This window comes from Billgrantia pellis, from assembly GCF_008297955.1.
Taxonomy (GTDB): domain Bacteria; phylum Pseudomonadota; class Gammaproteobacteria; order Pseudomonadales; family Halomonadaceae; genus Halomonas; species Halomonas pellis.
This window is the reverse complement of record NZ_VTPY01000003.1, coordinates 1-455,103: the sequence shown is the minus strand read 5'-3', so window position 1 is coordinate 455,103 and position 455,103 is coordinate 1. Positions and strand designations below refer to the sequence as shown.

The 455,103-nt window shown below is 64.4% G+C and carries 406 protein-coding genes, 1 tRNA gene and 1 pseudogene (1 of these 408 only partly in view); 245 read left to right on the top strand and 163 right to left on the bottom strand.

Annotated features, from left to right (window positions below; translation table 11 throughout):
• Window positions 1-582 carry the 3' portion of an NAD(P)H:quinone oxidoreductase gene (wrbA, locus tag F0A17_RS07940; RefSeq protein ID WP_149327810.1) on the top strand. The gene continues 15 nt to the left of window position 1, outside the view, so the window shows 582 of its 597 coding nt (coding positions 16-597); its start codon lies off the left edge, out of view; the stop codon is at window positions 580-582.
• Window positions 583-709: 127 nt separating this feature from the next.
• Here wrbA and F0A17_RS07935 read toward each other — a convergent pair whose 3' ends face one another.
• Complete coding sequence (locus tag F0A17_RS07935; protein ID WP_149327809.1) at window positions 710-1,516, bottom strand: PRC-barrel domain-containing protein; 807 nt, start codon at window positions 1,514-1,516, stop codon at window positions 710-712.
• A gap of 205 nt (window positions 1,517-1,721) precedes the next feature.
• Window positions 1,722-2,759: an SMP-30/gluconolactonase/LRE family protein gene (locus tag F0A17_RS07930; protein ID WP_149327808.1), complete on the bottom strand. Its 1,038-nt coding sequence runs from the start codon at window positions 2,757-2,759 to the stop codon at window positions 1,722-1,724.
• Window positions 2,760-3,066: 307 nt separating this feature from the next.
• Between F0A17_RS07930 and F0A17_RS07925 the strand changes: the two genes are divergently transcribed.
• Entirely contained in the window at window positions 3,067-3,636 is a 570-nt protein-coding gene (locus F0A17_RS07925) for a GNAT family N-acetyltransferase (protein ID WP_149327807.1), read from the top strand.
• Between the two features lie 106 nt (window positions 3,637-3,742).
• Here F0A17_RS07925 and F0A17_RS07920 read toward each other — a convergent pair whose 3' ends face one another.
• On the bottom strand, window positions 3,743-4,816 hold the full coding sequence (locus F0A17_RS07920; RefSeq protein WP_149327806.1) for a tartrate dehydrogenase: 1,074 nt from the start codon (window positions 4,814-4,816) through the stop codon (window positions 3,743-3,745).
• An 18-nt stretch (window positions 4,817-4,834) separates the two neighbouring features.
• Window positions 4,835-5,725, bottom strand: a complete 891-nt coding sequence (locus F0A17_RS07915; RefSeq protein ID WP_149327805.1) for an alpha/beta fold hydrolase — start codon at window positions 5,723-5,725, stop codon at window positions 4,835-4,837.
• Between the two features lie 103 nt (window positions 5,726-5,828).
• Here F0A17_RS07915 and F0A17_RS07910 point away from each other — a divergent pair, with 103 nt between their 5' ends.
• The gene (locus tag F0A17_RS07910; protein WP_149327804.1) at window positions 5,829-6,785 is read left to right on the top strand and encodes a LysR family transcriptional regulator; all 957 of its coding nucleotides are present in this window, start codon (window positions 5,829-5,831) and stop codon (window positions 6,783-6,785) included.
• The gene (locus tag F0A17_RS07905) at window positions 6,782-8,107 is read left to right on the top strand and encodes a glycosyltransferase (protein WP_149327803.1); all 1,326 of its coding nucleotides are present in this window, start codon (window positions 6,782-6,784) and stop codon (window positions 8,105-8,107) included. The genes F0A17_RS07910 and F0A17_RS07905 overlap by 4 nt, the downstream gene beginning before the upstream one ends.
• A 3-nt stretch (window positions 8,108-8,110) precedes the next feature.
• Here the strand turns inward: F0A17_RS07905 and F0A17_RS07900 are convergent, their stop codons facing one another.
• Both F0A17_RS07900 and F0A17_RS07895 read right to left on the bottom strand, forming a co-directional pair.
• The gene (locus tag F0A17_RS07900; protein WP_149327802.1) at window positions 8,111-8,794 is read right to left on the bottom strand and encodes a TVP38/TMEM64 family protein; all 684 of its coding nucleotides are present in this window, start codon (window positions 8,792-8,794) and stop codon (window positions 8,111-8,113) included.
• An 82-nt stretch (window positions 8,795-8,876) separates the two neighbouring features.
• On the bottom strand, window positions 8,877-9,905 hold the full coding sequence (locus F0A17_RS07895) for a LacI family DNA-binding transcriptional regulator (RefSeq protein WP_149327801.1): 1,029 nt from the start codon (window positions 9,903-9,905) through the stop codon (window positions 8,877-8,879).
• Window positions 9,906-10,053: 148 nt separating this feature from the next.
• Here F0A17_RS07895 and ltnD point away from each other — a divergent pair, with 148 nt between their 5' ends.
• The 8 genes from ltnD to F0A17_RS07855 all read left to right on the top strand — a co-directional run bounded on the left by ltnD (window position 10,054) and on the right by F0A17_RS07855 (window position 18,593).
• A complete protein-coding gene (gene ltnD, locus F0A17_RS07890) occupies window positions 10,054-10,983 on the top strand; it encodes an L-threonate dehydrogenase (protein ID WP_228716840.1) in 930 nt (309 codons plus the stop codon).
• A gap of 296 nt (window positions 10,984-11,279) precedes the next feature.
• Window positions 11,280-12,083: a 2-oxo-tetronate isomerase gene (gene otnI / locus F0A17_RS07885; protein ID WP_149327800.1), complete on the top strand. Its 804-nt coding sequence runs from the start codon at window positions 11,280-11,282 to the stop codon at window positions 12,081-12,083.
• Window positions 12,084-12,126: 43 nt separating this feature from the next.
• The gene (gene denD, locus F0A17_RS07880; RefSeq protein ID WP_149327799.1) at window positions 12,127-13,107 is read left to right on the top strand and encodes a D-erythronate dehydrogenase; all 981 of its coding nucleotides are present in this window, start codon (window positions 12,127-12,129) and stop codon (window positions 13,105-13,107) included.
• A gap of 66 nt (window positions 13,108-13,173) precedes the next feature.
• Window positions 13,174-14,181 (top strand): TRAP transporter substrate-binding protein, encoded by a 1,008-nt coding sequence (locus tag F0A17_RS07875; RefSeq protein WP_149327798.1) that lies wholly within the window; start codon window positions 13,174-13,176, stop codon window positions 14,179-14,181.
• Between the two features lie 71 nt (window positions 14,182-14,252).
• A complete protein-coding gene (locus tag F0A17_RS07870) occupies window positions 14,253-14,840 on the top strand; it encodes a TRAP transporter small permease (RefSeq protein ID WP_149327797.1) in 588 nt (195 codons plus the stop codon).
• Window positions 14,837-16,111: a TRAP transporter large permease gene (locus F0A17_RS07865; RefSeq protein WP_149327796.1), complete on the top strand. Its 1,275-nt coding sequence runs from the start codon at window positions 14,837-14,839 to the stop codon at window positions 16,109-16,111. Before F0A17_RS07870 ends, F0A17_RS07865 begins: the two co-directional genes overlap by 4 nt.
• A 95-nt stretch (window positions 16,112-16,206) precedes the next feature.
• Window positions 16,207-17,667 carry an aldehyde dehydrogenase family protein gene (locus tag F0A17_RS07860; protein ID WP_149327795.1) on the top strand — a complete coding sequence of 487 codons (1,461 nt, stop codon included), beginning with the start codon at window positions 16,207-16,209 and terminating at the stop codon, window positions 17,665-17,667.
• Window positions 17,668-17,711: 44 nt separating this feature from the next.
• A complete protein-coding gene (locus F0A17_RS07855) occupies window positions 17,712-18,593 on the top strand; it encodes an NAD(P)-dependent oxidoreductase (RefSeq protein ID WP_149327794.1) in 882 nt (293 codons plus the stop codon).
• A 9-nt stretch (window positions 18,594-18,602) separates the two neighbouring features.
• Here the strand turns inward: F0A17_RS07855 and F0A17_RS07850 are convergent, their stop codons facing one another.
• Both F0A17_RS07850 and F0A17_RS07845 read right to left on the bottom strand, forming a co-directional pair.
• On the bottom strand, window positions 18,603-19,421 hold the full coding sequence (locus F0A17_RS07850) for a M90 family metallopeptidase (protein ID WP_149327793.1): 819 nt from the start codon (window positions 19,419-19,421) through the stop codon (window positions 18,603-18,605).
• 4 nt (window positions 19,422-19,425) lie between these two features.
• Window positions 19,426-20,994, bottom strand: a complete 1,569-nt coding sequence (locus tag F0A17_RS07845) for a bifunctional GNAT family N-acetyltransferase/carbon-nitrogen hydrolase family protein (protein ID WP_149327792.1) — start codon at window positions 20,992-20,994, stop codon at window positions 19,426-19,428.
• 206 nt (window positions 20,995-21,200) lie between these two features.
• Between F0A17_RS07845 and F0A17_RS07840 the strand changes: the two genes are divergently transcribed.
• The 5 genes from F0A17_RS07840 to F0A17_RS07820 all read left to right on the top strand — a co-directional run bounded on the left by F0A17_RS07840 (window position 21,201) and on the right by F0A17_RS07820 (window position 26,670).
• Complete coding sequence (locus F0A17_RS07840) at window positions 21,201-22,469, top strand: ABC transporter ATP-binding protein (protein ID WP_149327791.1); 1,269 nt, start codon at window positions 21,201-21,203, stop codon at window positions 22,467-22,469.
• 71 nt (window positions 22,470-22,540) lie between these two features.
• The gene (locus F0A17_RS07835) at window positions 22,541-23,821 is read left to right on the top strand and encodes an ABC transporter substrate-binding protein (protein ID WP_149328209.1); all 1,281 of its coding nucleotides are present in this window, start codon (window positions 22,541-22,543) and stop codon (window positions 23,819-23,821) included.
• Between the two features lie 282 nt (window positions 23,822-24,103).
• A complete protein-coding gene (locus F0A17_RS07830) occupies window positions 24,104-24,991 on the top strand; it encodes a carbohydrate ABC transporter permease (RefSeq protein ID WP_149327790.1) in 888 nt (295 codons plus the stop codon).
• Window positions 24,992-25,004: 13 nt separating this feature from the next.
• Complete coding sequence (locus F0A17_RS07825) at window positions 25,005-25,850, top strand: carbohydrate ABC transporter permease (RefSeq protein ID WP_228716838.1); 846 nt, start codon at window positions 25,005-25,007, stop codon at window positions 25,848-25,850.
• A gap of 52 nt (window positions 25,851-25,902) precedes the next feature.
• Window positions 25,903-26,670, top strand: coding sequence for a MauE/DoxX family redox-associated membrane protein (locus tag F0A17_RS07820; RefSeq protein ID WP_149327789.1), 768 nt, complete (start codon window positions 25,903-25,905; stop codon window positions 26,668-26,670).
• A 22-nt stretch (window positions 26,671-26,692) separates the two neighbouring features.
• On the opposite strand, the gene F0A17_RS07815 is transcribed toward F0A17_RS07820, so the two are convergent.
• Together F0A17_RS07815 and F0A17_RS07810 are read right to left on the bottom strand one after the other, a co-directional pair.
• Complete coding sequence (locus F0A17_RS07815) at window positions 26,693-27,262, bottom strand: gamma-glutamylcyclotransferase (RefSeq protein ID WP_149327788.1); 570 nt, start codon at window positions 27,260-27,262, stop codon at window positions 26,693-26,695.
• Entirely contained in the window at window positions 27,259-28,158 is a 900-nt protein-coding gene (locus tag F0A17_RS07810; RefSeq protein WP_149327787.1) for a DMT family transporter, read from the bottom strand. Before F0A17_RS07810 ends, F0A17_RS07815 begins: the two co-directional genes overlap by 4 nt.
• A 218-nt stretch (window positions 28,159-28,376) precedes the next feature.
• Between F0A17_RS07810 and F0A17_RS07805 the strand changes: the two genes are divergently transcribed.
• Window positions 28,377-28,781 (top strand): hypothetical protein, encoded by a 405-nt coding sequence (locus F0A17_RS07805; protein ID WP_149327786.1) that lies wholly within the window; start codon window positions 28,377-28,379, stop codon window positions 28,779-28,781.
• Window positions 28,782-28,811: 30 nt separating this feature from the next.
• Here the strand turns inward: F0A17_RS07805 and F0A17_RS07800 are convergent, their stop codons facing one another.
• The 4 genes from F0A17_RS07800 to betC form a co-directional block, all read right to left on the bottom strand.
• Window positions 28,812-29,078 (bottom strand): DksA/TraR family C4-type zinc finger protein, encoded by a 267-nt coding sequence (locus tag F0A17_RS07800; RefSeq protein WP_149327785.1) that lies wholly within the window; start codon window positions 29,076-29,078, stop codon window positions 28,812-28,814.
• Window positions 29,079-29,248: 170 nt separating this feature from the next.
• Complete coding sequence (betT, locus tag F0A17_RS07795) at window positions 29,249-31,309, bottom strand: choline BCCT transporter BetT (protein WP_149327784.1); 2,061 nt, start codon at window positions 31,307-31,309, stop codon at window positions 29,249-29,251.
• 10 nt (window positions 31,310-31,319) lie between these two features.
• Complete coding sequence (locus F0A17_RS07790) at window positions 31,320-32,975, bottom strand: SulP family inorganic anion transporter (RefSeq protein ID WP_149327783.1); 1,656 nt, start codon at window positions 32,973-32,975, stop codon at window positions 31,320-31,322.
• A 2-nt stretch (window positions 32,976-32,977) separates the two neighbouring features.
• Window positions 32,978-34,504: a choline-sulfatase gene (gene betC / locus F0A17_RS07785; protein WP_149327782.1), complete on the bottom strand. Its 1,527-nt coding sequence runs from the start codon at window positions 34,502-34,504 to the stop codon at window positions 32,978-32,980.
• 18 nt (window positions 34,505-34,522) lie between these two features.
• Here betC and F0A17_RS07780 point away from each other — a divergent pair, with 18 nt between their 5' ends.
• Window positions 34,523-35,557 carry a choline sulfate utilization transcriptional regulator gene (locus F0A17_RS07780; RefSeq protein ID WP_228716837.1) on the top strand — a complete coding sequence of 345 codons (1,035 nt, stop codon included), beginning with the start codon at window positions 34,523-34,525 and terminating at the stop codon, window positions 35,555-35,557.
• Window positions 35,558-35,612: 55 nt separating this feature from the next.
• On the opposite strand, the gene F0A17_RS07775 is transcribed toward F0A17_RS07780, so the two are convergent.
• Window positions 35,613-35,864, bottom strand: coding sequence for a hypothetical protein (locus tag F0A17_RS07775; protein WP_149327781.1), 252 nt, complete (start codon window positions 35,862-35,864; stop codon window positions 35,613-35,615).
• Window positions 35,865-36,138: 274 nt separating this feature from the next.
• Here F0A17_RS07775 and F0A17_RS07770 point away from each other — a divergent pair, with 274 nt between their 5' ends.
• On the top strand, window positions 36,139-37,785 hold the full coding sequence (locus F0A17_RS07770) for a BCCT family transporter (protein ID WP_228716836.1): 1,647 nt from the start codon (window positions 36,139-36,141) through the stop codon (window positions 37,783-37,785).
• 86 nt (window positions 37,786-37,871) lie between these two features.
• Here F0A17_RS07770 and F0A17_RS07765 read toward each other — a convergent pair whose 3' ends face one another.
• The 4 genes from F0A17_RS07765 to glcD form a co-directional block, all read right to left on the bottom strand.
• Entirely contained in the window at window positions 37,872-38,273 is a 402-nt protein-coding gene (locus tag F0A17_RS07765; protein WP_149327780.1) for a GlcG/HbpS family heme-binding protein, read from the bottom strand.
• A gap of 180 nt (window positions 38,274-38,453) precedes the next feature.
• Window positions 38,454-39,692, bottom strand: coding sequence for a glycolate oxidase subunit GlcF (glcF, locus tag F0A17_RS07760; protein WP_149327779.1), 1,239 nt, complete (start codon window positions 39,690-39,692; stop codon window positions 38,454-38,456).
• A gap of 19 nt (window positions 39,693-39,711) precedes the next feature.
• Window positions 39,712-40,803: a glycolate oxidase subunit GlcE gene (gene glcE / locus F0A17_RS07755; RefSeq protein WP_149327778.1), complete on the bottom strand. Its 1,092-nt coding sequence runs from the start codon at window positions 40,801-40,803 to the stop codon at window positions 39,712-39,714.
• A 12-nt stretch (window positions 40,804-40,815) separates the two neighbouring features.
• Window positions 40,816-42,312 (bottom strand): glycolate oxidase subunit GlcD, encoded by a 1,497-nt coding sequence (glcD, locus tag F0A17_RS07750; protein ID WP_149327777.1) that lies wholly within the window; start codon window positions 42,310-42,312, stop codon window positions 40,816-40,818.
• Between the two features lie 214 nt (window positions 42,313-42,526).
• Between glcD and glcC the strand changes: the two genes are divergently transcribed.
• On the top strand, window positions 42,527-43,297 hold the full coding sequence (gene glcC / locus F0A17_RS07745; protein WP_149327776.1) for a transcriptional regulator GlcC: 771 nt from the start codon (window positions 42,527-42,529) through the stop codon (window positions 43,295-43,297).
• 3 nt (window positions 43,298-43,300) lie between these two features.
• Here glcC and F0A17_RS07740 read toward each other — a convergent pair whose 3' ends face one another.
• Window positions 43,301-44,146 carry a GntR family transcriptional regulator gene (locus F0A17_RS07740; protein WP_228716835.1) on the bottom strand — a complete coding sequence of 282 codons (846 nt, stop codon included), beginning with the start codon at window positions 44,144-44,146 and terminating at the stop codon, window positions 43,301-43,303.
• Window positions 44,147-44,158: 12 nt separating this feature from the next.
• Between F0A17_RS07740 and F0A17_RS07735 the strand changes: the two genes are divergently transcribed.
• The 10 genes from F0A17_RS07735 (at window position 44,159) to F0A17_RS07690 (ending at window position 55,713) form a co-directional block, all read left to right on the top strand.
• Entirely contained in the window at window positions 44,159-44,620 is a 462-nt protein-coding gene (locus F0A17_RS07735; protein WP_149327775.1) for a GlcG/HbpS family heme-binding protein, read from the top strand.
• A 225-nt stretch (window positions 44,621-44,845) separates the two neighbouring features.
• Entirely contained in the window at window positions 44,846-45,832 is a 987-nt protein-coding gene (locus F0A17_RS07730; RefSeq protein WP_149327774.1) for a TRAP transporter substrate-binding protein, read from the top strand.
• A 70-nt stretch (window positions 45,833-45,902) separates the two neighbouring features.
• The gene (locus tag F0A17_RS07725; protein ID WP_223111509.1) at window positions 45,903-46,421 is read left to right on the top strand and encodes a TRAP transporter small permease; all 519 of its coding nucleotides are present in this window, start codon (window positions 45,903-45,905) and stop codon (window positions 46,419-46,421) included.
• The gene (locus F0A17_RS07720) at window positions 46,418-47,698 is read left to right on the top strand and encodes a TRAP transporter large permease (protein ID WP_149327773.1); all 1,281 of its coding nucleotides are present in this window, start codon (window positions 46,418-46,420) and stop codon (window positions 47,696-47,698) included. The genes F0A17_RS07725 and F0A17_RS07720 overlap by 4 nt, the downstream gene beginning before the upstream one ends.
• 30 nt (window positions 47,699-47,728) lie before the next feature.
• On the top strand, window positions 47,729-48,511 hold the full coding sequence (locus F0A17_RS07715; protein ID WP_149327772.1) for an enoyl-CoA hydratase: 783 nt from the start codon (window positions 47,729-47,731) through the stop codon (window positions 48,509-48,511).
• Window positions 48,512-48,566: 55 nt separating this feature from the next.
• Entirely contained in the window at window positions 48,567-49,754 is a 1,188-nt protein-coding gene (locus F0A17_RS07710; protein WP_149327771.1) for a CaiB/BaiF CoA transferase family protein, read from the top strand.
• A 64-nt stretch (window positions 49,755-49,818) separates the two neighbouring features.
• The gene (locus F0A17_RS07705) at window positions 49,819-51,027 is read left to right on the top strand and encodes a pyridoxal-phosphate-dependent aminotransferase family protein (RefSeq protein WP_149327770.1); all 1,209 of its coding nucleotides are present in this window, start codon (window positions 49,819-49,821) and stop codon (window positions 51,025-51,027) included.
• 37 nt (window positions 51,028-51,064) lie between these two features.
• The gene (locus F0A17_RS07700; RefSeq protein WP_149327769.1) at window positions 51,065-54,061 is read left to right on the top strand and encodes an FAD-binding and (Fe-S)-binding domain-containing protein; all 2,997 of its coding nucleotides are present in this window, start codon (window positions 51,065-51,067) and stop codon (window positions 54,059-54,061) included.
• A 73-nt stretch (window positions 54,062-54,134) separates the two neighbouring features.
• Window positions 54,135-55,139, top strand: coding sequence for a low-specificity L-threonine aldolase (gene ltaE, locus F0A17_RS07695; RefSeq protein WP_149327768.1), 1,005 nt, complete (start codon window positions 54,135-54,137; stop codon window positions 55,137-55,139).
• 49 nt (window positions 55,140-55,188) lie between these two features.
• Window positions 55,189-55,713 (top strand): gamma carbonic anhydrase family protein, encoded by a 525-nt coding sequence (locus F0A17_RS07690; RefSeq protein WP_149327767.1) that lies wholly within the window; start codon window positions 55,189-55,191, stop codon window positions 55,711-55,713.
• A 67-nt stretch (window positions 55,714-55,780) separates the two neighbouring features.
• Here the strand turns inward: F0A17_RS07690 and F0A17_RS07685 are convergent, their stop codons facing one another.
• Window positions 55,781-57,484 carry an L-lactate permease gene (locus F0A17_RS07685; protein WP_149327766.1) on the bottom strand — a complete coding sequence of 568 codons (1,704 nt, stop codon included), beginning with the start codon at window positions 57,482-57,484 and terminating at the stop codon, window positions 55,781-55,783.
• A gap of 352 nt (window positions 57,485-57,836) precedes the next feature.
• Here F0A17_RS07685 and F0A17_RS07680 point away from each other — a divergent pair, with 352 nt between their 5' ends.
• Together F0A17_RS07680 and F0A17_RS07675 are read left to right on the top strand one after the other, a co-directional pair.
• Window positions 57,837-58,544: a glutathione S-transferase N-terminal domain-containing protein gene (locus tag F0A17_RS07680; protein WP_149327765.1), complete on the top strand. Its 708-nt coding sequence runs from the start codon at window positions 57,837-57,839 to the stop codon at window positions 58,542-58,544.
• 131 nt (window positions 58,545-58,675) lie between these two features.
• Window positions 58,676-59,026: a phasin family protein gene (locus F0A17_RS07675; protein ID WP_149327764.1), complete on the top strand. Its 351-nt coding sequence runs from the start codon at window positions 58,676-58,678 to the stop codon at window positions 59,024-59,026.
• A gap of 61 nt (window positions 59,027-59,087) precedes the next feature.
• Here the strand turns inward: F0A17_RS07675 and F0A17_RS07670 are convergent, their stop codons facing one another.
• Window positions 59,088-59,723: a phosphoribosyltransferase gene (locus tag F0A17_RS07670; RefSeq protein ID WP_149327763.1), complete on the bottom strand. Its 636-nt coding sequence runs from the start codon at window positions 59,721-59,723 to the stop codon at window positions 59,088-59,090.
• A 303-nt stretch (window positions 59,724-60,026) separates the two neighbouring features.
• On the opposite strand from F0A17_RS07670, the gene F0A17_RS07665 reads away from it, so the two are divergent.
• A complete protein-coding gene (locus F0A17_RS07665) occupies window positions 60,027-61,484 on the top strand; it encodes a uracil-xanthine permease family protein (protein WP_149327762.1) in 1,458 nt (485 codons plus the stop codon).
• Between the two features lie 123 nt (window positions 61,485-61,607).
• On the opposite strand, the gene uraD is transcribed toward F0A17_RS07665, so the two are convergent.
• Window positions 61,608-62,138 carry a 2-oxo-4-hydroxy-4-carboxy-5-ureidoimidazoline decarboxylase gene (gene uraD, locus F0A17_RS07660; protein ID WP_149327761.1) on the bottom strand — a complete coding sequence of 177 codons (531 nt, stop codon included), beginning with the start codon at window positions 62,136-62,138 and terminating at the stop codon, window positions 61,608-61,610.
• Window positions 62,139-62,316: 178 nt separating this feature from the next.
• Between uraD and uraH the strand changes: the two genes are divergently transcribed.
• The 3 genes from uraH (at window position 62,317) to F0A17_RS07645 (ending at window position 64,812) form a co-directional block, all read left to right on the top strand.
• Window positions 62,317-62,670, top strand: a complete 354-nt coding sequence (gene uraH / locus F0A17_RS07655) for a hydroxyisourate hydrolase (RefSeq protein WP_149327760.1) — start codon at window positions 62,317-62,319, stop codon at window positions 62,668-62,670.
• A gap of 65 nt (window positions 62,671-62,735) precedes the next feature.
• Entirely contained in the window at window positions 62,736-63,941 is a 1,206-nt protein-coding gene (locus F0A17_RS07650; RefSeq protein WP_149327759.1) for a urate hydroxylase PuuD, read from the top strand.
• 127 nt (window positions 63,942-64,068) lie between these two features.
• Window positions 64,069-64,812, top strand: a complete 744-nt coding sequence (locus F0A17_RS07645) for a GntR family transcriptional regulator (protein ID WP_187774648.1) — start codon at window positions 64,069-64,071, stop codon at window positions 64,810-64,812.
• Between the two features lie 110 nt (window positions 64,813-64,922).
• Here F0A17_RS07645 and F0A17_RS07640 read toward each other — a convergent pair whose 3' ends face one another.
• From F0A17_RS07640 to F0A17_RS07625, 4 genes are all read right to left on the bottom strand, one after another.
• Entirely contained in the window at window positions 64,923-66,638 is a 1,716-nt protein-coding gene (locus F0A17_RS07640; protein ID WP_149327758.1) for a catalase, read from the bottom strand.
• 179 nt (window positions 66,639-66,817) lie between these two features.
• Window positions 66,818-68,275, bottom strand: coding sequence for an NCS1 family nucleobase:cation symporter-1 (locus F0A17_RS07635; RefSeq protein WP_149327757.1), 1,458 nt, complete (start codon window positions 68,273-68,275; stop codon window positions 66,818-66,820).
• 75 nt (window positions 68,276-68,350) lie between these two features.
• Window positions 68,351-69,730 carry an NCS1 family transporter gene (locus tag F0A17_RS07630; protein WP_149327756.1) on the bottom strand — a complete coding sequence of 460 codons (1,380 nt, stop codon included), beginning with the start codon at window positions 69,728-69,730 and terminating at the stop codon, window positions 68,351-68,353.
• A gap of 112 nt (window positions 69,731-69,842) precedes the next feature.
• Complete coding sequence (locus F0A17_RS07625; RefSeq protein WP_149327755.1) at window positions 69,843-70,589, bottom strand: aspartate/glutamate racemase family protein; 747 nt, start codon at window positions 70,587-70,589, stop codon at window positions 69,843-69,845.
• Window positions 70,590-71,106: 517 nt separating this feature from the next.
• On the opposite strand from F0A17_RS07625, the gene puuE reads away from it, so the two are divergent.
• The 3 genes from puuE (at window position 71,107) to F0A17_RS07610 (ending at window position 73,592) form a co-directional block, all read left to right on the top strand.
• Complete coding sequence (puuE, locus tag F0A17_RS07620; protein WP_149327754.1) at window positions 71,107-72,039, top strand: allantoinase PuuE; 933 nt, start codon at window positions 71,107-71,109, stop codon at window positions 72,037-72,039.
• A 23-nt stretch (window positions 72,040-72,062) separates the two neighbouring features.
• Window positions 72,063-72,896 (top strand): bifunctional allantoicase/(S)-ureidoglycine aminohydrolase, encoded by an 834-nt coding sequence (locus F0A17_RS07615; protein WP_149327753.1) that lies wholly within the window; start codon window positions 72,063-72,065, stop codon window positions 72,894-72,896.
• A 207-nt stretch (window positions 72,897-73,103) separates the two neighbouring features.
• The gene (locus tag F0A17_RS07610) at window positions 73,104-73,592 is read left to right on the top strand and encodes an ureidoglycolate lyase (protein WP_149327752.1); all 489 of its coding nucleotides are present in this window, start codon (window positions 73,104-73,106) and stop codon (window positions 73,590-73,592) included.
• Between the two features lie 66 nt (window positions 73,593-73,658).
• On the opposite strand, the gene F0A17_RS07605 is transcribed toward F0A17_RS07610, so the two are convergent.
• The 5 genes from F0A17_RS07605 to F0A17_RS07585 all read right to left on the bottom strand — a co-directional run bounded on the left by F0A17_RS07605 (window position 73,659) and on the right by F0A17_RS07585 (window position 78,045).
• Window positions 73,659-74,345 carry a GntR family transcriptional regulator gene (locus tag F0A17_RS07605; protein ID WP_228716834.1) on the bottom strand — a complete coding sequence of 229 codons (687 nt, stop codon included), beginning with the start codon at window positions 74,343-74,345 and terminating at the stop codon, window positions 73,659-73,661.
• A 64-nt stretch (window positions 74,346-74,409) separates the two neighbouring features.
• Entirely contained in the window at window positions 74,410-75,180 is a 771-nt protein-coding gene (locus tag F0A17_RS07600; RefSeq protein WP_149327751.1) for an aspartate/glutamate racemase family protein, read from the bottom strand.
• 38 nt (window positions 75,181-75,218) lie between these two features.
• Complete coding sequence (locus tag F0A17_RS07595) at window positions 75,219-76,499, bottom strand: TRAP transporter large permease (RefSeq protein ID WP_149327750.1); 1,281 nt, start codon at window positions 76,497-76,499, stop codon at window positions 75,219-75,221.
• Window positions 76,496-77,050 (bottom strand): TRAP transporter small permease, encoded by a 555-nt coding sequence (locus F0A17_RS07590; RefSeq protein ID WP_149327749.1) that lies wholly within the window; start codon window positions 77,048-77,050, stop codon window positions 76,496-76,498. Before F0A17_RS07590 ends, F0A17_RS07595 begins: the two co-directional genes overlap by 4 nt.
• Entirely contained in the window at window positions 77,047-78,045 is a 999-nt protein-coding gene (locus F0A17_RS07585) for a TRAP transporter substrate-binding protein (protein ID WP_149327748.1), read from the bottom strand. Before F0A17_RS07585 ends, F0A17_RS07590 begins: the two co-directional genes overlap by 4 nt.
• 266 nt (window positions 78,046-78,311) lie before the next feature.
• Here F0A17_RS07585 and F0A17_RS07580 point away from each other — a divergent pair, with 266 nt between their 5' ends.
• From F0A17_RS07580 to F0A17_RS07520, 13 genes are all read left to right on the top strand, one after another.
• Window positions 78,312-79,049, top strand: a complete 738-nt coding sequence (locus F0A17_RS07580; RefSeq protein WP_149327747.1) for a maleate cis-trans isomerase family protein — start codon at window positions 78,312-78,314, stop codon at window positions 79,047-79,049.
• A 102-nt stretch (window positions 79,050-79,151) separates the two neighbouring features.
• The gene (locus F0A17_RS07575; protein WP_149327746.1) at window positions 79,152-80,207 is read left to right on the top strand and encodes a TRAP transporter substrate-binding protein; all 1,056 of its coding nucleotides are present in this window, start codon (window positions 79,152-79,154) and stop codon (window positions 80,205-80,207) included.
• A 55-nt stretch (window positions 80,208-80,262) separates the two neighbouring features.
• On the top strand, window positions 80,263-80,874 hold the full coding sequence (locus F0A17_RS07570) for a TRAP transporter small permease subunit (RefSeq protein ID WP_149327745.1): 612 nt from the start codon (window positions 80,263-80,265) through the stop codon (window positions 80,872-80,874).
• Window positions 80,871-82,172 (top strand): TRAP transporter large permease, encoded by a 1,302-nt coding sequence (locus F0A17_RS07565; RefSeq protein WP_149327744.1) that lies wholly within the window; start codon window positions 80,871-80,873, stop codon window positions 82,170-82,172. Before F0A17_RS07570 ends, F0A17_RS07565 begins: the two co-directional genes overlap by 4 nt.
• Window positions 82,173-82,200: 28 nt before the next feature.
• Window positions 82,201-83,631, top strand: a complete 1,431-nt coding sequence (gene hydA, locus F0A17_RS07560) for a dihydropyrimidinase (protein ID WP_149327743.1) — start codon at window positions 82,201-82,203, stop codon at window positions 83,629-83,631.
• 3 nt (window positions 83,632-83,634) lie between these two features.
• Window positions 83,635-83,961 (top strand): hypothetical protein, encoded by a 327-nt coding sequence (locus F0A17_RS07555; RefSeq protein ID WP_149327742.1) that lies wholly within the window; start codon window positions 83,635-83,637, stop codon window positions 83,959-83,961.
• A gap of 295 nt (window positions 83,962-84,256) precedes the next feature.
• Window positions 84,257-86,032, top strand: a complete 1,776-nt coding sequence (gene gcl / locus F0A17_RS07550) for a glyoxylate carboligase (RefSeq protein WP_149327741.1) — start codon at window positions 84,257-84,259, stop codon at window positions 86,030-86,032.
• 155 nt (window positions 86,033-86,187) lie between these two features.
• Window positions 86,188-86,958 (top strand): hydroxypyruvate isomerase, encoded by a 771-nt coding sequence (gene hyi, locus F0A17_RS07545; RefSeq protein WP_149327740.1) that lies wholly within the window; start codon window positions 86,188-86,190, stop codon window positions 86,956-86,958.
• A 171-nt stretch (window positions 86,959-87,129) separates the two neighbouring features.
• A complete protein-coding gene (locus F0A17_RS07540) occupies window positions 87,130-88,014 on the top strand; it encodes a 2-hydroxy-3-oxopropionate reductase (RefSeq protein ID WP_149327739.1) in 885 nt (294 codons plus the stop codon).
• A gap of 198 nt (window positions 88,015-88,212) precedes the next feature.
• Window positions 88,213-89,538, top strand: a complete 1,326-nt coding sequence (locus tag F0A17_RS07535) for a glycerate kinase type-2 family protein (protein WP_149327738.1) — start codon at window positions 88,213-88,215, stop codon at window positions 89,536-89,538.
• On the top strand, window positions 89,535-91,022 hold the full coding sequence (gene pyk / locus F0A17_RS07530; protein WP_149327737.1) for a pyruvate kinase: 1,488 nt from the start codon (window positions 89,535-89,537) through the stop codon (window positions 91,020-91,022). The genes F0A17_RS07535 and pyk overlap by 4 nt, the downstream gene beginning before the upstream one ends.
• Window positions 91,023-91,111: 89 nt before the next feature.
• Window positions 91,112-91,846 carry a GntR family transcriptional regulator gene (locus F0A17_RS07525; RefSeq protein ID WP_149327736.1) on the top strand — a complete coding sequence of 245 codons (735 nt, stop codon included), beginning with the start codon at window positions 91,112-91,114 and terminating at the stop codon, window positions 91,844-91,846.
• A 47-nt stretch (window positions 91,847-91,893) separates the two neighbouring features.
• Complete coding sequence (locus F0A17_RS07520) at window positions 91,894-92,433, top strand: DUF192 domain-containing protein (protein WP_149327735.1); 540 nt, start codon at window positions 91,894-91,896, stop codon at window positions 92,431-92,433.
• A gap of 24 nt (window positions 92,434-92,457) precedes the next feature.
• Here the strand turns inward: F0A17_RS07520 and F0A17_RS07515 are convergent, their stop codons facing one another.
• Complete coding sequence (locus F0A17_RS07515) at window positions 92,458-93,318, bottom strand: DMT family transporter (protein WP_149327734.1); 861 nt, start codon at window positions 93,316-93,318, stop codon at window positions 92,458-92,460.
• A 194-nt stretch (window positions 93,319-93,512) separates the two neighbouring features.
• Here F0A17_RS07515 and F0A17_RS07510 point away from each other — a divergent pair, with 194 nt between their 5' ends.
• From F0A17_RS07510 to F0A17_RS07500, 3 genes are all read left to right on the top strand, one after another.
• Window positions 93,513-94,523 carry a DctP family TRAP transporter solute-binding subunit gene (locus F0A17_RS07510; RefSeq protein WP_149327733.1) on the top strand — a complete coding sequence of 337 codons (1,011 nt, stop codon included), beginning with the start codon at window positions 93,513-93,515 and terminating at the stop codon, window positions 94,521-94,523.
• A gap of 73 nt (window positions 94,524-94,596) precedes the next feature.
• The gene (locus F0A17_RS07505) at window positions 94,597-95,076 is read left to right on the top strand and encodes a TRAP transporter small permease (RefSeq protein ID WP_149327732.1); all 480 of its coding nucleotides are present in this window, start codon (window positions 94,597-94,599) and stop codon (window positions 95,074-95,076) included.
• Entirely contained in the window at window positions 95,066-96,370 is a 1,305-nt protein-coding gene (locus F0A17_RS07500; RefSeq protein ID WP_149327731.1) for a TRAP transporter large permease, read from the top strand. The genes F0A17_RS07505 and F0A17_RS07500 overlap by 11 nt, the downstream gene beginning before the upstream one ends.
• Here the strand turns inward: F0A17_RS07500 and F0A17_RS07495 are convergent.
• Window positions 96,358-96,882 (bottom strand): macro domain-containing protein, encoded by a 525-nt coding sequence (locus tag F0A17_RS07495; protein ID WP_149327730.1) that lies wholly within the window; start codon window positions 96,880-96,882, stop codon window positions 96,358-96,360. The genes F0A17_RS07500 and F0A17_RS07495 overlap by 13 nt on opposite strands.
• Window positions 96,883-97,041: 159 nt before the next feature.
• Between F0A17_RS07495 and F0A17_RS07490 the strand changes: the two genes are divergently transcribed.
• The 14 genes from F0A17_RS07490 (at window position 97,042) to exaC (ending at window position 113,658) form a co-directional block, all read left to right on the top strand.
• Window positions 97,042-97,272 (top strand): DUF2798 domain-containing protein, encoded by a 231-nt coding sequence (locus F0A17_RS07490; protein WP_149327729.1) that lies wholly within the window; start codon window positions 97,042-97,044, stop codon window positions 97,270-97,272.
• A gap of 407 nt (window positions 97,273-97,679) precedes the next feature.
• Window positions 97,680-98,660 carry a TAXI family TRAP transporter solute-binding subunit gene (locus F0A17_RS07485; RefSeq protein WP_149327728.1) on the top strand — a complete coding sequence of 327 codons (981 nt, stop codon included), beginning with the start codon at window positions 97,680-97,682 and terminating at the stop codon, window positions 98,658-98,660.
• Window positions 98,661-98,799: 139 nt separating this feature from the next.
• Window positions 98,800-101,397, top strand: a complete 2,598-nt coding sequence (locus F0A17_RS07480) for a TRAP transporter permease (RefSeq protein WP_149327727.1) — start codon at window positions 98,800-98,802, stop codon at window positions 101,395-101,397.
• Window positions 101,398-101,411: 14 nt separating this feature from the next.
• The gene (locus tag F0A17_RS07475) at window positions 101,412-101,840 is read left to right on the top strand and encodes a universal stress protein (protein ID WP_149327726.1); all 429 of its coding nucleotides are present in this window, start codon (window positions 101,412-101,414) and stop codon (window positions 101,838-101,840) included.
• 225 nt (window positions 101,841-102,065) lie between these two features.
• A complete protein-coding gene (locus F0A17_RS07470) occupies window positions 102,066-102,875 on the top strand; it encodes a DUF2189 domain-containing protein (protein ID WP_149327725.1) in 810 nt (269 codons plus the stop codon).
• Window positions 102,876-102,987: 112 nt separating this feature from the next.
• Window positions 102,988-103,509: a putative pterin-binding protein gene (locus F0A17_RS07465; RefSeq protein WP_149327724.1), complete on the top strand. Its 522-nt coding sequence runs from the start codon at window positions 102,988-102,990 to the stop codon at window positions 103,507-103,509.
• A gap of 40 nt (window positions 103,510-103,549) precedes the next feature.
• A complete protein-coding gene (locus F0A17_RS07460) occupies window positions 103,550-105,724 on the top strand; it encodes an ATP-binding protein (RefSeq protein WP_149327723.1) in 2,175 nt (724 codons plus the stop codon).
• Window positions 105,725-105,871: 147 nt separating this feature from the next.
• Complete coding sequence (gene pqqA / locus F0A17_RS07455) at window positions 105,872-105,943, top strand: pyrroloquinoline quinone precursor peptide PqqA (protein WP_149328201.1); 72 nt, start codon at window positions 105,872-105,874, stop codon at window positions 105,941-105,943.
• Window positions 105,944-106,000: 57 nt separating this feature from the next.
• Window positions 106,001-106,930 (top strand): pyrroloquinoline quinone biosynthesis protein PqqB, encoded by a 930-nt coding sequence (pqqB, locus tag F0A17_RS07450; RefSeq protein ID WP_149327722.1) that lies wholly within the window; start codon window positions 106,001-106,003, stop codon window positions 106,928-106,930.
• A gap of 43 nt (window positions 106,931-106,973) precedes the next feature.
• Window positions 106,974-107,765 carry a pyrroloquinoline-quinone synthase PqqC gene (gene pqqC, locus F0A17_RS07445; RefSeq protein WP_149327721.1) on the top strand — a complete coding sequence of 264 codons (792 nt, stop codon included), beginning with the start codon at window positions 106,974-106,976 and terminating at the stop codon, window positions 107,763-107,765.
• Window positions 107,762-108,049, top strand: coding sequence for a pyrroloquinoline quinone biosynthesis peptide chaperone PqqD (gene pqqD, locus F0A17_RS07440; protein WP_149327720.1), 288 nt, complete (start codon window positions 107,762-107,764; stop codon window positions 108,047-108,049). Before pqqC ends, pqqD begins: the two co-directional genes overlap by 4 nt.
• Window positions 108,042-109,196, top strand: coding sequence for a pyrroloquinoline quinone biosynthesis protein PqqE (gene pqqE, locus F0A17_RS07435; protein WP_149327719.1), 1,155 nt, complete (start codon window positions 108,042-108,044; stop codon window positions 109,194-109,196). The genes pqqD and pqqE overlap by 8 nt, the downstream gene beginning before the upstream one ends.
• A complete protein-coding gene (locus F0A17_RS07430; RefSeq protein ID WP_149327718.1) occupies window positions 109,193-111,868 on the top strand; it encodes an insulinase family protein in 2,676 nt (891 codons plus the stop codon). Before pqqE ends, F0A17_RS07430 begins: the two co-directional genes overlap by 4 nt.
• Before the next feature lie 269 nt (window positions 111,869-112,137).
• A complete protein-coding gene (exaC, locus tag F0A17_RS07425) occupies window positions 112,138-113,658 on the top strand; it encodes an acetaldehyde dehydrogenase ExaC (protein ID WP_149327717.1) in 1,521 nt (506 codons plus the stop codon).
• 154 nt (window positions 113,659-113,812) lie between these two features.
• Here exaC and F0A17_RS07420 read toward each other — a convergent pair whose 3' ends face one another.
• From F0A17_RS07420 to F0A17_RS07410, 3 genes are read right to left on the bottom strand one after another with little or no spacing between them, the layout of a single operon-like run.
• Window positions 113,813-115,048 (bottom strand): MerC family mercury resistance protein, encoded by a 1,236-nt coding sequence (locus tag F0A17_RS07420; protein WP_149327716.1) that lies wholly within the window; start codon window positions 115,046-115,048, stop codon window positions 113,813-113,815.
• Between the two features lie 12 nt (window positions 115,049-115,060).
• Window positions 115,061-115,330, bottom strand: a complete 270-nt coding sequence (locus tag F0A17_RS07415; protein ID WP_149327715.1) for an anti-sigma factor family protein — start codon at window positions 115,328-115,330, stop codon at window positions 115,061-115,063.
• Entirely contained in the window at window positions 115,327-115,950 is a 624-nt protein-coding gene (locus F0A17_RS07410) for a sigma-70 family RNA polymerase sigma factor (protein ID WP_149327714.1), read from the bottom strand. Before F0A17_RS07410 ends, F0A17_RS07415 begins: the two co-directional genes overlap by 4 nt.
• 249 nt (window positions 115,951-116,199) lie before the next feature.
• Here F0A17_RS07410 and F0A17_RS07405 point away from each other — a divergent pair, with 249 nt between their 5' ends.
• The 4 genes from F0A17_RS07405 (at window position 116,200) to F0A17_RS07390 (ending at window position 119,013) form a co-directional block, all read left to right on the top strand.
• Entirely contained in the window at window positions 116,200-116,991 is a 792-nt protein-coding gene (locus F0A17_RS07405; protein WP_149327713.1) for a methyltransferase domain-containing protein, read from the top strand.
• A 38-nt stretch (window positions 116,992-117,029) separates the two neighbouring features.
• Window positions 117,030-117,512, top strand: a complete 483-nt coding sequence (locus tag F0A17_RS07400) for a cupin domain-containing protein (RefSeq protein ID WP_149327712.1) — start codon at window positions 117,030-117,032, stop codon at window positions 117,510-117,512.
• 157 nt (window positions 117,513-117,669) lie between these two features.
• A complete protein-coding gene (locus F0A17_RS07395; protein WP_149327711.1) occupies window positions 117,670-118,581 on the top strand; it encodes an NAD(P)/FAD-dependent oxidoreductase in 912 nt (303 codons plus the stop codon).
• Window positions 118,582-118,593: 12 nt separating this feature from the next.
• The gene (locus tag F0A17_RS07390) at window positions 118,594-119,013 is read left to right on the top strand and encodes a secondary thiamine-phosphate synthase enzyme YjbQ (RefSeq protein ID WP_149327710.1); all 420 of its coding nucleotides are present in this window, start codon (window positions 118,594-118,596) and stop codon (window positions 119,011-119,013) included.
• Between the two features lie 9 nt (window positions 119,014-119,022).
• On the opposite strand, the gene dauA is transcribed toward F0A17_RS07390, so the two are convergent.
• Both dauA and betT (F0A17_RS07380) read right to left on the bottom strand, forming a co-directional pair.
• Complete coding sequence (dauA, locus tag F0A17_RS07385; protein WP_149327709.1) at window positions 119,023-120,768, bottom strand: C4-dicarboxylic acid transporter DauA; 1,746 nt, start codon at window positions 120,766-120,768, stop codon at window positions 119,023-119,025.
• 137 nt (window positions 120,769-120,905) lie between these two features.
• Window positions 120,906-122,953 (bottom strand): annotated as a pseudogene (gene betT, locus F0A17_RS07380) (choline BCCT transporter BetT).
• A gap of 472 nt (window positions 122,954-123,425) precedes the next feature.
• Here betT (F0A17_RS07380) and F0A17_RS07375 point away from each other — a divergent pair.
• The 3 genes from F0A17_RS07375 to F0A17_RS07365 all read left to right on the top strand — a co-directional run bounded on the left by F0A17_RS07375 (window position 123,426) and on the right by F0A17_RS07365 (window position 126,648).
• On the top strand, window positions 123,426-124,619 hold the full coding sequence (locus F0A17_RS07375; protein WP_187774647.1) for a TRAP transporter substrate-binding protein: 1,194 nt from the start codon (window positions 123,426-123,428) through the stop codon (window positions 124,617-124,619).
• A gap of 116 nt (window positions 124,620-124,735) precedes the next feature.
• Window positions 124,736-125,332, top strand: a complete 597-nt coding sequence (locus tag F0A17_RS07370; RefSeq protein ID WP_187774646.1) for a TRAP transporter small permease subunit — start codon at window positions 124,736-124,738, stop codon at window positions 125,330-125,332.
• The gene (locus F0A17_RS07365; protein ID WP_149327707.1) at window positions 125,329-126,648 is read left to right on the top strand and encodes a TRAP transporter large permease; all 1,320 of its coding nucleotides are present in this window, start codon (window positions 125,329-125,331) and stop codon (window positions 126,646-126,648) included. The genes F0A17_RS07370 and F0A17_RS07365 overlap by 4 nt, the downstream gene beginning before the upstream one ends.
• Window positions 126,649-126,729: 81 nt before the next feature.
• Here F0A17_RS07365 and F0A17_RS20575 read toward each other — a convergent pair whose 3' ends face one another.
• The 7 genes from F0A17_RS20575 to F0A17_RS20570 form a co-directional block, all read right to left on the bottom strand.
• On the bottom strand, window positions 126,730-127,380 hold the full coding sequence (locus tag F0A17_RS20575; protein ID WP_187774645.1) for a hypothetical protein: 651 nt from the start codon (window positions 127,378-127,380) through the stop codon (window positions 126,730-126,732).
• An 84-nt stretch (window positions 127,381-127,464) separates the two neighbouring features.
• Window positions 127,465-128,187 carry a response regulator gene (locus F0A17_RS07355; protein ID WP_149327706.1) on the bottom strand — a complete coding sequence of 241 codons (723 nt, stop codon included), beginning with the start codon at window positions 128,185-128,187 and terminating at the stop codon, window positions 127,465-127,467.
• Window positions 128,188-128,198: 11 nt separating this feature from the next.
• Window positions 128,199-129,623 carry an ATP-binding protein gene (locus tag F0A17_RS07350; protein ID WP_149327705.1) on the bottom strand — a complete coding sequence of 475 codons (1,425 nt, stop codon included), beginning with the start codon at window positions 129,621-129,623 and terminating at the stop codon, window positions 128,199-128,201.
• Window positions 129,620-132,730 (bottom strand): efflux RND transporter permease subunit, encoded by a 3,111-nt coding sequence (locus F0A17_RS07345; protein WP_149327704.1) that lies wholly within the window; start codon window positions 132,728-132,730, stop codon window positions 129,620-129,622. The genes F0A17_RS07350 and F0A17_RS07345 overlap by 4 nt, the downstream gene beginning before the upstream one ends.
• Entirely contained in the window at window positions 132,727-133,980 is a 1,254-nt protein-coding gene (locus tag F0A17_RS07340; protein WP_149327703.1) for an efflux RND transporter periplasmic adaptor subunit, read from the bottom strand. The genes F0A17_RS07345 and F0A17_RS07340 overlap by 4 nt, the downstream gene beginning before the upstream one ends.
• A 122-nt stretch (window positions 133,981-134,102) precedes the next feature.
• Window positions 134,103-135,029, bottom strand: coding sequence for a LysO family transporter (locus F0A17_RS07335; protein WP_149327702.1), 927 nt, complete (start codon window positions 135,027-135,029; stop codon window positions 134,103-134,105).
• Between the two features lie 97 nt (window positions 135,030-135,126).
• A complete protein-coding gene (locus F0A17_RS20570) occupies window positions 135,127-135,810 on the bottom strand; it encodes a hypothetical protein (protein WP_187774644.1) in 684 nt (227 codons plus the stop codon).
• Window positions 135,811-136,163: 353 nt separating this feature from the next.
• On the opposite strand from F0A17_RS20570, the gene F0A17_RS07320 reads away from it, so the two are divergent.
• Complete coding sequence (locus tag F0A17_RS07320; protein ID WP_228716833.1) at window positions 136,164-138,194, top strand: methyl-accepting chemotaxis protein; 2,031 nt, start codon at window positions 136,164-136,166, stop codon at window positions 138,192-138,194.
• Between the two features lie 106 nt (window positions 138,195-138,300).
• Complete coding sequence (locus tag F0A17_RS07315; protein ID WP_149327699.1) at window positions 138,301-139,938, top strand: methyl-accepting chemotaxis protein; 1,638 nt, start codon at window positions 138,301-138,303, stop codon at window positions 139,936-139,938.
• 39 nt (window positions 139,939-139,977) lie between these two features.
• Here F0A17_RS07315 and F0A17_RS07310 read toward each other — a convergent pair whose 3' ends face one another.
• Together F0A17_RS07310 and ehuR are read right to left on the bottom strand one after the other, a co-directional pair.
• Entirely contained in the window at window positions 139,978-140,913 is a 936-nt protein-coding gene (locus tag F0A17_RS07310; protein ID WP_149327698.1) for a 2-hydroxyacid dehydrogenase, read from the bottom strand.
• A gap of 16 nt (window positions 140,914-140,929) precedes the next feature.
• On the bottom strand, window positions 140,930-142,336 hold the full coding sequence (gene ehuR / locus F0A17_RS07305) for a MocR-like ectoine utilization transcription factor EhuR (RefSeq protein ID WP_149327697.1): 1,407 nt from the start codon (window positions 142,334-142,336) through the stop codon (window positions 140,930-140,932).
• Between the two features lie 207 nt (window positions 142,337-142,543).
• Between ehuR and doeA the strand changes: the two genes are divergently transcribed.
• From doeA to F0A17_RS07265, 8 genes are all read left to right on the top strand, one after another.
• The gene (gene doeA / locus F0A17_RS07300) at window positions 142,544-143,743 is read left to right on the top strand and encodes an ectoine hydrolase DoeA (protein WP_149327696.1); all 1,200 of its coding nucleotides are present in this window, start codon (window positions 142,544-142,546) and stop codon (window positions 143,741-143,743) included.
• A gap of 12 nt (window positions 143,744-143,755) precedes the next feature.
• Complete coding sequence (doeB, locus tag F0A17_RS07295; protein ID WP_149327695.1) at window positions 143,756-144,769, top strand: N(2)-acetyl-L-2,4-diaminobutanoate deacetylase DoeB; 1,014 nt, start codon at window positions 143,756-143,758, stop codon at window positions 144,767-144,769.
• Between the two features lie 33 nt (window positions 144,770-144,802).
• A complete protein-coding gene (locus F0A17_RS07290) occupies window positions 144,803-145,279 on the top strand; it encodes an Lrp/AsnC family transcriptional regulator (RefSeq protein WP_149327694.1) in 477 nt (158 codons plus the stop codon).
• Between the two features lie 197 nt (window positions 145,280-145,476).
• On the top strand, window positions 145,477-146,970 hold the full coding sequence (locus F0A17_RS07285) for an NAD-dependent succinate-semialdehyde dehydrogenase (protein WP_149327693.1): 1,494 nt from the start codon (window positions 145,477-145,479) through the stop codon (window positions 146,968-146,970).
• Window positions 146,971-147,169: 199 nt separating this feature from the next.
• A complete protein-coding gene (locus F0A17_RS07280) occupies window positions 147,170-148,594 on the top strand; it encodes an aminotransferase (protein ID WP_149327692.1) in 1,425 nt (474 codons plus the stop codon).
• Window positions 148,595-148,720: 126 nt separating this feature from the next.
• Window positions 148,721-149,719: a hydroxyectoine utilization dehydratase EutB gene (gene eutB / locus F0A17_RS07275; protein ID WP_149327691.1), complete on the top strand. Its 999-nt coding sequence runs from the start codon at window positions 148,721-148,723 to the stop codon at window positions 149,717-149,719.
• 58 nt (window positions 149,720-149,777) lie between these two features.
• Window positions 149,778-150,731 (top strand): cyclodeaminase, encoded by a 954-nt coding sequence (locus tag F0A17_RS07270; protein ID WP_149327690.1) that lies wholly within the window; start codon window positions 149,778-149,780, stop codon window positions 150,729-150,731.
• A gap of 104 nt (window positions 150,732-150,835) precedes the next feature.
• Complete coding sequence (locus F0A17_RS07265) at window positions 150,836-151,522, top strand: haloacid dehalogenase type II (RefSeq protein WP_149327689.1); 687 nt, start codon at window positions 150,836-150,838, stop codon at window positions 151,520-151,522.
• Between the two features lie 83 nt (window positions 151,523-151,605).
• Here the strand turns inward: F0A17_RS07265 and glgB are convergent, their stop codons facing one another.
• From glgB to F0A17_RS07205, 12 genes are all read right to left on the bottom strand, one after another.
• Window positions 151,606-153,828 carry a 1,4-alpha-glucan branching protein GlgB gene (gene glgB, locus F0A17_RS07260; protein ID WP_149327688.1) on the bottom strand — a complete coding sequence of 741 codons (2,223 nt, stop codon included), beginning with the start codon at window positions 153,826-153,828 and terminating at the stop codon, window positions 151,606-151,608.
• Window positions 153,821-157,171 carry a maltose alpha-D-glucosyltransferase gene (gene treS, locus F0A17_RS07255; protein ID WP_149327687.1) on the bottom strand — a complete coding sequence of 1,117 codons (3,351 nt, stop codon included), beginning with the start codon at window positions 157,169-157,171 and terminating at the stop codon, window positions 153,821-153,823. Before treS ends, glgB begins: the two co-directional genes overlap by 8 nt.
• 28 nt (window positions 157,172-157,199) lie before the next feature.
• On the bottom strand, window positions 157,200-159,227 hold the full coding sequence (locus F0A17_RS07250) for an alpha-1,4-glucan--maltose-1-phosphate maltosyltransferase (RefSeq protein ID WP_149327686.1): 2,028 nt from the start codon (window positions 159,225-159,227) through the stop codon (window positions 157,200-157,202).
• Window positions 159,228-159,278: 51 nt separating this feature from the next.
• A complete protein-coding gene (glgX, locus tag F0A17_RS07245) occupies window positions 159,279-161,483 on the bottom strand; it encodes a glycogen debranching protein GlgX (protein ID WP_149327685.1) in 2,205 nt (734 codons plus the stop codon).
• A gap of 42 nt (window positions 161,484-161,525) precedes the next feature.
• A complete protein-coding gene (locus F0A17_RS07240) occupies window positions 161,526-162,281 on the bottom strand; it encodes a DUF2934 domain-containing protein (RefSeq protein ID WP_149327684.1) in 756 nt (251 codons plus the stop codon).
• 1 nt (window position 162,282) lies between these two features.
• Complete coding sequence (gene treY / locus F0A17_RS07235) at window positions 162,283-165,075, bottom strand: malto-oligosyltrehalose synthase (protein ID WP_149327683.1); 2,793 nt, start codon at window positions 165,073-165,075, stop codon at window positions 162,283-162,285.
• On the bottom strand, window positions 165,068-167,185 hold the full coding sequence (gene malQ, locus F0A17_RS07230; RefSeq protein ID WP_149327682.1) for a 4-alpha-glucanotransferase: 2,118 nt from the start codon (window positions 167,183-167,185) through the stop codon (window positions 165,068-165,070). The genes treY and malQ overlap by 8 nt, the downstream gene beginning before the upstream one ends.
• Window positions 167,182-168,996, bottom strand: coding sequence for a malto-oligosyltrehalose trehalohydrolase (treZ, locus tag F0A17_RS07225; RefSeq protein ID WP_149327681.1), 1,815 nt, complete (start codon window positions 168,994-168,996; stop codon window positions 167,182-167,184). The genes malQ and treZ overlap by 4 nt, the downstream gene beginning before the upstream one ends.
• A complete protein-coding gene (gene glgA / locus F0A17_RS07220; RefSeq protein WP_149327680.1) occupies window positions 168,993-170,612 on the bottom strand; it encodes a glycogen synthase GlgA in 1,620 nt (539 codons plus the stop codon). Before glgA ends, treZ begins: the two co-directional genes overlap by 4 nt.
• Before the next feature lie 428 nt (window positions 170,613-171,040).
• Window positions 171,041-171,682 carry an ATP-binding cassette domain-containing protein gene (locus tag F0A17_RS07215; RefSeq protein ID WP_149327679.1) on the bottom strand — a complete coding sequence of 214 codons (642 nt, stop codon included), beginning with the start codon at window positions 171,680-171,682 and terminating at the stop codon, window positions 171,041-171,043.
• Window positions 171,679-173,373, bottom strand: a complete 1,695-nt coding sequence (locus F0A17_RS07210) for an ABC transporter permease (protein WP_149327678.1) — start codon at window positions 173,371-173,373, stop codon at window positions 171,679-171,681. The genes F0A17_RS07215 and F0A17_RS07210 overlap by 4 nt, the downstream gene beginning before the upstream one ends.
• Window positions 173,374-173,439: 66 nt before the next feature.
• Complete coding sequence (locus F0A17_RS07205; protein WP_149327677.1) at window positions 173,440-174,651, bottom strand: ABC transporter substrate-binding protein; 1,212 nt, start codon at window positions 174,649-174,651, stop codon at window positions 173,440-173,442.
• Between the two features lie 233 nt (window positions 174,652-174,884).
• Between F0A17_RS07205 and F0A17_RS07200 the strand changes: the two genes are divergently transcribed.
• The 5 genes from F0A17_RS07200 (at window position 174,885) to F0A17_RS07180 (ending at window position 180,940) form a co-directional block, all read left to right on the top strand.
• Entirely contained in the window at window positions 174,885-176,348 is a 1,464-nt protein-coding gene (locus F0A17_RS07200) for an NfeD family protein (RefSeq protein ID WP_149327676.1), read from the top strand.
• A 50-nt stretch (window positions 176,349-176,398) separates the two neighbouring features.
• Complete coding sequence (locus tag F0A17_RS07195; RefSeq protein ID WP_149327675.1) at window positions 176,399-177,202, top strand: slipin family protein; 804 nt, start codon at window positions 176,399-176,401, stop codon at window positions 177,200-177,202.
• Window positions 177,203-177,267: 65 nt separating this feature from the next.
• Window positions 177,268-178,185, top strand: coding sequence for a DMT family transporter (locus F0A17_RS07190; RefSeq protein ID WP_149327674.1), 918 nt, complete (start codon window positions 177,268-177,270; stop codon window positions 178,183-178,185).
• Window positions 178,186-178,482: 297 nt separating this feature from the next.
• Window positions 178,483-179,973, top strand: coding sequence for a SulP family inorganic anion transporter (locus F0A17_RS07185; RefSeq protein ID WP_149327673.1), 1,491 nt, complete (start codon window positions 178,483-178,485; stop codon window positions 179,971-179,973).
• Between the two features lie 112 nt (window positions 179,974-180,085).
• Complete coding sequence (locus F0A17_RS07180; RefSeq protein WP_149327672.1) at window positions 180,086-180,940, top strand: universal stress protein; 855 nt, start codon at window positions 180,086-180,088, stop codon at window positions 180,938-180,940.
• A gap of 58 nt (window positions 180,941-180,998) precedes the next feature.
• Here the strand turns inward: F0A17_RS07180 and F0A17_RS07175 are convergent, their stop codons facing one another.
• Window positions 180,999-182,192, bottom strand: coding sequence for an MFS transporter (locus F0A17_RS07175; RefSeq protein ID WP_149327671.1), 1,194 nt, complete (start codon window positions 182,190-182,192; stop codon window positions 180,999-181,001).
• Window positions 182,193-182,268: 76 nt separating this feature from the next.
• Between F0A17_RS07175 and F0A17_RS07170 the strand changes: the two genes are divergently transcribed.
• Complete coding sequence (locus F0A17_RS07170) at window positions 182,269-182,655, top strand: RidA family protein (protein ID WP_149327670.1); 387 nt, start codon at window positions 182,269-182,271, stop codon at window positions 182,653-182,655.
• Between the two features lie 35 nt (window positions 182,656-182,690).
• Here the strand turns inward: F0A17_RS07170 and F0A17_RS07165 are convergent, their stop codons facing one another.
• Genes F0A17_RS07165 through F0A17_RS07155 form a run of 3 tightly spaced genes read right to left on the bottom strand, consistent with a single transcriptional unit; the run spans window position 182,691 to window position 185,835 of the window.
• Window positions 182,691-184,214 carry a PhnE/PtxC family ABC transporter permease gene (locus F0A17_RS07165; protein ID WP_228716832.1) on the bottom strand — a complete coding sequence of 508 codons (1,524 nt, stop codon included), beginning with the start codon at window positions 184,212-184,214 and terminating at the stop codon, window positions 182,691-182,693.
• Window positions 184,211-184,975: an ATP-binding cassette domain-containing protein gene (locus F0A17_RS07160; RefSeq protein WP_149327669.1), complete on the bottom strand. Its 765-nt coding sequence runs from the start codon at window positions 184,973-184,975 to the stop codon at window positions 184,211-184,213. The genes F0A17_RS07165 and F0A17_RS07160 overlap by 4 nt, the downstream gene beginning before the upstream one ends.
• Complete coding sequence (locus F0A17_RS07155; protein ID WP_149327668.1) at window positions 184,975-185,835, bottom strand: putative selenate ABC transporter substrate-binding protein; 861 nt, start codon at window positions 185,833-185,835, stop codon at window positions 184,975-184,977. Before F0A17_RS07155 ends, F0A17_RS07160 begins: the two co-directional genes overlap by 1 nt.
• Window positions 185,836-186,122: 287 nt before the next feature.
• On the opposite strand from F0A17_RS07155, the gene F0A17_RS07150 reads away from it, so the two are divergent.
• Window positions 186,123-187,718 (top strand): solute:sodium symporter family transporter, encoded by a 1,596-nt coding sequence (locus F0A17_RS07150; RefSeq protein ID WP_149327667.1) that lies wholly within the window; start codon window positions 186,123-186,125, stop codon window positions 187,716-187,718.
• A gap of 57 nt (window positions 187,719-187,775) precedes the next feature.
• Here the strand turns inward: F0A17_RS07150 and F0A17_RS07145 are convergent, their stop codons facing one another.
• On the bottom strand, window positions 187,776-188,654 hold the full coding sequence (locus F0A17_RS07145) for a MurR/RpiR family transcriptional regulator (RefSeq protein ID WP_149327666.1): 879 nt from the start codon (window positions 188,652-188,654) through the stop codon (window positions 187,776-187,778).
• A 207-nt stretch (window positions 188,655-188,861) separates the two neighbouring features.
• On the opposite strand from F0A17_RS07145, the gene zwf reads away from it, so the two are divergent.
• From zwf to F0A17_RS07130, 3 genes are read left to right on the top strand one after another with little or no spacing between them, the layout of a single operon-like run.
• Complete coding sequence (gene zwf, locus F0A17_RS07140; protein WP_149327665.1) at window positions 188,862-190,370, top strand: glucose-6-phosphate dehydrogenase; 1,509 nt, start codon at window positions 188,862-188,864, stop codon at window positions 190,368-190,370.
• A 1-nt stretch (window position 190,371) separates the two neighbouring features.
• Window positions 190,372-191,049 (top strand): 6-phosphogluconolactonase, encoded by a 678-nt coding sequence (gene pgl / locus F0A17_RS07135; RefSeq protein ID WP_149327664.1) that lies wholly within the window; start codon window positions 190,372-190,374, stop codon window positions 191,047-191,049.
• Window positions 191,050-191,070: 21 nt separating this feature from the next.
• On the top strand, window positions 191,071-191,733 hold the full coding sequence (locus F0A17_RS07130; protein WP_149327663.1) for a bifunctional 4-hydroxy-2-oxoglutarate aldolase/2-dehydro-3-deoxy-phosphogluconate aldolase: 663 nt from the start codon (window positions 191,071-191,073) through the stop codon (window positions 191,731-191,733).
• Window positions 191,734-191,847: 114 nt separating this feature from the next.
• Here the strand turns inward: F0A17_RS07130 and F0A17_RS07125 are convergent, their stop codons facing one another.
• From F0A17_RS07125 to edd, 8 genes are all read right to left on the bottom strand, one after another.
• Window positions 191,848-192,459 (bottom strand): 2-dehydro-3-deoxy-6-phosphogalactonate aldolase, encoded by a 612-nt coding sequence (locus F0A17_RS07125; RefSeq protein ID WP_149327662.1) that lies wholly within the window; start codon window positions 192,457-192,459, stop codon window positions 191,848-191,850.
• 21 nt (window positions 192,460-192,480) lie between these two features.
• Window positions 192,481-193,443, bottom strand: a complete 963-nt coding sequence (locus F0A17_RS07120) for a 2-dehydro-3-deoxygalactonokinase (protein WP_228716831.1) — start codon at window positions 193,441-193,443, stop codon at window positions 192,481-192,483.
• A gap of 48 nt (window positions 193,444-193,491) precedes the next feature.
• A complete protein-coding gene (gene dgoD / locus F0A17_RS07115; RefSeq protein WP_149327661.1) occupies window positions 193,492-194,640 on the bottom strand; it encodes a galactonate dehydratase in 1,149 nt (382 codons plus the stop codon).
• Between the two features lie 19 nt (window positions 194,641-194,659).
• Window positions 194,660-195,406, bottom strand: a complete 747-nt coding sequence (locus F0A17_RS07110) for a FadR/GntR family transcriptional regulator (RefSeq protein ID WP_149327660.1) — start codon at window positions 195,404-195,406, stop codon at window positions 194,660-194,662.
• 144 nt (window positions 195,407-195,550) lie between these two features.
• Window positions 195,551-196,534, bottom strand: coding sequence for a carbohydrate kinase family protein (locus F0A17_RS07105; RefSeq protein ID WP_149327659.1), 984 nt, complete (start codon window positions 196,532-196,534; stop codon window positions 195,551-195,553).
• Window positions 196,531-197,475, bottom strand: coding sequence for an aldose epimerase family protein (locus F0A17_RS07100; RefSeq protein WP_149327658.1), 945 nt, complete (start codon window positions 197,473-197,475; stop codon window positions 196,531-196,533). The genes F0A17_RS07105 and F0A17_RS07100 overlap by 4 nt, the downstream gene beginning before the upstream one ends.
• A 12-nt stretch (window positions 197,476-197,487) precedes the next feature.
• Window positions 197,488-198,540, bottom strand: a complete 1,053-nt coding sequence (gene glk, locus F0A17_RS07095) for a glucokinase (protein WP_267285432.1) — start codon at window positions 198,538-198,540, stop codon at window positions 197,488-197,490.
• On the bottom strand, window positions 198,479-200,365 hold the full coding sequence (gene edd, locus F0A17_RS07090; protein WP_149327656.1) for a phosphogluconate dehydratase: 1,887 nt from the start codon (window positions 200,363-200,365) through the stop codon (window positions 198,479-198,481). The genes glk and edd overlap by 62 nt, the downstream gene beginning before the upstream one ends.
• 255 nt (window positions 200,366-200,620) lie before the next feature.
• Between edd and F0A17_RS07085 the strand changes: the two genes are divergently transcribed.
• From F0A17_RS07085 to F0A17_RS07020, 14 genes are all read left to right on the top strand, one after another.
• On the top strand, window positions 200,621-201,766 hold the full coding sequence (locus F0A17_RS07085) for a GNAT family N-acetyltransferase (RefSeq protein ID WP_149327655.1): 1,146 nt from the start codon (window positions 200,621-200,623) through the stop codon (window positions 201,764-201,766).
• A gap of 108 nt (window positions 201,767-201,874) precedes the next feature.
• Entirely contained in the window at window positions 201,875-202,192 is a 318-nt protein-coding gene (gene ftsB, locus F0A17_RS07080) for a cell division protein FtsB (protein ID WP_149327654.1), read from the top strand.
• Complete coding sequence (gene ispD / locus F0A17_RS07075) at window positions 202,189-202,941, top strand: 2-C-methyl-D-erythritol 4-phosphate cytidylyltransferase (protein ID WP_149327653.1); 753 nt, start codon at window positions 202,189-202,191, stop codon at window positions 202,939-202,941. The genes ftsB and ispD overlap by 4 nt, the downstream gene beginning before the upstream one ends.
• A complete protein-coding gene (gene ispF, locus F0A17_RS07070) occupies window positions 202,942-203,427 on the top strand; it encodes a 2-C-methyl-D-erythritol 2,4-cyclodiphosphate synthase (RefSeq protein WP_149327652.1) in 486 nt (161 codons plus the stop codon).
• Entirely contained in the window at window positions 203,424-204,503 is a 1,080-nt protein-coding gene (gene truD, locus F0A17_RS07065) for a tRNA pseudouridine(13) synthase TruD (protein ID WP_149327651.1), read from the top strand. Before ispF ends, truD begins: the two co-directional genes overlap by 4 nt.
• 23 nt (window positions 204,504-204,526) lie before the next feature.
• Entirely contained in the window at window positions 204,527-205,273 is a 747-nt protein-coding gene (gene surE / locus F0A17_RS07060) for a 5'/3'-nucleotidase SurE (RefSeq protein ID WP_149327650.1), read from the top strand.
• Entirely contained in the window at window positions 205,260-205,940 is a 681-nt protein-coding gene (locus F0A17_RS07055) for a protein-L-isoaspartate(D-aspartate) O-methyltransferase (RefSeq protein WP_149327649.1), read from the top strand. The genes surE and F0A17_RS07055 overlap by 14 nt, the downstream gene beginning before the upstream one ends.
• Complete coding sequence (locus F0A17_RS07050; RefSeq protein ID WP_149327648.1) at window positions 205,937-206,920, top strand: DUF368 domain-containing protein; 984 nt, start codon at window positions 205,937-205,939, stop codon at window positions 206,918-206,920. The genes F0A17_RS07055 and F0A17_RS07050 overlap by 4 nt, the downstream gene beginning before the upstream one ends.
• Window positions 206,913-208,004, top strand: a complete 1,092-nt coding sequence (locus tag F0A17_RS07045) for a peptidoglycan DD-metalloendopeptidase family protein (protein ID WP_149327647.1) — start codon at window positions 206,913-206,915, stop codon at window positions 208,002-208,004. The genes F0A17_RS07050 and F0A17_RS07045 overlap by 8 nt, the downstream gene beginning before the upstream one ends.
• A gap of 153 nt (window positions 208,005-208,157) precedes the next feature.
• Window positions 208,158-209,147, top strand: coding sequence for an RNA polymerase sigma factor RpoS (gene rpoS / locus F0A17_RS07040; protein ID WP_149327646.1), 990 nt, complete (start codon window positions 208,158-208,160; stop codon window positions 209,145-209,147).
• A gap of 117 nt (window positions 209,148-209,264) precedes the next feature.
• Window positions 209,265-210,713, top strand: a complete 1,449-nt coding sequence (locus tag F0A17_RS07035) for a TolC family outer membrane protein (protein ID WP_149327645.1) — start codon at window positions 209,265-209,267, stop codon at window positions 210,711-210,713.
• Between the two features lie 110 nt (window positions 210,714-210,823).
• Window positions 210,824-211,960, top strand: a complete 1,137-nt coding sequence (alr, locus tag F0A17_RS07030; RefSeq protein WP_149327644.1) for an alanine racemase — start codon at window positions 210,824-210,826, stop codon at window positions 211,958-211,960.
• A 23-nt stretch (window positions 211,961-211,983) separates the two neighbouring features.
• On the top strand, window positions 211,984-212,898 hold the full coding sequence (lpxL, locus tag F0A17_RS07025) for an LpxL/LpxP family Kdo(2)-lipid IV(A) lauroyl/palmitoleoyl acyltransferase (protein WP_149327643.1): 915 nt from the start codon (window positions 211,984-211,986) through the stop codon (window positions 212,896-212,898).
• Window positions 212,899-213,046: 148 nt separating this feature from the next.
• Window positions 213,047-213,205 (top strand): DUF1328 domain-containing protein, encoded by a 159-nt coding sequence (locus F0A17_RS07020; protein ID WP_111413928.1) that lies wholly within the window; start codon window positions 213,047-213,049, stop codon window positions 213,203-213,205.
• A gap of 78 nt (window positions 213,206-213,283) precedes the next feature.
• Here F0A17_RS07020 and ettA read toward each other — a convergent pair whose 3' ends face one another.
• The 3 genes from ettA to F0A17_RS07005 form a co-directional block, all read right to left on the bottom strand.
• Window positions 213,284-214,945, bottom strand: coding sequence for an energy-dependent translational throttle protein EttA (gene ettA, locus F0A17_RS07015; RefSeq protein WP_149327642.1), 1,662 nt, complete (start codon window positions 214,943-214,945; stop codon window positions 213,284-213,286).
• Between the two features lie 164 nt (window positions 214,946-215,109).
• Window positions 215,110-215,325, bottom strand: coding sequence for a PA3496 family putative envelope integrity protein (locus F0A17_RS07010; protein ID WP_149327641.1), 216 nt, complete (start codon window positions 215,323-215,325; stop codon window positions 215,110-215,112).
• Window positions 215,326-215,522: 197 nt separating this feature from the next.
• A complete protein-coding gene (locus F0A17_RS07005; RefSeq protein WP_149327640.1) occupies window positions 215,523-216,827 on the bottom strand; it encodes an MFS transporter in 1,305 nt (434 codons plus the stop codon).
• 55 nt (window positions 216,828-216,882) lie between these two features.
• On the opposite strand from F0A17_RS07005, the gene F0A17_RS07000 reads away from it, so the two are divergent.
• Both F0A17_RS07000 and F0A17_RS06995 read left to right on the top strand, forming a co-directional pair.
• A complete protein-coding gene (locus tag F0A17_RS07000) occupies window positions 216,883-217,152 on the top strand; it encodes an Rdx family protein (RefSeq protein WP_149327639.1) in 270 nt (89 codons plus the stop codon).
• 17 nt (window positions 217,153-217,169) lie between these two features.
• Window positions 217,170-218,066: a DMT family transporter gene (locus F0A17_RS06995; RefSeq protein WP_149327638.1), complete on the top strand. Its 897-nt coding sequence runs from the start codon at window positions 217,170-217,172 to the stop codon at window positions 218,064-218,066.
• Here F0A17_RS06995 and F0A17_RS06990 read toward each other — a convergent pair.
• Complete coding sequence (locus F0A17_RS06990; RefSeq protein ID WP_149327637.1) at window positions 218,057-218,731, bottom strand: arylesterase; 675 nt, start codon at window positions 218,729-218,731, stop codon at window positions 218,057-218,059. The two genes, F0A17_RS06995 and F0A17_RS06990, sit on opposite strands and share 10 nt — an antisense overlap.
• Here F0A17_RS06990 and F0A17_RS06985 point away from each other — a divergent pair.
• The 5 genes from F0A17_RS06985 to F0A17_RS06965 all read left to right on the top strand — a co-directional run bounded on the left by F0A17_RS06985 (window position 218,730) and on the right by F0A17_RS06965 (window position 226,121).
• Window positions 218,730-219,482 (top strand): ABC transporter ATP-binding protein, encoded by a 753-nt coding sequence (locus F0A17_RS06985; protein ID WP_149327636.1) that lies wholly within the window; start codon window positions 218,730-218,732, stop codon window positions 219,480-219,482. The two genes, F0A17_RS06990 and F0A17_RS06985, sit on opposite strands and share 2 nt — an antisense overlap.
• On the top strand, window positions 219,479-222,097 hold the full coding sequence (locus tag F0A17_RS06980) for an ABC transporter permease (RefSeq protein WP_228716830.1): 2,619 nt from the start codon (window positions 219,479-219,481) through the stop codon (window positions 222,095-222,097). The genes F0A17_RS06985 and F0A17_RS06980 overlap by 4 nt, the downstream gene beginning before the upstream one ends.
• Before the next feature lie 140 nt (window positions 222,098-222,237).
• Window positions 222,238-223,650 carry a hypothetical protein gene (locus F0A17_RS06975; RefSeq protein ID WP_149327635.1) on the top strand — a complete coding sequence of 471 codons (1,413 nt, stop codon included), beginning with the start codon at window positions 222,238-222,240 and terminating at the stop codon, window positions 223,648-223,650.
• A 123-nt stretch (window positions 223,651-223,773) separates the two neighbouring features.
• The gene (glyA, locus tag F0A17_RS06970; protein WP_149327634.1) at window positions 223,774-225,039 is read left to right on the top strand and encodes a serine hydroxymethyltransferase; all 1,266 of its coding nucleotides are present in this window, start codon (window positions 223,774-223,776) and stop codon (window positions 225,037-225,039) included.
• Window positions 225,040-225,254: 215 nt separating this feature from the next.
• The gene (locus F0A17_RS06965) at window positions 225,255-226,121 is read left to right on the top strand and encodes an MBL fold metallo-hydrolase (protein ID WP_149327633.1); all 867 of its coding nucleotides are present in this window, start codon (window positions 225,255-225,257) and stop codon (window positions 226,119-226,121) included.
• 166 nt (window positions 226,122-226,287) lie between these two features.
• Here the strand turns inward: F0A17_RS06965 and dsbG are convergent, their stop codons facing one another.
• Entirely contained in the window at window positions 226,288-227,043 is a 756-nt protein-coding gene (gene dsbG / locus F0A17_RS06960; protein ID WP_149327632.1) for a thiol:disulfide interchange protein DsbG, read from the bottom strand.
• A gap of 209 nt (window positions 227,044-227,252) precedes the next feature.
• Between dsbG and F0A17_RS06955 the strand changes: the two genes are divergently transcribed.
• The 10 genes from F0A17_RS06955 (at window position 227,253) to lon (ending at window position 237,267) form a co-directional block, all read left to right on the top strand.
• Window positions 227,253-227,720, top strand: a complete 468-nt coding sequence (locus F0A17_RS06955; RefSeq protein WP_149327631.1) for a copper chaperone PCu(A)C — start codon at window positions 227,253-227,255, stop codon at window positions 227,718-227,720.
• A 142-nt stretch (window positions 227,721-227,862) separates the two neighbouring features.
• A complete protein-coding gene (nrdR, locus tag F0A17_RS06950) occupies window positions 227,863-228,354 on the top strand; it encodes a transcriptional regulator NrdR (protein ID WP_149327630.1) in 492 nt (163 codons plus the stop codon).
• A gap of 73 nt (window positions 228,355-228,427) precedes the next feature.
• Complete coding sequence (gene ribD, locus F0A17_RS06945) at window positions 228,428-229,564, top strand: bifunctional diaminohydroxyphosphoribosylaminopyrimidine deaminase/5-amino-6-(5-phosphoribosylamino)uracil reductase RibD (protein WP_149327629.1); 1,137 nt, start codon at window positions 228,428-228,430, stop codon at window positions 229,562-229,564.
• 149 nt (window positions 229,565-229,713) lie between these two features.
• Window positions 229,714-230,868 carry a bifunctional 3,4-dihydroxy-2-butanone-4-phosphate synthase/GTP cyclohydrolase II gene (gene ribBA, locus F0A17_RS06940; protein WP_149327628.1) on the top strand — a complete coding sequence of 385 codons (1,155 nt, stop codon included), beginning with the start codon at window positions 229,714-229,716 and terminating at the stop codon, window positions 230,866-230,868.
• 101 nt (window positions 230,869-230,969) lie between these two features.
• Window positions 230,970-231,473, top strand: coding sequence for a 6,7-dimethyl-8-ribityllumazine synthase (ribH, locus tag F0A17_RS06935; protein WP_149327627.1), 504 nt, complete (start codon window positions 230,970-230,972; stop codon window positions 231,471-231,473).
• Complete coding sequence (nusB, locus tag F0A17_RS06930; RefSeq protein ID WP_149327626.1) at window positions 231,470-231,976, top strand: transcription antitermination factor NusB; 507 nt, start codon at window positions 231,470-231,472, stop codon at window positions 231,974-231,976. Before ribH ends, nusB begins: the two co-directional genes overlap by 4 nt.
• A gap of 11 nt (window positions 231,977-231,987) precedes the next feature.
• A complete protein-coding gene (gene thiL, locus F0A17_RS06925) occupies window positions 231,988-232,941 on the top strand; it encodes a thiamine-phosphate kinase (RefSeq protein WP_149327625.1) in 954 nt (317 codons plus the stop codon).
• Window positions 232,938-233,411, top strand: a complete 474-nt coding sequence (locus tag F0A17_RS06920) for a phosphatidylglycerophosphatase A family protein (RefSeq protein ID WP_149327624.1) — start codon at window positions 232,938-232,940, stop codon at window positions 233,409-233,411. Before thiL ends, F0A17_RS06920 begins: the two co-directional genes overlap by 4 nt.
• A 90-nt stretch (window positions 233,412-233,501) precedes the next feature.
• Window positions 233,502-234,740, top strand: a complete 1,239-nt coding sequence (locus F0A17_RS06915) for a DUF945 family protein (RefSeq protein ID WP_149327623.1) — start codon at window positions 233,502-233,504, stop codon at window positions 234,738-234,740.
• A 97-nt stretch (window positions 234,741-234,837) separates the two neighbouring features.
• Entirely contained in the window at window positions 234,838-237,267 is a 2,430-nt protein-coding gene (gene lon, locus F0A17_RS06910; protein WP_149327622.1) for an endopeptidase La, read from the top strand.
• Between the two features lie 5 nt (window positions 237,268-237,272).
• On the opposite strand, the gene F0A17_RS06905 is transcribed toward lon, so the two are convergent.
• Window positions 237,273-238,004, bottom strand: a complete 732-nt coding sequence (locus F0A17_RS06905) for an SDR family NAD(P)-dependent oxidoreductase (RefSeq protein WP_149327621.1) — start codon at window positions 238,002-238,004, stop codon at window positions 237,273-237,275.
• 141 nt (window positions 238,005-238,145) lie between these two features.
• On the opposite strand from F0A17_RS06905, the gene F0A17_RS06900 reads away from it, so the two are divergent.
• The 5 genes from F0A17_RS06900 (at window position 238,146) to F0A17_RS06880 (ending at window position 244,869) form a co-directional block, all read left to right on the top strand.
• Entirely contained in the window at window positions 238,146-239,123 is a 978-nt protein-coding gene (locus tag F0A17_RS06900) for a TAXI family TRAP transporter solute-binding subunit (protein ID WP_149327620.1), read from the top strand.
• Between the two features lie 55 nt (window positions 239,124-239,178).
• Window positions 239,179-240,996, top strand: coding sequence for a TRAP transporter permease (locus F0A17_RS06895; RefSeq protein ID WP_228716829.1), 1,818 nt, complete (start codon window positions 239,179-239,181; stop codon window positions 240,994-240,996).
• Between the two features lie 23 nt (window positions 240,997-241,019).
• Window positions 241,020-241,577, top strand: a complete 558-nt coding sequence (locus F0A17_RS06890) for a hypothetical protein (protein WP_149327618.1) — start codon at window positions 241,020-241,022, stop codon at window positions 241,575-241,577.
• Window positions 241,578-241,849: 272 nt separating this feature from the next.
• Window positions 241,850-243,694, top strand: a complete 1,845-nt coding sequence (ilvD, locus tag F0A17_RS06885; protein WP_149327617.1) for a dihydroxy-acid dehydratase — start codon at window positions 241,850-241,852, stop codon at window positions 243,692-243,694.
• A 77-nt stretch (window positions 243,695-243,771) separates the two neighbouring features.
• On the top strand, window positions 243,772-244,869 hold the full coding sequence (locus F0A17_RS06880; RefSeq protein WP_149327616.1) for an oxidoreductase: 1,098 nt from the start codon (window positions 243,772-243,774) through the stop codon (window positions 244,867-244,869).
• A gap of 28 nt (window positions 244,870-244,897) precedes the next feature.
• On the opposite strand, the gene nudE is transcribed toward F0A17_RS06880, so the two are convergent.
• Window positions 244,898-245,485 carry an ADP compounds hydrolase NudE gene (gene nudE / locus F0A17_RS06875; protein ID WP_149327615.1) on the bottom strand — a complete coding sequence of 196 codons (588 nt, stop codon included), beginning with the start codon at window positions 245,483-245,485 and terminating at the stop codon, window positions 244,898-244,900.
• Window positions 245,486-245,598: 113 nt separating this feature from the next.
• On the opposite strand from nudE, the gene yrfG reads away from it, so the two are divergent.
• From yrfG to F0A17_RS06855, 4 genes are all read left to right on the top strand, one after another.
• On the top strand, window positions 245,599-246,291 hold the full coding sequence (gene yrfG, locus F0A17_RS06870) for a GMP/IMP nucleotidase (protein WP_149327614.1): 693 nt from the start codon (window positions 245,599-245,601) through the stop codon (window positions 246,289-246,291).
• A 15-nt stretch (window positions 246,292-246,306) separates the two neighbouring features.
• Window positions 246,307-246,693, top strand: coding sequence for a ribosome-associated heat shock protein Hsp15 (hslR, locus tag F0A17_RS06865; RefSeq protein WP_149327613.1), 387 nt, complete (start codon window positions 246,307-246,309; stop codon window positions 246,691-246,693).
• Window positions 246,694-246,764: 71 nt separating this feature from the next.
• Window positions 246,765-247,640: an Hsp33 family molecular chaperone HslO gene (gene hslO / locus F0A17_RS06860; protein ID WP_149327612.1), complete on the top strand. Its 876-nt coding sequence runs from the start codon at window positions 246,765-246,767 to the stop codon at window positions 247,638-247,640.
• Window positions 247,641-247,957: 317 nt separating this feature from the next.
• On the top strand, window positions 247,958-249,514 hold the full coding sequence (locus F0A17_RS06855) for a phosphoenolpyruvate carboxykinase (protein ID WP_149327611.1): 1,557 nt from the start codon (window positions 247,958-247,960) through the stop codon (window positions 249,512-249,514).
• Between the two features lie 56 nt (window positions 249,515-249,570).
• Here the strand turns inward: F0A17_RS06855 and F0A17_RS06850 are convergent, their stop codons facing one another.
• Window positions 249,571-250,968 carry a PepSY-associated TM helix domain-containing protein gene (locus F0A17_RS06850; protein ID WP_149327610.1) on the bottom strand — a complete coding sequence of 466 codons (1,398 nt, stop codon included), beginning with the start codon at window positions 250,966-250,968 and terminating at the stop codon, window positions 249,571-249,573.
• Window positions 250,969-251,042: 74 nt separating this feature from the next.
• Window positions 251,043-251,438: a DUF2946 family protein gene (locus F0A17_RS06845; RefSeq protein ID WP_187774643.1), complete on the bottom strand. Its 396-nt coding sequence runs from the start codon at window positions 251,436-251,438 to the stop codon at window positions 251,043-251,045.
• A 161-nt stretch (window positions 251,439-251,599) separates the two neighbouring features.
• On the opposite strand from F0A17_RS06845, the gene msrB reads away from it, so the two are divergent.
• Entirely contained in the window at window positions 251,600-252,097 is a 498-nt protein-coding gene (msrB, locus tag F0A17_RS06840) for a peptide-methionine (R)-S-oxide reductase MsrB (protein WP_149327608.1), read from the top strand.
• A gap of 21 nt (window positions 252,098-252,118) precedes the next feature.
• Here the strand turns inward: msrB and F0A17_RS06835 are convergent, their stop codons facing one another.
• Window positions 252,119-253,774: a methyl-accepting chemotaxis protein gene (locus F0A17_RS06835; protein ID WP_149327607.1), complete on the bottom strand. Its 1,656-nt coding sequence runs from the start codon at window positions 253,772-253,774 to the stop codon at window positions 252,119-252,121.
• Window positions 253,775-253,976: 202 nt separating this feature from the next.
• Window positions 253,977-254,831 carry a LysR substrate-binding domain-containing protein gene (locus F0A17_RS06830; RefSeq protein WP_149327606.1) on the bottom strand — a complete coding sequence of 285 codons (855 nt, stop codon included), beginning with the start codon at window positions 254,829-254,831 and terminating at the stop codon, window positions 253,977-253,979.
• 106 nt (window positions 254,832-254,937) lie between these two features.
• Between F0A17_RS06830 and F0A17_RS06825 the strand changes: the two genes are divergently transcribed.
• The 5 genes from F0A17_RS06825 (at window position 254,938) to F0A17_RS06805 (ending at window position 260,733) form a co-directional block, all read left to right on the top strand.
• Window positions 254,938-255,180 carry a DUF1127 domain-containing protein gene (locus tag F0A17_RS06825; RefSeq protein WP_149327605.1) on the top strand — a complete coding sequence of 81 codons (243 nt, stop codon included), beginning with the start codon at window positions 254,938-254,940 and terminating at the stop codon, window positions 255,178-255,180.
• A 71-nt stretch (window positions 255,181-255,251) separates the two neighbouring features.
• The gene (locus F0A17_RS06820; protein ID WP_149327604.1) at window positions 255,252-257,618 is read left to right on the top strand and encodes a Tex family protein; all 2,367 of its coding nucleotides are present in this window, start codon (window positions 255,252-255,254) and stop codon (window positions 257,616-257,618) included.
• A gap of 117 nt (window positions 257,619-257,735) precedes the next feature.
• Entirely contained in the window at window positions 257,736-259,352 is a 1,617-nt protein-coding gene (gshA, locus tag F0A17_RS06815; RefSeq protein WP_149327603.1) for a glutamate--cysteine ligase, read from the top strand.
• Window positions 259,352-259,873: a disulfide bond formation protein B gene (locus F0A17_RS06810; RefSeq protein WP_149327602.1), complete on the top strand. Its 522-nt coding sequence runs from the start codon at window positions 259,352-259,354 to the stop codon at window positions 259,871-259,873. Before gshA ends, F0A17_RS06810 begins: the two co-directional genes overlap by 1 nt.
• Window positions 259,874-259,881: 8 nt before the next feature.
• Window positions 259,882-260,733, top strand: coding sequence for an alpha/beta hydrolase (locus F0A17_RS06805; protein ID WP_149327601.1), 852 nt, complete (start codon window positions 259,882-259,884; stop codon window positions 260,731-260,733).
• Here the strand turns inward: F0A17_RS06805 and F0A17_RS06800 are convergent, their stop codons facing one another.
• The 13 genes from F0A17_RS06800 to F0A17_RS06740 all read right to left on the bottom strand — a co-directional run bounded on the left by F0A17_RS06800 (window position 260,734) and on the right by F0A17_RS06740 (window position 273,384).
• Window positions 260,734-261,147: a RidA family protein gene (locus F0A17_RS06800; protein WP_149327600.1), complete on the bottom strand. Its 414-nt coding sequence runs from the start codon at window positions 261,145-261,147 to the stop codon at window positions 260,734-260,736.
• A gap of 10 nt (window positions 261,148-261,157) precedes the next feature.
• Entirely contained in the window at window positions 261,158-261,565 is a 408-nt protein-coding gene (locus F0A17_RS06795) for an acyl-CoA thioesterase (RefSeq protein ID WP_149327599.1), read from the bottom strand.
• Window positions 261,566-261,576: 11 nt separating this feature from the next.
• A complete protein-coding gene (locus F0A17_RS06790; protein ID WP_149327598.1) occupies window positions 261,577-262,257 on the bottom strand; it encodes an ABC transporter ATP-binding protein in 681 nt (226 codons plus the stop codon).
• 1 nt (window position 262,258) lies between these two features.
• On the bottom strand, window positions 262,259-263,002 hold the full coding sequence (locus tag F0A17_RS06785) for an ABC transporter ATP-binding protein (protein ID WP_149327597.1): 744 nt from the start codon (window positions 263,000-263,002) through the stop codon (window positions 262,259-262,261).
• Window positions 262,999-264,039, bottom strand: coding sequence for a branched-chain amino acid ABC transporter permease (locus tag F0A17_RS06780; protein WP_149327596.1), 1,041 nt, complete (start codon window positions 264,037-264,039; stop codon window positions 262,999-263,001). The genes F0A17_RS06785 and F0A17_RS06780 overlap by 4 nt, the downstream gene beginning before the upstream one ends.
• Window positions 264,032-264,946, bottom strand: a complete 915-nt coding sequence (locus F0A17_RS06775; protein ID WP_149327595.1) for a branched-chain amino acid ABC transporter permease — start codon at window positions 264,944-264,946, stop codon at window positions 264,032-264,034. Before F0A17_RS06775 ends, F0A17_RS06780 begins: the two co-directional genes overlap by 8 nt.
• A gap of 60 nt (window positions 264,947-265,006) precedes the next feature.
• Entirely contained in the window at window positions 265,007-266,152 is a 1,146-nt protein-coding gene (locus F0A17_RS06770; protein ID WP_149327594.1) for an ABC transporter substrate-binding protein, read from the bottom strand.
• A gap of 69 nt (window positions 266,153-266,221) precedes the next feature.
• Complete coding sequence (locus tag F0A17_RS06765) at window positions 266,222-267,859, bottom strand: benzoate-CoA ligase family protein (RefSeq protein ID WP_149327593.1); 1,638 nt, start codon at window positions 267,857-267,859, stop codon at window positions 266,222-266,224.
• Between the two features lie 90 nt (window positions 267,860-267,949).
• Window positions 267,950-269,080: an acyl-CoA dehydrogenase family protein gene (locus F0A17_RS06760; RefSeq protein ID WP_149327592.1), complete on the bottom strand. Its 1,131-nt coding sequence runs from the start codon at window positions 269,078-269,080 to the stop codon at window positions 267,950-267,952.
• Window positions 269,080-269,889, bottom strand: a complete 810-nt coding sequence (locus F0A17_RS06755) for an enoyl-CoA hydratase family protein (RefSeq protein WP_149327591.1) — start codon at window positions 269,887-269,889, stop codon at window positions 269,080-269,082. The genes F0A17_RS06760 and F0A17_RS06755 overlap by 1 nt, the downstream gene beginning before the upstream one ends.
• Window positions 269,886-270,356, bottom strand: a complete 471-nt coding sequence (locus F0A17_RS06750; protein WP_149327590.1) for a MarR family winged helix-turn-helix transcriptional regulator — start codon at window positions 270,354-270,356, stop codon at window positions 269,886-269,888. Before F0A17_RS06750 ends, F0A17_RS06755 begins: the two co-directional genes overlap by 4 nt.
• Complete coding sequence (locus F0A17_RS06745; protein ID WP_149327589.1) at window positions 270,353-271,096, bottom strand: SDR family NAD(P)-dependent oxidoreductase; 744 nt, start codon at window positions 271,094-271,096, stop codon at window positions 270,353-270,355. Before F0A17_RS06745 ends, F0A17_RS06750 begins: the two co-directional genes overlap by 4 nt.
• Before the next feature lie 2 nt (window positions 271,097-271,098).
• Entirely contained in the window at window positions 271,099-273,384 is a 2,286-nt protein-coding gene (locus F0A17_RS06740) for a bifunctional salicylyl-CoA 5-hydroxylase/oxidoreductase (protein WP_149327588.1), read from the bottom strand.
• Between the two features lie 385 nt (window positions 273,385-273,769).
• On the opposite strand from F0A17_RS06740, the gene rsd reads away from it, so the two are divergent.
• Window positions 273,770-274,261: a sigma D regulator gene (gene rsd / locus F0A17_RS06735; RefSeq protein WP_149327587.1), complete on the top strand. Its 492-nt coding sequence runs from the start codon at window positions 273,770-273,772 to the stop codon at window positions 274,259-274,261.
• Between the two features lie 112 nt (window positions 274,262-274,373).
• On the opposite strand, the gene F0A17_RS06730 is transcribed toward rsd, so the two are convergent.
• Together F0A17_RS06730 and F0A17_RS06725 are read right to left on the bottom strand one after the other, a co-directional pair.
• Window positions 274,374-277,457, bottom strand: coding sequence for an efflux RND transporter permease subunit (locus F0A17_RS06730; protein WP_149327586.1), 3,084 nt, complete (start codon window positions 277,455-277,457; stop codon window positions 274,374-274,376).
• Between the two features lies 1 nt (window position 277,458).
• A complete protein-coding gene (locus tag F0A17_RS06725; protein ID WP_149327585.1) occupies window positions 277,459-278,565 on the bottom strand; it encodes an efflux RND transporter periplasmic adaptor subunit in 1,107 nt (368 codons plus the stop codon).
• A gap of 268 nt (window positions 278,566-278,833) precedes the next feature.
• Between F0A17_RS06725 and F0A17_RS06720 the strand changes: the two genes are divergently transcribed.
• Window positions 278,834-279,808, top strand: coding sequence for a malate dehydrogenase (locus F0A17_RS06720; RefSeq protein WP_149327584.1), 975 nt, complete (start codon window positions 278,834-278,836; stop codon window positions 279,806-279,808).
• A gap of 220 nt (window positions 279,809-280,028) precedes the next feature.
• Here F0A17_RS06720 and F0A17_RS06715 read toward each other — a convergent pair whose 3' ends face one another.
• Complete coding sequence (locus F0A17_RS06715; protein ID WP_149327583.1) at window positions 280,029-280,685, bottom strand: histidinol-phosphatase; 657 nt, start codon at window positions 280,683-280,685, stop codon at window positions 280,029-280,031.
• Window positions 280,686-280,892: 207 nt separating this feature from the next.
• On the opposite strand from F0A17_RS06715, the gene F0A17_RS06710 reads away from it, so the two are divergent.
• The 12 genes from F0A17_RS06710 to F0A17_RS06655 all read left to right on the top strand — a co-directional run bounded on the left by F0A17_RS06710 (window position 280,893) and on the right by F0A17_RS06655 (window position 294,136).
• A complete protein-coding gene (locus F0A17_RS06710; RefSeq protein ID WP_149327582.1) occupies window positions 280,893-281,384 on the top strand; it encodes an RNA pyrophosphohydrolase in 492 nt (163 codons plus the stop codon).
• A gap of 124 nt (window positions 281,385-281,508) precedes the next feature.
• The gene (ptsP, locus tag F0A17_RS06705) at window positions 281,509-283,770 is read left to right on the top strand and encodes a phosphoenolpyruvate--protein phosphotransferase (RefSeq protein ID WP_149328195.1); all 2,262 of its coding nucleotides are present in this window, start codon (window positions 281,509-281,511) and stop codon (window positions 283,768-283,770) included.
• A gap of 6 nt (window positions 283,771-283,776) precedes the next feature.
• Window positions 283,777-284,577 (top strand): NRDE family protein, encoded by an 801-nt coding sequence (locus tag F0A17_RS06700; protein WP_149327581.1) that lies wholly within the window; start codon window positions 283,777-283,779, stop codon window positions 284,575-284,577.
• A 34-nt stretch (window positions 284,578-284,611) separates the two neighbouring features.
• The gene (locus F0A17_RS06695) at window positions 284,612-286,018 is read left to right on the top strand and encodes a response regulator (protein WP_149327580.1); all 1,407 of its coding nucleotides are present in this window, start codon (window positions 284,612-284,614) and stop codon (window positions 286,016-286,018) included.
• A complete protein-coding gene (locus tag F0A17_RS06690) occupies window positions 286,015-286,809 on the top strand; it encodes a sulfite exporter TauE/SafE family protein (protein WP_149327579.1) in 795 nt (264 codons plus the stop codon). The genes F0A17_RS06695 and F0A17_RS06690 overlap by 4 nt, the downstream gene beginning before the upstream one ends.
• Window positions 286,810-286,816: 7 nt before the next feature.
• Window positions 286,817-287,614: a prolipoprotein diacylglyceryl transferase gene (lgt, locus tag F0A17_RS06685; protein ID WP_149327578.1), complete on the top strand. Its 798-nt coding sequence runs from the start codon at window positions 286,817-286,819 to the stop codon at window positions 287,612-287,614.
• A gap of 78 nt (window positions 287,615-287,692) precedes the next feature.
• Complete coding sequence (locus tag F0A17_RS06680) at window positions 287,693-288,547, top strand: thymidylate synthase (RefSeq protein WP_323849408.1); 855 nt, start codon at window positions 287,693-287,695, stop codon at window positions 288,545-288,547.
• A complete protein-coding gene (locus F0A17_RS06675; RefSeq protein ID WP_149327577.1) occupies window positions 288,544-289,065 on the top strand; it encodes a dihydrofolate reductase in 522 nt (173 codons plus the stop codon). Before F0A17_RS06680 ends, F0A17_RS06675 begins: the two co-directional genes overlap by 4 nt.
• 137 nt (window positions 289,066-289,202) lie before the next feature.
• Complete coding sequence (locus F0A17_RS06670) at window positions 289,203-290,282, top strand: ProQ/FINO family protein (RefSeq protein WP_228716828.1); 1,080 nt, start codon at window positions 289,203-289,205, stop codon at window positions 290,280-290,282.
• 173 nt (window positions 290,283-290,455) lie between these two features.
• Complete coding sequence (locus F0A17_RS06665; RefSeq protein WP_149327576.1) at window positions 290,456-291,517, top strand: porin; 1,062 nt, start codon at window positions 290,456-290,458, stop codon at window positions 291,515-291,517.
• 565 nt (window positions 291,518-292,082) lie between these two features.
• Window positions 292,083-293,174 carry a porin gene (locus tag F0A17_RS06660; protein ID WP_149328192.1) on the top strand — a complete coding sequence of 364 codons (1,092 nt, stop codon included), beginning with the start codon at window positions 292,083-292,085 and terminating at the stop codon, window positions 293,172-293,174.
• Between the two features lie 266 nt (window positions 293,175-293,440).
• Window positions 293,441-294,136 (top strand): helix-turn-helix domain-containing protein, encoded by a 696-nt coding sequence (locus F0A17_RS06655; protein ID WP_323849407.1) that lies wholly within the window; start codon window positions 293,441-293,443, stop codon window positions 294,134-294,136.
• Here F0A17_RS06655 and F0A17_RS06650 read toward each other — a convergent pair.
• Complete coding sequence (locus tag F0A17_RS06650) at window positions 294,111-295,004, bottom strand: LysR substrate-binding domain-containing protein (protein ID WP_149327575.1); 894 nt, start codon at window positions 295,002-295,004, stop codon at window positions 294,111-294,113. The genes F0A17_RS06655 and F0A17_RS06650 overlap by 26 nt on opposite strands.
• Before the next feature lie 163 nt (window positions 295,005-295,167).
• On the opposite strand from F0A17_RS06650, the gene F0A17_RS06645 reads away from it, so the two are divergent.
• The 8 genes from F0A17_RS06645 to F0A17_RS06610 all read left to right on the top strand — a co-directional run bounded on the left by F0A17_RS06645 (window position 295,168) and on the right by F0A17_RS06610 (window position 302,812).
• Window positions 295,168-295,983 (top strand): citryl-CoA lyase, encoded by an 816-nt coding sequence (locus F0A17_RS06645; RefSeq protein ID WP_149327574.1) that lies wholly within the window; start codon window positions 295,168-295,170, stop codon window positions 295,981-295,983.
• Window positions 295,980-297,116 carry a CaiB/BaiF CoA transferase family protein gene (locus tag F0A17_RS06640; RefSeq protein ID WP_149327573.1) on the top strand — a complete coding sequence of 379 codons (1,137 nt, stop codon included), beginning with the start codon at window positions 295,980-295,982 and terminating at the stop codon, window positions 297,114-297,116. The genes F0A17_RS06645 and F0A17_RS06640 overlap by 4 nt, the downstream gene beginning before the upstream one ends.
• Window positions 297,117-297,212: 96 nt before the next feature.
• Entirely contained in the window at window positions 297,213-298,154 is a 942-nt protein-coding gene (locus F0A17_RS06635; protein ID WP_149327572.1) for a dioxygenase family protein, read from the top strand.
• Window positions 298,155-298,209: 55 nt separating this feature from the next.
• Window positions 298,210-299,331, top strand: a complete 1,122-nt coding sequence (locus F0A17_RS06630; protein ID WP_149327571.1) for a C4-dicarboxylate TRAP transporter substrate-binding protein — start codon at window positions 298,210-298,212, stop codon at window positions 299,329-299,331.
• 48 nt (window positions 299,332-299,379) lie between these two features.
• A complete protein-coding gene (locus tag F0A17_RS06625) occupies window positions 299,380-299,961 on the top strand; it encodes a TRAP transporter small permease subunit (RefSeq protein WP_149327570.1) in 582 nt (193 codons plus the stop codon).
• Complete coding sequence (locus F0A17_RS06620; RefSeq protein ID WP_149327569.1) at window positions 299,958-301,277, top strand: TRAP transporter large permease; 1,320 nt, start codon at window positions 299,958-299,960, stop codon at window positions 301,275-301,277. Before F0A17_RS06625 ends, F0A17_RS06620 begins: the two co-directional genes overlap by 4 nt.
• A gap of 31 nt (window positions 301,278-301,308) precedes the next feature.
• Window positions 301,309-301,908 carry a malonic semialdehyde reductase gene (locus F0A17_RS06615; protein ID WP_149327568.1) on the top strand — a complete coding sequence of 200 codons (600 nt, stop codon included), beginning with the start codon at window positions 301,309-301,311 and terminating at the stop codon, window positions 301,906-301,908.
• A 100-nt stretch (window positions 301,909-302,008) separates the two neighbouring features.
• Window positions 302,009-302,812 carry a sulfite exporter TauE/SafE family protein gene (locus F0A17_RS06610; protein WP_149327567.1) on the top strand — a complete coding sequence of 268 codons (804 nt, stop codon included), beginning with the start codon at window positions 302,009-302,011 and terminating at the stop codon, window positions 302,810-302,812.
• 91 nt (window positions 302,813-302,903) lie between these two features.
• On the opposite strand, the gene F0A17_RS06605 is transcribed toward F0A17_RS06610, so the two are convergent.
• From F0A17_RS06605 to F0A17_RS06580, 6 genes are all read right to left on the bottom strand, one after another.
• Complete coding sequence (locus tag F0A17_RS06605; RefSeq protein ID WP_149327566.1) at window positions 302,904-303,161, bottom strand: hypothetical protein; 258 nt, start codon at window positions 303,159-303,161, stop codon at window positions 302,904-302,906.
• Window positions 303,162-303,243: 82 nt separating this feature from the next.
• Entirely contained in the window at window positions 303,244-303,612 is a 369-nt protein-coding gene (locus F0A17_RS06600) for an SPW repeat domain-containing protein (protein WP_149327565.1), read from the bottom strand.
• Window positions 303,613-303,907: 295 nt separating this feature from the next.
• Window positions 303,908-304,840: a manganese catalase family protein gene (locus F0A17_RS06595; protein ID WP_149327564.1), complete on the bottom strand. Its 933-nt coding sequence runs from the start codon at window positions 304,838-304,840 to the stop codon at window positions 303,908-303,910.
• 274 nt (window positions 304,841-305,114) lie between these two features.
• Window positions 305,115-306,083: a YihY/virulence factor BrkB family protein gene (locus F0A17_RS06590; protein WP_149327563.1), complete on the bottom strand. Its 969-nt coding sequence runs from the start codon at window positions 306,081-306,083 to the stop codon at window positions 305,115-305,117.
• Window positions 306,084-306,281: 198 nt separating this feature from the next.
• The gene (locus F0A17_RS06585; protein WP_149327562.1) at window positions 306,282-306,455 is read right to left on the bottom strand and encodes a YqaE/Pmp3 family membrane protein; all 174 of its coding nucleotides are present in this window, start codon (window positions 306,453-306,455) and stop codon (window positions 306,282-306,284) included.
• A gap of 209 nt (window positions 306,456-306,664) precedes the next feature.
• Window positions 306,665-306,741, bottom strand: a tRNA-Arg gene (locus tag F0A17_RS06580).
• Window positions 306,742-306,817: 76 nt separating this feature from the next.
• On the opposite strand from F0A17_RS06580, the gene F0A17_RS06575 reads away from it, so the two are divergent.
• Genes F0A17_RS06575 through F0A17_RS06565 form a run of 3 tightly spaced genes read left to right on the top strand, consistent with a single transcriptional unit; the run spans window position 306,818 to window position 310,207 of the window.
• Window positions 306,818-308,344 (top strand): amidase, encoded by a 1,527-nt coding sequence (locus F0A17_RS06575; protein ID WP_149327561.1) that lies wholly within the window; start codon window positions 306,818-306,820, stop codon window positions 308,342-308,344.
• 34 nt (window positions 308,345-308,378) lie between these two features.
• A complete protein-coding gene (locus F0A17_RS06570; RefSeq protein WP_149327560.1) occupies window positions 308,379-309,191 on the top strand; it encodes a methyltransferase domain-containing protein in 813 nt (270 codons plus the stop codon).
• Window positions 309,188-310,207: a methyltransferase gene (locus tag F0A17_RS06565; protein WP_149327559.1), complete on the top strand. Its 1,020-nt coding sequence runs from the start codon at window positions 309,188-309,190 to the stop codon at window positions 310,205-310,207. The genes F0A17_RS06570 and F0A17_RS06565 overlap by 4 nt, the downstream gene beginning before the upstream one ends.
• Here F0A17_RS06565 and greB read toward each other — a convergent pair.
• The gene (greB, locus tag F0A17_RS06560; protein ID WP_149327558.1) at window positions 310,177-310,725 is read right to left on the bottom strand and encodes a transcription elongation factor GreB; all 549 of its coding nucleotides are present in this window, start codon (window positions 310,723-310,725) and stop codon (window positions 310,177-310,179) included. The genes F0A17_RS06565 and greB overlap by 31 nt on opposite strands.
• 233 nt (window positions 310,726-310,958) lie before the next feature.
• Here greB and F0A17_RS06555 point away from each other — a divergent pair, with 233 nt between their 5' ends.
• The 8 genes from F0A17_RS06555 to F0A17_RS06520 all read left to right on the top strand — a co-directional run bounded on the left by F0A17_RS06555 (window position 310,959) and on the right by F0A17_RS06520 (window position 318,146).
• A complete protein-coding gene (locus tag F0A17_RS06555; RefSeq protein WP_149327557.1) occupies window positions 310,959-311,594 on the top strand; it encodes a hypothetical protein in 636 nt (211 codons plus the stop codon).
• Between the two features lie 77 nt (window positions 311,595-311,671).
• On the top strand, window positions 311,672-312,316 hold the full coding sequence (locus F0A17_RS06550) for an NUDIX domain-containing protein (RefSeq protein WP_149327556.1): 645 nt from the start codon (window positions 311,672-311,674) through the stop codon (window positions 312,314-312,316).
• Window position 312,317: 1 nt separating this feature from the next.
• The gene (locus F0A17_RS06545; RefSeq protein WP_149327555.1) at window positions 312,318-312,767 is read left to right on the top strand and encodes a DUF1249 domain-containing protein; all 450 of its coding nucleotides are present in this window, start codon (window positions 312,318-312,320) and stop codon (window positions 312,765-312,767) included.
• Window positions 312,767-313,501 carry a phosphodiesterase gene (locus F0A17_RS06540; protein ID WP_228716867.1) on the top strand — a complete coding sequence of 245 codons (735 nt, stop codon included), beginning with the start codon at window positions 312,767-312,769 and terminating at the stop codon, window positions 313,499-313,501. Before F0A17_RS06545 ends, F0A17_RS06540 begins: the two co-directional genes overlap by 1 nt.
• A 119-nt stretch (window positions 313,502-313,620) precedes the next feature.
• Complete coding sequence (gene cysD, locus F0A17_RS06535; RefSeq protein ID WP_422670468.1) at window positions 313,621-314,592, top strand: sulfate adenylyltransferase subunit CysD; 972 nt, start codon at window positions 313,621-313,623, stop codon at window positions 314,590-314,592.
• A 178-nt stretch (window positions 314,593-314,770) separates the two neighbouring features.
• On the top strand, window positions 314,771-316,213 hold the full coding sequence (gene cysN / locus F0A17_RS06530) for a sulfate adenylyltransferase subunit CysN (RefSeq protein ID WP_149327553.1): 1,443 nt from the start codon (window positions 314,771-314,773) through the stop codon (window positions 316,211-316,213).
• A 176-nt stretch (window positions 316,214-316,389) separates the two neighbouring features.
• Complete coding sequence (locus F0A17_RS06525; protein ID WP_228716827.1) at window positions 316,390-317,490, top strand: App1 family protein; 1,101 nt, start codon at window positions 316,390-316,392, stop codon at window positions 317,488-317,490.
• A gap of 164 nt (window positions 317,491-317,654) precedes the next feature.
• A complete protein-coding gene (locus F0A17_RS06520) occupies window positions 317,655-318,146 on the top strand; it encodes a 20S proteasome subunit A/B (RefSeq protein ID WP_149327552.1) in 492 nt (163 codons plus the stop codon).
• Window positions 318,147-318,224: 78 nt separating this feature from the next.
• Here F0A17_RS06520 and F0A17_RS06515 read toward each other — a convergent pair whose 3' ends face one another.
• The 6 genes from F0A17_RS06515 to hemP all read right to left on the bottom strand — a co-directional run bounded on the left by F0A17_RS06515 (window position 318,225) and on the right by hemP (window position 324,280).
• Window positions 318,225-318,986 carry an ATP-binding cassette domain-containing protein gene (locus F0A17_RS06515; protein ID WP_149327551.1) on the bottom strand — a complete coding sequence of 254 codons (762 nt, stop codon included), beginning with the start codon at window positions 318,984-318,986 and terminating at the stop codon, window positions 318,225-318,227.
• Window positions 318,980-320,032 carry a FecCD family ABC transporter permease gene (locus F0A17_RS06510; protein WP_149327550.1) on the bottom strand — a complete coding sequence of 351 codons (1,053 nt, stop codon included), beginning with the start codon at window positions 320,030-320,032 and terminating at the stop codon, window positions 318,980-318,982. The genes F0A17_RS06515 and F0A17_RS06510 overlap by 7 nt, the downstream gene beginning before the upstream one ends.
• Window positions 320,022-320,936, bottom strand: a complete 915-nt coding sequence (locus F0A17_RS06505; protein WP_228716826.1) for a heme/hemin ABC transporter substrate-binding protein — start codon at window positions 320,934-320,936, stop codon at window positions 320,022-320,024. Before F0A17_RS06505 ends, F0A17_RS06510 begins: the two co-directional genes overlap by 11 nt.
• Window positions 320,933-321,991, bottom strand: coding sequence for a ChuX/HutX family heme-like substrate-binding protein (locus F0A17_RS06500; RefSeq protein ID WP_149327549.1), 1,059 nt, complete (start codon window positions 321,989-321,991; stop codon window positions 320,933-320,935). Before F0A17_RS06500 ends, F0A17_RS06505 begins: the two co-directional genes overlap by 4 nt.
• 11 nt (window positions 321,992-322,002) lie before the next feature.
• Window positions 322,003-324,003 (bottom strand): TonB-dependent receptor domain-containing protein, encoded by a 2,001-nt coding sequence (locus tag F0A17_RS06495; protein ID WP_149327548.1) that lies wholly within the window; start codon window positions 324,001-324,003, stop codon window positions 322,003-322,005.
• A gap of 85 nt (window positions 324,004-324,088) precedes the next feature.
• Window positions 324,089-324,280 carry a hemin uptake protein HemP gene (hemP, locus tag F0A17_RS06490; RefSeq protein ID WP_149327547.1) on the bottom strand — a complete coding sequence of 64 codons (192 nt, stop codon included), beginning with the start codon at window positions 324,278-324,280 and terminating at the stop codon, window positions 324,089-324,091.
• Between the two features lie 146 nt (window positions 324,281-324,426).
• Between hemP and F0A17_RS06485 the strand changes: the two genes are divergently transcribed.
• Both F0A17_RS06485 and F0A17_RS06480 read left to right on the top strand, forming a co-directional pair.
• Window positions 324,427-325,101 carry a zinc metallopeptidase gene (locus F0A17_RS06485; protein ID WP_149327546.1) on the top strand — a complete coding sequence of 225 codons (675 nt, stop codon included), beginning with the start codon at window positions 324,427-324,429 and terminating at the stop codon, window positions 325,099-325,101.
• 77 nt (window positions 325,102-325,178) lie between these two features.
• On the top strand, window positions 325,179-326,498 hold the full coding sequence (locus F0A17_RS06480) for an erythromycin esterase family protein (protein ID WP_149327545.1): 1,320 nt from the start codon (window positions 325,179-325,181) through the stop codon (window positions 326,496-326,498).
• On the opposite strand, the gene cmoB is transcribed toward F0A17_RS06480, so the two are convergent.
• A complete protein-coding gene (gene cmoB / locus F0A17_RS06475) occupies window positions 326,495-327,487 on the bottom strand; it encodes a tRNA 5-methoxyuridine(34)/uridine 5-oxyacetic acid(34) synthase CmoB (protein WP_149327544.1) in 993 nt (330 codons plus the stop codon). The two genes, F0A17_RS06480 and cmoB, sit on opposite strands and share 4 nt — an antisense overlap.
• Window position 327,488: 1 nt before the next feature.
• A complete protein-coding gene (gene cmoA, locus F0A17_RS06470; RefSeq protein ID WP_149327543.1) occupies window positions 327,489-328,232 on the bottom strand; it encodes a carboxy-S-adenosyl-L-methionine synthase CmoA in 744 nt (247 codons plus the stop codon).
• Between the two features lie 224 nt (window positions 328,233-328,456).
• Between cmoA and pgi the strand changes: the two genes are divergently transcribed.
• From pgi to F0A17_RS06440, 6 genes are all read left to right on the top strand, one after another.
• Complete coding sequence (gene pgi, locus F0A17_RS06465; RefSeq protein ID WP_149327542.1) at window positions 328,457-330,136, top strand: glucose-6-phosphate isomerase; 1,680 nt, start codon at window positions 328,457-328,459, stop codon at window positions 330,134-330,136.
• Window positions 330,137-330,175: 39 nt separating this feature from the next.
• Window positions 330,176-330,796 carry a YqiA/YcfP family alpha/beta fold hydrolase gene (locus F0A17_RS06460; protein ID WP_149327541.1) on the top strand — a complete coding sequence of 207 codons (621 nt, stop codon included), beginning with the start codon at window positions 330,176-330,178 and terminating at the stop codon, window positions 330,794-330,796.
• Window positions 330,797-330,896: 100 nt separating this feature from the next.
• On the top strand, window positions 330,897-332,777 hold the full coding sequence (gene parE / locus F0A17_RS06455) for a DNA topoisomerase IV subunit B (RefSeq protein ID WP_149327540.1): 1,881 nt from the start codon (window positions 330,897-330,899) through the stop codon (window positions 332,775-332,777).
• A gap of 228 nt (window positions 332,778-333,005) precedes the next feature.
• On the top strand, window positions 333,006-335,258 hold the full coding sequence (parC, locus tag F0A17_RS06450; protein ID WP_149327539.1) for a DNA topoisomerase IV subunit A: 2,253 nt from the start codon (window positions 333,006-333,008) through the stop codon (window positions 335,256-335,258).
• Window positions 335,255-336,475 carry a phosphoserine phosphatase SerB gene (gene serB / locus F0A17_RS06445; protein ID WP_149327538.1) on the top strand — a complete coding sequence of 407 codons (1,221 nt, stop codon included), beginning with the start codon at window positions 335,255-335,257 and terminating at the stop codon, window positions 336,473-336,475. Before parC ends, serB begins: the two co-directional genes overlap by 4 nt.
• 51 nt (window positions 336,476-336,526) lie before the next feature.
• Window positions 336,527-336,784 carry a TIGR02647 family protein gene (locus F0A17_RS06440; protein ID WP_149327537.1) on the top strand — a complete coding sequence of 86 codons (258 nt, stop codon included), beginning with the start codon at window positions 336,527-336,529 and terminating at the stop codon, window positions 336,782-336,784.
• Window positions 336,785-336,863: 79 nt separating this feature from the next.
• Here the strand turns inward: F0A17_RS06440 and F0A17_RS06435 are convergent, their stop codons facing one another.
• Window positions 336,864-337,718 (bottom strand): SDR family oxidoreductase, encoded by an 855-nt coding sequence (locus tag F0A17_RS06435; protein WP_149327536.1) that lies wholly within the window; start codon window positions 337,716-337,718, stop codon window positions 336,864-336,866.
• Between the two features lie 240 nt (window positions 337,719-337,958).
• On the opposite strand from F0A17_RS06435, the gene F0A17_RS06430 reads away from it, so the two are divergent.
• From F0A17_RS06430 to F0A17_RS06410, 5 genes are all read left to right on the top strand, one after another.
• Entirely contained in the window at window positions 337,959-338,792 is an 834-nt protein-coding gene (locus F0A17_RS06430) for an ion transporter (protein ID WP_149327535.1), read from the top strand.
• An 83-nt stretch (window positions 338,793-338,875) separates the two neighbouring features.
• Window positions 338,876-339,913: a M4 family metallopeptidase gene (locus F0A17_RS06425; protein ID WP_149327534.1), complete on the top strand. Its 1,038-nt coding sequence runs from the start codon at window positions 338,876-338,878 to the stop codon at window positions 339,911-339,913.
• Complete coding sequence (locus F0A17_RS06420) at window positions 339,910-340,242, top strand: protealysin inhibitor emfourin (protein WP_149327533.1); 333 nt, start codon at window positions 339,910-339,912, stop codon at window positions 340,240-340,242. The genes F0A17_RS06425 and F0A17_RS06420 overlap by 4 nt, the downstream gene beginning before the upstream one ends.
• Before the next feature lie 350 nt (window positions 340,243-340,592).
• Window positions 340,593-342,299, top strand: coding sequence for a 2-isopropylmalate synthase (leuA, locus tag F0A17_RS06415; RefSeq protein WP_149327532.1), 1,707 nt, complete (start codon window positions 340,593-340,595; stop codon window positions 342,297-342,299).
• A 27-nt stretch (window positions 342,300-342,326) separates the two neighbouring features.
• On the top strand, window positions 342,327-343,451 hold the full coding sequence (locus F0A17_RS06410) for a hypothetical protein (protein ID WP_323849406.1): 1,125 nt from the start codon (window positions 342,327-342,329) through the stop codon (window positions 343,449-343,451).
• 46 nt (window positions 343,452-343,497) lie between these two features.
• On the opposite strand, the gene epmB is transcribed toward F0A17_RS06410, so the two are convergent.
• A complete protein-coding gene (gene epmB / locus F0A17_RS06405) occupies window positions 343,498-344,544 on the bottom strand; it encodes an EF-P beta-lysylation protein EpmB (RefSeq protein WP_149327531.1) in 1,047 nt (348 codons plus the stop codon).
• A 102-nt stretch (window positions 344,545-344,646) separates the two neighbouring features.
• Between epmB and efp the strand changes: the two genes are divergently transcribed.
• Complete coding sequence (gene efp, locus F0A17_RS06400; protein ID WP_149327530.1) at window positions 344,647-345,213, top strand: elongation factor P; 567 nt, start codon at window positions 344,647-344,649, stop codon at window positions 345,211-345,213.
• A 274-nt stretch (window positions 345,214-345,487) separates the two neighbouring features.
• A complete protein-coding gene (gene epmA, locus F0A17_RS06395; RefSeq protein ID WP_149327529.1) occupies window positions 345,488-346,462 on the top strand; it encodes an EF-P lysine aminoacylase EpmA in 975 nt (324 codons plus the stop codon).
• Between the two features lie 12 nt (window positions 346,463-346,474).
• Here epmA and asd read toward each other — a convergent pair whose 3' ends face one another.
• From asd to rsgA, 3 genes are all read right to left on the bottom strand, one after another.
• Window positions 346,475-347,332, bottom strand: a complete 858-nt coding sequence (gene asd / locus F0A17_RS06390; RefSeq protein WP_149327528.1) for an archaetidylserine decarboxylase — start codon at window positions 347,330-347,332, stop codon at window positions 346,475-346,477.
• Between the two features lie 165 nt (window positions 347,333-347,497).
• The gene (locus F0A17_RS06385; protein WP_149327527.1) at window positions 347,498-348,328 is read right to left on the bottom strand and encodes a sulfurtransferase; all 831 of its coding nucleotides are present in this window, start codon (window positions 348,326-348,328) and stop codon (window positions 347,498-347,500) included.
• A 27-nt stretch (window positions 348,329-348,355) separates the two neighbouring features.
• Complete coding sequence (rsgA, locus tag F0A17_RS06380; protein ID WP_149327526.1) at window positions 348,356-349,402, bottom strand: small ribosomal subunit biogenesis GTPase RsgA; 1,047 nt, start codon at window positions 349,400-349,402, stop codon at window positions 348,356-348,358.
• An 86-nt stretch (window positions 349,403-349,488) separates the two neighbouring features.
• On the opposite strand from rsgA, the gene orn reads away from it, so the two are divergent.
• On the top strand, window positions 349,489-350,073 hold the full coding sequence (orn, locus tag F0A17_RS06375) for an oligoribonuclease (protein WP_149327525.1): 585 nt from the start codon (window positions 349,489-349,491) through the stop codon (window positions 350,071-350,073).
• A gap of 171 nt (window positions 350,074-350,244) precedes the next feature.
• Here the strand turns inward: orn and queG are convergent, their stop codons facing one another.
• On the bottom strand, window positions 350,245-351,348 hold the full coding sequence (gene queG, locus F0A17_RS06370; RefSeq protein WP_149327524.1) for a tRNA epoxyqueuosine(34) reductase QueG: 1,104 nt from the start codon (window positions 351,346-351,348) through the stop codon (window positions 350,245-350,247).
• A 101-nt stretch (window positions 351,349-351,449) separates the two neighbouring features.
• On the opposite strand from queG, the gene F0A17_RS06365 reads away from it, so the two are divergent.
• The 11 genes from F0A17_RS06365 (at window position 351,450) to F0A17_RS06315 (ending at window position 364,591) form a co-directional block, all read left to right on the top strand.
• On the top strand, window positions 351,450-353,015 hold the full coding sequence (locus F0A17_RS06365; RefSeq protein ID WP_149327523.1) for an NAD(P)H-hydrate dehydratase: 1,566 nt from the start codon (window positions 351,450-351,452) through the stop codon (window positions 353,013-353,015).
• On the top strand, window positions 352,996-353,496 hold the full coding sequence (gene tsaE / locus F0A17_RS06360; protein WP_149327522.1) for a tRNA (adenosine(37)-N6)-threonylcarbamoyltransferase complex ATPase subunit type 1 TsaE: 501 nt from the start codon (window positions 352,996-352,998) through the stop codon (window positions 353,494-353,496). The genes F0A17_RS06365 and tsaE overlap by 20 nt, the downstream gene beginning before the upstream one ends.
• A 62-nt stretch (window positions 353,497-353,558) precedes the next feature.
• Complete coding sequence (locus F0A17_RS06355; protein ID WP_422670688.1) at window positions 353,559-354,977, top strand: N-acetylmuramoyl-L-alanine amidase; 1,419 nt, start codon at window positions 353,559-353,561, stop codon at window positions 354,975-354,977.
• The gene (gene mutL / locus F0A17_RS06350; protein ID WP_228716825.1) at window positions 354,974-356,899 is read left to right on the top strand and encodes a DNA mismatch repair endonuclease MutL; all 1,926 of its coding nucleotides are present in this window, start codon (window positions 354,974-354,976) and stop codon (window positions 356,897-356,899) included. Before F0A17_RS06355 ends, mutL begins: the two co-directional genes overlap by 4 nt.
• 15 nt (window positions 356,900-356,914) lie before the next feature.
• Window positions 356,915-357,853, top strand: a complete 939-nt coding sequence (gene miaA, locus F0A17_RS06345; protein ID WP_149327521.1) for a tRNA (adenosine(37)-N6)-dimethylallyltransferase MiaA — start codon at window positions 356,915-356,917, stop codon at window positions 357,851-357,853.
• A 123-nt stretch (window positions 357,854-357,976) separates the two neighbouring features.
• Entirely contained in the window at window positions 357,977-358,228 is a 252-nt protein-coding gene (gene hfq, locus F0A17_RS06340) for an RNA chaperone Hfq (RefSeq protein WP_104202110.1), read from the top strand.
• 9 nt (window positions 358,229-358,237) lie between these two features.
• A complete protein-coding gene (gene hflX / locus F0A17_RS06335; protein ID WP_149327520.1) occupies window positions 358,238-359,554 on the top strand; it encodes a ribosome rescue GTPase HflX in 1,317 nt (438 codons plus the stop codon).
• 146 nt (window positions 359,555-359,700) lie between these two features.
• Window positions 359,701-360,927 carry an FtsH protease activity modulator HflK gene (hflK, locus tag F0A17_RS06330; RefSeq protein WP_149327519.1) on the top strand — a complete coding sequence of 409 codons (1,227 nt, stop codon included), beginning with the start codon at window positions 359,701-359,703 and terminating at the stop codon, window positions 360,925-360,927.
• A gap of 2 nt (window positions 360,928-360,929) precedes the next feature.
• Window positions 360,930-361,826 (top strand): protease modulator HflC, encoded by an 897-nt coding sequence (hflC, locus tag F0A17_RS06325; protein ID WP_149327518.1) that lies wholly within the window; start codon window positions 360,930-360,932, stop codon window positions 361,824-361,826.
• Between the two features lie 167 nt (window positions 361,827-361,993).
• Complete coding sequence (locus F0A17_RS06320) at window positions 361,994-363,169, top strand: ATP phosphoribosyltransferase regulatory subunit (protein WP_149327517.1); 1,176 nt, start codon at window positions 361,994-361,996, stop codon at window positions 363,167-363,169.
• Window positions 363,170-363,295: 126 nt separating this feature from the next.
• Window positions 363,296-364,591, top strand: coding sequence for an adenylosuccinate synthase (locus F0A17_RS06315; RefSeq protein ID WP_149327516.1), 1,296 nt, complete (start codon window positions 363,296-363,298; stop codon window positions 364,589-364,591).
• 87 nt (window positions 364,592-364,678) lie between these two features.
• Here the strand turns inward: F0A17_RS06315 and F0A17_RS20565 are convergent, their stop codons facing one another.
• From F0A17_RS20565 to F0A17_RS06280, 8 genes are all read right to left on the bottom strand, one after another.
• Window positions 364,679-364,849, bottom strand: a complete 171-nt coding sequence (locus F0A17_RS20565) for a hypothetical protein (protein WP_187774641.1) — start codon at window positions 364,847-364,849, stop codon at window positions 364,679-364,681.
• A gap of 90 nt (window positions 364,850-364,939) precedes the next feature.
• Window positions 364,940-367,579 (bottom strand): tetratricopeptide repeat protein, encoded by a 2,640-nt coding sequence (locus F0A17_RS06310; RefSeq protein WP_149327515.1) that lies wholly within the window; start codon window positions 367,577-367,579, stop codon window positions 364,940-364,942.
• A gap of 50 nt (window positions 367,580-367,629) precedes the next feature.
• On the bottom strand, window positions 367,630-368,877 hold the full coding sequence (locus F0A17_RS06305) for an alginate lyase family protein (RefSeq protein ID WP_149327514.1): 1,248 nt from the start codon (window positions 368,875-368,877) through the stop codon (window positions 367,630-367,632).
• 35 nt (window positions 368,878-368,912) lie between these two features.
• On the bottom strand, window positions 368,913-369,782 hold the full coding sequence (locus F0A17_RS06300; RefSeq protein ID WP_228716824.1) for a polysaccharide lyase: 870 nt from the start codon (window positions 369,780-369,782) through the stop codon (window positions 368,913-368,915).
• The gene (locus tag F0A17_RS06295; RefSeq protein ID WP_149327513.1) at window positions 369,766-371,328 is read right to left on the bottom strand and encodes an alginate biosynthesis protein Alg44; all 1,563 of its coding nucleotides are present in this window, start codon (window positions 371,326-371,328) and stop codon (window positions 369,766-369,768) included. The genes F0A17_RS06300 and F0A17_RS06295 overlap by 17 nt, the downstream gene beginning before the upstream one ends.
• Window positions 371,329-371,347: 19 nt before the next feature.
• Complete coding sequence (locus F0A17_RS06290) at window positions 371,348-373,276, bottom strand: glycosyltransferase (protein ID WP_149327512.1); 1,929 nt, start codon at window positions 373,274-373,276, stop codon at window positions 371,348-371,350.
• 9 nt (window positions 373,277-373,285) lie between these two features.
• On the bottom strand, window positions 373,286-374,632 hold the full coding sequence (locus F0A17_RS06285) for a UDP-glucose dehydrogenase family protein (protein WP_149327511.1): 1,347 nt from the start codon (window positions 374,630-374,632) through the stop codon (window positions 373,286-373,288).
• A gap of 354 nt (window positions 374,633-374,986) precedes the next feature.
• Window positions 374,987-376,489 carry a RimK family protein gene (locus F0A17_RS06280; protein WP_149327510.1) on the bottom strand — a complete coding sequence of 501 codons (1,503 nt, stop codon included), beginning with the start codon at window positions 376,487-376,489 and terminating at the stop codon, window positions 374,987-374,989.
• 168 nt (window positions 376,490-376,657) lie between these two features.
• Here F0A17_RS06280 and F0A17_RS06275 point away from each other — a divergent pair, with 168 nt between their 5' ends.
• From F0A17_RS06275 to pepN, 5 genes are all read left to right on the top strand, one after another.
• The gene (locus F0A17_RS06275) at window positions 376,658-377,128 is read left to right on the top strand and encodes a GNAT family N-acetyltransferase (protein ID WP_149327509.1); all 471 of its coding nucleotides are present in this window, start codon (window positions 376,658-376,660) and stop codon (window positions 377,126-377,128) included.
• 61 nt (window positions 377,129-377,189) lie between these two features.
• Complete coding sequence (locus F0A17_RS06270) at window positions 377,190-377,675, top strand: YajQ family cyclic di-GMP-binding protein (RefSeq protein ID WP_149327508.1); 486 nt, start codon at window positions 377,190-377,192, stop codon at window positions 377,673-377,675.
• 113 nt (window positions 377,676-377,788) lie between these two features.
• Entirely contained in the window at window positions 377,789-378,322 is a 534-nt protein-coding gene (locus F0A17_RS06265; protein ID WP_149327507.1) for an Hsp20/alpha crystallin family protein, read from the top strand.
• 175 nt (window positions 378,323-378,497) lie between these two features.
• The gene (locus F0A17_RS06260; RefSeq protein ID WP_149327506.1) at window positions 378,498-378,908 is read left to right on the top strand and encodes a YbaN family protein; all 411 of its coding nucleotides are present in this window, start codon (window positions 378,498-378,500) and stop codon (window positions 378,906-378,908) included.
• Between the two features lie 70 nt (window positions 378,909-378,978).
• Window positions 378,979-381,615, top strand: a complete 2,637-nt coding sequence (gene pepN, locus F0A17_RS06255) for an aminopeptidase N (protein ID WP_149327505.1) — start codon at window positions 378,979-378,981, stop codon at window positions 381,613-381,615.
• 51 nt (window positions 381,616-381,666) lie between these two features.
• On the opposite strand, the gene F0A17_RS06250 is transcribed toward pepN, so the two are convergent.
• From F0A17_RS06250 to F0A17_RS20945, 4 genes are read right to left on the bottom strand one after another with little or no spacing between them, the layout of a single operon-like run.
• Complete coding sequence (locus F0A17_RS06250; RefSeq protein ID WP_149327504.1) at window positions 381,667-381,954, bottom strand: hypothetical protein; 288 nt, start codon at window positions 381,952-381,954, stop codon at window positions 381,667-381,669.
• Between the two features lie 17 nt (window positions 381,955-381,971).
• Window positions 381,972-382,358, bottom strand: coding sequence for a CBS domain-containing protein (locus F0A17_RS06245; RefSeq protein ID WP_149327503.1), 387 nt, complete (start codon window positions 382,356-382,358; stop codon window positions 381,972-381,974).
• 24 nt (window positions 382,359-382,382) lie between these two features.
• A complete protein-coding gene (locus F0A17_RS06240; protein WP_149327502.1) occupies window positions 382,383-382,733 on the bottom strand; it encodes a P-II family nitrogen regulator in 351 nt (116 codons plus the stop codon).
• Complete coding sequence (locus tag F0A17_RS20945) at window positions 382,730-384,226, bottom strand: DUF1538 domain-containing protein (RefSeq protein WP_323849405.1); 1,497 nt, start codon at window positions 384,224-384,226, stop codon at window positions 382,730-382,732. Before F0A17_RS20945 ends, F0A17_RS06240 begins: the two co-directional genes overlap by 4 nt.
• A gap of 509 nt (window positions 384,227-384,735) precedes the next feature.
• On the opposite strand from F0A17_RS20945, the gene F0A17_RS06230 reads away from it, so the two are divergent.
• Window positions 384,736-385,557, top strand: coding sequence for a hypothetical protein (locus F0A17_RS06230; RefSeq protein ID WP_187774640.1), 822 nt, complete (start codon window positions 384,736-384,738; stop codon window positions 385,555-385,557).
• A gap of 122 nt (window positions 385,558-385,679) precedes the next feature.
• Here F0A17_RS06230 and F0A17_RS06225 read toward each other — a convergent pair whose 3' ends face one another.
• A complete protein-coding gene (locus F0A17_RS06225; protein ID WP_104202088.1) occupies window positions 385,680-385,886 on the bottom strand; it encodes a cold-shock protein in 207 nt (68 codons plus the stop codon).
• Window positions 385,887-386,245: 359 nt separating this feature from the next.
• Between F0A17_RS06225 and F0A17_RS06220 the strand changes: the two genes are divergently transcribed.
• Window positions 386,246-386,887: a LysE family translocator gene (locus tag F0A17_RS06220; RefSeq protein WP_149327501.1), complete on the top strand. Its 642-nt coding sequence runs from the start codon at window positions 386,246-386,248 to the stop codon at window positions 386,885-386,887.
• Between the two features lie 65 nt (window positions 386,888-386,952).
• Here F0A17_RS06220 and F0A17_RS06215 read toward each other — a convergent pair whose 3' ends face one another.
• The gene (locus F0A17_RS06215; protein WP_149327500.1) at window positions 386,953-388,905 is read right to left on the bottom strand and encodes a transglycosylase SLT domain-containing protein; all 1,953 of its coding nucleotides are present in this window, start codon (window positions 388,903-388,905) and stop codon (window positions 386,953-386,955) included.
• Between the two features lie 196 nt (window positions 388,906-389,101).
• Here F0A17_RS06215 and F0A17_RS06210 point away from each other — a divergent pair, with 196 nt between their 5' ends.
• The 7 genes from F0A17_RS06210 (at window position 389,102) to sixA (ending at window position 397,054) form a co-directional block, all read left to right on the top strand.
• The gene (locus F0A17_RS06210; RefSeq protein WP_149327499.1) at window positions 389,102-389,623 is read left to right on the top strand and encodes a PaaI family thioesterase; all 522 of its coding nucleotides are present in this window, start codon (window positions 389,102-389,104) and stop codon (window positions 389,621-389,623) included.
• A complete protein-coding gene (locus F0A17_RS06205) occupies window positions 389,616-390,086 on the top strand; it encodes a PaaI family thioesterase (RefSeq protein WP_149327498.1) in 471 nt (156 codons plus the stop codon). Before F0A17_RS06210 ends, F0A17_RS06205 begins: the two co-directional genes overlap by 8 nt.
• A gap of 92 nt (window positions 390,087-390,178) precedes the next feature.
• Window positions 390,179-392,083, top strand: coding sequence for a molecular chaperone HtpG (gene htpG, locus F0A17_RS06200; protein ID WP_149327497.1), 1,905 nt, complete (start codon window positions 390,179-390,181; stop codon window positions 392,081-392,083).
• Window positions 392,084-392,364: 281 nt separating this feature from the next.
• Window positions 392,365-393,936 carry a Re/Si-specific NAD(P)(+) transhydrogenase subunit alpha gene (locus F0A17_RS06195; RefSeq protein ID WP_149327496.1) on the top strand — a complete coding sequence of 524 codons (1,572 nt, stop codon included), beginning with the start codon at window positions 392,365-392,367 and terminating at the stop codon, window positions 393,934-393,936.
• 16 nt (window positions 393,937-393,952) lie between these two features.
• Window positions 393,953-395,395: an NAD(P)(+) transhydrogenase (Re/Si-specific) subunit beta gene (locus F0A17_RS06190; RefSeq protein WP_149327495.1), complete on the top strand. Its 1,443-nt coding sequence runs from the start codon at window positions 393,953-393,955 to the stop codon at window positions 395,393-395,395.
• Between the two features lie 121 nt (window positions 395,396-395,516).
• A complete protein-coding gene (locus F0A17_RS06185; protein WP_149327494.1) occupies window positions 395,517-396,584 on the top strand; it encodes an NAD(P)H-dependent glycerol-3-phosphate dehydrogenase in 1,068 nt (355 codons plus the stop codon).
• A complete protein-coding gene (gene sixA, locus F0A17_RS06180; protein WP_149327493.1) occupies window positions 396,581-397,054 on the top strand; it encodes a phosphohistidine phosphatase SixA in 474 nt (157 codons plus the stop codon). The genes F0A17_RS06185 and sixA overlap by 4 nt, the downstream gene beginning before the upstream one ends.
• 13 nt (window positions 397,055-397,067) lie before the next feature.
• Here sixA and F0A17_RS06175 read toward each other — a convergent pair whose 3' ends face one another.
• Window positions 397,068-398,015, bottom strand: a complete 948-nt coding sequence (locus F0A17_RS06175; RefSeq protein ID WP_149327492.1) for an AEC family transporter — start codon at window positions 398,013-398,015, stop codon at window positions 397,068-397,070.
• Window positions 398,016-398,232: 217 nt separating this feature from the next.
• Between F0A17_RS06175 and F0A17_RS06170 the strand changes: the two genes are divergently transcribed.
• From F0A17_RS06170 to F0A17_RS06160, 3 genes are read left to right on the top strand one after another with little or no spacing between them, the layout of a single operon-like run.
• Window positions 398,233-399,048: an alpha/beta fold hydrolase gene (locus F0A17_RS06170; RefSeq protein WP_149327491.1), complete on the top strand. Its 816-nt coding sequence runs from the start codon at window positions 398,233-398,235 to the stop codon at window positions 399,046-399,048.
• Window positions 399,045-399,911, top strand: coding sequence for an alpha/beta hydrolase (locus F0A17_RS06165; RefSeq protein WP_149327490.1), 867 nt, complete (start codon window positions 399,045-399,047; stop codon window positions 399,909-399,911). The genes F0A17_RS06170 and F0A17_RS06165 overlap by 4 nt, the downstream gene beginning before the upstream one ends.
• 9 nt (window positions 399,912-399,920) lie before the next feature.
• On the top strand, window positions 399,921-400,967 hold the full coding sequence (locus F0A17_RS06160) for a patatin-like phospholipase family protein (protein WP_149327489.1): 1,047 nt from the start codon (window positions 399,921-399,923) through the stop codon (window positions 400,965-400,967).
• Here F0A17_RS06160 and F0A17_RS06155 read toward each other — a convergent pair.
• Window positions 400,964-401,542, bottom strand: coding sequence for a Smr/MutS family protein (locus F0A17_RS06155; protein ID WP_149327488.1), 579 nt, complete (start codon window positions 401,540-401,542; stop codon window positions 400,964-400,966). The two genes, F0A17_RS06160 and F0A17_RS06155, sit on opposite strands and share 4 nt — an antisense overlap.
• Before the next feature lie 119 nt (window positions 401,543-401,661).
• Between F0A17_RS06155 and prmB the strand changes: the two genes are divergently transcribed.
• The 5 genes from prmB to phaC all read left to right on the top strand — a co-directional run bounded on the left by prmB (window position 401,662) and on the right by phaC (window position 406,735).
• Window positions 401,662-402,615: a 50S ribosomal protein L3 N(5)-glutamine methyltransferase gene (prmB, locus tag F0A17_RS06150; RefSeq protein ID WP_149327487.1), complete on the top strand. Its 954-nt coding sequence runs from the start codon at window positions 401,662-401,664 to the stop codon at window positions 402,613-402,615.
• Between the two features lie 33 nt (window positions 402,616-402,648).
• Window positions 402,649-403,734 carry a chorismate synthase gene (gene aroC / locus F0A17_RS06145; RefSeq protein ID WP_149327486.1) on the top strand — a complete coding sequence of 362 codons (1,086 nt, stop codon included), beginning with the start codon at window positions 402,649-402,651 and terminating at the stop codon, window positions 403,732-403,734.
• Between the two features lie 50 nt (window positions 403,735-403,784).
• Window positions 403,785-404,180, top strand: coding sequence for a DUF6489 family protein (locus F0A17_RS06140; protein ID WP_149327485.1), 396 nt, complete (start codon window positions 403,785-403,787; stop codon window positions 404,178-404,180).
• 150 nt (window positions 404,181-404,330) lie between these two features.
• Entirely contained in the window at window positions 404,331-404,786 is a 456-nt protein-coding gene (locus F0A17_RS06135; protein WP_149327484.1) for a phasin family protein, read from the top strand.
• A gap of 110 nt (window positions 404,787-404,896) precedes the next feature.
• Window positions 404,897-406,735, top strand: a complete 1,839-nt coding sequence (gene phaC / locus F0A17_RS06130) for a class I poly(R)-hydroxyalkanoic acid synthase (RefSeq protein ID WP_149327483.1) — start codon at window positions 404,897-404,899, stop codon at window positions 406,733-406,735.
• A gap of 59 nt (window positions 406,736-406,794) precedes the next feature.
• On the opposite strand, the gene lnt is transcribed toward phaC, so the two are convergent.
• From lnt to miaB, 5 genes are all read right to left on the bottom strand, one after another.
• Window positions 406,795-408,291, bottom strand: coding sequence for an apolipoprotein N-acyltransferase (gene lnt, locus F0A17_RS06125; RefSeq protein ID WP_149327482.1), 1,497 nt, complete (start codon window positions 408,289-408,291; stop codon window positions 406,795-406,797).
• A gap of 30 nt (window positions 408,292-408,321) precedes the next feature.
• Complete coding sequence (locus tag F0A17_RS06120; protein WP_149327481.1) at window positions 408,322-409,197, bottom strand: HlyC/CorC family transporter; 876 nt, start codon at window positions 409,195-409,197, stop codon at window positions 408,322-408,324.
• The gene (gene ybeY, locus F0A17_RS06115) at window positions 409,194-409,712 is read right to left on the bottom strand and encodes an rRNA maturation RNase YbeY (RefSeq protein ID WP_149327480.1); all 519 of its coding nucleotides are present in this window, start codon (window positions 409,710-409,712) and stop codon (window positions 409,194-409,196) included. Before ybeY ends, F0A17_RS06120 begins: the two co-directional genes overlap by 4 nt.
• Window positions 409,709-410,785 (bottom strand): PhoH family protein, encoded by a 1,077-nt coding sequence (locus F0A17_RS06110; protein WP_149327479.1) that lies wholly within the window; start codon window positions 410,783-410,785, stop codon window positions 409,709-409,711. The genes ybeY and F0A17_RS06110 overlap by 4 nt, the downstream gene beginning before the upstream one ends.
• A 130-nt stretch (window positions 410,786-410,915) precedes the next feature.
• Window positions 410,916-412,259 (bottom strand): tRNA (N6-isopentenyl adenosine(37)-C2)-methylthiotransferase MiaB, encoded by a 1,344-nt coding sequence (miaB, locus tag F0A17_RS06105; protein ID WP_149327478.1) that lies wholly within the window; start codon window positions 412,257-412,259, stop codon window positions 410,916-410,918.
• Between the two features lie 223 nt (window positions 412,260-412,482).
• On the opposite strand from miaB, the gene F0A17_RS06100 reads away from it, so the two are divergent.
• The 3 genes from F0A17_RS06100 (at window position 412,483) to F0A17_RS06090 (ending at window position 414,296) form a co-directional block, all read left to right on the top strand.
• Window positions 412,483-412,812 (top strand): DUF1820 family protein, encoded by a 330-nt coding sequence (locus F0A17_RS06100; protein WP_149327477.1) that lies wholly within the window; start codon window positions 412,483-412,485, stop codon window positions 412,810-412,812.
• 201 nt (window positions 412,813-413,013) lie between these two features.
• On the top strand, window positions 413,014-413,643 hold the full coding sequence (locus F0A17_RS06095) for a TIGR04211 family SH3 domain-containing protein (protein ID WP_149327476.1): 630 nt from the start codon (window positions 413,014-413,016) through the stop codon (window positions 413,641-413,643).
• A gap of 11 nt (window positions 413,644-413,654) precedes the next feature.
• A complete protein-coding gene (locus tag F0A17_RS06090) occupies window positions 413,655-414,296 on the top strand; it encodes a thiopurine S-methyltransferase (protein ID WP_149327475.1) in 642 nt (213 codons plus the stop codon).
• Between the two features lie 74 nt (window positions 414,297-414,370).
• Here the strand turns inward: F0A17_RS06090 and F0A17_RS06085 are convergent, their stop codons facing one another.
• The gene (locus F0A17_RS06085; protein WP_149327474.1) at window positions 414,371-414,961 is read right to left on the bottom strand and encodes a YajG family lipoprotein; all 591 of its coding nucleotides are present in this window, start codon (window positions 414,959-414,961) and stop codon (window positions 414,371-414,373) included.
• Window positions 414,962-415,128: 167 nt separating this feature from the next.
• Between F0A17_RS06085 and F0A17_RS06080 the strand changes: the two genes are divergently transcribed.
• Window positions 415,129-415,581: a GNAT family N-acetyltransferase gene (locus F0A17_RS06080; RefSeq protein WP_149327473.1), complete on the top strand. Its 453-nt coding sequence runs from the start codon at window positions 415,129-415,131 to the stop codon at window positions 415,579-415,581.
• Between the two features lie 12 nt (window positions 415,582-415,593).
• On the opposite strand, the gene F0A17_RS06075 is transcribed toward F0A17_RS06080, so the two are convergent.
• Genes F0A17_RS06075 through cysP form a run of 4 tightly spaced genes read right to left on the bottom strand, consistent with a single transcriptional unit; the run spans window position 415,594 to window position 419,426 of the window.
• Complete coding sequence (locus tag F0A17_RS06075; protein ID WP_149327472.1) at window positions 415,594-416,691, bottom strand: sulfate/molybdate ABC transporter ATP-binding protein; 1,098 nt, start codon at window positions 416,689-416,691, stop codon at window positions 415,594-415,596.
• The gene (gene cysW / locus F0A17_RS06070) at window positions 416,688-417,515 is read right to left on the bottom strand and encodes a sulfate ABC transporter permease subunit CysW (protein ID WP_149327471.1); all 828 of its coding nucleotides are present in this window, start codon (window positions 417,513-417,515) and stop codon (window positions 416,688-416,690) included. The genes F0A17_RS06075 and cysW overlap by 4 nt, the downstream gene beginning before the upstream one ends.
• A complete protein-coding gene (cysT, locus tag F0A17_RS06065) occupies window positions 417,515-418,378 on the bottom strand; it encodes a sulfate ABC transporter permease subunit CysT (protein ID WP_149327470.1) in 864 nt (287 codons plus the stop codon). The genes cysW and cysT overlap by 1 nt, the downstream gene beginning before the upstream one ends.
• A gap of 40 nt (window positions 418,379-418,418) precedes the next feature.
• Entirely contained in the window at window positions 418,419-419,426 is a 1,008-nt protein-coding gene (gene cysP, locus F0A17_RS06060; protein WP_149327469.1) for a thiosulfate ABC transporter substrate-binding protein CysP, read from the bottom strand.
• Window positions 419,427-419,607: 181 nt separating this feature from the next.
• Here cysP and rpe point away from each other — a divergent pair, with 181 nt between their 5' ends.
• Window positions 419,608-420,321, top strand: coding sequence for a ribulose-phosphate 3-epimerase (rpe, locus tag F0A17_RS06055; protein ID WP_149327468.1), 714 nt, complete (start codon window positions 419,608-419,610; stop codon window positions 420,319-420,321).
• Window positions 420,318-420,596 carry a GIY-YIG nuclease family protein gene (locus tag F0A17_RS06050; protein WP_267285431.1) on the top strand — a complete coding sequence of 93 codons (279 nt, stop codon included), beginning with the start codon at window positions 420,318-420,320 and terminating at the stop codon, window positions 420,594-420,596. Before rpe ends, F0A17_RS06050 begins: the two co-directional genes overlap by 4 nt.
• 4 nt (window positions 420,597-420,600) lie before the next feature.
• Here F0A17_RS06050 and F0A17_RS06045 read toward each other — a convergent pair whose 3' ends face one another.
• On the bottom strand, window positions 420,601-421,899 hold the full coding sequence (locus F0A17_RS06045) for an NAD(P)/FAD-dependent oxidoreductase (RefSeq protein ID WP_149327467.1): 1,299 nt from the start codon (window positions 421,897-421,899) through the stop codon (window positions 420,601-420,603).
• A gap of 106 nt (window positions 421,900-422,005) precedes the next feature.
• Between F0A17_RS06045 and F0A17_RS06040 the strand changes: the two genes are divergently transcribed.
• Window positions 422,006-422,671: a phosphoglycolate phosphatase gene (locus tag F0A17_RS06040; RefSeq protein WP_149327466.1), complete on the top strand. Its 666-nt coding sequence runs from the start codon at window positions 422,006-422,008 to the stop codon at window positions 422,669-422,671.
• Window positions 422,672-422,922: 251 nt separating this feature from the next.
• Entirely contained in the window at window positions 422,923-424,416 is a 1,494-nt protein-coding gene (gene trpE / locus F0A17_RS06035) for an anthranilate synthase component I (RefSeq protein ID WP_149328182.1), read from the top strand.
• Between the two features lie 78 nt (window positions 424,417-424,494).
• Here the strand turns inward: trpE and F0A17_RS06030 are convergent, their stop codons facing one another.
• Window positions 424,495-425,451, bottom strand: a complete 957-nt coding sequence (locus tag F0A17_RS06030) for a metal ABC transporter solute-binding protein, Zn/Mn family (protein ID WP_149327465.1) — start codon at window positions 425,449-425,451, stop codon at window positions 424,495-424,497.
• 352 nt (window positions 425,452-425,803) lie between these two features.
• On the opposite strand from F0A17_RS06030, the gene F0A17_RS06025 reads away from it, so the two are divergent.
• The 3 genes from F0A17_RS06025 to trpC are packed head-to-tail and all read left to right on the top strand — an operon-like array spanning window position 425,804 to window position 428,283.
• Window positions 425,804-426,388: an anthranilate synthase component II gene (locus tag F0A17_RS06025; RefSeq protein WP_149327464.1), complete on the top strand. Its 585-nt coding sequence runs from the start codon at window positions 425,804-425,806 to the stop codon at window positions 426,386-426,388.
• 26 nt (window positions 426,389-426,414) lie between these two features.
• The gene (gene trpD, locus F0A17_RS06020) at window positions 426,415-427,434 is read left to right on the top strand and encodes an anthranilate phosphoribosyltransferase (protein ID WP_149327463.1); all 1,020 of its coding nucleotides are present in this window, start codon (window positions 426,415-426,417) and stop codon (window positions 427,432-427,434) included.
• A gap of 42 nt (window positions 427,435-427,476) precedes the next feature.
• Window positions 427,477-428,283 carry an indole-3-glycerol phosphate synthase TrpC gene (gene trpC / locus F0A17_RS06015; protein ID WP_149327462.1) on the top strand — a complete coding sequence of 269 codons (807 nt, stop codon included), beginning with the start codon at window positions 427,477-427,479 and terminating at the stop codon, window positions 428,281-428,283.
• A 74-nt stretch (window positions 428,284-428,357) separates the two neighbouring features.
• Here trpC and F0A17_RS06010 read toward each other — a convergent pair whose 3' ends face one another.
• The 9 genes from F0A17_RS06010 to F0A17_RS05970 form a co-directional block, all read right to left on the bottom strand.
• Entirely contained in the window at window positions 428,358-428,978 is a 621-nt protein-coding gene (locus tag F0A17_RS06010; RefSeq protein WP_187774638.1) for a c-type cytochrome, read from the bottom strand.
• A gap of 4 nt (window positions 428,979-428,982) precedes the next feature.
• Window positions 428,983-430,233, bottom strand: a complete 1,251-nt coding sequence (locus F0A17_RS06005) for a PQQ-dependent sugar dehydrogenase (protein WP_149327460.1) — start codon at window positions 430,231-430,233, stop codon at window positions 428,983-428,985.
• Between the two features lie 259 nt (window positions 430,234-430,492).
• A complete protein-coding gene (locus F0A17_RS06000) occupies window positions 430,493-430,693 on the bottom strand; it encodes a DUF2905 domain-containing protein (protein WP_149327459.1) in 201 nt (66 codons plus the stop codon).
• A gap of 85 nt (window positions 430,694-430,778) precedes the next feature.
• Window positions 430,779-433,973 (bottom strand): D-2-hydroxyglutarate dehydrogenase YdiJ, encoded by a 3,195-nt coding sequence (ydiJ, locus tag F0A17_RS05995; protein ID WP_149327458.1) that lies wholly within the window; start codon window positions 433,971-433,973, stop codon window positions 430,779-430,781.
• 86 nt (window positions 433,974-434,059) lie between these two features.
• Window positions 434,060-434,935, bottom strand: a complete 876-nt coding sequence (locus F0A17_RS05990; protein ID WP_149327457.1) for an amidohydrolase family protein — start codon at window positions 434,933-434,935, stop codon at window positions 434,060-434,062.
• Entirely contained in the window at window positions 434,932-435,675 is a 744-nt protein-coding gene (locus F0A17_RS05985) for a FadR/GntR family transcriptional regulator (RefSeq protein WP_187774637.1), read from the bottom strand. The genes F0A17_RS05990 and F0A17_RS05985 overlap by 4 nt, the downstream gene beginning before the upstream one ends.
• Window positions 435,672-436,952 (bottom strand): TRAP transporter large permease, encoded by a 1,281-nt coding sequence (locus F0A17_RS05980; RefSeq protein WP_149327455.1) that lies wholly within the window; start codon window positions 436,950-436,952, stop codon window positions 435,672-435,674. Before F0A17_RS05980 ends, F0A17_RS05985 begins: the two co-directional genes overlap by 4 nt.
• Window positions 436,945-437,445 carry a TRAP transporter small permease gene (locus F0A17_RS05975; protein ID WP_149327454.1) on the bottom strand — a complete coding sequence of 167 codons (501 nt, stop codon included), beginning with the start codon at window positions 437,443-437,445 and terminating at the stop codon, window positions 436,945-436,947. The genes F0A17_RS05980 and F0A17_RS05975 overlap by 8 nt, the downstream gene beginning before the upstream one ends.
• Before the next feature lie 47 nt (window positions 437,446-437,492).
• Entirely contained in the window at window positions 437,493-438,494 is a 1,002-nt protein-coding gene (locus tag F0A17_RS05970; RefSeq protein ID WP_223111507.1) for a TRAP transporter substrate-binding protein, read from the bottom strand.
• A 735-nt stretch (window positions 438,495-439,229) separates the two neighbouring features.
• Here F0A17_RS05970 and serS point away from each other — a divergent pair.
• Window positions 439,230-440,519, top strand: coding sequence for a serine--tRNA ligase (gene serS / locus F0A17_RS05965; protein ID WP_149327453.1), 1,290 nt, complete (start codon window positions 439,230-439,232; stop codon window positions 440,517-440,519).
• Here serS and F0A17_RS05960 read toward each other — a convergent pair.
• Window positions 440,497-441,264 carry an SIMPL domain-containing protein gene (locus F0A17_RS05960; protein WP_149327452.1) on the bottom strand — a complete coding sequence of 256 codons (768 nt, stop codon included), beginning with the start codon at window positions 441,262-441,264 and terminating at the stop codon, window positions 440,497-440,499. The two genes, serS and F0A17_RS05960, sit on opposite strands and share 23 nt — an antisense overlap.
• 165 nt (window positions 441,265-441,429) lie before the next feature.
• On the opposite strand from F0A17_RS05960, the gene F0A17_RS05955 reads away from it, so the two are divergent.
• On the top strand, window positions 441,430-442,593 hold the full coding sequence (locus F0A17_RS05955) for an AI-2E family transporter (protein ID WP_149327451.1): 1,164 nt from the start codon (window positions 441,430-441,432) through the stop codon (window positions 442,591-442,593).
• A 5-nt stretch (window positions 442,594-442,598) separates the two neighbouring features.
• On the opposite strand, the gene trxA is transcribed toward F0A17_RS05955, so the two are convergent.
• Window positions 442,599-442,922 (bottom strand): thioredoxin, encoded by a 324-nt coding sequence (gene trxA / locus F0A17_RS05950; protein WP_104202046.1) that lies wholly within the window; start codon window positions 442,920-442,922, stop codon window positions 442,599-442,601.
• A gap of 242 nt (window positions 442,923-443,164) precedes the next feature.
• Between trxA and cysB the strand changes: the two genes are divergently transcribed.
• The gene (gene cysB / locus F0A17_RS05945) at window positions 443,165-444,136 is read left to right on the top strand and encodes an HTH-type transcriptional regulator CysB (RefSeq protein ID WP_149327450.1); all 972 of its coding nucleotides are present in this window, start codon (window positions 443,165-443,167) and stop codon (window positions 444,134-444,136) included.
• 29 nt (window positions 444,137-444,165) lie between these two features.
• Here the strand turns inward: cysB and F0A17_RS05940 are convergent, their stop codons facing one another.
• The gene (locus F0A17_RS05940) at window positions 444,166-444,786 is read right to left on the bottom strand and encodes a phosphoadenosine phosphosulfate reductase domain-containing protein (RefSeq protein WP_149327449.1); all 621 of its coding nucleotides are present in this window, start codon (window positions 444,784-444,786) and stop codon (window positions 444,166-444,168) included.
• Window positions 444,787-444,922: 136 nt separating this feature from the next.
• Entirely contained in the window at window positions 444,923-446,281 is a 1,359-nt protein-coding gene (gene pabB, locus F0A17_RS05935; protein ID WP_149327448.1) for an aminodeoxychorismate synthase component I, read from the bottom strand.
• Between the two features lie 233 nt (window positions 446,282-446,514).
• On the opposite strand from pabB, the gene F0A17_RS05930 reads away from it, so the two are divergent.
• The 6 genes from F0A17_RS05930 (at window position 446,515) to prpD (ending at window position 454,785) form a co-directional block, all read left to right on the top strand.
• A complete protein-coding gene (locus F0A17_RS05930; protein ID WP_149327447.1) occupies window positions 446,515-447,225 on the top strand; it encodes a GntR family transcriptional regulator in 711 nt (236 codons plus the stop codon).
• Window positions 447,226-447,258: 33 nt separating this feature from the next.
• On the top strand, window positions 447,259-448,164 hold the full coding sequence (gene prpB / locus F0A17_RS05925) for a methylisocitrate lyase (RefSeq protein ID WP_149327446.1): 906 nt from the start codon (window positions 447,259-447,261) through the stop codon (window positions 448,162-448,164).
• Between the two features lie 48 nt (window positions 448,165-448,212).
• Window positions 448,213-449,340 (top strand): bifunctional 2-methylcitrate synthase/citrate synthase, encoded by a 1,128-nt coding sequence (gene prpC, locus F0A17_RS05920; protein WP_149327445.1) that lies wholly within the window; start codon window positions 448,213-448,215, stop codon window positions 449,338-449,340.
• Between the two features lie 73 nt (window positions 449,341-449,413).
• Window positions 449,414-452,029, top strand: a complete 2,616-nt coding sequence (acnD, locus tag F0A17_RS05915) for a Fe/S-dependent 2-methylisocitrate dehydratase AcnD (protein WP_149327444.1) — start codon at window positions 449,414-449,416, stop codon at window positions 452,027-452,029.
• Window positions 452,026-453,204 carry a 2-methylaconitate cis-trans isomerase PrpF gene (gene prpF, locus F0A17_RS05910; RefSeq protein ID WP_149327443.1) on the top strand — a complete coding sequence of 393 codons (1,179 nt, stop codon included), beginning with the start codon at window positions 452,026-452,028 and terminating at the stop codon, window positions 453,202-453,204. Before acnD ends, prpF begins: the two co-directional genes overlap by 4 nt.
• A 96-nt stretch (window positions 453,205-453,300) precedes the next feature.
• Window positions 453,301-454,785 carry a 2-methylcitrate dehydratase gene (prpD, locus tag F0A17_RS05905; protein ID WP_149327442.1) on the top strand — a complete coding sequence of 495 codons (1,485 nt, stop codon included), beginning with the start codon at window positions 453,301-453,303 and terminating at the stop codon, window positions 454,783-454,785.
• Window positions 454,786-455,103: the final 318 nt, after the last annotated feature.

The following is a 455,103-nucleotide window of genomic DNA, read 5'->3' as shown; positions in this document are numbered from 1 at the left end:
GTGCTCTATCATTCCATGTACGGCCACATCGACACCATGGCAAAGGCGGTGGCGGAGGGGGCCCGCCAGATCGACGGCGTCGAGGTCGAGGTCAAGCACGTGCCGGAGACCATGGATCCGGAGGCCTTCGCTAAGGCCGGCGGCAAGACATTCGACACTCACGAAGCCAAGCCCCAGGAACTGGCCGATTACGATGCCGTGATCTTCGGCACGCCGACGCGTTACGGCAACATGACGGGGCAGATGCGCACCTTCCTCGATCAGACAGGCAGTTTATGGGCCAAGGGGGCGCTGCGCGGCAAGGTAGGCAGTGTGTTCACCTCGACCGGCACCGGCGGCGGCAACGAGACCACCATCCTCACCTCCTGGACCACACTCGCGCACCACGGCATGTTGATCCTCCCGATCGGCTATGGCCTCGAAGCACAGTTCGACGTTTCCAGCGTGCAGGGCGGCTCGCCTTACGGCGCGGCGACACTGGCCGGTCCCGACGGCTCGCGCCAGCCCACCGAGCATGAAAAGGAGCTGGCTCGTCTGCAGGGCAGGAGCGTGGCAGAAGTGGCGAAAAAGCTCGCGGCTTAGGGAAACGTCGCTGCACGCGGCACCGTCCAGGCTGTGCCGAAATTCCACAAAGAAGGCGCGGCCGTGAAGCCGCGCCTTTATTATCGAGCATGGCGATGGGAGCCATGATCAGACCTACGGCCCATGCTCAGTTGCTTTGCATGGCCTCTTGCAAGGTCTGATTGTCATCGAGCTCCTCGTACTGGTCGCTACCGTAGTCGCCGGATTCGCCGCTATCGCTGGATTCAACCACCAGCTCACCCTCGTTGCGGATCTCCAGTTCATCGACCGGATAGCCCATTTCGTCTTCGCCGAAGCCGAGGAAGCCGCCCTCGGAGATGACGATGTAGGCCTGGTTGCTCTCGGTGTCGCGAACCACCCGTTCGACCTCACCGATCTCTTCGTCATTCTCACGGCTGAAGACGGTCTGGCCCTCGATGTCGCTGACCTGCATGCTCATGACATCATTGGCTTGTGAGGCCTGATCCTGAGAAGCCTGATCGGAACTCTGCTCGTCGGAGTCTTGCTGCTCGTCCGGGTTGCGAATCTCGGCCTCGGCCTCTTCGGCGGGCTCGACCTCGACGTTGGGCTCACCTGTCTGTTCGACGGTAACGTTGGGTTCGGCCTGCTCCACGTCGACGTTGGGATCCTGCTGCTCGATGGTGACCTCGGGCGGATTCTGTTCAACGGTCACATCGGGCGGTTCCTGCTCGACTTGTACCTCGGCCGGTTCCTGATCGACGTTCACATCGGCGGGTTCTTCCTCAACTTGGATCTCGGCAGAACCGCCGCCTGACTGGGACTGGCTACTCGGATCCTGAGTGCCCTCCTCATTCATCTGTTGCTGCTCGCTCAGGTGCTGGGAATCTTCTTCCTGCGCATCCTGGGCGAGAAGCCCATGACTCAGACCGGTGCTCAGGGCACCTACTGCAATGGCAATTGCTGTCCTTTTCATGCCTTCCTCCTTTCCTCATTGGCTTGCCTTGTGGGCTTGCCCCTTAAAGGCTAGTCAACCTTGCGATGACGTCATCCCTTGGTTACCAAGAAAAACAAAAGAATGAAAATGCTCACATTCCGAAAGGAAAACCGCCACGAAGACGATGCGCCGTCGCGCGAAGAACGCGACCAGGCGCCTTGTCACGGGCACGAGCCCTGAGCCGCTACCCGAGCCAGGCGCCGCGGGTTGCAGTATAGAGCGTATAGATCGACTGGCTGGCGGTCATGAATAGGCGGTTGCGCGCCTTGCCGGCGAAGCACACGTTGGAGCAGACCTCCGGCAGCAGAACGCGGCCGAGCAGTTCGCCCTGGGAAGAGAAGACCGCGACGCCGTCGATGCCTTCGCCTCCGGCCGCGCTCGACCAGATATTGCCGTCCTCGTCGCAGGCCATGCCATCGAAGATGGTGTCCTCGCTGCTGACCACGACTTGCCGGTCACTGACGCTGCGGCCCTCATCGTTCAGCGTCCAGCGAACGATGCGAGCCGGCTCGTCGGAGTGGGTCGGGGCGCTGTCGCTGACATAGATGCCTCGGCCGTCCGGTGTCAGCACAATGCCATTGGGCTTGATGATCTCCTCGCTCAGGAGAATCGGCTCGTCGAGCCCGTCGTCGACGAAATAGATCGCCGTCTCCAGCTCCAGCTCACGCTTGCTGCCTTCGTAGTCGAAGTGAGCGCCGTAGCCGGGATCGGTGAAGATGACGCCGCCGGAGGGCAGGGCGACCAGGTCGTTGGGCGCATTGAGCGGTTTGCCCTGATAGCGCTCGGCCAGCACCGTGGTACTACCGTCCCATTCGTAGCGCAGCACACGTGGCGGGGTGTGCTCGCAAGCCACCAGCCGACCCAGCGCATCGAAGGTATGGCCGTTGGAATAACCCACGTTGTGCCGCAGCACACTGACCTGATTCGTGGCCTCGTCCCAGCGCATCTGCCGCGCGCGCGGGATATCGCTGAACACGACGTAACGGCCCACGGCATTCCAGGCGGGACCTTCGGTCCAGAAACCGCCGCTCCAGTGACGCTCGAGCGGGGTATTGAAAATGGTGTAGTTCTCGAAGCGCGGATCTTCGATCTTCCAGGCTTCGCTGGGATAGCGGGCGGGAGGCGAGGCTTGCGGCCCGCGGTAGGCGAACAATTGGGGCGTCATCCCGGCGGCGGTCAGGGCGGCCGTTGCCGAGAGGAACTGTCGGCGTCCGAGTTTCATGGGGTTGTCCTGGCTGTTCTTAAGCATATCGGAGTGAGCAAGGCGAACCGTGCCGCCTCCAGACAAAGGTAGAAGCTCCAGCCGAGAAAGCCAGTCATCGGCGCTTTCTGGCCGCAAGGATTTTGACGAACCCATGGTGGCAACTCCTCCCACTTTGTTATCGCCGACAGCATGACGGTTTCATGAGCGAGCATCGCAATGTCTTCATCTCTATTTGGATGAAAAAATTCACGAGGCAGCGTTGAAGCATCAATGTAACAATGAGGGGAAATTGATGAATAACGTGTAGCCATTGGAGGGTGGTCCAATGCCCGCGAACCGAAACGCCAGAAGAAAGTGGGGGGCTCGGGTCCTGGCTCCTCACGAAGTGGCGAAATATGCGGCGGATATTCGCCAGCTCACTCGGAATGAACAGGAGCGTCAAGCTGGCGAGTTGCTAAAGGGAGTCGGTCTCGATGACTTCCTCGACAAGATACTGGCCAGAGCCGATTTTGCAGTACTGAACGTCGAAGGCAAGTGTTGCGGTTTTTGTGCCTTCTATACTTACGAACCCGCGCTCGATACGGCATTCATCACGCTATTTTTGGTGACGCCGAACGTCCGGCGAAGCGGCATGGCACGTAGTGTGCTCGAAGTCGTGGCGGGAGCGGCGCTTCAATACGGGTTTCGCTATCTGACGCTAAAGGTCCGCCAGGACAATACGCCCGCGATCCACTTTTATCTAAGCCAGGGTTTCCAAATTGCCGAACGACATGGAGGAGATATTGTAATGTCCCTCGAGATGACGGCGCTGGATGGCCCTAATGGCAACGACGCAGACAAGAGAGGTTCGAGGTTTTTTTCGATGAATAAACAAAAGACGGAGCTGTGCGTATGAAGTCTTGATGCGTTCGAGAGTGCGATCGCCTCGTTCGAGTCGTCAAGAAGCATCGGACATATGACTGCCCCCGATGCGGGTTCGAGGGCAGTGTGGACGGAGCGCATCAGCCGGCGATGCGTTCTGCGATGGCGCGACCCAGGCTTTCTGTACTGCCAGTGCCGCCGATGTCCGGCGTGAGCACGGCCTCGTCGCTCGCCTCGAGCACCGCCTCGAAGGCGGTGACAATGGCGTCACCGGCTTCCTTGTGGCCGAGGTGCTCGAGCATCATCGCGGCGGACCAGATCTGGCCGATGGGGTTGGCGATCCCCTTGCCGGCAATATCCGGCGCGCTGCCGTGGACCGGCTCGAACAGGCTGGGGAAGGTGCCCTCGGGGTTGATATTGGCCGAGGGCGCCACACCGATGGTGCCGGTGCAGGCAGGACCCAGGTCGGAGAGGATGTCGCCGAACAGGTTGCTCGCCACCACTACGTCGAACCAGTCGGGATGCATGACGAAGTTGGCGGTGAGAATGTCGATATGAAACTTGTCGACGCTCACTTCGGGATAGTGGCCTGCCATGGCCTGAACCCGCTCGTCCCACCACGGCATGGTAATGGCGATGCCGTTGGACTTGGTGGCGGAGGTGAGTTTGCGGCGTGGACGCGACTGAGCCAGGTCGAAGGCGTATTTGAGCACCCGATCGACCCCGGTGCGAGTCATCACCGTTTCCTGGATCACGACCTCGCGCTCGGTGCCCTCGAACATCTTTCCCCCCACGCTGGAATACTCGCCCTCGGTATTCTCGCGCACCACGTAAAAATCGATGTCGCCGGGACGGCGGTCTGCCAGCGGACTCTTGATGCCTGGCAGCAGCTTGCATGGGCGCAGGTTGACGTACTGGTCAAAGCGACGGCGGAATTGCAGCAGCGAGCCCCATAGCGAGATGTGATCCGGCACCGTATCGGGCCAGCCCACCGCGCCATAGAAGATGGCGTCGAAATCCTTCAACTGCTCGAACCAGTCGTCCGGCATCATCTGGCCGTGCTGGCGGTAGTAATCGCAACAGGCGAAATCGAAAGGCTGCAATGACAGATCGATGCCGAAACGCTTGGCGGCGGCTTCCAGGGCGCGCAGCCCCTCGGGCATCACTTCGTTGCCGATGCCGTCTCCGGGAATGACGGCGATACGATGGGTCATGATCGGTTCCTCGGGTGGTTAGGGACAGTCGTCGGGTAACAGGAAGCGGAAGAGGCGATCCAGCAGCGCCTCAGGCGCTTCCTCGGGGATGTAGTGACCGCAGGGCAGGGCCTCGCCCTCGACTCGCTCGGCCACGGCGCGCCACTCCAACAGCGGGTCGAAGCAGCGCTCGATGATGCCGTGCCTGCCCCAGAGCACGCTGACGGGGCAGGTGATGCGGCGTCCCGCTTGACGGTCGGCGCGGTCATGCTCCAGGTCGATCGCATGGCTGGCACGGTAGTCCTCGCACAAGGCATGGGCGGCGCCGGGCTGGGCCAGGCAGCGCTGGTACTCGGCAATGGCCGCCGGATCGAACGCGTCGAGACTGGCGTGGCGTCCGCCCATGGTGCGGGTGATGTAGTCGGCGGGCGAGGCCTCGATCAAGGTTTCCGGCAGCGGCGCGGGCTGGATCAGGAAGAACCAATGGAAGTAGGCGGTGGCGAAGGTGCGGTCGGTCTGTTCGTACATGGCAAGCGTGGGAGCGATATCGAGTAGCATCAGCTTCTCGACCGCCCCGGGGTGATCCATGACCAGGCGATGGGCGACGCGCCCGCCGCGATCGTGGCCGCAGAGGAAGAAGCGCTCGAAGCCCAGTGCGCGCATTACCGCGACCTGGTCGTCGGCCATGGCGCGTTTGCTGTAGTTGGCATGATCCGCCTCGCCGGGTGGTTTCGACGAATCGCCATAGCCGCGCAGATCGGCGGCCACTACGGTGAAGCGGCTTGCCAACGGTTCGGCCAGGCGATGCCAGATCACATGGGTCTGAGGATGTCCATGGAGCAGCAGAAGGGGAGGGCCCGAGCCGCCGATCCGGCCATGAAGGCGAATGTCGTTGTGGGCAATGTCGAACGACCGGAATCCTTCGAACATGTGTGCTTCCTCCAAGACGTGATTGTCCCAGTCTAGCTCTTGGCTTCAAGGAGATAATCGGGCTGAATGGAAAGCCATTGTTGAATGAAAGTGGAGAGTGAGCATGGCTCAGCTCGACGATTTGATCTTCTTCCAGCAGTTGGCCCGCGCGGGCAGCTTGACGGCTACGGCGCGCCATCTGGGCCTATCGCTGTCGGCCGTGAGCAAGCGTCTCAAGCAGCTCGAGGCGCGCCTGGGCGTGGAATTGGCCAGCCGCACCACCCGGCGCCTTAGCCTGACTGCCGAGGGTGAGCGCTATCTGGAGCGGGGCTCGGTGATTCTTGAGGAACTCGCCGAACTGGAAGAGGCGCTCGGCGAACAGCGCGCGGCGCTGTCTGGACCGCTCAGGGTGAATGCCACCTTCGGCTTCGGTCGTCGTCACCTGGCGTCGCTGCTCTCCGCCTTCTGCGCCCGGCACCCTGGACTGGAAGCGGTGCTAGAGCTTTCCAATTACCCGCTGAGCCTGGGCGAGCAGGGGTTCGATATCGGCATTCGAGTCGGTGAACCGCCCGATTCGCGGCAAGTGGCCAGGCGGATATTGGCCAACCGGCGCGTACTATGCGCCGCACCCGCCTATGTCGCGCACATGGCGCCGCTGGTCACACCCGGCGACCTCGTCGATCATCCCTGTCTGGTGCTGCGCGAGAACGACAGCGACTATGCCGTGTGGCGGTTCCAGCGGCGCGACGCCGGCGACGAGCAGGCGGTCAAGGTGGCCGGGCCGCTGGCCAGCAATGATGGCGAGGTGATCGTGCGGCTGGCGCTCGAAGGGCACGGCATCGCATTGCGCTCCTGGTGGGATGTTCATGAATTGCTGGCGCGTGGCGAACTGGTGGAGCTGCTGCCGGAATGGCGTGGCGTGCAGGCCGATTTCTATGCCGTCTATCAGCAGCGGCGGCATGTTCCGGCTCGCATTCGCGCCTTCGTTGCCTATCTTGAGCAAGAGATGCATCGGCGGGTGCCTCCGCCGGATCGACAGGGACAGGGCAAGAGAGCCCAGAGAGGAGACATGCATCCTTGAACATTCTTATGTTCACCAATACTTATGCCCCGATCGTGGGCGGGGTCAGCGAGTCGGTGCAGCGACTCAAGGCGCAGCTGCAGTTGGCGGGGCATAACGTGTTGGTGGTGGCGCCACGCCTCGAGGGGCAGCCACGCGATGAGGCCGATGTCGTGCGAGTCGTGGCGGTACAGCATTTCAACGGCAGTGACTTCTCGCTGCCGGTGCCCATTCCGGGCCAACTGGTCGAAGCGGTCGAAGCGTTCGATCCCGATGTCGTGCACTCCCATCATCCCTTCCTGCTGGGCGATACCGCGGCCCGGGTGGCCGATACCTATGGTCTGCCACTGATCTTCACCCACCACACTCTCTACGAACACTATACCCACTATGTACCCGGCGATTCCCCACTGATGCAGCGCTTCGCCAAGGCCCTGGCCACGGAGTACTCGCACATGTGCGACGAGGTGGTCGCACCCAGCGCAAGCATCCGCGACTTGCTGCTCGAGCGCGGCGCCAATGCCTCGATCACGGTGGTAGCGAGTGGGGTCGATGTCGCGCGTTTCGCGGCGGGAAGCGGCAAGGCGTGGCGCGAGCGGTTCGGCATTCCGCGTGCCGCCTACGTCATCGGTCACCTGGGGCGGCTCGCGCGGGAGAAGAACCTGCTGTTTCTGGCCGAGTCGGTAGGATGCGCGCTCGAGCGTCTGCCCGAGGCGCATTTCCTGATAGTCGGCGATGGCGATGCCCGAGCGGCCATGCATGCGGTCGCTGAAAAATGCGGCGTCGCCGAACGGGTTCACTTTACCGGCAATCTGCAAGGGCAGGGATTGGTCGACGCCTACCATGCCATGGATGTCTTCGCTTTCGCTTCGCATAGCGAGACGCAGGGCATGGTGATCGCCGAGGCGATGGCCACGGGGCTGCCGGTGGTAGCCGTCGATGCGCCCGGCGTCAGGGAAATGGTCGCCGATGAGCGCAACGGTTTCCTGCTGGCCAACGATGATGTCGAGGCCATGGCGGAAGCGCTGGTGTTGCTGAACGACGTCGAACGGCGCCGACCGATGACGGCGGCGGCGCGCAGGATGGCCGCGGATGTCGATGAGGCGCGCTGCGCCGAACGGTGCCTGTCTGTCTATCGACGCGCTGTCGCCGTGGGCGGCCCTTACACCCATGCCGATGAGGGGGGATGGGATCGCGTACGGGCCCGGCTCGGCGCCGAGTGGCGCATGCTGCGCCATCGCGGGCGGCTGCTCAAGCACATCATGCAGGCGGAGTGGGACCAGGAGCGGCCGGCTTGGTGGCCGGGGCGGCGTGAGAAGGCATCGGAGCTGCCCCCCAAGTGAGGGTCAGACCCGGCGCTGCCGGCGCCGGTCGGCCCAGCGCTTGAGCGCGTAGAGCAGGGCGATCCCTGCGACGATGCCGCCCGCCGCCCAGGCCAGCTCGCGGCGATCCTCGGCGGTTATTAGCGTACCGAGCTGGCTGCTGAGCAGGATGATGCCGGCAAGGCCCGGCGTCAGACCGAAGACCGTCCCCAGCATGTAGTCGCGAAAGCGAATGCGGAAGGCACCGGCCATCATGTTGGTCAGCGTGAAGGGTGCCAGCGGCAGCAGGCTGACCAGCGTCATGGTGCGGATGCCGCGCCCGGCCAGGTAGCGCGACAGACCGTGAAGGCGGGAGCCGCCATGGCGCAGCAGGGCGTCGCGCCCCAGCCGCCGCCCCAGCCAGAAGGTGACGACCGAACCGGCGAGAGTGCCGACAAAGGAATAGAGGAATCCCCACACGGGACCGAACAACAACCCCGTGAGAACCACCAGAACGCTCAGCGGAAACATCGTCAGCGAAGCGACCAGATAGGCTCCCACGACCACCGCGCCCGCCCAGGGCGCATCGCGCCAGGAGAGCGAGCCCTGCATCAGCGCGAACAAGGTATTGGCATCGAGCAGATCGTTGGCCGCCAGCCACTGCCACAGCAGCCCTAGCGGGACGAGAACCGCAAGAGACACAAGAACGAGAAGCACCGAACGGGACATCGAGGCGACCTGCACTGGGAGAAGGCTAAAGCATAGGCGGGACGCATGAAGAGACCAAATGGTTCGTCGCTCGGGGTGGATATCAGGTGCTTTCACCGATCAGCAGTTCGAAACCCACATCGTGCTGGCGCCGCGGTACGCGCTTGCTCTCGAGCCGCCGGATCACTTGCTCGGCGGCGAGCTGCCCCATGTGCTGGCGCGGCGAGCGAATCGTGGTCAGGCGTGGCGTGACGTGCTGGCCGAGGGGCAGGCCGTTGAAGCCGGCGATGGCCATGTCGCCCGGCACGCTCAGTCCCCGGCGCTGGGCGTGCAACAGTGCACCGGTCGCCAGGTCGTCGTTGGCGAAGTGGATGGCGCTGATGCCCCCCGGATGGGTCAGTGCACGCTCCAACCCCTCGGCGCCGGCATCCAGGCTGCCGTAATGGTCGAGCTCCAGCAGCGGCGCGTCGCACCCGGCCTGCTCGAGGACCTCGCGATGCCCGGTGTAGCGCATCCCCGCGCGGTAATCGCCGTGCATACGGGCGCCAACGAAGAGAATGTGACGATGGCCCCGCCCGAGCAAGTGCCGGGCCATGCAGCGCCCCGCCTCGGTATGGTCGAGCCCCACGTTGAGATCGAGCGCCTCGCCGAGCTCCATGACCTCCATGATCGGCTTGTCCCAGTTGGCCAGCAGGGCGCGGCAGGCCTCGCTATGTCGCAGACCGGCGGTGACCAGCGCCGAGCATGACCAACCGAGAAAGGTGCGGATCAGCTGATACTCCCGGTCGGTGTCGTAGTCGGTGTTGCCCAGCAGGATCTGGTAACCCTGCGCCTCGAAGGTGTCCTGCAGTCCCTGGATCACCTCGATGAAGACGGTATTGGCCAGCGACGGCACGATGACGGCGATGAAACGCGAGCGAGCCGAGGCCAGGCTGCCGGCCAGCAGGTTGGGAACGTAGCCCAGACGCTCCACGGCGGTGAGCACCCGGGCGCGAGTCCGCTCGTTGACCCGCTCGGGCGCGTTCAGCGCTCGCGAAGCGGTGATCGGCGACACGCCAGCCGCATCCGCCACCTGCCTGAGGGTGGGCTGTTCTGAGCCACGGCGTCGTCGCGTCGTCGTTTCGTTAGACATTGGTCGCATCCTCCGGGCGGTTCCTTGCTGGGGGATAGGGCATCATCTACAACGATGGTAGCGCTAACATGATAGCGCTACCACAGGGGCTGCAAAGGCTCGGATAATCGCACCCTGCGATGACGCGGCGAGAATCGAGGAGGCTGCAGTGAGCGCGAGCACGACAACACCGCGAGTCGGCGTCATCGGCCTGGGGGCTATGGGACTGGGAACGGCGACGGCGCTGCATGAGCGTGGCCTGACGGTCCTAGGCTGCGACATCGCCGAGGCGGCGTGTCGCGCCTTCGAGCGTGCCGGAGGACGCTGCGCGGGAACGCCTGCTGAGTTGGCAGCGAAATGCGACGTGGTGCTGGTGATCGTGGTCAATGCCGAGCAGGTCGAGCAGGTGCTGTTCGGCGAGCGAGGCCTGGTGGACCGATGCATGCCGGGCGGCGTAGTGATGCAGTGCGCCACCGTGGCGCCGAGTCAGGCCGCGCGGCTGGCCGCGCGGCTGGCCGAACGCGATGTCGAGATGCTCGATGCCCCGATCAGCGGCGGAGCGGCCAAGGCGCGTTCGGGTAAGCTATCGGTCATGGCCTCCGGCAGCGAGACGGCCTTCACCAAGGCCGGGCCGGTGCTCGACGCCATGGCCTCGAGCGTCTATCGCTTGGGCGATGCGCCGGGCATCGGTTCGAGCATGAAGCTCGTCAACCAACTGCTCGCCGGCGTGCATATCGCCGCCGCGGCGGAAGCCATGGCGTTGGGGATTCGCATGGGACTCGACCCGAAGTGCGTCTTCGATGTGATCACCCATTCCGCCGGCAATTCCTGGATGTTCGAGAACCGCGTGCCGCACATCCTCGAAGGCGACTACACCCCTCTCTCGGCGGTAGACATCTTCGTCAAGGATCTCAACATCGTGCATGAGACCGGTCGCGAGCTGGCCATGTCCACGCCGGTCGCGGCCAGCGCCCTGCAGCAGTTCACCGCCGCCAAGAGCGCCGGTTTCGGCCGCGAGGACGACGCGGCGGTCATCAAGGTCTACCAGCGGCTTTCCGGCATCGCCTTGCCCGAGGCGACCAGCGACGGGAGGCGATGAGCATGCCGATCATGCTGGCAGGGATCGCGCGGGCGAACTGGTGGAACACCGCTGGGTCACCTGGCTCGCATCCTGGTTGCCGAAGACGTGGGACGATGGATGAGTGCCGGGGGAGAAAGCGCCGGCGCGGTGGCGTCGGTGCTCGGGCTGCAGGGCGCTGCGTATCGGCGAGCAGACCGACTCCGGCGTGCTCACGACCCGCACGTGCTGATACTCGAGCGGATGGCTGAACTCGACGTGCGCCCTCCCCGCGACGGCGGCGAATCGACGAGACACGAACCCATGAGACACGAACGATGATCCGACTGGCCGCCAACCTCTCCCTGTTGTTCACCGAGCACGGATTCCTCGATCGTTTCGCCGCTGCAGCCGAGGCGGGCTTTCGCGGCGTGGAGTACTTGTTTCCCTATGCCCACGACCCCCGGGTACTCAAGGCGGCGCTGGACGACGCCGGGGTCGAGCAGGTGCTGTTCAACCTGCCGCCGGGGGACTGGGACGCCGGCGAGCGCGGCCTGGCGAGCCTGCCCGGTCGAGAGGCGGAGTTCCGTGACGGCGTGATCGAGGCGCTGCGTTATGCCCAGATGCTGAGGTGCCCGCGCGTTCATGCCATGGCCGGTTTGCAGCCGGTGAAGGCCGATGACGGAACGTTGGCGGAGCACCATGCCACCTATGTGGCCAATCTGCGCTTCGCCGCTGCCGAGGCTGCCAGAATAGGATGCGAGATACTGATCGAACCGATCAATACCCGTGACATGCCGGGCTTCTTTCTCTCGCGACAAGCGCAGGCCATGGCGGTGCTAGAGGAGGTCGGGGCGGACAACCTGCGTCTGCAGTTCGACCTCTATCACTGTCAGGTCATGGAGGGTGACCTGATCCGTCACCTGGAGCGCCAGATTGCTGCCATTGGCCACATTCAAATCGCCGGGGTACCGGAGCGCGGCGAGCCGGATATCGGCGAAGTGCATTATCCGGCACTGTTCGACCGCCTCGAGCGGCTTGGCTATAAGGATTGGGTCGGCTGCGAGTATCGCCCTGCAGGAACGACCCGGACGGGACTGGACTGGGGGCGGGCCTACGGACTATTGCCCCAAGGCCGCTAGCGGTGATGCCGCGAACAACAACGACAACAGGACACGAACCATCATGCATATTCTCATTACCGGCGCCGCCGGTTTTCTCGGCCAGCGTCTCGTCGTCCGCCTGCTTGAACGCGGTGAGCTGCGGGGGCACACCATTCGGCGCCTGACGCTCGTCGACCAGATCGAGGCCCCTTCCCCCGACAGCGACTCGGTCGACATCCTTCGCCTGGCGCTGGATGTCGCCGAACCCGGAGCACTCGATGACGTGCTCGATGCACGTCCCCATGTCGTCTATCACCTGGCCGCCGTGGTGAGCTCGGCCGCCGAGGCCGACCTGGATCTGGGCATGGAGGTCAACTTCGATGCCACCCGCACGCTGCTCGAGGGGTGCCGGGCACGAGGACTCGCCTCCACTCGCCTGGTGATGGCCAGTTCGGTGGCGGCCTATGGCGGCGACCTGCCCGCGGTGCTGGACGACATGACCGCACTGCAGCCGCAGAGCTCCTACGGTACCCAGAAGGCCATGTGCGAACTGCTGATCAACGACTACAGCCGCCGCGGTCTGATCGACGGCTGCGTGCTACGCCTGCCGACCATCATCGTACGGCCAGGACGTCCCAACGCCGCCGCCTCCAGCTTCGCCTCCAGCATTCTGCGCGAGCCGCTGAACGGTGAGGAGGCCATCTGTCCGGTGACCACCGACCTGGCCATGTTCGTGATGTCGCCGGCCCGCGTGATCGAAGGCCTGGTACATGGCGCCGAAGTATCGGGAGAGGCACTTGCGCCTTTTCGCGCCTTCATGCTGCCGGGTATCACGGTCACCGTGACCGACATGCTCGATGCCCTGCGCCAGGCCGGGGGGGAGGAAGCCGTGACGAGGGTTCGCCATGAGCGCGACCCGCGCATCGAGGCCATCGTCGCCAGCTGGCCCGCTCGCTTCGACGCCCGCCGCGCACGAGCGCTGGGCTTCGTGGGCGATCGTAGCCTCAGCGAGATCGTCGCTGCCTTCCTCGCGGAGAATGCGTCCGCTCGATCCGAAGCATGACTCCGTGGCGGTTCCCATGCCGCCCGGTCCTCCCCAAGGGGTTTTACAACAAGAGAGGCAACAACAATGAAGACCCACGCCGTACGCTCTTCTCTCTCCGCCGCCATCGGGGGCTTTTCCACCCTGGCGCTGGCCATCATGGCGGCCAACGTCCAGGCGGCCCAGGAAGTCAGTCTCGGCCATACGTTGTCGTCCACCTCCCACTACGCCGTGGGCGCCCAGGCCTTCAAGGAAACCCTCGAGGAGCTAAGTGACGGCGCCTTCGTGGTCAATGAGCATCCGTCCGGGGCGCTGGGCGGCGAGCGGGAGATGATCGAAGGGTTGCAGATCGGCACCGTGGACATCGTCATTACTTCCACCGGGCCGCTCGGCAACTTCGTGCCCGAAACCTACGTGCTCGACCTGCCGTTCCTGTTCGCCACCTACGATCAGGCTCGCTGTGTGCTGGACAGCGAACTTGGCGAAGAACTGCTGGGAAAGATGTCCGATCACGATCTGGTCGGCCTGGCCTGGTCGGAGAACGGCTTTCGCCACCTGACCAACGATGAGCGAGCGGTAACCCGTCCGGCCGATGCCGAAGGGCTGCGGGTACGTACCATGGAGAACGAGGTGCACCAGGAGGCGTTTCGCCAGCTAGGCGCACGGCCCACGCCAATGGCGTTCCCCGAACTGTTTACCGCGCTTCAGCAAGGCACTGTGGATGGCCAGGAGAATCCCATCACAGTGATCGTCGCCACGAATTTCTGGGAGGTGCAGGAACATCTCTCGCTGACCGGTCACGTCTACTCGCCAGCCGTGGTGCTGGGCTCACCGATCCTGCTCGATGGGCTGAGCGATGAGGCGCGCGAATGGTTCCGCGAAGCCGCCCGCGCCTCGGCCGAAGCCACGCGGGCCGAGGTGTCACGCCTGGAAGAAGAGGGGGTGGCCCTGCTGGAGGAGCATGGCATGACGGTTCAGACCCATATCGACATCGGCCCGTTCCAAGAGGCCGTCGAGCCGGCTTATCAGATCTTCACCGAGCAGTACGGCAGCGAGATGCTGGAAAGGGTGCAGGAAAAGGCCAGTAGCTGTTGAGCTCCTCACCCGAAATCTCATGTATGCCCTCGGCGTGATGCCGGGGGCGCACCGGCAGGAATCGTGCGCCCATGGTGAATCTGTTTCTTCGCTTAGAGCGGCAGTTGACGCGCCTGGCCCTGGCGGTCGCCGTGGTCATGCTGGTGGTGTCGGTGACGCTCAGCTTTTATCAGGTACTGACGCGCTTCGTGTTCAATGCGCCCTCCACCTGGTCGGAGGTGGCCGCGCGCACGGCAATGATCTGGTGCGTGTTCATGGCCGCGGCGGCCACCTTCCGCGGCGGCTACATGATGGCGGTGGAGGTGATCTACAAACTCGTGCCGCAGCGTTCGATTCTGCTGCTTGAGATGGCCGTCGTGGCGTGCTGTCTGGCGGTGCTGGGGGTACTGATCCACTTCGGCATGCTGATGACGCTGCGGGTCGTCAACCAGACCATGTCGGGCATGAACATCTCCATGTCCTACGCCTACGCGGCCATTCCCGTCGGCGCCGGTTTCGCCCTCGTCGCTGTCGTCGCTCGCCTGCTGGCGCAGGCCGCCGGGCGCGAACCGATGGGGCCGGACGCCAGCGAGATCGGCACCGAGACCGAGGCACTGCAGCGTCAACCGATACGTAGCGCGTCCAGCAGGCCGGCCGGACCGGAAGAGTCTTCACCATGAATCTTGTCATCGGCCTGTCGCTGATCATCCTGTTCGCCTTCGGCGTACCGATCGCCGTCTCGATCATGCTGGCCTCGATCATCGGCATCGAGTTCTTCTCGCGGCTGCCGCTGCTGCTGGTACCGCAGCAGATGTTCATCGGCATCGACAAGTTCCCGCTGATGGCGATCCCATTCTTCATTCTTGCCGGCAACCTGATGGCGGCTGGAGGCATTTCGCAGCGCTTGGTGGATCTCGCCAAGTCGATCGTCGGCGGGGTCCAGGGCGGGCTGGCGATGACATGCGTACTGACCTGCATGATGTTCGCTGCGGTTTCCGGTTCGAGCGTGGCCACCACTTTTGCCATCGGCGCCATCCTGATCCCGGCGATGGTACGCCATGGCTATCCCAAGCCGCTGGCGGCCTCGATTCAGGCCACCTCGGCCGAGCTCGGCGTGCTGATCCCGCCCTCGATTCCGTTGATCCTGTTCGGGGTCAGCACCGACACGTCCATCGGACAGCTGTTCCTGGCAGGGATCGGGCCGGGGCTCCTGATCGGCACCGCATTGATCCTCTTTCTCTACCTGTTCTGCAAGTTGCGCGGCTTCGGGCGCGAGGATCACAAGGACAGCACCGGCTTCATGGTCTCGTTTCGGCGCGCCTGGGCCGCGCTGTTGATGCCGGTCGTGGTGATCGGCGGTATCTACGGCGGCGTGTTCACCCCGACCGAAGCTTCTGCCGTGGCCGTGTTCTATGCGCTGGCGGTAGGCGGGCTCCACTATCGCGAACTGAAGGTGACCGACCTGTGGCCGATCCTGCGCCAGAGCGTGATCTCCACGGCTTCGGTCATGTTGATCATCGCCGCCGCTTCGCTGTTCAGCTTCCTGATCAGCCGTACCGGGCTGCCGGGCCAGATCGCCGGTTGGGTCACCCAGGTATTCGATGATCCGATCTCCTTCCTGCTGGCGGTCAATGCCCTGCTGCTGCTGGTCGGCATGTTCATCGAGACCTCGGCGGCGATTCTGGTGCTGGCGCCGATCCTGACACCGATCGCCCTGCAGTTCGGCGTCCATCCGGTGCATTTCGGTCTGATCATGGTGGTCAATCTGGCGCTGGGCATGATCACGCCACCCCTGGGAGTCAACCTGTTTGCCGCGTGCGCGGTGGCGCGCATCTCCATCGACCAGATGCTGCCCTGGCTGCTGCGTTTCGTGCTCGTGGTGCTGACCTGCCTGTTGGCCATCACTTACCTGCCGTGGATATCGATGGGACTGGTGCGGCTGGTCTATTAGGCCGGGCGTTATCGCTCGGCGATGCCGGATCGACGCCGGGCGTCGCAGCCCGCGAACGATCCCGGTAACGACAATGACAAGCACAAGGAGGTTATATGACGACGCTGCCCGTGACACCCCCCTGCGACGCCCTGATTGGCGGCGAATGGGTGCCGACCCAGGCGCTGATCGAGGTGGAGACGCCTTCCAGTGGCGCCACTATTGCGCAGGTCGCTCGCTGTCAGGACGAAGAAGTGACGGTGGCGGTGGACGCCGCCCGCCATGCCTTCAGCGGCAGCCTGGGAGACTGGTCGCGCTGGACCGCCCGGCGGCGGGGCGAATGGTTGCTCTCCTTCGCCGAAGCGATCGACGCCGACCGCGACAACCTGGCGGCACTGGAATGCGCCGACACCGGCAAGCCGATGACCCAGGCCCGCGGTGACATCGCAGCCTGTGCCCGCTATTTCCGTTTCTACGGCGGTGGCGCCGACAAGCTGCACGGCGAGACGATTCCCTTCGACGACGGCTTTGCCGTGTTGACCCTGCGAGAGCCCTTCGGCGTATGCGCCCAGATCATTCCTTGGAACTACCCCGCCCAGATCTTCGGCCGCTGCGTGGCCGCTGCGCTCGCCGCCGGCAACACGGTGGTACTCAAGCCTGCCGAGGATGCCTGCCTGAGTGTGCTGCGCCTGGCTCAGCTGGCCCAGGAGCATGACCTGCCGCCAGGAGCGCTGAACGTACTGCCGGGGCTCGGCAGCGAAGCGGGAGCGGCGCTGGCGGCGCAGCCCGGCATCGATCATCTTTCGTTCACCGGCTCGCCCGAAACCGGCACTCGGGTGGCCCGGGCCGCGGCGGGGCATCACGTGCCGGTCACCTTGGAGCTCGGCGGCAAGTCGCCTCAGATCGTCTTCGCCGACGCCGATCTGGATGCTGCGCTGGCGGACGTGGTGCGCGGCATCGTGCAGAACGCGGGGCAGACCTGTTCGGCCGGCAGTCGTCTGCTGGTGGAGGCGAGTTGCGCCGAGGCGATGCTGGGGGCCTTGATCGAGCGCTTCTCGACGCTGCTCTGCGACGCGGGCGAGGCGGACGCCGACTGCGGCCCGCTGATCAACGCACGTCAGAAGGCAAAACTCGATGCGCGTCTCGCGGCTGCCGTGGCCGATGGCATTCGGGTGGCGGCCAAGGGGCGACTTGCCGAAGCCGCGCCGCCCGGCGGTCATTTCGTGGTGCCTCAACTCCTCACCGATATTCCGACCGGTCACGAGGTACTGCGCGAGGAGTTGTTCGGCCCGGTGCTGGCAGTGCAGGTCTTTCGCGACGAGGCCGAGGCCCTTCGCCTGGCCAACGCCACTGACTTCGGCCTGTGCGCCGGCGTCTGGACCCGGGATGGCGGGCGCCAGCTGCGCCTGGCCAAGGGCATTCGCAGCGGTCAGGTGTTCATCAACAACTACGGCGCTGGCGGCGGCATCGAGCTGCCGTTCGGCGGGGTGGGGCGCTCGGGCCATGGCCGCGAGAAAGGCTTCGAGGGGCTGCGCAGTTATACCCGCGTGAAGACCGTGGCACTGAAGCACGGGTAATACAAAAGCGGCCGGTAATAGCCGTCGGTAACGAGGAGAAGGGCATGAAAGGAACACACAAGGTCGGTCTGGTCGGGGTCGGCCTGATGGGCCATGGCATCGCCGCCAACCTGCTGCGTGGCGGGCACTCGCTGTGCTTTCTGGAACACCCCGGGAACCAGCCGGTGGAAGATCTGTTGGCCGTGGGAGCCATGGCCAGGGAGAGTGCTCGCGAGGTGGCCGAGGCCGCCGAGATAGTGATCCTCTGCGTCACCGGCTCGCCCCAGGTGGAGGCGGTATTGTTCGAGCCCGGCGGTGTACTCGAGGGGCTCAGGCCAGGTGGCCTGGTAATCGACTGCTCCACGGCGCTGCCGAGCTCCACCGAGCGGGTTGCCGCTCGCGTGGAAGCGGCAGGCGGTCGTTTCATGGATGCCGCCATGACGCGCACGCCCAAGGAGGCCGAGGCGGGGCGACTGAACTTGATCGTCGGCGCGCCGGAAGCGCTGTTCGATGAAGTCAGGCCGCTGCTGGCGTGCTTCGCCGAGAACATCGCCCACGCCGGGCCGGTCGGCGCCGGACATACCTTGAAACTACTGCATAACTTCGTCTCGCTGGGCTTTACCGCCGTGCTGGCCGAAGCTGCGGCGGTCTCGCGCCGGGCCGGCATCGACGATGCCGCCTTGCTCGACGTGCTGGGTCATGGTGGTGGCGGCGGGGTGATACTCGAACGCCTGCGTCCCTTCATCGAGAGCGGCGACCCGTCGGGGTTTCGCTTCAGCGTGGCCAATGCGCTCAAGGATATCGGTTACTACCGCACCATGACGGATGACCTCGACGCCGAGCACGGCGTGGCGGAGGCGGTACTGGCGCTGTATCGCATGGCGAGCGACGCCGGCCACGCCGAGCGGCCGGTGCCCGAGTTGGTACGTCTGCTCGAAGGAAACTGAGCCGCAGCGCTACATTCCGTCGGATTCGCCCGCGTTGGGCAGGCGTTGTAGCGGATCCTGACGGAAGTAGCGTTCGAGCAGCGCATAAAGCTCCGGGTAGGCGGCGGTGAGCACGTCGGGGGCGGTGAAGAAGGTCTCGCAACAGACGGCGAAGCACTCGCCGGGGTGGGTGGCGGCGTAGTCGTCGATGGGGGGCTCCTCGCCGCGTTCGAGGCGCGCCTGCAGATCTTCCCACACGGCGGTGAAGATGCGGTGCCACTCCTTGGGGTCCATCTCGCGGGACAGTGGCGGGAAGCCGTCGACGTCGAGCGAGTTGCCCATGTCGAGCTTGTGGGCAAGCTCATGAATCACCACGTTGAAGCCGCTGAAATCGCCGCTCTCCATCAGGTCGGGAAAGGCCACGACCACAGGACCCTGGTGTGAGGTCTCTCCCGCTCGCTCGTCTTCGTAGGCATGCATGACGCCGAACTCGTCCATCTCCTCAACCTGGCGGTGGAAGGCATCCGGCAGGATCAGAATTTCGTGAAAGCCACTGAACGCCTCGTCGTGGTCGTCGTCCGACCAGCCCAACGTCAGCAGGCAGGCCTGGGCCGCGAGCGCCAGTTGGGCGGCTTCGTCGAAGGTCGTTCTCGCGGCCAGATCGGGATGCAGGCTAAGGCGCTTGGTATGCAGGAAGCGCCAGGCGCGGCGCGCCAATCGTTCCGCCTCGTCGTCCTCGAGCCACTGCAGGAGCGGCAGGCGCGCCCGGGCCTCGGCCCAGGCCTCGGCGGGAAGCGGATGGCGAGCCTCGAAGCGCTCGGTTCGCCAGCGGCGCAGGCGACGAAACATGACTTCAGGTCTCGTCCTGCTTGGCGCCGGACTTCCATGACCAGTCGCGCCAACGCAGATCGAACAAGTCCTTGCGTCGATCCTTGAGATTGGTCACCGAGCCCTCGGCGCGCACCACGGTAAGCCGGGTCAGATCGAGATCCGAGAAGATCACCATTTCGGTGTTGGGCGTGGTCTCGGCGAGCACCGCGTCGTGGGGGAAGGCGAAGTCCGAGGGCGAGAACACCGCCGACTGGGCGTACTGAATGTCCAGATTGCGAATCGACGGCACGTTGCCCACGCTGCCGCACAGCACCACGTAGCATTCGTTCTCGATCGCCCGCGCCTGGGCGCAGTGGCGAACCCGCAGATAGCCATTCTTGGTATCGGTCCAGAATGGCACGAAGAGAATGTCCATGTCCTGATCCGCCAACAGCCGGCCAAGCTCGGGGAACTCCACGTCGTAGCAGATCAGGATGCCGATGCGTCCGGCGTCGGTGTCGAATACGCGCAATTCGTCGCCGCCCTCGATCACCCACTCACGACGCTCCTGAGGGGTAATGTGCAGCTTCGACTGTTTTTCGACATGACCGTCGCGGTGGCACAGGTAGCTGACGTTGTAGAGCCGATCCTCCTCGCCCACCTCGATCATCGAACCGGCGATGATATTGATGTTGTAGGAAACCGCCATACGCGACATCTCCGTCTTGAACTGCTCGGTGAAGCCGGCCAGGTAGCGGATGGCGGCGAGCTGATCCTGCTGGGTGGCACGATCCTGAAGACCCATCAAGGGGGCGTTGAACAGCTCGGGGAAGACGGCGAAGTCGCTCTGGTAGCTGGAGATGGCGTCGACGAAATACTCCACCTGCTGCAGCACCGATTCCATCGAGGCGCACTCGCGCATCTGCCACTGCACGGCGCCGACGCGCACCTGGGTGGGACGGTTCTCGAGCACGCGCTCGGCGGGCTCGAAGAGAATGTTGTTCCACTCCAACAGGGTGGCGAAGCCTTGGGATTTCTCGTCCTCGGGCAGGTACTTGCGCAGCAGGCGCTTGACCTGGAAATCATTGGCGAGCTGGAAAGAGAGAATCGGGTCGTGGATCTCCTTGCGTGCGACCCGCTCGATGTATTCGGCGGGGGTGAGGTCCGGGTACTCGTGATAACTGGGGATGCGTCCACCGGCGAGGATCGCCCGCAGATTCATCGAGCGGCACAGTTCCTTACGCGCCTCGTAGAGGCGTCGGCCCAGGCGGTAGCCGCGATAGTCGGGATGAATCAGGACATCCAGCCCGTACATGGCGTCGCCTTCGGGGTCGTTGAGGATGATGTCGCGATTGCCGACAAGATCGTCATACCTGTGCGGATTGGAGAATTCGTCGTAATCGACCCGCACGGTCAGTGCCACGCCGACCAGCTTACCGTCGTCCTCGATGGCGATCTGGCCATCGGGGAATTCCTGGATCAGCCGGTCGATGGTGTGCTGGGGCCAGGCGCCGCCGATGTCGTTATAGACGGCATCCATCAGCGCCTTGAGCTGGGAGTAGTCGTCCTGCGTCAGGTTGCGCAGGTTGAGGTGCAGGTCGTCAAGGGACATTGCGCTGGGTTCCTGCTCAGGGTGGAGGGAGCATTCTACCATGCAGCGGGCGCCGGCCAGACCGTAGCCGAACGGTTGCCAGGTGTCACCGCTTTGTCACCGAAACGCTTCACCATTGCCGCAAAACGACGCATAAGCGGCTACGCTGAACTTCGGGAGAGTCGATGACAGCCATGCCACGCCTTCACGGGCAACGCGGACGCAGCATGAATCCTGACAACAATCATCCAGACAATAGCGCTCCACCCGGGGCGCCGAACGTCGACTCCGGCTTGCGAGGGAGTCAGCGCATCCGACTGGAAGGCGTCAGCAAGCGTTGGGGCGACACAACGGCGGTGGACGGCATCGGTTTCGACGTGACACCGGGCGAGTTCGTCATCCTCCTCGGCCCCTCGGGCTGCGGCAAGTCGACCACGTTGCGTATGATCGCCGGCCTCGAGCCGGCTAGCGCCGGGCGTATCCATATCGGCGAGCGCGACGTCACGTATCTGCCGCCGGGCGACCGCGGCATCAGCATGGTGTTCCAGTCTTACGCGCTGTTCCCCCACCTGAGCGTGGCCGACAACATCGTCTTCGGACTGCGCAGTCGCAAGGTGCCGAAGGCGGAGCGCCGCGAGCGATTGGCCCGAGTGGCGGAACTGGTCGATCTCACCGCCTATCTCGAGCGCAAGCCGGCCCAGCTCTCCGGGGGCCAGCGTCAGCGGGTCGCCCTGGCCCGGGCGATCGTCTCCGAGCATCCCATCTGCCTGATGGACGAGCCGCTCTCCAACCTGGATGCCCGCTTGCGCGGCGAGATGCGACGCGAAATCAAGGCGCTGCAGCAACGCCTCGGCATGACCGTGATCTACGTCACTCATGATCAGGTCGAAGCCATGAGCATGGGCGACCGCGTGATACTGATGCAGGCCGGACGCATCGTTCAGGACGGCACGCCGAGCGAACTCTACGAGTGCCCGGCGAGCGCCTTCGCGGCCAGCTTCATCGGCAGCCCGGCGATGAATCTGGTGCCGCTCTCCGCCGCCGCCGACGGTGCGGTGATCGATGGCGAACCGCATTGCAGCGTGGCGCCCCACGAAGCCAAGGGGCACTGGCTCGGCGTGCGTCCCGAGGATATCCGCCTGTTGCCGGCCGATGCGCCGGGCGTGCCGGCCGAGATGCTTGATGCTGAATATCTCGGTGCCGATAGCATCGTGCGGCTCAGGGTCGGCCGCCAGGAGCTGCGGGCACGGCTCGGTGGACGCCCCCAACGGGAGCCGGGACAAGCATGCCGCCTGCAGTGGTCGCGGGATGCCGCGCACTTCTTCGCCGCCGACGAGGCGGGCCGACGCTTGGCGATCGTCGGGCACGACCTCGGTGCGCCCCCCGGTCGGCATCGCTTTGCGCCTGCTGTGGGGCGGGCCGCCGAAATGCAAGACGGTGGGGCTTCGGCCTCGTCCAGCCATGTGGGTAACGACTCTCCAGGAGTGAACCGATGAACGCGCGATACGCTTTCGAGACAGGCCGGCTCAATAGGGACTGGCCCGAAAAAGGGCGGCTCAGGAAGGGCATGCTCAAGGCAGGGCGGTTGACCGCAGCCGCCGCGCTGCTTGCCGCCGGCTCGCTGAACGCCCAGGCACAGACCGAACTGACCATGTACTACCCGGTGGCGGTGGGCGGCGCTCTGACCGACGTGATCGACGGTCTGGTGGCGGAATTCGAGAACGAGCACCCGGACATTTCGGTCAACGCGATCTACGCTGGCAACTACGATGACACCCGCGTGCGGGCCATGTCGGCTATCGAGGCGGATGAGGCGCCGCAGCTCTCCGTGCTGTTCTCCATCGATCTGTTCGACCTGCTCGAACAGGATGCCATCCTCGCCTTCGACGAAGTGGTCGAGACCGATGAAGAGCGCGAATGGCTCGATAGCTTCTATCCCGGGCTGATGGAGAACGGCCAGATCGACGGCCAGACCTACGGCATTCCCTTCCAGCGCTCGACTATCGTGCTTTACTGGAACAAGGACGCTTTCGAGGCCGCAGGGCTCGACCCGGAGACGCCGCCGGAGACCTGGGAAGAGATGGCCGAGATGGGCGCTGCGATCCGCGAGGCCAGCGGCGGCGAGCAGTGGGGCGTGATGGTGCCCTCTACCGGCTATCCCTACTGGATGTTTCAGGCCTTCGCCTTCCAGAACGGCCATCGCCTGATGAACGAGGAAGGCACCGAGGTCTATTTCGACGACCCCGCCGCCATCGAGGCGCTGGAGTATTGGGTGGCGCTGGCTCAGGAGCACGAGGCGATGCCCGACGGCACCATCGAGTGGGGCACCCTGCGCCAGAACTTCCTCGAGCAGTCCACCGCCATGATGTGGCACAGCACCGGCAATCTCACCGCGGTACGCAACGAGGCCTCCTTCGACTTCGGCGTGGCCATGCTGCCGATGAAGGAACAGCGCGGCAGCCCCACCGGTGGCGGCAACTTCTACCTGTTCAAGGGCAGCAGCGAGGAGGAGCAGCACGCCGCGATGACCTTCATCCGGTGGATGACCGATCCTGAGCGTGCCGCGGCCTGGTCGATCGAGACCGGCTACATGGGGGTGAGCCCGGCGGCCTACGAGACCGAGGCGCTGCGCAACTACGTCGAGGAGTTCCCGCCGGCCGCGGTGGCCCGCGACCAGCTCGAGCACGCCACCGCGGAGCTGGCCACCTATCAGGGCGGACGCGTACGCCGGGCGCTGGACAACGCCGTGCAGGCGGCGCTGACCGGGCAGATGTCGCCCGAGGAGGCGCTCAAGCAGGCCCAGGCGGAAGCTGACGCAGCGCTGCGTCGTTATGCGCGTTCCCGTTGAGGAAACGCTGACAAATGGCTGCGTTCCCTTCCACCGGCTCAACAGGACTAGGCGAACGGTGCGCCGGGGGGCAAGGGCGGCGAGGAGGTCATTTGCCATGGGTGAGGAGCACTGCTCCGAACGGGCTGGCCATGGATGGCCTGCACCGGCCCTGCAAGCGGAGCAGGATGCGAGAGCGCCGCAGGGTAAATGTCGCGCCCAGGGAAGGAGTCACCGCGCCTCATCAATGGTACGGCACTCCGGGCCCTTGGCCCCCGGATCAGCCCCGCGATTGGACAAGGCATGGTGATCCAGAACGCTGACAGACGCATGCAGATCTATGGCGCGCTGTTGCTGCTGCCGGCGGCGGTGCTGCTCGGCACCTTCGCCTATCTGCCCACCGTGGCGACGCTGATCAACAGCTTCTTCCTGCCCGGCTTTCGCGGCGCGCCGCCGGCATTCGTCGGGCTGGAGAACTACGCGATCCTGATCGAGGACCGTACCTTCTGGCGGGTGGCGCGCAACAACCTGATCTATGCGCTGGGTACCATTCCCACCTCCATCGCCCTGGCGCTGGGGATGGCGCTGTTCGTCAACGCCCGCCTGCCGGGACGCGGCTTCGTGCGCATGGCTTACTTCACGCCAACCATCCTGCCGATGATCGCGGCGGCCAATATCTGGATGTTCTTCTACGCGCCGCAGATCGGCCTGTTCAACAAGCTGCTCGGCGCGCTGGGGCTTTCCGGCGTCAATTGGCTGGGCGACCCGGGGGTGGCGCTGACCTCGGTGATCGTGATGACCGTGTGGAAAGAGGCCGGCTTCTTCATGATCTTCTACTTGGCGGCGCTGCAGAGCATTCCACCGGAGCTCAAGGAGGCCTCGGACCTCGAGGGCACCAGCCGCTGGAGCTTCTTCTGGCGGGTCACCTTTCCGCTCTTGATGCCGACCACGCTGTTTGTGCTGATCAATGCGCTGATCAATGCAGTGCGGGTGGTCGACCACCTGTTCATCCTGACCAAGGGCGGGCCCAACAACGCCACCAACCTGCTGCTCTACTACGTCTACGAGAACGCTTTCTCGTTCTTCGACCGTACCTATGCCGCTACCATCACCGTGGTGATCCTGCTGGTGCTGGCAGTGGTGGCCACGCTCAAGTTCACCGTGCTCGATCGCAGGACGCACTACCAATGACGGGGAGCGATCCATGAACGTGAACGACGCTGCGATGCCGTCGCGCCGCTTGGCTCTGCGTCTTCCCGGGCTCGAGACCACCGCTGCCTGGTTGCTGGCCATCGTCTGGATCTTTCCGTTGCTCTACGCGATATGGGCCGCCTTCCACCCGCCGGCCTACATGGTGCGCTTCGACCTGTTTGCCCCGCTGACGCTGGACAACTTCGCCAACGCCTGGGCCCAGGCACCGTTTGCCCGCTATTACCTCAATACCTTCCTGCTGGTCACTGGGGTGGTGCTGGCACAGTTCGTGGTCTGCACCCTGGCGGGCTTCGCTTTCGCCCGTTTCCCCGTTCCCGGCAAGGATTTCCTGTTCATGCTGGTGTTGATCCAGCTGTTCGTCTTTCCCGAGGTGCTGATCGTCGAGAATTACCGTATCGCTAGCGGCCTGGGGCTGGTCGATACCATTACCGGCATCGGGCTGCCGTACGTCGCCAGCGCCTTCGGCATCTTCCTGCTGCGCCAGACTTTCAAGACCATCCCGCGGGAGCTGGAGGAAGCCGCCAGGGTGGAGGGCTGCGGTTGGATGGCGATCCTGCTCAAGGTCTACGTGCCCTTGGCCAAGCCCACCTACCTGGCCTACGGCCTGGTTTCGATCAGCCACCATTGGAATAACTTCCTGTGGCCGCTGGTGGTGACCAACTCAGTGGAGAGCCGCCCGCTCACCGTGGGGCTGGGCATCTTCTCGGCGCCGGAAACCGGCGTCAACTGGGCCACCGTCAGCGCCGCCACGCTGCTCAGCATCGCCCCGTTGCTGGTCGCCTTCCTGCTGTTCCAGCGCCAGTTTGTGCAGTCGTTCCTGAGGGCGGGGATTCGCTGATAGAGATCGATTGTCTACCCTTGGGGAGAATGCGTGACCAAGGAGAGATCTCATGGCTCATGGACAGTCGAGAGGAGAGGGCAAGACTGCCCAGCTCTACCGCATGGTCATGGAGGAACACCTGTGTCCCTTTGGTCTGAAGAGCAAGGACCTGCTGGAACGCAAGGGGTTCGAAGTGGAGGATCATTACCTGACCACGCGGGAGGAGACGGAGACGTTCAAGGAAACGCACGGAGTGGACACCACGCCCCAGACCTTCATCGATGGCCGTCGTATCGGCGGTTACGACGAGCTGCGCGAATATCTCGGACTGGATTCGCCGGGCGGGGACGAGGCCACCTACCAGCCGGTGATCGCGTTGTTCGCCACGGCGCTGCTGATGGGGTTCGCCGTCAGTTGGACCGCGACCGGCTCACTGCTGAGTTCCAGGATGCCGGAGTATTTCGTGGCCATTGCGATGGCCCTGCTGGGGCTGCAGAAGCTCAAGGATGTGGAGAGCTTCAGTACGATGTTCCTCAACTACGATCTGCTGGCCCAGCGCCAGGTACGCTATGGCTACGTGTATCCTTATGCCGAGACCATGGCGGGCATCCTGATGCTGGCGGGTGCCTTGATCTGGTTGGCCGCGCCCGTGGCGCTATTCATCGGGACGGTGGGCGCCGTCTCGGTATTCAAGGCGGTTTATGTCGACAAGCGCGAGCTCAAGTGCGCCTGCGTCGGCGGTGACAGCAAGGTGCCGCTGGGTTTTGTCTCGCTAACCGAGAACCTGATCATGATCGGCATGGGTATCTGGATGCCGTTGCGCGCCTATCTCCTCTAGATTAGTACTCCGTGAATTCGCTTCACTCAGCACAGCAGTGCCTGACAAGTGCGGCCAGGGCAAAGACATGGGGATCATCGGCTCCGAGATCCTCCAGGGCAATGGCCAGGTTGAGCAAGTAGTCGCGGTTGGGGCCGCTCGGGCCGTGGGCGGCGGCGATCTGGCGAGCCATGGCATCGAGTGGGGCGTCGCCGAGAAAGGCGGCGTTGTCCGCGGTGGCCAGGTAGATCAGTCCTTCGGCGTGGCTGCCGTCGGGGAAATGCAAGACCGCGAGCTCTCGCAGATAGCCGTTCTTCTCGCGAATATCCAGTTGTGCCAGGGTCTCGGCGTCGATGCGGTAGGCCATGCCTTGGCAGACGGTACCGGGCGACTCGACCAGCGTGACCACGCGGCCCGGGGCCTTCGGTGTGCCGCGATGATCGTGCGATCCCTGCCAGAAGCGCCGTGTCCAGCCTTCGATGTGGGCGGGCCGTCGTTCGTGGTAGTCGAACTCGGCTTTCCAGATCAGAGAACCATAGCCAAACAGCCAGATCGTCTCGTCGGGCTCGAAGAAGGTGCGCTCGCGATTGAGGTGCGTAGTGTCGAGGATCATGACGGACTCGGCGTCTTGCGTACCAGGGGTTGGGTCAGGGTCTGCGCCATGATCACGCCGGCGAGCACCAGCAGGCCGCCGATGAGATGGAACAGCGCGATGCGCTCGCCGAGGAAGAGCATGGCGATCAAGGCGCTGAACAGCGGCATAAGATTGATGAAAATGCTGGCTTGACTGGCGCCGATCTGGCGGATAGCACGCATCCATAGAAACGTCGTCACGATCGAGGCGGGAATACCGGCGTAGAGGATCAGCCATATGTTCTGGCCGTCGACCGGCGTCATCGGCCCCATGAGGTAGGGGGGCAGCAAGAACAGGACGGCGAACACTACCTGAGCGTAGAGCACCACCCAGGGCGGCAGGCCCAGGGGCCAGCGCTTGAGCATCACGCCATAGAGCGCGTAGCAGGTGGCGGCCACTACCATCAGCAGATCGCCGAGTGCCACCTGCAGTTCCAGCAACGCAAGCGGATCACCTCGCCCCAGCAGCACCAGCACACCGAACAGCGCGAGCAGGCCACCGAACGTGCCGCCGAGGCTGGGCGCCTCGCGCAGGATCATGGCGCTGAGCAGCACCGTGAGCAACGGTACCATGGCGGCAAGAATGCCCATATTGGTCGCCGTGGTCGTCTCGGCGGCCACGTAGGCAAGTCCCTGCCACAGCCCCATGCCAAGGAGACCCAGTACGGCCAGCTTGGGCCACTCGCGGCGCAGCGCCTCGCGGTGGCGCCAGGCGGCGGGCAGCACGAAAGGGGTAAGCACGGCCAACGCAAGTAACCAGCGCAGGAAGGCAATGCTGCTGGGGGCAATGGCCCCCACGGTGAGCTGGTTGATGGTCATGTTGCCCGACCAGATCAGCACGGCCCCGAGGGGCGGCAGGAAATAGAGCAGCGGCATGGCGACCTCAGGAGCATGAAGAAGCCCCGCTGAGGTCGGGGCTTGCAAAGACACCATGATATCGAGCCGTCACGGCACTGCAAATGATAAGGAAGCTAAGGGGGGGTTGCGAGGCGCGGTAGCGGCCGCGCGCCTTATCGATAAACGATTCGTGCCTATGATGATAGAGAACGGACAATCTTGACGGGCAGATACGATGAAAGCGCCGAGGTGACATCATGGAGGCAAGGCATTACGCATGGATGACGCTATGTGCCGCTCTTGTGCTGACCGGCTGTGAGGACGAGCAGGCCACGACGCCGGACGACGAGACGGCGCTCCAGGATGCCGTTGCGTATGTGGGACGCTGGGCTGCCGAGCCCGCCTGGTGCGCGCAGGGCGGCGAAGAGCGTGCGATCACGCTTTCTCCTTCACGCTTCGAGGGATACGAGAACACCTGCAAGATGGAGGCGTCGCAGGAGTCCGAGGACACGTGGACGGCACAGCTCGAATGTTCGGGCGAAGGGATGGAAAGCAGCGAGCGGATTCGTATGCGGCTCGAAGATCACGAGGCGATGACGCTGACCTGGCTCGACCGCGACGATGCCGAGGTGGCACTCATGCGCTGTCCTTTGAGCGAGTAGCCTAAGGCGGCAGTGCATTCCGGCAGGCCGTCAGCGCAGTTGACTGTCCTTGCTGCCGCGTCGGTTGTAGCCGCTGTAGACCGTACGCCGCTTGTCGCGCTCGTTCTGGCAGGCGATGCACAGGCGTACGCCGGGCATGGCCTCGCGGCGAGCCTGGGGAACCGGCTCTTCACACTCCTCGCAGTGCGTCAGGCTCATGCCCCGGGGCAGCTCGCTGCGCGCTCGCTGCAACGCATCCTCTATGGTGCTGTCGATCTGCTCTTGTACCGCTCCGTCTCGCGACCAGCCACCCGCCATGTTTGCCTCCTTCGGCGCTTCGCGTGCCGACTCTCTGACCTTTCAGTTTGGAGTATCTGGTAGGACCTTGCCAACAGGCGGGGCCTGGTCAACCGGCGGGACCTTTGCAATAAGACGAGCCCCACCTTGGTGGGGCTCTGTTGGTTCAGGCGTTACCGCGAACGGATCGGTTAGGGCGCGGGTTCGGCTTCGGCTTGTGGGACGTTATCCCCTCCCGTGGGCTGGTTGGGAATGGTTTCCAGGTACCCTTGCTCGCTGGCGTGGGCCAGGAAGCGCAGGTGGCGTTGGTACTCATTGAGCACGTCATGCATGACCTGGATGCGCGTGTAGCCGTTGAGGTCCTGACCTAGACCGCCCTCGGCGAGATGAACGTCGAGGCGCAGGTAGTAGTCGTCATCGGCGGGCAGGAAGCTCGGCGGCTGCAAGCGCTGTGGACGTATCCCGTAGATGAAGCTGGGAGCGCCGTCGAAGTCGACCTGCAAGGTGGGGCAGAGCAGTTGGGTGCCGTGCACTTGCTGCTCGGTAACGGTGGCCTGTTGGCCTCGACGGGTCAGCTCCTCGGCCAGTTCGGTCAGCGCCGGGCGAATGGCATGGCGCAGCGTGGCTTCCGCGCCGTTCTGCGTGGTGGCATCGAGGGTTCGATCGAGGCGCTCACGCCAGTCACTGATGGCGGAGGCACTGGCCACCACTTGATGGCGGGCATCGGCCTTGCCGGTCTCGACCTTCAGCGAGCGGTACATGCCGATCATGGTCAGGAAGATGATGGCTGAGAACGGTAGAGCGGTAATCACCACGGCACTCTGCAGGGTACGCAAACCACCGGCCATCAGAAGCGCCAGGGTGATCAGGCCGATGATGGCCGACCAGAAAATCCGTAGCCGGGCGGGGGCGTCGTGGTTCACATCGCGCAGCACGTAGGTGAAGTTGGACAGTACCAAGGCGCCCGAATCGGCCGAAGTGACGAAGAAGACGATGCTCAGCACCAGCACGACGGTAGCGGTGACACCGACCAGGGGCAGCTGCTCGAGGAAGGTATAGATGGTGGCCGGTGGCTGGTTCACGGCTTGTTCGCCGAGTACCACCAATCCTTGGTCGACCATGTCGATACCGCTATTGCCGAAGACCGACATCATCACCATCACGAAGATCAGCGGGATGAACAGGGCGCCGGCGACGAATTCGCGGATGGTACGGCCACGGGAGATGCGGGCCAGGAACAGGCCGACGAAGGGTGCCCAGGCGATCCACCAGCCCCAGAAGAACACTGTCCAGCCGTTGAACCAGCCCTGCGCCTCGGGCGCGTAGGCATAGGTGTCGAAGCTCTTGCCGGTCAGCGCCACCAGGTAGTCGCCGGTGTTCATGACCAGCATGTTGAGCAACCCGAGGGTGTCGCCCTGGAGCAGCACGAACAGCACGAGGCCGGCGATCAGCAGCAGGTTGAGTTCCGATAGCCGGCGGATGCCGCGCTTGACGCCGCTCACCACCGACAGGGTGGCCAGGGTGACCACCAGCAGGATCAGCATGACCTGGGCGGGGAGCCCCTCGGGTATGCCGAACAGGTAGGTCAGGCCGTAGTTCATCTGCATCACGCCGATGCCCAGCGCGGTGGCGATACCGAACACGGTAGCCAGCACGGCGGTGATGTCTACGGCATCGCCAATGGGGCCATAGATACGTTTACCCAGCAGCGGATAGAGCGTCGAGCGAATCGCCAGGGGCAGCCGATGGCGATAGCTGAAATAGGCCAGGGCCATGCCCATCAATACGTACAGCCCCCATCCCGAAACGCCCCAATGCATGAAAGTCTGCACAATGGCTCCGCGCTGGGCTTCGGCGGTGGCGCCTTCGCCGAGAGGCGGATTCAGGTAGTGAGTCAGCGGCTCGGAGACGACAAAGAACAAGATGGCGCCACCGAGCCCGGCGGCGAAAAGCATGGCCGACCACGACAGCAACGAGAATTCCGGTCGCGAGTGATCGGGACCCAGGCGGATCTTGCCGAATCGCGAGAAGCCGACCATGGCCACGAAGACCAGATAGGCGATGACCGCCAGCATGTAGTACCAGCCGAAGGTGGTACCGATCCAGTCCAGTCCGGCATTGAAGAATGCCGTCGCGTGATCGGTGAAGGCGATGGCATAGATCAGGAAAAGCAGGATGCCGGCTACCGAGCCATGGAAGACGGCGGCGTTGAGTCGATTGCTCGACTCGGCGTCAGAGTGTAGGTGTGTCATGGGATGCCTCTCATATTGTTATTGCCATTGGCTTGTTGTGAGCCCGGTCGTTGTCGTGATCGACGAGGCCGGCTCGTTGCAAGCGGGCCATGACGTCGGGCTTGGTCCAGACCAGGTACAACCTTCCGCCCCGCGCCTGACAACGACGTGCCTGGCGCTGGAGCAGGTGGATGCCGCTCAGGTCGACGAAGTTGATGCCCGCCGCCAGTACGACCAGATTCGGTCGGTCGTGAGAGTCGAGTTGCCGGGCGACCGACTCGCAGGCGCCGAAGAACAGCGATCCGTCGATCCGAACGACGGTGCAGCATGGCGCCTTCAAGGCCTGCTGAATCTCCGAGGGGGCTTGGGATAGCGCACAGACGACCACCGGCGGACGGGTGGTTCGACGCAGGTAGACGGCCAGCGAGGCCAGCACGCCGAAGTAGATGGCGAACTCCAGGGCCAGCAGCAGGGTGCTGAAAAAGGTGATCAGCAGGATCGCCGTTTCCGAACGGCTGATGGCGAGTGTCTCGCGAATGCTATGCCAATCGATCAGCTTGGCGGCAACCAGCAGCAGCAGACCGGCCATGGCCGACATCGGCACATGGTGCAGCAGGGGAGCGGCGACCAGCACCATCGGTATCAGGAACAGCGCCGCCAGTACTGCCGCCAGCGGTGAGCGGGCCCCGGCGCTGGCGTTGAGTCCCGAGCGGGTGAACGAGCCCGACGAGACGTAGGCGGAGAAGAAGGCACCGCCCATATTGGATAGCCCCTGGCCAATGAATTCCTGATTGCTGTCCAGTCGTTCGCCCGAGCGAGCGGCGAAGGCTCGGGCGATGGCGGCGGCCTCGACCAGGCCCAGCAAGCCCAGGGCGATGGCCCCGGGCGTCAGCATGCGCAGGGTGTCGAGCGTGAGCTCCGGCGCCGTGAGCGGTGGCAGACCTGCCGGCACCTCGGCGATGCGCAGGATCTCGGTATGTGCCGGGTCGAGCCAGGCCGCCAGCAGCGACGCCGCCACGAGCGACAGCAGCATGCCCGGCCAGCGTGGCAGCCAGCGCTGGATCGCCAGGGAGAGGGTGAGCGTGAAGCCGGCGATCAGGACGACATCGGGGCGGATGTCGCCAATCCGGGCGAACAGTTGGGGCCAGACGTCGAGAAAGCCGCTGCTCGCCATCGGGACCAGCCCCAGCGCATAGGGGAGTTGGCTGGTGGCGATGATCAGTGCCGCACCGGCAGTGAACCCTGTCACCACCGAATGCGAGACGAGATCGACCAGCACGCCCAGCCGCGCCAGGCCCAACAACAGCTGGAAGGCGCCGGTCAGGAAGGTCAGGGTCAGCACCAGGGTAATGAACTCGTCGCTCCCAGTCTCGGCGAAGGGTCGCAACGTGGCAAACAGCGCGATCGACAGGGCCGCCGTCGGCCCGCTGACCATCCACCGCGAGGAACCGAACAGGGCCGCCAAAATGACCGGGACGATGGCGGTGTACAAGCCATACTCCGGAGGTAGCCCGGCCAGCAGGGCATAGGCCACCCCCTGAGGCACGACCAGTACGGCACCGGTCAATCCGGCGATGGCATCGGCACGCAGCGAGCGCGCCGTCTGCTGCGGGAGCCAGCCGAGAAACGGCAACCAGCGTTTGAGCCTGGCCGGTTGCCGGCGATCATCGGTTGCGGTTTCCCTCATGACTATTCGACGGAGGCCGCCGGAAAGCGCGCGCGCCGCTCGAGATCGTCCAGGTCAATGGTGTTGCGCATGTACTGGGTGCTGGCATCGAACATCGGCTGATGATCCCAGGGCGTGACTTTGCCTTTCATGAGCGCTCGCGAGACCAGCTTGCGGCGCCGCTGACTGGCGATCACTTCATCGTGCAGCCGCGCATAGTCCCAGCGGCGGGCGACCTCGTTGCGGAACTCCTTGCATAGATCCAGGTGCGCGGGATCCTGCGCCAGGTTATGGAGTTCCAGCGGATCGGCCTCGAGGTCGAACAGCTGGTCGGGGTCTGGCGTGCTGTGAACGAACTTGTAGCGCCCGCGGCGGATCATCAGCAGCGGTGCGATGGCACCTTCGCCAAGGTATTCGCCGATCACTTCGTCGTGCCCGCCGCTGCCGGTCAGGTGCGGCAGCAGGCTGCGACCGTCGACGGGGACGGCGTATTCCGGCGCGATACCGTCGTGGGCGAGTTCGGTAAAGGTCGGCAGCAGGTCCATGGTCGATACCGACTCGCGCACGCGGCGCGGGGCGAAGCGGTCAGGCGCGTGAACGATCATCGGTACCCGGGCCGAGTCCTCGAACCAGCTCATCTTGTACCAGAGGCCGCGCTCGCCGAGCATGTCACCGTGGTCGCCGGAAAAGACAATGATGGTGTTATCGTCGAGCCCGGTCTCTTTCAGCGTCTTCAACACGGCGCCGATCTGGTCGTCGACATAGCTGATCGCCCCGTAATAGGCGTGACGCGCGTTGCGGATCTGCGCGTCGCTGAGGGTGTCCTCGTCGAGCTGATAGACATGGCGCAGGCGTTTCGAATGCGGGTCCATCAGCTCGCGCGAGTAGGGCACGCGAGGCATGTCGATGTCGTCGTGGTCGTAACGGTCCCAGTACTCCTGCGGAATGGTGTAGGGGTCGTGCGGATGGGTCAACGACACGGTCAGGCAGAAAGGACGCTGCTCGCCATTACGAACATAGTCGTAGAGGAAACGCTTGGCGCGGAAGGTGACCTCATCGTCGAAGTCGAGCTGGTTGGAGCGCACGCAGGGGCCGGCCTGAGTCACCGAGGACATGTTGTGGTAATAGCTCGGCCGCTCATCGAAATTCTCCCAGTCGACGAACCAGCCGAAGTCCGCCGGGTAGATGTCGGTGGTCAGGCGCTCCTCGAAACCGTGAAGCTGGTCCGGGCCGCAGAAGTGCATCTTGCCGGATAGCGCGGTGGTGTAGCCGGCGTCGCGCAGGTAGTGGGCAAAGGTGGGGGTGTCGGCAGGAAAGTCGGCGGCATTGTCGTAGCCACCGATGCGCGACGGCAGCTGGCCGGCCATCAGCGTGAAGCGCGACGGTGCGCACAGTGGGCTGTTGCAGTAGGCGGAATCGAAGACGACGCCCTCGGCGGCCAGGCGCGACAGGTTCGGTGTCTTGACCAGCGGGTGGCCGTAGAAGGGCAGAGCCGACGCGGTCATCTGGTCGGCCATGAGAAATAAGAGGTTGGGTTGCTTGTGCGTCATGGGAGTCTCTTGTCGGTCATGGAGGGCTATGGTGAGCACTCGGCGCCAGTCTTTGCTGGCTGTGGCAACAGTCTCTCTGCTAATCTCAAGGCCTGTAAACACGCTAAATTTTTATGGGAGGCATTAGCTAATCTAATGTCGTGGATAGCTAAAACGGCGTCGCCCAATGGCCTGCGAGTCTTCGAAACGGCGGCACGGCATCTTAGCTTCACCGCTGCGGCACGCGAGCTGCGCTCGACCCAGTCGGCCGTCAGCCAACAGATTCGTGCCCTGGAAGAACAACTTGGCCTGCCGTTATTCGAGCGCATCTATCGCGGGGTGAAATTGACCGAGGCGGGGCATGCCCTGTTCGTCAGCGTGCAGGAGGGCTTTGCAACCATCGACCGCACGATCGATCGACTTCAGCACAAACTCCGCCATCCGCACGTGAACATCCTGACCGACTTCTCGTTCGCGGCTTATTGGTTGATGCCGCGGCTGCCGCGCTTTCGGGAACGCCATCCGCATATCGACGTGCGCATCGTTACCAACCAGGGCGTACTCGACTGGCGGGCCCAGGAGGTCGACGTGGCGATCGTTTTCTGCGATGAGCGAATGCTTGCCAGCGGCGTTCCGCTGCTGTTCTGCGAAGATGTCTTCCCTGTGTGCAGCCCGGGTTTTCTGCAGCAGCACGGGCCGATCCCGGATCTCGAGGCACTCAGCAAGGCGCCGCTTTTAACGCTCACTGCCGAGCAGGGGCTGCGTTGGTTGGACTGGCCGAGCTACTTCGAGCAGTTGGGTGGTATGACCCACCTCGAATCGTCGGAGCTGACGTTCAACAATTACACCCTGCTGATCCAGGCGGCGATTGCCGGGCAGGGCATCGGAATGGGGTGGCAAGGCCTGGTCGATGACATGCTGGAGAAGGGGATGTTGGTCGGCCTGCAAGACCTGCGACTCCGCTCGCCGCGGGGCTATGGGTTGGTCGATGCACGACCGGACTCTCCCGGCGAGGCCAAGCGGGCACTGCAGGAGTGGGTCCTGGAATGTTCATTCCAGGAACGGGATGCCTGAAAACGATGACCAGAGGGTCATGCCGGGCGCAGTGAACGTGCGCCCGGCATAAGCGCTAGACGCCGAGAATCTCCTTGGCCTCGTTCAAGGCCTCTACCGACTGGTCGTGATCGCCGTCGTTGTGATATTGCTCTCCCTCCTCGCGCAGGTCGCGTACGCGTGAGAGTTCGTCTTCGCTGAGTTGGGATACTTTCTCCTCGTCCTCCAGTGCCTCGTCGATATCGGACATCAGTGAGGGACACATATGCGCCCAGGCGGGCGCAATGAAGGCCATCAGCACCAGTGTGGCCAAGAGTTTCTTGATCATATCGGGTTTCCTCCATGGGCCACAGCCCCGTCTGCGCTCTCCCGGGCCGGCCCTGATGATTGCGCGAATCAGGTGCCTTGCCATTGTCTGCACGCCGTGAACGGGCAGGACGCGCAGAGCAACGGTCTGGCGCTGTCAGTATAGATGGCCCTGGCGTTGCAGACCGAAACGCAGCACGCGCAGCGTAAGCGGACGGAACACCATGGAATACGTGCTTGGGCTCTTGTAGGCTGAAAAAGCTAAGTTGCTCTTTATATTAGGAAAGGTGCAGTCTATGAATAACCCGGGTGGCCCGGAGCCCCATCATGCGATCAGCGACATGCAGACGGATTACGTCGTTGGTCAGGACAATATCGAAGGGCGGCTGGGGCCCATCGGTTTCGATATCCACAATCGGGTCTTCGTCGTATCGGCAATCGCTTCGGTGGTTTTCATCGTCCTCACTCTCCTTTTTCCGGAGAGGGCGGAAAGCGTCTTCCAGGCCGTCGTCAGCTTCGCTACCGGGACGCTGGATGGCTATTTCATGCTCTTGGTGGATTTCTTCATCCTCTTTTGTATCGCACTCGTCGTCCTGCCCTATGGCTCGATCAGGTTGGGGGGGCCCGATGCTCGACCGGAGCATGGCTATCTGTCTTGGTTTGCCATGCTATTCACTGCCGGCATCGGTATCGGGCTGCTGTTCTTCAGTGTGCTGGAGCCGGTCTATCACGCCAACGTTTCCCTACCGCTGGGCGTGGCTTCGCCGTTCGGGGCCGATGGGCAGTTGAATCCCGAAGCCATTCCCGCGGCGACGGCCCTGGGCCTGGCCGGTACCTTTCTCCATTGGGGCATTCATGGATGGGCCGTCTATGTGGTCATGGCGTTGGCGTTGGCCCTCTTTACCTATAACAAGGGCCTGCCGTTTTCGATTCGTTCGGCTTTCTTCCCTATCCTGGGCGAGCGTGTCTGGGGTTGGTGGGGGCACGTGATCGATATCCTGGCAGTGTTCTCTACCCTGTTCGGACTGGCCACGGCGCTTGGGCTCGGAGCACAACAGGCCAATGCTGGGATGAATTTCGTCTTCGGCATCGACATCAGCACCGTCTTCCAGGTCATTGTCATTCTGCTGGTCACGGCGGTGGCATTGGTATCGGTCTGGCGCGGGCTCGAGGGGGGCGTGAAGAAGCTTTCCGAGATCAACATGGTCGTGGCCGTAGGTTTCTTCTTCTTCGTATTGTTTGCGGGCCCGACCCTGGTGGGCCTGAAGGGGTTCTGGTCCGGGCTGTCGAGCTACGTGACGGAGTTCATCCCGCTGTCGGCCCCCTTCGGTCGTGACGACGATGCCTATCGTCAAGCCTGGTCGGTGTTCTACTGGGCCTGGTGGGTCAGTTGGGCGCCGTTCGTCGGCATGTTCATCGCCCGGGTGTCACGAGGGCGCACGGTTCGGGAATTCGTCCTCTGCGTATTGTTGATCCCGAGCCTGTTCATCTTCATCTGGATGGGCGTTTTCGGCGGTATCGCGCTCGAGCAGCTCTACGCCGACCCCGACAATAGTCTGGTCAAGGAGTATGTGATCGATGACTACAGCCCCGAGCTCTCGCTGTTCGGCATGCTGAATGAGCTGCCGCTCACGGGGCTGATGTCGACCGTCGGCATCGTCCTGGCGCTGGTCTTCTTCGTTACCTCGTCGGATTCCGGCTCCCTGGTGATCGACACCATCACGGCCGGTGGCAAGATCGATGCGCCCAGGCCACAGCGAATGTTCTGGGCCACGGTGGAGGGGCTTGTCGCCGTCGTGCTGCTGCTCGGCGGCGGGTTGGCGGCGCTGCAGGCCGGGGTGACGGCGACGGCGATTCCGTTTTCCATCGTGATGCTGTTGATGTGCTACTCGATCGTCAAGGCGCTGAATGGCGAGCTGCGTCACCGTCGCCGCAGGACGTGAACCGAGCGCAGTGAAGTCGCACGAAAAAGGCCGGCCACGGCACCCTGTATTGGCAGGGAGTCGCGGCCGGTCTCTTCGGTTTCGCCTCAGACGATGGCGGCGATGCCGGCCTTGGCGACCTGTACGTCCTGGTCGGGCTTGACACCGGAGACGCCTACGGTGCCAGCCATCTGGCCCTCGACCATCACCGGTACGCCGCCGGAGAGCAGCCCCTGCATCGGCGCGGAGAGGAAGGCATTGCGCCCGCCGTTGATCATCTCCTCGAAGGCCTGGGTTTCGCGAGCGCCGAGCGCCGAGCTGCGGGCCTTCTGGGTGGCGATGTCGGGGGTCATGGCCGGGGCGCCGTCGAGGCGGCGCAGGCCGAGCAGGTGGCCGCCGTCGTCGGCCACGGCGATGGTCACGTTCCAGCCGTTGGCTTCCGCTTCTTTCTGAGCGGCATCGAGGATGGCGTTGACGTCGGTCAGGGTGAGTACGGGTTTGGTCTTCATGGTTCCTTCCTCTTTTTCACAATTTCTTTCGATAGTTGAGAAGCGCTGAGGCGCGTCACGAACGAACGCAGGTTGCGCGAGGCCGGAACGCAGGAACCGGAACATACTTTAGTATGTGGATTCCGACCGGGCTGGCGCACCAGTACCGCCCGCGCGCAAGATGCGGAGTGCAGTAGCGACTCAGTGTTTCTCCAGGGATTCATCGACAATTTCAATCCAATGCCTAACCGGGGTACGCCCCGCGCCGTTGAGGTGCGTCTGGCAGCCGATGTTGGCAGTCACGATCGTCTCCGGGTTGCCGGCCTCGAGGGCGTTGAGCTTGTTGTCGCGCAGCTGGGTGGCGAGCTCCGGTTGGGTGATCGAGTAGGTGCCCGCCGAGCCGCAGCAGAGGTGGGCGTCGGCTACCGGGGTCAGGGTGAAGCCGAGCTTGACCAGCACGCCCTCCACCGCACCTCCGAGCTTCTGGGCGTGCTGCAGGGTGCAGGGGCAGTGGAAGGCCAGCCGGCGGCCTTCGTTGACCTGGAGGCTCGTCAACTCCTCGTCGCGCAGCACCTCGACCAAATCCTTGGCCAGTTCGCTCACGCGCTTGGCCTTGTCGGCGTAGACGGGGTCGTCGGCGAGGATGTCGGCGTACTCCTTGACGAAGGCGCCACAGCCGCTGGCGGTCTGTACGATGGCCTCACAGCCCGCCTCGATGTGCGGCCACCAGGCGTCGATGTTGGCTCGTGCACGGGCGCGGCCGTCGTCCTGGGCGTTGAGGTGGAAGTCGATGGCGCCGCAGCAGCCTGCCTCGGCCACCGGCGTGAGGCCGATGCCCAGGCGATCGAGCACCCGCGCCGTGGCGGCATTGGTGTTGGGTGAAAGCCCCGGCTGCACGCAGCCTTCAAGAATCAGCATCTGCCGTGCGTGGCGCTTGTGGTCGGGGCGCGTGCCGGCATCCATCGGCTTGGGCGGCAGCTTGTCCTTGAGCTTGCCTGGCACCAGTGGGCGGAAGGTCTGGCCCAGCTTGAGCAGCGCCTGGAAGCGCTTGGGATCCACCAACGCCTTGCGCAGGGCGTAACGCTGGGCGCGGTCGGCGGCGCTTCGCGGCACCCGGCGCTCGATCTCGGCGCGGCCGATGTCGAGCAGTTTGTGATACTCCACGCCGGAGGGGCAGGTGGTTTCGCAGTTGCGACAGGTTAGGCAGCGGTCCAGGTGCAGGCGGGTCTGCTCGGTGACGTTCTCGGTGTCATCCGGGTTCTCGAGCATCTGCTTCATCAGGTAGATGCGCCCGCGCGGCCCGTCGCGTTCGTCGCCCAACAACTGATAGGTGGGGCAGGTGGCGTTGCAGAAGCCGCAGTGCACGCAGGTGCGCAGGACGCGGTCGGCCTCCTGGATATGCGGCTGCTTGAGGGCTTCCTCGGTGAAATGCGTCTGCATGTCGAAAATCCTGTACGTCTCAGAACGCCGCGTAGAGCCGGCCGGGGTTGAAGATCCCCTTGGGATCGAGCTGGGCCTTGAGATTGCGGTGATACTTCATCAACACCTCGGGCAGCGGTGTGAAGGGCTCGATGGCGGCCGGGCGGGGGCCGTAGCAGGTGGCGTGGCCACCGGCGGCCTGGCACGCCTGACGCACGGCCTCGGCGTCCAGTTCGGTGCGCAGCCAGCGCTGGGCGCCGGCCCAGTCGTGAATCATCAGACTCTCGTCAATGCCGGGCAGGTCCAGTGCCGGCGCGCGGTGGGGCAGCGAGAGTCGCCACAGCGGCGCTTGGCCGGCACGGAAGAACGGCAGGTGTTGGTCGCGCAGGGCGGGCCAGAAGGCATTGTCGAGTTCATCGCCGCCGATGCGCGCGCGGGTGGCGGCTACCGAACTGGGGCCGCCTTCCAGGCGCAGATGCAGGGCACCGTCGAGCCAGGCCGCGGCGCTGAGAGGCAGCGGCTCGCGGCCCCATTCGGCCAGGCGCCGGCGAGCCTCGTCGAGGGAGAGCTCCAGACGCAGGCTGTGGCTGGCGCCGGGCTTGGGCAGCACCTTGAACGAGACCTCGGTGATCAGACCCAGGGTGCCCTGGGCGGCCACCATCAGCCGCGACAGGTCATAGCCGGCCACGTTTTTCATCACCTCGCCGCCGAAGCGCTGCTCGATGCCTTCGTGGTTGATGACCCGGGCCCCCAGCACGAAGTCACGCACACTGCCCGCCCAAGGGCGGCGAGGGCCGGACATGCCGGTGGCGACCATGCCGCCCACGGTGCTCGCCGCACCGTAGCGGGGGGGCTCGAAAGGCAGCATCTGGCCGTGCTCGGCCAGGGCCGCCTCGAGGTCGACCAGCGGCGTGCCAGCGCGTACCGAGACCACCAGCTCCACCGGATCGTAGAAACGGATGCCACTGTGTTCGCGAGTCGACAGCTCACCGGCTTCGACCTCGCGGCCGTAGAAGACGCGCGTGTCGCCGCCGACGATACGCAGCGGAGTATCATCGGCGTTGGCCTGGCGGATTCGCTCGGCCAAGGCTGCGCTGGCGTCATGGTCAGAGAGAGGCGTTGCGTTTGCCATGGTCACTCCAGTTCAGCCTTGCAAGGTATCGGGAGCGGCGTCGGTGCTCGCGCTCTTGATGGTGCGAAACTCCGAACAGCGCGCCGGGGTGGGAATGTTCTTGCCGGGGTTGAGCAGGTCGCGAGGATCGAAGGCGGCCTTGGCGGCGCGGAAGGTCACCAGCTCGTCGGGGCGGAACTGGGCGCACATCTGGTTGATCTTTTCGCGGCCGACGCCGTGTTCGCCGGTGATGGTGCCGCCGACCCTGACGCACAATTCGAGGATCTCGCCGCCCAGCGCCTCGGCCACGGCCAGTTCTCCCTCGCGGTTGGCATCGAACAGGATCAGCGGGTGCATGTTGCCGTCGCCGGCGTGGAACACGTTGGCGACGCGTAGCCCATAGCGCTTGGAGAGATCGGCGATGCCCTTGAGCACCCGGGCCAGTTCGCGTCGCGGAATGGTGCCGTCCATACAGTAATAGTCGGGCGACATGCGGCCCACGGCGGGAAAGGCATTCTTGCGCCCGGCCCAGAACCTGGCGCGCTCGGCGTCGTCGCGGGCTTGCTGGATACCGGTGGCGCCGGCTCTCTCGAGTACCGCGCGCACGGTCTCGCAATCGTCATCGACGTCGGCTTCGACGCCGTCGAGTTCGCATAGCAGGATCGCCTCGGCCTCCACGGGGTAGCCGGCGCCGATGAAGTCCTCGGCGGCGATGATGGCGAGCTTGTCCATCATCTCCAGGCCGCCGGGGATGATGCCGGCCTCGATGATGGCGCCCACGGCATTGCCGGCTTTCTCCACGTCGTCGAAGCTGGCCATCAGTACCTTGGCCACCTCGGGCTTGGGCAGTAGCTTGACGGTAATCTCGGTGACCACGCCGAGCATCCCTTCGGAACCGTTGAATAATGCCAGTAGGTCGAAGCCAGGGGCGTCCAACGCATCGCTGCCGAATGTCATGCGCTCGCCTTCGATGGTGAGGACTTCCACCTTGATCACGTTGTGTACCGTCAGGCCGTATTTCAGGCAATGCACACCACCGGCGTTCTCCGCCACGTTGCCGCCAATGGAGCAGGCGATCTGCGACGAGGGGTCTGGCGCGTAGTAGAGCCCGTAGGGCGAAGCCGCCTCGGAGATGGCCAGGTTGCGCACGCCGGGCTCGACCCGGGCGACGCGTGCCTCGGGGTCGATCTCGAGGATGCGTGAGAAGCGCGACATGACCAGCAATACGCCATGTTCCAACGGCAGCGCGCCGGCGGAAAGGCCGGTGCCGGCGCCGCGGGTCACCACCGGTACGCCAAGGCGATGGCACTCCTTGAGCAGGCGCTGTACCTGATCGAGAGTGTCGGGCAGCGCTACCAGCAGGGGCAAGGTGCGGTAAACCGAGAGACCGTCGCACTCGAAGGGGCGCAGATCCTCCTCGCGATGCAGTAGCGTCATGCCCGGAATCGCCTGGGCGAGGCTGTCGCGAATGGCGGTCTTGTCCAGCTCGGGTGCCGGTCCGTCGAGTCGTTCATCGTAGAGAATGTTCATGCAAACGCCTCGCTGTGTGTCATGGCGGCAGGACGAGTGTCGTGGCCGCCAATCTGCGTGACCTGCCATCCTTTGTCCAGCCTTTGGTACACTGGTATTGCCAGTTTGCCGAGTGCTTGTGGAAAACATTTTCAAAATACATCATGGGCCGCTCGATGCCACTGGGTCAATCCGATCCGACCGACCGACCGACCGACCGATTCCAGGAGACGTCATGCCGCGAGAACTGTCATTGCCGGCCCGTACGCCCGATGCGATCGCGGCCCACCTCGAGCAACTCATTCTCGATGGCGTGTTCCGGCCGGGACAGTTGCTGCCCTCCGAGCGACGCCTGTGCGAGCGCCTCGGCGTTTCGCGGACTTCGCTGCGCGAGGGGCTGCGCGTGTTGCGCAGCAAGGGCATCATCGTCACGCGCCAGGGCCAAGGCTCGGCGGTGGCGGCGCTGCTGCCGGGGCGCGACGACAGCCCGCTCATGCACCTGTTCCGCGACCATCCGAGGACCCTGTTCGATCTGCTGGAGGTCCGCTCGTTGCTCGAAGGGGAGTCGGCCAGGCTGGCCGCGGAGCGCGCCACCCCGGCCGACCGTGTGGTGATCCAGCGGCGGTACGAGGCGATGGTCGAGTTCGTGCAAAAGGGTGAGACGGTGGAGGTCGAGCGCCTGGCGCATCTCGATCACGCCTTTCACCTGGCGATCAGCCAGGCCTCCCACAACCCGGTGCTGGTGCATACCCTGCAGTCGCTGACGGATCTACTGCTGAGCTCGGTTTTCGCTTCGGTGAAGAATCTCTACCACCGCGAGGCGCCGAGGCAAATGATCAACCGCCAGCATGCCCGGCTCTATCGCGCCGTGATGGAGGGCAAGCCGCAGGCGGCACGGCGCGCGGCGGTGGACCATCTGGACGGCATCGGCGAGCAGCTGCGCGAGATCGAGGCGGAGGAGCGACGCCTGGAGCGTTCGGCCATTCGCCTCGACGTGTGGGAGTGATCCTCAGGCGTTGGCGGCATCGAGCGTTCGCTCTTCCTCGATCACGCCGGCGAGTGAGACTGCTTCGAGTTTGTTGCAAAGGTGATCGCGCAGTATCTGCCCCAGCCGTTTTCCATCACGCGCCTCGAGGGCAATGATCATGTGTTCGTGGTCCTGCACGGCTCTGTGCCAGAAGTCGTCGGTCATTTTCTTGGAATAGCGAACTCGCTTCACGCGTTGACTGAGGTTGCTATACATCTCCTGCAATACTTCGTTCGCCGAGGCGGCCAGGATCCCCTCGTGGATCTTCTGGTTGACCTGAAAATAATTCGCTAGGTTGCGATCGCGGTAGTGCCGGAGCATTTCGTCATGCAACGCACGAATGGCCTTAATCCCTTCGTCGCTGATGTTCTGGCAAGCGAGTTCGCCGGACAATCCCTCGAGAGCTCCCATGAGGTCGTAGGTATCCTTCACCATCTTCAAGGTCAGGCGCATCACCCTGGCCCCACGGTTGGGCAGTAGCTCGATCAGACCCTCGGAGGCAAGAACCTTTAGCGCTTCCCGCAGCGGCGTGCGGGATACTCCGAATCGCTCGCAGAGCTGCTTCTCCGATATTCGCTCTCCCGGCGCGAGATCCCCCCGCTCGATGAGATCCCGGACGCGGTCGGCCACTTCCAGGTAAAGACTGCGATGTTGGATTTTGCTCATGGCATGAAGTCCTAAGGCAATACGTCCCGTTAGCCCCGGCCGGGGTGCCGGCTGCGTCGCCGGGCTTGTCAATTCATCCGGTGGATAAGGGCCTATCTGGCATTCTTTCACGAAAGATATTAAGAATTCAAAATTCATCCATATTTCTGTCTCGGTAAGCATAAGGAGTTTCTCATGGTCGGCAAGGTCTTCCGCAGTCAGTTTCAGCTTAATCGCTCCCAGGCCAGGGCCATTCTCGACGGAGCCTTCGCCAAGGCGCGTGAAGCTTCGATGGAACCTCTTACCGTAGTGGTGCTCGACGGTGGCGGGCATGTCGTCGCCGCCGAGCGCGAGGACGGCTGTGCCCCGCTGCGTTTCCCCGTGGCTCAGGGCAAGGCTTTCGCCGCCCTGGGTAATGGGGCCTCGAGCGGCGTGGTCGGGGCCCGCAATGCGGAGCGACCGGCTTTCCTCGCTAGCGTGGCCGCTGCCTCGGCTGGACCTTTCGTCCCAGTGCCGGGGGGGGTACTGATTCTTAATAACGAATCACACGTCATCGGTGCTGTGGGCGCCAGTGGCGCATCTTCAGGCGAAGATGAGATGGCCGCCATCGCCGGTGTCGAGGCGGCGGGATTGGCTTGGGGGCTAGAACCCGACTGAATCGGATCTCTTCTCGACTAAAGTTTAATACCTGATAATGAATTTTGAATTCAAATTGATACCGTGACGGTCGGACTCACCGAGCCGTTGGATGGCCGAGGATGACTCGGGCCGTCGGAATATGTCCTCGGTCCAGCATGAGCCGCCAAGGCCTGGCGACTGCCCCTTGAGAAAATGTTTCGCCTGGGCAGCACCTACAACAACAAGCCAGCACTGGAGTATCCGATGAAGATGATCAAGACGACCTTCGTGACCACCTTTCTTGCCCTGGGCCTGTCGCCAGGGTTTGGCATGGCCCAGACCGAGCTGCAGTTCGGTCATGTGGGCAACCCCGGGTCGCTATTCGATGTCTCCGCCAAAGAATTCGCCGAGCGTGCCAATGAGCGGTTGGGCGATGATTACAAGGTCGAGGTCTACGGATCGAGCCAGCTCGGTGGCGACGACTCCATGATGCAGAAGCTCAAGCTCGGCCAGCTCACCTTCACACTGCCTTCCACTGTGATGTCCTCTGTGGTCGATGAATTTGGCCTGTTCGAGATGCCCTACCTGATCAAGGATCGGGAGCACATGAAGCGGGTCATCGACGAGGTCATCGAACCCGATCTCTATCCGCTGGTGGAGGAGGAGGGCTACAAAATTCTTGCCGTGTGGGAGAACGGTTTCCGCCAGATCACCAACAACAAGCGGCCCATCGAGACGCCCGAGGACCTGGAGGGCCTGAAGCTGCGCACGCCGAAGGGCGCCTGGCGGGTGCGCATGTTCGAGGAGTACGGCGCGAACCCCTCGCCCATGGCGCTCTCGGAGGTCTTCACGGCGCTGCAGACCGGCACCATGGACGGCCAAGAGAATCCTCTAGTGCAGATCCACTCCCAGAAGTTCCAGGAAGTCCAGGACTACCTGTCCATGACCAACCACGTCTACACGCCCGCGTATGTGGTGGTTTCCAAACGCCATTGGGAGGATTTGCCGGAGGACGTTCGCAATATCCTCGAGGAGACCGCCCAGGAGGTCCAAGGCTTCGTCTACGAGACCGCTGCCAGGCAGGACGAAGAGCTACTTGGCGAGATGGAAGCGGCCGGCATGGAGGTCAACGAGGCCGACCAGCAGGCCTTCATCGACGCCAGCGGCCCCATCTACGAGCGCTTCGACGAGGAAGTGGAAGGTGGCGGCGACCTGGTCGACCGCGTTCTGGCGCTCGGCGGCGAAGACTGAACCTCACTGAGTGAGTCCACGGCCGCTCCCATTCGGGGCGGTCCTTTCCCTGTTCGACGGAGTGGCTTGCATGTCCCTCGCGAAATTGCGATCCGGCTTCGAGTGGCTGCTCGAGGTCATCACCATGCTGTTGGTGGTCTCTCTGACAGTGGTCGTGCTGCTCGGCGTCACCTTCCGCTTCAGCGGAAACTCCCTGGGGTGGTACGACGAGGTTGCCGCCGTGATGCTGGCCTGGGTGACCTATTACGGCGCCGCTCTCGCTGCCCTCAAGCGCGCCCATATCAGCGTTCCGGGTTTCGTCTACTCGCAGCCCCGTACCGTGCGCGTGGCGCTGGTGGCGCTGGGTGAAACCATCATTATCGCTTTCTTCGTACTGCTCGCCGTCTATGGCGTCTATGTCATCGGTGTCCTCAGCGGCTCGACTCTGGTCAGCGTACCGATTCCGATCGCTGTCACCCAGTCGACTATCCCGATCGGCGCGGCACTTTATGTCATTGCCGAGCTGCTCAACCTCCCGGCCATTCTGCGTGAGGCCTGGGAAGGCAAGCGGCCACCCTCGGAGCAGGACATCGTGGAGGAGTTGCAATGACGACGGCACTGATCCTGCTGGCCGGGCTGGCCATGATCTTCATCAATATCCCCATTGCCGTGGCACTGGGCGCGATTTCCATCGTTGCCATGTTGTGGATTCAGGGCACCAACAGCCTGCTCGGCTTTCCGCTGGTGATGTTCGAGGGATCGACCAAGTTCCCATTGATCGCCATTCCCCTGTTCATCCTGGCCGGCGCCATCATGAACACCGGCGGCATCTCTCGTCGGCTAATCGACTTCGCTTCGGCGTTGCTCGGCTTCATCCGCGGCGGACTGGCCATGGTCAACGTCGGCACCTCGCTGTTCTTCGCCGAGATCTCGGGGTCTGCCGTCGCCGACGTGGCCGCCCTCGGTTCCATCTTGATGCCGGAGATGAAGCGCAAGGGTTACCCGGCCCCGTTTGCCGCCGCTATTACTTCCTCTTCGGCCTCGCTGGCGATCATCATCCCGCCCTCTATCCCCATGATTCTTTATGCCGCCATGGCCGACACCTCGGTGGTGCAATTGTTCGTCGCCGGTATCGTGCCCGGCCTGGTCGGCGGTGTCTTGATGATGGTGCTCGCTTGGTATTTTGCGGTTCGCTATAACTGGCCAGTGGAACATACCTTCCAACTGAAGCGGGTGTGGACCACCTTCAAGGCGGCGGGGCTCGCCTTCGTATTACCGCTGGTTATCCTCGGTGGGATCTTTGGCGGTTTCATGACCGCTACTGAAGGGGCGGCCCTGGCGGTGCTGGCTTCGCTGCTGATCAGCTTCCGTTACAGAGAGCTGAGATGGTCGAAGCTACGCGCAGCCATGGTCGAAGGCGGCGTGCAGACTGCCGTCGTGATGCTACTGGTGGCGAGTTCGGCCCTGCTCGGGGATTTCCTCACCCGCGCCCAGCTGCCGCAAATGCTGGCGACGTTGATCAGCGATTTTACTGATAACAAGTTTGCCGTACTAGCGCTGCTGAACATCTTTCTGTTGCTGATCGGCATGATCCTGCATTCGGCGGCAGCGATCATCCTTACCGTACCCATCGTCATGCCGTTGGTAATGATGGTCGGCATCGATCCAGTCCACTTCGGCATGATCGTCACGCTCAACCTGGCGATCGGCCAGCAGACTCCCCCGGTGGCCAGCGTGTTGATGACGGCGTGTTCGGTGGCCAAGGCGGATATCTGGGAGGTATCGAAGGCCAACGTGCCGTTCGTCGTTCTGCTGTTCATCCTGCTGATGCTGGTGACTTACGTGCCGCTCTTTCCGATGGGCCTAGTGGAGCTGTTCTACCGGTGAGCCCGACGACCCCCTGAGAGGAGAATTCGGATGGCTGATTCATTGATCTTCCGGCGCGAGGGAGCCCTCGCCTGGATCGGCTTCAACCGACCCGACAGCCGCAACGCCATGACCTGGGAAATGTACGACGCGCTCGAGGCCTGCTGCGACCGGCTCGCCGTGGACGACGACGTCCAGGCGGTGGTGCTGCATGGCGTCGGCGGAGAGGCCTTCGTGGCGGGTACCGATATCAACCAGTTTGCCGAATTCTCTCAACCGGAGGATGCCGTCGCTTATGAGCGGCGCATCGACCGGGTGGTTGGCAAGTTGGAGGCATTACCCAAGCCGACCATTGCCCTGATCGAAGGCGCCTGTGTGGGAGGCGGGGCCGCCCTGGCGCTGGCCTGTGACTTCCGTTACTGCACGCCTTCGATGAAGTTCGGCGTACCCATCGCCAGGACGCTGGGCAATACCCTGTCGATGACCAACGTCTCGCGGATGGTCGACATGATCGGCGTCGCCCGCACCAAGGAGGCGCTGATGATGGCCAAGCTGTTCGATGCCGAGGAAGCGCGGCAGGTGGGGCTGGTCAACGGCGTTTTCGCTCCCGAAACGATCGTCGACGAGGTGACCTCCATCGCGGCCGAATTCGGCCGGCGCGCGCCGCTCACCGTCCGAGCCAGCAAGGCGCTGGTGGGGCGGGTCCTGGAGGCGCGCAGGGCCGCCGCGGACGCTGGCGATGACTGGGTTACCACCTGCTATATGAGCGACGATTTCCAGGCGGCGGTGAACAAGTTTCTCAACAAGACACCCTTCGAGTGGACCGGTCATTAACGCCTGTGACAACGCTCAGGCAAGAGCCAACTCATCGACAAGTGGAGTGGAGTGCATGCTTCCCTTACAGAACCTGAAAGTACTGGATATCTCCCAGATCATGGCGGGGCCTTACTGCACCATGGTGTTGGCCGACATGGGGGCCGACGTGCTCAAGGTCGAGAAGATCAAAGGCGGCGATGACAGCCGCCAGATGGGCCCCTACGTCAACGACGAGTCGACCTGCTTCTCGCAGATCAACCGTAACAAGAAGAGCATCTCCCTCAATCTGAAAGACGAACGGGCCCGGGAGATCTTTTACCGCTTGGCCAAGGACGCCGACGTCATCGTCGAGAACTACCGCACCGGGGTGACCCGATCGCTTGCGATCGACTACGACACCATCAGGGAAATCAATCCGGGCATCGTCTATTGCTCCATCTCCGGTTACGGCCAGACCGGCCCCTACAGCCATCGTGGCGGTTTCGACCTGGTGGCCCAAGGCATGACCGGCCTGATGTCGATGACCGGAGAACCGGGCCGGCGGCCGCTGAAAACCGGCATCGCCGTCTATGACATCGGTGCGGGCATCACGGCCGTCTACTCGATTCTGGCCGCGTATATCCATCGGATGAACACGGGGGAAGGGCAGCATATCGACATCGCCATCACCGAGTGCGGCCTGCCCTGGTTCACCTGGGAGGCGGCCGCCTACTTCGCCGAGGGCAGAGTCCCTGAGCCCACCGGCTGGCGGCATCGTGTCTCCGCCCCTTACCAGGCGGTCAAGGCCAGCGACGGCTACATCATGCTGGGCTGTGCCAATCAGCGTACCTGGGAGCGCTTCTGCCGGGACGTGCTCGAGCGAGAGGATCTGCTGGTTGAGCCACGCTTCCAGACCAACTACGACCGTGGCCAGCACGTCGAGGAACTCGAGGCGGTGCTGGAGGAGATCATGGTCGGGCGGGAAATGCATCACTGGCTGGATCTCTGCGACAAGGCCGGTGTACCGGCCGGGCCGATCAATGACTTCGCCCAGGCCATGCAGGACGAACACTATCAGGCCCGCGGCATGGTGCAGGAAATGGAACACCCGGTGATCGGCAAGATGAAGACCATCGGTTTTCCCAGCAAGTTTTCACGCACGCCTTCGCAGATCAGAAGCCCGGCGCCGCTATTCGGCCAGCATACCGATGAGGTACTGGCGGAGCTCGGACTCTCCGCGGAGCAACTCGAGACGCTGCGAGAAGAGGGTTGTATCAGGTAACTCTTTTGTTGTTTAAAAGTGAATTCATTATCAAAAATACAAAATGTGCATTGGAGATAACCGCATGCTGAACCTCGATTTCCATCCTTCCGGCCGTCACTTCCTGCAAATCCCCGGCCCCTCGCCGGTGCCGGATCGCATTCTGCGTGCCATGAGCCTGCCGACCATCGACCACCGCGGCCCGGAGTTCGGCGCCCTGGGGCTCACGCTGCTGAATAAGATCAAGAAAGTCTTCAAGACGCACCATCCGGTGATCATCTACCCAGCGTCCGGTACCGGCGCCTGGGAGGCGGCTCTCTCCAATACCTTGTCCCCGGGTGACCGGGTGTTGATGTTCGAGACCGGCCATTTCGCCACTCTATGGCACAAGATGGCGCGACGCCTGCAACTTGAGCCCGAGTTCATCGGCCTACCCGGTTACGAGGGATGGCGCCACGGCGTCCAGGCCGACATGATCGAGGCGCGTCTGAAGGAAGACACGGCGCATGAGCTCAAGGCCGTCTGCGTCGTCCACAACGAAACCTCCACCGGAGTGACCAGCGATATCGCCGCGGTGCGTCGTGCCATCGATGCGGCTGGCCACCCGGCACTGCTGCTGGTCGACACCATCTCGGGCCTGGCCAGCGCCGATTATCGCCATGATGAGTGGGGCGTGGACGTGACCATCTCCGGCTCCCAGAAAGGCTTGATGCTGCCCCCGGGCATCAGCTTTAACGCCGTTTCCGACAAGGCCATCGAGGCCAGCCGCCACAACCGCATGCCGAAGAGCTTCTGGGCCTGGGACGAGGTCCTCGAGGCCAACAAGAACGGCTACTGGCCCTATACCCCCAACACCAATCTGCTCTATGGACTCAACGAGTCGCTGGACATGTTGTTGGATGAAGGGCTCGACCACGTGCTGGCGCGCCACCAGCGCTGGGCCGCCGGCGTGCGCCGGGCGGTCGAGGCCTGGGGGCTGGAAATCCAGTGCCAGGATGCCGCCGTCTATTCGCCGGTGCTGACCGGCGTGGTAATGCCGGAGGGCGTCGATGCCGACGAGATCCGCAAGGTCATCTACGAGCGCTTCGACCTGTCGCTGGGCATGGGCCTTGGCAAAGCCAAGGGCAAGATGTTTCGCATCGGCCATCTGGGCGATTGCAACGACCTGACGCTGATCGCCACGCTGGGCGGCTGCGAGGCAGGCATGAAACTGGCCGGGGTAGAACTCAAGGAGAGCGGTGTCTGCGCCGCGCTCGACTACTTCGCCAACCACCCGCTGAAAAGCGGCCATTGACATCGGCTTTGATCAGCAGCACGGCTAGGAGGGAAGCATGACATCCCTGAAGGATAACACCCGGTCTCGGGATGCCAGGGTCAAGCCGGTCACCGATTTGGCCACCCGGTTTTCACGGGAGCTGCAGGGCGAAGTGCTGTTCGACCATGCCTCCCGGGGTCGCTACTCGACCGATGCGTCGATCTACCAGGTGATGCCGGTCGGAGTGGTCATACCCCGCGATCAACGCGACCTGACGTTGGCCCTGGACATCGCTCGCGACGCCCGGGTACCGGTGCTGGCGCGGGGCGCCGGCACCAGCCAGTGTGGCCAGACGGTGGGCGAGGCGGTGGTGATCGACAATTCCCACTGGCTCAATCAGATCGTCGAATTCGATGCCGAGGCGCGCACCGTGGTGGTCGAGCCCGGCATCGTGCTCGACCACCTCAACGCCTGGCTCAAGCCCCATGGCCTGTGGTACCCGGTGGACGTGTCCACCAGTGCCCAGTGCACTCTCGGCGGCATGGCCGGCAACAACTCCTGCGGGTCGCGCTCGATACGCTACGGCAACATGGTGCATAACGTGCTGGGGATGGAGGCGCTGCTGGCCGACGGCAGTGAGGGCCGCTTCGGGTTCGTAGAGGAGCTGCCTGCCTCGGGACGGGTGCGGGAGCTGGCGGAGAGCGTCAAGGCGATCGCCACAGGCGTAGCCTCGGAGATCCGCGAGCATTTTCCCAAGGTGCTCCGGCGGGTGGGCGGTTACAACCTCGATATCTTCGACTGCCAGAATCCCAAGCCCTACGACCCGGACGGGCGCGTCAACCTGGCGCATCTGCTGGTGGGTTCCGAGGGCACCCTGGCGGTCAGCCGGCGCATCAAGTTGAGGCTTTCGCCGCTACCCGACCATAAGGTGCTCGGGGTGGTGAATTTTCCCACCTTCTACCAGGCGATGGACGTCACCCAGCACATCGTCACCCTGGATCCCACCGCGGTGGAGCTGGTCGACCGCACGATGATCGAGCTGTCGCTGGAGAATCCGTCCTTCCGCCCGGTGATCGAGAGGGCACTGATCGGCAAGCCCGAGGCGATCCTGTTGGTGGAATTCGCTGGCGTCGACCGCGACGCCCAACTGGCGTCTCTGGCACGACTCAATGAATTGCTGGCCGACCTGGGGCTGCCGGGGTGCGTGGTCGACATGCCGGAGCCGGTTGAGCAGAAGGCGTTGTGGGACGTGCGCAAGGCGGGGCTCAACATCATGATGAGCATGAAGGGGGACGGCAAGCCGGTCTCCTTCATCGAAGATTGCGCGGTGCCGCTCGAGCATCTGGCCGAATACACCGACAAGCTGACCGAAGTGTTCCATCGCCACGGCACCGAGGGCACGTGGTACGCCCATGCCAGCGTCGGTACCCTGCACGTTAGGCCGATTCTCGACATGCGTCGCGATGGCGCCAAGAAGATGCGCGAGATCGCCGAGCAGGCTTCGGCACTGGTTCGCGAGTACAAGGGGGCCTATTCCGGCGAGCACGGCGACGGGCTGTGTCGCGGCGAATGGGTCGCCTGGCAATTCGGCAGTACCGTCAATGGCGCCTTCAAGGAGGTGAAGCGGCTCTTCGATCCGGAAAACCTCTTCAATCCCGGCAAGATCGTCGACACGCCGAAGATGGACGACGAGGACTACTTCCGCTTTCCGGCCTCTTATCGCAGGATTCCGCTGACCCCGGTATTCGACTGGTCGGCGTGGGACGTCGAGCGCGCCCCGCTGACCGGTGAGCAGAGCGCACCCGGGACTGGCGGCGATGCCACCCACGGCCTCGCCATGGCGGTGGAGATGTGTAACAACAACGGCCACTGCCGCAAGTTCGATGCCGGCACCATGTGCCCCAGTTACCGCATCACTCGCGATGAGCAACACCTGACGCGTGGACGTGCGAATACCCTACGCATGGTGCTGTCCGGCCAGCTCGGTGACGAAGGGTTGGCCAGCGACGAGGTCAAGGAGGCGCTGGACCTGTGCGTGTCGTGCAAGGGCTGCCGACGCGACTGTCCCACGGGTATCGACATGGCCAAGTTCAAGATTGAGGCACGTACCGCCCGGGCAAAGGTCAAGGGGCTCACGCTGCGCGATCGTCTGGTCGGCGAGATGCCGCGCTACGCGCCTTGGGCGAGCCGAATCTCAGGCTTGCTGGGCGCCGCCGAGCGGTTGCCCTTCGTCTCGCGGCGAGTGAAGCAGGCGCTCGGGCTGGCCGAGCAGCGTGACTTTCCTCGATTCCATGGCAATTTCCTGGCCGAGGACCAGGGCCGATCGATGCAGGCGTCCCGTGAGGTGTTGCTGTTCGTCGATACCTTCAATAACTACATGGAGAGCGAAAACGCTCGCGCCGCCAAACGGGTGCTGGAGAAGGCCGGTTATGGCGTGCACCTCAACGTCAAGCCGGGCGAACGTCCGCTGTGCTGCGGGCGTACCTACCTTTCCTCGGGCCAGTTCGACAAGGCCAGAGCCGAGGCGAAACGCTCCCTTGACCATCTGCTGCCCTTCGTCGAGCGCGGCGTGCCTATCGTCGGGCTCGAGCCGTCGTGCCTGCTGAGCATGCGCGACGAATTTCTGCAGTATGGCTTCGGAGACGCGGCGCGACGACTTGCCGATTCGGCCCTGTTGTTCGAGGAGTTCCTGGTCAAAGCACACGACGCGGGGGAGTTGGCGCTCGAATTCAAGCCGGTCGATTATTCCAGGGCGATGCTGCATGGCCACTGCCACCAGAAGGCCTTCGATGCGTTGCGTCCGATCGAGCGGGTGCTCGCCTGGATTCCAAGGCTCGAGGTCGAGACGATCGCATCCTCTTGCTGCGGCATGGCGGGCAGTTTCGGCTACGAGGCGGAGCATTACGAGGCCTCGATGCGAATGGCCGAACTGTCGCTGTTACCGGCGATTCGTCAAGCTGACGACGACACCGTGCTGGTTGCCGGTGGCACGAGCTGTCGCCACCAGATTCACGACGGCAGCGGACGCGAGGCGGTGCACGTGGCGCGTCTGCTGGAGAAGTCGCTGGTCTGAAGCGAGCCCGCGAGGCAACATCGCTTCATGGGACGACCGCTGTCGGCCCGGTACCGTGAGGGCGAACGACACAATGATCGATCTACGCAGTGACACCGTGACCCGACCCACCGCCGCCATGCGTGAGGCCATGGCCCGTGCCGAAGTCGGCGATGACGTTTGGCGCGACGATCCGACGGTTACGGCTTTCGAGGCCGAAGTGGCCGAGCATGCCGGCATGAGGGCCGGCTTGTTCGTGCCCTCGGGGACCCAGAGCAACCTGATCGCGCTGCTGACGCATTGCCAGCGGGGCGACGAGTTCCTCGCTGGCGACGGCTCCCATATCTATCGGGATGAAGGGGGAGGGGCCGCGGCGTTGGGCGGGATCTCCGCTCAGCCGCTGCCCCACGAGGCCGATGGCAGCCTGGCCCTCGATCGGCTGCGACGAGCCGTCAAGGGAGAGGACATTCATCACGCCAAAACCCGTCTGCTGGCGCTGGAGAACACGTTTCGCGGCAAGGTACTGCCCGAGGCGTATACGCGGGAGGCCACCGAGCTGGCACGGGGTCTTGGCTTGGCCACGCATCTGGACGGGGCGCGGTTGTTCAACTCCGCGGTGGCCTCGGGGCGTCCGCTGGCGGCGCTCTGCCGAGGGTTCGATTCCGTGTCACTTTGTTTCTCCAAGGGGCTAGGCGCCCCGGTGGGTTCGGTGCTGCTGGGAAACGAGGCCTTTATCGGGCGTGCCCGACGCTGGCGCAAGACGTTGGGGGGAGGCATGCGTCAAGTGGGCATCCTGGCGGCGGGCTGCCGGTATGCCCTTCGACATCACATCGAACGCTTGGCGGAGGATCACCACAACGCCCGGCAATTGGCACAAGGCCTTGGTGAGATAGCAACGGTCGAGGTGAGGGCGTGCGACACCAACATGGTCATCGTGTCGGTTCCCGAGTCTCACTGTGCCGCGCTCGGCACGTTTCTGGCCGAGAGGGGCATCCTCGTTGCCGCAGCTCCGACGCTGCGCATGGTGACCCACCTCGACGTTTCGGCGGGTGACATCCACCATGTTGTGGCGAGTTTCAAGGCATATTTTGCCACCTGAGCCTCTTGGGGCGGGCAGTCTCTGGAGGAAAGTCTACGGAGGGTAAGTCATGGCAATCTATCAGTATGGCGAGCATCGGCCGCAGATAGGCGGGAACGTCTATGTGGCCGAGACGGCCGACGTGATCGGTCAGGTCACACTTGGAGATCATGCCAGCATCTGGTACCAGGCGGTGCTGCGCGGCGATACCGACCACCTCGAGGTCGGCGAACGCAGCAATATCCAGGACGGCGCAGTGCTCCATGCCGATCCCGGTTTCCCCTTAAACGTGGGCAATGACGTGACGGTGGGCCATCAGGCCATGCTGCACGGCTGTACTATCGGCGACGGCAGCTTGATCGGCATCCAGGCGGTGATCCTCAACGGTGCGGTGATCGGCAGGAACTGCCTGGTGGCCGCCGGGGCGGTAGTCAAGGAGGGAGCCACCTTTTCCGACAATTCGCTGATCGTCGGCGCGCCGGCCAAGGTGATTCGCCAACTCTCGCCCGAGGCGATCGAAGGGCTAGCGAAGAACGCGGCGGGCTACGTCGAGCGCGGCAGTCGGCATGCACGCGAGCTCAAGCGTATCGGTTGAGCGCTCTTGGGGAACAAGAAAAAGCCCTGTGTCCGTGACGACACAGGGCTGTCTCGTTGCGGTGGCGTCAGCTGCCGATCTGAAGCAGCGGGTCGGAGACGCCGATCACGTAGAAGGCCACCAGGGCAATGGTACCCGCGAAGGCCAGGTAGTACAGCGTCGGCAGGATCGTCTTACGGATGGTTTCGCCCTCGCGACCGAGCAGGCCCACGGTCGCCGAAGCCGCCACCACGTTGTGGATGGCGATCATGTTACCGGCAGCAGCCCCCACGGCCTGCAGCGCTACCATCATGGCGGTGGAGACGCCGAGCGCGCTGGCCACGTTGAACTGGAAGTCGGCCAGCATCAGGTTGGACACGGTGTTGGAGCCGGCGATGAAGGCGCCCAGCGCACCCACGGCAGGGGCGAAGAAGGGGTACACGTCGCCCACGCTGCTGGCCACGAACTGGGCCATGGTAACCGGCATGGAGGCAAGATCGGCGGCGTTGACGCCCGAGTTGATCAGAATGCGCACCATGGGCACGGTGAAGATCAGCACAAAGCCGGCGCCGAAGATGGTCTTGGTCGATTCCGAGACGGCCGCGCTGAGCTTGCGCCCGTTCATCTGGTGCAGGAAGTAGGTGACCAGCACCACCATGAGAATGATGCCGCCGGGCAGGAACAGGGGCTCGATGCTGCCACTGATCCCTGCCTCGCCGAGAATGTTGGTCCAGCCGAAACTTACCGAGTTGAGAGCGGCGCGCAGCGGGTCAATCACACGTGACGCCACCAGGAAAAGGGCCAGCAGGACATACGGAAGCCAGCCGCGCAGGGCCGACATCGGTGCTTTTTCACTGAGTTCGTCGAGCTTGATCTGGAAGCTGCCGACCCACGAATCCGGCCACGCGGAGGCGTCAGGGAAGTCCCAGGTATCCTTGGGCAGTAGAAAGCCCCGGCGCGCCGCGGGTACGACGATGGCCAGCCCCACCATGGCGCCAATCATCGAGGGGAACTCCGGACCCAGGAAGATGCCGACCAGCACGTAGGGAATGACGAACGCGAAACCGGTAAATATCGCGAACGGTGCGATGGAGAGCCCTTCGGTCCAGGAGCGGTTGGCGCCAAAGAAACGCACCATCACGGTGACCAGAATCAACGGCATCAGAATGCCGACGATGCCGTGCGTGATGGCCACTTCGCTGGTGATGAGCTGGAAAAAGACGTCCCAGCTCGAACCGCCGGCTTCGAGGGTTTCGGTGATGCCGGCGCGATCGAGGCCACTGGAGACACCGACGACGATGGGAGTACCCACGGCGCCGAAGGAGACCGGGGTAGACTGTAACATCATGCCCACCACCACGGCGGCCAGCGCCGGGAAGCCGAGCGCCACCATCAGCGGGGCGGCCACGGCGGCCGGGGTGCCGAAGCCGGAGGCCCCTTCGATGAAGCAGCCGAACAGCCAAGCCACGATCAGGGCCTGGACGCGGCGGTCGGGGCTGATGCCCGAGAAGCCATTGCGGATCGCAGTGATGCCACCCGAGTGCTTTAGCGTGTTGAGTAGAAGGATAGCGCCGAAGATGATCCACAGCAGACCTGCCGTTTGAATCAGGCCTTGGAAGGTGGAGGCTAGGACCCGTGAGAAACTCATCTCCCAGGCGGTGAGGGCGATCACGGCCGTCACCAGGAAGACTACGGGCATGGCGATTTTAGCGGCCATGCGGAAGCCGATCAGCAGAATGCCCGCGAGTAATAGCGGTGTGAAGGCGAGTAGGGCTAGAGTCGTATCCGACATGACGTTTCCTCGGTTTCTCCTTGTTGAGTACACCATCGCGACTGTCGCGGCTGGGTAACCCGGCGCGCACGGCCGACGGGAGGCAACGATACGAAGTGCGAGCGAAACTTGCCATCATGGCTAATTGGTATGACCAATATGATGGGGCCGATGCGATTGCGTGAAATCGAAGAGAAACAATAGAAAACAGTGGCTTGAGTAAGAAATCGAATGCTTGCCGAGCGTTGCGAAGGAGGCTGTCATTAGACTAATGGACAGGCTGTCAGCCTGGCTTCGTCCGGTCACGGGGCGCTTGGCAGCGGCAAGTCAAGACTGGCACTATCGAACATTCAGACACAGGCCAGGAGGCGGCATGGCAAGGGTTCTCTACGATCTCTGTGGTATCGACGAGGGGCTGCGTTTCTCTCCCTATTGTTGGCGGGTGCGCTACGCGCTGGCACACAAGAGGCTCGATTTCGAGACGCGTGCCTGGCGCTTCACCGACAAGGAGGCACTCGCCTTCGCCGATTATGACAAGGTGCCGGTGCTGGTCGACGGCGACGAAACCGTCACCGACAGCTATGCGATCCTCCGTTACCTGGACCGCGCCTATCCCGAGGCACCGTTGCTGGGCGATGGTGTCGCCGAGGCTCGGGCCCGTTTTTTCAAACACTATGCCGAGCGTTCCCTGGCGCCGGCCATGATGCGTACCATTATCATGGACCTGCTCAACGCCATCGACCCCAAGGATCGCGGCTACTTCCGCGAAACGCGTGAGAAGCGCTTCGGGAGAACGCTCGAGGAGTTCCACTCTCCGGCCAAGGGGCTGGCTCAGCTCGATGCCGCCCTGGCGCCCCTGCGTGGTCATCTGAAGGAGAGCGATTTCCTCGATGGCGAGGCGCCGGCAGCGGCCGACTACCTGGTGTTCGGCAGTTTCATGTGGGCCCGGGTGGTATCGACTGCCGACCTGGTTTCCAATGCCGATCCTGTCTACGGCTGGATCGAGCGCATGCTCGACCTGCATGACGGCATGGGGCGCAAGGCCATGCGCGTCACGGATATCGAGGGTGCCTATCGCTGAGGAGAAGACATCGGTATTATCGGAGGATTGGTGCAGTGCACAAAAAATGTTGCAACGCACAAATCGAGCTGCTATGTTGCATTGCAACAAGGCTCCTTCCTGCCTTGGCAACGCAACGATGGAGGTAGCTCATGAGCAAGACTCAAGAGAAAGCGACTCAGCAGCTCGAAAGCCTGTTCTTCGCCCCGGCCCGAGCCTATGGCGCGCTCTCGCTGGAGTACTACGAGAAATTATTGTCGGCTCAGTTCGATGCGTTCCGTAGCTACTCTGACCTGACGCTCGCTCAGGCGCGCGCCTGGGTGGATGTCAAGGACTCCGAGGGTCTCAAGCAGGTCGTGGAGACCCAGCAGAAGGTCGTCAAGGAGTTTGGCGAGCGCCTGCAGGGCGACACCAAGAAGGTGGTCGATCTGAGTCAGGAGTTCCTGCAGAAGGGCCAGCAATTGGCCGAGCAGAACGTCAAGAGTGCCAGCGCTACCAAGTAAGGTGGCCGGGACGCAATGGGGCCGTCGCCTTCGGGCGACGGCCCCATTTTCGTATGCGCCGTCAAGACGCATCGTGGCGACCGGATGACTGGCCCAGCAGTTCCATCACTTCCTCCTCCTCGACCTGACCGAAGTCGGCGTAGAACTGACCGACTGCCATGAAGTGCTTCGGTACCTCTGGACAGACGACCTCATCGGCTACCGTTTCCAGGCGCTCCACGGCGCTGGGCGGAGCAACACCGAGCGCGGCGATCAAACGCTCGGTACGGCCTTGTAGCGTTTTCAATGCCGCTTCCATGGTGGCGCCCGTCGCACTGCCGTCATCGACGACTATAACGGTCCGTCCCTCGGGCGGTATCGGCGGTCGTACCGGGCTGTAGCGCTGACGCCGCTCCTTGAGCAGCTGTCGCTGCTGCTCGGCTTCGTGCTCCACCGCTTGCTGCGGAAAGCGTGACGCGGCCTCGTCCAGCTTCATGCTGCCATCCTCGCTGATGGCCCCGATGGCGTATTCGGGATGTCCCGGGGCGCGAATCTTGCGTACCAGTACCACGTCCAGCTCGCCTTCGAGCAAATCCGCCAATCGTCGCCCCATGGGCACGCCGCCGCGGGGAATGGCCAGTACCAGCGGATGTGAGCCCTTGAGGTGCTCGAGTTGCTGGGCGAGCCGTTCGGCAGCCTCTATGCGATCGCGAAACATGCCGGTCTTCTCCTCCCGTTGCCAGGTCTCTTCCAGTGTAGCTGTGCGAACTGCGTGAGAGAGGCGGTACTCGACAGTAAGTCGAGAAAGGGGTGGCAAATATTTCTGTATACAATAAATTAATATATTGTCGCCTGTTAATCGGCTAACTGAGATACATTTTTTGACCGATTGGACAGGTTATCGAGTCGTAGCGAGCGCTGACGGCTTTGGCGTGTAGACGAAGGGCCTCTTGCCGTCATTCGAACAATCAGCGGTTTTGGCTCTTCGTATACAGAAACACAACAACGACTGGATGGATCCATGCGAAAGGTTCAGAACACCTCCATTTTCGATTTTCATGGCCGGCCTTCGCTGGCCAAGGCATTGCCCTTGTCGCTGCAGCATGTGCTGGCCATGATCGCCGGTGTCATTACACCTCCCATTATCATCGCGGGGGTGGTGGGTGCCACACCGCAGGAAAAGCTCCTGCTGATACAGATTGCGGTGCTGGCTTCGGGGGTCTGCACCCTGTTTCATCTCTATGGGGTATGGAAGTTCGGCGCACGGCTGCCGGCGATCTTCGGCGTAGGCTTCGCCTACGTGCCGACCCTGATCGCGGTGGGTGCACAGTTCGGTATCGAGGGTATCCTCGGGGCGCAGCTCATCGGCGGCATCACCATGATGGTGGTGGGTTACTTCATCCAATACATTCGGCACCTGTTCCCGCCGGTGGTGGCGGGCACGGTGGTGCTGGTGATCGGGTTGTCGCTTTACGACATTGCCGTGCGCTACATGGCGGGCAGCGGTAATGTCAACGCGCCCGACTTCGGCGAACCGCTGAACTGGATCGTGGGGCTTGCGACCCTGGCCACGGTGCTGGCCGCCTCGCAGTTCGGCCGGGGGGTGATCAAACTCTCGGCGATCATCGTGGGTATCGTCGTGGGATATCTGCTGTCGCTGGCGCTGGGCATGGTCAGCTTCGATGCCGTTGCCGCCGCCGACTGGGTCGCAATGCCCCGGTTCATGCCCTTCGCGCTGGAATTTCATACTTCGGCGATCATTGCCATGGTGATCATCTGCGTGATCAATTCGGTGCAAACCATTGGCGACCTGTCGGCGACCACCGTGGGCGGCATGAACCGCGAGCTCAAGACAACGGAGCTGACCGGCGGCTTGCTGGGCAATGGACTGACCACGACGGCGAGCGCCTTCTTCGGCGCCTTGCCGACCTCCACGTTCAGCCAGAACGTCGGCATCGTCGCCATGACCAAGGTAATCAGCCGCTTCGTGCTGGCGCTGGCCGGCGGCTTCATGCTGCTGGCGGGATTCAGTCCCAAGTTCGGTGCCCTCATGACCACCATTCCCTATCCGGTTCTCGGCGGGGCCACCGTCACTGTCTTCGGCATGATCACCATGACCGGCATCAAGCTGCTGATCAAGGATGAACTCTCCGCTCGCAACATGACCATCGTCGGGCTCGCACTCGCCCTGAGCCTGGGCATTGCCGAGGTTCCGGCAGCGATCGAACGCTTCCCGGAATGGCTGCAGAACGTGATCGGAGGAGCGCCCATCGTGGTGGCGGCGATCACCGCCTTCGTGCTCAATCTGCTATTGCCGCACGTGACGCTGGCCGATGAGGCTTGCGAGCGAGAGGCGATGGCGAGGGAGGATGCCGGCGATACCGATAGGGATACGCTTGGAGAGGCAGGCCGAGATCAACGTCGCCGCGCTGGGCGTGACGGAGCGCAAGCGGCGACCAACGGTGTCCAAGGCGGCTGATCCTATCGCGCCTGCAGCCGGCGATGCCGGCGGCGGGGGGCTCCGTTACGTGAAGCGATCCCGAAACGAAACGACCCGCGGCAAGTGCTGTGCCGCGGGCCATTGCTCGAAGGGCGATAGCGCTCAGGACTGGGCGCGATCGTCCAGGCGAAGGCGGGCGATGCGGTTGATTTGCTCGATGGCCGTGCGCCGTTCTTCGTCGGGGGAATTGACCAGCCGTGTTTCGAAGGCGGCGAGAATGGCGTGCCGGTTGCTGCCTTTGACGGCCATCACGAAGGGAAACCCGAATTTGGCCTTGTAGGCCTCGTTGAAACGCTCGAAGCGAGCCATCTCTTCCGGTGTGCATTGATCGAGCCCGGCACCGGCCTGCTCACGTGTGGAGTCATCGGTCAGTTCGCCGGCAACGGCGGCTTTGCCGGCCAGGTCCGGGTGGGCGCGGATCACTTCGAGCTGCCGTTCCGGCGTGGCTTCTCGCAGTGTCCGGCCCATGGCCTCGGCCAGGCCGGCCGGCGTGTCGTGCTCGCTCGTCAGGCCGCGCTCCCAGGTCAGCTCGGCCACCCAGGGGGAGTGTTCATAGATATCGCCGAAGCGTGCTACGAAAGCGTCGCGGTCGAGCTCGCTGGGCCTAGGATCGAGCGTCCTGTGATGGTTCATGATCGTCTCCAGAGGCTGGGAAAGGGTGGGTTTCATCAAAGTGTATACAAAAAAATTTTGAAATGTACTACCGAAATGGCTAAAACTGTCTTCAGAAGGTCCTGTCAGCGGCGACCTCGCATAGATTCGAAGTCCGGGGCGACCCTGCCCCCGGCCAACCACGGAGAGAATAGAAGCCATGGGACGACTGACCACGCACGTTCTGGATACCGCTCAAGGACGGCCCGGCGAGGGCATTCGCATCGAGGTCTTTCGCCTCGAAGGTGAAGCGCGCACGTCGCTCAAGACGGTGACGACCAACGACGACGGGCGCTGCGACAATGCCATCCTGGAGGGCGGCGACTTCACCTCTGGCGAGTACGAGCTGGTATTCCATGCTGGCGATTACTTGCGCCGGCAAGGTGTCCAGGCGAAAGAACCGCGCTTCCTCGACGTGATTCCGCTGCGCTTTGGCGTGGCCGATGCATCCCAGCATTATCACGTCCCGCTGCTGCTTTCGCCCTATGGATATTCTACCTACCGCGGCAGCTAAGCGTTATCCGATAGCTGGCTGCGCTCGGCCATGCGGCGTAACAACAACTAAGCTGAGATAATCAGATGCAAGCTTACCTCCTGGATTTCGCTAATTTCATGCTGCGCTGGCTGCACGTCATCGCGGCCATCGCCTGGATCGGCGAGTCGATCTACTTCGTGATGCTGGACAATAGCCTGCGCACGCCCAAGGCCGACGAGGATCGGCAAAAGGGGGTGTTCGGGGAGTTGTGGGCCGTGCATGGGGGCGGCTTTTATCACAACCAGAAGTACGCCACGGCGCCCGCCAAGCTGCCGGAGGATCTGCATTGGTCGTTCTGGAAGGCGTACACCACCTGGCTGTCGGGCTTCGTGCTGTTCGTCATGCTCTACATGACCAGCCCCGGCTTCTACCTGGTCAACCCCGACAGCAGCTGGGCCTGGGCGGCCAACCTGAGCGGCTGGCAGGCCAACGTGGTGGCGCTGCTGTTCCTGCTGGGCGGCTGGGTGGTCTACAACGAGCTGTGCAAGCGCATCAGCCCCAACATGGAGCGTGATGGCGTACTGAGCCTGGCCGTGGCCGTGATGATGGTGGTGGTCGCCTACCTCAGCACCCAGATATTCGCCGGACGGGCCGCCTTCCTGCTCACCGGCGCGGTGATGGCCACCGCCATGTCGGCCAACGTCTTCTTCTGGATCATTCCCGGCCAGCGCCGCATGGTGACGGCGATGAAGGCCGGCGAAGCGCCCAACCCGCTGGACGGCAAGCGTGGCAAGCAGCGCTCGGTGCACAACACCTACTTCACGCTGCCGGTGGTGCTGCTGATGATCAGCAACCACTATTCCTTCGCCTACTCCCACGAGTACGCCTGGGTGATCATGTCGCTGTTCATCTTCGCTGGTGCCTTGATCCGCCAGTTCTTCGTGGTGATGCATGCCGGCAAGATCCAGCCCGCCTACCCGGCGGCAGGAACGGCATTGATCGCCGTGGCCTTTTGGGTCGGCATGCCGGGCAACGGCGCCTCCCGCGATGTCATGGCGAACGAGGAGGGTACGAGCTTGGCCGAAGTCGAGACCATCATCGAATCGCGCTGTGTCGCCTGCCATTCAGCCAGCCCGACCCAAGGGGGCTTCGGTTCGGCACCGGCCGGGGTGAGCTACGACACCACTGCCCAGATCGAGGGGCATCGCGAGAAAATCCAGGAAGTGGTGGCCAGCCGCTACATGCCGCTGGGTAACATGACCGGCATGACCGACGAGGAGCGCGAAGCGATCGCCGCCTGGTCGGAGTGATTCCGCTCGGCATGGCCGCTCGAACAGCCCGCCCCTGGCGGGCTGTTCGCGGTTGGGGCGTTCGATAGTTGCGCAGGGTTATGTATACAATGGCAGCCAGCGAAGAGCTCAGACAGGAGGGACATCCATGAACCAGCGGCAGCGTCTGGGTGAGGCCGATGCGAGTAGGACGAAGCCTCGACGCCTGGGCAAGAACGGTGATGGAGCGGAACGCCACGAGGCAATCTATCGTTCGATCAGCGATGCGATTATCGAGCATCGCCTACGCCCCGGCGCGCGCTTGCGCGAGGATGCGCTGGCCGAGGTCTTCGGTATCAGCCGTACCGGTATTCGCAAGATCTTGCAGCGTCTCGCTCTGGAGCAACTCGTCACGCTAACGCCGCGACGAGGGGCCAGCGTAACCCGACCCACCGCCGATGAAGCCAAGGATGTGTTCGACGCGCGCCAGATGGTGGAGTGTGGCTTGATGCCTGAGGTCGCTCGTCGCATCAGGCCCGAGGACGTGAGTGAGCTGCGCGATATGGCCCGCCGCGAGCGCGAAGCGCTCCGGTCGGGCGAGCAGAGCCGCGCGATCAAGCTTTCCGCCGCTTTCCACGAACGGTTGGCGCAGCTTTCCGGCAACGCCACCCTCGCCGCCTTCGTCGGCCAGCTCTGCTCGCGTTCGTCACTGATTCTCGCCGTCTACGGAAGCTCCGGGCACCTGGGGTGCGAATCACACGACCACGATGATCTCATCGGTCACCTGGAGGCGGGCAACGGCGAACGGGCTACCGCCTTCATGGGGCGTCACCTCAAGGCCATCGAAGCCTCACTCTCCATCGTCGAAGCAGAGGACGAGGCGCCGGACTTGCAGAAGATCTTCGGCGCCTGAGACCAAGCCACGAGCGCTGCCTTACGCCGCGCGAATGACGACTGAAAGTACCGCCGGAGGCGAGGGCTTCCGGCGGCTTCGTAACGCTTTCGATCAGGCACGGGCCTGCGTCATTTCGCCGGCGCCGTCTCCCGGTTCGCCTGACCCTGGTCAGTATAGGCGTGACCGCCCACGTGGCCGGCCAGCACATCTTCGGCTCGGGCCTGGTGGTTCTGCACCGAGCTGGTCCACTGGCCCCAGACCGTTGGATCGATGGTATCGCCATTGCTTCCCAGGTTCTCGAGCCGACGCTTGTCCTCGTCGGTGAGTACCTGTTTGGGCAGCGGCTCGAGATGCTTGACGTCCTGTGCCGTCATGCCGAGCTTCTCACCCACCCGCTTGCCGTACTCGTCATGCACCAGGAAGAAATGCCATAGCATGCGCTCCTGAACGTCACGCTCGCACTGGCCGAGCAAGTTGCCCATGTTGTCGATCAAGTCGTCACGCTCCCAGTCCATCATGGTATTGAAGCGCCCACGTGCTTGAACGTAGTCATTGCGCCGCTCGATTACGCTGCGGGTGAGCCGCCCGCTGATTTCCGGCGAATGGTTGGGTTCCTCACGCTCGGCTTCCTGCAGGCCGTTGTGGATCGACGGCTCGTAGTTGACGTGCGGATTCTGCCCCGGGGCGAGGTCGACGCCGTAGGACATCTCGCCGCCGCGCTGGTTGGTATACACCTTGCCCTTTACGCCCTTGGGTTGGTTGACCGGTAGCTGCAGATAGTTCGGTCCCACCCGGTAGCGCTGGGTATCGGAGTAAGAGAAGGTACGTCCGACCAGCATCTTGTCGTCGGAAAAATCGAGGCCGTCCACCAGTACGCCGGTACCCATGGCGATCTGCTCGTTCTCGTTGTGGAAGTCGTCCACGTTGCGGTTGAGCGTCATCACGCCGACGTGGCGCAGTGGGAAGTCGTTTTCCGGCCAGATCTTGGTATCGTCGAGCGGGTCCCAGTCGAGCTCGGGGTGCTCATGATCCTCCATGATCTGCACGTAGAGGTCCCATTTCGGGTAGTCGCCGCGCTCGATCGCTTCAAACAGGTCCTTGGAGGCGGAGCCGAGCTCCTGGCCCTGTACCTTGGCTGCTTCGGCATCGGTCAGGCTGGCCACGCCGCAGCGCGGGTGGAAGTGATACTTCACCAGGACCGTCTCGCCCTTGTCATTGACCATCTTGTAGGTGTTGACCCCGAAGCCCTCCATGTGGCGATAGCTCGCCGGGATGCCGCGCGGGCTGAACAAGTGCGTCAGCATATGCATCGATTCAGGGGTCTGACTCATGAAGTCGAAGATGCGGTTGGGCTCCTGGCGGAACGTCACCGGATCGGGCTTGAGCGAATGAATGACGTCGGGAAACTTGATCGCGTCGCGTATGAAGAAGATCGCCAGGTTGTTGCCGACCAGATCCCAGTTGCCATCCTCGGTATAAAATTTGACCGCGAAGCCGCGCGGGTCACGGGCGACTTCGGAGGAGTCGCGGCCGCCGATCACGGTGGAGAAACGGATCGCCAGTTCGGTCTTCTTGCCGGCTTCCTGGAACAGCTTGGCACGGGTGTATGTCGAGGCCGGCTCGTCGCCTATCTTGCCGGTTGCCTCGAATTCGCCGTAGCAGACGAAACCGCGCGCATGCACTACGCGTTCAGGGATGCGTTCGCGGTCGAAGTGACTGATCTTCTCGAGGAATTGGTAGTTCTCCAGCGTGGCCGGGCCACGGCTGCCCACGGTACGCTGGGCCTGGTTGTTGGTGATGGGATGACCCTGACGGTTGGTCAGGACCTGATTCTGTTTATCCATGCCATACTCCTTGTGCTGACGCCCTGGCTTGGAGGCGTGCCAGACCGTGCCTTCCGGCGCCTCCCCCTGAGGCATCAGCGTAGCACTCACTCCACTTTGAACGGCATGGACTTGTGCTATGCCTGCTATAGGACGAAACAATGGCGCGCCGGTCAGACCGGTGGCGCCATTGTCGGGGTTCAAGCCGCCGGCGTTACCGCGACGGGGCGATAGCTCATCATCAGGCCGTAGTAGAACAGGCCGCCGAGTGCCGCCCCCATCATCCAGCCGTAGCCATCCAGGCCGGAGAGCGCCGGCACCAGCACGGTGGAGATCGAAAACAGGGCAGCCCCGCCGAAGGCCAGCAGCGCGCGGTGGTTCCAGCCTTTGGCATAATGGTAGGCAGAGCCCGGCTTTGAGGAGAACAGCTGCTGCATGTCCAGTGTCTGGCGCTTCACCAGGTAGTAGTCCACCACGATGATGCCGTAGAAGGGCGCGACGACCGCACCCAGGGCGTTGACGAAGCCCGGCACACCGATCTGGCTGATCACCGAGACCCACAGGGCGCCGACGAAGAAGGCCACCACGGCCGTGATCAGTCCGCCTATCTTGAAGCTGATCCGGCTGGGGAACAGGTTGGCCAGGTCGTAGGCCGGCGGGATGAAGTTGGCCACTAGGTTGATGCCCACGGTGGCGGCGAAGAAGGTCAGGGCGGCGACGATGGGCAGCGGCAGCGAGTCGACCCGCTCGACGATGTCCGCCGGGTTGGTCAACGCCTCGCCGAACAGTACCAGGGTGCCGGCGGTGATGATCAGGGCGATGAAGGAGAAGAAGGCGACATTGAGCGGCAGCCCCAGCAGGTTGCCGAGCTTCATCTGGCGTTCTGTCTTCACGAAGCGGGTGAAGTCGCCGAAGTTGATTACCACTGCGGCGAAATAGGCCACCATGGTACCGACGATCGCCATGAAGGCGGCCACGGCGCTGCCGCTACGCTCGCCGTCGGCACTGAAGATGCTGCTCACGGCGGGTAGCAGCTCACTGCCGGCCTGGTACCAGACGACGATCATCAGGGTGACCATCACCACGTAGACCAGCGGGCCAGCCCAATTGAGAAAATGCTTGATGCGCTCGATGCCGGACCAGAAGATCGCGATCTGGAACAGCCACACGATCACGAACGATACCCAGGCCACCCCCGAGAGGCCCAGAAAGGAGCGGCCGTCTCCAGCGCCGAAGAGGGCGACAATGAGTAGCGCCACGGCGGTGGAAGCAAAATAGGTCTGAACCCCGTACCAGAAGATGCCGATGATCGCACGGAGCATGGCCGGCAGATTGGCGCCGCGCACGCCCATGCTGGCGCGCACCATGACCGGGAAGGGGATGCCGTACTTCACGCTGGGCTTGCCGGTCAGATTGACCAGGAACATGACGATAATGCCGGCGAGTATGATCGCCGCCATGACCGCCCAGCCGTTGAGGCCATAGCTCAGGAATAGCGAGGCGGCCAGGGTGTAGCCGAACAGGCTCTGGATATCGTTCGACCAAACATTGAATATCTCGAAGGCACCCCAGTTGCGATGCTGGGGTTTCAGCGGGGCGAGGTCATCGTTGTATAGCGTTGGATCGATGGTCTGGATGTCCAGTTCGTTGTCTCTCATCGTCGTCACCGTTGTCGTTGTTGAAATGCCGCCCACCCGGCTAGACCGGGGGGCGAGGCAGGGGACAGCGCGAAATCACTGACGGAAGCGCTGGCACGGTAACCAGTACTGCATCAGGACGTAGTAAGTCAGGCCGGCCGGGATCAGGCTGGCGTACCAGGAGACCGCCGAGAAGGTCAGGGCGGCGGCGATACCGACCCCGGTGGCAATCAGCGCCGCCACGTTGACGCCCCGGTAGGGCCCGTTCTCGTCGTAGAGCTTGTCCAGGTCCAAGGTGCGACGGCGGATCAGGTAATAATCGACCACCAACACGGCGAAGATCGGACCCAGGAACGCGGAGTAGGTCTGCACGAAGAGCTGCAGACCGGCGGCGGAATCCGGCTGTACCAATTTCCAGGGAAAGGTGGCGAAAGCCAGCAGACCGACGATCACGTTGGCGGTGCGGAACTTGAGCCTGAACACGTCCATCAGCACGTAGGTCGGTGGCACCACATTGTTGAGCACGTTGGTAGTGACCTGGGCGAAGGCGATGAACAGCAGGGTGGTCATCAACAGCGGCGTATTGTCGACGGCATTGGCGAATACCTGGATGGGGTCGGCGGTGCCGGTGGCCTCGGACACCATGAAGCCGATCAGGCCCATGAACAGCGTGCAAGGCAGGATCGACATGGCATAGATGGTGGTGAGGAGGCCCGGGCCGGTGCCGTGTTTGTGCTCCCGGGCATAGTCGCCGACATTGAGCATCATGGTGCTGTAGATACCCAGAAACAGCATGGTGGCGCCCCAGAACGGCAGGCCCCAGGAGCCCTCCATGGTCAGCAGGTTGGCAGAGAGCACGTCGCCATAGCGCTGCACCGTGCTGTAGAACATGTAGACCAGCGAGGCGAGGATAAAGGCGCTGCCGACGTTCTCCAACCACTTGATGCCCTGAAAACCCATCACCGACAGGCCGACCTGCAGGAGCTGGAAGCTGATGAAATAGAACACTAAGTTGTCGAAACCGAACAATGTGGCCGAGACCATGTTCAGGGCGCCGGCACCGATCCAGCTCTGGAAGCCATACCACACCACCGCCGGCACGGCACGCACCAGCCCCGGCAGGCGCGTGCCGGCGAAGCCGAAGGCGCTGCGCGCCTGGACCATGAAGGGAATGCCGTATTTGTACCCGGCAGCGCCATTGATGGCCAGGGCGATACCGATCACGAAGCAGCCAATGGCGATGGCCAGTGTCGCCTGAATCAGGTTCAGCGTGCCTACCACGCTGGAGCCCATGGTGAACGTGCCGATCGACACGCAGCCACCGAACCAGGCGAGAAAGTAGGAGATGCGCCCCATGATGCGGGTCTTCTGGGGCGCGAGCGATTCATCCCCCAGTGCCTTGGTGGCACTGGCCGCGTTCGGCGAGGGGGGTACGACGGGGTCGGCTGCCGTGCTGTGGTGGGTGGAGTGTTGCATGGTGATGTCCTCGCAAGTCGAAGCTGACTGTTGTGGTTATGGTCCCGGGGGGCGGGCCTTGCGGCGTGACGTGCTTCCGGCATTGACTGTTGTTGTAGGGATGCCGGTTCGATCAGCGCTCCGGTGTGAGGTGTGAGAATCCTTCGAAGCGGCCAATGAACGGTTTGGGTCGGGGGAAGGCCAAGTCACCGTACTTGCTGGTGCCGAGTCCCAGGCCGACAAGAGCCTCGGCGAGCTTCACCGCGGCGGTGACGCCTTCGATTACCGGCAGGCCCGCTTCCCGGGAAATGGTCTCGGTCAGGTCGGCCATACCGCCGCAGCCCAGCACGATGGCGCCGATGCCATCCTCGTCTCGGGCGCGACGACATTCGTCGATGATACGGTCGAGCGCCGAGGCGCCGTTTTCCTCCAGATCGAGTACCGGTATCTCGGCGGCGCGAACCCGACGACAGTGACGGTGAAAGCCATACTGCTCGAGCAGATGCTCGGCGATGATGCCCGTACGACCGAGCGTGGTGACCACCGAGAAGCGGGTGCTGACGAGGCTGGCCAGGTGGAAGGCGGCCTCGGCGATGCCGATGACCGGCGCTCGGGTCAGCTCGCGTGCCGCCAGCAAACCAGGGTCACCGAAGCAGGCGATGATATAGGCGTCGGTTTCTTGCCTTTCTCCGGCCAGCACTTCTTCCAGCACACCCACGGCACTGATCGCCTCGTCGAAGTGACTCTCGATGGAGACCGGACCGGAAGCCGGCTGAGTGGCCTGAATGGACGTGCCCGGCGCGGCGACCCGACGAGCCGCTTCGCCGATCTTGTCCGTCATGGCGGTGGTGGTATTGGGATTGATGATGCGTAGGCGCATGCGAACTCCGGTGCTTTATTTGTGAACAATAGTCTTGATCTTTGTACACAAAATAGGCGTTACGAGTTCAAGGCGCAAGATCTCACCTAAAACCTGATGATCGACGTGTTTTTGTTTGTATAACAACCCTTTAGAAGAAAACCTCAAGGGCGATCGCGATTCGGGCGTATTCGACTTAAGTCGCTTAGGGCTGTTTTCGGGGCGTGGATGTCCCTTTTTGCCCATTAATGTTTACAGTTATTGCAATCCATTGAAGACGCTTTGTTAGCATGCTCATATGGCAGCGAAGCCGACCTGCCTGACGTTCTCGGAGCGGAGTTTGTATTGGAGGTTATTTTTGTATACAAAATGCGGGTAATGCTGCGAAACCAAGGCCGGTTGCAACAATGCTGGATACAAATTATTTTTATCATTGTATACAGTTAGTGTTGAGCGCTGTTTCGCCGTCGAGCGATACGGACGTCGGCCCGGCCGCGAACCGATAGAAAAGCGATGAAAAACAAGAGGAAGATGCCTAATGAGCGTAAGCCGTGATTACCCACGCGATCTGATTGGTTATGGCCGCAATCCGCCCCATGCCAGTTGGCCGGGACGAGCAAAAATCGCCGTACAGTTCGTGCTCAACTACGAAGAGGGTGGAGAGAACTGCGTGCTGCATGGCGATGCCGGCTCCGAGCAGTTCCTCTCCGAGATCATCGGAGCCCCGGCCTTTCCCGATCGTCACCTGAGCATGGAGTCGATCTACGAGTACGGCTCACGGGCCGGTGTCTGGCGCATTCTGCGTGAATTCGAACGCCGCGGCTTGCCACTGACGGTGTTCGGCGTAGCCATGGCACTGGAGCGTCATCCCGAAGTTGCCCAAGCCTTCAAGGAGCTGGGTCACGAGATTGCCTGCCACGGCTATCGCTGGATCCACTACCAGGAGGTGCCGGAGCACGTCGAGCGCGAGCATCTGCAGCGCGCCATGGAGATCTTCCAGCGCCTCTATGGCGAGAAGCCGCAGGGCTGGTACACCGGCCGCGACAGTCCCAACACCCGACGGCTGGTGCTGGACGAGGGCGGCTTCCTCTACGACAGCGACTACTACGGCGACGACCTGCCGTTCTGGACTCGCGCAGCCGACAGCCAGGGCATCGAGCACGATCACCTGATCGTGCCCTATACCCTGGACAGTAACGACATGCGATTCGCTGCACCCCAAGGCTTCAATACCGCCGAGCACTTCTTCACCTACCTGCGTGACGCCTTCGATGTGCTGTATGCCGAGGGAGAGGAATCGCCGAAGATGCTCTCGGTGGGCATGCACTGCCGATTGCTTGGCCGCCCCGGCCGCTTCCGTGCCCTGCAGCGCTTCCTCGATCATATCGAGGCGCACGATCGGGTCTGGGTGACGCGCCGTGTGGATATCGCTCGCCACTGGGTGGAGCATCACCCCGCCCCCGCGCGCTGAGTCCCACTTTTTCAGGATATATCATGAATCAACGTACCTATTATGCACCTACTGGCGGACACCCGCCGCAGACCCAACTGCTCTCCGACCGCGCGGTGTTCACCGAGGCCTACGCCTTCATTCCCAAGGGAGTGATGGGCGACATCGTCACCAGCAACCTGCCGTTCTGGGAGGAGACCCGGCTGTGGGTGCTGGCGCGCCCGCTCTCCGGTTTCGCCGAGACCTTCTCGCAGTACATCATGGAAGTGAGCCCGGGCGGCGGCAGCGAGCGCCCCGAGCTCGACCCCGCCGCCGAGGGTGTGCTGTTCGTGGTCGAGGGCGAGATGACCCTGACCATCGCCGGCGAGCGCCACGAGATGACACCGGGCGGCTATGCCTTCCTGCCTCCGGGTTGTCACTGGCAGCTGCGTAACGAATCCAATGCGCCGGTGCGCTTCCATTGGGTGCGCAAGGCCTACGAGTACGTCGAGGGCATCGAGGTGCCGCAGGCCTTCGTGGTCAACGAAAACGATCTCGAGCCCAACCCGATGCCCGGTACCGAGGGGCGCTGGGCCACCACGCGCTTCGTCGACCCGGCCGACGTGCGCCACGACATGCACGTCAACATCGTTACCTTCCAGCCCGGGGCGGTGATTCCTTTCGACGAGACCCACGTCATGGAGCACGGTCTCTACGTGCTCGAGGGCAAGGCGGTCTATCACCTCAACCAGGATTGGGTCGAGGTCGAGGCGGGGGATTTCATGTGGCTGCGTGCCTTCTGCCCTCAGGCGTGCTATGCCGGGGGGCCGGGGCCGTTCCGCTATTTGCTCTATAAAGACGTGAACCGCCACGCGGCGCTGCGCTTGGGTGCTCGTTGAGACGCAGGGGGCTTGCAGTAATGTCGCCGCTCGAGGCTGATCCGGCGACAGGGTTTCGAGGGGCGCTGTGAACCCATCCCTGGGCGCTACCTACGCCATCCCTGGCGTAGGTCCCCCTCTCCACCCTGTCCCTGGCGCCTCTCGCTCGGATGGCTGCTTTGCTCCGCCATTCGAGGCTTTATTCAAGGCCTGTGAAATGGAGTTTATATGCTGGAACTCAAAGCCGAACCGCTGACGCCTGAGGCCTTCGCGCCCTTCGGCGACGTCATCGACACGCGCACGGCGGACTACTTTCACATCAATGCCGGACGCACCCGCCGCTACCACGACCTGGCCAAGGTCGAGACCCTAGGCGAGCAGGCGAGGGCGCTGGTCAGCATCTTCGTCAGTCAGCCGGTCTCGATCCCGCTGGAGCTCGATTTCCTCGAACGTCATCCCCAGGGCAGCCAGGCCTTCATGCCGCTGCATGAAGAACGCTTCGTGATCGTCGTGGCGCCGCCGGGAGATAGCATCGACCCGGCCAAGGTGCGCGCCTTCGTCACCGACGGCCGCCAAGGTGTGAACTACCGCGCCGGTACCTGGCATGCCATCCAGTCGGTGCTGGAGCGTGAAGGGGAATTCCTGGTCGTCGATCGTGGCGGCGAGGGCAACAACTGCGACGAGTACCCGCTGGCGCTACGGGTCGTCATGGAATAAGGGGCCTGGGCTGACAATACGCCCAGGGAACTCGGCGAGCCTTAAGGCCGGGGCTCGCCGGGAAGGTCAATGGCGGGGCCGGTTGATGGCGGCGATGGCATCGCCGGTATGCTGGACGTGGTCCGCCAGCAGGCGTCGGGCGAGATCGCCGTCCCGGGCCTTGAGAGCCTCCAAGATATCGCGGTGCTCGCGCGTGGACTCCTCCCAGCGCCCGATATGATCCAGCGCCAGGTAGCGTGCCCGTTCCAGCCGCCCCAGCAGACTGCGATGGGTCTCTTCGAGGACCGGGTTCTTGGCCCCGGCCACGATCAATCCGTGAATCCGCTGGTTGAGTTCGAAGTAAGCATTCCGGTCGCCCTTCTCCAGCAGCCGCTCCAGGCGTTCCTGAAGGCTCTCCAGTCGCTTCAGTTCGGTGTTGGTCATGCGGCGGGCAGCGAGGCTGGCAGCCAGGCTCTCGAGCCCGGCCTCCACCTCGAAGAGATGTTCCAGCTCCTGCGGCTCGATCAGCGAGACTTGGGCATTGCGGTTGCGCCGCAGTGTCACCAGGCCGTCGGCGGCCAGCATCTTCAGGGCCTCGCGCAGCGGCGTGCGGGAAATGCCGAGCTGCTCGCACAGCTCCGGCTCGATCAGCCGCTGGCCGGGTGCCAGGCGTCCGTGGACGATCAAGTCGTGCAGTGCCTCATAGGCTTCCTCTGCCAGCGAGGGAGTCGTGATGCGTCGTCGCCCGAGCAAGGCGGCACCTTCCATTGTCATGTCATCCATTCCTCTGTGCTGAGGAGACGAGCCGATTGTCTCCGAATTGTCGATCGAGACACAATCAGCCGACCGTTGACACGGGCTCGGCCCTGCGCCGTCCCACGAGCCTGGCAAGCGCCTCGGGAAGTCCCTGGCAGGGTTTCTCGGGAGGCGGTGCGAAGCTGCCGGCGGTGGGGGCGGAGGCGCCAAGATCGACCATCGCCTGGGCCTGTCGCAGGGCGCAGGTGACGCCGTCCAGGGCCGGCACCGGCAAGCGGGCGGCGACGCTGCGGGCCAGGCCAGCCAAGGGGGCACCGGCAAGAATCAGCACGTCGGCCCCATCGTCCTGCACCGCCCGTTCCGCCAGGGCGATCAAGCGTTGGCCCTGATCCTCCTGCACGCGGCCGATATGCGCCAAGGGCTCATCGAGGGCACGAATGCTGGCCAACCGATCGCTGAAGCCGTAGGCGGCGATGGTTTCCCGGTACCAGGCCTGGATGCGCTGAGAGATGGCAATGACGGAGAAACGGTTGCCTCGCTGGCAGGCGCTGACCAGCGCCGACTCGGTCATGCCCACCACCGGGATCGGCAGTATCTCACGCAACGCTGCCAGGCCGGGGTCGCCGAAGGCCGCCACCACGACTGCATCATGCTCTGCATAGTGCTCGGCCGCCACTTGCATGGCGGCATAGCCGCCGATCTGCGCCTCGGCGCGCGTTTCGATGTAGGCCACTCCGAACGGAGCGGTGGCCATGGTCAGCTCGGTCCCCGGTCGAATGCTGCGGCGCGCCTCGGACTCGATCAGGCGGGTCACGTCGCCTGAAATATTGGGGTTGATGACCAGGAGTTTCATGGCGTGTTCCTTCAATCGTTATGGTTATGGTGCGATGGCTAGTAGCCCAGGACGCGGGGCAGCCAGGTGACGAGGCCCGGGAAGGCGATGCAGGCGATCAGCACCGCGTACTGAAAGACGATGAAAGGCCATGCACTCTTCATCAGTTCGTTGAGGCTGATCTTGGAAATGCCGCACATCACGAACAGCAGCACGCCCACCGGCGGCGTCATCATGCCCACCACCAGGTTCATCACGAACAGGAAGCCGAACAGCAGCGGGTCGATGCCGTAAGCCAGGGCGATCGGTGCCAGCAGCGGCACCAGCATGATGTAGGCGGCGTTGGACTCGATGAACATTCCCACGCCGATCAGCAGCGCCATCACCAGCAGCAGGAACACCAGCGGATCCTGGGTGAAATTTTGCAGCCAATCGGTCAACTGCATGGGAATCAGGTCGAGAGTAAAGGCGAAGGTCATGGTGGAGGCGAAGGCGATCAGGGCGCCCACCATGGCGGCGGTGACGGCGGCGTTGAACATCGCCCGGGGAAGGTCGGCGAGGCGCAGCTGGCGAGTCACGAAGAAGCCGATGACCAGGGCGTAGACCACGGCGATGGCGGCTCCTTCGGTGGGGGTGAAGGCACCCGCCACGATGCCGCCGACGACCACGATCGGCATCAACAGGATGGGTAGGGCACGCCAGGTCTGCACCAGCACGTGCTTGAGCCCGATGGCTCCGCCGGCCAGCGGGTAGCGGCGGCGCAGGGAGATGAAGCTGGCCAGCCCCATGAAACCGAGCGCCAGAATGATCCCGGGGATTACGCCGGCCATGAACAGACCGCCTACCGAGACCGAGGAACCGGCCATCAGGGCATAGACGATCATGGCATTACTGGGCGGGATGATGGCGCCGAGGTTGGCTGCCGAAGCGACGACGGCGCTGCTGTAGCCGGTACCGTACTGCTGGCGCATGGACGGCACCAGGGAGCTGCCGAGGGCGCTGGCGCTGGCAACGGCGGCGCCGCTCACGGCGGCCAGCACCATGCCGGCGACGATGGCCACATGAGCCAGGCCGCCGTGCACGCGGCCGACCAGAGAATTGGCGAAATCCACCAGTCGCTGCAGGATGCCGGCAGCCACCATCAGTTCGCCCGCCAGCATGAACAGCGGAATGGCCATGAGGGGGAAGCTATTGACCGAGTGCATCATGCGTTGGGGCAGGACCGTGAAATCCAGGCCTCCCACATACAGACCCAACAATGAGGCGACACCCAGGGCGAAGGCCAGCGGCATGCGCAGCAGGGCGAGTCCCAGGAAGGAGAAGACGATTGCGGGGGTCATGAGGACGCTCCTTCATAGCGTTCGGGCGCGCTGGGAAGCGGCTCCAGGCGCAGCGCCTGGGCCACTAGATGCAGGCAGCTGTGACCGGCGCAGACCACCACGGCGATGTAGAAGACGGCGGCGGTGATCGGCAGCGTCGGCATCAGCTCCTGCCATTTGCTGATCGCGGCGCCGAGGCTGATCCAGAACAGTGCAGCCATCAGGGCGGCGCCCAGCCAGGCCATCAGGCGTGCGAGTAGCTGTTGCAGCGAATCGGGCAAGTAGGTCACCAGAGCGTCGATGCCTACGTGAATGCCGACCTTGATGCCGTGGGGAATGGCCAGGAAGATTGCCCACACGAAGCACAGCCGGGAGAGTTCATCGGCTGAGTCGATGGAACTCGACAGCACGTAGCGGCTGAATACTTGGGCCGAGACCAGCAGGGTCATCATGCCCATGGCAACCAGAATGGCGTAGTAGGACGTCCGGTCGAGAAGCGCCAGCCCATGCAGAAAATGGCGCTTGACCGGGCTGGAGGCGCTCGCCTCCAGCCGCTGCCAGGCGGGTGTCATGCGTCGAGCTCCGCCAGTACCTGGTCGACGATCTCGGCGCCGATCTTGTCGCGCAGGTCGTCAATCACTTCATGGCTGGCTTCGCGCAGGGCGGCTCGGGTTTCGTCGCTGATGGGGGTGAACTCCATGCCGCGTTCGATCAGCGTCTGGCGCGCCGCATCGTCCTCCTCGGCGGCGGTCTGGCGTTGCCAGGCGACCGCCTCATCCATCGCCGCGCGTACCGCCTGCTGGTGTTCCTCGCTCAGGCTCATGAACGTATCACGGTTGGTCACGACCACGATGAAGTCGTAGAAGTGCCCGCTGTCGGAGAGATACTGCTGCACCTCGTCCATGCGCTTGGTGCTGATGATGCTGTAGGGGTTCTCCTGGCCATCCAGCACGCCTTGCTGCAGTGCGCCATAGACTTCGTTGATGTCCATCGACACCGGGCTCGCGCCGATGGCGCGGAACGTGTCCAGGTGGGTCTCGTTAGGCTGCAGGCGTATTTTCAGCCCCTGGAAGTCCTCGATGGTTTCGAGGGGGCGCTCGCTATTGGTGACGTGGCGAAAGCCCAGCTCCATGTAGCCCAGTGCGGTAAATCCCTTCTCGGCCAGCTTCTCGTCGAGCACTTCCCCCACCTCGCCGTCGATCAGTTCGAAGGCTGCTTCGCGGCTGTCGAAGGCGAACGGCAGGCTCAGCGCTTCCAACTCGGGCACGGTGCGCGAGAGGTACGAGATGCCGATCCAGGTGCCGGCGATGGAGCCCGTGCTGACCTGGTCGACGTTCTCGCTGGCGCCGCCCAGCTGCATGTTGGGAAATAGCTGTGCCTTCAGCTCGCCGTCGGTACGTTCGGCCAGAGAGTCGCGAAAGACCTCCATGGCACGGCTGCTGGAATGGTCGTCGGTGAAGTTGCCGCTGAAGCGCAGGGTTTCGGCATTGGCCAGCAGCGGGGCGCCCAGGCCGAGAGCCAGCAGGACCGCAGCGGAGCGACGGGCAAGGCGGGTTGTTGTTGTCATCCGAGCTTCTCTCTCTTCACGTTTGGGTGGACGTCGCCCGTCGATCCGGGGCGACTCTTATGAACCTTAGGTCAAAATCTAACAGAATACAAAATACCGGATACCAAATTTTTTATTTACAAATAATATCAGAAAATTAGCTATTGAAATTACCTGTTTTTCGACAGTTCTTCGGTTTTCTGACTTGCAATCCTTGGCGGCTGTGCAAGGCTATGGTCGTGCCTGGATACAGTATACCGAATACCAAAAACAACCCGGAGTTCACCATGGAACGCACGCTGCTCGGCATGCTGACGCCGTCTTCCAATACCGTGCTGGAGCCCTTCACCGCCGCCCTCCTGCGCGATCTTTTCCCCGACGTCACGGCTCACTTCCAACGCTTTACCGTCCGCGAGATTTCCATGCGCGACGAAGCCCTGTCCCAGTTCGACCCCTCGGCACTGCTGGAGGCGGCAGGGCTGCTCAACGATGCGCACATGGATGTCATCGCCTGGAGCGGCACCTCGGCCAGCTGGCTGGGGTTCGAGTCCGACCGCAGGCTGTGTGCTGCCATCACCGAAGCCACCGGGGTACCGGCCACCACCAGCGTACTGGCCCTCAACGAGGCCTTGGCGCGTACCGGCGTGACGCGGCTGGGCCTGGTGACGCCCTACCTGGACGACATCCAGTCGGCGATCGTCGCCAATTATGCCGCCGAGGGTGTCGAGATGATCGCCGAGCGTCATCTGAATGACCGCGGCAACTTTTCCTTCTCCGAATACGACGAGACGACGCTGGCCGGGCTCGTGCGTGAAGTGGCCAGGGCCGAGCCCGAGGCCATCGCCATTCTTTGCACCAACCTGCGCGGGGCGGGAATCGTCCCGGCGCTGGAGCAGGAGATCGGCATTCCCATCTACGACTCGGTGAGCGTGACGGTGTGGAAGTCGTTGGTGCTGGCCGGGGTGGATCCCGCGCGAATCTCCTGCTGGGGCCAGCTGTTCCAGGATCCGCGCCTAGGCGTGTGAGGACTCAGGTTTCGCGCCTCGGTGCGCATGGACAGGGACGACCGCATCGCAATGCAACGCATCGGCAACACCCACCAACAACAGCAATCACGAGGTGACACCATGCCCCGCAAGGCAACCATCAAGACCCTGGCGCTGGGGGTTTCCCTGGCCAGCGTTCTGGGCGGCGGTCTGGCCCAGGCCGAAACGACCCTGCGCGTGGTCGGCAATTTTTCCGGCAACAAGCTGCACGTGGACGAAGTGGAGCGTCCCTTCTTCGAGGAACTCGGCGGGCGCGACGACATGACGGTGGTCTACAACACCATGGATGCCATCGGCGTGGAGGCGGCGGATGCGCTGCGTAACCTCCGCTCAGGGGCCTTCGACGTGATGTCGGTGCAGATCGGCATGGCGTCCCGCGACGAGCCCTTCTTCGAGGGCATCGATCTGGCCGGCGTCTCGCCGGACCTGGACGCCCAGCGCGAGGCCGTCGACGCGGTGCGCGAGGCTTTCGATGCCCGGTTGCAATCCCGTTTCAACGCCAAGCTGATGACGCTGTGGCCCTTCGGGCCGCAGATGATGTTCTGCAACGGCGACATCGACGACGTCGGCGATCTCTCGGGTAAGAAGGTGCGCGTCTTCACTCCGTCCATGTCGCGGCTGGTGGAAGGGCTCGGCGCCACTCCAGTCACGCTGCAGTTCAGCGAGGTCTACCTGGCGCTGCAACGCGGCGTGGCCGACTGCGGGGTCACGGCGCCTTCCGCCGGCAACAACGGCAAGTGGCCCGAGGTGACCGATACCTTCGTGCCGCTGCCGCTCTCCTACTCGGTGCAGGGCCATTTCATGAACCTGGACACCTGGAACCGCTTCGACGAAGCGCAGCAACAGGCCTTGACGGAGGCCTTTGCGCGGCTGGAGGAGCAGATGTGGGAGCTGGCCTACGAGGTCAATGACGATGCCATCGCCTGCAACACCGGCCAGGCGGAGTGTTCACGGCACGAGGCCTATGACATGGCGCTAGTGGATATCGATTCCGATTCGCGCGCGCTGGTGGAGTCGATCACCCAGGAAGCCGTCCTGCCCGTATGGGCCGAGAGCTGCAGCGCTCAGTACGACGGCTGCGTCGAGGTCTGGAACGAGACGGTGGGGCAGGCCGCGGGCATGTCCGTTTCCCAGTAAGCCACTGCCTTGCCCCGGCCGCCTGGGGGTGGCCGGGGCGACATGGAGAAATGCGATGGTTACACCGCATCCTTATCGGCTGGCCCGCGGGCTGGCCCATGGCGCCGCGATTGCCGCCGGCTATGCCGCGCTCGGATTGTCGCTGCTGATCACCTTCGAGGTGATCGCCCGCAAGCTGTTCCACTTTTCCCTGCAGGGTGTCGATGAGATCGGCGGCTACGTGCTGGCCATCGGCGTCTCGTTCAGCTTCGCCTACGCGCTGTTGCACCGTGCGCATACCCGCGTCGATGTGCTGTTGACCCGCCTGCCTCGGCTGCTGCAGGCGCCGCTCAACGTCGTCGCGATGGTAATGCTGGCGGCTTTCTCGTCCTTCATGCTGTGGCGCGCCATCGAGACGCTCGAGGAGACACTGGAATTCGGCAGTCTTGCCAGCACGCCGCTGCAGACGCCGCTGTGGATTCCGCAGAGCCTGTGGGTAGTGGGGCTCGGGGTGTTCTGTGTGCTGACCCTGCTGCTGGCGGCTCACGCCCTGGGGCTTCTGGTCACCGGCCGGCTGGTCGCACTGGATCGCGAGTACGGCCCGCGCTCTACCGACGACGAACTGAGCGAGGCGCGCAAGGATTACGGCAGCGATATCACCACCGAGCCAGGGAGGGCCACGTCATGATCGGCGCCTTCGAGGTCATGATCGGCTTTATCGCCATGCTGGGCATGATGGCGGCCGGCATCCACGTTGCCGTGGCGATCTTCACCGTCGCCACCCTGGGCACCCTGATGTACCTGAGTGTCCCGTTGCTCTTCTCCTTCGGCGACACGCTGTGGGGAACGCTCAACGACTTCATCCTGACGGCCATTCCGCTGTTCATCCTGCTTGGCGAGCTGCTCCTGCGCAGCGGCATCACGGAGCGCATGTACAGCGCCTTGTCGGTATGGCTCGATCGCCTGCCCGGTGGCCTGTTGCACACCAACATCGGCGCCTCTTCGGTGTTCGCCGCCATGTCCGGCTCCTCGGTGGCGACGGCCGCCACCATCGGCACGGTGGCGCTACCGGCCTTCGCCGAGCGCGGCTACAGCGAGCGGCTGGCGCTGGGTACCCTGGCCGCCGGGGCGACGCTGGGCATCCTGATACCGCCGAGCATCAACATGATCATCTACGGCGCGATCACCAATACCTCGATCGGCAAGCTGTTCATCGCCGGGATCCTGCCGGGGCTGGCGCTGGCGGGCGCCTTCATGCTCACCATCATGGCCTTCGCCTTGATGAGGCCAGGAGTGGTGGGCAAGGCCTCCGAGCGGGCGTCGCTGCGTGATCGCCTGGCTTCGCTGGTGGACCTGCTGCCGCCGGCGTTCGTCTTTGCGATCGTCATCGGCAGCATCTACAGCGGCTGGGCCACTCCCACCGAGGCGGCTGCCCTGGGGGTGATCGCCGCACTGGGCCTGGCGGTCTGGAATCGCAAGCTGACCTTTCGAATGCTGCACGAGTGCTTTCTCTCCATGGCTCGCACCACGGCCATGATCATGCTGATCATCGTGGCGGCCTTCTTCCTCAACTACGTCGTCGGCATCCTGGGCATACCCACCACCCTGACCCGCTGGGTGGCCGACCTGGGTCTCACACCCTTCGGGCTGATCCTGGCGCTGGTGGTCTTCTACCTGGTGCTGGGCTGTTTCCTCGAGACCCTGTCGATGATGATCGCCACCGTGCCGATCGTGGTGCCCATGGTCGTCCAGTTCGGCTTCGACCCGGTGTGGTTCGGCATCTTCCTCGTGGTGATGATGGAAATCTCGCTGATCACCCCGCCCATCGGCATGAACCTCTACGTGGTGCAAGGCGTGCGCGGGCGCGGCTCCATCACCGACGTGATGGTCGGCAGCCTGCCGTTCCTGGCCATCATGCTGCTGTTCGTGCTGTTGATCATTCTCTGGCCCGGCCTGGTGCTCTGGCTTCCCGACGCCATGGGCTGACCCCGGCGACAACCACAAGGTATGTGACATGACACGCTTCGATACCCTGATCAAGAACGGCCGCATCATCACCGCGGCCGACAGCTACGACGCCGATATCGGCATCAAGGACGGGCGCATCGTCGCCCTGGGGCAGGGCCTGGAGGGGGCCGACGAGGTCATCGATGCCCAGGGGCTATGGGTGATGCCGGGCGGCATCGATGCCCATTGCCACCTGGACCAGCCCCTCGGCGACGGCGCAGTGATGGCCGACGACTTCCTGACCGGCACCCGCTCGGCGGCCTGCGGCGGCACCACCACGGTGATTCCCTTCGCTGCCCAGCAGAAGGGCCAGAGCCTGCGCGCTGCGGTGGAGGATTACCACCGGCGCAGCGAAGGCAAGGCGCTGGTGGACTACGCCTTCCACATGATCGTGACCGACCCTACCGAGACGGTGCTCAAGGAGGAACTGCCGGCCCTGATCCAGGAGGGCTACAGCTCGTTCAAGATCTACCTGACCTACGACGACCTAAAGCTCAACGATCGCGAGGTGCTCGAGGTGCTGGCCATGGCGCGCCGTGAGGGCGGCATGGTGATGGTGCATGCCGAGAATGCCGACTGCATCGCTTACCTGACCGAGCTGCTGGAGTCGCAGGGCAAGACGGCGCCGTACTTTCATAGCGAGGCCCACTCGGCGATCGCCGAACGGGAGGCGACCCACCGCGCCATTTCCCTGGCCGAACTGATCGACGTGCCGATCCTGATCGTGCACGTCTCCGGCCCCGAGGCCATCGAGCAGATCCGCTGGGCTCAGGGGCGCGGCCTGCGGGTCTATGGCGAGACCTGCCCTCAGTACCTGATGCTGACCGCCGAGGACCTGGACCAGGAGGGCTTCGAGGGAGCCAAGTGCGTGTGCAGCCCTCCGCCCCGAGATCCCAAGGCCCAGGAGGCGGTCTGGCAGGCGCTGGAGAATGGCGTCTTCCAGGTCTTCTCCTCGGATCACGCCCCGTTTCGCTACGATGATCCGCAGGGCAAGAAGCTGCACGGGGAGGACGCCGCGTTCCACCATGTTCCCAACGGCATACCGGGGCTGGAAACGCGCCTCACAATTCTGTTCTCGGAAGGCGTCGTCAAGCAACGCATCGATGCGACCCGCTTCGTGGCGCTCACCGCCACCAATCCGGCCAAGATATACGGCCTCTACCCGCGCAAGGGCACCATCGCCATCGGCAGCGACGCCGACCTGACCCTATGGGACAGCGAAGCGAAGATGACGGTGCGCAACGAAGCCTTGCATCATGCGGTGGACTACACCCCTTATGAGGGACTGGAGCTCACCGGCCGCCCGGTGCTGAGCCTGTGCCGGGGGCGGGTGGTATCACGTGGCGGCGAACCCATGGTCGACGCGGGTCACGGCCGCTTCCTCAAGTGCCACAAGCCGCAGCCCGCCAGGCCCCGCGGCTCGGCCAAGGGGTTCTAGGTCATGATCGACACGATAAAGGCCGCGACCGAACGCTTGCTGGGCGCCTATCCGCCGGGGCGTATGGTCCCGGTTCCTGATGACTTGCCTTTCACCGATGAGGGTGAGGCCTATGCCATCCAGGCCAGGGTGGCGGCCTCGCTGGGTACGCCTTGCGGCTGGAAGCTGGGAGGCATTGTCCGCGGCGAGGCGCCACGCTACTCGCGGCTATTCAGCGAGCTGTGTCGGCCATCGCCGGCTTGCTTCTCCCATGACGAGTTTCACCGGGTCTATCTCGAACCGGAGCTGGCCGTGGTGCTGGCCGAGCCGATCCCGGCCCGCCGCCGGTGAGGTCTTTACCACCGGCACCTTCGCGGGTGTGATCCCGATGTTGCCGGGGCAGCGAGCCTCTCTGAGCTTCATGGGAATCGGCGAGGTGGTCCTGGAACTGATCTGAATCTTTCTTAGCCGGCTAGTGAGTTTTTCTTTAGGCCAAGCTGTTAATTCGGCTTGGTTTTTTGTCTTTAGGAATTTATATGAAAATATTTTCCATAATTCCTTGACGACGCGCATGCCGACTTCTAATCTCGTTATACAGAAATATTTTCCAAAAACAATCTGGTCGCCACTCACGGGAGGATCCGTCATGGCTCGAATGACCGCAGCAGAGGCCGCCGTCCATGTGCTTCGCAAGGAAGGCATCGACGTTGCCTTCGGCGTGCCCGGTGCCGCTATCAACCCTTTCTACGCCGCTTTGCGCAAGAACGGCGGTGTCGACCACGTGCTGGCCCGCCACGTCGAGGGCGCGTCGCACATGGCCGAGGGCTATACCCGTACCAAGGCCGGCAACATCGGCGTCTGCATCGGCACCTCCGGGCCCGCCGGCACCGACATGATCACCGGGCTCTATTCAGCCAGCGCGGACTCCATCCCGATTCTGTGCATTACCGGCCAGGCGCCGCGTTCCAAGCTGCACAAGGAGGACTTCCAGGCCGTCGACATCCAGGCCATTGCCGGGCCAGTGACCAAGTGGGCGATCACCGTGCTGGAGCCGGCGCAAGTGCCGCGTGTCTTTCAGCAGGCCTTTCAACTGATGCGCAGCTCGCGCCCGGGGCCGGTGCTGATCGACCTGCCCATCGACGTGCAAATGAGCGAGATCGAATTCGACCCGGACACCTATGAGCCGCTGCCGGCCTATAAGCCCAGCGCCTCTCGCGCTCAGATCGAGAAGGCCATGGCCATGCTCGACGAGGCCGAACGTCCGCTGATCGTCGCCGGCGGCGGCATCATCAACGCCGATGCCAGCGAGCTGCTCCAGGAGTTCGCCGAACTCACCGGCGTGCCGGTCATTCCCACCCTGATGGGCTGGGGCAGCATCGCCGACGACCACCCGCTGATGGCCGGCATGGTGGGGCTGCAGACCTCGCACCGCTACGGCAACGCCACGCTGCTCGAATCCGACTTCGTGATGGGCATCGGCAACCGCTGGGCCAACCGCCACACCGGCAATCTCGAGACCTACACTAAGGGGCGGAAATTCGTCCACGTCGACATCGAACCGACCCAGATCGGGCGCATCTTCGGACCCGACTACGGCATCGTCTCCGACGCCAAGGCGGCGCTCGAACTGTTCGTCGAGCTGGCCCGCGAGAGAAAAGCCGCGGGCAAGCTCAAGGATCGCAGCGCCTGGGCCGAATCCTGCCAGGAACGCAAGCGCACCCTGCTGCGCAAGACCCACTTCGATGACGTGCCGGTGAAGCCGCAGCGGGTCTACGAGGAGATGAACAAGGTCTTCGGCAAGAACACCCGCTACGTCAGCACCATCGGCCTGTCGCAGATCGCCGGTGCCCAGTTCCTGCACGTCTACAAGCCGCGCCACTGGATCAACTGCGGTCAGGCCGGCCCGTTGGGCTGGACCATTCCCGCTGCACTCGGCGTATGCAAGGCCGACCCTGAAGCCGAGGTGGTGGCGCTTTCCGGCGACTACGACTTCCAGTTCATGGTCGAGGAGCTGGCCGCGGGGGCGCAGTTCAACCTGCCCTACATTCACGTGCTGGTGAATAACTCCTACCTGGGACTGATCCGTCAGGCCCAGCGCGGCTTCGACATGGACTACTGCGTGCAGCTCTCGTTCGAGAACGTCAACTGCCCGGAGATCAACGAGTACGGCGTCGACCACGTCTCGGTGGTGGAGGGGCTTGGCTGCAAGGCCCTGCGTGTCACCCGGCCGGACGAGATCGTGCCCGCCCTCAAGGAAGCAAAGGAGCTGATGGCCCAATACCGGGTGCCGGTGGTGGTGGAGGTGATCCTCGAGCGGGTGACCAACATCGCCATGGGTACCGATCTCGACGCCATCAACGAGTTCGAGGCGCTGGCCGACGAGGGCGCGGATGCGCCTACCTCTATCACCCAGCTCACCTAAAGCCTGCGCACACAGGGGCGCTTGGGACAGGCCGCAGAGGAGGTCCGACTCCAGGGAAGGAGTCGGTAGCGTACAGGGATGTATTCACAGCGCCTCCTCGCAGGCCTGTCGCAAGACAAGCCCCGAGCCATAACGCACGACCTAAGGAGTTCGACATGCCCAAGTTCGCCGCCAACCTCAGCATGCTGTTCACCGAGGAGGATTTCCTCGACCGCTTCCAGGCCGCCGCCGAGGCCGGTTTCAAGGGCGTCGAGTATCTCTTCCCCTACGACTATTCCGCCGCCGAACTCAAGGCGCGCCTCGACGAGAATGGCCTGACCCAGGTGCTGCACAACCTGCCGGCCGGCGACTGGGGGGCCGGTGAGCGCGGTATCGCCTGCCATCCGGATCGCGTCGAGGAGTTTCGTGCCGGCGTGGAGAAGGCCATCGACTACGCCACGGTGCTCGGCTGCAAGCAGGTCAACTGCCTGGCCGGCATCCAACCCCAGGGCGTGAGCCTGGAGCAGGCGCGCCGCACCCTGGTGGAGAACCTGCGCTACGCTGCGGATAAGCTCGAGGCCACCGGTATCCTGCTGCTTGCCGAGCCGATCAACACCCGCGACATTCCCGGCTTTTTCCTCAACCGCACCGAGCAGGCGCTGGCGATTTTTGACGAAGTGGGCAGCCCCAACCTCAAGCTGCAGTACGACATCTACCACATGCAGATCATGGAGGGCGACCTGGCGCCGACCATCGAGAAGCACCTGGATCGCATCGCTCACGTGCAGTTGGCCGACAATCCGGGCCGCCACGAGCCGGGCACCGGCGAGATCCACTACCCGTTCCTGTTCGCCCATCTCGACCGGTTGGGCTACGACGGCTGGATCGGCTGCGAGTACAAGCCGGCCACGACAACCCAAGAAGGTCTGGGCTGGCTGGATCGGTGAAACGCTGTTGCGCTCGGCATCTCGGCCGCCGGCGGTGCTCGCAATCCTCATTGAGCACCCAGTCAACTCCGGTTGCTGCGCGCCGGCGGCGGCCGACCTGCCTTCGCTCACGACGCGTTTCAGAACGTTTGCCTACGATCACCACAAAGACAAGCTGAAAGGAGAACCATCATGAGCAAGATCGGTTTCATTGGCCTTGGCATCATGGGCCGCCCCATGGCGGGGCATCTGCTGGATGCCGGCCACGAACTCGCCACCGTCAAGCGCGGCACGCTGGACGCCACCCTGGCCGAGAAGGGGATGCGCGAACTCGACAACCCCCGCGCCGTGGCCGAGCAGGCCGAGGTCGTCATCACCATGGTGCCGGATACCCCCGACGTCGAGCAGGTGCTGTTCGGCGAGGGCGGCGTCATCGAAGGGCTCAAGCCGGGTACCCTGGTGATCGACATGAGCTCCATCGCCCCCATTGCCACCCAAGGCTTCGCCAAGCGCATCCATGAAGCTGGTGGCGAATACGTCGACGCGCCGGTGTCCGGCGGCGAGGGCGGTGCCATCAATGCGGTGCTGACCATCATGGTGGGGGCCACCGAGGAGGGCTTCGCCCGTGCCAAACCGATCCTCGAAGTGATGGGCAAGACCATCACCCATATCGGCGGCCACGGCGCGGGACAGACCTGCAAGGTGGCCAACCAGATCGTCGTCGCGCTGACCATCGAGGCGGTGGCCGAGGGCCTGCTGTTCGCCTCGAAGGCGGGCGCCGACGTGGCCAAGGTGCGCGAATCGCTGCTTGGCGGCTTGGCCCAGTCGAAGATCCTCGACGTGCACGGCGAGCGCATGATCAAGCGCACCTTCGACCCCGGCTTCAAGGTCAAGCTGCACCAGAAGGATCTCAACCTGGCACTCGAAGGCGCACGCAGCCTCAACCTGGCGCTGCCGGGGACCGCCAATGCCCAGCAGTTGTTCCAGGCCTGTGTCGCCCACGGCGGGGAAGACTGGGACCATGCCGGTATCCTGCGCGCTTTGGAATCGCTTGCCGGGCACGAAGTGGGCTGCTGACGGCATGATCTGAGGAGGCATCAAGTGGTCCGCCAGTCGCGCAGACGGTGAGCCAAGCTTCCTTTCCTGGTGGGTGTCGGGTCGTCGCCCGCCAACCGCCGCACCCTGTGTGGCTTTACCCGGCGGCGGGATCCCGCCGCCGGGCTTTTTTCTCTCTTTGCCTGCTGCTACCGTCGAAGCCTGTCGCCAGTGAGGTGTATGTCCATGACTTCCGATCTTCCTTCCCTCGACTCAACGACGGACGTGGCAGCGTGGCTGCGCAAGCTCGCCGACATTGCCGTGACCGCCGTGCATCCGGACAGCTTGATACCCGACCTGCTGCCCGATCCCCCGCCGGGGCGCACCGTGGTAGTGGGAGCCGGCAAAGCCGCCGCTTCCATGGCCGCCGCGCTGGAGCGAACCTGGCAGGCGCGCTGCCCCGATGCGCCGCTCTCCGGTCTGGTGGTCACCCGCTATGGTCATGGTTCACACGGGCAGGCCGCCGAGTGCGGCTTGGTCGAGGTGCTCGAGGCCTCCCACCCCATGCCGGATGATCTGGGCGAGAAGGCGGCTCGGCGCATGCTCGAGGCAGTCGAGGGGCTCGCCGAGGAGGATCGCGTCATCGCGCTGATCTCCGGCGGTGGCTCGGCGCTGATGACGCTGCCGGCGGAGGGTATCTCGCTGGCCGACAAGCAGGCCATCAATCGTGAACTGCTGCGCTGCGGCGCGCCGATCGGCCAAATGAACACGGTGCGTCGCCACCTTTCGGCGATCAAGGGCGGGCGCCTGGCGGCGGCCGCCCATCCCGCCCAGGTGGTGACCTGGCTGATCTCCGATATCCCCGGCGATGTGGCAACGCAAATCGCCTCCGGCCCGACCCTGCCCGATCGCTCGACACCGGCCGATGCCCTCAGGGTGCTCGAGCGCTATGCCATCGAGGTGCCCGCGCACGTGCGTCAGCATCTCGAGCGGGATCGGTCCGCCCCATCGCCTGATGACGAAGCCTTCGAACGCGACGACAGCGTGATTCTGGCGCGAGCCCACGATGCATTGGATGCCGCCAGGCAGGCGGCGGAGGCGGTCGGTGTCACGGTGAGGGTGCTGGGCGACGACCTTGAGGGCGAGGCCCGCGAGCTGGGCCGCGCCCAGGCACGCATGGCGCTCGAGGCCCGTGAAGAGACCGATGCGCCGCTGCTGATTCTCTCGGGGGGCGAGACCAGCGTCACCGTGCGCGGCGAGGGACGCGGCGGACGAAACGTGGAGTACCTGCTGGGGTTGTTCGGTGCGCTCGAAGGCGAACCGGGCATCCACGCCCTGGCCATCGATACCGACGGCATCGACGGCTCCGAGGATAATGCCGGGGCGCTGTTCGCTCCCGATGATTGGGCCCGCGCCCGTGAACAGGGTCTTGAACCCGACGATTACCTGTCACGCAACGATGCGTATACTTTCTTCGAGACGTTGGATCGGCTCATCGTGACCGGACCGACCCGCACCAACGTCAACGACTTCCGTGCCATTCTGGTCTTGCCGAGGACACCATGACGCTGCCCCCCCACGCTCCCATCCACGAGCCCATCCGCCGCACCAAGATCGTCGCCACCCTGGGCCCGGCCAGCGACCGCGAGGGCGTGCTGGAAGCCATGATCCGCACCGGCGTCGACGTGGTGCGCCTCAACTTCTCCCACGGCAGCGCCGCCGACCACCGACGCCGGCTGATCGCCGTGCGCCAGATCGCCGAGCGCCTGGGTCGAAGTGTCGCCGCGCTGGGCGACCTGCAGGGGCCCAAGATCCGCATCGCCCGCTTCAAGGAGGGCGCGGTGATGCTCGAGGAAGGCCGGCCTTTCGTTCTCGACATGGGCATGGACACCGAGGCCGGCGACGCCACCCGTGTGGGCTGCGAGTATACCCAGCTGGCCGACGACGTCGCCCCGGGAGATCGCCTGTTGCTCGATGACGGCCGCCTGGTGCTCGATGTCGTGCGCGTCGAGGGCCGGCAGGTCCACACCACCGTGGTGACCGGCGGCAGGCTTTCCAACAACAAGGGCATCAACAAGCAGGGCGGCGGACTTTCCGCCCCGGCGCTCACGGACAAGGACCGCGCCGATCTCGAGACCGCCATCGAGATCGGCGTCGATTATCTCGCCGTCTCCTTCCCGCGTTCGGCTGAGGACATGCGAGAGGCGAGGCGTCTGCTCGGCGAGGCGGGCAAGGAGATCGGACTGGTCGCCAAGCTCGAACGTGCCGAAGCGGTAGCCGATGACGAGACGCTGAACGGTATCATCGAGGCCAGCGAGGCAGTGATGGTGGCCCGCGGCGACCTCGGCGTGGAAATCGGCGACGAGAAGCTGATCGGCATGCAGAAACGCATCATCAAGCGTGCCCGCACGCTCAATCGGGCGGTAATCACCGCCACCCAGATGATGGAATCGATGATCGACGCGCCGCTGCCTACCCGCGCCGAGGTGTTCGACGTGGCCAACGCTGTGCTCGACGGCACCGATGCGGTGATGCTTTCGGCCGAGACCGCCGCCGGCGACTACCCGGTGGAGACACTGGAGGCGATGCGCCGGGTATGTCTGGGAGCCGAGCGCGAGCGCATCGCTCAGGAGTCGGGCCACCGCATCCACGAGGGCTTCTCGCGCATCGACGAGACCATCGCACTGTCCGCCATGTACGCCGCCAACCACCTCACCGGGGTGGCCGCCATTGCCTGCATGACCTCGACCGGCTACACCCCGCTGATCGCCTCGCGCATCCGCTCGGGCTTGCCCATCGTCGGGCTCGCCCACAGCCCCGTTGCCCAGCGGCGCATGGCGCTCTACCGCGGGGTGGTCTCGCTACCGTTCGACACCACGGCGATGGCGGCCGGCGAGCTCAACGATCGCGCGTTGGCGTTGCTGGTGGAGAAGGGCATTGCCGAGCCCGGGGATCACGTTATCCTGACCCGGGGGGACCACATGAACGCCCACGGCGGGACCAATACCCTGAAGATTCTCGACGTGGCGGAGCGGCACTGTTCGCTCTGATTTTTGTATACAGAACAGCCGCTTTCTTGTGGTCAGAATGGGGGAAACATGCGAAGGTAAGCTCATGAGCAGAAGGTGAGAGAGCAGTCATGAGCACTACCTGGCAGGAGGAGGCGGCCGCCGAGACGCGTGCCGGTGGCCGTATCAGCGACCGCTTCATCGTCGACAAGGTGCGTACGGCGGTGCTGACGCAGCGCCTACCGCCCGGCACGCGCTTGCCGGAGGTGGCGCTGGGCGAGATATTCGGCGTCAGCCGTTCAGTGGTGCGCAAGGCGCTGACCCGCCTGGCCGCCGATCATGTGGTCAGCCAGCAACCCAACCAGGTGGCTCGGGTACGCGCTCCCAGCATCGAGGAAACGCGCGAGACTTTCGCCGCACGCCGCCTGGTGGAAGGGGAAGTGGCGGCTCTCCTGGCCGGCCGACTCGACAGTGCGCTGCTCGAGGATATCGCCATGCGGGTCGCGCACGAGGCCGAGGCGCATGCTCGCGGCGACGAGACGTCGCGCATCGAGTATTCGCTGGCCATCCACCACCTGCTCGCCGAGCATTCGCCCAATCGCGTGCTCGGCGCCATGCTCACCGACTTGATTCTGCGCACCTCCATCGTCATCGCGTTGTACAAGCGCGCCGGCCTGGCGAGCTGCTATTTGCCGCAGGATCATCCGGCGCTGCTTGAGCGCCTGCGTGAAGGTCATGCCGAGGGCGCGCGGCAATGCATCCACGACCATCTGCAGGCGCTCGAAGGTTTGCTCGACCTGCGCACACGTGAGACACGCATCGACCTGATGGCGATCCTGGGGCAGCGCGAGAGCGCGACCGACTAGCCCTGCAGTGTCCACCTGCTGCCCGGCGAATCCACGGAGGAGGTGACATGGACCACTTGCACGATACGTGGCGTGGGGGCGGATGGAACCAGGGGCTGGCGCCGCTGGTTCTGGCGTCGCTGTTGCTGAGCTGGCCGGGGCCGGCCCCGGCCTGGCCGTCAACCGCGCTCGAGCGCGTGCCGCTGGAGATAAGTGCCGACAGCGGGCACCATCGGTTGGAGGTGGAGCTGGCACGTACGTCCACCGAGCGGCAGAAGGGATTGATGGACCGCGACAGCCTCGCCCCCGATGCCGGCATGCTGTTCCTCTACCAGGAGCAGCAACCGGCCGAGGACGGCTTCTGGATGTACCGTACCCGCATTCCGCTGGATATCGCCTTCATCGATGCCGAAGGACGTATCGCGGCCCTGCATACCATGCAGCCGTGCCCTTCGCGCAATCCCTACGAGTGCCCGGTTACCGTGGCAGGCGTCGACTATCACGCGGCGCTGGAGGTCAACGCGGGCTATTTCGAGGCACATGGGATCGACGTGGGCGCCTGCGTGAGCTGGCCCGGAAGTCAGGACAGCTGCCATTCAACGCCCTAGGCTCTGTCTGAAAACGCCGCCTTTTCAGACAGAGCCTAACAGGGCCCGAAAGCGAATCACGATCAACCCCACCCCGGCGATGACCATGGCGCCACCGAAAACGATATGGGCATTGAGAGTTTCGCCCAATAATACGATGCCCAGTATCACCGCGCCCGCCGGCACCAGCAGGCTCAGCGGCGCCAGCCGGCTGACGGGGTGGCGGCGCAGCAGGCCGTACCACAGGCCGTAAGCGGCGATCGACGACATCACTGCGGTATAGAGCACCGCTCCCCAGCCGAACCAGCCGGCGTTGATCATGGCGCTCATCTGGTCCTGCTCGAACCACCACGAACCGAGTGCCACCTGAGGTACGGCAAATAGTGCCGTCCACCCGGCCAGGGTCATGGGGGCGAGATGGGGGCCTTTCTTGATCAGCAATTGCGAGACTGCCCAGCCAAGGGCGCTGACCAATAGCAGCGACATGGGCAGCGGCGAGGGCAGGCTGGGGCCGCCGGCAAGCACGACCACACCCCCGAATGAGAGTCCGAGCCCCAGCAATCGCTTGGCGCTGAGGCGTTCGCCCAGGAAGATGACCGCCAGCAGGGTGGCGAAGGGAGTGCCCATTTGTACCAGCAGCGCGCCGGTACCGGCCTCCGCCTGGCCCAGGCCAATGAATAGCAGGGCGAAGTGCAGAGTGCCGAAGGTCGCCGACAACAACATGAGGAAGGGCAACTGGTGGCGCGCCACGGGATGGAAGGGCACCAGCAGCGCCGCCACCAGCAGGAAGCGGAGGGTAGTCATCAATAGCGGCGGCAGCTCTTCGACGCCAAGCTTGATGACAATTATGTTAAAGGCCCAGATCGCTACGATCACGAGGCCCAATAGCAGGTCGCGCAGAGGCACGATAGGCTCCTTGGCGGATACGGCCGAGCGAGGGTAGCAGTACGGCACGCATGGGTCGTCCGATATCGTTAACGGACTACCATTCAACGCGTGACATCGTAGAATGTCGAGGCGTGGCGGTGCTCGTCGATGCCCGCCAAAGCGATAATCATGGCCGGTCCTGTGAGAACCGGCCTCAGCTGCAAGGACACGCCATGAAGTCTGCAAGCCGAATCACCCCTATTGCCGCGTTCCTGGCCGGTGCCGCTGTGCTGACCGCCTCGTTCACCGCTCAGGCACGCGAACTTTCGGTCTCCACCGTGCTCTCCGATGCCTTTCCCTGGGGACAGGCCGCCGAGAAGTGGGCCGAGCTGGTGGAGGAGCGCTCCGGCGGAGATCTCACTCTGCGCGTCTACCCCAATTCGCAGCTGGTCAACGGCGACCAGACGCGGGAATTCTCGGCCATGCGTTCGGGGCTGATCGACATGGCTGTCGGCTCGACCATCAACTGGTCGCCACAAGTGCCCGAACTCAATCTCTTCTCGCTGCCGTTCTTCATGCCCGATGAGGCAGCAGTGGATGCCGTGACCGGTGGTGCGGCCGGTGGGATGGTATTCGAGGCTATCGAGTCGCGCGGCGTGATTCCGCTGGCCTGGGGAGAGAACGGCTTCCGTCAGCTCTCCAATTCTCGAGGTCCGATCGACGAGCCCGGCGACCTCGACGGGCTGAAGATCCGTGTGGTCGGCTCGCCGCTGTTCCAGGACACCTTCACGGCGCTGGGAGCCGATCCCACCCAGATGAGCTGGACCGACGCCCAACCGGCACTGACCACCGGCGCCGTGGATGGTCAGGAGAATCCGCTCTCCGTGTTCGACGTGGCGCGCATCGATCAGGTGGGTCAGGAGTACCTGACGCTATGGAACTACATGAACGATCCGTTGATCTTCGCCGTCAATGAGCGGGTCTGGGAAACACTCTCCGAGGAGGAGCGCGACATCCTCCGCGAGACCGCCATCGAGGCGGGCGAGTGGGAGGTCGCCATGACGCGTGAGCAGGAGAGTGAGCGCCTGGCCGCTATCCAGGAGCGCGGCGTGAAGGTCACCGAGCTCACCGAAGAGCAGCACCGGGCCTTCGTCAACGCTACCCAGAGCGTGCACGACAAGTGGATTCCGCGTGTCGGCCAGGAGTTGGTCGATACCGCCCGAGAGGCCATCGAGGCACGTTGAATCCGCTTCATTTGTTGACCAAGCCTGATCCCGGCGTCGCAGGCGGCGCCGGGCCTGTTTTCGCGAGGCTTCGATGAAATTCTTCCCCGATGCCAGGCCGGAGCGATGGCTAGGCTCGCTGGCGCTGGCGATCATTTCGCTGATCAGTCTGGGCAATGTCATGACTCGCTATGTGACCGGCGGATCGCTGGCCTTTACCGAGGAGTTCTCGGTCTTTCTGCTGGTGGTGCTGACCTTTACCGGTGCCTCGGTGGCGCTGCGCCGCAATGGCCATATCCGCATCGGCCTGCTCGAACGCGCGTTACCGACACGGCTGCGCAAGCCGCTGATTCTTTTCCAGGGACTATGCGGAGCCATCGTGCTTGGACTGATCGTATGGTTCGGCGCCAAGCTGACCTGGGAGGAGTACCAGTGGGAGTCGCTGTCGCCGGGGCTCGGCTTGCCGCAATGGTGGTACTTGCTCTGGTTGCCGCTGCTGGCGGCGGCGATGCTGGTGCGGCTGGCCCAGCAGATTCGCGATCGCCTGAGCGGGAGGCTCGAGGATGAGCCCTGACCTGTGGATGATCCTTGCCTTCGCCGGGCTGCTGATCGCCGGCGTGCCGGTAGCCTTCTCGCTGGCGTTGGCGGGGGCGGTAGGCATCGTGACGGGCCTCTCCCCCGACATGCTGGCCACGCTCGGCACTAACACCTACAACAGCATCGCCAAGTATCCGCTGATTGCCATACCGCTGTTCATCATGACCGGCCTGATCTTCGAGCGGGCCGGGGTGGCGCTGCGCTTGGTGCGCTTTGCCCAGGCGCTGATCGGCCCCCGCCATGGCGGCCTGGCCTTGGTGGCGGTACTCGTCTGCATGATCATGGGCGGCATGAGCGGCTCGGGGCCGGCTGATGCCGCGGCAGTGGCCATGGTAATGCTGCCGAGCATGACCAAGGCGGGCTACCCCCGACCTTTCTCGGCCACGCTGATCGCCGCCTCCGCCTCCACGGCGATCCTGATTCCGCCCTCGGTGGCGTTGATCCTGTACTCCATCGTGGTGCCCGGCGTCGACCTGCGGGCACTGTTCGCCGCCGGGCTTTTCCCCGGTGTGCTTGCCGGTCTGGCGCTGCTGGTGCCGGCACTGCTGGTGTCCAGGCGCTACGGCTGGGAGGGTGGCGGGCGCATGCCCGAAGCCGAACGGCCGAAGATAGGGGAGAGCTTCAAGCAGGCGCTGCCGGCGCTGTTCGCTCCGGTGCTGATCCTCGGCGGTCTGCGCTCGGGGCTGTTCACGCCGACCGAGGCGGCGGTGGTGGCGGTGGCCTACGGCGCCCTGGTGGGACTGTTCCTCACGCGCGAGATCGGACTGCGCGAGTTGTGGAGCCTGTTCGGCGAGGCGGCAGTGATTTCCGGCGTGGTCATGCTGATCATCGCCCTGGCGGGCATCTTCGCCTGGGCCGGCACCATGCTTGGTACCTTCCGCCACCTGGCGGAGTGGATCATCGGCCTGTCCGACAACGGCGTGCTGCTGCTTATCCTGATCATGCTGGCGGTACTGCTCGCGGGCATGCTGCTCGATGCCATCTCGATTTACCTGATCATGATGCCGATCCTCACTCCGGTGATGCAGCACCTCGACTGGAACCCGGTGTGGTTCGGTATCCTGCTGGCGATGAACATCGCCATCGGCCAATTCACGCCGCCGGTGGCGGTCAACCTGATGGTGACCACGGAGATCGCCAAGATCCGGCTGGAGGAAACCCTTGGCTGGGCATTGCTGTTCGTGCTGGCCATGGCCGGCGCCCTGGCATTGGTGGCGATCTTTCCCGAAATCGCGCTGTGGCTGCCGCGAATTCTCGGCTACAACGTTTGATTCCGTGAGTCCAGGGTGCGCTTGAAGACCTCGGTACTGCCGGCGTCGAATAGCACGAAACGCACCTTTGCGATGCCGGGACAGCGAGGCAGCGTTTCGAGAACCGTGGCGAGCGCGATTCGTGCGGCCTCTTCGAGGGGGTAGCCGAAGGCGCCCGCGGACAGGGCAGGAAAGGCGATGCGGGAAAGCCCGTGCCGCTCGGCAAGCTCGAGAGCGTTGCGATAGCAATCGGCAAGCCGCTCCGCTTCCGGCCCGTCGCGGCCGTACACCGGCCCCAGGCAATGGATGACGTAGCGGTTGGGCAATTCGAAGGCGTCGGTAATAACGGCCTCGCCGGGCTCGATCGGCGCCAAGGGCCGACAGGCGCGGTCAAGCTCCGGACCGGCGGCGCGGTGCAAGGCACCCGCCACGCCGCCGCCGGGGCGAAGTTCGGCATTGGCGGCATTGACCACCGCATCCATGTCGGGTTGATGGGCGATGTCGCCCTGTTGACACTCCAGTCGGGTTGGCATGGGCGTGCTCCTCTTGGCTGTGGTTTCAGTCTGGTCGCGGAGAAAGCGTTAATTCAAGAACGCGTCGCCATGGCTTCGCTTGCCGCAGTGATGCAGCGACAGCCATCGTCATGCAATAATTCGCCGTTACGTTATGGGTTCTGGATCGTGGACGAGGTTATGCCAATACCTACCCGTTATGCGCCGTTGACCTTCGCAGCCCTCATGTCGATCTACATGGTCACGCTGATGACCTTCGTCATCACCTGGGTCAATACCGGGCTCGACGACGGCTTTCTTGCGCGCTGGTGGCGCGCCTTCTATATCGCCTGGCCGGTGGCCTTCGCACTCATCCTGATCGGTGCACCCCGCCTACAGCGTTTGGTTGGACGCTGGGTGCGCAAGGCTTGAGTAGGACGATGCGTTGCGATCTATCGTGTATGGCCTTGCCAGTACGACGCAAACGCCACTTGGCTCAACCATCTGGAGCCCGCCCTGGGAGAAAGCCATCTTTTTGAGGCCGGGTTTGCCGACATGGAAGGGGCCAAGCGTGAGCTCATTGCCAGGTTTTCTGAATCGCGACCCGAGGGGGAATGGGGGGGCGGTGGCTCATGACCCATGCCGTAACGGCATTAACGCACACTAAACGAAGTGGGCGACTAGACTACAGCCAGTTGAAAAAGACCCATCATCGAGACGTTTTTTTCGCTAAAGTAGTGGGGAGCGGTAATGACCGCCGGCCAGAGCGTGCACGCCTGGCTACCAGGGATCTTGCTTTCAGCAATGAAGATTAGCCAATAACGTCAAGAGGTGTGTTCATGAAACGCCATGCTTTTTCCGCGGCTGCCTTCTCCGGGGCCCTGCTGGGTGCCGCCATGGTCTCGGCGCCGGCCGTGGCCCAGGAGAACTTCATCACCATCGGTACCGGGGGGCAGACTGGGGTCTATTACGTCGTGGGACAGTCCGTCTGCCGCATGGTGAACCGTGGCAGCGACGAGCACAACATCCGCTGTAACGCGCCGTCCACCGGCGGTTCCGTGGCCAACGTCAACGGCATGAAGAGCGGTGAGCTCGACATGGGCGTGGTGCAGTCCGACGTGCAGTATCGTGCCTATCATGGTGAAGACAACTTCGAATCCGACGGTGCCTGGGAGGACATGCGGGCCGTGTTCACGATGCATGGCGAACCGCTGACCGTCGTGGCGCGCGCCGACTCCGGCATCGAGCACTTCACCGACCTCGAGGGCAAGCGCGTCAATATCGGCAACCCGGGTTCCGGTCAGCGCAACACCATGAACGTGGTGATGGAGGCCATGGGCTGGGATACCGATACCTTCTCCCTGGCTTCCGAGCTGGATGCCGCCGAGCAGGCCGCGGCGCTGGCCGACAACAACGTAGACGCCATGGTCTACGTGGTCGGTCACCCCAATGGTTCCATCCAGGAAGCCACCACCACTATCGACGCGCGTATCGTTCCGGTTACCGGTGACGAGATCGATGCCCTGGTCGAGGAACATCCGTACTATACCCGCTCGGTCATTCCCGGTGGCCTGTATCGCGGCAACGATGAGGATGTCGAGACCTTTGGCGTCGCGGCGACTTTCGTCACCCATGCCGACCTCGACGAGGAAATCGTCTACCAGACCGTCAAGGCCGTGTTCGACAATTTCGATCGTTTCAAGCGCCTGCACCCGGCGTTCGAGAACCTCAACGAGGAAGACATGATCTCCGATGGCCTGACCGCACCGCTGCATGAAGGCGCCGAGCGCTACTACCGTGAGCGTGGCTGGATCGATTAAGCCATCGCAAGGGGAACTCTCCCCTCTGTTGCAGGATGCGCGGACCTCTGGGTCCGCGCATCTGTTTGAACCCACCATGCGACGAACCCGATGAACAGGCGTATTCTCAAACCAACAGTGATGGTAGGGCAGGACGGCAATGACTGACGAAAAAACGAATACGCGACAGCCCGAGGTCGACCTCGAGGACATGGTCGCCTCGAGCGACAGCGGAGCGCGAAAGCCGCTGGGCACGCCTGGCAAGCTGCTGGTGAGTGTGGCGGCCGTCTGGTCGCTTTTCCAGCTTTGGATCGCATCGCCGTTGCCCTACATCTTTCGCTTCGGGGTATTCAACGCCACCGAAGCGCGCTCGATCCATCTGGCTTTCGCTACGTTCCTGGCCTTCATGGCCTATCCCGCGCTCAAGCGCTCTCCGCGCGACCGTATTCCGTTGCAGGATTGGGTGCTGGCGTCGATCGGCGCCTTCTGTGCGCTCTATATCTTCCTCTTCTATAACGAGCTTTCGCAGCGTCCGGGTGCGCCGATCCTGCAGGACGTGATCGTCGGGGTCGTTGGCATCCTGGTGCTGCTCGAAGCCACCCGCCGGGCGCTGGGACCACCGCTGATGGTGGTGGCGTCGGTATTCATCATCTACACCTTGTTCGGCCCCTACATGCCGGGCATTCTGGCCCACCGTGGAGTCAGCCTGTACGGCCTCATCAACCATCAGTGGTTGACCACCCAGGGGGTGTTCGGCATCGCCTTGGGTGTCTCCACCAGCTTCGTGTTCCTGTTCGTGCTGTTCGGTGCGTTGCTCGACAAGGCCGGCGCCGGCAACTACTTCATCAAGGTCGCCTTTTCGCTTCTCGGCCATTACAAGGGCGGGCCGGCCAAGGCCGCCGTCGTCGCCTCGGGCATGACCGGCCTGATCTCCGGTTCCTCCATCGCCAATACCGTGACTACCGGCACCTTTACCATACCCATGATGAAGCGAGTCGGTTTCTCAGCCGAGAAAGCCGGCGCCGTGGAGGTGTCGTCATCGGTAAACGGCCAGATCATGCCGCCGGTCATGGGGGCCGCGGCCTTCCTGATGGTAGAGTACGTCGGCATTTCTTACGTGGAGGTGATCAAGCATGCCTTCTTGCCGGCGCTGATTTCCTATATCGCGCTGATTTACATCGTGCACCTCGAGGCGCTCAAGGCCGACCTGAAAGGACTGCCGTCGAGCAACCCGGCACGGCCATTGCTCAACAAGGTGATCGGTTTCCTGACCGGTTTGCTGCTGCTGATGGCGCTCTCGTTCGCCGTCTATTACGGCCTGGGTTGGCTTAAGCCGGTGTTGGGCGATGCCACGCCCTGGGTCGTCGCCGTGGCGCTATCCATCCTCTACGTGGGGCTGCTCAAGTTCGGCTCCTACTACCCGGAGCTGGAACTCGACGACCCGAACTCCCAGGTGGTCACGCTGCCCCAGACCCGCCCCACCGTCATGGTGGGTCTGCACTACATCCTGCCCGTGGTGGTGCTGGTCTGGTGCCTGATGGTCGAGCGCCTGTCGCCGGGGCTGTCGGCCTTCTGGGCCACGGTGTTCATGATTTGCATCATGCTCACCCAGCGCCCCATCATCGCGGTGTTCCGCGGTCGCGGGCGGTTGGCGGCCGATCTCAAGGAGGGGTGCCTCGACCTGTGGGAGGGACTGGTGGCAGGGGCACGCAACATGATCGGCATCGGCATTGCCACCGCCACTGCGGGCATCGTGGTGGGTGCGGTGTCCCAAACCGGTGTCGGGCTGGTGCTGGCCGACGTGGTCGAGGTCCTGGCCATGGGCAACCTGATGCTGATCCTGCTGTTCACCGCGCTGCTCAGTCTGATCCTGGGCATGGGCCTGCCCACCACCGCCAACTACATCGTGGTCTCGGCCCTGATGGCACCGGTGATCGTGCTGTTGGGCCAGCAGAATGGCCTGATCGTGCCGCTGATCGCAGTTCACCTGTTCGTGTTCTATTTCGGCATCATGGCCGACGTGACGCCACCGGTGGGGTTGGCGTCGTTCGCCGCGGCAGCGGTGTCAGGCGGCGACCCGCTGCGCACCGGCTTTCAGGCGTTCTACTACAGTCTGCGCACGGCGGCGCTGCCGTTCCTCTTCATCTTCAATACCGACCTGCTGCTGATCGAGGTGAGCTGGTTGCAGGGGGTGGTGATCTTCGTCATCGCCACCATCGCCATGCTGATCTTTGCCGCCGGTACCCAGGGTTACTTCCTGGTGCGCAATCGTTGGTACGAATCGATTCTGCTGCTGCTGGTGGCCTTCACTCTGTTCCGCCCCGGCTTCTGGATGGATCGTATCCACGACCCCTACGAGTCGGTGCCGCCTGAGCAGTTCGCTCAGGCGCTGGCCGATGTGGACCACGGCAGCCAGCTGCGCGTGCAAATCTCTGGCGAGGACAAGTTCGGTGCCCCCATGACCACGTATGTCCTGGTGCCGGTGCCGCGTGGCGATACGCCCGAGGAGCGCATGGAGCGACTCGGCATGGAGCTATGGACGGAAGACGGTCGGACTACTGTCGATTTCATCGAGTTTGGCGGAACGGCGGCGGATCTCGGTTTCGATTTCGACCAGGAAATCGTCGAGGTACTAGCGCCGGTGGATCGCTGGGCGAAGGAATGGATGTGGATTCCGGGCTTCCTGGTGTTCGGCCTGGTCGTGCTGTTGCAGCGGCGGCGGCGCTTGCAGCAGCCGTCCACCGCCAGTGCGGCCTGAGGAGGGGAGAGGAGATGTACGACAAGATCTTGCTGTCGGTGGACCTCAACGAGGAGAGCTCCTGGGCCAAGGCACTGCCTGCGGCGGTGACCCTGTGTCGGACCTTCGACGCTTCCCTGCATGTGGTGACGGTGCTGCCGGACTACCACATGCCGATGGTGGGCTCTTACTTTCCACGCGACTTCTCGAAGAAGGCCCATGCGGCACTATCTGAAGCGCAGCATCGTTTCATTGCCGAGCATGTTCCGGAGGACGTCAAGGTCCAGGCGGTGATTGTCGATGGCTCGCCCTGGGAGGCGATCATCAAGGCGGCCAAGAAGCTCGGGGTCGACCTGATCGTGATGGCCTCTCACAACAAACGCAAGTTCGCCGACTACGTGCTGGGTCCCAACGCCGAGCACGTCGTTCATCACGCCAAGGTATCGGTGATGATCGTGCGTTAGCGTCCTGGCGGTGCGGCTCCTTCGACACGCCCCGGCGCTGGCCGGGGCGTGTCGCGTTTGGGAAGCGCAGTTGGTGATCGAGCGACAGCGTTGACAACGTTGCAGCGCCCTTGTGCCCCGTCAACTACATTAAGGATGGATGAAGACAACAAGACGTCGTCCGGACCTCCCGGCCGTAACGACGCCTCAATCGTCCTTCCCATGGCGACCAAACGGGGTTAGACAATGAATGCGACAAGAACCGCCGGGCACTCCGCTCCCTCCGTCAGGATCCACATCAACACTATCGACATGTCCCGCCCCAAGGCCTGGCTCGCCGCCGGGGTCGGGGATTTTCGCCATGCTACTGCGGTGAGTCTCGCCTATGGCATGTTCTGGGTAGGCCTTAGCCTTGCCATCACCGCTGGCGCCATCGTGTTCGATTTGTGGCACTGGCTGCTGCCGCTGTTGGCAGGTTTCATGTTCCTGGGACCGTTGGTGGCCGTGGGTTCCTACGGCATCAGCCGTGCGTTGGGGAACAAGTGCGTACCGCACCTGGGCGATGCCTTCAGTTCCTGGCGATCCCACGCCGGCCAACTGGCGATGATGGGTGTGATGCTGATGATTTTCTTCCTCGCCTGGATTCGTCTGGCTACCTTGCTCTTCGCCCTGTTCTTCGGCTTCGATGCACCCGGACCGGTCGAGCTGTATGCCATGTTGCTGACCACGTCTCAGGGGCTCGGCATGATTGCCGTGGGCACCATGGTGGGCGCGGTGCTGGCGTTCGGCGCCTTCGCCATCAGTGTGGTCGCCATACCGACCCTGATGGACCAGGACCTGACCTTCATGGAAGGCATCGAGGCCAGCGTGCGCGCGGTGGCTCGCAACTTCCGCCCCATGCTGGTGTGGGCCGCCATACTGACCGCCTGCGTTGTCGTCGGCATCCTGACCTTCTATATCGGTCTTGCCGTGATCCTGCCAATACTCGGTCATGCCAGCTGGCATGCCTACGAGGATCTGGTGCGCTGCGAACCGATAGAGCCAATGGCCTCCTGACGTGCGTTGCGGCAGGGTATGTGCCCTGCCGCGACACCTCGTCTCGCCCGCCTGACCTTTCCTTCCATTTCGCGTACTCTTGGCCCATTCCAGTTTCCCGTGGATGGCCAAGATGCTTCGAGTGTGGCTTCGTCGTACTTCTTTTCCGCTCCTTTGCGCCGTGCTTGGTGTCGCCTCGCTTTCGGTATCGGCCGCATCGCTGCCAGCGCCCGAGGGAGAGGTGCTGCTACGCGTGACCGGCAACGTGGCCAATCCCAACGTGGGCACGGAGCTGCACCTGGATCGTGAACTGATGATGTCGCTTCCCACCCGTGTCATCGAGACGAGCACGCCCTGGACGGAAGGAGTGGGACGCTTCGAGGGGCCGTTGTTTCGAGCCGTGCTCGAGGCCGCCGGCATCGAGAGCGAGCAGGTCCGAGTCTCTGCCATCAACGAGTACGATGCGGAGGTGCCCGTTTCCGATCTGGAGCGTTATGACGTGATCCTGGCGATACAGCAGGATGGGGAGCCGATCGCGGTGCGTGATCTCGGCCCGGTATTCGTGCTCTATCCCTTCGATGCTCACCCCGAACTGCTCAACGAGACCGTGCGTCACCGTTCGGTATGGCACGTGGGAAGCATTCATGCGCCCTGATGTGCACGCCGGTCGCAGCCTTCGCGTGGAGCAATGAGGCGTGCTGCGCTATCCGCTCAGGTTCAGGTTGGGGGCGGTCGCCGTGCTGCTGTTTTTCGCCGCGGCGCTGATCGTGGTCGGACTGGCGGCATGGCGGCAGGAAGGGTTGCACGAGAGCGTAGGCGGGGATGCCGCCTGGCACGTCTATAAACTCGATCGTGACATCGTCCAACTGCGTAGCGACCTGGCATGGCGGACGGGCAATGCCCGATCGCTCGACGCGGTGCGGCTTCGCTTCGAATTGATCTACAGCCGGGTCAACTTGCTGCGTCGCGGCGATATCACCGAACTGCTGGCACAGATACCCCGCGCCGAGCGCCTGGTGACGGGGATGATTCAGCAATTGGATGATATCGATACCCTGCTCGACGAGATCGTCCAGCTCGAAGTCGGCGAACGCTGGGTACTCTCGGATCGCCTGGAACGGGTAGGGGGGTTGACCGAGCAACTGGTCGTCGAGATCAAGGCTCACATCGCCGATGCGGCCACGCGTGATCGCGAAATCCTGCAGACTCTCTATGCGCTACTGCTGGCGCTGATTCTGGCCATGAGCCTGGCGGGATTGCTGGTGGTAATCTTCTTGGTGCGTGAAGCACGCGACAATGCCGAGGCGCGCCGCTCGCTGGAATCGCTGAGCCGCGAACTTCAGGCCACGGCACAGCGTGCCGAATCGGCCAGTCGATCCAAATCGGAGTTTCTCGCCACCGTCAGCCACGAGATACGCACCCCGCTCAACGGCGTCATCGGCATGAGCGATCTGTTGCTGGACCAACCGCTGGACAAACAGTCGCGCGAGTATGCCCATACCCTGCATATCAGCGCATCGCGTCTGCTGGAGCTAATCAACGACATTCTCGATTTCTCCAAGATCGAGTCGGGCAAACTCGAGCTCGAACGTCAGCCCCTGCATCTCACGGCCCTGATCGAGGACGCCTGCCGGCTCTTTGCTCCACGGGCACAGGCCAAAGGGCTCGAGCTGGTTACCGACATCTCGTCGGAGCTACCGGAACAGGTGATGGGCGACCCGGCGCGCCTGCGTCAGGTACTGCTCAACCTGCTCTCCAATGCCATCAAGTTCACCGAGCACGGCGAGGTGCGCGTCGAAGCTGCACTGACCGCACGACGACGGCTGGGCTTGGCGGTAATCGACACAGGCCCGGGGGTTTGCGAGGACCAACAGGAGCGGCTCTTCGAGCCCTTCCGTCAGGCCGATGCCTCCACCGCGCGTCGCTATGGCGGCACTGGCTTGGGGTTGGCTATCAGCCGGCGGCTGACCGAGGCCATGGACGGCGAGATCGGCGTCGACAGCTGTCCCGGAGCGGGCAGTCGTTTCTGGATCGAACTGCCGCTCGAGCCGGTTGCCACCGACCACGAGCCGGAACCGTCGACATCTCCGCCGATCCTGGCGCCGCCGAGGGGCGGCAAGGTCCTGCTGGTAGAAGACAACCCCGTCAATCAGCAGGTGGCGGTGGCGATGCTGGAGCGTTTCGGCTGTCACGTGACGGTCGTCGGCAGTGGCCGGCGGGCGCTGGAGCTGACCGAACAGCAAACGTTCGACGCTCTCTTCATGGACGTGCAGATGCCCGGCATGGACGGTCTGGAGACCACCCGCCGGCTGCGCATGGCGGAGGATTGGCGCCGTAGGGTGCCGGTCGTGGCGATGACGGCCGGGGGGCCGGGGGCGGAGCGTGAGCGCTGCCTGGCCGCAGGCATGACCGACTACCTGACTAAGCCGCTGAGCCGACTGGAACTCGCCGCTGCCCTGCGCCGTGCGCTACCCGAAGCCGACGTCCACATGGCGGGCCCCGTAGCGGAAGACGGCAGTGAGCCGGTGCTGTTGGATGAGGCCATGCTCGCCGAACTGCGCGATTCGTTGGGGCCGACGGCGCTTGCCAGATTGGTGGCGGTGCACCGCGACCAGCTGCGCGACTATCGCGACCGCCTGCAGGCGGCCATGGAGCGGGATGACATGTCGGCATTGGCCGCGTTGGCACATCGACTCAAGGGCGAGTCGGGCAGTCTCGGCGCATGCGAATTGACGGAGCACGCCCGGCGGCTAGAGGTGCTGGCGCGCGAGGGACGGCGGGACGAGGCGGGCGCCGAGCTCGCGACCTTGAATGCCGCCGTTTTGCCCACCCTGGAAGCGCTGAGCGGCTGGGTCGCCAGGTTGTCCTAGACTGACTGAGCAGGCTCACGCGGTTATCGCGCTGCGGTGGGTGCAAAAAACGAGGCAACTCCTTCCAAAGTCGTGCACCGATACCGCCCGACGAGTGCTTAACTGTGAGGGGTAAACGTCGATCAACCGATTCCCAGGAGGGAGCCCATGTGGACCAAGCCGACCTACCACGATCTTCGCCCCGGATTCGAAGTGACTCTCTATATCGCCAACCGCTGATCGAAACGACGGGATCTTATCGGCCCCGCTACGCCAATCAAGACAAGAGGGTCAGGCATGCAGGTCATCATTCTCGGCGCCGCGGCCGGAGGCGGCTTCCCCCAGTGGAACTGTCATTGCCCCAATTGCCGTCGGGTGCGGCAGGGCGCTCCAGGGCTTACGCCCCGCACCCAATCGTCGATCGCCATCAGCAGCGATGGCGAGCGCTGGCTGTTGTGCAACGCCTCGCCCGACATTCGTGCTCAGATCGCCGCCAATCCTGAACTCCATCCCCGACGGAGCATGCGTGATACCGGCATCGCCGAGGTACTGCTGGTGGATGCCCAGATCGATCATGTCACCGGGCTGCTGTCGCTGCGTGAGGGGTGCCCGCTGGATGTCTGGTGCACGCCTAACGTGCATGCGGACCTGAGCGGGGGCTTTCCCCTGTTTCCGATGCTCGCGCACTGGCAGGGCGGACTGAATTGGCGTCCGATCGCCATCGATGACGGCCGCCACCAAGCGTCTTTCGAAGTGCCGAGCTGTCCCGGGCTGCGCCTAACGGCAGTGGCGCTGGAAAGCAATGCGCCACCCTACTCGCCCCGCCGCGGTGCAACCACACCGGGGGACAACATCGGCCTGTTCGTCGAGGATACGGCCAAAGGCGGAGCGTTGTTTTATGCACCGGGCCTGGGGCGGCCGGACGACGCCCTGCGTGCCTGGCTCGCCCGCGCCGACTGCGTGCTGATCGATGGCACTTTGTGGCACGATGACGAGATGGCCAGATTGGGCATCGCCGACAGGACGGGCCGCGAGATGGGCCATCTGGCGCTTGCCGGCAGGGGCGGGCTGATCGAGGAACTCGACGCGTTACCCGCTGCGACCCGTCGGGTGCTCATTCATATCAACAATACCAATCCGATCCTCGACGAGGGCTCGCCCGAACGGGCCGAGCTTGCGAAACATCGCATCGAGGTCGCTTTCGACGGGATGCGCATCGAGCCGTGAACGCGATGTTCCCTGTCCTGTAACCTCCGCTGGAGACGCCGCCATGCCATCGCTTGCATCCTCCCTGACGCCCTCGGGGGCGTCGACCGACCCTCAGGCCCTGGAGCGTGAAGCCTTTCATGCCGCACTGATGGCCAAGGGCGACTACTACCATATTCATCACCCCTACCAGGTCGACATGGCCGAGGGGCGCGCCACGCCGGCACAGATACGCGGCTGGGTGGCCAACCGCTTCTACTATCAGGTGATGATTCCGCAAAAAGATGCCGCGTTGCTGGCCAACTGTCCCGACGCTTCGGCCCGGCGTCGCTGGATCCAGCGTCTGCTTGATCACGACGGCTTTGGTGACGACCCCGGCGGTATCGAAGCCTGGTTGGCGCTTGGGGAAGCGGTCGGACTGACCCGCGAGGAGCTCTGGTCTCAGGAGCACGTGCTGCCTGGAGTGCGCTTCGCGGTGGATGCCTACTTGAACTTCGTGCGCCGTGCCGACTGGCGCGAGGCGGCGATCTCATCGCTCACCGAACTGTTCGCGCCGCGTGCCCATCAGAGTCGCCTGGATACCTGGCCCAGCCACTACCCCTGGATCGATGCGTCGGGTTACGACTACTTTCGCAAGCGGTTGACCGAGGCGCGCCGTGATGTCGAGCACGGCCTGACGCTGGCGCTGGATGTTTGTACCACCGCAGCGTCCCAACAGCGTGCGCTGGAGATCCTGCAGTTCAAGCTAGACGTGCTGTGGTCGATGCTCGATGCCATGACGCTGGCGTATCAGCTCGATCGGCCGCCCTATCACACCGTCACCGACCGGCGTGCTTACCACCGGGGGCTGTCATGAGCGCCCCCGTTGACTCACGTACGGTCTACCGGCTGCGCCCGGGCTGGCGTCTCCAGTGGGAAGAGGCCCAGGGGCGTCATGTATTGCTCTATCCTGAGGGTATGGTGCAGCTCAACGACAGTGCCGGCGCGATCCTGTCGCTGCTCGACGGCGAGCGCGACGTCAGTGCATTGATCGACGAACTCACCCGACGCTACCCCGAGGCCCCGAGCGGCGAACTTGCCCAGGACGTGCGCGATTTCCTCGCCGACGCCTCGCAACAGGGCTGGATTCACCATGACTGAGATCGCCCGCTCCCAGACCAGTGAAGCACACGGCATCGGCGCGCCGCTGTGGCTGCTCGCCGAGCTGACTTACCGTTGTCCGCTGCAATGCGCCTACTGCTCGAATCCGCTCGACTTCGCCGCCTACCGCGATGAGCTGACCACCGGGGAATGGATCGATATCATGCGCCAAGCCCGTGCCATGGGCGCGGTGCAGCTCGGTTTTTCTGGCGGAGAGCCATTGGTGCGGCGCGATCTCGAAACGCTGGTTGGCGAAGCGCGACGACTCGGTTTCTATACCAACCTGATCACGTCCGCGCTGGGCCTCGACGAGGCGCGCATCATGGCGCTGCGTGAAGCCGGTCTCGACCATATTCAGATCAGCCTGCAGGCGGGGGACGCCGATATGGCCGCCGCGGTGGCCGGCTCACCCAAGGCGCACGCCAAAAAGCTCGCGATGGCTCGTGCGGTCAAGGCTGCCGGTTACCCGATGGTGCTCAACGTCGTGCTGCATCGGCACAATATCGATGATCTCGACGCCATCATCGCCCTCTGCGATTCGCTGGGGGCCGATGCGGTGGAGCTCGCCAACTGTCAGATGTACGGCTGGGCCCAGCTCAATCGCGAGGGGTTGCTCCCGAGCCGTGAGCAGCTCGAGGTGGCCGAGGCGACTACCGCGCGCTGGCGCGAACGACTGGCGGCGAAGGGGCGCGACATGCGTTTGCTGTTCGTGGTTCCCGACTACTATGCCGAACGCCCCAAGGCGTGCATGGGCGGTTGGGGCGCGATCTTCATGACCGTGGCGCCGGACGGCGCGGTACTGCCATGCCACAGTGCGAGAATGTTGCCGATGAGCTTTCCCAACGTGCGCGAGCGGCGGCTGCGGGAGATCTGGTACGATAGCGAGCCTTTCAACCGCTATCGCGGCGACGCCTGGATGCGGTCACCCTGTCGAGACTGCGACGAGCGGAAGCGCGATTTCGGCGGCTGTCGCTGTCAGGCCTACCTGTTGACCGGCGATCCTGCCGCCACCGATCCGGTATGCGAGTACTCGCCGCATCATGGCCTGATCGAGGCCGCACGCGAGGCGGCGAGCACCGATCCGCGTCGTGTCGAACAACTGACCCCGCGCAGCGTGCACGAGTCGCAGGTATTCTGTCGGCAATGAGCGGCGGTTATTCCAACGGAGGGCATCAGCGCTCGCTGAAACTGTCCAACGGTCTCTCCGTGCTGCTCGTCACCGATGCCGACGCCGGTCTCGCGGCGGCCGCGGTGAGCGTCGGCGCAGGGAGCGGTCATGAGCCGGCGGATCTCCCAGGGCTGGCACATCTGCTCGAACACATGCTGTTCCTGGGCTCCGATCGTTATCCCGCCGAAGACGACTTCGCGACCTATATACAGGGACATGGTGGCCGCTTCAACGCCACTACGGAGATCGATCAGACTCGCTTTTTCCTTGAGATTCCTCCAGCGCGGCTGGGCGGGGCGCTGGATCGTCTGGCCCAGTTTCTTATCGCCCCGCGCCTGGATGCCGCGGCCATCGAGCGGGAGCGCAGGGTCATCGACGCGGAGTACCACGCCCGACGGGAGGACGAGGAGCAGGTCTCGCTGGGCGTGATCAAGCAGGTGCTCGATCCGCTGCACCCTGCCAGTCGTTTCTTTGCCGGCAACCGTGACACCCTGGCCGGCGACCCGGCTGCGCTGCACCGGGCCCTGGCGGCATTCCATCAGCGCTATTACGGCGCCGCCAATCTACGTCTGGCGCTGGTGGCCGACCTGCCCATCGATACCTTGGAGTGGCTGGTACGGGACAGCTTCACGGCCGTTCCCGTCAGGCCGGCCTGCGCCACGCCCACCTGGCCGCCCCTGCTATCCCCAGCCAAGTTACCGCTTCGGCTGGTGCTGGAGCGCCGCGAGGGCCATGAACTTCGTCTGTGTTTTCCGGTGCCTGCCCCGGCGAAGGGAGCGACTTCGGCCGCTTGGGAAATCCTGTCGCGGTTGTTGACGTTTCGCGGTGCCGGTGGCGTCTACATGTGGTTGCGGGAGCGCGGCTGGTTGCGCGATATCGACGCTTCCATGCTGCTCGATATCGCGCCGCAGGGCCTCTTCCAGATCCGGCTTGCCCTCACGCCTGTCGGTATGCGCCATTGGACGGATGCGGCCGCGGCGCTCTTCGCCTATCTGCGCCGGATCGAGACCGAAGGCATCGCCGAGTGGCGCTACCGCGAGCAGCGGCTCATGGAGCGGCGGCGCTTCCGGCGCGCCGCGATGCCTTCCAGCCTCGAATTCGCCAAGGCATTGGCCGACCGGCTGCATCGCTACCCCCCCGAGCAGGCACGGCTCGGCCCCTATCGGGAGGAGACGATCACACCGTGTGCCCTGGCGAACTGCCTGACCCACTTGGTCCCGCACAATGCCGTGTCACTGCTCGGCGCTCCCTCGGTCCGGGGCGATCGCGTCTCCCCCTGGTTCCCGACCCGCTATCGGATCGATGCGCTCAAGGACTGGCCCACCCGGAAAGCGTATCAGGCGACGTCGTTCGTCCTGCCGCCACCCAACCCTTTCCTCGTCGAGGAACCTGGTGCCGAAGACGAGGGGGGCAAGGAGGGCAAGGAGGGCGATGACGAGGAAGACGGACTCGAGATGCTGCGCCGGTCGCCGAGATGGCGGGTCGGATTTCGGCCGCATGCGATATCCGCGGGTAACGCCGCTGCCTGGCTGAGACTGGCCATGGCGCGTATACCGGCCCGGCAGGAGACCGTGCTCACCGAGCTGCTGCTCGCCTGGCTGGAGGAGGCGATGAGCGGCGAACTGCAGCAGGCGAGAGAGGCCGGTCTGTCACTGTCCACGACGTGCGATGCGCAAAGCGTCATGTTCCGGCTCGATGGGCCACCGCAGCCGCTGGAGCGCTTGCTGACACAGCTACTGGATCGACTCGTCCAGGCCGGCATTGAACCAGCCCGCTTCGAGCAGGCGCGGGACGCATTGCGGATGCGCTGGACCCGGCAACGGCAGGCACCGGCGTTTCGTCGCCTGCTGCCGCTGCCGGAGGTATGCCTTGGTCATGGCAACAGTGAAGAGGCGCTGCTGGGCGTATTGGAATTGACGTCACCCGCCCAACTCGAGGTTTGGCGGGCCGATCTCCTACGGACGGCAGGCTTCGATTGTCTGCTGGCGGGCCCGCTTGGGCACGAGAGAGCGCGGCGTATCGATGACGCCCTGGCCGAGCGTTTTCCCGGTGGGAGCCCGTCTTCGGTCGTGCTGCCTGCCATCCCGATCACCTCGCTGCAAGCCGGCCGCGAGTATCGTTATCGGTTGGGTGCCTCCCAGCGGGACAGCGCGGTGGCACTCTACTTTGCCGCAGTGGATGCCTCGCCGCGCCAGCAGGCGTGTCACCGGCTACTGGCGCAGTTGCTGCACGACCGTTTCTACCAGCGCCTGCGCGTCGAACGCCAGCTCGGTTACGCGGTGTTGGCCCGCTATCATCCGCTGCATGATCGCCCGGGGCTGGTCCTGCTTATTCAATCGCCTTCGCTCAGGGTCCCGGCGCTGCGTCGGGAAATACGTGATTTTTTGAATTCTCCCGGCCACGATCCCCTGAGCCTTTCGGGAGAGGACTTCGCCCGCTACCGGGAGGGGCTGATACAGAGCCTCACGCGCGCGCAGCGCGAGCCGGGCGAGCGAAGGGCGCGGTGGTGGGCCAGACTGACCCAGGGCGAACTGGCGGCACGTGAACCTCGACGCGTCGTGGAGGCGGTTTCCACACTGACGCTAGACGAGGTTCGTCGTTTCTATCGGCTAGAGCTGCTTCCGTCCGCCCGACTCTGGCTGCACAACTGACGTTCTCGATGCGTCGGGTTGCGCTATCACGTAGAAAACCTCGCCATCGAGCAGCTTTCTGACGGAACGTTTTCGGTACCGCTCGCTGCGGGAGTGCCCAGCCATGGCGAGTGCTCCGCGGGATACTACCAAAGACTCAGTCGTCATGACGCCAACGCAGTATGGCTCACGGGCAGGATTCCACTAGGCTCAACGTCAGGTCCGGTCAACGACGCAGCGAGATGTCCGCCGGACCCGAGAGTCCTCCCTACCGTCAGGAGAGCAACGCCATGATCTACGCCAACCCGGGCAGTCCCGATTCCGTCGTCTCCTTCGACAAGCGCTACGGCAACTACATCGGTGGCGAATTCGTGCCGCCGGTGAAGGGGCAGTATTTCGACAACGTCAGCCCGGTCAACGGGGAAGTCTTCTGCGAGATCCCCCGCTCGTCTGCCGAAGACATCGACAAGGCGCTCGATGCCGCGCATGCCGCCGCACCCGCCTGGGGACGCACGTCCGCCACCGAGCGCAGCAACCTCCTGCTCAAGATCGCCGACCGCATCGAGCAGAACCTCGAGATGCTTGCCGTGGCCGAGACCTGGGACAACGGCAAGGCGGTGCGCGAGACGCTTAATGCCGACCTCCCACTGGTCGTCGACCACTTCCGCTATTTTGCCGGCTGCATCCGCGCCCAGGAGGGTACGTCGGCCGATATCGACGCCAATACCGTTTCCTATCATTTCCATGAGCCGCTGGGCGTGGTGGGGCAAATCATTCCATGGAATTTTCCGATCCTGATGGCGGCATGGAAGCTCGGCCCGGCACTGGCCGCCGGCAACTGCGTGGTGCTCAAGCCCGCCGAGCAGACGCCGGTATCGATCCTCAAGGTGATGGAGCTGATTGGCGACCTGCTGCCGCCGGGCGTGATCAACGTGGTCAACGGCTACGGCGCTGAAGCCGGCCAGGCGCTGGCGACCAGTAAGCGTATCGCCAAGATCGCCTTCACCGGCTCGACACCGGTGGGATCGCATATTCTCAAGTGCGCCGCCGAGAACATCATTCCCTCCACCGTGGAATTGGGCGGCAAGTCACCCAACATCTACTTTGCCGACATCATGAACGCCGAGCCGGAGTTCATCGAGAAGGCGGCGGAGGGCCTGGTACTCGCCTTCTTCAACCAGGGCGAGGTGTGTACTTGTCCGTCCCGGGCGCTGATCCAGGAGAGCATGTACGACGGCTTCATGGCCAAGGTCATGGAACGGGTGCAGACGATCAAGCGCGGCAACCCGCTGGATACCGACGTCCAGGTAGGCGCCCAGGCGTCCCAGGAGCAGTTCGACAAGATCATGACCTATATGGACATCGCCCGCGAGGAGGGTGCCGAGTTCCTCACCGGCGGCGGCAAGGAAAGCTTCGATCCGGCCTACGACAAGGGCTACTACATCCAGCCGACCCTGCTGAAAGGACACAACAAGATGCGTGTGTTCCAGGAAGAGATCTTCGGCCCGGTGGTGGCGGTGACCACCTTCAAGGATGAGGAAGAGGCGCTGGCGATTGCCAACGATACCGAGTTTGGCCTCGGCGCCGGCGTCTGGAGCCGCGACATCAACGTCGCCTTCCGTATGGGACGCGGCATCCAGGCCGGTCGTGTGTGGACCAACTGCTACCACCAGTATCCGGCGCACGCCGCCTTCGGCGGCTACAAGAAATCCGGCGTGGGCCGCGAAACCCACAAGGTGGCGCTTGCGCATTATCAGCAGACCAAGAACCTGCTGGTGAGCTACGACACCAACCCGCTCGGATTTTTCTGACGCTCGCGCAGCCCGGTCTGGGCCGGGTTGCGCAATCTCTGTTCGAGAGGGCAGCGCCCGTCCTATCGCTGCGAGAGTCGCCAAGCGCGACAAGGCCGGATGGGGAAGGGCTCTCTCGCCATCCAGTACCGGCGACGTTCAGGCGTGATCCAGGTCATGCCTTTGTCGCCTTGTCCTTCAGACCCAATACCTTGGCGTCCTGTCGTCGACGCTGCCGGATGTCCCAGGCCACGGCGGCGGCCAGCAGTACAAAGCCGCTCAGCTCCAGTGCCAAGGAATAATCGACGAACAAGGCGTAGAGGAGGCATAGCGAACCGGCAAACCCCACCAGGGCGGGCCAGGGAGTGCGATACCGTCGCATGCCGGCGGTCACGATGGCCAGGGTGAGCAGCACCAGAGTGGCAATCGCACCGCTCCAAAGCCCCTCGTCGAGGGCCAGGTGAACGCCCAGCAGCGGCAGCAGGACGAGAAGTGCCAGGATGCCGTAGCAACTCAGCAGGGCCAGCAGGAAGACCAGCATCCCGAGCAGGCCGCGACGATACCACAGTCGCAGCCGGCGCTGCGGATCGAGGCGGCAGCGCCACCGCTGAAGCCATGCAGGTCGCGCGGCACCGCGGCGCATGCCGATCTCCACGGAGTGTGCGCCGAAGCCGGCGGCAATCTCGCGGGTCTGGGCGCTGGGGCTCAAGGCGAAGTAGTCGTGACGGTTGATGACGCGGATCTCCTCGAACCCGGCTTCCTCGAACAATGCCAGCAACTCCTCCTTCACCGTGGCACCCACCACGCATTCGACCCATAGGCGTGGATCTTCATGGCAATCGACCGACACCGGGCGATGGATCACCACGTCGGCCAGCTGTAAGCGCCCGTGTGGCTTGAGCACGCGAAACATTTCCGCCACGGCGCGGCGCTTGTCCGGCACCAGATTGAGGGCGCCATTGCTGGTAATGCTGTCGATGCAGGCATTGGGTAACGGCAATTGCTCGGCTGAGCCCTGCACCACGGTGAGTCGATCAATGGCATGACGTTCGATGGCCTGTTGGAGTCGGCGCGTCATGGCTGCCGTCAGATCAAGGGCAATGACGTGTCCTTGCGGGCCGGCCAACGTGCGAGCGATCAGGGCGTCGCCGCCGGCTCCGGCGCCAATGTCGAGCACCCGGTCGCCGCGGCGGATGGCGTCGGCGCGAAAGGGGCAACCGACGCCGGCGAAGGCATCGCGAATCTCGGCGGGGAGTTCCATCAGCCACTCGGGAGCATAACCCAGGCGGCGGCTGGCCTCGGCGCCAACCGGAAAGTGAAAAGAGGCGGTGGGGGCATCCGCAACGGCCGTATACATCCGCTGCACCGCTGCTAGGATCTGCGGGCGGGAGTAACCGAGAATGGCCACCATGAGGCGCTCTCCTCACGAGTCAGCGGGTGGAATCGGACCGGCTCCGTCGAATCGGTCGAGAAGGGTCCGGATGCGCTGGTACAGCCACGGCGGTGCCTTCGCCGTCCCGGTGGCCGCCACCCTGGCCCGTAGTCGCCGTTCGAATTCAGCACGTGTGAAGCAATCTCGGCATCGGTGCAGGTGCCGTTCGACATCGGCGGCCTCCTGCGGGTCGAGTTCCCGATCGAGGTAGTCGAAGAGTCGCTCGATGACCTCCTCGCAACTGAGCGCTGTCGGGCTCATCTTCGCTCTCCTCCGTCTCCCTCGCCGAGCACCATGCCTGCTTCCCTGGCCTGCTCCCATAGCGCGCTCTGCAATCGTGAGCGTGCCCGGCTCAATCGCGAGCGCACGGTTCCCAGTGGGACGCCAAGAAGCTTCGCGACTTCTTCATACGTATAGCCCTGCACCTCGACCAGCACAATCGTTACCCGATAGGCATCGGGCAGGGCATCCAGCGCCCGCTCCAGGTCTTCCTGCAGCAGGCTATTGAAGAACTGCTCTTCCAGGCTGCCCCACCACAGCAGGAAAGGCTGATGCAGCTGCTGGAACAGCGTGAAACTGTCGCTGTCGAGCTCGCTGGGCTCGGTGGCGTCGTTTCCGCACGGCGGTGGGCGGCAGCGACGCTTTCGCCATTCGCTGATATAGGTGTTGGTGAGGATATGAAACATCCAGCCTTCGAAACGCTGAGGATCGCGCAGGCGATCAAGTTGCATCCAGGCTTTGGCCACCGACTCGGCAACGACATCCTCGGCGTCGGCGGGGTGGCGAGTCAGCCGCAGTGCCGTGCCGTAGAGTCGATCCAACATCGGTGCCAGGCGGTGCTCGAACCACTGCCGCCGGCTGGCGGCTTCGTCGAAGCGCATGGTGCCCCCCGTGGCGTCCCGGCACCGGGCGCGTGGCGGTGACCGCGAATGGCTAAGGAACGGACCGGCCAACGACATGACGGTACCTCTCCGAGCATGGTCCGCTCGCCCTCACTGGGCAAGCGTCAGGCATGGCAGGGACGCTGCGTGCCCCGTTTCTGTTCCTTGCGGGAACAGTTGGCCCACGCGCTGCGTCCTGGCGCACACGACACCAACCGGCGTCGTGCGCAGACGAGGAGGAGAGAGACCATGACCATCACGGCACAGCATGTCTCCAGCGATGTGGACAGGAAGGAGCTCGAATCGCGCGTGAAGGCGATGTATCGCGAGGTCGCCGAAACGCCGCAGGGGGAGTTTCATTTCGAAATGGGCCGCGCCCTTGCCGAGCGGCTGGGCTATGACGCCCAGACACTTGACCGTATTCCTGCGGCCGCCATCGACTCATTCGCCGGCGTCGGCCACTTTCTCGATCTGGCCGCCATTCGTCCCGGCGAGACGGTACTCGATCTGGGCAGTGGTTCCGGCATGGACAGCCTGCTGGCAGCCCTGGCCACGGGGCCCGGCGGACAGGTGCTGGGGCTCGACATGACCACGGCCCAGCGCGAGAAGGCCGAGCGGCTGGCGCTCGAGGCTGGCTTCGCCCAGGTCTCGTTCCATGCCGGCTATATCGAGGCGCCGCCCTTTGCCGCCGATAGCGTCGACGTGGTGATCAGCAACGGCGTGATCAATCTCTCGGCCGACAAGTCCCGTGTCTTCGCCGAGGCGGCACGTGTCCTGCGCCCCGGTGGACGTTTGGCGCTGGCCGATATCGTCACCGAAAAGCCGCTGCCCGACAGCGTCACCGGCAATGCCACCCTGTGGGCCGCCTGCATTGGGGGGGCCCAGCAGCAGGACGCCTATCGCGCCGCTATCGAAGCGGCCGGCTTCGTCATCGAAACCTGGCGCGAGCACTCCGAGTATAGCTTCCTGACCGAATCGGCACAGGCTGCCTGCTCGACCTATGGCGTCAAGAGCATTTCGCTGTTGGCGATCAAGCGCTGAGCGCTGCGGGAACACTATCACAATGAAGGAGACCTACCATGCAACGCCATCACGCTAGACGGAATGCCACTCTGTTGACCCTGTCATTGCTCGCTGTGTCTGGCGGGCTCTGGGCAGAGCCCTACCATGGCGACGGTCACCTGCTGGGTACGCCCGACGACCTCAGCTGGGGGCCAGTCGGTTCCATGGGCGAGGGAGCCGAGATCGCCATCATCGAAGGAGATCTCTCCGCCGAGGCGCCCTTCACCCTCCGCCTGCGGCTTGCGGACGGCTATGAGATCAAACCTCATGTGCATCCCGCCTACGAGCGGGTGACGGTGCTCGAAGGCACCCTGCACTTCGCTCATGGGGAAAGTTTCGAGCGCAAGGCTACCCAGCCCCTGCCCGTCGGCGGCTATGCCATCATGTCGCCTGGCGACCCCATGTTTGGCTACGCCGACGGAGAGACGATCATCCAGTTGCACGGCACCGGTCCGTGGGGCATCGAATACCTCGACCCCGCGGATGATCCACGCCAATGAGCCCTGAGCCGCGCGGCAGCGAACCGCGCGGCTCGCCCCCTGCCATGCCCATGGAGTATCTCTTCGCTCCCGCTTTCGATCTCGAGCTGGTTCGAGACTGAGAAACCGCTAGGCTCCCTGTAACGACACGGGATTCGTCGTATCCAAGGAGATTATCATGGAAGCGCTTGTCACGTTCGACTGCGTGATCGTCGGCGCAGGTCCCGCCGGCTTGACTGCCGGTATCAATCTTCAGCGTTTTCTGCGTGACATATGCATCGTCGACGAAGGAAAGAGCCGGGCGTCGCTCATCCCCTGCACCCGCAACTACCCCGGCTTCAGAGAAGGCATTAGCGGCCACGCGCTGCTGGAGCGGCTACGGGGGCAGCTAAAGGACAACGGCGGCCACGTGACGCCAGGGCGGGTAGTGCGTCTCGAACGCACGGAGGATGGCACGTTCGATGTCGTGACCGAATCCGAGGTCATTCGGACACGGACGGTACTGCTGGCTACCGGTGTCGTCGATCTCGAACCTGAACTGGAAGGTTTTCAGGAGGTGAAAGAGAAAGGCCTGATCCGCTACTGTCCCATTTGCGATGGTTTCGAATTTACCCAAGCGCGTATCGGCGTTATCGCCAAGGACGCTCATGGGGTGGGAGAGGCTGCCTTCATAAAGCGATTCAGCGCCGACCTGACATTGATCGATATCGAAGCAGGCGCCTACCTGGACCCTCAGTCGACAGCACGCTTGGCTCGCGAGAACATTGCGCTCGTGCAGGGAAAAGTTGGCAGCATGTACAGCGATGCAGACCATCGCATCCACCTGAGCATGGCGAACGGCACCGAGCACTCCTTCGATGTACTTTACTGTGCCCTGGGAACCCGGGTGCGCAGCGAACTGGGGATGAACATCGGAGCCCTGCGCAATCCGGACGATTACCTGGTCGTTAACCCGCACATGCAGACAGGCATCGAAGGGCTCTATGCCGCGGGCGACATGACCAACCACTTGAGCCAGATCACGGTGGCCACCGGCCAGGCATCGATTGCGGCCACTGCCATTCATAATCGGCTACAGAATCGCCCTTGACGAGGAAACGCCATGTGGCATCAGCAGGAACTACGCCTCGAGCCGCGCCCGCGCGGCTTTCACCTGATTACCGATGAAGTGGCCTCGGCGCTGAGCGAGTGGCGCGAGGTGCGGGTGGGGCTTCTGCATCTGCAGTTGCTGCATACCTCGGCATCGCTGACGCTCAATGAGAACGCCGACCCCGACGTGCGCCACGATCTCGACGCCTTCCTGCGCGAGCGCATCCCGGGGGACCTGCCCTATTTCCGACATACCCTGGAGGGACCGGACGATATGCCTGCCCATGTCTGCGCCAGCCTGCTCGGCACCCAGCTTACCCTCGCCGTGCGCGATGGCCGCCTGGCGCTGGGGACCTGGCAGGGCATCTGGCTTGGCGAGCACCGTGACCATGGCGGCACGCGGCGACTTATCGCCACGCTGCAGGGCGAGTAACGTGCCGCGTCAACTGGCCGGCGCGGCCAGCCAGCGCTCGGCCAGCCGCCTGGCCCGGGCCGGGTGGCACACGGCGGCCAGGCGGCCGGTTTGTCGCTTCACGCCGGCGCGCTTGAGCTTATGAACCATGCGTGCCGGCATACCGACGAAGATCAGCCCCACTTGGCGTGCGGCCAGGTCCTCGATCAGCGACCGCAGGGCGACGATCGCCGTGGCATCCAGGCTCGGCACGTCGCGCATGTCGAGCATCACCACTTTCACCTCGGGATCCACCACCCGCAGCGACGACACCGCTTTCTCGGCGGCGCCGAAGAACAGCGGGCCGTTGACGTCATAGAACGCGACCTGGCGGGGCAGGTCGCGGCTCTCTTCATCGCTGCCGGGCTCGAGTCGGCGAGCGTGGGTCAGATGGGCCATGCGGCGGATGAACAGCGCCGCGGCGAGGCCGAGGCCCACTGCCACCGCCAGCACCATGTCGAATACCACCGTGAGCAAAAAACAGATCACCAGGATCGCCACGTCGCTGCCCGGTGCACTCTTCAGGGTATGCACGAAATGGCGCGCCTCGCTCATGTTCCAGGCGATAACGAACAGCAGCGCCGCGAGGGCGGCCATGGGTACCCGAGCGAGCACGCCGGCCAGCGCCACTACCGCCAGCAGTACCACCAGCGCATGGACGACCGCAGCCACTGGCGAGAAGGCGCCGCTGCGAATGTTGGTGGCGGTGCGTGCAAGCGCCGCGGTAGCGGTGATGCCGCCGAAGAAGGGGGCCGCGATATTGCCGAGCCCCTGGCCGATCAGCTCGGCGTTGGGGTCGTGGCGAGTACGCGTCAGGCCATCGGCCACCACCGCGCAGAGCAGCGACTCGATGGCCGCCAGCATGGCGATAGCCAGCGCCGGCCCGAGCAGTTCACGGATCAGGTCGAAATCCACCATGAGCGGAGACCCGTCGGCCCCGGGCAGACGCCAGGGCAGCACCAGCCCAGGGGCGAAGGGCGGGATGCCGCTACCTGCCTGTCCCTGAGACGCCCAACTGAAGCGCGAGGCGATGGTCTCGATCTCCACGCCCAGCGGCGCGACGGCCAGTGCCGCCAGCGTGCCGACTGCCAGGCCGACCAGCGGGGCCGGTACCGGTAGCTTCAGCCGCGGCCACAGCATCAGCGTGGCCAGCGTCACCATTCCGATACCGAGTTCTGCCGGAGCCAGTGAGGGGACGGCACGGGCGATGGCGGCCAGGTTGTGTAGCGTGCTGTCGCCGAGCGCGACATGCTCGAGCCCGAGGAAATCGGGCAGCTGCAGCAGGGCAATGACCACGGCGATGCCGGCGGTAAAGCCGAGCACCACCGGATAGGGGACGAACTGGATCAGGTTGCCCAGCCGCGCCAGCCCCAAGGCCACCAGGATCAGTCCCGCCATCAGCGTGGCGAGCAGAAGCCCACCCAGGCCGTGGCTGGCGACGATGGGAAACAGGATCACCACGAAGGCCGCGGTGGGGCCGGAGATGTTGAAGCGCGAGCCCCCGGTGAGTGCGATCACGGCCCCGGCGACGATGGCGGTATACAGGCCGTGCTGGGGCGGCACGCCGGTGGCGATGGCCAGCGCCATGGAGAGCGGTACCGCGACGATGCCGATGGTCAGTCCCGCCATCAGGTCGCGTTTGAGTTCGGTCAGGCCATAGCCTTGGCGCCAGGCCGCCAGCAGGGCGCTACCGGGCAAAGGCAGCCGATAGCCAGACACGGAACGGGAGCGGGACATGGTGACTCCGAAGGTGGGCAAAGGAAACAATACGTTACTCCTGCCTGTCGCACCGCCACAAGGCTGCCTCATCGGGCGGCAAGGCAAAAAAACGGCGACACCCGAAGGTGTCGCCGTGAAGGGGAGGTGAACGTGGATCAGGCCGGGCTGGCGTCCGCCGGCGGTTCGCCCACCGCGCCCGGCATGGCCTGCACGTTGCGGCCCTGGCCGGCCAAGGCCAGGAAGTGCAGGTGACGCTCGTACTCCGAGAGCACGTCGGCGATCACCTGGCCGCGGGTGAAGCCATTCAGGTCCTTCTCCTGGCCGCCTTCGGCCAGGTAGACATCGAGGCGCACGTAGTAATCGTCATCCACCGGCAGGAAACTCGGTGTGCGCATGCGATGCGGGCAGACCTGATAGACGAAGCTCGCCGCGTTTTCGAGGTCGACCTGCAGGGTCAGGCGCGGCAGCGATTCACCCTCGCGAAGCTCCTCGCTGACGTTGGCATCTTGGCCGCGGCTTTCCAGCTCCTGGGCGAACTGGGTCAGGGCCGGGCGAATGGCATGCTCGATGGTTGCGGCGGCGCCGGCGCGGTTGGACGTATCCAGAGCCCGGTCGAGGCGCTCGCGCCAGTCGCCACCCGGTGCGGTGCCGGCGATATGACGGCGCGCCTCGGCCTTGCTGCCCTCGAGCTGAAGTGCCTTGACCATGCCGACCATGATGGCGAAGATCACCAGCGAAAAGGGCAGGGCGGTAATCACCACCGCGCTTTGCAGTGCCGCCAGGCCGCCTGCCATCAGCAGGGCCACGGTAATCAGACCGATTACCGCCGACCAGAAGATGCGCAGCCGGATCGGTGCATCGTGGTTCACGTCGGATAGGATCGAGGTGAAGTTCGCCAGCACCAGGGCGCCGGAATCCGCCGAGGTGATGAAGAACACGATGCCGAGAATGGTCACCACGGCCGCGGTGATGCCGACCCAAGGATAATATTCGAGCAGCGTATACAGGGTGGTCTGCGGCGTGTTCAGGGCTTGCTCGCCGAGTTCGGCGACGCCCTGGTTGGCCACCAGCTCGATGCCGCTGTTTCCGAACACCGACATCCATACCATCATGAAGGCCAGCGGGATGAACAGGGCGCCGGCGACGAACTGGCGAATGGTACGCCCGCGCGAAATGCGTGCCAGGAACAAGCCGACGAAGGGCGTCCAGGCGATCCACCTCCCCAGAAAAAGAGGGTCCACCACATCTTCCATTCGTTGGCCGCATTGCCGGCAAAGGCGTAGGTATCGAAGCTTCTGGCCACGAAGCTGGAGAGATAGTCACCGGCATTATTGACCGCCATGTCGAGCAGTTTCAGGGTTTGGCCCTGGAACAGGACGAACAGCAACAGCGCCAGCGCCAGCAACATATTGAATTCGGACAGCCGGCGAATGCCCTTCTCCACACCGCTGACCACGGAAACGGTGGCAAGTACTACGACCAGCACGATCAGGATCACCTGCACCGAAAGACTCTCGGGCACGTCGAACATGTAGTTGAGCCCGTAATTGAGTTGCATCACGCCGATGCCGAGGCTGGTGGCGATGCCGAACACAGTGGAAATCACCGCGGTGATGTCAACGGCGTTGCCGATGGGACCGTGGATGCGTTTGCCGAGCAGCGGATAGAGCGCGCTGCGGATGGCCAGCGGTAGACGATGGCGATAGCTGAAGTAGGCCAGCGACATGCCCATCAGTACGTAGAGCCCCCAGCCGGACAGGCCCCAGTGCATGAAAGTCTGAACGACGGCATTGCGCATGGCTTCCTGGCTTTCGGGCGTCAGGTCCGGCGGGGCCAGGTAATGGGCCACCGGTTCGGCGACGCTGAAGAACAGTAGGTCGATACCGATCCCGGCGGCGAACAACATCGAGGCCCAGGACAGTGTCGAGAATTCCGGTCGCGAATGGTCGGGGCCGAGGCGAATGCTGCCGAAGCGCGACAGACCGATGGCCACGACGAACACCAGGTACGCCACAACGGCCAGCATGTAATACCAGCCGAACGTTTCGCTGACCCAGGCCAGACCGGTGTCGAAGAAGGCCCCGGCCGCTTCCGTGAAGGTCATGGTGAGAACGAGAAAGACGAGGATGCCGGCCATCGAGCCGTGGAACACCACGGCATTGAGCCGGTCGCGTCGTTCGGTAGGGGGTAGGTGATGCGCCATGTAGGCGGACTCCTTTCAGGGTGAATGACCCTTCCCGCCGTTTCCCTGCCGAGACGCACTGTGGATTGTTCCACACAATCGAAAGCACGCCTGATACTGCCCAGATACTACAACCTGACGCTTCGTGGCGGAGATATCACCTCGCGCCCCACTCGCCGGCACATTGAGACGTGCCGGATCAGGCTGTCGACTTCCTGGCGGGAAGTGCGCTCTTATTTTTGAATGAACGTTCAAGTAAAATACGCACTTTCTCCATCGCCTTCAACCCTGCGTTAACAGAATGGCCTGAGCGTTAACGCAGCGTGGCGAGAGGAGCTTGCAGCTACCGTTACGCAAGCTATACCTGATCTAACCGACGATAATTCAGGAATGCGCAGTGACTGCGCTGGCATGGAGGCTCTCGGGACGACTGCAGCCGGCGGTATGTCGGCCAGCAGTAGGCAACTACAACGATAAAATTCCGGAGTATCTGATGGCTCATGACAAGACACCGGCGGCCCCGAACGACAGCCAGACCGCCATCGACAGCCAGCCCTCCAGCACTTCCCGCCGCCGCTTCCTCACCGGCTCGGCAGCCGCCGTGGGTGCAGGCGCCGCAGCCGCGGTGGGCTTTCCCAGCATCGCCGTGGCCCAGACCACCACGCTGCGCTTCCAGAGCACTTGGCCCAACCAGGACATCTTTCACGAGTTCGCTTCCGACTACGTGCGCATCGTCAATGAGATGTCGGGCGGGCGGCTGCGCCTGAACCTACTGCCGGCCGGTGCCGTGGTGGGCGCGCTACAGTTGCAGGATGCGGTGATCTCCGGCGCGCTCGATGGCGGCCACGGGGTCACGGCCTACTGGTATGGCAAGCACAAGGCCTTCTCGTTGTTCGGCACGCCGCCCCCCTTCGGCTGGGATGCGCACCAGTTCCTCGCATGGTTCTGGACTGGCGGCGGCATGGAACTCTACAACGAGCTGCTGGAGCGCCTCGAGCTACCGCTGGTGGGCTACCAGACAGGGCCCATGCCGACCCAGGCGCTGGGCTGGTTCAAGGAGCCGATCGCCGGCGCGGAGGATCTGCGCGGCCTCAAGTATCGCACGGTGGGACTGGCCGCCGACCTGATGCGCGAATTCGGCGCGGCGGTGACCATCATGGGCGGCGGAGATATCGTGCCGGCCATGGACCGCGGTCTGCTCGACGGCGCCGAGTTCAACAACCCCTCTTCGGATCGCCTGCTCGGCTTCCCCGACGTCAGCAAGACCTGGATGCTGCGCAGCTACCATCAGGACTGCGAAGCCTTCGAGGTTATCTTCAACAAGAACAAGCACGACAGTCTACCGGAGGAGTTCCAGGCGATCCTGCAGTACGCCGCGAAAGCCGCGTCATCGGAGATGTACTGGAAGGCCATGGAGCGCTACCCGCGTGACCTCAATGCCATGCGCGAGGAACAGGGCGTGCAGACCTACATCACGCCCGATTCGGTGCTACAGGCCCAGCTCGAAGCGTGGGACACGGTGATCGCGAGCGAGTCCCAGGACGAATTCTTCAAGAAGGTCGTCGATCATCAGCGCGAATATTGCGAGCGCGTGGTGGGCTACCACCTGGAGCACACCACACCCAAGGAGCCGGCCTACGTGCATTTCTACGGCAAGTCGCCGACCGATACCTCCACCATCCTGTGAGTTGCCGGGCCCTTCATGGGCCCGGCCAACCTGTTGTCCCGGTGCAGGATGTCACCGGATTCGTCTTCCGCTCTGCGTCGCCCCGGTGGCGACGTAGGGGGTGGTGAGAGGTGATCATGCGTTTCATCTTTTTCATCGACCATCTCAGTACGTGGGTGGGCAAGGCTTTTGCCTGGGCGATCCTTGTCCTGACTTTCGTGGTGAGCTACGAGGTCTTCATGCGTTATGCCCTGGGCGCGCCGACGACCTGGGCCTACGACACCAGCTACATGCTCTACGGTACGTTGTTCATGATGAGTGGCGCCTATGCCCTGGCCCACAATGCCCATGTGCGTGCCGATGTGGTGTCGCGCTACTTCTCGCCGCGCTGGCAGGCGGGAATCGAGCTGGCGCTCTATCTGCTGTTCTTCTATCCCGGCATTCTCGCACTGGTGTGGAGCGGCTGGGATTTCTTCGGTGTCTCCTTCCGCCAGAACGAGCACAGTTCCTTTACACCGGGTGGTCCCCCGATCTGGCCCTACAAGTTCGTCATCCCCGCCTGCGCAAGCTTTCTGGCCATTCAGGGCATTGCCGAAGTGGGCCGTTGCTTCATCTGTCTCAAACACGGCCAATGGCCGCCGCGCCTGGGCGACGTCGAGGAAATTTCCATTCCGGCCAACAAGGAGGCGGAGATCAAGGCCGCCGAGGCCCAGTCAGGAGACAAGCAGCCATGAGCGAACCGGAAATCGGGATCCTGATGCTGGGCATGCTGGTTATCCTGATCATGCTCGGCTTCCCCATTGCCTTCACGCTGATCGCCATGGGCATTGGCTTCGGCTACTTCGCCATTGGCGACATCATCTTTCCATTGCTGGTCCAGCGCGCCTACGGTGTCATGTCCAACGACGTGCTGATCGCCGTGCCGCTGTTCCTGTTCATGGGCTATATGGTCGAGCGGGCCAATATCCTCGACCGGCTGTTCGGCAGCCTGCAGCTGGCCGCGCGCGGCATGCCCGCCTCGCTGGCGGTAGCCAGCCTGATCACCTGTGCGCTATTCGCCACGGCGACCGGCATCGTCGGGGCGGTGGTCACACTGATGGGACTGCTGGCATTGCCGGCAATGCTCAACGCCGGCTACGACAAGCGCCTGTCGAGCGGTGTGATCTGTGCCGGCGGTTGTCTCGGCATCTTGATCCCGCCCAGTATCATGCTGATTCTCTACGGAGCCATGGCCGGCGTTTCGGTGGTGCGCTTGTATGCCGCCGCGCTGATTCCAGGGCTGCTGCTCGCGGGGCTCTACATCGTCTATGTGATGGGCCGCGCCATGTTCAACCCGCAGGTGGCGCCCAAATTGCCGCCCGAAAAGCTGAATGTGCCGGCCAAGGAAGTTTATTGGGGATTGTTGACCTCGTTCGTACCGCTGTTCGCGCTGATCATGTCAGTGCTTGGCGCCATCCTCTTCGGCCTGGCCACGCCGCATGAGGCGGCGGGCATCGGCGCGTTGGGCGCCATGGTGCTGGCCATGGCCTACCGGCAGATGACCTGGGCCAGGCTCAAGGAGGCGGTATTCCTGACGGCGCGTACCAGTGCCATGGTGTGCTGGTTGTTCGTCGGCTCGTGGATTTTCTCGTCGGTGTTCTCGCTGCTTGACGGACATACGCTTATCGAGCACTGGATCAGCGGACTGTCGCTGACGCCACTGCAGTTCCTGTTGCTGGCGCAACTGATGATCTTCCTGCTCGGCTGGCCGCTGGAGTGGACCGAGATCATCATTATCTTCGTGCCGATCTTTCTGCCGCTATTGCACATGTTCGGCATCGATCCGCTGTTCTTCGGCGTGCTGGTGGCGCTGAACATCCAGACTTCGTTCCTGACGCCGCCCATGGCGATGTCAGCCTTCTATCTCAAGGGCATCGCACCCAAGGGGATACAGCTTGGCGACATCTTCATCGGCATCGCGCCGTTCCTGCTGTTGGTATTCGTGGCCATGTTCATCCTTTACCTGGTGCCGGGTACCGTCTTCTGGCTGCCGGGAGTGCTGTACAACTGAGCCTGGCAGCCACGGTCACAGTAAAACGCATCGGGCCCGGCACAAGCCGGGCCCGATGCATTTTACTGCCTTGGCGATCCATCAGCCCTGGTGGCGTTCGCCATGGTGCTTATCGTGGCCCCTGTGGTGGCGGGGCTGCATAAAGGCCTCGAGAGCGGCGATCTGCTCCTCGCTCAGCACTTCGCCGAGGGCTTCACGATGTTCGTCGCGCAGCGACCGCCACACCTCACGGCGCGCCGCGCGGGAATCGAACTCCTGGTCGCGCAGTTCCCGCATGTCGGCATACAGGGAATCGCGCAGTTCGCTCAGCCGCTCGCGCTCGTCGTCGGAGAGTTCCCAGCTGTCGACCAGGGTGGCCAGGCGATCCTGCCTATTCTTCCGGCGCTCGCCGCGATGCTCGGCATGCTGCTCCTGGCGCATCTCACGCTTGGCCTCGCGCAGAGCTTCACGCTGCTCCTCGTCGAGAATCTCGTTCATCCTCTCACGGTGCCGCTCGCGCAGCTCGCGCATGGCCTGGTGAAGCTCGTCGTGGGCCTGCTCCAGGGCGCTGCGGGTCTCCTCGTCGATACCGGCGCGCTCGAACAGAACCTGGCGGCGCTCCTCGAAACGCTCATGGCGCTGCTCATGCCAACCGTCCTCGCTCTTGGCGGGGGCGGCTGCCAGCGATAGGGGCGCGATGGCCACGGCGAGCAGGGCAGGCACCAGCAGGTTGTGGGTAACGTTACGGCGCATCTCGGTCACTCCTTTGCATTGGGATGCTGGCAGTGTCGTAGGTGCCTGTGCAATCAACTTGCACCAAACGTGAAAGAAGCAAGATCACTCTTCAGGTTGGTACTTGTAGCCGACTCCGTAAACCGAGCGGATAATCTCGCGCTCGGGCCAGGCGTCGGCGATTTTGCGCCGCAGTTTCTTGACGTGACTGTCGACGGTGCGCTCCGAGACGATACGATGATCGCGATACATGCGATCCATCAGTTGATCGCGGGAGAAGATGCGTCCCGGCGCTTGCATCATCACCTTGAGCAACTGGTACTCGACGGCCGTGAGTCCTAGATCCTGGCCATCGGCGAGTGCGCGCCAGCCCTCGTCGTCGAGCGTGAGCTGGCTGCCGGTGGCGGCCGCTGCGGGGTCGTGAAGCGCCTGGCTGCGGCGCAGGACGGCCTTGACCCGGGCCACGACCTCGCGCGGGCTGAAGGGCTTGCAGATATAGTCGTCGGCCCCGAGTTCCAGGCCCAACAGGCGGTCGACCTCCTCGACCCGAGCGGTAAGCATGATAATGGCGATGGCCGGCCAGCGCTGGCGAATCTCGCGACACAGTGTCAGGCCGTCGGTCCCCGGCAGCATCAGGTCGAGCAGCACAAGCGCCGGGGACGCCTCAGCCTCGGCGCGTTCCAGCAGCCATGGCAACACTCGGTCGCCATGGTCGATGTGTTGCGTGGCGAAGCCGCTGCCTTCCAGGTAGTCGGCCACCAGTCGGGCGATCTTGGGCTCGTCCTCGATGATCAGCAGGGTATCGCGCGGGGCGTCGGCTTCTTGCATGGGCGCTTTCCTCATTCGCGTTGTTCGCCGGCCTCGAGGACCGGAAATTCGAGCGTCCAGCATAACCCACCCAAGCGCGAGGGCGAGGCTTGCAGGGTGCCGCCGTGGCACTTGACCAGAGCGCTGGCGATGGAAAGCCCCAGCCCGCTGCCACCGCTGGCGCGACTGCGTGACCCCTCGACCCGGTAGAGCCGCTCGGTGAGCCGATCGAGCGCCGCGTCGGGTACGCCCGGCGGGCTGTCCTGCCACACCACACGCGCCCGATCCCCGCGCAGGGTCAGGCTGACATCGAGACGGCCCGGCGAGGTCGTGTAGGCGCAGCTGTTGTCGAGCAGGTTGGTCCATAATTGGCGCAGGCGGCGGGCATCGCCGCGGATCCAGGCCGGCCCCTCGATCGAGGTGGAGAGCGCCATGCCGCAATCGGCGAGCCAACCGTTCGCTTCATTCAGTCGCGAGGCCAGGCTCGACGAGAGATCGAGCGGGGCGAGCTGGACCTCCAGGGCACCGGCATCGCTCTGCGAAAGCAGGCGCAGATCGGCGACCAGCCGCTCGAGCTGGCCCACCTCCTGCGACAGCGAACGCAGGTTGTCCTCGTCGAGCGGACGGATACCGTCCTGCATGGCTTCGATCTCGCCACGCAGGACGGCCAGCGGCGTGCGCAGCTCATGCGCAATGTCCGACACCCAACGGTTCCGGGCCTCTCGGCTGGCCTCCAGGGTGGCGGCCAGACTGTTGAAGTCACGTGCCAGGCGCGAGAGTTCGTCACGACCCCGCTCCGGCAGTCGCGTGCTGTAGTCGCCCTCGATCAGCTGACGGGTGGCCAGCGCCATGCTGCGCGTGCGACGCCCCAGCCACCAGGCCAGCCCCCCCGCCAACAGCAGCGATGCCAGCCCCAGGGCCGCGACGATGATGCCCAGGTTGCGCTGTTGGCGGGCGAGGAAGATACGGTCCATGCGCGCCATCAACTGTTCCGGGGGCCGGTAGCCGAGGGTACCGACCCGCTGGCCCTGGTGCTCGATGGGCAGCCAGTTCAGCTTGGCGGCCCCCTCGTGATCGTCGGGCGGCAAGCCGATCACGGGAAGGCCCTCGGCGTCGTGCAGCACGAAATCACGGGCATCGCCCAGGCGGCGCTCAATGCCGTGGGGTGGGCGCTCGCCGGGCCACAGCTGCCGACGCACCAGCCGCTCCCAGGCCGGCGGGGAGTTGCGCAGCCACTGCCAGCCGCCGCGGCTCGCCCACTCCTGGCCGAGGCCTTCGGCCAGGGTTTCGGCGCGACTGGCTTGGGTGGTCTCGAGATACTCCAGGAAGCCGCGGTCGAGGCTGCGCGATACCGCCAGGAACACCAGCCCGGCGATCGCCACGTTGACCGACAGAATGATCACGAACAGCTTGAGGCCCAGGTGCGAGAAGGGCGGGCGACGGAAGCGTAACCTCATCGAATCGGCTCCTGAGGAGAGGCGGTTGACGGGGGCGGGTGACCCAGGCGTTCGCGCAGACCCTCCAGCATCAAATAGAGACAGGGTACCAATACCAGCAGGATCAGGGTGGCAAACAGCAGGCCGAAGCCGAGCGAGATGGCGAGGGGAATCATGAAGCGCGCCTGGCGTGAGGTCTCGAAGATCATGGGAGCGAGCCCGAGGAAGGTAGTCAGGGTGGTCATCATGATCGGCCGCAGGCGGCGCGTCGCCGCGGCGACGATCGCCTCGCGCGCCCCCAGCCCTTCGCGTCGGCGTCGGTTGGCGTAGTCGATGAGCACCAGGGCGTCGTTTATCACCACGCCCGACAGCGCCAGCATGCCCATCAGACTGATCACCGATAGGCCATAACCCATGAGCGCATGACCGGCCATGGCGCCGATGATGCCGAACGGAATCGCCGCCAACACCAGCAGTGGCTGCAGGTAGCTGCGAAAGGGAATCGCCAGCAGCGCATAGAGCGCGATCAGGGTCAGCCAAGTGGCCTGGGTCAGGGCCGAGACGCTGTCGGCAGTTTCCTGCTGGCGTCCCCCCAGGGTCAGCTCCAGCCCCGGCCAGGCGGCCCGCAGGGCAGGGAAGAGGTCCGCTTGCAGGGTCGCTACGACCTGGTTGATCCGGGCATCGCTATCGGTGTCGGCGGTGACGCTGATCTGGCGCCGACCGTTGATCCGTTCCAGGGTGGTGGCGGCGCGGCCCAGGTGGATCTCGGCGACCCGCCGCAACGGTACCTCCAGGCCGGAGGGCGTACGAATCGGTAACTGCTGCAGCTGGCCCAGGCTGTCGCGCTCGTCGCTCGGCAAGCGCACCACTACGCTGATTTCATGAGCCCCGACGAACTGCTCGAGGGCGGTGGCTCCCTGCAGCGGGCCTCGCAATTGGGCGGCGAGGTCGGCGCCGGTCAGCCCCAGCGCTCGTCCTTCCGGCGACAGGCGCAGCTCGAGCTGGGGCTTGCCGTCGGCCAGGCCGCTGTCGATATCAGTCAGCCCGTCGAATCCGGCGAGCTCATCTGCCAGCCGCACGGCAGCCGTTTCCAGCGCGCGGCTATCGGGGTGAGACAGGCGCAGGGTGAGTCCGGCGCCGGCGCCGGGTCCGCCTACATCCGATTCGAAGCGTACCGCCTGAACGCCGACGATATCGCCAGCCTCCTCGCGCCAGGCGCGCGCCACCCGCGACGGCGGCCAGGCAGCGAGACTCTCGCGTGCGAGGGTCAGGCGCACGCTGAGGCGGTCGCCGTCGATCTGGGCATGGGTGGCCGTGAAGCGCGGCCCATCGTTGCGCGCGACCAAGGCTTGGGCGCTCTCCAGCAGCCGGTCACGAATGCGCCGATCCTCGGCGATGGGGCTGCCCACCGGCAGGGTCACGCTGGCCTGTACCCGGTCGGATTCGACCCGCGGCATCAGCGAGAAGCCTAGGCGTCCGCTCATGCCCCAGGCGATGGCTATGACGAGCACGGCGACAGCCAGGCTGACGGTGAGCAGGCGTTGGTCGAGGGTGCGCTCGAGGAAGGGCGCGAAGCGATGATGAGTGAAGTGGGCCAGGCCCTCCTGCAGGGTACGGCGCAGTCGGTCCAGCGGCTCGAGCCAGGGCGAAGCGTCACGTCCGCCGGCACGGTGGGCCAGATGCGCCGGCAGGATGAACAACGCCTCCAGCCACGACACCAGGAATACCGTCACGACAACCAGTGGGATGACGGCGAAGATCATGCCGAGAAAGCCGGGCAGGAACAGTAGCGGCAGGAAAGCCACGATATTGGACAGGATCGCGAAGGTGATCGGTACCGCCATCTCGCGCGCGCCACGCACCGCGGCTTCGCGTAGCGAATGTCCCTGCTCACGGTAGCTGTGGATGTTCTCGCCGATCATGATGGCGTCGTCGACGACGATGCCCAGCGCGATGATGAAAGCGAACATCGACATCATGTTGAGCGAGACGCCGAGCCAGGGCAGGAACAGCAGGGCGCCGAGGAAGGCGGTAGGGATGCCCAGCGTGACCCAGAAAGCCAGGCGCGCCTCGAGGAACAGCGCCATCAACACCAGTACCAGCGCCAGGCCCAGCCAGGCATTCTTGAGCAGCAGGTCGAGACGATCGCGATAGATCTCGGAGCTGTCCTGCGACACGTCCAGAGCGATGCCCTCGGGCAGTTGCGCACGCAGCCGATCGAGCTGGGCATGGACGGCATCGGAAATGCCGATCGGCGTTTGGTGGCCGGTCTGGAAAACCGCCAGGCTGAGCCCGGGAGCGCCGTTGTACAGCACCTCGCTGTCGGTCTCGGCGAAGCCGTCGACCACCCGGGCGATGTCGCCCAGGCGCAGCTGGCCTCCGTCGGCGGTGCCGATCAGCGGCAGTTCGGCGAACTCGCGGGCCTCGTCGCGCCGCCCCTGGTAGCGGATCAGCCATTCGCCTTCGTCGGTGGCCAGGCGACCGCCGGCCAGGTCGAGCGCCTCGTCGGCGATGCGGGCGGCCAGCCCGCGATGATCGAGCCCGTGCCGGTACATGGCCTCCTCGTCGAGCAGTACCTGTATCTCACGCTCGCGGTTACCGGCAAGTTCCACCTGGGAGATACCCGGAGAAGCCTGCAGCTCGGCGCGCAGCTCCTCGGCGACATCGTGCAGCAGGCGCTCGTCGACCCAGCCGTGAAGCTGCAGACTCATGACGCTGCGGGCGCGCCCGGCGAGGTTGAAGCGCGGGGGATCGGCGGCGGCGGGTAGCTGAGTGATCGCATTGATGGCCTGCTGAATCTCCTGATAGACGCGCATCACGTCGACGCCATCGATCAGCGTCACCGAGACGCGCCCGGCGCCCTCGTTGGCGGTGGCGGTGAGTTCATCGATACCGTCGACGTCGGCCAGCGCCGCCTCCATGGGCAGCAGCAGACTGCGCTCCACTTCCTCGGGAGTGGCGCCAGGGTATCCGATCGCCACGTGCACGATCTCCAGCTCGAAGTCGGGGAAGACCTCTTTCTTGATCGCGGTGGAAGCCAGCAACCCGCCGATGATCAGCAACAGCATGAACAGGTTGGGCGCGACGCCATGGTGAACCATCCAGGCGATGGGGCCGCGACGCATCATGAGCGGGACTCCCCCGATTCTCCGGCCGGGCGCTCACGGTCGGCGATGCGCGGTCGTAGGCGCATGCCTTCGCGCGGCTGGCCGAGCTGTGAGGTCACCACGCGTTCGCCCTCCTCGAGGCCGGCGCCGACCAGCACGCGCGTCTCGCCTCGGTGGACGACCTCGACCGCGCGTCGGCGAAGGCGCTCCTCGTCGTCAAGCAGCCAGACTTCCTCGCCGGGCCGCAGCGCGGCGGCGGGCAGGGCGAACAGCCCCTCGCGGGGCCGTGCGACGAACGTCAGGCGTACCACGTCACCCAGACGCAGGGCGGGGAGGTTGTTCTCCAGACCGAGGGGATCTTCGATCGCCACCAGCAGTTGTGCCTGCAAGCCCTCCTCTTCCAGTGCCGGCAGGATGGCGATCACCTCGCCGCTGCGCGTCTGGCCGTCGGGCCAGGTGCGGGTGGCCAGGGTCACGGGGCTACCGGGACGACCTGCGTCGGCGGCCTCGAGCCACGCCAGTGCCTCTCCCGGCAGCGAGACGCGCACCCAGAAGCGTGACGCATCCACCAGATGCAGAATTTCGGTGCCATTGGCGACGGCGCTGCCGGCTCCCAGCAGGCGCGCCTGCACCATGCCTCGCCAGGGAGCACTGAGTGTGGCGCGCTCGAGTGCGAGGCGTGCCCGGTCGCGGGCAGCGCGGGCTCGCTCCACTTCCGCCTCGGCGTTACGCAGCTGCGGTTCGCGCAATACCAGGGCACGCCGCTCGGCGGTCAGTTCCCGGCCGAAGCTGCGGTATTCGGTCTCGGCTCGCTGCTGTTCGCCGCGCTCCATGGCGAGTGCGGCCTCGGCTTGCACCAGTGCGGCTTCGGCCTCGCGCAGGTTGAGGCGAAGGTCGGCGTCATCCAGCCTGGCCAGCGGGGTGCCGGCTTCGACCATCCGACCGGGGAGCGCTTCCGCCGTGAATTCGACCAACTCGCCAGCCACGCGGCTGGCGAGGCGCGCCTCGCGTTCGGCAACGACCCGGCCGAAGCCGTGCAGCTCCGGCGCGGCAGCCTGGTGTTGGGCGTCGATGACGTCAACCAGCGGTGGCGAGACCTCGGCGCGCGGGCGGCGTTCGATGCGGGGTGGTTGAGTGAGCAGCCACCAGGCGAGGACTGCCGCGACGGTCAAAAGCAGCAGGGCGAGCAGGGTGCCGACGGCGATACGACCCCGCTGGCGCCGGGCACGGCGTGAGGAGAAGGATAACGGTAGAGGGGCTGGGGCGGGCATGGACGACTCGCGACGGCAGATGGGCCATGACAGCATCCCCCAACGCGATGCAGTCAATGGTCAGGAAAGGTGCAAGCAGTGTGCAAGCGAGGCGCGCTGAGTGACGGACACGATTTCGCCATTCACAGCGACAGGAAGAACAGGATCAACGGCGGCGACAGCAGCGAAAGCAGGAACCCGCTGACAACGGCGATCGGCACGCAGGCAACGCCGCCGTGTTGCTGGATCACCGGTAAGGTGAAATCCATGGACGTGGCGCCGCCGTAGCCGATAGCCAGCGGAGCATGGCGGCGAATGGTCAAAGGAATCAGAACGAAGGCCAGCAGCTCACGGGTCAGGTCGTTAAAGAAGGCCACGCCGCCGAGCAGCGGGCCGAGGCGATCGCCGACGAGGATCGCCGAGAGCGAATACCAGCCGAAGCCGGACGCCAACGCCAAACCCTCGTTCCAACGCAGCGCAAGCAACGGCGCCGCCAACAGTCCGCCGAGCAGCGAACTTACCGCCAGGGTAGCGGCAATCGCCAGACCGTGACGATTGAGCAGGATCTGGCGCAGCGGCATGCCTGAATTGCGCAACTGACAACCGATCAATGCCAGCAGGGCGTAGAGCACCCATTCGGCGAGTCGCTCGGCGTGAACGAAGACACTGTCGCCGATCAGCCAGCCGAGTATGAGTCCGAGCAACACGCCGCCGCCTACCGCGGCCACCAGCGATAAGGAGCCGAGCAGGGCGGCCAGCTTGGTGGTCGGTGCGCCCCCGACCACCGGCGACGTGAGCAGGCGAAGAGCGAGTCGGCGCGACAGCCACCACAGTGCCGCCAGGTTGCAGGTGGTAATGACCGCGACCAGCAGGAGGGCCTGCCCACCCATGCGCGACAGCTCCAGGAGCAAGTCGTTCAGGCCCGCCAATCCGACACCCATCAGCAGCAGGATGACGTAGACCGAGGCATTGACGCCACGGTTGACCCATGCGAGCGCTCCGGCATGGCGCAGGGGGACCAGATAACCCAGCAGCAGCGGTAGCAAAACGATCAACAGCCCGGATAGCATCGCGATTCCCTTCAACGAGGCCGCCCATGGCGGCGAAAGCCGCCAACTGTATCAGGCTTTTCGGCGAAGTTCCGAGGAGAAGGTCAGCAAGGCGATGTCAACGTTCGGGCGCATCCAGCGCGGTGAGAAAGAGTCGGCTCTTGCGTTCGCCGTCGCTGTGGTAATCCACCGCCAGCAGCAGGCCGGGCAGCGCCGGGTGAAAATGAAAGAGCAGCGTGCTGTCGGGGCTCTCGGGATCTTTCACCTCGACCTTGAGCGCCTCGAACTCGCCCGAGGGCAGACGCAGCGTCTCACGTGCCAGCACACGGAAATCGCGAGTCTCCTCGCGACCGCGATGGTCCTGGTAAGAGAGCCGACAGGCATCGTCCTCGCAGCCGCCTGCGAGAGCGCGCCGGGAGAGTTCGATCAAGGCGGCTTGACGGTCGACGTGATGGGCAAGGTCGCCTTCGCCCAGTCGGTAGCGGCCGCCGACGCCCAGCAGCGAGTAGCCGCTGGCGTAGCTCACCGAGCGGATACCCTTCGAGGTGACGATGAAGCGGCTGCGTTCGTTACCGCGCGCCACGGCAATGGCGGCCTGCATGCGACTCTGCCAATGGCCCCCTTCGCGACTCAAGCGATGGTCGATAGTGGCATTGGGCCATCCCTTTACCTCGAGTCGATAACTGGCGCTGAAGGGCGTCAGTTCCGGCATCGCCGGCGTACGTTCGGCCAGCGCAAGGCCGGGCATGACGGCCAGCAGCAGGAGGAGAAGGCGGCCTAGCGTTCGTGGGAGGCGGATCATGGTGGGGCACCGCTTGGCTGAGAGGCAACAGTACCTGTGAACCGCGATGGACGAAGGGGTTCCATGGTGCACGGTTATTTCACGGTTGGCGGAAACACAGACGGCTCACTCATGCCATGCCACCCGGAGACGCTGACCTGGTACAGATTTCGGGCGATAGCGTGACGTCAGTCAATGACCGAGACGAAAGGTGAAGGAATGAGCTTAAGCTTTGGTGCGCATGGCCGATGAAGGGGCGTGCGATGCCATACAGCGCATTCGTATCAAGGCCGACGGATATCACAACAACAACGGCATGCTACGCCAGCCACGTCCCGATCAACGATATCACTGAGCTCGGCAGGGGTCCTATCATGCAAAACCTTCTTCACCGCATTCCGGTGTCACGCAAGTTCCTGCTGGCGCTGGCACTCCCCCTTTGCATCATCGTCTGGCTGGCCGGCGTCGGCATCCTGGAGCGCCAGCAGCAGTCAAGCGACATGCTCCAGGTTGTTCGCTTCACCGAGCTGTCGGCACGGTTGGGTGGCTTGATGCATGACATCCAGGTCGAGCGCGGCCTCTCGGTCGGCTTCCTCGGGAGTCGAGGTGATACCTTCGGCAATCATCTCGCCGCCCAGCGCGATCAGGTCGACAGGCAGCTGGCAAGCTACCGTACGGCCTGGCAGGGGATCGACGCCAGCGGCGATCCCGACATCGGCCAGCGACTGGAGGAAGTCGAAGCGATGTTGGCGGACATTGCCATCATGCGGCGCGGGATCGATGCCCTGGCGATCGAAAACCTGGACGCGCTGGAGTATTACACCGGCATCAACTCGCGTCTGGCCGAGATCGTGGGACGGTTGAATGCGCTCGCCAACGCCGGTGAGCTGGCCCGTAGCCTGGGAGCCTATTACGCCCTGCTGGAAATCAAGGAGGCCGCCGGAATCGAGCGCGCGATACTGGCCAGCGCCTTTGGCGCCAACCGTATGTCGCCGGATGACTATTACCGCTTTTTGAGGCTACTGGGCGAGGAGGAGGCATTCGAGGAAAGCTTCACGGTCCTCGCCGATACGGAATTCGCTTCGCGCTACCTTGCGGCTACGTCCGAGCACGAAACGCATAGCCGCCTGTTCATGATGCGCCAGATCGCGATGCGCCAAGGCATCGGTGGCGGCTACGGCATTAGCGCCGAGCGTTGGTTCGAAGCCCAGACCGGCAAGCTCGAGCGGTTGCACGGCGTTGAACTCGCCTTGGCCGACCATGTGCAAGCGCAAGCGAGTGCCCTGGCCGGCGAAGCACGCCTGGAACTTTGGTTGTTCGCCGGATTGGCAGGTTTGGTCATTGCGGTGGCGGTTTTCCTTTCCGCTGTGCTGGTGCGCAGCATTGTGGTACCGCTGCGCCGCGCTTTGAAGGAGATCACCCAGCGGGGTGGCAATCTCACGCATCGGCTGGACGTACCGGGAAGCGATGAACTGTCCCAGCTCTACTCCGCTTTCAACCAATCGACCGCGGACATGGAGTCCCTGGTGGCCAGCATCCAGCAGGGGGCGCGAGGCGTAGATCTGGCCAGCGGTGAGATCGCCCAGGGCAACGAGGACCTGGCGAGCCGTACCGAGGAGCAATCCGCCTCGCTGGTGGAAACGGCCACGAGCATGGAGCAAATGACCTCCACTGTGCGTCAGTCAGCCGACAATGCGCACCAGGCCAGCGCGATGAGTGAGCAGGCCGTTACCCAGGCCGAGCAGGCCAGTCGGGTCGCCGAGGAGGCGCGCGAGGCGATGCAGCAGATCTTCGAGGCCAACCGCCAGGTCACCGCCATCGTCGAGGCCATCGACGGCATCGCCTTCCAGACCAACCTGTTGGCCCTCAACGCCTCGGTGGAGGCGGCGCGAGCCGGCGAGCATGGCCGCGGCTTCGCCGTGGTCGCTGGCGAGGTGCGCAAGCTGGCCAGCCGTAGCGCCGAAGAGGCTGAGCGCATTCGCCAATTGATCGGCAATACCACCCGGCGAGTGGAAGCCGGTAACCAACTGGTGGGACAGACCTCGGAGGCGCTTACGGCGATTTCCCGCGGTGTGCGTCAGGTGGCCGACCTGGTGGCGGAGATCTCGTCGGCCAGCGGCGAGCAGTCGGCGGGCATCGAGCAGATCAACCACGCCATGAGTCAGTTGGAAACCACCACCCAGCAGAACGCGGCGCTGGTGGAGCAGGTGGCGACCGCGAGCCGTTCGCTCGACGACCAGGCCGGGGAAATGTCCAGGCTGATCGAACGCTTTCGCGTCAGCGAGGCCTTGGCGCGAGCGGGTCGAAGTGGCGGACGTCGCGGCGCTCGACTATCGCGAGACCAAGCGACTGCCGCAGCCGGCATGCGCCCTGCGTGCCGATCCCATGAGGGCTTCATAACGTAAAGCGGGCGAAAGCGTCCGCCAACGATACAGCCGAAAGCACGCGCGTGCTTTCGGCCCTCCGTATGACACCAACCTCTCTTTGACGAACTCAAGGATGCAGTGAAAGATGCGCAACTGGGCAACGAGCACCAAGCTGTGGGCGACACTGGGGCTGATGTGGGTAGGCATGCTGGTGTTGGTGGGGTGGACGGCCTACGACAAACGGGCCGGGCTGATGCAGGAACGGATCGCCAGTCTGGAGCATTTCGTGGGCAGCGCACGCGACATGGTGGCGAGCCTTGCCGTACGCGCGGAGCAGGGCGAATTGACGCGCCAGGAGGCCCAGGCGAGAGCCATCGAGAGTCTGGCCAATCTCAGTTTCGGTGAAGATGGCTACCTCTTTGCCTTCGACAGTGACATTCGGATCGTGGCGCATCCCCGAAGGGCGCTGGGCGATTCCATGCGCGACTTCCAGGACATGAGTGGGCTCTACCTCTATCAGGAACTGAAGGCCACGGCGGACCGTAACCCGCGTACGGGCGGCTTCGTCGCCTACCTATCCCAGCGCAGCCAGGCCGGCTCGGAGCAAGTGCCGAAGCTGAGCTACGTACAGCGCGTTCCCGGCTGGAACTGGGACTTGGCCGCAGGCGTCTACATGGACGACATCCATGCCGCTTTCTGGGAAAGCTTGATCGAACTGGGAGTGCTGCTGCTGGGAATCGGCATTCTCCTGACGCTCGCCATGGGCTGGATCATTCGAGACGTGCTCAAGAGTCTCGGTGGCGACCCCCATCATGCCCAGGAAGTGGTGCGGCGTATCGCGGGCGGCGACCTGACCCAGCCTTTGAGGCTCGAGGCCGGCGACGACACCAGCTTGCTGGCGGGTATCGAGAGCATGCGCCTGCGTTTGGTGGCGTCGCTCGAGAACATTCGCCGCGGCACCGCGAGGATCAATGAAGGCGTCGATCAGATCGTGATCGGCAATCAGGACCTCTCCGCTCGTACGGAGCAGCAAGCCGCGTCGATCGAGGAGACCGCCTCCAGCATGGAAGAGCTGACGCAAACGGTAGGTCAGAATGCCGTAAACGCGCAAGTGGCCAGCCAACTGGCTTTCGAGGCTCGGGAGACGGCACATCAGGGCGGCGAGATGATGGCCGATGTCGTCACTACGATGCAGGGCATCGCGCAGAGCGCGGGGCGGATGAAGGACATCATCGAAGTGATCGATTCGATCGCCTTCCAAACCAGCATCCTTGCCCTCAATGCCTCGGTGGAAGCCGCCCGGGCGGGCGAACAAGGCCGTGGATTCGCGGTAGTGGCTGGCGAAGTGCGCACCCTCGCCAGCCGTAGCGCCGACGCTTCACGCGAGATTCGAGCCCTGATCGAATCCTCGCATCAGCAGGTCGGCCAGGGCGCGGAGCTCGTCGAGAAGACGGGCAGTACCATCCGGGAGGTCGTCGGAGCCGTGACACGGGTGACCGACCTGATGGAGGAGATCGCCTCGGCGTCGGGAGAACAACGCATCGGCATCGAACAGGTCAATACCGCGGTCGGCCAGATGGACCGGGTGACACAGCAGAACGCAGCCTTGGTCGAACAGGCGGCCGGTGAAGCGGAAACCCTGCGCAGCCAGGTGGCGATGTTGGTTCAGGAGGTCATGTGGTTTCGCATCGAAGCGCAACAGCAGCGGTTGGTGCATGGGATGGCGACTGCGGTTCGACCGACTGCGCTCGAGTCCGATCCGCGACCGGCCGAACTGGCCTGAACGTCGCATGTCGCCGCAGCGCGGCGGCATGCACTTGCCTCAATAGCCCGCCTCGGGGTCGACGGTCTCCACCTCGCCGCCGGCCTCGAAGGCGCGAATCGCTTCGGCGGCCTGGTCCGCCGCTTCCTCCAGCGGCGTGGGACCGGCCATATGCGGCGTGATCCACACGCGCGGATGCCGCCACAGCGGGCTGTCCTCGGGTAGCGGCTCATCGGGGAAGGCATCGAGCAGGGCGCCGCGCAGCCTGCCTTCCTTTTCTCCTTCGCCCAGTGCCACGAGCAGGGCGTCCTCGTCGATCAATGAGCCGCGTCCGGGGTTGATCAGGGTCGCGCCGGCGGGCAGTGCAGCGAGCCTCTCGGCATTGACGATATGACGGGTGGAGCCAGTTCCCGGCAGTAACAGCACCAGGGTGCGTGCCTGGCCAAGCAGCTCATTCAATCCCGCGTCGCCGTGGTGACAAACGATACCGTCGAGGCGCTTGGGCGAGCGACTCCAGCCGTGCACCGGGAAACCGTCGGCGGCGATCATGGCGGCCACCTTGGCGCCGATGGCGCCGAGCCCGAGAACGCCTACCGGCCAAGCTTGCTTGGCGTCCACCGCATGTTCGCGCCATTCGCGGCGTGCCTGCTGATGCCGATAGCGGTCGAAGTCGCGCTGGAAGTGCAGAATACCGTAGCGCACGTAGTCGCCGATCAACTCGGCCATGCCGGCGTCGCGAAGCTTGACGATGGGCACGCCTTCAGGACGGCCGGGATTGCTCAGCAGCGCGTCGACGCCGGCCCCCAGGTTGACGATGCCCTTGGCTCGGTGCTGCTCGCGCAGCAGTGCCTCGGGCGGTTTCCACACCGCCAGGTAGTCGGCGTCCCGGCGTTTGTCGGCGGGGTCGTCGGCAGTGACGATCTCGGCGTCGGGCAGACGTTTGGCCAAGGCGTCGCGCCAAGTCTCGACGTCGTCGATGTGCAGCAGTATGCGCATAGCAGGTCCTTACCTCTCAGTACACGATTTGCATCATGGGCGGTGGGGCTTCGTCGAGCAGCACGGCCAGCCGCTTGAGGCCTTCCTCCAGACGTTCAATGTCCTGCTCGGCGCCCAGGCTCAACCGGATGCGCCGCGGCGGCGGGGTCTGCTCTACCATGAAGGGCACCGCGGTGGTGATGGCCAGGCCCTCCTGTTCGGCCTGTTGCTGCAGTTCTTCGGCACGCCAGGCATCGGGTAGGGTCACCCAAGCATGCAGGCTGGTGGGCCGCGATTCGAGCGTATGATGTCCGAGCAACCGAGTGGCGAGCCGCTGGCGTTCGCCAAGCAGGTCGCGTTGCTCGGCGGCCATGGCCTCGACGGTGCCGTCGGCGAGCCAACGGTCGGCGATCTCGAAGATCAACGGCGTGGCCATCCAGGTCGTTGCGCGCATGCGCGGCAGCACATGGTGTAGCTGGCCGCGCGGCACGGTGAGGTAGCCAGCGCGAAGTCCCGGCACGGTCACCTTGGTCAGGCTGGTGACGTGGAAACTGAGCTGCGGGATGCGTGCCGCGACCGGCGTGAAGCCCGGCGCCTCCAGGAGCGCATGCACGTCGTCCTCGATCAGCCAGACCCGGTGACGGGCCAGCACCTCTGCCACGGCATCCCGACGCGTCTCGCTCATGGTCGCCCCGGTGGGGTTGAGCTGAGTCGGGGTGAGATAGAGCGCGCGTGGCTTGAAACGCTGGCAGGCCAGCTCGAGAGCCTCGGGTATGAGACCCTCGGCGTCGATTGCGACCCCGCGCAGTTGGAAGCCCAGCGTGCGCGAAAGCGCGATCAACCCATGGTCGGTCAGGGCTTCGGTCAGCACCAGGTCGCCATGCTGCACGACGCTGGATATCGCCAGCATCAGGGCGTGGGCGGCGCCGTTGCAGAGAATCCGGTCATCCAGCTCCCCGGGCACGTGGAGGCGTGTTTGCAACCAGACACTGGCCCGCTCGCGTTGGTGCAGCAAACCGGCAATGGGGCGGCAGGCAGTGATCACTTCCGGACTGGCCTGTTCGGCAAGCTCCGTCAGTGCCTGGCGAAAGCGCAAGTGATGGCCGGGTGGGCATACCGGGTGAGCGATCGACAGGTCGATCAGCGGTGTTTCGTGACGCACCTCCTGGCCGCGGAGATAGGCTGACTCCCGGGCGTCATCGAGCGCATTGATCCACGTGCCGCTGCCCACCCGCGCCTGGACCAGACCCATCTTCTCGGCCTGGGCGTAAGCGCGCGAGACGGTCTGCACGCTGACGCCCAGACTCTCGGCCAACTGCCGATGGGGAGGCAGGCGAGTGCCGGGAATCAACTCGCCCTGACGCACCGCTTCCGACAGGGCGCGCGCAATCGACAGATATTTGGGACCGGTATCCGACAGGTACGGGGTCAGATCAATTGTCATGATTCAATAAAGCCTTTGACCGCCAACCAAGGGGGGGTGCTACTATCAGCTTAGCGGCATTGACGAGAAATTGTCATGTTTTTGGTCAATATGAGTCATGACGATTTCGGGCGACCCGATGCTTCGCCCGCGCCAATGTCCGCCACCCCGGCCCGGCCCTCTCCCCTGGAGACGGCCGGTTATTGGTGATGCGATGGCGAGTGGCCAATGACACAGGTATCCCTGCCCTTCACTCGTGAAGAATATGCAAGCCGGCTATGGAAGGTCCGCGCCGAGATGGCCAGCCGCGGTATCGACGTGCTGGTCATCAGCGATCCGTCCAACATGGCCTGGTTGACCGGCTACGACGGCTGGTCGTTTTATGTGCATCAGTGCGTACTGGTGGGCCTGGAGGGCGAACCGGTATGGTACGGACGGCGCATGGATGCCAACGGGGCGCTGCGCACCTGTTGGATCGACCCCGACAACATCACCTATTACCCCGATTACTACGTCCAGAACCCCGACATGCATCCCATGGATTACCTGGCCCAGTCGATCATGCCCGACCGCGGCTGGCATCAGGGTGTCGTAGGGCTGGAGATGGATAACTACTATTTCTCGGCCAAGGCCTATCAAAGCTTGCTGCGTGAGTTGCCGCACGCCCGTTTCATGGATGCCAATTCGCTGGTCAACTGGTGCCGCGCCATCAAGTCGCCCCAGGAAATCGCCTACATGCGGGTTGCCGGCAAGATCGTCGAGGGCATGCATTCACGGATTCTCGAAATGATCGAGCCGGGCCTGCCCAAGAGCAAGCTGGTCTCGGAAATCTATCGCGTCGGCATCGAGGGCTGCGTGGACGAGCATGGCAACATGTATGGAGGCGACTACCCCGCCATCGTACCGATGCTGCCCACCGGCAAGGATGCGGCGGCCCCGCACCTGACCTGGGACGACACGCCGTTCCGCGAGGGCGAGGGCACCTTCTTCGAGATCGCCGGCGTGTTCAAGCGCTACCACGCGCCGCTGTCGCGCACCGTCTACCTCGGGCGTCCGCCCCAGGACTTCGTGCGTGCCGAATCGGCGCTGCTTGAAGGAATCGAGAACGGCCTTGCCGTGGCCAAGCCGGGCAATCGCACTGCCGATATCGCCATGGCGTTGGGCGCGGCCATGGACAAGTACGGCTTCGACCGCGGCGGCGCTCGCTGCGGCTACCCCATCGGCATCAGCTATCCGCCGGACTGGGGCGAGCGCACCATGAGCCTGCGTCCCTCCGACGAGACCATACTGGAGCCGGGCATGACCTTCCACTTCATGCCGGGCCTGTGGCAGGACGACTGGGGACTCGAGATCACCGAAAGCATTCTGATTACCGAGACCGGCTGCGAGGCGCTGGCCAATTTCCCCCGCCAGCTATTCGTGAAATAAGGAGAGCCCAAGATGAGCAAGCGACCCAGCCCGATTAGCGCCACCGTCGATTTCGACGCCGTTGGCGTCCAGCATGGCTTCCTCAAGCTGCCGATCTCCACCGACGAGTCGGCCTGGGGGGCGGTGATGATCCCGATCACCGTGATCAAGAATGGCGAGGGGCCCACGGCGCTGCTTACCGGTGGCAATCACGGCGATGAATACGAAGGCATCACCGCCCTGATGAAGCTCACCAGCTCCCTGCGGGCGGAGGATGTCCACGGTCGAGTGATCATCGTGCCCATGATGAACGCCCCGGCGGCCATGGCCGGGACACGGACCTCGCCGATGGATGGCGGCAATCTCAACCGCAGCTTTCCAGGCGACCCCGACGGCAACGTCACCCAGAAGATCGCCGACTACTTCACCCGAGTGCTGGTGCCGATGTGCGACATGGTGCTCGACTTGCATTCGGGGGGGCGCACGCTGGACATCATTCCCTTCGGCGCCTCCCATGTCCTCGAGAATCCCGAGCAGCAGCGTCAGGCGCTCGAGGGTGCCAAGGCCTTCGGTGCTCCTTATGCCATGATGATGTTCGAGCTCGACGCCGCGGCGCTGTTCGACACCGTGGTCGAAAGCCAGGGCAAGGTTTTCGTGGCCACCGAGCTCGGCGGCGGCGGCACTTCGACACCCGAGAGTCTCGCCGTCACCGAGCGTGGCGTGCGCAACTTCCTGATCCACTTCGGACTGCTCGACGGCGAGGTGGAAATGCCCGCCGAGCCCCAGGTTTACCTCGACATGCCCGACGCCAGCTGTTACGTGCAGAGCGAACACAGTGGCCTTCTCGAGCTGACCCTGGCCCTTGGCGACGTGGTGGAGAAGGGCGAGGTGATCGCTCGGATCTACGACATGACCCGTAGCGGTACCCCACCGGTAGAGTATCGCGCCGAGCGCAGCGGTGTGCTGGCGGCGCGCCGCTTCCCCGCACAGGTCCATATGGGCGATACCATTGCCGTCATCGCCGAAGTCGTCGACTCACTCGGCTGACCGCAGCCGTTGTGCCACCCACAAGAGAGAAAAATGAAGCTCGATCGCTATGACCTGAAGATTCTCGAGATCCTGTCCCGCGACGGGCGCATCACCAAGTCGAAGCTGGCCGAGGCGATCAATCTCTCGGTCAGCCCTTGCTGGGAGCGCGTGCGGCGACTGGAGAGGGCCGGCATCATCCAGGGCTACAGCGCCCGCATCAATCCCAATGCGTTGGTGAAGCGTACGCCGGTATGGGTTCAGATCGAGCTCAAGCAGCACAATGCCGAGAGCTTTGCCCGCTTCGAGTCGCTGGTCCGCGAGAGACCCGAGGTTACCGAATGTGTGGCGGTGGGCGGCGGCGTCGATTACCTGATGAAGGTGGAGGCCGACTCCGTCGATGCCTATCAGCGATTGATCGATGAATGGCTCGCTTCGGAGGCCGGCATCGAGCGTTATTTCACCTATATCGTCACCAAGACGGTGAAAAGCCCCGCTCATGGCTTCTCCAGGGATGACTTTTCCTCCTGAAACCCGGGGGAGGCGCGACAGAAAAAAACGCAACTTCCTCACGGAGGACAAAAAAAAGCGCATTCGCCTTGCCGGCTAACGAAAAGTCCTGATCGCCTTTCCCCTATACGCTATGGGCATTGAGCAGCCGCTGGCTGTTCGTCTGTTTTTGCCATCATTGGTCCCGCCAGCACGGGCCGGTGTCAGGGGAGGTGCCCATGAAACTGTCCAATACGCTGTCCGCGCAACTCGACGATCCGCGCCTGTTCCGTCAGCACGCCTACGTGAACGGCAAGTGGACCCACGGCGACAGCGGCCGGGAAGAGACGGTCTACGATCCGGCCACGGGCGAGGCCATCGGTTACATTCCCTGGCTCGACGCCCACCAGATCCGCGAGGCCGTGGACGCTGCCGATGCGGCTTTCGCCCAATGGCGTGCATTGCGTGCCGACGAGCGCTGCGAGCGCCTGTTGGCCTGGCACGATCTGCTGCAGGCCAACCGCGAGGACCTGGCCACCCTCATGACCCTGGAGCAGGGCAAGCCGCTGCCCGACGCACGCGGTGAAGTCGAATACGGCGCCAGCTTCGTGCGCTGGTTCGCCGAGGAGGGCAAGCGTACCTTCGGCGAGACCATCCCCAGCCACATTCCCAACGCCACGCTGGGCACGATCAAGGAGCCGGTGGGCATCGCCGCGCTGATCACACCGTGGAACTTCCCGCTGGCGATGATCACCCGCAAGGCCGCCGCCGCCATGGCCGCCGGTTGTCCGGTGATCGTCAAGCCGGCCGGCGAGACGCCGTTCTCGGCGCTGGCACTGGCCGAGCTGGCCGAGCGCGCCGGCATCCCCGCCGGGGTCTTCAATGTGGTGCTGGGCGAGCCCGCGGAGGTGTCGAAGATTCTGTGTGCCGAGGAGCGCGTCAAGGCGCTATCCTTCACCGGTTCCACTCGCGTCGGGCGGCTGCTGCTGGAACAGAGCGCGCAGACGGTGAAGCGCGTCTCGCTGGAGCTGGGCGGCAACGCACCGTTCATCGTCGGCCCGGACATGGACCCCAAGGAGGCGGCCTTCGCCGCGGTGGCGGCCAAGTTCCAGACCGCGGGCCAGGACTGCCTGGCGGCCAACCGCATCCTGGTGCACGAGTCGATCCATGACGAGTTCGTCGCGCACTTCGCCGAGCGCATGGCGGCATTGACCGTGGGCAACGGCATGGAGAGTGAGGTCGACCTGGGGCCGCTGATCCACCGCCAGGCGGTGGACAAGGCCTCGGCCATCGTCGACGACGCCATCTCCCGCGGGGCCACGCTGGTGGCTGGCGACCAGACCCGGGCGCCGGGCGAGAACTTCTTCATGCCCACGCTGCTCACCGGCGTGACGCCCGAGATGAAGGTGTGGCGCGAGGAGAACTTCGCCCCGGTGGCCGGCGTGACCGCCTATCGCGACGACGATGAGGTGATCGGGATGGCCAACGACACCGAGTACGGCCTGGCGGCCTACGTCTATACCCACGACATCCGCCGCATCTGGAAGCTGCTGCGGGCGCTGGAGTACGGCATGGTCAGCGTCAACTCGGTGAAGATGACCGGCCCGCCCGTGCCCTTCGGCGGCGTGAAGCAGTCGGGGCTGGGCCGCGAGGGCGGCATCACCGGGATCGACGAGTATCTCGAGACGAAGTATTACTGCCTGGGGGCCTTGGGGTCTGTATCGGGGAGCTAGCTGCGCTTCGGCCTAGCGTTGTTGAACCGCTACCGTGAAATGCTCATGGACAAAAGTCCACTCCGCTTTCCCGGCAGCGCTTCGCCTAGCCAGGCCTTTGCTCGCAGAGCTCCCGGCTCGGCAGCCCAACCTTGAGCAATACAAACGAATTGAACATCTCCCCGCTGCGGCGGGGACCTGATAGAGAAGAGAGAGCACCATGAGCCAGCAGCACCGCGATCTGATCGAGCGCGACCGCAAGGTCACCTTCCACGCCTCCACCCACCTTCGCGACTTCGCCCACGGCGACGCGCCGGGCCGGGTGATCACCGGCGGCAAGGGCATTCACATCGTCGACAAGGACGGCCGCGAGTTCATCGACGGCTTCGCCGGGCTGTACTGCGTCAACATCGGCTACGGCCGCACCGAGGTGGCCGAGGCGATCTATCAGCAGGCGCTGGAACTTTCCTACTACCACACGTACGTGGGCCACTCCAACGAGCCGCAGATTGCACTGTCCGAGAAGATCATCGAGCTCGCCGGCCCCGGCATGTCCAAGGTCTACTACGGCCTCGGCGGCAGTGATGCCAACGAGACCCAGCTCAAGATCGTGCGCTACTACAACAACGTGCTGGGCCGCCCGCAGAAGAAGAAGATCATCTCGCGCCAGCGCGGCTATCACGGCTCGGGGCTGGCCACCGGCTCGCTGACCGGCCTCAAGGCATTCCACGACCAGTTCGACCTGCCGCTGGCCGGCATCCTGCACACCGAGGCGCCGTACTACTACCACCGCGCCGCCGAGCAGGAGGCCATGAGCGAGCGCGAGTTCTCCCAGTACTGCGCGAAGAAGCTGGAGGAGATGATCCTGGCCGAGGGTCCCGACACCGTGGCCGCCTTCATCGGCGAGCCTGTGCTCGGCACCGGCGGCATCGTGCCGCCGCCGGAAGGTTACTGGGAAGCGATCCAGGCCGTGCTGGCCAAGTACGACGTGCTGTTGATCGCCGACGAAGTGGTATGCGGCTTCGGTCGTATCGGCGCCGACTTCGGCAGCCATCACTACGGCATCAAGCCCGACCTGATCACCGTCGCCAAGGGTCTGACCAGCGCCTATCAGCCGCTCTCCGGCGTGATCGTCGGCGACCGCGTATGGAACGTGCTGGAGCAGGGCACCGGCGAGTACGGCCCCATCGGCCACGGCTGGACCTACTCCGGCCACGCCCTGGGCTGCGCCGCGGCGCTGGCCAACCTGGCGATCATCGAGCGAGAAGGGCTGACCCGGAACGCCGCCGAGACCGGCGCCTACCTGCAGCAGCAGATGCAGGCCGCCTTCGGCGATCATCCCATCGTCGGCAACGTGCGCGGCGTGGGCATGCTGGCCGCACTGGAGTTCTCCGTCGACCCGGCCAAGCGCAAGCACTTCGATGCCGCGCACAAGGTCGGCCCGCGCATGTCCGCGGCGGCGCTGGACGAGAACCTGATCGCCCGCGCCATGCCCCAGGGCGACATCCTCGGCTTCGCGCCGCCGCTGGTGGCCACCCGCGCCGAGGTCGACGAGATCGTCGCCCGCGCCGAGCGCGCGGTGAACAAGGTCACCGACCAACTGGTCCGCGAAGGTGCCGTCAAGGCCAGCATGTCGGTCGGCTAACTCTTCCAAGCTGGATCAAAGGCCGCGGGGATCGAACCCGCGGCCTTTTTCTTGGCCCTTGCCGGCAACCTTTTCTAGTCTGGAAAAACCTCACCCCTTGCAACGAGCCGTTGAGACTGCATCGCCATGTCGCAACCTCAGCACGGTGTTTCCCTCGCTTCCGTGTACCAAGCGCGTCGTCGCATTGCCGGTCAGGTGGTGCGTACGCCGCTGATCCGTTCCCAGGCGCTCTCCGAGCGTTTCGATGCCGAGATCCTGCTCAAGCTGGAAACCCAGCAGCCGACCGGCGCCTTCAAGCTGCGCGGCGCCGCCAACATGATCGCCGCGCTGATCGAACGCCACGGCCGCGACGCCCTGGCTGCCGGCGTGACCACGGCATCCACCGGCAACCACGGCCGTGCGGTGGCATACGCCGCAGCCCGGCTCGGCGTACCGGCGACGATCTGCCTGTCGCGGCTGGTGCCGGCCAACAAGGTGGCCGCCATCGAGGCGCTGGGCGCCGAGGTGCGGCGCGTGGGTGAGAGCCAGGACGAGGCCTTCGGCGAGGTCGAGCGGCTGGTGTGTGAGCGCGGCATGACCCTGATCCCGCCCTTCGACGACCCGCGGATCGCGGCCGGGCAGGGCACCATCGGTCTGGAACTGATGGAGGATGCCCCGGACCTCGACCGAGTCATCGTCGGGCTCTCCGGCGGCGGGCTGCTCGGCGGCATCGGCGCGGCGGTAAAGGCCATTCGGCCCGAGGCGAACATTACCGGAGTGAGCCTTGCGCACGGTGCGGCCATGTGGGAGAGCCTGCAGGCGGGCCGACCCGTGGCGGTGGAGGAGGTCGCAAGCCTGGCCGACTCGCTGGGCGGCGGCATCGGCCTCGACAATCACTGCACCTTCGAGCTGGTACGCGAGGTGATGGACGACCATTGCCAAGTCTCGGAGGAGGCCATCGCCCATGCCATGGTCGATATCCTCGAGCACGAGAAGCTGCTGGTGGAGGGAGCCGCCGCGGTGGGGCTTGCCGCGTTGGCTGCGCATGGCCTCGACGTGCGCGGTGAGCGAGTGGCGTTGGTCCTGTCCGGCAACGGCGTGGCGCTGGAGACGCTGGATCGGGCGCGGGCCATGGTCGGACGTTGAAGAAGAGAGCCATTGTTCAGCGCTTCCTGGATTCGCTCTTGGCTAACAAGGAGGAGAGATGAGGCTCTATCAGCGTGACGAAATCGCAGCAGTGATCGGTATCGATGAGCAGGCGCTGCGTCAGGTCGAGGCGGGTTTCGCTGCCCTGGGTCGCGGCGAGGCTATACAGCCGCCAATCCTGTCGATGTCGATGGAGGAGTTCAATAGCGAAGTCGACGTCAAGACGGCGCACATCAAGGGCTGGGAGCACTTCGCCATCAAGGTCAGTACCGGCTCCTTCGACAACACCAAGCGCGGCCTGCCAAGCCTCAGCGGCTTGATGATGCTGTTCTCCGCCGAGACGGGACGGGTCGAGGCCGTGTTGTTCGACGAAGGCTACCTGACCATGGTGCGCACCGCCGTTGCCGGAGCCATCGCCGCGAAGCATCTCTCCCGCGAAGACAGTCGTCGGGTGGCGGTGATCGGCGCCGGCGAGCAAGCCCAGCGTCAGATCGAGGCACTGCGTCTGGTACGAAACGTCGATACCCTGGACGTCTGGGCGCGCCGCCCGGAAGGTGCCGAGGCCTATGCCGATCTCATGCGCAGCCGTGGGTTTACCGTCAGCCTGCACGACAGCGTTCACGCCGCCTGCGCGCAGGCCGACATCATCGTCACCGCCACGCCGTCGCGAGAGCCACTGCTGCACGCCCGCGACCTGCCCGAGGGGGTGCACATCACCGCCATGGGGTCGGACAGCCCCGACAAGCGCGAACTCGACGAGTCGGTACTGACCCGCGCCGATGCCTTCGTCTGCGACACTCGCGCCCAGAGCGAGCACAACGGGGAACTCAAGGTCTTCGCCGGGCAGGAACGCGAGCCGCCGTTCAAGGTTCATGAGCTGGGTCGGGTGATCGAACGCGGCGAACGATTGCGGGTCTCGGACACCGCCATTACGGTGTGCGACCTGACCGGCACGGGGGTACAGGATACCGCCATCGCCGGCTTTGCACTGTCGCGTCTCGGCGAGGGCTAGTACCGCCGTCGACTCATTCGGGGGTGAGCGGAATACGGCCGGCTTGTGTCAGGCCGAATCGCATCTCATGCTGTTGTCTATCCCCACGACAAGGAGCGCTGCAGATGGCAACGGTTCTGGCCTTCGACGTGTACGGCACCCTGATCGACACCCATGGCGTGGTCGCCGAGTTGGAAAAGCGGCTCGGCAGCTCGGCTGACAGGGCCTCGCTGGCCCCCGAATTCTCACGCCGTTGGCGCGACAAGCAGCTGGAGTACAGCTTCCGTCGTGGTCTGATGGGCGCCTACGTGCCTTTCGATCAATGCACACAGGAGGCGCTGGAATTCACCGACCGCGTCTTGCAGACGCGACTCTCCGAGGTCGACAAGGAACACTTGATGGCGGTCTATTCCCGCCTGCCGGCCTTTCCCGAGGTAGCCGACGCGCTGGCGCGCCTGACGGCAACCGGGATGCGCTGCGTGGCCTTCTCCAACGGCACTCGGGAGGCGGTCGAGGGGCTGCTCGAGCAGGCCGGCATCCGCAGCCGCTTCGAGGATGTGATCAGTGTCGACGAGGTGAAACGCTTCAAGCCCGACCCGGCCGTCTATGCGCATCTGCGTCATCGCCTGGATGTCGCCCCCGGCGATACCTGGCTGATTACCAGCAATCCTTTCGACGCGATCGGCGCTCGGCATGCCGGGCTGCATGCCGCCTGGGTGCGGCGCAGCCTCGACGCACCCTTCGACCCGTGGGGCATCGAGCCCGACCTGACCGTGGCCGAGCTCGACGCGCTGGCGGAGAGGCTGGGCTAGGATAATATTCGCTGTCCTTCACACTGAATGACGCCAGCGTGTCGATGCGGATCGGCCGGCGTCAACGTCTCCTCCGATGTCGGTCAGTGCGCCTCGACCGGGCGCAACAGCAGGGCTGCCAGCGGCGGCAGCGATAGTGCCAAGCTGGCGCCCTGGCCATGAAGAGGCATGTCATCGGCCATGACGCGGCCCATGTTGCCCAAGTTCGTTCCCCCGTAGCACTCGGCATCGCTATTGAAGATTTCCTCCCACTCACCGGTATGGGGCACGCCCAGTCGGTAACCTTCGCGGGGAACCGGCGTCATGTTGGCGATCACCAGCAGTGGCTCGCCCGAGGCGCTCCATCGCAGCCAGGCAAAGACGCTGTTGGTGTTGTCGTTGCCCACAACCCAGGTGAAACCCTGAGGCTCGCTATCGCACTCGTGCAGTGCGGGCTCCTCGACGTAGAGTCGATTGAGATCGGCGATCAGCCGACGGATGCCGGCATGGCGGGGCTCGCCGAGCAGCGACCAATCCAGCTCGCGGTCATGGCTCCATTCGCGCCACTGAGCGAACTCGCAGCCCATGAACAGCAGTTTCTTTCCGGGCTGGGACCACATGACCGAGAGATAGGCGCGCAGGTTGGCGAATCGCTGCCACTCGTCCCCCGGCATCTTGCCGATCAGCGATCCCTTGCCGTGCACCACCTCGTCGTGGGAAATCGGCAGGACATAGCGTTCGGAAAAGGCGTAGACCATCGGAAACGTCATGTCGTGGTGCGCATAGGAGCGGTATACCGGATCGTTGGCCATGTACTCCAGGGTATCGTGCATCCAGCCCATGTTCCATTTATAGGCGAAGCCCAGCCCGCCCTCGGCGGTCGGCCGGGTGACGCCGGGCCAGGCTGTGGACTCCTCGGCGATGACCATCGCCCCTGGCGCCTCTTCGGCGACGACATCGTTGAGGTGGCGGAGGAAGTCGATGGCCTCCAGGTTCTCGTGGCCCCCGTACTTGTTGGGAATCCACTCGCCTTCCTGGCGCGAATAGTTGCGATAGAGCATCGAGGCAACGGCATCGACGCGCAGCGCATCGACATGAAAGTGGCGCAGCCAGTGCAGCGCCGAGGCCAGCATGAAGCCGTGCACCTCCCGCCGGCCCAGATTGTAGATGAAGGTGTCCCAATCCTGATGGAAGCCCTCGAACGGATGCTCGTATTCGTACAGGGCAGTGCCATCGAAGCGAGCCAGGCCGTGGGGGTCGGTAGGGAAGTGGGCGGGCACCCAGTCGAGAATCACGCCGAGTCCCGCACGGTGGCACTCGTCGACGAAGTAAGCGAAGTCGGCGGGCGTGCCGAAGCGCCCGCTGGGTGCGAATTGGCTCAGCGGCTGATATCCCCAGGAACCGCCGAACGGGTGTTCCATGATCGGTAACAGCTCGACATGAGTGAAGCCCATCTCGGTGACATAGGGAATCAGGGCCTCGACCAGCTCCCGCCAGTTGTAGAGTTCGCCGTTGTCACCGCCGTGCTTGCGCCAGGACGCGGCATGCACTTCATAGATGCTGATCGGGCGATTCGGCTCCTGCCTTTCGCCGCGCTTGGCGAGCCATTCATCGTCATGCCAAGTGAACGGTCGGGTGTCGGCGACTACCGAAGCGGTGTGTGGCGGGGTCTCGGTGGCGAGCGCCACGGGGTCGGCGCGCAGGCCGAGTGCACCCTGCGCGTCGAGGATCTCGTACTTGTACGACTCGCCCGGACCGATGCGTGGTACGAACAGCTCCCACACCCCGGCGGGGTGGCGCAGTCGCATGACATGGCGTCGCCCGTCCCAGCCATTGAAATTGCCGACCACCGATACCCGCCGGGCGTTGGGTGCCCACACGGCGAAGCGAACACCCTCCACGCCATCCACGTCCATGGGCTGGGCGCCTAGGCAATGCCCCAGGTTGCGATGAGTGCCCTCGCCGATCAGATAGAGGTCCATCTCGCCTAGCAGCAGGCCGAAGCTGTAGGGGTCCTCAGTGATCTGCTCGCCTCTGGGCCAACGGATACGCAAGGTATAGGGCGCGGCGTGCGGCAGCCGGGCCGCGAAGAGGCCGGGAATCTGAATCGCCGTCAGGCTGCAACGCAAGGCTCCGTCCACGCGATCGAGCACATCGACACCCAGGGCGCCGGGCAGGAAGACGCGCAGAAGGTTGCCCTCGTCCGTTTCGTGAACCCCAAGCACCGAGAACGGGTTGCGGTGGGTCCCGCGTGCCAGCGCCTCGGCATCGTTCTCCGATAACCACAGAGCGCGATTCAGCATGGGTCTGGCAGTGACGTCACTCATTGGGTTCTCCCGGGCTCAGTTGGTCGACGAGGGCTGCCAGGCTACGCAGCGGTACACCCAACCAGGTGGGGCGATTGGCGGCTTCATAGGCGATTTCGTAAGCGGTCTTCTCCAGCACGAAAAGATCGACCGCCGCCGCCGCCCCGCGCGAATGCTTCCACTCGTGCGGCATGTCGAGCGTGGCCTGCCAATAGGCGTTCAGGAACGCCTGGCGTCCTCGCAGCAGGAACTGCTCCGCCACCTCATGGCCGGTGACGGTCTGGGCGTCCTCGCCTTCGTTGCCCGGCTGCGCCTCCTCCATCTTGGCGTAGGCGTAATCGAAGGAGCGCAGCATGCCCGCTACATCCCGCAGCGGACTGTCCTTGGCGCGACGCTCCTCGAGTGGGCGGGCCGGTTCACCCTCGAAATCGATGAAATAGGCGTCATCGTGGGCCACCAGTACCTGGCCGAAGTGCAGGTCGCCATGAATGCGAGTGACCAGGCTGCCCTCGGCAAGCCCTGCCATCGTCTCGATGGCCTCCATCAGCGTATGGCGCTTGGCCAGGATATCGCTGGCCAGTTGGCGCTCGGCGTCGCCGGCGGTGCTCCCGTGACGTTCGAGCAGCGCCAACGCCTCCTCGATGCGTTCGTGCACACGCTGTTTCCAATGCGCTACGTGCGTTCTTCCCGCGATTTCGGGAGCGAAGGCAGGGTCGGGACTGGGCGCGGCCAGCGCCATGTGCAATTCGCCCAGCCGGCTTCCCAGGGTCACGGCAAATTCCTCGAGCTCCTCGAAGGCGCCATAGCCTGTTTCCTCGCGACCGGTGTCGAGTCCCTGCTCCCTGTCGACGACCGCCTCGCGGATCGCTCGGCCCAGGGTACTTCGCGTCCACGACCAGGCATCGCCCTGATTGTCGATGAAACCCTGCAGGATCATGAGTGTCTGGGGAGTGCCCTGTTCATCGAAACGGGTCACCTCGCCATGCAGCGGTGCGATATGCGCGAAGCCCAGCTCGGTGAGATGGCGGCCGATTTCCGCCTCCGGGTGCAGGCCCGGCTCCAGGCGCCGGAACACCTTGAGAACGAGTTGATGGCCAATGATGACCGAACTGTTGGACTGTTCTGCGGCCTGCTGCGCCACGTCGGGGTGCTCGGGCAATTCCATCTCGGCGAAGGTCGACGTGGGCAGGAAGCGGATTTCGCCGAGATCGCAGGTGAGGCTGGCCCCCCGGCGCATGGCATCCAGCACCGCCAGAGCGAAGGCATCCAGCGTCAAGGCGTCGGTCAGAAGCCCGATTTCGTGAAAACGGCGGACCCTCGCGATGGCCAACTGTTGCGGTAGGGCATTGGTCTGCTCGTCCTCTCCGAGGAACGCCAGCGGCAGCTGATAGCGCTCGCTACCCTGGGCGTGAGTCACTTCCAGTTCGCTGATCAGCAGCGAACGCTCCTGGTGCTCGAGGCGAGCCAGGTAGAGCATGCGGACCTGATCGATGCGCACCTGCTTGGCGGCAAACCAGCGCCGCTTGGGCAGGTAGCTGGGTAGCGTCTCGCGCTCGAGCAGCTGCCGCGAGGTTGGCTGGAAAATTTCCTCGAGACGTCGCTTGATGATCAGCGTGACGTACTCCGGCATCGGCTCGGGTACCGGTACGTGCCACTCCGGCATGGCGGTTTCCGGTGCCAGCAGGAACCAGAAGTAGCCATATGGGGGCAGGGTGAGCAGGTACGGCATTCTTCCAATCGGCGGAAAGGCGCTGCCGCCCACCATCTCGACGGGCACCTGACCGGCGAACGAGGAGAGATCCAGCTCGACCGCCTGGGCGGTACGCCCCACGTTGGCCACGCACAGCAGCGTTTCCGTTCGGCCATTGTCGAGAGTCATTTCGCGCAGGTAGGCGAGAACATGGCGGTTGGCCGGATATAGCAGGCGCATGGTGCCGCGGCTGAAAGCGCGATGCTGGGTGCGTACTGCGATGAGCCGCCGCATGTTATGAAGAAGTGAGTGCGAATCGCGCACCTGGGCCTCGACGTTCACGGTTTGATAGCCGTAGAGCGGATCCATGATCGGCGGCAGCACCAGACTTGCCGGATCGGCTCGGGAGAAGCCGCCGTTGCGGTCCACCGTCCATTGCATCGGGGTGCGCACACCGTCACGGTCGCCCAAATAGATGTTGTCGCCCATGCCGATCTCATCGCCGTAGTAGAGCACCGGTGTGCCCGGCATTGACAGCAACAGACTGTTGAGCAGCTCGATCCGACGACGGTCGCGCTCGAGCAGCGGCGCCAGGCGTCGACGAATGCCCAGATTGATGCGCGCCCGGCGGTCGGCGGCGTAGTGGTTCCAGAGGTAGTCGCGCTCCTTGTCGGTGACCATCTCGAGCGTCAACTCGTCATGATTCCTCAGAAAGATCGCCCACTGACAGATGGCGGGAATCTCTGGTGTCTGACGCAGGATATCGGTGATCGGGAAACGGTCCTCTTGGGCCAGCGCCATGTACATGCGCGGCATCAGCGGAAAATGGAATGCCATGTGGCACTCGTCGCCGTCGCCGAAGTAGGGGCGGGTATCCTCCGGCCATTGGTTGGCTTCGGCCAGTAGCATGCGGTCGGGATAGCGCTCGTCGATCACCGCCCGGATCTTCTTGAGCACCTCGTGGGTCTCGGGCAGATTCTCGTTGTTGGTGCCCTCGCGCTCGACAAGATAGGGAATGGCATCCAGGCGCAGGCCGTCGACCCCCATGTCGAGCCAATACTCCATCACCTTCAGCACTTCGTCGAGCACCTGGGGGTTGTCGAAGTTGAGGTCCGGCTGGTGCGAATAGAAACGATGCCAGTAGTAGGCGCCTGCCACCGGGTCCCAGGTCCAGTTCGATGACTCGGTATCGAGAAAGATGATGCGTGTGCCCAGGTATCTCTGGTCGGTATCCGACCAGACGTAGAAATCGCGTTCCGGCGATCCCGGCGGCGCGCGCCGCGCGCGCTGGAACCACTCATGCTGATCGGACGTGTGGTTGATGACCAGTTCCGTAAGCACGCGCAGGCCGCGTCGGTGCGCTTCGTCGATAAAGCGCTGGGCATCCGCCAGGGTGCCGTAATCGGGGCTGACGCCGGTGTATTCGGCGATATCGTAGCCATCGTCGCGGCGTGGCGAGGGGTAGAACGGCAACACCCAGATCGTGTTCACTCCCAGGCCGACGATATAGTCCAGTTTCTGGATCAGCCCTTCGAAGTCGCCGATGCCGTCGTCATTGGCATCGAAGAACGACTTGACGTGGACCTGATAGATCACGGCATCCTTGTACCAGAGGGGGTCGTCGAGAAACGCGATGGTCTCGACGGCATGGGTTTCGCTGCTGGCATCCATCATTGGCGTATCTCCCTGCGTACAGCGGTGACTAGCGGACCGGACGAATGCGCCAGATGGCGAATGGCAGATGGGCCGGATCGAGGCGCATCGATTGCCACTTGCCTTGCCATGTCCAGCGATGCCCGCTCATGAGATCCTCCCCATACAGTGCCGCATCGTCGGGTAGACCGTACTCCCAGAGAGGCAGCTCGAACGCGCCTTCCTGGGATTCGAACGGGTCGAGGTTGATGGCGACGAGAATGAAGTTGTCGCGCGTCTCGGTACGCTTGCCGAAGAACAGCAACCGGTCGTTGTGCACCGGGTAAACGGCCAGTCCCAGGTGGGTCTGCAGCGCCGGGTTCTCGCGGCGGATGCGGTTGAGCTGGGCGATTTCGTAGCTGATGTTGCCGGCTGCGGTGTAATCGCGCGGGCGGATTTCGTACTTCTCCGAATCGAGGTACTCCTCCTTGCCCGGTACCGGCTCGCCCTCGCACAGCTCGAAACCCGAGTACATGCCCCAGGCGCCTGCCCCCATGGTGGCAAGTGCCGCCCGCATCAGGAAGCCGGGGCGTCCCGAGGACTGCAGGAAGTAGGGGTTGATGTCAGGTGTGTTGACGAAGAAGTTGGGGCGGAACCCCTCGCGAAGCGGCGATTCGTTCAACTGGGTAAAGTACTCGATCAGCTCCGTCTTGGTATTGCGCCAGGTGAAGTAGGTGTAGCTCTGGGTAAACCCCAGCTTGCCCAGGCGCAGCATCATGTTCGGTCGCGTGAAGGCTTCGGAAAGAAAGATGACCGAGGGATCGCGGGCTCGAATGTCGGCGATCAGCCACTCCCAGAAGGGCAGCGGTTTGGTGTGGGGGTTGTCGACGCGAAATATCTTCACGCCTTCATCCACCCATCCCTGGACCACGTCGCGCAGTTCGATCCATAAGGACGGAATCGCGTCCTCGGCATAGAAATCGACGTTGACGATGTCCTGATACTTCTTGGGCGGATTCTCCGCATAGCGGATGGACCCGTCGGGGCGCCAGGAAAACCAGCCGGGGTGTTCCTTGAGCCAGGGGTGGTCCGGCGAGCACTGAATGGCGAAGTCGAGCGCGATCTCCAGGCCGTGTTCGGCTGAAGCGCGCACCAGAGCGCGGAAATCCTCTCGCGTGCCCAGTTCGGGATGTATCGCTTCATGGCCTCCCTCCTCGCTGCCGATGGCATAGGGACTTCCGGGATCGTCCGGCCCGGCTTCGAGCGTATTGTTGGGCCCCTTGCGATGCGTCCGCCCAATGGGATGAATGGGTGGGAAATAAAGCACGTCGAACCCCATGTCACGAATCAACGGCAGACGCTTGTGGACATCGTTGAACGTGCCGTGGCGATGGGGAACATCGGTTTCCGAACGGGGGAACAGCTCGTACCAGCTCGAGAAACGGGCCTTGAGCCGCTCCACGTCCAGCGGATAAAGGGCGTCGCTTCGGGTCAGATGAGGACGATCGTCCGCTTCGTGCATCAACTGCGCCGTATCGGCGTCGAGCAGCAGGGCGACCCGTTCGGCATCGGATTCGAGCAGCCGGAAGCGTTCGTGGATGGCCTCGAGGGCTTCCCTGAGTTCGCCTTCGTTACGCTCGATCGCCTGAACGATCTCGCGCCGGCCCTCCTCGAGCTCGAGCCCGACGGACACGCCGGCCTGATGCTTCTTGGAGAGCTCGTAACGATAGGTGGCGTACGTGTCCCACCAGGCTTCGATGAGGAAGCGGTGCCGCCCGATACCATGTGGCGTGAAACGCCCCTCGAAGATGTCCAGACCCGGCGGCTGGGCAGGATGCATGGGCTCGCGGTGCGGATGGCCCTCGGCATCGTACCAACAGACCGCCGCCGCCAGGATGTCATGGCCGTCGGCGAAGATCCTCGCCGTGACGTTAAGCGGCTCGTCGACGATGGCCTTGGCCGCGAATCGTCCATGGTCCAGGGCCGGTTGCACCGACTCGATGGCGATGCGGGGCGCATGGACGGCTGCCAGGACTTGGCTCCGGTCCCGCTCCTGCGCTGAGTTGTCGACGGGTAACGTGTACGGAGTAGAACTCATCGCATGTTCCTCGTGTGTCGCAGCTTTCGACCGGCAGCTGTCAGGCGAATCTCATGCCTCGCTATCCAGAGGACCGGATTCCTGCAGCAACTCGAACAGGACCAGCGAGCGCCCTTCCATCGCGTATTCATCACCGAAGCCGCCGTCCGGGAATTCATCGTCGAAGGATCGGCTGGTATCGAGCCGGCATATCCAACCGATGCCGCGGGGAACTTGGGGCAGGCGGAACGAGAGCGGATCGGGGTGGGCGTTGAACAGGATCAGCAGCGAGCGGTCGTCGCCGGCACGCCGTATGCCGGAGGGACGTGCGCGACCGTCCAGCATTACCCCAAGACTGCTCGCCTCGGGATCCTCCCAGCGTTCGACATCCATCTCGCTGCCGTCGGCGGCGAGCCAGGTCACCTCTTTGAGCCCCATCTCTTCGTTGTACTCGCCGGACAGGAAGCGACCGCGGCGCAGGATGGGGTAATGCAGGCGCAGAGCGATGAGATGACGGACGTACTCGATCATGGCATGGGCGTCGCCGTTGATGTTCCAGTCGAGCCAGCTGATCTCGTTGTCCTGGCAGTAGGCATTGTTGTTGCCCTGCTGGGTGCGCAGCATCTCGTCGCCCGCCAGCATCATCGGCGTGCCCTGCGAAAGCAGCAGGGTAGCCAGGAAATTGCGAATCTGGCGCAGGCGCAGCGCCTGGATGGACGGTTCGTCGGTAGGCCCTTCCTCGCCGTGATTCCACGACAGGTTGTGATCGTGGCCGTCCTGGTTGTTCTCACCGTTGGCCTCGTTGTGCTTGTCGTTGTAGGCCACCAGGTCGTGTAGCGTGAAACCGTCATGGGCGGTAACGAAATTCACCGAGGCGAAGGGGCGCCGGCCACGCCGGTTGAACAGGTCCGCCGAGCCCATGAGGCGTGAGGCGAATTCGGCCAACTGACCATCGTCGCCGCGCCAGAAGGCCCGCGTGGTATCGCGGAAGCGATCGTTCCATTCCGCCCATCCCGGCGGAAAGCCACCGACCTGATAGCCGCCGGGGCCGCAGTCCCAGGGTTCGGCAATCAGCTTCACCTGGCTCAGGACCGGATCTTGACGGCAGGAGTCGAGGAAGCCCCCGCCCTCGTCGAAGCCATGGGGCTCGCGGCCGAGTATCGTCGCCAGGTCGAAGCGGAAACCGTCGACGCGCATCTCCGTAGCCCAGTAGCGCAGCGAATCGGTAACCATCTGCAATACCCTGGGGTGGCTCAGGTTCAGCGTATTGCCGGTGCCGGTATCGTCGATGTAATAGCGCGGCTCGTCGGGCAGTAAGCGATAGTAGGAGGCGTTGTCGATCCCCTTCAGCGACAGCGTGGGGCCGAGCTCATTGCCTTCCGCGGTATGGTTGTAGACCACGTCGAGGATCACTTCGAGTTCGGCGGCGTGGTAGCAGGCCACCATCTGCTTGAATTCGTTAATGTTGTCGCCGGAGAGATAGCGCGAATCGGGAGCGAAGAAACCCAGCGTGTTGTAGCCCCAGTAGTTGCGCCGCCCCTGCTCCAGCAAATGCTGATCGTCGAGGAAGGCGTGGATCGGCAGCAGCTCTACCGACGACACGCCCAGCGAGTGGATGTAATCCACCACTTCATTGACCATCAGTCCCGAGAAGGTGCCGCGCAGCGCCTCGGGAACCGACGGATGCCGCATGGTGTACCCGCGCACGTGGGTCTCGTAGAGCACGGTGCGTTCCCAGGGCTGCTGGATGCCGCGTGCCCGGCCCCAGGTGAAGGCGGGGTCGATCACGCGGCAGCGCGGCATGAACGGCGCGCTGTCGCGCTCGTCGAAGCTGAGGTCGCCGTCGGGGTGGCCGATGGTGTAGCCGAAGAGCGCCTCGTCCCAGGTCAGTTCGCCGACGATCTGTTTGGCGTAGGGGTCGAGTAACAACTTATGGGGGTTGAAACGATGGCCCGCTTGCGGATCGTAGGGGCCGTGGACCCGGTAAGCGTAGAGCTGGCCGGGGCGGGCGTCCGGCAGATAGCCGTGCCACACTTCATCGGTGTATTCGGGCAGCTCGATGCGCTCGAGCTCCTGCGTGCCGGCGTCATCGAATAGACACAGTTCGACCTTGGTGGCGTTTGCCGAGAACAGGGCGAAATTAACGCCCAGGCCATCCCAGGTCGCACCCAATGGAAACGGCCAACCTTCGCGTATGCGGGAGCGGCGAATCACGCCTGGTTGTTCATCGGCGGTCACGGCTTGCTCGTCGCTTTTCGCGTCTTCGCTCGTATTCATTGCACTCGTCCTTGATGCCTTGGGCGTCTCGTCCTGCTTCGCTCAGTCCTTGGGTTTGCTCTTGCTACCTCGGCTCGTGCGCTTGTCTGCCTGGGGCGCGGACGACGATTTCTTCGTTTTGGTTTTCGTCTTCGTCTCTCCGCTGGCGTTCTTGGCGGTGCGCTTGCCTGCCTTGTCGCCGCGGTCGGCGGTCTTTCCCGGTACTTGCGAGGTGTCGGTGGCATCGGGCGCGGTCAGTCCATCGTCGTCGCGACGTGGCTGGCGCCGGCGACGCATGGTGGCGGACTCCGACGGCAGCGGTTCCAACGGGCCCGTCGCGGGCCCGGGGGAGCTTGCCGCCGGCTCCGGGCCGCCGCGGTTGGCGGTATCCTGATCCTGAGCCCCTGTACTCGTCGCCTCCTCGGCCGGAAGGGGGCGGGTCGAGGCCGCGGTGGGCGCTTCGTCGCCTCCGTCGGGAGGCGGACCGGCGCGATCCTGCACCGGCGTGTCCTGCCCTGCGACCTTGTCGTCGCGGTAGGGAATCTCGTCGAAGTCGGGCTCGCCGTCCGGTGCATCCAACGGCAGGCGATTCTCCTGAATGCCCACCTCGTCGTCCTCGAGCGGCAGGTCGTCGTCGAGAAGCGGCGGTTCGTCCACCGGCTCGCCGACGTCCTCCAGTTCGGCGTCGATGCCTTCGGCCTGTTCGGCCGCTACGATCTTCAGTGCCATGTCCCAGTGGCGCTGCTGCTGTCCCTCGGGGCGCCCTTCGGATTCCCAGATCTTGTAGGCCAGGTTTCGTACGCGTTCTTCGTCAGCCATCCTAGCTCTCCCTTTGCAAGTGCATGTCTCGTACGTAAACGCCGACGGGCAGGTCCTTCAGTAGTTCCGCGACGGCGGCGCTGCCTCTCTCCATTCTCAGCGTGGTATCGGACAACGCACTTTGCCAAGCGCCACGCTCCTCGTCGGGCAGCACGACATGGCTATCGCCCCAACGCTGCGGCGGCACATGGGGATGGTCGGCGCCTGCCAGCCGTTCGCTTGCCAGGCGTGGTACCACCACCAGCAGCTGGCGGTCGCCATGGCAGCGCAAGAACGCCACCAGCCGCTCGCCGTGCTCGCCTCCGGTGCGCAGCTCGCGGTAGTCGCCATGGACGAACAGGTCGCGTTGGGCATGGCGCAGCGCCAGTAGCCGCTCGATAAGAGCCTGTTTGATGCGTCCGTCCCGCCAGGTAGCCAGTGCCGCTACGGGGTCACGCCCTTCGTCGAGCGCCGCCTGCCGCGCGGCGTGATCGACCGGGCGCCGGTTGTCGGGGTCGACCAGGCTGTAATCCCAGAACTCACAGCCCTGGTAGAGGTCCGGTATGCCGGGTAGCGTCAGGCGCAGCGTCGTCTGTACCAGGCCGTTGAGCGCGCCGGTCAGATCGAGCTCGCGGGCCGCCGACTCGATTTCCTCGCAGGGCACGGGCTCGGCGAGCAGCCCTTCCAAGTAACCGCGGCAGGCCGCTTCGTAGGTCTCATCGGGCCATAGCCAGTGGCTGCGCAGCTTGGCTTCGCGTAGCGCCTTCTGCTGCCATTGGATCATGCGCTCGGCGAAGTTCCGCATGGCCGTGCCATCGTGGCGGTCGAGCGTTGGTGGCCAGGCGCCAAGCAGCATCTGGAAGAGGATCAACTCGTCGCCGGGCGAAGGCGCGGGTCCCTGCGGAAGCGCTTGGCGCAGGGGGGAGGCCAGTTCGCGCCAGCGTTTGACCCGCCTGGCGAAACCGGTGGCGTCCTCGCTGAGCGCGGCCAGTCGGGCTCGCACGTCCTCGCCACGTTTGTGATCGTGGGTGGCGGTGGCGACCAGGCCATGGGGGAAATGGCGCGCATGCCAAGCGTTGGCTTCATGAAACTGACGAGGGGAGTGGCTGAAGTGCTCACCATCGAAGCCGACGTCATTGCGCGAGATCAAAGCGGCGCAGCGATAGCCGGCGGTGTCTTCCACGGCCTTGGCCGCCACCGGCGAGGTAAGTTGTTGAAAGCGTACGATGGCGCGCTGGCGAAGCCAGCGCTCATGGGCGTCTTCGGCATCGGCCGGCGCTTCGCCGCCGAGGCAGCGCTCGAGCCACTCCAGCACGCCGATATCGGGTGGGTTCAGCTCGCCGCGGGCACCGGCCATGGCCTGATCGAAGAAGGGGGCATCGAGTTCCGGGCGGCCGCCGTCATCGGCATAAGTGCGGTAGACCGGGAAGTGCACGACCAGCGCCTCGAGGGTGCGCCGAACCGCCGCCAAGGAGATGTCGCGGGTCGCGGGGCGATGTCGGGCCACGGCATGCAGGGTGCGACAACAGGCGTCGAATTCGCTGGCCAGGATGCCGGTGAGCACCTCACGCCGGGCTCGGCGCACTTCGTCGAGGAAATCCGCGTCGCGACCGCTGACATCGTGCCATAAGTCCCACAGCGGATCGGCGCCGGCCGGATCGTGCTGCAGGGCGGATATCTCGTTCATCCGCTCGTAGCCGGTAGTGCCGTCCACGCCCCAGTCGCGATGCAGTGTCTCGCTGTCGGCGAGGATCTTCTCGACGAAGATGGCCACGTGGCGTACGACATGGGGCGGCCGGCGCTGCTGCAATTCGCCTATGCGGGCGCGCAGGCGGCGACAATAGCCGCGTGGATCGGCCAGGCCGTCGACATGATCGATGCGTAGCCCATCGACCCAGCCTTGTTCCACCAGGCGCAGCGGCAGGGCATGCACCGCCTCGAAGACCTCGGGTTGCTCGACGCGAAGTCCACCGAGTTCAGCGATATCGAAGAAGCGCCGCCAGTTGATCTCATCGGCGCCCGTACGCCACCAGGCCAGGCGATAGTGCTGACGTTCCAGCAGGTAATGCAGACGAGTCGCGCCGGGGTGGGAGGCGCCATCGAACAGCGCCATGGCCTGCTCGAGCGCTTGCGGGGCGCCTGGGGACGCCAGTGCCTGGCGCAGCTGGCATCGACAGTCGGCCACGGCGGTATAAGCGTCGTCGCGCTGCTGCAGGGCATCGAATCGCGGGGCCATCTCCCGGAGCGCCTCATGCTCGGCCAGGCGCAGGATCTCGCCGTAGTGGCGAGGGTCGATGGGGAAGCGATGCTCGTGGTAGGCGAGGTGAAACGCCATCGATGCCGGTACGTGACGCAGTGTCAGTTCGCCCGAGTGCAGCGTCTCGCCGTAGGGGGCACCGAGAAAGGGCAGCAGCAGCTTGCCTGACAGCAGTGGATCGGGAGAGTGCCAATCGATATCGAAATAGTCCGCGTAAGGGCTGTCGGTGCCCCAGGCGAGGACATCCTGCCACCAGGGATTTTCCGAGCCGCCGACGGCCACATGGTTGGGTACGATGTCGAGGATCAGCCCCATGCCGCGTTCGCGCAGCCGGGCCACCAGTCGTTCCAGCGCCGCTTCGCCGCCGAGCTCGGGGTCGATGCGGGTCGGGTCGACGCCGTCGTAGCCGTGGGGCGAACCGCTGCGGGAAGCCTGCAGTGGCGAGGCATAGACGTGGCTGATGCCGAGACGGGCGTAGTAGTCGATCCACCCGGCGGCATCGTCAAGGGTGAAGCCGCGATGGAATTGCAGGCGTACGGTGGCGCGAATTTCACTCATCGGGGATCCCTCCCTCGTCGTCGCTCCTCGACGCCCGGCGAGCCGCGTTCAGGGCTGCCAGACGTTGGCGCACCTCACCGGAAGCCAGCAGGGCATCGCAATCGTCCGCCCAGCGGCGCCGCCAGTTGGGATGGGCATCGAGGGTGCCAGGCAGGTTGGCTTGCTCTTCCAGGCCCAGGGCATCCTCCACCGGTAGCAGCGCGAGGGGCGATGGCGTGAGACCGAGCTGCCGGGCACAGGCATCGAGTACCTTCGATGTCGCCAGGTCGGCGGCATCGAGCGTGTCCGCCGAGGCATGCCCGTCGAGAAGCCCCAGGGCCCGAGCCAGTCGGGCACGATCCACCCGGCGTACGGCGTGCTCGCTGCGGGCATTCTGTCCTTCGCCGAGCAGCCCGAGGCGGCTGCGCCACTCGATATCGCGGCCCGCCCACCAGCCGGCCACCGTGGGCAGGTCGTGAGTCGAGGTGGTGGCGACGGCGCTGGATGACCATTGCGAAGGCGGCAGGAAGTCGTCTTCGTCATCGCGTTCGAACCACAACACGCGCGTGCCGAGAATGCCGCACGCGGCGAGCCGATCATGCAGGCCGGGGGGGACGGTGCCCAGGTCCTCGCCGATGACGATGGCGCGATGTCGCCAGGACTCCAGCGCCACCAGCCGCAGCAGATCGTCCAGGGGGTAGCGCAAATAGCCGCCTTCCGGTGGCGAGGCCCCATGGGGCACCAGCCACAGGCGCAGCAGGCCGAGAACGTGATCGATGCGCAGCCCGCCGGCGTGGGCAAAACCGGCTCGCAGCATCTCGATGAAACCGGCGAAACCGGAGTTCACCAACCCCTGGGGGGAAAAGGGGGCTAGCCCCCAGTCCTGGCCATGCACGTTGAAGGTATCGGGTGGCGCGCCGATCGACAGACCTTCCAGCATTTCCGCCTGACGGCTCCAGGCCTGGCTGCCGGCCGCATCGGCGCCAACGGCCAGGTCGGCGATCAGGCCGATGGGCATATCGGCTGCCTTGGCCGCGGCCTGAGCGCGACTCAGCCCCTCCTTGGCAAGCCACTGCAGGAAGGCGTGAAAGCCGACCTCATGAGCGTTCTCCGTGGCGAAGCGAATGACCTCGGGATTGTCGGGATCGCGCAGTTCGGTGGGCCACCGGCGCCAGTCGCGCTCCATTCGGTGCTGCTGCAAGGCTTCGAAAACGCAGTGCGCTTCCAGAAAGCGGCCGGCGGAGGTACGAAAGGCTTCCAGGTCCCGGCGAACCTGCGCCGCGTCGTCATCCTCGCGGTGCATCACGTCGTCATAGAGCGAGCGCATCCAGCCGAGCTTTACGTTTGCCGCCCGGGGCCAATCGATTCTATCGTCCGCTTCCAACTGCGCCATGGCGGCAGCGGCCTGGCAGCGGTCGATGGCAGCCTCGACCGCGGCCGCGCCGAGCCGTGTCTCGGGGGCGGCATGCAGCGCGTTGTAGAACAGCCGGCTCGAGGGGGAATAGGGACTGTAGCGCGAGACATCGGCACTGAACATGGCGTGGGTGGGACTGATGCCCAGCGCGGCGGCGCCGGCGCCGGCTGCGTGGCGGACGAGCCGCTCCAGCGCCAAGGTGTCGCCGATGCCGCCATCGCCGGGACGGCGCAGGGCATAGAGCTGAACCGCCAGTCCCCAAAGGCGCGGACGCTCATCATGACCGGCATCGGCCGGGGTGAAACAGCGCGCTGGCGCCACGGCCACGGTGAGCTCGGCATCGGCGATACGTAGGCGATGGTAACCGGCCACCCCGACCGGCGGGAGACGACCGCGTGCATCGAGCCGGTCGTGCAGCAGGTCGCCCTGTTCAAGGGACAAGGTGAACTCGGTGCCGGCGGGAAGCGGCGAGGGCAGATCCGTGACGATGCCACGCTCGGCAGTGATCAGGGGCGGCCATTGCGCCGGCGACTCGGGCCCGCGCAGTCGCTCCAGGCTCGCCTCTATCGCCTCGGCGCTATCGGCAGAATAGCCGAGCCGTGCCAGCAGTTCGCGCTGGGTGGCGGCCGAGAGCCGCTGCGGACGCTCCTCGCTGTCTTCCCATTCCACCATCAGACCGGCGGCCTCGGCGAGTTGCAACAGGCGTGGTTCCTTCATGCACTCAGCTCCTCGTCGCCTGGCTCGGGGCGCAGCCATACCGCTGCGCTGCGAGCGGGGAGATTGCCACTCTCGGCCGACACCGCCACGCCATCGCGGGTCTCGAACAGGCAGCGGCCCACGCCGAAGGCACTGGTGGCGACCGGTCGGTCGCCGAGGTTGACGGCGATGACCAGATGGCTGTCGTCGTTCATGCACCAGCGAGCGACGACGGCATCGAACCCCAGCGCTTCCGCGCCCAGGGCGCTGGCACCGTCGAGTCGGGGCACGATCTCGGCCTGACGGATCGTGAGCAGATGCTGCACCAACGTCAGCCATTCAGCGTGAGACGGTTCCTCCTGGGCGTCGAAATCGGGTCGGGACGCCTCGAAGGTGTCCGCCGCGTTGGGATCCGGAATCGACTCGCGCATGACCGGATCCTGGAAGGCGCCGAACTCGGCAAACTCGGCACGACGACCTTCGCGTACCGCGCGGGCGAGTTCTTCCCGATGATCGGTGAAGAACAGGAACGGGCGGTTGCTGGCCCATTCCTCTCCCATGAACAGCAGCGGCACCATGGGAGAGAGCAACAGCAGCACCGTTGCCGCCTGCAGCGCTCCGGGCTCGGCGAGTCGCGTCAGACGCTCGCCCAAGGCGCGGTTGCCGATCTGGTCGTGATTCTGCAAAAAGACGATGAAGGCGGTCGGCGGCAGATGGGCGCTCGGCGTGCCGCGTGGATGTCCGCCTCGGGTGGGTTGGCCCTGGAAGATGAAGCCTTCGCTCAGGCAACGCGTCAATCCTTCGGTCGGGTTGTCGGCGAAGTCGGCGTAATAGCCCTCGCGCTCGCCGGTGAGCAGCACGTGCATGACGTTATGCCAGTCGTCGTTCCACTGGGCGGTGAAGCGCCCTTCCTCGAGCAGGCCGGCGTCGTTGTGCTCGTTTTCCAGTATCAGGTGAACATGCCGGCCGCCATCGGTACGATTTCGCAGAGTCTCGGCCAGTTCCAGCAGGAAATCGCGCTCGCCGATGGCGTGGACCGCATCGAAGCGCAAACCGTCGAGGCGATACTCCTCCAACCACATCAATGCATTGTCAATGAAGAAACGGCGCACCATGGGGTGGCGGAAATCTATGGCCGGCCCCCAGGGAGTATGACGGTCCTGCTGGAAGAAGGACCCGGCGTAGCGGGGCAGGTAGTTGCCGTCCGGTCCGAAGTGGTTGTAGACCACGTCGAGGAGGACCATCAGGCCGAGACCATGCGCCTCGTCGATCAAGGCCTTGAGATCCTCGGGACGGCCGTAGCTCGAGGCCACGGCATAGGGCAATACCCCGTCGTAGCCCCAGTTGCGGGTGCCCGGGAACTCGGCCACCGGCATCAGTTCGATGGCAGTGACGCCGAGTCGGGCCAGATAGGGTAGGTGTTGGCGCACGCCATCCAGGCCGCCACAAGCGCCGATATGCAACTCGTAGAGGACCGTTTCCTGCCATGGGCGCCCTCGCCAGTCGGCGTGCCGCCAGGCATGGCGAGACGGATCGATGACGATGCTCGGCCCGTCGATACCACCGTCCTGGGCGCGGGCGGCGGGATCGGGGACAGCGATGCCTTCGGGCGCGTCGTCGAGGAAGGTGCGGAAACGGTAGCGCGCGCCATCTCCGCACGCCGCCTCGCCGACGAAGTGTCCGTCCCCCATGTGCGTCATGGTGACGGGCACAAGGCCTTCGATCTCGACATCGACTCGATGGGCGCTCGGGGCCCAGAGCGAGAAGCGGGTCCCTTCGGGACCCATGACCTGCGCGCCGAAGGTGGGTGGCAAATTCTCTTCTCTACTCATCCTGCGGGCTGTACCTCGTGGTGGGCTTCCTCGATGAGTTTGCGGTAGAGCCGGGTATAAGGTGCGATGGATTGACGCCAGTGGTAACGTCCCGTCATGGCCGCGCGGCGCATGGCGTAGAACAGTTCCGTCGCGTGATAGGCGGAGAAGGACTGCTGAACCGCCTGCATGAAGCTGCCTTGGTTGACCTCGTCGAACAGGAAGCCCGTCACGCCATGTTCGATGGTATCGGCCAGGCCGCCGGTACGATGGGCGATCGGCAGCGAGCCGAAGCGCTGTGCGTACATCTGGCTCAGTCCGCACGGCTCGAACCGTGACGGCATCAGCAGGAAATCGCTGCCGGCATAGATGCAGCGTGCTTCCTCTTCATCGTAACCCGTGAAGACGCCCACGGCACCGGGGAAGCGCTCCGCGAGGCGGTCGAGTTCGGCCTCCACCCGGGGCTCGCCGCTGCCGATGAAGACCAACTGGCCGCCCGCCTGGACGATGCTCGGTGCCGCCTCGATGACCAGATCCACCCCCTTCTGGTGGACCATGCGCGACACCATGGCGAACAGCGGGCCGGAACTGGGCACCAGGCCGAAGCGGTGGCGCACGTACTCGGCGTTGGCACGCTTGCCGCGCCAGTCGTTGGCCGAAAAGGCCTGAACCAGGTGCGCGTCGGTACGCGGGTCCCAGGAGTCGTCGATGCCGTTGGGGATGCCGCTGAGTCGGCCCTGCTCGGCCTTGCAGCGAAGCAGACCATCGAGCCCGCAGCCGAATTCGGGCGTGGTGATCTCCTGGGCGTAGGTCGCGCTCACCGTGGTCACGTGAGAGGCATAGACGATTCCGGCCTTCATGAAGGAGAGCTTGCCGTAATACTCCACTCCTTCGATATGGAAGGCGTCGGGAGGGATGCCGAGCGGCTCGAGACGTGAGGCGTCGAACAGGCCCTGGTAGGCCAGGTTATGAATGGTGAATACGCTGGGCACATGCTGCCCGCGCCAATGAAGAAAGGCCGGTGCCAGGCCACAGCCCCAGTCATTCAGGTGCAGCAGACGGGGTTTCCAGTCCAGCCCGGCGTTGCCCGAGGCAATCTCGGCGGCCGCCAGCGACAGCCGGGCGAAGCGGATGTCGTTGTCGTCCCAGCCGTTGCTGCCGTAGCCGCCCGGACCGGTGCCATAGGGGCCTCCTTCACGCTCGTAGAGTTCGGCACAAATCAGCACGTAGAAGACCAAGCCATCGCTGCAGATGATCTCGCCGATATCGCAGGCGGGTAGCTCGGCGTGGGCGGGGACATGGCCGACGATGCGGACGTGATGGCCGGATTGCCACACTTCACGATAAGCGGGAACCAGAATGCGTACGTCATGATGGGCAGCCAAAGCGCGAGGCAGGGCTGATGATACGTCTCCAAGACCTCCGACCTTGACGAAGTCGGCCACTTCAGAAGTAACAAAAAGGATGCTTTGTGATGGGAAATGTTGCGATTCGTTGCTGCGCCTGAATGACGAGTCGTTGTCGCTTCCGCTTACATAGTCCTTCAAGATCGAAGTGCCGGAAGCCGAAGAAACCTCCCGGCCGACTCTGTCATTTTTTGTTTCGGTATTGATGCCCCTTAGCGCCACGTTTCCCATGGCTGACCTCCCTGTATGTCATGATGAACGCTGCCTTATCCGACAGCCTTCTACCCTGTCCGGGTTCCGCGAATTTTGGCAATTCCCCTGCGGCACCCGTCATGCGGACAGCGTGGGCCGTTAAGGCCTTGAATAGATATAGCCTAACTGGGGGAATCAGGCGAAGGAAAAGGAAGCAAGAATTACTGGTCACTCGCGTTGCCATTGCCAGCTTGTGCTCCCATCGAAAGGGAGTGCACGTGTGGGTTGGATGAATCTCTCTCTTTCGTCGCTTTTCAACTCAAAGATCGAGTCATATGAGGAATTGCCAGCTGTTTTGGCTCTGTGCAGAATGAGGCAGGGCTTTCTTACTTGACTCCCTGGTAAGGGCGAGTAACTCACCAGTAGGCAAAGGTTAGGAGACGTTTTCAGCGTCCATAAAAGGGCAATTAGCCACCTAGCTCGATCACCCTTCCCCTTGTGGCAGCGGTATCCTTTTGATCGTGAGTCACCAACAGACTCGGCAGGCCGGCAGCCCGCAGATGCGAGAAGACGAGGTGGCGCATTTCGTCACGCAGCTCGGTATCGAGCATGGAGAAGGGTTCGTCGAGCAGTACCGCACTAGGCGCTGAGAGCAGCAAGCGCATCAGGGCGACGCGCGCCTTCTGGCCACCCGAGAGAGTCGCCGGATCGCGCTCGCCGTAGCCCGACAGGCCCACGTCGGCCAATGCCCGTCGGACATGTGTCGTCTTGTCGGGCATGTGGCGGGGCAGGCCGAAGCGGAGGTTGCCGGCCACCGATAGATGCGGGAACAGCAGCGGGTCCTGAAACAGCAAGCCGATACCACGCCTCTCTGCAGGCAGATCGGTAATGTCGCGGTCACCCAGGACGATGCGACCGCACGCATCGAAGGCCGGCGGCAAAAATCCCGCGAGGTAGGCGAGCAGGGTCGATTTGCCCGAGCCGGAGGGGCCCATCACGGTGAGCGTCTCGCCGGGGGCGACGGTGCCGTCGAGCGCGACCAAGGGCTTGCCGTCCAGGCGTATCACGATGTCCCGAAGTTCCAGCGAAGGGTGCACTTGACCGTTCATGGCGCTCCTTGCAGGCCGCGACGATTGGCCCATAGCAGACGAGGAATGCCGACGGCAATGATAAAACCGATCAGCGGTAGGCTTGCCTGAACCAACGCCCATACCCCGATCACGCGGCGATTCCCGCCGGCAGCGAGCGATACCGCCTCGGTGGTGACGGTCGCGATGCGACCGGCTCCGAGCAGCAGAGTCGGCAGGTACAGGCCAATGCTCACCGCGAGCCCCACGGCAGCGGCGGTGAGCACCGGAGCGAGCATCATCGGCAGGCGCACCCGCCAGAAGGCGCTCTGACGCGAGCTACCCAAAGTGAGGGCGAGCTGCATCCAGCGCGGATCGAAGCGGCGATAGGCCTCCGAGAGCGAAAGAAACACATAAGGCAGCACGAACAGCAAGTGGCCGAAGATCACCAATCCCAGCCTTGGCCGCGTGCCCAGCGACTCCATCACCACCACCAGACCGAACAGGAAAGCGATCTGAGGCACGATCAGCGGCAGATAGAGCAGCGTCAGCGCCGAGAGGAGCTTTCCCTGCGCCGGGCGGCGGCCGCTGCGCTGCTCGTTCTCCAGCGCCGCCAGCGTCAACGCCAAGGCGACCAGGGTGGCACTGACGGCAATGATCCACGTGGCAGTCACCGGTCCCGAAAGCGACGGCAGGGCACGCAGCCAGTGCACCGTGGTGAAGCCCTGGGGCAATAGATCGGGGAAGCGCCAGAAGCCCGCCGAGGAGCTGAGCGCCAGTCCGGCGAGGCCGGCGCAGGCGGTGAGGGTGGCGATCAGGATCAGACTCTTGCCGGCCTGACGCAGGGGAAGCTCCGCACAGCTTCGCGCGCCGCGATCGATCCAATGTCGCCCTAGCCAGGAGACGAGCCGCTCCAGGCACCACCAGGCGACGAGCGCGGCAGCCGTGACGCCGAGCTGCAGGACGGCACCGGCCGAGGCCATGAAACGCCGGCTCAGGTCGGGGTCGTGGAACCATGTGAGTACCGATACGGCAAGTGTCGGCGGCAGCGTGGGGCCGAGGATCATGGCAACGTCCACCACGGATGTGGCATAGGCGATCACTGCGTAGACCGGCAGACGTATCAAGGGATAGAGCGTCGGGGCCACCACCTTGAGCCATGCCGTCGTGGGGCGGTAGCCGAGGGAGCGGGCCAGAATCACGCGCCGACCGGGATCGAGCTGCGGCAATGCGGCAAGGCTCATCAGCAACAGGAACGGAATCTCCTTGATCACCAGCCCCAGCATCAGGGCGAATCCCCAGGGGTCCTGGACGATCAGCAGGTCGGGCGGTCGCTCCCAGCCGGTCAGTTCCGGTGAAAGCAGCCGGGCCAACAGCCCCGAAGGCGCGATCAGAAAGGCCAGGCCGAAGGCCGCGGCGGCGTGGGGGAGCGAAAGCAGCGGCGCCACCATGCGGCGAATCCAGCGGTCCAGTCGGCTGCCCGACACGCCCGTCAAGAATAGCAGCACCACGACGAGCGATACGGTCGTGGTGACCAGGCCGCTGACGAAACTGACCCCCACCGAGCGAGCCAGCCCCGGCTGGGCGAATAGCTCTCGCCAGGGGGCCAGGCTCAGGCGCTCCCCACCCAGCGCCGGCAGGTAGCCAAAGGCGGGCAGCAGCGCCATGACCAGGCCGGCGAGTATCGGGCCGACCAGCAGGGCGACGATCAGTAACGGGGCGAGGCGCAGCATTTCGAGCGACCCTCTCTTTCCCTGAAGCGTCGTGGGATGGGGGCGGGCAACATCCGTCATCCCTTCCTAGCGGCCGACGTAGCGAACCTGCCACGCCTCCTGCAGGGCCGTCATCCAGCTCGGGTGTGGCTCCGGCAGGGTGTCGACCAGCGCTTCGGGAGCCAGCAGGGCAGGGTTGTCCGTCGTCTGCTCGAAGCGCGCGCGATCCTCCTCATCGAGGCGCGCCACGTCGAGCACGGTAGGGTCGCCCCACACCGAGAGATCCTGCTTGCGTGCCTGGGCCTCGGGGGTGAGCAGAAAGTTCGCCACCGTCATGGCGCCGGCCTTGTGGGGCGAGTTGAAGGGAATGGCGACGAAGTGGACGTTGCCCAGGGTGCCGCCGTCGAGCACATAGCTGCGGGTCGACTCGGGTAGTAAGAACTCGGCCACGGCGGCGGCCGGCTCTGCCGGGTTGAAGGTGAAGGCAAGCGTCAGTTCGCCGTCGGCCATCAGACGCCGTATCTCGGGACCGCTGGCGGGGAACTGCCGGCCGCTGCGCCACAGGCGAGGGTGCAGGACATCCAGATACTCCCATAGCGGGGCGGTGACGGCCTCGAAATCGCTCTGCGCTACCGGGGAGTAGAGGGCATCGGTATCCTCGGTCAAGGCGATCAGGGCCTGCTTGAGAAAGGTGCTGCCGAGGAAATCGGGGATGCGCGGATAGGTGAAACGTCCGGGATGCGCTTCGGTCCAGGCAAGAATTTCCGCCATGCTGAGCGGCGGCTCATCCACGAGCTCGGCGGCGTCATAGTAAAAGGTGATCTGTGCCTTGCCCCAGGGCGACTCATAGCCCTCCGTGGGCAGCGTGAAGTCGGTTATCACTTCGGGGTTGAGCTCGGGATATGTCAGGGCAAAGTTCGGCAGGCGCTCGGCGAAAGGACCGAACAGCAGGTCGTTCTCTTTCATGGCGGCGAAGTTCTCACCATTGAGCCAGATCAGATCGATGCTGCCATCGTCATGATTGCCTGCGCTTCGCTCACCCAGCACCCGGGAGACGGCGGAACCGGTATCATCGATCTTGACGTGTACCAGCTCGACCTCGTGCTTCTCCCGCAGCCGGCGCTTTACCCAATCGATGTAGTCGTTGATACGCGTGTCGCCTGCCCAGGCGTGCCAGTAGACGGTCTGGCCGCGGGCCTCTTCGAGAACCGCTTCCCAGTCGGCGGAACCGGGAGCTGCAAGAAGCGGAGAGGTGAGCATGGTAGCCAATGGCAGGGCGGCGAGCAGGCGGATCGGCATCGTCTCATTCCTCCTAGAGTGGGTATCCTGGGATGCGGCGCCACGACAATCCTTGCACATTGCCGGCTGTTTCCCGCCAAGACCTGTAAAAACGTTTCCCTGCGGCCGTGTCTCGTAGCGCCGCGCTTGGCTCGGCGCTGCATTGCCGGGCCTGCTAACCTGAAATCAGTAGAAGCTGATCATTGCCGGGACGCTTCCAGCATACCGTCATCGCGACCCTAGGGAAGATCAACATGAGCGCATTCCGTGCCGCCTGCTCGCATCGCTTCGTGCTGCTGGCCAGTTTGTTGTGCCTGGTGGCAGGCGGGTTGCTAGCCTGGCATACCCAGGCCCAGGAGAACGAGCGCGTCGCTCACGTGATGACCGTGGACGGCGCCATCGGGCCGGCCGTGGGCGACTATTTCGAGCGCGGCCTGCGCCGTGCCGCCGAGCGCGAAGCCGAAATCGTGATCGTGCAGATGGATACGCCGGGCGGGCTGGACGCCACCATGCGCGACATGATTCGCGCCATGCTCACCTCGCCGGTGCCCGTCGCCATCTACGTCTCCCCCAGCGGAGCGCGTGCCGCCAGCGCCGGCACCTACCTGCTTTATGGCAGCCATGTCGCCGCCATGGCGCCGGCCACTCACCTGGGGTCCGCCACTCCCGTGCAGATGGGAGGCGGTGGACTGCCGGGCATGGACCCTCCCGAGGAAGAAGCGCCTGGCGATGACGAGGCCAACGGTGAAGAGGTGGGTAATGGCACCGAGGAGGAGGCGGCGGATGCCGAGGATGAGCCGGCCGAGGCACGCCGGCGCGGCGAGACCGCCATGGAGCGCAAGGTGCTGGAGGACGCCGTCTATTACATTCGCAGCCTGGCCGAACGCCACGACCGCAATGCCGACTGGGCCGAGGAGGCGGTGCGCGAGGCGGTCAACCTGACTTCTCGCGAGGCGTTGGAACAGAACGTGATCGACGTGGTGGCAAGCGACATCGAGGACCTGCTCGCGCAGATCGACGGCCGCGAGGTGGTGATGGAGCATGGCGAACGCACCCTCGACACCGCGGGGCTTGCCATCGAGCGCTTCGAGCCCGACTGGCGTACCCGGCTGCTGCAGGTGATCACCAACCCCAACGTGGCCTACTTCCTGATGATCATCGGTTTCTACGGCCTGATCTTTGAGCTGTCCAGCCCCGGTAGCCTGGTACCGGGCACCATTGGCGTGATCTCGCTGCTGCTCGCCCTGTTCGCCTTCCAGTTGCTGCCGATCGACTACACCGGTCTGGCATTGATTCTGGTGGGGTTGGGGCTGATCGTCGGCGAGGCGCTGATGCCTAGCTTCGGCGTCCTCGGTATCGGTGGCATCATCGCCTTCGTGATCGGCTCGGTGATGCTGATGGATGATGACCATCTGGCTGTTTCGCTGCCATTGATCGGCGGCATCGCCCTGCTCTCGGCCGGGCTGATGCTATGGGTGCTGACCCGCTTCATCGGGCTGCGTCGCAAACCCGCGCGCACCGGGCAGGACCAGCTGATCGGCAGCCTGGGCGTGGCGTTGGAGGATTTTCAGGGCAAAGGCCATGTGCGCCTCAAGGGGGAGCGCTGGAATGCGCGCAGCAGTGAGGCGCTGCGGCGGGGCGAGCAAGTACGTGTGGCAGCGGTCGAAGGGCTGACCCTATGGGTCGAGCCCGCCAACCGTACATCGGAAGGAGCCTGACGAATCGCGACGAAAGCCATCCAGTCCATGACACATCAAGGAGAACGCTCATGATGATTTCCTATCTCGTACCGGTCGTGCTGCTGATCATGCTGCTCGCGGCCTCGATACGGATCCTGCCCGAGTACAAGCGCGGCGTGATCTTCTTCCTCGGCCGCTTCCAGTCGGTAAAGGGGCCAGGGTTGATCATCGTCATTCCCGGCATTCAGCAGATGAGCGTGGTCGACCTTCGCGTGATCACGATGGACGTGCCGGAGCAGGACGTCATCTCCCAGGACAACGTCACCGTCAAGGTCAATGCCGTGCTCTACTTCCGGGTGGTCGATCCCGAGAAGGCGATCATCCAGGTCGAGAACTTCACCCTCGCCACTAGCCAGCTGGCTCAGACCACGCTGCGCTCGGTGCTGGGCAAACACGATCTCGACGAGATGCTTTCCGAGCGCGACAAGCTCAACGACGACATCCAGGAAATCATCGACGCCCAGACCGAGGAGTGGGGCATCAAGGTGGCCAACGTCGAAATCAAGCATGTCGACCTGGACGAAAGCATGATCCGCGCCATCGCCCGCCAGGCCGAAGCCGAGCGCGAACGCCGCGCCAAGGTGATCCATGCCGAGGGTGAGCTGCAGGCGTCGAGGAAGCTGGTCGAAGCGGCCAACGTCATGGCCGAGAACTCGGCTGCGCTTCAACTGCGTTACCTGCAGACCATGAGCGACATGAGCAACAAGAACGCCTCGACCATCGTCTTCCCGCTGCCGATGGATATCATGGAGGCGTTCAAGCACATGCAGGCCTCGCCGGCGGCCCAGGCCAGAAACGCCGGCGCGAGACCGAGCGACCTCGGCGAGGGCTGAGTTAGGCGTGCCATGCCCGTGCCGGCATGGCATCCTAAGGCGACCTGACGGAAGACGAGGTCGCCTTGTTCCACTCCCTTTCGCACCGCCAGCAGGGTCTGCTCATGATCGGCGGCGGTGCCCTGATCATTTCGCCCGATGCCCTGTTGATCAAGCTGATCGGTCTGCCCGACGGCGAGATCCTGATCTGGCGGGGCCTTCTCACCGCGCTTGGCTTCGTCGTCATCATGATCGTCCGCCACGGTAGCGGTACGCTCGAGGCCTATCGTCGCTGCGGCGGGACCGGCATCGGCGTGGCACTGCTGTTCAGCTTCTCGACCTTCGGCTTCGTGCTTGGCAACCAATACACCAAAGGCGGCAACGTATTGATGATCCTGGCCGGGGCGCCGCTGATCGCTGCGCTACTCTCACGGTTGTTTCTGGGTGAACGGCTGCCGCGGCGTACCTGGCTCGCCATCTGGCTATGCCTGCTCGGCACTTCGTTGATCGTGCTCGACGACGCCGGGGCGGGCTCGTGGGTCGGCAACGGCTTCGCCCTGTTGGCAGCGACGGCACTGGCGGCTAACTTCACTCTCTGTCGTACCCGCCCCGGCGTCGACATGAGCCCCATGCTGACTCTTTCCGGGCTGATCGTCGCGGCCGTGGCGGCGCTGTACGGCCTGGTCGGTGGCGGGCTCGCCCTACCGCCTGCCGACAGCGCGCTGCTGCTGGTGCTGTTATGCCTGCTCATCCTGCCGCTGGGGTTCACCCTGATTCAGCGCGGGCCGCTCTACCTGCCTGCCGCCGAGGTGGGGCTGCTGATGCTGCTCGAGGTGGTGGTGGGGACCCTGTGGGTATGGTGGTTCCTCGGCGAACGGCCGGCGCCGGTGGCGCTCATGGGCGGTGCCCTGGTGCTCGGTACGCTGCTGGTCAAGGGGCTTTACGAGCGTCGCATCGAACGGCGTCTGCGGGGCCGGGGTGCAGCAGGGGGAGAACTCTGTTAGACTCCGGCGCTCGTGACGGGGCGGCGCATCCAGGCAAAAGCCGGTGCCGCCCGTGTTTCCCTGGCCATGGATGCGACGCAACGTGCTCACTCCTCCGACCGGGCTGGCCACGCCGCCCTAGCGCTCCCTTCCCTCGACGCTGCCGTCACCGCTCGACATCATGCTGATGTTCCGGGCCGCCTGACCCAATCCAAGGTTTCAAATGCGCCACTCCCAACGTTGCGCCGTCGTCGACGCGTGGCCGGAGCGCGCGCCCTGGCGCCATTGGCTTAGCAACCCACCCCACTGGACCGAAGAATGCTCCGATCCATCAAGCAAGACTGGTTATCCAACGTCAAGGGCGACACCCTCGCCGGTATCGTGGTCGCGCTGGCCTTGATTCCCGAGGCCATCGCCTTCTCGATCATCGCCGGCGTCGATCCCAAGGTCGGCCTCTATGCCTCCTTCTGCATCGCGGTGATCATCGCCTTCACCGGCGGCAGGCCGGGAATGATCTCGGCCGCCACCGGCGCCATGGCGCTGCTGATGGTGACCCTGGTGCGCGATCACGGCCTTGAATACCTGCTGGCCGCGACCCTGCTCACCGGTGTGTTGCAGATCATCGCCGGCTACCTGAAGCTGGCCGACCTGATGCGCTTCGTCTCGCGCTCAGTGGTGACGGGCTTCGTCAACGCCCTGGCGATCCTGATCTTCATGGCCCAGTTGCCCGAGCTCACCGGGGTTACCTGGCATGTCTACGTCATGACCGCGGCAGGTCTCGGCATCATCTATCTTTTCCCCTACGTCCCCGGAATCGGCAAGACGATTCCCTCGCCGTTGGTGTGCATCGTAGTACTCACCGCCGTCTATATGTTCAGCGGTATGGACATCCGCAGCGTGGGCGACATGGGCGAACTGCCCGACACCCTGCCGGTGTTCCTGTGGCCCGATGTACCGCTGACCCTCGAGACGCTGTGGATTCTCCTGCCGACCTCGATCATGCTCACCGTGGTGGGCCTGCTGGAATCGATGATGACCGCGACCATCGTCGACGACCTGACCGACACCCCGAGCGACAAGAACCGCGAGTGCAAGGGCCAGGGCATCGCCAACATCGGGGCGGGCCTGCTGGGCGGCATGGCCGGCTGCGCGATGATCGGTCAGTCGGTGATCAACGTGAAGTCGGGCGGTCGCGGGCGGCTCTCCACGTTCATCGCCGGTGTGGTGCTACTGATCATGGTGGTGTTTCTCGCCGATTGGGTATCGCAGATTCCCATGGCGGCTCTGGTGGCGGTGATGATCATGGTCTCCATTGGCACCTTCAGTTGGGCGTCCATTCGCGACCTCAAGAAGCACCCGATGAGTACCAACGTTGTGATGCTGGCGACCGTGGCGGTGACCGTGGGCACTCACAACCTAGCCATCGGCGTTTTTGTCGGCGTACTGCTGGCGGCAATGTTCTTCGCCAACAAGGTCGGTAACATCCTCTACATTGGCTCCGAAGAAGCCGACGGCGGCAGTCGTCGCATCTACCGGGTTATCGGCCAGGTGTTCTTCGCCTCTTCCGAGCGCTTCGGCAATGCCTTCGACTTCAAGGAAACCGTGCAAAGGGTCACCATCGATCTGTCTCGCGCCCACTTCTGGGACATTACCGCCGTGCAGACGCTGGATAGGGTGGTGATCAAGTTCCGCCGCGAAGGTACCGAGGTGGAGCTGATTGGCCTCAACGAGGCCAGCGCGACCATCGTCGATCGCTATGCCATCCATGACGACCCGGCAGCCGTGGAGAAGTTGATGGGCGGCCATTGACGCCGTTCACGGGTCGGTGCTCCTCTTGGCGGGAGCATCGCCCGATGGGCTTGACTTGGCGTCGTATCGCCTTGGGCGATGCGACAATATCGCCAGCTTGGGAAACGACACGATGACAGAACAGGTAATGGCCGCCATCGACGGCTCGCAGTTTTCTAGCGCGGTGTGCGACTACGCCACCTGGGCCAGCCTGGCGTTGGAGGCACCGCTGACCTTCCTGCACGTGGTGAACAACCACCCCCAGACCGCTGAGGCGGACCTCTCCGGCAACATCGGGCTCGGTTCCCGCGAGCACCTGCTCGAGGAGCTGTCGCAGCTCGACGAGCAGCGCGCCAAGGTGGCCCAGGAGCAAGGCCGACTGATGCTCCAGGCAGCCAGGAAGCGGGCCGTCGAGGGCGGCGTGACGGAACCCGGCACGCGCCAGCGCAACGGCACGTTGGTCGAAACCCTGGCTGACCTGGAGGGCGAGATTCGCCTTCTGGTGCTGGGCAAGCGCGGCGAGACCGCTCATCAGGCCAGCGAGCACCTGGGCTCCAACCTCGAGCGGGTGGTGCGCACCCTGCACCGGCCGATCCTGATGGTGCCGGACGCCTATCAGCGCCCTGAGCGGGTGATGCTCGCCTTCGACGGCAGCAAGACCACCCGCAAGGGGGTGGAGATGCTGGCCAGAAGCCCGATGTTCAACGGCATCCCGGTTCATGTGGTGATTGTCGGCGCCGAAACCGGCGACAACCGCTCGCAGCTCGATTGGGCGCTGGCCGCGCTGCGCGAGGCCGGCCATGAGGCCGAGGGAGCGATTCGGGCCGGCGAAGTGGAGGGGACCCTGCGCGCCTACCAGGCGGAGCACGACATCGACCTGCTGGTCATGGGGGCCTACGGCCACTCGCGCATTCGCCACCTGCTGGTGGGTAGCACCACCACCGCCATGTTGCGGCGGGCCAACGTGCCGGTGCTGCTGCTGCGCTAGGCCAAGACGGGGCCAGTTTCGAAGCCGTCGACGCCGGCCCCGCGCCGGCGTTGTCGTTTCATTCGCCGCGCGCCTCAGGGCTGGCCAGCACGCCTTGGGCCAATGCCCATCCGGCGACAAGAAACGCCAGCATGCCGGCGAGAATCAGCGAGAAGTGGGCTCCCAGATCGAGGAACACGCCGAGGAATGCCGGCGCCAGGCCGGTGGCGAAGACCATCGCGGCGCTGAGCGTGGCGCGCACCGTACCGAGATGTTCGCTGCCCCAGATACGTACCAGCAGGCTGGTGGCGACCGATTCCTGCGAGCCCATGGCGAGCCCGCCTCCCACCATCAGGGCCCACACGCCGAGGTGGCCGCCGAAGGCGATGGCGACCAGCAGGGCCAGCGCGTAGGGCAGCAGGTAGAGACGTGCCAGACGGACCGGCCCCAGGCGATCGACCCAGCGTCCGCCGAGCAGCGCGCCGGGCAGCTTGGCCAGGCCCATGCCGGTCAAGGCCAGGGCGTAGACGGTGAGGGTGCTGCCCAGGTCGCGGGTCATCGCCGCCTGGTAGATAAACAGCCCCGTCATGGTGATCGGCAGCGTCATCAACAGCGGTAGCAGGCACCAGAAGCGCACATCGCGAAAAGGCTGGGGACCGCTGCGAGGCTGGCCGCGGGCTGGGCGCTGCCCCGGCGCTTGCGGCCAGGTGGCGCGCAGCAGCAGCGGGATCCAGCAGCCTGCCAGCAGCAGCCCGAACAGCCACCACAGCTCGCGCCAGCCGAGCATCACCAGCAGGGCAGCCATCAAGGGCGGCAGCAGCGTCTCGCCCAGCATGATACCCATGCTTGTCAGGCCCAGGGCGCGCCCGCGCATGGCGACGAACTCACGTCCGGCCAAGGTGTTGCCAAGGTGGGTCATCATGCCCTGACCGCAAAAGCGCACCAGCCCCAGGCCGAGCAATCCCAGTCCCCACCAGGGCGCGAGCGTCAGCAATCCCACCCCGATCATGAGTGCCGCCAATACCAGTAGGGCGAAACGGCGTGGTGCCATCCAATCGATGCTGGGGCCCAGGCGCAGCACCGCGAAGCCGGAGATCAACGTGACGAATGCATAGGCACTGCCGAACTGGCCGGCGGTAAGGCCCAGACGCTCGTTGATCGGCGCCTGGAACAGACCGATGAAAAAGCTCTGGCCCAGGCTCGAAGTGAACATGGCCAGGAAACAGATGCTCAGCAATCCTCGGTGATCACGCAGCAGCGTGCGATAGCCCATGACGCCCTCCCTGAGCGATGGCAAGATGTTTGGCAGAATTGAAAGCCGGCATGATAGCAGCTCAAGGAGAGAAGCAATGACCATCGTTCGTCACGACACCAAGGCGCGCATGAGCCGCGCCGTGATCCACAACGGTATCGCCTATCTGTGTGGCCAGGTGGCCGGTCCCGAAGCGCGCCAGGGGGATATCACCGAGCAGACCGAGAGCATGCTGGCGCGGGTGGATGCGCTGCTCGCCGAGGTGGGTTCCGACCGTGAGCACCTACTGACGGCGACGATCTATCTCAAGGACGGTCACGACTTCGCCGCCATGAACGCGGTGTGGGATTCCTGGGTACCCACCGGCCATGCCCCGGCGCGCACCTGCGTCTGCGCGCCCATGCCCGCGGATGAACTCAAGGTCGAGATCACTGTGACCGCCGCGGTAACGGTAGGCGACACCCCCCCGACTGAACGGCCGTGAGTCAGTCTGGCGCTTCGTAGCGAGCGCCGGGTCTCCTAGCGGACGCAGGGGTCGTCGATCGGTGCTTCACGTGGCCTGAAGTGCCGCGACAGCGCATCCACGGCGATGTTGAGCGCGGCGGTTACCAGGAGCAGGAAGAAAGCCACATCGAACATCAGGTAGTCGAAGCCCTCCTCGATGTAGAAGCCCAGCGTGGCGATCCCCAGCATGCCGAGGATGGCCGTTTCGCGCAGGATCACCTCGGCGCGGTAGTAGAGCAGCGCCAGCAGCCCGGGGTAGACCCGCGGCAGCAGCTCGTAGGCCAGCCGCCCGCTGGCGGGCAGTCCCGGCATGCCGGGCGTGATGGCGTCGGCGTGGCGTGCCACCAGGAAGGCGATCAGTGCGCCGTTGTGCAGCGCCAATGCCAGCCAGGCGGGCAGCAGCGAAGGGCCGAGCAGCAGCAGAAAGACGAACGCCAGCATCAGCTCCGGCGTCGAGCGCAGGAAGATCAGCACCCCATGCCCGGCCAGGCGGGTGCCACGGTTGCCGACATGGCGGCTGGCCAGAGGCCATAGCACCAGCGCCACCGCCAGCGCCCCCACGGTACCGAGCAACCCCAGCAGCAGGGTGTTGCCGATGGCGGGTCCCAGCGCCGGGATCCGCGCCAGCCACGCGACGAACCCCGCCCAGTCACCGGCCAGCAGTGCCGCCGGCCAGATATCCTCGGAGACGAAGCGCCACAGCAGCCCGCCGTCGACGCTTGGCCAGGGACCGAGCAGCCAGGCGCCGCCCAGCAGCAGCAGCGGAATCAGCCGCTTGTGGCCCCACCAGGGCAGGCTGGCAATCAGCAGGTAAAACAGCCACAGCAGGGCCCCCGCTTCGTGGTAGCGTCCCTCGCGAAAGGCGGTCTCGAGATGGAAGCCCAGGGTCGGCAGGCCGACGAAGCCGAGCAATACACTGGCACGCAGGCCGCACTCGAAGCGGTAGCGAGTGTAGGCGGTGAGCTGGGCCCAGGCCAGCGGCAGCTCGGCATAGGCGAAGCGCGCCAGCCGACCGCTGCCGGGTGGCAGGGCGTCGCGTGGCGCGCGTGGGGTCTGCTCGAGGATCTCGGCGTAGACCTTGGCAAAGATTCCGGCATAGGGAATCGCCAGCGCCGCCAGGGCGGTGAGCGCCGATAGCCCGAACACCTGCAGGAACAGCAGCGCCCAGAACAGCTCGTGGATGGCGCGTACGAAGGCGCAGCCGGCACGCACCAGGCGCGAGCGGGTGAACATCAGCGCCAACGGGAAACCCAATACGACACCGGCCAGGGTGCCCCATAACGCCACCGCCACGGTAAGACCGAGTGCCGACAAGGGGGACGTCAATGCACCCCAGGCGGGCCAGGCCAGGCCGGCCAGCATGCGGCCGAGTTCGCCCCAAGGGTCGCGAGTATGGATGGCAAGATCGGCGAATGGCACCAGCAGCACGGCCAGGGCTACCAGGCCCAGGGTATGGCGGGCGAGGCGCAGGCCGGGCGAACCACCGTGCCACCAGCTCGGCGCCAACTCGCCGTGGCGCTTCGTCAGGCCATCGCTCACGGTCGCCCCCGGGCACAGGGGAGCGCATCGACGTTCGGCAGGGTCTCGGCACTATCGTCTGGCGGCGGGCTGGGATCAGACCGGTCGGCATCCGGGTAGAGCGCGTCCAGCTCGGCCAGGGTGAGTTGGTCGGCGCGTGCGTCGATCACCAAGCGGCCGTCACGCAAGCCCCATACCCGGTCGAAATGGGTCAGTGCCAGCTCACGCTGATGGAGCGCAATCACCGAGGTGACATGGCGGGCATCGATCAGCTCCAGCAAACGCAGCGCCTGGTGGGGATCGACGCTGGCCACCGGCTCGTCACCGAGGAACAGCGGGCGGGCCTGGTAGAGCGCGCGGGCGATGGCGACCCGCTGGCGCTGGCCGCCGGAGAGTTCGCCCACCGGTCGGCGCATCAGGCCGGCCAGCGCCAGTTCGTCGCACAGCGCGGTCACTTCCCGCCAGGAGCGGCGCAGGGGGCGCACCAGATTCCACAGGTTGGTCAGCGCCGAGTGCTCCGGCAGCCGGCCCATGAAGACGTTGTGATAAACGGCGAGCTGCGGTACCAGGCCGTGATGCTGCGGGCACCAGGCGACCTGACGACCGAGCCGGGCGCGCAGCTCGCCGAGCAGCGTCGACTTGCCGGCCCCGCTCTGGCCGAGCAGGGCGACCCGCTCGCCTGCGTAGAGGGCGAGCGACAGGTGCGGCAGGACGATGTGTTCGCCATGCCCCAGGTCTTCGCCATCGAAGCGAACCAGCGGGCGACGTTGCTCTCCCTCCATCAGCGCAGCAGGCCGAGCGCTTCGGCCACCTCCTCGACGGGGGCGTAGAGGTCGTTGTCGGCGGGGATGAACGCCTCGCGGGGAAAAGTGTCGAGCAGCGCCGGATCCTCCATCTCGAGGAGCGCCGCCTGGACCTCGTCGCTGAAGCCCTTGCCGAAGCGCTCGTCGGTGTCGCCGCGCAGGGTCCAATTGTAGTCGGGATAGGGCGGCGTGGCCCAGAACACGCTCACCTTGTCGGTATCCACCCGGCCATCCTCCACGGCGGCTTCCCACACCGCGTAATTGACCGCGCCGATGTCATAGGTGCCGGCCTCCACCAGCGCAATGGTGCGCGAGTGATCGCCGGAGTAGCCGACCCGCGAGAAGAGGTCCTCCGGAGGTGTGTCGTCGAAGCGCTGGCGCAGGAAGTGCTCAGGCATCAAGCGACCCGAGGTGGAAGTGCGCGAACCGAAGGTGAGGCTCATGCCCTCGATGTCGTCGGGCAGCACCTCGGCGCGCTCCAGGCCGGTCGACTCATGAGCGATAAAGTAGCTGACGAAGGCGTTGTCTTCGCTGCCCTGGGCCAGCGCCTGAGAACCCGGCACCAGTCGGCGCGCCTGAACGCCCGAGAGCCCGCCGAACCAGGCCAGTTGCACCTGATCGTTGCGAAAGGCGGTAACCGCGGCGCTGTAGGACTTCACCGGTACGTATTCCACCTCGACGTCGAGACGTTTCTCCAGGTAGTCGGCCACCTTGCCAAAGCGCTCCACCAGGCGCGCTTGATCCTCGTCGGGAATGGCGGTGAAGCGGAAGGTTTCGGCGGCATGTACGCCTTGGGCGAGAGGAGCGAGGGCGGCGATGGCCAAGATCTTCCAGCGCATACGAATCTCCAGGTGGGCTGCGGGTTGGTATTGTTCTCCTCCGGCGTCGACGTGGCAAGTCGACGGCTGGCACCTTCCCTGCCATGACAGGAGCCGATTGCAGCGAGGTGATCATCGACAGTCTCGCTTGGGAGGCTTCGGCTAGTAAAGTTTCCAAAATTCCACGGGAAATTGGACTAAAGACGGAGGCATGAAGCGAGTCAGCTATCTAGAATGACGTGAATTAACAATGTCTGACATTTGCCTGGTCCCGCTGCCATGGATCGACATCACCGGAGCGATATCCCATGCATGCCTTGACGCTGCTGTCTTTTCTCTTCTTCACCGGCCTGGTGGCTTTCATCACCTGGCGCCTGACCCGGCGTGACGACCATGCCAGCACCCACGGTTATTTCCTGGCTGGCCGCACCCTGACCTTTCCGCTGATCGCCGGCTCATTGCTGATGACCAACCTGTCCACCGAGCAAATGGTGGGGCTCAATGGCGCCGCTTTCAGCGACGGCCTCAGCGTCATGGCCTGGGAAGTCGTGGCGGTCATCGCCCTGGTGGCGTTGGCGCTGTTCTTCTTGCCGCGCTTTCTCAAGAGTGGCATCGCCACGCTGCCTCAGCTGCTGGCGATCCGCTTCGACTCGGGCACGCAGTTGATCACCAACGTGATCTTCCTGATCGCCTACGCCGTGATCCTGCTGCCGATCATTCTCTATTCCGGTGCCATGGGCCTGCTCGGCATGCTCGACCTGCCGGGACTGACCGGCATCCGGTCGCCGACGCTGCTGCTGTGGCTGACGGTTTGGGGCGTGGGGATCATCGGCTCTCTCTATGCGTTGTTCGGCGGTCTGCGCACCGTCGCCGTGTCGGATACCTTGAACGGCGTCGGTCTGCTGATCGGCGGCTTCGTCATCGTCTATTTCGGCCTGCAGGCAGTCAGCGGCGACGGCGGCATTCTGGAGGGGTGGGCCATCCTCAAGGGGAGCGACCCTGATAAGCTCAATTCGATCGGCGGCGCCGAACAGCAAGTGCCTTTCTTCACCCTGTTCACCGGCGTCTTTTTGATCAATCTGTTCTACTGGACGACCAACCAGCAGATCATTCAGCGCACCTTTGCCGCCAGTTCGCTGGCGGAAGGGCAGAAGGGGGTCCTGCTAACCGGCTTCTTCAAACTGCTGGGACCGCTCTACCTCGTCCTGCCCGGAATCATCGCTTACCACCTCTATGCGGAGCAGGGCGTGCAGGCCGACGAGGCGTACGGTCACCTGGTCTTCAACGTGCTACCGCCCTATCTCACCGGTTTCTTCGCGGCGGTGATGGTGGGCGCGATCCTGTCGTCGTTCAACTCGGCACTCAACAGCACCACGACGATCTTCAGCCTGGGCATCTACAAGAACGTGCTGAAAAAGGACGCCACGGACGAGCAGGTGGTGAGGTCGGGCAAGGTATTCGGCTGGATCATGGCGGTCGTCACCATGACCATCGCGCCGCTACTGGCAGGCCAGGAGAGTCTGTTCGGCTATCTGCAGAAGATGAACGCCATCTATTTCATCCCCATCCTGGCGGTGGTGGTGGTGGGGTTGCTGACCAGACGGGTGCCGCCCATGGCTGCCAAGATCGCTCTGGTGGGCGGCTGCCTGACGATCGCCGCCGGCTATTTCGTGCCGCCGTTCGATCGGCTGCCGCAGATCATGCACGAGTTCCACTTCGTGGCCATGGTCTTCGTGCTGCTGGTGGCGGTCATGCTGATCATTGGCAAGTTGCGCCCGCGTGAGACCGACTGGATCCAGGAGTACACCGGCGAGGTCGACCTGACGCCATGGCGCGGGGCGCTGCCGGCCAGCCTCGTGCTGGTGCTGCTGGTCATCGCGATCTATGCCGCTTTCGCCGGCTAGTCGAGCGTCGCACGATGCCGAAGGTGTGCCGCCTTTCCGCGGTTGCGGGCAGGCGGCTCACTGCGGTTCGTGGGGCGCCCGTTCGCGGGAGGGATAACGGGTCTCCAGCAGGCTGTCCTTGATTTTCTTCAAATGCGGCAGGAAATCCTCACCGCGGCGTAGCGTGACGCCGGTGGCGAGCACGTCGATCAAGGTCAGCTGGATCATGCGCGACGTCATCGGCATGTAGACATCGGTATCTTCGGGGGTGGCGACTTCCAGGGTCTCCGTGCATTCGCGGGCCAGCGGCGAGCCCGGGGCGGTAATGCCCAGCACCACGGCGCCGCTTTCGCGTGCCAGTCGAGCGATATCGACCAGCTCGCGAGTGCGACCGGTCCAGGAAATCACGACCACCACATCGCCGGTGTGGCAGGCCGAGGCCACCATGCGCTGCATCAGCACATCGACATAGGAGGTGACCGGAAGGTTGAAGCGGAAGAACTTGTGCTGGGCATCCTGCGCCACGGCGCCGGAGGCGCCGAGGCCGAAGAAATGGATCTGCTTGGCCTGGATCAGGTAGTCGACCACCCGCTCGATACGCGCCGGGTCGAGCGTGCGGCTCGCCTCGTCCAGAGCGGCAATGGTGGCGCCGAAGATCTTTCGCGTGTAGTCCGCGGCCGCATCGCCGGGTTCCACCGACTGACTGACATAGGGCGTGCCACCTGCCAGGCTCTGAGCTAGCTTGATCTTGAAATCGGGGTAACCTTTGGCATCGAAGCTGCGGCAGAAGCGATTCACCGTGGGCTCGCTGACCGATGCCGCCTGTGCCAAGCTGGCGATGCTCAAGCCGGTGGCTCGCGCGGGGTCGGCCAGAATGACATCCGCCACCTTGCGCTCGGAGCGATTGAGCTCCTCGAGACGTTGGCGAATGCGCTGGAGCAGGTCGTGATGGGCCATGACGGTGGGGCTCTCCGAGACTGAGTTACGTCGTGACGGTACGTAGTGATTTAACAACATGCTAGCCGGCTATCGTAACGCGACGTCGAGGCTTGGCGCGAATGCCGCAGCCATTCACTTATGAAGGAAAGTAATATTACAATAATAGCTTGCCGTAAGACTCTCTCCGGCGTATTTTTTTGCTAAGTTAACCAAATGGGAGCGGTCATGAACGCATGTAAACGGCCGGAAGAAGAAAGCCGGCCGGTCATCGATCTCGCACTGTTCGGTGCCTTGGGCGATCTGTCGCTGCGCAAGCTCTATCCGGCGCTGTATCATCTGGATCGCGAGGAGCTGCTGCATGACGATACGCGCGTTCTCGGCCTCGCACGCCAGGACACGAGCGTCGATGCCTTCCGCCAGCGTGTCGCCGAGACGCTGCAGACCTACGTCAAGGCCAGCGAACTCGACCGCGATGCCGTCAACCGTTTCACTGCACGACTGGACTACCTGCAGCTCGACTTCGCCACGCCCGAGGGCTACCGGGCCATCGCCGAATGGCGCACCGCCGTGCGCCACGATACCGGGGGCTGCCCGCTGATGGTCTATCTGGCCGTGCCGGCCAGTCTCTATGGCGATATCTGCCGCAACCTGAAGACTGGCGGCTGCCTGGACGACCTCTCCCGTGTGGTGGTCGAGAAACCGATCGGCTATGACTTCGAATCCTCCTGCGAGATCAACGACGCCATCGGCGAGGTGTTCCCCGAGTCCCGTATCTACCGCATTGACCATTATCTGGGCAAGGAGACCGTCCAGAATCTGATTGCGCTACGCTTCGCCAATCCCCTGTTCGGCACCCAGTGGAACCAGAACCATATCTCCCACGTCGAGATCACCGTGGCCGAACGGGTCGGCATCGAGGGTCGCTGGGGCTACTTCGACCGCGCCGGCCAGCTGCGTGACATGGTCCAGAACCACTTGCTGCAGCTCGTCTGCCTGATCGCCATGGACCCGCCCGCCAACCTGGATGCCGACGCCATACGCGACGAGAAGGTCAAGATCCTAAAGGCGTTGCAGCCCTTCAGCGATAGCCGGCTCAACCGCGACGTGGTGCGGGGGCAGTACATTGCCGGCACGATCAAAGGCAAGAGCGTGCCCGGCTATCTGGAAGAGGACGGTGCCAATCGCGACAGTGACACCGAGACCTTCGTGGCCATGAAGACCAGCGTGGCCAACTGGCGCTGGGCCGGGGTGCCGTTTTATCTGCGAACCGGCAAGCGCATGCCGGAGAAGCTGTCACAGATCGTCATCCATTTCCGTCAGCAACCGCACTACATCTTCGATCCGGACCAGCGCAACCTGGCGGCCAACAAGTTGATCATCCGTCTGCAACCCGACGAAGGCATCGCGCTGGAAGTGCTGACCAAGGACAGCGGCCTGGATCGGGGCATGCGGTTGCGTCGTGGTCCGCTGCATCTGGACTTCAGCAGTGCCTTTCCCCAAGAGCGGATACCCGATGCCTACGAGCGCCTGTTGCTGGAAGTGATGAAAGGGCGTCAGTACCTGTTCGTGCGCCGCGACGAGGTGGAGCACGCCTGGCACTGGTGCGACAGCCTGATCGCCGCCTGGCGCGACATGGGCGAGCCGCCACGGCGCTATCCGGCCGGTTCATGGGGGCCGGTGGCCTCCATCGCCATGATCACCCAGGATGGGCGCAGCTGGTATGAGGACTACTGACATGATTCAGCAAGATGCCAGCCCCCGCGAGCAACTTGCCGTGCAGCTCGCCGAAGCCGCCGGCGAGGCGCTTCGCCAGGACCTTTCGCGTCAGGATCGCGTACTGCTGGTACTTTCGGGCGGCTCGACGCCGGTGCCGTTCTTCCAGGCACTGGCGGGCCAGGAGCTGCCCTGGTCGCGGGTGGACGTGACCCTGGCCGACGAGCGCTGGGTGGCGGAGACGGACGAGGCGAGCAACGCCCGATTGGTGCGTCGTCACTTGCTGAAAGGGCCTGCCGCGAAGGCCAACTTCATCTCCCTGATCACCCGCGACCCCACGCCCGAGCAGGGTGTCGAAGCGGTGACCCGGCGCATCGTGGCGCTGCCGTGGCCGGCGAGTCTCGTGGTGTTGGGCATGGGAGGGGATGGCCATACCGCCTCGCTGTTCCCCGACAGCCGCGAACTGGAACTGGGGTTGACCACCGACGCGCCGGTGTTGGCGGCGCGCACGCCGAGCCAACCCCAGGCGCGCATCACGTTGAGTGCCGATCGGCTCCATCAGGCGCAGCGTCATGCGCTGCACATCACCGGGGACGACAAGCGCAGCATACTGGCGCATGCCCTGGCGGGCGACGATTCGCGCGAGTTGCCGATCCGCGCCTTTCTTTCCTGCCCGCTGGCCGTCTATTGGGCCCCCTGAACGTCTTCTGGAGACTTGTTCATGACCATCGAAAAACAGCTGCCGTCCACACGAACCACCGAGCTCGACAGCATCTGCCTCAAGGCGGAGGTCATCCCGGTGCTGGCCATCGAGCGGGTCGAGGATGCCGTACCGCTGGGGCGCGCCCTGGTCGAGGGCGGGCTCACGGTGCTGGAAGTGACTCTGCGTACCGACTGTGCTCTCGAGGCGATACGCCGCCTCAAGGAGGCACTGCCCCAGGCCAGCATCGGCGTGGGCACTGTGCTGACACCGTCCCAGTATCGCCAGAGCGAGCAAGTGGGGGCCGATTTCGTGGTCACACCGGGCACCACCGAGGCGCTCTACCGCTATGGCGTCAGCAGTCCCGTGCCGATGCTGCCCGGAGTTGCCACCGTGTCCGAACTGATGACCGGCTGGCAGTATGGCTACCGACGCTTCAAGTTCTTCCCCGCCGAGGCCAGCGGCGGGGTCAAGGCGCTCAAGGCTTTCGCCGGCCCGATTCCCGAGGCGCGCTTCTGCCCCACCGGCGGCATCAATCTCGACAATGCCGAGGACTACCTGGCGCTCAAGAACGTGATGTGCGTCGGCGGCTCCTGGTTGACGCCGACATCGCTGGTCAATGCAGAGGACTGGAACGGCATTCGCCAGCTAGCGCGGGAAGCGGCAGAGCGCTTCCCCCGCTGAGCGCCGCCCGCGTTTCACGCGTTCATGTGCTCTCTCGGCAGCCAATGGCTGTCCTTCGCCCGCCTTGTTAGGCGGGCTTTCTTTGACGGCCGATGCGTCTGGCTGCAGGCCGCTTCATGCCTCGTCTCTCGCGGCCCGCCAGGCGGCCACCAGGGCATGAGCCTGTTCGCTCACCTGTTCGGGTGTCTGGCCGGGCCGGTAGAGTGCGCTGCCAAGGCCGGCGCCATCCGCGCCGGCGGCGCGCCAGGCGGCGAAATCGTCGCTACCGATACCGCCCACAGCGTAGAGCCGGGCTCCCTGGGGCAACACGGAGCGCATCGCTTTCATCCCTTCCGTGCCGACCTGGATGGCGGGGAAGAGCTTGAGACCCGTGGCGCCGGCCTCCAGGGCGTCGAAGGCCTCCGAGGGCGACAGTATGCCGGGCCAGCTCTCCATCCCCAGGCGGCGCGTCTCTTCGATCACCGCCGGCCGGCAGTTGGGAGAGACGACCAGGCGCCCGCCGGCGTCGTGCACGTCGCGTACCTGCGCCGTGGTCAGCACGGTGCCGGCACCGATTCGGGCGCGTCCGCCCAAGGCGTCGACCAGCCGGCGAATGCTCTCGAGCGGGTCGGGGGAATTGAGCGGGACCTCGATGACGTCGATGCCGGCGGCGAGCACCGCTTCGCCGATCGGCACTGCCTCGTGGGGGGTGATGCCACGCAGGATGCCGATAAGAGGTAAGGGCATGTGAAATCTCCTTCGCTACGGTCAGGTGGGCAACGATGCGCGCGCCAGTCCCAGGCCGGCCAACACCGCAGCGCTGCCGTCCAGGCGCTGCACGGCGTGGCCCAGGGCCTGCAGCGCCAGGGCGTAGCGGTCGCTTAGCGTCTCGGTACCAATCAGTGTCACGGATCGTTCCATGCTCAGGGCTTGGCGTACCCCGGCCAGCTCCAGGCCAATGGCAAGCCCCGACAAGCGGGCGGCGAGTCGGGCGCTCCGGGCATCGCCGACAGGCAAGGCGTCGTCGAGCAGGTCTTGAGCACGCAGGCCGAACAGCCTGGCGCTGAACGATTCGGGGGCCGCCTCGATCTCACGCACCGCATCGACAAAGGCCTCGCGGCAGTCGGGGGCGTTGAGATCGTCCTCGCCGAGGGAGTAGCGCAGTACCGATTGGCTGACCAGCAGGCGATAGAGTTCACCGGTCAGGAAAGTCTTGAAGCGCGTCACCGCGCCCGCCTCGAGCCGGGCCCACTTGGCGTGGGTGCCGGGCAGACAGGCAAGTCCCGAGAAGTGGGGTTCCCTGGCCGCCAGGCCGGCAAGCTGGGTTTCTTCGCCACGCATCACGTCGAAAGTGCGGCCGTCGGCGTCCCGTCGCTGGCATAGCCCAGGCAGCAATCGCACGTCCAGGCGCGGATCGTCGAGCGGCGGGCTTGCCGCGCCGCGGGCCAGATCGTCCAGGCGAGCCGGTACCGGCAGATAGGCGGCTTCATGCCAGCCCTGACGGGCGCCGGCCATGCCGCAGACCAACACCGGGGTGCGTCCGGACCGGGGCAGCCAGTCGCCGATTGCCCTGAGCAGGGTGGGTTCGTATTCGGGCGCCGTGAGGGTGAGCATGCCCCGGTCGCTGTCGGCACGGGCCAGTGCCTCGCCTGAGTCGCTCATGGCCCAGGCGCGCAGATTGCTCGAGCCCCAATCCACGGCGATCCAGGCCGGATGGACTTGAGTCACCACCTTGTCTTGTCTCCTTCGCTGCGCAATGTCGCTCACGGACGTGATCGCCTACCATTCGGCAATGGAGCCGTCCTCGTGGGTCCAGACCGGGTTGCGCCAGCGATGGCCCACCTTGGCACGCTCCTCCACGAAGGCCTCGTCGATCTCCACCCCGAGCCCGGGGCCCTGGGGAATGGCACAGAAACCGTCCGTGATGGCCAACGCCGACTTATCGACAAGATAGTCGAGCACGTCGTTGTCCCGGTTGTAATGAATGCCCATGCTCTGTTCCTGGATGAAGGCGTTATGGCTCACCGCATCCAGATGCAGCGAGGCGGCCAGCGTTAGCGGGCCGAGCGGACAGTGAGGTGCCAGGGCCACGTCATGGGCCGAGGCCAGTGCGCCGATCTTCAGCCCCTCGCTGATGCCGCCGCAATGGGAGAGGTCGGGCTGGATGATGTCGACCATGCCGTCGGCGAGCAGGTCGCGGAATTCGAACCGCGTGTGCAGCCGCTCGCCGGTCGCCAGCGGATAGCCCAGGCCGCCAGCGATGTGCTTCAGCGCCGGTAAATGCTCGGGCGCCACCGGTTCCTCGACGAACATCGGATGGAACGGCTCGAGCTCGCGTAACAGCGCCTTGGCCATGGGGCGGTGCACCCGGCCGTGGAAATCGATGCCGATGCCGACTTCGGGGCCCACCGCCTCGCGTGCCTCGGCCACCCGGGCCACCGCCTCGTCGACCTTGCGATGCGAGTCGACGATCTGCAACTCTGGGGTACCGTTCATCTTGAACGCGGTGAAGCCCTGCGCGACCAGCGCCCTGGCGCCGGCGCCCACCTCGCTGGGGCGATCGCCCCCGGTCCAGGCATACATGCGCATGCGGTCGCGAACCGCGCCGCCCAGCAATTGATGCACCGGTACGCCCAGGTCGCGGCCCTTGAGATCCCAGAGCGCCTGGTCGATGCCGGCGATGGCGCTCATCAGGATGGGACCGCCGCGGTAGAAGCCCGCGCGATACAGGGTGTTCCACAGGTGCTCGATGCGATGCGGGTCCTGGCCGATCAGGTAGTCGGCGAGTTCATGGACTGCCGCCTCGACGGTGGCCGCACGCCCCTCGACGACCGGCTCGCCCCAGCCGTAGCAGCCCTCGTCGGTTTCGATCTTGAGGAACAGCCAGCGCGGCGGCACCTGCCAGGTCTTGAGTCGAGTGATCTTCATCAATGCATTCCTCCTGGGGTCAACCGTTTGCGGGGGCGTGGTCGGCGACGATGCCCAGATCGACGGCGGTTCGCTGCAGTACATCGCGGGCGGCGCGTTCGGCGGCATCCGGCGCTCGGCGGCGAATGGCATCGAGCACCCGGGCGTGGCGGGCCAGGCTGTCGTCCAGGCCCGCCTCGAGCCGGTGGAGCGACTTCTGGGAGCGCTGGATCAGGGCGATGATCGACGGTCGCAGCAGATGCCCCATCTGGCGCCAGACGAGGTTATGGCTGGCCTGGTAGATGGCGTCGTGGAAGGCAACATCGTACTCCGCGTGCTGAGCACGATCGGTACACGCAGTGCGGGTCATGCCCTGGTAGGCGCTTTCCAGTCGCGCAATGTCCGCCTCTTCGGCGGCTTCGGCGGCGAGCCTGGTCACCACCGGTTCCGCCGAATAGCGAAAGGCGAGAATCTCGCGTACCAGTTGGGGATCGGGGTCGGCGAGGCCGGCCATCCATGCGCTCATCAACGGATCGAGCAGGTGCCAGTCATCGATCGAACGGATGCGGGTGCCGCGTCCGGCGGTGCGCTCGAGCAGGCCGGTCGCCGTAAGGTTGGCCAGTGCATTGCGCACCTGGTTGCGGCTCACGTCGAAGTGCGCGCAGATATCCAGCTCGCGGGGAAAGGCGTCGCCCGGCTGCCAATGTCCGGCCAACAGCGCGCGGGCCAGCAGGCAGGCCAACTCATCTGCACCGCCGCGGTGAGGAGGCAGGCCATCAAGCGTCATGTCACGGCTCCACGGGGGAATACGACCAGACTATTAAATGTCAGACATTTAAACAAGCCTTGGCGCACGATGGCCGCAAGCCGCCGGTGGTGCCAAGGTCGCTGCGGCGACGCGCACCGGGGCGCCTTTCGGAGTGAAGGGACGCTAGCGTCGATCCAGGTTTCGCAGCCTGGCCAGGTCCTCGCAGTCGGGCAGGGCGGCATAGGCGCCGGGGCGGGTCACGGCATGGGCTCCGCAGCGGCAAGCGGTTTCCACGGCGCGGCGCAGGAGGGGTTCGTCCCGGTGCCAGCCGTCCACGATGCCCCGCTCGCCGAAATGGCCGGCCAGCTCGGCGAGCAACCCGCCGATGAAGGCATCGCCACCGGCCGTGGTGTCCACCGCCTCGACCCGGGGGGGGGCGATGCGAAAATCCAGCCCCACCCCCCGAGCATGCACTTCGCCGGGACCATTGGTGATGACCAGTAGCCTGACGCCGGCGGCAAGCCGTTCGGCTAGCCAGGCGTCGGCCGGATGATCGGCGCGCAGGGTGTCGAGCTCGTCGCGGGCGAGCTTGACCAGCCCGGCGCGGTCGATCAATTGGGTGACCAGCGCGATGTCGGCGCTGCCACTGGCCCAGAGATTGTGGCGCAGGTTGGCATCGACGCTGACCAGGCAGCCGGCGCGGCTCGCCATCTCGGCGATGGCCAGCGTGGTGTCGGCGATCTCGGGCTCGGTCAGGCTGTTGCTGCAGAAGTGCACGATCGCGGGCTCGGCAAAGGCACCGGTCGGCAGGTGCTCGAGGCGATAGAGCAGATCGGCGGCCGGCGGGCGATAGAAGTCGAAAGTGCGTTCGCCGAGGGGGTCGCGCGAGACGAAGGCCAGCGCCGTGCGCGCTTCGCGGGTGCGCACCACGCCGGAGAGATCGACACCGTGAGCGGCGAGTTCGGCGGCGATAAAGTCGCCGAAGTGGTCCTCGCCGAGCATGCCGAGAAAGCGACTGGGCACGCCCAGGCGCGCGCAGGCGACGGCCACGTTGGCCGGGGCGCCGCCGGCATAGGGAGTAAACGTCTCGATGCCGTCGTGTCGGCCGCCGAGGCGGCTGGAGAGCATGTCGACCAGGGCTTCGCCGAAGGCGATCACGGGCATCACGAAGCGTTCCCCAGCGACAGGGTAGTGCCCAATAGATGCTGGGCGCCAGGCACCAGCCACACCGGGTCGAGCCGTGTATTGGCCGACTCCACGCAGAGGAAGCGGCGTGCCGCCTCGGCGGACGTATCCTCGGGCAGAACCTCGCCCGGATGCCAGACGACCACCGAGTCGCTACCCTGACGGGCGATGCGCAGGCAGTGCTGGCCGTCGTCGAGCACCACCTCGGCGTTGCTGTGGTAGATGCGATCGAGCCCACTGCGCACGGCGAGTTCGCCCTGCTGTTCGCGCTCGGAGAAGCCGGCGAGCTTGTCCAGGTAGCGGGCGCCGGCGAGCCCCTCGAGGCGGCAGGCGAAACTGTCGGCCACGGCCAGGTAGCTGTGCAGAGCGCCGCTGAGCTTGACCGGTGTTTCGCCGACATGCTCGGTGATCAGCTCCACGTGGAGCCGACGGGCGTTGGCCTGGATGACCGCGCGCGGCGTCAGCTGGCTGTGCAGGCGTTCGGTGGGCGATAGATGCAGTTCCACGCCGCCCTCATGCTCGTCGACCGCCTCCAAGCGCCACTGGGCCTTGCGCGCGGGGCCGTGGAAAGGGCCGGAGTGGTCCGGGCTCTCGTCGGCGCCACGCTCGCCGGCGAACCAGGGCCAGCACAGCGGAATGCCGCCGCGAATGGCGCCGGGCAGTGCCTGCGGCGTGGGTGTGATCCATAGCCAGCCGCCGGGGACCAGGGCCTCTTCGCCGTTTCCTGTCGCGACGGGACTGGCCCGATGGCCGCCCGCTCGCGGGGGCGCGTAGGATAGAAAGTGAAGCACCTGGGCCCCCTGCAGGCAGACGGCCAGTTCGCCCCACGCTTCGCGGGCCAGCCATACGGGGCGTCCGGCCCATTCGGCCTGGCGCCGGCCTTCGGTGGCATCGAGTTGGGCTCGCAGGCTTTGGGGAATCATTCCATCTCCTCGTCATTCCACTTCTTCGTTGCGCAGGGCCTCGGCGGCGCCCAGTAATCCCGGCCAAGGCGCGGTGACCACCCGTACCGGAATCGACCGGGTATAGCCGCTCATGCGCCCCTTGGCGGCGAAGGCTTCGCAGAAGCGGCTCTGGGGCAGCCAGTCCAGCAGGCGGGGTAGGATGCCGCCACACAGGTAGACCCCGCCGCGCGCTCCCATGGTCAGCGTGGCATCACCGCAGACATCGCCGAGTATCTTGAGAAACCGGAGCAGGGTATCACGGGCGATGGCGTCACCGCCCGCGGCGGCGGTGGTCACCTCGGCCGGCGTCTGGCAAGTGGGATTGGCGCCTTTCAGCGAGCAGTGCGCCAAGTAGAGATCAAGCAGTCCCTGACCGCACAATATGCGCTCCACGGATACCCGGCCGTAGCGATGGCGGAAGTGGCGCAGCAGATTCTGTTCGCGCTCGTCGGTGGGGGCAAAGGTGACGTGGCCGCCTTCGCTGGGCAAGGGAACCCATGCCCGGCGCCCCGGAAAGATGCCGGCCACGCCGAGCCCGGTTCCCGGGCCGATCACCAGGCAGGCGGCGTGCTCACGCGGCCTGCCCGGCTGAACCTCGACCAGTTCGTCGGGCTGCAGGTGGGGGACACCCAGCGCCTGGGCGGTGAAATCGTTGATGACCTTGAGCCGCTCGAAGCCAAGCACTGCCTGCGCCTCGCGCCGGGAAAACGACCAGTGGTTGTTGGTCATCGTCACACGATCATCGCCAATGGGGCAGGCAAAGGCCAGGCATGCTTCGCGCGGCGCCTCGTCGCCCACCAGGCCGACCCGCGAAAGGTAGTCGCGCACCGCCTCCACCATGCCGGGATAGTCGGCGCAGGGCAGGGTCATGACCTCCTGGGGAGCGAACTCGCCGGGGGTGACCAGGGCAAAGCGGGCGTTGGTGCCGCCGATGTCGCCAACCAGCGCCTGACGCGTCATGGGCAGGTCTCCCGTGATGCGTTCATTGGTCCTCCTGTTCGATCTTCTCCAACTCCCGCGACAGGACCTCGGCCTCGAAGCCACCGAACACCCCGGCACCTCGTTCGGCACTGGCGGCCAAGTGGCGGAAGCCGCCGAACAGCTCGCGGCCCATGCCGAAGTGGTAACGCTCCAGGTTGGGCTCGATGGCGCTGCGGCCGGCGAACTCGGCGGCATCGATCAGGGCGGTCAGCTCGCCGCGCTCGGCGTCCAGGCGTACCACGTCGCCGTCACGCAGGCGGGCCAGCGGGCCGCGGTCCACCGCCTCCGGCGTGACATGAATGGCGGCCGGGACCTTGCCCGAGGCGCCCGACATGCGACCGTCGGTGACGAGTGCCACCCGATAGCCGCGATCCTGCAGCACACCGAGAAAAGGCGTCAGCTTGTGCAGCTCCGGCATGCCGTTGGCCTTGGGGCCCTGGAACCGCACCACCACCACCACGTCGCGATCGAGCTCGCCGGATTCGAAGGCAGCCTTGACCTGGCTCTGGTCGTCGAAAATGCGCACCGGCGCCTCGACCCTGCGATGGGCCTGCTTCACTGCCGAGATCTTGATCACGCCGCGGCCGAGGTTGCCGTCCAGCACCACCAGGCCGCCGGTGGGGGCGAAGGGGTCGTCGACCGGGCGCAGGACGTCGCGGTCGAGACTCTCCTCGGGGCCCTCGCGCCAGACCAGCTTACCGTCGTCGAGGAAGGGTTCCTGGGTGTAGGCGGTCAGGTCGGTGCCGAACACGGTGGGAATGTCGCCATGCAGTAGCCCCGCGCCGAGCAGTTCGCGAATCAGCAGGCTCATGCCGCCGGCCGCTTGGAAGTGGTTCACGTCCGCACTGCCGTTGGGATAGATGCGCGTCAGGCTCGGCACGACTGCCGAAAGCGCGGTGAAGTCGTTCCAGTCGATGGTGATACCCGCGGCCGCGGCCATCGCCACCAGATGCAGGGTGTGATTGGTGGAGCCCCCGGAGGCGAGCAGGCCGACCATGGCGTTGACGATCGCGCGTTCGTCGATCTGCCGGTAGAAGGGCCGATAGTTGCCGCTCTGCTCGGTGTTGCGCACCGCTTGCTCGGCGGCGTAGCGGGTCAATGCCTCGCGCAGCGGCGTGCCCGGGTTGACGAAGGAAGCGCCGGGCAGGTGCAGGCCCATCATCTCCATCATCAGCTGGTTGGAGTTGGCGGTGCCGTAGAAGGTGCAGGTGCCGGGGCTGTGGTAGGAGCGCGATTCCGCCTCGAGCAGTTCCTCTCGGCCTGCCTTGCCTTCGGCATAGAGCTGACGTACGCGGGCCTTCTCGTCGTTGGGTAGCCCGCTGGGCATGGGGCCGCCGGGCACGAATACCGCCGGCAGGTGGCCGAATCGCGCCGCGCCGATGAACAGGCCCGGCACGATCTTGTCGCATATGCCGAGATAGAGAGCGGCATCGAACATGTTGTGAGACAGCGCCACGGCGGTAGCCATGGCAATCACTTCGCGCGAGAAGAGCGACAGTTCCATGCCGGGCATTCCCTGGGTGACGCCATCGCACATTGCCGGCACGCCGCCGGCGAACTGGGCGGTACTGCCCATGCCGCGCGCCGCCTCCTTGATGACGGCGGGATAATCCTCGAAGGGGCGATGCGCGGAGAGCATGTCGTTATACGACGAGACGATGCCCAGGTTGGCGCTGTTGGTCAGCTTGAGGCGATCCTTGTCACCGGCATGATCGCAGCCGGCGAAGCCGTGGGCCAGGTTGCCGCACGAGAGCTCGCCGCGGTGCACGCCCTGCTTGTGCTGAGCGGCCATGTGCGCTTCGTAGAGCTTGCGGCGCTCCTTCGAGCGCTCGCGAATGCGGGCGGTCACCTGATCGACGGTGGGGTGTAGTGCGCTGGAGCGATCCATGAGAGCACCTCACAGTATTGATGGATGTAAATTTACAAAATTATCTCGCATTCGGTGCGACCTTTGAAGACGGAAAACCCGCTTCATGTAGTTTTATTACAGATAGGCTGCCGAGACGACGGGTGGCTGCCTTTTGCTTGCCCGGATCCTCGTCGCGATTACCGGGACGATGATGGAAAGGGTAGGTGGGTCTGGGCACAATGTAGGCCCTCTGTCGATGACTTGCAGCCGCCACCGCCATGCATGGGGAGTGTCATGCCCGAGCTGAGTCCCAAGGAGCTACCCGCCATCGAGGCGGTGCCTGCCGTGCAATGGAACGCGCTGGTCGGCGACGACCACCCTTTCCTGCGCCATGAATTCCTGCATGCGCTGGAGGCGAGCGGGGCGGTGAGTCGCACGACCGGTTGGACGCCCCGCCACCTGACGCTTTGGCGTGGCGATTCCCTGGTCGGCGTCATGCCCCACTATCACAAGACGCACTCCAACGGCGAATACGTGTTCGACTGGGCATGGGCCGATGCCTGGGAGCGTGCCGGTGGGTGCTACTACCCCAAGGGGCTCACGGCGATCCCCTTTTCTCCGGTGCCGGGCCCGCGGCTGGCGCTGGCCGGCAATGTCGACCCCCTGGCGGCACGCGAAGTGCTGGCCGAGGCGTGGGAGCGCAGTGGGTTGTCGAGTTGGCACCTGCTGTTCGCCGAGGACAAGGAAGTCGATGCCTGGCTCGAGGCCAGGCCCGGGCTATTGGTGCGCCACGGCGTGCAGTTTCAATGGCGCGATCGGGGCTACGGCGACTTCGACGGCTTCCTGGCATCACTGAATTCCAAGCGGCGCAAGGCGATCCGCCGCGAGCGGCGTCTGGTGGCCGGGCAGGGCCTGACCCTGCATCGTCTCGAAGGTGAGGCCATCGGCGATCAGGATCTGGCGCACTTCTTTCGCTGCTACGAGATCACCTACCTCGAGCGCGGGCGTCATGGCTATCTCAACCTGGATTTCTTCCGCCGTCTGCAGCGCGCCATGCCGGAAGCACTGCTGCTGATCCAGGCCCGTCTGGAGGAGCAGCCGGTGGCCGCTGCGCTCTGCCTACAGGGCAGTCGAACCTTGTATGGCCGTTACTGGGGCAGCGAGGTGATGGCCGACAGCCTGCATTTCGAAGCCTGCTACTACCAAGGCATCGAGCACTGCCTGAGAAGCGGGCTGACGTGCTTCGACCCCGGCACCCAGGGAGAGCACAAGCTCTTGCGCGGCTTCGCGCCCCGCCGGCTGCGTTCGTTGCACTACATCGCCGACCCGCGGCTGCGCGCCGCCGTGGTGGGTTTCTGCGACGAGGAGCGTCGCCACGTCGAAGCGTACTGTCGGGCCGCCGAGCGGGCCCTGCCGTTCAGAGAAGGCGCCGAGGAATAATGCGATGGGCGAATGATCGCCGAAATCGACGGGACGCCTGCCAAGGCGTGAGCCGACCGGGTGATGATGGCATAATGCCGGGCATTCAGAATCATGAGGATGGAAACGATGCTGAAGTGGCTCGCCGTCGGCCTGCTGCTGCTGCTGGCGCTGCTGCAGTACCGGCTATGGTTCGGCTCCAGCGGCGTCTATGAGCTGGAAGAGATTCGCGAGCGCGTGGTCCAGTTGGATACCGCGAACAAGCCGCTTCGTGACCGCAATGCGCGCCTGGCCGCCGAGGTCGTGGATCTCAAGACGGGGCTCGATGCCATCGAAGAGCGTGCGCGCAGCGACATCGGAATGGTGCGCACGGACGAGCAGTTCTACTGGGTTCCCGGCGTGGCAACGGGCGCAGGCGACAATCAGAGCGGAGGGAGCGGGCCATGAACGAGCGTATCCGTGACGCTCGTTTGTGGTTGGTGGTCCCCGCAGCGGGTCGTGGCCGGCGCATGGGGGCCGAGTTGCCGAAGCAATACCTGATGCTGGCCGGCCGCCCGGTCATGGCGCATACGCTGGCGCGCCTGCACCAGGCCTTCCCCGCAGCGCGACTGTGCTTGTGTCTCGACCCCGATGATGCTCACTTCGACCCGGCCTGGGTGCCGTTCTCCCACTGGAGGCGCAGCGACGGCGGCGGGGAGCGTGCCGATTCGGTGCGACGGGGGCTGGCGTCCATCGCTGACGAGGCGAACGACAGCGACTGGGTGTTGGTCCACGATGTGGCACGCCCCTGCGTCAGGGGCGGAGACCTGACGCGTCTTTACGCGGCCTTGCGGCAGGATGCGGTGGGTGGCCTGCTTGCCGTGCCGGTGGCCGATACCATGAAGCGGGACGATGGCGAGGGCCGCGTGGCTGTCACCGAGTCGCGACTCGGACTTTGGCAAGCGCAGACGCCGCAGGGGTTTCGTTACGGCCTGCTGCGTCGGGCGCTGGACGAGGCCGCCATGCGTGGCCTCGAGATCACCGACGAGGCGTCGGCGGTGGAGGCGCTGGGCTTCTCGCCACGGCTGGTGCCCGGCCGGCGCGATAATATCAAGATCACTCACCCCGAGGACCTGGCACTGGCGGATCATGTCCTGGCCGCCCAGCGGGCCGAGCCGATGCCGAGTTCCGGGGCGGCCCACGAGGAGAATTCCTGAATGTTTCGCATCGGCCACGGCTTCGATGTCCATCGCTTCGGCGAAGGCGACCACGTGATGATCGGCGGTGTCGCCATTCCCTTTGGGCAGGGCTTCGTCGCTCATTCCGACGGCGACGTGCTGTTGCATGCCATCAGCGACGCGCTGCTCGGCGCCTGCGCCCTGGGCGATATCGGTCGCCACTTTCCCGATACCGACCCGAGCTGGGAGGGCGCCGACAGCCGTACGCTGCTGCGCCACGTGGCGGTCCTGGTGCAAGAAACCGGTTACCGGGTCGGCAATGTGGATGCGACACTGATCGCCCAGGCACCGAAGATGGCGCCTTACATCGCGACCATGCGCGAGCGTATCGCGGATGATCTCGCGCTTACCGTCGATGCTGTCAGCGTCAAGGCGACCACCACCGAGCGCCTGGGTTTCACGGGGCGAGGCGAGGGCATTGCCGCCGAGGCCGTCGTGCTGCTCGCCCGGCGGGGTAGCGCGTGAGTGAGGCGGCTGGGCGGCGGGACTGGCCGCGCGCCAGCGAGAGTGAATTCGGACCGCCGCTAGCTGGCGAGTACCGCGCGGTGCCGGAGGATTTCGTGGTCGAGGAGTCGCTCGGCTTCGCACCGGAAGGTCAAGGTGAGCACCTATGGCTGTGGATCGAGAAGCGCGGCCTCACCACCCTGGAAGCCGTGCGCCTACTGGCGCGGGCCGCTGGCGTACCGCAGCGCGCCGTGGGCTACTCGGGCATGAAGGATCGCATGGCCGTGACCCGCCAGTGGCTCTCGCTGCATCTGCCGGGGCGCGAGGCGCCGGCCGACCTGAGCGAGCGGCTGGGTGACAGCGGACTCCGCGTACTCGAACAGGTGCGCCACCCGCGCAAGCTCAAGCGCGGCGTACACCGTGCCAATCGCTTTACGCTGCGGATCTCGGGGGCGGCGGTCCAAGCCGGTCTCGACGAGCGCTGGGCCTGGTTGTGCGGGCATGGCGTGCCCAACCTATTCGGTCCTCAGCGCTTCGGTGCGGAGGGGCGCAACCTGATGCGCGCCCGGGCGGTGCTGGCGCGTGGCTGGCGCAAGCGCGACGATCGTGAAGGCATGCTGCTCTCCGCCGCGCGTAGCTTCCTGTTCAACGAGCTGCTTGCCATGCGCCTGGCGGACGGTAGCTGGCGGTGCCTGGTGCCCGGCGATGTGGCGATGCTCGACGGCACGGCGAGCCAGTTCGTCGTCGGGGCAGTCGATACCGATCTGAGCGAGCGGGCGACGGCGCTCGACCTGCATCCCTCTGGCGTGCTGTGGGGCGTCGGTAACTCCCTCGCCGGCGGTGATGCGGAGCACTACGAACAGGTGCTCCGAGAGCGACACGCAACGCTATGCGATGGGCTGGAGCGCAGCGGCGTGCGTCTGGCCCGGCGCGCCCTGCGCATGCGCCTGGATAACCCACGGCTGGTGCGGGAAGGCGATCGGCTGCGGCTCGATTTCAGCCTGCCGCGGGGCGGTTTCGCCACGGCAGTGCTGCGCGAACTGATCGCGCATCCGACGCTTATGCTTGCGCTTGACGGCATTCACGCCAAGACGTGAGCCATTTCGAACGAGGTCATATCATGCGCAGACTCTTGCTTTCCAACGATGACGGAGTCCATGCTCCCGGCCTACGTGCCCTTTACGAGGCGCTGGCGCCGCATGCCCGGCTGCGCGTGGTGGCGCCCGATCGCGATCGCAGCGGGGCGAGCAACTCGCTGACGCTCAACCGGCCGTTGGCATTGACGGCGCTGGATAACGGCTTCCATTGCGTTGACGGGACTCCGGCCGACTGCGTTTACCTGGGCGTCAACGGCATCTGGGACGAAAAGCCCGACTTGGTGATCTCGGGCATCAACCACGGCGGCAATCTGGGCGACGACGTGCTCTATTCGGGCACTGTGGCGGCGGCGATGGAGGGACGCAACCTGGGCATGGCGGCGATCGCCATGTCGCTGGTTGGTTCGCATCATTTCGACACTGCCGGGCGTGTGGCGGCGAGCTTGGTAGGCGCGGCCGACCGGCTCTCATTGCCGCCGCGCAGCCTGCTCAACGTCAACGTGCCGGACCTGCCCTGGGACGAACTCCGGGGCTTCCGTGTCACTCGCATGGGCTATCGCGGCCCGGCCGAGCGGCCCATGGAAGTGCGCGATCCGCGAGGCCGGCTGCGCTACTGGATTGCGGCCGTGGGGCAGAATGCCGATGATGGGCCGGATACCGATTTCGCCGCCATCGAGGCGGGCTATGTATCGATCACGCCGTTGCAGACCGACCTGACGCAGCGTGCGGCTATCGAAGATGTGCAGGGCTGGCTGGATGCATTCGCCTGAACGATTGTCCGAGATGCTGCGCGGTGTCGGCATGACATCGCAGCGAACCCGCGACCGCATGGCGGCGCGCCTGGCCGATCAGGGCATTGTCGATGAGCGGGTGTTGCGCGCCATGGCCGGTGAGCCGCGCCACCTGTTCCTCGACGAAGCGCTGGCTCATCGCGCCTACGAGGATACCTCGCTACCCATCGGACACGGCCAGACCTTGTCGCAGCCATGGATGGTGGCGCGCATGACCGAACTGGTGATGGGCGAGGCGCCGCGGCGCGTGCTGGAGATCGGCACCGGGTCCGGTTACCAGACGTTGATCCTCTCTCGCCTGGTGCCGGAGCTGTGGTCGGTGGAGCGCATCAGTGCCCTGCATCATCGGGCGGCGAAGCGGTTACGCCTGCTGCAGGCGCACAACGTGCGACTGCGCCTGGCCGATGGCGGTCACGGCTGGCAGGAAGCCGCTCCGTTTGACGTCGTGCTGCTCACCGCCTGTGCCCATGAGTTGCCAGAAGTGCTGATATCGCAGCTCGTCGACGGCGGTGTGATGATCCTGCCCTTGGCGGAATCGAGCGGTGAGCAATGGCTGACCCGGGTGAAACGCCTCGGCCACCAACATGACGTACAACGGCTGGAGCGGGTGCGCTTCGTGCCGCTGTTGCAAGGAGTGATTCGTTGAAGCGACAACTCAGTGTCTTCCTCAAGGGCGCCGGTATGGGCGCAGCCGATGCCGTTCCTGGCGTTTCCGGTGGCACCATCGCCTTCGTCACCGGTATCTACGAGGAACTCATTCACACCATCAAGCAGTTCGGCCCCGCCGCCATCCCCGCTTGGCGACGCGGTGGGCTGCGCGGGCTCTCTGTCCATCTCAACCTGGCGTTTGCGCTGCCGCTGCTGCTCGGTATCGGCATCAGCCTTGTCAGCGTGGCGCATTTGGTCGTCTGGTTGCTGGAGGATTATCCGCTGCTGCTCAACGGTTTCTTCTTTGGCTTGGTGGCGGCATCGGCGTTGGTGGTCGGCCGCCATCCCGCCGACTGGAAGCCGTGGCATCTGCTGCCGCTGGCCGTCGGTCTGCTGCTGGCGCACGGATTGCCCAATCTGATGCCCATGATTCACCTGCTGGGCAGCCCCTCATTGATGCTCGTCGTCGCCGGGACCATTGCCATCAGCGCGCTGCTGCTGCCCGGTGTCTCGGGCAGCTTCCTGCTACTGTCCATGGGACTGTACGGTACCGTGATGCAGGGCATACGCAGCTTCGATCTGACGCTGCTCGGCACGTTCGCGGCCGGCTGCCTTATTGGCCTGTTCGGCTTCTCTCGCCTGCTCTCATGGTTGCTTCGCCACTATCATGCCGCGACCCTGCAGCTGTTGGTCGGCTTCATCGTCGGCTCATTGCCGGTGCTGTGGCCCTGGCGCGAGCTTGTCCGCTACCAGCTCGGCCCCGAGGGGCGAATGATCCCGCTCGATTACCGCTACCTGACCCCGGGCCACTATGCCGACCTGACCGGGGAACCCGGCATGCTGCTGCCGGTGATGGTTACCATGCTGGTCGGGGCGGCCCTGGTCCTGATGCTCGACCGCCACGCCGGGGACACGCCCGGCAAGGTGACGGATGGCTCTCACCCCCCGCCTGACAAGGAGGATGGCTCCAATGCGTAAGGTGTTACTGATGACGGCCGTTGCCTTGGCGATGGCCGGTTGTGCCGCTCAACAGGAGCGTGGTGCGCCTCAGATCCGCGATCTCTCGGCAAGCCGGGAGAGTGAAACGGCCGGCCGTTACACGGTCGAGCAGGGCGATACCCTGTATGGCATCGCCTGGCGCCATGATATGGATTATCGAGACCTGGCTCGCCTCAACGACATCAGCCCGCCCTACCGCATCCAACCCGGTCAGGAATTGCGCCTGGGCGATGCCGCCGGCGCTTCGCCGCAGGAACGGCACTCCCCGGAGCGTGAGGGAGGCCAGGTGGCGACGGCCAGCGCGCTGGGCAGCAGCGCCGCGGGGAGCGAGGGCGACGATTGGCTGTTGCCCGACGAGGAGGCCATCGAGCGCAACCGGCGCCTGACCGTGCAATCGCTCGACGGCGAGCGGACGGCACCGAGCCAGACGGCGATTGCCGGTGCCGAGAGCGTTGCCGGTAACCGATCGGCGGCGGCGTCTCAGTCCGATGCCCAGTCTCCATCGTCCTCCGAAGCCGCCGCCGACACACGGCAGGAAGCCCCCGGCGTAGACGCCGAGGCTGCCGCCGCGGCTCAATCCGAGGAGGCGCCTGAGCCGGCCGCCGAGGCCGAACCGGATGCCGGCACCGAGGTCGCGGGAGCGCCGGAACGCCAGCCTGAGCGTGAGAGTCAAAGCTACACGCCGGTGGAAGAGGTTTCCTGGCAGTGGCCCACTGATGGCGAACTGGTCGGTCGCTTCGGCGAGGGGGGAACCATCACCGCCGGCATTGATATCGCCGGGCAAAAGGGGCAACCTGTCAGGGCAGCTGGCCCCGGTATCGTGGTCTATGCCGGCAGTGGCGTGAGGGGCTACGGCAATCTCATTCTGCTCAAGCATAACGACCAGTACCTGAGTGCCTACGCCCACAACGATACGCTCCAGGTGACGGAGAACGATGTGGTCGAGGCCGGTGAAGTGATCGCTACCATGGGCGATAGCGACGCCGAAAGCGCCAGGCTGCATTTCGAGGTGCGCAAGGATGGCCAGCCTCAGGACCCCCTTCAGTATCTGCCGCAGCGCTAGTTCGGCTGCGGCGCCACCGGGGCGTCACGGTGGCCCAAGGCGCCCGGAAACGGGCGCCAATGAGGAAACACAACAAGTAAAAGAAGCTGCGTGCTACAAGACGATGCCAGGTGTACACCGGCACCTCAGGACGAAACTACGGGGTAGCAACCGATGAGCATGCTTGAACGGGACCTTCAGGATGTGGATCTCAACGACGTCACCGAAGCCGAACAGGAACTCGGGGCGGACGCGGATAATTCGGCCAGCGATAGTGACGACGATGCGTTCGAGAAAGCGCTGAGTCGTGAGGACAAGCACTATCATCATAGCCTCGATGCCACTCAGATCTATCTCAACGAGATCGGCTTCTCGCCGCTGCTGACGCCGGAGGAGGAGGTGTACTACGGACGCCTCGCTCAGAAGGGTGATCCGGCCGGGCGGGCGCGGATGATCGAGTCCAACCTGCGGTTGGTGGTGAAGATCGCCCGGCGTTACCTGAATCGGGGGCTGACGTTGCTCGACCTTATCGAAGAGGGCAATCTCGGCCTGATCCGGGCGGTAGAGAAGTTCGACCCCGAGCGCGGGTTCCGCTTCTCTACCTATGCCACCTGGTGGATACGCCAGACCATCGAGCGGGCGTTGATGAACCAGACCCGCACCATCCGGCTACCGATCCACGTGGTCAAGGAACTCAATATCTATCTGCGGGCGGCTCGCGAGCTGACCCAGAAGTTGGACCACGAGGCGACGCCGGAGGAGATAGCCGACTATCTCGACAAGCCGGTCGAATCGGTGAAGCGGATGATGGGCCTCAACGAACGGGTCTCCTCGGTGGATTACCCGATGGGCGGCGAGAGCGACAAGCCGCTGATCGAAACTCTCGCTGACGACAACGAGCAGGGGCCGGAATCCTCGCTGGTCGATGTCGACGTCAAGGAGCACGTCGACGATTGGCTGGCGGAGCTGACCGAGAAGCAGATGGAGGTGGTCGTGCGTCGCTTCGGCCTGCGCGGTCACGAGGCCGCCACGCTGGAGGAGGTCGGCGACGAGATCGGCCTCACCCGTGAACGGGTGCGCCAGATCCAGGTCGAAGCGCTCAAGAAACTGCGTCGGGTGCTCGAAAAGCAGGGACTGTCGATGGACAACATTTTCAACGAATAGCGGAATCGGATGCGCCGAACATGCAGCCGGTCGAAGTGACCGGCTGCATATTTTCTGCATGCTGATGCGTTATCATTAGCGTCCTTACATGCAGGGTTGAACAAGGGAAAAGAACCAATGCTCCGCTCCCCCAATGCCAGGTACCTTCGCCGCCGCGGCCTGACGGTACTCGTCGGTCTGGCCGTGGCCGCCAACGCTCAAGCCGCCGATCTCTGGACGATCACTCAGGACGCACTCGACAACGACGCCGAACTGAGCTCCACCCGCGCCGGCTTCCGCGCCACCGAAGCCGCGCGGGACGTTCAGCGGGGGGCGTTGCTGCCCCAACTCTCCGTAGGGGGGAGCGCCAGCCATGCCCGCACCTACTCCAGCGCCAACGAGAGAGCCCAGTTCCCCGGCGTGCCACCCGAGGCATTCGAGACCGAAGATACCGTCAACAGTGCCAGCCTGACCCTGGACGCCGAACAGGCGCTCTACGACCCAACGCGGCGCGCCCAGCTCGAGCGGGCCGAGCGCGAGATCGACCGTGACGCGCTGACGGTGGACGTCGCCACGCAGCAGTTGCTGTTTGATGTCGCCAGCGCCTACTTCGAGATTCTGCGGGCTCATGATGTGCTCAGCGCGCGGCGAGCGCAGGAAACCGCCATCAGCCGGCAGTTGGAGCAAGCCCGCGAGCGCTTCGAGGTCGGCTTGATCGCCATCACCGACGTGCACGAAGCCCAGGCTTCCTTTGACCTGGCTCGCGCCCAGCGCATCGCCGCCGAGGGGGCCATGCAGGTCAGTTTCGAGGCGCTCGAGCGGCTGACCGGCCATCGCTACGAGAGCATCGAAGCGCTCGAGGAGGAGGTGCCCATCGAGGGGCCCGCGCCGGTCGACCGCGAGGAATGGGTACAGTTGGCCATGGCCAACAGCCCCTTGGTGCAACTGGCCGAGGCCGGCGTCGAGGTGGCGCGCAGCTCCGTTGACGTTTCGCGTGCTGCTCGGCAGCCAGTGATTTCCGCCTTCGCCAACTACGGTTGGTCGGACAGCGACCGTACCGGGACCTCCTACCAATCCGAGAGTCAGGTCGGCCTGCGCGCCAGCCTGCCGCTCTACACCGGTGGCTCGACACGGGCCCAGATCCGCCAGAGCGGTTTCCTGCTCGAGGCCAGTCAGTACGACTTCGAGGCCCAGCGCCGCGATACCGTTCAGCAGGTGCGTTCGCTATTCACTCAGGTCAACAACAACGTTGAGACCGTTGAGGCTCGGCGTCAGGCGATCATCTCCAACCAGAGCGCGCTCGAGGCGACTCGCTCGGGCTACGAAGTGGGCACGCGTAATATCGTCGACGTGCTCAATGCCGAGCAGAACCTGTTCAACGCCATCGCCGAGCATGCGGAGGCGCGGTACGACTACGTACTCAGCCTGCTGCAACTTCAGCAGCAAGCCGGCCTGCTCGGACCGGAGTCTATCCGCACCGTCAATGCCTGGCTCACGGAGGAGGAGCCGGTCTCGCTGGAACTTCCCGATGAGGCCAACAACGACCCGGTAATGAACATCGGCGAGCGCCCCCAGGCGCCGTCCTGAAGGTGGCTCTGCGTTAGCAGAGCGCATGTGACCGAAAAGCCACCGATGCGTCGGTGGTTTTCTTCGTCGGAGCCCGCGGGTTCTGCGCTGCTTTTTCTTGGAGGCTTGTCATGGCCAGGCCACTGGTCGCCGATATCGATCTCGACGCCCTGCGTCACAACTATACCCTCGCCCGAGGGCTGGCCTCGGGTAGCCGGGCGCTGGCCGTGATCAAGGCGAATGCCTACGGCCATGGTGCCGTGGCCTGCGCTCTGGCACTGGAAGCCCTGCCGCCGGGAGTGCGTCCGCCTGCCTTCGCCGTGGCCTGCCTGGAGGAAGCCGAAGTCCTGCGCGATGCAGGCGTACGTTCCCCTGTCGTGCTGCTGGAAGGCATCTTCGAAGCCAAGGAGCTGGATCGCGTCGAGGCCTTGGGGCTGTGGCTGGCGGTGCACAGCGAATGGCAGGTCCAGGCGCTGCTGGCCTACCGCCCGCAGCGGCCGATACCGGTATGGCTCAAGATAGATTCCGGCATGCATCGACTGGGATTCCCCCCCGAGCGGGCCGCCGATGTCTGGGCGCGCCTGGGCGCCGCTCCCGATCGCGTCGCCGATAGGCTGCTGATGAGTCACTTCGCCACCGCCGATGCCGTCGATCCGAGCGACTGTCGCAAGCAGCTCGATTGCATGCGACATCTCGCGGCAGCACTCGGAGCGCCGGTGTGCCTGGCCAATTCCCCGGCAACCCTGGCCTGGCCGCAGGCGCATGGCGATTGGGTGCGCCCCGGCGTCATGCTCTACGGCAGCGACCCACTGGCGTGTCCCAACGAGGCCAGCCGCCGACTCGAGCCGGTCATGACGCTGCGTTCGGAGATCATTGCACTGCGCGAGTTGGCCCCAGGGGAGCCGGTGGGCTACGGCGGTCGCTGGCATGCACCGCGGCCGTCGCGGATTGCCGTGGTGGCCTGCGGCTATGGCGATGGCTATGATCGCCATGCCGCCGACGGCACGCCGATATTGATCGCGGGGCGGCGCGCGGCCCTTGCCGGCAAGGTATCGATGGACATGCTCACTGTCGACGTCACCGATATTCCCGAAGCCGATATCGGGAGTGAGGCGGTGCTCTGGGGACGGTCACGCTACGGTGCGGTACTCTCGGTCGACGAGGTGGCGCGTCACTGCGATACCATTAGTTATACCCTGCTGACCGGTATCCTGCCCCGTGTACCCAGGCGCTATGTGGGACCGGTCGACCCCGTGACCGCCGCCTGACCCCGATCCGAACGAGAACGAGAATGTCCAAGCGCAACTGGCCCGATTCCTTCGCCCATCCTCGCTACTGGCCCGCTTGGCTGGCGATCGGCGCCATGCATCTCGGCGCCTGGCTGCCATGGCGCCTGAAGCTCGCCGTCGGTCGCGGCCTCGGCCTGCTGGCCTGGCGACTGGTGCCGCGACGGCGGCATATCGTCGATACCAATCTGCGCCTGTGCTTTCCCGAGCTCGACGAAGCGCAGCGAGAGAAGCGGGTCAAGGAAACCTTCGCCGCCAATGGCATCGGCATTCTCGAAACCGCTACCGCTTGGTGCCGTGACGCCCGCCACTTGCGTCATCGCGTCATCTACCGCAACGCCCACCACCTGGCCGAGGCTCACGCGCGCGGCAAGGGCGTACTGCTGATCGGCATTCATTTCTCCACGCTGGATCTCGGCGGTGCCCTGCACGCCTTGTTCTTTCCTGCCGACGTGGTTTACCGGCCCCACAACAACCCGCTGTTCGACCGCTTCATGACCGATGCGCGAAGCCGTATCTTCGGCGAAGCCATCGATCGGCACGACCTGCGGGGCGTGGTGCGACGGCTCAAGGCCGGACACATCGTCTGGTATTCGCCGGACCAGGACTTCGGACGCGACGCCAGCGTATTCGCGCCCTTCTTCGGCATCGAGGCCGCCACGATCCGGCTGACGGCCAAGATCGCCCGCATGACCGGCGCACCGGTGGTGCCGCTGATGTTCCATCGCAACCCCGACGACCGCACCTACACCATCGAATGCCGGCCGCCGCTGGAGAACTTTCCCAGCGATGACGAGGTGGCCGATGCCGCACGCGTCAATGCCTTCATCGAGGAGGCGATACGCAGGCACCCCGAGCAGTACCTCTGGTTACATCGACGCTTCAAGACCCGTCCGAGAGGCGAGCCGGGTTTCTACTGAGGCGACAGGTTTGCGCTCGACGCATTGCGTTACCAGGCTTGACTTACGGTAACTTGACGCTGCACCCCGGACACGCAAGTCTGAAAGACACCCAAACGGGATGGTTCGGCGTCAACGGATGGCGTCATGACGATCAAGGAGGTCAATCATGCTCGGTAACGCAATGCTGTTCCTGATCATTGCGATCATCGCGGGCGTTCTGGGGTTCTCCGGCATCGCTGGTGCAGCCACCACCATCGCTCAGATCCTGTTCTTCCTGTTCATCGTGTTGTTCATCGTCTCGCTGGTCACCGGACGGCGGCCTTGACGAGGCGTTGCCCCCCCAGACGGCAAGAGGCCTCGCCATTTGGCGAGGCCTCGTCTTTGCGTTGCGCGTGGGCCGGATTCAGGCGTCGATGCGTTTGTACTTCATGCGATGCGGCGTATCGCTGCCGACCCGCTTGCGATGGTCCGCTTCGTAGTCAGCGTAGTTACCTTCGAGGAAGACCACTTGGGAGTCGCCTTCAAAGGCGAGGATATGGGTGGCGATCCGGTCGAGGAACCAGCGATCGTGGGAGATCACCAAAGCACAGCCGGGGAAGGCGAGCAGGGCCTCCTCCAGCGCGCGTAGAGTCTCGATGTCGAGATCGTTCGACGGCTCGTCGAGCAGCAGTACGTTGGCGCCCTGCTTCAGGGTCTGGGCCAGCTGCAGTCGGCCACGTTCGCCGCCGGACAGGTCCTTGAGGAACTTCTGCTGGTCGTTGCCCTTGAAGTTGAAGCGGCCGACGTAAGCGCGGGAGGAGACTTCGTAGCCATTGATGTTGAGGATGTCCTGCCCATCCGAGACCGCTTCCCATACCGTCTGCTTGTCATCGAGCGCATCGCGCAACTGCTCGACGTAGGCGATGTCCACGGTCTCGCCGACGATCACCTCGCCGCTGTCGGGCTGTTCCTTGCCGGTGATCAGCTTGAACAGCGTCGACTTGCCGGCACCGTTGCCGCCGATGATGCCGATGATCGCCCCCTTGGGCACGGCGAAGGTGAGGTCCTCATAGAGAAGCTTGTCGTCGAAGCGCTTGGAGACGCCGTGGAACTCGATCACTTTGTCGCCCAGGCGCGGGCCGGGCGGAATGTAGATCTCGTTGGTCTCGTTACGCTTCTGGAAGTCGCCTGACTGCATCTCCTCGAAGCGATTGAGGCGTGCCTTGCTCTTGGCCTGACGGCCCTTGGCGTTGCTGCGCACCCATTCCAATTCGTGCTTGATCGCCTTCTGGCGCGAGGCCTCCTGCTTGGCTTCCTGCTCCAGGCGCTTTTCCTTCGATTCGAGCCACTGCGAGTAGTTGCCCTCGAAGGGGATGCCGTGGCCGCGGTCGAGCTCGAGGATCCAGCCGGCCACGTTGTCGAGAAAGTAACGGTCATGGGTGATGGCCACCACGGTGCCGCTGTAATCGTGCAGGAAGCGCTCGAGCCAGGCCACCGACTCGGCGTCGAGGTGGTTGGTGGGCTCGTCGAGCAGCAGCATGTCGGGGTTGGAGAGCAGCAGGCGACATAGCGCCACGCGACGACGCTCGCCGCCCGAGAGGTTGCCGACCTTGGCGTCCCAGGGCGGCAGGCGCAGGGCCTCGGCGGCGACCTCCAGCTTGCGCTCCAGGTTGTGGGCGTCGGCGGCTTCGATGATGTTTTCCAGCCGGGCCTGCTCGGTGGCCAGGGCGTCGAAGTCCGCGTCCGGCTCGGCATAGGCGGCATAGACGGCGTCGAGCTTGGCTTGCGCCTCCTGAATCTCGCCCAGTGCCTCTTCCACGGTTTCGCGAACGCTCTTTTCGTCGTCGAGCTCGGGCTCCTGGGGCAGGTAGCCGATGTGGATGCCGGGCATGGGGCGGGCCTCGCCCTCGTATTCCTTGTCGACGCCGGCCATGATGCGCAGCAGGGTCGACTTGCCGGCACCGTTTAGGCCCAGCACGCCGATCTTGGCTCCCGGGAAGAAGGACAGGGAAATATCCTTGAGAATCTGTTTCTTGGGCGGAACGACCTTGCCCACCCGGTTCATGGTGAAGACGTATTGCGCCATGGAATTCCATTGGAGTTGGGGGTTCTGTGGCCACGATGATAGTGGCCGAGCAGGGCAAAGGCCAGCTTCGACGTGGCCTGTCGTCATGAGCTCCCGGAGCGAAGAGAGGGAGGGAGCGTGGCGGGGCAGCCTTCGCATGCCCCGCCTGGTGACGTGGAGGATTTCTACTCCTCTTCTTCCTCCTCGTCGAGCAGCATCCAGTCGTCTTCGATGGCACGCTGCAGGCGCCGCTCTTCGAGCAGGGCCTCGACGCGTCGTCGAGCGCGCAGAGTGTCGGCGCGGCTGGAGGCACGCGGACGTACATATTCGTCGTCGTTCACGGCTTCCAGGAAATCCTGTTCGTCGTCGTGAGAGTCGTTGACAAGGGGTTCATGGCTCATGCGACATCCTCCCATGGCCCGGTGTCGACCGCTCTGGCGATCGACGTATCGCAAATCCGCTTCGCGTCCGAAGCGACGGACCTGAAGCGCCATCGGTACCCATGGCGGGTACCTGACGGCTATATATATCCGGAAGTGGCCGAGAGCAAGCCTTGGCGAGAAAAAATTCCAGCGTAGGGCACGGTGCGGGTTCGGCGTCACCGCTCCACGTCGGGGAGCTTAGTGGCGGAGACGGCCGCGGCCAGCGCCATGCCGGCCAAAGCCACCAGGAGCCAGTCGGTGCCCAGCCTTTGCGCCAACAGCCCGGTGATGCCGCCTACCAGTAGCATCATGGCACCGGTGATGGTGTTGGAGAGCGCGACATACAGAGCGCGTCGATCCTGTCCCGCCATGTCGATCAGGTAGGTCTTGCGGCCCAGGCGCACGCCGGCATGGACGATGACCAGCAGGGCATAGACGAGGGCGTAAGGCCAAACCGTCGCCGTCCACTGACCCGGTAGCCAGGCGATGAAAGCGCCGAGCAGGCAGCAGGCGGCGGCACCCAGGCCGGTATCGCGCAGTACGGTGCGGCTGGAGGCGTCGGCGCGCTTGCCCCATACCGGGCTCGCCACCATACCGGCGAGGCCGGATACCACGATCAGCACGCCCAGGCCGCCCAGCTCGGTGCCGCTCTGGCGCTGGCCGAGCAGGGCCACGTAAGGTAGCGCCAGTGCGCTGGCCAGGAGTAACGAGCGCGACAGATTGAAGTGCAGGAAGGCACGATCCTCACGCAGCAGGCGCAGGCCCAGCTTGATGCTGTGCCATGCGTTCTCGCCGCCTTCGACCGCGCCCGGCGTCTCGCGGATGCGTGCCGCACAAAGGGCATTGAGTGCCCAGCCCAGCGCAGCGATGGCAAGCAGCGTCGCCAAGGCCAGCTCGCCGGGTCGATTCTCGAACAGCATCAATATCCCGCCGGCGGCCAACGTGACGCCACCGCTCCAGCCCATCAGATTGCCGCGGCGTCGCTTGGCAATGGTCTTGCCCAGTACATCCTTGGTGGCGATCGAAGAGAGACCGCGGGCCAGCGACAGCGCTACCAGCACGGCCAGCACCAAGGCGCCGCCGAGGCTGCCATGGCCGAACAGCGCGAGCAGGGCAAGGCTGGCCGCTGCCAGGGCCTGCAGAGTACCGCCCAACGCCCATGCCCACTTGCGCTCGGGCCTGAGCCGGATGAAACCGGCTACGAACAACTGCGGCAGCAAGGCGCCAGCTTCGCGGATCGGCACCAGCAGACCGATCATCCACAGCGGGGCGCCGATCACTCCCAGCAGCCAGGGCAACACCAGGCGGGCGCTGGCCAGTTCATCGGCGAGCTTGTTGCCCAGCGCGGCAACTAGGTGAAAAAAGAAATTGCGCGGTTGCTCGACGCATGCCTCGTCGGGAATGTCGCGGCACATCCGGTTGTTCTCGTCGCCGGTCAACCATTCGTACAGACGGGATGGGTCGATATCACGTTCAGCCATCCGGATTCCTCGGCTGCTATGATCAACAGCTCCATTCTTGCGACAGAGAGTCGGCATGTCACGTATCCGCATCCACTACTGCACCCAGTGCAATTGGCTGCTGCGCAGCGCCTGGTACGCCCAGGAGCTGCTCTCCACCTTCGGCGAGACGCTGGAGGAGGTGGCCCTGGTGCCCTCCCACGGTGGGCGTTTCGAGATTTTCCATGACGACGAATCGCTTTGGGAGCGCAAGCGCGACGGCGGTTTTCCCGACGTGAAGCAGCTCAAGCAGCGAGTCCGCGATCGGCTCGATCCCGAGCGCGACCTGGGGCACATCGACCGATGAAAAGCGAGGCGATGGAAATGGACCTGCCCTCCAGGGACCGCCAAGCAATACTCTTCGGCCTCGGTGCGGTAGCACTGTGGTCCACCGTAGCCACAGCGTTCAAGGTGGCACTCGGGCACATGACGCCGCTGGAACTGATGTGGCTGGCGTCGTTGGTGTCGTGGCTGCTGATCGGTGGGTTGATGCTGTGCCAGGGGCTGCTGGGCGAGGCGTTGCGCCGCGGCTGGCGCACCGCCGCCTGGGCGGGGCTGATGAACCCGGTAGCCTACTACCTGGTGCTGTTTGGCGCCTACGACCGCCTGCCGGGGCAGGAGGCGATGGCACTCAATTATACCTGGGCCTTGACCATGGCCCTGCTGGCGGTCCCCCTTCTCGGCCAGCGCCTGACCCGCATCGATGTCCTGGCCGGTCTGATCGCCTACTCGGGCGTCTGGGTCATCGCCACCCGGGGCGCGGTCTTCGATGTCGCTTTCGCCGATCCGCTGGGCGTGGGGCTGGCGCTGGCCTCGACGCTGCTGTGGGCGCTCTATTGGCTGCTCAACGTGCGCGATCGGCGCCCCCCGCTGGTCGCCCAGTGGCAGAACTTCAGCATCGGCCTGCCGGTGCTGACCCTGCTATTGTTATTCGGGCCGGGATTTGCCTGGCCCGGCTGGGCCGGGATTACGGCAGGCGTGTATGTGGGGCTGTTCGAGATGGGGATCGCCTTCGTGCTGTGGCAGTTGGCCGTGCATCGGGTGTCGCGCGCGGCGCGGGTCTCGAACCTGATCTTTCTCTCGCCGCCGATATCGCTGCTGTTGCTGCATCTGGTGATCGGCGAGCCGATCCTGGCGTCTACCCTGGTGGGGCTGGTGCTGATTCTTGGCGGGTTGGGACTACAGCAGTGGCAGAAGAGCCCGGCTGCCGATCAGTCGTGAACGGCTTCGGCCAGCTCCGCGCCGCTATTCTCCAGCAGCGGAGCAAGTTCCGGCCAGACGTTGTCGAGAATGATCGGCTGGGCATCGCTGGTGGGGTGGATGCCGTCCTCCTGCATCATGCCTTCTTCGAGCGCCACGCCCTCGAGCAGGAAGGGTACCAACGGTACCTCGTAGGTATCGGCCAGTCGGAGGAACACGCCGGTGAAGGCATTGCGGTAGGCTTGTCCATAGTTGGGCGGGATGTCGATGCCAAGCAGCAGTACTTGGGCGCCGGCCTCGAGACTGGCCTCGATCATGCCGGCCAGGTTGGTCTCGAGCTGGGAGGGTGGCAGGCCGCGCAAACCATCGTTACCGCCCAGTTCGAGCAGAACGATGTCGGGGGCATGCTGTCCGAGAAGCTCGGGGAGTCGGCTCGCGCCGCCGCTGCTCGTTTCACCGCTGATGCTGGCATTGACGATATGCGCCTCTCCGTCCAGACGGGCTTCCAGCAGACTGACCCAACCCGTTTCACGCTCGATGCCATAGGCGGTGCTCAGGCTATCGCCCACAATCAGCAGTACCGGTCGCGCATCGGCGTGGCCCAGCGGTGGCAGCGTCAACAGCAGGGCACATAGCAACAAGCCGAAGCCATTTCGTATCCAATCCAAGGGGAAGCCTCTCATCATGTCCGACTCCTCGATTCCAGACGCGGATATCAAGCGTGCTCCCGCCGTGGAACACGCGCTCAGGCCGATTCTACACGCTCGCCACCTGAGCAAGCAGGTGGCGAGCGGCGAGCGCCGGCTCACCATTCTGAGTGACCTGGGGTTGCAAGTGTTCCCCGCCGAGAGCGTGGCGATCCTCGGTCAGAGCGGGGCGGGAAAGTCCACCTTGCTCGGTCTGCTGGCCGGCCTGGATGCGCCCAGCGATGGCGAATTGGAACTGTTCGGCGAATCGCTCGGGCAACTGGACGAGGATGGGCGTGCCCGACTGCGGGCCGGTCGGGTGGGTTTCGTGTTCCAGAATTTCCAGCTGCTGCCGACCCTGACGGCGCTGGAGAACGTGCTGTTGCCGCTGGAGCTGTCGCCGCGGCCGGGGGGCTCCGAACGCGCCCGAGACTGGCTGACGCGGGTGGGCCTCGGCGAGCGCCTCGAACATTTGCCCAAGCAGCTCTCCGGCGGCGAGCAACAGCGCGTGGCGCTGGCGCGCGCCTTTGTCACCGGCGCCGAGCTGGTTTTCGCCGACGAGCCCACCGGCAACCTGGATCCGACCACCGGTGCGCGCATCATCGAGCTGCTGTTCCAACTTAACCGCGAGGCCGGTACCACGCTGGTGCTGGTCACCCATGATCACGCCCTGGCGAGGCGCTGCGACCGCTGCTTACGGCTCGAGAACGGACACCTCGTCGAGCTGACGCGCGACGAGGTGGAGGCATGAGCCAGAGCGCGGCCGCGCCGATGCAAGCGGCAACGGCGGCCCGCTTGCTGCGGCTTTCGGCACGCGGCCTGCTGCGGGATCTTCGCGCCAGCGACGTGCGTGCGCTGTTCGTGGCGCTGACGCTGGCGGTGGCGGCCTCGACCATGATCGGTTTCTTCCTGGATCGGCTGGATCGCGGCCTGACCCGTCAGGCCGGCCAACTGCTGGGCGGCGACCTGGTGCTCGAGCAGGGGCGCCCGTTCGACGGCGAGCTGCGCCGTACCCTGGAAGAGGCCGGACTGACCCTGAGCGACCAGGTCGACATGGTGACCATGGTCAGCCATGGAGAGGCGTTTCAGCCGGCCAGCCTCAAGGCGGTCGATGACGTTTACCCGCACTACGGCGTAGTGCACGTCGACTTCGGTGACGGCATCGAGACGTCAGCGCAAGGACCCGCGGCAGGGGAGGTATGGGTGTCGCCGCGGCTGGCGCTGTTGCTCGAGGCCGAGCCCGGCGATCGCATTCGCGTCGGCGAGGCCGAACTGACACTGGGTGGATTGATCGAGCGGGAGCCCGATCAATCGGCCGGCTTCGGCAGTTTCAACCCGCGTCTGATGATGCATATCGACGACCTCGGCGCCACCCACCTGGTACAGGAGGGGTCGCGGGTGGAGTTCGAGATTCTCGCCGCGGGGCCACCTCAGGCGGTGGAGCGAGTGGCGGGGCTGCTCGACCGTTTGCGCCGAGACGGGGTGGAAGTGCGGGATGTGCGCCGTGACCGGCCGGGCCTCGGCAGTGCCCTGGAGCGCGCCGAGAAGTACCTCAGCCTGGCGGGACTGGCCGCGGTGCTGCTGGCCGGGGTGGCGGTGGCCATGGCGACGCGGCGCTACGTCGAGCGTCATCTGGATACCGCGGCACTGCTGCGCTGCTTCGGCGCCACCCAGCGTGAGCTGGCTCGGCTCTTCGCCCTGCAGCTGCTATGGCTGGCGCTGGTGGCCTCGGCGCTGGGTGCGTTGCTGGGCCTGGCCGGACAGGCCGCACTGCTGGCGTTGCTGACCGCCTTCCTGCCACTCACGCTGCCGCCGCCGGGGTGGCTGCCCCTGGCGCTCGGGATGCTCACCGCGCTGGCGGTGCTGGTGGGGTTCGCGGGCCCGACGCTGCTGCGCTTGAGGCGTGTCAGTGCGCTCAAGGTGCTGCGCCGCGAACTCGACCCGCTGCCGGCTTCAGCCTGGCTGGTGGTGCTGGTGGCCAGTCTGGTGTTCGGCGGCCTGCTGTGGCTCTACTCCGGCGACCTCGCCCTGGCCGTGTCGCTGCTGGTTGGCGGCCTGATCATGTTGTTGGCGCTGTGGGGCTTGGGCGCGATTCTGCTCGGCCTGGTATTGCGCATGACGACGCGTCTCCCGCTGCGTGGCGCAGGTAGCGGCACCGAATGGTACCAGGCCGTGCGACTCGGCGGTCGGCAACTTGCCCGGCGTCGCAATGCCAGCTTGGGGCAGCTGCTGGCCTTCGCCGTGACCTTCTTCGCCATGGCGATGATCGCTCTGGTGCGCGGCGATCTGCTCTCGACCTGGCAGGCGCAGTTGCCCGAGGATACGCCCAACTACTTCGCCATCAATATTCAACCGAGTGAGCGCGACGATTTCGTCGAGGCCCTGGACGCCGCCGCCGATGACCGCACGGCGCTGTATCCCATGGTGCGGGGACGGCTGACCGCGATCAACGAGCGGCCGCCTCGCGAGGTCGTGCCGGAGGAGTCACGGGGCGACAACTCGCTGCGCCGTGAACTCAACCTGACATGGCAAGCGGAGCTGCCCGAGGGCAACCGGGTCGTGGCCGGCGAGTGGTTCGACGAACTCTCGCCGAATGAGCCGCCCAGTGGCTGGCTCGGGGCGGTGGACGCCGAGCCGGGCGCGACGACCGTGCCCATTTCAGTGGAACGCGGCCTGGCCGAACGCCTGGGGCTGACGCTGGGCGACCGAATGACCTTTACCATCGGCGGCGAAGAGGTCGTCGGTGACGTGGCCAGCCTGCGCGACCTGGACTGGGACAGTTTCCGCCCCAATTTCTTCGTCATCTTTCCTCCCGGCGTGCTGGAGCGATTCGGACACAGCTATATCACCGCCTTTCACCTGGACAGTGGCGAAGGGGCTACCCTCAGGCGGCTGGTACGAACGTTCCCGGGAGTGTCGCTGCTCAACGTCGATGCCATCCTGGCCCAGGTGCGCGAGGTGATCACCCAGGTGACTCGTGCGGTTGAACTGGTGCTGGCCTTCGTGCTGTTGGCCGGTGTTAGCGTGCTCTATGCGGCGCTGACCGCGAGCCGACCGGCGCGCGCCCACGAAAGCGGCCTTTTGCGTGTCTTCGGTGCCGGCGGTCGGCTGATCTCGCGGGTGCAGGGTGCCGAATTCGCCGTCCTCGGTCTGGCCAGCGGGTTGATGGGAGCCCTACTGGCCGAGCTTGCCACCGCGGGTATCTACGTTGCCTGGCTCGACCTGGCGCCACGTCTCCATCCCGGGTTGTGGTTCGTGTTGCCGCTCGGGGGCGTGCTGTTGATCGGAGTCATCGGCCACCTGCTGTCCTACGGCCTGCGCCGCCAGGCCCCCGCGGCCAGCCTGGGGTTACTCGGCGAGGCGTGATGGGCTGCGTTGAATGATTATCCGCAGTGGCTTGCCCGCAGGGACGCATCGGCGAGCCGTTCCCGGTTACACTCCGCAGACGTGGCGCTGCCGTTCTTCGCCACTTCCTTTCGCAAGAAGAGAGAACAAGGGGAATGTCGATGAAGGCGTTGCAAACCGGGACGTCTCGCCTTGGCCGGTCACTGGCTCTCGCTGCACTGCTGGGCGCCTCCGGGGCGGCAGTCGCCGACGCCGAGCGGCTCGAGGCCGATCTGCGAGCGATGTTCGGGGAGAGCGGCAGTCTCACGCTGGGCGATGTCTCCAGTGCCATGCTGCGCTCCCGCGTCACCGCCGAGGACGTGCGGTTCGAGGCGCAGGAGGGCGAGCGCCTTCATATCGACCGCTACATCGTGAGCGGTGATTACGATAATCCCGACGAGGTGACTCTCGAAGGGGTGCGTATCGAGGACAGCCTCACCGAACTGACGCTGATGACCGCCGAGCGCATCGTACTGGGCGAGCCGTCGCGCGCGGTCTTTCCGCTGCATGAGGGACTGGCCGAAGACGTGCGCCTGGGCAGCCTGGCCATCGACGACATCGCTATCGAGCTTGCCTCGGAGCTGGCCGAGGAGATGTTCATCGATACGCCGCTGCAGACGCGTCGGGGGCGCATGACCATCGACAGCGTGCGCGGCGAGGATATCACCCGGCATGCCATCGGAATGTTCGAGCTGACCGGCGTGGCCGGCTCGACCGAGGATGTCGACGGGCGCGGCTCGGGCTCCTTCACGCTGGCGTCGATGCGTTTCGAAGGCCTGCGGGGGATCGATATCGAAGGCGAGGAGCGACTCGACACGCTGCTGCTGCGCAATCTCGTCGTAGACTCACGCGAGTTCGCCGGTAGCGTGGCGCAGCTCGATCTTGACGGCGCCTTCGAAGACGGCAAGGGCGGCTTGCGGCTGGAGTCGCTGGAGCTCGACCTGGCGCGCATGATCGAACTTGCGCCGGCCGATGAGCGCACTCAACTGCGCATGGCCAGCAACGTGCTCACCGGCGGCACCGGGGAGCTGCGGATGGATGCCGCCTTGCTCGGCAGCTGGCAGGACATGGGTGAGCACAGCGTGCTGACCAGCGACAGTCGCATCGACATTCACGATGCCCTGCGCCTGGCGTTCGATGCCAACCTGCCGGTGCGGCTGCCGGAGGGAATGACGCCGGCCGAGGCCTTCGCCGATGCCGACTGGCTGGAGCGTGCGACGCTGCTTGGCGGCGACCTGCATCTGATGCTGTCCGATCAGGGCCTGTTCCCCCGTCTCGTCACCCTGGGCGCCGCCACGCAGGGCGTCACCGAGGCGCAGTACATCGAGCAGGCACGTACCCAGGCCCAGGGATTTGGCATGATGTTCGGCCCCGAGGTGCAGGCGGTGTTGGTGGCGCTGGTGGACCTGCTGGAGGGCAGTGCCGAGGAATTGGACCTGCGCCTCACTCTGCCGGCCCAGAGCAAACTGTCCACCTATGCCGACGACCCGCTGGGCCTGCCGGGCAAGCTCGGGGTGAAAGTCGAGACGCGCTGAAGCGACTAAACCTCGCATGAGAAATCCTGCAACCACTCATGACGGCCTTTCATGTGAAAGGCATCATGGGCTGGGGTATCATGGCGCCTTCCGACTCTTCCCGTGATGCGAGGTTTCCCGCCGATGTTCAGCCGTGACATGACGATTGCCGGTTTCGATGACGCCCTGTTCGATGCGATGCAGAAAGAGGTCGCACGCCAGGAAGCGCACATCGAGCTGATCGCTTCCGAGAACTATGCCAGCCCGCGCGTTCTCGAAGCCCAGGGGAGCCAGCTGACCAACAAGTATGCGGAAGGCTATCCCGGCAAGCGTTACTACGGCGGCTGCGAGTACGTCGACATCGTCGAGCAGCTGGCCATCGATTACGCCAAGCAGCTGTTCGACGCCAGCTACGCCAACGTGCAGCCCCACTCCGGCTCCCAGGCCAACAGCGCCGTGTTTCAGGCGCTGGTCAAGCCGGGCGACACGGTACTGGGCATGAGCCTGGATGCTGGCGGCCACCTCACTCACGGCGCCAAGCCGAACTTCTCCGGCAAGCACTACCATGCGGTGCAGTACGGTATCGATGACAGTGGACGCATTGACTACGAGGAAGTGGCCAGGCTCGCCCGCGAGCATCAGCCGAAGATGATCATCGCCGGCTTCTCCGCCTACTCCCAGGTCATCGACTGGGCCAGGTTCCGGGAGATCGCCGACCAGGTGGGCGCGTATCTGCTGGTCGACATGGCCCACATCGCCGGCTTGGTAGCCGCCGGCATCTACCCCACGCCGCTGCCCCATGCGCACGTGGTCACCACCACCACGCACAAGACCCTGCGCGGCCCGCGCGGCGGCCTGATCCTTTCCGCCGAGGGCGATGCCGAAATCGAGAAGAAGCTGCAGTCCGCCGTCTTCCCCGGTGGCCAGGGCGGCCCGCTGGAGCACGTCATCGCCGCCAAGGCGGTGTGCTTCAAGGAAGCCATGGCGCCCGAATTCAAGACCTACCAGCAGCAGGTGGTCAAGAACGCCCAGGTCATGGCCGGCGTCTTCGTCGAGCGCGGCTATGACGTCGTCTCCGGGGGCACCGAGGACCACCTCTTCCTGCTCTCTCTGATCAAGCAGGGCCTGACCGGCAAGGACGCGGACGCCGCCCTGGGACGCGCCCACATCACCGTCAACAAGAACGCCGTGCCCGGCGATCCGCAGAGCCCGTTTGTCACCTCCGGTCTGCGCATCGGCACGCCGGCGGTCACCACCCGAGGCTTCGGCGAAAGCGAATGCCGTGAGTTGGCCGGCTGGATCTGCGACATTCTCGACGTGATGGCCAAAGGCGAGGATAGCGCGGGCATCGAGGCCGAAGTGAAGGGCAAGGTCGAGAGCGTCTGCTCGCGCTTGCCGGTCTATCGTTGAGCCGTAGAACCGCAGTGAGAACGACCCTACCACCTGGTGGGGTTTTTCATGTCGCCGCCCCGGTCCGAGTTGGAAGGCGGTTCCAGTGAATTTCGCTCATTCCTCGCACGTCGGTGGAGAAAATTTTATAGAGTAAAACAATATATTGTCAGTAGTTGGCTTGCACTATGCTGTGGTCATCTCAAGCGGCAACGACACTGTTGGAGACCGCTTTCATGGCCAAGCCTATCGTGACTCCCTTCTTCGACGAGCCGACCCATACCTTCAGCTACGTGGTGCAGGATTCCGATAGCCAGGTCTGCGCCATTCTCGATTCGGTGCTCGACTTCGACTATGCGGCCGGCAGGACCGACGTACGTTCCGCCGATGCGATCATCGATTACATTCGACGCGAGGGGTTGACCGTCGAGTGGCTCCTCGAGACTCACGTTCACGCCGATCACCTCTCGGCCGCGCCCTATTTGCAAGAGACGCTGGGTGGCAGGACCGGCATCGGTGCCAGAATCGTCGACGTGCAGGCAATGTTCGGCAAGGTTTTCAATGCCGGTATCGAGTTTGCTCGCGACGGGAGTCAATTCGACCGTCTCTTCGAGGAAGGCGACACCTTAACCATCGGGAAACTGGAAGGGCGGGTGTTGCATACGCCGGGCCACACGCCGGCTTGCCTGTCCTACGTGATCGGCGATGCCGCCTTTGTCGGCGATACACTGTTCATGCCCGATTACGGCACCGCCCGCTGCGACTTCCCCGGTGGCGATGCGCGCATGCTCTACCGCTCCATCCAGCGGATCCTGGCACTGCCGGACGAGACGCGTCTTTTTCCGTGCCACGACTACAAGGCGCCGGGTCGCGAGGAGTACCAGTACGAAACCACCGTGGCCGAGCAGCGTGCTCACAACATCCATGTTCGCGAGGGCATCGGCGAGGAGGCGTTCGTCAGGATGCGTACCGAGCGCGATGCCACTCTCGACATGCCGAAGCTGATCCTGCCGTCCGTTCAGGTGAACATGCGTGCCGGGCACATGCCGCCCCCCGAAGACAACGGCCAGGCCTATCTCAAGGTTCCGCTCAACCGCTTCTGAAGTTGGCGCGGTGTATCCTGAGCGCTACCTGCCCATCCTGCGATGGCGGCTCGGCCATGGGCGTGCATGTTGGCGCGCGATCTGCTGGCGACGAGGATCGCTACCGTCATGATCCTGACTGGTGGGCACGCTCGGCCGTACTCGGCGGCGATGGTTGCGTAGCGGCTCAGGGCGTTTCACTGCCCATCATTTCCCTCAGGCGCTCCTCTTCCGGCATGCCGGCGACGCGGTCCAGGCGTTCATCGAGGTAGTACACCGTGGTGGGCGTGGCGTAGAAGCCCAGCTCCTCGAACAGCTGGTTGTTGCGATAGACTTGGTCCTCGATATCCCGCGGTTGGGCCGTCGGTGCGACGTCTTCACCGTTGCTGTGCTCGCGCAGCGCCGCTGCGGGGTCCTCGGCACCGAGCAGGGAAGCTGCCTTGGCCGGGCTATCCTGCTGCAGAATGCCCACCAGGACATGGCGCAGCTGTACCTCGCCAGCTTCCACCCAGGGCCGGGTGGCCTCCCAGAATCGGCGACAATAGGGGCAGTTGGGATCGGTGAAGGTGTAGAGCACGCGAGGTGCGTCGTCTCGGCCATCGGCGATCCAATGGCTCGCTTCCAACTGCCGCCATACCATTTTCTCCTGAGGTTGTCGGATTCGTTCATACAACGCCGCCTCGCCTACGTCGTTGCCCTCGGCATCGAGCAAGCTGCCGGCGATGGCATGGTTGCCGTCGGCGGTGAGATAGACGGTCATCTCGCGGCCTTGATGGCTGGCCGCGTAGCCGGTGAGTCCGCTCGGTGCCGCGAATTCGCCATGGATCTCGAGGCCTTGCTCGACCAAGGCTTGTATGGGGGCCGGCCAATCGTCGGCATAAATCGCGGTGGTGGCGTGAAGGCTTGCCAGGGCGGCAGGAAGCAGTGCGATGCGAAAAGCCATGTCGGGAGTCCTCGGGGCAAGTGACGTTCGGTGAGTGCGGATGGGCGAGGAGGAGACGATGCGTCGCAGTCGGTTGCGGCGGTCCGCATCGCCTGCGCTAGCGCCTCGCTGTGTCGAGTTGACGCATCCTGGCTTCTCGTTTGCTATCGCCATAGTATGCTGTTCCTCACTTCCTACCTATTGGCGCAACGATACAACAAGGAGCCTTCATGAAGCTGCCCCATCACCTGCTGGCTGCAATCGGCCTGTCATTGGTCACGTTGTCGGCACTTGCCGATGCGCTGGTCATCGAGCACGCTCAGGTGCGTGCCGTACCGCCGGGTTCGCCAACGTCGGCGGCCTTCATGTCGCTGCACAACCCGGGGGAGCAAGATGTCAAGCTGGTAGGGGCTGGCTCCCCGGCCGCGGAGGCGGTCGAGCTGCACCGCCATGCGGATGTGGACGGCGTCATGCAAATGCGCCAGGTGCCCGAGATCGTCATCCCCGCCGGAGGGCGCACCGAGCTGCAACCGGGTGGATGGCACATGATGCTGATCGGGCTGACGGAACCGTTGGTGGAGGGAGAGTCGGTGCGTATCGAACTGGAGCTCGAAACGGGCGAGACCCAGGCTCTGGACGCGCCGATCAAACGTATCCTGGAATCGGGCGCGAACGACCACGCACATGATCATGAGTAGCCGTCAGGGCCGGTCGCCATCGTCCAGAATGCCCGGGCGCTGGGCGGCGCGTGGCCCAGCGGGTACACTGTTGGCCGAATAAGGTACCAATCATGAGCCCGGCGGCCCCCGGGTCGCCCCGCTTCGCGTTCGGAACGAGACCATGCATTGCCCCTTCTGTGGCGCCCATGAAACCCGTGTGACCGACTCCCGCCTGGTGGCGGAAGGCGACCAGGTACGCCGGCGTCGCCAATGCACCGCCTGTGGCGAACGTTTCACCACCTACGAGACCGCCGAACTGGTCATGCCTCGGGTGGTGAAGGCCGATGGTTCGCGCGAAACCTTCAACGAGCAGAAACTGCGGGCCGGCATGTTGCGGGCGCTGGAGAAGCGCCCGGTCAGCGCCGAGGCGATCGAGGCCGCGGTGGAGCGGATCCGTCATCGTCTGCGCGCCAGTGGTGAGCGCGAGATCCAGGCGCGCGATATCGGCGAAGCCGTCATGCAGGCGCTGAAGCGCCTCGATCAGGTGGCCTACATCCGTTTCGCCTCGGTTTATCGCCGCTTTCAGGATCTCGACGAGTTTCGTGCCGAGATCGACCGTCTTTCGCAGGAGCCGGGCTTTCCGCCCGGCACCGCTGACGATGAGAGAGAGTGATCGGTACCGAGCGTGAACCGGGCGGTTCGCCCCGCCGAGAGCCGCCAGTTTCCAGACCCAGCGCAGGAGCGATATGGCCAAGCCGACCGACGCCGCCTGGATGGCCCGGGCGCTACAACTGGCCCGCCGCGGCCTCTATACCACCCACCCCAACCCTCGGGTGGGCTGCGTATTGGTCAAGCATCACCGGCTGGTGGGCGAGGGCTGGCATGAGCGTGCCGGAGAGCCGCATGCCGAGGTTCATGCCCTGGGCATGGCGGGGGAGGCCGCGCGCCGCGCCACGGCCTACGTGACGTTGGAACCCTGCTCCCATCATGGCCGAACCGGTCCCTGCGCCGTGGCGTTGATCGGGGCCGGCGTTCAACGGGTGGTCGTGGCCATGCAGGATCCCAATCCCGAGGTGGCCGGGCGTGGTATCGCCATGCTGCGCGAAGCCGGTATCGAGGTGAATGTCGGGCTGCTGGAAGAGGAGGCGCGGGCGCTTAACCCGGGCTTCGTCTCGCGCATGATTCGCCAGCGTCCCTACGTGCGACTGAAGATGGCCATGAGTCTCGACGGACGTACCGCCATGCCGTCGGGCGAGTCGCAGTGGATCACCGGCCCCCATGCGCGCGGCGAAGTGCAGCGGTTGCGGGCCCGTTCGAGTGCGATCATGACCGGCGTCGACTCGATCATCTTCGATAACTCGCGGCTGACGGTGCGGGCCGCTCAACTGGGACTGGAGCAGGCCGAGGCCGTCGCCGCGCGCCAACCGTTGCGGGTGGTGGTCGACACGCAACTGCGCCTGCCTCAGGCTGCGGCCTGCCTGCGCGAGCCCGGCCGCACTCTGGTAGCGACCGTGAGCGGTTGCGACCGACAGCGGCGCAAGCGGCTGGAGGCCGCCGGCGCCGAGGTGCTGGTGCTGCCGGCCGGCGAGCACGGCCGCGTCGAGCTGCATGCGCTGCTGCGCTACCTGGCCGAGCATGAGCGGGTCAACGAGCTTTTGCTGGAGACCGGGGCGACGCTTGCCGGTGCCATGCTGGACGCCGATCTGGTCGACGAAATGCAGCTGTTCGTCGCGCCGACGCTGCTCGGCGGCGAAGCCCGGCCGCTGTTTGCACTGCCGGGACTGACCCGCATGGCACAGCAGCGCCCCCTGGAGATTCTCGATATCCGTGCCATCGGTCGCGACTGGCGAATCACCGCGCGACCCGAGCGTCGGCAGGATTGAGTTTCATTGTGGGCGCCTATGTGCTCGCTACTGGCGCCCGAAGCCGCGCCAATGTACTCTGACGCCCATTCAATTCGGTGCGACGTGAGCGACAGCGCCCTGCTGCGGTGTACTGTCGCGCCAGAAAGTAGACATTCGGAGATTCCCAAGTGAAATCCTCCCGCGGGGGCCTGGCTCCCATCGAAGAGCTGATTGAGGACATTCGCCAGGGCAAGATGGTGATCCTCATGGACGATGAGGATCGCGAGAACGAAGGCGACATCATCATGGCCGCCGAGAAGGTCGAGGCCGAGCACATCAATTTCATGGCGCGGCATGCGCGTGGCCTGATCTGCATGCCGATGACCCGGGAGCGCTGCGAGCGACTCCGGTTGCCGCTGATGGTGAGCAACAACGGCTCCGGTTTCGGCACCAAGTTCACCCTGTCGATCGAGGCCGCCGAGGGCGTGACCACCGGCATCTCGGCCGCCGACCGCGCACACACGGTCCGTGTGGCAGCCGCTCGCAACGCCCGGGCCGAGGACATCGTTCAGCCCGGCCATATCTTCCCGCTGATGGCCGAGCCGGGCGGCGTGCTGCGCCGCGCGGGGCATACCGAGGCGGCCTGTGACCTCGCCGCCCTGGCCGGCTGCGACCCCAGCGGAGTGATCTGCGAGGTCATGAACGACGACGGCAGCATGGCCCGACGCCCCGAACTGGAGCGCTTCGCTGCCGAACATGGGCTCAAAGTGGGCACCATCGCCGATCTGATTCACTACCGGATCCACAACGAGCGCACCGTCGAGCCCGTGGCGTCCGAGCCGGTGGAAACGACCGTAGGGCCACTGACCCTGCATGTCTTCCACGATCGTATCCAGAACGCTCACCACCTGGCGCTGGTCAAGGGGCAGCCGACCCCCGATGCGCTGACGACGGTGCGTGTGCATCTGGCCGATACCATGCGTGACCTGCTGGGGCTGCAGAGGGGCGAGAGCCGCAACTGGACCATTCACAGCGCGCTGGAGGAGATCGCCCAGGCCGAGCAAGGCGTCTTCGTGCTGCTCGATGACGGGCGCCCGCGTCAGGATCTGCGCGACCAGGTCGACGTATTCCTGGAGCGCCGGCGCTTGCCGCGCACCAGCGACTCGGATGGCGCAGGTAACTATCTGAGCATAGGCACCGGCTCGCAGATTTTGCGGCACCTGGGCGTCGGACGCATGCGCCTGCTCAGTTCGCCTTGGAAATTCTCCGCCTTGTCCGGCTTCGATCTGGAAGTGGTCGAGCTGATCGCGCCGGGAGAGGGCGCAGCGAACGAAGAAGGTTGAGTCCGCTTCGTTCCGCGCAAGGGCCGGTGTGCTTCATGCCCGCTCGTCGTGCTCCGGACCTAAACCGTTTTCAGCAGGACCCTTTTTATCAGGAATTCGCGATGCATACCCTGTCTCAATTGGAAGGCAACTTTGTCGATGTCGACGGTCGCTACGTGATCGTGGTGGGCCGCTTCAATCACCATGTCGTCGATAGCTTGGTCGAAGGGGCCGTGGATAGCCTGGTTCGTCATGGCGTGGATGCAGAGCACATCGACATCGTGCACGTGCCGGGTGCCTGGGAGCTGCCGCTGGCGGTCAAGCGTGCCCTGCAAGCGGTGCGCCCCGATGCGGTCATCGCACTGGGCGCGGTGATTCGCGGCGGCACGCCCCACTTCGAGTACGTGGCGGGCGGCTGCAATGCGGCACTGGGCAATCTTCAGCTCGAGTTCGACACGCCCATCGCCAATGGCGTGCTGACGGTCAATTCGATCGAGCAGGCTATCGAACGCTCCGGCACCAAGGCCGGCAACAAGGGCGCCGAAGCCGCCATGGCCGCCATGGAGATGGTCTCGCTGATGCGCGGTTTCGGCGACGACGTTTCGCAGAGCGGAGAGCAGGCATGAGTGAATCGCGTCCGCAGCGCACCCCGTCGGCGGGCCAGCAGGCGCGGCGCGCGGCCCGCGAGCTTGCCGTGCAGGGGCTTTACCAATGGCAGATGACCGGTAAGTCGGCGAGTTCGGTGGAAGCGGAGTTTCGCAGCCAGCAGCCCGACGAGGATCTCGAGGATCACGAGAACTGGGCCAAGGTGATGCAGATCGCCGACCTGGCGCTGTTCCACGAACTGCTGCACAACGTGGTGCGCTTCCGCGGCGAGCTGGATGCCGCCATCGCGCCACTGCTCGATCGCCGCCTCGAAGACCTGGATCCCATCGAGCTGGCCATCCTGCGTCTCGGTACCTACGAACTCAGCCGTCGTCTGGACGTGCCCTATCGGGTCGTGATCAACGAAGGCGTCGAACTCGCCAAATCCTTCGGTGCCACCGACGGCCACAAATACGTCAATGGTATCCTCGACAAGCTGGCGGCCCGGTTGCGTAGCGCCGAGGTCAGCGCACGTCGCCGCTGAGGGATCACCCGGTGGCCAGCGAATTCGAACTGATCGCCCGTCATTTTACGCCTGCCACGCCGGGTCCCCAGGCCGGCGTGGCGTTCGGTGTGGGCGATGACTGTGCGATGCTCGCTCCGCGACCGGGTCTGCGACTGGCGGTCAGCGTCGACACCTCGGTGGCCAACGTGCATTTTCCCGCCGATGCTCCCCCCGAGGCGATCGGCTACCGTGCGCTGGCGGTGAGCCTGAGCGATCTGGCGGCAATGGGGGCCGAGCCGCGCTGGTGCCTGATGGCATTGGCGCTGAACGAGGATGACGACGCCTGGCTGGCCGAGTTCGCGCGCGGCTTCCATGGGCTGTGCCGGACGAGCGGAACCGCGTTGGTCGGCGGCGACGTGACCCGCGGTGAGCTGGCCATCGGCGTGACGGTCATGGGCGAAGTGCCGCCTGACCTGGCGTTGTCGCGCGCCGGCGCCCGCCGCGGCGATGTCCTGGCCGTGACCGGCGCGTTGGGCGGTGGCGCCGGCGGCCTGGTCCTGTGGCGGCGCGGCGAGCGCGATCTGGCGCACCCGCTTCTGGCACGTTACCTGATGCCACAGCCCCGTCTGGCCGCCGGACTGGCGCTGCGCGACCTGGCGCATGCGGCGATCGACATCTCCGACGGCCTGCTGGCCGACCTCGAGCATCTTCTGGCCGCCTCCCGTCTCGGCGCACGCCTCGAGGCCGACGCGCTGCCGCTGGCCGAGGGCCTGGTCGAGGCGCTGGGGGGCGAGGAGGCGCATCGCGCCGCCCTCAGCGGTGGCGATGATTACGAGCTGCTCGTGAGCCTGCCGGCCACCGCCCTGGACGAGGCCACTCGACGCTTGGCGGGGTTGGGCCTGTCACTGACGCCGATCGGCGTGACCAGTACCGAGCGGGGCGTGGCTGGCGTAGCTCTGGACGGCCACCATGGCTGGCAGCATTTCCAGGGGGGGGGAGAATGAATCGCGCCCCCCAGAGCGTCTGGCGTCGCCCCATACACTTCTTCTCCTTCGGGCTCGGTAGTGGTGCCGTGCCGTGGGCACCGGGCACCTTCGGAACATTGGCGGCGATTCCTTTCTACTGGCTGTTGTCGGAGCTGCCGCTGAATTGGTACCTGACGCTGGTTGCCGTTTCCTTCGTGGTCGGCATCTGGCTTTGCGACAGAACGTCCCGCGACCTCGGTGTCCACGATCACTCCGGCATCGTGTGGGACGAGTTCGTCGGCTACTGGATTACCATGGCAGCGGTTCCGTTCTCCTGGGAGGCGGCGCTGTGGGGCTTCGTGTTGTTTCGCATCTTCGACGTGTTCAAGCCGTGGCCCATTCGCTGGGCCGACCGGCGTGTGGCCGGAGGGTTCGGTATCATGATCGACGATGTTCTTGCCGGCATCTATGCCTGGAGCACGATGCACTTGTGGCTCTGGTTGCATTAGTCTTTCGAGCCAACCTTGAGCGCAGCATGAGCAAGCGTAGACAGTTGTTGGATAGAGCCTAGGTCAAGGAAACGACAAGGGGGCGGAGCAATGCGCAAGGAACGTCTGATCGTCCCGTTGCTGGTCGCGCTGCTGCTGGTATGGCTGAGCGCACAGGCAGCCTCGAGCTGGCTCTTCGAACGTGAGATGGCACGCACTCTCACCGACCTGGAGGCGCGAGGGGAGCTCGACGTCGAGCGCATGGATGTCGACCGGGGCTGGTGGCAGTCGACCGGACGTATCCGTCTGGCACCGCTGCTGGGCGATAGCTGGCAACTGGAGCTGACCTACCGCGCCAGGCATGGTGTGCTCAGCACGCATCTCGATGGCGAGGCGTCGCTGCAATACGGCCCGGAGGCCGCCGACCTGTTCGGCGATTCGCTGGCGTCGCCTCCACCCCGCTGGGAAGCCAGCTACCGTACCCTGAGCGGTACCCTGGAAGGCGGCCTCGAACTCGCTCCGTTACGCATCACCCAGCAGGAGCGCGAGCTGGCCTTCGATGGCGGCCGCCTGCGCTTCAGCGGTGAGCGTGGCAACTGGCGCCTGCGCGCTCAGCTCAAGCGATGGGTCCTGAGCGACGGGGCGGCCCGGCTGGAGATCGGTCCCTCCGTACTCAATAGCCAGTACGCCTACACCGAAGGCGCCCACTCTTTCACTCAGGAAGATCGCCTGGAGATCGACTCGTTCAGTTGGCGGCAGCCGCAGCTTGAGCTTGATGGCGGCACCGTGCGGCTGGCCAACCGCACCGCCCTCGACGATCAAGAGCTCAGGATGCAACTCACCGTCGACCTGGGCGAGATACGTACCGCCGAGCAGGTACTGCTCACCGGACAGCTCGAAGCGGAGCTGTCGCGACTCAACGCCGACGCCATTCGCAGCACCATAAAGCGCCTGCGCCGTTTGGCCGCCGGTGGAAGGCAGGGGGATGGCGCGCGACCGCTGCTGGTTGAAGTCGAGCCGCAGCTGCTTCGAATACTGCGAGATTCGCCGCGTCTCGATCTGCAGCGTCTCGAGCTCGACAGTCCTATGCTGGGCCTCTCGGCTCGTGTCGACGGTGCGCTGTTTTTCGACGGGCGTCGCCTCGACGAGCTGAGTGTGGTCGAGCTCGACGACCCCGACATGCGCGAGCGCTGGCGCCGTCGCATCGACGGCGACTTTACCTGGCACGAGCTGCCCACGGTAGTGGCGCTATGGCTCGGATTGCCGCTGGATACCCGCACGCTGGAGGTCGACATCGGGCGCGGCCAGGTAAGAGTCAACGGCCGTCCGCTGCCCAACCTGCGCCGCTGAGACGGCAAAATGCTGGTGCGACTTGAAGTTGGTCTCTGCTGCCCACATTCCACAGGGCAGTGTGCTTTCGGCTTTTCAGCTTCAGGACGAGGTGTTCATGAGCGAACATGATCAGGACGAACGGAACTGGCAGCAGGCGAAAGGGGAGACGAACGAGGCGCTGGGCTCCGACGGTGAAGTGGCCAACCATGCCGTGATACCGGCCAGCGACTATCTGCCCGAGCGCATCTATCTGCTGCCGATCCACAACCGACCCTTCTTTCCGGCCCAGGTTCAGCCGTTGGTGATCAATCGCGAGCGCTGGGAGGAGACCATCCGCCGGGTCGGCAACACCCCGCATCATACTCTTGGCGTGGCCTTTGTCGGCGACACGTCGGTGGAGGCGCTCGGCCACGAGCACTTTCCCGAGGTCGGCACGGCGGTGAAAGTGCATAAGCTGCATGGCGAGGATCAGCAGTTGCAGTTCATTGCCCAGGGGCTGCGCCGTTTTCGCATTCAACGCTGGCTGTCGAAGAAACCGCCCTACCTGGTCGAGGTCAGCTATCCGCGCGAGCCGGTCAAGGCCGACGAGGACGAGACTCGCGCCTACGCCATGGCAATCATCAACGGCATCAAGGAGCTGTTGCCGATCAATCCGCTCTATGGCGAGGAGCTCAAGCATTACCTCAATCGCTTCAGTCCGCACGAGCCGGGGCCGCTGACCGATTTCGCCGCGGCGATCACCTCGGCAAAGGGCCACGAGCTGCAGGCCGTGCTCGAGACGATGCCGGTCCAAGCGCGCATGGAAAAGGTGCTGCCGCTGCTGCGCAAGGAAATCGACGTCGCCCAGCTGCAGACCGAGATCAGCGAACAGGTCAACGCGCAGATGCAGGAGCGCCAGCGTGAATTCTTCCTGCGCGAGCAGCTCAAGGTGATCCAGCGCGAACTGGGCATCTCCAAGGATGATCGCGAAAACGATGTTGATACCTTCCGCGATCGTCTCGAAGGGCTGACGGTGCCGCCCAAGGTGCTCACCCGTATCGAGGAGGAGCTCGACAAGCTCGCGGTGCTGGAGACCGGGTCGCCGGAGTACGGTACCACCCGCAACTATCTTGACTGGCTCACCGCCATGCCATGGGGAGTGCGTAGCGAGGACCAGCTCGACCTGCCGCATGCCCGCGCGATTCTGGATCGTGATCATGACGGCCTCAAGGACGTCAAGGAGCGCATCATCGAGTTCCTTGCGGAGGGTACCTTCAAGGGCGATGTCGGCGGCTCGATCCTGCTGCTGGTGGGTCCGCCCGGCGTCGGCAAGACCTCCGTCGGCCGCTCCATCGCCGAGGCGCTGGGGCGCCAGTTCTACCGCTTTTCGGTTGGCGGCATGCGCGACGAAGCCGAGATCAAGGGGCACCGTCGTACCTATATCGGTGCCATGCCGGGCAAGCTGGTGCAGGCGCTCAAGGAGGTCGAGGTCGAGAACCCGGTGATCATGCTCGACGAGATCGACAAGCTGGGCAAGTCCTTCCAGGGCGACCCCGCCTCGGCACTGCTCGAAGTGCTGGATCCCGAGCAGAACGTCGATTTCCTCGATCACTATCTCGATGTGCGCCTGGACCTCTCCAAGGTGCTGTTCGTCTGCACCGCCAACGCGCTGGATACCATCCCCGGCCCGCTGCTCGACCGCATGGAGCAGATCCGCCTGTCGGGCTACATCGCCGAGGAGAAGATGGCGATCGCCAAGCATCACTTGTGGCCCAAGCTGCTCGAGCGCGACAAGATCCCGCGTAAGCGTATCAATCTCACTGATGCAGCGCTGCGCCAGGTGATCGAGGGCTATGCCCGCGAGGCCGGGGTGCGTCAGCTCGAGAAACAGCTGCACAGCATCGTGCGCAAGGCTGCGGTCAGGCTGCTCGAGGGGGATCAGGCGTCAGTGCGCATCTCGGTCAAGAACCTGGAGGAGTACCTCGGCGCGCCGCTGTTCCGCCAGGAGCAGGTGCTCAAGGGCGAGGGGGTCGTCACCGGGTTGGCCTGGACTGCCATGGGCGGCGCTACGCTGCCCATCGAGGCGGGTAAGGTGCATTCGTTGACGCGCGGCTTCAAGCTCACCGGCAAGCTCGGCGAAGTGATGCAAGAGTCGGCCAACATTGCCTACAGCTACACGCTGGGCCATCTCGCCGAGTACGGCGTCGATGCCGATTTCTTCGATTCCGCCTTCGTGCATCTGCACGTGCCGGAAGGCGCCACGCCCAAGGATGGCCCCTCGGCGGGCGTGACCATGGCCACGGCACTCCTGTCGCTGGCGCGTCACCAGGCCATCGGCCGGCCGTTGGCAATGACCGGCGAGTTGACGCTGACCGGTCAGGTGCTGCCGGTGGGCGGGATTCGCGAGAAGATCATTGCCGCCCGGCGCAGCAAGATCTTTGAAGTGATCCTACCGGAGGCCAACCGTCGCGATTACGATGAGCTGCCCGACTTCCTCAGGGAGGGCATGATGGTGCACTTCGCCAAGCGTTACCGCGATGTGGCCAACGTCGCCTTCGGCGGCTAACCGGTTCACCCCATGGAGATACTGGCACCGCCGTCGATGACCACGGTTTCACCCGTAATGAAGGTATTCTCGGCGGAGGCCAGGAAGACAGCCGTTCGGGCCACCTCTACGGCCTCGGCGACTCGGCCGAGCGGGGTGGCCGCCGCCCATAGGCGGCGCGATTCGGAGCGGGCGTCCTGCATGCCGGCACTGACCGGCCCCGGCGCCACGGCGTTGACCAGGATACCTTGCGGGCCGAGTTCGACTGCCAATGCCCGGGCCAGCGCCAGCATGGCGCCCTTGCTCATGGCATAGGCCGAACGCTCAGCGGTGGTGCGCAGGCCGTGGGCCGATGCGACGATGACCAGGCGGCCACCGCGTTCATCGATCATCAGGCGCGTGGCGGCCTGCAGCGCCCGGTAAGCGCCGGTGACGTTGACTGCCATGACGGCTTCCAGGTCGGCGGGTGAGACGTCGACGAAACGGCCGCGCCGGATCAATCCGGCCGCATTGATACACGCATCGAGCCCTTCGCCATATGCCTCGATCCGGGCGAAGGCCCGTGCGATGCTTCCTGCGTCGGCCATGTCGCAGGCCACGAAGCGGCAGCGCTCCGGCCAGCGCTCGAGCAAGTCCGTCACTCTCCCTTCCGCTTCCTCGAGATCGAGCAGGAAGACGAAGTTTCCCGTCTTGAGCAGCGCCTCGACGATGGCACGACCGATTCCCCCGGCCCCCCCTAGCACGGCCGTGGTCCTCATGCCTGTCTCCTCGGTATTCTTCGCATGAAAAAGTCGGCATTATAGACGTTTGCACGACATTTCTTTATAACGTTTTCACACCATAACGTATCACAACAACATCATCGCGCAGCGATGCTGGACGCCAAAACGGAGAGACACATGTCAAACCGCAAGCATGCCTTCGCTCGTACTCTGCTGGCATCGGCCACCGCCGTATGGATGGGCGCGACCGCCGCTTCCGCCCAGGCTGAGACCCGCGTCACCTACAAGTCCGCCTCGGCGGGCACCGCTTATTACCAGATGGGGGTCGAGCTGGCGGAAGCGATTCGTAAGGGGACCGACGGTGACATCGTCGTGACGCTGGAGGAGAGCCAGGGCTCGGTGCAGAACGTCATGGAAGTGATGGCACGCCAGGGCAACTACGTCTTCACCACGCCTCCTGGATTGGTGACGCGAGCGATGGAGGGCGAAGGGCCCTTCGCCGAGCGTCAACATCCGCGTTTCGAGGAGATCCGCGGTCTGTTTCCCATTCCCGCCATCACCATGCATTTCGTGGTGGCCGGCGACGAGGGGGTGATCGGCCTGGAGGCGCTCGAGGGCAAGGAGATCCTGATCGGTCGCGGCACCTTCGGCGCGCGCGAGGCCGAGCGCTATCTGGAACTGTTCGACATGCAGGAGAAGGTGGAGGTCGCCAATGCCGAGATCGGCAGTGGCCCCGATGCGTTGAAGAATGGCCAGATCGACGCTTTCGTCACGGCGAGCTCCTTCCCCAGTCCCAACGTGATCGAGACCGCGGCCAGCATGGCGATTAGCCTGATTAGTTTCAGCGACGAGCAGATCGAGCAAACCGGAGCGGCACGTCAGACCATTCCGGCGGGAACCTACGCCGGCGTCGACGAGGACGTGCAGACAACCTCGCTGCCGGTGATCGCTTACACCACCACCGGGATGGATGACGAGACCGCCTATACCCTGACCAAAACCTTTTGGGAGCGGCGCGAGGCCATGGCCGAGGAGTCACCCTGGTGGGGCAGCATCACACATGACATGATCGGCAATATCGCCGGATCGCTGCATCCGGGCGCCGTGCGCTACTACGACGAAGCCGACATCGAAATTCCCGACGAGTTGCGTTAATTCAACCGCCGGGCCGGGTCGTCAGCTGCCGACCCGGCCCAGGCCGACAGGCTAGATGTCTATGTCATCGACCCGTACTTCCTCGCCGGCGGCCGCTACGGCCGCCGGCGATGTTTCGGCGCGGCTGCATCCCCTCTGGGTGGGCTTGGGCGCCCTGACCGTGGCGTTTCACCTGGGGCTGATCTTCTATGGCCTGGCGCCGGCCCTGGTAAGCCGACCGATCCATATGGCGCTGGCGTTGCCGTGGATCCTGATTCATGCCGCGCGGACGCGCTACGAGCGGTGGAGCGGCTGGGCGCTGACGCTGATCGGGTTAGCCGCCTGTGCCTACATCGTGTTCAACGAGGAAGCGCTGTCGAACCAGTACGGCTTCATCGACAACCACTTCCAGATGCTGGTCGGTGGCTTCCTGATCGTGCTGGCGCTCGAAACGGCGCGGCGAGCGATCGGCTGGCCGCTGCCGCTGGTGGCGCTGATGGCGTTGCTGTACGGGTTGTTTGGCGACCTGGTACCCGGTCAGTTCGGCCATCCAGGGATGCCGCTCCCGAGCTTCGTCGGCACGCTGACCATTGCCGAGGGCGGGCTATGGGGCAAGCTGACCGGGGTCAGCGTCGGCGTGGTGGCGATATTCGTCATCTTCGGCGCCGTGCTCAATGCCGGGGAGGCGGGGCGGGGCTTCATGAACATGGCCAGTGCCGTTGCCGGGCGGCTGACCGGCGGAGCGGCGAAGGTGTCGGTGATTTCGTCGGCGCTGATGGGCTCCATTTCGGGCTCCGCCTCGGCCAACGTGGCCTCCACCGGAGCGATCACGATCCCCTCCATGGTTCGCCTGGGCTATCCGCGTGCCCTGGCCGGCGGGGTAGAGGCGGTGGCCTCCTCGGGCGGGCAAATCATGCCGCCGCTGATGGGGGCAGGGGCCTTCGTCATGGTGGAGCTCACCGGCACGCCCTACACCCAGATCATGGCGGCGGCAACGCTGCCTGCGATCCTCTACTTCGCCACAGTGTGGATGGGCATCGATGCCTTTGCCACACGACACGACCTGCGTCCGATAGCCTCGAGCGATCAGCCCAGCGGCAAGGAGGTACTGATCACGTCGCTGTTCTTTGCCATTCCTTTCGCTCTGCTGCTCGAGCGCATCTTTCTCGGCGGCGTCACGCCCCAGTACGCGGCCAGCATCGCCATCTTCGTCGGCATGCTGCTGCTGTGTTTCGACGTTCGCCTGCGCTTCTCGCTCACCGGCTTCGCCATCCGTCTGGCCGAGGCGATGGTCATCGCGGGTCGCCAGGTGGCGGTGATCGGGGCCATCATCATCTGCGCCTCGCTGGTGATCGGCGTGCTGTCGATGACGGGGCTCGGGGTCAAGATCACCTCCGCCATCCTTTCGCTGTCTGGGGAAATGCTATGGCCGGCGCTGCTGTTCACGGCGCTCGCCTGCCTGGTGCTGGGCATGGAGGTGCCGACCACCGCCGCCTACGTGATCTGCGTCTCGGTGGCGGGGCCGGCACTCACCGCGTTGGGGCTCGAGCCGCTGCTGGCGCATCTGTTCGTGTTCTGGTTCGCGCTGCTCTCGACCATCACCCCCCCGGTGTGTGGCGGGGTTTTCATCGCCGCCGGCATGGTGGGAGAGAACTGGCTCAAGGTGGCGATCAAGGCCATGGCGCTGGGCATCGGGCTCTATATCATTCCGCTGGCCATGGTCGCTAACCCGGATATCATTCGCCTGGCCACCGATCCCGCTGCCGCCGTCATCGATCTGTTGAAGGTCGGTGCCGGCCTGGCGGCGATCTCCTTCGGTGTGATTGCGCGACGCGCGGCGTGGCTGCGGGGCGTGCTGATCGTCGCCGGGGCGCTGGTGATCTTCCTGCTATGAGAGGGAAAGCCGAGGAGAGGCCTATGATCTTTGCCACGCTGGGACCTGAGGGGAACAACCATGTACTGGTGCTGCGTCGCTACCTCGCTGCGCGCGGCCCTGGCGATGCCGCGGTGAGGCTTTTCGATGATTTTCCGGCGGCGTTCGCGTCGCTGGTGGCGGGCGAGGTGGACCGGGTCCTGCAGTGCACGGCTCACTTCAGCCATGCCGACTGCGTGGGCCGCACCATGCATCGCGCCTTTCCGGTGGACACCTTCATCGCCGGCAGCCATCCGCTGGCGCTGTTGGCGCGGCGCGAGATCGCCGAGCCTCGCCAGGTGGCACGACAGCCGGCCACCCGCTACTACACCGACCTCACGGGATTCGCCGAGGAGATCGATGTTCCCACTACCGTGGCGGTGGCCGAGGGACTGCTGGCGGGCCGCTTCGAGGCGGGTATCTGCGCCCGCCAGACGCTGGAGCGGCATGCCGACAAGCTGCGCCTGATCGAGGATCTGGGGCCGGCGCTGGACGTTTGGGCGCTCTATGGCACTCAGCCGCTTCCCGCTGACAGTCCGTTGGTGCTGGAGCCGACGCGCTAGCCTAGCCGGACGGCCGGTCGCATGACAGAATCGGGGCTGACCCCCTACTAAGGAGCCTATCGGACTTACACGGCGCTACGGCGAATGCCGGCCGACTCCTTTCGATCCGCTTCGTTAATGGCACGCGGTAGGCAATCGATCGATGAGGTGAGTCGAAACCGTGATTCGTGACGACCGGCTAAATCCGACAGGCTTCCAGATCGTCGCTGCCCTCAGGGTGGCCCAAGACGGCACGAACTGCATAGCGCAACCTGCGCAAAAACGAGGACACCATGCCCGAATATCGCTCCCGCACCACCACCGCCGGCCGCAACATGGCCGGAGCCCGCGCCCTGTGGCGCGCCACTGGCATGAAGGACGACGATTTTCATAAACCGATCATCGCCGTGGCAAACTCCTTTACCCAGTTCGTGCCCGGTCACGTGCATCTCAAGGACATGGGGCAACTGGTGGCACGCGAGATCGAGAAGGCCGGCGGGGTGGCCAAGGAATTCAACACCATTGCCGTGGACGACGGCATCGCCATGGGCCACGACGGCATGCTCTATTCGCTGCCGAGCCGAGACATCATCGCCGATAGCGTCGAGTACATGGTCAACGCCCACTGCGCCGACGCTTTGGTGTGCATCTCGAACTGCGACAAGATCACTCCCGGCATGTTGATGGCCGCCATGCGCCTCAACATTCCCACCATCTTCGTTTCCGGCGGTCCCATGGAAGCCGGCAAGACCAAGCTGCTCGACCACGGACTCGATCTGGTCGATGCCATGGTCATGGCCGCCGATGACAGCGTCGATGACGATATGCTGGCCGAGGTCGAGCGCAGCGCCTGTCCCACCTGCGGTAGCTGCTCCGGCATGTTCACCGCCAACTCGATGAATTGCCTGACCGAGGCGCTGGGCCTGGCTCTGCCGGGCAACGGCACCGTGGTAGCGACCCATGCCGATCGCCGTCGCTTGTTCGAAACCGCCGGCCATCGCATCGTCGAGCTGGCCAAGCGCTACTACGAGGGCGAGGAGGCGCACCTCTTGCCGCGTGCCATCGGTTCGCTCGCCGCGTTCAAGAATGCCATGACGCTGGACATCGCCATGGGCGGCTCGACCAACACCATCCTACACCTGCTGGCCGCCGCCCAGGAGGCCGAGCTCGATTTCACCATGGCCGACATCGACCGCCTGTCGCGGGAAGTCCCCCAACTGTGCAAGGTGGCGCCCAATACCCAGAAGTACCACATCGAGGACGTGCACCGTGCCGGCGGTATCATGGCCATCCTCGGCGAGCTGGACCGTGCCGGCGTTCTCGACACCCGTGTGCCCACCGTGTACGGCGATACTCTCAAGGATGCGCTGGACGAGTGGGACATCATGCGCAACCCAACGCCGGAGGTGGTGGAGTTTTTCCGGGCGGGTCCCGGCGGCGTGCCCACCCAGGTGGCCTTCTCCCAGAACGCGCGGTGGCCGAGTCTAGACGGTGACCGCGCTACCGGCTGCATCCGCGATCTTGAGCACGCCTTCTCGAGGGAGGGCGGTCTGGCCGTTCTGCGCGGCAACATCGCCCAGGACGGCTGCGTGGTGAAAACCGCCGGCGTCGACGACTCGATCCTGTTGTTCGAGGGGACCGCCCACGTGGTCGAATCCCAGGATCAAGCGGTGGAACACATCCTCGGCGGCAAGGTGAAGAAAGGCGACGTCGTCGTCATCCGCTACGAAGGGCCGAAGGGGGGGCCGGGCATGCAGGAGATGCTCTATCCCACTTCGTATCTCAAGTCGAAGGGGCTCGGCAAGGCGTGCGCGCTGCTCACCGACGGACGCTTCTCCGGCGGCACTTCGGGGCTCTCCATCGGTCACGTGTCGCCCGAAGCGGCGGCGGGCGGCGCCATCGGTCTGGTCGAGAGCGGGGACGTCATCCGCATCGACATTCCCAACCGGCGTATCGATGTGCTGCTCTCCGACGACGAGTTGTCTCGTCGGCGCGAGGCGATGGAAGCCAAGGGCGTCGATGCCTGGAAGCCGAGCATTCAACGCGTGCGCAAGGTCTCGGCGGCGCTCAAGGCCTATGCGCTGCTGGCCACATCCGCCGACAAGGGGGCAGTGCGCGACCTCTCCAAGCTCGACTGAATTTCTTGACTGGCGCTCCTGGTTGACCCGGTGCGCCAGTGCGCTCCTTTCATTCATTCAGCAAGGCGACACAACGTATGCGCAAGCAGATCTTCGGCGTCGGCCTGATCGGTTTCGGTATTGCTGGCCGTGTCTTTCATGCCCCGCTTATTCAGGCGACTCCCGGGCTCGAGCTGCTGGCCGTAGCCAGCAGCTCCGCCGAGAAGGTTCACGAGGCGCTGCCTGGCGTGGAAGTGCTGCCCAGGGCGACGGAACTGATGAGTCGTCCCGACATCGATCTGGTGGTGATCGCCAGCCCCAACGAGACCCACTTCACACTGGGGAAGGCGGCGCTGGTTGCCGGCAAGCATGTGGTGATTGACAAGCCGTTCACCGTATCGCTATCCGAAGCCAAGCTGCTGAAGACCGAGGCCGACAAGGCCGAGCGCTTGCTCAGCATCTTTCATAATCGCCGCTGGGACAGCGATTTCCGAACCCTGCAGGCGCTAATCAAGGCGGGCACGGTGGGTCGCCCGGTCGCGCTCGAGCTGCGCTTCGATCGCTTCCGCCCAAAGGTAGCCGACCGCTGGCGGGAACAGCAGAAACCCGGCAGCGGTATCTGGTACGACCTGGGGGCGCATCTGCTTGACCAGGCACGCGAACTGTTCGGCATGCCGCGGGCGATTCTGCTCGACCTGATGGCCGCACGCGACGATGCCCAGGTGGACGACGATTTCCACGCGCTACTGGATTATGAAGAGGTTCGCGTCACCCTGCGCGCCAGCTCGTTGGTCGCCGAGCCCACGCCGCAGCTGGCACTGCACGGCACGCGCGGCAGCTTCGTCAAGTATGGGCGCGATCCACAGGAGAACTGGCTGCGCGAAGGGCGCACGCCGACTCGCGACTGGGGTGTCGATCCGCGACCGGGTAAGCTCTCGGTCGACGAGGGCGATGGCGAGGCCATTTCGCTGACCTCCCGGGAGCATCCAGGGCTACCGGGCGATTACCTGGCCTACTATGCCGGCATCGTCGAGTCCCTGGCGGAAGGCACACCGCCGCCAGTGACGGTGGAGGAGGCCACCGAGGTGATGGCGCTGCTGGAGGCGGGGCTGGACAGCTATCGCCAGGATCGCTGGATCCGTCTCAAGGAGAATAATGGCAATCTGCGCAAGCTGCTGCATCGCCGCGGCGCCTGAGTGCCTCGCCAGCCATATCGTCAGCGGCTCACCAGCTCAGTGGCGAGGCCTCGTGCCGGCGTTGGCGCAGGGTGTCGCGGGCGATGAAGAGCGCGGCGATGGCCCGGGCCTCGTGGAAGTCGTCGCGCATCAATAGCGCCGGGAGTTCCTCGAGGGCGTGAGTCTCGACCACCAGAGGCTCGGGTTCGTCGCCGGGAAGGCGTTTGGGATAGAGATCGGTAGCCAGCAGCACCTGCATGCGGTGGCGCATGTAATTGGGGGCCAGCGACAGCTCCACCAGCGGTTCGATATGATGTGCGCCGAAACCGCACTCCTCCATCAGTTCGCGATTCGCGGCGGTGACGATGTCCTCGCCCGGATCGACCAGCCCCTTGGGCAGCGTCAGTACGTAATCCTCGAAGCCGGCGGCATATTCACGAATCAGCAGGATATGCTCCGGGTCGGGCATGGCGACGATCATCACCGCTCCCTGATCGCTGCCGGTCAATCGTTCGAAGGTGCGCTCGGCGCCATTGGCGAAGCGCAATTCCAGCGCTTCGACATGGAACAGGCGGCTTCTCGCCACCGACTGGCGTGACAGCACCTGGGGTTTCTGCAGTCGGGGGGTGTCGGTCATGTAAACTCCCTGGCGGACGGGCGAACCCCGGCTGGCGGTCGCGGGAATGCGCCGGGGTGAGGCTTTCGGTACAATAACACGCCTTCCATCGCCAAGACGCACCGGGAGTCGCCATGATCGACTGGCGCGGCATCGATACCGTTCTGCTGGATATGGACGGTACGCTTCTCGACCTTCATTTCGATAGCCATTTCTGGCTGGAACACCTGCCACGGCGCTATGTTGAGCTGCACCGTCTCGACGAGGCCACGCAGGAAACGGTGCGGGCGCGAATCCTGCGTGAAAGGGGCACGCTCAACTGGTACAGCCTGGCCTACTGGAGTCGCGAGCTGGGTGTCGATATCGTCGCGCTCAAGCGCGAGGTACAACACCTGATCGGTTTGCGCAGCGACGCACTGGATTTTCTAAAATGGCTGAAGCAGGCGCATCCGCGCGTGGTGCTCGCCACCAACGCCGACCGCGAGAGCCTCGAGCTCAAGTTGCCCCTGACGGGGCTGGAAGCTTACCTGGATGCTATCGTCTCGTCGGCCGACCTCGGTGTGCCGAAGGAAGCGCAGGCGTTCTGGTTCGCCCTGCAGGAGGTCGAGCCGTTCGACCCGGTGCGGACCCTGTTTATCGACGATAATCCCGAGGTTCTGGAAAGCGCCCGCGAATTCGGCATCCGACATTTGCTTGGCATCAAGCAGCCGGACAGCACCCGGCCGGAGAAGGCGCTGGAGGAGTTTGTCGTCCTGGATCGCTTCGCGGCGATATTGCCGCAGGAGTTGCCGCCGGAAATTCGCAGCGATACCGCCCAAGGGCTATGAGGCAAGGGAGGTGGAGTGGATAGCGTACGACTCGACAAATGGTTATGGGCCGCGCGGTTCTTCAAGACCCGCGCCTTGGCCAAGAAGGCCATCGAAGGCGGCAAAGTGCACTACAACGGGGCCCGTGCCAAGACCAGCAAGAGCGTCGAAGTGGGGGCCCGGATCCGCGTGCCGCAGGGGTGGGACGTCTGGGAAGTGGAAGTGATGGCGCTCTCGGATCAGCGCCGTGGCGCCCCCGAGGCGCGCGAACTCTACCGCGAGACGCCGGAGAGCGTCGAACGCCGGACACGCGAGGCGGAAGGTCGGCGACTGACGAACCAGGCCATGCAGCACCCACTCAAGCGTCCCGACAAGAAACAGCGACGCGAGATCCAGCGCTTTCAGCGCCAGCAGGACGAATGAGCGCCAGCAGCCGAATGCATGAGAGCCCCTACCGCCTCGACCACAGAGAATGACTTCACTTGGAATTTCCCATGTCCGATCAGATTCAGCGTTTCCTGTTCGAGCGCACGAACGTGCGCGGCGAAATCGTCACTCTCGAGCGCGCCTATGCCGACGTGCTCGACCGTCACGGTTACCCGCCGGCGATAAATCATCTGCTGGGCGAACTGCTGGCCGCCGTGGCGCTGCTCACCGATACCGTCAAGCTCGACGGCGTTCTCAGCATCGAGGTGCGCGGCCAGGGGGCGCTGTCGCTGTTGATGGCAGAATCCAACCCTGGAGGGGAGCTGCGCGCCATTGCCAGAATGGATGAGGCCGCCTCTCTGCCCGAAGGCGAGGCCGCCTTTCGTGAACTGGTCGGCGACGGTCATATCGTGATTACCCTCGATCCGCGTGAGGGCAACCGCTATCAGGGCATCGTGGCGCTCGACCATGACAGTCTGGGCGGCTGCCTCGAGGCCTATTTCGCCCAATCCGAGCAGCTCCCCACCCATCTGTGGCTGCGTGCCGACGGGCAGCGCGCCGGTGGTCTGCTGCTCCAGCGTCTTCCGGACGAGTCGCAGAACCAGGACGATGATGCCTGGGAGCGGACCGTTCAACTGGCGCGTACCGTGACCACTGACGAACTGTTGAGGCTCGAGCAGCGCGAGCTCCTGCATCGCCTCTACCACGAAGAGACGGTGCGTGTGTTCGCCCCCAAGCCGCTGCATTTCGGCTGCACCTGCTCGCGTGAGCGGATCGGTGAGGCACTGCTGACCCTCGGAGCCCGGGAGCTGCGCGAGATCATCGCCGAGCGAGGCGAGATCGAGACTCAGTGCCATTTCTGCCACACCCATTATCGCTTCGGGGAGAACGAGGTCGAGGCGCTGATCAGTGCGCAGGACGGACCGCCACCGACCCTGCATTGAAATCGGAGCCGGCTGGAGCGAGCCAGGCGTTCAGGAGTCGCCTCGCTCGTTTGCCTGGCATTGCTGCGATGCACAAGTATGACTGGCGTCAACCTGCGGCGATATGACTCGATGTAGTAGTAAAACTACAAGAACTTCGGGCAACGTTACCGTTTCCTGACGACTCCCTTTTTGCCATAATGGCGCCGCCTTAAGGTCGATCGCCGAATGACAAGACGGCATGTATCCGCACGGACGATCGAAACCTCAACGACGCCCTCGGCGTTATGGACGCCTGGCATACGAGAGAGAACCGGCCGCAAGGCCCAGGAAACGACATGACCACATCCCAAGCCGCTCCTCAAGCACACGTCAATCTCAGTAGCGCTGAACTCATCGAGCGTGCCGTGGCACGCGGAGAAGGCCGTCTGGCCGCGAACGGCGCCCTGGTAGTGAATACCGGCGAACGTACCGGCCGCTCTCCCAAGGACCGCTTCATCGTCGACGAGTCTTCGACCAGCGGTGAGATCGACTGGGGCAGCGTCAACCGGCCTTTTCCCGCCGATCAGTTCGATGCCCTCTGGGGACGCGTCGAGGACTACCTGAACAGCGGCGAGCGCTTCGTTTCCGAACTCCACGTAGGCAGCGACCCGGCCCACTACCTGCCGGTGCGGGTGACTACCGAGACGGCCTGGCACAACCTCTTCGGCCGTACCATGTTCGTGCGTCCCGAGGGCTACAACCCCTCGTCCAAGGAGGAGTGGACCATCCTCAACGCGCCGTTCTTCGAGTGCGATCCGAGCCGCGACGGCACCAATACCGAAGGCTGCGTGATCATTAACTTCGCCCAGCGGAAGGTGTTGATCGCCGGCATGCGCTACGCCGGCGAAATGAAGAAGGCGATGTTCTCGGTGCAGAACTTCCTGTTGCCGGCCTCCGACGTGCTGCCCATGCACTGCAGTGCCAATGTCGGCGAGGATGGCGAGACCGCACTGTTCTTCGGCCTTTCCGGCACCGGCAAGACCACGCTCTCGGCCGATCCGGCGCGCTATCTGATCGGCGACGATGAGCATGGCTGGGGCCCCGGTACCGTATTCAACATCGAGGGAGGCTGCTACGCGAAGTGTATCGACCTCTCCGAGAAGAACGAGCCGGTTATCTGGCACGCCATCAAGTTCGGCACCGTGCTGGAGAACGTGGTGCTCGACGATCGCCGCGAGCCTGACTACACCGACGACAGCCTGACCCAGAATTCGCGTGCCGCCTATCCGTTGGAGCACGTGGAAAAGCGCGTGCCGGAGAACCGTGCCGGTGAGCCCAGCGCCATCATCTTTCTGACCTGCGATATGTCCGGCGTGCTGCCGCCGGTGTCGGTGCTATCCAAGGAAGCGGCAGCCTACCACTTCCTCTCAGGCTATACCGCCAAGGTGGGCTCCACCGAAATGGGGTCCTCCTCGGGCCTGGAAGCGACCTTCTCCACCTGTTTCGGCGCGCCATTCTTCCCACGCCCTGCCCGTGTCTACGCCGACTTGTTGATCAAGCGCGTCGAGGCCAAGGACGCCCAGGTCTACCTGGTCAACACCGGCTGGACCGGTGGCGCCTACGGCGAGGGCGGCTCGCGCTTCTCCATACCCACCACCCGTGCCATCATCAGTGCCATCCAGTCCGGCGTGCTTCGCGAGATCGAGACCAGGCGCATCGAAGGGCTCAACCTGGACGTGCCGGTTTCCGTGCCGGGCGTCGACTCCAGCCTGCTCGATCCGCGCGAAACCTGGGAGGACAAGGCCGCCTACGATCGCAACCTGCGCGACCTGGCTGTCAAGTTCGTCGACAACTTCAAGAAATTTGACGGCGTCAGCGAGGCCATCGTCAAGGCCGGGCCCAGCCTGACCTGACGCGGAGCGTACGCAATATAGGGCGGGGGAGGGGCGCGAGCCTCTCCCCCGTTGTATTAACGGTCCGATGTCATGGCCGCCGTGCGTCGCTGCCTCATGCGCCAGCGCAGCAGGTCGACGGCAACGAACACCAGCAGGCTCGCTCCCAGCACCGGCAGTGCCAAGCCCAGTGCCACGGCACTCATCATGACGCCCAGCCGCGCGCACCCTGGCAGAGCCGCAAACACCTCGCTCAACGTCTCCTGAGTGCGACGCTGGGTCGAGCGCTTGCGGCGCCACCACATCGTATAGCCCCAGCACACCAGCACCACCAGGCCAGTGGCCATGGTCGCCAATGCCAGCTGGTTGGGCAGGCCGAACAGGACGCCCATGTGCAGGTCGATACCCCAGCGGGTGAGCTTGGCGGCTAGCGGAAAAGTGGCGAAATCGATGCGATCGATGATCGCCATCGTTTGCGGATGCAAGGCGACCTGATCCACCTGGGTGGGCCAACGGCGGTCTATCTCGGCCACGCGCCAGGCCCGTCCCTCGCCGTGGGGTGGCTCGATCTGCACCAGCTCGGCATCGATGCCGGCCGTGCGGGCGGCGCTCAGGGCACGATCGAAGTCCGTCAGGCGCAAACGATCCGCATCCGGCGCCTGCACGTGACCATGCTCGTCATGTTCGCCATGACCTACATGTCCGTCGTGAGCCTGGGGCAGCGTCTCGGGAAGGAGCGTCGATACGCTCGGCGTGCTCCAGCCCCAGGCATGGCGCAGCTCGGCGATGTTGCCGCCCGCCCACTTCGACCAGGTCAAACCCGTGGCGGAAAAGAACAGCAGTGCAAGGGCGGCCAATGCGCCCAGGGTGGCATGACGGCGGCGCAGGGCCGTCGGTCCTTGTTGGGCACGCAACGCCCGGCGCCGCTGTAGCCACAGGACCAGTCCGGCCACGGCGGCGACCCATAGCCAGGAGGCGGCGAGCTCGCTGTAGAGCCGGCCTGCATCGCCCATCAACAGCTGGCGGTGAAACAGATCGATAGTGGTGCGCAGGGGCAGCACGCCACTGGTGCCGTAGACGGTCATGTCTCCTTTGATAGCGAGGGTCACGGGGTCGACGAAGATGGCGCGATGTTCGGATGGGCCGAGGTCGGGGGCGGCGAACATCACCCGGGTGGTATCGCCCGGGTATGGCGCCGGCCGCACGGCCGCTGGCAGAGCGGCTGCATTCAGCGCTTGTTGCGCCGTTTCCACCTGCAGCGCCAGGGGCTGGGCTGTCCCGCCCTGTACCCCCGTCAACGCACCGTGATAGAGCCAGGCCTCGAACGAAGGCGTCAGCACATACGCGATGCCTGAGAGGGCCGCCACTAGCAAGAAGGGGGCGACGAGCAGGCCGATATAGGCGTGCAGTCGAGTCATCAAGGCAAGCAGCAGCCTGCCGGTGCGACGGGATGTCGTCGCCGGTTGTCTAGCCATGAAAAGCACTCCTGATCCGGGGCGAACGGCCACGAGGACTGCCCGACGGCGGGGTTCCCGCGGTGAACCGAAGGTCAATCGAAGGCGTGCAGCGGTGGGGCGCGGCCGCGATAGAGTCGGTACCGCTCTCTCTCGACTAGGCGCCACGGCCCGCCGGCAAGTGGCGTCGATGAGGTGGGATGCAGGGCGGCTGCGACGACCTCGCTTAGCAGCAAGCCCGGCATATGCAAGAAGAGCGTGCAGTAGTCGCAGGCAGCCAGGAAATCGGTGTGGCTCACCGCGGCGGCATCGGACGCACCATGGCGATACGTTGCCTGGTCACCCCTATGATGACCCGCGCCATGCGTTGCATGCTCAGCCTCGAGTAAGCGCTGGGTCTGGCTCAGCAATGGCCCACCGAGGGCAAGGGTCAGGGCCAGCAGGCCGAGACATGCCAACAAGGAGTGCCAGCGTGTCATGAGTCGATGCACGGAGAAATCCATGGCGCCTATGCGTAATGCCCGACTCTAGACGAGAAGGGAGGCGGGGCCAATACTCGAACCCCGTAACGATCGACGGGTCAGAACGGGAGTGAGCATGCACGCGCGTCTCGGATACTGGAGCGCCGCACTGCGGCGGTTGGGGGAGAACAATGAAACGTCGTCTTTTCCTGGGGCTGCTTGGCGTCGGTGGAGCGGCCAGCTTGTTGCCTGGCGTTGGATGGGGGTTCCCCCGCCTGTCGCTTGAGGCGGCTCCCGGTCTTGAGCGTCTCGAACTCTCGCGCGACGAGTGGCGGGAACGGCTGACGCCCGAGCAGTTCGAGATCCTGCGCGATCACGGAACCGAGGAGCCTTGGTCCAGCCCGCTGGACCAGGAAACCCGCGAGGGTGTATACCGCTGCGCCGGTTGCGACCTACCGCTGTTCGAGAGTGCCATGAAGTACGACTCCGGCACCGGCTGGCCGAGCTTCTTCGATCATATCGAAGGGCACCTGCTCAGCCAGCTCGACTTCAGCCTGGTCTGGCCGCGGCGCGAGTATCACTGCGCCCGCTGCGGCGGTCACCAAGGCCATGTTTTCAGCGATGGCCCAGAGCCCACCGGCTTGCGCTGGTGCAATAACGGTTTGGCACTGCGGTTCGTGCCGGTGTGATCCACCGTCCGCTGGCCCGCCTCATGTGGCGGGCAGGGCTTGCGTGAGGCGTGGGCTGACGGAATGCGGTTTTGGCAGGGCCGGGGTGGACGGCAATATCCGCCCTGTGTCGTCGACTTCGCTGAGGCGGAAGCTGGCGATCAGGTCGTTCAGGTGCTCGGCCTGTTCGCGCATCTCGGCGGCCGCTGCGCTGGTCTGCTCGACGAGCGAGGCATTGTGCTGCGTCATGTTGTCAAGTTCGGAAACCGCGATGTTGACCTGGGCGATACCCTGACTTTGCTCCTTGGCACCGGCGCTGATCTCTCCGATCACGCCGGTGATGCGCTCGATGCTGGCGACGATCTCCTGCATGGTCCTGCCCGTGCTCTTGACCAGACTCGCCCCCGATTGGGTGCGCGAGACAGAGGTATCGATCAGCTCGCGAATGCCGCGAGACGCATCGCTCGAGCGGCTGGCCAGGGTGCGAACCTCCTGTGCCACCACGGCGAACCCCCGGCCGTGTTCCCCGGCGCGTGCCGCCTCCACCGACGCATTGAGAGCAAGGATGTTCGTCTGGAACGTGATGCTATCGATCAGGCCGATGAACTCGTCGATCTGCGCCGCGGAGCGGCTGATGTCGTCCATCGTATTTTCGACGTGGGTCATGGCCTCTTGACCGCGACGGGCGACGCCCACCGTCTCCTGCACCCACTGGTTGGCCTGCTGCGTGGCGTGGGACGTGTTACTCACCGTTATCGTGATTTCCTCCATGGAGGCCGAGGTTTCCTGCAGATTGGCGGCGGTCTGCTCGGTGCGCGAGGCCAGCTCCTGGCTGCTCTTGGCGATCTCGTTGGCAGCGTTGTGAACGTTCAGGGTGCTGCTGCGTACGGTCTGCAATGTCCTGTCGATGCGCAGTATGAAGGCATTGAACTGCTCGGCCAGCTCGCCTAGTTCGTCTTTGCGCCGGCTCACGATGCGAGCCGTCAGGTCACCGTCACCCTCTGTGATCTCCCTGATGCGGCCCGTAATCTGGCGGATGGCTTGCGCCATTAACATCGGGCCGATCAGTGCGATCGCGACAGCGGCGAGAAAGACCAGCAGGCTGAATCCAAGTACGCCGAACTGCTGCTTACGGATTCGCGAAAGTGTCAGGGTTTCGAGCTCGACAACCTTGGCATCGGCCAATTCTCCTGCTTCGTTGTAGACGTCTCGCAGGCGATCGAAGGCTGCGAGCGAATTTCCCTCGAGCTGTTCGCGCGCTGCTTCGGTGTTGCCGGTGGCATGCAGTGACAGTACCCCGCTGGATTGCGCCGACCAGGTGGAGAACAGCGTTTCGAAGCCATCCAGGCGGCCGGTGATCTCCGGATAGGCGGCGAGTCGCTGGGTGAACTCGTGCATGCGGTCGTAGGCCTGCCGGGCGTTCTCCTCGTAGTTCTCCCGCAGTGCCTGGGCCCGGCCGGAGTCGGCCTCCACTTGGAGGTATTCCAGCTCGGCGACGCGTGCCTGGTAAAGGTCACGATCGGCATTGAGCACGGCGGAAATGGCGGCATTGAAGGTGCCGCTGAATTCGGTCATGCGGTCCCTGACGGAGTGCACCAGTATTAGGTCGACGATGACGATGACCAGCAGTGACAGGGCGACGCCGATGAAGGCGATGGCATATTTGACGCGTATCTTGTTCATGATATGGCTGCACATGAGTGACTCCCTTGCCGGAGTGGGACTTATTCGAGTCGTTTTAATTCGTTTTGATTTTATAGGTGGCGCGGGAACGCGCATGGTGGAGGGGCGAGACTGCATTGACGTTATCGGCGTTTGGCCTAAGAACTTTAATGCGCGAGAGAAGAGGCAGCTTCGTTGGCAAGGAAGTTTTGACAGGAAGTTGACGACGGGTGAGTGTCTAACTTCTAAATCCCTCGACGATATGCTGCGCCAGGCTGTCCACCGCCGGTGATCTGTTATCGGGAGTACGCAACAGCACGATGGAGCCGTCGGGCAGCGGGGGGAAGCCATCCGCCGCGCCGAGCACGCGCATTCCGGGGGTGACCAGACTACGCATCAATGCCGAGACCGCGAGACCGGCACCGACCACCGCCTGTAGGGTGGCCAGGCTGGGGCTCGAGTAGGCGATGCGGTACGGGCGGCCGGCCCGGGTCAGGCTGTGGCAGGCATGACGGCGACAGAAGCAGGGGGCCTCGAACAGCGCCAGGGGCAACGGTGACTGACGATGAACGGTATGGCTCTCGGCGGTAACCCAGACCGTCTCCTCGCGGCGCAGTATCGTGCCGATCTCCTGGCCTACCTCGCGGGTCACGATGCTCAGGTCGAGGCTGCCGTGGGGGCGGTTGAGCAGTTCGGAAGACGGGGCGCACTGCACCTCGACATCGATTAGCGGCCAGGCTCGGGAAAAGGACTTGAGAATACCGGGCAGGAAGCGCATCACGAAGTCGTCGGGCACACCGATCCGCACCCGGCCGACCATTTCCGGCTCGCGCAGCCTATTCAGCGCCTCGCCCTGTAGTTCAAGGATCCGGCGCGCATAGCTCAGCAGCGTGGTGCCCTCGCTGGTCAGATGCATCTGTCGGCCCTGGCGTTCGAACAGCGGACGCTGTATCACGTCTTCCTCGAGTCGCTTGATCTGCATGCTTACCGCCGACTGGGTGCGGTTGACCGCCTGGGCCGCGCGAGTGAAGCCGCCATGATCGACGATGGCGACAAAGGTACGCAGCAGTTCGTGGTCGATGGTCGCGCTCATGAAGCATCATTCCTGGTGATGTCGGTCATAAGAACTATTCGTTGGATTGATTCTACGCCAAGGACGAGACTTTCACCCTCTTCGTTGATACCAAGGTGGAAATGTCATGAATCCCCATGTCTGCTGCGATTCTGTCTCCGCTCCCGCGCATCCGCCGGCACCCTGGCGGCGTCTTTTCGGCGTGACCGGTGTCATGAGGCGGTTGAGACGCTACAACCAGCTTTGGCGCGAGCGCCGACAGCTGCAGGCGCTGCCCGACGAACTGCTGCGCGACGTCGGCCTGTCCCGGGAACAGGTCCGGCGCGAGAGCCGCCGGCACTATTGGGACGACCTCGGCTGGCGGCGTTGATCCCGGCAGCGACACGAGGGCGTTTGTGGTAACTTGGCGCGATCTTTCGTTGTTGCAATACCAAGGAAGTCATGGACGCCACGACCCGGATCATTTCGCGCCTCGCCGAGGAACTCGCCGTACGCCCCCAGCAAGTCGCCGCCACGGTGGAACTGCTCGACGGCGGGGCCACCGTGCCCTTCATCTCCCGTTACCGCAAGGAGGTCACCGGCGGCCTCGACGATAGCCAGTTGCGCAACCTCGACGAACGGCTGCGCTACCTGCGTGAGCTGGAGGAGCGCCGCACTGCCGTGCTCGCCGCCATCGACGAACAGGGCAAGCTGACGCCGGAGCTCGAAAGCCAGATCCAAGCGGCCGATACCAAGCAGCGCCTGGAAGACCTCTACCTGCCCTACAGGAAGAAGCGTCGTACCAAGGCGCAGATCGCCCGTGAGGCCGGTCTCGAGCCGCTGGCCGACGCGCTGCTGGCCGATCCCACCCTCGACCCTGAAACCGAGGCGGGGAAGTACCTCCGTCCCGCCGAGGGCGACATTCCGGCCGTGGAGGATGCCAAGTCGGCACTGGACGGCGCTCGCCAGATCCTCATGGAGCGCTTCGCCGAAGATCCCGAGCTAGTGGGCACGCTGCGTGAGCGACTGTGGAACGAGGGCGAACTCTCTGCACGGATACTGGAGGGGAAGGAGCGCGAGGGTGCCAAGTTCTCCGACTACTTCGAGCACGACGAGCCGCTGGCCAAGGCGCCGTCGCATCGGGCGCTGGCAATGTTCCGCGGCCGCAACGAGGGCGTGCTGACCCTGGCCATCCGCCTTCCCGGCGAGGATGAGGCGCCGCTTCATCCGGCCCAGGTGGCCATCGCCCGCCACTTCGACATTCGCGACGAGGGGCGGGCCGCCGACAAGTGGCTGGCCGACGTGGTGCGCTGGACCTGGCGGGTCAAGCTCTACACCCACCTTGAAACCGAGCTGATGGGGCGGCTGCGCGAGCGCGCCGAACTGGAGGCGATCGAGGTCTTCGCTGCCAATCTCAAGGACCTGCTGCTGGCCGCCCCGGCAGGGCAGAAGGCCACACTGGCCATCGATCCGGGTCTGCGCACCGGCTGCAAGGTGGCGGTGGTCGACGCCACCGGCCAGTTCCTCGAACACGCCACTATCTTCCCTCACGCGCCGCGCAACGCGTGGGACGCTTCGCTGGCCGAGCTGGCCAGACTGGTGGAGAAACACGACGTGGCGCTGATCGCCGTGGGCAACGGCACGGCGAGCCGCGAGACCGACAGGTTGGCCGGCGATCTGGTCAAGGCCCTCGCCGGCAAGCGGCAGCTTGCCAAGGTGATGGTCAGCGAGGCCGGTGCCTCGGTCTATTCCGCCTCGGAGTACGCCTCGAAGGAACTGCCCGACCTCGACGTCACCATCCGCGGCGCGGTCTCCATCGCCCGCCGGCTCCAGGATCCGCTGGCCGAGCTGGTCAAGATCGAGCCCAAGTCGATCGGCGTGGGGCAGTATCAGCACGACGTTTCCCAACTGCAGCTCTCCAGAAGCCTGGAAGCCGTGATCGAGGATTGCGTCAATGCGGTGGGGGTCGACCTCAATACCGCCTCCAGCGCGCTGCTGTCGCGGGTGGCCGGGCTCAACCCGGCACTGGCCGAAAACATCGTCGCTCGGCGCAACGTCGAGGGCGCCTTCAAGAGCCGCCAGCAACTGCTCGACGTCAGCCGGCTGGGGCCCAAGACTTTCGAGCAGTGCGCGGGCTTCCTGCGCATCATGAACGGCGACAACCCGCTCGACGCGAGCGCCGTTCACCCCGAGGCCTACCCGTTGGTCGAGCGCATCGCCAGCCGCAGCGGTCGTCCGGTGGCGAGCCTGATCGGCGACAGCGCCACGCTGAAGGCGGTCAAGCCGGCCGAGTTCGCCGACGAGCGCTTCGGCGTGCCTACCATCAGCGATATTCTCAAGGAGCTCGACAAGCCGGGGCGCGACCCGCGGCCCGAGTTCAAGGCCGCCGAGTTCCGCGAAGGCGTCGAGACACTCAAGGATCTGGAACCGGGCATGATCCTCGAAGGCAGCGTGACCAATGTCACTCACTTCGGTGCCTTCGTCGACATCGGCGTCCATCAGGATGGGCTGGTGCACATCTCGGCCCTTTCGAACAAGTTCGTCGAGGATCCGCGCTCGGTGGTCAAGGCCGGCGACATCGTCAAGGTGAAGGTGATGAGCGTGGATCTCGAACGCGCTCGCATCGGCCTCTCCATGCGGCTCGACGACCAGCCGGGCGAAGCTGAAGCCAGTCGGGGCAGCGGCAGATCGTCGCGTGGCGATGGCGACACGCGCCGCCGCGCTCCGGGCAAGGCGCCGCGTACGGGCACGCGGAGCGGGCAGGAATCATCCGCTCCAATGGGGGCCCTTGGCGCCGCGCTGCTCAAAGCGAAGAAGGGCAAATCTTGATCCCGCTACGTCTGTCGCCATACTCTCGACATCATTCGCATGACCGGCCGTCGCTGGCGGCCATCATGCATCGGCCAAGAGGCCCGCTGAAGGCCTCCAAGACATGGGGTCCACGCCTTGTCTGATTCATACTCTGCCATCGTTTCGCATCTTACCGACCTGGCGGCTCAAGGACGTTTCGGCCGCCTGCGCCGCGGGTTGGAGAAGGAGGGGCTGCGCGTCGATCGCGATGGGCGCATCGCCCCCACGCCCCATCCGCAGGCGCTGGGTTCCAAGCTGACTCACCCGCATATTACCACCGATTATTCCGAGGCATTGCTGGAATACATCACGCCGGTCTACTGCCGTCCGGACGACGCCATCGACTTTCTCGCCGACCTGCATCGCTTCAGCTATCGCCACCTGGGCGACGAGTTGATCTGGCCGGCCAGCATGCCGGCCAGGCTCAATGGCAACGACAGCGTGACGATTGCCGACTACGGCAGTTCCAATGTGGGCTACATGAAGCACGTCTATCGCCGTGGGCTCGATGTGCGCTACGGCCGAATCATGCAGGCCATCGCCGGGATCCATTACAACGTCTCGTTGCCCGACGAGCTGTGGGCGCTGCTACGCGAGCGCGACGCTGCCGAGGAAACGTCACTCGACGACTATCGCTCGACCCGCTACTTCGGTTTGATCCGCAATTTCCGCCGTCACAGCTGGCTGCTGCTCTATCTATTCGGCGCCTCGCCGGCCCTGGACCGCAGCTTCCTGCCCGAGGGCGACATTCCCGAAAAGCTTCGTGCGCATGGCCGTGAGACGCTGGTGTCTCCCTATGCCACCAGCCTGCGCATGTCCGACCTGGGCTACCAGAACAAGGTCCAGTCGCAGCTCAAGATCTGCTTCAACTCGCTGTCCAACTACGTGGGCACCCTGCGTCACGCCATTTCCACGCCATGGCCCGCCTACGAGGCGCTGGGCGTGCGCGACGGTACCGACTGGCGCCAGCTCAATGCCAACATTCTGCAGATCGAGAATGAATACTACAGCGACATTCGACCCAAACGCGTCACCCGTCACAACGAGACGCCCAGCCAGGCCCTCGAGGCGCGTGGCGTGGAGTACATCGAAGTTCGCTGCCTCGACCTGGATCCGTTCCTGCCGCTGGGCATCGACGAGACCCGCCTGCGCTTCATCGATGCCTTCCTGATGTGGTGCCTGCTGGCCGATAGCCCGTGGATACCCGATGACGAGTGTGACCGGCTGGATGACAACCGCCGCCGCGTGGTCGAGCGTGGCCGTGACCCCCAGCTCAGGCTGGAGCAGGATGGCCGCCACCGTTCGATCGCCGCTTGGGGAGGCGAAATATTCGCCGAGATTCGTCATGCCGCCGAGCTGCTCGACGCCCTCGAAGAGGGCTCGCCCCACGCGGACGCCGTAGCGGCGCTCGCCCCATGGCTGGAAGACGCGACGCTGACCCCTTCCGGCAGGTTGCAGGCGCGGCTCGAGGACAACGGGGAGGAATTCGCCGATGCCATTCTCGCCATTGCCCGCGAGCAGGCCGAACGGTTGAGCCACGAGCCGATCAGTTGCTCGCGCGAGGCGTTGTTCGAGCAGTTGGCGGTAACCTCGCACCAGCAGCAGCACGACATCGAAGCGGGCGACGCCGAGCGCTTCGAGGACTTTCTCGATCGCTATTTCACCAACGCCCGCGAACCTCGCGTCGTGACAGCCAGCCAGGGGAGGGCCTGATGCTCGCGCGTCTTCAGTATCTCTCCGTGCGCCAATGGAGCCTGGCCGGGTTAGCCTTTTGCATTCTCATGATGTTGGTCGCCCTGGGGCTGGAGCATCTCGCCGGGTTGGAGCCCTGCCCGCTGTGCATCTTCCAGCGCGTGGCGGTGCTGGCTGCCGCCGCCGTGTTCATCGTTGCCGCTTTCCACAACCCTGCCGGGCGATTGGGGCCGGTAATCTATGGTGGTTTCTCGCTGACCGCGGTGCTCGCCGGCATTGTTGTGGCCGGGCGGCACCTGTGGCTGCAGTCGCTGCCGCCCGATGAGGTGCCGAGCTGCGGGCCGGGGCTCGACTACATGATGGACATCCTGCCTATGCGCGATGTGGTTGCCATGGTGCTCTCCGGTTCGGGGGAATGTGCGGAGATCGACTTCCTTCTGTTGGGCATTTCGTTGCCCGGCTGGACGCTGATCGGCTTCCTCGTGCTGGCGCTGGCACCGCTGGGTATCCTGTACCGCTCCGTTCGCGGTCTGTGGCCCTGAGGGGAATCATGCTCTATCGCGACTTTGCCACCCAGGAAGAGATCGACCGGGAGTACGACCCCATGCGTGGGCGCGACTCGGCCGCGCTGCTCGCCGACTGGCGCTCACGCAGCGAGCGTGTGTGCGAGACGACCCGGGTCTCCGCCGATATCGCTTTCGGCCCGACGCGGGCCGAGCGGCTGGACCTCTATCATGCCGACACCGAGAATGCCCCACTGCACGTCTTCTTTCACGGCGGCTACTGGCGCTCGCTCGGGCATCGCGAGTTCGGTTTCGTCGCCGAGGGCCTGGTGCGGGCGGGCATCAACGTAGCCGTGGTCAACTATGCGCTGTGTCCCACGGTGACCTTCGGCGAAGTGGTGCGTCAGAGCCGCGCCGCGGTGGCCTGGTTGCATCGCCATGCCGCATCGCTGGGAGCCGATCCGATGCGAATGAGCGTCTCCGGGCATTCGGCCGGTGGCCATCTCTGTGCCATGCTGCTGGCGACCGACTGGCAGGGCTGCTACGACCTGCCGCACGACCTGATCGGCGGGACTCTGTGCGTCAGCGGCCTCTTCGATCTGCGCCCTTTCCCCTGGTCGTGGCTGCAGCCCAAGCTGCAGCTCACCGGCCGCGACATCAGCGACTACAGCCCGCTGTTCCTGGACTGCCGGGTGCCTTCGCCGGTACATCTGGTCGCGGGAGGGAAGGAGTCGGGCGAGTTCGCGCGCCAGATGCTTGCCCACGCCGAGCACCTCGAGGCCCACGGCGTGGAGGTGAGCCACGAACTCTCGCCCGGCGACGATCACTTCTCGATCCTCGATCACTATGCGCCGAACGGGCGCTTCGTCGAGCGCCTCGCGGCCTTTCATGACGCCTGATCAGGCGTCCGGGAGAACGGCGGTCGCCTCGATCTCCACCTTGGCCCGATCCTCGATCAGATCGGCGACCTGGACCATGGTCATGGCCGGGAAGTGCTTGCCCATTACTTCGCGATAGGCGGCGCCCACCTCCTTGAGCCGGGCAAGGTATTCGCGCTTGTCGGTCACGTACCAGGTCAGCCGGACCACATGCTCGGGACCGGCCTTGGCTTCTCTCAGTATCTCGACGATATTGGCCAGGGCCTGGTGCACTTGGGCGGCGAAATCGTCGCTCTCGAATATCTGGTCGGCGTTCCAGCCGATCTGCCCGCCGACGAAGATCGTACGGCCGGTGGCGAGCACGCCGTTGGCGTAGCCCACCGCGGTTTTCCAGTGAGCGGGATGCAGAAGTCGATGGTCGCTGGCGTCATTCATCAGTCATTCCTTATGTGATGTCATGATCGAAATGGCGGCGCATGGCGTCCGGCCAGGGAAGAGGATGACCGCTCTCCAGATCAACGAAGACCAGAGTGGAATCGCAGGTCAGGCGCGGCTGCGTGTTGCAATAGGCCACGATGCGCAGGGTCAGGCTGGTGCGGCTGACGTCGCGGATCGCCAGCTCGAAGGTAAGTGTTTCCCCCAAGCGGCTGGGCGCATGGAAGTCGGTCTCGATACGGGCCGTGGGAACGCCGGTGCGCGATGCGACGTGCATGTGATGGAAGTCGTGGCCCACCACTTCGGCGAAGTAGTCCTCGACCACCGAGTTGAGCATCTCGTAATAGCGCGGGTAGAAGACGATGCCTGCCGGGTCGCAGTGCTGGAAGCGCACCTTGCGCTGGGTCGTGAATGTCATGGCAGGCTCCCTTATACGCCGAGGTAACGGTCGCGTAGCGACTCGTCGAGCGCTTCCGGTATGCCCGACCACACCGTGCGCCCCTTCTCGAGGATGGTGCAGCGGTCGGCCACCGGCAGCAGCTCGGCGAGCGACTTGTCGACGATCAGGATGGATTGGCCCTGCGCCTTCAATTCGCGGATGGCCCCCCATATCTCCTGGCGGATGACCGGCGCGAGGCCTTCGGTGGCCTCATCGAGCACCAGCAGCCGTGGGTTGGTCATCAATGCGCGACCGATCGCCAGCATCTGCTGCTCCCCGCCGGAGAGGGTGCTGGCCATCTGGTTGCGTCGCTCGGCGAGGCGCGGGAAGAGCGTCTCCACCTGAGCGAGGCTCCAGGGCCCGGGGCACGCGGTGACCAGAAGATTCTCGCGTACCGAGAGGTTGGGGAAGCAACGTCGCCCCTCGGGAACCAGCCCGAGCCCCACCTGGGCGATGCGGTAGGCGGGCAGGCGGCGAAGATCTTGCGTTTCGAATTCGATGCTGCCGCGGCGCGCCGGGGTGAGGCCGAAGATCGAGCGAATGGTGGTGGTCTTGCCCATGCCGTTGCGCCCCATCAGCGCCACCATTTCCCCCGTCTGAACGCTGAGGTCGACGCCGAACAGCGCCTGGGAGGGACCGTAGAAGGTCTCGATCGCGGTGACGTTGAGCATCTCAGTCTCCCAGGTAGGCTTCGCGGACTTGCGGGTTGGCACGGATCGCAGCGCTATCGCCGTGGGCGATCACCCCTCCCGCCACCAGCACCGAGATGCGGTCGGCGAGGCGGAACACCGCGTCCATGTCGTGCTCGACCAAGAGTATCGGCACCTCGTGCTTGAGCGTCTCGAGCAGCTCGGTGAGACGCGCCGACCCTTCCGGTCCCAGCCCGGCCATGGGCTCGTCGAGCAGCAATACGCGCGGTGTCAGCGCAAGGGCGCAGGCCACCTCCACCTGACGGCGCTCGCCGTGGGATAGCTCGGAAACCGGCGTATCGGCGCGATGCGTGAGTTCCATGCGCTCCAGCGCCGCCGTGGCCGGTGTGAGCAGGCTTTCGTCGCGGTGCACCGGCTTCCAGAAACGGAAGCTATGCCCTTGCAGCGCCTGCGTGGCGATCATCACGTTGCGCAGTACCGTCAGCGGCTCGGCCAGCGACGACACCTGGAAGCTGCGGCCCAGGCCCAGTCGGGCGCGCTGGGCCACGCTGAGCGACGTGATCTCCTGGCCTGCCAGGTGGATGCCGCCCGAATCGGGCTTGAGGCTGCCGGCAATCTGGGCGATCAGCGTCGACTTGCCGGCCCCGTTGGGGCCGATCAGGGCGTGAATTTCGCCGGGCCGCAGGTCCAGCGTCACGTCGCGGGTCGCCTGAAGGGCGCCGAAGCGCTTGTTGAGATGGGCAAGCGTGAGCACGGCATCGGTCATGGGCGCTCCCTCCCCGCCAGCCAGCCCATCACGCCATGCTTGGCAAACAGTACCACCAGCAGCAGCACCAGACCGAGGAACAGCTTCCAATATTCCGTCAGTCCGCCCAGCAGGGTCTCCATCATCACGAACAGGATGGCGCCGGCCAGCGGGCCGTAGAGCCGGCCCACACCGCCGAGAATGACGATCACCATCAGCTCGCCCGACATGTGCCAGCTCAGCATGGTGGGGCTGACGAAACCGTTGAGATCGGCATACAGCGCGCCGGCGAGCCCGGTGATCATCGCCGAAATGACGAAGGCGACGAGGCGGATGGGGTAGGGTGCGATGCCGGCGGTGGCCAGGCGGGTCTCGTTGAGTCGCGCCATGGTCAGGGCGGCGCCGAAGCGCGACTTCATGATCCGCGAAGTGAGGGCGAGAGACATCACCAACCCGCCGAAGCAGATCAGGAAGAACGTCAGGGGGTCCTGGGTATCGACCATGGGCAGCGAATTTCGTAGGTAGATCGGCAGACCGTCCTCGCCGCCGTAAGTGGGCCAGGAGTTGGCGAAGTAATAGACCATCTGGGCGAACGCCAGGGTGATCATGATGAAGTAGACCCCGGAGGTGCGCAGCGAGACGGTTCCGATGACCAGTGCCAACAGGCCGCAGACCAGCATCGTCGCGAGCCAGATCGCCAGCATGCTGTCGCTGCCGGGAATGACAATCGGCCAACCGATCACGGGGGTGAAGTCGAAGGCGTGGTAGGCGCTGATGCCGGCCACGTAGCCGCCCAGTCCGAAGTAGGCGGCGTGTCCGAAGCTCACCATGCCACCATAGCCGATGGCCAGGTTCAGCCCTACCGCGGCCATGGCAATCAGGGTGAGGCGCGAGGCCAGGTTGACGTAATACACGTGGCCCAGGAGGTAGGCGCTCAGCGGTGCCAACAGCAGCACGGCCAGCAGGCCGATCTGCACCAGATGCTTGCGATCGTGCCAGGAAGCCGCCGGCGTCGGCACTCGGCGCGGAGCGAGGCTAGGGGTGGTAGACTTAATCATTGGCGGCAAACAGTCCCTTCGGTTTGAACGCGAGAATGAGCGCCATGAGGATGTAGATCAGCATGGCGGCCAGCGCCGAACCGACACCGGCGGCCTCCGAAGAGGTCATGAATTGGCGGAAGAAGAGCGGCAAGAAGACCCGCCCCAGGGTGTCGACCACCCCTACCAGGATGGCGCCGTACAGAGCGCCCTTGATCGAGCCGATGCCACCGATGACGATCACCACGAAGGCCAGTATCAGCACCGGTTCGCCCATGCCTACCTGGACCGACTGCAGGGCACCGACCATGGCGCCGGCCAGGCCGGCCAGTGCCGCGCCCATGGCGAACACCAACGTATAAAGCCGGGCGATGTTGACGCCCAGGGCGCCGATCATTTCGCGGTCGCTCTCGCCGGCACGGATACGCATGCCGAGCCGGGTGCGCGAAATCAGCCAATACATGCCCACGGCCACCATGATGCCGACGGCGATGATCACCAGGCGGTAGATCGGGTAACGCGAACCGCCGGGCAGGGCGATCGAACCCGACAGGGCCGCCGGAGCGTTGAGCCATAGCGGCGAGGAGCCAAACAACCAGCGGGTGCCCTCGGAAAAGATCAGGATCAAGGCGAAGGTGGCAAGCACCTGGTCGAGATGGGGCCGATGGTAGAGCCGGCGAATCACGATCAGTTCGACCAGGGCGCCGACCGCGGCGGCCGCGGCGATGCCGGCCGCCAGGCCGATCAGGAACGAGCCGGTAGCGGCGCTGACCAGCGCCGTGGCATAGGCACCGACCATGTAGAAGGAACCGTGGGCCAGGTTGATCAGGCCCATCACGCCGAAAATCAGGGTCAGCCCGCTGGCCATGAGGAACAGCATGGTACCGAGCTGAAGGCCGTTGATGAGCTGTTCGATGAATAATGTCATGAGATCGTCAGGCAGTGAGTGGAAGGCGGCCGGCCCGGGGAGGGCCGGCCTCTGGCCGGGTCACATCTCGCACTGGGTGTGGTAGACGTCCTGAATGTCCTCGATGGCGATGCCCACCAGGCGATTGGTGGGTTCCCCATCGTCGCCTTCGACGACTTCGCGCACGTAGATGTCCTGGATAGGATGCTGGTTGGGGCCGAAACGGAACTCGCCGCGCACCGAATCGAAGTCGGCTTCGCGCAGCGCTTCGCGGAAGGTGTCCTGGTCGTCCGGATGGGCCTTCTCCAGCGCGCTGAGAATCAGGTTGGCGGTATCGTAGCCCTGGGCCGCGTAGAGTGTCGGGGTGCGGCCGTAAGTGCCACGGAAGGCCTCGACGAAGGCGTGGTTGGCCTCGTTGTCCAGGTCATAGGCCCACAGCGAGGTGTTCATGGCGCCGATGGCGGCACTGCCCACCGCTTTGATGATGATTTCGTCGAAGGAGAAGGCGGCGCCGAAGACCGGCAAGTCGACGCCCGAGTTCTGCCACTGTTTCATGAAGGAGATGCCCATGCCGCCGGGCAGGAAGAAGAACAGGCTATCGGCATCGCTGGAGCGGATCTGGGCGATCTCGGCGGCGTAGTCGGTCTGGCCCATCTGGGTGTAGATCTCGTCGGCCACTTCGCCTTCGTAAAGATGCTTGAAGCCGGCCAGAGCATCGGTGCCGGCCGGGTAGTTCGGCGCCAGGATGATCGGCTTCTCGAAGCCCTGCTCGCGCATGTAGGCACCCATGGCGCCGTGCAGGTTGTCGTTCTGATAGGCGACATTGAAGTAATTTTCGTGACACATGCGCCCGGCGAGATCCGACGGCCCGGCATTGGGCGAAAGGTAGAAAGTGCCCTGGCGTACGGCGGCCGGCACCACCGCCATGGCCAGGTTCGAGAAGATGATGCCGGTGAGGATGTCGACCTCGTCGCGCTGCATGAACTCGTTGGCCAGGCTGCGCGCCAGGTCGGGGCGGTTGCCGTCGTCCTGGATCAGCACCTCGATGTCGTCGCGGCCGGCCTGCTCGATGGCGAGCATGAAGCCGTCTCGCACGTCCACGCCCAGGTGCGAGCCGCCACCGGACAGGGTGGTGATCATGCCGATCTTGACCTCCTCGGCCTGGGCTGCGGCCATCATGGAGGCCGTCATCAGAAGGCCGAGGCCAACGTTGGCGAGTTTCTTCATTGGAGTACCCTCTTCGTTCTCGTTTGTTGTGTTGGTCGGTGCGTGTCCAATGCCAGCGCTGCGCATCCGTCAGGCGGCACCATCCGGATAATACGTCTGGCGCAGCCGAAACCGCTGCACCTTGCCCGTGGCGGTTTTCGGCAGTATCTCGACGAAGCGGATCGAGCGCGGATACTTGTAAGGCGCGATGCGCTGCTTGACGAACGCCTGGAGTCGCTCCACGCAGGCCGCGTTCGGCTCGACACCGGGAGACAGTACCACGAAGGCCTCCACGATTTGCCCACGCTCTCCATTCGGTGCGCCAATCACGGCGCACTCGGCCACTGCCTCATGGGCCAGCAGGGCGGCCTCCACTTCGGGCCCGGCAATGTTGTAGCCGGACGAGACGATCATATCGTCGTTGCGCGCGGCGAAGTGGAAGTAGCCCTCCTCGTCCTGGTAGAAGGCGTCGCCGGTGAGGTTCCAGCCCTGTTGCACATAGCCTCTCTGGCGCGCATCGGCCAGGTAGCGGCAGCCGGTGGGACCGCGCACCGCCAGCCGGCCGATCTCGCCACGCGGCAGCTCGTGCATGTCGCCATCGACGATCTTCGCTTCGTAACCCGCCACCGGCCTGCCGGTGCAGGCGGGGCGGTGATCGTCGAGGCGATTGGAGATGAAGATGTGCAGCATCTCGGTGGCACCGATGCCGTCGAGGATCGGCGTGCCCGTCTTCTCGATCCAGTCGTGATAGATCGGCGCCGGCAGCGTCTCGCCGGCAGATACCGCCACACGCAGGCTGGCCAACGCCTCTTCGCTGCCCAGCGAGGCGAGCATGGTGCGGTAGGCGGTAGGGGCGGTGAAGACGACGGTGGCGCGGTGCTCGCGGATGATGTCGAGCATGCTGGGCGGCGTGGCCTTCTCCAGCAGCACGGCGCTGGCGCCGAAACGCAGCGGGAAGATGGCGAGTCCCCCCAGGCCGAAGGTGAAGGCCAGCGGAGGTGAACCGACGAAAACGTCATCCGGTGTCACCCGCAGTACCTCGCGGGCATAGCCGTCAGCGACGATCAGCAGGTCGCGATGGAAATGCATGGTCGCCTTGGGCTGGCCGGTGGTGCCGGAGGTGAAGCCGAGCAGCGCCACGTCGGCGGCGGCGGTGGCCACTGCCTCGAAGTCGATCGGCTTGTCGAGCGCCAGGCGGTCGAGCTCGGCATCGTGGTTCGCCGTGCCGTCGAAGCCCACCACCCGCTTAAGGAAGGCGCTACCGGCGGCGCAGGTTTCGAGCTCGTCGAGCAGACGCGTATCGCACAGCGCCAAGGCAATCTCGGCCTTGTCGACCACCTGGGTCAACTCGCCGGCGCGTAGCATCGGCATGGTGTTGACCACCACCGCGCCGGCCTTGGTGGCGGCGAGCCAGCAGGCGACCATGGCGGGATTGTTGGCCGAACGGATCAGCACCCGGTGGCCGGGGCGCACGCCGAGATCCTCCACCAGCGCATGGGCCAGGCGGTTGGTCCATTCGGCCAGTTCTCCATAGGTCCGTCGGCGCCCGTTGCCTATCAAGGCCACGCGCTCGCCGTGGCCGCGTTCGACCCAGCGGTCGCAAAGCTCTACCGCGGCGTTGAGTCGCTCGGGATACTCGAAGCCGTCAAGCTGCAGGTCAGGCCATTCCTCTGCGGGAGGCAAGCGATCCCGCGTGAAGCTATCGGCATGGGCCGATTGGGTTTTCATGACCATTCTCCGTACGTCGTTGTAGTTGTTCGGCGCTTGCGCGTCGACAGGGGATACGGTGTCTGGCGTCTCGCTATGTCTTTTTCGGTGCTATTGCGACAAGCAGCTGCGTGCAATGACGATCTTCTGTACGTCCGAGGCACCCTCGTATATGCGCAGCGCGCGGATCTCGCGATACAGGCTCTCGACGATGTGCCCCTTGCGCACGCCGTCGCCGCCGTGCAGTTGCACCGCCTTGTCGATCACCTGCTGGGCGCGGTCGGTAGCGTAGAGCTTGGCCATGGCCGCCTCGCGGGTGACCCGCTCGGCGCCCATGTCCTTGGTCCATGCGGCGCGGTACACCAAGAGGGCGGCGGCATCCACGTCCAGCGCCATCTCGGCCAAGTGACCCTGCACCATCTGGAGATCGGCCAGGCTCGTGCCGAACAGCTCGCGACTCCTGGCACGATCGAGGGATGCGTCCAGTGCGCGGCGGGCGAAACCCAGGGCGGCGGCGCCGACGGTGGAGCGGAATACGTCGAGCACGGACATGGCGATGCGAAAGCCTTGGCCGGGCCGGCCGATCATGGCACTGGCCGGCAGGTGCATGTCATCGAAGCCGAGCCGGGCCAATGGGTGTGGGGAGATCGTCTCCAGCCGTTCGCGAATCTCGAGCCCGGGTGTACCGGCAGGCACCAGGAAGCAGGAGAGCCCCTTGGCCCCCGGCCCCTCGCCGGTGCGGGCGAACACGGTGTAGAGATCGGCGATGCCGCCGTTGGAGATCCACGTCTTCTCGCCGTTGAGGCGGTAGCCGTCGCCGTCACGCTCGGCCACGGTGTCGAGCTGGGCCACGTCGGAGCCAGAGCGCGGCTCGGTCAGGGCGAAGGCCGAAATCGCCTCGCCGCGACGGGTCCTCTCCAGCCACTGCTTCTGGTCATCCGTGCCGAACAGGCTGATGGCGCCGGTACCCAGCCCCTGCATGGCGAAGGCGAAATCGGCCAGGCCGTCGTGACGGGCCAGGGTCTCGCGGATCAGGCACAGGCTGCGGACGTCGATGGCGTCACCCGCGGTGCCTTCGAGAAAGCCGGCACTGCCCAGGTCGCGCACCAGTTGGATGCAGGTGGCATCGATGTCGGTGTGATCGCGGGGCAATTCGTGCTGGCACCACGCCTCCAGGCGCTTGGCCAGGTCGCGATGCTTGGCCTCGAGGAACGGCCAGTCGAGAAAGCTCGTATCGCTCATCAATCCCCCTCGAAGACCGGCTTCTGTTTGGCGGCGAAGGCGCGGTAGGCGCGCTCGAAGTCGCCGGTCTGCATGCAGATCGCCTGTGCCTGGGCCTCGGCCTCGATGGCTTGCTCCAGACTCATCGACCACTCCTGGTTGAGCTGGGTCTTGGTGATGCCATGGGCGAAGGTGGGTCCCTGGGCCAGGCGGGTGGCGTAGGCGATGGCCTCGGTTTCCAGCGACTCCGCTTCCACCAGGCGGTTGTAGAACCCCCACTGATGGCCTTCCTCCGCGCTCATGCTGCGACCGCTGTAGAGCAGGTCGGCGGCGCGGCCCTGGCCGATGATACGAGGCAGCATGGCGCAGGCGCCCATGTCGCAGCCGGCTAACCCCACCCGGGTGAAGAGGAAGGCGGTGCTGGCCCCGGGCGTGGCGAAGCGGATGTCCGAGGCCATGGCGATGATGGCGCCGGCACCGACGCAGACGCCGTCCACCGCGCTGATGATGGGCTTTCCGCAGTGGATCATCGCCTTGACCAGGTCGCCGGTCATGCGCGTGAATTCGAGCAGCCCCTTCATGTCGCGTCCAACCAGCGGGGCGATGATCTCATGTACGTCGCCGCCGGAGCAGAAGTTGCCGCCGTTGGAAGCGAACACCACCGCCTTGACGTCCTCGGCGTAGACCAGGTCGCGGAAGGTATCGCGCAGTTCGGCGTAGCTATCGAAGGTGAGCGGGTTCTTGCGCTCGGGGCGGTCGAGGCGGATCACCGCCACCTCGCCCTCCATGCGCCACAGGAAATGACGGGGCGTCAGGTTGGCCAGCTTCATTGTGCTTGTTCTCCCGTTTTCGCCGGCAAGCGATGCAACAGCTCGCCGATATGGTGGGCATCTTCTACGGTGACGTCGTCGAGCAGGGCGTTGACCCAGCCCTCATGAGCCACCGCCATGGTGGTGAAGGCGTCGCGCCCGGCGGAGGTCAGGCGTACCCGGGTGGCGCGGCGGTCGCCTTCGATGGCGATACGCTCGACCAGGCCGTCGTCGGCCAGGCGATCGACGATACCGGTGACGTTACCGTTGGAGACCCGCAGTCGCTTGGACAGCTCGTTCATCTTCAGCCCGTCGCGATCGCGGTAGAGGGCGGCCATGACGTCGAAGCGCGGCAGGGTGGAGTCGAACTCGACACGCAGCTTCTCGCGCAGTGCCGCCTCCACCTGGCGCGTCACTCGCAGCATGCGCAGCCACAGGCGCAGGCGCTCCTTGCTCAGGACTTCCTGTTTCGTCGATGTCGTCGTCATGCCTCGCCTCCCGAAATGGAAATCGCCTGGCCGTGGATGGCATCGCTATGCGGGCCGCAAAGCCATAGCGCCGTGGCCGTGACTTCGGCGGGCTGGACGAGACGGCCACTGGGGTTGGCCGATTGCAGATGGGTGCGAGCCTGCTCGGGGCTCTGGCCGGTTTTGGCCGCGATGGTGGCGATGCTCGCCTCGAGCAGCGGGGTTTCGGTAAAGCCGGGGCAAAGGGCATTCACGGTGATGCCGCGGCCCGCCACCTCCTGGGCCAGGGCGCGTACCAGCCCCACCACGCCGTGCTTGGCGGCGCAGTAGGGCGCCACGTAGGCATAGCCCTTGAGCCCGGCGGTGGAGGCCACGGCGATCAGCCGGCCGCCTTCGCGCAGGTGCTTCAAGCCTTCGCGCAGGGTCAGAAACACACCGGTCAGGTTGACGTCCAGCATGCGTTGCCATTGGTCGAGCTCGGTGCGCGGGAGCGGGGCGCTCTCCGCCGCCCCGGCATTGGCGATGACGATGTCGACTTCGCCCAGATGATCGAAGAGCGACGTCATGTCGTCTTCCTGGGTGACGTCGGCGACCGCGAAGCTGATCGACGGATGGCGAGCGGCCACCTCCTCGAGTGCCGCCGCCCGCCGCCCGGTGATGACGACCCCGGCACCGGCCTCGGCAAAGGCCAGCGCCATGTCGGCACCGATCCCGCTGCCGCCTCCGGTGATCACCACGCGCTTTCCATCGTGAGGGCTCATGCTCACACCCACCCCTCACCGCGTTCGGCCAGACGCTGCAGCTGATCGCGCCCGGCGCGGTAGGGCGCCGGCCAGTCGCACTCGGTGTCGCCAATCCCGGCGGCAGCGTGCAGCGTCCAGTAGGGGTCGGCCAGGTGTGGCCGGGCCAGGCACACCAGGTCGGCACGGCCGGCCATCAGGATCGAGTTGACGTGGTCGGCCTGATAGATGTTACCCACCGCCATGGTGGCCATGCCGGTTTCGTTGCGGATGCGATCGGAGAAGGGCGTCTGGAACATGCGGCCGTACCTCGGGCGGGCGCGGGTCGAGGTCTGCCCGGCGGAGACGTCGACGATATCGACCTCGGCGGCCTGCAGCAGACGGGCGATCTCCACCGCATCATCGGGCGTGACGCCCTCGTCGCCGACCCAGTCGTTGGCCGAAATGCGCACTGAGAGCGGCTTATGGGCCGGCCACGCCCGGCGTACCGCGCGGATGACCTCCAGGGGATAGCGCATGCGGTTCGCGAGCGAGCCGCCGTATTCGTCGTCGCGGCGGTTGGTCAGCGGCGTGATGAACGACGACAGCAGATAGCCATGGGCGGCATGCACCTCGAGCATATCGAAACCGGCGCGATCGGCCATGCGTGCCGCGGCGACGAACGCATCGCACACCCGGTCCATGTCGTTGCGGTCCATGGCCTTGGGGGTCTGGTTGCGTGGCGACCAGGGCACGGCGGAAGCCGCCATGATCGGCCAGTTGCCTTCGGGCAGCGGCGCATCCATCTCCTGCCAGCCGAGCTGGGTCGAACCCTTGGGCCCCGAGTGACCGATCTGGGCGCATAGCTTGGCAGGCGTCTCGGCGTGAACGAAATCGCACAACCGCTTCCACGTCGCCTCGTGCTCGGGGGCATAGAAGCCGGGGCAGCCCGGGGTGATGCGCCCTTCGGGCGACACGCAGGTCATCTCGGTGTAGACCAGTCCGGCACCGCCCTTGGCGCGCTCGGCGTAGTGCACGAAATGCCAATCGGTGGGACAGCCGTCCACCGCCTTGTACTGAGCCATGGGCGAGACCACCACCCGATTGGTCAAGGTCATGTCGCGCAATTGATACGGGGCGAACATGGGGGGGCGAGAGGAACCCTCATTGCCGGCACGGGCCTGGAACCAGCGCTCCGCGCTCGCGAGCCACTGCGGGTCGCGCAGGCGAAGGTTTTCGTGGCTGATGCGCTGGGAGCGGGTCAGCAGCGAATAGTTGAACTGTACCGGGTCGAGGTCGAGATAGCGCTCCACCTGCTCGAACCACTCAGTGGAGTTGCGCGCCGCCGATTGCAGGCGCAGCACCTCGGTACGGCGTTCCTCCTCGTAGCGGGCGAAGGCGCTGGCCATGTCGGGCTCGCTGTGCAGGTAATCGGCAAGCGCGATGGCGCTCTCCAGCGCCAGCTTGGTACCCGAGCCGATGGAGAAGTGTGCGGTGGCGGCGGCGTCACCCATCAGCACCACGTTGTCGAAACTCCAGCGCTCGCACAGCACGCGGGGAAAGTTGATCCACGCCGAGCCACGAATGTGGTGGGCGTTGCTCATCAGCGCGTGGCCGCCGAGATGGCGCGCGAAGATGCGCTCGCAGGTGGCGATCGATTGTTCCTTGCTCATCTCGCCGAAGCCGAAGGCGCGCCAGGTGGGCTCGCTGCACTCGACGATGAAGGTCGCGGTGTCGGCGTCGAACTGGTACGCGTGGGCCCACACCCAGCCATGCTCGGTCTTTTCGAAGAGGAAGGTGAAGGCGTCGTTGAAGGTCTGGTGGGTACCGAGCCAGACGAACTTGCAGGCCCGTACCTCGATGTCGGGTTCGAAGTGCTCGGCGTAGCGCTGGCGGGTACGCGAGTTGAGCCCATCGGCGGCCAACACCAGATCGAACTCGCCGCGCAGCTCGTCGATGAGTTCCTCGGGCACGTCGCTCTCGAAGCGCAGTTCGACGCCCAGCTCGTGGGCGCGTTGCTGCAACAGGATCAGCAATTGACGACGGCCGATGCCACAGAAACCATGACCGGTGGAAACCGTCCGGACGCCGTTGTGGATCACTGCGATATCGTCCCAGTAGGCGAAATGCTCGCGAATGCGCGAGGCGCTCACGGCGTCGTTGGCGGCCAGGTTGTCCAGCGTCTCGTCGGAGAGCACCACGCCCCAGCCGAACGTGTCGTCGGGGCGGTTGCGTTCGACTACCACCACTTCGTGGGAAGGGTCGTGTAGCTTCATGCTGATGGCGAAGTAGAGTCCCGCAGGGCCTCCGCCAAGGCAGGCTATCCTCATGGCTTGGAACCGTGTCGCTTGTCGTTGTCTCGAGCCTAGGCCGGAACAAGAAATAGTTCAAGCTTAAAGTTTTAAGCTTGAAGATTGCGCTTGAACGCTTCGCCGGGCGCAGCCAATGTGCCGTAACGGCCTTTTGTCGCGACGGCTAGCGCCAAGCCAGCTGGATGGGAGAATGGACAAAAGCGCAGTTGCCAGGCGTAGTTAGCGTCGAAGGGCGGCGGCGGTTGGCGATAGGGCACGACGGAGCGTGCCGGTCGCGTACTGGGTGCCTGCGCTTTTCGCCTTCGGAAGGATTGACACCGCAGATGACAGGGGTGAGTCTGTGATTTCGAGCTTGGCAAGCTGCCGAAATCGACAGGCTTCACAAGGGAAGGAGGCTCGCAAGATGCTGGAACAGTGCAAGACCGCTCGAGAGCGCTGGGGAGGGGTGCATCAGCTCATCGATCGCTGGCTCGATGAACGTCGTGAACTGCTGGTTAGCTTCGTTGATCTCAAGGAAGCCTGCGACACCGAACTCGAGGCGGTCAGCAAACCGCAGATCGATCGTTTCAGCGAGCTGCTGATGGACTACATCAGTGCGGGCCATTTCGAGATCTACCCGCAGCTGCGCGAGGAGGCCAATGCCTTCGAGGATCATGAGGCGCTCGAGATCGCCGGCAAGCTGTTGGAACGTCTGGACCTGTCCACCGAAATGGTGCTTGCCTTCGACTCCGATTACTCCACGCCGGTGCGCTGCCAGCACTTTCTGCCGCGTCTGCCGGCCTGGCTCGATCGGCTGGCCAAGGGGCTAACCGAGCGCTTCGCCCTGGAAGACCAATTGATCGCCCGTTTGCACGCCGCGCATACGCCGCGGGCCGAGACCTCCTCCATCAGCTAGCTAGGCTGGACGAACGGCGAGGCCGCCTCGCCGTCAGCAATTTCTCACGCCCCGAGACACCTCGGGGCGTTTTTGTTCAGGGGCGGTTGATCGATCCGGATGGCTGAGCCTGCTATGCCTCGGTCGGTTCGGCTGTCGCATGACGACGCCTGCCACGCCCCAGCACCAGCATGCACGGGGTGAGCAGCAGCGTCAGTCCCGTGGCGAACGTCAGCCCGCCGGCGATGGCGCTGGAGAGCTGCGTCCACCATTGGGTCGAGGGAGCGCCGATGCCGAGACTGGGGGCGAACAGGTTGACGTTGATCTCGAGCACCATCGGCATCAGTCCGAGCACCGTGGTGATGGCGGTGAGCAGCACCGGACGCAGGCGCAGGCCCCCGGCCTCGAGCGCGGCGTCATACGGGGCGAGTCCCGCCTTTCGCAGCTCGTTGTAGGTATCGATCAGCACGATGTTGTTGTTCACCACGATGCCGGCCAGGGCGATGATACCCATGCCGACCATGACGATGCCGAAGGGCTGGCCGTTGACCAGCAGCCCCATCAGCACGCCGGCGGTGGAAAAGACGATGGCCGAGAGCACCAGCAGCGACTGGTAGAGGTTGTTGAACTGGGTGACGAGGATCAGCAGCATCAATCCGATGGCCACCAGGAAGGCGGTGATCAGGAAACGGCTCGCCTGTTCCTGATCCTCCTGCTCGCCGGCGACGTTGACCCGGACGCCCTCGGGCGGGCTGCCCAAGGCCTCCAGCAAAGCCCGCAGGCGCTCGTCGGGCTGATAGCCGCCGGCAACGTCCGCCTCTAGCGTAATGGCGCGCTGGCCGTCGATGCGATGCAGCGTTCCCACCCTCGGAGCCGGCGCCAGACTGGCGAAATGCGAGACGGGTACCTGGCCGCGCGGTGTGTTCAGGGTCAGCCGATCCAACTGATCGAGACTGCGCCAGGTCTCGGGCAGGCGTACGCGAATATCGACCTCGTCGCGGGCGTAGGAGGGGCGGTAGGTGGCCACCTGCAAGCCGTTGGTGATCAGCTGCACGACGCTGCCCACCGCGGCGACGTCGGCCCCCAGGCGCGCGGCGGCGGCGCGATCCACGTTCAACCGCCATTCCACACCGGGCAGGCTGCGGTTGTCCTCGATATCGCGAAAGCCACCGAGCCGTACCATCTCGCGACGAATGGCCTCGACGGCGGCCTCGCCCTCGGCGGCTTCCTGGGCGCTGATCTCAAGAACGATGGGCTTGCCGGCGCTGGGCCCCTGGTCCTGCTCGCGGAACTCCAGCACCACTCCCGGCAGGTCGGCGGTACGCTCGGCCATTTCGTCCATGATGGCCCGCGCGGGTCGACGCCGCTGCCAATCGATCAGCTGAAACTGCACCACACCGATCACGTCGCTGCCGATCTGCTCATCGGGTACCCCGTAGGAGCGGGCGTAGAGCGCCTGCACTTCGCTCATGCCCGCCAGACGCGCCTCGACCCGGCGCACGATGGTGTCCTTCTCGTCGGTGGAAAAATCGCCGCGGGCGCGGATCACCACCTGGGCGTTGTCGGGCTCCACGTCGGGGAAGAATTCCACACCGTGGTTGAAGCGGCCGTAGCCGACAAAAATCAGTGCCATCAACAGTAGGGCGATCAGCAACGTGATGCCCGGTCGGACCAACAGGCGGGCAAGCACGGCGCGATACGCTCGCCCCCCGGCCGTGATCATCGCCTCGCCGTGGCGAGTGGCTCGCGCACGTACGCTGAAAACGCCGCCCAGGGTGGGCAGAAAGACCAGCGCCATGGCCAGCGAGGCAAGCAGGCAGAGAATCACCGTGGCGGGGAGGTATTTCATGAACTCGCCGACTACGCCGGGCCAGAACAGAAGGGGGAAGAACACCGCAAGCGTGGTGGCGGTGGCGGCGATGACCGGCCAGCTCATGCGGGAGGCGGCATTGATCCAGGCTTCGCGCGGCAGCTGGCCTTCGCGCAGGTGACGGTCGGCCAGCTCGCTGACCACGATGGCGCCGTCAACCAGCATGCCGGCGACCAGGATCAGGGCGAACAGCACCACGATGTTGAGGGTGTAGCCCACCGCCCAGATCATCAGGATACCGGTAAGGAAGGCGCCAGGGATGGTCAGTCCCACCATCAGCGCCGAGCGCAGGCCCATGGCGGCGAGGATCACGATCAGCACCAGGGCCACCGCGGTGAGCACGTTGTTGAGTAGTTCCGAGAGCATCTGCTCGACGGTCACCGACTGGTCCATGATGGTGGTGACCGTGAGCTCGTCGGGCAGGAGCGGGGCGGCCTCGGCGAGAATGTCATGGACGCTCCCGATGGTGGCGATCAGGTTGGCGCCGGCGCGCTTGGCGATTTCCAGTACCAGGGCGGGCTCGTCATCGATGCGGGCGTAACCCTCGGGATCCTTGAAGGTGGGGCGGATCCAGGCCACGTCGGCGAAGGTGACGACCCGGTCGCCGTCGACCTTGACCGGCATGTTCATGACGTCTTCGAGGGTCTCGATCACGCCTGGCACCTTGACGGGGGTGCGTCCGGCTCCGGTGTCGAGGCTACCGGCGGCGACCAGGCGGTTGTTGCGGGTGACCAGGTTGAACAGCTGGTCGAAATCGACGCCGTAGCTGTCGAGCACCAGCGGGTCGAGAACGATTTCCATCAGCTCCTCGCGCTCGCCGCCGATCTCGACTTCGAGCACTTCGGGAATGCCTTCGATGGCGTCCTGCAGTCGGCGAGCGATGGCCAACTGCTGTCGCTCCTCGATCGGCCCCGAGAGTCCCAGCGTCAGGACTGGGAAGCGCCCGACGTTGACCTCGAAGACCCGCGGTTCGTCGGCTTCCTCCGGCAGCTCGGCGTTGGCGATGTCGACCCGCTCGCGCACGTCGGCCAAGGCTCGACGCGGATCGAAGCCAGCGTCGAACTCCAGGGTGACCGCGGCATGACCCTGGCTCGACTGGGCGGTCATCTTGCGTACCCCTTCGATGGTGCGCAGTTCCTGTTCCATGGGGCGCACCAGCAACCGCTCGCCGTCCTCGGGGCTGACCCCCTCCAACGTCAGCGAGACGTAGATCATGGGGATCGCGATGTCGGGATTGGCCTCCTTGGGCACCGCCTGCCAGGCGGCCAGGCCGGCCAGCAGCAACGTGACCAGCAGCAGCAGCGTCGTGCGCGAACGCTCCAGGGCGGCCTCGATCAGCATGCGCATGTCAGGGCAGCTCCCGGGGCAGAGGGGGCTCGCCGATCTGCTCGGCGGTGACGGCGGTGACCCGTTCACCGGGCGCGACGAAACCGCCGCCCAGCGTGATCAGGCGGATCGTCTCGGGCAGGCCTGCGACGCTGACCTCGCTGGCATCGGCTTCCACCAGCTCGATGGGGCTGCTGATCACGCGGCTCGCGTCGTCGAGGTGCTTGACCCGAAGTTGGCCCTGGTCGTCGAGTTCCAGCAGTGCCGGTGAGAAGCGGTGCACGTCACGCTCGGGCAAGAGGATCGATAGGGTAGCGCTGGCACCGGCCAGGCGACGCCGCTCCGGGTTGTCGAGTTCGGCCTCGATGTAGAAAGAGCGGGTGGCGTCGTCGGCACGGCTGGCAACGTGGGTCAGCTCGCCGGGCAATGGGCTGCCGTCCAGCAGGCGAACCTCGACCGGCAATCCGGGGCTCAGCTTCAGCACATCGCGCTGGGCGACCCAGGCGTTGGCGACGAGGCGGCGGTCGTCGACGAGGCGACCGTAGATCTCGCCGACCTGCAGGACGTCGCCCAGCTCCACGTCGAGACGATCGAGGACGCCATCAAAGGGAGCGCTCGGACGCGTCTCGTCGAGCGTCTGGCGCAGCTCGGCCAGCTCCGCCGCGGCCACGCTGACGCTGCTCTGCAGGCGCAGGTACTCCGGCTGGGAGATCAAGTCGCGCCGACGCAGATCGGCGGCGCCGGCGAGCTCGGCTCGTGCCAGCTCCAACTGGCGCTCCGCCCGCTCGAGCTGAGCTTCCAGCGCATCGCGGGATAGCGCCAGCAAGGTGTCGCCAGTCGAGACCGAGGCGCCCTGGGTGACCGGCAGCTCAATGACGCGTCCGGCCTGACGCGTACGCAGTTCGACCTCGTGGATTGCCTCCAACTGGCCCTGGGCCACCAGGCGCGGCGTGTGCGATGCGGCATGGCTCTGCCGGTACTCGACACGCGTCGGCAGGTCCTTCGCTATGGCAGGCGCTGCGGGAGGTTCGCCCTGGAAGCGCTGTATGTCGCCGAGGGCCAGCCACAGCAGCAGCGCCACCAGCACGAGCATGGCCAGTAGAACGGAAATGGGGGGACGTCTCAGCATGCAACCTTCCCTGGAGAGCGATTGGCGACAAGGCGAGCGGGCAAGCGCGAGCCGGCACAGCATACCTCAGGTCGAGCGGCGCATCAGCCAAGACTCATCGACGCGTGGCAGATCCGCGGCGAACTCGGCGGTCGAGGCGCTGCTAGTCGGAGGTCGGATTGAGTTTTACCTACCGCAGGCATACCATCTTGGCGGTCCGGATTCCGGCCAGGGCGGGCAATGCGTCCGCCAGGCTTATCCTCACGGCGACCCAACCGAAGGAGCAATGATGAAAGATCCCGTACGTATTGCCATTACCGGCGGTGCCGGCCAGATCAGCTATTCCCTTATCTTCCGTATTGCGGCAGGTGACATGCTGGGCCCGGATCAGCCCGTCATTCTCCAGCTGCTCGAGATCCCGCAGGCGATGGACGCGTTGAACGGCGTCGTGATGGAAGTGAACGATTGCGCCTTCCCGCTGGTGCAGGACATCGTTGCCACCGACGATCCCAACGTCGCCTTCAAGGACGCCGATTTCGCCCTGCTGGTCGGCGCGCGCCCGCGCGGCCCGGGCATGGAGCGCAAGGACCTGCTCGAGGCCAACGCTGCGATCTTCTCCGTGCAGGGCAAGGCGCTCAACGACAACGCCAGCCGTGACGTGCGCGTTCTGGTGGTGGGCAACCCGGCCAACACCAACGCGCTGATCGCCTCCTGCAACGCGCCGGACCTGGACCCGCGCCAGTTCACCGCAATGACCCGCCTGGACCACAACCGTGCCCTGACCCAGTTGGCTCAGAAGACCGGCAAGCGCGTCACCGACGTGGATGGCATGATCATCTGGGGCAACCACAGCGCCACCCAGTACCCCGATCTGGCCCACTGCAAGGTGGCCGGAACGCCCGCCTTCGATCTGGTCGAGCGTGACTGGTACGAGAGCGATTTCATTCCCACCGTGCAGCAGCGCGGCGCCGCCATCATCAAGGCGCGCGGGGCGTCTTCCGCGGCTTCCGCCGCGTCTTCCGCCATCGACCACATGCGCGACTGGGCGCTGGGCACCGACCGAGTGGTGAGCATGGCGATTCCTTCCGACGGTAGCTACGGCATCGCCGAAGGCATCATCTACTCCTACCCGGTGCGCTGCCAGAACGGCGGCTACGAGATCATCCAGGGCCTCGAAGTCGACGAGTTCAGCCGGGCCAAGATGAAGGCTACCGAAGACGAGCTGAGGGAAGAGCGCGCCGCGGTCGAGCATCTGCTTGGGTAGCCAATGCCTGCGGAATGAATCGCGGTGTTGCGCGGTGCTAGGAGCCCTCACATACCCATGTGGGGGTTGACTCGCAGCCTTCGGCTTATCGCCCTTCGGGGCCAGCTTAAGGCCGTTCACCGCTTCGCTCGGCTAATGCTCCTCAGCGTTTAGCCAGTAAGAGAAAAACCCCGAGAGCCAAGGCTATCGGGGTTTTTGCGTATTGCAGGGGCGGGCCTGGTCAGTCCCGCAGGCTCATGATGCGCCAGCCGCGCTGTTCGGCTTTCGCGCGCAGGACGGGGTCGGGGTCCACCGCCACCGGGTTTTCGACCCGTTCCAGCAGCGGCAGGTCATTGTGGGAGTCGCTGTAGAACCAGGCGTCATCCAGGGTGAAGTCCGTGTCGGCGAGCCACGCCTCGAGCCGTTCCACCTTGCCCTCCCGGTAGCTTGGGGTGCCGCTGACCTTGCCCGTGTAGCGTCCGTCCACGACTTCCGGCTCGACCGCGATCAGGTGGTCCACTCCGAGGCGTGCGGCGATCGGGCCCGTGATGAAACGGTTGGTGGCGGTCACGATCAGCAAGGTGTCGCCGCGGCTGCGGTGACGCGCGAGCAGTTCCTCTCCCTTGGGCAGGATGCTGGGTTCGATCTTGCTGGCCATGAACTGCTGATGCCACGCCGCGAGCTGCTCGGGGGTATTATCCGCAAGGGGCTTGAGCGCCACGGCGAGGAAGGCGTGCATGTCGAGGGTGCCGGCCTCATAGTCGGCCATGAAGCGGTCGTTGGCCTCGCGATAGGCCTCTGGGTCCACGGCTCCCTGTTCGAGCAGAAACTCGCCCCAGGCGTGGTCGCTATCGATGGAAAGCAGGGTGTTGTCCAGGTCGAAGATGGCCAGACTCACGGCGTGCCCCTTGCAGACGTTGAGTAAAGAAATACTGCTGTTGCGTGAAAGCACGCGATTATGTCAGACAACGGCCGCGCTGCTAAGCCCGGTGTCGTTCTGCGCCGTGCCGTCTGACATCTCTTGACACTGCCTATTCGTTGTATTGATGCCATTCACGGCATTGTGGAAGAATGGCTTCAATGACGAATTCACAAGGTGACGTCCGTGATCGACGCTGACGGCTTTCGCCCCAACGTTGGCATTATCATTGCCAACGCCCAGGGGCAGCTGCTTTGGGCGCGTCGGGTAGGACAGAATGCGTGGCAGTTTCCCCAGGGAGGCATCAAGTCGACCGAAACACCACAGCAGGCTCTGTACCGGGAGCTGGAAGAGGAGATCGGGCTGACCGCCGCCGATGTCGAGCTTCTCGCCTGTACCCGGGGTTGGCTGCGCTATCGCCTGCCGCGACGTATGGTACGCATGAATTCTCGGCCGGTCTGTATCGGCCAGAAGCAGAAGTGGTTCCTGCTGCGCATCCGCTGCCAGGAGCATCGCATTTGCATGGACGGTTCGGCCAAGCCCGAGTTCGATAGCTGGCGCTGGGTCAGCTACTGGTATCCGCTGGGCCAGGTGGTGCCCTTCAAGCGCGAGGTTTATCGCCGTGCGCTGAGCGAGTTGTCGCCCAGGGCGCAGCGGCTGGCGCTGGAGGGGCGCTGAGCTCGCTCAGTATGACCGGGGCCGGCGCATTGGCCCGACATGATGACCCGTCTGCCTTCGGTGACGGTCAAGGCCTAGATTCTTCAGCCAGGCGGGGGACGACATAATGGAAAGCAAGACGCCGATGCTGGAGGTGTTGCGCCGGGTCATTCAGGAAGTCAACGGGGCTCGTAATCTCGATGCGGCGCTGGCGACCATGGTGCGCCGCATTCGCAAGGCGATGCGTACCGATGTCTGCTCCTTCTACCTTTATGACAGGGAAATCGAGCAGCTGGTGCTGATGGAAACCATCGGCCTGCACAGCCAGGCCGTGGGGCGCGTGAGCCTGCGCGTGGGCGAGGGCCTGGTGGGCCTGGTAGCCGAGCGCGAGGAGCCGCTCAATCTCGAGGATGCGCGGGCGCATCCTCGGTTCCGCTACTTCGAGTCCACCGGCGAAGAACGCTACTCCAGCTTCCTCGGTGTGCCGATCATTCACCAGCGTCGCATGCTCGGGGTGCTGGTCGTGCAGCAGAGCGAGAAGCGCCGCTACGACGAGGAGGATGAAGCCTTCCTCATCACCATGGGGGCTCAGCTCGCCGGCGTGCTGGCTCACGCGCTGGCCACCGGCAGCCTGACCCGGCCCACGCTGCCCGGCGGCCAGGCGCTGTTCAACGGAGTGGCGGCTTCGCCCGGCATGGCCATCGGCGAGGTGGTGGTGGTAGCACCGTTGGCCGACCTCAACAGCGTGCCCGATCTGATCCCCACCGACGTCGAGCACGAGATCGTGCGGTTGAAGGAGGCCATCGGGCGGGTCCGCGAAGAGATTCGCGCCGCCGGCGAGCGTCTGGCCAACCGTATCTCGGTACAGGAACTGGCGCTGTTCGAGGTCTATCAACAGATGCTGAGCGAGGCGGCGCTTTCTCAGGAGGTCGAGAAACGCATCCGCGAGGGGCAGTGGGCGCCCGGCGCGCTGGCCGACGTGGTGCGCCGCCATGTGCTGTACCTCGAACGCGTCGACGACGACTACCTGCGTGAGCGGGCTGCCGACGTGCGCGACCTCGGCCGTCGGGTGCTGGCGCACCTGCAGGAAGAAACGCCGCAGATACCCGATGTCTTTCCCGAAAGCACCATCCTGGTGGGCGACGAGATCAGCGTCGCCACCTTGGGCGAGGTGCCGCGCGAACGCCTGGCCGGCCTGGTGTCGGCCCGCGGCTCCAGCACCTCTCACGTGGCAATCGTCGCCCGTGCCATGGGAATCCCCACCGTGCTCGGCATGGTCGACCTGCCGCTTCCTCGTCTCTCGGGCGCGGAAGTGGTACTCGATGGCCATCGCGGACGCCTCTTCGTGCGTCCCTCGGATGAGCTCAAGAACCGTTATCGTAGCCTGATCGCCGAAGAGCGGGCGCTGGCCGAGGTCCTCGAGCACGAGCAGGACCTGCCCAGCGAGACGCCCGACGGTCATGAGATGCCGTTGATGGTCAATACCGGTCTGGCCATCGATACCACGGTGTCGCTGAGAAAGCGTATCAGCGGCGTGGGGCTGTACCGCACCGAGGTGCCGTTCATGATCGCCGAGCGCTTCCCCGGCGAGCAGGAGCAGGCGCGGCTCTATCGCGACCAACTGGAAAGCTTCGCTCCGATGCCGGTGGTCATGCGCACCCTCGACATCGGCGGCGACAAGGATCTGCCCTATTTCCCCATTGACGAGGCCAATCCCTTCCTCGGCTGGCGCGGCATTCGCGTTACGCTGGACCATCCCGAGGTGCTGATGGTCCAGCTGCGGGCCATGCTGCGTGCCTCCCAGGGTCTCGACAATCTGCAAGTGCTGCTGCCGATGGTGACCAACGTCGACGAGGTCGACGACGCCCTGCGTCTGCTCGACCGCGCTATTCGCGAGCTGGGGGAGGAGGGGATCGAGGCCACACGGCCCAGAGTCGGCGTGATGATCGAGGTTCCTGCTACGCTCTACCAGCTCGATGCACTGGCCGAGCGGGTCGACTTCTTCTCCGTCGGCAGCAACGATCTGACCCAATATCTGCTGGCAGTCGACCGCAACAATCCCCGCGTGGCCGCTCTCTACGACTCCTGCCATCCGGCGGTGCTTGTCGCCCTGGCGCGGCTGGCCGAGGCATCGGCGCGACTGAAGCGGCCCATCTGCGTCTGCGGCGAGCTGGCCGGCGATCCGGCCGGCGCCCTGCTGCTGATGGGCATGGGGTTCGACTCGCTGTCGATGAACGCCCCCAGCCTGCCGCGGGTACGCGCCGCCATTCGCCGGGTGTCGCTGCGGGCGGCGAAAGAGCTGGTGGATGAGACGCTGGCCCTGAACACGCCTTCCGCCGTGCGCAGCCATCTGTTTGGGCGTCTGAGCGAATGGCAGCTGGCGCATCTGCTGCCGCCCCGGGATTGAGTGCGCATGTGCCTGATCGCCTTCGACTACCGTCCCGGCAGCTCCGTGCCTCTGCGCTTGGTGGCTAACCGCGACGAGTTCCATCATCGCCCCACGGCAGCGCTTGGGGCCTGGGAGGAGGCGCCGGATATCGTGGGCGGGCGGGATCTTGAGGCCGGCGGCAGCTGGCTGGCCGTGCACCGTCGCGGGCGGGTGGCGGCGGTGACCAACGTACGCGACCCGTCGATCACGGCCCCGGCCGACGCGCCGAGCCGTGGCCTGCTGGTGAAACGAGCGCTCGAGTGCGACGACCTGGATGCCTGGCTGGAGGCCCTGGCCGCGGGGGAGGGTTGGCAATACGCCGGCTTCAACCTGCTGGCCGGTGACGGAGAGCGGCTCTGGCACCTGCACCGCGGACGTGAACGGCTGGTGCTCACGCGGGTCGCGCCCGGCGTGCATGGGCTCTCCAATGCCAGCCTGGACACGCCGTGGCCCAAATTGATCGCTGCGCGTCAGGGGGTGCTGACTGCGCTGCGTCGCCGTTGGCCGGACGATGCCCTCTTCGCCATGGGAGACGACACGACGGCGGACGACGCCCACCTGCCCGATACCGGAGTGGGGCTGGCGCTTGAACGGCGCTTGTCTGCCTCCTTCATCGTCGGCGAGCAGTATGGCACGCGCGCCACCACCTGGCTGACATGGCATGACGAAGCCGGCGTCATCGAGCTGGAGGAGCGGCGTTACGGCCCGCATGGGCATCCGCTGGGGGTGTGTTACGAGTGCGTGGCAGTGCGGCACCGCCATGACAGCCGGGGTCCGGCGGCGTAAACTCACGGCATCGCCGCATGGCATAAGGATGATAATGCCCGTCGCAACGCGCAAGGACCGCTTCTGGTCGTTTCTCGTATGGCCACTGCTCTGGCCGCTGCTGCTGGCTCAAGCGGCCCTCGTGTTACTGTGTCTGTTGGTGGGGTTGGTGCTGTGGCTGGCGACGCCCGCCCCTACGTCCTGGGCCGAAACGGGGTGGCTGCTGCTGGCTCTGTTGATCGGCACGACACTGACCACGACCGCCTTCCTGATGCAGTTGCGCTACCGCATACGCGATTACGAGGCCCAAATGACCGCTCGCCTGAGTCGCATCGAGCGGCTGATGGGCGAGGCCGAGCGATGGTTGCCCCACTGGCTTGGTGCGCCCGAGCATGCCGAAGTCGGAGAGGGGGCCCTGACCGCGCGTCTGGAGCGCTTGCAGGAGCGCTTGACCGAACTGCAGGCGCGCTTGGCGCGGATTCCCAGTCTCGAGGAGATGTTGTCGGCGAGCCCGCGGCCGGCGCTGCTGCTCTACCACGGCCGCATCATCGACACCAATGTGGCCATGGAGCAGTTGCTTGGGGAAAGCCCCGAGGCGTTGACGGGCCAGGAGCTTGCCGCCCGCATGAAGGGAGACGGGGAGAGCGATACCGGACCGGCCGAAGTGCGCATGTTGGATGCCGAGGGGCGCTGGCGGCCGTTGAAAATGGAGCGCCTGGATGCGTCGCCGTACCAGCTGCTGCTTTTTCATCAGGAGCGAACGCCGCACCTGGGCAATCTGGTGGCGGCGCGGGAGCGGGCGCGTGAAGACTCGCGTCTCAAGTCGCACTACTTGACCCTGCTGCAGCGCGAACTCGAGCCGCTGCTGGCCGATCTTGGCCGCGAAATGGAAAAGGTACCGGAGCGTAATGACTCTCGCCACCTCGCCAACCTGCGCGAACGCATGGCGGACGTGGTGCTGTTGGTCGGCAGCCTGGCCGGCGACGGGCGGGGCGGGCGCGACCTCGACGCACCGGACGACGCTTCGTTTGAAGGGGTATCCCATCTCGAGCGGAAGACGCCGCTGAGAGTGCTGGTGGTCGATGACGGCCCCGTCAACCGCATGCTCGCCCGCCAGGTATTGGAAGGGCGTGGATTTCGGGTCGACAGTGTCTCGGGCGGCCAGGAGGCGCTGGAGCGTCAGCAGCGGCAAGCCTACGACCTGGTTTTGATGGACATCTTCATGCCTGACATGGATGGCGTGGAGGTGGCCCGGCGCTGGCGCGAGCAGGAATCCCAACTGACGGATCGGCGACGCAGCGTGCTGGTCGCGCTGACGGCCAACGCCACGGAGAGCGACCGCAGACGCTTTCACGAGGCCGGCATGGACGACTATCTGGCCAAGCCCTATGGCCCACGTGCGTTGCTCGACCTGCTCCGGCGCTGGCGACCCGACGCCTTCGAGGAAACCTCCACGTCATGACCCTGGCGCTGACACTGCTCGGCTATTTCGCCCTGGGAGCGGCTGCCGGCCTGATGGCGGGGCTGTTCGGCGTTGGCGGAGGGCTTATCATCGTTCCGGCACTTGTCTTCGCCTTCGGCCTGCAGGGCATCGACGCCGGCATCGCCATGCACCTGGCTATCGGTACGTCGCTGGCCACCATCGTGGTCACCGGCGGGTCGTCGGCCTGGGCGCACTACCAGCGGGGCAGCGTCCAGCGCGATGCCTTCCTGGCGCTGCTGCCCGGTCTCATGCTGGGGGCGGTGGCCGGCGTCTTCGTGGCCGGTGCGCTCTCCGCTGGCCTGCTGGGGACCCTGTTCGGCGTCTTCGTCATTCTGATGGCGGCGAGGATGGCGCTGGGCTTCGGCCCCAGGCCGGGACGCCGGATGCCGAGCCGGCCGGTGATGGTGGCGGCCGGCAGCGTGATCGGCGGCGTCTCCGCGCTGTTCGGCATCGGCGGCGGCACTCTATGCGTGCCTTGGCTCTCGCGCTGTGGTGCGTCCATGGCCCAGGCGATAGGAACCGCAGCCGCCTGCGGCATGCCCATCGCCCTGTTCGGTGCGGTAACCTTCGTCGTGGTGGGCTGGGGCGATCCGCGGCTACCGGCGGGGGCGACCGGCTTCGTGATGTGGCCCGCCTTTCTGGGGATCGTCATGGTCAGCGTGCCCTGTGCGCGAATCGGCGTGCGGCTGGCCCATGCGCTTCCCGCCCGCGTTCTGCGTCTCTCCTTTGCCGGCCTGCTGCTGCTCGTGGGCCTGACATTCCTGTTCTGAGGTAGCCATGCTCGACTATCCCGATATCGATCCCGTCGCCATCTCGCTGGGGCCGTTCCAGGTCCACTGGTACGGTTTGATGTACGTCATCGGCTTCGCCGGCGCCTGGTGGCTGGGGCGCCGGCGCGCGGGGCGCATCGGCCTGACGCACGACGACGTCGGCGATCTGCTGTTCTATACCGCTCTTGGCGTGGTGGTCGGCGGTCGGCTGGGTTATGCCCTGTTCTATGGCATGGCGCAGTGGCTGGCCGACCCGTTGTGGGTGTTTCGCGTCTGGGATGGCGGCATGAGCTTCCATGGCGGCCTGATCGGGGTGCTGCTGGCCGTGCTGTGGTTCGCCCGCAGGAAACGCCTGGCGTTCTTCACCCTGACCGACTTCATTGCTCCGATGGTGCCGATCGGCCTCGGCGCGGGGCGCATCGGCAATTTCATCAACCGTGAACTGCCGGGGCGGACGACCGAGCTTCCCTGGGGCATGCCGTTTCCCGGCATGGGGCCGGAGCCACGGCATCCTACGTCGCTCTACGAGGCGCTGCTCGAGGGCCTGGTGCTGTTCGTCGTCCTGTGGTGGGTATCGGCCAGGCCGCGCCGGCGTGGTCTCGTTTCCGGCCTGTTCCTGCTGCTCTATGGCGTGTTCCGTTTCATGGTCGAGTTCTTCCGCCTGCCGGATGCCCATATCGGCTATCTCGCCTTCGGTTGGTTCACCATGGGCATGCTGCTGACCCTGCCGATGATCGCCTTCGGTGTGCTGCTCATCCTATGGTCGCGGCGACGGCCGGTGGACGCAGTTGGCGTCACCGAGTGAAACGGGAGCGGAATAGGAAGCGGAGGACGAGAGAGGTAGACTCTCGTCTCTATCGATCATTTGCAGAGTTCGCCAACCATGCCTGACGACAACGCCCGGCCCATGCTCGATCAACCCCCTCTCGAACCACCCGCTCTCGAGCAGCCCTACCTGGACCTGATGCGTCTGGTGCTCGAGCAGGGCGTCGAACGTGCCGATCGCACCGGAGTCGGAACCCGTTCACTCTTCGGCCATCAGATGCGCTTCGATCTCTCGCGGGGCTTTCCGCTGGTGACCACCAAGAAGCTGCACCTGCGCTCGATCATCCACGAGCTGCTATGGTTTTTACGCGGCGACACCAACATTGCCTACCTCAAGGAGAACGGGGTGAGCATCTGGGACGAGTGGGCCGACGAGAACGGCGATCTCGGCCCGGTCTACGGCGCTCAGTGGCGCAGCTGGCCCGACCCGCGTGGCGGCCACGTCGATCAGATCGCCAAGCTGCTCGAGCAGGTCCGTACCAACCCCCGCTCCCGGCGGTTGATCGTGTCGGCCTGGAACCCGGCGCTGGTCGACGAGATGGCGCTGCCGCCGTGCCACTGCCTGTTCCAGTTCTACGTGGCCGAGGGGCGACTCTCCTGCCAGCTCTACCAGCGCAGTGCGGACATCTTCCTTGGCGTGCCGTTCAACATCGCCAGCTACGCGCTGCTGACCCGAATGATCGCGCAAGTCTCGGGACTCGAGCCGGGCGACTTCGTGCATACCCTGGGTGACGCGCACCTCTATCTCAACCACCTGGAGCAGGCCGAGCTGCAGCTGGCGCGCGCGCCGCGCCCTGCGCCGCGGTTGGTGCTCGACCCGAACGTCGACGACCTGTTCGACTTTCGCTTCGGGCACATCGCCATCGAAGGCTACGACCCTCACCCCCCTATCAAGGCCGAGGTGGCGGTATGACGGACGAAACCCTGGTGCCGGTGGCGATGATTGCCGCGGTGGCGCGCAACGGCGTGATCGGCGTCGACAACAAGCTGCCCTGGCATCTGCCCGAGGACCTCAAATTCTTCAAGCGCATGACCCAGGCCAAGCCGCTGGTCATGGGGCGCAAGACCTTCGCCTCGATCGGCAGGCCGCTGCCCGGGCGGCTCAATATCGTGGTGACGCGCGATACCGGTTTCCGGCATGAGGGCGTGCGGGTCTGCCACGATCTCGAATCGGCGCTGTTCCTGGCCGATCAGCAGGCCACCATCGATGCCGCCGAGGAGATCATGGTGATGGGCGGTGGGCAGATCTACGCCCAGACGTTACCGCATGCCAGTCGCATCTACCTGACGGAAGTGGATGTCGAGGTGGAAGGGGATGCGCGCTTCCCCGAGCTGGACGAGCGGGAGTGGGAGGAGGTGCAGCGAGTGCCCGGCTCGCCGGCGGCAGGGCAGCCGAACTACAGCTTCGTCGAGTACCGCCGACGAGATTGAGCCGAAGGGTTTGTCAGCGTCTGGCTTCTGGCACACACTTGCTGGATCAAGGATGCGCCCACTGCTGCCTGCCGTCGTCGCCATTCACGTGAGCCCGCAGGGAAGTGCAGAACCATCGTCGAGCGAGATGAAGCGCGATGCAGCGATTCGCCCGCGCAGGCATCGGTGCAGTGTTTTCCCAGGAGGATGCCGGTTTGATCAAGGAACCATCACCCCACCTTTTCAGCGCCCTGGAGGCCCGCGCGGAAAGCGCCCTCGACGAGCTGCGCCACTGTCGCGCCAGAATGCAGGCGCTGGAAGCCCGGCTCGCCGAATCCGAAGCGATGCGCCAGGCGTTGGAAGCGGCACGGCTCGAGCTGATGGAAGAGTGCCGCGAACTCGACGAGCAGAACCGTGAGCTCGAGGAGGACAACGCACGGCTGCGTGAACGATTGCGCAAGGGCGAGCCGGCTCCGACCTTTCCCGGCCCGGCGCGTCGGGCTCAAGGGCTCGCCGCGTTGATGGGCCGTTCGCGGGAGGAGCCGTTGTCGCGCCCCGCTGCGGAAGCGCCTCCTGCAGGAGAGCGCCGCGACTGCGATGACGTGCCCCCAAACGATGCCGACGTTGCGACACCGACCTCCGACTCCCCCTGGCGTCCGGCTGACGAGCCGCCGGACGCGGCGGACAAGGCCGCGCAAGCCGACGATGGGCGCCAGGGAGCACTCGCCATCGAGCAGGCGCCCTCCGCCGAAGCCTTGCTGGCGCAGTGGTATCAACGCTATCCCGCCACTTTCTTCAAGGGACATACCCGCCCGCTCAAGGTGGGCATTCACCACGACCTGGCCGCACGCGAGCCCTGGCCCGAAAAACTGGTGCGTCGCGCCCTGGCGGGCTACGTGAATTTGCCGCGCTACCTCAAGGCGTTGCGCGAGGGGGCCGAGCGCATCGATCTGGAAGGCAAGCCGGCCGGTCACGTCGACGCCCAGGCGGCCGAGCACGCCAAACGCAAGCTGGAGCGGCTGCAGGTCGAGCGCCGCGGGCGCACAGTGCGCCGCGAAGGCGGCAAGGGGCGGCAGGCCCGAGCCAGGTGCCAGCCGGCCGACGCTGCACCTGGCAAGGCGTCATCCGTTGCCAAGGCGTCTGCCGGCCCAGTCAAACCTGCTTCCACCGCCAGCGAAGCCCCCATGACATTGGAAGAGAAGCTGGCCGCGCTACAGGCCAAGCATAACCGCCGTTAATCCGCCTATTTCAACCGATATAACGATTCTTCATTTTGACACTTGCTCGTCATATAAATTAGGCATGATGCATACGAGCGCTTGAAGACAAGGCGTGTGCTGATGCCGAAGAGCCGTCGCAGAGCGGTGGGTATCACGAGCGAACCGATTCGATCATCAAAGGGAACGTCAAAATGAAGAAGACACTGCTGGCGAGTGCCATCGCTGGCGCCCTGGGCGCCTCCGTCGCGGCTCAGGCCGCCACCGTCTATGATCAGGACGGCACCAGGCTGGATGTTTATGGGCGCATCGCTATGGCGGTGGAAGGTGGCGGCACGGAATATTCGGGGGGGCAGGCTATCGAAAACGGCGCCGAGTTCGTCGACGCCTCCTCGCGCCTGGGGCTGCGCGGTCAGCAGCAGATCAGCAGCGATCTAAGCGCCTTTGCCCATGTCGAGTGGCGCTTCCGCGCCGACGAGGCCAACAACCGCTTCGGCAATGACTTCGACGCCTTCAGCGAGACCCGCCAGAGCTATATCGGCCTGCGCAGTAACACTTGGGGTACCGTTCAGGCCGGCAACTTCGACTCTTTCTACTTCCAGGCCGTGACCAAGCCCTTCGACGTCTACGTGAAGGAAGGTTTCGAGTTCGCGGGCCATGCCACCCAATCTCGCGGCGACTCCATCGGCTATATCTCGCCCAATCTCTCTGGCTTCCAGGCTTTCCTCCAAGCCAAGCATTATAGCGAGCGCGGTGAAGTTGAAGGATCGGAGCGGGACGCGGAGATCGTGACTCAGGGCGGTCTGAAATACGAAGCCGATGGGCTGCGCCTGGCGCTTGGCTACGTCGACGATAAAGCCGTCCTGAATACGGGTGGTTCGCGTGTTTCCGGCACCGGTAACGATGAAGTGCGTTACGGCGGCACCGCGGCCTACGAGTTTGTTCCCGGCTTCGTTGCGCGTGTGGGCTACGAGACCCGCGACGACAGCAGCGTATACGGTGGTGGCTTCGATCAATGGGGCGTGGGCGCCAGCTTCGCAGTGACGGAGTGGACTTTCCATGCCGATATCTACGATATCGATCCGGATAACGGTGAAAGCCGCACCAGCTGGGCCCTGGGCGCCATGTACGATGTCTCCAATAACTTCGATGTCTTCGCCGAACTCTACGACTCCGATGTCGATGAAAGGGTGGGTGGCAGCCAAGTCAACAAAGATGATGTCTACTGGGTTGTCGGCGCCCGTTACCACTTCTAAACACGCCAGGTTCGGTGCCACCCGGCTCGGGTGGCACCGGATTCGCCCGAGCCGGGCGCCTACACTGGCCGGTTCGAACGTCAGCCTCCGTCAGTAACAGCCCACCGTCAACGCCCCTCTCGGCCCGGTCGAAAGCCCCGACGACGCCATCCCCTCCCTGTCCTGCCTTCAACGTTGATGCCCCTGGCTTGCCTCTGTTTCATCAGCGGGGCATTATGTGCGGGCTCATCGCTGCCAGGCAAACGGCTGTTTCCGGCCTGCGGCATGCGGTAACGAGGCGGGAGAGCCCGTGACCGCAAATGCAGGGAAAGGTTCCGTCGGGAAAGTCCGGGTCGAAGGAAAACAGTGTTTTTTCTTATTGCGTTCCCATTTTTCCCGGTATAGAGTTCTACCTGCGAGCATTGGACTATAACAAGGCTTCGCTGCGGTCATGACCGGCCCAGGCGCTTCCTGAGAAGGAACCCAGCCAAGCACGGCGGGACCCATGCCCGGCAAGCTACCTGCACCGATCGTCGATCCGTGCAGTAACGATCGAAACAGTAAGCTAGTGAAAGGAACTATCGCGATGAAAAAGACACTGTTAGCGACTGCCATTGCCGGTGCCCTGGGCGCCTCCGCTGCCGCTCAGGCCGCTACCGTTTACGACCAGGACGGCACCCGCCTGGACATCTACGGCCGTATTGCCATGGGTGTCGCCGGCGGCGGCCCCGAGTATAACGACGATGGCCAAGCGATCGACAACGGCGCCGAGTTCGTCGATGTCTTCTCCCGCCTGGGCCTGCGTCTGAGCCACACAGTGAGCTCTGACCTGACTGCTTTCGGCCACCTCGAGTGGCGCTTCCGCGCCGATGAATCCGGCAACCGCTACGGCAACGATTTCGACGCCTTCAGCGAGACCCGCCAGGCGTACCTCGGCCTGCGCAGCAACAGCTGGGGTACCGTTCAGGCCGGTAACTTCGACTCCTTCTACAAGGATGCCGTGACCGCGCCGTTTGACGTCTACATCGACCAGGGTCTTGAGTTCGCCGGTCACCCGAAACAGTCCCGCGGTGACTCCATCGGCTACTACACTCCGGACCTGGGCGGCTTCCAAGCCTTTCTGCAGGCCAAGCACTATAGCGAGCGCGGTGAAGTTGAAGGGGCGTCGGAGCGAGATGCGGAGATCGTCACCCAAGGTGGCGTGAAATACGAAGTCGGCGGCCTGCGCCTGGCGCTTGGCTACGTCGACGATAAAGCCGTCCTGAATACGGATGGTTCGCGTGTTTCTGGCACCGGCAACGACGAAGTGCTCTACGGTGCGACTGCCGCCTACGCCTTCAACGATCAGTTCTCCGCGCGTCTGGGTTACGAGACTCGCGACGATAACGATGTGTACCTTGGCGGTTATGACACCTGGGGCCTGGGTATGACCTACGCCGTGGGTCAGTGGGCCTTCAATGTCGATGTGTACGACATCAGCGTTGACACCGAAGCTGAGGGCTGGGCAGACCGGACAGCCTGGGCTGCCGGTGGCTATTACAACATCTCCAGCAACTTTGATGTCTTCCTGGAGCTGTATCAGGGCGATCAGCCAGACATCACCGTCAGTGGTCTTGATGTGGACACCGCCGACGGCGACGACATGTACTGGCTGACCGGCGCTCGCTACCACTTCTAAGCGAGCCTCGCACAGCGAGACACGTCGAGCGATCGACGACAAACCGGCCCTTCGGGGCCGGTTTTTTTATGGCCTGCTGTTGGCCGTCCTCTCAAGCGGGGTTGATGTATGTCAACTCAGCGGCCCCTAGTACGGTAATAGCGCCCTTCGTACGGGACAGCCATTGCGGGAAAGATCAGAATCGAAGGCGCCGATCTGTACGCCGAGAGAGAGCCCATCATGTCTCAGCCCGTCCAGTGCCAGCCGAAGCGTGCCCCCCGCTGCCAATGCTGTTCCCTGCATGCCCGCTGCTTGCCCTTGGGCTCGAGTTCGACGCCCTGGCAACCTTCGATGCCATTCTGCAACGCCCCCGGCCGTTGAAACGGGGCCAGGCGCTGATGCGCCAGGGGGAGCCCTTCGAGAGTCTTTTCGTGGTGCGCTCCGGCAGCTTCAAGCAGACCGTGGCCGAGCCGGGTCGGCGTGACCAGGTCACCCACTTCTACCTGCCGGGGGAGGTAGTGGGGCTCGATGACATTGGCGAGGCAAGTTGCTTCGGCAACGTGGTGGCGCTGGAGTCGGCCTTCGTCTGCGAGTTGCCGTTCCCCCATCTTGAGGGGCTCGTCGAAGGGCTGCCGGCGCTGCGCGGCGAGCTCTACCGCTGCCTTAGCCGTGAGATGCGCCGCGACCAGCGCATGTTGTGCCTGCTCTCGGGGCGTACCGCCGATCAGCGCTTGGCCAGCTTCCTGCTGGGGCTCTCCGAGCGTTTTCGCAGCCGTGGCTGTTCGCCGTATCGCTTTCATCTGTCCATGTCGCGTTCGGATATTGCCAGTTATCTTGGCCTGGTGCTGGAAACCGTTAGCCGGACGCTGGCTCGCTTCCAGCAGCAAGGGATGCTCAGCGTCAGCGGACGGGAGTTGGCCATTCACGACCACGAGGCGCTGGGAGCCGTAGCGCTGGCTAGCGCCCCCATGATGACTGCTTGACCACCTGGCGGATTGTTTCCGCCATGAAGCGGCTGGCGGGGGAGCGGTGCGCCTGCTGCGACCATAACAGCCCCGGCGTGCGTATCGGTGTGGGGCTCTCCAGCGGAATGGCCAGCACGCCGGGCTCGTTGCCCAGTGCATTCTCGGCCACGATGCCGCACAGGTCGGTACGCCGCACTAGCTCGATCATCGGAGAAATGGCGTTGAGTTCGGCGACGATTTGCGGTTGGGCCCCGGCCGCAGCGAAGCATTCGTCGAGCATCTGCCGGGTTGAGAAATGTGGAGCCAACAGTGTCATGCGCGTGCCGTTCAACTCGACCATGCGCAGCCGCTTGCGCCCGGCCAGGGGGTGGTCGTTGGCCACGATCAACTTGAGTTCCTCATTATAGAGCGGCTCGAAGCGCAAGCCGCGGGGAACGGCGGGGCGGTAGGAGACACCCAGGTCCAGGCGGCCACTGACCAGTCCCTCGCTGATGCCATCCCCCGAAAGCTCCTCCACCGCTACCTTCACCCTTGGCAGTCGCTGCATGAACCGCGATAGGCACAGGGGGATCAGTTGCACATTGAAGCTATGGGTGGCGGCGATGCGCAGCTCGCCGCGCAGCTCGTCGGGCGACTCCTTCAGGGCCCCCACCGCCCGGTCGACCTGCCTCAGGATCGGCACGACGTGTTCGAGGAAGGCCTGCCCGGTCTCGGTGATCAGCACTTTCTTGCCCTCGCGGGCGAACAGCGGCCGACCGACTTCTTCCTCCAACTGGCGGATCTGATGGGAAAGAGTCGACTGGGTCACGTGTACCCGCTGCGCCGCACGGGTGAAGTTAAGGGTCTCGGCCAGGGCGAGAAAGTAGCGTAGGTGACGCAGCTCCATGGATGTCTCCAATGATCGATGTCATCGATGAAAATGATGGAAATATATCATTTTTATGAATCATGCGGTCGGCGTATGTTTTTCTCAACATAGCGTTCTACATCACGAGCGCGGAGTGCCGCTCCGGCATGACACGCTCGCACTTGCTACGCGGAGCCAAAGCATGAAAATCGGGCACGAGACAATTCCAAGAACCGCCATCAGTACCTCTAATGCCGACACTATCGTGGTACGCGGCAAGGACCTCAGCGCCGAGCTAATCGGCCACACCACCTTTACCGACTATTTCCTGATACTGCTCGACGGTAAGCCAGTGAGCGATGTCCGCCGCCGGGTGCTGGATGCCACCCTGGTGGCCATCGCCGAGCACGGCCTGGTACCCAGCGTGCAGGCCAGCCGCATGACCTATGCCGCCGCTCCCGAGGCGCTGCAGGGCGCAGTAGCAGCGGGGCTGCTGGGCTGTGGCTCGGTGATCCTGGGAGCCTCCCAGGCGGCAGGGGAGCTATTCGCTGAGATCGCCGGTGAGGTCGACGGTGGCAAATCGCTTGAAAGCGCCGTGGAAGATGTCGTGAGCGCTCGCCGTGCCCGTCGCGAGCCGATTCCGGGCTACGGCCACCCGCTGCACAAGGCTCGTGACCCGCGCGTCGAGGCGCTGTTTGGCGTGGCGCAGGAAGCGGGCGCCGAGCTGCGCTACGTGGAGATCGCCGAAGCCGTGGAGCGGGCCATTCCCGGGATCGTCGGCAAGGAGCTCAAGCTTAATGTTTCCGCCGCCATCCCCGCCGTGCTGCTGGGGGCGGGCTTCCCGCTCAAGGCGCTGCGCGGCGTACCGATACTTGCCCGCACCGCCGGGCTCATTGCCCATCTGCTGGAGGAATCCGAGCAGCCCTGCGGCTTTGCGCTCTCCTATCAGGCGGCCCAGCGGGTCGAGTACACCGGTGAGGTACCACCGGGCTTCAGCCAGGAAGGGGGCGAATCATGAGCAAGGTACTCGAAGGCATCACCGTCATCGAACAGGGCACCTTCATCACTGGACCCGCCGCCGGCATGTTGCTAGGCGATCTGGGTGCCAACGTGATCAAAGTGGAGATGCCCGGCAAAGGCGACCCCTTCCGCGCCTTCAAGGGTGGGCTCTACAGCCCTCACTACCAGACCTACAACCGCAACAAGCGCAGCATCGCGCTCAATACCAAGGAGCCGGAGGATCTCGCCACCTTCGATGCGCTGATCCGCAATGCCGATGTCTACATCCAGAATTTCCGCCCCGGTACCGCCGAGCGGCTGGGGGCCGGCGAGGCGCGCCTGCGCGAACTCAACCCACGGCTGATCTACTGCGCCATCAGCGGCTTTGGCAACGACGGCCCCTACGCCGGGCGCCCCAGTTACGACACCGTGGCTCAGGCCGCCAGCGGTTTTCTCAAGCTGCTGGTCAACCCGGAGAACCCGCGGGTGGTGGGGCCGGCCATGGCCGATGCGCTGTCGGGCTTCTACGCCGCCTACGGCATTCTCGGCGCACTGGTGGAGCGCGGCCGCACCGGCCAAGGGCGGCGGGTGGACGTCTCGATGTTGGAGGCGATGTGTCACTTCAACCTCGATGCCTTCACCCACTATCTCTCCGAGAACGAGATCATGGGGCCCTACAGCCGGCCACAGGTATCGCAGTCGTACGTGATGCAGTGCGCCGACAGCAAATGGGTGGCGCTGCACATGTCCTCGCCGGAAAAGTTCTGGCGGGGGCTGGCCAATGCCATGGAGCACCCCGAGCTGCTGCAGGACGAACGCTTCGCCACCCGTGAGGGGCGAATCGACAATCAAGAGCAGATGATCGGGATGCTCAAGCAGGTGTTCCGTCGGTACGACCGGGCGGAGTGGTGCCGCCGTCTGGAGGCCGAGGACGTGCCCCACGCCCCCATGTACGACACCGACGAGGTGCTCCGGGACCCCCAGGTCAAGCATTTGCAGCTGGAGGTCAGCGCCGAGCACCCCACGGTGGGTACCTTCCGCACCCTGCGCTCGCCGGTTTCCTATGACGGCGTGAAGCCGCTGGAGGTGATGGCGCCCCCAGTGCTGGACGAACACCGCGACGAAATACTGGCAGAAGTGAAGCGCCGCTAGCGTTGAAGGCAGCGCACGGCGCAGTGGCACCATGACACAACGACAATCAACAGGCCGGGCGGACGCTGCCAGCCCAGGCCGAACAGGAGCCCAGTCATGTTCGAATTGCCCAACGAAGACGATATCGTGCCCCATGGCATTCCGCAGACCCCCGACGACATCACCGAGATTGTGCTCAAGGCGATGAGCCACACCAAGGACGCTCGGCTGCGGGAGATTCTCACCGCGCTGGTACGGCACCTGCATGCCTTCGGCCGCGAGGTAAAGCTGAGCGAGGAGGAGTTCATGGCCGCGATCAATGCGGTGACCCGGCTTGGCCATCTCACTCGCGACCGCCACAACGAGACCATGGTGATGTCCGATGCACTGGGGTTTTCCACCCTGGTAATGATTCTCAACCAGGAGCGCACGCCGGAGCAGATCTCGCCGGCTCTGTTGGGGCCCTTCTACAGTCGCAAGGATCCGGAGTACCCGCTTGGCTTCAATATTTCCCGCGATACGCCAAAGGTGGGCGATATTCCGCTATTCGTTTCCGGCCGAGTGACGAGCTGCGACGGTACGCCGCTGCCGGACGCCCTGGTGGAGGTATGGCACGCCTCGCCGGAGGGGCTTTACGAGAACCAGGACGACTCCCAGCCGCATCTCAACCTGCGCGGCAAGTTCCGCACCGACGGGGAAGGGCGCTACCACTTCCGCACCATTCGCCCGGCCAGCTACCCGATTCCTACCCATGGTATCGTCGGTGAGATGCTCAAGGCACAGAGCCGCCATCCGTTTCGCGCCGCTCACCTGCACTTCACCGTTTCCGCCGAGGGCTACCGGACCCTGGTGACGCAGATCTTCCCGAAGGATGATCCCTTCCTCGAATCGGACTGTGTATTCGGTGTTACCAGCGCCGACTTGGCCATGGAGTTTCCGATGCACGACACCGGCCAGGCGCCCGATCCCGACGTGCGCGGTCGCTACTGCACGTTAGAGGTGGATTTCGATCTATCCCCCGGAGTTTCGCGTCTGCCGGCATCGCCCATCGACTCTTGATGCCCGCACGCTGAAGCCCCGTGCCATAACAACAACCCTAATACGAGACGCCAACATGACACCTCTCAAGCATAACTCCGTCAAAGCGTATTGCGCCTCTCCCGCCAAGACCTTGGGCGCCGTGACGCTGGCTGCCGCCCTGCACCCCGCCAGCGCTTCCGCGATAGAAACCATCAGCCTGACCGTGGGCTCGAGCCACCCGACCACCATTCCCTGGGTGGGTATGATTCCTCAAGTCTTCATCCCCAAGGTTAACGAGATCCTGTCAAAAGAGGGCGAATACGAGGTGAACTGGACGGAAGCCTACGCCGGCCAGCTCTACGGCACCAATGCCACTCTCACTTCCATCCAGGACGGCATCGCCGATATCGGCTGGGTGTTCAGCTATCTGGAACCTTCGCGCATGCCGCTAGCCCAGATCAGCGCCTACACGCCGTTCACCACCAGCGATCCCGAGCTGATGCTCGACGTGATGAACGACCTGATGCGTTCGGTGCCGGAGTTCCGCGCCGAATGGGAGGACCACGACCTCGTGTTCCTCGGGGCTACCGCCTCGGATACCTACGACATCTACACCAACTTCCCGGTGGAGAGCCTCGACGATCTGGAGGGGGCGCGTATCTCCGCCCCTGGTGTGCTCGGCGTATGGCTGGAGCCGGTGGGCGCGGTGCCGGTGGATGGCACCCTGGCGAGCTATTACACCGACATCCAGACGGGTGTTTCCCAGGGCGTGGTGGGGCTGGCCACGGGTAATTTGCCGGCGCGCATCTACGAGGTGGCACCCTATGTCACCCAGGTCAATCTGGGCGTGGTGTTCTCGGGCGGACTGGCGATTAACCAGTTCACATGGGACGGCCTGCCGGAACCGGTGCAGGAGGCTCTGTTGGAGGCGGGCGAGGCTTATACCCGGGCCCACGGACGTGACCTAGCCGAGCGCTATGGGAGCTCGCTGGAACGCATGGTCGAACTCGGCGCCGATCAGAGCACGCCGGTGCAGGTCCAGGCGCTTTCCGATGAGGAGCGCCAGCAGTGGATTGACGGCATGCCCGGCCTGGCGGAGCAATGGGCCGAGCGCAACGAAGGGCGGGGCCTGCCTGCCCGCGAACTCCTCAGCACCTACATGGATGCCATGCGCGAGCGTGGCCACGAGCCGGAACTGGCCTGGGACCGTAACTGATCGGCATGCCCGGTCGGCGATGCCGGCCGGGCCTGAGGAGACGGGGTAATGACCTTTTCTTTCAAGACGCTAATGCTAGGGCGCCGGCTCGGTGGTGACCGCCACAATAGCCTGTTCGGCTACTTGGTGGACGGTCTCAACGCGGTGGGCTCGCTGCTGATCTTCTTGATCATGGCGATGATTGTGGTGGATGTGCTGTCGCGTAATGTGCTCAACAAGCCTATTGCGGGCGTGGCCGAGCTGGTGGCGGCCTCTATCGTCATGATTGTGTTCCTGCAGCTGCCGAGTGCCCTGCGCCACGGTCGTATGGCACAGGCCGACATCTTCCTCCAAGGCTTTACCGAGCGTCACCCGCATCTCGGCTATGGGCTGCAGAGCCTTTTCCATCTGGCCGGTGCCTATGTGCTGATGGTGGTCTACCAAGGCACACTGCCCATCTTCCTGCATACTTGGGAGCGCAACCAGTTCATGGGTGTGGAGGGAGTGTTCACCTTTCCCGTCTGGCCCATTCGACTGGTGGTGATCGCCTGCGCGGCCATCACGTTGCTGCAATACCTGCTGCTGGCGGTTCAGGCGCTGGTGTGGACGGTCAAGGGTAGAGCTCCGGACGCTGAGGAGGATCGCTCATGAGCGGTATCGAAATCGGCATCGCGGCGGTGGTCTTGATGCTGGCGCTGATCTATTTTGGCATGCACATCAGCATCGCCCTGATGCTGGTCTCCTTCCTCGCCATCTCGACCCTGCGCAATTCGGAATTGGCCACGCGTATGGTAGCCGCGGCGGCCAACGACTCGCTCGGCAGCTACCTCTATGGCGTGGTGCCGCTGTTCGTGCTGATGGGGCTCTTGGTGGTGATATCGGGTGTGGGCCGGGATACCTTCGACGTCTTTCAGTGGCTGACGCGCAGGATTCGCGGTGGCCTTGGTTTGGCTACCGTTGGCGCCAACGGCATCTTCGCCTCGATCACCGGCATCAGCGTGGCCTCGGCGGCGGTCTTCACCAAGGTGGCGGTGCCGGAGATGCGTCGTCATGGCTATACGCCCAAGTTCGCCGTGGGGGTGGTGGCGGGCAGCTCCGTGCTGGGCATGCTGATTCCCCCTTCGCTGCTGATGATCGTCTACGGCGTGCTGGCGGAGCAGTCGGTGGGGCGCATGTTCATTGCCGGGATCATTCCTGGCATCCTGCTGGCGCTGACCTTCTGCGTGACCATCGTGCTGCTCTCCTACCTGCGCCCCGCTTTCATGAGACAGGGGACGGAGATAGTAAAAGCCGAGACGGCCGACGAGTCGCCATTGGCGCTTGGGCTCAAGCTGATGCCCATCCTAGCGTTGATGCTACTAGTGCTTGGCGGGCTTTATTCGGGGTTCTTCACGCCGACGGAGGCCGGCGGCGTCGGCGCCTGTGGTGCGCTGCTGCTGGCGCTGCTCAAGCGTCGCCTCAGCCCGGCCAAGTTCTACCAAGTTCTGGGCGAGACAGGGCACGTGGCGGTGTCAATCCTGTTCCTGATCCTAGCGGCTTCGCTCTATAGCCGCATGCTGGCGCTGACCGGACTACCGATGGCCATCGCCCAATGGGTCACGGCCCTGGAACTGACCGCCTATCACTTCCTTTTTCTCTATCTGCTGGTGGTGATACTGATGGGCTGCATCATCGACTCGGTGTCGATCATGCTGATCGTGCTGCCCATCGTACTGCCCATCGCCCAGTTCTTCGGGATGGACCTGATCTGGTTCGGCGTTATTACCGTCGTCGCGGTGGAAATCGGCTTGATCACGCCACCGTTCGGCATTTCCGTCTACACGGTGAATGCGGCACTCAATGACCGCAGTGTGCCCGTCAAGGAAATCTTCAAGGGGGTGGCGCCTTTCTTCGCCGCGATGTTGGTGGTGCTGTTCCTCCTGGCGCTATTCCCCGTGCTTTCCACCTATCTGGCCTATCGCTACTGAACCGCAATGAGCGACGACAAGGAGACACGACATGGCTTCAGGGGTACTGAGCCAGCCGGTTCTGGACCAGTTGTTCCGGCAGGCGCGCACTCACGCATACTGGCAGGATCGTCCCGTCGAGGATGCTACCCTGCGCGAGGTGTACGACCTCACCAAGATGGCGCCGACCAGCGTCAATTGCAATCCGCTGCGAATCCTCTTCCTGCGCACTCGAGAAGCCAAGGAGAAACTCGTTCCCGCGCTAAAGGAGGGTAACCGGCGCAAGGTGGAGGAGGCGCCGGTGACGGCTATCCTGGCCTACGACCGTCGCTTCCACGACCATCTGCCGGAACTCTTTTCCCATGTGGATGCCAGGGCCTGGTTCGTGGGCGACGAGCCTTACCGGGAGGAGACGGCGTTTCGTAACGGCAGTCTTCAGGGAGGTTACTTCATTCTTGCCGCCCGTGCTCTCGGGCTCGATGTGGGGCCGCTCTCAGGCTTCGACAACGATATGGTGGACGGGCTTTTCTTCGCCGAGCGTTATCCTAACTATCGCAGCAACTTCCTATGCAACCTCGGATACGGCGATGCGGACAGACTGCGTCCGCGCGGCCCACGGCTGGGCTTCGAGCAGGTGTGTACATTGCTCTAGGCCCTGCCAGGCCAGGCGTGGGCGTCACCCAACCATGCAGAGCCGAAAGCACGATCTGGTAGACTTCATCGCCTATTCTTTTCGCGTGCGAGGATCGGTTGTGGAGCTTATCTGGTTGGCCTACGTGGCCTTGGGGGGATTGGTCGGTATCATGGCCGGTCTGTTGGGCATCGGCGGTGGCGGTATCATGGTGCCGGTACTGACCGCACTGTTCGTCATGCAGGGAGTGCCGCACGAGCATCTGGCTCACCTGGCGCTGGGAACGGCCATGGCCGCCATCATTCCCGCTTCCACGGCGAGCCTTCTCTCTCATCGCCGCCATGGCGCGGTGCGCTGGGAGATCGTTCGCTACCTGACTCCCGGCATTCTGGTGGGAACCTTCCTGGCCACTTTCATTGCCGCCTTGCTGCCGACCCGGGGCTTGGCCATCTTCTTCGCCTGTTTCATGATCTTGATGTCGCTACAGATGCTGGCCAACCTCAAGCCCAAGCCGACGCGCAACCTCCCGGGGCCTGTCGGCCTCGGCGGCGTGGGGCTGGGAATCGGCGGCATCTCGGCGCTGGTCGCCATTGGCGGTGGCTCGCTCACCGTGCCGTTCCTGACTTGGTGCAACGTCAAGCTGCCCATGGCCATCGGCACCTCGGCCGCCGTCGGGCTTCCCATCGCCCTGGCCGGTGCCCTGGGTTACGTGCTCAATGGCTGGGGATCGCCCGGCCTGCCGGGGGCCGCGCTGGGTTTCGTCTACCTGCCGGCGCTGTTGCTGATGGCGCCGTTCAGCATTCTGCTGGCACCCGTCGGCGCCAAGCTGGCGCATCGCCTGCCGGTAGCGATGCTCAAGCGGATCTTCGCGGTCATGCTGATGGGGCTGGCGCTGCAGATGGTGTATACGGTATTCACCGCCTGAGCATCAGGCCGCCGGGACCGAGAGAAGCAACACGGCCACCCGCAGGTGGCCGTGTCACGTTGGGCTCAGTCATCGCCGTATTGGAGCCCGGTCAAGGATTCACTCTCTGCTCGGGAGCTGCCAATACGGCTTTGAGGTGAGCGAGGTCGCGCGAAATGTCGGTTTCGACGAACTCCGCGAGCAGGCGTTCGGCCTCACGCTGGGCCGTGTCTTGCACGTATTCATCGTACGAGGCGATCGCAGCGCGGCAATATCGGCAATGCAGCACGTCCGTTGGCTTTGGATTGGCTTTCCAATAATTGCTAGCGCTGCATTCGGGACATGCAACCTTCCTTGGGCGTTGAAACATTCCGGCCTCCTGCCTGAAGTTCAAGTGGACGCTTTTATCCTAACACGGTTTCTCGCAAATGCGAGACGGTCACGCCTCGATGTCACAGCGTCGTCGAGCGTAGTCCCCGCGGTGCCTTCTCCGTGGTCAGGCTGGCACCGATTTCGAGTAGACCGAGTATCACGTGAGGCAGGTACACCGTATCCGCGAAACCGAACAGCCAGGGCGAAACCAGCAGCAGAGCACCGCTCAGCAAGTCCATGGTGAGGTGAACCGGCATGGGGATGAGATGCACGAGTCCAAGTTCATACTTCGTCATGAGGGCCTGGGCGAGCATCACCACACCCAGAATGATCGGCACCCATTGAGCGGCGCCACCCGTAGCGAAGCCGAAGAGAAATGGTGCCACGATGAGTAGCAAGCCCATCACGTAGTCCACCATTCCGTGCATTCGAGTCGAGATGAAACGCATGGCTATCCTCCTTGTATGCCAACTTTTGAAACGACGTCTAACCGACGCCTTCAGCATGGCACAGGCGATGACATGGGAAGCCTGCGTAATGTGCCATTATGTTGCTATGGTTAACATTCGGTAATGCCAGAGGCGGCGAAGGCAAAGCCACGGTGCGCTGGCATACAGCATCGGTATGTCACATGCCGAATGGATTGCCGGTCGGAACGAGAGAAAGGGGACAAGCTGAGGGTATGCTCGGCGTCTTTGCCGCCGGCACCGCATCACGCCGAGCATACGTCTCCTTAGAGCCTTACTAGGGGTATTGGCTCCACTGATTTGCTCCTTTAGGGATGGAATCTTTTATCTCCCGGGTGCGCTGACGGCTAACCTCCATACTCTTCTTATCGGCTTCCTCGTTTGTCATGGCCGCCCCCTGCGGCTCCTGATCACGAAGACCGTCAGTCGATGCGACATGTGCCTGAGGATCATCAATGTATTGCCACTGCTCACCCAACAAGGGGCTATCCCCCTCGTTCCACGGCCCTCTTGCTTCCTGGCCCTTGGACATATTGAAGTAGAGGTTGCTATAACGAGGATCCCCCTGTGCCACCCCCGGCGGGAAATTCGGTTGCAGGGTGGATAGCGCCGCCTCGAACATTTGATGGTGAGCGACCTCGCGTGTCATGAGAAACTTCAGCGTGTTTTTGACTTCCGGATCGTCGGTAAATTGCATCAGGTATTCATAAGTGATCTTGGCACGGGTTTCCGCGGCAATATCCGAGCGAAGATCCACGGTCAAGTCGCCATTGGCATCGACATAGTAACCTGACCAGGGAACGCCTTGGCTATTGGTAACGGTTGGTCCTCCTCCGCTGACGACCATGAACATCGGGTTGACCATCGCCTCATGAATGATATTTTCCTTTTCCGACTTCCCTACGACCATTTGCATGATTTCGGATTGCTCGGATATATCCTTCAGTTCGCCATTGACTCCATTCATGAGCATTTGTATCGTGGCGCCTACTATTTCCAGATGGCTGAACTCCTCGGTCGCGATATCCATCAGCATATCGTAGACTTCTGGATAAGGTTGGCGAGCGGCGAAAGCCTGTGTGAAATATTGCATTGCTGCCTTTAGCTCGCCGTTCATACCCCCGAACTGCTCCAAGAGAAGACTGGCGAATTTGGGGTCGGGCCCTGAAACGCGAGCGTTGAACTGGAGTTCCTTAGCATGATGAAACATAAGATCCTCGACTGCTCTTTGTAAGTGGATTCCTTCCAAATTTCAACATAGGCAGGGAGGCGGGGCGGCACAAGTTACGTTTGGTAAGTCAGAAAGAGTCACATTAGCGTCCTCCGATGGCCGCGTGTCGGAGATAAGAACGGCGGATCTTTCAATCGGTTATGAGTGATTGGCCAGCCATGCTTGTCCAGGCCGGGCGCTTCAAAGTCATATCATTCACTTGGTGTGAGCTAGGGCTTGTGGATAGGGCGTGTCTATCAGAACGTTGGCCTGCTCATTCCTTGCTCTCGCCGATCGTATCCGCGATATGGGCCTCTCGCTCGCCCATGGGTTCATTACCGCCCACCGTGGTGTCGTGCTTCGTCTGATGCTCCATTTCACTATTCAGTTCGGCGCCCATCAGAACGATGAACGCGGAGAGCCAGAACCACATCAGCAGAATGATGACGGCGCCTAGCGATCCGTAAGTCTCGTTGTAGCTGGCAAAATGGCGAACGTAGATCGAAAAGGCGATGGATCCCGCGATCCAGAGAAGTACGGCAACGAACGAGCCGATGCTGGTCCACTGCCAACGGGGGTCGTCGCGGTTCGGACCATAACGATAGAGAACGGCAATCGCCAACATGGCCACGAGCATCAGCAGTGGCCATCGCGCCACGTTGACGAGGGTGGCGACAAGACTGGGCAACCCGAGCAGGTCGACGATGGCGGGAATGGCCGTGATGACGCCTAGCGTCACGATTGTCATGAAGATCGCGCCGGTTGTCAGAGCCAGCTTGAGAATGGTTCTTTTGACGACTCCGCGGTTCTCTTCCTCGTCGTAGATGATATTTAGCCCTTCCATGAGTCCGTTCATGCCTTTGGAGGCACTGTAGATGGCTAGCAGCACACCCCCGACGGCTGCCAGGCTCATGCCCGCGCCAGCGTCCTGGCTGGCTTGTTCCGCCTGTTGTTGGATAATGCTTGCGGCTTCACCGGGAAGTAGATGGCTGATAGTCGTGATTTGTTGGGTAATTTGCTGGGGATCGAATGCAATGGCCCAGATGGAAAGAGTCGCAACGATAGCCGGCACCATGGCCAGAAGGCCATAGAAGGCAATGCCTGCGGCCACTAGAGAGACATGATCCCGCGTCATCTCTTCCTTGGTTCGTTTGAGAATATCCTTCCAGCCGGGCTTGGGTATCTGGCTCGGTCGATCTGCCCGTCGCCCACGCTGAGACGTCGCCGCGTTCCGGTTTGCCATGTTTCTTCCCTGAAAAATTGGCTGCCCGTTAAAAATAGGTAGTGCCGATAATCTCTGCAAAGCGCAATAGGTTACGGTCTGTGACGTGAGCACCACGAAGCTTCGGCGACATGCCTGCCGAGCAGGACGCCGTGGGGTTCTCCGTCAGCCTGTGGGGCTCATGACACCGGACCGGGGAAGACGACTGGGCGTAAATGGCTAATGTTTAAGGATGACATAAAAAGCATGAATAACGCCCGGAATGAAGCCCAGAAACGTCAGCAGTATGTTCAGCCAGAAGTGGCCTTTCAGGCCTACCTCCAGAAACACACCGACTGGCGGTAACAGGACAGCAAAAATCATCTTGATGGGGTCCGTTGCGGTAAATGCCATGACATCTCCTTGACAGTGACGCTCCTGATCGTGTTTCAAGTCTAGCGTATATCCAGGTGCTGTCTGCGCGACCTGACGTTCGGTTTCGAAATTCAAACACAATGCGTCGAAAGCGGCGCGTGAGGCTCCTGAGATGATGCCCAGGGCGATGCTGGCGAAAGGTAGGAAGAGAGGAAGCGGAAAAGGAAGGCTTTAGAGTGAGGCATTGTTGGCGCCCCCACCAGGATTCGAACCTGGGACCTTCCCCTTAGGAGGGGGACGCTCTATCCAGCTGAGCTATGGGGGCCGCACGGCTGCGCATTATACGGACTCGGGGCGGCGAGATAAACCGGTTGGACTGTTTGCCAGACGCGGAGGGAGGAATGCGGATCGACGAGTACCAGCGCTATGACGGGCTTGGTCTGGCCCGGCTGATACGTGCCGGAGAGGTGAGCCGGGCGGAGGTATTCGAAGCTGCCTGTCTGGTCATCGAGCGAGACGATCCGCGGCTCTGCGCGTTGGTGCGCACGCGCTTCGAGCGGGCGAGGCGCGAGATCGACACTCTCGATGCCGCCGCTCCCTTCGCCGGGGTACCGACCCTGACCAAGGATCTGCTGATGGCGCTCGAAGGAGAGCCGCTGGCCTTCGGCAGCGCGGCGCTGGCCGAGTGGAGGGCACCGGTGGATTCGACGCTGGTCGCGCGGTTGCGTCGGGCAGGCTTCGCCATCCTCGGCCAGACCGCAACGCCGGAGCTGGGACTGATGGGCATTACCGAGCCTCAGGCGTTTTCGCATCCGATCAACCCGTGGCAGCCAACGCATTCGCCGGGCGGTTCCAGTGGCGGGGCGGCAGCGGCGGTCGCCGGCGGGCTGGTACCCCTGGCGATGGCCGGGGACGGGGGCGGGTCGATCCGTATTCCGGCTGCCTACTGCGGTCTGTTCGGTCTCAAGCCCTCGCGCGGGCGCGTACCGCAGGGGCCGCTGCACGCCGAAGTATGGCAGGGCGCGGTAGTGGAGCACGCCGTTACCCGCAGCGTACGCGATAGCGCGGCATTGCTCGATGCCATCAACGGCATGGATCGCGGCGCTCCCTGCCCTCTGCCGCGCGAACGGGGGTTTCTGGCCACGCTCGACAGGCCGCCTGCGCCGCTACGGGTAGCGGTGTCGCTGGGCGAACCGCTCAGTGGGGCTCTCGATACCGTACTTCATCCCGAGGTGCGTCTGTCCATCGAGCAGGCGGCAAGCCGGTTGGCGTCGCTTGGCCATCGGGTGGAATGGGTCGATCCGCCCATCGATGGTGCGCGCCTGGCCAATGCTTACCTGACGCTCTACCTGGGGCACGTCAGCGCCGACCTGGCCTGGATCGCCCGCGAGACGGGGGTGTCCGTGGCGCGCCTGGACATCGAGCCCTCGACTCGTGCCATCGGCCGTTTGGGCCGGCGCCTGCCGGTACGTGACTATGAGCTGGCCAAGCGCGACTGGAACGCGGCGGCGCGTGCCATGGGCGAGTTTCACGACCGTTTCGACATGCTCGTTATGCCGGTGACGTCGGCCCCCGCGCCGCGCCTGGGGGAGCTCTATCCCACTCCGGCGCGAGAGCGCCTGATGTCGCTGTTGGCGCTTCCCGGCCTGGCCCGGCTGGCACTCAAGGTGGGCGCGCTCGGTCACTTGGCGCGGGATGCGCTGGCCCGTACGCCGTTTACCCAGCTCGCCAACCTCACCGGTCAGCCGGCCATGTCGCTGCCACTGCATGTCACGTCGGAGGGGCTACCGGTGGGTGTGCAGGTGGTAGGCGCCATGGGCGACGAGCGCCGCCTGCTGGCACTGGCCGCGCAGATGGAAGCCGACACGCCCTGGGCTTCGCGTCTGCCCATGGCCGGGCACGTTTCACCACCCGCCCCGCGCGGGTAGAATGCACGCCATAACCCGCCTCTTGAGTGTTGCCATGTCCGACCCTTCACCGCTTTCGCCGGCCGGCGATCGCCACTTCGACGGCTTGGCCGACAAGTTTGCCGGCAGCCTCTATGGCGGCCCCCGTGGCGCGCTACGGCTGGCTCTGCTCGACAGGCTGCTGCCGGAGATGCTTGCCCTCGACGGTCAGCCGGTGCTCGACGTGGGGGGTGGCCTGGGACAACTGTCCGCCTGGTTCGCCCACCGTGGCCACGATGTGACATTGCTCGAGCCTGCCCGGGACATGCTCGAACGGGCCCGGTTCGAACTCGAGGGGCTGTCGGTTCGCTACGTGGAAGCTCCGTTGCAGGAACTGCCCACCCGGGCCGACGGCCCCTGGCCGCTGATCGCCTGCCACGCGGTGCTGGAGTGGATGAGCGATCCACGTGCGGCGCTGGAAATGCTGGCCGGCCGGCTAGCTTGCGGGGGACAACTCTCGCTGATGGTCTTCAACCGCGACGCCCTGCGGTTTTCCAACGTGGTCAAGGGCAACCTGCAGAAGGCGCTGGACGATCGCCTGGAGGGAACAGGCAAGCGCCAGCGACTGACCCCCATTTCACCACTGAGCCATGAGCAAGTCGTCGGCTGGAGCCGTGAGTGCGGGCTATCGCTGCAGGCAGTGGCCGGGGTTCGCGTCTTCCATGACTACCTGCGCCAGCCGCCGACGAGCGAAGTCGATTGGCAGCGCCTGGTGGCGCTGGAGCAGCGCTATTGTCGCAGCGAGCCGCACTGGCGCCTGGGTCGTTACCTGCTTTATACCTTCGTCGCCGGGGACGGCCATGTCCCCATAAAGGAGCCCGCCCGATGAGCGCCGAAACTCCCGTTTGCCAGTTGCTGGAGCGTCAGGACGTCGACTATCGCGGTTGGCTGTGGGTCGCCCCGCCGCGAGATGTCTGGTTGGAGAGCGAGGAGGGCGGTGTGCTCAGCGCCGACGAAGGCGTGCTGGATGTTTGGCGCATGCGCGGGCGCCCGGCGCTTTCTCCTTTCGATGCCGGTCCCGATCCCTCGATGCGACGACCGCCCGGAGCGGTCCTGTTCTGGCCCAAGAGCCATGCGCTGGGCGAATGGTGGCTGCTATGGCTGTGTGCCGTGATGCCGGAGGGTACGCCGCTGCAGGTGGTGGGAGAGAACCAGGGCGGCATCAAGCGCGTTCTCAAGGTATTGGCGGCGCTCGGGCTCGGCTGTCGCAAGCGCGACAGCGCCCGGCGCTGCCTGCTGGTCGAAACGCGCCTGGGGCGGGTGGGGATCGATCCGGAGGCCGCCTGGACGACCTTCGAGGTCGAGGGGATCACGCTTGTCAGCCACCCTGGCGTGTTCGGCCATGGCAAGCTCGATGACGGGACCCGGTTGCTGTTGGAGACCCTTCCCGGCGTGCCGCGGGTATCCAGCGATGCGAACGATGTCCTCGATATGGGCTGCGGCGATGGCATTCTCTCGGCTTGGCTGGCGCGCCGTGACCATGCCGTGACGGCGGTGGACGTCAACCTCTTCGCCGTGGAAGCGGCCCGGCGCACCCTGGCCGCCAACGAGATAGGCGGGGACGTGCTGGCCAGCGATGTCTATTCAGCGCTGCCGGAACGTCGCTTCTCCGCCATTATCAGCAACCCGCCGTTCCATCAAGAGCGCAGCATCGACTACGGTCCGGCGGGCCGTTTGATCCGCGAGGCGCCTGGGCACCTGCTGCCGGGCGGTCAACTCATTCTGGTCGCCAACGCTTTTCTGCCCTATGCCGAGCTGTTGCAGCGGACCTTTGGCGGTTTCGAGATTCTTGCCGACGATCGCCGTTTCCGTGTCTATCGGGCCGGCCTGGCCGGGGCACGGTAGTCGATCTCGGTGATCACATAGGTGATATCGCCGGCCGGAGCGACCACCGTGACCTCATCGTCGAGGGACTTGCCCAGCAGGGCCTTGGCCAACGGGGCGTCGACACTGATCCAGCGCTTGGCGGTATCGGTTTCGTCATGGCCGACGATGCGTACCCGCATCTCCTCTCCGTCCTCGTCCTCCAGCGTCACGAAGGCGCCGAAGTAGACGCGGCCGGTATCCGCCGGCAAGCGATCCACTACCTGGAGTTCGTCGAGCCGCTTGGTCAGATAGCGGATGCGGGCAATGACCCGATTGAGCTCTTTCTTGTTGTAGGTGTAGTCGGCGTTCTCGCTGCGATCGCCCAGTGCGGCGGCTTCGCCGACCTTGGCCGAGAGGGCGGGGCGCTTGACTCGCGACAGGTGATCGAGAATGCCACGCAGGCGTTCGGCCCCTTCGCCGGTGATCAGGTTGCTCTTCGGCTCCTGGCGCGGATCCTTGGCCGGATCCCGCCAGCGCGTCATGTTGCGGCCCTTCATGCCGTTCCGCTCCTCTTTCGGACGAGTGACAACAGGAAAGGCAACATACGCCATTCCCCGCTGCGGGGCCAGACAACGCGGAGAGGGCTGGCGAATCATTCAAACGTTCGTTACATTCAGAAGACGGCCTTGCGCCGCCTGGAAAGACCGTCTCAAGAACGGGATCCGTGCGTTCTCAAAGACATTCCTCGAACGCAGGCACAAGAACAATCGCACATGGCAGGAGATGAGACATGATACGACGTCAGCTGCTGGCCGCTCTCGCGGGGGCCGGACTTTTCCTGGCTCCGCTGGCTGGAGCCTTGGCCTGGGAAAGTGAGGTGGAATCGTTCAAGCAGCGCTGGGAGCGGATCAGTACCCAGCAACCGGAAGGCGAACGCCGCGCTGCGCTGAAATCGCTGTCCGAGGAGGCCGAAAGTCTGGTGGCGGCCAACGCGGGCGAGGCCCAGCCATTGATCTGGTACGGCATCATCGAGGCCTCCCATGCCCGAGAGCGTAGCGGTCTGGGTGCGCTGGGCAGCGCCAGAAGCGCGCGCAAGGCGCTGGAGGAAGCCATCGAACTCGACCCGCAGGGCGGCAACGGCTCGGCCTATGTCACGTTGGGGGCGCTCTATGATCGTGCGCCGGGCCGTCCGCTCGGTTTCGGCAACAGCGACACCGCCGAGCGCATGTTCCAGCGGGCACTGGAGATTCGCCCCGACGGCATTGACGTGAACTATTATTATGCGGCCTTCCTCGAGGACGAAGGGCGCCTGGGCGAGGCCCGCGAGCACGCCCGGCGTGCCGTGGAAGGATCGGCGCGCGAGGATCGCCAGGCTTCCGACGAAACCCTGCGCGTTCAGGCTCGCCGCCTGCTGGCGCGGCTCTGAGCCCGCCCCGCCGCGGTGGTTGGCAGACCCGGCCCCGGTCATGATAATGGTCGCCATTCATCGACCTGGAGATTCGCATGTCCGACAACCGCGAGCTTGGCCGGGATGCCATCCACTCTCCCTCCTTCGGCAGCAGCGATGCCGAGCTGATCGAGCGTCGCTGCCTGCATCAAGGCTTCTTCCGCCTGGATGAGGTGCGCCTGCGCCATCGCCGCTTCGAGGGGGGCTGGAGCGGTGAGGTCGTGCGAGAAGTCCACCATCGCCATGATGCCGTGGGGGTATTGCTGTATGACCCTGAGCGCGACGCCGTGGTCCTGGTCGAACAGATTCGCGCCGGGGCTCTTGCCGATCCCGTTTCGCCGTGGAAGCTCGAAATCGTGGCCGGCCTGGTCGAAACCGGGGAGGACGCCGCCGCGGTGGCGCGACGCGAGGCACGGGAAGAAGCCAACTGCGACGTCAACGAGCTGATCGAGCTGCACACCTACTACCCAAGTCCCGGCGCCTGCGATGAGCGGGTCACGCTGTTCTGCGCCCTGGTCGACTGTGGTGGGCTGGGGGGCGTGCACGGGCTGGAGGAAGAACATGAAGACATTCGTGTCCACGTGCTACCGTTTAATCGCGCCTGGGAACTCCTGAAGGCTGGCCGACTCGACAATGCCATGTGTCTGATCGCCTTCTACTGGCTAGCGGCCGAACGAGCATCTTTACGAGCAAGGGGGTAGCGTGGCGAGAACCGCCTATGTCACCGATCTTAGAAGCCTGCAGGGCGAATGCAGCGCCAACTACCTGCGTCTGACTCGCCTGCTGGGCGACCTCGGCGAGGGCGAGGCGTTGGAGCTCGAGCTGAGCGGCAAACGTGGTCGCTTCGGTACCCTGTGGCTGTCGGTGCTGGAGCAGGCGCCCTATACCACCATCGCCCGGGTGAGCCAGAGCGGCCTCATGGATGCGGTCATCGAGCCGCCGCGCATGCGCGTTCATCTCTATCACGACGTGCGCATGGCCGAGGTCACCGACTTCCAGCGCGAGCGCCACTTCAACGGCCGTTATCGCTACCCCAACGTGCGCATGTTCCAACCCGACGAGAAGCTGCAGCTCAACCGCTTCCTCGGCGAATGGCTGGCGCATGGCCTGGAACATGGCCACCCGACCCGTGTGACGGAACTGCCGGGATGATACGTCTGGTCCAGATCAGCGATTGTCATCTGCACGCCGATCCCTGGGCCCGCTCGCGGGCCGGTTTTCCCCTGCGCCAGCTGGAAGCCGTGATCGAGGCCGCGCGCGGCGCGCGGCCGGATGTCGTGCTGGTAACCGGTGACGTCAGCCAGGACGAGACGGCGGCATCGTATCGGTTGGCCGAGCAGGCGCTGTCGCGGTTGGAGTCTCCCTGGTTCTGGCTGGGAGGCAATCATGATCAACCGGCGCTGATGGCGGACGTACGTGCCTTGCACGAGGAAGTCGATCTCAACGGTTGGCGCTTACTGCTCGCCGATACCAGTGTCAAAGGCCAGGCCCATGGCGAGCTGGGCGAGAAGCGCCTGGCACGGCTTGCCGAGCGCCTGGGCGCGGATGAGCGGCCGACGCTGCTGGCCATGCATCATCCACCCGTTGCCGTCGGTTCGGCCTGGCTCGACCAGATCGGACTTCACGACCGCGAGGCGCTGTGGCAGACATTGGCGCCGTTTCCCCAACTGAAGCTGATCCTGTGCGGTCACATTCACCAGGCCTTCCACGCTCGCCATGCGCTGCCCGGTGGTGACGTGACGATCTATGGCTGCCCTTCCACCACGGATCAGTTTCTGCCTGGCGCAGAGGACTTTGCCGTCGACGAGGCCTCGCGACCGGGCTATCGCATCGTGGAACTGCAGCGGGGCGAATGGCTCACTTGGGTGGAGCGGGTCGATCTGTAACTATTATTCCTTTTTGAGCTAAAAAGATAGGCAATCATTCTTTTACGTTATTTCTGGCCTGACGTTACCCTGTCTCGCATGATTCCCTTTGCCCATCGTCATGCGAGGTACCCGGGCCGATGACCAGTCTCCATGCTCCCGAGAAGAAGCCGGTCGACGAGATCGCCGGCAAGTCGGCATCTTTGCCCCGTCGCCGCCTGACCCACCTCCAGCAGCTGGAGGCCGAGTCGATCCACATCATCCGTGAAGTGGCGGCCGAGTTCCGCAACCCGGTGATGCTCTATTCGATCGGCAAGGACTCCTCGGTGATGCTGCATCTGGCGCGCAAGGCCTTCTATCCCGGGCCGCCGCCGTTCCCGCTGATGCATATCAACACCACCTGGAAGTTCCGCGAAATGATCGCCTTTCGCGATCGCATGGCGGCCGAATCGGGAATGGAACTGATCGAGTACATCAACGAGGAGGGGCGTGCCGCCGGCATCAACCCGTTCGATCACGGCTCCAGCGGCTATACCGATGTGATGAAGACCCAGGCGCTCAAGCAGGCGCTGGACAAGTACGGTTTCGATGCCGCCTTCGGCGGCGCCCGTCGCGACGAGGAGGCCAGCCGCGCCAAGGAGCGCGTGTTCTCGTTTCGCGACAGGTACCATCGCTGGGACCCCAAGAATCAGCGTCCCGAACTGTGGAATCTGTACAACGCGCGGGTCAACAAGGGCGAATCGATCCGTGCCTTTCCGCTCTCCAACTGGACCGAGCTCGATATCTGGCAATACATCCACCTCGAGCGGATTCCTATTGTGCCGCTCTACTATGCCGCGCCGCGCCCGGTGGTGGAGCGCGACGGCATGCTGGTCATGGTCGACGACGAGCGCCTGCCGCTCGAGCCCGGTGAAGTGCCGCAGAAGAAGTGGGTACGCTTCCGCACCCTGGGCTGCTACCCGTTGACCGGCGCGGTGGAATCGAAGGCGGACACGTTGCCCGAGATCATCCAGGAGATGCTGCTGACTCGTACCAGCGAGCGCAGTGGCCGCGCCATCGACCACGACCAGGCGGGCTCGATGGAAAAGAAGAAGCGCGAGGGATACTTCTAGCCGCAGGCGAAAACTCGCTGCGCTCGGCCATACGGCGTTGAACATCGGCTCCAAGAGGTTCATTTACGGCAGTCGATTCGGATGCGAACCCAGCCCGTCTTCGCCGCTGTTTGCCTTGTCTGGCCATCGCTCGCTGACTTTCACTCAGCGTCTGATCAATGTTTTCCGGGATGTCACCATGGCCCATCAGTCTTCTCTAATTGCCGATAACATCGAGCAGTACCTGCACGAGCATGAGAACAAGGACCTGCTGCGCTTCATTACCTGCGGCAGCGTCGACGACGGCAAGTCGACCCTGATCGGCCGGCTGCTTCACGATTCCAAGATGATTTTCGACGATCACTTGGCGGCCCTGACCAGGGATTCGCGCAAAAGTGGCACCACCGGCGACGCCGTGGATCTGGCGCTGCTGGTCGATGGGCTGCAATCGGAGCGCGAGCAGGGCATCACCATCGACGTGGCGTATCGCTTCTTCTCTACCGACAAGCGCAAGTTCATCATCGCCGATACGCCGGGGCACGAGCAGTACACCCGCAACATGGCTACCGGGGCCTCCACCGCCAACCTGGCAATCATCCTGATCGATGCACGCTACGGCGTGCAGACCCAGACTCGCCGGCACAGCTTTATTGCCGACCTGCTGGGCATCAAGCACTTGGTCATCGCGGTCAACAAGATGGATCTGGTGGGCTTCGATGAGGCGCGCTTCGACGAGATCGTCACCGAATATCGGCGCTTTGCCGAGCAGCTCTCGGTGCGAGACCTGCACTTCGTGCCGATCTCGGCGCTGGAGGGAGATAACGTGGTCAACCGGAGCGACCGGACGCCATGGTATCGCCACGATGGGGAGGCGGGGCCGGCGCTACTCGAACTGCTGGAAACCGTGGAGGTTACCCGCGATCGCAATCTGGTCGATCTGCGCCTCCCGGTGCAGTACGTCAACCGGCCCAACCTCGACTTTCGCGGCTATGCCGGCACGCTGGAGGCTGGCGTGCTACGCCCGGGGCTATCCGTCAAGGCGCTCCCGTCCGGCAAGACCAGCCGCGTCGAACGCGTGGTGACGTATGACGGCGACCTGGAGGCGGCCTGGCCGGGCCAGGCGGTGACCGTCACGCTGGAGGATGAAATCGATATCTCCCGTGGCGACTGGATCGTGGCCGAGGACGCCGAAGTGGCGCTCGCCAACGCGTTCGACGCCGACATCGTCTGGATGCACGAGCAGCCATTGCTGCCGGGGCGGCAGTACGACATTCGCCTGGCGGGGCGCTCGGTGGCGGGCCAGGTGGGCGTCATTCAGCACCAGGTGGACGTCAATACGCTGGAGCGGCATGTCGTCGAGCGCCTCGAGCTCAACGCCATTGCTCGCTGCCGGGTCGAGCTGACCGCCGAAGTGCCGCTCGATGCCTACGAGCAGAGCCCCGGCACCGGCAGTTTCATCATCATCGACCGGCTCTCCAACGTTACCGTGGGCGCGGGCATGGTCCGTGCCGCCGCCGAGGAGAGGCAGCCTGCTCGGGGCGAGGTCGACTGGGCGACCTTCGAAGTCGAGTTGAATGCATTGATTCGTCGCCACTTTCCACACTGGGAAGCCAAGGACCTGAGCGAACGGCTCAAGCGCTGAGACCGGCGGTTGAACGGAGCGTTACTGCTTGTCGGTTGAACTCGCCACTCGATCCTCCACACTATAGAGGACCCGGCCATGGGCCGGGTCGTGTCGAGTGTCAGGGAGGACGCCATGCGACGATACCAGGACGAACCGACCCCCCCAAGGTCATGGGCCGCGGGGCGGCGCGGTCAATGCTAGGACGGCGACGAGCCGGCGGCTTCTTCCGGCGCTTGCTGCGCATCGCGGCTCGACCCATGTGGGGCGACCGAGGGCGCGGTGGCTACGTCGTGCACCCGTACCGCGGCTATGGTTCACGCCGCGAGGCGTTCCTGATGGGGCGTGTCTTTCGCCAGACGGCGCTGAGCGATCGGATTCCCCGTTATGGCGTCCTACGCGATCTCGCCGATGTCCTCCGGCGCATCATCCGGTGGGGACTGCCGGAGGTGAGCGTAGAGGTGAGCCTGGGTGAGAACGTCACCACGGTGACCACCGATCACGACGGCTACTTCGACGTTCATCTTCTTCTCGAACATCCGCTACCAGACGATACGTCCTGGCACCACGCCGAGCTGCACGTGGTGATGCCTCAAGCGGAACCGGTCCACTCCTTTGCCGAGATCTACATTCCACCGCCCAGTGCCGACCTGCTGGTAATCAGCGATATCGACGACACGGTGATGTACACCGGCGTGGCCAACAAGCTGCGCATGTTGCATCGCCTGTTCGTCAAGCAGGCGCACCAGCGCATGGCTTTTCCTGGCGTGGCGGCACTGTACCAGGCGCTGCATGCCGGCCCCAGCGGTAACGCCAAACGACCAATCCTTTATGTGTCCCGGGGCCCATGGAGCATTTACGAGATGCTCGAGGAGTTCTTTCAACTCAACCGCATTCCCGTCGGACCGATCCTGTTCCTGCGTGAATGGGGCATCTCCTGGCGCAAGCCGTGGCCGCGACGCGCCGAGGATCATAAATACGACGTGATCCTTCATATGCTGTCGATGCGTGACGATCTGCCCTGCGTACTGATCGGTGACAGCGGCCAACACGATCCCGAGGTCTACGCGCGAATCGTGCATGAATTCCCCGAGCGGGTTCGAGCGGTCTATATCCGTCGGATCGAGCGCAAGCCCGATCGTGAGCGAGCCATCGATCGACTGCGCGACGAGATTCGCCATACCGGCTGCGATCTGATGCTGGCCGAAGACAGCCTCGCCATGGCCGAGCACGCCTTCGAGCAAAGGCTCATCTCCGAAAGAGGGTTGGAAAAAGTGCGTCGGGAATCCTCCCGATAGCCCAATTTGGCGCCACGGATTCGCTCTGTCGAGTCTTTTGACATCCGCCTCTGGCGTTACGCTATGTGTCGATTTCTTGCGTTTTTGTCCCTTACCCTGCGCCTGACGCAAGGGGCTTCGTGTGTGATTGAAGCCTGCGCACTATTGATACCGAGGTACCCAACATGACCACAATCGTATGGGATGGAACGACTCTCGCGACGGATTCGCTGATCAGTGTCAATGGCTCGACTTACAACCATGCGCAGAAGCTGTTCCAACTCGACAGTGGCGAATGGGTGGCCTTTGCCGGCGAACAGCAGGAGTGGTGGGAGGTCATGGAATGGCTCAATGCCGGGGCGCCTAGGGATGCCAAGCCTCACGTAACGCGTGTCGAAATGATCATCGCGGGCTCCGATGGGGTCTTCGAAATGTTCAACAAGCTGGTGCGAATCCCGGTTCTCGGCCCGGTTGCCTATGGCACTGGCTGGAAGTGGGCGCTGGCCGCTATCGATCACGGCAGGAGCGCCATCGAGGCGGTAGAGTACGCCATCACCCGCGACCATGACACCGGCGGTGAGGTGCAGTCGGTCACGCCCGCGACGCGGGCCGGCATGCCTTTCGAGACGCTGATGCGCGACGTCGAGACGACACCCGCCGAGGCGCAGTGCTCATAGCCTCTCGATCGCGCTTCGTGTCGCGCGGACAGGACGAAGCCCCGGGCCAAGGCCGGGGCTTCGTCGTCTGGACTTCGCTCAGGGGGCCAGCAATACCAGGGGTGCCTGATCCGTGCGGGAGGCACTGGCGTCCAGTTCGGCACCGAAGACGCGGGCCAGGCAGCCCGGCGTAAGTACGGCCTCTGGCGTGCCGGCGGCGATGCGCTCGCCGCGCTCCAGCAGCCAGACCCGGTGGGCATAGCGTGCTGCCAGGTTGAGATCGTGCAGCACGCAACAGACGGTCATGCCATGCATCTCCGCCAGGCCACGCAGCAGGCGCATCAGCCGCTGCTGCTGACCGATGTCCAGGGCACTGGTCGGCTCGTCGAGTAGCAGCACGCCGCCCGACGGCATGCTCATGCTACGGCCCAACCCCAGTTGACAGAGCGCCCGGGCGACCATCACGCGCTGGGATTCACCTCCCGAGAGGTGCTGCACCCCGCGCGCCGCCAGCGGTTGCAGGTCGAGCATCGACAGCACTGCCTCGACGTCGTCCGGTGAGGCAGTGCTGCCCAGGGCCACCAAATCGCGTACCGGCCAATCGAAGCCGAGGGTGAGTTTCTGCGCCACCAGGGCACGGCGCCGGGCCAGCTGTCGAGCGTTCCAGCCATGTAGCGGCATACCGTCCAGGCAGACGCTGCCACGATCCGGTCGACGGTATCCCGACAGCAGCGTGAGCAACGTACTCTTGCCGGCTCCGTTGGGGCCGACGATGGCGAGCAACTCGCCAGGCGGCAATCGGTCGCTGATGGGCACGAACGCGGGGGGCGCGGTGACGCCGACGTTGTACAGGGTCAGCACGGCATCCTCCGCTTGAGCAGCAGCCACAGGAAGTAGGGGCCGCCGAGCAGGCTGGTGATCAGCCCCACCGGTATCTCGGCGGGACTCGCCAGGGTGCGGGCCAGCGTATCCGCCACAATCAGCAACAGCGCGCCACTCAGCATCGAGGCGGGCAGCAGCAGCCGATGTCCCGGTCCCAGCCATAGGCGCAGGCAGTGCGGCACGAGCAGGCCAAGGAAGCCGATAATGCCGGCAAGCGCCACGCACAGCCCGACACCCAGCGCCGTGGCCAGTACCACGCGGCGTTTGAGTCTCGGGGCATCGAGCCCCGCGCCGTGGGCGGTCAGTTCGCCGAGTTGCAGCAGATCGAGCCCCGGGGCGCTGCGTAGCAGCCACCAGAGCGCCGGCGGAATGCCGATCAGGGCGCCGAGTGCTGCGCTCCAGAGCGCATGCGATAGGCTGCCCATGCCCCACAGGCTCAGTTGACGAAGCTGCTCGTCGCTGGCGATGAAAGCGAGAACGCCGCCGAGCGCACCGGCTAAGGTATTGATCGCCAGGCCCGCCAACAGCAGAGTGAACAGTGCCTCCTGGTCGCGCTGTCGCTCGCCCAGCGCGAACACCAGGACACACACGCCCAGTGCGCCGAGAAAGCCGGCCAGGAACTGACCGTACAGCCCTAAAGTGCCGGCGGCGCCCTCCAGCAGTACGACCCACAGCGCCACCGCGAGCCCCGCGCCGCTGGCCAGGCCCAGCAGGGTGGGATCGGCCAGCGGATTGCGGAACAGTCCCTGCATGGCCGCACCGCTGCCTGCCAGCATGGCGCCGACGAGAGCGGCCAGAACCAGCCGCGGCAGGCGCAGCTGCCACCACACCTGCCAGGCGAGGGGCGAGGGCCAGTCGCCGAGCAGCACCTTGGGCGATAGCCCGATGCTCCCGCTCATGGCGGCGATCAGCAGCGCCAGCAGCGTGATCAGGGTCAGCGCGGCCAGCACCGTGGCGGGGGGACGTGCCAGTCCACCTTCGTTCCGGGAACGCCAGCGGAGAGGAGAGGCAGGGCTACGGATCATAAGCGACCCTTCCGCAGGCTTCACCGACATCATCGCTGCCCTTCGGCGCCCCGTGCAGGGCGTGGTGGAGCGCCATCAGCGCGGTCGGGGTGCGTGGTCCGAAGCCGAGCAGGGCCTGGTCGTCGCACACGATCAGGGCGTGTTCGCGCCCTGCGGGAGTCAGGGCGAGTCCGGGCAGTTGCCATAACCGGGCCGGACCGCCGACGCCTTCGAGACCGCCGCGGGTGGCGATCACGACTTCCGGCGAACGGGCCACCAGCGCCTCGGCGCCCACCGCTTTATAGCCGCCGAACCGCTCGAAGGCGTTGTGCCCGCCGGCGGCCTCGATGACCGCCTGGCCCGCGGTATCCCGGCCCGCCGCCATGGGGGTCATGCCGCTGTGGCTGAGCAGGAACATGGCGCGCGGCGCGACTGTCTGGGTGGCGTTGCGCCGTTCCTCGAGGCGTGCGAGATCCGCCTCGATGTTGGCCGCCAGCGCTGCGCCGGCACGCTCGCGCTCGACGGCTCGGGCCACGGCCCGAATCTTGTCGGGCAACGCCGCGAGGCTGGCGCCTTGTTCGATGCGCACGACTTCGACGCCGGCGACTTCAAGCTGCGCAAGCACCTCCCGAGGCCCGGCCGCCGAGGCGGCGATCACGCGCTCGGGGGCCAGGGACAATGTCCCTTCCGCCGCCAGGTGACGTAGATAGCCCACCGAGGGTAGGGCGGCGACTGCCGCGGGATACTGGCTGGTATCGTCGCGTCCCACCACACCTTCCAGTGCACCGATGGCGGCCATGATCTCGGCGATATCGCTGCCGATGACCACGGTGCGGGGGGCCGAGTCGGCTAGCACCGCCTGCCACCCCGGCCACAGGCAGGCCACCAGCAACATGGCCAGGCGCAGGTGACGAACCGGATTCATGCCGCAACCTCCCGAGCATCCAGACCGTCCAACAGCCGTCGCCACTCCTCATTTTCGATTTGGCCCTCCCGGCGCTCGGCGTAAATCTGGAGCACCAGCCCGCCCTGAGCGTCGAAGGCTTCCAGGCTGGTAACGCCGCCGTCGCGGTTGGGCTTGTTCACCTGCCAGGCCGTGACGATGCCGGCATCGTACAGGTGCAGGGTGAAGTCGTCGTCGAACAGGTTGAGCCAGCCTCGCATGCGCTGGGGCGCGGGAATGCGGCCGGTGCGGATCTGCACGCAGCCGGGACTGGCCACGAACAGCATCAGCGGCAGTTCGCTCTCGGCGGCCCGGTGCAGGGCCTGAGCGCAGGCCGCGGGAGAAAGCGCTCGCGTGAAGCGTCCCTCCATCAGCGCGTTGGCTTCGTGACGGCGCAGCGCATGGCGGCGCAGCAGACCGAGGAACTGATGCACGTCGCTCATGCGCGCCCACTCGTCGGCGAGGGTGGGGAGTTGCGGCAGAGGCCGCGGCGGCGGTTCGACGAACTGGGTAAAGGCTGGCGCGCTCGGGATCCCCAGCGCTTCCAGCGCTTGCCATGCCTCGGGAGCTTCGTCCGCCAGCGAGAAGACCTTGTGCAAGGCAATGCCATGACGGTTGAAGACCTGCAAGCTCAGACGCTGCAGCATTGCACCGTCCTCGCGTGGCAGCCGGTCGCGAATCAGACAGGCCCAGTGCCACTGGGCCAGATGCAGGCGCAGGTCGAGTCCACCCGGGTCGAGCAGCAGGCCGGCCTGCTCCGAGCCGCGCAGCGCCGGATACCGGCCATGCTGCTCGAGTACGGCATGACGCGAGCGGGTCAGTGCCTTGACTTCGCCCAAGCGCTGGAAGTGCTTGGCCAGGGCATGGGGCGACAGCGGCAGCGTTAGCACGTCGCGGCCGAGCCGTGCGGCCTGTAGCTCGCCCTCGCTGATGCCGAGGCGCTGGGCGATGTCCCGCGCGGGTAAGTGGGGGGTGACGGCACGGGTGGCCTCGAGGGCGTCGAGAATGGCTTGGCGGGTCTGTGTCATTGCGTCCATGAAGCACTCCTTCACCACTGCAGACTGAGGTTGGCAAGCAGGCTGCGACCGTCGCCGAGGCTGCCGTCGGGGCGATACCACTCCTTGTCGGCGATATTGCGCAGCTTGAGCGATGCGCTGAGCATGGGCGTGAGCTGCCAGGCCAGCTGTACGTCGTGCAGGCCGTAGCCGGGCAGCGGTTTCTCGTCGCTTGTGCGTTCATCGAAGGATCGCGCGAAGCGGCCGCGCCATCCCAGGACCAGGTTCGTGTGGGCGAGGTGATAGTCGAGGCCGGTCAGCGCTTCCAGCGGGGTCAGGCTACCTAGCGGCTCGCCGCTGTCGCGGTCGCGTCCGCTGACCTCGGCGAGACCGACGAAGGCCATGACGGAAGCATCCGAAGGCGACCAGCCGAGGCGCGCGTCGTAGCCCCACAGTTGGGCGCGATTGACGTTAACGGCCCGAGTGGTCCCCGCAAAGAGGTCGACTTCAGTGTCGATGAAGTCTTCGGCCCGGGTATCGAAGTAGCTGGCGCGCAGCTCCCAGTCGCCAAAGCGCCAGGACAGGCCGCTCTCCCAGCTCTTGCTGGTTTCCGGCTGCAGGTTGGGGTTGGGCACCCAGAAGTTGTCGGGAACGCAGACGAAGGGACCCATGCAGAAGCCGCCGAAGTGGCGTTCGTCGGCATAAAGCTCCGAGAGCGTGGGGGCGCGGAAGGACTCGGCGTAACCGCTGTAGAACATCAACTTCCGAGTGGGGCGCCAGGCCACGCGCAGGCGCGGGGAAAGGTGGCTCTTGTCGCTTTCGCGGCCTTCGGCGTCCTCGGCGCGGTAGCTATCGTGGCGGGCACCTAGGCCGAGGTCGAACTCGCCGGCGCCGCCCTGACCGAGATAGCGGCCGAGGGTGAGGGTGTCGTCGAGATAGAACGCGACATTGTCGATGTTGGCATCGGGGAAACCTGACGCCGTGCCACCCGGGCGCTGGGTGGCACGGCTCGCCTCGGCGCCGAAGGCCAGGGTCTGCGACAGCCAACCGTGATCCCGCCGATGATAACCGTCGCTCTGCACGCCCAAGCGCTCCAAGGTGCGCTCCGCCGCGGGCTCTTCGATATCCTGGCGGCTCAGGGTCAGGCGAGTGTCGAGTTGGGTGAGCGGCCCCGGCGACCAGCGATGGCCCAGCTGCAGATTGTCGCTGGTAGTGGTCCGATCGCGCAGGTCCCCATCCTCGACCACAAGCTGTTGCGGGTTGGGCGGCTGGCTGGCGTCTTCACGATAGTGCAGCCACTGGGTGAAGAGGCGGTGGTCGTCGCTGAGTTGCCAGGCTCCTTTGGCCAGCAGGCTGTTCAGGCTGGCGTCCTCCGGCGTGGTTTGGCCGCCGGCCCGTCGGATGTCGCCGGATTCGCTGCGCCCGATGGCGACCAGACCGTCGAGGCTGCTGCCGTCAGCCAAGCTGTGCTTGCCGAACAGGCTCAGCGTGGCGCCTAGCTCGTCGCTGGCGGAGGCGCCACGCAGCGAGAGCCGTGCACCGCTCGTCTCGCCGGGGCGTAGCAGGTCCTCGGCATCGACCGTCTCGAAGCTGATCACGCCGCCCATGGCGTTGCTGCCGTAGAGGCTTGAGAGCGCGCCGTGGGCGATCTGTACCTCGCGCAGCAGTGCCGGGTCAACGAAGAAGTTGCCGATGTGGCCGGTGTCGATGTCCTGCCGTACGCCGTCGAGGCGTACCAGCACGCCGTTCCTGCCGAAGCCGCGCAGGCTCAGGGTCTGGCCGTTGCGCCGACCTTGGCCGGCAACGTGAAGGCCGGGCTGGTCGGCGAGGATGTCCTCGACCCGTGAGGCGGTGGCGAGTGTCGGGTCGTGTCGGTCGATCACGTCGACGATCAGCGGGGCGAAGAAGGTGTCGGTGGGAGTTCGCGTGCCGGTGACCAACAGCGGCGCCAGTTCGGGCGTCGCGGCAGGCTCGTCGGCAGGCGTTTGGGCCAGGCCCACCGGTGACAGCAATATCAGCGCCAGGGCGCCGGTGCAGCTCGTTGCTCGCTTCATGTTCCTGAAGTTCCCTTATCGTATCAGGCGATGAGCGGCTGGCTGGGTGGCGCGGGCTACCTGGCTGGCGTTCTTTTCGTCGGGATTATGAGGTCAGTATCAGCTTGCCGTTGCGGGTCTCGCGCAGTTGGTAGCGCTTGCCGCGGTGCTCGATGACCAATTGGCCCTGCTCGTCGAGCAGCGCGCTGCTCTCGACAATGCCGGGTTTGCGCGAACGCTCGTGCGGCGTGGCGGCCTGCGCGCGGGCCGTAGTCGGGTCGGGGGAGTTTGCGCACATGGTATTGGCCTGAATGGGTTGCTGTATCAAACGAGAATAATTATTGTTTATGCAAAGTGCGGCGTCAAGTCTCCTTTTCGCGACAATCCGAACCAGGAACGGGTACGCTGGTCTCAATCGTGACAACGTACCGAGTTTCTACGCCCATGATCGTGCTGCTGATCGCCCTGTTGCTGGTCCTCTTCCTGTTGCCCAACGTCTGGGCGCGCTGGGTACTGGCACGCCATTCCCGGGGGCGCGACGACTATCCCGGCACCGGCGCCGAGCTGGCCGACCACCTCCTGCGCCGTCTCGGCATCGAAGGGGTCAAGGTGGAGTTGACGGAGCAGGGCGACCATTACGACCCCGAGACGCGGCGGGTGCGCCTCTCCCGTGAGCACTACGAGGGGCGTTCACTGACCGCGGTAACGGTCGCAGCCCACGAAGTGGGCCATGCGATCCAGCATCACGAAGGGTACGCACCGCTGATCGCCCGGGCGCGCATGGTCGGCGTGGCGCAGCGGGCCGAAAAACTCGGCGCCCTGCTGATGATGGCGGCCCCCTTCCTGTTCGTGCTGACGCGCCTGCCGGGTGGCCTGGCGATCGTGATCGCGGCCGCGGTGATCAGCTTCGGCACGGCGGCGCTGGTTCATCTGGTTACCCTGCCGGTGGAGTTCGATGCCAGCTTTCAGCGCGCCCTGCCGCTGCTCAAGGAGTACGTGCCCCCCTACGACATGCCCGGCGCGCGCCACGTGCTGGCCGCCTGCGCCTTTACCTACGTGGCGGCCTCGCTTGCGAGCATTCTGAACCTGGGGCGCTGGCTGGTGATATTGAGAAGGTAGCCTTCTCCTTGAGCGTAAGCGGGAGCGCTTCCTAAAGTTCTGGGTGTAGTCACAGGCCTTCATGGAGGAGGTGCGATATGACGACTCCCCGGGATTACATTCGCGACAATGCCACGTCGCTCGCCGGTCGCAGTATCGATTACGATGGCCTGCTGGAGCAGGTGGGGGAGCGCTCACTGGTGCTGCTCGGCGAGGCGTCCCACGGCACCGCCGAGTTCTACCGCATGCGCGCCGAGATCACCCGGCGCCTGATCCGCGAGAAGGGCTTCGAGGCGGTCATCGTGGAGGCCGACTGGCCCGATGCGCTACGGCTAAATCGCTATGCGCGCGGCGAAGGCGACGATTCATTGAAAACGGCTTTCGACGACTTCCAGCGTTTTCCCCAGTGGATGTGGCGCAACACCGAGGTGCGTGACTTCATCGGCTGGCTCAAGGAGCACAATGCGAACCTGCCTGCCGAGCATCAGGTTGGCTTCCATGGCCTGGATCTCTACAGCCTGCACCGCTCGGCGGAGGCGGTGATCGAGTATCTCGAGGGCATCGACCCCGAACAGGCGCGGCTTGCCCGCGAGGGTTACAGCTGCCTCGACCATGGCGGCGACCCGGTCCGCTACGGGCACGATGCCGCTTTCGGTCTGAGCCGCATCTGCGAGGAGGCCGCCGTGCGTCTGCTCGCTGATTTGCTCGAGAAGTCGACCGGTTACCTGCATGAAGATGGCCGTCGCTCGCAGGATGAACAATTCTTCGCCGAGCAGAATGCGCGCGTGGTGGTCAATGCCGAGCGCTACTATCGCGCCATGTTCGGCTCGCGAGTGGATACCTGGAATCTGCGCGACGAGCACATGACCGACATCATCGCCGAGCTGCGCGAACACCTGCGTCGCCAGGGCGGTCAGGGCAAGATGGTGGTGTGGGCGCATAACTCGCACTTGGGCGATGCCGCCTTCACCGACATGGGGTGGCATCGCGGGCAGCACAACGTCGGCCAACTGGTGCGCCATCGTTTCGGTGCCGATCAGGCGTTGCTGGTGGGCTTTACCACGCATACCGGCTTCGTCTCGGCCGCCCGCGACTGGGATGGCCCGGTGGAGCATCGCAGGGTCAGGCCATCCATGGACGGCAGCATCGAGCGGCTGTTTCATGACAGCGGCATCGGCGATTTCTATCTGCCGCTCGGTGAGCGTGCCGCGCCGCTGCATGAGCCGCTGTGGGAGCGTGCCATCGGTGTGATCTACCGCCCCGAGTCGGAACGCATCAGCCATTACTTCCAGGCATCGATGGCCCGGCAGTTCGATGCCGTTTTCCATGTCGATGAGACCCGCGCCGTGGAGCCGTTCGACAAGGGCGAACTGTGGCGGCCGGAGGAGGTGCCCGACACCTATCCCTTTGGCATCTAGGTGGGGCGTTCAGCCATTATCACGGCCCGGCGCGGCGCGGGATACCCTTCCCGGGTGCGCGTCGGGTCGCTTGGATCAAGAAAATCGGCCAGCGATTGGAAGGTCATCCATTCGGTCGAGCGCTGTTCATCCAGTGAGGTATGCGCTTCATCCACCACGCGCACGTTATCGAAACCACAGCGTTCGAGCCACTGACACAGCGCCTTGGACGAGGGCAGGAAATAGACGTTGGGCATGGCGGCGTAGCGCTCGCCGGGCAGCAGCACGGTAGCTTCGTCGCCTTCCACCACCAGCGTTTCCAGCACCAGTTCGCCGCCAGGGCGCAGGGCATCCTTCAACTGCAGCAGATGCTCCAGCGGCGAAGGCCGGTGGTAGAGCACGCCCATGGAGAACACCGTATCGAAGAAGGCGAGCCGTTCCGGCACATCCTCGATGCCGACCGGCAGGAAATGGGTGCGCCAGCCATCGGCATCGCCGATGAAATGGCGCAGCGCCTGGAACTGGTAGTAAAAGCGCGGCGAGGGATCGATCACCAGCACGAAGGCGGCCCCCTCGCCGGCCATGCGCCAGCCGTGGTAGCCACTGCCGCCGCCCACGTCGAGCACCCGCCGGCCCGTCAGCGGGGCCAGATGCGGAGCGACCCGCTGCCACTTCCAGTCGGAGCGCCATTCGGTATCGATGTGGATACCGGCGAGACGGTAGGGACCCTTGCGCCACGGCATCAGCTTGCGCAGCAGATTCTCGCACTGGCGGCGCTGGCTGTCGTCGAGCTGGCAATCGACCGTTACGGTACCGGCATCCAGTTGCACGTCGCGTGCCTTGGGCAGGGCAGGCAGCTTGATCACCGCCTTCTCCCAGGCGGGCAGGTCGCCGTAGCGCTTGCGGTCGAGCCCGCGGGTCAGTTGTGCCGGCAAACGGGCCAGCCAGCTGTCCAGCCCCTGATCGACGAAGGCGCGATAGAGTGGGCGTTGCTCGACGGGAATCGCCACGTCAGGCCTCCTTGAATGCGATCAGCGAGGCAAAGTTCAGGTACTGGAACCAAGTCAGCGAGCGCGTGAATCCGGCGCGGGCGAGCCGTGCATGGTGCGCCTCGAGGGTATCCGGTACCAGCACGTTCTCCAACGCGGTGCGCTTCTGGCTGATCTCGAGCTCGCTATAGCCGTTGGCTCGCTTGAAGTCATGGTAGCGCTCCACCCGCCAGGCGTTATCGCGTTCGTCGGGGTCGACCACCTTCTCCGAGAGCACCAGAACACCGCCTGGCTCCAGTGCGGCATGGAGGCGGGCCAGCAGGGCTTCGCGGTCCTCCGGCGGCAGGAATTGCAACGTAAAATTGAGGATCACCATGCCCGACGGCACATAGTCCAGGGTGCGGATATCCCCTTCGATGACTTCGATGGCATGCTGCGGACATTCCGCGGCAAGGGTTTCACGAGCGCGGCCAACCATGGCCGGCGATATGTCCACCGCGGTGAGGCGGAAGGCGTCCTCGGGGAGTTGGCCGGCGAGGGCCAAGCTGGCGGCCCCCAGCGAACACCCCAAGTCATAGACATGGGCGCCATGGCGCAGGTGACGGGCGGCAATCAGCCCCAGCATGCCGAGAATCTGGCCGTAGCCCGGTACGGAGCGGCGGATCATGTCGGGGAAGCAGGCCACCACCCGCTCGTCGAAGGAGAAGCGCGCCACCTTGTCCAGGGGTGTGGTGAAGATCGCGTCGCGATAAGATGCGTCACTCATGAATAGGACCGGTTGCATGGGGGCAGGCCCGCATTCTACGCCGGCTGGCCCATGGCTGCACGACTAAGCCCCGGCCGGGAGCCACGCTATGGCGATGACAAACGTTAAATGTAGATTTACAGGCGGCAACAAGGCTAGCCTGTGAGGCGATGGAAAGCCCGCCCGGTGCCGTAGGGTCGGCGCCGAAGTGATCGCTTTGCGAAACGATGTCAAGGAGGATTGCCATGAACCAAGCCACCATCGACCGATCGGCCGCCTGGACGCGGTTGGCGGAGCATGCCGAGGAGATGCGCCGCCGTCACTTGCGCGAGCTGTTCACGGACGCTTCGCGAGGCGAGGTCTTTACGCGCCAGGCGGCGGGACTGACGCTCGATCTGTCGAAGCAGCGCTGGAATGGCCAGACGCTGGAGCTGCTGTTGTCATTGGCCCGCGAGGCAGGCGTGCCGGAAGGCATCCGGGCGCTGCTGAGTGGAGAGCATGTCAACGTCAGCGAGGATCGCCCGGCGTTGCATACCGCGCTGCGACTACCGCCGGAGGCTTCGCTGGTGGTTGACGGTGAGGATGTGGTACCCGGTGTTCATGAGACCTTGGATCGCATGGCCACCATGGTCGAGCGCTTCCACACCCGTCAGTGGCGCGGCGCCACCGGCAGGCCGATTCACGACGTGGTCAACCTGGGGGTCGGGGGTTCCGACCTTGGCCCGCTGATGGTGACCCACGCCCTGGCCGACTGCCGTCCTCGCGATGCCCACCATGTCGACGTGCATTTCGCCTCCACCATGGACGGCTCCCAGCTTGTCGACTACCTCGCCCGTTTCAATCCCGAGACCACGTTGTTCGTCATTTCATCGAAGTCGTTCACCACCATCGATACGTTGTCGAACGCCCGTACCGCTCGGGACTGGCTGTTGGCGCGGCTGGTGGAGGACGGCATCCAAGGCGTCGACGAAGAGATGGTGATGCGACAGCACTTCATCGGCGTGTCCGCCAAGCCCGACAAGATGAGCGAATGGGGCATCGCCGAATCCAACCAGCTGTTGTTCTGGGAGTGGGTTGGCGGTCGCTATTCGTTGTGGGGCGGGATTGGCCTGCCCATCGCGCTGGTCATCGGCATGGCGCACTTCCGCGACCTGCTGGCCGGCGCCCACGCCATGGATCGCCACTTCGAGCAGGCGGCACTGGGTGACAACCTGCCGGTATTGCTGGCGCTGGCAGGCATCTGGAATGTCAATTTCCTCGACATTCGCGCCCACTCGATCCTGCCTTACGATGGGCGCCTGGAGTACTTCGCCGCCTACCTCGAGCAGCTCGAGATGGAATCCAACGGCAAGTCGGCGACCCACGATGGGCATCAGGTGAGCTATTCGACTTGTCCGGTGCTGTGGGGGCAGCTCGGCCCCAACGCCCAGCACGCCTTCTACCAGCTCCTGCATCAAGGAACGCAGCCGGTCGTGTGCGACTTCATCGCTCCGCTGAGGCGCTACGACGACGTAGAAGACGCGGCGACCCGGGATCATCTCAAGGCCCAGCATCGGCTGACCCTGGCCAACTGCTTCGCTCAGTCGCGCCTGCTGATGCTCGGTGACGATGCCATCGACGAGCCTGGTGAGCGGCCGGGCCACAAGCGCTACCGGGGCAACCAGCCCACCACTACGCTGCTGCTCGACCGCCTGACGCCTGCGACACTGGGGGCGCTGATCGCGCTCTACGAACATAAGGTGTTCGTCCAGGCCACCATCTGGGGCATCAACTCCTTCGATCAGTGGGGCGTGGAACTGGGCAAGCAGATCGCCGGCGAAACCGAGCGCATCCTGGCCGAACATCGTGGCCACGAGGCCATGGATGCCTCCACCCGGGCATTGATCGAGGCGGTATGGAGAATGGAAAAAGAGAGCGATCGTTGATGCAAGAGAAGCGCTGGTAATGTATACAGTGACCTGGGTATGCTGACCGCGCCACTGTCAGCGCGGCAAACCAGCGGGGTACTCTACCTGCATGGTTTCAATAGCGGCTACGGTTCGCCCAAGTCGGCGTTGATGCGTGATGCCTGCAAGACGCTGGCACTGCCCTGCGAGACGCCCCAACTGCCACACCGGCCGCTGGCGGCCCTGCGGCTGGCGGAATCGCTGCTGGCGAAGCTGGGCCCCCGTCCCTTGCTGGTCGGCAGTTCAATGGGCGGCTTCCTGGCGACTTGCCTGGCCGAGCGCCACGACCTTCCGGCGGCCTTGATCAACCCGGCGGTGCGGCCGGTGCGGCTGGTCTCCGAGTGGATCGGCGAGGCATTCGTCAACGAGCACACCGGCGAACGCTTCACCGTCGAGACGGCTCACCGCGAGGAGCTGGATGCCCTGACGCCGCAGGTCGTGGTTCCCGAGCGCTATCTGCTGCTGCTGGGCTCCGCCGATGAAACCCTGGACCCGGCCGACGCTTTCGCGCTCTATCGTGGCGCCAGGACCGTCATTCATCCGGGTGGCGATCATGTCTTCAGCCCGCTGGCGAGCTATTTGTCTGCGGTCTTCGCCCATGGTGGGCATCGTCTGATGGCGGGGCCATCGGTGCAGTGACTGCCCAGCCTGGCGGAAGCAGGACTGGGGAATGACCGCAGGGAAGAGGCAAGCGAATCGCGGGAAGCGCCACTGAATCTGTAACGGTTACGGAACACGCATGACACAATACAGCGCCAGCTCGATCGAAGTCCTCTCCGGCCTTGACCCGGTGCGCAAGCGCCCCGGCATGTATACCGACACTACCCGCCCCAATCACCTGGCCCAGGAAGTCATCGACAACAGCGTCGACGAAGCGCTGGCGGGCCATGCACGAGAGGTCACCGTGCGCCTGCTTTCGGACGGCGGCATCGAGGTCGCCGACGACGGTCGCGGCATGCCGATCGATATTCATCCCGAGCACGGGGTTTCCGGCATCGAGCTGATCCTCACCCGGCTTCATGCCGGGGGCAAGTTTTCTCAGTCCAGCTACCGCTTTTCCGGTGGTCTGCATGGCGTCGGGGTATCGGTGGTCAACGCCCTGTCGCGGCGCCTCGAGGTCGAGGTGTCGCGCGACGGTGCCCGCCACGCGATGGCCTTCGAACACGGCGACAAGGTATCCGAGCTCGCCGTGACCGGCAGCGTGGCCAAGCGTACCACCGGCACCTTGGTGCGCTTCTGGCCCGATGAGTCCTACTTCGACAGCCCCAGGCTGGCCATGGGCCGGCTCAAGCACTTGCTGCGGGCCAAGGCGGTGCTCTGCCCGGGACTCAAAGTCACTCTGGTGGAAGCCGACGGTGCCGAAAGCGTCTGGCAGTACGAGGACGGCCTGCGCGACTACCTGGCCCAGGCCACCGACGGTTTCGAGGTGCTGCCCGCCTCACCGTTGGTGGGGCATTTCGCCGATGACGAGCAGGCCGTGGATTGGGCGGTGCAGTGGCTTCCCGAAGGCGGCGAAACGGTGATGGAGAGTTATGTCAACCTGATTCCTACCCCCCAGGGCGGTACCCACGTCAACGGCTTGCGCTCGGGCCTGCTCGAGGCGCTGCGCGAATTCTGCGAATACCGCAGTCTGTTGCCGCGGGGCGTCAAGCTGACCCCTGAAGACCTGTGGGAGCGTGTCGCCTACGTGCTCTCGGTGAAGATGCTCGACCCGCAATTCGCCGGCCAGACCAAGGAGCGTCTCTCCTCGCGCACCGTGGCGGCCTTCGTCTCTAGCGTGGTGAAGGACGCCTTCTCGCTGTGGCTCAATCATCACGTCGACCAGGCCGAAGCGCTGGCCGATCTGGTGATCAGCGCTGCCCAGCGGCGTCAGAAGAGTGCCAAGAAAGTGGCGCGCAAGAAGGTCACCGCCGGCCCCGCACTGCCCGGTAAGCTGGCCGACTGCTCCGGCCAGGATCCGGCCCAGAGCGAGCTGTTCCTGGTGGAGGGCGACTCCGCCGGTGGCAGCGCCAAGCAGGCGCGCAACCGCGAGACCCAGGCGATCCTGCCGCTGCGCGGCAAGATCCTCAACACTTGGGAGGTCGACAGCCACGACATCTACGGTTCCCAGGAGGTCCACGACATCGCCGTGGCAGTGGGCATGGACCCGGGCAGCGACGACCTCTCCAAGCTGCGCTACCACAAGATCTGCATCCTCGCCGATGCCGACTCCGACGGCTTGCACATCGCCACGCTGCTGTGCGCGCTGTTCGTACGCCACTTCCCGACCCTGGTGGACGCCGGCCACGTCTACGTCGCCATGCCGCCGCTCTACCGCATCGACCTCGGCAAGGAGGTGCACTACGCCCTGGACGAGAGCGAGAAGGCGGCGATCCTGCGCCGCCTCGAGGGCAAGCGCGGCACGCCCAATGTGCAGCGCTTCAAGGGCCTCGGCGAGATGAGCCCACTGCAGCTGCGCGAGACCACCATGGCGCCGGAGACCCGCCGCCTGGTGCAGCTCACCCGGGAGGTTGGCGACGGTACCATGGAGATGATGGACATGCTGCTGGCCAAGAAGCGCGCGTCGGACCGCAAGAGCTGGCTCGAAGATTACGGCAACCTGGCGGATATCGAAGTCTGAATGAATGAGCCTTTCTGCGCTCGGCCAGGCGGTGTTAGCCGCTGCGCGCCAAATGCTCATTTACAAGATGTAAACTCCGCTTTGTCGCGCAGCGGCTGCCTACCCTGGCCTTCGCTCGAAGCGGCTCCGCAGTGTACGGGGAAGACGGAGTAGGGCTTATCGGCGTCTGCCGCCGGGATAGCCGCGGCGGGAACGAGAGACATTGAACCCTGACCAAGGGCATATCGTATGACCATGGATATCCAGGTGGCGGAGGGCGACGTCGAGCGCCTCTCGCTGCGCGAATACACCGAGAAGGCGTACCTCGACTACTCGATGTACGTCATCCTCGACCGGGCGCTGCCCCACATCGGCGACGGCATGAAGCCGGTGCAGCGGCGTATCGTCTACGCCATGCGCGAACTGGCGCTGAACGCCAGCGCCAAGTACAAGAAATCGGCGCGCACCGTCGGCGACGTGCTGGGCAAGTTCCACCCCCACGGTGATAGCGCCTGCTATGAGGCGATGGTGCTGATGGCCCAGCCGTTCAGCTATCGCTATCCGCTGGTCGACGGCCAAGGCAACTGGGGCAGCCCCGACGATCCCAAGTCGTTCGCGGCGATGCGCTATACCGAGGCGAGGCTCTCCAAGTTCGCCGAGGTGCTGCTCGCCGAGCTGGGCCAGGGCACCGTCGACTGGACACCCAACTTCGACGGCACCATGAACGAGCCGGTGGTGCTGCCGGCGCGCCTGCCTCACGTGCTGCTCAACGGCGGCACCGGCATCGCCGTGGGCATGGCCACCGACATTCCGCCGCACAACGTGCACGAAGTGGTCGAGGCCACCTGCCACCTGCTGCGCCATCCCGAGGCCACCACCGCCGATCTGGTCGAACATCTGCCGGCACCGGACTTCCCCACCGCGGCGGAGATTATTACCTCTCGTGACGACCTGCGAAAACTCTACGAGAGCGGCCGCGGCTCGGTGAAGCTGCGTGCCCGCTACACCATGGAGGAGGGCAAGGTGGTGGTCACCGCGCTGCCCTATCAGGTCAGCGGGGCCAAGGTGCTGGAGCAGATCGCTGCCCAGATGCAGGCCAAGAAGCTGCCGATGGTGGACGATTTGCGCGACGAGTCGACCCACGAAGAGCCGACCCGGTTGGTGATCGAGCCGCGTTCCAATCGCGTCGACATCGAGGCGATGATGGCGCATCTATTTGCCACCACCGACCTCGAGAAGAACATCCGCGTCAACCTCAACCTGATCGGTCTCGACGGTCGTCCGCGGGTGATGCCGCTGCCGGACCTGTTGGGCGAATGGCTCACCTTCCGCCGCAAGACCGTGCGCCGGCGCCTGGAGCATCGTCTGGGAAAGGTCGAGGATCGCCTGCATATCCTCGAAGGCCTGCTCGTCGCCTACCTCAACATCGACGAGGTGATCCGCATCATTCGCGAGGAGGACGAGCCCAAGAGCGCGCTGATGGCGGCCTTCGGCCTCTCCGATCGCCAGGCCGAGGCGATTCTGGAGCTACGCCTGCGTCACCTGGCCAAGCTCGAGGAGATGAAAATCCGCGGGGAGCAGGACGCGCTCGAGGCCGAGCGCAAGCGCCTCAAGGAACTGCTCGGCAGCGAGGCCAAGCTCACCGACCTGATCGAAGAGGAACTGCGCGAGGCGGCCCGCGAGCACGGCGACGAGCGTCGTTCGCCGATCGTCGAGCGCAAGGAGGCCAAGGCGCTCTCCGAGGTCGAGCTGGTCGGCGCCGACCCCATCACCGTGGTGCTCTCCGAGAAGGGCTGGATCCGCGCCGCCAAGGGGCATGACATCGACCCGGAAGGGCTCTCCTACAAGTCCGGCGATCGTTTCGCACTGGCTGCCCGAGGCAAGACCAATCAGCCGCTGGTGTTGCTCGACGATACCGGACGCGCCTATACGCTGACCGCCCATAACCTGCCCAGCGCACGTAGCCAGGGCGAGCCGGTCACCGGGCGGGCCAATGTGGTGGCCGGCGCTCATATGGCGGGGCTGATGCTGGCGCCGCCGGATTCGCGCTATCTGCTCGCCAGTGACGGCGGGTATGGTTTCGTTGCGCGTCTCGAGGAGCTGATCGGCAAGAACAAGTCGGGCAAGGCGGTCCTTTCGGTACCCAAGGGCTGCCGGGTGATGGCACCGGCCCGGGTGCCGGAGGGCGAAGATCCATGGGTGGCAGCCGTTTCCAACGAAGGGCGTCTGCTGGTCTTCCCGCTGGAACAACTGCCGGAGATGGCCAAGGGCAAGGGTAACAAGATGATCGATATTCCCGGTACCCGGGCGGCCCGGCGCGAGGAGCTGATGCGCGATTTCGTCGTGCTGCCTGCCGGAGCATCGTTGGTTATTCATGCCGGCAAGCGTCACCTTACCCTCAAGGATGCCGATCTGGATTATTATCGCGGTGAACGCGGCCGCCGAGGCAGCAAGCTGCCCCGCGGCCTGCAAAAGGTCGATCGGCTGGAGAGTGGGGAATGACACGTCGACTGCTGATTCGCGCCACCGGCGCGGCACGTCCCGGCCAACTGGCCGGCCTGGGTCAGGCCATGGCGCGTAGCGGCGCACGGCTGCTCGATATCAACCAGAGCGTGACCTTCGGCATGGTGTCGCTCGAGGCCCTGGTCGGGCTCGACCGCGACAGCGACCTGGAAGGCGCGCTGGCCGAGGCCGGCGGCAGTCTGGGGCTCGACGTGCAGGCCATCCAGGTCGGCGCCGAGGACTACCAGCGCTGGAGCGCGCAGGCCAGCCAGCCGCGGCTGATCCTGACTCTGCTGGCACCACACCTGCCGGCCGGTATTCTGGCCGAGGTGGGAGCGCTTACTGCCGAGCATGGCCTGACCGTGGAACTGATCCACCGCTTGTCGGGGCGCGAGCCGCTGGACGGCGGGGCGCCCCCTTTCGGTTCCTGCGTGGAATGCTGGTTGCGCGGTGACGATATCGACCTTGACCGTCTGCGCGAGAAGGCCTTGGCCCTGGGTGCCATGCATGGTGTCGATATCGCGATTCAGGAGGATTCGATCTGGCGCCGCCATCGTCGTCTGGTCTGCTTCGACATGGATTCGACCTTGATCCAGGCCGAAGTGATCGACGAGCTAGCGCGGCGGCACGGGGTCTACGAGGAGGTGGCGGCCGTCACCGAGCGGGCCATGCGCGGCGAACTCGATTTCCAGCAGAGCTTTCGCGAACGCATGGCAAAACTCAAAGGCCTTGACGAATCCGTGCTCGTCGCGATCGCCGATGAGCTGCCACTGATGGATGGCCTCGAACGCTTGATGAAGCATCTCAAGCGACTGGGTTATCGTACCGTCATCCTTTCCGGAGGATTCACCTATTTCGCCCGCCACCTGCAAGAGAAGCTCGGTTTCGACGAGATCCACGCCAATGAGCTGGTGATCGAGAACGGCAAGGTGACCGGCGAGGTACACGAGCCGATTCTCGATGCCGGCCGCAAGGCCGATCTGCTGCGCGAGATCGCCGCACGGGAAGGGCTGGCCATGGAGCAGACCATCGCCGTGGGCGACGGGGCCAACGATCTCAAGATGCTTGCTACCGCCGGGCTGGGTATCGCCTTTCGTGCCAAACCGCTGGTACGCAGCCAGGCACGGCAATCGATCTCGACGCTGGGCATCGATGCGGTGCTTTACCTCATGGGCTATCGCGAAGGCGACCTCGAAGACGAAGGTCGCGCTGGTTGAGAAAGGTGAACTGGCTTACCTTCGAAGGACGCCATCGTATCGGAGGTCGCCATGTCCCAAGCGCAATTTACCGCTGACTTGCTCGAAGAGCTGAACGTGCTCTGCCTGTTCAACCTCGATACCAATCAGGAGGGCATCAAGGTGCACTCCAACGCCTCGCCGGGGGCGATCGCCGCCACGGCGCGCCTGCATGCCAAGGGACTCGTGACCCAGGCGGACGGCGGCTACATGACCGCGCTGGGGCGCGAGGCTGCCCACCATGCCCAGGAATTGCTGGGGCTGCTCGCCCCGGTGCCGTTGACCACCTGAGCCGTTATCGCTCTCCAGCGCAGACCGCCGCCGCTCGCTTCACGGGCGTGTAGCGAGCGGCGCGTCGCCGTTGGCGCCATCAGGTGTTAAGCACTACGCCGCCATTCAGGTGCAATGTCTGGCCGCTCATGTAGGAAGACTCCTCGCAGGCCAGGTAGACGTAGGCCGGGCCCATTTCGGAGGGTTGGCCGGCACGGTCCATCGGCACCTGACCGCCGAAGGATTCCACCTTCTCGGCGGGAAAGCTCGCCGGGATCAGTGGTGTCCACACCGGCCCCGGTGCCACGGCATTGATTCGTATTCCCTTTTCGGCCAGCGGTTTGGCCAGTGACCGCACCAGTCCCTGGATCGCCCCTTTAGTGGCGGTATAGTCAATCAGCGAAGGGTTGCCCTTGAAGGCGTTGATCGATGACGTGCAAATGAAGGTGTCGCCTTCACTCATGTGGGGCAGGGCCGCTTTGGTCAGGTAGAAGTGACTGAAGACATTGGTCTGGAAGGTGCGCTGCAACTGGTCCGGGGGGATGTCGGTGATGTCGTCCCAGGCATGCTGTTCGGCCGAATTATGCACCACGATGTTGAGCTTGCCGAACTCCGCCAAGGTCTTGTCGACGATCTCGTCGCAGAACGACGGATCGCCCACGTCTCCCTTGAGAATCAGGCAACGCCGACCCTCAGCCTCGACCAGGGATTGCGTTTCACGGGCATCGGTATCCTCCTCCAGGTGGACGATAGTGCAGTCGGCCCCCTCCCGAGCGTAATGCACCGCGACCGCGCGGCCGATGCCGCTGTCGCCGCCGGTAATGATCGCCACCTTGTCCTTCAGCTTGTCGACACCTCGGTAGCTGGAGCGAATATACTCCGGCTTGGGGTCCATCTTGTACTCGGCGCCGGGCTGGTGGGCTTGTTCCTGAGGCGGCTGCTTCCGTTCGCTCATGGCAGGACTCCTTTTCCTGTGGCGAGTGATGACTTGAAAGTTAGGCAGCACCCGACAGACAGGACAAGGTGGGGAGCGTTAATAAAGGTTTCGCTGCCGTAACGTCAGGTGAGGCGTCTGTCCTCACTGGGTATGCCCCCTCGTTTCGCACGCGTGCTACTATCACGCCGCCCAGGCGTCTATGAGGCTCAGGACCCCGGCGGGTTCGTCTTATTGTATAGAGTGCTTTCGAGAGTACCCATGAGTGCGACTTTTGAGACTTGGCGCGACCGCTTTGAGCGGCTGCGTGCACACAAGGGCTTCGAGCTGACGGTGATTGCTATCATCATCGTCTCGGCCCTGCTGATCGGCGCCAAGACCTACGAGGAGGAGATCAGCCCTTTCCAGGAGTGGCTGTTACTGCTCGACACGGCGGTGACTATCTTCTTTCTGATAGAGATACTGATCCGGATGGCGGCGGAGCAACGCCTGCGCGATTTCTTCAAGCGCGGCTGGAACGTCTTCGACTTTCTCATCGTCACCGCCAGCCTGATTCCCCTGGACGACTCGGAGATGGTGCTGCTGGCACGGCTGCTGCGCATCTTCCGCGTGCTGCGCCTGGTATCGATGATTCCCGAGCTGCGCATGCTGATCGCGGCGTTATTCAAGTCGATCCCTCGGATGGGCTACGTGGCACTGCTGATGTTCATCATCTTCTATATCTACGGCGCCATCGGCAGTTTCCTGTTCGCTAACGTCGACGAGAAGCTGTGGGGCAACATCTCGCTGGCCATGTTGACGCTGTTTCAGGTCGCCACCTTCGAGAGCTGGGCCACCGCCGTGCTCTATCCGACCATGGAACACTACCCCTACGCCTGGATCTACTTCCTCACTTTCATCTTTCTCAATGCGTTTATCTTTCTCAATATGATGATCGGCATCGTACTCGACGTGATGCAGAAGGAGAGCATCCAGGCGCAGCTGGATAGCGGGGAGGGAGAGGCCGCCGAATTGCATGGCCTGCGTCAGGACGTGCGCCAGCTGCGCGACCAGTTGACCCGCATGGAGGCGCTGCTGGAGAGACGGGGCGATTGAGGGAACCTTCCGCTGCGAGACGAGCCTGACGGAATAACAGCCGGACTCGACGGGCGGGTCCGTTGAATCGAAGGGAGACGAAGATGACCTGCGTTGCCGGCCCCCAGACTTTTCTGCCCCCCTACCTGCTCGAACGCATCGCCGGCTCCGCCTCGCCTCGGCTGCGCGAAAGCGCGCGTCGGACGCTGTATGAAGACACCCACTTTCGGGCACGTGCCGCAGTGTCGACGCTACCGCCGGGCAGTACCGTGCGCGGCCGGCCGGCTCGCTACGTGCACGATGCGCAGCAGTTGCGCACCTTGCCGGGCGAACTGGTTCGGGCCGAGGGCAGTGCGGATAGCGGCGATCCGGCTGTCGACGAGGCTTACCATGGACTGGGCGATACCTATCGCCTCTTCTGGGAAGTGTTCCAACGCCACTCTCTCGATGATCGTGGCATGGCGCTAGTGGCCACGGTGCATTATGGCGAGAACTATGAGAACGCTTTCTGGGACGGTCGACAGATGGTCTTCGGCGACGGCGACGGCGAGCTGTTCAACCGCTTCACCATCGCCGTGGACGTCATTGCCCATGAGCTCTCCCATGGGGTGATCGCGTACGAAGGAGCGCTTGTCTACTCCCACCAGTCCGGTGCGTTGAACGAGTCGCTGGCGGATGTGTTCGGCAGCCTGGCCAAGCAGTACCGCGACCGTCAACGCGCGGCGGAGGCCGACTGGTTGATCGGTGCAGGACTTTTTACCGATCGCGTCAAAGGACGTGCGCTGCGCTCCATGGCAGAGCCTGGCAATGCTTACGACGATCCACTGCTTGGTCGTGATCCGCAGCCGGGTCATATGGACGATTTCGTCGAGACGCAGGACGACCATGGCGGTGTCCATATCAATTCGGGGATTCCCAACCGCGCCTATCAGCTTGCCGCCGTGGCGCTGGGCGGGTATGCCTGGGAGAGCGTAGGGCCGATCTGGTACGACACCCTGATCGACTCTCGACTGGCCAGTGATTGTGAATTCGTTCCTTTCGCCGAGCTGACCCTTGATAACGCCGTGCGGCGCTTCGGATCGTCGAGCCGGCAGGCCGAGGCGGTACGCGAGGCGTGGCGAGGGGTAGGGGTTCTTCCATGAGCGGCGTGTCGCATCCTCCCAGGCTGACCTCGGCCAGCGTGCTGCGGCTCAAGCGTGAAGGCGGTCTGGCGCATTTTCCGGGATTGGCGCGTCCGCGTCGTCTCGACTGCTCCCGTTTCAGCGAAGCGCAGCGCGCCGAGCTGCAGCGGTTGCTGGAGCTTACCGTCGAGAGCTGCCGCGGCGACGCGGAGCCTGAGGGGGCCGACTGGCGGCGGTTGCAACTGAGCGTAGAGGATGACAGCGGTCGCGAAATATGGCAGCTACGCGCGATCGAGGAGGCGGTTCCCATGGCTCTGCTGGAGTGGTGGCGTCGCGCCGAGTCGGAGTAGCGTGCGGTCGTTTGCTTGACAGGGACGCCCCAAGCTGATTTTCTTGTGACCATGAAGACATCGTTTCGTCACTTCGACCTAGACCTACGACTACTAGCCGGCCTTTGAGCGTGCCGGTCGATACCTTCGTGTGTCGCGTTTTTCGTCCAGGTCAGTTGTTGAGGTGCCGAAATGTCTTCCTTCCCTATTACCGCCCATCGTGATTGCCGTGCCTGCCCGACCATAGCCGATCGAGTGGTTCATCTCACGATGTACCAGAACGCCCCGGTATGCTTCATGCAGCCGGGGCGTCGTCGTTTCTGAACGCCACCTGTCCGAACCAGAGCCACCAGACCAGGGAGACCGCCCCCATGATGCTCGACAACCCCGCCGCCAAGTACCGCCCCTTCGTTGCCGTCGATCTGCCCGACCGCCAGTGGCCGAATCGCCGCATCGAGTCGCCGCCGCAGTGGTGCAGTGTCGACCTGCGCGACGGCAACCAGGCGCTGATCGACCCCATGGACCAGGAGCGCAAGCAGCGCTTCTTCGATCTGCTGGTGAAGATCGGTTTCAAGGAGATCGAGGTCGGCTTTCCCTCGGCGTCGCAGACCGACTTCGACTTCGTGCGCGCGCTGATCGAGCAGAACAAGGTGCCGGACGACGTTACCATCCAGGTGCTGACCCAGGCGCGACCGCACCTGATCGAGCGCACCTTCGAAGCGCTGAAAGGCGTGAAGAACGCCATCGTTCACGTCTACAACGCCACTGATCCGGTGTTTCGCCGCGTGGTGTTCAATGTCAGCAAGGAGGAGTGCATCGGCATCGCCGTGGACGCCACTGCCCAGATTCGCGAGCTGATGGAGGCGGCGCCGGAAACCCACTGGACCTTCCAGTACTCGCCGGAACTCTTCACCACCACCGAGATGGACTTCGCCAAGGAGGTGGTCGAGGCGGTGATGGAAGCCTACGGCGCCACGACCGAGAAACCGATGATCGTCAACCTGCCGGCTACGGTGGAGGCGGCCACGCCCAACAACTACGCCGACCAGGTCGAGTGGTTCTGTCGCAACGTGAAGCATCGCGATCGTCTGATCGTCAGCGTGCATCCCCACAACGACCGCGGCACTGGCGTGGCGGCAGCCGAGCTCACCGTGATGGCCGGCGCCGACCGTGTCGAGGGCACTCTGTTCGGTAACGGCGAGCGTACCGGCAACGTCGACATCGTCACCCTCGCCATGAATCTCTACACCCAGGGCGTGCATCCGGGGCTCGACTTCTCCAACATCACGCCGATCATGCGTGAGGTGGAGTACTGTAACCAGCTGCCGGTACACCCGCGTCATCCCTACGTCGGCGATCTGGTCTTCACCGCCTTTTCCGGCTCCCACCAGGATGCGATCAAGAAGGGCATGGCCGAGCGTCGCGCCCATCCGGACGCCATGTGGGAAGTTCCTTACCTGCCCATCGATCCGCTGGACGTGGGGCGTAGCTACGAGGCGGTGATTCGTGTCAACAGCCAGTCGGGCAAGGGCGGGGTCTCCTATCTGCTCGAACAGGAGCACGGCATCGAGCTGCCGCGCCGGCTCTCGATCGAGTTCAGCCAGGTGGTGCAGGAGGTGGCCGACCGTACCGGCAAGGAGATCACCTCGCAAATGATTTACCAGGCCTTCGCCGACGAGTACCTGACGCGCACCTCACCCTATGCCATGATCAATCATCGTCTCTCCTCCGACCCCGACAGCCCCAAGGTGAGCCTGGAGGCCGCGATCGAGGAGCGTGGCGAACGACGCACGATACACGGTGAAGGCAACGGACCTCTGGCGGCCTTCATCAAGGCCCTGGCATCGGCCGGCCACGACGTGGAAATCATCGATTATCACGAGCACTCCCGCGGCCAGGGCGCCGATGCCGAGGCGATCGCCTACGTGGAGGTACGTATCGATGGCAAGGCGGTATTCGGCGTGGGTACCGACGAGAGCATTACCAGCGCCTCGATGAAGGCGGTGATGAGCGCCATCAACCGCCACGTCTCCACCCAGCCGGTGGCGGCCAATGTAACTGCCGAAAGTTTGGGATAAGCACGCTGGTGGTGGGGAGGAGGGGCGATGATGCGGCCTTGGAGGGCAATGGTGCTGGTCGCCGTGCTGGTTGCCGGCGTCGTATCCGCAGCGGCGTCTCACGAGCCATACGAGGCCAGGCTAGTGCGCTTGGAGGCACAACGCACGCTGCCCGAGCTGGCACCGATGCTGCGCGAGGAGCCGCCAGAGATCAGTGCGCTGTTTCTCGGCTTCGCCTCGGATCAGGCGCTGTGGATGAGCGCTTCCCTGTCGATGATACGCCACGGCGACATCGCGCGGAGCACGTTGCTCGATTATGGCTTGTCTCCGGCGTTCCAGAAGGTACTGGTGCGCTACGGGGCGGATGCGGTACTGCCAGTGAGCTACTTCCGCGATCATGATGTTGCCACTCTGCGAGCACGGCACTGGCTTGGCGAACGTTACCGGCAAGCCAGTGGTTGGTGGGACGATGAGGCGGACGCAGAACCTGAAATAGTGGAATTGACGCCTTATCGACGCGGCCAGATGGGCATTGCGCTGCTGGAGACGCATGGGTACGGGCTGCTCAACCAGTTCGTGGTCAGTAACGAGGGGCGCGTGGAGTGGCTGCAGGGCGAGCGCCTGGTGGCGGGAGTGGGGGATTTCTTCACTCGGGGTCTACGCGACCTCGAGGGCCAGTGGCGCCGCGGTGAAACAATTGACGCAAGCGACCTGGGCTGGGCGGGTCTCGATCTGCTGGTGATGGCCAGTACCGTCAAAGTGCTTAAGGCCGGGCGGGCGACGCGTGGTGCGCGAGTGGGCAGTCTCGAGGCTCAAGGTGCTCGGTCAGGAATGCGGCAGGGCGTGGTCGCCGGCGGCGGAGGCTTCGCCGCGCTGCCGCGCATGGCCAAGGTGGCTGCGGTGGCTGGCACTGCTTATGTGCTGGTTCGCCACCCTAGCTTGATCAGTGCGCTCGGTGCCACGCTCGCGGAGTGGCTCGGCTGGCCTACCTGGTTGGGCCAGTTCCTTCTATGGCTGATCGTGTTGTTGCCGGTGCTTGTCTTCGTCCGTCTTGTCCATCGCTGGTTGCTCGCCCCGCTGCTGTGGCTGCTGATGCCGCTGGTGCGGGCGTGCCTCGGCTTGGCCGGCCGTCGGCTGGCCAGGCGCGCGCATGACACGGCGGTGGCGCGCTGACGTACGCTTGAAACGAGCGGCCACATGGAGCGAGCGCGACATATGGCTATAGCGGCGTCTTGCTCGCTTCGCCCGGGATCTCCCGCACCAGGCGCGGCAGCAAGAAGCCCGGCAGCACCTCTCTGAGACCCGCGACCAGTTCGCGGGCCTCTTCGTCGGGTACGTCGTAGTGAGCCGCGCCCGCCACCGGGTCGAGCACATGCAGGTAGTAGGGCAGCACGCCGGACTCGAACAGCCGCTCGGAGAGTTGAGCCAACGCCTCCACCGAATCGTTGATGCCGCGCAGCAGCACGCTTTGGTTGAGCAGCGTCACCCCTGCACCCTTTAGCCGTTCACAGGCCTTGACCACCGCTTGGTCGATCTCCTGAGTGTGGTTGATGTGCAATACCATCACCTTCTGCAACCGCGTGGCACCAAGCCAGCCGAGCAGGGCGTCGTCGACCCGGTCGGGGATCACCACCGGCAAACGGGTATGCAGGCGCAGGCGCTTGAGATGGGGTATCGCCTCGAGGCGCTCGACGAGCCAGGCGAGCTGGCGGTCGCTGGCGGCCAGCGGGTCGCCACCGGAGAGGATCGCCTCGTGGATCGAGGTGTCCTGCCTCAGCGTGTCGAGGGAGCGCTCCCACTGGGCCCGCGAGGGGCTGTTGTCACCATAGGGGAAGTGGCGACGGAAGCAGTAACGGCAGTTCACTGCGCAGGCGGGGCTCGCAATCAACAGCACGCGGCCGGCGTACTTGTGGATCAGTCCCGGCCCCGGCGTATGCTCGGCCTCGGCCAAGGGGTCGGTGACGTACCCGGGGACGCTCTCCCCCTCGGCCGACAACGGCAGCACCTGGCGCAGCAGCGGATCATGCGGATCGCCGTCGTGCATGCGGGCCAGGAAGGCCTCGGGCACCCGCACCTCGAACAGGGCATGACCCGCCTCGGCGCCGGGCAGCCACGAATCATCCAGGCCAAGGCGTCGGCACAGCTCACGCGGGTCGCGGATCGCCTGCGACAGCTGGGTCTGCCAGGCGCTCGGCAGCGACAAAGGCGTCACGTCAGCGCTTGGCGATTCCGGTCTCTGCAAAAGGGCGGAGCTTCGGGTTATCATGCGGCACACCAGTCACAAAGGGGCGAGGGCTCGACTCCTCGTCGATTCGGTTTCTTGCGCGCCGGAGCCTGCTGCGGCGCGCCCGATCATTCGAGAGGCAACATGGCTAGTTATTCTACCAACGAATTCAAGGGCGGTCTGAAGGTGATGCTGGACGGTGATCCCTGCGCGATCGTCGAGAACGAATTCGTCAAGCCGGGCAAGGGCCAGGCATTCAACCGAGTGAAGCTGCGCAACCTGATCACCGGTCGCGTGTGGGAGCGTACCTTCAAGTCGGGCGAATCCCTGGAGGGCGCCGACGTGGTAGACCTCGAGATGGAGTACCTCTACACCGACGGCGACATGTGGCACTTCATGAAGACCGACGGCTCCTTCGAGCAGTACGCGGTGGAGAAGAAGGCGCTGGGCGATACCATCAAGTGGCTCAAGGAGCAGGTGGTCTACACCGTGACCCTGTGGAACGACAACGCCATCAGCGTGACGCCACCCAACTTCATCGAGCTGGAAGTGGTCGAGACCGACCCGGGCCTCAAGGGCGACACCGCCCAGGGCGGTTCCAAGCCGGCCACGCTCTCTTCCGGCGCCGTGGTGCGGGTGCCGCTGTTCATCAACCAGGGGGAAGTGCTGAAAGTCGATACGCGCTCCGGCGAATATGTCTCCCGCGCTTGAGGTGCGGCCCTTCCTGCGCTCGCTCATACGTCGTTGAATCCCGAGTCGGCTTGCTCATTTAGCGCTGCTAAACTCCGCTGCCTTACTCGGGATTCGCCTAGCGACCCACAAGGATGTGGAAAGTGCGAAGGGCCCGTCGGGAACGGGCCTAGCCCTGAGTATCGCGCGGAGAGGGCGCTAGGACGGTCGGTACGGTTAGCGGTCGCCGGCAAGCCGCGGTTCAACGTAGGCCACGCTGATTCGGCGTGGCCTTCATCGTTCTGGAGACTGTGTCATGGCAATTGACTGGCGGCCCACGGCGAGTATCGAGACGCTGCGCGAGCGGGCGCGGCTGCTGGACGAGGTGCGGGCGTTCTTCGCCGCGCGCGGCGTGTTGGAGGTGGAGACGCCGGTGCTGGGTCATGGTGGCAGCACCGACGTGCAGCTGGCCTCGCTGTCGCTGGAGGCGACCACGCCGGCGGGGCGCGAGCGGCTGTGGCTGCAGACCTCCCCCGAGTTCCACATGAAGCGCCTGCTGGCCGCCGGCAGCGGGCCGATCTTCCAGCTCGCCCGCAGCTTTCGCGACGGCGAGGTGGGCAGGCGCCACAACATCGAGTTCACCATGCTGGAGTGGTATCGCCCGGGCTTCTCCCTCGACGAACTGATCGAGGAGACCGTGGCGCTGATCCGAACCGTACTGGGACGCGATCCGGGCCCGCTGCGCCGCCGGCGCTACCGCGAACTGTTCCGCGAGGGGCTGGGGTTCGACCCCTTCAGCATCGAACTTGATGCATTACGGCAACTGGCCGGCGAGCGCGGCGGGCTCGATATGCGCGATGCCGGGCGCGACGGCTGCCTCGACCTGCTGATGAGCCTGGTCATCGAGCCCGAGCTGGGGCATGAGGGAGTGGATGTGGTGGTGGACTACCCGGCGAGCCAGGTGGCCCTGGCGCGGCGCCATCGCGACCCGGAGGATGGCGAGTGGGTCGCTTCGCGTTTCGAGGTCTATCTCGCCGGGCTGGAACTCGCCAACGGCTACGACGAACTCATCGATGCCGACGAGCAGCGTGCACGCTTCGCCGAGGACAACGCCGCCCGGCGGCAACTGGGCTTGCCCGAGGTAGAGGTCGACCGGCGCCTGCTCGCCGCGCTGGAGCACGGCATGCCGGCAGGCAGCGGGGTGGCGCTGGGCATCGACCGGCTGCTTCAGCTTGCTTTAGGGAGAGCGAGCGTGGCGGAGACGATGGCTTTCGCCACGCCCAATTGCTAATACGGACTTCTCCTAGACGAACTCGGGGCCGGGATCGGGAAATCCACCCAACGACTGGCCCATGCTGACCTTGGTCTTGGGCGTCAGGCTGGTATCGAAATCGACCTTGCCGGCGAAGGCCAGCACCACCGTGGAGCCAAGCTTGAAACGGCCCATCTCCTCGCCGCGCTCCAGGCGAATCGGCTGGTCGAAGCGGACTCGCTGCACCTGGCCGGAGAGCGGTGTGGTCTGTCCGGCCCACACCGTCTCGATGGCGGCGACGATCATCGCCCCGACCAGCACCACCGCCATGGGACCGTATTCGGTATCGAAGTGGCACACCAGGCGCTCGTTGCGAGCGAACAGGTTGGGCACGTGGTCGGTGGTGGCCGAGTTGACCGAGAACAGCCGCCCCGGCACGTAGACCATCTCGGTCAGGGTGCCGGCCAGCGGCATGTGCACGCGATGGTAATCCTTGGGCGAGAGATAGACGTTGGCGTAGCTGCCGCCGCTGTATCGCCGTGCGGCCTCGACATCGCCGCCCAGCAGGTCGACCACCGAGAAGCGATGTCCCTTGGCCTGCAGCAGACGGTCCGCCTCGATGGGGCCGAACTGGGAAAGGTTGCCGTCGGCAGGGGAGAGCAGGCCCTCGCCGAGGGGGCGGGCATCGGGCTTCAGTGCTCGGGTGAAGAAGTCATTGAAGGTAGCGTAGGCCGTGGGGTCGGGCTCGGCGGCCTCGCGCATGTCGACCTTGAAGGCCTTGATGAAGGCGCGGATCAGCGCATTCTTGAGCCAGGCGACACGGCATTCGGCGAAAAAGCCCACCAGCCTTGAGAGCAAGTGGTGGGGTATGGGGTATTGGAGCAGAGAAAATAGCTTGGATAGCGGCACGGACGGGAAGTCTCTTCAGAAGGTCTTTGGGTGATGGTGGTAGGGGGGAGCGAAACGTTCTCGAGCTTGACGCTGGAAGAGCGCCGCTTCGCCGCCGGAAGCATGAAGGAAACCCTGACTCGGTGGCGGATGGTAACGGGCTGGTTCCAGCTCCCAGCTTATAACTCACTTCTCTATCGGCGTATCGTCGCGGTTGCCCCATTCCTTCCAGGAGCCGGCATAGCCGCGGATCTTCTCGAAGCCCAGTGCCTTGCCCACCAGCCAGGTAAAGCCGCTGCGATGGTGGCTCTGGCAGTGAGTGACCACTTCCATATCGGGGGTGAGACCCAGCGCCTCGAGTTCAGTAATGAGTTCGGCGTAATCGCGTATGCGCAGCGCGCGCTGCTTGTCCATGGCGTCGGTCCACTCCATGTTCACCGCGCCGGGAATATGGCCGAGCCGCTTGTTCTCGCCCTTTTCGCCGCGGTACTCCCCCGGCGAGCGGGCGTCCCAGATGGCGAAGCCCTTCTCGCCGAGGCGCTCCTGCAGTTCGGCCCGATCGATGGCGACCTCGGGATGGAGGATCTCGGCCTCGTAGTTGCTGGGCCTGGGCTCGACCGGCTCCTGCGAAAGGGGTTGACCGGCCTGGCGCCAGGCGTGGATGCCGCCGTTGAGGTAGGAGTAGCGGGAGTGACCGATCAGCTCCAGGGTCCACAGCAGGCGACCGGCCCAGCCGCCGCCCTCGTCGTCGTAGGCCACCACGTGGGTGTCGCGGGTCAGGCCAAGCGACGAAAAGAGCCGTGACAGCGCTTCGGGGCTCGGTGCCTCGTTGGGGACCTCGCCCTCGCCTCGCAGCAGGCGACAATAATCGAGAAAGACCGCGCCTGGCACGTGTCCATCCTGATAGCTTTCGGCCTTGAGCGGCACATCGACGATCAGCAACTGCGGTGCATCGAGGTGCTCGGCGAGCTGTTCGGGCTCGACGATCAGCGGTAGCAGATTCTCTTCGGAACTCATGACGCTCCTCCTCTAGGCTCAATGTCGCTATGGCGGGCCGGATCGGGTCTCGTTGAGACTATCGACGATATGGCGGTAGCTGGCAAAACGCTCGGGATGAATATCGCCCTGCTCAACGGCTTCCAGCAGGGCGCAACCCGGTTCCTGGCGATGGCGACAATCGCGGAAACGGCAATGTCCGAGAAGGTCGCGAAATTCGATGAAACCCTCGGCCACCTGCTGCTCGTCCAGGTGAATCAGGCCGAACTCGCGAATGCCGGGGGAGTCGATCAGCTCGGCGTTGGCGGCTGCCGGCAAGCGATAGAGGCGAGCTGTGGTGGTGGTATGGGTGCCCTTGCGTGAATCCTTAGACAGTGCGCCAATACGTAGCGCCTCATCGGGTAGCAGTCGGTCGATTAACGACGACTTGCCCACGCCGCTCTGGCCGACGAAGACCGATGTACGGCCTTCCAGGCGTGCCAGTAGCGCATCGAGCCCCGTCTCGCCGGACGTCGTCGTGGCGACCACCGGATAGCCGAGCGCCTCGTAACGGGCCAGCAGCTCGCGTAGTTCACCGCCGCTATCCGGCAGCAAATCGATCTTGTTGAGTACCAGGGCCGGAGCGATACCGGTGGCTTCGGCAGCGACCAGATAGCGGTCGATCAGGTTGGGATGAGGCGCCGGCTCCACGGCGAAGACGACCAGGATCTGGTCGATATTGGCCGCCACCGGCTTGAGTTGCCCCCGTGCATCGGGCCGCTCAAGGACGTTCTGACGTTCACGGCGTGCCACCACGACGCCTTCGACGACACGGCCCTCGGCGTCGAAGGCGGCACGCCACACGACCCGGTCGCCGGTCACCAGGCCTTCGAGATTGGCGCGCAGGTGGCAGCGCACGGTATCGCCAGCTTCGCCCTGGACATCCAGGGTACGGCCGAAATGGGCGATGACCCGACCGGGCCGCTCGGGGCCGTATTCGCCCGCGGCGAGCTTCTGCGATTCCTGGGCGTCGCGCTGTTCGGCACGACGCTCGCGCTCGGCCTGTATCTTCTCGACCCGCCAGCGTTGCTGGCGACTTAGCTTGCGTTTGCTCATGGGCGCCCGAAGATCGTTACAATGCTGGCATTGTACCCAGCGTGGCTCGGCCTGTCCTGCCGCGCCCTTCAACCTGGAGCCTGACCATGCCCAACACTCCTGCGCCGCGCGAAGATCTGCTGGTGTGGATCGACCTCGAGATGACCGGACTCGAGCCCGAGCGCGAGCGTATCATCGAGGTGGCCACCCTGATCACCGACAATGACCTCAACCTCGTCGCCGAAGGGCCGGTGATCGCCGTGCACCAGCCCGACAGCCTGCTCGCGGCCATGGATGAATGGAACCAGAAGACCCACGGCGAATCGGGCCTGGTCGAGCGAGTCAAGCAGAGTCGTATCGACACCGCCGAGGCCGAGCGGCAAACCCTCGAATTTCTGCAGCAATACGTGGTGCCCGGCACCTCGCCCATGTGCGGCAACAGCGTGCACCAGGACCGGCGCTTCCTCGAACGCGAGATGCGCGAGCTGTTGGCTTTCTTCCACTATCGCAACCTGGACGTCTCCACCGTCAAGGAGCTGGCCAAGCGCTGGAATCCGGGCGCGCTGGCCGGCTTCAGCAAGCGCAATACCCACCAGGCGCTGGATGATATCCGCGAGTCGCTGGCCGAGCTGGCGCACTACCGCAATACCTTTTTGCGGCTGGCCGGCAGCGAGCGCGACGAGGAGGAGTGAGAGGTTCGAAGCTCGGTGTCGTGGCTATCCTGGCGCCAGGACTTCGCGGAGGCGCTGTGAACCCAACCCTGGGCGCTACTTTTGCCATCCATGGCAAAAGGCCTCCGTTTCGCCCTGTCCCCAGCGCCGCTCGCGTTGGTGCCTTAAGCAAAGGTAGCCTTTCGTGTGGCGCTAGGCTTGGCTGGCAATCAGACTGCCGCGCTTTTCCCGCTGCCGCTCGAGCGCCCAGCGCACGTGCTCGCGCACCAAGTCGGAGGGGTAGGCGAGGCGGGCGCGCAGGGCCGCCTCCACGCTCTCGCTCCAGGGCGCGTTGCCCAGCCCCACCGCCAGGTTGCGCAGCCAGCGCTCGTAGCCGATGCGGCGGATCGGGCTGCCGGCGGTCTTGTCGAGAAACTCCGCCTCGCCCCAGGCGAACAGCGACACCAGGCTGGCCCGATCCAGGTCGTGGCGCGGGGCGAAGTCGTCCTCCGTCGTGGTGCGGGTGAAGCGGGTGAAGGGGCAGACCAGCTGGCAGTCGTCGCAGCCGAACACGCGGTTGCCCATGGCCTCGCGAAAGCGCTCGGGTATGCTGCCGAACAGCTCGATGGTCAGGTACGAGATGCAGGCGCGGGCGTCGACCACCTTGTCCTCGACGATGGCGCCGGTGGGGCAGGCGGTGCGGCAGGCACTGCAACTGCCGCAGTGCTCGGCGTCGAACGGCGGATCGACGGGCAGCGGCAGGTCGACGTAGAGTTCGCCCAGGAAGAACAGTGAGCCGGCGCGCGGATTGAGCAGCATGGCATTCTTGCCCACCCAGCCGAGTCCGGCCTTGCGCGCCAGCGCCCGTTCCATGACCGGCGCCGAGTCGACGAAGGCGCGATAGCCGAAGGGGCCGATGCGTTCCTCGATCCACTTGGCCAGGGTGGCCAGGCGCTTGCGCATCAGCTTGTGGTAGTCGCGACCCACGGCGTAGCGCGAGACGTAGGCCGTCTGCGGCTGGCCAAGTACCTTGGCGCTCTCGACTTCGGCAGGCAGGTAGTCCAGGCGCACGCTGATCACGCGCAGGGTGCCGGGTACCAGCTCCTCCGGGCGAGTGCGCTTGGTACCGTGCTTGGCCATGAAGGCCATCTCGCCGTGACGGCCGGCATCGAGCCAGCGCTGCAGATGCAGCGCGTCCTCGGCCAGGTCGACATCGGCGATGCCCACCTGCTGGAAGCCCAGCTCGCGGCCCCAGGTCTTGATGGTCATGGCCAGCTCGGCCAGAGCAGTGTCGTCCAGGGGCGTGGATGAGGGCATGATCGAGAAAAAACCGGGCAAATACGTAGCGGGGGGATTGGCGCCAGCGTCACGACGCTTACACTCCCATGATAAAGCAACGCAGGCAGGGGAGACACCGGATGTCCAGCAAACGTTCCCATCCGTCGGCGAACGTGGCGCTTCGCCCGCTCTACCAGGCCGCACAAGTGCGCGAGCTGGATCGGCGCACCATCGCCGGCGGCGTCGAGGGGTTCGCCTTGATGCAACGTGCAGCCACGGCGGCGTGGCAGAGCCTAAAGGCCCGCTGGCCAGGCGTGAAGCGGCTGTCCGTGCTGTGTGGCGGTGGCAACAACGGTGGCGACGGCCACGTGCTTGCGGCGCTTGCGGCGGTCGCGGGGATCGACGTTCAGCGTATCGCGCTCAAGCCCCCCGAGGCGCTGAAGGGGGACGCTGCGCGCGCCGCCGAGATGGCCAGCGCGGCCGGCGTCGGCCTCGAGCCGTGGCGACCGGGGCTGGCTTTTTCCGGCGAAGTGGTCGTCGATGCGCTACTCGGCACGGGCATCACTGGCGAGGTGACGGGCGAATTTCGCGACGCGATCGAAGCGATCAATGCCTGCGGGCTGCCGGTGCTTGCCATCGACATCCCCTCGGGACTGGCCGCGGATACGGGAGCCGAACTCGGCGTGGCCGTGCGCGCCACCCGGACGGTAACCTTCATCGGTGACAAGATCGGGCTGCACACCGGGCGTGCCCCGGCGTTGGCGGGGGAGGTGCATTTTCGTGCCCTTGGCGTCGAGGCGCAGGCCCATGCCGATCTGATACCGATCGCCTACCTGCTCGACCGTGAGCTGATTGCGGCATGGCTACCGCCCCGCGAGCGGGACGCGCACAAGGGGGGCATGGGCCATGCGCTGATCCTGGGCGGGGCGCCGGGATTCGGTGGGGCGGCGCTGCTGGCCAGCGAGGCCGCCGCTCGGCTTGGGGCGGGCAGGATCAGCCTGGCCACAGCCCCCGAGCATGTCTCGGCCTGCCTGACCTATCGCCCCGAGGTGATGGTGCATGGGCTGCGTGGCGCTGCCGAGCTGGGTGAGTTGCCGGCCAGAGCCGACGTGCTGGTGGTCGGGCCGGGCCTCGGTCAGGGCGCCTGGGGACAGGGCATGCTGCAGGCGGCATTGGGCGAGTCGAAGCCGCTGGTGATCGATGCCGATGGCCTCAACCTGCTGGCGTCACGCTTCGACGGCCTGCGGCGGGACGACTGGATTCTCACGCCGCATCCGGGTGAGGCTGCGCGGCTGCTAGGGTGCAGCGTTGCGAAAATCGAGGCCGACCGCCCGGCTGCCGCGCGTGAACTGCAGCAGCGTCGCGGTGGCGTCGTGGTGCTGAAGGGAGCTGGCAGCCTAGTCGCGGGGCCGGAGGGAATGGCCGCCTGCCCTTACGGCAACCCCGGCATGGCCTCCGGGGGCATGGGTGACGTACTCTCAGGCATTCTCGGTGCGCTGTTGGCGCAGGGGATGCCCTTGGAAACAGCGGCACGCCTGGGAGTGACGGTGCACGCTCTCGCTGGGGATCTGGCGGCGCGCGACGGGGGCGAACGTGGTTTGCTGGCCGCTGATCTGGCATCCTATGCGCGAGTTCTCGTCAACCCCGGGCTCGGTCCGGGCTTTTACTCGCTTCAGGGGGGCAGCGATGCGCGTGCGACTCGATGACGAAGAGCGCCAGGTCGTCTTCGGGCAGCGCCTCGGCGATGCCTTGGCAGGGCGGGGTCGTGTCTATCTCGAAGGGGAGTTGGGAGCGGGCAAGACCACGCTGGCCCGCGGCGTCCTGCGCGCCTACGGGCACGAGGGTGCGGTAAAGAGCCCCACTTATACCTTGGTCGAGCCCTACGAGCTTGCAGGAAGGCGTATCCATCACTTCGACCTTTATCGCCTGGGCGACCCCGAGGAACTGGAGTTCATCGGGGGACGCGACCTGTTCGTCGACGATGCCCTGTGCCTCGTCGAGTGGCCAAGCCGCGGTGTCGGCTGGCTTCCGTCTCCGGACCTGGTGGTTACCCTGCGTCTGAACGGGAGCGGGCGTCTGGCCGCGCTCGAGGCCTTCTCGGACCATGGCCGAGGCGTCGTGGCCGCTCTGGAAAAGGAGGCTGCCCTTGCCGACATGATCATAGACCGGGAACGCGAAACGCCGTGAGCCATATTCGATCCTCGTTCGCACGCCTCTTCGATTGGCGGGGGGCGGCCGGCATCGGCCTGCTGGCGATACTGTGCCTGGCCTTGTTGCCCGATGCATCGGCGCGGGCGGCTCAGGTCGACAATATCCGGTTGTGGGCGGCCCCGGACCATGCGCGGCTGGTATTCGACCTCTCCGACCATGCCGAGGCCAATATCTTCACGCTCGACAATCCGCGGCGGCTGGTGATCGATCTCGACCGGAGCGGGCTCGATACCGACTTGGCGAGCCTGGACCTGGAGGGTAGCGCCATCACGGCGGTGCGCAGCGGAGTACGTGACGGCGGTGGCCTGCGAGTGGTGCTGGAACTCTCGCGCGAAGTGGAGCCGCGACACTTCACGCTACCGCCCAACGAGCAGTACGGCCATCGCCTGGTGGTCGATATGGAATACCCAGGTGAGAGTGCGGTACAGAACCCCATCGACCCCATCGAGGCCATGATCCGTGAGCAGGAGATCGCCGCCAATCGTCACCGCAACGAGGCGGACGAAGCGCCGAGCGCGGATATCGATGCGGCGGTGGTGAGCCAGCCGGCAGCACCCCATCCACGACGAGACATCATCATCGCCATCGATGCCGGGCACGGCGGCGAGGATCCGGGTGCCATCGGTCCCAGCGGCATCCGTGAGAAGGACGTGGTGATGGAGATCGCCCGGCGCCTGCAGCGACTGGTCGACGATACCGAAGGTTTTCGCGCCGTGATGATCCGCGATGGTGACTATTATGTCGGGCTGCGTCAGCGCACCCGCATCGCCCGCGAGCAGAAGGCCGACTTCTTCGTCTCCATCCACGCCGATGCCTTCAACAGCCCCAGACCCAACGGCAGTTCCGTCTATGCGCTGTCCCAGCGCGGTGCCACCTCCGAAACCGCCCAGTGGCTGGCTGCCAGCGAGAACCAGGCCGACCTGATCGGCGGGGTGGACGGCAATCTGTCACTCAATGACAAGGACGAGGTGCTGCGTGGCGTGCTGCTCGACTTGACCATGACGGCGACACTCAATGACTCGCTGGCCATCGGTGGCCAGGTGCTCGACCAGTTGGGGCGCGTCAACCGCCTGCACAAGTCGCGTGTCGAGCAGGCCGGCTTCATGGTGTTGAAGTCACCCGATATTCCCTCGTTGCTGATCGAGACCGGCTTCATTTCCAATCCCGACGAAGAACGCCGTCTGCGCGACTCGGGCCACCAGCAGCGGTTGGCCGAATCCATCTTCGCCGGACTGCGTTCGCATTTTCGCAGCAACCCCCCGCCGGCGAGCCTGCTCGCCTGGCAGCGCGACAACCAACGTTCGCCCTCGGGTAACGAGTACCGAATCCAGCCCGGCGACACGCTGTCCCAGATCGCCGCGCGGCACGGCGTGCCGGTGGGCCAGCTCAAGCAGGCCAATGAGCTTAACGGTGACGTGATCCGTGTCGGTCAGGTATTACGGATTCCCCGCTCATGATGGAACTTCGCGAGATGCAGCGCATTCAGGTACTGGACCCCAGGCTTGCCAACCAGATCGCCGCCGGCGAGGTGGTCGAGCGTCCCGCCTCGGTGGTCAAGGAGCTGGTCGAGAACGCCATCGACGCCGGCAGCACCCGTATCGAAGTGGAACTCGAGGCGGGCGGCGCGCGGCTGATCCGTGTGCGCGACGATGGCAGCGGCATCGCCGAGGACGACCTGCCGCTGGCACTGTCGCGCCATGCCACCAGCAAGATCGCTTCGCTCGAGGATCTCGAAGGCGTGGCCAGTCTCGGTTTTCGCGGCGAGGCGCTGGCATCGATCAGCTCGGTCTCGCGCCTCGAACTGATCGCCAACGTCGATGAGGATCCTTGTCATGGCTGGCGCGTGGTGGCCGAAGGACGCCAGATGGAGCCGCGGGTCACGCCGGCGCCGCATCCGCGCGGGACTTCCGTGACGGTGCGCGACCTGTTTTTCAATACCCCGGCCCGGCGCAAGTTTCTGCGTACCGAGAAGACCGAATACGGCCATGTGGAAGAGGCCTTCCGGCGCCTGGCCCTGTCGCGCTTCGATATCGCCTGGGTGCTGCGTCACAACCAGAAAACCGTGCACCAGCTTCCGGCGGGAAATGATGCCCCTCGTCGCGAGCGCCGCATCGCCGCGCTGCTGGGCCGTAGTTTCCTCGACAGTGCGCTGCATCTCGACCTCGAGGTAGGCAGCCTGCGCTTATGGGGATGGGTGGGCTTGCCCACGCATTCGCGCGCCCAGGCCGACCAGCAATATTTCTTCGTCAATGGCCGGGTGGTGCGTGACCGGTTGGTGGCGCATGCCATCCGTCAGGCCTACCGAGATGTGCTTTTCCATGGCCGCCATCCGGTCTTCGTCCTCTATCTGGAAGTCGACCCGCTGGTGGTGGACGTCAACGTTCACCCCACCAAGCATGAGGTGCGCTTCCGCGACGGGCGGATGGTTCATGACTTTCTTTTCTCCAGCCTGCACCGGGCGTTGGCCGAAGCGCGACCGGGGGAGCGCGAGACGCCAGCCACCGAGGAGGCCGGCGAACCCGAAGGGGAAGTGCGTGAGCCGGCCGGCCGCTGGCAGCAGCGACCGATGGCATTGCATGAAGCCGAGGAGGAGGGGCAGCGTATCACGGCCGATCGCGTGCGAGCCTTCATGTCCGGCTATCGCGCGCTGCATCCCGAGCACGAGGAGCGTCTGCTGACTCCCCGTACGCCCCCCGCAGCGGGGGAGGCCGATGTCGCGTTGGCACCGCTTGAGACGAAGGCTTCGGTCGCGCCGCGACAGAAACCCGACATGTCAGAGGCGGATGCCAGCGGCGTGCCGCCACTGGGCTATGCCGTCGCTCAGTTGCACGGAATCTATATTCTCTCGCAGACGGCTCGCGGCATGGTGATCGTCGACATGCACGCCGCTCACGAACGAATTGTCTATGAGCGAATGAAGGCTCAGGTTCACAGCGGTGCGCTGGAGGCCCAGCCGCTGCTGGTGCCGGTGTCGCTGGCGGTCAGCGCGGCGGAAGTGGCCACCGCCGAAGCCGAGCGCGAGGCCTTCGCCCGCTTCGGCGTCGAACTCGACGTGGCGGGCCCCGAAACGTTGCTGGTACGCCAGGTGCCGGCGCTGCTGGTGGACGCCGACGTTGAACCGCTGATTCGCGACATGCTCGCCGATCTCGAGCGCTATGGGCGTTCGGATCGGCTGGAGGCGCACGTCAACGAACTGCTGGCGACCATGGCCTGTCATGGCAGCGTGCGCGCCAACCGACGCCTGACCACGGCGGAGATGAACGCCCTGCTGCGCGATATGGAGCGCACCGAACGCAGCGGTCAGTGCAACCATGGTCGCCCCACCTGGGCCGAGATGTCGCTCAGAGAGCTGGACCGGCTCTTCCTGCGCGGACAATAGGGAACGCCTTCATCGATGTCTGACGAACGCCCACTCGCCATCCTGCTGATGGGGCCCACCGCCGCCGGCAAGACCGACCTGGCCATCGCCCTGCACGAGCGGCTCGATTGTGATCTGATCAGCATGGACTCGGCCATGGTCTACCGCGGGATGGATATCGGTAGCGCCAAGCCGTCACCTGAGGAGCGGGTCCGTGCGCCTCATCGACTGATCGACATACGTGACCCGGCCGAACCTTATTCGGCAGCCGACTTTCGCGAGGATGCTCGGCGCGAGATGCGGCAAATCACCGCAGCGGGCCGTATCCCACTGCTGGTGGGCGGTACCATGATGTATGCCAAGCGCCTGCTCGAGGGCGTGGCCAATCTGCCGGCCGCCGATCCGGTGATCCGTGAAGCATTGGCGCGGCAGGCCGAGCAGGGCGGCCTGGCGGCGCTGCACGCCGAGCTGGCCAGGGTCGACCCCGCATCCGCCGAGCGGATCCATCCCAACGACCCGCAGCGGTTGATGCGTGCGCTCGAAGTGTATCGCGCCAGCGGCGAGACGCTTACCGAACTGTGGCGTAGGCAACATCCTGAAAACTTCCCGTGGAAAGTGCTGTCGATAGGACTCGCCCCCGTCGATCGTGGTGTTCTGCATACGCGGATCGCCAAGCGCTTCGAGATCATGCTGGAAAGCGGTCTGATCGATGAGGTCGCAGCGCTGAGAGCCCGCGGCGATCTGCATCCCGGTCTGCCATCGATGAAGAGCGTAGGCTATCGGCAGGTATGGGAATTTCTCGACGGCGACGGTGATATCGAAAGGCTGCGTCATCGCACTGTCGTGGCGACCCGACAACTGGCCAAGCGTCAGTTGACTTGGCTGCGTCGTTGGCCGGCGTTGCACTGGGTCGATAGTCAGGCTTCCGACGCGCTGTCGAATATCCTGAAATTCGTGCGTGAAACGGGCTCTTAGCGTAATATGATGGCTTCGAGTGGCCGGGTGACCAGGCCGGACCGGCATGGTGTCGTGCCGTATGGCAGACAACCCAAGAACACAACTTCCACCCCTCATGAGAACGATTTAGGGAGAGGTAACATGTCCAAAGGGCAGTCCCTTCAAGACCCGTACCTGAACATTCTGCGCAAGGAGCGCATTCCGGTTTCGATTTTCCTGGTCAACGGCATCAAGCTGCAGGGTCAGATCGAGTCGTTCGATCAGTTCGTCATTCTGTTGCGCAACACCGTGAGCCAGATGGTCTACAAGCACGCGATTTCCACGGTGGTGCCTTCGCGTAACGTGCGTCTGCCGCCGCAGGATCCCGCGGCTCAGCCGGACACCAACGCATGAGGTCATTGATTGTTTTTTGAACGACCCGATGCCGGCGAAACGGCAGTACTGGTTCATGTCGACTTTCAGGACGAGCGAGAGCGCGAGGATCCGGGCGAGTTTATGGAACTGGTCCGCTCCGCCGGCGCCGAGCCGGCCATGCTGCTCAGCGGCAGCCGGCATCGGCCCGATTCGCGCACCTTCATCGGCAGTGGCAAAGTGGAGGAGCTACGCGAGGCGCTGGAAGTGCACGGCGCTGAACTGGCCATTTTCAACCACAGCTTGAGCCCTTCCCAGGAGCGCAACCTGGAGCGTGAGCTCAAGTGTCGCGTCCTGGACCGCACCGGACTGATCCTCGATATCTTCGCCCAGCGTGCACGCACCCACGAGGGTAAGCTGCAGGTCGAACTGGCGCAGCTCGAGTACATGTCGACCCGCCTGGTGCGGGGCTGGACCCACCTTGAGCGCCAGAAAGGGGGGATCGGCCTGCGCGGTCCTGGCGAGACCCAGCTCGAGACCGATCGCCGCCTGCTGCGCGCGCGCATCAAGGCGATCCACAAGCGGCTCGACAAAGTGCGCAGCCAGCGCAGCCAGAACCGTCGCGCGAGGGCTCGGGCGGAGATTCCCAGCGTCTCGCTCGTCGGCTATACCAATGCCGGCAAGTCAACGCTGTTCAATGCCTTGACCGAAGCGAAGGTCTATGCGGCCGATCAGTTGTTCGCTACCCTCGACCCCACCTTGAGGCGACTGGAGGTCGGCGACGTCGGCCCGGTGGTGCTGGCCGATACCGTCGGCTTCATTCGCCATCTGCCGCACAAGCTGGTCGAGGCCTTCCAGGCCACGCTGCAGGAAGCGGCCGAAGCGTCGCTGCTGGTCCATGTGATCGATGCTGCCGATCCCGATCGCGAACTCAACGTGGCCCAGGTCGAGGAAGTGCTCGACGAAATCGGCGCGCTGGGCGTGCCGATGCTCAAGGTCATGAACAAGATCGATCTATTCGACAGTGCGCCGCGCATCGAGCGCGATGGCCACGGTCGTCCCCAGGCGGTCTGGTTGTCGGCCCGGGAGGGGCGTGGACTCGACCTGCTCGAGCAGGCCTTGTCTGAATGCCTGGCCGATGACGTGATCGATTTCGCCATGGCGTTGACGCCGGATCAGGGGCGCCTGCGCGCGGGCCTGCACGAACTGGGGGCGGTACGCGGCGAGCACTATGAGGAAGGGGGACGGGTCAGGCTCGATGTTCGGCTTCCCCGGCGCGATTTCCTGCAGCTGATGGCTCGGCTGGGCGAACGGGCGGAGGATTATCTGCCGCCGCAACTGCATGAGCGACCGGAGTGGGACGCTTGACGCCTCGAATCGAAGGACCGACGGGGCGTCGGATTTTCCTCGCACGATAACGGTATCGGGCGCCTTCGGCGCCAAAGACAGGATGGCAACCGACTCTCTGGCCGCGGCGACGTCGGCGAGGGGGCAACGCATAGTGGAGACGACGTATGGCTTGGAATGAGCCGGGTGGCGGTAACCAGCATGACCCTTGGAGTGGCGGGGGGCGACGCGGCGGCAATGGCGGCGGTGGTGGGAACCGTGGCGGCAACCAGGGACCTCCCGATCTTGACGAGGCGCTGAAGAAGTTTCAGGACAAGCTCAACAGCATGCTTGGCGGTCGCGGCGGCAAGGGCGGCGGCGGTCGCGGCGGCAAGGGGGGCGGTCGCCCGCGCAATACCTTCGCTCTGCCCGGGCTGCTGCTCATTGTTGCCCTGTGTATCTGGGCGGCCTTGGGCTTCTATCTGGTCGACCAGTCGGAGCGTGGTGTGGTGCTGCGTTTCGGCAAGTTCCAGGAAGTCGTCAATCCGGGGCTGCATTGGAATCCTCCGCTGATCGACGACGTGCGCATGGTCAACGTGACGCGTGTGCGTTCTCTGACCCAGACCCAGTCGATGCTGACTCGCGACGAGAATATCGTCGAAGTCGAGATTTCGGCCCAGTACCAGGTGAACAGCCCGCGCGATTTCGTGCTCAACGTGCGCAATCCGCAGCTCTCCATCGAGAACGCGCTGGACAGTGCGCTTCGCCACGTGGTCGGCGGCACCGACATGATCGACATTCTGACCTCGGGACGCGAGATCCTCGGCAACTCCGTGGCGAGTCGTCTGCAGACCTACCTGGATAGTTACGGTACCGGGATTCGCCTGCAAACCATCAACATCGAATCGACATCGGCGCCGGCGCCGGTCATCGATGCCTTCGACGACGTGATTCGGGCGCGCGAGGATCGTCAGCGCACCATCAACGAGGGGATGGCCTACGCCAACGCCATCATCCCGGCCGCCCAGGGCCAGGCGCAGCGTCTGGTCGAGCAGGGGCAGGGGTATCGCGAATCCGTGGTGGCCGAGGCCCAGGGTCAGGTCAACCGCTTCAATGCATTGCTCTCTCAGTACCGCAATGCACCGGAGATCATGCGTGAACGCCTCTACATCGATGCCATGGCCGATGTCTTCGCCCGCACGCCGAAAGTGTTGCTCGACGTCAGCGATGACGCCCCTTTGATGTACCTGCCTCTCGACCAGCGACCCGGCGGTGGGAATCGCGGCGGGGGAGAAAGCGGCAGCGATGCCGACGGCGAGAGCGGCGAACTCGATCCGCGCGTGCTCGAGCGCCTGCGTTCCTCGTCGACGTCGCAAGGCAGCAATAACGGTGGTATTCGCAGGGAGGGCCGCTAAAAATGGTGAACAATCGTTCCTTGATCATCGTGGGCGGCCTGGCAGCGGTGGCCTGGCTCGCGAGCAACAGTCTCTACGTGGTCGACGAGACCGAGCGGGCGGTAAAACTGCGCTTCGGTGAGGTCATCGAAGAGAATATCCAACCGGGGCTGCATTTCAAGGTGCCGATCACCCAGACCGTGCGCAAGTTCGACACCCGGGTGCTGACGCTGGATACTGATACCAGCCGTTACCTGACGCTCGAGCAGAAAGCGGTGATCGTCGACTCCTTCGTCAAATGGCAGGTGGTCAATCCCACGCGTTACTACGAGGCAACCTCGGGTGACGAGACGATGGCGATCCGCCTGATACAGCCGCGGGTCGATGAGAGCTTGCGTAACGAATTCGGCCGCCTGGATCTGCAGCAGATCATCGCCGAACGTCGCGACGACTTGATGATCCGGCCCACGCAGGAGCTCGACGCGCTGATGCGCGACGAGTTGGGCGTGTCGATCCTCGACATCCGCGTCAAGCGCATCGACCTGCCCGACGACGTGTCGACTGCCGTGTATGACCGCATGCGCTCGGAACGTGAACGGGAAGCCCGCGAGTGGCGTGCCCAGGGTCAGGAAGAGGCCGAGCGGATTCGCGCCAACGCCGATCGCCGGCGTCAGGTGCTGCTGGCCCAGGCCAACGAGCGTGCCGAGACCCTGCGCGGTGAAGGGGATGCCGAGGCAGCGGCGATCTTTTCCGAGGCCTATGGCCAGAATCCGGAATTCTTTACCTTCTGGCGCAGCCTGAACGCTTATCGTGCCAGCTTCGACGGCGAGCGCGACATGCTGGTGCTGGACCCCTCGAGCGACTTCTTCCGTTATCTCAAGGGGCCGACGCCACTCGACGACACTTCCGGCGAGGAGTGAGATCGCTGCGGCGGCCGGCCCCTGGGCTGGCCGCCGTGCCCTCGCAGGGTTCAACCGGCCATCAAACGTGGTAGAATCCGTCAACCGGGCGTGGCCCGGTTTTTTTGTGGGCCTTTTTTGCCTTCGTATCTTTTCGTCCCGCCCCTTCGTCTTGCAGGATTGACAACATGACCATTGCTGACCGCTGGCTATTGCCCGACGGCATGGACGAGGTGCTGCCGCCCCAGGCGAGCCGTATGGAAGAGCTGCGCCGGGCGCTGCTCGATCTCTACTACTGCTGGGGATACGACCAGGTGATGCCGCCGCCGGTGGAGTTTCTCGACTCGCTGCTGACCGGAACCGGCACCGACCTGGAGCTGCAGACCTTCAAGCTCACCGACCAGCTCACCGGTCGCCTCATGGGGGTCAGCGCCGACGTGACCCCGCAGGTGGCGCGCATGGATGCGCATTCGATGCGCCATCAGGGGCCGGCCAGATTGTGCTATTGCACCAACGTGCTGCGTGCCAAGGCCGACCCGCACCAGGGGGGACGCAGTCCGGTGCAGGTCGGGGTCGAGCTGTTCGGCCATGCCGGGCTGGAAGCCGATCTCGAAATCCTGCAACTGGCGCTGATGAGCCTCAAGGTCGCCGGTGCCGACGAGGTGCACCTGGCGTTGGGCCACATCGGTATCTACCGTAGCCTGGTACAGGCGGCCGAGCTGGATCCCGATCAGGAGCGCGCGCTGTTCGAGGCGTTGGAACTGAAGTCGCCCGGGGCGCTGGCGGCCCAGGTGGAGGCGAGCGTTGCGGATCCGGCCCTGGCGGAGATGTTCATGGCGCTGGGTCGGTTGCACGGCGATGCCGACGTGCTGGAGACGGCTCGCCGCGCTTTCGACGGCGCACCGCCGGCGGTCGAGGAGGCCCTAGTGCAGCTGAGGGCGCTGCATCGCGGCGTGCAGCGTGAGCATCCCGAGGTTGATCTTTATTTCGATCTGGCCGAACTGCGCGGCTACCAGTATCACACCGGGATGATGTTTGCCGCCTTCGTGCCGGGCTACGGTCAGGCCCTGGCCAAGGGGGGGCGCTACGACGATACCGGTCATGCCTTCGGTCGGGCACGGCCGGCCACGGGCTTCTCGATGGATCTGAAGCAGCTGGCCACCTTGGTGCAGAGCGAGCCGGCGTGCGACGGCATCTGGGCGCCTGCCGAAGGGGAGGGCGTGGCCGAGGCGATCGCCGCACTGCGTGCGGGTGGGCACCGGGTGGTACGGGCACTGCCCGGCCAGTCGACGCCGCCCGAGGCACACCGCTGCAGCCGTCGGCTGGTGCATGATGATGGCCGCTGGCAGACGGTGGCACTTTAGGCATCTGTTCTAGCGACGGATGCCACAACAGGACGACACCGGCGACGCGCGCCGGTTCCGAGCGCGGCCCGCGGGCCGGATCATCGACGCGCACGTACGCGGCGCTGACACGAGAGACGAGAGACAATGGGCAAGAACGTAGTCGTACTGGGCACCCAGTGGGGAGACGAAGGCAAGGGCAAGGTGGTCGATCTGCTGACCGAGTCCGCGGCGGCGGTGGTGCGCTTCCAGGGCGGTCACAACGCCGGCCATACGCTGGTCATCGACGGCGAGAAGACCGTATTGCACCTCATTCCCTCCGGCATCCTGCGCCAGGACAAGACCTGTGTCATCGGCAACGGCGTCGTGCTGTCGCCCGAAGCGCTGATCAAGGAGATTCGTGAGCTCGAGGCCAAGGGGGTGCCGGTGCGTGAACGCCTGCGCCTGTCGCCGGCCTGTCCGCTGATCCTGCCGTACCATGCCCGCCTTGACCTGGCTCGCGAGAAAGCCCGTGGTGTGGCCAAGATCGGCACCACCGGGCGCGGTATCGGCCCCGCCTACGAAGACAAGGTGGCGCGTCGCGGCCTGCGTCTGGGGGACATGCTTCACCGTGAGCGATTTGCCTCCAAGCTGGGCGAAGTACTCGACTACCACAATTTCGTGCTGGTCAATTACCACGGCGAAAAGGCCGTCGACTTCCAGCAGGTCCTCGATCACGCCATGGAAATGGCGGAAGAGCTGCGGCTCATGGTCTGCGATACCGTGAGTCTGGTGCACCAGCTGCGTCGCGCCGGTGAGAACATTCTCTTCGAAGGCGCTCAGGGCTCACTGCTCGATATCGACCACGGCACCTATCCCTTTGTCACCAGCTCCAACACCACGGCTGGCGGGACCGCCACCGGTTCCGGCGTCGGTCCGCTCTATCTCGACTATGTGCTGGGGATCACCAAGGCCTATACCACACGCGTTGGCTCCGGCCCGTTTCCCACCGAGCTTTTCGACGAGCATGGCCGCCACCTGGCCGAGCGTGGCCATGAATTCGGCGCCACCACCGGCCGGCCGCGTCGCTGCGGCTGGTTCGATGCGGTAGCGCTGCGCCATGCGGTGCAGATCAATTCGGTGTCCGGACTGTGCCTGACCAAGCTCGACGTGCTCGACGGGTTGGAAAACATTCGCGTCTGCGTGGGCTATCGCAGCAAGGACGGCGAAGTGATCGAGAACCCGGTCGATTCCGAGGGCTACGAGGCGATCGAACCGGTCTACGAGGACTTGCCGGGGTGGAACGAGTCGACCCTGGGCGCCAAGCGCATCGAGGACCTGCCGGCCAATGCCCGCTCGTACATCAGTTTCCTCGAGGAACGGGTGGGCACTTCGATCGATATCGTCTCCACCGGACCCGACCGCAACGAGACCATCGTGTTGCGCAATCCCTTCGAGGGCTAGGGACGCGGCGCATTCGCCCTGACGGGGCCGAGACATGCCCCACGAGGCCGGCCTGGTGCCGGCCTCGCCCATGTTTGTCGATGTCACTCAGTTGGCGGAAAGCCCTTCGAAGGCACGCGTCTTGCGCTCCTCTTCATCCAGCCTGATAGGCGTCTGTGCCTCGGGATCCATGAAATAGAGCGTGGCGTAGCCACCGGTATCGCGGTTGTAAATGGACATGCCGATCAGGCATGTCAGCGCCACGCCAACGGCGAGCATCAACCGTGCGTGCGAAACTCATATCATCTTCGCTTCCTGCCGCTTGCGTGAGAAACGATCGGGCCCGCAAGGGCGGACCCGATCGGTGCCTCATTCGTCCTCGGCCACTTCGACCTCGCCCGCCGCGGCCACTGCCGCTTCATCGGTGAGCAACTGGCGCAGGGTCTCGATGGCAAGCTGGCCTTCGCTCTCGAAGACCTCGTCCAGCCATAGCAGAGCCTGCTCCTGGTTGGCGCGCTCCAGACCACGGGCGGACAGATAGGCTTCGGCCAGGGCGAGGCGGGCGCTGGCGTGCCCCTGGCTGGCGGACTCGTAGAGGTAGTCGGCTCCCTTTTCCGGATCCCGCTCGAGCACCTCGCCACGCAGGTATTCACGCCCCAGGGTCGCCTGGGCGCCGGGATCTCCCTGGTTGGCCGCTTCCTGCAACAACTCCAGGCCCCGGTCGACGTCCTGATCAATGGCACCTGCACCGCGGAGCAGCGCCCTGCCCAGGCCGGCCTTGGCGTAGCGAGCGCCGCCGTTGATAGCCTGTTGGTACCAGCGTTCTGCCTGTTCGGCGTCCTGCTCGACATCATCTCCCTGCTGATAGAGCTCGGCCAGCGTAAAGGCGGCATGCGGCGATCCCGCCTCGGCGGCGGCGGTGACCAGCTCCAGGCCACGTTCCATGTCACGCTCGACGTGATTGCCGGTCAGATAGGCCTCGCCCAGGTCGGCCCTGGCACCGGCGTGCCCTCTGGCCACGGCGGCTTCCAGGTACTCGATCCCGCGTTGGTGGCTGCCCCGGTCCATGTACATCCTGCCCAGACTGGCGGCGGCACCGGCATGGCCTGCCTGATGGGCGCGCTCCAACCAGCGTTCACCTCGGGACGGATCACGCTCGACGCCTTGCCCTTCGAGAATAGCACGACCGAGATCGGCCATGGCGCCGGGATGCCCGTCTTCGGCGGCGGCTACCAGGGCCTCGATGTCGCCCTGGGCTCCCAGATCGCGCTGGACGTAGGTGAGGGCGTCGTCGGCCGACTCGTGACCGGCCTCCTGAGCACGGGTCAACCAACGGGTGGCCTCGTCCAGGTCGCGTTCGACGCCATCCCCGTTGCGATAGGCGCGACCCAGAACGACCATGGCATAGGCATCCCCTTGCTGGGCCGCCTGCGTCAATAGGTTGACGCCCAGTGAAGGATCGTCGAGCGGTCCTTCAAGATAGGCCTTGCCAAGCAGGGTCATGGCCGTCGTATCGCCGGCCTCGGCCGCTTGATGCAGGAGTTCCTCGCCGCGGCTGGGATGGAATTCCAAGGTTTCTCCCTTGAGGTAGGCTTCCCCCAGCAGGCGCATGGCGCCCGATTGGCCGCGTGCGGCGGCTTCGCGTAGCAGTTCCTCGCCGCGGCTGGGTTCCGGCGCGACCCCGCGACCTTCGAGATAAGCCGCACCGAGCTGTTGAGTGGCCCAGGGGTGGCCGAGCTCATGGCCGCGCTCGAGATAGTCGACGGCGATGTAGGGCTGACCGGCGACGCGTTCATCGTCGAGATAGAGGGAACCGAGCTGGGCCAGGGCTAACGGATGGTCCTGTTCGGCGGCCTGTTCCAGCAGGTTCATGCCACGAGGGAGGTCGTTGAGCCCGCCTTGGCCTTCCACCAGCGCCCGCCCCAGGATGACCTGGGCATCGAGCGAGCCCCTGTCCATGGCTTCCCGCAACCACCGCTCGGCTCGCACCGGCTCCGGCCGGCCTCCGGGAGGGTTGAGCAGCGCTTCGCCGTAGTAGGCCATGGCGTCGACATGGCCTTGGCTGGCAGCCTCTTCCAGAAGCGCCATGCCCTGGCGAGACTCCCCGGTCGCAAACATGTCCCGACCGGCCCTGGCCAAGGCATCGAGATCGCCGGCTTCGGCGGCCTTGCGCAGCCAGTTGATGCGCTGTTCGGGCTGGTCGCCGAGCAGACCGTCCTCGGAGTAGAGAGAGGCCAACTGGAGCATGGCGCCGGTATCGCCCTGGTTGGCCTGTGTCGTGAGTACCTCGGCGTAGCGCTGGGCGTAATCCATGGCCTCGGCCGGCTTCTCTTCCAGCCAGCCGCCGGCGGAATGGGCCTCGGCCAGCGCCTGCAGCGCTTTCGCGTTGCCTTGCGTCGCGGCGTGCTCGAGGAGGCGCTGAGCGTATTCGGGGTCGACTTTCACCCCTTCACCGCCTTCGGCCAGCAGCATGCCAAGGCGGACTTCGGCATCTCGGTTGAGATTGGCGTCGACCGCCTGCCTCAGCAGGTGGTAGGCCAGTACGTCGTTGCGCTCGACCCCGCGGCCTTCCTGATAGAGCCGGGCGAGGTTCAGTGAAACGTTGCCACGAACGGAAGAGGGGCGCTCCAGCGCTTTTCCATAATACTGCGCGGCCCTGGCGGGATCCTCTTCGACCACTTCGCCGCGCTCGTAAAGCTTGCCCATCTCGTAGAACGCTGGCGGGATATTGCGCGTCATGAGCGCCTCGAGGCGCTCGATGGCTTCCTCGTGGCGGCCTTGCTCGAGCAGCGAACGGCTGTAATTGATGGCGTCCCAATCATTCCCGTCGATGCGGGCCTCGACCACGCCACCGAACCACGCCTCGTATTCCGGTGGGACGGGAGGCGCGTGGTTGCCAGAGGAGGGCCCACCGGTCGCGGCGCAGCCGGTGAGCCAGGCAGCCAGAAGCAACGCTGCGGCCGGCCACAGCGTTGGGGTGGGTCGAGTCCAATTCGTTGTCCGTTCCATGTGTTCCCCTCTAGCATAAGTGTCGAGCCGTGTCGTAACGGGGTCGTTCCTCACTCGCCCAGGCCGCGGAAGGCGTCACTACGGCGACGCTCCTCATCCAGGAAGACGTGCTCCTGAGCCTCGGGATCCATGAAGTACAGCGTGATGAACCCTCCCGCGCTGCGGTTGTAGAGAGGGCGAACCCGGCGCACGAAATCGCTGACACGCGGGTGATCGAAATGTGAGAGGTAGATGTCCATCCAGGTGAAGTACTGCGGATCCTTGAGAAAGCCCGTGTACTGTTCGAGCGGGGCGTAATCGCCAAGAGCGGCCGGGTCGTCGAGAATCTCGAAGAGAAAATTCACGCCGTCGTGGATCGTGTTGCCCCGGTACGCCAGATCGAAGATGTCGTAACCCTGGCGATGGATGATCTGCATGTTGGTGATCAGGTAGTTGAGCGCATAGTTCTGGTAATGCGTGGCACGACGGCCACGACCTACTTCCAGCGGCAGGGCGCCCGCTTCGGTCATGTCATGCAGGGCGGAATAGATCGCGCTGACCCCGAAGCGAAATAGCTCGTCGTCCTCGACGAGCACGCCGATCATGCTGGCGTATAGCGCACGGCGATAGAAATGGTTGTTGCAGCAGCTCTCTTCGGGCTGGCCCGGGAACGCCGAATGCTGTAGGGCGAGTCCATGCATCCACTGCTCGATCGCCTTGCGCTCCTCCTCCATGCCATCGATATAGGGACGCACGATGGAGTACGCCATGGCTGCGGCAAACAGCATCGACTCCGAGGCGAACCAGGCTTGAGGGTCGTTCGAGTCGAACACGAACGTGGTCAGCGCCTTGGCCTCGGCCCAGCGATGCAGGTAGCGCACCAAGCACTCGCCATAAAAGGAATCGCCGCTGGCAACGAAGGCGCCAGCAAGCGCCGAGACGCTGTCCTCGAAAGCGAACAGCGGTTCGCTGGCGAGTTCCCACTCCTCGGGGTTGGGGTAGTAGCCAGGGATGGCGCCACGCGTGGTGAGTGGCTCCTGATTGAGTAATTGCTGACAGCTCAGACCCAGCGCGCGCTCGTCGATCTCCTGAAGAAGTATGGCGTTGTCGGTTTCGTGCAGCAGCTCCATGCGCGCCTCGACATCGAAATAGCTGGCATCCGGATCGGTGACCCGGTACTCGGACAGATCCAGCGCCAACCGCTCGTCACGGGTAAGCAGCTCCGTGCTGTCGGCGCTGCTCCACGGCGCGATGAGTGTCAGCACCAGGAGGCCTGCCAGGCGATGGGTAAAGCGTCCTTTGATAAGGGCGAAGGGCATGATCGGCGTCACTCCGTCGGCGCTCGAGAGAATCGTCAAATGCTAGGGACGTAGAAGCGGAAGGCGGCGAAATCCACGTACTGATCTCGCGGCGTGCGCCAGCCTTCGCCCGTCCCGCCGAAGAAGGTGGAGAACATCAGACCGTCGATGGTGACCGTGGGCGAGGTGCGGTAGACGATGTTCTGCTGTTCCAGCACCGGTCGCCCGTCGATCCATAGCCGGGCGATGCCATTCTCCTGGCCGGGGTCGTTGAGTATGATTTCTTGCTCGACGGTCACCCACTGACCGAGGGGGAAGCGCCAGAAGCCGCGGCCCACCGACTCTCCTTCGAAACCGACCACATAGGGGTAGAGTTCGCCTTCCCCCTCCTCGCGCCACATCAGTCGCATGGAGAAGCCATTCTCGCCGCTGACGTCTTCCCCGCCGGAGGGGGCTTCGCCGCCATACAGGCCCGGTAGTTTGCCACCCTTGACGAAGTCGAAATTCGTCGGGAAGCGCACCATGTAGCTCAGACAGGCGCGCTCGGCCCCCCTCAGAGAGGGGGGATCGCTATAGAAGCCTGCTCCGCCGCGAGGTTCTTCGCCGGGCGAGGAGGTGCCGGCGGGATAGTGTACCCGTAGCCCGGGCTCGTCGATTCCGGTATGCGCGGCAGCCAGGCGATCCACGTTCTCTTTCGTGCCCCAGTGGCGCTTGGTGTGGAACCCCTCGCGGACCGCTTCATGACCATTCGCGGCGTGCTGTGGACGAGGGGATTCGGCCAGTGTATAGCGCTGCGAGCAGGCCTCCACCTGGGGAATGGCAACGATCGCATCCTCGGCCTCGTCGGCCGACGCCGTCATCGACAGAGCCGCCAGTCCGACCCCGCTCAGCAGCGCTGCATGGATCGCCTTAGCCATCGTCGACATTTTCATCATCATCCTCCTGAATCGCGGCGCGATAGATGTCGTCGCCGAATTGAATCACGGTGCGCACCCCCTGCCAGATACGCTCCGAGGCGGCGCCGAGCAGGGGAGCCTCGGTGAAGCGCACGTCCACGGGCTGACCGACGCTCTCGGCAGGCAGCGGTTCCTCGGGCACGAGCAGGACGCTGGCGACGTTCTGCTGCTGGCGCACCCAGCTCGGGAAACCGGCGCGGGGCTGTCGTTCGACGTCGAGGGCGACGTTGCGGACCCGGGCGCGGATCGGCTGGGAGGCGTTGGCCAGGGTCACGTAGGCCTGCTGATTGGGCTCGATGCGGCTGATATCGCTCATGTGTACCAGCGCCTCGACCAGCACGTCGTCCTCATCGGTGCGGATCAGGGTCATGATCCGCTCGCTCTCGTTGATGTAGACCCCGTCGGCGCTGCTCAAGGCCCAGGCCACCAGACAATCGCAAGGGCTGTAGATATCGTTGCTCGCCATGCGTGCCTCGAGGGCGGCGATGCGCGAACTCTCGTAATCCCGCACCGTCTCGAACTGGTCGATTCGGGCCTGGGCGATTTCGGGCGACACCGACTCGAAGGTCATGGTGTCGCCGCTGGCCGGTTGCGCCGAGTTGGCCAGACTGACCCGCTGCGCGCCGCCCTCGATATTCTCACGCAGGTTATCGATCAACCGCTCGTTGTAGTCCAGTGCCGCCTCGGCCAGGATGAGGTCCGACTCCAGGTCGCTGTTGACGACCTTGGTCAGGAACTGGTCGCGCTCGACCCGGTCGCCGGCGGTCAGCTCGTGCTCACCCAGCAAGCCCGGGCCAGGGGCACGGATGTCGATGCGCGGCGCCGTAACGGCGGCGAAACTGGGTTCGATCAGCATGAAGTTGCGGTAGGCCGTGGCTGCCCCTACCAGGACCAATACGCCGATGGCGACGAAGAGCAGGATGTAACGCCCCATCGGCCTCGGCGGCCGTGTGGGTGGCTGCGGCTTGGTCGCTTTTCGCTTGCGCGGTGTCTGCGGATCTTCCCCCGCCATCAAACCTTCAATGTTGGGCGAACGGCCGCTCAGCGCGCTGCGTATGATCTGGCGCAGCAGTTCGCGGTGCTGAGGCTCGATCTCCACGATCTCGAAGCTGATGTCGTATCCCCGACCCGCCGTTGAAGCGGACGAACGCAGGCACTCGGCGCGCAGCGGCACGATCAACTCGGTGGCGCCCGCCATCATCAGCAGGGAGGCTGAGATCCGGTCGCCGGGTTCGTAGCGGCGCTCGCTGTGAGCCGAGAAACCGCCGAGCGAGACATCGTGACCGGCGAGTGTCGTCTCATCATCGTCGGGTGCGACACGAAACGGCAGCGTAACGCGGATATAGCCCCGCTCGTCGCGCCGTTCATGCTGTAGCCGATCGCCTCTGCTCAGGCGAGTGGCATCGTGATTGGGGCTGCCGGACTCGGCGTACCCTGGTTCGGGGCCCCTTGCCCGGTTCCCTCCGAGCGTTGGCTCGTGCCGCTTGGGGTCATCGTTGGAAAAATGATCAGCCATCCGTAGGTCGCTCCTTGCGTCAGGGTCCCGCTGTCGCCACGTCTGTGGTGACGGCAGGTTCGACCCTGAGTCGTACGTTGACGAGAGTCAGGTCGTGTTCGTTGAAGGTCATTCGGCAATTGTCCTGCTCGGTGCACTGGACGTCGCCCCGCAAGGGGGCGCCGTCCGGCCCCCGTAGTCTCTCCGCCACGGCGGGGGAGACCGCGAGGGTGGTGGCTTCGGCCGTTCCGCGGATACGCCGGGTGTCGGAGAGGGAGCCTTGCTCGATGACGTCGAGAAGCGAGCCATCGAGCTGGAAATATCCCGTGGGCAAGTGGACGGTCTCGCCGTGGTTATCGACGAGCAGGGCCGCGAGCCACCGGTCCAGTCGCTCGGGCTCGTGATTGCGCTCCCAGCCTTGATCCAGAGCGATATGCAGCGAGGCGCGGTCCGGCGGCTGCAGCACGCCTGTACCGAGCAGCAGCACGAACAGCATCACGCCGTAGACGAAGCCATGCAGCACGTGCCCCATGCGACGCTGACGGCGTGCCGCCACCGGATCATCGGGCTCACCCGCCGAGATGCCCTGGCGTGACCACTTCTGCCGATTGAAGCGGAAGCTGACATACGTCTTGAGAATCGCGCCCCAGACCTGGTTGTAATAGATCAGCGGAATCCACAGCAGGCTGTAGCGTCCGCGCTGCCAGGCCAGAATCAAGGTGGCAATGCCGCGGGTGAACAGGATCCACAGCACATAGGCGAAAAAGAACGAGGGCCTCACGAACAGCGTGACCAGCGTTACCACCGTTGGGCCCACGAGGGTCGTCCACATGGAGAGACGCTGGTCGACCAGGCTCCACCAGGTGAAGATGCCCATCGGGCGCGGTCCCAAGGCGATCGCGCGGTTGCTGGTACGCAGCATGTTGCCGTACCAGCGCCGCATCAGATCGGTGGTCGAGGCGAAGAAGCGGCGTCGGTCGGGCAACTCTTCGAAGCCCGTCACGAAGACATCCGGCAGGTAGATCATGCGCCAGCCATTCTTCAGCAGCCAGAACCAGGAGGACTTGTCATCACCGGAGAGGAACTTGAAGTTGCCGAACCGCCAGTGATGCACGTGATCGCTCTCGATCAGTTCGATGAAGTCCGGCTGGGTCGCCAGGTCGGCGCGGAACACGCTATAGCGTCCGGTCAGTACCAGCAGTCGCCGGGACAGCGACATTGAACTCATCATCAGGTGGCGCTGGGCATAGCGCAGGTCGTACCACTCGCGGGTGGCGTCGTTACCGGTGACGACGGCCTGGTTGTTGGTGGTCAGTGCGCCCAGGTCATCCTGCGACATGAAGAAGGAGAGCGAGCGCGAGAGCGTACCCGGCTCGAGACGAATATCGCCGTCCATCGAGATCAGCAGCGATCCCGGCGCCGGCAGGCGCCGGGAGATCGCCCGCAGCACTTCGGCCATGGCCGAGCGCTTGCCGTCCCCCTTCTGAAACATGTAGCGCACCTCCACGTTGGACGGCCAGTCATGGTCGTCCATCACGTGGGTGATGACGTCGACATCGGTGCGGTCCGATACCGAGGCGAAGATCGTCGTCGGCACGCCGTAATCGCGGGCTTCGCGAATCAGCGCATCGTAGACCTGGAAATTCACCTGCGCCTCGATGCGGAATGACGTGCACAGCACGAACAGCTCCGGTGGCCGCTCCAGCTCACCGACGGCATCCGCTTCGGCCCGCAGCCTGGGGAAGACGACCCGGTTGTACCAGACCGAACGCACCGCCTGAATGGCCCACCAGGAGTAGCGCCAGATGGCGATCCCGCCGATGACGAAGATGAAGCTCTCCGACTCGGGCGAGAACACCTCCGCGGGCAACTCGCTGAGGATCACCACCAACAGCGCCATGCCGAACAGGAACGTGACCAGCTCCGTGATCCGACTGGCAGTCGAATGGTTTCGGGGAGTGGGGGTCATGTCGACACCTCAGGCCAGCACGGGCCGCACGGAGTCGCCTCGGCCGATGCCGTAGTAGGCGAGTCCAGCAGCCTTGACGGTATCGGGTGAGTAGAGATTGCGCCCATCGACGACCACCGGTTCCGCAAGCGTCTCGCGGAGCTGCGGAAAGTCGATGGTGCGGAAGGCCTTCCATTCGGTGCAGATGACCAGCGCATGTGCGCCTTCCAGGGCGTCGTCACGCCGGTCGGCCAGTACCAGATCGTCACGCTCGCCATAGAGACGACGACACTCTTCGGTAGCCTCGGGGTCGAACGCCTGGACCCGGGCGCCTGCCTCCCACAGGGCTTCCATCAGGGCACGGCTGGGCGCTTCGCGCATGTCGTCGGTATTGGGTTTGAAAGCCAGGCCCCACAAGGCGATGGTCTTGCCGGCAAGCTGGCCGTCGAAGGCTTGGCAGAGCTTCTCGAACAGTTTGTTCTTCTGTCGTGCGTTGACCCGCTCCACCGCCTTGATCATCTCGGCGGGATGACCGATCTCCTCGGCAGTGTGCGCCAGTGCCTTGACGTCCTTGGGGAAGCAGGAGCCGCCATAGCCACAGCCGGGATAGATGAAGCTGTAGCCGATACGCGGGTCGGAGCCGATACCGTGACGGACTTCCTCAACGTCGGCGCCAAGGCGCTCGGCCAGATTGGCGATCTCGTTGATGAAGCTGATCTTGGTCGCCAGCATGGCATTGGCCGCATACTTGGTCAGCTCGGCGCTGCGCACGCCCATGAACATCATCTTGTCGCGCTGGCGGTTATACGGCCCGTAGCACTCCAGCATCGCTTTCTTTACACGCTCCGAATCGGTGCCGACGATGATGCGCGAGCCGCGTGAGAAGTCTTCGATCGCCGCCCCCTCCTTGAGGAATTCGGGGTTGGAGCAGACGTCGAACTCGAGATCCAGACCCCGCTTTTCCAGCTCGGCGGCTACGGTCCGTTCGACCTTGCTGGCGGTACCTACCGGCACGGTCGACTTGTCGACGATGATCTTGTAATCGTTCATGTGTGCGCCGATGGTTTCGGCCACTTTCAGTACGTACTTGAGGTCCGCGCTTCCATCCTCGTCGGAGGGCGTGCCCACGGCAATGAACTGGAGCAGGCCGTATTTCACTGCCTCGGCGGCATCGGTGGTGAAGCGGATACGTCCCGCGGCCATGTTCTTGCTGATCAAATTCTCGAGGCCGGGTTCGTAGATGGGCACCTCGCCGGCGTTGAGGCGGGCCACCTTTCGTTCGTCTACATCGACACACAAGACTTCATGGCCGACGTCGGCCAGACAGGCACCGGTTACCAAACCCACATAGCCAGAACCGAAGATGGTAATCCTCATGATCGTCGTCGCTCCTTGATGGTTGGGCCCATCCATCCAAACGGCGCCATCGCGCCGGAGTGTTACCGGCGTCGAATGGTGCTCAGGGCCAGATACATGACATTGACGTGCTTACAGGTACGCAACATCCACGCCAACTAAGGGGTTTGCCATATAAACAATGGCTTACAGGAGATCAGGAAGAGGATGGCGAAACAGTGTGCTAAAATGTGTCGCTAAATGAAGACATGATGAGCTTTGAGCGCATGTCGTCTTTTAAATCAATGGGTTGAACTGTCTCCATTTGGCGACGATTACTTGATTTTACTTTGTAACTCTATGATATTCCTTGTTTTGCAGGGTGAGAAAGCGGTGTCACTCGCTTGCCCGAGCTCGAACGTGTAACTCCATGCGGGCAAGGAAGACGCGCATGATGCGCTCGTAAAGCGCGCGACCCAGGACAGTATCCTCGACACCGGCATCCACGTTGGGATTGTCGTTGACCTCGATGACCACCACGCGATCGCCGGTCTGCTTGAGATCGACGCCGTAGAGACCGTCTCCGATCAGGCGGGTGGCCTTGAGGGCGGCCTTGATCACGGCGGGAGGAACCTCGGTCGGATCGTGCGTGGTGAACCCCCCACTCTTCACCCGCGCGCCCGAGTGATCGTAGATCTGCCAGTGCCCCCGTGCCATGTAGTAGCGGCTGGCGAAGAGTACCTGGCCGTCGAGCACTCCGATGCGCCAATCGTATTCGGTGGGCAGCCACTCCTGCAGCAGCAGCAGGGCGGAATCCTCGAACAGGCGTCTTGCCTCGCGCTCGAGCTGTTCGAACGACTCGATCTTGACCACGCCGCGAGAGAAGGAACCATCGGGAATCTTGAGCACCATAGGAAAGCTCAGGCCGGCGACTCGTTCAGCCAGCGGTCGGCGGTCACGCCGCTTGAGAAGCACGCCGTCGGGCGCCGGTACACCGCGGGCGCGCAGGAGTGCGTGCAGGTACACCTTGTTGGTACAGCGAAGGATGTCGCGGGGAGCATCGATCACCACCAACCCTTCGTGCTCGGCGAGCCGCGCCATGCGGTAGGTATGATGATCCAGCGCGGTGGTCTCGCGAATGAACAGGCCGTCGAACTCGGCAAGCCGGCCCGCGTCGCGGCGGGTGATCAAGGAAACATCGATGCCCAGCTTACGGCCGGCGCGAATGAAGGCTTTCAGGGCGCTGCGGTTGCTGGGCGGCATGGCCTCCTTGGGGTCGACCAGGATGGCCAGATCGAAGCGATAGCGGCGCCGCGCCTTGGGCGTACGCCATACCTTGCGCGAGTGGCGGTTGAGTGCCGCGGCGAAGAGGTCCTGTTCGTCTGCGCTCAGGTCGCGCAGCGTAAGCGGTTTGACCCGGCCCAGTCGCCACAGGTCATGGCGACGTACCAGGCGTGCCTCGAGCAGGGGGCAGGGCAAGCGCTCGAAAAGCTTGCGCGCGAGCCGTGCCAGTTCGGGCTCGCGACATTCGCCGAACAGCACACGCAGGGTCACGCTGTCGCCGACGAGCCTGCCCTGGCGCGCCAGGTCGCCTAGCAGTGACGCCAGCGAATCGAGCTGCAGGTCGACCAGGGCCTTGCGCGACAGCTCGTTGAGCGTTTCCACCGAGGGCAGCACACGCTGGCCGCGTGCCTGCGCGAGCAGCGAGACGTAATAGCCGGTGCCAAGATAGTCGAGCTCACCGCAGAGATTGATCACGTGCGTGCTGCGGTCCTGATCGGCGGCGGCGCGGTGACGCCGATCCAGGGCGAGGAAGTCGTCGGCGCCGACCAGATCCTCCGAAGGGTAGTAGGGCCGCCAGTCTTCCTGTCGGTCGACAACGATACGCAAGGGGCACATGGAGAGTCCATCCTTTGGCGAGGGCGGCGCTAGCGCCGACGAATGTCGCCAGCATGCCGTCGCATCACGTGGTCGACAAGCATGTCGACGGGTGAAATGATTTCATCGTTCCGGCCGGCAGGCTCGCCGGCGCTACCCCTTTGGCTGGTCCCTCTCGGGAGATTCTGCATGACCGTCACATTGCGCCAGGCTCGTCCTCAGGACTTGGATGCGCTCTATCGCCTGGAGCTGGTCGCTTTCAGTGGCGATCGCTTCAGTCGGCGCCAGCTCTGGCATCTGCTCAACCGGGCGCATGCCGTAAGCTGGGTGGCAGAGGATGACGGCCGTCTGCTGGGCTATGGCACCCTGCTGTTTCGTCGCGGCAGCGCCCGCGCCCGGCTCTACTCGTTCTGTATCCATCCCGAGGCACGCGGTAGCGGATTGGGCCGACGCCTGCTCGAGGCGTTGGAGCGTCGGGCTGCGGCACGTGGGGCTCAGGCACTTGGTCTCGAGGTGCGAGCGGACAACCGCATCGCTCTGGGGCTCTATCGTCGCATGGGGTTTCGCCTCGAGCGTTGGCTTGAGGCCTACTACGAGGATGGTTGCGCCGGTTGGCAAATGGTCAAGCCGCTCGATGCATCGGCGTCGCTTCCGACGTAGGTGCGCAGGGGGCGAACGAGGCTGTTAGACTTCCGACATCACCGGCAATCAGGACAATACCATGCCTTCCTTCGATATCGTTTCCGAGTACGACAAACACGAAGCCAGCAACGCGGTTGATCAAGCCAACCGCGAGATACAGGGGCGCTTCGATTTCAAGGGCGTTACGGCCGGTTTCGAACTCAATGACGATACGGTTCAGCTCGAGGCCGAGGTGGACTTCCAGCTCAAGCAGATGCTCGACATATTGCGCAGCCGGCTGATCGCGAGGGGGATCGATGCGCGCTGCATGGAGGTTCAGGAACCTGAGCTTTCTGGCGTACGGGCACGCCAGGAGGTCAAGCTCAAGCAGGGGCTGGAGCAGAAGGAGGCCAAGGATATCGTCAAGCGTATCAAGGACAGCAAGCTCAAGGTGCAAGCCCAGATCCAGGGGGACAAGGTGCGGGTGACCGGCAAGAAGCGTGACGACCTGCAGCAGGTGATGGCCACTTTGCGTGGCGAAGAGGGCCCCGACCTGGCTCTGCAGTTCGATAACTTTCGCGACTGATTGCCCTTGAAATCCGGCCCGGCGCCACTAATTGTTCGATGGCAAAGGCAGGGGTGCCGAACAAGCACTACCCGCTATGCGTCACGTAATCGGAATCGAACGGGAGGTGGCGTATGAAACTGCAGAAATTCTCTCCGTGGAACTGGTTCAAGAGCGAAGGCGCCGACGCACCTCGGCCGTCGGTGCCGGCGGAAACCCGGCATGGCGGGGTCTCTCCGCTGCTGGGGATGCATCAGGAGCTGGATCGCTGGATGGATAGTGTGATGCGCCAGTTCGGCATGCCGAGCCTCGGGACCCGGTTCGGCGATATGCCGAGCCTGCTGCGTCCCCAGCTCGATATCGCCGAGCGCGACGATGAGTACCTGATCAGCGTCGAAGTACCGGGCGTGGAAGAAAAGGACATCAAGCTTTCCCTGGAAGACCATCGCCTGGTCATCGAAGGCGAGAAACGACAGGAGAACAGCTCCCGTGAGGATCGCTTCCAGCGCATCGAGCGCTCCTATGGCAGCTTCCGCCGGGTACTCGACTTACCGAGCGATGCCAGGCCCGACGATATCAAGGCCTCGTTTGCCAAGGGTGTACTGTCGGTTCGAGTTCCACGCAATCCCGAAGCGGCGTCGAATCGCCGGGAAATTCCCATTCATTGACGCGGTGAAAGCCGCCGTACCCGCGAGCTCGCCCTTGGGCGGGCTCGCTGTTTTTCGGATGGGCAGCCGGCGCGGCAGACGTCGCCGAACGACGCTATAGCCACAGGCGATTGGCTCCCGCAGCATGGATGGGCTTCAATGTAGGAAACGGCAATCTTCGCCATGGGAGAGGCGCATGCATTCGCTAGGTCGCGCGGTTTATATCGCCTTGGCATGGTTCAGCTTCGGTCTCGGCGTCATTGGCATGTTCCTGCCGCTGATGCCCACGACCTGCTTCATGCTGCTGGCCGTGTGGGCAGCGTCACGTGGCTCGCCGCGTTTTGCCTTGTGGATTCGCGAGCACCCCCGCTTCGGTCCCGCCGTGGTGGCCTGGGAAGAGGAGCGAGCGATTCCCCGCCACGCCAAGTGGCTGGCCGGAGGGATGCTGGCCTTTTCCATCCTGACCCTGCTGCTGACTCTGAGCCTGCTGTGGTTGAAGGCCACCCTGTCCATCGGTCTGGTACTGTTGGGGGTGTGGATCGCTACTCGCCCCGAGCCGGCTCGCGTCACGGGTGCGGTGTCACCGGTGCGTCTCTTGCGGCGCTGAGCCGGTGCCTTTGAGGTTCGGCAGGCGGCACCCGTACAATGGTCCTCGACCATGGACAGGAGCCATCCCGATGTCTGAACCCAAGCCGACCTATCGACACGACTATCGGCCGCCCGCCTATCGCGTTCGTCACACTGAATTGCGTTTCGACCTGGAGCCCGGCGCGACCCGGGTCCGGGCGCGCCTGCACGTCGAACGCCACCCCGAGAGGCAAGCCGGCGAGCCGCTCGTGCTGGATGGCGAGCAGTTGCTACTGACGTCGATCGCCATCGACGGCCAGGCGTTGGCCGAGGCGGAATATGCCCTAAGCGATACCGGCCTGACCGTGCTGCGCCCCCCCGAACGCTTCCTGCTCGACACCGAGGTCGAGATCTCGCCGCGGGAAAATACGGCGCTGGAAGGGTTATACCTTTCCAACGGCATGTACTGTACACAATGCGAAGCCGAGGGCTTCCGTCGGATTACCTATTATCCCGACCGTCCCGATGTCATGGCGACCTTCTCCACCACGGTGGTGGGAGACAAGGCGACCTTGCCCGTGCTGCTGTCCAACGGCAACCCGGTGGAACGGGGCGAATTGCCCGATGGCAGGCATTTCGTCACCTGGGACGATCCGTTCCCCAAGCCCAGCTACCTGTTTGCGCTGGTGGCCGGCGATCTGCAGAAGGTGGAGGACCGCTTCACCACCATGAGCGGGCGAGACGTCACCCTGCAGATATGGGTAGAGAAGGCAAACCTGGGCAAGACCGACCATGCCATGGCCTCGCTCAAGCGGGCCATGCAGTGGGACGAGCAGACCTACGGTCGCGAATACGACCTGGACCTGTTCATGATCGTGGCGGTGGACGATTTCAACATGGGGGCCATGGAGAACAAGGGGCTCAACATCTTCAACACAGCGGCAGTGCTGACCCATCCGCATACCGCCACCGACGCCACCTTTCAGCGCGTCGAGGGCATCGTCGCCCACGAGTATTTCCATAACTGGTCGGGTAACCGGGTTACCTGTCGCGACTGGTTCCAGCTCTCTCTCAAGGAGGGCTTCACGGTGTTCCGCGACCAGTGTTTCTCCGCCGACGTCAACTCGGCCCCGGTGAAGCGCATCGAGGACGTGGCCTTCTTCCGTACCGCCCAGTTCGCCGAGGATGCCGGCCCCACCGCCCACCCGGTGCGTCCCGACCATTACATCGAAATCGGCAACTTCTATACCCTGACCATCTACGAGAAGGGTGCCGAAGTGGTGCGCATGCTATGTAACCTGGTGGGTTGGGAAGCCTTTCGCCGCGGCAGCGATCTCTATTTCGAACGCTTCGACGGCCAGGCGGTGACCATCGAGGACTTCGTCGACTGCATGGCCGAGGCCTCGGGGCTGGACCTTTCACAGTTCATGCTGTGGTACTCCCAGGCCGGCACGCCCGAGATCGATGCTCATGGCGAGTATGACTATGCCAATGCCGAGTACCGTCTCACTCTGCGCCAACGTACCCCCGCCACACCCGACCAGCCCGAAAAGCTGGCGCTGCACATTCCCATTCGCATGGGGCTGGTGGGAACCAAATCAGGACGCGACCTGGCACTGACACTGGACGGCAAGCCGTTAGACAGGGATGGCGTCATCCATCTGCGCGAGGCGGAGCAAACCTTCGTTTTCACCGACGTACCCGAGGCGCCTGTGCCGTCGCTGCTGCGTGGCTTCTCGGCCCCTGTGCAGCTACGCTTCCCCTACGGCCGTGAGGACCTGGCCTTCCTGCTGGCCAACGACTCCGATGGCTTCAATCGCTGGGACGCCGGGCAGCGGCTGGCCATGCTGGCGCTGGACGACCTGATCGCCGCTCATCGTAACGGTGTCGAGAAGGTCATGGATCCGCGCGTGGTCGAAGCCTTCCGCGCCCTGCTGGAGCGCGGCAGCAAAGACAAGGCGGTGATGGCCGAGATGCTGACGCTGCCCAGCGAAGCCTATATCGCCGAGCAACAACCGCTGGTGGATGTCGAGGCGATCCACGCCGCGCGTACCTTCGTCGAACAATCGCTGGCCGCGGCGCTGAGCGATGACTTCCTGCGTCTCTACGAGGAGAATCGCAGCGACATCCCCTATGCGCCGACGCCCGAGCAGATCGGTCAGCGCAGTTTGAAGAACGTGGCGCTCTCCTACCTGATGGCGATCGAGGACGAGCAGGCGGTCGCGCTTGCTCATCAGCAGTTCGAAGCCGACCACAACATGACCGACGTGCGGCATGCGCTGACGTTGCTGGTCCACAGCAGCCGCGACGACCTGGCCGACCCGGCGCTGCGTGCCTTTGGCGAGAAGTGGGCCCACGAGCCGTTGGTCATGGATCAGTGGTTCGCCATTCAGGTCACCCGTCCGCAGACGGATGCCTTGGAGCGTGTCAGGTACCTGATGGGACATCCGGCCTTCTCGCTGAAGAACCCCAACCGGGTACGAGCGCTGGTCGGCACTTTTGCCAACCAGAACCGTATCAATTTCCACCGCACCGATGGCGAGGGCTATCGGCTGCTGACCGACGTGGTGATTGAACTCAACCGGCTCAATCCCGAGATCGCCGCTCGTCTGGTCACGCCGCTGACTCGCTGGCAGCGTTTCGACGAGCCTCGTCAGGAATTGATGAAAGGCGAACTGGAACGCATCCGCGCCGAGAAGCTCTCGCCCAACGTGTACGAGGTGATCGAGAAAGCCCTGGCGCAGTGAGTCCGTGTCCATTGGGCGAAGGGAGGACGCGAGCGGCCTCCCCTCCGCCCATCAATAGATTAGCCAGCTCAATACTGTGACGCCGAGTACTGCCCAGATCAGTGTGGCGACCAGGCGGCGGCGCAACAGCGCGCGCAGCGCCAGATAGAGCAGCCACAGGCCGAGCAGGAGAACCCCTAGGCTGATCAGGGTGGGCGGAATGCCCAGCGCGCTTGTCAGTGCATCGAAGAAGTTTCGCACGGAAGCGCCCAGGCTGTGGAAGAACACAAGCAGCAGGTCGACCACGAAGCGGATGATCTCGCCCAGTGTGCGACCCAGCCAGGAAAAGAAGTCTTGCATATGCGAGTCCGGTCGGTTCACTCGATCATGTCGAGCACGGTGCCTACGATATCGTCCATGGTGACCAGACCCAGCAGCTGGTTGTCGTTGAGCACCAGCACGCGTTTCACCACACTGTCGGTCATCAGGCTCGCGACATGGCGAACGTCCAGCGACTCACCAACGCCGATCGCCGGTTTGGCACAGACGTCGTAGACATTGATCAAGTCGATGTCGCCGTTCTCGGCGACGATGGTCTTGAGGATATTGGTGTAAGTGATTAGCCCCCAGGCATCATGGGCATCCTGCTGTTCAACCACCAGGCATTTTAGATTGTGGCGTTTCATCAGGCTCAGCGCGTCGCGCAGCGTGGCGAAAGGTGACACCGTCACCACGTCGCGTTTCATGATGTCCTTGACCAGCATCGTTCTCTCCGTCAATTCATCCGCTCAGTCATCTTGCCTGAGCCGCTCTTCGAAGCGCTTGATCTGCGCCATGTCGATGCCGCCGAGGTGTTCGACGGGCAGCGTCATCACCAGACCGCGCGAATCGTCTCCCATGGGATTGAGTACCTGACGTATCGCCTTTAGCACCTTGAGCGACAGGCTTCTTTCCAGCGTCATCAGCATGATGCTCTGGCTACCTTCATAAGTCAGTCCGAAGAAGGTCTTCTTGCGTTCCCCTCCTATGCCGCGTCCCGACATGAGTGTCATGCCCACCGCACCTGCCTCGGTGGCGGCATCGATGCACTGCTGTTCGATATCTTCCGGCACGATGGCAACCAATAGCGAAAACTTCATGCTGTCTTGTCTCCCGGCTGCGCCAGTTTTTCCACCAGAATGGCATAGCCCATGACGGTAACGATAGGAAAGATCGAGGCGAAGGCGATCAGGCCGAAACCGTCGATCAATACGTTGCGGCCATCGATCTGGCTGGCCAGTCCGATGCCGAGGGCAGTCACCAACGGAACCGTTACCTCCGACGTCGTCACCCCACCCAGATCAAAGGCCAGCGCTACGATATAGCGAGGCGCAAGGGCGGTCAGCAGAATCACCAGCAGGTAACCCGCAATAATGTAGTGGTGGATGGAATCTCCCGTAATGATGCGATGCACGCCTATGGTGATACCGATTGCCACGCCTACCGCGACCAGGAGACGAATGATATTGCCCTGAATCTTGCCTGCCGCGGCTTCCTCGGCCTGATTGCCGATGGCTATCAAAGCCGGTTCGGCCATGGTCGTGGCGAAGCCTATGCAGAAGGCGAACAGGTATATCCACGCCCAGCTGTCGAAACCGATCAGTTGTTCGGCCATGCTCTGTCCGATCGGAAACAGGCCGAGCTTGAGCCCGATGACGAAGGCATAGAGTCCCACGATCACCAGCGCGAAGCCCACTCCGACTTTGAGCGGGTCAGCCAAAGGGCGACGCAGGATGACGTACTGGAAGAACAGGATGACCAGGAGGATAGGAAGCACGTCGCGCAACATGCCGAACAGGTCGAGAATCATCGTCACCCAGCCGGCCGGTGGCGTCATGTCCGCCTCGGTGAACAATAGCTCGGTGCCGCTTGCCATCGTGCCAGGATCGGCATAGACCAGAACGCCGTAAAGCTGCACGCTGATCATCGGCACCATCACGGCCAGCGCCACCAGACCGAAGCCATCGACCAATGGGTTACGACCACGAATCGAACTGGCCAATCCGATCCCCAGCGCAGCGATGAGTGGTACGGTTACGATATTCGTCGTCACACCACCGGAGTCATAGGCTAGCCCTACGATTTCCTCGGGGGCAAAGAAGGTCACCAGCACGACTATCATGTAGCCGGCGATCACGTACCAATGGAGGGAATGGCCGAGAATGACTCGGAAGACGCCAAGGGCCATCACCAGCCCGACCGAGCTGGCCACGATCAGCCGAAGGGTGAGGGCGTCGATGCGTCCCTCGCTGATAGTCGACGCCTGCTCGGCTACGGCAATCAAGGCCGGCTCCGCCACGACAGCGGAAAAACCGATGGCAAAGCCGAACAGCATAAGGAGGGGCATGGAGCCGCGGCGCGTGAATTGGTTGGCGAGCCGCTTGCCCACCGGGAAGATGCTCAGCTCGAGCCCTTGCAGGAACAGTGCGACGCCGATGGCGACGATCATCAGCCCCATGGCCATACCGAACCCGCCTTCAGGCCACTCGCGGAGCAGAAGGGCTTGGAAGCCGACCACGACGACGACGATCGGCAGCAGGTTACGCAGGGCATGAGCCAGCGCGTGCAGAAAATCCTTGAGTTGCGCTACCAAGACCGACTCCAGGCTATGAACGCTTGGGCAAGGGCAGCCGTCAGGCATCATTGCGGACGGCTGGCTCGGGCGGCCGCCACACTATACCATCGGTCCATGATATTGAGCAGGCGCTAATTCAGGCTACCAACGTCGCGCAACGAGCCCGGTAAGTGGGGCGGGACGGGAGAGAACCAGGAGCGTGGCACCGATCGTTGTGCCGGTCCTGCTGGCATACGCGCGATGCCGACGAATGCCGTCTGCTGAACGTGGCCGAGGAAATGGCGAGCGCTGCATGCTGCGTCACCCATCATGGCCGTATCGCGGCGGGAGAGGCGGAAGCGCTGCGGGCGGCGGCCTGGTCGCTCGAGTGTCCGCTGCCGATCGTCATGGACGACGGAGTGGGAGGGATCGTTCTCCTCCCATGCTGTCCAAGAGTCAGGGCTTGCAGGCCCGGCGGCTTGCAGCGACCTCCGGGCTCTGCTGCAATAAGGCCCCTTTGCTGGCCTCGAATGGATGGGAGATAGCCGATGGCGAAGACACCCTATATAACGGCTGCGCTGCTGGCCCTCGCACTGGGTCTGGCCGGTTGCGGAGATGGCGACGAGGAGGCCACGTCCCAGGTTGAGGATACCGAATCCGCTGCCGAGGCCGACGCGATGGGAGAAGAGCCCTCGACACCGCCGCCTGCGGAGGATGCCGAGGAGGCTGCACAGGGTGCGGAGCGGGAAAACGGAGCTGAGGCTGGCTCGTCTTCGCCGCCTGCACAGAATGATGACCGGGCGCTGGAAGAGGGGGCGGGAACGGAAGGAACTCCCCCGGCACCGGAGTCGAACGAAGAGGAGGCGATCGAACCCGAGGCCCTGGGAGAGTCACCCGACGAGACATTGGAAGAGGGTGGCGCGCTGCCCGGCGAACCGACTCGCTCCGACGTCGAGGCCATTATCGAAGAGACCGAGCGACGCTTCGAAGAGGCTCAACGACGCATCGACGAACAGTTCGAGGAGGTGGAGCGCGATGTCCCACCGCTGGAGCCGATGGACGGATCGACGGATTTCGAGCCAAGCCTCGAGCCCATGGGGGACGACGAGCGTGGCACTTCGGCCATCGACGAAGAAGCGCAGCGTCGTGGCGAGACCACCCAGTCGGACATCGATGCGCTGTTGGAAGAGACCGAGCGTCGCTTCGAGGAGGCGCAGCGTCAGCTCGACGAGCAGTTCGAGGAGGCGGAGCGGAGCGAGCCGGGAGGCGACCTACCGAGGATCGAGCCCGAACCGCAAGCCGAATCCGCCACTGAGCCGGAAGGCGAGTCCCGAACCGGAAATCGGGCCGAATCCGATCCCGAGTCTTAGGGGAGTTAGACGTCGTGGTCTGGTAGTGGAGCGGGGCACGAAAAAGGCCCACCTTGGTGGGCCTTTCGTCTGGCTACCCGGCGGAGATCAGAAAGCCGGGCCGGATCGAACGAGGCGATGCCTCAGTTGGCGATCCGGATGTTGGAGGCCTGAAGGCCTTTCTTGCCCTGGGTGACGTCGAAGGTGACCTTCTGACCGTCCTGCAGGGTCTTGAAGCCTTCAGCCTGAATCTCGGAGAAGTGGGCGAACAGGTCGTCACCGCCGTCGTCCGGAGAGATGAAGCCGTAGCCCTTGGTATCGTTGAACCACTTGACAGTGCCAGTTGCCATTGTCGATTTTCCTTACTTACAGATTGATCGTGCTGGGCACACGGCATTGCCGGGCCCGAAGTGCGTGGGCAAGAGAAGAAAAGTGCGCTTCGGGTGTATCGACAAAGCGAAATACAACGGACGACTTTCCACTTGCAGGCCAACGCAGCGGTTTGCGCGATGGCCGAAGGGGCATTGTATGCTACCTGCTCCAGCCAATGCGGTCCGCTCAATCCACTGTAGATAGAAAATATCGGAGCGTCCAGAGAATCCCGTTGCTCTGATTGTGCCATGCCGATCTCGGCACGACAGCGGTCGGGTTGTCGCGGTATGCGGAGCATGCGAGCCCGCCGCACCGACCCCCTAGCGGAGGTAACCCCATGCTGGACGTTCATTTTTGGCCGTTTGTCATCGCCATCACGCTACTGTCGATGACGCCGGGCGTCGATACCCTGCTGGTGATACGCAACACCGCGCGTGGCGGCGTGCGCGATGGCGTGCTCACCAGCGTGGCGATCTGCTGTGGCCTGTTCGTCCACGCCACCGTTTCGGCATTGGGAATCTCGCTGATCCTGTTGCAGTCGGCGTGGGCCTTCAGCGTCCTCAAGCTGGTCGGGGCGGGCTATTTGATCTGGCTCGGCATGTCAGGGTTGACGGCGGCCTGGCGCGGCACCGGACGGCTCATGGCCGCCATGGGAGGCGAGCGCCAGCCCATGCCGATATGGCGCCCGCTGCGCGAAGGGCTGCTGTCCAATGTCCTCAACCCGAAGACCGTGATCTTCTACATGGCTTTCCTGCCCCAATTCATCGCCCCGGGGGATCCGGCACTGATCAAGTCGCTGTTCCTGGCCGGCGTGCACTTCGTGATCGCCAATCTGTGGCAGGTCGCCGTTGCCGTGACGGTAGGCAGCGCGGGCCGTTGGCTCGGCAGCCGGCTGTTCGCCAGGGCCTTGAATGGCGCAACCGGAGCGGTGCTGATCGCGCTTGGTGTCAGACTGGCACTCGAGCGACAACCGAGCTAGGCGCCACGATGGCAGCGGGCCCGACGAATCGGGCCCGCTGCGGAGCAAGCCGCGTTTTTCCCGATTCAGTTTCGGGCCAGTAGCGAAGCGTCATAGCGCATGGTGGTCTCCGCCTCGCTGAGCATGACAACCCCTTCGGTACTGCCGCCGTTGGCCAGGCTCTCGAAGATCACCCGATAGGAGAGCACCGCCTGCACGTAGTCGCGCGTCTCGCGGAAGGGAATGGTCTCGACGAACAGGTCGAACTCCTCCGGTGCGTCGCGCAGCCAGCGGTCCACCCGTCCGGGGCCGGCGTTATAGGCGGCGGCGGCGGCCAGGCGGTTGCCGCGGTAGCGGTCGACCATGTCGCGTATATAGGTGCTCCCCAGACGAATGTTGAGCTCGGGATCGAGGACACCGTAGGGGCCGGGGTCGCTGATGCCGAGCTGTCGGCTCAGCAGGGTCGCGGTACCCGGCATCAGCTGCATCAGGCCGCGCGCACCGGCCGGTGACAGTGCCTCGGGGTTATAGGCACTCTCGCGGCGGGCAATGCCCATCAGCAGGAAGGGGTCGACACCGTTGCGCTGCCCCCAGTGCAAGAAGTGCTCTCGGTAGGCCTCGGGGAATCGCCAGTCAAGTGCGTCCCAGAGCTGGGCGGTAATGGTGGTCTGTACCAGCCGCGCGTGCCAGCCGCGGCGGGCGGCGTAGTCGGCCAACGCACGCACCTCGCGCGGTGAGCCGTTGGCCACCGCATGCAGCCATTCGCTGTTGGCCAGGCCCTCCTCGCCAATGCGCTGTAGTGCCTCAGTGCGCTGCACGGCTGGCCATGTCTCCACTTGGCGCCGGAGGTCCTCATCGAACCGGTTGCGCTCCAGGTTCAGCGAGTAGGGGCGATCGATGCGGTCGGCGGCGGCGAAGCCGAAGAAGTTGCGCTCCTGTGCCGCCTGGGCATAGGCCACCTCGGCCTGCTCCTGATGACCCAGTTGCTCGTGCGCGCGTGCTTCCCAGTATTGCCAACGGCTCTCGTTGCGTATCTCCTCGGGCATATGTTCGAGCCACTGCAGCACGTCGGCCCAGTCGCGGCTGGCAAGTGCCTGACGAATGCGTAACTCCAGCACGCGCGGTGTGGCGATCCGGGGCAGCGCTTCGTCGACCCAGCCTCGATTGTTGCCGATATCGCGCACCAGCGAGTAGAAAGCCAGATCCTCCTCGATGGCGTGCCGGTGCTCTTCTTCGATCGGCAGGTGCGGGGCGATCTTGCGCCATGCCTCGAGCGCCGCCTCGGTGTCGGCGCGGGTAAATCCATGCATGGCGGCGGCGAACAGCGGGCCGCTGCCGAGGCACTCGGGGCCGATGCAGGTCGGCACCTGGGTGATGGCGGCGTAGTCGCGCTGCAGCCGATCCACGGCTTCGCGGCCCTCCTGCCAGCGGTTGTCGAGCAAGCGACCCAGATAGCTGGCGAGGCCGTTCTCCCCCCGCTGCCAGGCGAGCATCTTGCGCTGCCAGATGGCGAATTCGTCGATCTCGCCATTCTCGCGCAATCGATCGAACAGGGTATCGCAGGCCGAGGGCTGGGAACGCCCCACGTTCCATAGCGAACGACCGCCCTCTGCCGCCGCTTGCGGATCGCTGACAAGCAGTGCCGTATAATAGTGGCATTGGCGTTCGGTGCCGCTGGGTTCGCCGTCGGCCACCTCGATCAGGCTGCCGTATCGGCCGGCCTCGCCATAGCGGCCGATGGCCTGGCCGCGCATCCATTCCGCCAGTGGTGAATCCCGGTGTCGCTCGATGAAGTCGAGAACTTCGCCGGGTTCAGCCTGCGGCAGGCGGCTACGCAGGCGGTGGTATTCGACGTAACCCTCCAGTACGTGACCGCCGATGGCGGCCTCGTCGATACGATGCCACTGCTGATTGCGCGCGGCTTCGAGTGCCGTACGCATGACGCTGTCGCTGGGCTGGGCATGCGCGGTAACGGAAACGCTCAGAGCGGCTGCGGCGAGCCAACTCGTCGCGCGGCGAAAAGATAAGAAATGGCGCATGTTGAACGGCCTCCGGAAGGCGGTGACGAATCACCCGTATCCTCGCTGATTGGCGTCGTCTTGAGTAGACCGTCGCGGCGTTTTCTCGCTATGTCAACGGCCTTTTTCTCATGGGCCGGTAGCCGCGACGGCGCTTGTTTCCCCGTTGGGCTCGGACTAGTCTAGAGAGCTGATCAAACGCTTGTTGGAGGGTGGGGTGAGAGAACGTGAGGAGCCGCAGAGCGGGTCTGCCGTGGCAGGTCGAAATCCCGACAGCTGGCGAGTCGGCCTGAGCCGTTTCGTCAGCGTCATCCCGCACACTCGCGATCTCGGGCTCGAGGTCGAGGAGGTCAGCCCGCCTTGGGTGCGCATGTGTCTGCCGTGGCGAGACGAGCTGCTGGGCGATATCGACCGCGGGCTCGTTCATGGCGGCGTATTGACAATGTTGCTCGATACCGCCTGCGGTTCCGCCGTGCTCTGCGGCTTGCCCGCCCCCGAGGTGTGCCCGACGCTGGATCTGCGTGTCGATCATTATCGGCCGGCCGTTGCCGGCCTGGCGATCCGGGCCGAGGCGCGCGTCGTTCGGGTGACCGCCTCGATGGTCTTCACCGAGGGCACGCTGTGGCAGGAGCCCGGGCGGGCGATCGCCCGGGGAGTCGGCAACTTCGTCCGCCTTGGCGCACGCAACACTCCGCCAGGCTTTGGTGAGGCGCTGTTCGGAGAAGCGGACCATGCATGAGGGGTTCCGCGACGTGGCCTGGCTGGCCCGGACCCATGCCGAGGGAAATGTCGCCGCCTGGCTCGAGCGGCTTCCCTATGCTCGCCTTATCGGCGTCAGCGCCACCCCCGACGAAGAAGGCGAGGGGCTGATCTATCAGCTCGAGCCGCGTGAGTTCAACGTCGGCAACATCCTGCTGCCGGCGCTGCATGGCGGCGTGGTGGCGGCCTTCATGGAAACCGCCGGCACTCTCGACCTGATGCTGTCGGCGCGCGAGCCGCGGCTGCCGCGTATCGTCGACTTCTCCATCGACTACCTGCGCACGGCTCGCGTGGTGCCCACCCATGCCCGCTGCCGACTGCTGCGCGAGGGGCGGCGCCTGGCCAACGTCCAGGTCACCGCCTGGCAGGAGTCGGAGGATCAACCGGTGGCCACGGCCCGTCTGCATCTGGTGCTGGGGGCGCTGGAGCCGAACGACGCTTGAAAATCCAAAGTCGGTCCCCATATCGCTGAACAGTTCTGAAACGGCGGCGCATCACGCGCCGCCGCGGGTTCAAGCCATGAGGTAATCGATCCATGTCCACGACCGCTCACGAGGAAACCCTCGGCTTTCAGACCGAGGTGAAGCAACTGCTGCACTTGATGATTCACTCCCTGTACTCCAACCGGGAGATCTTCCTGCGCGAGCTGATTTCCAATGCCGCCGACGCCTGCGACAAGCTGCGCTATGCGGCACTCGACAACGATGCGTTGTACGAAGGCGACAGCGAACTGCGCATCGAGATCGAGCACGACGAGAAGGCCGGCACCGTCACCGTGCGCGACAATGGCATTGGCATGGACCGCGACGAGGTGATCCAGAACCTCGGCACCATCGCGCGCAGCGGTACCGCGGAGTTCCTCAAGCAGCTCTCCGGCGAGCAGCAGAAGGACGCGCGCCTGATCGGCCAATTCGGGGTGGGCTTCTACTCCAGCTTCATCGTCGCCGACGAGGTCACGGTGCGCACGCGCAAGGCGGGCACGGACAAGGCCGAAGGCGTCGAATGGCGTTCGAAGGGCGAGGGCGAGTTCACCGTCGCCGACCTGGAGCGTGACCTGCACGGTACCGAGATCGTCCTGCACCTCAAGAAAGACGCCAAGGAGTTCGCCGACGACTTCCGCCTGAGGAGCCTGGTGCGCAAGTACTCCGACCATATCGAGGTGCCGGTGCGCATGCCCAAGGTCGAGACGGCCAAGGACGACGAGGGCAACGAGATCGAGGGTAGCGAGGTCACAACCTGGGAGACCGTCAACGAGGCCACGGCGCTGTGGGTGCGGCCCAAGAGCGAGATTTCCGATGACGAGTACAAGGCCTTCTACAAGCACGTGGCCCACGACTTCAGCGATCCCCTGACCTGGAGCCACAACAAGGTCGAGGGCAAGCTCGAGTACACCAGTCTGCTCTACGTGCCGGGACGCGCACCGTTCGACCTCTATGAGCGTGACGGATCGCGGGGCGTCAAGCTCTACGTTCAGCGCGTCTTCATCATGGACGACGCCGAGCAGTTCCTGCCGCTCTACCTGCGCTTCATCAAGGGCGTGCTCGATACCCGCGAGTTGTCGCTCAACGTCTCTCGCGAGCTGCTGCAGCAGGACCCGAAGGTCGAGAAGATCAAGGGCGCGCTGACCAAGCGCGCGCTGGACATGCTCAAGAAACTGACCAAGGACAAGGAGGCCTACCAGACCTTCTGGAACACCTTCGGCAGTGTGCTCAAGGAAGGTCCCGCCGAGGACTTCGCCAATCGCGAGAAGATCGCCGGTCTGCTGCGCTTCTCCTCCACCCACACCGACAGCGCCACCCAGGACCAGTCGCTGGCCGACTACGTCTCGCGCATGAAGGAGGGTCAGGAGAAGATCTACTACATCGTTGCCGACGGCTTCAACGCGGCGAAATCGAGCCCGCACCTGGAGATCTTCCGCAAGAAGGGCATCGAGGTGCTGCTGCTGCATGATCGGATCGACGAGTGGCTGATGAGCCACCTCAGCGAATTCGAGGGCAAGCGCTTCGTCGACGTGGCCAAGGGTGAGCTCGACCTCGGCGAGATCGAGGGCGAGGAAGAGAAGAAGGCCCAGGAGGAAACCGCCAAGGCCAAGGAGGACCTGGTCAAGCGGGTCAAGGAGGCACTGGGCGAGGCGGTGCAGGAGGTCAAGGTGACCCATCGCCTGACCGATTCGCCGGCCTGCGTGGTGCTGCCCGAGCACGAGATGGGCTACCAGATGCGCCGTATCATGGAAGCCGCGGGCCAGAAGATGCCCGAGGTCAAGCCGATCCTGGAGCTCAACCCGGCGCATGCGCTGGTGGCACGGCTCGAAGGGGCCGAAGGCGAGCGCTTCGACGATTTGGCCCAGGTGCTGCTCGATCAGGCGATCATTGCCGAGGGCGGCCATCTCGATGATCCGGCGGCGTACGTGCGTCGCCTCAATGCCCTGCTGACGACCTAGACCTTCGCGACGGGCGTCGCAGCAGCGACGCTCATGCTTCGCGGAAGTTGCTTGCCAGCGTTCTCAAGCCGCCTACGGGCGGCTTGCTCTTGTCCATTTGCGCCGCCTCTTTCTGCCTTTGACGTTAACGTCACCTTTGGTTTTTTTCCGAAATTTCAGCTGCATAGTGTTACATTCAAGGGTAGCCGAAAGGCCGCGCTGCGGTTGTGCATTGCGGCATGCTCAGGTATGAATAACTGTTTGCCCGATTCGACTTTCTATAACCATAAGGGAGATCCAACGTGAAGATTGGTGCACCCAAGGAGCTCGCCAAAGGAGAGGCGCGTGTCGCGCTGACCCCCGACAGTGCGCAGTTCATCCAGAAGCTTGGACACGAATGCCTGGTTGAGACCGGCGCCGGCACGGCTGCCGGCTTCGATGACGACGCCTATCGCGCGGCCGGCGCCACGGTGGTGGAGAGCGCCGAGGCGCTCTGGCAAGAGGCCGAGGTCGTGATCAAGGTGCGCGAGCCTAGCGATGAGGAAGCCGCTCGGCTGCGCGATGGCCATACGCTGATCAGTTTCTTCTGGCCGGCCCAGAACGAGGCGCTGCTCGAGAAATGCCGGGCCAAGGGCGCCACCGTGGTGGCCATGGACATGGTGCCGCGCATCTCCCGGGCGCAAAAGATGGATGCGCTCTCCTCGATGGCCAACATTGCCGGCTACCGGGCGGTGATCGAGGCGGGCAACAACTTCGGGCGCTTCTTTACCGGCCAGGTAACCGCTGCCGGCAAGGTGCCGCCGGCCAAGGTGCTCGTGATCGGGGCCGGCGTGGCGGGGCTTGCCGCCATCGGTACCGCGACCAGTCTCGGTGCAGTAGTACGCGCCTTCGACGTGCGCCCTGAAGTCGCCGAGCAGATCGAGTCCATGGGCGCCGAGTTTCTGTTCCTCGACTTCGAGGATAGCCAGGACGGCTCCGAGAGCGGCGGTTATGCAGCACCGTCGAGCCCCGAGTTTCGCGAGAAGCAGCTGGCGCTGTTCCGCGAGCAGGCGCCCGAGATCGACATCGTCATCACCACCGCCCTGATCCCGGGTCGTCCTGCGCCCAAGCTGTGGCTCGAGGACATGGTCAAGGCGATGAAACCCGGCTCGGTGATCATCGACCTGGCCGCCGAGAAGGGCGGCAACTGCGACCTGACACGCCCCGATGAGCGGATCGTCACCGACAACGGCGTGGTGGTCGTGGGCTACACGGATTTCCCGTCGCGCATGGCCACGCAGGCCTCCCTGCTCTACGCCACCAACATCCGTCACATGCTCACCGATCTCACGCCCGAGAAGGACGGCGTGATCGTTCACGACATGGAGGATGACGTCATCCGTGGCGCGACGGTGGCCCACCAGGGCGAGATCACCTTTCCGCCCCCGCCGCCCAAGGTGAAGGCGATCGCCGCGGCGAAGCCGAAGCCCAAGGAGAAGGAGCCCACCCCCGAGGAGAGGCGGGCCGCCGAGCATGCCGCTTTCAAGGCCCAGACCAAGCGTCAGGCGATCCTGCTCGGCGCCGGCGGCCTGTTGATGCTGCTGCTTGGTCAGGTGGCGCCCGCTTCCTTCATGCAACACTTCATCGTCTTCGTCCTGGCCTGCTTCGTCGGTTTCCAGGTGATCTGGAATGTCAGCCACTCGCTGCATACGCCGCTGATGGCGGTGACCAACGCCATCTCGGGAATCATCATTCTGGGGGCGATCCTGCAGATCGGCTCGGGCAACGGCCTGGTGGTGTTCATGGCGGCCATCTCGGTGCTGATCGCCACCATCAATATCGTGGGCGGCTTCCTGGTGACACGCCGGATGCTGGCCATGTTCCAGAAATCGTGAGCGGCGGAGACAACACATGCTGAGTCAAGGATTCGTGTCTGCCGCAGCGATAGCGGCAAGCGTACTGTTCATTCTCTCACTGGGAGGATTGAGCAATCAGGAGAAGGCCAAGCGGGCGGTATGGTACGGCATCATCGGCATGGCCGTGGCAGTGTTCTTCACTGCCTTCGGGCCGGGCATCGGCGCCTATTGGGTGATGATTCCGATGATGCTTGTCGGCGCGGTGATCGGCGCCTACGTGGCCAAAAAGGTCGACATGACCGAAATGCCACAGCTGGTGGCGGCTCTGCACAGTTTCGTTGGCCTGGCGGCGGTGTTCGTAGCCTGGAGCGCCGACCTCGAGCGGCGGCGCGTGCTGGCGGCCCGGGCCCTCGATGCGGGCACCGAACAGTTCTCGGCCTTCGCCGCCCTGGTGGCCACCAAGGCGCCGGACGAGCTGATGTTCCTGCAAATCGAGGTGGTCCTGGGGGTGTTCATCGGGGCGGTGACCTTCACCGGTTCGGTGATCGCCTTCGGCAAGCTGGCCGGCAAGGTGGACGGCAAGCCGAAGCAACTGCCCGGCGGGCACCTGCTCAACGCGGGCGCCGCGGCACTGTCGCTGCTGCTGGCCATTCTCTACCTCAACGGTGCCGGCTTCTGGACGCTGCTGCTGATTGCCGCACTGGCCTTCTTCATCGGCTACCACTTGATCATGGGCATCGGCGGTGCCGACATGCCGGTGGTGGTATCGATGCTCAACAGCTATTCGGGCTGGGCCGCGGCGGCCATTGGCTTCACCCTCTCCAACGACCTGTTGATCGTCACCGGTGCCCTGGTGGGCTCCTCCGGTGCCATCCTGTCGTACATCATGTGCAAGGCGATGAACCGCAACTTCGTCAACGTCATCCTGGGTGGCTTCGGTGGCAGCCAGGGTCCGGCGGCCGAGATCGAGGGCGAGCAGGTGGCGATCGACGCGGGCGGCGTGGCGAGTGCGCTCAACGATGCCGACAGCGTGATCATCGTGCCGGGCTACGGCATGGCCGTGGCGCAGGCCCAGAACGCCGTGAGCGAGCTGGTGCGCAAGCTGCGAGCCGCCGGCAAGCAGGTGCGCTTCGGTATTCACCCGGTGGCGGGGCGCCTGCCCGGGCACATGAACGTGCTGCTGGCCGAAGCCAAGGTACCCTACGATATCGTATTGGAGATGGATGAGATCAACGACGACTTCGCCAGCACCGACGTGGTGATCGTCATCGGCTCCAACGACATCGTCAATCCTGCCGCGCAGGAGGATCCCAACAGCCCCATCGCCGGTATGCCGGTGCTGAGGGTATGGGAGGCCAAACAGGTCTTCGTCTGCAAGCGGGGCCAAGGCACCGGTTACTCGGGCATCGAGAACCCCCTGTTTTTCAAGGACAATACGCGCATGTTCTACGGCGATGCCCGGCAGAGCATCGACTCGCTGCTGTCGCAAATCGATTGAGGTCTCGCGGGCGCGCCATCGGCAGCGTGCCCCTCCTCTCGAACGGGCCCCTTCGGGGGCCTTTTTTGGTTACACTCTTCTCGTTCTCTTGCGTTCCTTCTACCGATTCGCGGGGCAAGACATGTCAGAACCACCCATGCGAGTAGTGGTGCTTGGCGGCGGCAGCTTCGGCACTGCGCTCGCCAGTATCGCCGCCGATAACGGGGCCGAGGTGCGCCAATGGCTGCGCGACCCCGAGCTGGCGGACCAGATCAACCGCGAGCATTGCAACCCCCGCTACCTGCCGGACTTTGCCATCAACCCGGCGGTGCGCGCTTTGAGCGACATGCAGGCGGTGCTCGCCGGGGCCGACCTGGTACTGGTGGCGATTCCCTCCCAGGCCTTTCGTGAGGTGGTGCGCCAGGCGCGCCCCTGGCTCAACCCGGACCAGATTCTGGCAAGCACCACCAAGGGGATCCAGGAGGAAGGCTTCAAGCTGATGAGCCAGATCCTCGAGGAGGAGACCGGCTTCGCGCACATCGGCGTGATCTCGGGGCCCAACCTGGCGACCGAAATCGCCCAGAAGCAGCTCACCGCGACCGTAGTGGCCAGCGACGATCCGTTGACCCGCACCCGGGTCCAGCAGGCGTTGGGCTGCGATTATTTCCGCGTTTATGCCAGCAACGACCGCTATGGCGTCGAGCTGGGCGGGGCACTGAAGAACATCTATGCCATCGCCGCCGGCATGGCCGCCGCCCTCGGCATGGGCGAGAACACCCGCAGTATGCTGATGACCCGTGCGCTGGCCGAGATGGGCCGTTTTGCCGTGAGCCTGGGGGCCAATCCCATGACCTTCCTGGGGCTCGCCGGCGTGGGCGATTTGATCGTGACCTGCTCGTCGCGGCTGTCGAGGAACTATCGGGTGGGGTTCGCCTTGGGGGAAGGCAAGCCCCTCGATGAGGCCGTGGCGGCGTTGGGCCAGGTAGCCGAAGGGGTTAATACGGTACGCCTGGTGCGCGACAAGGCGCATCGGGCGGGAGTCTACATGCCGCTGGCCGAGGGGCTTTACCAGGTGCTGTTCGAGGGCGTGCCGGTACGCGAAATGGCGCACATGCTGATGCGCGGCGAGCAGAGCAGCGACGTCGAGTTTCTGCTGTCGCGCGAGGATGTTCAGCAGGCCCATCGCCGCGTCGAGGCGCGGCGCAAATGAATCGCCTGCTGATCATGCGCCACGGAGACGCCGCGCCCGGTTTCCCCGATCACGAGCGTGAGCTGACCCCGCGCGGGCATGCCGAAACGGGACGCATGGCCGACTGGCTCCGAACGCAGGTGCCGGGGAGGGGGCGCCTGCTGTCGAGCCCTTATCGGCGCGCCAGGCAGACGGCCGAGCACGTGGCTGCGGCTTTCGGTGGCACGGTGGAAACGCTGGCCTGCGTGACGCCCGACGACTCGCCGGCCATTGTGGTCGATTGGCTGTTGGCGGACGAAACCAGCGAGCCCTTGATCCTGGTTAGCCATATGCCGCTGGTCGGCGCGCTGACCGGCCTGCTCGTCGAAGGACGCGCCGACCGTGGCCCGGGTTTTCCCACTGCGGGGATAGCCGAGCTCGAGAGCGACGTCTGGGCGGCGGGCTGCGCTACGCTGCTACGTTTGGTCGCACCACACGACATCCGCTGCTAGGCAAGGCCGTGGCCTAGATCCAACCCACGACACGAAGCAGAAATACGCCCAGGGTAACGGTCAGGCTGGCCAGCAACGTGGTCAAGGCAATGATGTTGGCGGTGAGGGTCGCATTGCCGCCCATCGCCTTGGCCATCACGAAGCTGGCCGCTGCCGTGGGGCTGGCGAAGAACAGGAACAACACCCCCAGCTCACGCCCCTCGAAACCGACCAGCCGGGCAGCCAGCGTGGCCAGTAGCGGTAGGGTGACCATTTTCATCAGACTGGCACCGGTGGCCAGCCTTCCGGACGCCTTGATCGAGCCGAGCGACAGGGTGGCCCCGATGCAGATCAACGCCAGCGGCAATGTCAGCGAGGCGAAATATTCGCCGGAAGTCATCAGCCAGCCGGGCAGGCGCAGCGCTAGGGCAGCGACGGGTACGGCAGCCACAACGGCCAGAATCAGGGGGTTTCGGGCAATGTGGACGATAATGCTGCGCCAGTTGGTACGCTGGCCTTCCCGGTAGGTGGCCAGCGCAATCACCGAAAAGACGTTATAGGTCAGGATCACCACGCCGAGAAGCAGGCCGCCGGCGGAAAGGCCGTAGTCGCCGTACATGCCGGCGGCCAATGCCAGCCCGACGATACCGCAGTTGCCGCGAAAGGCACCCTGCACGTAGACGCCGCGGTCGGCTCTGGGCACGCGCAGGATCGCCCAGCCCCACGCCGTCAGGAAGCTGCCCAGCGTGGCCAGGGCGAAGAACAGGAGCAGGGCGGGGTTCAACGTGGCATCAAGGTCGGCCTGGATGATGCTGAGGAAGATCAGTGTCGGCATGGTCGCCTTGAAGACCAGGCTCGAAGCGGTGGCAATGAACGCCTGGTCGATCCAGCCCAGCCGCTTGAGCGCCAATCCGAGGAAGACCATGGCGAAGACCGGCAGGGTGATTTCCAGGGTGCCGAGAAAGAGGTCGTATAGGCCCATGTCAGCGGGCCAACCATAGGCCGACGATGATCGCGGCTAACACAGTGGTCCAGAAGAGGCGGTTGCGCATGCGCGTGTCGCGGGGGGAATGAGGCATGTCAGGACTCCAGAATGAAGCGACCGGCATGGGCCGGAGGTCGACTTGGCGAAATAGGGTAAACCCGTTAGCCTGCTATCGCCACTGGCGAGCCGCCTCGCCCTCAACCGGAATCCCGTCATGAACGACAGTGCGACTCTTCGACGACCGCGACTCGTTTTCGCCCATGCCAACGGCTTCCCTGGCATGAGCTATCGCAGCCTCCTGGCCCCGCTGCACGAACGCTTCGACATCTACCCGCTCGATCGGTTGGGCCATCACCCCGACTATCCCGTCGGCCCCAACTGGCTGGCGCTTCGCGACGAGCTGCTCGAGTACGTGACGAGTGACGAGGGGCCAGTCATCGGCGTCGGGCACTCCATGGGCGGCGTGCTGATGGCCATGGCGGCGGAACACGCCCCGCATCGGTTCCGCTGTGTGGTGATGCTCGATCCGCCGCTGATGCTGGGTCTCGATGCCTGGAGCATGAAGGTGGCCAAGCGATGTGGCTTCGTGGATCGGGTGACCCCGGCAGGCAAGAGCAAGAGGCGGCGCGCGGCGTGGCCCGACCGCGATGCCATGGCCAACCACCTGCGCCGACGGGGTCTGTTTCGCCGCTTTACTCCCGAGGCTTTACACGACTACGTCGAGGGCGGGACCCGGCTGCGCGACGATGGCACCGCCGAGCTGATCTACGACCCAGCGATCGAAACCGAGATATTCCGCCACCTGCCCGATCACTTGACCCGGCTGCCGCGACGCTTGCGCGTACCGTTCGGCGTGCTGGCCGGCAGCGACTCCGACCTGATCACGGCAAAACGGCGCCGGCGCCTGGCCGCCCACGGCATTCCGCTGGCATTGGTGCCGGGCACCCACATGTTTCCCATGGAGCACCCCGAGGCGACACGCCAGGCCCTGCTGGACATGCTCGATGACCTGCTGGAGGGCAAGCCATGAGCGAAGCGCGTGCGCTGTCACTGGCCGGGGGGCGCCTGGCGGCGCTCGCCTGGGGCGAGGAGAGGGCACCGACCTGGCTGGCGCTTCACGGCTGGCTGGACAATGCGGCGAGCTTCACCCGATTGGCGCCGTTGCTCGTCGATCGCCTCGACATCCGAATCGTGGCCATCGACTTTGCCGGGCATGGCCATTCCGCCCATCGCGAAGGCGACTACGCACTATGGGATTACTGCCATGATTTGCTCGATGCTGCCGATGAGCTGGGCCTCGAAAGGGCGTCGCTGTTGGCTCACTCCATGGGCGCAGGAGTGGCGTGCCTGACCGCGGCGGCCCTGCCGGAGCGGATCGCGAGGCTGGTGCTGATCGACGGCCTGGGGGCCGTCACCACCCCGGCCGAGGAGAGCGCTGAGCAGCTGCGCAAGGGCCTGCGCGCGGCGCGTCGTCGGCGCTCGTCGGCGCCGCGCTATCCCGATGGCAACACCGCCGTGGCCGCTCGCGTGGCGGGCGGGGTGACACCTATCGATGCGGCGACCGCAACGCCGCTGGTAGAGCGCAATCTGCTGTACGAAGCCGACGGGCATGTGAGGCTGCGTACCGATGGCCGCTTGCTGTGGCCGTCGCCGGTACGGCTGACACCGGAGCAGGCCCTGGCGCTATTGGGCGCCATCCGTGCTCCGGCGCTGCTGATCGAGGGGGAGGACGGTATCCTGGGCGAACGCGACAGGGCACGCGCCGCCCGGGCAGCGGTATCGGACCTGTCGCGCCGAGTGCTGCCGGGCGGGCATCATGTGCATCTGGAGCCGAACGGGGCGGCGGCGGTGGCGGAAGCGATCGTCGCCTGGACGAAGTCGGCGCAGCACTGAGGAGACGGCATGAGCGACAAACGGGCGAGGGAACGGGGCAAGCGCGTGGCGCTGACGTTGGGGAGCGGCGGGGCGCGCGGCTATGCCCATATCGGCGTGATCGAAGTGCTGGAGGCGCGGGGCTACGAGATCGTCGCCATCTCCGGTTGTTCGATGGGTTCCGTTATCGGAGGTGTCTACGCCGCGGGTCAGCTCGAGGCTTACCGCGACTGGGTCTGTCGGCTCGCCTATCTCGACGTGCTCAAGCTGGTCGACGTCACCTGGAGCCCGATGGGAGCCATTCGCGCGAGCAAGGTGATGAGCAAGTTGGAGGAACTGATCGGCAATGTCCTCATCGAGGATCTGCCGATTCCCTTGACGGCCGTTGCCACCGACCTGGCCCGCCAGCGCGAGGTATGGTTCCAGTCAGGCCCGCTGCTGCGCGCGATCCGCGCTTCCATCGCCATTCCGGGAGTCATCACCCCGGTGCATATCGGCGAGCAGACCCTGGTGGATGGCGGCTTGCTGAACCCGCTGCCGATCACGCCGACCGTCTCGTCGCACGCCGACCTCGTGCTGGCGGTCAATGTGACGGCCCATAGTGCTCATCCGGTGGCGTTGAACGATTTGCTGCCCGACGACGAGCGGGAGCCGGACAGTGACGAGGCAGAACCGAGGGGGAGCTGGATGGATGTCCGCGGGGCCACCCGCAGATTGTGGGAAGGGTTCGGAAGCGGCGATGCCAGCGACGCCGGCAACCCCGTGAGGCCGGCCGGCAGCCGACGGGCCTGGGGGCGGCTGGACATGATCCTGGCCTCGTTCGATATCACCCAGGCGTCGCTCGCCAAGTACAAGATTGCGGGGTACCCTCCCGATATTCTGGTCGAGGTGCCCAAGACGGTCTGTGGCGCCTTCGAGTTCCACCGTGCCGACGCGTTGATTCGCCTGGGGCGGCATCTCGCCATGGAAGCGCTGGATCGCTACGAAGGACGCAGCCACAGCGGTGGCGGCGGCAGCGGAGCGTCGATAGCCGAGCCTCCACAAATGCCGGCCGAGCGCAATTCGGGCGAGGACTAGGCGTTCAGCCCGCGTCGACGCAGCAGCACGTAGACGGCGCCGGTGCCGCCGTCGAACTCTTGGGCCGAGCAAAAGGCCAGCACCATGGGCCACTCCCGCAGCCAGGCGTTGACATGGCTCTTGATCACCGGATAGTCCGCCGTGCTGCCCCATGCCTTGCCATGCACCACCAGCACGCAGCGCATGCGACTGGCAGCGGCTTCATGCAGGAAACGCTCGAGTTCCAGGCGTGCCTCATCGAGGGTATGGCCATGCAGATCGAGGCCCGCCTCCCAGGCGATCTGGCCGCGCTTTAGCTGGCTGCGGGCACGGTAGGGCAGGTCGGGCAGGGCGAAATCGAGGAATTCGGAAGGCCGTACCGGTTCGACCCGCCCGTCGCTGGTGCGACTGGAGGTATCGGCACCATCGGCGGCGACTGCCGCTGCGCGCCGCTCCGCTGCCGCAGGGTCGCGGCGGCGAGACCGCCCGGGGTCGGCGCGATTGACGGCGATGGGACGCACACCGGCCTCACGCAGCGCCCGGCGAAAGGCGTTGACGTCGTCATCGGTGTCGTCGGGCGGGCGGCGTCGGTTCATGCAGGGCTCATGCGCTAGGGTCGAGCGGCCAGTATAGCGATATGGGCGTGGCTGTGAACCGCCTGCCGCCGCGGGTACAATCTAGGATACCGTTTCGTAACCGACTCCGCAGGACTCCCGTGGCCAACTCCGCTCCCGTTTCCCGCTCGACGCTGATTCTCGATGACGAGGCGTTATGTCGCGATCTCATCACACTGCGCGACCTCCTGCGCTGGGCCGCCAGCGAATTCCACCAGGCGGGCCTGTCTCATGGCCATGGTACCGACTCGCCCTGGGATGAGGCGGTCGCCCTCACACTGGGCGCCTTGCATCTGCCGTGGGATGTCGATCCGGCGGTGCTCGATGCCAGGCTGCTTCCCATGGAACGGGCGCGCATCGTTGCGTTGGTGCGCGAGCGTATCACCACCCGGCGGCCGTTGCCGTATCTGCTGGGCGAGGCGTTCTTCGCCGGTTTTCCGTTCGATGTCGACGAGCGCGTGCTAATTCCGCGCTCGCCCATCGCCGAGCTGGTCGAGACGGGATTCGTCGCCTGGTTCCCCGAGGAACCGCCGGCACGAGTGCTCGACCTGTGCACGGGCTCGGGCTGCATCGGCATCGCCACGGCACTGTACCTGTCCGGTGGCGAGGTGGATCTCGCCGATATCAGCGCCGACGCCCTGGCGGTGGCGAAGCAGAACATCCAGCGACACGACGTCGGCCTCCGGGTGCGGGCGGTGCTCTCCGACCTGTTCGCAGGCCTGGCGGGGCAGCGCTACGACCTGATCGTCTCCAACCCGCCCTACGTGGATGCCCGCGATCTCGCCACCATGCCGGCCGAGTACCGCCACGAGCCCGAGCTGGCGCTGGGAGCCGGAGCGGACGGCCTGGATATCGTGCGTCGCATCCTGCGTGAGGCCCGCGACCATCTCACCGACGACGGCGTGCTGATTGTCGAGGTGGGAAACTCCGACCGCCACTTGGAGGCCGCTTTTCCCGAGGTGCCGTTCCTGTGGCTCGACTTCGAGCGTGGCGGCCAGGGCGTGTTCGCTCTGACCGCCACGGAACTCGACGCCCATGCGGCGTCCTTCGCCTGATTCTCGAACCGATACCCATCAGGAGGCACGCCCATGTCCGGCAATACGTTCGGCAAACTGTTCACCGTTACCACCTTCGGCGAGAGTCACGGTCCGGCGCTTGGTGCCATCGTCGACGGCTGTCCGCCGGGGTTGGCGCTCAGCGAGGCGGAGCTTCAGCGCGATCTGGATCGCCGCCGTCCCGGGACCTCGCGTCATACGACCCAACGGCGCGAACCCGACCAGGTACGCATTCTTTCCGGTGTCTTCGAAGGGGTGACCACCGGCACGGCCATCGGTCTGCTGATCGAGAACACCGACCAGCGCTCCAAGGATTATTCCGAGATCAAGGATCGCTTTCGTCCCGCGCATGCCGATTACACCTATCACCACAAGTATGGGCTTCGCGACTATCGCGGCGGAGGCCGCTCCAGCGCCCGTGAAACCGCCATGCGAGTGGCCGCCGGCGCCATCGCCAAGCAGTACCTGGCCACCCAGGGCATTCGGGTGCGCGGCTACATGAGTCAGCTCGGTCCGCTCGAGATCGACTTCAAGAGCTGGGCGGCGGTGGACGATAACGCCTTCTTCTGCCCCGATCCGGAGCGCGTCCCGGAACTCGAGGCCTTCATGGACCGGCTGCGCCGTGACCAGGATTCGGTGGGCGCGAAGATCACGGTGGTCGCCGAAGGGCTTCCGCCGGGGCTGGGGGAGCCGGTGTTCGATCGTCTCGACGCCGACCTGGCCCACGGCCTGATGAGCATCAATGCGGTCAAGGGCGTGGAGATCGGCGACGGCTTCGCCGCGGTGGCAAGTCGCGGTAGCGAGCATCGCGACGAGATGACGCCGGAGGGTTTCCTTTCCAACCACGCCGGCGGCGTGCTCGGCGGCATCTCTTCCGGCCAACCGCTGATCGCCCATCTGGCGCTCAAGCCCACATCCAGCATCACCATTCCCGGGCGCAGCATCGATGTCCGCGGGAATCCGGTCGAAGTCATCACCAAGGGGCGTCACGATCCCTGCGTGGGCATTCGAGCCACGCCGATCGCCGAAGCGATGATGGCGCTGACACTGATGGACCACCTGTTACGCCATCGGGCGCAGAATCCGGATGTGCATGTGGATACGCCAATGCTGCGTTGAGACTGGTGCCGAATTGCTACACTGAAGGGACACTCAAGCTAGGTATCGCCATGAAGATCAACGTCGAGTTCGACCTGACACCCGAGGAGTTCCGCCGTTCGCTGGGCCTGCCCGATATCGAGGCGTTCCAGCAGGAGTTGCTGAACCGCATTCAGAAGCAGATGGAGTCCGGAGTGGAGGGGTACGACCCCATGAGCCTGATGCAGCCTTTTCTGCAGCAGGGCCTGCCCCAGGGGATGAGCCAGGGGCTTTCACAGGGGCTGGCCAGCTTCGGCACCTATCAGCAGATGATGCTGGATATGCTGCGTCAGGCCGGCAGCCGGATGGGCAAGCCTCGGGAGTCGGACGAAACCGGCGCATCGGAGGAGGTGTCGGGAAGCCGGGCGAAGTCGGAGAACCCGACTCGAGCGGCCAGCGCGCGTTCACGCTCACAGCGAGGCGAATGAACGGTATCGGGCGCCACCTTGCCTGGGTGAAAGAACATTGCAGGGCGAGCCTGTGCAGGCTACGCTTTGTGCGGTGCAGCATACGGGTCGCGCACACGGCCGCGCGGCGCCCTGCGCCCGCATGTTCCCGGTCCAAAGGAGGTCAACCCCATGCAGGACAATATGCTCGACAGCTTCAACCAGCAGACGCGCCAGTTCTTCGAACCGATGCGCAAGCTGAACTCGCTGATGCTAGGCAACATGGAAAAGATGACCGAGTACCAGCTCGAGGCGATGAAGCGCTATAGCCAGATGGGCGCCGAACGCATGCGTCGCGCTGCGGAGATCCAGGACGCTCGTGACTTGCAGGCCTTCGGGGCGAAGCAGGCCGAGATGATGAGCGAACTCTCGCGACAGATGATGGAGGACGCCCAGGCACTGGGCGAGATGAGCCAACAGTTCCGTACCGAGCTGGAACAGCTGTTCGGTGAAGTCAGCCAACAGATCACCGAGCGGACCCAGGAGGCCGGCGAGGCGGCCAAGACAACCGCGGCGACGGCCGAGTCACCGGCAACCAAGACCGAGGCGCCGGCCAAGGCCACTAGCCAGGCGTCGCGCAAGAGCTGAGCAAAGCGCCCGCCAACCGGCGGGCATGACCGTCGCCACGGGCTCGTGTCGAGTCTCGTGGCGGCGGTGGGTTGATTGCCGCGACGAATCGCAGAAGAGGAGAGGGGCCAATGCAGTCAGGGGTCGAGGGTCTGTCCCAGGTCGAACTGGACGAATGGAACGAGCAGCTTCAGGAGATCGGCCAGCATTATCAGGCCCTGCTGCAAGAATTGCTCGAACGCATGGCACCCGATGCGGCTGCCGACTCTATCCAGGCCGACATGCGAGAGGCCTTCCAGGCCGGCGCCGAGGCATTGATGCGCAACCCGCAATTGCTCTGGCAGACCCAGGCGCGGCTGATCCAGGATCAATACCAACTCTGGCAGCAGGGGCTGAGCGCCATGGCGGGCGAGACGATCGAACCCTTGGTGAAAGCCGCCAAGGGTGACCGCCGCTTCAAGGACGAGGCTTGGCAGGAGGAGCCCTATTATCGGGCCATCATGCAGCAGTACCTGCTATTCGCCGGGGCGGTGGAGGAACTGATCGATCGGCTGGAGGGGCTACCCGAGCAGCAGAAGCGCAACCTGGGGTTCTACGCCCGGCAATGGGTCAACGCCATGGCACCGACCAACTTCATCGCCACCAACCCCGAGGTCATGCGTCGAACCCTGGAGACCCGCGGCCAGAACCTGATCGAGGGGCTGGCTCAACTGCGTCGCGACCTGGCGAATTCCGCCGATGGCCTCAACGTGGCCATGACCGATCGCAGCGTCTTCGAAGTAGGACGCAACATCGCCGTCACCCCCGGCTACGTGATCTATGAAAACGAACTCATCCAACTGATCCAGTACACGCCGACCACCGAGAAAGTGTACAAGACGCCCCTGCTCATCGTGCCGCCGTGGATCAACAAGTACTACATACTCGATCTTCGTCAGGACAATTCCTTCGTCAAGTGGCTGGTGGACCAAGGACATACCGTCTTCCTGATCTCCTGGCGCAACCCCGGCCCCGAGCAACGTGACCTGACTTGGGCCGATTACATGCAGATGGGCCCGATCGCCGCCATGGAGGTCGTCGAGCAGGCCTGCGGCGAGAAGTCCGTGAACCTGGTCAGCTATTGCATCGGCGGGACCCTGGCGGCTTCCACCATGGCCTATCTCACCAGCACACGTCGCGGTCGCAAGGTCAGGTCGGTGACCTACATGGCCACGCTGCAGGACTTTCGCGATCCTGGCGAGCTCGGCGTACTGCTCAGCGAACCGATCCTGCAGGGCATCGAGGCCCGGATGGAGCAGGACGGCTACCTGGACGGTCGCTCGATGGCCTATACCTTCAACCTGCTGCGCGAGAACGATCTGTTCTGGTCGTTCTACGTCAATAACTACCTGAAGGGCGAGAACCCGGCCGCCTTCGATCTGCTTTACTGGAACACCGACGGTACCAACCTGCCGGCCGGCACTCATGGCTGGTATCTGCGTCACATGTATCTGGAGAATCGTCTGGTGGAGCCCGGCGGCATCGAGCTCGATGGCGTCAGGATCGATCTGCGCAAGATCTCGACCCCGAGCTACTTCGTCTCCACCCGCGAGGACCATATCGCCAAGTGGAACAGCACCTACTACGGGGCCTTGCTGCCCAAGGGGCCGGTGACCTTCGTGCTCGGTGGATCCGGCCATATCGCCGGCATCGTCAACCCGCCGCACAAGAACAAGTATGGCTACTGGACCAATGATAAGTTGCCGGAAGATCACGAGGCGTGGTTGGAAGGTGCCGAATTCCACGACGGCTCATGGTGGCCGCACTGGCAGCGCTGGATGACCGAAGGAGGGTACGCCGATACCGGCAGGATGGTGCCCGCCCGTCAACCGGGAGAAGGGGAGCTGCCACGGCTGGAAGAGGCACCGGGGCGCTACGTACGCATGACCATCCCCGAAGTGCTGGGCGAGGTGGTGGCAAAGGTGAGTTGAAGCCTCCTTCCGTACGAGTACGTCGAGGCCCGCCGATGCGGGCCTCGTTGCGTCGTGAGTCAGGGCGGGGCGTCGTCGCCGGCCAGAGCCCGGCGCCGCCGAGGCGAGCGCAGGCCGGGCAGCAGCAGCAGACCGGCGAGCAGCCAGACGGGCCAGCTGCCGGTACGAGTAAAAGGAGTCAAGCCTTGCATCGGCACGGCCTCGGCGCGTAGGGCCACGGTCTCGAATTGTGGGGCGCGAGCGACGATGCGGCCTTGGGGATCGATGACCGCGGTGACGCCGTTGTTGGTGGCGCGAATTACGTAGCGACCGTTCTCCAAGGCACGTAGGCGTGCCATCTGCAAGTGCTGCAGCGGTCCGATCGACTCGCCGAACCAAGTGTCGTTGGACACCGTCAGCAGCAGCTCGGCCTTGCGCGCCCGTTCGGCTACCAGGTCGGCATAGATGATCTCGTAGCAGATGGCATTGCCGATAGGGATGCCGGCGGCGTGAATCGGCGGCTGACCCGAGGGCCCTGGCGTCATGGCCGGCATCGGCAGGTCGAAGAAGGCGATGGTGCCGCGCAGCCAGCGCTCAAGAGGGAGGTACTCGCCGAAGGGTACCAAGTGCGCCTTGCGGTATCCGCCTTCGGCGTTGCCCAGTCCGATCACGCTGTTGTAATAGAGACCTCGTCCTTCGCGTTGCAGGATTCCGGTGAGCAGGGCGCCATCCGGCTCGAGGTGGGCCTGAGCCCTGGCCAGCAGCGGCTCGGCCTCATCCTCGAACATCGGCAGGGCGGCCTCCGGCCAGACGATCAGATCGGCGCCTTCGGCGTGTTCACGGGTCATTTCCAGATAGGTATTGGCGGCGGTTCGCTGGCCTTCAGGGGTCCACTTGATCAATTGCGGCAGGTCGCCTTGCAGTAGCGTCACGCGCAGCGGATCGCCCGCTGGCTGGGTCCAGTTCCCAGGTAACGCCAGGGGGGCCAGCCAGAGGGCTGCTACCGGAGCCGCCGTCCACCAACGACGCCGCAGGAACTCCACCCCCAGCGTACCCGAGAGCACGATGATCAACGACAACGCATATACGCCACCGATGGGCGCCCACGCGGCAAGCGGCGAATCGACATGAGCGCTACCCAGCAGCAGCCAGGGGAAACCGGTGAACAGCCAGGTGCGCAGCCATTCGCCCAGCACCCAGGCGCCGGCGAAGGTGAGAAAGGCCAGGCGTGGGCCGCACACCAGGCGATAGAGCCACAGCGTGGCGGCCATGAAGAGCGCCATGGCGCAGACGAACAGGCCGGTCAGGAACACCGCCAAGGGAACGCCGGTATAGCCATAATCGTGAATCGAGACGTAAACCCAAGAGGCGCCGGAACCGAACAGCCCGACGCCATAGCACCAGCCCAGCAGCATCGCCTGACGAGGCGAGAGAGACTGCACGACCCAATAGATCAGCCCCGCCGCCAGCGGCCCCAGCCACCACAGCTCGTAGGGTGACGCGGTCAGCGTAGTGAGCACTCCGGCAACCAGCGCGGTCAGATAGCCGATGGCCGGGGAGATGGGGGGCTGAGTCATGCTTGCCGTTTCCTTGCGCTGACGCTTCGTTCAATCGTCGTGCGGGAGCGATGCGTCGGAGGGGGTGGCTTCGAGCAACCGGATTCGCCGATTGTCGGCGTTTAGTACGGTGAACCGCCAGCCGCCGAGTTCCGTATGTTCGCCGCGACCGGGCAGGTGACCGAAGCGCTGCATCACGAGACCGCCGACGGTATCGAACTCCTCATCGGAGAAGCGCGTGTCGAAGCGCTCATTGAAATCCTCGATCGGCGTCAGGGCGCGGATGGCATAACGACCTTCGCCCAGGTCGCGAATATCGTCGTCTTCTTCGGTGTCATGCTCGTCCTCGATGTCGCCAACGATCTGCTCGAGGATATCCTCGATGGTGACGATGCCCGCCGTGCCGCCGTACTCGTCGACCACCACCGCCATATGGTTGTGGGTGTCGCGAAACTCCTTGAGCAGGCTGTTGAGACGCTTGGATTCGGGAACGAACATCGCCGGGCGAAGGACATCCTCGAGGCGAAAGCGCTCGCGCTCCTCGGCGGGGCGATTGAGCAATTGCAGCAGATCCTTGACCAACAGCAGGCCCTTGACCTCGTCCAGGTTCTCGCCGATCACGGGGTAGCGGGAGTGACCGGTTTCATGGATCAGAGCCAGATACTCTTCGGGGGGCTGGTCGACGGCGATGGCGGCCACCTGGGAGCGTGGGATCAGGACTTCGCGAACTTGCTGGTCGCTGATTTGCAGGGCGCCCTCGATGATCATGATGGCGTCCTGTTCCAGCTTGAGACGCGTTGCCGCTTCACGCAGGAACTCCATGAGTTCTTCCCGCGAGCTGGGGCTATCGGTGTCACCCGAGAGGGCGCCGAGCAGCTTGTCGAGCCAGGACCTGCTGCCCTGGCTGGTCGTTCGGTCGTCACTCATGGATCGCGTCTCTCGTCCTGATGGTTTTCTTGTACGTCGGCGTCACCCGTGAGCGGCGCGTAGGGGTCGGCGATGGCGAAATCCGTCAGGATCTCGCGTTCGAGCTGTTCCATGGTATCCGCTTCGTCCTCCTCCAGATGATCGTAGCCGAGCAGATGCAGGGTGCCATGCACGACGAGATGAGCGTAATGGTCCTGCAGGTGCTTATCCTGTTCCCTTGCCTCACGCACAATCACGGGATGACACAGAACCAGGTCGCCCAGGAGCGGTAGCGCGATACCCGGCGGGCCGTCGAAGGGGAAGGAGAGCACATTGGTGGGACGATCACGGCCACGGTAGTCGCGATTGAGCGCCTGGCCCTCTTCGGTATCGACGAAGCGTACGGTGATCTCGTGGCGTGTCTCCTCGGGGAAGCGTGCCAGTACGGCGACCACCCAAGCCTCGAGATCGGCCCGGCTCGGCAGGTCGGTGGCCTCACAGGCCACCTGTCGGTCTATCTCGGCGGCCGCCTTCATGTCTCGCTGTCGCCCCGATGGCGCTCCCGCTCCTGACGCAGGGCTTCACGCTCGCGTTCACGGGCCTCGCGACGGGCTCGCTCCTGCACTTCCTGCTCGGCCTCGAAGCTCTCGTAGGCCTCGATGATGCGCTGTACCAGTGGGTGGCGCACCACGTCCTTTGCGGCGAAGTGGGTCACGCCGATGCCGGGAGTGCCGCGGAGCACCTCGAGAACCTGAATCAGGCCGGAGCTCTGGCCGCGGGGTAGATCCACCTGGGTGACGTCGCCGGTGATCACCGCCGTGGAACCGAAACCGATGCGGGTCAGGAACATCTTCATCTGCTCGCGCGTGGTGTTCTGGCTCTCGTCGAGGATGATGAAAGCGTTGTTCAGGGTGCGCCCACGCATGTAGGCCAGTGGGGCGATCTCAATGACCTGGCGCTCGATTAGCTTGCCGACCTGCTCGAAGCCGAGCATCTCATAGAGAGCGTCGTAGAGCGGGCGCAGATAGGGGTCGATCTTCTGTGCCAGGTCGCCGGGCAGGAAACCGAGCTTTTCGCCGGCCTCCACGGCGGGGCGTACCAGCAGGATGCGACGTACCTCCTGCTGATTGAGCGCTTCCACTGCGGCGGCCACGGCCAGGTAGGTCTTGCCGGTACCGGCCGGTCCGATGCCGAAGTTGATATCGTGCTGGCGAATGCTGGTGACGTAGTTCTGCTGGTTCTGCCCGCGCGGCTTGATCAACACCTTTGGGGTGCGCAGCAGTACCTCGTCGTCACCTGGGCCCTCCTCCTCGTCAAGCGCCTCGCGGCCCGACTCTTGCAAAAAGAGATGCACGGTATCCGGGGACAGGTCGCTGGCCTCGGCCTCGCGATAGAGATGCTCCAGCACGTTGGCCGCCGCCTTGACCCGGTGACCGGGACCGGCCAACTGAAAGACGTTGCCGCGGTTGCGCAGGGTGACGCCGAGCCGCGACTCGACCAGCTTGAGGTGCTCGTCCCGCTGGCCGCAGAGGTTGGCGAGACGCTGTGGATCATTGGGCTCGAGGCTCAATGTGATGATGCGGTTGGCCTGTGAGGCGTGCTGACTCAAAGTGGCGAAATCCCTGCGTTGCGTGTATGGGCACTCAGCTTAATGCCCCGCCTCCTGGCGGGGCAATCCTTCCAGCGCCGCGCTACGCCCGTTGGCAAAGGGCCCATCGGTCGCCTGGCGTCTCTTGCCCTCAGTGTAGCGCTGGTGCGGCCAGCTCGCCGCGTAGCGAATTGGGCAGTGCCTCGGTGACGGTCACGTCGACGAAGTGGCCGATCAGCTCGGTGGGGTTGGCGGCGCGGAAGTTGACCACGCGGTTGTTCTCGGTACGTCCCGACAGCTGTCCCGGATCCTTGGGAGCGAAGCCGGTGACCAGGATGCGCTGGGTGGTTCCCACCATGCGTCGTGAGATCTGCATCGCCTGTTGGTTGATGCGCTCCTGCAGGATCGCCAGGCGTTGCTTCTTGACGCTCTCCGGGGTGATGTCTTCCAGTGCGGAGGCGGGTGTCCCGGGGCGTGCCGAATAGACGAAGCTGAACGAGTGGTCGAAGCCGATGCGATGAATCAGATCCATGGTCGCTTCGAAGTCCTCCTGCGACTCGCCGGGAAAGCCGACGATGAAATCCGAAGAGAAGCTGATGTCGGGGCGCAGCGCGCGGATGCGTTCCATCTTCGCCACGTATTCTTCGGCGGTGTGGCCACGCTTCATGGCTGCCAGGATCCGGTCGGAGCCGGATTGCACCGGCAGGTGGAGATGGCTGACCAACTCGGGGATCTCGCCGAAGGCTTCGATCAGGCTGTCGGAGAATTCCACGGGGTGCGAAGTGGTGAAGCGAATGCGGTCGATTCCCTCGACCGCTGCCACGCAGGCGATCAGCTCGGCAAGGTCGATTTCGTCGCCCAGCCGGTTCTCGCCGCGATAGGCATTGACGTTCTGCCCCAGCAGATTGATTTCGCGCACGCCCTGCCCGGCCAGATGGATCACTTCGTCCATTACCGCCTCGAAGGGGCGCGAGACCTCCTCGCCGCGAGTGTACGGTACCACGCAGAACGTGCAGTACTTTGAGCAGCCCTCCATCACCGAGACGAAAGCAGTGGCGCCGTCGGAACTCGGCTTGGGGAGGTGATCGAACTTCTCGATCTCGGGAAACGTGACATCGACGACCGAAATCTGATCCTGGCGACGGGCGTCGAGCATCGCCGGCACCCGGTGCAGGGTCTGCGGGCCGAAGACCATATCCACGTAGGGGGCGCGCTTGCGCAGCGCCTCGCCCTCCTGGCTGGCCACACAGCCTCCTACGCCGATCACCAGATCGGGGTTGGCTTCCTTGAGCTTCTTCCAGCGGCCGAGCTGGTGGAAGACTTTCTCTTGCGCCTTTTCACGAATCGAGCAGGTGTTGAGCAGGATGACGTCGGCATCGCCTTCGTCATCGGTCAACTCGAGCTGGTGCGATTCGCCGAGCAGATCCGCCATGCGGGCGGAGTCGTACTCGTTCATCTGGCAGCCATGAGTCTTGATGAAGAGTTTCTTCGCCATAAGGATAGGGTCGGTCGTCCGACGCGTGCGTCACCGGTGAGTGGAGTGTCGCGGGAATGGGCTCTCGTAGCCGTTCTCGAAGATCACGACATTATACGGAAGCGCATGCGATGGGGCCAGTGGGGGCGTCGCGCCCGGTGTGGACTGTGATACGCTTGCTCCCTGGCGTGCGCTCCGGTCGGAGCGGCGAGTAGGCAATCGAACGTTGAGGATGTCAGGCCTTATGGCGGCCAAGCCAATCTATCGGGTGGTATTCCATCAGCAGGGCGAAGTCTGGGAGCTCTACGCCCGTGAGATCTTCCAAAGTGAACTCTGGGGCTTCATCGAGGTCGAGGAATTCGTCTTCGAGGATGGATCGAAGCTGGTCGTCGACCCGTCGGCCGACAGGCTGCGGCATACCTTCGATGGCGTTAAGCGCAGCTATCTGCCTCTCAATGCCATCGTTCGCATCGATGAGGTGGAGCGCGAGGGGCCGGCGCGTGCTGTGAAGAGCGAAGGGCGCGTGGCCGAGTTTCCGCGCGGCCCGATGCCGCCCCCGAAGAGCGAGCGCTGAGCGGGCACCGATCGGCGCTCACGATCTGGTCAGGAAGCGACCACCCGACACGAGCCCGCATCGGGCCTCTCACGGCGGCGCCTTTCCAGCGGTTTTCCCGGGGCTTATCCACAGAAGCTGTGGATAGGCCGCTGAACGTCAACGTCAGCGCAGTGCGGCATGCGAGAGTGTCGCGCGTGGATCAACAGCCAGGACAACGGCATGACGATGCATCGGATCAAATTTATCTTGGCAGGCGTGTCGCTGGGCCTCATGGCCCTGCCGCTTCACGCCCAGCAGAGTGGCGACAACACTCATTGGGTCTCCGAAGAGCTGACCACTTATGTGCGCAGCGGGCCGACCGACGGTTACCGCATCGTGGGCACACTGACCGCCGGTGAGCCGGTGACGGTGCTCGAGGTGAGCGGCGACTACAGCCGGGTCGAGGATGCCGAGGGCGATCGGGTGTGGGTGCTCAGCGACGAACTGCAGGAGACCCCCAGCGCCCGCGAGCAGTTACCGCGCTTGCAGAACCAGGTGGCCGAGCTGGAAGCGGAACTGGACGGCATTAACGAGACCTGGGAAGGGCGGGTCTCGGCCATGACCGAGACGCTCGAAGCGCGTGAACGGCGTATCGCCGAACTGGAAGAGCGTAATCATCAGCTCGACAGCGAGGCCGACCAGTCGCAACGCACCATACGCCAGTTGCAGGCACGCCTGGATACGCAGGAGGAAGACCTGTTGATGCGCTATTTTATGTATGGCGGCGGTGTGGCCGGTGCCGGCCTGCTGGTGGGGTTGATCATTCCTCATTTGCCGCGCCGGAAGCGCAAGCGCGACCGCTGGTTCTGACGGAGGCCTGCATGGTGCATGAATGGCTCGACCGCTGGCGGGAAGGGCGCATTGGCTTTCATCGTCCCGAGGCGCATCCGGCTTTGGTCCGTTACTGGCCGCAGCTCGGCGTGCGGGCCGGAACCAAGGTGCTCGTACCGCTTTGCGGCAAGAGCCTTGACATGCGCTGGCTAGCGAGCCACGACCATCCGGTGCTCGGCATCGAGCTGGCGGAAGAAGCGATCGAGCAGTTCGTTGCCGAAGGGGGGGGCAGCGTCTCGCGTTACCGGCAAGGGCCATTCGAGGTTTGCCGACAAGGCAGCGTGGAGCTTTGGCATGGTGACTTCTTCCACTTCCACATCGATCAAGCCGCCGAGATCGGGGCCTTCTACGATCGGGCGGCGCTAATCGCGCTGCCGCCTGCGACACGCCAGCGCTACGCTTTCCATCTAGCCCAACTGACGCCTCCCGGTGCCAGGGGGCTAGTGGTTGCGCTAACCCGGGCGCCTGGCGATGAGGCGGCGGGGCCACCCTTCCATGTGCCGGCCGAGGAGGTGCGCGAGCTGTTCGAACCCAATTTTCAGCTCACCCACCTGGAGGATGACGAAGCGGAGGGGGAGAGCGGCTTTCGTGAGAGCATCTGGGCCATGGTGCGCCGAGGGCCATCGACCTGAGCCGCGCCTGCGTTCGTCTCGCTCTTGCTTGTGGCGCGTCCCGGCTCGGCGGTCCATCACGCCGTTGGCACGGTTCAGCGGGCCAGCAGTCGTCCCAGCTCCGGATCGCTGAAGGCGCGGTCCAGGGCGTCGCTGATCAGGTCGTTGAGCATGCGCGTGTTCGCGTCGCGATCGGGGCGTACCGCATAGCTCTGGGTGCGGCGCGACGTGTAGGTGCCGGTGTAGGTGGTGCCCTGGTTGACCACCTTGACCTCGAGAATCGCCTTGAGGCGGGCTTCATCGATGACCGGACGGCTCTCTCCACGCTCATAGCCCAGGTGCAGTAGGGATACGGTCAGGCTGGGGCGGCCATTGGCGGGTTCGACGATGGGCGAGAAGCCCATGTCGCGCACGGCGCGCTCGGCTTCGCGCTGCAGTTGCGGTACCAGCTCGTGGGCATTGACGGTAATGACCGCGGTGGACATGGCGCTGCCGCTGCGAGTACCGATGACGTCGTCATCGCGCTCATCGGTGGCCGCCACGGTAACGGCCTCGCCATTGCCGAATTGATCGACCGGTGTGCTGCGCTGAGGGTTGAGCTGCAGGTAGTGAGGGCTGGCGCAGCCGGCCAGCAGGCTGGCGGCGAGCAGGACGGCACCGGCACACAGGACATGGCGTCGATTCATTCTGTTTCCCCAAAGGCGTATACGAGCTGTTGGCGGCATGCGATGCGGCACCCTGGGCGCCTGCTTGCGGCCGAGGCCAGTATATCGGCTGCCGGCGGGTGGCGACAGCGTTGCGCCGAAACCGACGCGAGCGGTTACAATCGAACTCTACGCACGGGAGACGCCACATGATACGAACCGCCAACCCGAACGACATTCCTCAGCTCGTCGATATCTGGCTGCGCGCCTCGATGCTGGCCCACGACTTCATTCCCGCCGATTTCTGGCGGGCGCGGGCCCAGGACATGGCTCAGCGATATCTGCCGAGTGCCGAGATCCATGTGCTCGAGGTCGCCGAGCGGATGATCGGCTTCGCCGCACTCAACGAGGATCATCTGGAGGCGCTGTTCATCGACCCCGAGGTCCAGAGTTTCGGTCATGGCACCCATCTGATGGCGCATGCGATGAAGCTGCGCGAGCGTATCACGCTGTGCGTCTATTCCCGTAATGTGCGTGCCGTCTCCTTCTACCGACGCCTGGGGTTCCAGGTCGTGGAGGAGCGATTGGAACCACTCAGCGGCGAGAACGAAACTCTGATGCTTTGGGCGCAGCGGCAGGAAGGCGCAGCGGGCCAGGCGTAGCCGAGCGCCCGCTCAACTCACGGACTCTGCCGTTCTCGATGGCAGCCTGTCCCGCTCGGCGGGAAAACGGTGCCAGCGGCGGGGCAGGACGTAAAGGCCCGCGCCGCGGGTGAGCGCCAGCCGCTCGTAATCGGCATGGCTCACCGTGGCGAGCCAGGGCTCGCCCAGCCAGTCGGCCTCCAGTTCCACACGCACCTCGGCACCCACCGGCGATATGGCCGTTACGGTGACCGGCAGCTGAGCGCCGTGCCTGGGGCGCTCCGCCAGCTCGATCTCATGGGGCCGCAGTAGCAATTCTTCGGGGCCATCGGTCAGATCCACCGCCAAGTGCGCATTGCCGCAAGTCAGCACGCCATCGCGCACCGTACCTTCAAGATGGTTGACGTCGCCCAGAAACTCGAACACAAAGCGGTTGGCTGGGTGGCGATAGAGCTCATGGGGAGTATCGATCTGCTCGATGCGTCCATTGCTCATCACCACCACGCGATCAGAGAGTTCCAGCGCCTCCTCTTGGTCATGCGTGACGAACAGGCTGGTGAAGTGGAGTTCGTCGTGCAGGTGGCGTAGCCAGCGGCGCAGCTCCTGGCGCACCTTGGCGTCGAGCGCGCCGAAGGGCTCATCGAGCAGCAGCACGTCGGGGCGCAGGGCCAGGGCACGCGCCAGGGAGACGCGCTGCTGCTGACCGCCGGAGAGCTGGGCCGGGTAGCGCTGGGCCATATGCTCGAGCTTGACCATCTCCAGCAGGCGATGCACCCGGCGGCGAATCTCGCCGCTAGAGGGGCGCTGCTTGCGCGGCAGCACGGTGAGGCCGAAGGCCACGTTGTCGAACACCGTCATGTGACGGAACAGCGCGTAGTGCTGGAACACGAAGCCGATACGTCGATCGCGCACGTGCAGGTGGGTCACGTCGCGGTCGCCGAACAGGATGCGCCCGCCGGGCTCGCGATCGGCCGTCTCCAGTCCGGCAATGATACGCAGCAGGGTGGTCTTGCCGGAACCCGAAGGGCCGAGCAGCCCCACCAGCTCGCCTTCGGCGATGTCCAGATCGACCGGCTCCAGCGCTTGGGTCCTGCCGAAGTGCTTGCCGATATGTTGAAGGCGGATGCTCATGCGTGAACCTCCCGGCGCGCGGCGCGCCATTCCAGGCTGGCCTTGGCGGCCAGCGTGAGCAGGGCGATGAGGGCCAGCAGCGATGCGCTGGCGAAGGCGCCCACGGTGTTGTAGTCCTGGTAGAGCTGCTCGAGGTGCAGCGGCAAGGTGTTGGTCTGTCCGCGAATGGCGCCGGAGACCACCGAGACGGCGCCGAATTCGCCCACTGCCCTGGCGTTGGTCAGGATCACACCGTAGAGCAGTGCCCAGCGGATGTTGGGCAGCGTCACCCGACGAAAGATGGTCCAGCCGGGGGCGCCAAGGGTCACGGCCGCCTCCTCCTCGCGGGAACCCTGGGCCTGCATCAGCGGAATCAGCTCGCGGGCGACGAAGGGGCAGGTGACGAAGATGGTGACCAGCAGGATGCCGGGCCAGGCGAACATCAGTTGGATGTCGTAGCTGTCGAGCCAACTCCCGAGCCAGCCGTTGCGTCCGTAGAGCAGCAGGTAAACCAGGCCCGCCACCACCGGAGAGACAGCGAAGGGGATGTCGATCAGTGTCTGCAGGATGCGCCGTCCCGGGAAGCGGAAGCGGGTCACCAGCCAGGCCAGCGCCACGCCGAATACCAGGCACACAGGAATCGTCAGCACGGCAATAAACAGCGTCAGTTGGATCGCTGCCAGCGTGTACTGGTTGGAAATATTGGCCCAGAACACGTCGACGCCACGCGCAAAGGCCTGGAGGAAGATGGCCACCAGCGGCAGCAGCAGGAACAGTGCCGCTAGCAGCACGGCGGCAGCGATCAACAGGCGCCTGACGGTGGGAGCGTCACCGATTCGCTGCATCAGCCGTTTCCTCCATGCAGGCGCTTGATGAAGCGGCCTTGCCAGATATTGATGACGAGCAGCAAGGCAAGCGAAGCGAACAGTACCACCGAGGCGATGGCCGAAGCGCCGACATAGTCATACTCCTGCAGCCGCACGAAGATCATCAGCGCGGTGATTTCGGTCTCGTAGGGCATATTGCCGGCGATGAAAATGATCGCGCCGAACTCGCCAAGCGAGCGCACGAAGGCAAGGCCGGTGCCGGTCATTAGCGCCGGCCACAGGTGCGGCAGAATCACTCGGCGAAAGCCGGTGACATCCGACGCGCCAAGCGTCAGGGCCGCCTCGTCCATCTCGTGAGGCATGTCCTCGAGCACCGGCTGCACCGTGCGTACCACGAAGGGAATGCTGGTGAAGGCCATGGCCAGGGCGATGCCGACCCAGGTGTAGGCCACCTGGAAGCCCAGCGGTTCGAGCAACTGCCCCATCCAGCCGTTGCTGGAGTAGAGCGTGGCCAAGGTAATGCCCGCCACCGCGGTGGGCAGAGCGAAGGGCAGGTCCATCAGCGCATCGAGCAAGCGCTTGCCCGGAAACTCGTAACGTACCAGCACCCACGCTAGCAACAGGCCGAAGGCGGCATTGACGATGGCCGCCACGGCGGCGGCGCCAATGGTCACTCCATAGCTTGCCACTACCCGTTCGTCGGTGACGATGGTCCAGTACTCGGCCAGGCTGAGTCCCGCCAGTTGACCGAACAGGCCGGTCAGCGGCAGCAACAGCATCAGCGAAACGAAGGTCAAGCTGATGCCGAGTGACAAACCGAAACCCGGCAGCACCCGCTTGGGGGTGCTGCCAAGGCCGATGGCGAAGGAACGGGTGCTCATGAAGCCTCGCTCTTGGCGTGTATCTCGGCCGCTGTGGCCATCAGCGGCGCTGCAGCTCATCGAGCAAACCGCCACTGCCGAAGTGCACGTCCATCACTTCGTCCCAGCTACCGCCGATCTCCTCGACGGTCAGCAGCTCGGTCTCGGGAAAGCGGTCGGCAAATTCCTCGACGACCGCCTCGTGGTGCACGCGGTAGTTGAAGCCGGCCAGCATACGCTGCGCCTCCTCGCTATAGAGATATTCCAGGTAGGCTCTGGCTAGGTCCTGGTTGCCGTTGCGTTCGGCATTGGCCTCGACCATGGCGACCGGGAACTCCGCCAGGACGCTGACCGGTGGCACGATCACTTCATAGTCGTCGCTGCCGTACTCCTGGCGAATGTTGTTGACCTCCGACTCGAAGCTGATCAGCACGTCGCCGATGCCGCGCTCGATGAAACTGGTGGTAGCGCCGCGGCCGCCGGTGTCGAATACCGCCACGTTGCGCAAGAAGGTGCGCATGAAATCGTGAACCTGTTCTTCGTCGCCATCGAACTGCTGGTCGGCGAAGCCCCATGCGGCGAGGTAGGTATAGCGTCCGTTGCCGGAGGTCTTGGGGTTGGGGAAGACCATCTTGACGTCTTCACGCACCAGGTCGTCCCAGCTCTCGATGCCCTTCGGGTTGTCCTTGCGTACCAGGAAGGCAGTGGTGGAGTAGTAGGGCGAGGCGTTGTTCGGTAATTGCTGTTGCCAGTCCTCTGCGACCAGGCCGGCATCGGCCAGCACCTGCACGTCGGTGACCTGGTTGTAAGTGACGACGTCAGCGCGCAGCCCCTGCAGGATCGCGCGGGCCTGGGCCGAGGAGCCGCCATGGGATTGCTGGATCTCGATCTCCTCGCCATTCTCTGCCTGCCAGTGGGCGATGAACTCAGGATTGATCGCGGCGAACAGCTCGCGGGCGATGTCATAGGAGGAGTTGAGCAGTTCGCGATCGGCAGCCAGCGCCGGTGTCGCCAGGCCGATGCCCAGAGCAGTGGCAATCAGGGTGCGACGAAGGGTATGGAATCGCATTCGATGTCTCCGACGAAGGGAACTTGATCACAAGAGTAAGGTTGCTATTGTGGAATTACAATCCGTATTTTTATTCTTTTTTAATCTATGTGTCGTTTGGTGGTGAAAGCAGTGTCTGCCCGGGGCAGGCCGGTCTGGTAACATGTCGCTTCTTCTTTCCGTGCCATGGTTGGTACCTCCAATGAGCGACACGCGCCGAGACTTCCTGATTGCCCCTTCGATCCTCTCCGCCGATTTCGCCCGCCTGGGTGAAGAGGTGGACAACGTGCTGGCCTCCGGCGCCGATATCGTCCACTTCGACGTTATGGACAACCACTACGTGCCCAACCTGACCATCGGACCGATGGTCTGCCAGGCGCTACGCAAGCATGGTGTCACCGCACCGATCGATGCCCATCTGATGGTCAAGCCGGTAGATCGGTTGATCGATGATTTCATCGAGGCGGGAGCCACCTACATTACCTTCCACCCGGAGGCCTCCGAGCATATCGATCGCTCGCTGCAACTGATCCGTGCCGGTGGTTGCAAGGCGGGGTTGGTATTCAATCCGGCCACGCCGCTCTCCTACCTCGATTACGTGATGGACAAGGTCGACATGATCCTGCTGATGAGCGTCAACCCCGGGTTCGGTGGGCAAGCCTTCATTCCGGGGACGCTGGACAAGCTGCGTGAAGCCCGTCGCCGCATCGACGCCTCGGGATACGAGATTCGCCTCGAGATCGATGGCGGGGTAAAGGTCGACAACATCGCCGAGATCGCGCGGGCCGGCGCCGATACCTTCGTCGCCGGCTCGGCCGTATTCGGTGCGACGAGCGAAGCCGACCCGCACCGTTACGACAGTGTGCTGCGCGCCTTTCGTGAGCAGCTTGCCACGGTGGAGGTCGGTGAGCCGTGAGTGGTGCGGCCCCGCTGTGGCATCTCTACATGATCGAGACGGCCCGCGGCGCCCTCTATACCGGCATTACCACGAATGTCGAGCGGCGCTTCGCCGAGCACCGCGCCGGCCGCGGTGCCAAGGCATTGCGCGGGCGCGGGCCGCTGACACTGGTGCATCACGAGCTGGTGGGTAGCCATGGACAAGCGCTGCGCCTGGAGGCCGAACTCAAGCGACTATCGGCGCCACGCAAGCGGGCCTGGTTGACGCAACGCGGCGTCCAAGCCCGCCAATAAGCCCTCAATGGAGTTTCATGCGCGGGCGAATGAAGCGATTCAGGCCATCCGCCAGCAGGATCAGACCGGTCTTGACGGTACCGTGAACGGCGCGTTGGTGCATGCGGTAGAGCGAAGCATAGAAGAATTTGGCGAGCTGGCCTTCGACGAACAGGCTGCGCGCCGAGGCGCCGCGCATCAAGCTGCCGATCGCTTCGAAGTGCGCCAGCGAGATGAGCGAGCCACGGTCGCGGTAGCGAAACGGCTTGAGTTCACCACCTTCGAGACGGGCGAGCAGGTTGCGATAGAGTCGCTGGGCCTGCTGGTGGGCGGCCTGGGCGCGCGGCGGCACCGGCGTGCCGTCCGGCTGCGGGCAGCTGGCACAGTCGCCGAAGGCGAAGATATGCGGATCGTCGACGCTTTGGAGGTTGGGCTCGACCCGGATGCGCTGGTTGCGGTCGAGAGTCAGCCCGAGGTCGGCGAGCACATCGGGGGCCTTGATGCCGGCCGCCCAGACGTTGAGGTTGGTGTCGATGCGCCGCTCGTCGGCGGTCATGATGCCATCCTGATCGACGCATACCACTCGTGTGCCGGTATGCACCGACACGCCCAGTCGCTCCAGTTCCTTGCGCACGGCGGTACGGATTCGCTCGGGCAGGGCCGGCAGCACGTCCGGCGCCGCCTCGATCAGGTGAACCTCGAGCTGTCCGCTGTCCATGTCGGTGAAGCCGTAGCTATGCAGCATGCGAGATGCGTCGTAGAGCTCCGCCGCCAGCTCCACGCCGGTGGCTCCGGCTCCCACGATGCCCACGGTGAGTCGGGGATGACTACGCCGTTCGGCGTCGCTGAAGCGCAGAAAGGTGTTGAGCATGTCACGTCGGAAGGCTTCCGCCTGGGCGGGGCTATCGAGAAAATGGCAATGTTCGGCGACCCCTGGAGTGCCGAAATCGTTGCTGACGCTGCCCAGCGACAGCACCAGCAGGTCGTAGTCGATGGAACGGGCCGGCAGCACCTCGTCGCCATGTTCATCGATGACGGGGGCGAGGCGCAGCTGACGCCGTTCCCGGTCCAGCGCTTCGAGCGTGCCACGTTGAAAGCGGTAGCCATTGTCCCGGGCATGGCCCTGGTAGGAAATTTCATCGAGCCCTGAATCCAGCGCTCCGGTGGCTACCTCATGTAGCAGCGGTTTCCAGATGTGCGTCGGGTTGCGATCGATCAGTGTCACCTCGGCTCGGCCGCGACGCCCCAGTCGGCGTCCCAGGCGCGTCACCAGTTCTAGACCGCCGGCGCCGCCGCCGATCACCACGATCCGCTGTTTGTTCATACCCGCTCCTCAAGAAGTTATGCGGCCCCCAGCATAAGCGGTGTGGCGTTTCCTGCCTACGGCGTTTGCGGCACAATGGGAACACGATGAACGCGAGGCTATTCCGATGCACCCGATGCTGGCCGACATTCGCCTGATCTGTTTCGACCTGGACGGCACGCTTGTCGATTCCGTGCCCGACCTCTCGGCGGCAGTGGACGCCGTGCTGGCTGACTTCGAACTGCCACCCGCGGGCGAGGCCAAGGTGAGAGACTGGGTGGGCAATGGCTCGCGCAAGCTGGTCGAGCGCGCGCTAGCTGATGCCATGGGGACGCCGCCATCGTTGGAGCGGCTGGAGCTTGGCCACGCGCGATTCCTGCAGCACTACGGCTGCGATCCTACCGCTCGCACCCGGCTTTATCCCGGCGTGCGCGAAGCCCTCGATGCCTTGCGCGAAGAAGGTCGGATCCTTGCCGTGGTCACCAACAAGCCGTTCGCCCTGATCCAGCCGATCCTGTCGGCGTTCGGCCTCGATGACCATTTCGCGCTGTGCCTGGGCGGCGATAGCTTGCCGCAGAAAAAGCCCGATCCGGCACCGCTATGGCACGTGGCCGAGCGTTTCGGGCAGCCGGTCTCCGCTTGCCTGATGGTTGGCGACTCGCGTCATGACGTCGAAGCGGGACGGGCGGCAGGCTTTCGCACCCTGGCGGTTCCCTACGGTTACAACCATGGCGAGCCGGTGCGCGATAGCCGGCCCGATGGCATGGTTGAATCGCTGGCGGAACTCGTTTAGGGTGATTTTCACTTCCTATCGACGATTCGGAATTCATTCCGATTGCCTATCTCCGCGGGACACGCTTCGATGGACAGCCGCATGATGCTGGATGACTCCGCCCTCTCCCGAGACAGTCGCTTCCCGACTGCCGTCCGCTCGCCGATGCCGTTTGCCGGAGCCGACGGTTGGCGATGGTGACGCTCGCTTTCACTCCGTCATAGCGATTGCACCCATCACGTCACCGTCGACCCTTCGAGGAATCGGGCATGATGTCTCCCGAACGTTTCCATGAGCTGGCCCGCGCCGGCTACAACCGTATCCCGGTCACCCGTGAGGTACTGGCCGATCTCGACACGCCGCTGTCCACTTACCTGAAGCTGGCCGATGAACCTTGGAGCTTCCTGCTCGAGTCGGTACAGGGTGGCGAGAAGTGGGGGCGATATTCGATCATCGGGCTGCCCAGCCATGAGCGGATCGAAGTTCGCGGTCACCGCGTGAGCCACTTCCGCCATGGTGAGTGCGTGGCACGCGACGAGGTCGAGGATCCACTCGCCTGGATCGAGCGCTTCCAAGCGGATTTTCGCGTGCCGCGGTTGGACGATCAGCCGCGCTTCGATGGCGGTCTGGTCGGTTATTTCGGTTACGACACCATCCGCTACATCGAACCGCGCCTGCGCGGCTCGCACGTCGCGGCGAAGCCCGATCCTTTGGACGTGCCCGATATCCTGCTGATGGTCTGCGACGAGCTGGTCGTATTCGACAACCTTTCGGGACGTCTGACGCTGTGGACGCATGCCGACCCGGCTTCAGCGAACGCCTACGAGGCGGCCATCGATCGATTGGCGAGGCTGGAGAAGCGGCTGCGCAGTGCCAGCGTGCTGGCCGGTAGCCCCGGCACCGGCCGCAGCGCGGTGGAGGAGGGGCACTTCACCTCGGGTTTTACCGAAGCGGGGTTCAAGGCAGCGGTGGAAACCATCAAGCAGTACGTACTGGCCGGCGACGTGATGCAGTGCGTGCCTTCGCAGCGCATGTCGATCCCTTACCGGGCCTCGCCACTCGACCTTTATCGCGCGCTACGCAGCCTCAATCCTTCGCCCTATATGTTCTTCTTCAACCTCGACGATCACCATGTGGTGGGCTCGTCGCCAGAGATTCTCGCACGGCTCGAGGAGGGTGAAATCACGGTACGGCCGATTGCCGGCACCCGGGTGCGAGGCAAGACCGAAGCCGAGGACATGGCACTTGAGGCCGATCTGCTGGCCGATCCAAAGGAGGTGGCCGAGCACCTGATGTTGATCGATTTGGGGCGCAACGACGTGGGGCGAATCAGCGAGACCGGCTCGGTGAAGGTCACCGACCAGATGGCTGTGGAGCGCTATTCCCATGTGATGCATATCGTGTCCAACGTTACCGGAAGGCTAAAGCCGGGGCTTTCCGCCATGGACGTGCTGCGGGCTACCTTTCCGGCGGGCACGCTGTCGGGGGCGCCCAAGATCCGAGCGATGGAAATCATCGACGAACTGGAGCCGGTCAAGCGCGGCATATACTCCGGTGCGGTGGGCTATCTTTCCTGGCACGGCAACATGGATACCGCCATTGCCATTCGCACCGCGGTGATCAAAGACGGAGAATTGCATGTTCAGGCCGGGGCGGGAGTGGTCGCCGACTCCGTGCCCGAGCTCGAATGGCAGGAGACGCTCAACAAAGGGCGCGCTATCTTTCGCGCCGTGGCCATGGCCGAGAAAGGGCTCGATAACCTCTAGTCTTGGCAGGTGCCCCTTTTCGCCCCTCGCTACCGATGCCACAAGGGGCGACGCTTTTGGACGCCCCGTGGCTCGGCCTTATTGTTCCTCGTTCTGCTTTTCGCCGGACGTTGATTCGCCGTTCTTTTCTTCGCCAAGCAGGGCGTTGCGAATCAGCAGGGCATTGTGACGCATCAATGCGACGTAGTTGGACGCGTCTCCATCGGGTTCGCTCAGTGAATCGACATAGAGAGGGCCAGCCACAGCGAGGCCGGTGTCGGCGGCAATGCTACTCACGTAGCGATCCGTGAGCGTGCTTTCCCAGAACAGGGCTCGTGGACGGTGCTCTTCGATGAGGTCGACGATGCGCATGATCTGCTGGGGTGAGCCCTCGGTCTCGGCATTGTTGCCCCATACCCCGTCATGGCGAAAGTCATAGGTGTCAGCAAAGTAGCCGAAGGCCGCTTCGGTCGTGATCAGCAGCCGTTGCTCTTCAGGAACGCCGGCCAGCAGCTCGCCGATTTCTTCGTGCAGCGAGGCAAGAGTCTCGCTGGCCGCTTCGGCGCGTGCCCGGTAGTCATCGGCGGCGTCGGGATGGATCTCGGCCAGCGTATCGGCGATCACCTCGAGGAAAGCGGCCGTAGCACGCGGATCCATCCATAGGTGCGGGTCGGGGTCGCCCGTGTACTCTCCGGTGATGATCGGGCGCGTCTGGTATTCGGATTTTTCCGCCACGGCGATCAGAGGTGCTCGGTTGCCCACGGTGGCATACACCTGACGCATCCATTGCTCGAGCTGATAGCCGTTGTAGAAGACCAGGTCGGCATCTTCCAGAGCGATGAAGTTGTTCGGGGTCAGCTCCCACTCGTGCACCTCGGCGCCGGTGGGGGTCAGTACCACCAGTTCGATGTCGCTACCGCCGACCTGATTGACCAAGTCACCCAGTACCGAGAAGGTGGCGACCACCTTGGGTGTGGCTGAGGCAGCCGGGACCCCGCCAACCATGGCAGCGAGGGGGAATGCCAGCCAGCAATGGGCACGGCGGGTCGAGCGCATCGTCAATCTCCTTTTCGCGGTTGCGCATGCCCGATGATAGAGGTTGAGCGTTGGCCTGACCAGCCACCCGCGGCGGCGCACCGTTTCGGTCATGAGAGGGCCGGCATGGGGCTTCCGCGCGAACATGCGTTGACAGCGCAGGGCGCGCGACGGCACTATTAGCGGCATGAATATTTTCGTCTCTTTGTCATGCTCGATCCAGTGGTGGCGCTCCTGAGCGAGGGGCGGCACGCCGACGAGTGAAGAAGATGCCGCCGTCTGGGCGGCTTTTTTGTGCCCGAAGGAGACCCGCACGGCTGGCCGAGACGCATGAAACATTGCCAAGAAAGCTTGTGGAACGGGACCTAACGTCATGTCCGTGCTGATGATCGACAATTACGACAGCTTCACCTTCAACGTGGTGCAGTACCTGGGCGAACTGGGAGCCGACGTGGCGACCTTCCGCAACGATGCCATCACTCTGGAGAAGATCGAAGTCTTGGCGCCGAGTCATCTGGTCATATCCCCGGGCCCTTGTACTCCCAACGAGGCAGGTATCTCGCTGGCGGCGATCCGCCACTTCGCCGGTCGGCTGCCGATCCTGGGGATTTGCCTGGGGCATCAGGCGATCGGTCAGGTCTTCGGCGGACGCGTGATACGAGCCCCTCAAGTGATGCATGGCAAGACCTCGCGCGTCCGCCATCGCGGCCAGGGGGTATTCGCCGGGCTCGAGGATCCGCTCGAGGTGACCCGCTACCATTCGCTGGTGGTCGAAGCCGAGACCCTACCCGCCTGCCTCGAGATCACCGCCTGGACCGATGATGACGATGTGACCCCCGGTCTGGTCATGGGGCTGCGCCACCGCGAGTTGGACATCGAAGGGGTGCAGTTCCACCCGGAGTCGATCCTGACCCGTCAAGGGCATGAGCTACTGGCCAATTTCCTGCAGCGCCGCTGAGCCGCACCGACAGAGGAGTTCTGCCCATGCAGATGCGAGACGCTATTGCCGCGGTGATGCGCCGCGCGAATCTGAGCTTCGACGAGACCCACTCGGTGATGCACCAGATCATGACCGGCGAGGCCAGCGACGCCCAGATCGGCGGCCTGCTGGTCGGTCTGGCCATGAAGGGAGAGAGTGCCGAGGAGATCGGAGCCGCGGCCCAGGTGATGCGCGAACTGATGAGGCGGGTCGAAGTCGTCGCCGACAACGTGGTGGACATCGTCGGCACCGGTGGCGACGGCGCCAACCTGTTCAATGTCTCCACCGCCTCCAGTTTCGTCGCCGCGGCGGCGGGTGCGCACGTGGCCAAGCATGGTAACCGTAGCGTCTCGTCCTCCTCGGGTAGCGCCGATCTGTTCGACATGGCGGGCATCCAGCTCGACCTCAGGCCGGAACAGGTGGCGCGCTGTATCGAGCAGGTAGGGGTCGGCTTCATGTTCGCGCCCAACCATCATCCGGCGATGCGCTACGCCATCGGGCCGCGCCGTGAAATGGGCGTTCGCACCCTGTTCAACATCCTCGGCCCGCTGACCAATCCGGCCGGGGCGCCCAATCAGCTGCTGGGCGTTTATTCGGTGGAGCTGGTGCCGCTGATGGCCGAGGTGCTGCGCCAGCTCGGCAGCCGTCACGTCATGGTGGTGCATGCCGAAGATGGCCTGGATGAGATATCCCTGGCCGCGCCCACCCGGGTCGCCGAGCTCAAGGATGGCGAGATTCGTTGCTACACCATCACGCCGGAGGACTTTGGCATCGAGCGGCACGAGCTGGCACCGCTCAAGGTCGTCAGTGCCGAGGATAGCCTGCGCCTGGTGCGTGAAGCGCTGGTGGGTGAAGGCCTGGCGGCCGATATCGTGGCCCTCAATGCCGGTGGTGCGCTCTACTGCGCAGGGATCGCCGACACGCTGAAGGAAGGCGTGATGATGGCCCAGGACGCCCAGGCCTCCAAGCTGCCGCTGGAAAAAATGAAGGAACTGGCCGATTTTACCCGGGTACTGGTTTCCTGACCCCCATTCGCGGCCGCTGCCGCCCGTATCGAGACATAGACCATGAGCCCGACCCAGGACGCCCCGACCATTCTCACCCGCATCCTGGCCCGCAAGGACGAGGAAGTCGCCGAGCGCAGCCGCGCCGTGTCCGAAGCCGAGCTGCTGGAACTGGCTCAGCGCCAGAGCGCCCCGCGCGGTTTCATCGCGGCCCTTGACCGACGTATCGCCGAGGGCGACCCGGCGGTGATCGCCGAGATCAAGAAGGCCTCGCCCTCCAAGGGGGTGATTCGCGAGGATTTCCGCCCTGCCGAGATTGCCGAGAACTACGCAGCCGGAGGCGCCGCTTGCCTCTCGGTGCTGACCGACGTCGACTTCTTCCAAGGCCACGAGGATTTTCTTATCGCCGCCCGCGAGGCGTGCGACCTGCCGGTGATCCGCAAGGATTTTATTGTGCATGGCTATCAGGTTAGCGAGGCCCATGCCATCGGTGCCGACTGCATCCTGCTGATCGTCGCCGCGCTGGATGATGCACGCATGGCCGACCTGTATCAGCAGGCTACCGCGCTGGGCATGGACGTGCTGGTCGAGGTGCATGACGCCTTGGAACTCGAGCGCGCGCTCAAGCTCGACATCGGCCTGGTGGGTATCAACAACCGCAACCTGCACACCTTCGAGACTCGGCTGGAGACCACGCTGGAACTGCTGCCGCGAATTCCCGCCGACGTCACCGTGGTGACCGAATCCGGCATCCACAGCCAGGCCGATGTGCTGCGCATGCGCGAGCACGACGTGCACGGCTTCCTGGTCGGCGAGGCCTTCATGCGCGAGGCCGAGCCGGGCGAAGCCCTGCGGCGTCTGTTTTACTGAGCGACCCCTGCCGATCTTCCACGCCGCAGGAGCCTAGGTTGCCTGCGGCACCTGCTTGCACGAGACGAATCAGGCTAGCCGCGTTCGAAGTGAGCGAGAAAATGTGCCAGGGCATCGATCTCCTCGTCATCGACGTTACGCAGGATCTCGACCATCGTGGTATCCGGCCCGCCACGAGTGCGCTCCCGGTAATCGCGCATGGCCTGGGCCAGGTAGTCTTCACGCTGATGAGCGAGACGCGGCATCTGCTCCTGGCCCGAGAAGTCGGAGCGGTGACAGCTGGCGCAGCGATGCTCGTGGGCGAGCTCGCGGCCCCGCTCCACCAACGCCTCGTCCGGTTTCCCGTCGGGCGGCGATAACGGGCGTGTGGCGTAATGCTTGGCGAGCGCCTGGATCTCTTCGTCGGAGAGCCCTTGGGCCTGGGGGGTCATGATCTCGCTGCGTCTCAGGCGTTCACGAAAATAGATTAGCTGATTGGTGAAAGCGAGCGCGGGTTGTCCGGCCAGAGAGGGGACGCCTGCCTCGACGGCGTTGCCATTCTCGCCGTGGCAAGCTCCGCAGACCTGGACCTGTTCCTCCAGTGGCAGACCCGCCGCCGGGCCCTCCTGCGATTTGGCCTCTGCGGCCAGCAGGCCGCTACAGAGCCATGACAGAACGAGTGCGCGCCGTCCAGGCGCGCATGCATGGCGACACATGGCCTCACTCCACATAGTCGGGAGTGTCGTAGCTGATACGGTAGATCGCGCCGTTCTGCTCGTCGGAAACCAGCAGAGCGCCGTCCGGCATCGGTAGAACGTCGACCGGCCGCCCCGAGAAGGCATTCTCGCGCGGATCGAGCAGGCCCACCATGAAAGGCGAAAGGTCGGCGCGCATCCCATCCTCGGAGAGCTTGGCCACCAGCACGTCGTAGCCCACGCTCAGGGTGCGATTCCAAGAGCCGCGGCGGGCGATGAAGATGGCGTTGCGGTACTCCTCGGGGAACATGTCCCCAGTATAGAAACGCATGCCCAGCGGTGCGCTGTGAGGATCGGTGACCGCAGCAGGCAGCGTCTTGTCCTCGCAGGCGTCGGTGTCGCCCAGATCGGGATCGACGATGCCGACGCTGTGACAGACCGGGAATCCGAAGTGTTCGCCGGACTCGCCCAGGCGATTGAGTTCGTCGCCGGGGCCGTGTTCACCGATCCAGTCCTGGTTATTGTCGGTGAACCACAGTTCGCCGGTGTCGGGGTGAAAATCGAAGCCGACGCTGTTGCGCACGCCACGCGCCTCGATACGCATGTCGCTCCCGTCCGGCTCGAAGCTATGGATGGTGGCGTGGGTATCCTCATCGACTTCGCAACCATTACAGGGCGCCCCGACGGGGATATAGAGCCGATCGTCCGGTCCGAAGGCGAGGAATTTCCAGCCATGGTGCTCGTCGTCGGGCAGGCCGAAAGCATCGGTCAACTCCTCGGGCTCGGGAATGTCACCGCCATTGGCCAGGTGCGATTCGATATCGTCGTAGCGGAAGACTCGGTTGATGGCGGCCACGTAAAGGCTGCCATCCTTGAAGGCGACGCCGTTGGGCTGGGTCAGGCCCTCGGCGACGATGACGTGTTCGCGCTCATTGCCGTTGTCGCGTACCGCATAGACCCGCCCGATGCTGCGTGTACCGACGAACAGCGTGCCTTCGTCGCCGAGGGTCATCATGCGTGCGCCCGGCATGCCATGCGCCCAGATCTCGGCACTGAAACCGTCCGGCATGCGCAGGTGATCGAGGGGGATATCCTCTTCGGGCGTGACCGTTAGCGGGGCAGCGTGAGGCGAGAGGGGCGAATTGCCCAGTTCGGCGGCGCGGCCCTGTGCCCAGGCGGGTTCCTGTTCGTCGCCCAGCGCAGCGAGAGAGACGGCGCCAAGAAGGCCAGCACTGGCGACGGACAGGACGAAGCGCTGCAGGGGGATGGGAGACATCGTTGGCTCCTTGTTCTTGTTTGCATTTTTCGTTTGTTGTCGGCATGCACCACAGCCAAGCGAGGCGTGCCATCCTCAGCCTAGAGGTTCGTTTGCCGTCTAACCGATATATTTTTTCTATTGCCTGACGCGCAGCCGCCTTGTGCATCGTCACGTCGCGCTGCGCTTCAGCGCTTGTGCACGCGCCTACCGCCAAGCCAAGTCAGGCGGCAGCCCGGCCCTTTGGCCGCCTGTTCGGCGTGTTTCGGGGGAAGGAGTCTCAGCGGTTGAGCAGCCACAACAGCCCGCTAACGAGCAGGCTCAGCAGGATCATGGTAGTGATCGGCAAGTAGAACGAGACGTTCTCGCGGCGAATGGCGATATCCCCCGGCAACTGGCCGAGAGGCAGCTTGGAGAGCCACGGCCAGAACAGCCCCATGGCAACGAGACACAGGCCGATGGCGATCAGGGTGCGTGACATCCAGCCTCTTGTTCTTCTAGCGTGTTCTTCCTGCGAGAGCGACTTGTTTGGACCGCAAGGCCGGCATCCCGCCGGCCTTCTTCGTTCACCAGCTTAGCTGGCGCAGGTGAGATAGCAGACCTTGCAGCGGATGCGACAATGCCCGTTCGGAGAAGCGGCTGACCTGGCTGCGGCAGGAGTAGCCCGTCGCCAGCAGGCGTTCGGTATCCTCGGTACCCTCGATCACCGGCTGCCACGACTGGGCGTAGATGGTCCTTGAGGTCTCGAGATTGCGCGCCTCGTGGCCGTAAGTGCCGGACATGCCGCAACAGCCCGTGGCGACGAGCTCAAGCTCGAAGCCGAAGGCGGCAAATATCTGCTGCCATGCCTTGGGGCTGCCGGGGGCGGTGGTCTTCTCGGTGCAGTGTGACAGCAGGCGAAAGCCGGGATCACGCAGCGACTCGAGTTGGGGGGCGAGGGCCGGCGGGATCAGGCGCTGCCCCTGCGCCACCAGCCACTCCTGTAGCATCAGGACCTCGGGCATGGCGTCGGGACCCAGCGCCTTCACGTATTCCTGACGGTAGGTCAGGGTCATGGCCGGATCGATGCCTACCAGCGGCACATCGAACTCGGCCAGTGTGCGTAGCCGGCGGGCCTGTCTTTCGGCAGTGCGCTCGAAGGCGCCGAGAAAGCCCTGTACATTGAGCGGCTTGCCATTGGGCGAATAGGGCGCGACGAATACCCGCACGTCGAGCCGGGTGAGTAGTTCGACGATGTCCATCACCAGCTCGGCCTCGAAGTGGCTGGTGAAGGCATCCTGTACGAGGACTACGCTCCTGGCCTTCTGTGCTTCGGTGAGCAGGCCCAACGAGATCGGCGTGGCCTCGGTCACGCCCCAAGCGCGAAGCTGTCGTTGCAGGCGGGTACGCGAGAGACGCGGGCTGTCGACCAGCCCGATCGGGCCGGCCAGCAGCCGATCGACCAGACGATTGCCCAAGGCAGCATTATAGAGCGGGGCGATGCGGGACAGTGCGGGCAGGAAGAACTCCATGCCGCCCACCAGATAGTCGCGAACGGGGCGCAGGTAGCGACCGTGATAGACCTCGAGAAACTGCGAGCGAGATTCCGGCACGTTGACCTTCACGGGGCACTGCCCGGCGCACGACTTGCAGGCGAGACACCCCGCCATGGCGTCGTAGACCTCGTGGGAAAAATCGGCTTCGTCGCGGCGGCGGTAGGTATTGCGCGCACGACGAGGGAAACTCTTGATAAAGCCCCACATGCCCTCGGTCTTCTTCTTTCGCGACTCCTCTATCAAGTCGATGCCGGCATGGCCCTGAAGCCGCAGCCATTCACGGATCAGGCTGGCGCGGCCCTTGGGCGAGTGGATGCGATCGCGTGTCGCCTTCCACGACGGGCACATGGCGTCGTTCGGATCGTAGTTGTAGCAGGCGCCGTTGCCGTTGCAGTAGACCGTGGCGGCATGGGCCTGCCATACACGCTCGTCGATCTGACGGTCGAGCTGGCCGCGGGTGGGCACGCCGTCGATGGTCAGCAGGCCCGGATCGACCAGCTTGACGGCGTCTTCCTGCGAGGCAGCTCCCGCGGCTTCGCGCGGGATGGGCGTTGCGATCTTGCCCGGATTCAGCTGGTTGTGCGGATCGAAGGCCGCCTTGACTCGCTGCAGGCTGGGGTAGAGTTCGCCGAAAAACTTGGGCGCATACTCGGAGCGCACGCCCTTGCCGTGCTCACCCCACAGCAGGCCGCCGTAACGCTGGGTCAGCTCGGCGACTTCGTCGGAGACCTCGCGAATCAGCCGCTCCTGTTCAGGATCCTTCATGTCGATCGCGGGGCGTACATGGAGCACTCCCGCATCGACGTGGCCGAACATGCCGTAATCGAGGCCGCGGGCATCCAGGGCAGCGCGAAATTCGGCGATGAAATCGGCGAGATGCTCCGGCGGCACCGCAGTGTCCTCGACGAAAGGAATCGGGCGCTTCTCGCCCTTGGCATTTCCGAGCAGGCCCACGGCGCGCTTGCGCATGCCATAGATTCGCTGGATTTGGGCGCGGCCCTTCGCCAGCGTATAGCCGAGGCGCTCGACGCTATCGTCACATTCTAGATGGCGGCAGAAGGCCTCGACCCGCGCAGTGAGCCGCTGCGGGTCGTCGTCATTGAATTCGACGAGGTTGATGCCACGTATGGCCACGGCCTGACACTCGGCCGCCGGTGCGTCGCCCTCGGCTGCGGTCGCTTTGCTGGGAAAGAACTCCGCCACGCTGTCCCAGACGAAATCCTCCATGGCCAGCAGCAGCACCTTGTCGTCCACCGTCTCGATGGAGGTGGGGGAGGCATCAAGCGCCTGCGGCGGGTCTTGCACAGAGCCCATCAGCGCCTTGGCATCGCGCAGGGCGTCCATGAAACCGGCGTAGCGCACGTTGACCAGAAGCGAATGCTGCGGGATCGGCAGCACGTTGAGCACCGCTTCGTTGAGCAGGCCCAGCGAGCCTTCCGAACCGCACAGCAGGCTATTGATGTCGAGGCGGCCTCGGCTATCCCGGAGGTGGGCCAGATCGTAGCCGGTCAGGCAGCGGTTGAGGGGCGGAAACTTGGCCGCGATCAGCTCGCGCTGGGTGTCGGCGATCTTCCGGGCGGTGCGGTAGGCGTTGCCGATGATACCGCTGTGATGGCACAGCGACTCGAGCTCGGCATCGTCGACGGGATGGCTGACCATATGCTCGCCGCCGAGCAGCACGGTATCGAGCTCGAGCACGTGGTCGCGAGTCTTGCCATACTCGCAACTGCCTTGGCCGCTGGCATCGGTGGAGATCATCCCGCCAATCGTGGCACGGTTGGAAGTGGAGAGATCGGGTGCGAAGAACAACCCATGAGGCCTCAGCGCGGCATTGAGCTGATCCTTGACCACGCCGGCCTGTACCCTCACCCGGCGATTCTCCACGTCGATATCCAGAATCCGATTCATGTGCCGCGAAACGTCCACTACCAGGCCGTCGGTAAGTGACTGACCGTTGGTGCCGGTACCGCCACCACGGGGCGTGAGCACTACGTGGCGATGCCCAGGTTCAGCGGCGAGCCGGGCGATGCACTCGAGATCGGCGGCGTGGCGAGGGAACAACGCGGCCTGGGGCAGGCGCTGGTAGATCGAGTTGTCGGTAGCCAGTACCGTGCGGTTGGCGTAATCGGGGGCGATCTCGCCCTCGAAGCCGGCCTCTCGCAAGGCCTCAAGAAACGAACGATAGGGAGCTGAGAGACTGGGGGGAGGCGTCAGGCGCGAAATCATGCCTTTTCCTACGTCAAGGTAGCGAGGTGTGTATGCAAACACGCACCGTATACTGTAGCACGGGCATCGCTTTGGTTGGGCGAGGCTTAAAAGCCATAGAGCTGAGTAGGATTGTGGACAAGTATCTTCTCAAGCGTCGTGTCGTCTTCCACCAGGCGAAGAAGTTCATCCACCAGGTCGCCATCATTTGGCATAGTATTGGGAAGCTTCACATGCGGCCAATCTGTGCCAAAGACACAGCGATCCGCGTTACGGCTTATCAGGGCAGAAGCGAAGGGGTCGACGTCACAATAGGGTGAGCGCACTCGGGCCGTCATGCGATTGGGTCCGGAGAGCTTGACCCACGTATCGCCTCCATCGATACGATTCAGGAGGTGTTGAAAGCCGGGATGATTGACCCCTTTAAAGACAGGAATATGTCCCATATGGTCGATAACCTTGGGCAAGGGTAGGCGATCGAGAGTACCACTCAGATCATGAAAATCGGACACGTCGATAAGGCACTGGACGTGCCATCCCCAAGGCTCGATTCGCTCGCTTAGTGTGGTGATAGCGTTAAAGTCCACACCACCTGGAAACAGCAGGTTGATACGGATACCACGAACCCCCAACGCATGTAGATGGGCTATCTCATCATCAGTGACGCCGGGATCAAGCACTGCTACGCCTCGCCAATCCAGGTGCTGTTCACGGGCTTGAAGTAGTCCATCTATAAGACGCTTGTTATCCGTGCCGTAAACGCTGGGCTGAACCAGCACAGCCCGATCGAATCCCAGCACGGACAGCATATGTTGATAAGCCTCAACGCTTGCGTTTGGTGGGGTATAACCTCGGTCTGGATGATAGGAATAGCGGCTGGCCGGGCCGAATATGTGCGCATGGCAATCGCACGCGTTCTTGGGAAGTGAGCGGATGGGGCGCCGTGGGTTTGGATCGGGAGCGGGAATATCGGGGATGGTCATGTTGCTTCCTTCGATGCAGTTGCCTTCAGGCCAAGGCGTCGTGCGGCATTGGACAGATGCAAGCGCATCGCGGCACGTGCCTCTTCCGGTTCGGCGTTGAGAATGCTCTCGACGATGTTTTGGTGCTCAACCTGCACGATTCGCTCGAGCTGAGCGTCTCGAGATGAGTTGTGTCGGGCAGTACTGATAGCCATGGACATGCGGTTGTAAAAAAACTCGATGAAGTCGCAGAAAAAGTGATTGCCAGTGGCTATGGCAATGGCTTGATGAAGCGCCAGATCGTGCCTAACACTATCCTTCTTTAGCGCAAGATTCGTGGCGAGGTTGTCAAGCGCCACGGCTATGTCCCGGCGCTGGGACTGGCTAGCGTGAATGGCTGCCAATGCTGCAGCGCCAGCTTCGACTTCACGACGCATTTCATATATAAGGCGCAGCTCGTGATGATCAAGCTGGTCTGCGCTGAGTGCGAACACGGGCCTCTCGGGTAGCGTGGCGGTAATGTACGTTCCGCTACCCTGCTGCGTGTAAACCAGATTGGCACGCCGCAGCTCGGCAATGGCCTCACGGATGACCGCTCGACTCATGCCGAAGCGCTCCATCAGCCCTGACTCTGTTGGCAACTTCGAATTGGGTGGATAAATTCCCTCGCGTATTTCCCTTTCCAGCGTCGCTGCGGCTTCAGCCGAGAGGCGGCGACCACGCGCGAGGGTAGGCCTGGGTCGTTGTTTGTGCGATATCATCCGAGCATACCCGGAAGCCATAGCGTGATTGCGGGAACATAGGCAATTAAGCCCACCACTAGCAGCAACACCCCGAGGAACGGCAACAGATGCTTTGCGATACGCTCGATACTCATGCCGCTAATCGATGAGGCCACGAAAATCGAATAACCAAGCGGGGGAGTGACCATGCCGACGGCAAAATTGATAACCACCATGGCGCCCAATTGAATGGGGTCCAGCCCAATCTGCGCGCCGATCCCGATCAGCACGCCACTCATGATCACCATCGCAGAAATGTTATCCATCACAGCTCCGAGCACCAGGAGAAGCAGATTGATGAATAGCAACAACAATAGCGGGTTGGTGGTGACGCCAAGGATCAACTCGGTGATCTTCGTGGGTAATTGTTCGCTTGCGATGACCCAGGCGAACCCGGAAGCGGTCACGATGATGAACATGATGACGGCTGTGGTCCGCATCGCATTGATCAGTATGCCTGGGAGTTGACGCCAATGCAGATCTCGATAAACGAACAGTCCAATCAAAGCGCTGTAGAAGGCGCCTACCATGGCCGCTTCTGTCGGTGTAAAGATCCCCCCATAGATACCGCCAAGGATGACGACGGGGGCGAGAAGCGCCCATAGGCCTTCCCGTAGCGCCGCGATGATATCGGTACCAGAAGCACGGGACTCGCTAACGACTCCTTGCCGTTTGGCATAAATGACACTGACGACGCAGAAGCCTGCTGCAGCAAGAAGGCCCGGTATCACCCCGGCCAAAAAAAGCTTGGAAATTGACTCTTCTGCCAGCACACCCCAAATTACCATGGGAATTGACGGGGGGATCATCTGGCCTAGTGGACCGACGGCCGTTGATAAGGCAGCCGCATATCCACGCTGGTAGCCACGAGTCTCGAGCTCGTTAATCATGATCGAGCCGATCGCCGCAGTGGTGGCCGGTGCAGAGCCCGAGATGGCTCCGAAGAAGGTGCCTGCACCGACGGTCGACATCGACAGGCCGCCGGGTAGATGTCCAATGAAGGTAGAAGCTAGCCTGACCAGGCGACGTGAAAGCCCTCCGGCTCCCATGAGCTCACCGGCAAGAATGAACCCCGGAATGGCGAGTAGGGTAGTTGAGCTACTGCCGGCAATGAAGCGTTGAGCGGCGATTAGCAGGTTGAGGTCGGCCATCCAGATGCCGACCAGCGTCAGTAAGCCAAGGGCGATGGCAATGGGCGTACCGATAATGAGCAGGCCGAAGAGGCCAAGGATGAGTACAAGGCCCGTGTCATCCATTATCTTGTTTCCTTAATTCGTTGAGCGAACTAGGCCTTATCAATAGTGTTATGGCATGAATGCAGATAACCACTCCACCAACGGGAAGTGCAGCATTTTTCATCCATAATGGGTAGCGGATCGCTGGTGAAACTTGATTCCAGGTAAAATCCATGAATCCATAACCTGTCCATACCATAGCCAAGCCAAACAGGAAAATGAGAAAGACGTTTATGCGTTCGAGGAGTCCGGCAAGGGCCTCTGGTAGCAATGACAGGGCAAGCGTGACTCTGACGTGTTCCATGCGTCGTACAAGCGCGCTTGAAAACAAGAAAATCGTCCAGGAAGCAGCGAGTAGCGCCACTTCGTCAGACCACGAAAGGGAGTTTTGTAGGGCATAGCGGTAGAAAACGCCCAGCAGCAAAGTGCCGACCATTACCAAGGCGGACAGAGCGCCTAGGCAATGGCTAAGCATAGCCAGCCGCTGGCTTAAGGCATCCAGATAGCGATACATGATGTTCCCCAACTAAACGATTGCCCGGCGCGAGGCCGGGCAAGGGGTTACTTGGAGATGAGCTGTAAGGTTCTGTCGATCAGGTCACCTCCGATCTTGTCGCGGTATTCGTCATAGACAGTGGCAACGCTTTCCCGAAAGGCAGCGACGTCTTCGATCTCGTTGATCGACATGCCCTGTTCCTCGATCTGGGTCAGGATTTCCATGTCATTAGCCGCAACAGTTTCGCGTTGCCGCTGGATTGCCTTCTCAGCAGCCTCACGCACGGTGGCTTGCATTTCTGGGGACATCTTATCCATGGCTTGCTTAGAAATAAGCAAGCCTAAAGCATTGTAGGTGTGGCGTGTAAGGGAAAGATGTTCTGTCACTTCCGGGTATTTATTGGCATAAATCACAGGAAGAGGAATTTCCAAGCCGTCGACTGTACCCTGTTGAACCGCAGTAAAGGCTTCGCTCCATGCCATGGGAGCTGGATTGGCGCCTAGAGCGCGGAAGCTGGCAAGAAATAGATCGCTAGGTTGAACACGCAACTTAATGCCGCGAAAGTCTTCGGGGGTGCTGATCGGCCTGACGTTGTTGATGGTGTTGCGGAAGCCAGCCTCGGCGAATCCTAGACCCACGATGCCATGCGGCTCGAGACGCTGCATAAGCTCTTGGCCAATTTCGCCATCGAGTATCTCGTGAGCCTGCTCGCTGTCAGCGAAAAGGAACGGGAGGTCATTGAGCTGGAAGCTATTATCGATAGTGCTGATCTGGGTGCCGGTGATGACGCCGGCATCCAGTATCCCCAGCTGCATGCCCTGAAGCATCTCTGTATCGTCGCCTAGCTGATGGTTGGGGAAAAACGTGACGTCGAACTCCCCCGGGGCTGCCTTCTCAAGCTCTTCAACGAAGTAATGTGCAGTGATTGCGTATGGATCCACCTCGCTGTCCGCCGTTGTCCAACCTAGGCGAAGAGAAGTGGTGGCTTGGGATTGCGCAGAAAAGGTGAGAGCTCCGGCTAGCAGGACGCTAGATAAAACAGAGGTCTTGTTGCGGTTCATCATCATCGTGTTCCCTCGGGTAGAGCTTGCGCGGCATGGCGCATGGTCGATCGGTCAATCATGTTGTCTGATGAATCTGTCAGAAACTATGTGATCAGTTTTTTTGTCAGATGTATCTTACGATACTAGGAGAGTTTACCTCAAGAAATTAACCCTAAGTAGACTGTACATTTGCTCAATCTTATGCTGCTTAAGGGGGCATGCTCACCGTTTAGGCTCCCTTTGTGCGGGATGAATCCGCCAATCCGTGCCGACTATGAGGTGAATCGCTTTGCCAAAGCTCGAGGATGCGACCGCGCTGGCAAGCACGACGCCCCAGATACCCTATGAAAGGAAAGCGCACGACCACCTAGCCTGATGCTCAAATCCCCTTCCTAATCGCAGCGTGGGCGGCAAAGTACGCGTGCAGCTTGCCCTGGGGTTACGACACCTGCATGACGAAGCCAAGGGATGCATGCTCTCCGCTGATGGCTTCACACCCTCACGCTCCATTCTCTTGAGGAAACGCAGGTAGTGGGCGCGAGCGTGCTGCTGAGGCTCGGGCCCTTCCGACCGTGGATCGGTTCAGTCGGTGACGCTGCCCCTACCGGGCAGGCAGGGAGAGAGCTACTTTATCGCGACTGGGCAAAATGGCGCGCGCCGCCGGATCAGTGGCATGGCACCGGGGCGGCCTTTTGCCTACAATGTTTCGCCGTTTTACCGTCCTTTTTAACGTTCGTTCTCATTCAGGGGCTTGACGCCATGCTCGATCCCAAACTGCTGCGCAGCGACCTCGCCGGGGTTGCCCAACGACTGGCCACGCGGGGCTATGTCCTCGACACCGAGCGGCTCGAGGCGCTGGAGTCCCGGCGACGCGAGCTGCAGACCGAGACCGAGAACCTGCAGAACGAACGCAACACTCGCTCGAAGGCGATCGGCAAGGCCAAGGCGGCAGGTGAGGATATCCAGCCACTGCTCAATGAGGTGAGCGATCTGGGCGACCGACTGGATGCCGCCAAGGCACGCCTCGCCGAAGTGCAGGTCGAATGGGATGCGCTGGCCAGCGGAATTCCCAACCTGCCGCATCACAGCGTGCCGGAAGGCGAGAGCGAAGAGGACAACGTCGAGTTGCATCGCTGGGGCACGCCCCGTGAGTTCGATTTCGACGTACGCGACCACGTCGACCTGGGTGGACTCACCGGCGAGCTGGACTTCGAGCTGGCAGCCAAGCTGACCGGCGCACGCTTCGCCGTGATGCGTCGTGGCATCGCCAGGCTGCACCGGGCACTGGCTCAGTTCATGCTCGACAAGCAGACCCTCGAACACGGCTACGAGGAATGCTACGTCCCCTATATGGTCAACGAGGCCTCGTTGCACGGTACCGGCCAGCTGCCGAAGTTCGGCGAGGATCTGTTCCGTCTCGACGACGAGCGCAGCTACCATCTGATTCCTACGGCCGAGGTACCGCTGACCAATTTCGCCCGTGATGAGATCCTCGACTATAGGGCCCTGCCGCTCAAGCTCACTGCGCATACGCCGTGCTTTCGCAGCGAGGCGGGCTCTCATGGCCGCGACACTCGCGGCATGATTCGCCAGCACCAGTTCGACAAGGTCGAGATGGTTCAACTGGTCGACCCCGAGACGAGCTATGCGGCGTTGGAAGAGATGCGCGGTCACGCCGAGGCGATCCTGCAGGCGCTGGAATTGCCATATCGGGTGGTGACGCTGTGTACCGGCGACATGGGATTCGGCGCGGCCAAGACCTACGATCTCGAGGTGTGGCTACCGAGTCAGCAAACCTACCGCGAGATCTCGTCGGTCTCCAATTGCGAGGACTTCCAGGCGCGGCGCATGCAGGCGCGGTTCCGCCACCCGGAGCAGAAGAAGCCGCAGCTGTTGCATACTCTCAACGGCTCGGGCCTGGCGGTAGGGCGCTGTCTGATTGCGGTGATGGAGAACCACCAGAATGCCGATGGTTCCATTACCGTGCCGGAGGTGCTCCGCCCCTATCTGGGCGGTGTCGCCATCCTCAATTCTCAATCTCCCAACTGACGCTGACCCCCGCTTCGATGACGATGGTGCCAGGTCGGTACTCGGCCTGTGGGGCGCTCTCCCGGGCATCGGCGCTCATCGCCATCATGCGCGGCTGATAGATCGGTGAGCGCGTCTCGCTGATGCTGGCCACGGCACCGAGAGAAACGCCCATGGTACGCGCCATCAGCTCGGCCTTGTGGCGGGCTTTCTCGAGCGCCTGCACCAGCGCCTCGTCGGTGGCGGCGTCGCGGTCGGCGAGGTCATAGCTGATACCGTCCAGTGCATTGACGCCGGCTTCGGTCAGCGCGTCCAGCAACTGGGGCAGCCGTTCGAGATCATCGACCCGAACCTGGAAGGGACGCTCCAGCCGAGTGCGCATCAGCATGTTGTCGTTATCGTCGCTGCGCCGCGGGGCGGGCACGTATTCCGGTTGCACGCTCAGGGAGCCGGCGCCGAGGTCGTCGCGCTCGATCCCCGCCTCCTCCAGGGCACGAATCAGTTTGCCGGCGCGCTCCTCGAGCCTGTCTCTTGCCTCGCGCAAGGCGTCCGGGTCGGTATCGTTGTCTTGACGTGCTACGGTCGGCGTACGTTCCCACAGGCGGGCGCTGAGCGTGGCGCGGTTCGGTACGAAATCCAACTGGGCTTCGGCCTGGACATCGAGTCGGGCGGGGGGAACTTCCGGCTGAATGGCCAGGGCCGTCGGCGCGGTCATGGCAATCAGTCCGCCTAGTAACAAGCAGCGAGAAAGGAACGAACGGTGCATGGTGGCCTCCTTGCAGGGGCGGGGCAAGCCGCATCATGAGACGGGGGAATCGGGCCTGCCGTGTCGGCTCGCCGATCCACCCAGGCGTTGTGCGGGCGGTTCGGTTTGTGTACCCGCCACGCACGGGTCATGATAAGCAGGACACGCCGAACAGGGATAGAGGGCATGCTTCATCGGGACGATAACGTACGTTACGGTTTTCCGCTTACCTTGACGCTGGCGCTGGCGGCGCTGGTGGTCATCGTGGGTGGCATTCGCGCCGGCGCGGATCTGATCATTCCCCTTCTTCTGGCACTCTTCATTGCCGTGATTTGCACCTCGCCGGTGAACTGGCTACACCGGCTGGGCTTGAGCCTGCGCCTTGCGGTTCTGGTCACGCTGCTGGTGATCGGTGCCTTCCTCTCGCTGGTGGGGTTGCTGGTGGTCAATACCTTCGGCACGTTCATCCAGGCATTGCCGGGCATCGAGGAGCGTCTCTACGAGCAGTACCTCAACCTGCTCGACAGCATGGCCTCCATGGGCCTGGCTATCGACCCCGACCTGTTGGCAGGCCTGGTCGAGGTGGAGGACGAGAGCGGCTGGTTGTCCACGCTACTGGGAGGGCTTGGCAATTTGCTGGTGCAGAGTACGGTCGTGGCGCTCTTGGTGATCTTCATGCTCTTCGAAACCCTGAATTTCCGTGACAAGGTCTCCTTCGCGCTCGACGATCCGGCAGCCAGCCTGCAGCGTTTCCATGAATTCAGCCTGACGCTGAAGCGCTACCTGGCGGTCAAGACGCTGGTGAGCCTGCTGACCGGTGTCATGGCCTGGTTGGCCTGCGTGTTTGTCGGCGTCGACTTTCCGCTGCTGTGGGGGGTGCTGGCCTTCGCTCTCAATTACATCCCCAACATCGGTTCGGCGATCGCCGCGTTGCCGCCGGTACTACTGCTGCTGGTGTCCCGTGACGGCGGCCTGGTTCCGTCCTTCGGGCTGGCCATGGCCTACTTGGTCATCAATTTCGTGCTCGGCAACTTGGTCGAGCCACGCCTGATGGGGCGCGCACTGGGGTTGTCCGCCTTCGTCGCCTTTCTCTCGCTGGTCGTCTGGGGCTGGATGCTGGGCGTGGTTGGCATGCTGCTCTCGGTGGTGCTGACGATGACGCTCAAGATCGCCTTGGACAGTCATCCTCAGACGCGTTGGATCGCCCATATGCTGGGGCCGGGCAAGCGACGCATCGCAGATACCGTCACCCCGCCGAGCGATACGCGCAATGCGCGTGAAAGCAAAGCGTCGAGCCGATCCGAAATGCAAACGCCCCGGCCGAAGCCGGGGCGAGAAGGGCATCGCTGAGGGGCTCAGGCGTTCTGGTCGATGAACTGCACCAGCTGCGACTTGGACTGCGCACCGACCAGCGAGGCGACCTTCGAGCCCGACTTGAACAACATCACGGTAGGAACGCCGCGTACGCCCTGCTCGGCGGCAATTTCCGGCGCGTCATCCACGTTGATGCTAACGACCTTGAGGCTGCCGGAACGCTCCTCGGCAACCTCATCGATTACCGGGGCCATGACCTTGCAGGGGCCGCACCACGGAGCCCAGAACTTGAGCAGCACGGGCTGGTCTGCCTTCAGTACTTCCTGCTCGAAGTTGGCATTGGTGACATCGACGTTGTTGGCCATGTGAATCTCCAGTTACGTTGCGCTTCATCGAGCGGATCGTTGTGACATGCCAAGGCATGTCCGGTCGGCTGATGTTAGCGGTCGACCGGTTCCCTGGCAAATGGGCCAGCATCTCGACATTGGCGTTCGCTGGCGTTTCGATAGCCCGCGCACCCGTTTTGTGTTTATGCTATTTGGTGATTAGATGAGCCTCGTTTAATCACCGTTGCGTATCATTTTGCCGGGTGCCAGGAGAGTCGATCATGAAACTGCAACAGCTCCGCTACGTCTGGGAAGTGACCCGTCATAACCTCAACGTATCCGCCACGGCCCAGAGCCTGTTCACCTCGCAGCCCGGCATCTCCAAGCAGATCCGCCTATTGGAAGATGAGCTGGGGGTCGAAATCTTCGCGCGCAGCGGCAAGCATCTCACACGTGTCACCCCGGCGGGCGAGGCCATCGTCGAGCTGGCCGGCCGGGTCCTGCGGCTTACCGACAACATCAAGCAGGTGGCCCAGGAGCACAGCGACGAGCGCCGCGGTAGTCTGTCGATCGCCACGACTCATACCCAGGCGCGCTATGCGCTGCCTCCGGTGATCAGGGAGTTTACCCGCAAGTATCCCGATGTGGCACTGCACATGCAGCAGGGAACCCCGCGCCAGATCGCTCAGATGGTCAGTGATGGGCAAACCGACTTCGCTATTTGCACCGAATCGTTGGAGTTGTTCAACGACCTCGTGCTGCTGCCCTGCTATCGCTGGAACCGCTGTGTGCTGGTGCCTAGCGACCATCCACTGGCCAATGGCGAGGCATTGACCCTGGAGCGCCTTGCCGAGCAACCGATCGTCACCTACGTGTTCGGTTTTACCGGACGCTCCCAGCTCGATGACGCCTTCCGCGCCAGGGGACTCACGCCCAACGTCGTACTCACCGCCGCCGACGCCGATGTGATCAAGACCTACGTCCGCCTGGGACTGGGCGTCGGTATCGTTGCCCATATGGCCTACGATCCCGTGCTCGACAATGACCTGGTCGCGCTCGAGGCGGGGCACTTGTTCGAAAGTTCCGTGACCAAGATCGGCATTCGCCGTGGCACCTTCATGCGCGGCTACATGTACGATTTCGTCAAGGGCTTCGCCGATCACCTCGAGCGCGACTTGGTCGATGCCGCGCTGTTGGCCGGACCGCGCCATGAGCAGGAGTTGTTCGACGACATCGAGCTGCCGATGCGCTGAAGCGCGTCATCAGCGCTAACCGAGCGGATTCAGTGCTGCAGGTGAAGGCCGCACTCACGTTTCTCCTCCACCTTGGTGGGGTCGAAATAGTCGAATTCGTTGGGCAGGCCATGGGCTTGCAGATACTGGTACATATCGCGGGCGCTCCAGTACAGCAGCGGCGATACCTTCAGCAGGCCGTCGGCGTTGCGGCTCACTGGGGCCATTCGGGCACGCTCGGGTGTGTCTTCGGCACGCAAGGCGGTGAACCATACGTCCGGTGCCATTTCGCGTAGCGCACGCTCGAAGGGTTCGAGCTTCACCTCTCGTGTGAATCTCTCATGCCGTGGGTCGTCGATGCCTGGCATGGCTCCGTCGACGGCCTCACGATGCGCCCGGGAGCGGCGAGGAAGGTAGGTGATCAGGTTGAGCCCGAGACGTTCGGTGACGGCATCGGCGAAGCGATACGTCGCCGGCGTGTTGTAACCGTGATCCATCCAAACGACCGGGATGTCCGGCCGCTGACGCGTCACCATGTGCAGGATGACGGCCTCGAAAGGACGAAAATTGGTCGTGCAGATGGGACGTACGCCTTGCTCCAGAGCCCAGCGGACAAGGGCTTCTGGGTCACTGCCCAAATCACGGTTGACGGCATCGAGTGAGAGTTCCATGGGGGGTCCAAGGTTGTGTTGGCGATGCGCCTACCCTAGCAAAGCCCACCCGGCGCGCCCCAATACCATTTCCTTGGATTGATATATCTATTGGTTAATAAAAAAAGTTTTCTTATTCTCTCCTGCGTGCCTTCGCCTATGCCAGTGCCTGCATCAAATGGCGAATCTTGTCCAGCGTCTCGGTGTATTCCGCCTCGACCTCGGAGTCGGCCACCAGCCCACCGCCACCCCAGAGGTGGAGCTGCCCGGCATCGGCTACGGCGGTGCGAATGGCGATGGAGGTATCCATTCGCCCGCGCAGATCGATATAGCCCAGGCTGCCGCAATAAACGCTTCGACAGCTCAGTTCCAGCTCGTCGATGATCTGCATCGCGCGAATCTTGGGGGCGCCGGTAATCGAACCGCCAGGAAAGGCGGCGGCCAGCAGATCAAGCGGCCGTTTTCCCTTCGCCAGCTCACCGCATACGACGCTGACCAAGTGGTGGACGTTGGCGTAGCTCTCCAGCCCGCACAGTTGCGGTACTCGTACGCTGCCTGGCCGGCAGGTTCGTCCGAGGTCATTGCGCAAGAGGTCGACGATCATCACGTTCTCGGCGCGATCCTTAAGGCTGGCCGAAAGCTCGCTGGCCAGCCGTCGATCCTCTTCAGGCGTGGTGCCGCGGGGCCGTGTGCCCTTGATCGGACGGGTCTCCACGCGACCGTCGGCATGGCATCGCAGGAAACGCTCCGGAGAGAGCGAGAGAATAGCCTGCTCTCGATGGCCTGCGCTCCAGGCCATGTAGCCGGAAAACGGAGTCGGCGTGGCCCGGCGCAGCCGAAGGTAGGCCGACCACAGATCGCCCTCGAAGGGAGCGCTGAAGCGTTGGGCAAGATTGATCTGATAGCAATCGCCGGCACGAATGTAGTGCTGGATGGCAGCGAAGCGTCGAGCATAGCCATCGCGATCCATTTCGCTCGCGAAAGGAGCCAGCAGGTGGAAGGATGTGGCCGTGGGCGGGGCCGATTGCAGCCAGCCCAGCACTTGAAGGCGTCGCTCGGCGCTGGCCACCAGCCAGCTCTCGCGGGCCTCGTGATCCTGTATCAGCGCCCAGTCATACAGTCCGACCCGACTGGCGGGTAGCGAGACGACTTGGCGCGCCGACTCTCCCACGGGCTCCAACGAGCGGCCCAGATCGTAGGCCCAGTAGCCGATCAGGCCGCCGAGAAAAGGCAGTTCGCTGTCCGGAAGCGGCATCGCCACGCTATCGATCAGGCGCTGCTGAGCGGCGAAAGGATCGCCGTCGGCGACCGGTATGCCATCCACCGAGACTCGTCCCCTTGCATCGGTGATGATGACCGACACGGGATCGCAGCTGAGGATATCGTAGCGTCCACCTGGCGCGACAGGGCGGCCACTGTCTAACAGGACGGCACCGGGTCGTCGGCGCAGAACATCGAAGTAGGCGAGCGGGTCGTCTCGATAGGGGAGTGGGTAAGTCTCGAGTCGTGCAGTCATGAAAGGGGCCTTTCGGTACAGGCGACCCATTTTAGAGGGGCAGGCGGGTTTTGTCCTAGCCGCGTCGCTGATGCCGGAAAGTTACCGACATGCAGAGCGGATTGTCGACAGCATGACTCTCGCTCCCTACGTTGTCTACAACCAAAGGCGTAGCGAATGGCGCCAAGCGAGAGGTTGACCATAAGGAGGGCAATGTCTAAAGTCATCGAACCATTTGATTGTCGACAATTCCCATGAACTCAATCGCTCCAGATCACACCCCGCCCGAAGTTCGCACCCTGGCGGAGCGGGTCTTTCACGAGTTGCAGGATGCCATCGTCCGCGGCGAGCTGGCACCGGGAAGCAAGATCACCGAGCCGGGGTTGTCCAAGGCCTACGGCATTTCCCGGGGGCCATTGCGCGAGGCCATGCGTCGCCTGGAAGCCCATCGCCTGATCGAGCGGGTTCCCCACGTCGGGGCCCGGGTAGTCAAGCTGTCGATGAAGGAGCTGCTCGAGCTGTTCGACGTCCGCGAAGCCCTGGAGAGCATGGCCGCAAGGCTTGCCGCCGAGAACATGACCCGCGAGGAGATCGCCGGGCTGCGCGAGGTGCTGGCATTGCACGAGCGCCAGGAGGATCTGCAGAGCGGTGAGGCTTACTACCAGCGCGAAGGCGATCTCGATTTTCACTACCGTATCGTCCAGGGCAGCCACAATCGCATGTTGATGACCATGCTATGCGACGATCTCTATTACCTGGTGAGGCTCTACCGGACTCAGTTCAGTGCCAGCGGCGCCCGGCCCCAGCGTGCCTTCGTCGAACACCATCGCATCGTGGACGCCATCGAAGCGGGCGATGCCGAGCTGGCCGAACTGCTGATGCGCCGCCACGTCAGCGCCTCGCGGGCCAACGTGGCCGACCGCTACGCCGAGATTCTCAAGGAGCAGGCCGAGGCCACTGCCTGAGGCCGGTTCGAACGTTCACACAGGAGTCTATCCATGACGCAATCCACGCCCGGCGCTCGTTTCCGTGCCGCCCTCGAAGCCAATCGGCCGCTGCCCATCGTCGGTACCATCAACGCCTATACCGCCATCATGGCCGAGCGGGTCGGCCACCAGGCCATCTATCTTTCCGGCGGTGGTGTGGCCAATGCCTCGTTCGGCCTGCCCGACCTGGGCATGACCACCATGAACGATGTGGTGCAGGATGCTCATCGCATCTGTGGCGCCACCGACCTGCCGCTACTGGTGGACATCGATACCGGTTGGGGCGGGGCCTTCAACATAGCTCGCACTGTCAAGGAAATGCAGCGCGCCGGGGTGGCCGCCGTGCATCTTGAGGATCAGGTCGCGCAGAAGCGCTGCGGGCATCGTCCCAACAAGGAGATTGTCTCGAAGCAGGAGATGGTCGATCGCATCAAGGCCGCCGCCGACGCACGTATCGATCCCGACTTCACCCTGATCGCGCGCACCGACGCCTTCCAGAAGGAAGGGCTGGATGCCGCCATCGACCGCGCCAGCGCCTGCATCGAGGCCGGGGCCGATGCCATCTTCGCCGAGGCGGTGCATACCCTCGACGATTACCGGGCCTTCTGCCATCGCGTCGACGCGCCGATCCTGGCCAACATCACCGAATTCGGCGCCACGCCGCTGTTCAGCCAGCAGGAGCTCGCCGAAGTGGGCTGCCGCATGGTGCTCTACCCGCTGTCGGCCTTCCGCGCCATGAACGCGGCCGCATTGAAGGTCTATCAGAGCATTCACGACAAGGGGCATCAGCGTGACGTGGTCGAGCTGATGCAGACTCGTGACGAGCTTTACGATTTCCTCAACTACCACGCCTTCGAGCAGAAGCTCGATGCGCTGTTCGCGGAAAACCCGCTGGGCGGGAAAGGCTCGGGCGCCTGAGCCTTCTCGTTACGACGACAAGAAAACGATAGCTCAAGGAGACACGACATGGCAGATAAACCTAACGCTGGCGCCGGCCTGCGGGGTCAAAGCGCAGGTAGCACGGCCCTGTGCACCGTCGGCAAGACCGGCTCCGGTCTGACCTATCGCGGCTTCGATATCAAAGAACTGGCCGAGAAGGCGAAATTCGAAGAAGTCGCCTACCTGTTGCTCAAGGGCAAGCTGCCCAACCAAGTCGAGCTCGACGCCTACATCGGCAAGCTCAAGGGGCTGCGCGGCCTGCCGGCAGCGCTCAAGACCGTGCTCGAGCAGATTCCGGCCAGCGCCCACCCCATGGACGTGATGCGCACCGGGGCCTCCATGCTCGGCAACCTCGAGACCGAGGAGAGCTTCGAGGAGCAGCAGGACGTCTCCGACCGCCTGCTCGCCGTGCTACCTTCGATCATCTGCTATTGGTACCGCTACAGCCATGACGGCGTACGCATCGAGACCGAGACTGACGACGAGTCGGTGGGCGCTCACTTTTTGCACCTGCTGCGCGGCGACGCGCCCTCCGAGCTGCACGCCCGGGTGATGAACGTCTCGCTGATCCTCTACGCCGAGCATGAATTCAACGCCTCGACCTTCACCGCGCGCGTGTGTGCCTCGACCCTTTCCGACATGCATTCCTGCGTCACCGGCGCCATCGGTTCGCTACGCGGCCCGCTGCATGGCGGCGCCAACGAGGCGGCCATGGACATGATCGAGAACTGGACGTCGCCGGAAGAGGCCGAGCGCGAGATCATGGGCATGCTTGAGCGCAAAGAGAAGATCATGGGCTTTGGGCATGCGATCTATCGCGAGTCCGACCCGCGCAACGCCATCATCAAGGGTTGGTCGAAGAAGCTGGCCGAGGACGTGGATGACACGGTCCTGTATCCGGTGTCCGAGCGCGTCGAGGAGGTGATGTGGCGCGAGAAGAAACTGTTCTGCAACGCCGACTTCTTCCACGCCAGCGCCTACCATTTCATGGACATTCCCACCAAGCTGTTCACGCCGATCTTCGTCTGCTCGCGCGTTACCGGCTGGTGTGCCCATGTTTTCGAGCAGCGCGCCAATAACCGTATCATTCGCCCCAGCGCCGACTACATCGGCCCGGAGAAGAGCCAATGGGTGCCGATCGAGGAGCGTGACTGAACCTGTACGTACAGGCGGCCTTCGGGCCGCCTCTCCCTTACCCGCTCCCACACCACGCGAAGACCGTCGACTCATGAATACTCACTATCGTAAACCGCTTCCCGGCACCGAGCTGGACTACTTCGACGTGCGTGAGGCCGTCGAGGCGATCCAGTCCGGTGCCTACGATACCCTGCCTTATACGTCCCGCGTACTGGCCGAGCAGTTGGTGCGCCGCTGCGAGCCGGCGCTGCTCGCCGATGCGCTCAAGCAACTGATCGAGCGTCGCCGCGATCTGGATTTCCCGTGGTACCCGGCGCGGGTAGTCTGCCATGACATCCTCGGCCAGACGGCACTGGTCGACCTGGCCGGCCTGCGCGACGCCATCGCCGAGAAGGGCGGCGACCCGGCCAAGGTCAACCCGGTGGTGCCGACTCAGTTGATCGTCGACCACTCGCTGGCCGTCGAATGCGGCGGCGACGATCCCCAGGCGTTCGACAAGAACCGCGCCATCGAGGATCGCCGCAACGAGGATCGCTTCCACTTCATCGACTGGACGCGCACCGCGTTCGAGAACGTCGACGTGATCCCCGCCGGCAACGGCATCATGCACCAGATCAACCTGGAGAAGATGTCGCCGGTGATCCAGGTCCGCGACGACGTGGCCTACCCGGATACCTGCGTGGGCACCGACAGTCACACCCCGCACATCGACTGCCTGGGCGTCATCGCCATCGGCGTCGGCGGCCTCGAGGCCGAAACCGTGATGCTCGGCCGCCCCTCGATGATGCGCCTGCCCGACATCATCGGTGTGGAGCTGACCGGCAAGCGTCAGCCCGGCATCACCGCTACCGACATCGTGCTGGCCATCACCGAGTTCCTGCGCCAGGAGCGGGTGGTAGGCGCCTATTTGGAGTTCTTCGGCGAAGGGGCCGAGAGCCTGACCATCGGCGACCGCGCCACCATTTCCAACATGACGCCGGAGTACGGCGCTACCGCGGCGATGTTCTACATTGACCAGCAGACCCTCGACTATCTGACCATCACCGGGCGCGAGCCGGAGCAGGTGGCGTTGGTGGAAAACTACGCCAAGACCGTGGGGCTATGGGCTGACAGTCTCAAGCGCGCCGAGTACGAGCGTGTGTTGACGTTCGATCTTTCCACCGTCGAACGCAACCTCGCCGGGCCCTCCAACCCGCACCGTCGCCTGCCCACCTCGGCGCTGGCCGAGCGCGGCATTGCTGCCAACCTGGAGCAGGCGCTGGCCGAGGAGAGGGCCGGCAGGATGCCCGATGGTGCGGTGATCATCGCCGCCATCACCAGCTGTACCAACACTTCCAACCCCCGCAACGTGGTGGCCGCGGGGCTGTTGGCCAAGAAAGCCAACGAACTGGGTCTAGTACGCAAGCCCTGGGTGAAGTCGTCGTTCGCGCCTGGATCGAAAGTCGCTCGCCTGTACCTTGAGGAGGCCGGACTGCTGCCCGAACTCGAGAAGCTCGGCTTCGGTATCGTCGCCTACGCCTGCACCACCTGCAATGGCATGTCCGGTGCGCTGCGGCCGGAGATTCAGCAGGAAATCATCGACCGCGATCTCTACGCCACCGCGGTGCTCTCCGGCAATCGCAACTTTGACGGGCGCATCCATCCCTTTGCCAAGCAGGCCTTCCTGGCCTCGCCACCGCTGGTGGTGGCCTACGCCATCGCCGGCACCGTACGCTTCGACATCGAGAAGGATGCGCTGGGCTACGACAAAGAGGGCAACCCCGTCGCCCTCAAGGAGCTGTGGCCTTCCGACGAGGAGATCGATGCCATCGTCGGCGAGTACGTCAGGCCCGAGCAGTTCAAGCAGGTCTACATCCCGATGTTCAACCTCGACGAGGTGGAACGGGCCAAGAGCCCGCTCTACGACTGGCGTCCGCAGAGCACCTACATTCGTCGGCCGCCCTACTGGGAGGGCAACATGGCGCAGAAGCGTGGCCTCAAGGGCATGCGGCCGCTGGCGATCCTGCCGGACAACATCACCACCGACCACCTGTCGCCCTCCAACGCCATCCTCGCGGACAGCGCGGCGGGCGAGTACCTGGCCAAGATGGGCCTGCCGGAGGAGGACTTCAACTCCTACGCCACCCACCGCGGCGACCACCTCACCGCGCAACGCGCCACGCTGGCCAACCCCAAGCTGTTCAACGAGATGGTGTGCGACGAGAACGGCGAGGTGATCCAGGGCTCGCTGGCGCGTATCGAGCCGGAGGGCAAGGTGACGCGCATGTGGGAGGCCATCGAAACCTACATGGAGCGCGGCCAACCGCTGATCGTCATTGCCGGGGCCGATTATGGCCAGGGCAGCTCGCGCGACTGGGCGGCCAAGGGCGTGGCACTGGCCGGCGTGGAGGCCATTGTTGCCGAGGGCTTCGAGCGCATTCACCGCACCAACTTGGTGGGCATGGGCGTAATGCCACTGCAGTTCCAGGCGGGCACCACGCGCCACACGCTGAAGCTCGACGGCACCGAAACCTACGATGTGGAAGGCAAGCCGGCGCCGGGGGCCACCCTGACATTGGTCATTTATCGTGCCGATGGCGACACCCTGCGCGTGCCGGTCGTCTGCCGCCTGGATACCGCCGAGGAGGTCTCCGTTTACTCCGCCGGTGGCGTACTGCAGCGCTTCGCCCAGGACTTCCTCGAATCGGAGGAGGCGGTCAGCGCATGAGCCAGGTTCCCCAAATCAAGATTCCCGCCACCTACATGCGTGGCGGTACCAGCAAAGGCGTCTTCTTCCGCCTGGATGACCTCCCCGAGGCCGCCCGGCAGCCCGGTCCGGCCCGCGATGCGCTGCTGCTGCGAGTGATCGGAAGCCCCGACCCTTACCAGAAACAGATCGACGGCATGGGCGGGGCTACCTCCAGTACCAGCAAGACGGTAATCCTGTCGAAGAGCGGAAGTCCCGACCATGACGTCGACTACCTGTTCGGCCAAGTCTCCATCGATAAGCCTTTCGTCGACTGGAGCGGCAACTGCGGCAACCTTTCCGCTGCCGTGGGGCCTTTCGCCATCAGCAACGGTCTGGTGGATCCCTCGCGCATTCCCGAGAACGGCGTCGCCACGGTGCGGGTCTGGCAGGCCAACATTGGCAAGACCATCGTCTCCCGTGTGCCGATCACCAACGGAAAGGTGCAGGAGACCGGCGACTTCGCGCTCGACGGTGTGACCTTTCCGGCCGCCGAGGTGGCGGTCGAGTTCATGGACCCGGCCGACGGCGAAGGTGCCATGTTTCCCACCGGCAATGTGGTCGACCCGCTCGAGGTGCCCGGTGTGGGGACCCTTGAGGCCACCATGATCAATGCCGGCATCCCCACGGTGTTCGTCAATGCGGGAGCGATCGGCTATAGCGGCACCGAGCTGCAGGAGGCGATCAACGGTGATACCAAGGCGCTGGCGATGTTCGAGTCGATCCGCGCCCATGCCGCCCTACGCATGGGGCTGATCCGGGAAGTCAGCGAGGCAGCCGAGCGTCAGCACACGCCCAAGGTGGCCTTCGTTGCCCCGCCAGCCGATTATGTCGCTTCCAGCGGCAAGGCCATCAAGGCCTCTGACATCGACCTGGTCGTGCGCGCGCTCTCCATGGGCAAACTGCACCACGCCATGATGGGGACGGCGGCAGTGGCCATCGCGACGGCGGCGGCGGTGCCCGGTACCCTGGTCAATCTGGCCGCCGGTGGCGGTGAGCGCAACTCGGTGCATTTTGGCCATCCCTCCGGCACCCTGCGAGTGGGGGCGGAGGCTTCGCTAGTCGAGAGTCAGTGGACAGCGACCAAAGCGGTAATGAGTCGTAGCGCCCGGGTGCTTATGGAAGGCTGGGTGCGTATTCCCGGTGACGCCTTCTAGGGTCTTTCTGGCCGGAGTTTTGCGCCCTGAGTCGCAAGGCTCGGGGCGTTTTCTATAGTGAAGGGAGACAACAGCGAGCCTGCGACAGGAGGGAGCATGAGCGCCACCGTCGAACGCAACGTCCGACCCGACTACGACCCCGAGCTGCAGAGGATCGCCGACTACGTGCTCGATTACCGTATCGAGAGTGACGAAGCGCTGGATACTGCACGAAATTGCTTGATCGATACCCTGGGCTGCGGCCTTCTCGCGCTGCGCTTCCCCGAATGCACCAAGCACTTGGGGCCGCTGGTCGAGGGGACCGTGGTACCCCATGGCGCCCGGGTGCCGGGCACGTCCTTCCGCCTGGACCCCGTCAAGGCGGCCTGGGATATCGGCTGCGCGATTCGCTGGCTCGATTACAACGACACCTGGCTTGCTGCCGAGTGGGGGCACCCCTCCGACAATCTGGGTGCCATTCTCGCCGTGGCGGATCATCTTTCGCAAAAGCGAGTCGCCCAGGGCGAGGCGCCGCTGACCATGCGTGACGTGCTCGAGGCCATGATCAAGGCTCACGAGATCCAGGGGGTTCTGGCGCTCGAGAACGCCTTCAACCGGGTCGGGCTGGATCATGTGGTACTGGTCAAGGTGGCATCCACGGCGGTAGCCGCCCACTTGATGGGGGCGAGTCGGGAGCAGCTACTGTCGGCGCTGTCGCACGCCTGGGTCGACGGGCAGAGTTTGCGCACCTATCGCCATGCGCCCAATGCCGGCTCGCGCAAGAGCTGGGCCGCGGGAGACGCTACCTCTCGCGGCGTGCGTCTGGCCGATATCGGCCTGCGCGGCGAGATGGGCATCCCCGGCGTACTCAGCGCGCCCCAGTGGGGTTTCTACGACGTGCTCTTCTCCAAGACCAATAAGGACCAAAAGCTCAAGCCCGAAGGGGAGAGGGCATTTCGCTTCCAGCGTGAGTTCGGCACCTTCGTGATGGAGAATATCCTGTTCAAGATCGCCTTTCCCGCTGAATTCCATGCCCAGACCGCCTGCGAGGCAGCGGTACGGCTCCATCCGCAGGTGAAGGATCGCCTGGAAGAGATCGAGCGTATCGTTATCACCACCCATGAGTCGGCGATTCGCATCATTTCGAAAGAGGGAGAGCTGGCCAACCCGGCGGATCGCGATCATTGCCTGCAGTACATGGTGGCCGTACCGCTTATCTTCGGTGATCTCACGGCCGAGCATTACGAAGATGATTTTCATCGTCAGCACCCGCTCATCGATACGCTGCGGGACAAGATGGAGGTGAGGGAGGAGCCCCGCTATACCCAGGACTATCTGGCCGCCGACAAACGCTCCATCGCCAACGCCATCCAGGTGATCTTTCGCGATGGCAGCGCCACGGAGTGTGTCGAAGTGGCGTATCCCATTGGCCACCGCCGTCGACGTGACGAGGGAATCCCGATCCTCGAAGAGAAGTTCAAGCACAACCTGGCGACACGTTTCCCTACCGGGCGTTGCGAGCGCATCTTCGCTCTGTGCGAGGATCAGACGCAGCTTGAAGCCATGCCGGTTCACCGCTTCATGGATCTGTTCGTGATTTGATTCGCTCTGAACGTGGGATGAGAAATTTGAAAGGGCCATGGCTGAGTTGGTCACTATGTTCTATATTTTTTGGATGAAGGGTTGCAGCCTTGGTGGTTTATCCGTAAAGTACGCATCCGCTGCCGGCGACGGGCAACGTCACCGGCGGTAGGAGGAGAGGTAAGTGGTTGTCCTGGTTTGGATTTTTCGACTCGCTTCGCTAAATCCTCGCTTGACGCCCACGGCGGATTCGGTAGAATGCGCGCCACTCGATATCGAAAGCCACGCGGGCTTTCGGCGGTCGCCAGCCACGCTGGCCTTCGATGCCGACAACGCCAC

Excerpts from the sequence above, each read along its gene's own strand:
- F0A17_RS07210 (WP_149327678.1), bottom strand. The coding sequence starts at position 173,373 with ATGCTGCGCCTCGCCCCGTTACTGATCGTCGCCCTGCTGGTCGGCCCG.
- F0A17_RS06100 (WP_149327477.1), top strand. The coding sequence starts at position 412,483 with ATGGCGGCCAAGCCAATCTATCGGGTGGTATTCCATCAGCAGGGCGAA.
- doeB (WP_149327695.1), top strand. The coding sequence starts at position 143,756 with ATGAGCAAGCGACCCAGCCCGATTAGCGCCACCGTCGATTTCGACGCC.
- ispF (WP_149327652.1), top strand. The coding sequence starts at position 202,942 with ATGTTTCGCATCGGCCACGGCTTCGATGTCCATCGCTTCGGCGAAGGC.
- F0A17_RS07630 (WP_149327756.1), bottom strand. The coding sequence starts at position 69,730 with ATGCAACACTCCACCCACCACAGCACGGCAGCCGACCCCGTCGTACCC.
- F0A17_RS07415 (WP_149327715.1), bottom strand. The coding sequence starts at position 115,330 with ATGAGCCCGACAGCGCTCAGTTGCGAGGAGGTCATCGAGCGACTCTTC.
- epmB (WP_149327531.1), bottom strand. The coding sequence starts at position 344,544 with ATGATAACCCGAAGCTCCGCCCTTTTGCAGAGACCGGAATCGCCAAGC.
- F0A17_RS06040 (WP_149327466.1), top strand. The coding sequence starts at position 422,006 with ATGCACCCGATGCTGGCCGACATTCGCCTGATCTGTTTCGACCTGGAC.
- F0A17_RS07010 (WP_149327641.1), bottom strand. The coding sequence starts at position 215,325 with ATGAGCCATGAACCCCTTGTCAACGACTCTCACGACGACGAACAGGAT.
- F0A17_RS06265 (WP_149327507.1), top strand. The coding sequence starts at position 377,789 with ATGAAACTGCAGAAATTCTCTCCGTGGAACTGGTTCAAGAGCGAAGGC.
- F0A17_RS07800 (WP_149327785.1), bottom strand. The coding sequence starts at position 29,078 with ATGGCGGGTGGCTGGTCGCGAGACGGAGCGGTACAAGAGCAGATCGAC.
- pepN (WP_149327505.1), top strand. The coding sequence starts at position 378,979 with ATGTCTGAACCCAAGCCGACCTATCGACACGACTATCGGCCGCCCGCC.
- prpB (WP_149327446.1), top strand. The coding sequence starts at position 447,259 with ATGACGCAATCCACGCCCGGCGCTCGTTTCCGTGCCGCCCTCGAAGCC.
- F0A17_RS06775 (WP_149327595.1), bottom strand. The coding sequence starts at position 264,946 with ATGACATTATTCATCGAACAGCTCATCAACGGCCTTCAGCTCGGTACC.
- phaC (WP_149327483.1), top strand. The coding sequence starts at position 404,897 with ATGCAGTCAGGGGTCGAGGGTCTGTCCCAGGTCGAACTGGACGAATGG.
- F0A17_RS06005 (WP_149327460.1), bottom strand. The coding sequence starts at position 430,233 with ATGTCTCCCATCCCCCTGCAGCGCTTCGTCCTGTCCGTCGCCAGTGCT.
- F0A17_RS06780 (WP_149327596.1), bottom strand. The coding sequence starts at position 264,039 with ATGATTAAGTCTACCACCCCTAGCCTCGCTCCGCGCCGAGTGCCGACG.
- F0A17_RS07195 (WP_149327675.1), top strand. The coding sequence starts at position 176,399 with ATGATGATTTCCTATCTCGTACCGGTCGTGCTGCTGATCATGCTGCTC.
- F0A17_RS07290 (WP_149327694.1), top strand. The coding sequence starts at position 144,803 with ATGAAGCTCGATCGCTATGACCTGAAGATTCTCGAGATCCTGTCCCGC.
- F0A17_RS07525 (WP_149327736.1), top strand. The coding sequence starts at position 91,112 with ATGAGCACTACCTGGCAGGAGGAGGCGGCCGCCGAGACGCGTGCCGGT.
- F0A17_RS07600 (WP_149327751.1), bottom strand. The coding sequence starts at position 75,180 with ATGAAACTCCTGGTCATCAACCCCAATATTTCAGGCGACGTGACCCGC.
- F0A17_RS07375 (WP_187774647.1), top strand. The coding sequence starts at position 123,426 with ATGGCTCATGACAAGACACCGGCGGCCCCGAACGACAGCCAGACCGCC.
- F0A17_RS07555 (WP_149327742.1), top strand. The coding sequence starts at position 83,635 with ATGATCGACACGATAAAGGCCGCGACCGAACGCTTGCTGGGCGCCTAT.
- F0A17_RS07350 (WP_149327705.1), bottom strand. The coding sequence starts at position 129,623 with ATGAGGTTACGCTTCCGTCGCCCGCCCTTCTCGCACCTGGGCCTCAAG.
- F0A17_RS07860 (WP_149327795.1), top strand. The coding sequence starts at position 16,207 with ATGACGACGCTGCCCGTGACACCCCCCTGCGACGCCCTGATTGGCGGC.
- F0A17_RS06980 (WP_228716830.1), top strand. The coding sequence starts at position 219,479 with ATGAGCCAGAGCGCGGCCGCGCCGATGCAAGCGGCAACGGCGGCCCGC.
- F0A17_RS07170 (WP_149327670.1), top strand. The coding sequence starts at position 182,269 with ATGACCATCGTTCGTCACGACACCAAGGCGCGCATGAGCCGCGCCGTG.
- F0A17_RS06750 (WP_149327590.1), bottom strand. The coding sequence starts at position 270,356 with ATGACGACGACATCGACGAAACAGGAAGTCCTGAGCAAGGAGCGCCTG.
- F0A17_RS07005 (WP_149327640.1), bottom strand. The coding sequence starts at position 216,827 with ATGGCTGAACGTGATATCGACCCATCCCGTCTGTACGAATGGTTGACC.
- F0A17_RS06770 (WP_149327594.1), bottom strand. The coding sequence starts at position 266,152 with ATGAAGAAACTCGCCAACGTTGGCCTCGGCCTTCTGATGACGGCCTCC.
- F0A17_RS06890 (WP_149327618.1), top strand. The coding sequence starts at position 241,020 with ATGATCTTTGCCACGCTGGGACCTGAGGGGAACAACCATGTACTGGTG.
- ptsP (WP_149328195.1), top strand. The coding sequence starts at position 281,509 with ATGCTGGAGGTGTTGCGCCGGGTCATTCAGGAAGTCAACGGGGCTCGT.
- dgoD (WP_149327661.1), bottom strand. The coding sequence starts at position 194,640 with ATGAAGATCACTCGACTCAAGACCTGGCAGGTGCCGCCGCGCTGGCTG.
- F0A17_RS06425 (WP_149327534.1), top strand. The coding sequence starts at position 338,876 with ATGACCTGCGTTGCCGGCCCCCAGACTTTTCTGCCCCCCTACCTGCTC.
- F0A17_RS07610 (WP_149327752.1), top strand. The coding sequence starts at position 73,104 with ATGCTGGAACTCAAAGCCGAACCGCTGACGCCTGAGGCCTTCGCGCCC.
- F0A17_RS06135 (WP_149327484.1), top strand. The coding sequence starts at position 404,331 with ATGCAGGACAATATGCTCGACAGCTTCAACCAGCAGACGCGCCAGTTC.
- F0A17_RS07870 (WP_149327797.1), top strand. The coding sequence starts at position 14,253 with ATGGTGAATCTGTTTCTTCGCTTAGAGCGGCAGTTGACGCGCCTGGCC.
- F0A17_RS06605 (WP_149327566.1), bottom strand. The coding sequence starts at position 303,161 with ATGTTTCAACGCCCAAGGAAGGTTGCATGTCCCGAATGCAGCGCTAGC.
- F0A17_RS07150 (WP_149327667.1), top strand. The coding sequence starts at position 186,123 with ATGCATGCCTTGACGCTGCTGTCTTTTCTCTTCTTCACCGGCCTGGTG.
- zwf (WP_149327665.1), top strand. The coding sequence starts at position 188,862 with ATGAACGCATGTAAACGGCCGGAAGAAGAAAGCCGGCCGGTCATCGAT.
- F0A17_RS06220 (WP_149327501.1), top strand. The coding sequence starts at position 386,246 with ATGCTGGACGTTCATTTTTGGCCGTTTGTCATCGCCATCACGCTACTG.
- F0A17_RS07895 (WP_149327801.1), bottom strand. The coding sequence starts at position 9,905 with ATGTCTAACGAAACGACGACGCGACGACGCCGTGGCTCAGAACAGCCC.
- F0A17_RS06700 (WP_149327581.1), top strand. The coding sequence starts at position 283,777 with ATGTGCCTGATCGCCTTCGACTACCGTCCCGGCAGCTCCGTGCCTCTG.
- F0A17_RS07420 (WP_149327716.1), bottom strand. The coding sequence starts at position 115,048 with ATGGTGGCCATTCTCGGTTACTCCCGCCCGCAGATCCTAGCAGCGGTG.
- F0A17_RS05975 (WP_149327454.1), bottom strand. The coding sequence starts at position 437,445 with ATGTATCGCTATCTGGATGCCTTAAGCCAGCGGCTGGCTATGCTTAGC.
- F0A17_RS06830 (WP_149327606.1), bottom strand. The coding sequence starts at position 254,831 with ATGAGCGCGACCATCGACCACGAACTGCTGCGTACCTTTGTCGCCATC.
- F0A17_RS06990 (WP_149327637.1), bottom strand. The coding sequence starts at position 218,731 with ATGATGAGAGGCTTCCCCTTGGATTGGATACGAAATGGCTTCGGCTTG.
- sixA (WP_149327493.1), top strand. The coding sequence starts at position 396,581 with ATGAATCGCCTGCTGATCATGCGCCACGGAGACGCCGCGCCCGGTTTC.
- F0A17_RS07700 (WP_149327769.1), top strand. The coding sequence starts at position 51,065 with ATGACATCCCTGAAGGATAACACCCGGTCTCGGGATGCCAGGGTCAAG.
- cysT (WP_149327470.1), bottom strand. The coding sequence starts at position 418,378 with ATGAGCACCCGTTCCTTCGCCATCGGCCTTGGCAGCACCCCCAAGCGG.
- F0A17_RS20575 (WP_187774645.1), bottom strand. The coding sequence starts at position 127,380 with ATGCGCCGTAACGTTACCCACAACCTGCTGGTGCCTGCCCTGCTCGCC.
- F0A17_RS06810 (WP_149327602.1), top strand. The coding sequence starts at position 259,352 with ATGCTCGCGCGTCTTCAGTATCTCTCCGTGCGCCAATGGAGCCTGGCC.
- treY (WP_149327683.1), bottom strand. The coding sequence starts at position 165,075 with ATGAGTGAAATTCGCGCCACCGTACGCCTGCAATTCCATCGCGGCTTC.
- pgl (WP_149327664.1), top strand. The coding sequence starts at position 190,372 with ATGATTCAGCAAGATGCCAGCCCCCGCGAGCAACTTGCCGTGCAGCTC.
- F0A17_RS07465 (WP_149327724.1), top strand. The coding sequence starts at position 102,988 with ATGCTTCGAGTGTGGCTTCGTCGTACTTCTTTTCCGCTCCTTTGCGCC.
- F0A17_RS06520 (WP_149327552.1), top strand. The coding sequence starts at position 317,655 with ATGACCACAATCGTATGGGATGGAACGACTCTCGCGACGGATTCGCTG.
- F0A17_RS06675 (WP_149327577.1), top strand. The coding sequence starts at position 288,544 with ATGACGGACGAAACCCTGGTGCCGGTGGCGATGATTGCCGCGGTGGCG.
- F0A17_RS06075 (WP_149327472.1), bottom strand. The coding sequence starts at position 416,691 with ATGAGCATCCGCCTTCAACATATCGGCAAGCACTTCGGCAGGACCCAA.
- F0A17_RS07125 (WP_149327662.1), bottom strand. The coding sequence starts at position 192,459 with ATGCCCTTACCTCTTATCGGCATCCTGCGTGGCATCACCCCCCACGAG.
- F0A17_RS07705 (WP_149327770.1), top strand. The coding sequence starts at position 49,819 with ATGCTGAACCTCGATTTCCATCCTTCCGGCCGTCACTTCCTGCAAATC.
- cysD (WP_422670468.1), top strand. The coding sequence starts at position 313,621 with ATGACCAGTCTCCATGCTCCCGAGAAGAAGCCGGTCGACGAGATCGCC.
- pqqC (WP_149327721.1), top strand. The coding sequence starts at position 106,974 with ATGCCATCGCTTGCATCCTCCCTGACGCCCTCGGGGGCGTCGACCGAC.
- F0A17_RS07820 (WP_149327789.1), top strand. The coding sequence starts at position 25,903 with ATGGCTCATGGACAGTCGAGAGGAGAGGGCAAGACTGCCCAGCTCTAC.
- htpG (WP_149327497.1), top strand. The coding sequence starts at position 390,179 with ATGTCCACGACCGCTCACGAGGAAACCCTCGGCTTTCAGACCGAGGTG.
- F0A17_RS07775 (WP_149327781.1), bottom strand. The coding sequence starts at position 35,864 with ATGATCAAGAAACTCTTGGCCACACTGGTGCTGATGGCCTTCATTGCG.
- exaC (WP_149327717.1), top strand. The coding sequence starts at position 112,138 with ATGATCTACGCCAACCCGGGCAGTCCCGATTCCGTCGTCTCCTTCGAC.
- F0A17_RS06225 (WP_104202088.1), bottom strand. The coding sequence starts at position 385,886 with ATGGCAACTGGCACTGTCAAGTGGTTCAACGATACCAAGGGCTACGGC.
- F0A17_RS07505 (WP_149327732.1), top strand. The coding sequence starts at position 94,597 with ATGAAATTCTTCCCCGATGCCAGGCCGGAGCGATGGCTAGGCTCGCTG.
- nusB (WP_149327626.1), top strand. The coding sequence starts at position 231,470 with ATGAGTGAATCGCGTCCGCAGCGCACCCCGTCGGCGGGCCAGCAGGCG.
- otnI (WP_149327800.1), top strand. The coding sequence starts at position 11,280 with ATGATCCGACTGGCCGCCAACCTCTCCCTGTTGTTCACCGAGCACGGA.
- dauA (WP_149327709.1), bottom strand. The coding sequence starts at position 120,768 with ATGTCCCGCTCCCGTTCCGTGTCTGGCTATCGGCTGCCTTTGCCCGGT.
- F0A17_RS07680 (WP_149327765.1), top strand. The coding sequence starts at position 57,837 with ATGGCAAGGGTTCTCTACGATCTCTGTGGTATCGACGAGGGGCTGCGT.
- F0A17_RS06895 (WP_228716829.1), top strand. The coding sequence starts at position 239,179 with ATGTCTATGTCATCGACCCGTACTTCCTCGCCGGCGGCCGCTACGGCC.
- F0A17_RS07605 (WP_228716834.1), bottom strand. The coding sequence starts at position 74,345 with ATGACAATGGAAGGTGCCGCCTTGCTCGGGCGACGACGCATCACGACT.
- F0A17_RS06120 (WP_149327481.1), bottom strand. The coding sequence starts at position 409,197 with ATGAGTGACGACCGAACGACCAGCCAGGGCAGCAGGTCCTGGCTCGAC.
- F0A17_RS06025 (WP_149327464.1), top strand. The coding sequence starts at position 425,804 with ATGTCCGTGCTGATGATCGACAATTACGACAGCTTCACCTTCAACGTG.
- cysB (WP_149327450.1), top strand. The coding sequence starts at position 443,165 with ATGAAACTGCAACAGCTCCGCTACGTCTGGGAAGTGACCCGTCATAAC.
- F0A17_RS06905 (WP_149327621.1), bottom strand. The coding sequence starts at position 238,004 with ATGAGGACCACGGCCGTGCTAGGGGGGGCCGGGGGAATCGGTCGTGCC.
- surE (WP_149327650.1), top strand. The coding sequence starts at position 204,527 with ATGCGCAGACTCTTGCTTTCCAACGATGACGGAGTCCATGCTCCCGGC.
- glgA (WP_149327680.1), bottom strand. The coding sequence starts at position 170,612 with ATGGGAAACGTGGCGCTAAGGGGCATCAATACCGAAACAAAAAATGAC.
- F0A17_RS20565 (WP_187774641.1), bottom strand. The coding sequence starts at position 364,849 with ATGCTCGCCGTTGGCGTGGCGCTGACATGCCTGATCGGCATGTCCATT.
- F0A17_RS06570 (WP_149327560.1), top strand. The coding sequence starts at position 308,379 with ATGTCCGACCCTTCACCGCTTTCGCCGGCCGGCGATCGCCACTTCGAC.
- F0A17_RS07215 (WP_149327679.1), bottom strand. The coding sequence starts at position 171,682 with ATGAACGGTCAAGTGCACCCTTCGCTGGAACTTCGGGACATCGTGATA.
- F0A17_RS06175 (WP_149327492.1), bottom strand. The coding sequence starts at position 398,015 with ATGGGCCTATACGACCTCTTTCTCGGCACCCTGGAAATCACCCTGCCG.
- F0A17_RS06480 (WP_149327545.1), top strand. The coding sequence starts at position 325,179 with ATGACGACTCCCCGGGATTACATTCGCGACAATGCCACGTCGCTCGCC.
- treZ (WP_149327681.1), bottom strand. The coding sequence starts at position 168,996 with ATGAGTAGAGAAGAGAATTTGCCACCCACCTTCGGCGCGCAGGTCATG.
- doeA (WP_149327696.1), top strand. The coding sequence starts at position 142,544 with ATGACACAGGTATCCCTGCCCTTCACTCGTGAAGAATATGCAAGCCGG.
- F0A17_RS06215 (WP_149327500.1), bottom strand. The coding sequence starts at position 388,905 with ATGCGCCATTTCTTATCTTTTCGCCGCGCGACGAGTTGGCTCGCCGCA.
- F0A17_RS07935 (WP_149327809.1), bottom strand. The coding sequence starts at position 1,516 with ATGAAAAGGACAGCAATTGCCATTGCAGTAGGTGCCCTGAGCACCGGT.
- miaB (WP_149327478.1), bottom strand. The coding sequence starts at position 412,259 with ATGGCGAAGAAACTCTTCATCAAGACTCATGGCTGCCAGATGAACGAG.
- glcE (WP_149327778.1), bottom strand. The coding sequence starts at position 40,803 with ATGGCAAACGCAACGCCTCTCTCTGACCATGACGCCAGCGCAGCCTTG.
- F0A17_RS07180 (WP_149327672.1), top strand. The coding sequence starts at position 180,086 with ATGACAGAACAGGTAATGGCCGCCATCGACGGCTCGCAGTTTTCTAGC.
- nudE (WP_149327615.1), bottom strand. The coding sequence starts at position 245,485 with ATGACCGACACCCCCCGACTGCAGAAACCCCAGGTGCTGTCACGCCAG.
- F0A17_RS06140 (WP_149327485.1), top strand. The coding sequence starts at position 403,785 with ATGAAGATCAACGTCGAGTTCGACCTGACACCCGAGGAGTTCCGCCGT.
- ilvD (WP_149327617.1), top strand. The coding sequence starts at position 241,850 with ATGCCCGAATATCGCTCCCGCACCACCACCGCCGGCCGCAACATGGCC.
- denD (WP_149327799.1), top strand. The coding sequence starts at position 12,127 with ATGCATATTCTCATTACCGGCGCCGCCGGTTTTCTCGGCCAGCGTCTC.
- yrfG (WP_149327614.1), top strand. The coding sequence starts at position 245,599 with ATGATCGACTGGCGCGGCATCGATACCGTTCTGCTGGATATGGACGGT.
- F0A17_RS06615 (WP_149327568.1), top strand. The coding sequence starts at position 301,309 with ATGGCTTCAGGGGTACTGAGCCAGCCGGTTCTGGACCAGTTGTTCCGG.
- rpe (WP_149327468.1), top strand. The coding sequence starts at position 419,608 with ATGAGCGACACGCGCCGAGACTTCCTGATTGCCCCTTCGATCCTCTCC.
- mutL (WP_228716825.1), top strand. The coding sequence starts at position 354,974 with ATGATGGAACTTCGCGAGATGCAGCGCATTCAGGTACTGGACCCCAGG.
- F0A17_RS06850 (WP_149327610.1), bottom strand. The coding sequence starts at position 250,968 with ATGGCTAGACAACCGGCGACGACATCCCGTCGCACCGGCAGGCTGCTG.
- F0A17_RS07770 (WP_228716836.1), top strand. The coding sequence starts at position 36,139 with ATGAATAACCCGGGTGGCCCGGAGCCCCATCATGCGATCAGCGACATG.
- F0A17_RS07625 (WP_149327755.1), bottom strand. The coding sequence starts at position 70,589 with ATGCGCCTACGCATCATCAATCCCAATACCACCACCGCCATGACGGAC.
- F0A17_RS05955 (WP_149327451.1), top strand. The coding sequence starts at position 441,430 with ATGCTTCATCGGGACGATAACGTACGTTACGGTTTTCCGCTTACCTTG.
- F0A17_RS06410 (WP_323849406.1), top strand. The coding sequence starts at position 342,327 with ATGATGCGGCCTTGGAGGGCAATGGTGCTGGTCGCCGTGCTGGTTGCC.
- F0A17_RS06680 (WP_323849408.1), top strand. The coding sequence starts at position 287,693 with ATGCCTGACGACAACGCCCGGCCCATGCTCGATCAACCCCCTCTCGAA.
- F0A17_RS07185 (WP_149327673.1), top strand. The coding sequence starts at position 178,483 with ATGCTCCGATCCATCAAGCAAGACTGGTTATCCAACGTCAAGGGCGAC.
- F0A17_RS07830 (WP_149327790.1), top strand. The coding sequence starts at position 24,104 with ATGGTGATCCAGAACGCTGACAGACGCATGCAGATCTATGGCGCGCTG.
- F0A17_RS06495 (WP_149327548.1), bottom strand. The coding sequence starts at position 324,003 with ATGAAGCGAGCAACGAGCTGCACCGGCGCCCTGGCGCTGATATTGCTG.
- serS (WP_149327453.1), top strand. The coding sequence starts at position 439,230 with ATGCTCGATCCCAAACTGCTGCGCAGCGACCTCGCCGGGGTTGCCCAA.
- glcD (WP_149327777.1), bottom strand. The coding sequence starts at position 42,312 with ATGAACATTCTCTACGATGAACGACTCGACGGACCGGCACCCGAGCTG.
- F0A17_RS07585 (WP_149327748.1), bottom strand. The coding sequence starts at position 78,045 with ATGACAACAACAACCCGCCTTGCCCGTCGCTCCGCTGCGGTCCTGCTG.
- F0A17_RS06730 (WP_149327586.1), bottom strand. The coding sequence starts at position 277,457 with ATGCGCATGCTGATCGAGGCCGCCCTGGAGCGTTCGCGCACGACGCTG.
- F0A17_RS07615 (WP_149327753.1), top strand. The coding sequence starts at position 72,063 with ATGAATCAACGTACCTATTATGCACCTACTGGCGGACACCCGCCGCAG.
- F0A17_RS06270 (WP_149327508.1), top strand. The coding sequence starts at position 377,190 with ATGCCTTCCTTCGATATCGTTTCCGAGTACGACAAACACGAAGCCAGC.
- F0A17_RS06565 (WP_149327559.1), top strand. The coding sequence starts at position 309,188 with ATGAGCGCCGAAACTCCCGTTTGCCAGTTGCTGGAGCGTCAGGACGTC.
- F0A17_RS07920 (WP_149327806.1), bottom strand. The coding sequence starts at position 4,816 with ATGACCCATCGTATCGCCGTCATTCCCGGAGACGGCATCGGCAACGAA.
- F0A17_RS07315 (WP_149327699.1), top strand. The coding sequence starts at position 138,301 with ATGCGCAACTGGGCAACGAGCACCAAGCTGTGGGCGACACTGGGGCTG.
- cmoA (WP_149327543.1), bottom strand. The coding sequence starts at position 328,232 with ATGAGTGACGCATCTTATCGCGACGCGATCTTCACCACACCCCTGGAC.
- trpC (WP_149327462.1), top strand. The coding sequence starts at position 427,477 with ATGAGCCCGACCCAGGACGCCCCGACCATTCTCACCCGCATCCTGGCC.
- F0A17_RS07735 (WP_149327775.1), top strand. The coding sequence starts at position 44,159 with ATGGTCGGCAAGGTCTTCCGCAGTCAGTTTCAGCTTAATCGCTCCCAG.
- F0A17_RS06290 (WP_149327512.1), bottom strand. The coding sequence starts at position 373,276 with ATGACCCCCACTCCCCGAAACCATTCGACTGCCAGTCGGATCACGGAG.
- F0A17_RS07670 (WP_149327763.1), bottom strand. The coding sequence starts at position 59,723 with ATGTTTCGCGATCGCATAGAGGCTGCCGAACGGCTCGCCCAGCAACTC.
- F0A17_RS06305 (WP_149327514.1), bottom strand. The coding sequence starts at position 368,877 with ATGCCCTTCGCCCTTATCAAAGGACGCTTTACCCATCGCCTGGCAGGC.
- F0A17_RS06585 (WP_149327562.1), bottom strand. The coding sequence starts at position 306,455 with ATGGCATTTACCGCAACGGACCCCATCAAGATGATTTTTGCTGTCCTG.
- F0A17_RS06590 (WP_149327563.1), bottom strand. The coding sequence starts at position 306,083 with ATGGCAAACCGGAACGCGGCGACGTCTCAGCGTGGGCGACGGGCAGAT.
- dsbG (WP_149327632.1), bottom strand. The coding sequence starts at position 227,043 with ATGGCTTTTCGCATCGCACTGCTTCCTGCCGCCCTGGCAAGCCTTCAC.
- miaA (WP_149327521.1), top strand. The coding sequence starts at position 356,915 with ATGTCTGACGAACGCCCACTCGCCATCCTGCTGATGGGGCCCACCGCC.
- F0A17_RS07715 (WP_149327772.1), top strand. The coding sequence starts at position 47,729 with ATGGCTGATTCATTGATCTTCCGGCGCGAGGGAGCCCTCGCCTGGATC.
- F0A17_RS06575 (WP_149327561.1), top strand. The coding sequence starts at position 306,818 with ATGCGGATCGACGAGTACCAGCGCTATGACGGGCTTGGTCTGGCCCGG.
- F0A17_RS06230 (WP_187774640.1), top strand. The coding sequence starts at position 384,736 with ATGGCGAAGACACCCTATATAACGGCTGCGCTGCTGGCCCTCGCACTG.
- F0A17_RS07645 (WP_187774648.1), top strand. The coding sequence starts at position 64,069 with ATGAACCAGCGGCAGCGTCTGGGTGAGGCCGATGCGAGTAGGACGAAG.
- F0A17_RS07665 (WP_149327762.1), top strand. The coding sequence starts at position 60,027 with ATGCGAAAGGTTCAGAACACCTCCATTTTCGATTTTCATGGCCGGCCT.
- F0A17_RS07200 (WP_149327676.1), top strand. The coding sequence starts at position 174,885 with ATGAGCGCATTCCGTGCCGCCTGCTCGCATCGCTTCGTGCTGCTGGCC.
- F0A17_RS07675 (WP_149327764.1), top strand. The coding sequence starts at position 58,676 with ATGAGCAAGACTCAAGAGAAAGCGACTCAGCAGCTCGAAAGCCTGTTC.
- ybeY (WP_149327480.1), bottom strand. The coding sequence starts at position 409,712 with ATGAAGGCGGCCGCCGAGATAGACCGACAGGTGGCCTGTGAGGCCACC.
- F0A17_RS06955 (WP_149327631.1), top strand. The coding sequence starts at position 227,253 with ATGAAGCTGCCCCATCACCTGCTGGCTGCAATCGGCCTGTCATTGGTC.
- F0A17_RS06320 (WP_149327517.1), top strand. The coding sequence starts at position 361,994 with ATGACCATTGCTGACCGCTGGCTATTGCCCGACGGCATGGACGAGGTG.
- F0A17_RS06645 (WP_149327574.1), top strand. The coding sequence starts at position 295,168 with ATGAAAATCGGGCACGAGACAATTCCAAGAACCGCCATCAGTACCTCT.
- F0A17_RS06995 (WP_149327638.1), top strand. The coding sequence starts at position 217,170 with ATGGACCTGCCCTCCAGGGACCGCCAAGCAATACTCTTCGGCCTCGGT.
- F0A17_RS07110 (WP_149327660.1), bottom strand. The coding sequence starts at position 195,406 with ATGACGCTTGATGGCCTGCCTCCTCACCGCGGCGGTGCAGATGAGTTG.
- ehuR (WP_149327697.1), bottom strand. The coding sequence starts at position 142,336 with ATGACAATTGATCTGACCCCGTACCTGTCGGATACCGGTCCCAAATAT.
- F0A17_RS07045 (WP_149327647.1), top strand. The coding sequence starts at position 206,913 with ATGCGTAAGGTGTTACTGATGACGGCCGTTGCCTTGGCGATGGCCGGT.
- F0A17_RS06085 (WP_149327474.1), bottom strand. The coding sequence starts at position 414,961 with ATGAATCGACGCCATGTCCTGTGTGCCGGTGCCGTCCTGCTCGCCGCC.
- F0A17_RS07915 (WP_149327805.1), bottom strand. The coding sequence starts at position 5,725 with ATGTTCGAAGGATTCCGGTCGTTCGACATTGCCCACAACGACATTCGC.
- F0A17_RS07780 (WP_228716837.1), top strand. The coding sequence starts at position 34,523 with ATGGAGGGCTATGGTGAGCACTCGGCGCCAGTCTTTGCTGGCTGTGGC.
- glyA (WP_149327634.1), top strand. The coding sequence starts at position 223,774 with ATGTTCAGCCGTGACATGACGATTGCCGGTTTCGATGACGCCCTGTTC.
- F0A17_RS07805 (WP_149327786.1), top strand. The coding sequence starts at position 28,377 with ATGGAGGCAAGGCATTACGCATGGATGACGCTATGTGCCGCTCTTGTG.
- F0A17_RS07485 (WP_149327728.1), top strand. The coding sequence starts at position 97,680 with ATGAAACGCCATGCTTTTTCCGCGGCTGCCTTCTCCGGGGCCCTGCTG.
- F0A17_RS06725 (WP_149327585.1), bottom strand. The coding sequence starts at position 278,565 with ATGCTGAGACGTCCCCCCATTTCCGTTCTACTGGCCATGCTCGTGCTG.
- F0A17_RS06740 (WP_149327588.1), bottom strand. The coding sequence starts at position 273,384 with ATGAGGATAGCCTGCCTTGGCGGAGGCCCTGCGGGACTCTACTTCGCC.
- F0A17_RS06760 (WP_149327592.1), bottom strand. The coding sequence starts at position 269,080 with ATGAGCGATACGAGCTTTCTCGACTGGCCGTTCCTCGAGGCCAAGCAT.
- trpD (WP_149327463.1), top strand. The coding sequence starts at position 426,415 with ATGCAGATGCGAGACGCTATTGCCGCGGTGATGCGCCGCGCGAATCTG.
- F0A17_RS07370 (WP_187774646.1), top strand. The coding sequence starts at position 124,736 with ATGCGTTTCATCTTTTTCATCGACCATCTCAGTACGTGGGTGGGCAAG.
- parE (WP_149327540.1), top strand. The coding sequence starts at position 330,897 with ATGACACAATACAGCGCCAGCTCGATCGAAGTCCTCTCCGGCCTTGAC.
- F0A17_RS07175 (WP_149327671.1), bottom strand. The coding sequence starts at position 182,192 with ATGGGCTATCGCACGCTGCTGCGTGATCACCGAGGATTGCTGAGCATC.
- F0A17_RS07155 (WP_149327668.1), bottom strand. The coding sequence starts at position 185,835 with ATGCGCTGGAAGATCTTGGCCATCGCCGCCCTCGCTCCTCTCGCCCAA.
- F0A17_RS06595 (WP_149327564.1), bottom strand. The coding sequence starts at position 304,840 with ATGTTTCATCATGCTAAGGAACTCCAGTTCAACGCTCGCGTTTCAGGG.
- F0A17_RS06510 (WP_149327550.1), bottom strand. The coding sequence starts at position 320,032 with ATGATCCGTAGCCCTGCCTCTCCTCTCCGCTGGCGTTCCCGGAACGAA.
- F0A17_RS07470 (WP_149327725.1), top strand. The coding sequence starts at position 102,066 with ATGAATGCGACAAGAACCGCCGGGCACTCCGCTCCCTCCGTCAGGATC.
- serB (WP_149327538.1), top strand. The coding sequence starts at position 335,255 with ATGACACGTCGACTGCTGATTCGCGCCACCGGCGCGGCACGTCCCGGC.
- F0A17_RS07365 (WP_149327707.1), top strand. The coding sequence starts at position 125,329 with ATGAGCGAACCGGAAATCGGGATCCTGATGCTGGGCATGCTGGTTATC.
- hflK (WP_149327519.1), top strand. The coding sequence starts at position 359,701 with ATGGCTTGGAATGAGCCGGGTGGCGGTAACCAGCATGACCCTTGGAGT.
- F0A17_RS07815 (WP_149327788.1), bottom strand. The coding sequence starts at position 27,262 with ATGATCCTCGACACTACGCACCTCAATCGCGAGCGCACCTTCTTCGAG.
- malQ (WP_149327682.1), bottom strand. The coding sequence starts at position 167,185 with ATGAAGGAACCACGCCTGTTGCAACTCGCCGAGGCCGCCGGTCTGATG.
- F0A17_RS07565 (WP_149327744.1), top strand. The coding sequence starts at position 80,871 with ATGATCGGCGCCTTCGAGGTCATGATCGGCTTTATCGCCATGCTGGGC.
- F0A17_RS06720 (WP_149327584.1), top strand. The coding sequence starts at position 278,834 with ATGAAAGATCCCGTACGTATTGCCATTACCGGCGGTGCCGGCCAGATC.
- F0A17_RS06030 (WP_149327465.1), bottom strand. The coding sequence starts at position 425,451 with ATGCGCTCGACCCGCCGTGCCCATTGCTGGCTGGCATTCCCCCTCGCT.
- ispD (WP_149327653.1), top strand. The coding sequence starts at position 202,189 with ATGAACGAGCGTATCCGTGACGCTCGTTTGTGGTTGGTGGTCCCCGCA.
- F0A17_RS07390 (WP_149327710.1), top strand. The coding sequence starts at position 118,594 with ATGTGGCATCAGCAGGAACTACGCCTCGAGCCGCGCCCGCGCGGCTTT.
- F0A17_RS07650 (WP_149327759.1), top strand. The coding sequence starts at position 62,736 with ATGCAAGCTTACCTCCTGGATTTCGCTAATTTCATGCTGCGCTGGCTG.
- queG (WP_149327524.1), bottom strand. The coding sequence starts at position 351,348 with ATGCCCTCATCCACGCCCCTGGACGACACTGCTCTGGCCGAGCTGGCC.
- ftsB (WP_149327654.1), top strand. The coding sequence starts at position 201,875 with ATGCTGAAGTGGCTCGCCGTCGGCCTGCTGCTGCTGCTGGCGCTGCTG.
- F0A17_RS07335 (WP_149327702.1), bottom strand. The coding sequence starts at position 135,029 with ATGCTATCCGGGCTGTTGATCGTTTTGCTACCGCTGCTGCTGGGTTAT.
- F0A17_RS07725 (WP_223111509.1), top strand. The coding sequence starts at position 45,903 with ATGTCCCTCGCGAAATTGCGATCCGGCTTCGAGTGGCTGCTCGAGGTC.
- edd (WP_149327656.1), bottom strand. The coding sequence starts at position 200,365 with ATGGATCGCTCCAGCGCACTACACCCCACCGTCGATCAGGTGACCGCC.
- F0A17_RS06805 (WP_149327601.1), top strand. The coding sequence starts at position 259,882 with ATGCTCTATCGCGACTTTGCCACCCAGGAAGAGATCGACCGGGAGTAC.
- F0A17_RS07730 (WP_149327774.1), top strand. The coding sequence starts at position 44,846 with ATGAAGATGATCAAGACGACCTTCGTGACCACCTTTCTTGCCCTGGGC.
- F0A17_RS06630 (WP_149327571.1), top strand. The coding sequence starts at position 298,210 with ATGACACCTCTCAAGCATAACTCCGTCAAAGCGTATTGCGCCTCTCCC.
- F0A17_RS06755 (WP_149327591.1), bottom strand. The coding sequence starts at position 269,889 with ATGAAGCTGGCCAACCTGACGCCCCGTCATTTCCTGTGGCGCATGGAG.
- F0A17_RS06160 (WP_149327489.1), top strand. The coding sequence starts at position 399,921 with ATGAGCGACAAACGGGCGAGGGAACGGGGCAAGCGCGTGGCGCTGACG.
- F0A17_RS06505 (WP_228716826.1), bottom strand. The coding sequence starts at position 320,936 with ATGAATCCGGTTCGTCACCTGCGCCTGGCCATGTTGCTGGTGGCCTGC.
- F0A17_RS07900 (WP_149327802.1), bottom strand. The coding sequence starts at position 8,794 with ATGTCCCGTTCGGTGCTTCTCGTTCTTGTGTCTCTTGCGGTTCTCGTC.
- hslO (WP_149327612.1), top strand. The coding sequence starts at position 246,765 with ATGTCCGATCAGATTCAGCGTTTCCTGTTCGAGCGCACGAACGTGCGC.
- greB (WP_149327558.1), bottom strand. The coding sequence starts at position 310,725 with ATGAAGGGCCGCAACATGACGCGCTGGCGGGATCCGGCCAAGGATCCG.
- F0A17_RS07495 (WP_149327730.1), bottom strand. The coding sequence starts at position 96,882 with ATGCCAACCCGACTGGAGTGTCAACAGGGCGACATCGCCCATCAACCC.
- F0A17_RS06880 (WP_149327616.1), top strand. The coding sequence starts at position 243,772 with ATGCGCAAGCAGATCTTCGGCGTCGGCCTGATCGGTTTCGGTATTGCT.
- hemP (WP_149327547.1), bottom strand. The coding sequence starts at position 324,280 with ATGTGCGCAAACTCCCCCGACCCGACTACGGCCCGCGCGCAGGCCGCC.
- F0A17_RS07285 (WP_149327693.1), top strand. The coding sequence starts at position 145,477 with ATGAAACTGTCCAATACGCTGTCCGCGCAACTCGACGATCCGCGCCTG.
- F0A17_RS06095 (WP_149327476.1), top strand. The coding sequence starts at position 413,014 with ATGACGATGCATCGGATCAAATTTATCTTGGCAGGCGTGTCGCTGGGC.
- F0A17_RS07710 (WP_149327771.1), top strand. The coding sequence starts at position 48,567 with ATGCTTCCCTTACAGAACCTGAAAGTACTGGATATCTCCCAGATCATG.
- prpF (WP_149327443.1), top strand. The coding sequence starts at position 452,026 with ATGAGCCAGGTTCCCCAAATCAAGATTCCCGCCACCTACATGCGTGGC.
- F0A17_RS06695 (WP_149327580.1), top strand. The coding sequence starts at position 284,612 with ATGCCCGTCGCAACGCGCAAGGACCGCTTCTGGTCGTTTCTCGTATGG.
- F0A17_RS07930 (WP_149327808.1), bottom strand. The coding sequence starts at position 2,759 with ATGAAACTCGGACGCCGACAGTTCCTCTCGGCAACGGCCGCCCTGACC.
- F0A17_RS07810 (WP_149327787.1), bottom strand. The coding sequence starts at position 28,158 with ATGCCGCTGCTCTATTTCCTGCCGCCCCTCGGGGCCGTGCTGATCTGG.
- F0A17_RS06820 (WP_149327604.1), top strand. The coding sequence starts at position 255,252 with ATGGACGCCACGACCCGGATCATTTCGCGCCTCGCCGAGGAACTCGCC.
- F0A17_RS07850 (WP_149327793.1), bottom strand. The coding sequence starts at position 19,421 with ATGTTTCGTCGCCTGCGCCGCTGGCGAACCGAGCGCTTCGAGGCTCGC.
- F0A17_RS07845 (WP_149327792.1), bottom strand. The coding sequence starts at position 20,994 with ATGTCCCTTGACGACCTGCACCTCAACCTGCGCAACCTGACGCAGGAC.
- F0A17_RS05960 (WP_149327452.1), bottom strand. The coding sequence starts at position 441,264 with ATGCACCGTTCGTTCCTTTCTCGCTGCTTGTTACTAGGCGGACTGATT.
- F0A17_RS06365 (WP_149327523.1), top strand. The coding sequence starts at position 351,450 with ATGTCCAGCAAACGTTCCCATCCGTCGGCGAACGTGGCGCTTCGCCCG.
- F0A17_RS06855 (WP_149327611.1), top strand. The coding sequence starts at position 247,958 with ATGACCACATCCCAAGCCGCTCCTCAAGCACACGTCAATCTCAGTAGC.
- F0A17_RS06550 (WP_149327556.1), top strand. The coding sequence starts at position 311,672 with ATGTCCGACAACCGCGAGCTTGGCCGGGATGCCATCCACTCTCCCTCC.
- F0A17_RS07430 (WP_149327718.1), top strand. The coding sequence starts at position 109,193 with ATGAGCGGCGGTTATTCCAACGGAGGGCATCAGCGCTCGCTGAAACTG.
- F0A17_RS07000 (WP_149327639.1), top strand. The coding sequence starts at position 216,883 with ATGTCACGTATCCGCATCCACTACTGCACCCAGTGCAATTGGCTGCTG.
- rsd (WP_149327587.1), top strand. The coding sequence starts at position 273,770 with ATGCTGGAACAGTGCAAGACCGCTCGAGAGCGCTGGGGAGGGGTGCAT.
- F0A17_RS06080 (WP_149327473.1), top strand. The coding sequence starts at position 415,129 with ATGATACGAACCGCCAACCCGAACGACATTCCTCAGCTCGTCGATATC.
- trpE (WP_149328182.1), top strand. The coding sequence starts at position 422,923 with ATGTCTCCCGAACGTTTCCATGAGCTGGCCCGCGCCGGCTACAACCGT.
- prpD (WP_149327442.1), top strand. The coding sequence starts at position 453,301 with ATGAGCGCCACCGTCGAACGCAACGTCCGACCCGACTACGACCCCGAG.
- F0A17_RS05990 (WP_149327457.1), bottom strand. The coding sequence starts at position 434,935 with ATGACCATCCCCGATATTCCCGCTCCCGATCCAAACCCACGGCGCCCC.
- F0A17_RS06835 (WP_149327607.1), bottom strand. The coding sequence starts at position 253,774 with ATGTGCAGCCATATCATGAACAAGATACGCGTCAAATATGCCATCGCC.
- tsaE (WP_149327522.1), top strand. The coding sequence starts at position 352,996 with ATGCGCGTGCGACTCGATGACGAAGAGCGCCAGGTCGTCTTCGGGCAG.
- F0A17_RS07910 (WP_149327804.1), top strand. The coding sequence starts at position 5,829 with ATGGCTCAGCTCGACGATTTGATCTTCTTCCAGCAGTTGGCCCGCGCG.
- pyk (WP_149327737.1), top strand. The coding sequence starts at position 89,535 with ATGACGCTGCCCCCCCACGCTCCCATCCACGAGCCCATCCGCCGCACC.
- F0A17_RS05980 (WP_149327455.1), bottom strand. The coding sequence starts at position 436,952 with ATGGATGACACGGGCCTTGTACTCATCCTTGGCCTCTTCGGCCTGCTC.
- F0A17_RS06165 (WP_149327490.1), top strand. The coding sequence starts at position 399,045 with ATGAGCGAAGCGCGTGCGCTGTCACTGGCCGGGGGGCGCCTGGCGGCG.
- F0A17_RS06500 (WP_149327549.1), bottom strand. The coding sequence starts at position 321,991 with ATGGACGCAATGACACAGACCCGCCAAGCCATTCTCGACGCCCTCGAG.
- glgB (WP_149327688.1), bottom strand. The coding sequence starts at position 153,828 with ATGAGTGACGTCACTGCCAGACCCATGCTGAATCGCGCTCTGTGGTTA.
- F0A17_RS06090 (WP_149327475.1), top strand. The coding sequence starts at position 413,655 with ATGGTGCATGAATGGCTCGACCGCTGGCGGGAAGGGCGCATTGGCTTT.
- pgi (WP_149327542.1), top strand. The coding sequence starts at position 328,457 with ATGAACCAAGCCACCATCGACCGATCGGCCGCCTGGACGCGGTTGGCG.
- F0A17_RS06625 (WP_149327570.1), top strand. The coding sequence starts at position 299,380 with ATGACCTTTTCTTTCAAGACGCTAATGCTAGGGCGCCGGCTCGGTGGT.
- F0A17_RS07480 (WP_149327727.1), top strand. The coding sequence starts at position 98,800 with ATGACTGACGAAAAAACGAATACGCGACAGCCCGAGGTCGACCTCGAG.
- ettA (WP_149327642.1), bottom strand. The coding sequence starts at position 214,945 with ATGGCGCAATACGTCTTCACCATGAACCGGGTGGGCAAGGTCGTTCCG.
- F0A17_RS06525 (WP_228716827.1), top strand. The coding sequence starts at position 316,390 with ATGCTAGGACGGCGACGAGCCGGCGGCTTCTTCCGGCGCTTGCTGCGC.
- F0A17_RS07160 (WP_149327669.1), bottom strand. The coding sequence starts at position 184,975 with ATGGAGGGAGAGCAACGTCGCCCGCTGGTTCGCTTCGATGGCGAAGAC.
- F0A17_RS06920 (WP_149327624.1), top strand. The coding sequence starts at position 232,938 with ATGAATCGCGCCCCCCAGAGCGTCTGGCGTCGCCCCATACACTTCTTC.
- F0A17_RS07280 (WP_149327692.1), top strand. The coding sequence starts at position 147,170 with ATGAGCCAGCAGCACCGCGATCTGATCGAGCGCGACCGCAAGGTCACC.
- F0A17_RS05970 (WP_223111507.1), bottom strand. The coding sequence starts at position 438,494 with ATGATGATGAACCGCAACAAGACCTCTGTTTTATCTAGCGTCCTGCTA.
- F0A17_RS07270 (WP_149327690.1), top strand. The coding sequence starts at position 149,778 with ATGAGGCTCTATCAGCGTGACGAAATCGCAGCAGTGATCGGTATCGAT.
- glcC (WP_149327776.1), top strand. The coding sequence starts at position 42,527 with ATGCCGCGAGAACTGTCATTGCCGGCCCGTACGCCCGATGCGATCGCG.
- pqqB (WP_149327722.1), top strand. The coding sequence starts at position 106,001 with ATGCAGGTCATCATTCTCGGCGCCGCGGCCGGAGGCGGCTTCCCCCAG.
- aroC (WP_149327486.1), top strand. The coding sequence starts at position 402,649 with ATGTCCGGCAATACGTTCGGCAAACTGTTCACCGTTACCACCTTCGGC.
- F0A17_RS06000 (WP_149327459.1), bottom strand. The coding sequence starts at position 430,693 with ATGTCACGCACCCTGATCGCCATCGGCCTGTGTCTCGTTGCCATGGGG.
- orn (WP_149327525.1), top strand. The coding sequence starts at position 349,489 with ATGCCCAACACTCCTGCGCCGCGCGAAGATCTGCTGGTGTGGATCGAC.
- cysP (WP_149327469.1), bottom strand. The coding sequence starts at position 419,426 with ATGCGATTCCATACCCTTCGTCGCACCCTGATTGCCACTGCTCTGGGC.
- F0A17_RS07130 (WP_149327663.1), top strand. The coding sequence starts at position 191,071 with ATGACCATCGAAAAACAGCTGCCGTCCACACGAACCACCGAGCTCGAC.
- F0A17_RS07740 (WP_228716835.1), bottom strand. The coding sequence starts at position 44,146 with ATGCTTACCGAGACAGAAATATGGATGAATTTTGAATTCTTAATATCT.
- F0A17_RS07580 (WP_149327747.1), top strand. The coding sequence starts at position 78,312 with ATGGAACGCACGCTGCTCGGCATGCTGACGCCGTCTTCCAATACCGTG.
- F0A17_RS06205 (WP_149327498.1), top strand. The coding sequence starts at position 389,616 with ATGCATGAGGGGTTCCGCGACGTGGCCTGGCTGGCCCGGACCCATGCC.
- F0A17_RS06010 (WP_187774638.1), bottom strand. The coding sequence starts at position 428,978 with ATGTGTCGCCATGCATGCGCGCCTGGACGGCGCGCACTCGTTCTGTCA.
- F0A17_RS06295 (WP_149327513.1), bottom strand. The coding sequence starts at position 371,328 with ATGGCTGATCATTTTTCCAACGATGACCCCAAGCGGCACGAGCCAACG.
- F0A17_RS06185 (WP_149327494.1), top strand. The coding sequence starts at position 395,517 with ATGTCAGAACCACCCATGCGAGTAGTGGTGCTTGGCGGCGGCAGCTTC.
- F0A17_RS07575 (WP_149327746.1), top strand. The coding sequence starts at position 79,152 with ATGCCCCGCAAGGCAACCATCAAGACCCTGGCGCTGGGGGTTTCCCTG.
- F0A17_RS07205 (WP_149327677.1), bottom strand. The coding sequence starts at position 174,651 with ATGCCGATCCGCCTGCTCGCCGCCCTGCCATTGGCTACCATGCTCACC.
- F0A17_RS07085 (WP_149327655.1), top strand. The coding sequence starts at position 200,621 with ATGCCCGAGCTGAGTCCCAAGGAGCTACCCGCCATCGAGGCGGTGCCT.
- hflC (WP_149327518.1), top strand. The coding sequence starts at position 360,930 with ATGGTGAACAATCGTTCCTTGATCATCGTGGGCGGCCTGGCAGCGGTG.
- F0A17_RS06790 (WP_149327598.1), bottom strand. The coding sequence starts at position 262,257 with ATGCTCAACGTCACCGCGATCGAGACCTTCTACGGTCCCTCCCAGGCG.
- F0A17_RS06965 (WP_149327633.1), top strand. The coding sequence starts at position 225,255 with ATGGCCAAGCCTATCGTGACTCCCTTCTTCGACGAGCCGACCCATACC.
- ribD (WP_149327629.1), top strand. The coding sequence starts at position 228,428 with ATGGCCAAGCCGACCGACGCCGCCTGGATGGCCCGGGCGCTACAACTG.
- F0A17_RS06485 (WP_149327546.1), top strand. The coding sequence starts at position 324,427 with ATGATCGTGCTGCTGATCGCCCTGTTGCTGGTCCTCTTCCTGTTGCCC.
- parC (WP_149327539.1), top strand. The coding sequence starts at position 333,006 with ATGACCATGGATATCCAGGTGGCGGAGGGCGACGTCGAGCGCCTCTCG.
- F0A17_RS06655 (WP_323849407.1), top strand. The coding sequence starts at position 293,441 with ATGCTGTTCCCTGCATGCCCGCTGCTTGCCCTTGGGCTCGAGTTCGAC.
- F0A17_RS06555 (WP_149327557.1), top strand. The coding sequence starts at position 310,959 with ATGATACGACGTCAGCTGCTGGCCGCTCTCGCGGGGGCCGGACTTTTC.
- nrdR (WP_149327630.1), top strand. The coding sequence starts at position 227,863 with ATGCATTGCCCCTTCTGTGGCGCCCATGAAACCCGTGTGACCGACTCC.
- F0A17_RS07825 (WP_228716838.1), top strand. The coding sequence starts at position 25,005 with ATGAACGTGAACGACGCTGCGATGCCGTCGCGCCGCTTGGCTCTGCGT.
- F0A17_RS07690 (WP_149327767.1), top strand. The coding sequence starts at position 55,189 with ATGGCAATCTATCAGTATGGCGAGCATCGGCCGCAGATAGGCGGGAAC.
- F0A17_RS06985 (WP_149327636.1), top strand. The coding sequence starts at position 218,730 with ATGTCCGACTCCTCGATTCCAGACGCGGATATCAAGCGTGCTCCCGCC.
- F0A17_RS07310 (WP_149327698.1), bottom strand. The coding sequence starts at position 140,913 with ATGCGCATACTGCTGCACATCGACGACGTCGAGACTTGGCGCGACGCC.
- F0A17_RS06275 (WP_149327509.1), top strand. The coding sequence starts at position 376,658 with ATGACCGTCACATTGCGCCAGGCTCGTCCTCAGGACTTGGATGCGCTC.
- F0A17_RS06650 (WP_149327575.1), bottom strand. The coding sequence starts at position 295,004 with ATGGAGCTGCGTCACCTACGCTACTTTCTCGCCCTGGCCGAGACCCTT.
- leuA (WP_149327532.1), top strand. The coding sequence starts at position 340,593 with ATGATGCTCGACAACCCCGCCGCCAAGTACCGCCCCTTCGTTGCCGTC.
- F0A17_RS06435 (WP_149327536.1), bottom strand. The coding sequence starts at position 337,718 with ATGAGCGAACGGAAGCAGCCGCCTCAGGAACAAGCCCACCAGCCCGGC.
- lon (WP_149327622.1), top strand. The coding sequence starts at position 234,838 with ATGAGCGAACATGATCAGGACGAACGGAACTGGCAGCAGGCGAAAGGG.
- F0A17_RS07320 (WP_228716833.1), top strand. The coding sequence starts at position 136,164 with ATGCAAAACCTTCTTCACCGCATTCCGGTGTCACGCAAGTTCCTGCTG.
- F0A17_RS06640 (WP_149327573.1), top strand. The coding sequence starts at position 295,980 with ATGAGCAAGGTACTCGAAGGCATCACCGTCATCGAACAGGGCACCTTC.
- F0A17_RS07840 (WP_149327791.1), top strand. The coding sequence starts at position 21,201 with ATGAATCCTGACAACAATCATCCAGACAATAGCGCTCCACCCGGGGCG.
- F0A17_RS07410 (WP_149327714.1), bottom strand. The coding sequence starts at position 115,950 with ATGCGCTTCGACGAAGCCGCCAGCCGGCGGCAGTGGTTCGAGCACCGC.
- F0A17_RS06440 (WP_149327537.1), top strand. The coding sequence starts at position 336,527 with ATGTCCCAAGCGCAATTTACCGCTGACTTGCTCGAAGAGCTGAACGTG.
- betT (WP_149327784.1), bottom strand. The coding sequence starts at position 31,309 with ATGACACACCTACACTCTGACGCCGAGTCGAGCAATCGACTCAACGCC.
- lnt (WP_149327482.1), bottom strand. The coding sequence starts at position 408,291 with ATGACTCAGCCCCCCATCTCCCCGGCCATCGGCTATCTGACCGCGCTG.
- F0A17_RS06785 (WP_149327597.1), bottom strand. The coding sequence starts at position 263,002 with ATGACCGATGCCGTGCTCACGCTTGCCCATCTCAACAAGCGCTTCGGC.
- F0A17_RS05940 (WP_149327449.1), bottom strand. The coding sequence starts at position 444,786 with ATGGAACTCTCACTCGATGCCGTCAACCGTGATTTGGGCAGTGACCCA.
- F0A17_RS07520 (WP_149327735.1), top strand. The coding sequence starts at position 91,894 with ATGGACCACTTGCACGATACGTGGCGTGGGGGCGGATGGAACCAGGGG.
- F0A17_RS06250 (WP_149327504.1), bottom strand. The coding sequence starts at position 381,954 with ATGCAAGACTTCTTTTCCTGGCTGGGTCGCACACTGGGCGAGATCATC.
- treS (WP_149327687.1), bottom strand. The coding sequence starts at position 157,171 with ATGATGGATGCCAGCAGCGAAACCCATGCCGTCGAGACCATCGCGTTT.
- eutB (WP_149327691.1), top strand. The coding sequence starts at position 148,721 with ATGTCGCAACCTCAGCACGGTGTTTCCCTCGCTTCCGTGTACCAAGCG.
- F0A17_RS06170 (WP_149327491.1), top strand. The coding sequence starts at position 398,233 with ATGAACGACAGTGCGACTCTTCGACGACCGCGACTCGTTTTCGCCCAT.
- F0A17_RS06045 (WP_149327467.1), bottom strand. The coding sequence starts at position 421,899 with ATGAACAAACAGCGGATCGTGGTGATCGGCGGCGGCGCCGGCGGTCTA.
- F0A17_RS07570 (WP_149327745.1), top strand. The coding sequence starts at position 80,263 with ATGGTTACACCGCATCCTTATCGGCTGGCCCGCGGGCTGGCCCATGGC.
- trxA (WP_104202046.1), bottom strand. The coding sequence starts at position 442,922 with ATGGCCAACAACGTCGATGTCACCAATGCCAACTTCGAGCAGGAAGTA.
- F0A17_RS07535 (WP_149327738.1), top strand. The coding sequence starts at position 88,213 with ATGTCCATGACTTCCGATCTTCCTTCCCTCGACTCAACGACGGACGTG.
- F0A17_RS07055 (WP_149327649.1), top strand. The coding sequence starts at position 205,260 with ATGCATTCGCCTGAACGATTGTCCGAGATGCTGCGCGGTGTCGGCATG.
- F0A17_RS06240 (WP_149327502.1), bottom strand. The coding sequence starts at position 382,733 with ATGAAGTTTTCGCTATTGGTTGCCATCGTGCCGGAAGATATCGAACAG.
- F0A17_RS07250 (WP_149327686.1), bottom strand. The coding sequence starts at position 159,227 with ATGAGTTCTACTCCGTACACGTTACCCGTCGACAACTCAGCGCAGGAG.
- F0A17_RS06260 (WP_149327506.1), top strand. The coding sequence starts at position 378,498 with ATGCATTCGCTAGGTCGCGCGGTTTATATCGCCTTGGCATGGTTCAGC.
- F0A17_RS06660 (WP_149328192.1), top strand. The coding sequence starts at position 292,083 with ATGAAAAAGACACTGTTAGCGACTGCCATTGCCGGTGCCCTGGGCGCC.
- pqqE (WP_149327719.1), top strand. The coding sequence starts at position 108,042 with ATGACTGAGATCGCCCGCTCCCAGACCAGTGAAGCACACGGCATCGGC.
- F0A17_RS06665 (WP_149327576.1), top strand. The coding sequence starts at position 290,456 with ATGAAGAAGACACTGCTGGCGAGTGCCATCGCTGGCGCCCTGGGCGCC.
- F0A17_RS06285 (WP_149327511.1), bottom strand. The coding sequence starts at position 374,632 with ATGAGGATTACCATCTTCGGTTCTGGCTATGTGGGTTTGGTAACCGGT.
- F0A17_RS06190 (WP_149327495.1), top strand. The coding sequence starts at position 393,953 with ATGCTGAGTCAAGGATTCGTGTCTGCCGCAGCGATAGCGGCAAGCGTA.
- F0A17_RS05930 (WP_149327447.1), top strand. The coding sequence starts at position 446,515 with ATGAACTCAATCGCTCCAGATCACACCCCGCCCGAAGTTCGCACCCTG.
- rsgA (WP_149327526.1), bottom strand. The coding sequence starts at position 349,402 with ATGAGCAAACGCAAGCTAAGTCGCCAGCAACGCTGGCGGGTCGAGAAG.
- F0A17_RS06245 (WP_149327503.1), bottom strand. The coding sequence starts at position 382,358 with ATGCTGGTCAAGGACATCATGAAACGCGACGTGGTGACGGTGTCACCT.
- F0A17_RS07875 (WP_149327798.1), top strand. The coding sequence starts at position 13,174 with ATGAAGACCCACGCCGTACGCTCTTCTCTCTCCGCCGCCATCGGGGGC.
- F0A17_RS06310 (WP_149327515.1), bottom strand. The coding sequence starts at position 367,579 with ATGGAACGGACAACGAATTGGACTCGACCCACCCCAACGCTGTGGCCG.
- pqqD (WP_149327720.1), top strand. The coding sequence starts at position 107,762 with ATGAGCGCCCCCGTTGACTCACGTACGGTCTACCGGCTGCGCCCGGGC.
- pabB (WP_149327448.1), bottom strand. The coding sequence starts at position 446,281 with ATGACTGCACGACTCGAGACTTACCCACTCCCCTATCGAGACGACCCG.
- F0A17_RS06690 (WP_149327579.1), top strand. The coding sequence starts at position 286,015 with ATGACCCTGGCGCTGACACTGCTCGGCTATTTCGCCCTGGGAGCGGCT.
- F0A17_RS20570 (WP_187774644.1), bottom strand. The coding sequence starts at position 135,810 with ATGATCCGCCTCCCACGAACGCTAGGCCGCCTTCTCCTCCTGCTGCTG.
- prpC (WP_149327445.1), top strand. The coding sequence starts at position 448,213 with ATGGCAGATAAACCTAACGCTGGCGCCGGCCTGCGGGGTCAAAGCGCA.
- ribH (WP_149327627.1), top strand. The coding sequence starts at position 230,970 with ATGCATACCCTGTCTCAATTGGAAGGCAACTTTGTCGATGTCGACGGT.
- F0A17_RS07145 (WP_149327666.1), bottom strand. The coding sequence starts at position 188,654 with ATGGCCCATCACGACCTGCTCCAGCGCATTCGCCAACGTCTCGAGGAG.
- F0A17_RS07265 (WP_149327689.1), top strand. The coding sequence starts at position 150,836 with ATGGCAACGGTTCTGGCCTTCGACGTGTACGGCACCCTGATCGACACC.
- F0A17_RS07500 (WP_149327731.1), top strand. The coding sequence starts at position 95,066 with ATGAGCCCTGACCTGTGGATGATCCTTGCCTTCGCCGGGCTGCTGATC.
- F0A17_RS07395 (WP_149327711.1), top strand. The coding sequence starts at position 117,670 with ATGGAAGCGCTTGTCACGTTCGACTGCGTGATCGTCGGCGCAGGTCCC.
- F0A17_RS06795 (WP_149327599.1), bottom strand. The coding sequence starts at position 261,565 with ATGACATTCACGACCCAGCGCAAGGTGCGCTTCCAGCACTGCGACCCG.
- F0A17_RS07925 (WP_149327807.1), top strand. The coding sequence starts at position 3,067 with ATGCCCGCGAACCGAAACGCCAGAAGAAAGTGGGGGGCTCGGGTCCTG.
- F0A17_RS07590 (WP_149327749.1), bottom strand. The coding sequence starts at position 77,050 with ATGACACCCGCCTGGCAGCGGCTGGAGGCGAGCGCCTCCAGCCCGGTC.
- F0A17_RS07635 (WP_149327757.1), bottom strand. The coding sequence starts at position 68,275 with ATGAGAGACAACGAACTGGACATCCAGACCATCGATCCAACGCTATAC.
- F0A17_RS06155 (WP_149327488.1), bottom strand. The coding sequence starts at position 401,542 with ATGAACCGACGCCGCCCGCCCGACGACACCGATGACGACGTCAACGCC.
- F0A17_RS06600 (WP_149327565.1), bottom strand. The coding sequence starts at position 303,612 with ATGCGTTTCATCTCGACTCGAATGCACGGAATGGTGGACTACGTGATG.
- F0A17_RS07475 (WP_149327726.1), top strand. The coding sequence starts at position 101,412 with ATGTACGACAAGATCTTGCTGTCGGTGGACCTCAACGAGGAGAGCTCC.
- F0A17_RS07035 (WP_149327645.1), top strand. The coding sequence starts at position 209,265 with ATGCTCCGCTCCCCCAATGCCAGGTACCTTCGCCGCCGCGGCCTGACG.
- F0A17_RS07400 (WP_149327712.1), top strand. The coding sequence starts at position 117,030 with ATGCAACGCCATCACGCTAGACGGAATGCCACTCTGTTGACCCTGTCA.
- F0A17_RS07835 (WP_149328209.1), top strand. The coding sequence starts at position 22,541 with ATGCTCAAGGCAGGGCGGTTGACCGCAGCCGCCGCGCTGCTTGCCGCC.
- F0A17_RS07020 (WP_111413928.1), top strand. The coding sequence starts at position 213,047 with ATGCTCGGTAACGCAATGCTGTTCCTGATCATTGCGATCATCGCGGGC.
- F0A17_RS06670 (WP_228716828.1), top strand. The coding sequence starts at position 289,203 with ATGCAGCGATTCGCCCGCGCAGGCATCGGTGCAGTGTTTTCCCAGGAG.
- F0A17_RS06430 (WP_149327535.1), top strand. The coding sequence starts at position 337,959 with ATGAGTGCGACTTTTGAGACTTGGCGCGACCGCTTTGAGCGGCTGCGT.
- F0A17_RS07765 (WP_149327780.1), bottom strand. The coding sequence starts at position 38,273 with ATGAAGACCAAACCCGTACTCACCCTGACCGACGTCAACGCCATCCTC.
- F0A17_RS06300 (WP_228716824.1), bottom strand. The coding sequence starts at position 369,782 with ATGTCGACGATGGCTAAGGCGATCCATGCAGCGCTGCTGAGCGGGGTC.
- glgX (WP_149327685.1), bottom strand. The coding sequence starts at position 161,483 with ATGAATACGAGCGAAGACGCGAAAAGCGACGAGCAAGCCGTGACCGCC.
- F0A17_RS07540 (WP_149327739.1), top strand. The coding sequence starts at position 87,130 with ATGAGCAAGATCGGTTTCATTGGCCTTGGCATCATGGGCCGCCCCATG.
- F0A17_RS06825 (WP_149327605.1), top strand. The coding sequence starts at position 254,938 with ATGAATCCCCATGTCTGCTGCGATTCTGTCTCCGCTCCCGCGCATCCG.
- gcl (WP_149327741.1), top strand. The coding sequence starts at position 84,257 with ATGGCTCGAATGACCGCAGCAGAGGCCGCCGTCCATGTGCTTCGCAAG.
- F0A17_RS06460 (WP_149327541.1), top strand. The coding sequence starts at position 330,176 with ATGCTGACCGCGCCACTGTCAGCGCGGCAAACCAGCGGGGTACTCTAC.
- cysW (WP_149327471.1), bottom strand. The coding sequence starts at position 417,515 with ATGCAGCGAATCGGTGACGCTCCCACCGTCAGGCGCCTGTTGATCGCT.
- F0A17_RS06420 (WP_149327533.1), top strand. The coding sequence starts at position 339,910 with ATGAGCGGCGTGTCGCATCCTCCCAGGCTGACCTCGGCCAGCGTGCTG.
- hydA (WP_149327743.1), top strand. The coding sequence starts at position 82,201 with ATGACACGCTTCGATACCCTGATCAAGAACGGCCGCATCATCACCGCG.
- F0A17_RS07685 (WP_149327766.1), bottom strand. The coding sequence starts at position 57,484 with ATGTCGGATACGACTCTAGCCCTACTCGCCTTCACACCGCTATTACTC.
- F0A17_RS07640 (WP_149327758.1), bottom strand. The coding sequence starts at position 66,638 with ATGGATAAACAGAATCAGGTCCTGACCAACCGTCAGGGTCATCCCATC.
- alr (WP_149327644.1), top strand. The coding sequence starts at position 210,824 with ATGGCCAGGCCACTGGTCGCCGATATCGATCTCGACGCCCTGCGTCAC.
- F0A17_RS07240 (WP_149327684.1), bottom strand. The coding sequence starts at position 162,281 with ATGGCTGACGAAGAACGCGTACGAAACCTGGCCTACAAGATCTGGGAA.
- hyi (WP_149327740.1), top strand. The coding sequence starts at position 86,188 with ATGCCCAAGTTCGCCGCCAACCTCAGCATGCTGTTCACCGAGGAGGAT.
- epmA (WP_149327529.1), top strand. The coding sequence starts at position 345,488 with ATGGCAATTGACTGGCGGCCCACGGCGAGTATCGAGACGCTGCGCGAG.
- hfq (WP_104202110.1), top strand. The coding sequence starts at position 357,977 with ATGTCCAAAGGGCAGTCCCTTCAAGACCCGTACCTGAACATTCTGCGC.
- F0A17_RS06635 (WP_149327572.1), top strand. The coding sequence starts at position 297,213 with ATGTTCGAATTGCCCAACGAAGACGATATCGTGCCCCATGGCATTCCG.
- uraH (WP_149327760.1), top strand. The coding sequence starts at position 62,317 with ATGGGACGACTGACCACGCACGTTCTGGATACCGCTCAAGGACGGCCC.
- F0A17_RS06900 (WP_149327620.1), top strand. The coding sequence starts at position 238,146 with ATGTCAAACCGCAAGCATGCCTTCGCTCGTACTCTGCTGGCATCGGCC.
- F0A17_RS06385 (WP_149327527.1), bottom strand. The coding sequence starts at position 348,328 with ATGAGTTCCGAAGAGAATCTGCTACCGCTGATCGTCGAGCCCGAACAG.
- betC (WP_149327782.1), bottom strand. The coding sequence starts at position 34,504 with ATGACGCACAAGCAACCCAACCTCTTATTTCTCATGGCCGACCAGATG.
- F0A17_RS07345 (WP_149327704.1), bottom strand. The coding sequence starts at position 132,730 with ATGATGCGTCGCGGCCCCATCGCCTGGATGGTTCACCATGGCGTCGCG.
- F0A17_RS06620 (WP_149327569.1), top strand. The coding sequence starts at position 299,958 with ATGAGCGGTATCGAAATCGGCATCGCGGCGGTGGTCTTGATGCTGGCG.
- F0A17_RS07855 (WP_149327794.1), top strand. The coding sequence starts at position 17,712 with ATGAAAGGAACACACAAGGTCGGTCTGGTCGGGGTCGGCCTGATGGGC.
- F0A17_RS07355 (WP_149327706.1), bottom strand. The coding sequence starts at position 128,187 with ATGCAAGAAGCCGACGCCCCGCGCGATACCCTGCTGATCATCGAGGAC.
- msrB (WP_149327608.1), top strand. The coding sequence starts at position 251,600 with ATGAAACGTCGTCTTTTCCTGGGGCTGCTTGGCGTCGGTGGAGCGGCC.
- F0A17_RS07595 (WP_149327750.1), bottom strand. The coding sequence starts at position 76,499 with ATGACCCCCGCAATCGTCTTCTCCTTCCTGGGACTCGCCCTGCTGCGC.
- lpxL (WP_149327643.1), top strand. The coding sequence starts at position 211,984 with ATGTCCAAGCGCAACTGGCCCGATTCCTTCGCCCATCCTCGCTACTGG.
- puuE (WP_149327754.1), top strand. The coding sequence starts at position 71,107 with ATGAGCGTAAGCCGTGATTACCCACGCGATCTGATTGGTTATGGCCGC.
- uraD (WP_149327761.1), bottom strand. The coding sequence starts at position 62,138 with ATGAACCATCACAGGACGCTCGATCCTAGGCCCAGCGAGCTCGACCGC.
- F0A17_RS07100 (WP_149327658.1), bottom strand. The coding sequence starts at position 197,475 with ATGATTCCCCAAAGCCTGCGAGCCCAACTCGATGCCACCGAAGGCCGG.
- F0A17_RS06280 (WP_149327510.1), bottom strand. The coding sequence starts at position 376,489 with ATGTGCCCCTTGCGTATCGTTGTCGACCGACAGGAAGACTGGCGGCCC.
- F0A17_RS06975 (WP_149327635.1), top strand. The coding sequence starts at position 222,238 with ATGAAGGCGTTGCAAACCGGGACGTCTCGCCTTGGCCGGTCACTGGCT.
- lgt (WP_149327578.1), top strand. The coding sequence starts at position 286,817 with ATGCTCGACTATCCCGATATCGATCCCGTCGCCATCTCGCTGGGGCCG.
- ydiJ (WP_149327458.1), bottom strand. The coding sequence starts at position 433,973 with ATGATTTCGCGCCTGACGCCTCCCCCCAGTCTCTCAGCTCCCTATCGT.
- F0A17_RS07340 (WP_149327703.1), bottom strand. The coding sequence starts at position 133,980 with ATGCCCGCCCCAGCCCCTCTACCGTTATCCTTCTCCTCACGCCGTGCC.
- ltaE (WP_149327768.1), top strand. The coding sequence starts at position 54,135 with ATGATCGATCTACGCAGTGACACCGTGACCCGACCCACCGCCGCCATG.
- cysN (WP_149327553.1), top strand. The coding sequence starts at position 314,771 with ATGGCCCATCAGTCTTCTCTAATTGCCGATAACATCGAGCAGTACCTG.
- F0A17_RS06745 (WP_149327589.1), bottom strand. The coding sequence starts at position 271,096 with ATGAGCCCTCACGATGGAAAGCGCGTGGTGATCACCGGAGGCGGCAGC.
- F0A17_RS06315 (WP_149327516.1), top strand. The coding sequence starts at position 363,296 with ATGGGCAAGAACGTAGTCGTACTGGGCACCCAGTGGGGAGACGAAGGC.
- F0A17_RS07490 (WP_149327729.1), top strand. The coding sequence starts at position 97,042 with ATGCCAATACCTACCCGTTATGCGCCGTTGACCTTCGCAGCCCTCATG.
- F0A17_RS07720 (WP_149327773.1), top strand. The coding sequence starts at position 46,418 with ATGACGACGGCACTGATCCTGCTGGCCGGGCTGGCCATGATCTTCATC.
- F0A17_RS07865 (WP_149327796.1), top strand. The coding sequence starts at position 14,837 with ATGAATCTTGTCATCGGCCTGTCGCTGATCATCCTGTTCGCCTTCGGC.
- efp (WP_149327530.1), top strand. The coding sequence starts at position 344,647 with ATGGCTAGTTATTCTACCAACGAATTCAAGGGCGGTCTGAAGGTGATG.
- F0A17_RS06800 (WP_149327600.1), bottom strand. The coding sequence starts at position 261,147 with ATGAATGACGCCAGCGACCATCGACTTCTGCATCCCGCTCACTGGAAA.
- rpoS (WP_149327646.1), top strand. The coding sequence starts at position 208,158 with ATGAGCATGCTTGAACGGGACCTTCAGGATGTGGATCTCAACGACGTC.
- F0A17_RS05985 (WP_187774637.1), bottom strand. The coding sequence starts at position 435,675 with ATGATATCGCACAAACAACGACCCAGGCCTACCCTCGCGCGTGGTCGC.
- F0A17_RS06915 (WP_149327623.1), top strand. The coding sequence starts at position 233,502 with ATGCGCAAGGAACGTCTGATCGTCCCGTTGCTGGTCGCGCTGCTGCTG.
- F0A17_RS06765 (WP_149327593.1), bottom strand. The coding sequence starts at position 267,859 with ATGAAAACCCAATCGGCCCATGCCGATAGCTTCACGCGGGATCGCTTG.
- glcF (WP_149327779.1), bottom strand. The coding sequence starts at position 39,692 with ATGCAGACGCATTTCACCGAGGAAGCCCTCAAGCAGCCGCATATCCAG.
- F0A17_RS07790 (WP_149327783.1), bottom strand. The coding sequence starts at position 32,975 with ATGAGGGAAACCGCAACCGATGATCGCCGGCAACCGGCCAGGCTCAAA.
- F0A17_RS07405 (WP_149327713.1), top strand. The coding sequence starts at position 116,200 with ATGACCATCACGGCACAGCATGTCTCCAGCGATGTGGACAGGAAGGAG.
- F0A17_RS07510 (WP_149327733.1), top strand. The coding sequence starts at position 93,513 with ATGAAGTCTGCAAGCCGAATCACCCCTATTGCCGCGTTCCTGGCCGGT.
- acnD (WP_149327444.1), top strand. The coding sequence starts at position 449,414 with ATGAATACTCACTATCGTAAACCGCTTCCCGGCACCGAGCTGGACTAC.